Source organism: Pontibacter sp. H249 (assembly GCF_037892465.1).
GTDB lineage: Bacteria > Bacteroidota > Bacteroidia > Cytophagales > Hymenobacteraceae > Pontibacter.
The window spans coordinates 1-461,373 of sequence record NZ_JBBKTR010000002.1; the positions used below are offsets into that span (position 1 = coordinate 1).

Consider the following 461,373-nt stretch of genomic DNA (forward strand, 5'->3'; position numbering starts at 1 on the left):
AAGAGTGTTATTTTGAAAATCTGTCGGTTGTTCTAAAGTTGTTGTTAAATCTTTAAGTGATAAAGAGGCAGCTATCAAATCTTCCCTTACCTGATTACCTAATTTCAGTTCAAATACATCTCCATCGGCTACTTTCTTCAAATAATGCATTTCAAGCCCACCATACAACATATTATTCTTACTCTGCTGTTGAGTATTATTTACATCCTGATTATCAGGGAACAAGTCCTGATAAAAAAACTGATTGATCTGGTAAAGCTGTGGACTTTTTTCATCAATGTACCTTGCCTTGATTAAGAGCGCATTCTTATTTTTAAATTTTGTTGTAAGTATAAAGCTTTGATCAAAAAGCTGGTTTCTGGTTCTTAAATTTTCAACTATAGGAAGCTCATTAAATAGTAATTTGCTGTGAGCATCTTCATTCCCGCTATTGTATTTAATTGTGGCTTCGAAAGATTGGTTTTTGTTAAGGCTGTATATCAAATCTATCTTAAAAAAGTTTGTAAAGCTTTTCTGATTTAAATGATAGTTATCTGTGTTGGTAAAACTTGTTTGATTAAACTGAAACTTTTCAACTGAGTTCCTAAAGAAGTCTTTTTCAGTTAAATTTATGAAGCCGAGAGCTTTAATTTTCAGCTTTTGAGTAAGGTTAAAAATTGCATTTAAAGAAAGTAACTTATCATCATTAAAGCTTATTCTGCTTCTTTTAAAATCCAAGGAAGTAGCGGATAAATCAATTACCTGATATGCGCGCTCCCCATTACCCACCACTCCCGAACCATCTGCTCGCTGAGGCCTGATTAAATGATCGATATCTCCTGTGGCATCATATCCAATATTATTTATATTTGTCAGAAAATAGTATTTGTTCTTCTTGCCAAAATTAAATACATTGCTTTGTAACGTATAGCGACTTTCAGTAGAGATACCATACCCTAAATTGATATTGGTAAACCACTGTCTTTTAGCCTCCTCTTTTAGTTTTAGATTTATTGCAACTTTGTCACTTTTTTCTACATCCTTTAAAAGCTCATTATTAGAATAATTTTGCAAAAGCTCAATCTGCTCAATTGGTTGAGCAGGCATGTTTTTGGTAATTATTTTGTATCCTTTTTCAAAAAAGTCATCTCCCTCTACCATAACTTTTTCTACTTCTTTATTTCCAACTCTAATTGTGCCGTCTTCCTCTACGGTGATACCAGGTATTTTTTTTAACAGGTCTTCAACGACTGCTTCATTACCCTTAGAGAAGTATTGAGCATCAAAGATGACAGTATCCTTCTTGATGGTTACAGGTCTTCTAACTGCAATGGTTACCTCTTTAAGCTCAAAATGCTTTTTATTTAGAGATATATTCTGTACTATATCTGCCTGATGTGAAGAAATATTAATGGCTATCGCCATTTCCGAAAAACCTAAGGCTGAAAAGACAAGTAAATGCCTGCCTGTGTTACTGGTTTTTAACTGATAATTGCCATTATGAGTAGTGGCTGTGTAAGTAATTATTTGCTGCCCCAGAGAATCCTTCAGAAGAACATTAACATAAGGAAGCTCTGATCCCAGGCTATCTGTTACGTATCCTTTAATTAAGACCTGGGATTTAACAGAGCTACTTACCAAGCAAAATAAGATCAGAATAAAACCAGGTAATTTCAATATACTTAAGTTTTTAATTTACTCACCTACAGACATCAAAATAAAGATAGATTTTACTAACAATATTCCTTTTAATTGCAATCTTTCTCAAGCCAATTATTAGTAGTTTTTGTAACATTGAATTGAGCTCCTCTAGGCAGCTTAGACTGTATGTGCTTGCTCATTTCTAATCCTTGGTCCGCTTTTAGTGCTAAATATTCAGCACAGGAAATGGCATTATCCTCGTTAAGCTCTTCGTGTGCTATACTTTGTTTATCTGTACTTACCTTAGCTAATGAAAAATGAATATAATTATCAATGTCATAAGCTTCTACAATTGCTCCTGGTAAACCATGTAATTTCCATGGCCCCATTAAAATAGGGATCTCTATTGTGTACCACACTTCATAATTCCTACCTTTAAAGTTTGCCGTGGCTTTTCTGCATTTGAACCCAGCAATTTCTTTTGAGTCAGTAAGCAATTTCCAATCAATATTACTTAGCTTCTCTTTAACTACAAACTCCCTATACTCACCTTTATTAAATATCCTTTCACTAGACAGTAACTCCTCGGAATCTAAGTTAGTCTTAACCATTCCATGAACTTCGTGACTTGATTTAAGTTCAACAGAATAAACTGTTCCGTAGGCATTATCTTCCTGAGTTTCCTTTACATGGCTACTATCGCTGTTCTCATAGAAGTATAGCCCTTCATTCTTAATTTTATAAAATTTTCCAACCTTCTGTTTACCATTTTGAATAACAGCATACTCCAAATATAGATCTGCCTGTTCGGTTTGAGAATATGCATTTATACCAAGGAGCATAAAAGCTACAAATAATATTTTTTTCATAAGTGAAGAGGTATTTGCTTTAAAAAGCAATGTGCTATTTTTCAATTGAAAGATAGCACATTGCTATAGGTTAATGATTAATATTTATCTGAGAATACACCGTATAGTTTTATCAATCCACATGTAAACCAGTTAATTTCATCAGCTGTCACAGTAACCACACCTTCGATTATTGTGCCATTGTCAAGTTCAGTGTACACATTAATCTTACAACTACCTAGGTCAGATGTTGACAACCCAGCTTCAGAATTTTCTTTTAGAAACGCATTCTGAAGCTTAACCTGATCCAAATCTAACATTCGAGTGTCTGTACCCGCATAAGCAATATTTACAGACGTTATCAGTGCTATCGAAAGTATCAATAGTTTAATTTTCATAACAAAAACACATTAAATCATTATTCTAAAGCTTCCATAATCTTAGCCTGAACCGCCATAGCTTCTTTACATGAATCAGCAGTGACTTTGAACTCTATAGTTACCGAGTCCCCATCTTCAGTTGTTACTGTTACTTTCCCTTCAACTGTGCATTTTGCCACGGCATCTTCTCTCGAAATATTAACTACAACCTTATAGTGAGAATCTGTAGTTTCATTTAACTGAGATATAGAACTCACATCTGTTTCAACTGGACTATCCAGAAAATTTACCGTAGAATTGTTTAGAGTGTTTGCGTTTGCATTAAGAACTAATGCAATACCAAAGAAAACAATTAGAAAAAAATTTCTCATAAGTTAATGTGAATTAAAACAGTTGCTTACTTTCAGATTCTTTCAAGTGGCTGTTTCAGCTTGTCCCACCAGCTGGTTTGCATTCTTTGAATTTGAGATTTTCAGTTCCTTTTGATATGAACCCATAAGCTGGGGTACGTTGAACTAAATTCTGCTATTCGCTAAATGCTATCAAACTTTTTATCAATGGCCTCCTAGTGCGACAGTATCTAACTAACTCTTTTATTACTCTAACTTTCGCCATAGGTGCTTAAAAACATAACATGTCTGATAGTTATTCATTACTATATTAAGTCTCCTACTAACAATCTCATAGTAAGGAGGAGCAATGAATTGAGTATCATGCGTCTTTTCGCTTTTAGTTCAAGGCAGCAATACTTTACAATAAACTTCTACTTCTTCACTAGGAATAAAAAGGAATTTCATAGCCAAAAAGTAACATAACATATAGTATCTTTTTAAGATAAAGACCTCATTTTTTTAGTTAAAACCAACTTTTACATTGAAAATCACATTTAAAAGTAACATATGCGCTACTTTCATTAATTTGTATTTCTTTATATGTTGATCATTAAAAGATGGTACTGTATGCAAAGAGTTCGTTGTCTCAAAGTGACTTTTTACCCCTATATCACTTTGAGATAGAGTGATACAAGAAAATATTATATAGGAAAATTAGGCTGAGAATAGATAAATATACCCATGGGAAAGTACTTTGAGCTTTAAATTGCAAACAGCTAAAAAGGCGGAGTCTGAAACTGGTTTGCAGACGGGGGCTGGTCTGACCTTGGCACCTGGGACTCGCTCTATACCATCAATGAAAAGGACGAGAACGGAAACGTATTTGACGGCGAGGTGCTGCTATGCGATAGCAAGGACTGCGTCATCAAAACACCAAAAGAGCGCCTGGTAGTGCTGCAAGGCCTGGAAGATTACATAGTAGCAGAGTATGACAATATGCTGATGATCTGCAAAAAAACTGAAGAGCAGAAAGTGAAAGAGTTTATGGCCGATGCTAAGTCACGTAAAGGTGTAGACTTTATTTAGACGATCTTCAAAGTATAAATATGTATAAGCAGAAGGCCCGGAAACATAAGTCTGTTTCCGGGCCTTCTGCTTATGAGGTAAAGTATAAATCTATCTCGGTTCCAGGCTGCCCAGGCTGGAGTATCCGCTTTCGCGCAGGCGCTGGCTCATGGCTTCGTAAAGTATGATACCTGTTGCCACCGATACGTTTAAAGAACCAATCTGGCCCATTAGTGGTATGCGCAGGCGCACATCGGCACGCTTCAGGTACTCAGGTGAGATACCATCCTCTTCACTACCCATGATAATGGCTGTAGGCCCAGAGAAATCAACTGCAAAGTCGGTGATCATGTGCTCAGTTTTCTCAGTGCAGGCAACTATCTGTATTCCGTACTCCTTTAGGTAATCGATGGTGTCTTTTAAATTAGGCTCACGGCAAACCGGCACCAGGTTAAGGGCACCAGCCGATGTTTTCATGGCATCTGCATTTACCTGTGCGCCGCCTCTGCTTGGGATCACAATCGCATCTACACCCATACACTCCGCATTTCTTGCAATCGATCCAAAATTACGCACATCAGTTACTCTATCTAGTATAAGCAGCAACGGTGTTTTACCTTGTTCAAAAAGTGAGGTTACGATTTCTGGCAGTGGCTGGTATGTAATAGGCGAGATAAACGCTACCGCTCCCTGGTGATTTTTACGAGTTAGTTTGTTCAGTTTCTCCAGCGGTACTGACGCTACCGGCACGTCATGCTTTTTGGCCTCCGCCATTATCTCGTCTGTGGTCGGGTTCTTGGTACCACGAAGCAGGAAAATCTTTTCAAGAGTCTTTCCGGCCAGCATTGCCTCCAGTATAGGACGCGATCCGAAAATCATCTCTAATTTTTCTTCTTTGGGTGCTCTGGGGCCACCATAGCGGTTGCCTCCTACATGTTGTCTGTTATTCCTGCTCTCCATTTTGCAACTGTGCTGTACCAACTCTCCTCGTACTCGCGGCGCCGTACCAGCTCATAATTATTTTCGGTAAAGTTATCCTCTTTTTTATTAAAAACGAACTTAACGTACGGGCTGGTCGGTGACTCACGGTAAATCCATGTCTCAGTATTGCCTGTCTGGCTTATTGTACTTGGCTTGCCATAAATAATGTAGATCATTCCTCTGTCGGTGGTCCAACCAACTTTATGGCTCGTAAAGAGTTTGTTGGCTTTTTCTACTCGCCCATAATATGACCTAATCAGTTCTCGGGCAGTTGCTTTATCGCCGGCTACTTTCAACCAGAAATCATCTACTGCAGCCTTTGGGTCTGCTGCCCTGTAAAGCTCTTCCCGCTCTGCAGATGAAGTAATATAAATTAATGGCTGCACCAGTTCTTCAGCCATGGATACCTGTGGGTACGCCCACCTCTGCACCAAAATGCCTTTAGAAAACGCTGAAGACGGCTCAAATAAATATAAGCCTTCCTGATCAAAGGTAATAGTATCTCCATCATTAAATACTAAGGTATCCATCACTGGCAGATCAAGTTGATCAGGCACTTCGCGTAATGACATAGGTGGCAGCGCTGGCGCAAATTCTATTTTATGGAGATGAGCTGTTATAGGTCGTACCTGCCCGTTGTAAAAACGCACGGCATACTTTTCTGATGTATTACAGTAATTACTAAAAACAGCTTTGTCTGTACTGGCATTGATGAGCAGGTAACTTTTGTCAAGCATCTGTGCCTTTAGCGGAACACGGTAACGGACGGCCATACGCTCCTGCCCCACCATTGCCTGCCATAACCTCAGGTGCAATACGTTTGGCTCCTGCACTAAGCTGGCCGGCAATACAAAAGACATGTGCAGTTGCCCTTCTACATCTGTAATCTTTCGGGGTGGCCTTACCAATGAGTCAGCGGCCAGCACTTTATCCCGGTCAGACAAACCGGTTCTAACAAAATATTCTAAGGCTGTGGTAGACTGCAGCACATCCATCACCTCCTGCTCATCTTCAAACCTAAGGAAGACATATAGACTGTCATTAGCTTTATAAAAGTTATATTTCATGGACACTTCAGGTGTAACCGGCCTTACTACAACAGGTTGCAAACGTGCTGCTTGAGGCGTACCACAAGCATACATGCCAATAAGCATAACAAATAAAGCAACAGGTAAAATGATGCGTGCCATCTACAGCAATTTTCTTTAAAGAACAAAAAAGCCGGGTAATAGTACAACTACCGCCCGGCTTTCTTTACTGATGAAAGATGTTTTTTGTTTATGTTTAACGCCTCATGCGCTGCAGGTACTGCATAAACTGCTGCTGCAGCTGCTGAGCCCGGTCATTCATGCCCATTTCTTCGGCTAAACCAACCAGTTGCTGCAGTATGATCATATTCGTCTGTATCTCCATATCAAATAAAGCACCTTCTGAGAAATAGTAATCCAGCGACTTTGTTGATTTCTGTATCATCGACTCCATCATCTCTTTTGCCTTTTGCTCTTCGCTAACCGCATTGTATAAGGCTATGAACTGTGGCGTGTAATAATCATAAGGCACTGCACTCTCCGGCATCACTTTAAAGCAATACTCTATAATTTCTTTAGCTCGGGCTGTGTTGCCTTCTTCTAGGTATGCGGTAGCTAGTTTTGCAAACTTATCGCGTGCATTGGCCGAGAAGCGATAATAGTTCTCGTCGTAAAAGATGTCTTCCTTATCAAAGTTACGGAACTGGAATTTCTTCATCATGTTCTCGTACATCAGTTCTTTATGCACCAAGCTCTGTCCGTTATCACCCGGTGTTTTAACAGGAACTACTCTGTATGCTAAGCCCTCTAACTGGAAGTACTCGGATAAGCCTATAAAGTCGGCACTGTTTACTGTGGTTGAGAAGTATACCGGGCGTTCCCAATCGTTTGTAGCCAACAGGTCCAGCATGATCAGGTGCTTCTTCTCTAGTATAGACTTGTTAATAGTCCACTGCATGCGATCCACAATCTGAGCTTCTTTCTCCGCTGGTACAATGTTCATTGCATCAACTTTTGCTTTATCTACCGACAAGGAGAAGTTCTTGGTTGGGAATGTTAGCAGCGTTGTACCAGCACCATACTGCACCTGCAGCGCCGGATGGCTTTGCTTTACAAGCGAGATGTACTGCTTCAGATCGATGCCTGCCGCCACTTGGGCACGCTCTACATAAGGCAGATAATCGTTGGTGCCCTGGCGGTAGTTCTCATTTTCCAGAGAAAGTGGCCATGGATCAGACTCATAGGCTTGGCGCTGCATTTGGTCTATATACCAATCTGTGTTCAGGTAGCTTAACACTGCCACGCGCACATCGGTACGATATCCTTCTACTTCCTGTACATACCACAGCGGGAATGTATCGTTATCCCCGTTCGTGAAAAGTATGGCATTCGGCGCGCAGGAGTCTAATAAGTTTTTGGCTGAGTCTACAGAGTGATAACGGTCAGAGCGGTCATGGTCATCCCACCCTTCCGCAGCCATTACACCTGGCACCAATAAACCAACAACAGTGGCAACACCTGCGGCAGCCTGGTTATTTTTAACTGCTTTGCGCAGTAATTCGGCCAGCCCCATCACACCTAAACCAATCCAGATACAGAAAGTATAAAAAGAGCCTGCAAAAGTATAGTCGCGTTCGCGTGGCTCTACAGGTGGCTGGTTTAGGTACAGCGCAATGGCAATACCCGTAAAGAAGAATAGCAGACCAACTACTAATGCATTTCGTTCATCTTTTCGTACTTGATAAATAAGGCCAAGTATACCAATCAGGAGCGGAAGCAGGTAGAAACAGTTGCGTGCTTCACTTTCCAGCACTCGTAAAGGGGCATTAGGATCTGATTTTCCTAACCACAGCACACCAGCATGCTGCACATCGCTTTCGCGGCCTGCAAAGTTCCACAGGAAGTAACGCCAGTACATATGGCCCAACTGATAGTTAAGCAGGAAACTAAGGTTTTGCCCAAATGTTGGCATTTGCCCCTCACGTAAATCTACCCACTTTCTATATTCGTCTACATGCTGGGGGTTATCGCTGTAAATACGTGGTAAAAGGGTTTTGTCTTTGCTCTCGTAAATAGGCTCTACACCACCTTTTACTGCTATGTATTTGTCTTTGCCCTTGATATAACGAGGGGCTTTCTCTTTCTGATCTACTGGCTGTGCATTGTACTGTGGGCCATAAAGTAACGGACGGTCACCGTACTGTTCACGCTTCAGGTAAGATACAAAGCTCATAATATCATCCGGATCATTCTCATCGATGGTTGGGTCGTAAGAAGATCGGATAGGGATAATCATGTAAGAGGAGTATCCTATCAGTACAAACACAAAGCAAAGTATAGCAGTGTTCAGCACACGGTTGTTATGTTTGATTGAGTACAATAAGCCGTATACTATTGCAGCTATCAACAACGCCAGGAAAACAATTAGGCCAGAGCTGAATGGAAGTCCAAGGTCATTCACGAAGCGTACTTCGAACCAGCCTGCCACCGATGGAAGCCCAGGAATTACGCCCCAAAGTATGGCTACTACAATAACTGCACTAATGGCAAAGGCAATTACCCCGCCCCAGAATGTAGGCTTGTACAACCTGAAATAATACACAAACGCTAGCGCAGGTATTGTTACCAAGTTTAGCAAGTGTGCACCAATAGATAAACCTACCAGGTACGCGATCAGAACAAGCCACTTATCAGAGTGAGCCTCTCCTACTTTTGCCTCCCAGCGCAGCATTGCCCAGAAAACTATAGCTGTAAAGAACGACGACATGGCATATACTTCAGCCTCTACTGCAGAAAACCAGGCAGAGTCAGAGAAAGTATAGGCTAAGGCTCCCACAGCACCGCTTCCCATGATAAGAAGTATGTTGCCGGTTGTAGGCTCTGCACCCTCTTTTACCAGCAGCTTGCGGGCAAAAATGGTAATGGTCCAGAACAGGAACAGCACGGTAAAAGAACTGCACAAGGCAGAGAGCAGGTTTACCCACCAAGCCACCTGCGACGGATCGCCGGCCATCATGGAGAACATACGGCCTACCAACAGGTAAAAAGGGGCACCTGGAGGGTGTGGCACCAGAAGTTTGTACGAGCAGGCAATAAACTCACCAGCATCCCAGAAGCTGGCTGTTGGCTCCAGCGTTAGCACATATACTGTAGTCGCGATAAGGAACACGACCCAGCCCACGAGGTTGTTTATCTTACGATAATCCATCATAGCTATTTGATTGAGCCCCGAAAATAATAAATAAAACGCACGGGACTATTCAATTTTAAATGTTAGTAACAAAAAAAGCCGGCCTGATGGCCGGCTTCATATATTTAGTAAAGCTTATCTGCTGCTACTTCTGCAACACAAGACGCTTAGTCTCAACAGTTTTGTCGTTTACCAGAAGGCTATAGAAATAGATTCCAGATGGCAGGCTAGTCATGTTCAGTTCTACCTCCAGTTTTTCGGCAGGCACTAGTTCATGTACACTTAACACCTTACCAATAGTGTTGGAAATGCGAATTTTATAGTTCTCATGTCCTCCTGGCAAGCTAAGTGAAAGCTTGGTGATACCACGCGAAGGATTTGGATAAGCATTTATACTTGGCAACTGTTTTACAGGGCGCACCGGAGCTACATTAGCAAATGAGGCAAAACTTGCAGCAGCAAACATACTCTTGCTTACACGGCTTTCTACCACATGAAACTCTTTGCTAACGGCTGAAGCATATAAAGATGAGCAGGTATGCTCTTCTTCGTTACGAACGAAAGCTGGGCGTGCGTTCTGAGCAGAAACGCTTAGCTGAGCACCTTTTTCCTGAATTAGCTTCCAGTTTGTAGCGCCGCCTTTAAAAACCGGCGCCTCACCGAAAGTTACACTCAGGCTATTACCAGCGCTTGCTGCAAAACCGAGCAGCTGCGAGCTAATAAGAGTGGCAATAAAAAATAGTTTAGTAAAGTTCTTCATAAGGGTATAATCGCTTTAGATTCTAAGTCTAATCCGACATTAAAACCAAAGATAGCTTAAAATGCCAGAAGTCTAAATATTATTTTTAAAATATTTAGCGAAAGGTAGTTACGAACAAAACCTTTCACGGTAATCTTAATTCTCAAAAATGATGCCCAATACGAGCAAAAGGTTGCATGCCTTTCTCCGGTGTTAATGATTAATTTTCAGAAGACACTGCACTTATATAATTTTATCTAGCTGCACACATACTTTTAAACAGCACTTCCCTACCAAATTAACACAAGCCACTCCACAGTGGCCAAGGGTAAACACCCGAAGCAAAATTGACTGATTATGCATGTTAGCCTATTTCAATTTTCTAATAACTTGATTGCACTATTTTAAATCTGCTGTTTTTATGCAACCAGCTCCTAAACCTGCCGTTAAGCTAAATATAAAATAATTAATAGATAATAATTTGTATTGTTTTCCTATTAACAGGTAATAACATCAGCCTGACACATTCTTCAGCTTCTTTAGCCCCAGTGCATACTGCACCTGAATGAGTAGTTAAATAAATAATACAAACTGTTTATACCCTGATAAAACTACCCTTGACCAAATAAGCAGGAGCATGCTTTAAATCTCCTGCTTTTTGATCTTAGATAGTGAAACAATAAAAAGTATAAGCAGTTTTTAATAATATATACAAGCCGCTTTTATGAAACCGCATATAATGCTGCTGCTAACCTTTTTGCTTTGCTGGCAGGTTAGCTTAGCGCAGCAAAACACATACAGTGGCAACGGCCAGGTCACCTTTTCCGCCGGAGCACCCCTTGATCTGATTAAGGGAACTTCTACAGAAATAACAGGAAGTATAAATCCGGAAACAGGTAAAGTATACTTTGAGATACCTGTCAAATCTTTTCAGTTTGCAAATTCCTTAATGCAGGAGCGCTTTAACAACAAGTACATGCAAACAGGGAAGCATCCCAAAGCAACATTTATCGGCAAGGTGGCTAGCTTTAGCCAGAACAGCAAAGAGGTAACCGCATACGGCACCCTTACCATACATGGGGTGTCCAGACAGAGGAGTATAAAAGGAACGTTAAAGAAGCAAGGAAACAGCTTTATACTTCAGTCGTTATTTGTTGTGAGCACAAAAGATCATCATATAGAGTCGCCGAAACTTACGGGAGGCTTTATGGCCGAGAACATTAACGTAAACCTGCGCCTGCAGCTTATAAATGAGCAGAAGCCGGTACAGGTCGCAACAGTTTATCCTAAAAAGAAACCTTAAATAACAAAAGCTATCTCCTTAAAACCGAAGTAACGCAGCTCGCCAGCTATATCTACAGCCAGGCGGCCTTCATCATCAACACCCAATATATGCCCGATTACCAGTTGGTTCTGCACTTCAAACATGTGCTTTTCCTGATAGCGGTACAACGCCTGCAAGTACTCATACTTTAACTTCGCCGTTTTGCCGTTTCGCAGCTCCAGATATCTTTTTTCTAACAGTTCCAGTAATCTCTGCGTAACTTGCTCCAGATTCAGTTCAGAACCCAATACTTTTGCCACGGATGTCGCCGTTGTATATCCAAACTGCAACTGGTTGATATTTAAACCAATTCCAGCAATAGAGTGTTGTAGAGTAAGGCTATTTATTGTGTTTTCTATTAGAATCCCGCCAAGTTTTTTATCTTCAAAGTATAAATCGTTAGGCCACTTAACCTGGGCTTTGGCCAGGCCAAGCTCGCGGAGCAAATCTAGCACGCCAAGCGATACAGCAATATTAAGGTAAAACTGGTGCTTGATAGCCAGAAATTTTGGCATGAGTATTACAGAAAGTGTAATGTTTTTATTGGGCTCGGCCTCCCAAGTATTGCCTCGCTGTCCACGACCGGCAGTTTGATGTGCCGTAATTACCGTGCAGCCCTCTGTGGCTTCATTTTTGAGGAGAAGCTGCTGGGCCTCAGAGTTGGTAGAAGGACAAGCCGGCAGAAAATATAGCTGCTGGCCCATAAACAGCGTATTAGGCAACATACTTTAACCCAGAATTTAATACTTTTGTACATCCAAATTTAAGTATAGCAAATGAAAGAAACCAAGGTTGAGGCTAATTCAGACATATTGGCAGAACTAGTCGTGAAGGGAATGCAGGAGAAGAAAGCTTCCGATATTGTCGTAATTAACCTTAAATCACTTAAAAACGCCGTATCAGATTACTTCGTTATAGCATCGGCTGGCTCCGATACACAACTTGACGCTATTGCCACTTCTATTGAAGAAGAGGTGTTCAAGGCTGTTAGACAAAATCCATGGCAAAGTGAAGGCCGCATCAACAAAGAGTGGGTGCTGCTAGATTACGTAGATGTGGTTGCCCACGTCTTCCTGAAAGATAAGCGTGAATTTTATGCATTGGAAGAGCTTTGGGGCGATGCCAGCATAAAACACGTAGAATCTGTCTAATACATTTGGCTTAAACATATGCTTGTAGCCAATGTTTATATACAACTGAAACTAAACATCAATGGCAGAAAATAACAAAAAAGGCAATAACAAAAAGAAAAAGCCGATCATCCCGAATACACCGCCACGCCCTACTATGCAGCTTTGGATGCTGGCCGTACTGATTCTGCTGATCTTCGGACTTACGTACTTAAACAAGAGCAACTCTTCTGTAGAAACTACCCAACCGGAGTTTGAAGAGATGCTGCTAAGCGGTGATGTGCAACGCCTAAACATCGTGAATGGCAAAACTGTAGAGGTATTCCTGAAAGAGGAGGCATTAGAGAATGAGAAGTATAAGCCAGACCTGAACAACCGTGGTGCTTTAACCATGGATCAAGGCCCGCACTATCACTTCCAGGTAATTACTGCAGAGTCTTTCAAGCAAGACCTCGATAAGCTACAGGAAAACTTACCTCGTGAACAGCAGGTAGCGCTAACGCCGGTAGATCGTACTGGCTTTGCTGACTTCTTCCTGCAATGGGGCTTCCTGATACTGCTGGTATTCGGTTTCTGGTTCCTGATGCGCCGTGTAACATCTGGTGGTGCAGGAGGTCAGATCTTCAATATCGGTAAATCTAAAGCCGCTCTTTTTGATGCTGAGAACAAGGTAAAAATCACATTTAAGGATGTGGCTGGCCTTGAGGAGGCAAAAGAAGAGGTGCAGGAGATCGTGGAATTCCTGAAGAACCCAAGCAAGTTTACTATACTTGGTGGTAAGATACCAAAAGGCGCGTTGCTGGTAGGCCCTCCGGGAACTGGTAAAACCTTGCTTGCAAAGGCTGTGGCCGGCGAAGCAGACGTACCTTTCTTCTCACTTTCAGGCTCCGACTTTGTAGAGATGTTTGTGGGTGTGGGTGCAGCACGTGTACGCGACTTGTTTAAGCAAGCGAAGGCAAAAGCCCCTTGTATTATCTTTATTGATGAGATTGATGCGATTGGCCGCCACCGTAGCCGTGGCACAACGCCAGGCGGTAACGATGAACGCGAGAACACACTTAACTCCCTGCTTGTGGAGATGGACGGTTTCGCCACCGACTCAGGTGTAATTATACTTGCAGCCACTAACCGCCCTGATACTTTGGATTCTGCCTTGCTTCGCCCTGGCCGATTCGACCGCCAGATCAGCATTGATAAACCAGATATTAACGGCCGTACAGAAATCTTTAATGTACACCTTGGCCCGTTAACGTTGGCTTCGGATGTAGATGCTAAAAAATTGGCTGCTCAGACACCTGGCTTTGCCGGTGCCGAGATTGCGAACGTATGTAACGAAGCTGCTTTGATAGCTGCACGCCGTAATAAAAAGGCTGTAGATCAGCAAGACTTTAACGACGCTATCGACCGCGTGATTGGTGGTTTGGAGAAGAAGAACAAGATCATTTCTCCGGAAGAGAAGAAGATTGTTGCTTATCACGAAGCTGGCCACGCAATTGCAGGCTGGTTCCTGGAGCACGCCGATCCGTTGGTGAAGGTAAGTATTGTACCGCGTGGTGTAGCCGCCTTAGGTTATGCGCAGTACCTGCCAAAAGAGCAGTTCCTGTATACCACAGAGCAATTGATCGATGAGATGTGCATGGCCCTTGGCGGACGTGCCGCTGAGGAAATTGTGTTTAGCAAGATATCGACAGGCGCCCTGAGTGACCTGGAGCGTATCACTAAAATGGCTTACAGCATTGTAACCATGTATGGTATGAACTCGAAGATCGGTAACGTATCGTTCTACGATTCCAAGCAGTCTGACATGACCTTTAGCAAGCCATACTCTGAAGCAACTGCCGAGACAATTGACGAAGAGGTACGCTCTTTAATAAGCTCAGCTTATGAGCGCACTAAAGCGCTGTTGAATGATAAGCGTCGTGAATTGGAGATAATTGCCCAGGAGCTTCTGGAGAAAGAAATTCTGTTCCAGAGTGACTTGGAGCGTTTGGTTGGCAAGCGTCCGTTTGAGGCCCTGACTACATACCAGGCACACACCGCAGGTACCGACAGAAGCCAGACAAAAAGCGAAGTAGACCAGACACATCCTGTTGAGTTTGGCCATACGGAGCACTCTGAGCAAGAAGAAGGTTCTGTACCGGGCACGCCGCTGGAAAACGACAATACTCCAGCTGAAAGAGATAACATCAACTCCAGAACAGCTTAGTAACTAGCATGTACGAAGCAAAATCAAAAGAAATAGTATTAAGAAGAGTAAGAGAGGCGCTGGCTAAGTCGGCGCCTTTTCTGCCTCCTACCCCCGATTTTACCTCTCCGCTGCACTCACCCATTGCACTAGAGGACTTATCGATAGTATTTGCAGAAAACTTCATTAAAAACGCTGGTGTGTTTATATACTGCGATAGCGAAGAAGCATTTTTTGACCAGCTGTACATTTATAAAAAAGAGCAGAATTTGCAGCATCTGTATGTTTGGGAACCTAATCTGCAGAACGCCCTACACCATGCCGGAATAGAGTTTTCAGCAGACCAGGATAACTTTGTGCGCGATGCCGAAGCCAGCCTTACTACCTGCGAAGCCCTTATTACCCGCACCGGAAGCGTGCTGGTAAGTTCTGCCAATGCAGGTGGCCGCCGCTTGAGCATTTATCCGCCAACGCATATGGTGGTAGCAAAGGGCAGCCAATTAGTGCCTGATATAAAGGACGGCCTGCAGCGCGTACGCGATAAGTATAAAGAGAACTTTCCTTCTATGGTATCGATGGTAAGTGGGCCTAGCCGCACAGCCGATATCGAGAAAACATTGGTAATGGGCGCACACGGCCCTAAACAGCTAGTACTTTTCCTGATTGATGACCTTCCGCATTAACAAGTTAGATTCAGGTAAAAAAGTATACTTTGCCTCTGATTTTCATTTAGGCGTACCCACTGCCGAAGCCAGCCTACAGCGTGAGAAAAAGATCGTAAAATGGCTGGATACGGTTCGAGAAGATGCTGCTGCCATACTTTTGCTGGGCGATATCTTCGACTTCTGGTTTGAGTACAAGCATGCCATACCAAAAGGCTATATCCGGTTGCAGGGTAAACTAGCCGAGATCACAGACGCAGGCATACCAGTATACTTTTTCACGGGGAACCATGATATGTGGATGTTCGATTACTTCCCAAAGGAGCTGAACACACCCATACTTCGCGACCCGATTTCTACAAGTATAAACGGCCATACGTTTTATATTGGCCATGGCGATGGTTTGGGTCCTGGCGATCATACTTACAAGGTACTGAAGCGTGTATTTAACAACAAAGCTTGCCAGTGGCTGTTTGAACGCATCCATCCTAATCTAGGAATAGGAGTTGCCAACATGTGGTCGCGCAGAAGCCGCATCAGCAATATTAAAAAAGACGAGGAGTTTTTAGGAGATGATGAGTGGCTGGTGCAGTACTGTAAAGAAGTAGAAGCTGATAAACACCACGACTTTTATGTATTCGGGCACCGACATTTGCCGCTGGATATACCAATTGCAGAGCAAAGCCGCTACCTGAACCTGGGAGAATGGGTCAATTTTTGTACGTATGGTGTATACGACGGAGAGAACTTTGAACTGAAAACCTTTGAAGGCTAAAAATTACATAGTTATACTTTTGTTGGCGCTGCTAATGGCAGCGGGCACTGCTATTGCCCAAGACACTACCCAGACGCAACCACTAAAGTACAGCCATAGTTTAGCCATTACCTCCCCTACCACCATCTCTAAAGACCGTAACAGCAACATATACTTTCTGGCCCCAGGCGGCAGAAGTATTGTAAGAACAGATTCGCTGGGTAATACTTTAGGCACTTTTTCACCGCCAACACGAGGCCGCATTGCCAGCATCGACGCCTGGAACCCTATGAAAATCCTTCTGTTTTATGAAGACAGGCAAGAACTGCAATTGCTGGATAGGTTTATGCGCCCTATTGGTAACACTACACTACAGGATATAAACTATACAGGAACAGCAAAAGCCGCAGCGCTTGCCTCTGATGACAGCTTCTGGTTATTCGACGAGACCAGCCTTACTCTGAGTAAGCTTAACATGCAGCTGCGGAAAGTAACCATAGAAACACCCCTGAATCTGATTTTGGACAAAGAACGCTTTAACGTAAGGCAACTACGCGAGTATCAGAATATGGTATACTTACTAGATGCTAACGGTATATTCGTTTTTGATAACCTAGGCAATTACAAGCGTAAACTGCCAGTTACAGGAGTAACATACATAAACTTTCTGGGCAACGAGTTATACTTTGTACAGGACGGGGTACTGCATTTTGTAAACCTTTATACTTCGGAAAGGCGAACAGTAAGACTTCCTAAACCTTATACAACTGGTATAGTAAGCGTCACCCGCTTATACTTGTTCCTGCCTAGGCAGCTGGACTTCTATGCCTGGTAGTATTCTTACTTTGTTTCTGTAAATACCTTCAGCCCCACTACTCCGATAACAATTAGTAATATACAGAATATACGAATGGCATCGCGTGGCTCGTTTAAGAACACGATGCCAAGTATAGCTGTACCCGCTGCTCCAATACCCGTCCAGATGGCATAGGCTGTACCGAGCGGTAAATGCTTCATAGCCTGGGAAAGCAGCACAAAGCTCAGGATCATCACGATTACGGTTACTACACTTACCCAAAACTTTGTAAAGCCTTCGCTATACTTTAGCCCAAAGGCCCATCCAATTTCGCAAATACCGGCTAGTATCAGGTAAAACCACGCAGTGTTCATGTTCATTATCTTTAATTTGATGACAAAGATACTTATTTAGTTCTTTCCTGCTCAAGTCGTTATACTGTTGCTATTAGCTTTGCTTTACTCTTTGCGGTTTATCATTTTCACAAGTTCTTCCCGTAGTCTCTTACCATTTCTGTGATTACCTTACTTACATTCATGGTTGTAAGCCATATAGTTGCACGTACTCTACAACTGGAAGGTATAAAAAGCTGGGACCTACACTTATACCCGCGATGGTAGTCAAATTTGTGTGTCGGCTTGATACTGGCATTTATATTTATCGGACTTTCTGCTTATACTTTGGCATACCTTAGATACTGGCCGGAATTTACCTCTTTCTGCATATATGCATGTTGCTATATGCTAGTTACCATACTAAGTATAAACAGAGGGAAACCCCAAAATCATTACTTTAACTTAAACTGGCATCTGCATTTCGTATTGCACCAGTAATCTTTTAAAATAGCGGTTTTCCAGGTAAGAGATTATCTGTGTTGCTGTAGCATCAACGTTTATGCACAGTAGCGTGGGTGCCTGAGTTAACATTGCCGCTTCTCGTAGCAGGGCTGTTCCAATGCCGTTGCCCCTGCTGCCTTTTGCTACAGCGAGTTGCGCAATGGCTCCGTTTTTGGGATAAACAACTATAAAGCCTGTAACAATTTTGTTCTGATCCTTGGCCTCCAATAGGATGTTTTCATCCTTACTTCTTCTTACAGCTTGTGAACAGTTTTGCCAGCTTGGCTTTATATCCTGAAAGCTTTGATACAATTGCCAATTCGGTTTAACTGCTTTTGAAATACTAATATTTTGAGGACGATCGACAGGAAAAATTAGATCTTCTTTTTTTACACGAAAGCTGTAGAGGGTGCGGGTAACTTGCATGCCTATATTCCTATAGCTTTTAAGTGCAGGCTCATTCTCCTGTATTACCTCTAATAGGCAGCACTCAATGCCACTTTCCCGCAACTTTGGCAATAGGAAAGTATAAAGCTGCTGCGTCAGTTGGTGGCCTCTATACTCTGGAAGTACGCCTGTTCCGGCATTGTAAGCCGTTGGTTTCCCTTGCCACTCCCCGAGCCCAGTAAGTATAAATCCTATTATCTGCCCTTTGTTGTAAGCAGCCACACAGAAGCTTGGCTCTATGCCCTCCCGTTTTATTTTAGCTTTAAATTGTACTGCATCTAATTGTATTGGCACAATATAGTCTGCGAAAGCTTTTAAGAAAGCATGGTGCAGTGTGGGCATTTCCTGTGCTGCCAGAAAAGAGAATGTAAAATCTGTCATAGGCAAATATTAGACTCCTTCTACGGCGAATGGCTTATACGAGCATATTATCTCTACACATAGGAAGATAGGCTTCATAAAGAATCAAAACTAGTTAAGGGTTAAGTCGTTAGTAACTTTATCTAAAAGCCTTGAAAAGGGCAATGCAACTTTATAAATCAAACTTGTACTATGAAAGCACTTGTATTTCACAAAATTAACGACGTAAGCGTAGAAACCGTTGACGATCCTAAAATAGAGGAAAGTCGTGATGCTATTATACGTGTTACCTCTACAGCTATTTGCGGCTCCGATCTACACATACTTGACGGCTTTGTACCCCAGATGAAGGATATGGTTCTGGGACACGAATTTATGGGCATAGTAGAAGAAGTAGGCCCTGGCGTAACAAACTTGAAACGAGGCGACCGTGTAGTAGTGCCTTTCCCGATAGCGTGCGGCACCTGCTACTTTTGTAATCACCAGTGGCCTACACAATGCGAAAACTCCAACCCTATGTATGGTCCAGATGGCGGTTTTATGTCAGAGAAAGGCGCTGCTCTTTTTGGCTATACTGATCTTTATGGCGGCTACAACGGTGGCCAGGCAGAGTATGTAAGAGTACCCTATGCTGATTATGGTCCGCGTAAAGTACCTGATGGACTTACCGATGAGCAAGTGCTTTTCTTAACCGACATTTTTCCGACGGGTTGGGCAGCAGCTGATTGGGGCAGAATAAAAGGCGGCGAAACCGTAGCCATTTTTGGTGCAGGCCCTGTAGGTATCATGGCTGCCAAATCGGCTTGGTTGATGGGGGCTGGCAGAGTAATAAATGTAGATGTGCAACAGTACCGCCTGGATATGGCTAAAAAGGCTGCCAACTCCGAAACCATACTTTGGCAGGACCAGGACCAGGTAGTAGAAATAATTCGAAGTATGACCGAGGGCCGTGGTGCTGATGTGTGTATAGATGCCGTGGGAATGGAAGCAGATCGCAGCTTCCTGGACAAAGCTAAAGCGGTTATCAACATAGAAAAAGGCACGCCAAAGGTGCTGGAAACCTGTTTAAGAGCAGTGCGTCGGGCGGGCATTGTAAGTGTGGTAGGCGTTTATGGCTCCTCTTTTGACAACTTTCCAATTTACCGTTGGTTTGATAAAGGCGTTACATTAATGGGTACGCAGGCACCAGTACAAGTATACATTGATCACCTTATGAGCCTGGTGCAAGAAGGCAAGGTAAAACTTGATGATATCATTACGCACACACTTCCACTAGACCAGGCAGTTCATGGTTATGAGATATTTAAAAAGAAAGAGGACAATTGTGTGAAGGTTGTTCTAAAGCCTTAACTAAGTTATAGTTTACAACTTAAAAGGGAGGCAAAGGCCTCCTTTTTAAGTTAAAGAAAGTCTTTTGCTAAAGTATAAAAAACCAACGCTTGCACCAGCACCTACAGCAATTGTAAGTATGGCCTTATTTATCGGCTCAATATCTTTTAATAAGAAAACAGCTCCCAAGGCTAGCAATGTAATTCCCAGCCACACCCATGGGTAATAATTTAGTTCAGCTACCTGCTTATACTCCTTTAAAGTATAACCCGAATACCCCATATACATCAAAGAAATAAATGTGGTAACAGCTGCCGCTTCAACTCCAAAATAAGGTATAAAAATCAGGTTGAGGATGATGTTGCCTGCACCGGCCACTGCCGATATTTTCCAGAGCGCTTTCGTTTTTTCACGGTAGGTTAACAGGTTAACCACTCCTAAGTAGATCGGCTTATAATTGTACCCCATCATAATGATAATTGCCAGCGGGTAGGCCTGTTGCAGCTCTCTGTTCTTGATCAGAAGTATAAAAAGCTCCTTTAGCCAAAGGCAAAGTATAAATGTTGCCACCAAAAAAAGTACCTGCATGCCAAATGTTAAACGTCTGGCTTGTTTAGCTGCATTTATATCTGATGCAGATTTAGTAAGATACTGCAGGTAAAAAGGAGAGGCTGCCTGTACCACCGAATTAGAGGCGGCGGCAAAGTATAAACCAAAACTGGAAGCTATGTTATATAAGCCAATACGTGGTAAGGGTACTTTTAATAAATCCAGTATAAGCCTGTCAGAAGTATCAAGCAAAAAGAATGAGAAATAGTGCGGAATAATCGGCAGCGATACTTTAAGTGACTGCCTGATGCGCTTCCATTTGAAATTAAAGATAGGCCACATTCCTTCTTTAAAGTATAAAGGGTAACTGTAAAGTATAAAACCTGTTAAACTACCTGCGGCATTAGCATAAAACCACCCCATAAAGCCAAGCTTCAGGTGAGCAATTGTGTAAATGTTTAGCCCTACAGTAACAGCACCAACCATAAAAGAGCGAATAGCAACCGGTACTGGCCTCTGAGATAACTGGAACAGGATTATAGCCTGAAACTCTGTGACGGCAAACAGCACTACAGGTAACACATTAAGCGCCAGCAATTGCCAACGTTTGTCAGCAGCCTCGGCAGGAATAGCCCACCACAGTATAGCACTCAGCAATACTCCGTACAGTAGCGCCCAGCCAGATAAAAAACCATGCAACTGCCGCCAAACCCACTTGTAGTGCAGCGGGTGCTTTGCGTAACTGTTTACCATAACCACCGATAGCCCCAGCGAGAACAACGCACTTAGCGCAACAACATAAGCAGTAATTACGCCGGCAACGCCATAATCTAATGCGGTTAGGTAAGGGGTAATAATTGGCAACGAAAGTATACCAACAAGCCTTGGCACCTGCGCTGCAAACCCATAAATAGCCGCATGTGAGAGTAATTTTCGAAGCATTGCCTAAAATTATACTTTAATTCGCTGCCTTTTTACACAGCTGCTTATTTTTCGTATTTTACAGTCACGGCTAAGCTAGATGCAGCAGTTTGAAATCAATTTAGACTGGCTACTGTTGGCTTATGTTGTACTTTTAGGAGGAGCAAAAGCAAAAGCCTAAAATTTTAGTATATTTGTTAATTAACTCAATCAGAAAACAAGAATAGCCTGGCTATTATAAGGAGATATATAAAGTGGGATGTAGTTCATGTTCTAGTGGCGGATGCGGCACCAAACCCGGTGGCTGCAAAAGCAACGGCGGCTGTAGCACGGGTGGCTGCAACCGTTTAAACGTGTTCGACTGGCTCAGCGACATGGATTTACCCGTGTCGTTTGAGGAGTTCGACATCGTTGAGATAAGATTTAAAGGAGGTCGCAAAGACTTCTATCGCAATACTAACAGATTGGACCTTACAACCGGCGACGCCGTGGTTGTGGATGTACCTAACGGACATCACATTGGCTTTGTATCATTAAAAGGTGAGCTGGTTCGCCTGCAGATGATGAAGAAAAAGGTAGACAACAACGAAGAAATTCGCAGTATTTACCGCATCGCCAATGAAAAAGACATGGAAAAGTTTAATGAGGTAAGAGACCTTGAAGGAACTACCATGTACCGCAGCCGTGAGATAATCCAGCAACTGGGGCTTAAAATGAAGCTCTCGGATGTAGAGTACCAAGCTGATAAGAGCAAGGCCACTTTCTATTACTCAGCCGATGACCGCGTAGATTTCCGTGACCTGATCAGGAAACTGGCAGAAGAATTTAAGATACGGATTGAGATGCGCCAGATAAGCCTGCGCCATGAGGCCGGCCGCCTGGGTGGCATTGGTTCCTGCGGGCGTGAGCTTTGCTGCTCAACCTGGCTCACCGATTTTAAAAGTGTATCTACCACAGCGGCACGTTACCAAAACCTTTCACTAAACCCTAGCAAGCTTTCGGGCCAGTGCGGCAGACTTAAGTGCTGTCTTAACTATGAGCTTGAGACTTACATGGATGCCCTGAAGGATATCCCAACAGTAAATCGCCCACTGCAAACGCAGCAAGGCGATGCCATACTTCAGAAGACGGATATCTTTAAGCGCATGATGTGGTTTGGCTATAAAGGCGATAACAATTGGTACCCGGTGCCGGTAGAGCGCGTGCAGGAAATACAGGAGCTAAATGCCAAAGGTGTTGCTGTAGAAACGCTGCTGCTGGAGCCTAAGGAAGAACCAAAGCAGAATGAGTTTGTAGCGCAGGTAGAAGGTAGCCTGGAGCGCCTGGATGATAAGTTTAAGAGCAAAAAGAAGAAAAAGAAGAAAAAGAAGAAGCCTGCTGGCACACAGCCTGAACAAGCATCAACAGAAGCTCTTAAACAACCAAAAGAAGGTCCTGAAAAGAAGCAGGAGCAACAAACTAGTGGCGAAAGAGGCGACCAGGAACAGAGGCCGCGCAAGCAAAAGCCATTTAAGAATAAAAACAAAAACCGTGAGGACCGCGATAACCGCGAACCTCTTGGCGAGGGCAAAGAACCGAGAGAGGCTAAAGCACCACGCCAGCAGCGTGAACCTAGAGAAGCCCGCGGACCACGTGAGCCACGAGAAGGCAGGGAGCCAAGAGAACGCAGAGAGAACAGACCTCCAAGTCCACCTAAGGCTGAAGGTCAGACCGGTAGTGCACCAACAGCTGGCGAGGAGAGAGGTTCAGAACAAAAGCCTAAAAAACGCAGAAAGCCATTCAAAGGCAAAAAACCTGATCAGGAATCTAAACCACCGCGTACAGATGTATAAAATCTTGGTAATGTGGGCTGGAGCGTTGCTGCTGTTGTTAAGCAGCTGCGACCCGGCCCGCATCTATGAGCAGAATGTAGAGTTACCTGATGGTAATTGGCAAATTGATAACGCTCCTGTATTTGAATTTGAGATACAGGATACGACCAAAGTATACAATGTGTACATTAATGTGCGCTACAACCTGGAATATGATTATTACAACCTATACCTTCGTCACCAACTAGTAGGCCCGGATGGTAAAGAATTATCATTTAAACTGCACGAGTTGTTGCTAATGGATTCTAAAACAGGTAAACCTTTGGGGCAAGGATCTAGCAATACTTTTGATTTGCAAGCTCTTGCATTAAATAACGTAAGATTTAGTAAAGCAGGAAAGCATAAGTTAAAATTAACACAGTATATGCGCCGCGATCCGCTTCCTTATATAATAGCAGTTGGTGTTAGAGTTGCTGAGAACCAGGCAGAATAACTAAGTTATTAAATGTATATAGAAGCCCTGTGCAGAATTTCCTGTGCAGGGCTTTTGCATTTATTCCTGTCTTGCGTACATAAAGTAGAGTACAAAGTTTGCGTAGGTTGTAAAGTAACAAAACCTATGTAGCATAAGTATTCAGGAACACAACTTTTCATGCACATGCATATATCAGAATGAAACTCACTCTTATTATACTTGGCTTTGTTTTTACTATTTTCTCATTTCTCCCATTTATCAAGTCTCCTCTTTGGTGGATAAGGGTTTTAGACTTCCCGCGCCTGCACGTTGCCATAATTCTTACTGCCGTTCTTATTGCTTATATCTCGATGTATGGCTTTGGGGAGACATCTGAGAAAGTAATGCTTTTAACTTGGGTCATTGCTATCTTAAATGAGGTAAGATACATTTTCCGGTTTACCCCTGTGGCTAAGGTTGAGGCATTAAGAAGCGAACAGAAGAACCCTGCAAATGCTTTTACCATCATGATCTCTAATGTGCGGATGGTAAATAAAAAGCATCAGCAGTTTAAAAAACTTGTGTTGCGCGAAAACCCTGACATGCTGATTATGAACGAGCCCAATGAAGCATGGCACGAAAGTGTTAGAAAAGAGTTTGATGCACTGTTTCCATACTCTATCAAAAAGCCTCTGGAAAATACATACGGCATGCTGTTTTGGAGTAAGCTAAAATTGCATAACAGTGAAATCAGGTTTCTGGTTGAGGAGGAGATACCGTCTTTTTACACTGTAGTTGAGTTGCCAACCGGTAAGAAGTTTGACCTATTTACAGTACACCCGCAACCGCCCCGCCTGATGCGTAACACAGAAACACGTGAGGCAGAACTTTTAATTGTAGCCAAACAGGCAAAAGCCACTAAGTATCCAAGTATTGTAGCCGGCGACCTGAACGATGTTGCCTGGTCTAGCACTACAAAGCTGTTTAAAAAAATTAGCAACATGCTCGACCCTCGAGTTGGCCGAGGCTTTTACAATACTTACAATGCACTTATACCGTTCTTTCGCTACCCCCTCGACCACGTTTTCTATAACCCAGAGTTCAGGCTGCTCAGTTTAAGAAGGCTTGATAAGTTTGGCTCTGACCATTTTCCGATTGCTATCAGCTTAAACTATGAGCCTATTACTGAAGAAGAGCAGGAACCTCCAAAAGCAGACCTGGAGGAGAAAGAAGAAGCACAGGAGTTGATACAGGAAGGTATTGAAAAAGGTGAGGAGCTAAATCAGGAAAAGAAGGAAAACGGGGAGCTAAGGCAATAAAAAAAAACCGCTCAGCAACTGAGCGGGTTAAAATAGATGAATGATGCCTTTCGGCGAGATATAGTTACAACTTAGATTCTCTCTACGTTGATTGCATTCAATCCTTTTTTGCCATCTTTAACTTCAAAAGAAACGTGATCGTTCTCGCGAATCTCATGTACCAAACCACTCTGGTGCACGAAAATGTCTTGGTTAGTGTCATCGGCTACAATGAAACCGAAACCTTTTGATACGTTAAAGAATTTTACTTTACCTGTCTTCATTACAAAATTAATTTATTAATAAAGCAAAGATACATATTCCTTTTAATTTTACTAGCAACGCTAAAAAAATATTAAAAAGAACATCGTCAGCTACTTACAGAAGTATTAGCCTGAGCAGCGGCTTGCTTGGCAGCGCTTCTGAGTAAAGGCTTTGATACATTATTCCTGTCTCTTAGTATTCTATTAATTCTCTACAAGTATACTCCTATACCAAAATAACCAACTATCGTGGGGTTCGTATAGCTAAAACGTTCTGTTACATCAAAAAAACTACATTATTACAACACTTTTGTACTGATGTAGCCTGTAACAGAATCCACATCTGCCGCCCCTGTGGCTTAAATGTGTGGGGCACGCAACAAACTTAACTTTTAATAATAAACAAGGAGATCAGAACTATGAAAGACACTGAGAAAAACCAAAGCTCGAACCAATCCTCTAACCAATCGAGCGGATCATCCAGTACACCATCATCATCTTCATCATCTACAACATCAATGGGTAGCGGCACTAGCAGCGGCTTAACTTCAGGCTCAGGCTCTACAGGTAGCTCAAGCTCAAAAAGCAACAAATCTGCGTCAGGCTCTACGTCAAAGTCTTCTACCACAAAAGCGAGCTCTTCTAAAGCTGCAAGTGGTAAGTCTACGGGCTCAACTTCCGGCAAATCATCTGGTTCAACATCTGGTAAGTCATCAGGTAAAACTTCTGGTTCAAGCGGATCATCTCAGCAAAGCGGCAGCTCCGACACTGGCAGCTACGGCTCTATGAGCAGCGGCTCGCAGCAGGATTATCAAGGCTCTAACCAAGGCAACTATGGTAGCCAGAACTACGGTGACCAAGGTGGCTATGGCAGCCAGGGAGGTTATGGTTACGGATCGCAGCATAGTAACTATGGTGGCCAGAGCGGCTATGGGTATCAGGGCGATTACGGCTCTTCTTCTCAAGGAGGCGGCATGAACCGAGGCCAGAGCATGCAAGGCGGCTACGGAAGTGGCAGCCAGGGTATGAGTGGCAGTGGTTACGGTTCATCTTCTCAAGAAAACCAAGGTGGCTCATGGGGCTCTCAGGGTGGCTATAACTATGGCAACCAGGGCGGCATGGAAGGCGACCGTGTAAGATATCAGGATCAGGACTATGGTGCTTCCAGAGGAGGCATGCAAGGTGGCCTTCAGGATCGCGAAGGCGATAATATTGGTGGCCAAAGTTATGGTGGCTCTCAGGGCGCATTTGGTATGCAGGGCAACTCTTCGTCACAGGGAGGCTACGGCAGCTACGATAGCGGCAGAGGCGGTTATGAGCAAGGTGGTGGCTATACAAGCCAGGGCCAGGGATCACATCGCTATGGTTCAGGCCAGGGCGGGCACAGTGGCTCAGGTTCATCAAGTCAGGGTGGCTACGGCTCTTCAGGCCAAAGTGGCTATGGCACTATGAATGATCAAGGCGGCATGGGCAGCTTCGGGCAGCGTGGCGGCAGTGGTTCTTCTTCTCAAAGCTTCGGCGGACAGGGTGGCTATGGTTCATCTTCACAAGGGGGATACAGCTCTAATATGGGTGGTAACCAAGGTATGTCAGGTAGCAGCTATGGGCAGAGCGATTTTGGCTCTTCTAGAGGCGGCAGCCAAGGCTATCAGCAAAACTACGGCCAGGGCGACTATGGCCAGCGTGGCGGAATGGGCTCAAGTGGCTATGGTAGTGGCAGCGGCTATGGCGGATCTTCTAACTACGGTGGTGGCAGCGGCCAGCAGGGCTACGGCTCCAGCATGACGGGTTCTGGATCATCCAGAACAGGTATGCAGGGTGGTTACGGCGACAGAGATCGCTATGGTTCTATGGGCTATGGTTCATCTAGAGGCATGAGCGAGTATGACCGTGATGACCGTGGCTCATCGAGAGGATACGATTCACAAAGCTCTATGCAGGGTGGCTATGGCAGCCAGGGCGGTTACGGCTCAAGAGGAGGTTCTTACAATGATGAGTACCGCTCGAGCAGATACGGCTCTCAGGGTAGCGACTATGGCAACCAAGGCAGTTATGGCGGTGGCTATAGCAGCGGAATGGGCAGCTCTAGTAACCGCGACAGAGGCGGGTACGGCGACAGCAACTATAGCCGTGGTATGAGTGGTGGCTACGGTTACGGCTCAGGCAGCGGATCAAGCGACCGCGATAGAGGTGGTTATGGCCAAAGCGGCTACAGAGAAGGCGGTTATGGCCAGGGTGGCCGTGGCGGCGACCAAAGCCGTTATGGTTCTATGGATAGCAGCACCTCGTACTACAGTGATAACCGTGGCTCTAGCTCGCGTGAAAACTACAGAGGTTATAGCGGCGGCGATTACGGCTCATCATCTGACTCTGACAGAAACAGAGATAACTATGAAAGCCGCAGAAGCGATCGTTACCGCAACCTAGACAGAGATTAATTATACACTATAATAAGTTGTATTAATAAAAAAGCCACTCCAATATTGGGGTGGCTTTTATGCTTTACAGGATGAACTGCAAAGCAGCTATTCTTTCTGGATTTACAGCTGTACTGCTGTTACACAAAACACTCCTTGTAGTCCTGCACGAACTGCCTGAACGAGTGAGGCTTCCGGTCTATAACGGCCTGCACAGAATCAAAAACCTGGTTAGAATGCCCTGCCTTGTATACATTGTACAATTCCATCAGAGCATCAGCCATCCAGTCAGGAGTGCCGTGCTCCGTCATATTTTTACGTGCAGCGTCTCCAGGCACATCTACAAACTCTACTTGCTTGCCGGTTACTTCACTTAATATTTGAGCAGCCTCGTCATTTGAGATCGCTTCCGGTCCTGTTAGTTCATACACCTGTCCCTCATGGCCTTGTGTTATTAGTGCCTCTACTCCTACTGCAGCTATGTCACGCACATCAATATAACCTACTTTACCATCGCCGGTAGGCATGTATAGTTTACCCTCGTGTTTTATAGAATCAGCATTGTAATTCACAAAGTTCTGCATAAAAGAAGATGGCCTTAGAAAAGTATAAGCAATACCGCTGTCTTCAATATACTTTTCGATTTCGCGGTGCCAGCGGCCCAACTGTATGGTAGGCTCAGCATCTGCCCCCATTGCAGATAATTTTACGATGTGTTTAACTCCTGCTTTTTTGGCCTCATCAATTAAAGTTTTAGCCATGTCCACCTGGTCTTTTGCCATTGGGGTTATCAGAAAAAGTTTATCTACATGTGTAAATGCTGCATGTAGCGAATCCTGATCCTCAAAATCCATCTCCACTATCTCCACTCCAGGCAAGCGTTTCAAGTTTTCTCCTTTTATGATAGAATGTACCCCGGCACGAACTCTGATATCACCATCATACATAGAAAGCTGCTTGACCACCTCACGCCCAACAGTGCCGGTAGCGCCTGTTACTAATATTGTTAAATGCATAGTTTTACTCTGTTTTAGGATGTATACTTTTAGTACGGCTTTTTGGTACTCTTGATAGCAAAGTATTAGCTATAGGCACTAAAAAGGGCTAAAATTGCACGATTGTTTAGCGTGGTATCAGCCTTACCTTAAACAGTTTTCCGGCCTCGTTTGTTAGCAGCAGCTCGTGTTGCGAAGTATAAAGTATAGCTTCGGCCTGGCCGGTTCTGGCAATTGGTATGCAGTAATGTTTGCCGCTAAGGTTTATACTTCTGTTCTGCACCTCAAACAAGTATAACTTACCATAACCAAGTATGGCAAACTGATCTCCGGCAGGCGATAGTGCCGCAGCCGTAGTCATGGCTTGTACTGGCAGCTGCTCCTGCATGGTAGCTTTATAGGTACCAGGTGTGGCAGGCAAAGTATAAAGTTTCAGTTTTTTGTGCTTGCCCCGGCTCTTGGTAAAAAGGTACAGCGAATCCTCGTAGTAAAAAAAAGCCTCTAGGTCAAAGTGAAAGTCATCTTCTGCCGGCGGAAAAGCATCCTGATCTTCAAACGAAAAGTTTATAGAGCCGGCTAAAGTATAACCTTCCCTTCTGATCTTGTAGATGCGCAGGTCCTTACGCTGGTTTGCGTTGTTGCCGAAGTCGCCGATGTACAGGTGCTCCTCGTCCTCTGCCAGATCCTCCCAATCGGTGTTCTGTAGTTGCGGCAGCGGGATAGAATCCAGTAACTCACCTGTTCTGGCGATGTTATAAAGTATGGCAGGGTTACCGCTGTCAGGGTGTGTCCAGAGGGTGCTGTCGGGGCCGTGGGCTAGTCCAGAACTTTCCTGCACCCGCTCATCTACTCTGCCTATTCGTTCTAGTTTATACTTGAAGTCAGGTTTTTCGAAGCCACCATTTCTACGATCTGAGGTGCAGCCGCAGAGGCTGGTTTGCAGGTAAATGTATAAGGTGAAGAGTTTGATGAGCAAAACCTAGGGAGTTTAGGGGTTAAAGAGTTAGAGGGTTTGGGAGTTAGAAAGTTGTTTCAAATTACGGTACGTAAAGTTTATAATCAAGCTGCCATTTAGATTGCAATATGATTTCTGTTCCACTGTTTGGCTTACTAAATATACAGCATATTTCTAACCCTCTAACTTTCTAACTCCCAAACCCTCTAACTCCCTAACTATTTCAGGATTCTCCCAAAACTGCCTGCTGTATACCTTAACGTATGGCCAATGGCGCTGCTTTAACAGTTGCGGCACATCGGCATGCAGGTGCCGCACCGCGTGGTGGCTGTAGTATAGATCATCATCAGTAAGCACTACGGCTTTGTAGTTGTTGTTTTCAACCAGGGTTAAGTCAGCAAATGGAACCTCAGGTTGCAGGTGCGGCAGTTGCGTAGCCAGACGCTCTTTTAGCAGCGGTACATGCGTTGGCATATGCTCTTTTTTAGGCTGATACTCGAAATAGCGCCGGCTTACCTGCTGCGCGTAGTGCAGATAATCTTTTAACAATTTTGGCCCCGGATGCAGCGCGCCTTCTACCTGTAACTGCTCTGCCCTGATACTGCTAACGACCAATACTTGCTGCCGCGCACGGGTAATAGCTACATTCAATCGGTTTTCGCCACCTGCCTGGTTCAAGCTACCGAACTGCATACTTAGCTTGCCCTTTACATCCGGCGCATACCCCACCGAAAGTATGATCACCTCCTTTTCGTCGCCTTGTATGTTCTCGATGTTTTTTACCAAAACCGAAGCTGGTATAGGTATACTTTGCTGTATGGCTTTCTCCTCCAGCAGGTCCTGTACCAGCATTTGTTGGTTATAGTTGAAGGTGATCACGCCTATCTCCTCCTGCCCAGCCTTTAGCAACTCCAGCACCAACTCCACTACTTTTTCAGCCTCCGGCAGGTTCTGGTTATCCTGCCATAGCCCGTGCACTTTTATAAACTGTATGGCCGGCTGCCTGTCGTTCAGGTCGTGCAGCTCCGGGATCAGCTCCAGTTTATGGCGGTAGAAGTAGCGGTTCGAGAACTCTATTAACTCAGGGTAGCGGCTACGGTAGTGCTGTGTGAGCATGGTCTGTGGCAAGTATAAACCGCACAACTGTAACAAGGATTCTGCGGATAACTCTTCTACTTCCTCATCATCGGATGCGCTCCAGCGGGCACGGTACAGGTCAGATGGTTTTAGCTGTTGTTGGTCGCCGGCCACTACTACTTGTTTGCCACGCAACATGGCTGGTATCCCTGTTTCAGCATAGCACTGCGAGGCCTCGTCAAAAATCACCAGGTCAAAGCAAGACTTCAGCGGAAACACCGCCGACACCGTTTCCTGCGAAGCGAGCCAGCAGGGCATCAAATCCAGAATCTCAGCAGAGAACAAAGAGAACAACTTTCGTAATGGGTACAGACTGCGCTTTTTGCTTACCTGCGCGTGCAGTCTGCGGTATGTAACAGGGTTGCCAAGTCTGTTAAGTTCGATGTTCTTGTAAGTCTGCTCCCGCAACCTTGATAATACAATCTCCTGGCTCAGCTGCTGCTTTTCCTGCAACAGCCGCTGTAGGTCTTCTTCCAGCTTAGTAAGGCCGCCGTTGCTAGGCAAACGCAGCTCTGGATTTTGGCTTTCGAGGTGGTGCAGCCAGGTTAAGTACAAGCTGTTCAAAAACAGCTTCTCCCCTTCTTCGCCGGACTTTATACTTTCTGCCAAAAGTAATGCCGCTACTTCGCGCTGTGGCTGTGTTAGCTCCTCCTTCAGCGCATCAAAGGCTACCAGTTCTTCAAAGTATAAAGGCAGGGCTTGCAGTAATTCTGCCGCAAAACTTTCCTCATGCAACAGCCGCTCCACCTGTTGCTCCGTTAGCCATTGCAGCCAGTTTTGCTGTGTCTCGTCCAGCTGTAGTATATTTTGTTTCAGTTCCTGCAGATGTTTGGGCAGGTTTACTTCTGTCAGCAGCTTTTCGTGCAGTATTTTGTTGTGGTGCAGTTTTGTAAGTTGCTGATGTGCCTCCAGGGCCTGCTCTACTACTTCCAGCTTTTGCAGCACAGGCGTTGGGTTTTCTTTTATATGTAAGCTATACTTTATTCTTCCGTTGATGGCCTGTATCAGCGTATCGGCCTGCTGCCTTAGCGCCAGCCTGCGTTGCAACTCACCAACACCTGCTGCAGCTAGCTCGAGTTTATACTTTGCCAGCGCCTGCTTTAGTATGTTTTTCTCTTTAGAGAACTGCCAGCTTATACGTTTAAGCAGATTGCCCTGCTGCTCCTCATACTTGGCAATGGCCGCCTTCACATCCGCCAAATCAGCAGCAGGAATGGCAGCATCCGGAGCCGGACAAACCAGGTATAAACTCTTCAGCTCCTGCACCTGCAGCGCCAGTTCTTTTATACTTACAGACTTTTGCAGCAGCGAATTCACCACCTCATGCACACCCTCCTGCAAGAGCAGTTGGTGCACCTGGTTTATACTTTCGATGATGCTTACCGGCAGCGCGTTCAGCTCCAGCTCAAAGCCACTTTGTCCTTTTATGCTTTGCTGCAGCGCACCGTATTCTTCCTGCACCGATTTTATGGCTTGCTCCAGTTGTTGCCGTTGTGGCCATCCGTAGCCTTTCATACTTTGGCGGTCGCGCCACATAAAGTCGGGTGCCTCAAACTGAATGGCCTGCTCCAGGTACTGCTTCAAGCGTGGCAGAAAAGTAGCAACGGTATCTGCCGTAAAATTTTTGTAAAGCCTCTCCAGCTTAATGTGCGGCTGCTGCAAACTACTGAGCAAGTATAACTCTTTAGCTGACCAGCCGCAGCCGCTGGTATCAAACAGAGCCTTCTTAAAATTTTCGAGCTGTTCTATACTTTTGTTTATGCCCCGACTGGCTTCCAAAAATGCTCTGTCGGTGTAGATGCTGTTGAGCGCTAGGTTCTGCTTTTTATACTCGTCGAGTTGCTCTACCTGGTGCAGTAGCTGGTTAAAAATGGCTTTGCGGTCGGTGTTGATGTCGTGCACCAGGCCAGCAAAAGTGCTTAAGCCCTGCTGAGACAAACGCTGGTGCACCACATCCAGGGCGGCTCTTTTCTGGCTCACCACCAGTACTTTTTTACCCCGAGCCGTAAAATCCGACACCAGGTTACAGATCAGCTGCGACTTACCTGTGCCCGGCGGCCCCTGCACCACCAGCGATTTGCCCTGCTTTACCGCCTGCAGCGCCGCCTCCTGCGATGCATCCATGTCAAAAGCGGTGAAGGTTTGTTGGGCCGGTGCCTGTGCATTTATACTTTCGAAAGGTGTGGCAAACAGATCCTCCATCTGCTCCAGGTCCTCGCGCTCCAGCAAAGCATCGTAATCGTTGAGTAAGTAAGAACCGGCCTGCGGGAAAATACCGATCACCGCCTCCGGCTCCAGGTGCAGTTGCCCGTCTTTCAGGTGGGTTTCGTACTCGGCTTTTTTATAGTCCCGGAATGGTTTGAGTTTATCGGCAAAAAAGGTGCTACCTGCGTTAATGGCCAGCTGGCTCTCCTTTAGCAGTTCGTATACTTTGGTGCGAAACTCCAGCGGGTGCTGCGGTAGTGTGCTCAGGTCCAGCTCGGTAAGTTCTTCGGCAAGCGGTGTGCCCATGTAGTGCGCGTAGGCCAGCAAAAAGCTCTGGTTAAACTGTGGCTGCTGTGCTGTGTCGGGCACCAGCTCCCACTCCTGCGCCGCATTAATTTGTAAAGCCACCGGAAAGAACAGTAAAGGACAACGCACCGGCGTACCATCCGAGAACTTGCCATGCACAAAGGGCCAGCCCAAGTATAGCTCCCGGCTGCCACGCTCTTCAAAGATCATTTCAGCCTTACGCTTAATATAGCGAAGTTTGCGGCTGGCGTGTGTTACCGGGGCGTAGCGGCTGTCTGCGTAAGGACTGAGGCCGATCTTCTTTTTCCCGCTCAGCAGCTTGTTCAGCACCTCAAAGGCAGGCTCACCGTTCACAAAGTCAAGCGCCTCTACATCTACGTGCAGCTCCTGGTACAGGCGCAACAGCAGCAGGGCACGGTTTCCGGTGCCCAGGTTTAAGAGTCTGCGTCGGTAATTTTTGAGGATGTTTTTCATGGTGCCTGTCCCGTAAACGAAGAAATGCCTACAGTAGTCTTTGCCAGAAGCAAGTTAGCAGGAAAAGGAGTGACTTGATAGCAGATTTAGAGAAGTGATGGTTATATTGAGTAAGATTTAGCCATTGCCATACTTTAACCGCTCCGCTGCATGCTGAAAGTACACGTTCTGAGACTTGAAAGCGACATCCTGCAGGTATAGTTTATTATCATCTAAAGATTAGGATACATAAGGAACTGTTCGGAGCTTAAAATTGAATACATACTTTTTGAGAAACAGGGAATTCCGGAGGCGGAAGTATAGGTGCTGTGATGTACTTTTGCAGCGTTTATAATTTAGTTTTTATTATGATTGCCGCCATTGCCACTGCCTTTATTTTTCTGCTGCTACAAGTGTTCGTGCAGCACAAGCCCAAGCCCGTGGCTAATTACGACAAATTGATAGCCCTCAACGAATGGAAGTATAAATCGCTTGAGATCTTCTCTCTAATTCCGCTTTTCTTCTTCATCGGCAGCATTGCCTATATCTTTTACCTCCTCGGCAACGATATCCAAGGCTTTATAACCAAAAGCGACAACTCAGACTACAGCATTTTCCCTGAGCCTAATTTCTGGCTCATGATTGGGATGTTCTTTGGCTTTGGGTTAATTATCACGCCTATGGAGGTACTCTACAGGATGGTCCTGCGGGAAGAGTACCCGGCTTATATAGAATATACCAACCGCAAGCATGGCTATAATGGATTGAAAGTACTTCGACCGCTGTGTATTATTCTGGTAGTAGCTGGCGTTATACTTTCATTCTTGGGGCTCAACTGGTCTGTAAAAATGAGAGACAACACGATTACCTTCAATGACTTTTTCCAGCTGCAGCCACAAACGTATAAAGCAGAAGATGTGTTAGCTATACACCATTTTAGCCAAATCAAAAACAAAGAAGGGGTGCTGGAACAAAGACCGCATTATAAGGTTCTTTTCTCAGATGGCAGAGAATGGAACACGGATAAAAACATGATTGGCGGGAGCTATGAAACTTATACGGCCATGGTAAAGCATTTAAGTATAAAATCAGGGAACAAGATAAGTTACCAGAACTTAGAAACATTATAATCTTAATGATGGCATCACAGCTCTAAGATTATGCATTGCAAGTTGCAACTTTTTATTCCTTTGCAAGTTCATTAGTAAACTAACCAAACAGTTACCCTCTCTGTTTGCTCATACATAAAACTATGGCCCGATTAATCCTGAAGCGCTATACTTACCTGCTACCGGTACTGCTGGTACTGCTCACCCTTTTCTCCTCCTGCCGCAGAGAAAGACAAGAAAAGGATGTAAAGCGCATGAAAGAGTACTCTACCTCCAAAAAGTACCCATCTAAGTTTGCTGACGAAAGCTTGGAAAGGTGGAAACAACAAGTACCTGACATACAAGATGTAAAGATAAAGTCTACCGCCGATGGCAGCATGCAGCCTTCTTTATTTTATACATCAAATACCACAGGTAAAAGGCCGCTACTTGTGATGCTGCACAGCTGGAGCAGCGAGTACCTGCAACTGGTAAGTGTTCCTTTTGCAAAGTGGGCCATGAAGTATGATTGGGCTTTTATACATCCTAATTACCGTGGCAAGTTTAACAACCCTGATGCAATGGCCTCCGATCTGGCTATTCAGGATATTGTTGATGCTGTAAACTACGCCAAACAGAACTCTGAAATTGATGAGTCACGCATTTATATAATGGGCTCTTCCGGTGGCGCCATGACCGCTCTGGTAGCAGCAGGCAAGCACCCCGAGATATGGGCTGGCGTAGTAGCATGGGTACCCGTTTACGACCTGGTAGACTGGTACGCCTTTAGCCAGAATTACCCGCACCGCGATTACAACCGCCATGTGGTGGCAGCCTGTGGCGGCGAACCTCTGCCCGGAACACCAGCTGCCGAAGAATGTAAGCGCAGGAGCCCAAGCATGTACTTGCAAAATGCCAAAGGAGTACCAATCTTTTTGGCAGGAGGCACAGAGGATGTACTGGTTCCGGTAAGCCATACAATCAGGGCATTTAATGTATTAGCCGCTCCCGAAGACACAATATCCAAAGCAGACATGGAATACCTTGATGAGGAGCAGCAACTGCCGGATGATTTAAAAGAAACATCTGATGAATTTAAATATTTTGGAGGCTCCGACCCTGATGTGGTATTTGCACGTCAGTCTGGAGACGTGCGGTTGGTGCTTTTTAAAGGCGTGCATGATATGGCCTATAACCCAGGCCTGCTTTGGCTGAACGAGCAACGGAAGAAAATTACAGCACCGGCAACCAGTACTGCAAAAAGATAAAATGCAATGGAAACCGACGCACCGAAACCCAAATTGCCTATAGTTGACCAAGTTTCTTCGGGTGGGGTAGCGTTTAAGAGAAGTGAGACTGGTGTAGATATAGCGCTTATTTCTGTGGGTAAACCAGCAAGATGGCAACTGCCCAAAGGCATTGTGGACCCCGGCGAAACACCTGAGGTAACTGCTGTTCGTGAGGTTGAGGAAGAAACAGGTATAAAATGTAAGCTACTGCAGAAACTGGATACTATTGAGTACTGGTACGTGGGTGATAAAGGGCAACAGCGGGTCCGTTTTCATAAGTTTGTGCATTTTTTTCTGCTGGCTTATACTTCCGGCGACATCGGCAAACACGACTGGGAAGTAAATGAGGCTAGATGGGTTGCCATAAACAAAGCCGAACAAATGCTGGCTTTTAAAAGCGAGAAGCAAATGGTAGCCAAGGCAGCGCCTTTTATCTCCGATACAGGTCAATAACAGCAAGCATTGCATCTTCTCTCCGTAGTTTATTATCGTATACATACTTCCGTTATAAGCTACTATCCCTATGAAACAAACAGAGCCATCTGAAGAAAAGTACCTGCACGGTTACTCTAAAGAAGAGCAACAACGCCTTTACAAGCAAGCGCGGTTTATGGAGAACAAGATTTACTCTGATATTGATTTCTCTACTGTAACAAACCTGCTGGAAGTTGGCTGCGGTGTGGGTGCACAAAGCGAGATATTGCTGCGGCGTTTTCCGCACATTCACCTCACCGGCCTCGACTACTCCGAAAAGCAGATAAAGCAGGCCGAAAGTTACCTCTCTACCATCCCCTACGCCACCAACCGTTATACTTTGCTGCAGGGCAACGCCATGGATATGAACTTTGATTCGCAGGCGCAGTTTGACGGAGCATTTCTGTGCTGGGTGCTCGAGCATATTCCGGAGCCGGCACGGGTACTATCGGAGGTGCGCCGTGTGCTGAAACCAGGAAGCCCAATCGTAATAACTGAGGTGCTAAACTCCAGCTTTTTTGTAGAGCCCTACTCGCCTAGCGTGCTACAGTATTGGATGCGCTTTAACGACCTGCAGTACGACATGAGCGGCGATCCGTTTGTAGGTGCCAAACTCGGCAACTTGCTACAGTCGGTGGGGTACCAACGCATAACCACAGAGCCAAAAACCTACCACCTCGATAACCGCAATCCTGCCAAACGTGCCGAAATGATCGGTTTCTGGACGGAACTACTCTTAAGTGGCCTGCCACAGCTGCTGGAAGCTGGTTACGTGGATGCGGAATTGGCAGATAAAGTACGGGAGGAAATGCGGATAGTAGCGAAAAGCCCCAATGCAGTGTTCTTCTATACGTTTATGCAGGCGAAGGCTTATACTTTGTGAGGTGTTCTTTATGTTAAAATTTTAAAGAAGGTTAAAAGCTATATGTCATTATACACTACAAAATATGCCAGACTCCTATAGCTTTAGTTATGTCTGCTTCCATTCAGTCTAATTCATTCTAATTGTATACTAAGTTTTATATATTTGTGAGTTAATATATATTAAACATTCTATACAACTTTTTATGAAAAGAAACATTAAGCTTTTAGGAGCAGCTTTTTTAATGTCTACAATGATGACATCGTGCTACACTTATACTTTTTCAGTAGGAAGCGGAGCACAATCTAATATAGAGGTTAAGAAGAAGAACCATTATGTAGTATATGGTTTAGCCCCTGTAAGCACTTCAAACCCACAGGAGATGGCTGGTGGAGCAGAGAACTATACTGTTAAGATTGAGCACACTTTTATAGATGGCCTTATCAACGGTCTTACTTTTGGTTTGTACAACCCAACCACTACTACAGTAACAAAATAATTGAGAGGGGCAGCTTAGCTGCTGCCCCTTAATCTAATTCTTATGAAAATCTTTATTTTTATCCTGTTCCTTTTTTTACTTACTGCTACTGCAGGCTCTATTCTTACAGTAAATTTTCAGAATGTATCTGCTTATAGCACAGGATTTCTTGCTGGGAAAGCCATACTTTTACTACTCTGCATTGCTGGCCTTTACTTTTCAGGTAAAAAATTACTAAGCTAATAACTTAGCTACACCTCCAGATAAGGCCTCAGTTTCTCGAACTGCTCCTGCGTTATTACCTTAATATTTTTAATCTCCTCTACCTGCTGATAACTACCGTGCTGCTCACGGTAAGCTACTATTAAACGTGCCATGTTAGAGCTAACGTATGGATGCGCCCGTAACTCATCTGTAGTAGCTGCATTGATGTTTATCTTCTGTGGCGCATTAGCTTTAGGCACAAACGTATACTTCACAAGGCTATCAACCACATTAGGCGGCAAGCCATACACCTCCCGTACCTGCGCCATAGTATGAAAACCGCCTAAACTGTTTCTATACTTTACAATACGTGCCGACAATTTACTTCCAATGCCTCTTATCTGCTTTAGCTGTGTGGTGTCAGCGTTATTAATGTTGAAAGGCGCTAGTATGAAACGTTCGCGTGGAGGACGGTTGCTGTTCCAGTCGGGATATGGTGCGGGACGTGAATTAGAGGCGTAGCGTTGGTTGCGCTTATACTTTTCTGGCTGCTCCAACGGTAGCTGTATATAAGGGTAGAGTTGCTGAAAAACGGAATCCGGCATACCGTATATCTTACCCAACTCAGCTTTGTACGTGAAGTCGCCAACTTTTTTTCGGTAGTTAAGAATTCGCTGCGCCATGTAAGTTGGCAGACCCAGTTGTTGCCAGCCTTCTGTAGTTAGCTGGTTTGGATTAAATGGCTGCAACTGTTCTGGTAACTTATACAGTTGCCTCCGCTGAGGACTTTCCGGCTGTTTTGCTTCCAGCTGTGCCACCAGACTATCAAGTAACTGCCTATCAGAGGCAGCGTTTATATTTTGTTCTGGAGTATAAAACTTATTAAAAAGAAATGGTGCTGCCGTAAGCAGCACCATTATGGTTATCAGCCACAAAAACCCGTTTACCTCGCGCTGCGAAAAGCCAAAGTAACGCCGGATTAAGTGTCTGAGTTTATTCATTCTTTATACTATGGTCTCCTGACGGCCTGGCTCGTCATCGTTATCCAAATACGAGTCTGGCTCAGGTTTAGGTGGCGTATTTATTACTCTCCAAAAGAAGTATAACATTAGGCCGGTTACTGTGCCCAGCGTCAGCAGCATGACAACAAGTGCAGATGTATTCATAGTTTCTTAAATTCTACCTTCTCTAACTCTTTTTTTGTAGGCGATGTACACCAGCAACGCTAAGCTTAGCCAAACAGTTACCAGTAGTATGCGCGATGCATTCACGAAGAACAGCGTGTCCTGCAACTGCTCGATCACGGCAGGATCTGTGGCAGCGGCAAGTTTTGCTTTCAACTCGCTGTTTGTAATCTTCTTGATGATGGAGCTGTTATCCAGTTCCCAGTTTCCAGAAAGTGCTGCTCCCCAATCGCCACCCTTCGGTGTGAAAAGCGAACCCAGGAATACCCACAGCAAAAGCAAAGGCGTCACAAACTTAATGATGAACTTATAGATGTTAGGCACTTTAATGTCTGATCCGGAGATAATCTCTCTCCAGCCTTTGTTGATGCCAAATACCCACGCAAAAAGTATAGACTCCAGCAAGGCGAACACTACCAATGATACCGTGCCTGCCCAATAGTCATACTCATCAAACACGCCGTAGTTAAAGAAAATAACTGTTGGCATACCTAGGATAAGTACGATCAAACCAAATGACCAGGCAGCAGATTTACGTTTCCAATTAAACTCATCTTGCAGGAAGCCGATCCAAGGGGTACCCATTGCCAGCGACGAAGTAATACCGGCAAAGAATAGCAGGCCGAACCACATCACACCAGAAATTGCACCCAGAATATCGCCCCACTGGTAGAACAGGTATGGCAACGTACGGAAACCAAGGCCAAGGCCACCGCTTTGTACAAGTTCTGTAACTCTATCAATGCCCAGGTAACCAATAGAAATTGGAATAAGGATAGCACCACCCAAAACAACCTCTACAAATTCGTTCATCCATCCAGCCGACATAGCATTCAGGGCGATATCGTCTTTAGAGCGTACATAAGAGGCGTAGCAATGCACTGTGCCCATACCTACTGATAAGGTAAAGAAGATCTGACCGGCAGCAGCCAACCAAACCGAAGGCGACCACAATTTATCGTACTGTGGCGTCCAGAGGAAGTTAAGACCTACGGTGCTGTCGTTAATGGCTCCGTTCTCACCGGCAGTAATTGTAAAACCTTTGTATGCCAGGAAAATACCAAATAAGATAAGCATCGGCATACCTATTTTAGCCACTCGTTCGATGCCTTTTGCAAGACCCTGCGACAGAATCCAGGTGTTAAGCAGCAAGCATATCAGGAAGAAAACGATTGGCTCGTAAGGTATACCAAAAGTAGACTCGCCTAGACTAACATAATCAATAAAGAAAGCGGCTACACCATCCTGGTCCATGCCACTGAACGTGCCACCCAGCGAGTGGAATACGTAAGAAAGCGTCCAGGACTCGAGGTAGCAATAGTAAGCGGCCACGGCTATGTTTGTCCAGATACCAAATACACCGATGTACTTCCAAAGGCGGTTTTTGCCCATGGTATCCACAATAAATGGTGTAGAGTGGTGTCCGAATTTTCCCCCAAAACGGCCCATAGACCATTCGATCCATAGAAGCGGAATACCCATTACCAGGAAGCACACCAGGTAAGGAATAATAAAAGCACCACCACCGTTTTGTACTGCCTGCACCGGAAACCTAAGAAAGTTACCGAGACCAACAGCATTACCGGCCATGGCTAGAATGAGACCCACACGTGAGCCCCACGATTCTTTGTTAGCACTCATAAAATAAGGTAGAAGAGTTAGTTTAGTTTAGCTGGTTTTAAATTCAGGTTGTTTTAAACCGAAAAATAATGAAAGAAATTTAACAAAGCCTAACTCTAGCGCATTAAAAATCATATATTTTTAATATTCGCCGGAGTTAGGCTCTTAAGTTTTGGCGCTGCTATATAGCTTAGCTTAGCGCTTCAGCCTGTTCAGCCACCATTCTGATACCTTCCATAAAGCTGTGTGGCTGATAACCAAGGTCTTTCTGTGCTTTGCTAATGTCGAAGCCTGTGCGTGGAGGCCTTTTAGCCGGCTGCGAAAAAGTAGAAGCATCTGCCTTTACTATCAGCGTTTTATCCAGGTTAAAATAGTCTGCCACCTGCAGGGCCATCTGGTAAGGTGTAAGCATTTCGCTGCCAGAGATGTTATAAATACCCTCTGCATCGTGCTTCGCTGCTAACCAACACCCTAAGGCTAGGTCTTCAGCAAGCGTAGGTGTTCTGAACTGGTCATCTACCACATTAATAGTTTTGCCGTTTTGCAAGCTATCGCGCACCCAAAGCACAATGTTGGTGCGGCCATAGTCGTGCACCACACCGTAAACCAGTACTGTGCGAAGTATAGCCCACTTACATTTTGCTTTCTTCACGATCTCCTCTGCCATCAGCTTAGTCTCACCGTAAAAACTGATTGGGTTTGCCTCTGCTTCTTCGTTATAAGGTCCTGCCTCCCCATCAAAAATAAAGTCTGTAGAGAGGTGTATAAGATGCACGTTATGCTTTTCGCAGGCGTCCACTACATACTGCACAGCATCGCGGTTCAGCTTAAGAGCACCTTCCTGGTCAGTTTCACACTGGTCCACGTTGGTCATGGCGGCTGTGTGGATGATGTGTGTTGGTTTATACTCGCTTACCACCTGCTCTACCTGCTCCGGATCTGTTACATCCATACTTCTAAAAGGGAGTGTAGGCATCACCTCAGCCAGTTTATTCTCTCCACGACTGGTTGCCAGTAGTTCAACATCTGTTCGCGGCAACAGCAACTCTGCTAATTTTTGACCCAAAAGGCCATTAGAACCTGTAATCAATATTTTTTTCATCGTTTGCTATTTCTTCTGCAGCGATTGTGTGGTGTAATCGTAGTTATACTTTTTGGCTATCTTTTTCTTTTTCACACTTTCTACCGTTACCTTCATCTTAATGTCTGACATAGGTCTGTCGCGACCTCCTTTTGGCACCTCTGCAATCTTATCCACTACATCCAGGCCATCTACTACCTGCCCAAATACTGTGTAAGCCTCATCTAACATGGGAGTGCCGTCGTGGTTCTCTACAATATAAAACTGAGACCCGCTGGAGGCACGCTCTGGGTTTACGTTATCTCCCATTCTGGCTGCGGCTACGGCACCACGCACGTGCATGTGCTTTGGGTTAATTTCGGCTGGTATGGTATAACCGGGGTTGCCACCTCCGTCGTTGTTTGGGTTATCGTCTTTTGTATTAGGATCGCCACCTTGTATCATAAAACCGTCAATCACTCTATGGAAAGTGGTACCATCGTAGAATCCTTCTTTGGCAAGCTTCAGGAAATTATCGCGGTGCTTAGGTGTGTCTTCAAACAGCACCAGTTTAATTTCACCCTGTGGAGTTTCGATGGTAACCAGTTGGTCCTTGCCTTTTACTTTCTGTGCTTCTGCTGCCAGCGGCAACAACATAATACCTGTAGCCAATGCCAAGTTTTTAAGCAGTTTCATACGTATCGCTTATTTGTTCTGAGTTTAGTTTTGCATGTACTATACACGCTCTCAAATTTAATCCTTTTTAGCTCGCTTTTATACTTTTAAGGCTATTTCTGCCTGTGCTGCACCTGCTATAGCCTACTTTATACTTTATCTTAAATTACCGCACGCTGCATTGTATTATTGTAATTTATTGCTGCACCCTCAGAGGCAATTGGGCTGTAAATTTCATATTTAGCCCTAAAAATGCTATATTCAAACAAACTGACAAATCAACTTTAACATATTAATGAAAAGATTCCTACTAACCACAGGGCTTCTTGTAGCATCAGTTAACAGCCTTTTGGCACGTGCGCCAGAGGCCTCTATTGATCAGCAAATAGATGCCGCTGTTGGACCTGCAGCACAATTTATCTCAGATATTATCTTTTATGAACTTACCCTTACTGACACTATAGGCATTCCGCTTATACTTATCTGGCTTTTACTGGGAGCAGCTTTCTTTACTGTGTACTTAGGCTTTGTTAACGTGCGTGGTTTTAAGTATGCTCTGGATATTGTGCGTGGTAAGTATAACCAGGAAGATGCCCCTGGCGAGGTTTCTCATTTCCAGGCTTTAACTGCTGCTGTATCAGGTACAGTAGGTTTGGGAAATATTGCCGGTGTGGCCATTGCCATCTCACTTGGCGGACCGGGTGCAACATTCTGGATGATTGTTGCCGGTTTACTTGGCATGTCTTCTAAATTTGTGTCGTGTACTCTTGGCGTGAAGTATAGAGATGTACATGCCGATGGCACTGTTTCCGGGGGCCCGATGCACTACCTGAACAAGGGCCTTAGCGAGCGCGGCATGAAAGGACTGGGTAAGTTTCTGGCTGCATTCTTTGCTGTAATGTGTATTGGTGGCGCCATAGGGGCAGGAAATATGTTCCAGATAAACCAGGCTACACAGCAGTTTATAGCTGTAACTGGCGGCGCTGAAGGTTCATTTTTTGGTGGTGGCAACGCCTGGATGTTCGGCCTGATTATGGCTGTGCTGGTAGGCTTGGTTATACTAGGCGGCATGAAGAGCATTGCCAAGGTAACCGAGAAAGTAGTACCTTTTATGTGCGGCATTTACATTGTAGCGGCCATTATTGTATTGGCTGTTAACTTCACTAATATTCCGGGTGCTTTTGTGGCGATTTTTGAAGGAGCATTTTCAGGGAGTGCCGTAGCCGGTGGTTTGGTTGGCGTGATGATACAGGGATTAAGACGCGGTGTATTCTCCAACGAGGCTGGTATCGGTTCTGCTTCTATTGCTCATTCGGCTGTTAAAACCAACGTACCTGTAACTGAAGGTTTTGTAGCTTCTTTAGAGCCGTTTATTGATACCGTTATAGTTTGCACCATGACAGCCCTGGTAATTGTAGTTACCGGTGCATATAATCAGGAAACCGGCGATGGTATTGCCCTTACTTCTACCGCTTTCGCTACTGTTATTAGTTGGTTCCCGCTTATACTTGCCGCTGCCGTTATACTTTTCGCTTTTTCTACCATGATTACCTGGTCTTACTACGGCTTAAAATCCTGGACTTACTTATTTGGCCACACCAAGGCTGCCGATATTAGCTTTAAAGTGTTATTCTGTGCCTTTGTAGTATTAGGTGCTCCTATCCAGCTAGGAAGTGTTGTAGCATTCTCTGATGCCATGCTGTTTGCTATGAGTATACCTAACATGGTTGGCTTATACTTACTCGCCCCTGTAGTAAAACGCGAGATGCAGGCTTTCCTGACATATGCTCGATCTGCTAAAAAGCAGCCTTTATCTGAAGAGGCTGTGGAGGCTGCGCAGGTGTAGCTTAATTATGAGTTATGTAAGTTGCGAAATGCAAAGTTGGTGAACTCAAATCTGTTATAGAGAACCTGCCTCTAACCCCTCCAAGGAGGAGTTAGAGGCAGGTAAATTATCAGCAAAAAAATACGCAGCTTGAGTTAGCTACCAATCAATACCCTTAGTGTTATTAGATCACGTCTGAAACTGATAAATAGAAATGGCCCGTTCAGGATATCCTGAACGGGCCATTTCTATTACACATTCCTTATACTTTTATATCTCGCTACGTTCGCGTTTTATACTTGTAAGTATCTCTTCGCCACCGTTGCTAAGTGTATCGTTTGCTAATTGCACACCTAAGCTCTCCGCCTCTGCAGCTGTTCCCGACATGGTTTTCTGTAGCAGAGTTTCACCATCCAAGCTCACAATGCCGCCGTTTATACTTACACCACCCTCTTCTGTAAGTGTAGCAAGTGCGAAAGACGGAATACTACAACCGCCCTCCATTGTTCTCAGAAAGGCACGTTCTGCCAACAGACATACATATGTATCAGCGTGGTTCAGTGCGTCTTTAATAGCGGCTTTTAGTTCAGGCTGAAGGTTTTTGGCACATTCGATGGCTACACTGCCCTGCCCTGCTGCCGGCACAAACTCATCCTCCGGAAAAGTATGCACAATCATATTATCATAACCCATGCGATAAACACCGGCATAAGCCAGCATAAGGGCATCAAACTGTTTTTCTTCCAGCTTGCGCAGGCGAGTTTGAAGATTTCCTCTCGATTCTGCAGTAGTTACGTTCGGGTAGTGTTTTTTAAGCAAAGCTTTACGGCGTGTAGAAGATGTTCCAATTACCACATTGCTGTCACGGTCCAGCTTAAAATTAGGGTCGAAGCTAAGGATAACGTCGTTCACCTTTTCACGCTCCATAAAGGCCACTAATTCCAAGTCATCAGGAATAGTTGATTGCACATCTTTGGCGCTGTGAACGGCAATGTCGATATTTCCTTCGCGCAGGCTCACTTCCAGCTCTTCGGTAAACACACCCTTCGATCCAATCTTATCAAGTGAGCGGTCCAGCACCTGGTCGCCTTTTGTACTGATGATTACAAGTTCGGTTTTTAAACCAGCTGCCTGTAATTTTTCAGCGGCATGTTCTGCCTGCCATAATGCCAGCTTGCTTCCACGTGTACCTATTCGTATTACTTTATCTTTTATGCTATCCTGCATTTTATCCTTATTTAGTAAACTAATTATTACCGAAGTTATTAATTAACTCTTAAGTATCCGGCAATTTGTATAGAACTATCTACAAAAACCATTTTAGGATTTGCATTACGTTCGATGTGATAATGCGCCTGGTTTAGTTCTTCGGCAAGTTGCTCTGCGTTTGCTCCGGTAATTACTTTCGAAAACTTCTGCACAAAGTCTAGCTCGGCAGGTGGCAGGTATGTTACCAGACTTGCATCTACCCCATACAGCATAACTTTCCGAAACAGGTTAAGCGCATAGAGCAAAAAGTTCTTCTGGTTCTCGCGGCCCAGTGTCTGAAACTTATCACTCATGTCTATCATCTCTGCAAACTTGTAGCTGTAGCAGTTGCGCATCCAGTCGGTAAAGAAGCTAAAATAGTCGCTGCTGATCTCAGAAGTTAGTTTAGCTGCTGCATTTAGGTTTCCCTCTGCCAACTGCGCTACCTGGTAGGCTACATCAGAGTTGGTGTTATACTTTTCCTGCAGGTACTGGATTACCTCCTGCTCTGTGAAATTACGCACCTGCATAATTTGTGTGCGCGACGTTATGGTAGCCAGCAGCTTTTCCGATGCCTGCGCCACCAACAGGAATAATGTTTTGGCAGGCGGTTCTTCGAGCAACTTTAGTAGCGCATTGGCCGCAGCCGAATGCATGAGTTCCGGCAACCAGATCACCACTATTTTATAGTCCCCTTCAAAAGCTTTTAGCGATACTAGCTTTACCAGTTGTCTGCTTTCTTCTTTAGAGATAATTCCCTGTTTGTTTTCAGCGCCAATGTGCTGCATCCAATCGTTCAGTCCCTGGTATGGACTTGCCAGCACAAACTCACGCCACTCATTCATAAACCTGCTGCTGAGCGCCTCCTTGCTTACCGACTTAGTGGTAGTAACCGGCATTACAAAGTTAAAGTCCGGATGCACCAGCTTATTCATTTTAACACAGCTGCCACATGTTCCACATGAATCATTGGGCTGCTTATTCTCGCAGTTTATGTAGGTGGCATAAGCCAACGCCAGCGCCAGGTTGGCACTCCCCTCCTGCCCCAGAAACAGCTGCGCATGCGCCACATGGTTATGCTGAACTGATTTAAGCAGTAACTGCTTTGCCTCCTGATGCCCTAAAATTTGTGAAAACTGCACTTTATTAAATTAATGATTTGAATGACGAACTGCAGTAAGAATTAAATCAATCATTATTCTTTTTTGTCCCAAACGCGGTACTGCTGTGTTTCTTCAAAAACGTGTTTCAGTATGTTCTTTTCAGTATCGTTAAGCTTGATATTACGGCGTCCCATTACTTTTTCGGCTACCTCGTAGGCTTTGCGTAAGGAAAAAGTCTCGAAACCGGCTGCTCCACCCCAACTAAACGAAGGTATAAAGTTACGGGGGAAACCCGGACCAAATATGTTGGCACTCACACCTACTACTGTACCCGTGTTAAACATAGTATTAATGCCGCATTTACTATGGTCGCCCATAATCAGACCACAGAACTGTTGCCCTGTGTTCTTAAACCCGCCTTTGGCATAATTCCATATCTTAACCTCAGCATAATTATTTTTGAGATTTGATGTATTTGTATCTGCACCGATGTTTATCCACTCACCAAGCACAGAATTACCTAAATAACCCTCATGCCCTTTGTTAGTATAACCAAAAATTACCGATGCCGCCACTTCGCCGCCTATTTTACAAAACGGCCCAATGCTCACATCACCACGCATTTTACCGCCCACATTTACGTTGCTGCCCTCTCCTAAAGCAAAAGGGCCTTTAATTATGGCACCTTCGTGTATTTGAGAATTTTTACCCAGATAAATCGGGCCTTGCTCAGCGTTAAGTATGGCCGCACGAATTTTCACACCTTCTTCAATAAAGATATTCTCTTCGTTGTAAACGATGGTGTGTTTATCATTAATTGGCTGGCTTTTTCGGCCTGTCGTAATTATTTTATAATCATTGCGGATTTCTTCTCCGTTCATCAGAAAAATATCCCAAAGTTCACGAACCAGATGGCATTCAATAGCACAATCCTGCTTTTTTGAAGAAGAGGCCTCTACCATGTCTTCAATAGAGTGCAGTTCTAGGTTATCGCCGTTAAAAGCTAGCAGCGTATCCCCAAAGTATAGCGCTTCTCCAAGTTTGAGCTTATGTATTTCATGTAGTATAGGCGCACTTGGCAGAAGCGCTCCATTAACGTAAATGTTCTCATGGCTCTGCTGCTTTGTATACTTTTCCTGCAGATGGGGTGTCGTCATGAAGGACACAGATGCACCGGTATACTGTTCCCATTTTTCTGTAATGGTAAGTATACCTACCCTTATCTCAGAAATAGGTCTGGTAAATGTTAGCGGCAAAAGATTTTGCCTGATCACAGGATCGCAGTAGAGAATTATATTCATAAGAACAAAAATAAAAAAGTCTTCCCGTTTTTTACGGGAAGACCCAGTTTATATATGTTAATCTTTTTTAATAAACCGTTAGCTGTACTTTTTTCTCCACTTGGTCGGCAGGCAAGTTTATGCTTTTACCAAATGAAGTCTGCATCAGGTTATACCCAACCCCAATATGCACTATCTCTTTGTTGTCCTGCACGTCGGGTATGGTTTTCTTTACCTGTAACCTATTCGCTCGCACAGGTATATGTTTAAGGGCAGTGGAGAATGTTGAGTCAAACACAATTGTTTCTGCCAATGTTTCTTTATCCTGCCGCCTTATCAAAAGACTTATACTTACTTGTTCATCCCCGTATCTGCTGTAAGAAAAATCCTGATCACCAAACACTTCGAAAACAACCGTTTTTGTAACAGGTTTAGGCACTGGAGTAGCTTCTTCACTTTTATTGCAGGAAGCTAATACAGGAAGCAGCAAAAAGTATAGCAAGTTGGTAAAGGTTAACTTCATGGCATCAATAATTTTGATTTACAGTAATATAGCTTTTTACTATACACAAACTAAGCCATTTTTAACCTATTAGGATAAAAACAAAAAAGTCTTTCCGAAATAATACGGAAAGACTTTTTTTGAAACGTTTTAACCGGGTGAAACCGCTTACTTTTTCTTGTAACGTGTGTTGAATTTCTCAACACGACCAGCAGTATCCACGAAGATATTTTTACCAGTATAGAAAGGGTGCGAAGCAGAAGAAACTTCCACCTTGATAACTGGATACTCTTTTCCATCTTCCATCGTAATAGTTTCGTCAGAAGTCATAGTAGAGCGAGTGATGAATTTAAAATCACTTGTCATATCCTGAAAAACCACCTGTCTGTACTCTGGGTGAATGCCTTTTTTCATTATTATAAACGTTAATTAACCTTAATTTCTAAATCGGACTGCAAATTTAACAAGATTTTTGTAAAGTAAAATGCTATACACCAAATTATTTTAGAAGCCGGCTAAATACTGCTACTGAAGCAATTATCTTCTTACATTTGCCTCTGCCGGCCCTAATTACCGGACTAAACCATATACTGCTACACTCCATGACTTCGCAAACGCACCAGCAAAACCTGATTCTGGACCAAGGCCAGATAGAGCAGAAAATCACACGTATGGCTTACGAAATGTTTGAGCAGAACTTTGAGGAGCAGGAGCTCGTGCTGGCGGGCATTTACCAAAACGGCTATACATTGGCTCAGAAGCTGGCACAGAAACTGGAAGCCATATCACCAATAAAAGTACAACTGCTGCAGATAAAACTAAATAAAACAGCTCCTTTGGAAACCCCCATTGAGGTAACTCCAACGGAGGTGAACATAGACGGAAAAGTTGTGGTGGTGGTAGATGATGTACTAAATACAGGCAAAACCCTTGCTTATACTTTAAATGTATTTCTGCCACAGAATCCGAAAAAGGTAGAAATAGCCACTTTGGTAGATAGGCACCACCCGCTTTACCCAATGGCTGCAACATACACCGGTTATTCGCTGGCCACTACGTTGCAGGAGCGCGTAGAGGTTGTGCTGGAGGAGAATGAAATAGCAGCGTATTTAATGTAGATATCCCTTTTCAGAAAGCAAACCGCTATATACTCAAATCTTTAAAACCCCAGATCATGAAAAGAATCTGCTTCGCCACCAACAATAAGAATAAGATAGCTGAGGTTAGCCAGATGCTGGAGGGAAAGTATGAACTGGTAAGCCTGGAAGAGATTGGCTGTACCGAAGAACTGCCCGAAGAGCATGACACCATGAAGGCTAACTCCCACCAAAAGGCAGCTTACGTGTGGCAAAAGTATAACATCAATTGTTTTGCCGACGATAGTGGTTTGGAAGTAGATGCTTTAGGTGGTGCACCCGGCGTATACTCTGCCCGCTATGCTGGCCCGCAACGCTCCGACAGCGATAACATTAACCTGCTGCTGCAGAACCTGGAAGGCAACGAGAACAGAAAAGCAAACTTCAGAACCAGCATCACACTTATACTTAACGGCCAGGAACACCAGTTTGAGGGCACTGTTGACGGAAGTATAACTACAGCGTGGAAAGGCAACAAAGGCTTTGGTTATGACCCTGTTTTTGTGCCAGCCGGCTATGAGCAAACCTTTGCCGAAATGTCTTCGGAACAGAAGAATGCAATCAGTCACAGAGGCCGCGCAGTAAGAAAATTGGTCGATTTTCTTAAAACACAGGGGTAAAATATAAAATTATTGCGCTGTGTATGGTCTTGTTCTGCCTAATATCTTAATTTTGTAGCCTGAAACTAAAGCTTCCAATGCAAAAGCCATTTATCGTCGGGATTACAGGAGGTAGTGCTTCAGGAAAAACAACTTTTTTGAACAAGCTGCTCACTTCGTTCTCACCAGAACAAATCTGCCTTATTTCGCAGGACAACTATTACAAAGATCGCGAACACCAGACAAAAGACCCCAATGGAGTCGTAAATTTTGATCTCCCTTCCTGCATCGACGACGAGGCCTATGCTACAGACATACTTAAAGTAAGCCAAGGCGAAACCGTTTACCGCAAAGAGTATACTTTTAATAACCCCAATGTTGTTGCCAAGCAACTTGAGTTCAGGCCAGCTCCTATTGTGGTAGTAGAGGGTATATTCGTATTTTATTTTGAGGAAGTATCAAAGCTGCTCGATCTAAAAGTATACATAGACGCAAAAGAGTACATTAAATTGCAGCGCCGCATCGTACGCGATAAAATTGAGCGCGGTTACGACCTGGATGATGTTCTTTACCGCTACACCCACCATGTAGCACCAACATACGAGAAGTATATTAAGCCTTACAAAAACGACGCGGATATTATCATTCCAAACAATGCTAACTTTGAGCGTGGCTTAGATGTACTTACCACTTTCTTAAACGCCAAAACAAAAGCATGAGGAGCAAATTTGCGGTAATAGGGCTGGGCATTTTCGGTAATTCCATTGCCCGCACGTTGGCAGAGCGTGGCGCTGAAGTAATTGCCATCGACAATAACGAAGACCACGTAGACGACATTAAAGATGATGTAGCCTATGCTGTAGCCCTCGATGCTACTGATATACGCGCACTAGAGGCGCAAAACATACAGGATATGGATGCCGTTGTTGTGGCTATCGGGGAAGACTTTGAGGCTTTGCTTATAACGACTGCCAACCTGCAAGAGCTTAACGTGAAACGCGTGATCACGCGTGCCTCCAACAAGCAGCAGCGCCGAATACTTGAGAAAATGGGTGTGCAGGAAATTCTGTCTCCGGAGGGTGAGGTAGGTAAAACAGTAGCAGAGCGCCTGTTGCAGCCAAATATCCGTACGTTCCTGCCGCTGCCCGATAATTACGAGATTGTAGAGATCAACGCGCCACGCAATATCTCTAATCGCAGCCTTGCCAAAATATCACTCCGCGAAAAGTATAACCTTAACTTAATAACCATTAAACGCTTTTTTGAGGAGATACAAGACGGAAAGCCAACGCAAGTAGAGCACATTATTGGTGTACCAAAGGCCGATACGATTATTTATCCTTCAGATATCCTGATTCTTATAGGTAAGAAAAACGATGTGAAGCGATTTATTGACATTAACCGCTAAGTATTTCTGTTTTTTCAGAAAAGATTTTACATTTGTGGTTATACATGCCAAAAGCTAAAAACATATCAAGCCATATTAAGCATCTTTTGATGACGCTTACTCTGCTGTGGGCTCTTATGCTCAACGGCCAAGAAGTGGTGGCTTATACTTTTACGGCTGAGGCAACCCCGCAGCAGGCCGATTCGAGGCTGGCTACAAAACACGAAAACAAGACAGTTGTAAAGCAAAAAGTATCTCTGGAGGCTACAACCTCTTTTGTGGCACTTAACTTACAGCAGGCTGTAGAACCGCTTCCGCAGCCAACTTTTGCTAACCCAATTTATATTTTATTGCCTGCCTATACTACCATACCTCCAAGTACTGGTTTACTAGCGCAGCTTTTTCCTATTACTATTCAGCCTAACGCTCCCTAAGCTGAGTATAACTCCCTTTCTTTATATTTTTGAGGGCTACTTGTACACTTAAATACAAGATACATAGGCCCTTCCGGAACAACTAAGCATTTTAAAAGGTTGATTTAAAGTAGCTTTCCCGGAATTGATGTTGTTTTCTAAATTCACCTATACTTTCACTAATTAAACAATGCGTAACAAATCGTTAATTATTGCTTTAACGATAATTGTATCGGCTATCTGCCTTTACTTTTTGTCGTTTTCGTTTGTTGCCAGCCGCATCCAGGACCAAGCCGAGGCTTATGCCACGGATGCACAAGGCAATGTAGATATGGCTAAGCAGCAAACCTACTTAGATTCTATCTGGAGAGAAGAAGTTTTCTTGGGCATGACATACCAGGAGGTTAAAGAAAACGAGCTTGGTCTTGGTCTTGACCTTAAGGGCGGTATGCACGTGGTACTAGAAGTGTCTCCTGTTGAGATCATTAAGTCTATGGCTGGCAACAGCAAAGACCCTAACTTCCTGAAGGCCCTTGACCGTGCAAAAGAACTGCAGCGTAACAGCCAGGAAAGCTTCACAACGCTTTTTGGTCAGGCTTACCGCGAAATTGAGCCAAACGGACGCTTAAGTCGTATTTTCTCTAACACTGCTAACCGTGGCAAAATAAGCTACGAATCTTCTAACGACGAGGTGATCGAGGTGATCGAGACAGAAGTAGAGGATGCGATTGATCGTTCTTTCAACATCCTGCGTACCCGTATCGATAAATTTGGTGTAAACCAGCCAAACATCCAGCGCCTGAAAGGTACTGGCCGTATCCAGATCGAATTACCAGGTGTAGATAACCCTGATCGTGTTCGTAAACTGCTTTCTGGCATGGCAAACTTAGAGTTCTGGGAAGTATGGTCTCCACAGGAGTTTACGCCTTACTTTATGCAGCTTGGCCAGTACCTGGACCAGCAGCAGCAAGCAGGAAAGCTTAACCTAGGCGAAACTGCTACAACTCAGAAAGATGCTCTTTCAGCAGCCGCAGCAGCTACCGATACTACACAGGATGTATTAGCACAGGCAGCTGCCGGCGATACTACTGCTACTATTGCCGCTACTACTCCGGATACTAATGCTACTGCAGCTCTAGATAGTGCTGCACAGCAAGGTGGCGTACTAGCTAACCTGTTCGTACCAATGCCAGGTGGCCTTGGCGCAAACGTACGCGATACCGCTAAGATCAACGAGATCTTCAGCCGCCCTGAGGTACGTGGCATGTTGCCTCCTAACATGAAGTTCTTATGGTCTGTTAAGCCGATTGCGGGCGATAACCGCCAGGAGTTCGTAGAGCTTTACGCAATCAAAAAAGGCCGTGATGGCAAGGCTCCAATGGGTGGCGACGCTATCAATGATGCTCGCCAGGATTTTGACCAGCAGGGCCGCCCTGAGATCACGATGACAATGAACTCTACCGGTGCTAAGAAATGGGCTCGCCTTACAGGTGATAACGTTGGCCGCCAGGTAGCCATTGTACTTGATAACTATGTTTACTCTGCTCCTGTAGTGCAGGGCGAGATTACTGGTGGTAACTCATCTATCTCTGGTAACTTTACTATCGAAGAAGCTCAAGACTTAGCCAACATCCTGAAAGCAGGTAAAATGCCAGCTCCAACGCGTATCGTTGAAGAGGCAGTTGTGGGTCCATCACTTGGTAAGGAAGCTATCAACCAAGGTTTAATTTCTACTTTGGCTGGTTTAGTAGTAGTAGTTATCTTCATGATTGCTTACTACTCACGTGGTGGTTTCATCGCCGACCTTTCACTTGTTTTCAACGTGTTCTTTATCCTGGGTATACTTGCTCAGTTTAATGCAGCACTTACATTGCCTGGTATTGCCGGTATCGTACTTACACTGGGTATGGCCGTGGATGCGAACGTACTTATTTTCGAGCGTATGCGCGAAGAGTCTCTAAAGGGGCTTAGTATGCGTGAGATCATCAACAAAGGGTACGATAAGGCATTCAGCACGATCTTGGATGCGAACGTTACAACGTTCCTGGTAGGCTTTATTCTGTACTTCTTCGGTTCTGGTCCGGTAAAAGGTTTCGCCATTACCCTGATGATCGGTATTGTAACCTCTTTCTTTACTTCAGTTTTCATCTCAAGACTGTTAGTAGAAAGCACATTTAAGAAAGCAGGTAAACTATCTTTCTCTTCAGCTCTGGCTAACAACATGTTCCGTAACGTGAAGTTTGATGTAATGAAGTATAGAAAACCAGCTTATGCTTTATCACTTGGTTTACTTGCATTTGGCTTTGTTGCGATGTACATCAACGGCGGCCCTAACCTGGGTGTAGACTTCAAAGGTGGCCGTTCTTATGTAGTAGAGCTTGATCAGGCTGTTCCGGCTTCTGAAATCCGTGAATCATTGGTTGACAACTTCCAGGGTGCAGGTACTGAGGTAAAAACGTTTGGTGCTTCTAACCGTGTTAAAGTGATCACCAGCTGGTTAGCTGACGACGAGAGCATTGAAGCAGACAACAAAGTAAGAGCCGCTTTGGATGAAGGTCTGGCACAGTACAGCAACCTTACTCCAGAAGTGCTTAGCTCTTCTAAAGTTGGTGCTACCATGGCCGACGACATCCAGAACACTGCTCTTATCGCTATACTTCTGGCGCTGGTTGGTATCTTCCTTTATGTGATGATCCGCTTCAGAAAGTGGCAGTTCAGTTTGGGGGGTGTTGTGGCCTTGCTACACGATGCCCTGATGATCATTGCCGTGTTCTCTATACTTGACCTGTTCGGTGTATCTTACGAAATGGACCAGGTGTTTATTGCTGCGGTACTTACTATCATTGGTTTCTCTATCAACGATACCGTGGTAATTTTTGACCGTGTGCGTGAGTACATGAACGATAACCCTCGTTCAGCGATTAGAGAAATCGTAAACCCTGCGCTTATCAGCACATTCAGCCGTACCATCATTACTTCCCTGACATTGTTCCTGGTGGTTGTGATTTTATTCTTCTTCGGTGGTGAAGTTCTTCGTGGCTTCTCGCTGGCGATGATTATCGGTGTTTTGGCTGGTACTTACTCATCCCTGTTTATCGCTACGCCAATTGTAGTAGATACAGTAAAAGACGAGAAGAAAGCGCCTGCTCCTGCACAACAGGCTACAAGAGTTTAAGTATAAACTTTATAATAATTGAGAAAGCCCGGAGCGTTTGCTTCGGGCTTTTTTTTGTATTACAGGTTAATAGGTTAGGTTTATTTATGTGCTTTTTTCGGAGGATCTTAAATAATAGTTGGTTCCTGTGAGCTAGCTTTTGTTATTTCATAGCCGCTGTAGCCCAACCACTCCTGCCCCTCCTTGTCTAAGGAGGGGCAGGAGTGGTTGGGTCCGGTAAAATAAAAAGAGCCAACCCCTACGCAGGGTTGGCTCTTTTTATACTTAGCTACGGCTATACTTAGATAGTCACACCGTCAGCTACTACTTCTTTTACTTGCGGTACCATACGCTTCAGCAGGTTTTCGATACCGGCCTTAAGTGTTACGGTTGCAGATGGGCAGCCGCTGCATGAACCTTGCAGGTGTACAGTTACCACACCTTCGTTGTAAGATTTAAACGTGATATTACCGCCATCCTGCTCTACAGCTGGGCGCACATAATTATCCAACAGGTCAATTACCTTCTTAGCAATCTCCGCATCTTCTGCAGATGTTTCTCCGTTTGCCTCAGTTGCTACAGCTTTCTTAGCTGAGAAACCTTCGTTAAAGATTGGGCCACCAGCCTCTATATAAGACTTAAGGAAGGTACGTAGCTCAGGTATAAGCTTTACCCACTCCAGGTCGGCACTTTTTGTAACGGTAACAAAGTTGCTGGCAATAAACACACGCGAAACGTAGTCGAAGTTAAAAAGCTCCTGCGCCAACGGCGACTCAAGCGCACTTTCTACGTTTGGATAATCCACACTCTGGCCATCCGGCAACAGTTGCTGGTTCATCACAAATTTCATCGATTCAGGATTCGGGTTTGCCTCAGCATAAACCGAAACCATCTTTTCTTTATTTTCTGACATGTAATTCCTTGTTTAGAAATAAAACTAGCGAGTATTGCTTTAAGTTTCCAAAATTAGCTATTATTTCCGACGAAGTAAACCTTTACGTGTATCAACATTAATTATGGGTCTTCCTGAGCCATACTGGCTTTAAGGCTGGCTATTTACGCCAGAAAATGTATCTTTGTGCAACAACAAATTAAACGACCTATTCTTTACACCGCACTAATCTAGACATGCTAAATAATTTTATACTGTTGGTGCAGTCGCAGCATGCAGCACCTGGTTTTTTGATTATCCCATTCCTTATTCTAATAGGCCTGATTGCCGCCGGGCCCATTTTCTTCGGCCACTTCTGGGAGCATAACTACAAGAAGATTGCCGTTACCCTGGGCCTTACCGTTTTGGGTTACTACCTTATTGTACTAGGTGATGTACACATGCCCATACACACATTTTTTGAGTATGCCTCCTTTGCCATACTTTTAAGCTCTTTATACATTGCAGCTGGTGGTATATACATCAACATAAATGCCAATGCCACACCTGCCATGAACGTAGCTTTAGTGGCCACTGGTGCTGTATTGGCTAATATTGTAGGTACAACAGGCGCTTCCCTGCTACTTATTCGCCCATTCATCCGCTTAAATGTGCATCGCATTAAGCCTTACCAGATCGTATTCTTCATATTTATAGTAAGTAATGCGGGTGGTCTTCTTACTCCACTTGGAGATCCACCATTGTTTATTGGTTTCCTGAAAGGTGTTCCGTTCTTCTGGACCTTACAGCACCTGTTCTCGCCATGGATAATCTCTATCATACTGCTTTGCCTTGTGTTCTTCTTTGTGGATAGAAGAAACAAAGAGGCCTACACTCCACGCCCAGAAGTAGTAGCTAAAAACGAAGAGAAGACTGAGTTTTATGTAAGCGGAAAACGTAACTTATTCTGGTTGGCTATCATCATCGGTGCCATCTTTCTGGATCCTAACGTGATAGACGGATTACCGCACATTTACTACGACGGTAATAAGTTTTCTTTTATCCGTGAGATACTTCAATTGTCAGCAGCTTTTGCTTGCTTTAAGTTCTCAAGCAAAACTGCCCTAGCAGGAAACCAGTTTAACTTCCACCCTATTCTGGAGGTAGTATTCTTGTTCTTTGGTATCTTCTTTACCATGATGCCTGCTTTACAACTTTCTGCAGCAATTGCATCTTCGCCTGAGTTTGCGCAGTACATCACACCAAACTTCCTGTACTGGGCTACTGGTTCACTTTCCGGCTTCCTGGATAACGCACCAACTTATGCTAACTTCCTGTCGCTGGCAATGGCTAAGTATGACATGGCGCAGAACATGCCTGCAGAAGTAAGTGCATTTGCCAACGGTACTGGCGCAAACCCGGAAACCCTGATCCTGTTAGAGGCTATCTCGCTGGCAGCTGTATTGTTTGGTGCCTTTACTTATATTGGTAATGGGCCTAACTTCATGGTTAAGGCAATCGCTGAAAGTGCCGGTATTAAAATGCCTTCTTTCTTCGGTTACATTGTGCGTTTCTCTATACCTTTCTTACTGCCTGTACTTATCTTAGTGTGGTACCTGGTTGTGCAATTAAGGTTGTTCTAAAGTAAAGTATTATAACATCAGAAAAGCCGCCTCTGTACACAGGGGCGGCTTTTACTTTTTTGCTCCTACAGCACCTACTTGTATAATAACAACAGGTAGCTCCCGTTACTATATATAGATTCCCTAATACTTTAGTAAAAGGTTAGAGCATCTGAAGCGAATTACTCCACTCGATAGTAAAAGCTATGAAAACAAGACTACTGCAGCTTATAACCATTGCCTGTATGAGCACCTTGCTTGTTGCTGGAAGTGCAATACAGGTAAAAGCGCAGCACGTGGTTCAGCTTTCAGGAGTTATTACTTTACAAGATAGTACGGCTGCGGTTGCTGGCGTAGCAGTTTATGTTCCTTTTACCTCCAGAGGCACCCACACCAACCAAAACGGCTTCTTCTCACTTCCTGTTTTGCCCGGCGATAGTATCGTAGTAGCAGCGCTTGGCTATGAAAAACAATACCTCCGTATTCCTGACAGCTTCCGGAACCAAAGCTACTCAACCAGCATCACACTGAGGCCTGCAAGTATAGAACTTCCTACTGTGGATGTGATGCCCTGGGCAACAGAACGCGACTTAAGAATAGCAATAGCTAAAGTAAAATTGCCGAAAAAGCCTAATACGGAAGTTGATATGGAGATTGTCCAAAAGAAGATACAGCGGACCTACTACCCTATGGATGCTGTGGCAAATCAGAAGCATGGGCTGCAGCAGCAAAACCGCCAGATGCAGGGACGCCATATGGTACCCTCGGATGTTAAGATTTTCGGTGTGCCTATCCGATAAAAATACTTATCTTAACTAGTATAAACCTGGCCTATGCACAAACTTAAACTGCGCCTGCACTACTACAAGGTTCTCCAAAGCTTTAACCTGCCATTTTCGTTACTCGCCAGCTCAACTGGATTTATATTTCAAGAGCATGTTGCGGCGCGAATCATCAATGCCTTTAGCCTAAGTTTGCTCACTGGCGGCTTCCTGATTGCTTTATACTTGTTTGAAGACCGTTACAGCGGCCAGTACTTCTTTTATCATAACCTTGGCTTAAGTAAAATCAACCTCATTGTAAGCTCCTTTTTATTTAATGTAGGGCTGGTTATTCTTTTATGGTTTGTTAAAGTATACTTATATGCCTAAGAAGCACACCCTCCAAGTTGACAGTATACAGTACCGCATCGGCGAGAGGCAGTTGCTAACCGATATCTATCTGAGCTGTGAAACTGGTGATATCTTAGGGTTATTAGGCAGAAACGGCTGCGGTAAAACAACTTTGCTCCAGATTATATTTGGCTCTAGGCACACTGACAATAAGCATATAAGGGTAGATGGCAAAGTATACCCGGAGCCTTACAAGCATCAAAACCTTATGGCTTACCTGCCCCAGCATAACTTTCTGCCGAAAAACTTAACTCTATCTAAAATTATAGATCTGTACCTTACTTCTCAGGAGAAGCGGGAGGGTGTAAAACAAGACGTGCTTGTGAAAATGCACCTGCACAAGTATGCATATGAACTCTCAAAGGGAGAATCTAGATACTTTGAGCTGCTGCTGTTACTGCAATTAGATGTGAAGTTCATACTTTTGGATGAGCCTTTTTCCGGTATAAGCCCGCTTTATGTAGAGCACATAGAAAGCCTGCTGCTGGATCACAAAAAATCCAAAGGCTTTATCATAACGGATCATGATTACCGTTCGGTGCTGCGGATTAGTGACAGAATCATACTTTTGGCAGACGGGTACTGCAGGCCAATCAACCACGAAGAAGAACTGCTAGAGTGGGGGTACATACCTGCAGGCACGTTTAGCTAATATTATACTTTGTTCACCTTCTGGCGCAACAGGAAATCTGCAATCACCAAAGCCGCCATCGCATCTACAATAGGCACGGCGCGTGGCAACACGCACGGGTCATGACGACCTTTTCCTTGCAACGTAATATCCTCGCCTGCATCGTTTATAGTTTGCTGCGGCTGAAGTATAGTAGCAACCGGTTTAAAAGCTACATTAAAGTATATATCCTGTCCGTTACTGATACCACCTTGTATGCCTCCGGAGTTATTGGTGCGGGTTCTTATATTTCCTTTATCGTCGGTGTAAAACTGATCGTTATGTTCGGAGCCTCGCATGCTTACACCTTCAAAACCGCTGCCGTACTCAAAGCCTTTCACAGCGTTTATACTTAGCATGGCTTTTCCTAGTTCGGCATGTAGTTTATCAAAAACAGGCTCTCCCAAACCAGCTGGTACGCCTTGTATCACACAGCTTACCACACCGCCTATTGTATCCAGGTTATCGCGGGCTTCCTCAACCACACCAATCATACGGGCGGCAATTTTGCCATCAGGGCAGCGAACTTTGTTAGCGTCAATTTTACTAAAGTCGAGTTTAGAGTAGTGCTTGCGAAGCTTTACCTTGCCCACTTGTGATACATAGGCATTTATACTTATGCCATACTTCTGCAGCAGTTTCATGGCTAAGGCACCAGCTGCTACACGCGCTACGGTTTCTCTAGCCGAACTGCGACCACCCCCACGGTAATCTCGGGTACCATACTTAGCGGTATAAGTATAATCGGCATGCGAAGGTCGGAAAGCGTGCTGTATATGACTATAATCGTGGCTGTGTTGGTCTTTGTTATTTACTCCCAGTGCAATGGGTGTACCGGTAGTCTTGCCCTCAAAAATGCCAGAAAGTATAGTCACTTTGTCTTCTTCTTTGCGTGGCGTTGTAATATCTGACTGGCCGGGGCGGCGGCGATCTAAGGCATGCTGTATCTCTTCTACGGTAATCTCCAACCCTGCAGGGCAACCATCTATAATCACACCAACAGCCGCACCATGCGACTCACCGAAAGTAGTTATCTTTAAAAGCTTACCGTATGAATTACTCATGCCTTGTTCTTTAGAAATACAAATGTCGCTACTACTAACAGCACGACAAGTATAATGTTAGTGTATCGTTTGATCTCATCAAAAAAATGGAGACTAACCAGAGTATTGTCCTCATTCTCGATGATGTTATAAAAGGAACCCAGATCTCTGGAGAGTACCATGGCATCGCTGTCGCGGGAGCCGGTTACTTGTACCTGCAGTGTTGGCCGCAGGGTATCGTAGGCAGCTGTAGTCGGGTTAAAGTATATCCACTCCAGTGTGTTTGCCAGGTTATAAGTTCCGGGCTCTCTTGGAAGTATAGCATAAGAAAAGCTCTTTTCACCAGACACCCTTCCTGCACGCCTTGTTACATCCTGGCGTATATCCGGTGAATAAAAATCCAAGCCAGCCGGCACAGCAGGTACAGGTGCCATAACGGCATCCAGATTACCCTCTCCTACTATCTCAAATAAATAAGTGAAGCTCTTGTTTACTGATGTTCTTTTCCTGGACAGGCTTTCGCGCAACGTATAATTACCTACCGGTACCACGTTGCGCAGCGGGTGCGGGGGCAGCTCCACCACCTGCACCTCACGCGGCCTGCTAAAAAAGGTCTTGAATCCCTCCTGCCGGTCTTCGGTGAGTAAGTTAGGGGTTTTAGCCACTTTGTATTTTATCATCTTAAGCTGCAATTGCGGAAATGCGAGCGTCTGCATGTTTAAAGGATAAAGTACTGCCTCGTACAGCCTGAACCGCAAGTATGGCTTGCCCTGCACAGTTACATTTTCAGGGGTTATCTCTGAGAAATCAAAAGCCTCTTCCCATACATTCGGCTGCTTTATCTGCTTCAGTATACCGGTTATCTGATTAGCGAAATCGTGGAAATCGAGTAGCCGCTGGTCTTCATCGGCTAAGTAAAAGTATAAAGCCACATCTACGCCTTCACCCACAAACACTTTTTCTTTGCTTGTATAAAGGGTAAGGAAGGCATTGTCATCTTTATCAACAAATTCTATTTCGGTGCTAGCCGGCTCCTGCTCTTCCTGTGGGTCAATCAGGTCTGGCATATTAGGGCCTTGTGGAGTACCAGCCTGCATAGGCACCACTTTTATAGTCATCCCCTGCGACTGCACCGTTACGCTATTTACTTTCATGGAGAAGGGGTTTAGCACATAATCGCCTTCTTCGAGGGCAGCATAGTTTTGTGTGTAGGTACGAACAATGCTTGTAACTCCCCCTACAGTTATAGTTTTCTCAGAGGAGTAGCGTGTACTTTTCTTAAAGCCTTCGATTTCCGGAAATGGAGAATACTCTTTTAACTGGTCGTCCTGAAGCTTTATAGAAACCGTGTAGTACTGATTTATGGGCAGCGGGCTTTTGCCTAACTCAATACTTACCTGTTGCGCCAAGCCAGGGACAGCCAGTGCAAAGATCAGAATTAAAGAAAGTATAAAGGGGCGCATAAACTAACCACAGCAAGCTACTACTACAATGTACAATAACAAATTTAACTAAAATCCTGCACTTACTAGTGCTCTATATTCTGCAGAAACCATTATATACTAACAGAAGCAACGAAATTATATTAAATTTTGGGTTTGCTTAATAGACTGATGCATAAGCACATCACTAGCTGATCTTGTAATAATTAAAATATAATTACACTATACCAATATTTTTTAATACATTTGCATTAAAATTATACTTTTAAAAAGCAACCTTTTTCACCTACAACGTAATTAAAAAGAGATTACAATTTACCTACCGAAATGTTAGAATACATTAAAACCATTTTGCTGAAGGTTAGCTTCGACAAGATGCTGTTTGAAAAGGAACTTAGAAAAGCCTTCAAAGTTTTAATACAAGAAGAATTACAACAGCTTAAACAATGGTGCTATGACCAATTTTCTGGTATGTACCTGATGATCTTAAACAAAGTATTCGCAAAAGCACAGGTGTAGGCCGCTTACTCTTCTGAAGAGGTAGTAAACTCCTGCACAAACTGAATGTTGCGCAGCAGCCCTTTATAGCCTGTGCGTTTTACCGCTGATTTCTTGAACAACTGCGAGAAAACCTCCTGTGTGAGATCCTGCCAATCGCTGGTTTTCATGTGGGACAGCTGTGGGTGCGCTAGAAACGCTGGCTCACTGTGCGGTTTACTAAAGCGGTTCCAAGGGCATACATCCTGGCAAATGTCGCAGCCGAATACCCAATTGCCGAATTTGCCTTGCATTTCCTGCGGCAGTTGGTCTTTTAGCTCTATGGTAAAGTAGGAAATGCATTTGCTGCCGTCTACTACATAGGGCTCTACTATAGCATTGGTCGGGCAGGCGTCTATGCAACGGGTACAAGAACCACAATAGTCTTTTATCGGTCCGTCCGGCTCCAGCTCCAGGTCTATAATTAACTCGGCTATAAAGTAGAAGCTACCCACCTGCGGCGTGATGAGGTTGGAGTTTTTGCCAACCCAGCCCAAACCACTTTTTTTTGCCCAAGCCTTATCAAGCACCGGCGCAGAATCTACAAAGCAGCGGCCACCAACTTCGCCTATCTCTTCGTTTATATAACTCAGCAGCTCCTTCAGCTTGTCTTTTATCACAAAATGATAATCGGTGCCATAAGCATACTTAGATATTTTATAGGTATCCTCTTCCTGCTGCTGCGCCTCCTTTTTGGGGTAGTAATTGAGTAGCAGCGATACTACTGTTTTAGCACCATCCACGAGCAGGCGCGGGTCAAGACGCTTGTCGAAGTGGTTTTCCATGTAGTGCATCTGCCCGTGCATGTTCTGGTTTAGCCAGCGCTCCAGCCTGGGTGCCTCCTCTTCCAGAAAATCAGCTTTGGAGATGCCGCAGTACATAAACCCCAGCTCCTTTGCCTTCTGCTTTACCTGATATGTGTACTTCTCTCTGCTCAATTTATACTTGGTGCCTCTTTTATACTTTAGCGGCTATACTTTGAAGAACAAAAGTACAGTAAAATAAATCCAACCGCAGATTAATAGGAATTTTGTTAATTACGATTAAACAGTCTTTCAAAACTAATTTGCTTTATAATATAGGGGCTAATGCCTCCTCTCATAAAAATATTTAGTAAAATAGATTAAAACTCATACTATCTTCTGCTGCTTTTATTACCTTTCCGGCATTAAACCTATAACCTAAAAAACTATGAAAAAATTAATTGCAATCTTGCTGTTACTGTGCCTTGCATTTTCAGTAAAAGTTAAAGCTCAGGGTGTTCTGGAAAATAATGGCAAGGTTTTCCACCTAAGCCCAGGAGAGAAAGAGTACAACTATGCGCAGGCCTACCGGAGCGGCAATATGCTCTACATTTCGGGCACGGTTGGCAACGGCACAATGGATGCCGCCATGGAACGTGTTTATAAAACGTTGGAGCTGACGCTGAAAAAGTATAACCTGGATTTCACGCATGTGGTAAAGGAGAACCTTTACACTAAAGACATGGAAGCCAGCAAGAAAAGTATGGCTATCCGGAAGAAATATTATGGCTCCCACTCCCCCGCCGCCACCTGGGTAGAAATTTCAAGACTATTTGATCAGGAGTCAGTACTGGAGGTAGAACTGATCGCTGAAATAAAGAAAACAGAATAGGAAACCTCTATTATAACTGCCTTCACATCGTATAACCGGAGGCGGCTGTAGTTTGATATTCCAACTATTAAGGACTATTTTATTTAAAGCGGGCAGAGTTAATCCAGCAGCTTATAACCGCAGGATTTAGGCTTTCAACCTAGTCAGATTAATTAATCTGACTTATTAATTAATCTGATTTCTATTAATCTACGGGCAAGAAAAAAGCAGGCCATTGGGCCTGCTCCTTGCACTTATATCACAAACAGTTCTTTATTCAGATTGATCAAACAGACTACCACCTACTACTTGCTGAGGCGGCACTTTGCCTAAGTGTCTGTACGCAGCTTCTGTTGCCTCACGGCCTCTTGCTGTACGCTTAATATAACCTTCCTGTATCAGGAAAGGTTCGTAAACTTCTTCTATAGTTTCTGCTTCTTCGCCACAGGCCGTTGCAATAGTAGAAATACCTACAGGACCACCTTTATACTTATCGATGATGCACGAAAGTATACGCTTGTCCATATCATCCAGTCCGTTGTGATCCACATCAAGGGCACCTAAGGCGAAACGGGCTATCTCTACATCAATGGTACCGTCGCTTTTTACCTGCGCAAAGTCGCGGGTACGGCGCAGCAGGTTATTGGCAATACGTGGTGTACCACGGCTGCGGCGTGCGATTTCAAAAGCGGCATCCTCGTAAATTGGAGCACCCAGCAATGCAGAAGAACGTTTCACGATAGAAGTAAGCAACTCTGCATCGTAATACTCCAGGCGGCTGTTGATACTAAAACGAGCACGCAGTGGCGCAGTAAGCAAACCAGAACGTGTAGTTGCACCGATCAGCGTAAATGGGTTCAGGCTGATCTGCACAGAACGGGCGTTAGGGCCCGAGTCCAGCATAATATCGATCTTGTAGTCCTCCATGGCCGAGTACAGGTACTCTTCCACTATCGGGTTGAGGCGGTGTATCTCATCAATAAAAAGTACGTCGTTCGGGTCGAGGTTAGTAAGCAAACCAGCTAAATCGCTTGGCTTATCCAGTACCGGGCCAGAAGTCATTTTTATACCAGCTCCCAGTTCGGAGGCAATAATGTGCGAAAGCGTGGTTTTACCCAAACCTGGAGGTCCGTGCAGTAGCACGTGGTCCAAAGCCTCGCCGCGGTGCTTTGCCGCCTGCACAAATATCTTAAGGTTCTCCACCACCTTTGCCTGCCCCGTAAAATCGGAAAAGCTAAGCGGACGGAGCGCCTTGTCTATGTCGCGTTCGGTTGGCGTCATGTATTCGTTTTCGCCAGTAAGATAATCTTCCCTCATGCTCTAAAATTAATCTTTATTTTCTGCTTTTGCAGTACTTAGTTGTAACAGAAAGCAAGTACAATTGGCTCCATTACAGCTTACGAATTTACGTAATTTTGCTAATTATTTTATAGTTTTTAACTATAAATCTAATATGGTTAGCAAAACTGCAAATTTTCCTTCCTCTCTGCACTATGCATCTCTGAGTTTGCTCTTTAAAGCTTCCAGGTCTTTAATAATAGGCTCATACAATTCCTGATAGCGTAACCTGCTATAGTATAAGGATAGTCCCCCTACTAAAACCATTACTATAATAAGAGCCAGGTGCATTACCAGGCGCAATTTCCAACTTTCATCCCAGAATATATCCAGGTAAATAAGATTTAACCCAATAGTAGAAATTACCATTTGCAGAGGTGTTATCAAACGGATAGAAGTATCGCGAAAGCGGAGGCTTTTTAAAGTATGGCTGATATATTCATTGCTGCTGCTATCTGCCTTTAGGTTACCCCACGGCACAGACTTTAGCCATTGTGCCAAAGCCGAAAGCAGAATGGCCCCAAACATTATTACAAGGCCTATATCAAACCACATTGTCTTTGGGGCAAATCCTTTCCGAAGAATGAATACAAAAGCGGCTGAAGTCAGGCAAAGTACGACTGTCATCATAATGTTTGTCCATATGATCTTACGCTGCAACGCTTTTGTCCTTTCCTGCAAATTGGACACAATAGTTTTATCACTTTCTTTATTTATCAGCTCCGGCGCATGCTGCGTCTGCCAGCTTTTTTGGATATCGTCAAAATTCATAGCTTTTTGCTATTTTCTGTAAATGTTTCCTGGTTAACGTGCTGCTCCATTAGCATGGCCAGCTTCTGTTTTATGCGACTTATTTTTACGCCCACATGATTCACGGTAAGCCCCAGAACCTCAGCAATTTCTTTATAAGATACCTCCTCCAGTAACAGCGAAATAATGAGGCGGTCCTGCTTTTCCAGACAGTTTATGCAGTAATGTAATTTTTGCAGCAGCACCTCCTGTTCTTGTTTTTGTAAGGACTCGGCAGTAGTGTCGGGGAGTTCAGCTATATGCCGGGGCAGCGGTTCGGTGTTTTTGCCCTGTTGCTTCCGGTGAAGTATAGCCGTATTCAGGGTGATGCGGTAAAGCCATGTACTCAGTTTAGCATCGCCACGAAAAGTATGCAGATTCAGCCATACTTTTACCAACACCTCCTGATATAGATCGCTGGCATCCTCTGGGTCAGGCATACAGGCGCGGCAGATGCGGTATAGCCTGTCCCGGTTCTCCTGCACAATCTGCTCAAACAGTTTTTCCTTATCAGGCATGAGCATCATACTTTATTAACTGATGAGAGAAAGTATAAATGTTGCTGTAACTCAGGAAGCGGTTCTGCTTTGTAAATGTTCGGCATAAAATAAGTTTGTTAAAGGTGAATAATTAGAGCTGTTCCAGAGCCAGTTTATACTTAGAGCAGATATATTACTTTTTATTACACCTACAGACAAAAATTTTGCAGAAAATATGATTGGTAAATAGCCAGACACTCGCGGGAGCTGCGCACGCCGCGAGGTCTACGTAAACAGCAAAGGCAGCTACTTCCGCAGCTGCCTTTGCTATACTTTATAGCCCTCCCCTGTTTTTAGGGAAGGGTTGGGTGGGATCTTACTTAAAAGCCTGGATACCGGTAATATCAGCACCAGTTATCAGCAAGTGAATATCGTGCGTTCCTTCGTAGGTGATTACCGATTCGAGGTTCATCATGTGGCGCATGATCGGGTACTCGCCAGTAATACCCATACCACCGTGGATTTGGCGTGCTTCGCGGGCGATGTGCAGGGCCATGTCTACGCTGTTACGTTTCGCCATTGATATCTGCTGGGTAGTGGCCTTGCCCTCGTTCATCAGGGTTCCCAAGCGCCATACCATCAGCTGTGCCTTGGTAATTTCGGTAACCATTTCAGCCAGTTTTTTCTGCGTTAACTGGAAGCCACCTATCGGCTTATCGAACTGGATGCGCTCTTTGCTATACTTTAAAGCAGACTCGTAGCAATCAATGGCTGCGCCAATAGCACCCCACGAAATACCGTAACGGGCAGAGTCTAAACAACCTAATGGACCGCGTAAACCATCAACGTTTGGCATCAAGTTCTCTTTAGGCACTTTCACGTTATCAAAAACCAGCTCGCCGGTGCAGCTGGCGCGTAGGCTCCACTTATTATGTATCTCCGGTGTTGAGAAACCTTCCATACCGCGCTCTACGATCAGGCCTTTAATGCGACCTTCTTCGTTTTTGGCCCAAACCACGGCTACCTGGCACTCCGGAGAGTTAGAAATCCACATTTTAGAACCATTGAGCAGGTAATGATCGCCCATATCTTTGATGTTGGTCATCATACCGCCCGGGTTAGAACCAAAGTCAGGCTCTGTTAAACCGAAGCAGCCCAGCCACTCGCCGCTTGCCAGCTTTGGCAGGTACTTTTTGCGCTGTTCTTCTGAGCCATACTTGTAGATCGGGTACATTACCAGCGAGCCCTGCACCGATGCTGTAGAACGCATGCCCGAATCACCACGCTCAATTTCCTGCATGATGATGCCGTAGCTGATATAATCCAGGCCACCACCGCCATACTCAGTCGGGATAGTCGGACCGAAAGCGCCAACATCTCCAAATTTCTTCACGATCTCTGATGGGAAATGTGCATCCTGCGCCCACTTTTCGATGTTGGGTGATATCTCACGCTTCACGAAGTCGCGCATAGTCTGGCGGATAAGCAGATGCTCTTCGGTAAGCAGGTCGTCTATGTTGAAATAGTCAGGTGCTCCTGATGATTCGTAAGCCATAGTTTTGTTTTAAAGGTTTTTGAGAAGGGTAATACGCAAAGTTAAAATTTTATACCACAGATTAATGGGGATTTTTGATTAAGTATGATTCTTTACTCAATCAACATATACAGGATTGACAAAGGATATACAAAATTGTTTACCTGTGAACAATTCCCATCCTCTTCTTGCCCAAAAAAGGGTGTCTGTTCGCAAGTATAAATGTAATCAACCCTTGTAGTTTACTTAAATCCTGATCCAGTTTAATCTTGAATTCAAGCGAATCTCAAAAAATCCAGACAAAGAAAAAAGCCCTACCAAACGGCAGGGCTCCTTCTATAAAATATAGTTTTATACTTTAGAACTTCACGCCAAGCGATAGCAGGAAGTTTCTGGTAGCCTGTGGGTAGTAGTAATTGTAGTCGTAGCGGGTGTTGTCGCCTACGTACTGCTCGCTCCAGGTGTAGCCGTTGGCCACATACTTTTGGTTAAGGAGGTTGTTTACCAGCAGCGCCAGCTCTAGCTCCTTCATAAACGATGGCTTTAAAGTATAGCGCAGGCGCAGGTCGGCTACTTGGTATGCATCAATCTTACGATCTTCAGAGCCAGTATTATCCAAATATTGCTTGCCTACTGTTTTGTAAAGTATGGCTGCTCTGAAACCTTTTAGCGGCTGCACCTCCAGTTTATGCGCCGAAACTACTGCAGGCGAGAAGGAGATATCTGTTTCGCTGTAGCTCGTCTCCACCACATCCTCTACATTATAATCGTCATCATATACATACAAGTAGTCGGTAAAATTACGGATCTTGTTTCTGCTGAAGGTGACGTTACTGCTCAGCTCCACGAAATCGTTGAAATTAACCATACCTGCCAATTCCATACCGGTGCGATAGCTGTCTTTGATGTTAGTGCGCAGCGGCGAACCTACATCGTTTAGCTGCCCTGTAAGCACCAGCTGGTTATCGTAGTCCATGTGGTAAAAGTTGGCATCCAAAGTATAACGGGCGCCTTTGCCAAGTATAGCTAGGTTGCTGCCACGCAAACGGTAACCGATTTCCAGGTTATACAGTGTCTCTGCTTTAGGGTCAGTTGCTCCAGCCTGTGTGTTCAAAGACTTATCGGTAAAATCAGAACGGGTTGGTTCGCGGTTTCCTACAGCGTAAGAAGCATAGGCAGTTTGGCCTTCACTAATCTCATAGGTAACACCAGCTTTAGGATTGATGAAGCTGAAATCTACCTGCTGGGTTACGTTACGGTTATCATCATCAACGCCATCAATACTATAATCAATAGTGCGGTACTGCAAGTCGCCGAATACACCTAACTTATGAGTTAGCTGATAGTTTACTTTACCAAAAATGTTAAAGTCGGTTTTAAGTGCATTATTGAAATAGTAACGCTGCCCTAATTCGCTGTTAGAGGCGTAGCGGGCCCAGATTACTTCGCCAAAGTGGTCGCCATCATACTTGTTCCAGGCACCGCCCAGGGTAGCGTTCAGTTTACCGGCCTCATCAGTGTAATTCAGGGCATATGTTGCACCATAGAAGTAGTTATCAAGCCACTTTTGGCGGATAAGGTCGGAGCGGCTGATGGTGGTATCGCCTAGCGCTACCGGCGCGATGCTATAGTTAGCCAACTTCTGGTTATACTTGTACTGCTCGTAATAGCCACGCCCACGGGTAAAATGAAAGGCACCACCCAGGTTCAGGCGCGGCAGCAGGTCTTTAGAGTAGTGCAACTGGTAGTGGTCCTGTTGGTAATTATCCGTCTCGTTTTCATAGGTAAGGGAGTTGTAGGTGCGGTCTGTCTCCAGCTTATCTTCCGGCACTCCGTTCCAGGCCTGATAGGTTTTTTCTCTGCCCGAGAAGGTTACGAACTTCAGCATACCTGTTTTACCATGGTAACCTGCCGCCAGGTAGTATGATTTCAGATCAGAAGAAGCACGATCAATATAGCCATCTGAGGAAATTTTAGATAAGCGGCCATCTACGGTAAACTTATCATTAATTAGTCCAGAGCCAAAAGAAACCGAATGACGCCAGGTGTCAAAGGAGCCGTAAGCGTTTACAGCCTCGGCATAGGCTTCGCGGTTTACACCGATGGTACGGATATTCAAACTGGCTCCAAAAGCGCCGGCACCGTTCGTAGAGGTACCTACTCCGCGCTGCACCTGCACATCCTCTATTGATGAGGCAAGGTCGGGCATGTTTACAAAGAAAGTACCATGGCTCTCAGAGTCGTTTACCGGGATGCCGTTTACCGTTACGTTGATGCGGGTGATGTCGGAGCCACGAATGCGGATGCCTGTATAGCCCACTCCAGCGCCTGCATCAGAATTAACCACCACCGATGGCGTTTGCTCCAGCAAGTATGGCAGGTCCTGTCCAAAGTTGCGTTCTGCTATCTCTTGTTTGCTAACGTTGGTAAAGGTTGTGCCTGTTTTTTCGCTGGCACGCGTTGCAGATACTACCACCTCACCGGTTTGCAGCACCTGAGCGCGTAACCTAACCTGCACCTGTTCATCCTGCTGTAGGTTTACAGTTACTTTCTGGCCTTCAAAGCCTAGGTAGCTGATGTTTAAAGTATAAGTCCCGGCTGGCAGATTACTGAACACAAAATTGCCTAACTGGTTAGTGGCCACGCCTGTGCCTGTGTTCTCAAGCACAACGTTAGCACCGGCCAATGCATTGCCAGAGGCTGCATCAGCCACACGCCCGCTCAGGTTAAACTGAGCAAGCAACTGCAATGGCAATACAATTGCCGCCATCACAAATAATAGCTTTTTCATTAAAGATGATTGATAAAAAGGTTTGACATAAAAACTTATGCCAGGGGGAATAGCCATTAAAGCTACCTTTTATTACCGTTTTGTATTCCCTTCGACGGCATTATCCGCATCAGGTTCAATGGGTATGATCTCAGCCCGTTATATTAAGGCACCCCTAACGAGGGCAAAGTTATAAGGCTTTTTTGGTTTATTCAAAATATAACTTCACCCAAATGGGCAAATACATTCTTTATGCTGGTTAGCAGCATGTTATTTTTCCTGAAATGTAAAAACCACAGAAGCAGAAAGTACGTTGAAAACAGTAAATGGCACACATCCTCTATATTGCCTTAAACGTAAAAAGAGTGTAGCATAAGCCAGCTGAAACAATTAATGAAAAAGTAGAACTGTGATGATGATCAGCATTTTATATACAATGGCGCTCCTAACCATACTAGCATATTATGCTTTTGCACCCCGCAAAAAGTTTAACCACCCACCATCAACAGATAACGATGATGACGGAGGTGAACCATTAGGAGATGATTTACCTGACTTGGACCTCCCGCCCGGCATATCGCTGCCGGTAAACGACTTTGAACCAAGGTATGACTTCAGAAGCATTAAAGTACCTAAGTTTCCTGAACCATCCCTTCACTGAACACAAAATTAAAAGCCCCGGTTAAGACTAACCGGGGCTTTTAATTTGGGGCTCTTAAAATGCTTACCAAACTGTTATGCTAAATGTCCGCTCAAATACATGCTTTGGGCGCAACTCGTTTATACCTTCTTTCTCCTGCAGTTCGCTGCTATCGCTGGTGCTACTGGCAATACCGCACCATGGCTCAATACATACATATGGCGAAGGGCCTGGTTTAGCCCATATTCCTAAGTAGGGAAAACCTTCGAAACCAAGTTCTACTTTACGTGGGCCTGTATGACTGCCTAAAACCAGTTTTTCAGAGTGAAGATCTTTTAGTACGATGGCGTCTTTATCAAAATACTGGTGGTTAAGTGGCAATACATTGGTTTTCTCTGCCAGCAGTGCGGTTTCGCCAGTTAGTAAACCTTTTTCACTGATTAAGTGGCGGCGCAGTGTTTCTTCTTTCTCAAACTCGAGGTAATAATCGCTGTACTGCTCGTTAGGGTACAGCGGGACGTTAAACCCAGGGTGCCCACCTACAGAGAACCACATAGCTTTGGTGTCTTCGTTAAGCACCTGGTACGTTACCTCCAGCCTGTTCTCTTCTAGTTTGTAAGCAACCAGCAACCTGAACTCAAATGGGTACTGCTCCAGCGTCTCCTCGTCGTGCTCTAATTGAAAAACCAGTTTATGATCATGCTCCTCTATCAGCTCGAACTCCTTTCTGCGGGCAAAGCCGTGCCTGCTCATCTGGTAGGTTTTACCCTCGTAAGTATACTGCTGCTGTGGCAACTCTCCTACTATCGGAAAAAGATTTGGTGCGTGGCTGGCCCATACAGCGTGGTCTGCTACCCAAATTAACTCCAGGTCTTCGTCTTTTTTGATAAAGTGTTGTAGCTCGGCACCCATACTTTCGATGCCTACCTTAAAGTATTCGTTCTCGATGAAATATAGCATAGTATGATCTTTATTCGTTTTTCAGGAGCAGGCTGTCTATGTGCTGGCGTGCCAGGTTAAAACGCTCTTGCTGTTGCCCGGTTACTTCTACAAATGGCACCTGTAGCGCCTGCAGTTCACGTTTGTACCAATCGTAGAAATACTTGCGCATGTGCGGGTGCTCACGCTGCGGATCCGGCTCCCACGGCAAATCAACGCCCATTAGTAGGCAAAGGTTGTAGTCCTGCTGCATTAGTTTTTCAGCTATCCACTCCGGACACCGGCCAAAGGCATGCTCACTCCATATCTTAAGCACTAGCATATCGGTATCAGCAAAAAGTATGGCATTAGCCTGCTGCATAGCCTGCTGCTCTAATTCCCACTGCCCACGTGCAATAGCCTCAATATCGTCCAAAGTATAAGATCTGTCTAACCCTCCGATGTAGCTGCGGGCGTACTCCGGCACCCACACGGTATTATAATGCCCCGCCAGCTGTTCTGATAGAGTAGATTTGCCTGTAGATTCTGGCCCTGTAATAGATACTTTTAGCATGGGGCAAAGGTCGTGAAAAATAATGAGGCGCAGCGACCGCTCTTACCAAAGAAAAAGCCTTACCTGCAGTGGCTATTAACTAAAAGCTACTACAAATAAGGCTTTAATAAACTTTAGTAATGAGAGGCAGAAACAGCGATCAAGTTCGTCGCAATCAGCTTAAAATTAAAACGCGCTGCGATACCTTAGTTTTCTGAAAAGCTATAATCGTAAAAATTATACACTTCCAGCTCTGTTTCTACGGTGTTGCCATACTGCTTGAAAAGCATTTTTTTAGGGCTTTCGTCCGGAGACTCATACCCCCATTTCAAACGATTGACATACTTTAATTCCTCGGGTAATTGTAACTTCTTTTGCTTCATATCATCTCACATTTAAGCGTTACACATACAACCCTCGAACATAGGGTGTCTACAGAATTCACCTATATGTACGCAGGCAGAATTACCACGATTGTACTTTTACACAGTATAAATAGTACAATAAACACTTATTTCATTATTACCTGCTTCCTTTCACGCTCAGTTAAAGACTTTTTCCAATCGATATACCCAACCACGCACAGTATGAGAAAGATAAAGTATAGCACGCTTGTAATATACAATTCCTTATAAGTATAAACTCCTACATACACCACATCTACAACCAGCCATACAATCCAATTTTCTATATATTTCTTAGCCATCATCCAATAGCCGATCAGGCTTATTGCGGTTGTGGCTGAATCGGTATACGATAGGTCTGCGTTAGTGTAATTTTCGAGGAAATAGCCTAAGCCCAAGGTAAATGCTGTACCCAATACAATCAGAATAGCCAACTGCTGTCTTCCTACATGGCCAACTTTACGCTCAGTATGCCCTTTGCCGCCATATAACCAGATATACCAACCATAAAAACTGGTAATAACATAAAAAGCGTTTAATCCCATATCAGCATACAGGCGCACATCATAAAATATAACAACATATATAGCCACGCTTACCAAACTTACCGGCCAGGTAAGAACACTTTGGCGGGCAGCAAGCCATACACCTGCCACACCGGTAAGGGCTCCGGCAAGTTCTAAAAGGCTCATGGCCTGTACGGCCTCAACTATACTTTGGGTGATGCTTGTTGTATCCATCTCGTAAAAAACCTCTGGCGGGGATGCTATAAGTAGGCAAATTCGTTGCTAAGTTTGTAAATCAAATTAACTCTGCCAAACAAGCAACCACTGCACAGCTTTTGGCGATTTATAAAGTATGGACGAAATTACTGCTATTGAACTTAAAGAGCGGCTTGCCCGCAATAATAAAATACAATTAGTTGATGTGCGTGAGCCTTCTGAGTTTGAGATATGCAACCTTGGCGGTGAACTTATACCATTAGGTGAACTTCCAAAGCAGGTCAGCCGCATCCGCCGCGATATTCCGGTTGTAGTGATCTGCCACCACGGCTTCAGAAGCGCTCAAGCTATTAATTACCTTACCCAGCGCCTCGGCTTCGATAACCTGCTTAACCTTAAGGGTGGTATACATGCCTGGGCCACACAAGTAGACCCGGATATGGCAGTTTATTAACGGCAAAATCCTTTACAGATATAGGTCTGCAATTTATACCAGCAAAGGCTTTTGTACATCATTTACCTCCTGCCTTCTAACCTCGAAATTATTTTATTTAGCCTATTGCAGAATTATCCCAACTATTTTTCGTAGTTTTACGCGGCAAATAAGGACCCCTAATTTATTTGCCATGCTCTCTGAACAGTCAAAGATTCTTTTTGAGGCGCTCACTTACGACGACGTGCTTCTTCTCCCGGCTTACTCCGAGGTACTCCCACATCAAACCGACACTTCTACTCAGTTAACGCGCAACATTCGCATTAATATTCCTTTGCTTTCGGCTGCCATGGACACAGTAACCGAAGCAGACCTGGCTATTGCTATGGCACAGGAAGGCGGAATCGGCATTATTCACAAAAATATGTCGATAAAGAAGCAGGCGGCGCAGGTGCGAAAGGTAAAACGTTCGGAAAGTGGCATGATCCTAGACCCAATCATCCTGAACGAGAATGCCACGCTAGGTGATGCCGTACAAATTATGACGGATAACAAGATTGGCGGTATTCCAATCGTGAACGATAAAGGCCAGCTAACAGGTATCATTACCAACCGTGACCTGCGTTTCCAGAAAGACCTTACCCAAAAGGTGTCGCAGGTGATGACCAGCGAAAACCTGATTACTGCTAAAAAAGGCACCGATTTATCTAAAGCAGAAGACATTTTGCAGGAGTATAAAATTGAGAAGCTGCCTGTTATAGACGAAGATGGCAAACTTGCCGGGCTTATTACCTACAAAGACATCTTGAAGAAAAAAGATCGCCCTTTTGCCTGCAAAGATGAATTTGGCAGACTAAGAGTAGGAGCCGCAGTTGGCGTTACGCCTGATGTACTGGATCGTGTACAGGCACTTGTGGATGCTGGCGTAGACGTAATTAGCGTAGATACCGCCCATGGTCACTCAAGAGGTGTACTGGAAGCCGTTCGAAAAATAAAAGACACGTTCCCGAATGTAGACCTTATTGCTGGCAATATAGCTACAGCAGAAGGCGCAAAAGCCCTGGCAGACGCCGGAGCCGATGCTGTAAAAGTTGGCGTTGGCCCTGGCAGTATTTGTACCACACGTGTTATTGCAGGTATTGGCGTACCACAACTTTCGGCGGTAATGGAAGCAGCCAAAGGACTGAAGGGAACCGGAGTACCTGTAATTGCAGACGGTGGCATTAAGTTCTCAGGTGATGTTGTAAAAGCCCTAGCCGGCGGTGCAAGCACCGTTATGATTGGTTCTTTACTGGCCGGTACTGAAGAGGCGCCAGGCGAGATGCTCATTTACGAAGGACGCAAGTATAAAACATACCGTGGCATGGGTTCTGTAGAGGCCATGGAAGAAGGCTCTAAAGACCGTTACTTCCAGGGCAACGAAAAAGACTCTAAGAAACTGGTACCCGAAGGCATTGTAGGTCGTGTTGCCTATAAAGGCTTGGTGAATGAAGTAATTTACCAGCTGGCAGGTGGTATCAGGGCAGGCATGGGCTATTGTGGCACTCCTACTATTAAGGATCTGCAGGACGCCAAAATGGTTAAAATAACCGGAGCAGGCCTGCGCGAAAGCCACCCACACGATGTACAAATTATGCGTGAGGCACCAAACTATAGTCGTTAATAATATTAGATTATATAAAAAACACCGCTGCACAGATGATGTGCAGCGGTGTTTTTATTTTATTATGTAACTGATTACGTATAAGATAGCAGAATACAAAGCCTAACAAATATATTATGCACCTACTGCAGGCATGATTCAGATATTAACCAAAAGCATTATATTTACGTTATGCTATGTGTTTTTGCAGCCAGGGTCCGGTGGGTAGCATACTTTTTATTACCTTTCATTACTATTCTCAATCAAAAACAGCTAATAAGCAACGCCTTAAAGTACGGGCACGGTTTTCCGTTTTATGATATTTAAAACAAACGCGAAATCTTTAATGGTAACTACAGCTATCGTTAGCTGGGTGCTGCTGTTGCTTAATATTCTGATCTCAGCTGAGGCCATAAACCAACCAGGTGATGTTAAGTTCTCGCTGCCTTATGTAAACAACTTTCTTATTGTCATCTTCATTGTTTCTGTTTTCCTGTACCAGAGGCTTAGCGCAGAAAACCTAAAGGGCATTGATTTCATTGGCTACCTCTGGCATTTATTTTCGAAGGCGGGTGTAGCAGCTTACTTGAGTGTGGCCTTATTCCTGGGCTATCGCCTCGTATCCAATTATACTAATATAGAGTCGCCGTCTCTGTTGCACACCGTGTACCAGATAAATTTCGGATTGCTGATAATTTTCCTGGCAAAGGCCTTTTACATTTGGCGACAGCTGCTTTTATACCATAAAAATAAGTTTTTGCAGATAGCCTGGGACTGGTTTGAGTTGCTGATTTTTGGCACTCTGCTGCTCACGCTCTTAAACTTTAACTATACCAGTTACATTTTCCTGCCACTGCTGGCGCTGCTTAGCTTTTATATACTTTTCCTGTGCACTAACCTGAAATGGGTAGCCTACCTCACATTCAATAACAAAAGCAGGTCACTTGTACTGCTTGGCGCCATACTTCTCAGCTGCTACATCTTTGTTAACTTTTTCCAGCAGTTGGCTGATAGCCCCGATCTGGTAATAGATTATACTGATGTAGGCTTCCTGCTGCTGGCCATGCTTTTTGTGGGGCTTTATACTTTGGCTGCTTTCCTGGTATCGTTGTTTAGCTTACCTACCTCCAGTGTGTTTGAGCAAAAGAGCGAAGACCTGCTGAACTTCCAGCGTCTGAGCCAGTCTATACAACAAGGGCAAAGCGAGGCACAAGTATATGATATGCTTTTCGAAAGTACCATCAGGGCCTCTGATGCCAGCGCCTCATGGTTTGAACTGATCCGGAACAGCGAACCGCAGGTAACGCATCTGCTAAGTATAAACGCTGAGCAAATAACGCGCATCAGGCATTTGCTGCTGGCTTACAATATCCAGAACATCGACTACATCAACAATAATCTTGATCGCAACCCTGGATTCCGGGATCTTACATTACCCTGGAAGTCACTGATTATACTACCGATCAAATCAAAGAAGCATACGTTTGGGGTGCTGTACCTGCTAAAAGATATTGAGCAGGGCTTTGACCGCGAAACCACAAACGTGTTGCGCACCTTTACCAGCCAAACCATACTTACCATCGAAAACCTGCGCCTGGTAAACGAATCGCTGCTGAACGAACGATATAAGGAAGAGCTTAAGATTGCCACACAGGTACAGGAAAGTCTTATACCTAAAACATTTCCGACCGACAGTTGGTTTGAAATCTCAACCCATGCTGTTGCAGCTAAAGAAGTAGGAGGCGATTTTTATGATTTCCTTCAACTAAGCGAGTCTCGTATCGCCATTATTATAGGAGATGTTTCGGGTAAAGGTATCTCTGCAGCGTTCCATATGGCCCAGATGAAAGGTATCTTCCATGGATTAATGCAGCAGGACATGCCGCCAAGTGAATTCATGAAGCAGGCTAACAGTGCCCTAAGCCGATGCCTGGAGAAAACTTCTTTTATTACTTCTGCGCTATATATTATCGACTACCGGATGAAAGGCTTTATGTTTGCGCGCGCAGGCCATTGCCATACCTTATACTATAACTCGATGATGGAAGACGTGTTCTATTTCCAGACAGAGGGTTTGGGCTTGGGCATTATCCGTGACAAGAGCTACAACAACCATGTGCGCGAGATGTACTACGACTATAACCCGAACGATGTGATGGTTGTTTACACAGACGGCATAGTAGAGGCGCGCAGCCCTGATAATGAAGAGTATGGCGAAGACAGGCTGAAGTTTATGCTTGAGCAGACTTATCACCTGGAGGCCGAAGACATAAAATGCGCCATCATAAACGACCTGGAGGAATTTACCGGACCGGGCAACTTATATGATGACCAAACGTTGCTTGTTATTAAGTTTAAACCGACTCAACAAAACGACGAACCAAGTCGTACATAAGCCGATGAAAATTACACAAGAAATCAAAGACAACACCATCGTTATGACCCTGGATGGTGAACTGGATGCCAGCTCATCTGTTATACTTGACGAAGAATTAGCCGACCCAGAGATTATGAGTTATAGCAAAATCCTGGTCGATTGTGCTAAATTAAACTACATTTCCTCTGCTGGCCTTGGCGTGTTTATTTCTCACCTGCAACGCTTCGAAGACGCCCAGATCAAGCTTATTTTTTACAACATGCAGGACAAAGTGCGGAACGTGTTTGAAATACTAGGTCTTGACCTGCTCATGACCATTGTATCAGACTACGAAGAGGCAAGGACTGTTTCAAATGAATAACTCGATACGGGTAAATTGTACTAAAAAAAATCTTAAGCTGATACGCGATTTCGTCGTGGAGTATCTGCACGCCTATGCGTTAACAGATATCATGACAAACCAGATCGTATTAGCCGTGGATGAGATATGCGCAAACCTTATCATCCACGCTAATCACGAAGACCCGGACAAGTATATTCACCTTGCCATTAATAAGCAGAAGGAAATGCTGAAGTTTGAAATATCAGACAACGGCCTAGCCTTTAAAAGATCTGAGTACAAGGAGCCAAATATTGAAGAAAACATCCGGATGGGGAAAAAGGGTGGTGTTGGCATTGCCCTTGTTAACCGCATCATGGACAAAGTGGAATTTGAGTCTAATGACACACAGAATGTTTGTGTGTTATATAAAAAAATTAAATAAGGTGCTTTGGCACACTATTACAGCGCATTAACCGTTATCCGGAACAAAACCGCATGCAATTGTATTATAGTTATACTTTTTGCCAAATCTGTCAGAAAATTTAATTAAAATTGCATGGTCTGAGTCAGATCAGCTATCTAAATAGTTTGTATTCAATCAACTTATGCGCAGCAACCACTTACTTGTTGCAGCCGCCCTTTTTGTGGCCGGATGTACTGCAACCAAGAAGAACGATACCAAAGAACCAGCAATCGCTACACTAGGCACAGAGCCTATTTCTACAACAGAGTTCCAGTATGTTTATGAAAAGAACAATGCTGGCAACGAAGATGCCTACACCCGTGAGAGCGTTAAAGATTACCTTAAACTGTACACAAACTTCAAGTTAAAGGTAAAAGAAGCCGAAAGCCGTGGCCTGGATACCACTACAGCTTTTAAGCGTGAACTGGAAGGCTACAAGGAGCAACTGGCCCAGCCATACCTTACCGAGAAAAGTGTAACCGACCAGCTTGTAAAGCAGGCATACGACCGTTTGGGCAAGGAGGTAAATGCATCACATATACTGCTTACTCTACAGCCTGATGCAGCACCAGAAGATACGCTTGCCGCTTACAACAAAGCCATTGAGCTACGCCAGCGTGCCCTAAAAGGTGAAGATTTCGGCAAATTGGCTCAGTCTTTCTCCCAAGACCCATCAGCTGCAGAGAATAAAGGCAATCTAGGCTATTTCACATCTATGCAAATGGTGTATCCTTTCGAGGATGCTGCCTATAAAACTACTGTTGGTGATATATCAGTGCCGGTTCGTACCCGCTTTGGCTATCATCTTATTAAAGTGCACGACAAGCGCGAGGCGCGCGGCGAGATAAAAGTAGCGCATATTATGGTGCGTGCTACTCCTGGTATGCCTAAAGCCGACTCGCTGGCAGCCAAACAACGCATAGACGCTATCCACAAGCGCCTGCAGCGCAACGAGAACTGGAATAAACTGGCAGCAGAATTCTCTGAAGATGCCAACTCTGCCCAAAACGGAGGCGAACTTCCATGGTTTGGCACAGGCCGTATGATACCAAGCTTTGAGGATGCTGCTTTTGCGCTGAACAAGGAAGGAGATCTTACCAAGCCGCTGCTAACACCATATGGCTGGCACATTGTTAAGCTGATAGATAAGCGTGGTCTGCCACCGTTTGAAGACATGGAGCAGAATCTCCGAAACAAAATTGCTAAAGATTCCCGCTCTGAATTAAATAAAGCTGCTTTCATGAAGCGTGTAAAGGCCGAAAACAACTTTACAGAAGTTGCTAACGCCAAAGCAGCAGCCTTCAGTAAGACTAATTCAGACCTACTGCAGGGAAAATGGAATTACGATATAAATGACAAGGCACTAAACCAGACGCTTTTCACGATACAAGGTAAGCCATACACAGTAGGCAACTTTTATACTTTTGCAAAAGAGCAACAGCGCCCACGCACATCGGGTACGCCAGAATTTGCCATGCAGCAGCTTTACGACGCCTATGTTGATAAGAGCTTAGTTGAGTATGAAAGAGCCAACCTGGAAAACAAGTATACTGATTACAGGATGCTTGTTAAAGAATACCATGATGGTATTTTGCTATTCCAGCTGATGGACGAAAAAGTATGGTCTAAAGCCATTGAAGACTCTGTTGGCCTGAAAACATTCTTTGAACAAAACAAAGAAAAGTATAAGTGGGGGACACGTGTACAAGCTACCGTAATTAGTGCTGCTAACAAAGACTTATTAAACAAGGCGCAGCAGCAGCTGGCTACACAACGCTATCCTGTTAAATCTGCTAACCTGCCAGACATTTTGTTTGAGCAAAACAAGGCAGAGCTAACCAAAGACGCTACTATAAAGCTGAACGAGTTCGCCGAAATTCTTAAAAACAACGCCACGCTATCTATTGATGTGAACGGCCATGCCGACGCACGCGAAGCAGCAGGTAAAGATAACATTGCCAACCAGAGAGCACAGCGCGTGGTTAAGTACTTAACAGAAGAAGGCGTGCCAGCCGCTCAGATAAAAACAAATGCACTTGGTAAAACAGAGCAGGCAGGCCCTGACAACACTGAGTCTGGTCGCCGCCGTAACCGCCGCGCTTCTTTTGTACTTTATTCATCAGATGTAAGTGCGCTGGCAGATAACCTGAATACCAGCAACCCATTGGATGTACAGATAACAGAGAAGAGATTCCAGAAGGGTGAGCACAAAGTACTGGATACTGTAAACTGGGAAAAAGGCACCTATACGCTACAGCAGAACGGCCGTGAGTACCTGATCATTATCGAAGAGGTGCTGGAGCCAGCTTATAAGCAACTGAATGAGACCCGTGGCCTGGTTATTTCTGATTATCAGAACTACCTGGAGCAGCAGTGGGTAAACCAGCTGCGCGAGAAATACCCGGTAAACGTGAACGAAACTGAGCTAGAGAAACTAGTAAGAAAGTAAGGTAGCTTTAACTAGTCACCTCCCCTTCTGAAAAAGCAGACCTGAAACTCAGAATAAAGCAGTAACTTGCACGTTGATTTTTTAGCAGCGTGATTATTATAAGTATTACAACCTTGAGAAAGACAATCAATTTTGGCAGACTGGCATTTGTAGCGATTTGCTTTATTATCTCCTCACTAAATGTTGTGGCGCAGGCCCCTGTGCAGCGTAAGGTAGATGGCATTATTGCTAAAATAGACAACCACATCATACTTCGTTCTGATCTGGAGTTTAGCTATCTGCAGTACCTTGCCCAAACTAAGCAGCAGCCAAATGAAAGCCTGAAGTGCGACATACTTCGCTCTATGGTGCAGGATAAGCTCTTGCTTGCCCGCGCTGAGATAGACTCTGTAGTAGTAGACGAGGGTATGGTAACAGACCAACTTAACCGACGCATTGATTACCTTACCGCACAGGTAGGTGGTGTGGAGCGCCTGGAGCAGTATTACAATAAAAGTATAAAGCAGCTGAAGGACGAGCTTCGTAAGACAGTGAAAGAGCAGATGATCGCCGAGAAAATGCAGCAGGAAATTTCGGGCAAGATCAAGGTGACGCCAAAAGAAATCAAACGCTATTTTAATGCTATCCCTACTGATAGTTTGCCATACTTCTCAAGCGAAGTAGAGCTAGCCCAGATTGTAAAGTATGCGCAGGTAAGCAAGAAGCAAAAATTAGAAGCTCGCCAGAAACTTGAAGAGCTACGCAAGCGCATTTTAGCAGGCGAAGATTTTGCCACCCTAGCCAAACAGCATTCACAAGATCCGGGATCGGCAGCAAATGGTGGTGAGCTAGGCTTCTTTAAAAGAAAAGAACTTGTACCAGAGTATGAAGCAGCTGCTCTGCGCCTGGAGCCAGGCGGTATGTCTAATGTGATCGAATCTCAGTTTGGTTTCCACCTGATCCAGCTGATAGAGCGTAAAGGCCAGGAGTTCAACACACGTCATATCCTGATTAAACCAGAAACAGCTACGGTAGATGTAGCAACGGCAGCAGCTGAACTGGACAGCATCCGTACTCTTATTTTGAGCGACAGTATTACATTTGCCAAGGCAGCCAAGGATTTTTCGGATGATAAGCAAACGAAAGACAACGGAGGCTCTATTACAAGCCGTGCAACAGGCAGCATGTATATCCCGATGGATCAGGTAGACCCTGCTATTTTCTTTGTAATTGACACGATGCAGGTAGGCAATATATCTAAACCAATTCCTTTCCGTACGGAGGATGGCCAGGAAGCTGTTCGAATTATTTCTCTTAAATCAAAGTCAAAACCGCACCTGGCAAACCTACAGGACGATTATCAGAAAATAGCTACAGCTGCTCTAAACGAAAAGAAAGGAAAAGCCGTTGATGATTGGTTCCGAAGAAACATTGATACCGTATTCATTGAAATTGATCCGGAGTACCAGGAATGTAAGGTACTAGAGCTAACCCAATAAAACTATGATGCAGTTCTCCTCTGACAAAGAAGCAGCCGATGCACTACACGATGCTTACCGCACCCTTACCGCCGAGATATCGAAGGTTATTGTAGGCCAGGAAGAAGTAGTAAGATTAGTACTCACAGCTGTTTTTTGTCAGGGGCACTGCCTCCTGGTTGGTGTTCCGGGGCTTGCCAAAACACTCCTGATCCAGACTATTGCCAACTCCCTGGATATGTCCTTCAGCAGGGTGCAATTTACCCCTGACCTCATGCCCTCCGACATTGTAGGTGCTGAAACTCTGGACAAAGACCGCAACTTTAAATTTGTAACCGGCCCTGTATTTGCCAATATCGTGTTGGCCGATGAGATAAACCGTACACCGCCAAAAACACAGGCAGCACTGCTAGAAGCTATGCAGGAACATGCCGTTACAGTTGCCGGCAGAAAGTATGATTTACCTCGTCCTTTCTTTGTACTGGCTACCCAAAACCCGATTGAGCAGGAAGGTACCTATCCCCTACCCGAGGCACAGTTAGACCGCTTTATGTTTAACATAACGCTGGGTTATCCAAGTTATGAGTCGGAGTTGCAGATCGTTAAAAACACAACCGGTGCTGTTATCACCCACCTAAATAAGATTTTACATGCCGATGAGATAATTGCTTTCCAGCAACTGGTTCGGCGTGTGCCTGTAGTGGATAATGTGGTGGAGTACGCAGTGCAATTAGTACATAAAACCCGCCCCGGCCAGCCTATGGCCTCGCAGCAGGCAAATCAGTACCTGGAATGGGGAGCAGGCCCAAGAGCCTCTCAGCACCTGATTGTAGGCGCCAAGTGCAATGCCATCTTAAACGGAAAGTATAGCCCTGATATAGAAGACGTGCAGGCCGTTGCTCTGCCTATACTTCGCCACCGCATTGTACGCAATTTTAAAGCCGAGGCCGAGGGTATTACAGTGGAGCAAATTATACGTGAGTTGCTCTAAGTGCTAGCTGTTAAATACTGATTGTTGTAAAAGCTATTTTATACTTTTAACAATTTAACCAGTAAACAATTTAGCAATTAAACCTTATTGGTGTAATTTTGCATCCGTTCAATTTATCAACTTTACCAAGACACATATGGAAGCGGCTGCTTTATACTTTCGCTTTAAGGATAATCTGGCAACAATAGCCGGAGCGCTTAACAGCAAACTGGAAGTACGCTCTATGCCTTACAATACTTCTATTCCATTAGAGATCGACCTGCTGGCTGATGTACTTCGACTGCACGGGCTCGATTTTCAGTCCACAACTCCGGGTGCTGCACGCCTGTTTGACTTCCAGCAGTGGTATGCCCAGAACGAAGAAAAGGTAAACGATGTGATGCACCGTGTACTGGAAGAGAAAAGAGCTTACATGAAAACAGCTACCGGTACTGTACTGCAAAAAGAAATGCTTTACCGTCGCCTGGAGTATTTTAAAGAAACAGCTCATACTTTGGAAGTAATGATGGCGCAGCAGCAACTGCATAGCCCTAAGCACTTCAGCTACCCGTTTTTAAATCAGTAAGTGTAAAGTATACATTAGCATAACAAAAATCCCCTGCCATAGAAGTATGGCAGGGGATTTTTCGTTCTTGCATTAATCTCTGGACTCGCCGACTACTGCATAAAAGGCTTACCAGTATACCAGAGACTTTAAAGTCTAAGACATTGAAAATGTTATAGCACATCCACAACTACTTCCTTACTTCTGTATGACCATCCTTAGAATGCTCCAGCTTCAGCTCTCCCTCCGGCTGGTCTTTCATACTTGAGTCTGCCTGGCCGCCCACACCGCCTTTAGCTACGGTAATGCCGCCATCTACCATATATAAAGCCCCTGTAACATAAGAGGCCTCATCTGATGCCAGGAACAAATATACATTGGCAACTTCTTCTGGTGTGCCACGACGGCCCATAGGTGTTGCTTCTTTCATAGTCTTCACCATTTTACTATCCATAGGGCCAGTGCTGGCGTGGGTCCATGCTGTATCTATCGGGCCAGGGCCAACGAGGTTACAGCGCACACCGAACTGCGCCTGCTCTACAGCCAATCCCTTCATAAAGGCGTGCATAAAGCCTTTGGTGCCACCGTAAGGCGCATTCTGTGCTATACCTATTTTGCCTGCCTCTGAGCCAGCCGATACAATATTGCCTTTTGTTTTGTGCAGCTCGGGCAAAGCGGCCTTGCTCATTACAAAAGCAGAACGAAGGTTATTCTTCAGCATATAGTCAAAGGCCTCTTCTGAATAATCCTGTAACATGTTTACTTCCGGAAAAACACCTGCATTATTGATGAGAATATTTAACTGACCAAATTCCTTCACTGCCAGTTGTACGCATGCCTTTGCATTGTCCATCACTGATAAGTCTCCGGTAAAAGCAAGTGCTTTGCCACCGTTAGTCAGTATTTCCTTTACTACTTCTGCAACCGGGTCTTCAGGAAAGCCTGCCACTATTACGCTTGCACCTTCTTGTGCGAATTTCTTACAAATAGCCTCGCCAATACCTGAGCCACCACCAGTTACAATGGCTACTTTGTCTTTAAGTCTGTTTCCTGTGATCATAGTATTATTATAAGATATAAACTGCTTCATCTAACGATAATCTTTTGGCTACAGTTATTCAGGATGATATTAACCCACAGAAGCATACATTTTTCTTTAGTTAGCGTAGAAGTTAGCACAGCACCTTATCATTGATATCAGATTTTTTCCCAGCTGCCATGAATATTTTACACGAAACACTGCCCGAATCTTTTGATGAAAGAATCGAAACGGCACACCTTATTTTACGCCCTTACCAAGAAGGAGATGAAAACGATTTCATGCGCCTGCTCATGGAGAACACTACTACACTTACCCCGGCATTTGGCGGAAGGCTGGCGCGCGTTCGTGCACTGGACGATGCCAGAATACAGGTAAAGCAATTACGCACCGAGTGGGATAACCGCAAAGTTTTCGACTTTGGAGTATGGACGAAGCCTTCTAACGAATACATTGGAGACATTGCATTAAAGAACCTAGATCGGCGTGTACCCAAAGCAGAGTTAGGCTTATACTTTACCAGTTGGCCTGAAACCAAAGACTTAGCTGTAGAGGCACTGCAGGCTATTTTAAAATTTGCTTTTGAGACCTTACATTTAAATAAAGTATATCTGCGCTGCACCGCTTCTAACTCCTGTTACGGTGAGCTTGTAGAAGATTTCGGATTTATAAAAGAGGGAGTTATCCGAAGTGATTACCGTGGAGTAGACTCTGAAGAGTTGTTGGACCTTAGCTACTATGGCATGACCCGCGAAGACTATAAACAAACGCAACACGAAGAGAAAACAAACTCTACCGCTATGGCTTAAGTTTGCTTGGGCAATATAGTGTATTTAAATTATCAGCGCCGCGGTTTGGCAACGAAGAAGTCAGTGTCGAAGGTTAAATAAATAGAGTTAGAGAACTCCAGTTTTGGATCATCAAAATTAATAAATGGCTCCAGCCTTAGCGTTAGGTACAGGTCATCTACAATTTCAAAGTCTTTCATCAGGCGCAGTATCAGCACCTCCCACTCCTCCTGCAGATAGTCAGGGTTTTTAAAAGTGGTAGAGGCCGATTGGTAGAGCTTACCTCCTAACTCAGTAATGTAACCATCGCCTTTCCAGTAGCTTAACATTACATCCTGGTATTTTGTATCGGCACCTACGTTAAAATAGTAACCATGCCCCTGCTTATAAGGCAGCCTAAACTCATTAGAAAAGTCTTTGTAGCCAAGCACGTAGTTCTTTGTATAAAGCCGGTGCAGCACTTTGCCGCTATACTTTTTTTCCAATTCTATACCTACAGCAACATTTGCAACAGTTAGCAACGGTAAATCAGAAGCATCAATCTGCCCACCTTTGTGCTGTGCCGTGAATTGAACAGGCAGCGTTAGTTTTATACTATCAGCCAAATTACTCTTCCCCTCCTGCTCTAATAAAGTAAACGCCATAACTGCACCGCCATCAACCTGCTCCTGGTCGTCTTCGCCACGGTATAACATATTAGCCCAATTAAGCCAAGCATCAACTTTAAGGCGTTGCGACTGCATTTTATACTGTAGTCCGTTCTCCAGCCTGTTTAGCATTACCCGCTCAAAATCATATAGAGGCTCTATGTAACCATGCGCCAAGTTGCCTTCTAAAGTGCCAAATGTAAGGCTCCAATTTTCTTTCAAAAATTTGATTGTAAAAGTAGGTGCGATTTCTTCGTAGCCGGAGCTGCCAAAGTCTTTCCAGAGAAAAATACCAGCGTCTATGCGAACATTAGGGGCAGGCTGGTATATTAGTTTTGGATTAAGATGATAACCAAATAAAGTATAACCATCTGCAATTTTATTGAAGTATTCGTTGTTCTTGGAGAAGCCAAAAGCGTGGAGTCCAAATCTAATTTCATTAGCATTTTCAGGAACAACGGGCATGGTTTGAGTTAATGCTTGGTTGTTTAATTGCCCATAACACAAACCACTACTAAACAAGCACGTAATAGCAAAAACAAGCTTAAAAAAGCGCATAAAAAGTCTGTATAAATGGGACAAAAAGACAGCAACTGATGTTATAATCAGACTGCAGCAAACAGCTAAAAAAATTAGTAAAATAATTATTGGCTTTCTTGCAAGTAGCTGTCGAAAGTAGTAATTTCACCTTCAATATAAAGCAATTTAATTAAACACACATGAGCGTAAGCAACGAAAAACTTAAGGCCCTGCAGCTAACTATGGATAAGCTCGACAAAACATACGGTAAAGGAACCGTAATGAAGTTGAGCGACAATAAAGTAGAAGATATTCCGGCTATCTCTACTGGCTCGCTTGGGCTGGATATTGCTTTGGGTATTGGCGGTTTACCACGTGGCCGTGTCGTAGAGATCTACGGACCGGAATCTTCAGGTAAAACCACACTTACCATGCATTGCATCGCCGAGGCCCAGAAAAAAGGCGGCCTGGCAGCTTTTATTGATGCAGAGCACGCATTTGACAAAGTATACGCCCAGAAACTTGGCATAGATACTGAAAACTTATTAATCTCTCAGCCAGATAACGGTGAGCAAGCTCTTGAGATCGCGGATCACCTGATCCGTTCTGGCGCTATCGATATTATTGTAATTGACTCTGTTGCTGCCTTGGTACCAAAAGGTGAACTGGAAGGCGACATGGGTGACAGCAAAATGGGTCTGCAGGCACGTTTGATGTCTCAGGCACTTCGTAAGCTGACAGGTACGATCAACAAAACTGGCTGTACGTGTATTTTCATCAACCAGCTTCGTGAGAAGATCGGTGTAATGTTCGGTAACCCGGAGACAACCACTGGTGGTAACGCCCTTAAATTCTACGCTTCCGTGCGTTTAGATATCCGTCGTATTGGCCAGATTAAAGAGTCTGCTGATAACATTACGGGTAACCGTACACGCGTTAAGGTTGTGAAGAACAAAGTAGCGCCTCCGTTTAAAGTGGTTGAGTTCGACATTATGTATGGCGAAGGTATCTCTAAAGTAGGTGAAATCCTTGACCTGGGTGTTGAGCTTGGTATCGTGCAGAAGTCTGGCTCTTGGTTCTCTTACAATGGAGACAAGTTAGGTCAGGGCCGCGATGGCGTTAAGCAGATACTTTTAGATAACCCTGAATTACAGGAAGAAATCGAAGGCAAGATCAGAGCTATTGTAAAAGGTGAGCCTGAGAAAGTAGCCGCTGCCCTTGACGATGCAGCTGCTGCAAGCGAGTGAACACTTTTCCCAAACTATAAGTAAATATAAGGAGCTGCGTTATGTAGCTCCTTTATTTTTTTTTAACCTGATAATGAATTGATTTGCTCCTAAGAACTGTTTAACTTAGTGATTAAACAGCAGTTGGTATAAATCTTGTGTAAAGCAGCTTATACAACTCAGTTTAAGCTAATGTTGATTATGAAGAAGTTATTCCCGGTTATACTTTTAGTAATGGCTATCACCTTTGGTTTTGTAACCAAAGACAGGATGCGCACCATACCTAACGAGAGCTTCTCGTCGGGTGAAGTATTAAAGTATAAAGTACATTATGGCCCTATAACAGCTGCAGATGCAGTTATTGAAGTATCGCCTAACCTGCATGTAATAAACGGCAGGTCTTGCTACCGAGCAACTGTTACAGGCAAGACTAACAGCTCTTTTGATCTTTTTATCAAAATAAGGGATACCTGGCAATCATATATAGATACGGCTGCCCTTGTACCACAACGCTCCTTTAGAAATATAGAGGAAGGCAATTACCGCAAACGCGAAACAGTGGACTTTAACCACCACCACAACACGGCTTTTGTAGAGAAAAAGAAACGCAACAAAGATAAGGAGCACAAAAACTTTAAAGTACCGGACAACGTGCAGGATATTGTGAGTGGCTTTTACTACATGCGCACGTTAAACTATGACAAGATGCGTGTTGGTGAGAAGTTTAACATACAAGGCTTCTTTGATGAAGAAAACTTTAACATGGAGGTAACATACCGTGGGAAAGAAGTAGTGAGCACAAAAGCCGGAGATATCAGAGCAATAAAGCTGATGCCAAGGATGCCCAAGAACGAGAAGTTTAAAGATGGCAACTCAATTGCGGTGTACCTATCCGACGACCAGAACAAGATACCGGTGCTAATACAGGCTGAGATGTTTGTAGGCTCAGTTAAAGTAAACTTATATGAATACAAGAACCTGAAACATCAACTCGTTCTTGCAAAGAATTAACAAAAAGCCAGCGCCTGCTGGCTTTTTTTATGCACTCTGAGAAGCTTGTGCCTTAAACGTAATGTTAAGAAAGTATTAAGATTTTACTATCAGAATTTTAATTGCATCAGGAATAGTATATTTGTTTAGTTAATAAAATCTAGCAGCTGATATAATAGTTAGTTACATTGGCTTGAAAGTATAAAACTACCTGCCGCCAGGGCAGGTGCAGAACCTTTTCCGAACATAAATCACTAAACACGTGCAAACAGCAGCGAGCTATAAAGTTTTAGTAGTAGACGACGATCCTGATATTGTGGAGCTACTGCAGTATAACCTGACCCGAGAGGGTTATGAGGTTTCTGTGGCTGAGAATGGCAAAAAAGCTATAGATGTGGCTCAGTCTGTAAAACCTGATGTGATTTTGATGGACGTGATGATGCCTGTGCTAGATGGAATAGCTGCCTGTCGCCAGCTGCGCGAAATGGGAGATTTCCGGCACACACACATCATCTTTTTAACTGCGCGTGCCGAAGAGTTCTCTGAAGTAGCTGCTTTTGAGGCTGGCGCCGACGATTTTATTACAAAACCGATAAAACCGCGTGCACTCCTGAGCCGCCTGGCTGCCTACGCCCGCCGCGACTCGCAGCAGGAAGAGCAGGAAAAGGTAATAGAAATAGACGGCCTGCGCATAGATCGTAACAGCTTTGCCGTGTATAAGGGCGACGAAAAAATTACCTTACCTAAAAAAGAATTCGAACTACTGTCTTTTTTAGCCGCAACTCCTAATAAGGTTTTCAGCCGCGAAGAACTGCTTAATAACATCTGGGGAAATGATGTGTATGTAATTGCCCGCACCGTAGATGTACATATTCGCAAAGTCCGTGAAAAGATCGGCGAAAACCATATCAAAACTATAAAAGGCGTGGGCTATAAGTTCAACACCGACTGATACATGAATTTAAACTCCCGTTCGCTTACAATTTTACTCTCATTGGCGGTGGCTTTAGTGCTTACCGCCTTTCTTGCTTTAGCCAGTTACTTTTCATCGGAAGGATTTAAAGTAGCTTTAGTAATTGTATTTATCAGTTGTTTTTTGCTGGTATACTTCTCTTATGAGGCACTGGTACTGCGTGAGATAAAAAATATACATAATAGCTTAGAGAAAGTTAAGAGGCAGGATTTCAAAAAGATTGAGAGCCGGTCCATTTTTACTTCAGACCCTCTCTCCAGAGTAAAAGATGAGATATATCAGATTGCGGAACGCAAGCAGCAAGAAATTGACGAATTGAGAAACCTGCAGGCGATGCGTAGGGAGTTTCTGGCTGATGTATCGCATGAACTAAAAACACCTATTTTCGCGGCCCAGGGCTTTATACATACGTTACTGGATGGCGCTATGGACGACCCAAATGTGCGAGAGCGTTTTCTGCAGAAAGCAGCCAAAAGTCTGGATGGATTAGATGCGCTGGTACAGGACCTCATCAGTATTTCGCAGTTTGAGAAGGGTGTTGTTAAAATGGCAAAGCGTAATTTTGATGCAGTGCAGCTGGTGCACGAGGTCTTTGAGCAGATGGAGCAAAAAGCAGATCAACAAAATATCACCTTGCATTTAGAAACCAGTTCAGAAGAAAAGGTAATGCTCTTTGCAGACCCGAACCGCATGCGCCAGGTATTTATCAATCTCATCGATAATGCCATAAAGTATGGCCGCAAAGGTGGCAATATTTGGGTAATGTTTGATGAAGGCCGCAAAAAGTATACAGTTACTGTTAAAGACGACGGCACTGGCATTGCTCAGGAACACATTAATCGCATATTTGAGCGTTTCTACAGGATTGATAAAAGCCGTGCCCGCGACACGAGCAGCACCGGACTAGGTTTGGCTATCTGTAAGCATATTGTAGAAGCGCACCGTTCTTTTATAGCTGTTAAAAGCGAGGTGGGCAAAGGCACCACACTTCGGTTTAAGCTACAAAAAGCAAAGGCTGCTTAGTTGATTCTTGGTTGCCTTTAGAAGGCTGCATTGTGATGTAGAGACGCAAGACTTTTCTTCTGACTATGAAACGGTATGCCTTCTTGGTGAAAGTGTTAAGCGATGATGAAGCATATAGTTTTATAAAGTAGTCTCCAAGTAAAGTATAAACTACAAAGTCCTTGCAGTGTCTTTACACCCCGCGAGCACACGACTGTTTATACCTAGCTACAGTTTTTCCTTTATAGATGCTCACAGGACCTCCGGACGCTGCGAGGTCTTCATCATATGCACAAGAAAAGCGATTCATGGTATTGCACTCTACGTTGATCATATTCCCATACAACAATCAACAATTATAATCAGTATCTTTGCACCTGCGCACAGAGTAAAGTATAAAGCGCACGTTACAAAGTATAGCAACACATGAAATACCCGGTTTTTAAGGAACTGATCATATTCGAGAACGAAGACTACGTGGTGGTAAATAAGCCGCCTTTTTTAGCTACGTTGGAAGATAGAACGCCTAATACCACGAATCTTCTTAAGATAGCCCGCCAATACAATCCAGACCTACAGGCCTGCCACCGCCTGGATAAGGATACATCGGGTTGTTTGGTTTTTGCGAAAAATGCTGAGGCTTACCGACACCTGGCCATGCAGTTTGAGCACCGCGAAGTATACAAAGTATACCATGCTGTAGTATGGGGCGTACATCATTTTGAGGATGAATTGGTGAACAAATCCATACTTGCAGGTGCTAAAGGTGTGGCTAAATTAACACCGCAAGGCAAATCCGCAGAAACATACTTTACTACTGTAGAGAATTATGCCCGCCACAGCCTGATTGAGTGTGTGCCTGTTACGGGCCGTTTGCACCAGATACGAGTGCATCTGGCATCTTTAGGAGCACCAATCGTGAGTGACGAGCTTTACGGCGGTGAGCACTTATACCTGAGCAGCCTGAAGCGCAAGTTTAACCTGAAAAAAGACACCGAAGAGCAGCCACTGATTAAACGCTTTGCGCTACACTCGTTTAACATCGGTTTTACGCTGCTAAACGGTGAGCCTGTAAAAGTAGAAGCCCCATACCCTAAGGATTTTGCTGTGCTGGTTAAGCAACTGCGCTCACACTAGCTTAAACTGACATAAGACTATTTGATGAAGGACAAAGGAGGCAAATGTGCTTCTTTTGTCCTTTTGCATTTACAATGTATGTCATGCCGCAAGTTTAGCTACAGCATGGATAAGGCTTTATCTTTTACACTTTGCCTGACAGTCCTTTGTTAATTCCTAACTCACCCGCAGTACAATTTTGCCGATGTTCTTGTTGCTTTCCATGTAACGATGCGCCTCGGCTACATCCTGCCAGTCGTATACAGAATCTACAACAGGTTTAATGGCACCGCTTTTAAACAGTGGCATAGCGAAATTACTCATATCCTGCGTTAGTTTGATCTGGTACTCTTTTGTTCTGGAGCGGAGCGTGGAGCCGATTACCTGCAGTCGTTTTACCAGAATTTTACGCAGATCGAAATCCTCTACTTTGCCGCCACCTAAGCTGGCAAGTATAACTAATCGTCCGTCTGTTCTAAGGCACTCTATGTTCTGCTTAAAGTATGGTCCGGCTATAAAATCCACGATTACGTCCACTCCTTCGCTGTTAGTATAAGCTAGTACTTCGTCGTCAAAAGGCACTTCGGGGTCTTGATAGTTTATGGTTTTGTGCGCACCAAGTTCTTTGCAGGCATGCAGCTTCCATTCGGAGGCAGTAACTAACACCTCAGCCTTCTGTGCACGCGCCAACTGTATGGCTGCCGTACCTACGCCACTAGCCCCAGCGTGTATTAAAGCACGCTCACCGGGTTGCAGCTTGCCCAGCCAGAAAAGCGCTTGGTAAGCAGTCATAAAAACCTCTGGTATGGCAGCGGCCTCTTCCATGCTTAGGTTATCAGGCACGGGCATGGCCATGTTCTCATCTATGATAGCATACTCGGCGTAGCCACCACCGGGAAGTAAACCAAACACTTTGTCGCCCTTTTTAAAGCGTGTGCAGTTAATACCTGCCTCTGCTACTTCTCCGGCTATTTCTAACCCAAGTATGGGGCTAGCTCCTTTAGGCGGTGGATATTTACCCTGCCTTTGTAAGGTATCGGCTCGGTTAAGCGCGGTGGCGTGAACTTTTACCAGTAGGTCGTAAGGGCCTGGCAAAGGCTTTTCATATTCTCCAAGTATAAGCTGTTCCGGACCTCCGGGCTGTTTTACAAGTATGGCTTTCATAGTTTATTGATTGGCTGTTTTTGTAGACGAGTTTAAGCCAGGAAAGATATATAACCTTTAACCACAAATATTTACGTTATACTTTGCAAAGTATAAACCTTACATCTTGCCTCATTATTCCCTTCTGATAGCCTCTACTGGGTCTAGTTTTGCTGCGCGCGTGGCTGGGTATGTGCCGAAGATAATGCCAATGATAACAGCTATGATGGCAATAACAATGAATGTATTCAATGTATAGGCAGCAGCAAACTCAACATCAGCAAATGCATTGATGATGGGTACAATGCCGAGTGTTGCTAGTATGCCAAGAAGTAAACCAAGTATACTTCCGAACAGAGATACTGTAATAGATTCGGCCAGGAACTGCATCAGGATATCACGCTTTTTGGCTCCCATTGCTTTTCGCACACCAATCTCTACGGTACGCTCTGCTACCGATATGAGTAGCACGTTCATAACACCGATGCCGCCCACTATTACCGATATACCTACTATCAACCCCATCACTATCCTGAACAGGATAAAGCCTTTGGCTGCCTGCTCTACCCTGCCCTCGTTGGTTATCACCCTAAAATCTGTCGTATCTGCCGGGAACTTTGCCTTCAACCAAGCCTCTGAGTAACTTTTTATAATAGCCACATCCATTATATCTTCTGCCTCCAGTACCCCTACAGGAGGATCAGCTTTTAATTGCTCTTCTGTTAGCAATGTAAACGGATAAAACAGGCGTGCTGCTTTGTCACCATCTTCCGGCAAAACACCCACAATTTTTAACTCCAGACTATCTAATACCACTGTTTTACCTAACAGGTACTCTGCAGAGTCTTTACCAAAACTGTTAACAGCAAAACTGTGGTTTATTATAGCAACCGGCTTCTGCTGTTGCACATCATCATCACTAAAGAAATGGCCATACTTAATTTCGGTATCGGTGGGGTAATAAGTATTGGTCGCCATTAAAAAGGCTCCCATCCGCTGTTGCTTTCCCTCTACCTGTACCTCGCTGTTATGCTTTGCCTGTATAAAGCCTCTCGCCGGCTTTGGCGACGAAGCTTCCAGTTGCTTAAATCTTTCGTAGTTAAGATAGCCATAGTCGCTTTTGCGCAGCATTACTTCGTTTACTCTCTTGTGTGTGTTAGTGGTAACAATAACGGCCTTCAGGTCTGTAGTCTTGGTGATTTGCTCCTGCGCAAACTTCTCCATCCCATCTATCAGCGAAAGTACTGTAACCAAGGCTCCTACCCCGATCACGATACCAAGTATGGAAAGCAAAGTATGAAACAGCCTGCTGCGGATGTTCTGTTGCGCCAGCGAAAAGGAGATAAATAGTTTTTTTAGCATAGTTTTAATGTATAGGCACAATTATATTCCGAAATATTAACAAGAAATCCTAGCGATTAAGCTTTTTAAGCATTAGCTGCCATCTATACATAAGCTAAAGTATATTTTAAAACCTTCTTAATAACTCAGATTCAAGATAAATAAAAATAATTACGAAATTTTCGTAGCTTTTATTACGAACATTTCGTAATTATACGAAAACATCGTAAAAGTATGGAAAAACTAACGCAGCAAGAAGAAGAAGCCATGCAGGTAATTTGGGAAACCGGCGGCGGCTTTATAAAGGATTTCCTGGAGAAACTGCCCGAACCCAAGCCACCTTATACTACGCTAGCCTCTACGGTGAAGAACTTAGAGAAAAAGAACTTTGTGCAGAGTGAGAAGATGGGCAACTCGTACCGTTATCTGCCCTTGTTAAAGGAAGAGGACTACAAGAATAAGTTCATGAAAGGCTTTGTAGGAGATTACTTTAAAAACTCTTACAAAGAGCTGGTAGCCTTTTTTGCCAAGGAAAAACAGATAAGCGCTGAAGAGCTAAAAGAGATTATAGACATGATAGAAAACAAAAAGACCAAGTAACATGCCTGCCCTACTCCTATACCTCCTGAAAGCAAACGCCGCCCTGGTACTGTTTTACCTGACGTACCATTTTGTGCTGCGACGACTAACCTTTTACCACCTGAACCGGGCATTCCTGCTGTTTGGTATTGTGTTTTCTATATTCTACCCTCTTATTGATCTGCAAAACCTGTTCGATAAGCACCAGGAACTGGCGGTGGTGAACACGTACGTAACCGCAATTCCTGCCTTTACAGTAGCGCCTGCCCTGCCCGAGGCACCTAAACTCAATTACTGGCTGATACCTGTACTCCTGTTCTGGCTGGGCGCAGCAGCAGTAGCAGTCAGGTTGCTTTTACAATTTATCTCGCTTTATAAAATCCATACTTTGTCGGTGCCCGCTACGCATAAGGGCATAGGCTACAGGCAGGTTAAAAGTATAAACCATGCCTTCTCGTTCTGGCAGGCTATCTACCTGAACCCGGAGCAGCACAAGCAGCACGAACTTGATGCCATACTTAACCACGAGCAGGTGCATGTAAAGGGCTGGCATACTTTAGATGTACTTCTTTCAGAGATCAGCACCATATTTTACTGGTTTAACCCCGGCGGCTGGTTAATGAAGCGAGCTGTAAAAGAGAACCTGGAGTTTATTGCTGATAAGAATGTGGTAGCCGCCGGCGTAGACCGCAAAGATTACCAATACCTCCTCCTGAAAGTGACCGGCATCTCAGAGCCGCAAATAGCTAACCAATTTAATTTCTCACCACTTAAAACAAGAATAGCCATGATGAACAAAATGCCAAGCACCAAAGCACATCTGCTAAAATTTCTGGCGGTAATTCCAGTTGCTGTAGTTCTGTTGTTAGCCTTTAACGGGATTGCAAAGCCACACGCAGGAGAAGCTATTGAGATTAGTGATTACACTAAAATAGGCCCTGACATTTATATAAAAAATGCACCCACTTTTACGACAGCTTGCTGGAATGCGCCCAATACCATAACTATAACCCCTATCGAAGGAGAAGCTGATAACTACCAGTTGGACAATGAGCAAGACATAGCAGAAGCCTATACTAAGTATGGTTTATACCTGCCTAATAATGAACTGTATAAAAAAGTAATGGCCCGCATACCAGGTGCTGCTCAAGAAAAAAGACCGCAAGTAATTGATGAGTATAAAGCGTTTTATGCTCGTAACCCTCAGGTAAGAAAGCTTGAGTGGGTATCTAGCCATGAAATAAGAGTGAGACTGGAGTCTACTGAAGAAATATATGACCTGAATAACAAAGCAAGTCGTGCTAACGCAGAGAAAAAGTATGGAAAACTACCTTCATCGCCACCTCCGGCAGAAGTTGTTGCTGAAGCTGAATTTAAAGCAAAATCTGATAAAATAGAGTCACAAAAAAGCGCCAAGATTTTTATACCTGAAGAGATTGAATACTACAATGACAGAAACAATTTACCCGTTCAATACACGAACTTCTTAAAAAGAAATCCTACAGTTAGCAAGGTTGGCTGGACGATGCATGAACAGAAGGGTGAGCAAATTGTATTCTTCTTAAAAGCGGGAGGAACTGAAACCTATGAGCTGAACGACGAGAAAAGTATGGCTGCTGCCAAAAGCAAGTATGGAGAAATGCCAGACATGTTGCCACCGCCTCCACCTGTTATGATAAAGAAGAACTAACAAAACAACTTCTGAAACAGCCCCTAAAGTATAACCATACCTTAGGGGCTGTACCTTTTAGCCTGCACTATATGTTGCCCTAGCTACTTCCCTGTTACACAGGATATTTCTATCATATGTATTGCATATCAAATAAAGTCTTTCTATCTTTGTGACCATTTTTCAAGAACCGAAAGAAAAATAGTTAATAATAAATAAATCGCTTACAACCACTAAAAATGGATCATTTAAGTTATAAGACCCTTACTGTCAACAAGAAGACAGCCAACAAAGGCTGGGTGATTGTTGATGCAGGTCAAGGAAGCTTGGGTCGCGTGGCGTCTGAAATCGCCAAGATCCTGAAAGGCAAGCATAAGCCTTCGTACACTCCTAATGCTGACTGCGGCGACAACGTAATCGTTATCAATTCTGATAACCTGCGTTTCACAGGCCGTAAGTGGGATCAGAAGTACTACCTGTCGCACACTGGTTACCCAGGCGGTCAGAGAAAAACTTCTCCACGTGAGCTAAAGGCTAAATCATCAACGCTGCTCGTAGAGCGCGCAGTTCGTGGCATGTTGCCAAGAGGCCCACTAGGTCGCGAGCTATTCAGAAATCTTCATGTTTTTGCAGGAAGCGAGCATCCATTTGCAGCTCAGCAGCCTAAAGAATTAACCTTCAACTTATAATTTTAATGGAAGTTATCAATACATCTGGTAGAAGAAAAACCTCGGTGGCTCGTATCTACATGACGGCCGGGCAAGGGAATATCACTATTAACGGTAAAGATATCAAGGCGTACTTCCCTAACGAAGTACTGCAAACTATAGTAAATCAGCCGTTTCAAACCTTAGATCTAATTGGCAAGTACGATGTTACTGCTAATCTAAAAGGTGGTGGTGTAAGCGGCCAGGCTGAGGCACTAAGACTTGCTATATCTAAAGCACTGGTAGTTGAGAACGCCGAGTCTAAATCAGCACTTCGTAAAGAAGGATTCATCACTCGTGACCCACGTATGGTGGAGCGTAAGAAGTTCGGTAAGCGTAAAGCACGTCGTTCATTCCAGTTCAGTAAACGTTAATATTTTAGGTGTATCAAAAACATGGCAAGTACTAATTATAAAGAATTACTTGAGGCAGGTGTTCACTTTGGCCACCTTACCCGCAAGTGGGATCCGAAAATGGCTCCGTACATCTTCATGGAGAAGAACGGTATCCATATCATCGACTTAAATAAGACATTAGTTGCGCTTGATGAGGCTTCTGCCGCTATCAAGAACATCGCGAAGTCTGGCCGTAAAATCCTTTTCGTTGCTACTAAGAAGCAGGCGCAGGAGATCGTAGCGGAAGAGGCTCGTCGTCTTAAAATGCCTTACGTTACCGATCGTTGGTTAGGCGGTATGCTTACTAACTTCGCTACTGTGCGTAAGTCTCTTAAGAAAATGTCTACTATCGATAAGATGGTGAAAGACAACACTGCTTATGCAGCTATCGCAAAGCGTGAAAGACTAATGCTTTCTCGTGAGCGTGAGAAACTGGAGCGTGTTCTTGGCGGTATCGCTGATCTTTCAAGACTTCCTGCAGCTCTTTTCATCGTTGACGTGAAGCGTGAGCACATTGCAGTTAAAGAAGCTCAGAAATTAAATCTACCTGTATTCGCAGTTTGCGATACGAACTCTAACCCAGAGCTGGTAGACTTCCCAATCCCTGCAAACGACGACGCATCTAAGTCTGTATCTCTTATCGTTTCTCTGATCGGTAAGGCTATCGAGGAAGGTCTGTCTGAGCGTAAGGTTGACAAAGAAGAAACTGAGCGTAAGCGTTCTGAAGAAGAAGGCATCAAGGCTAAGCAAGAAGCAGACGAGCAATAGTCAATTGTTCATATTGCAATAACAACGAACTGAACATTGGGCTTTGCTGCTTCAATGTTCAGTTTGTTTTAGGGGAACAGGGTAAGACAAAAGACATTTTGACAAAAGACTTTAGCTAACTCCTTCCCGCCAAAACAGAATTCTTAATTATTAATTCATAATTCTTAATTATAAAAAAATGGCTATTACAGCACAAGACGTTAACAGATTGCGCCAGGAAACTGGAGCAGGTATGATGGACTGCAAGAAAGCGCTTACAGAAGCTAACGGCGATTTTGAAGCTGCTAAAGATATTCTGCGCAAGGCAGGTCAGAAAATTGCCAGCAAGCGTGCTGACAATGTTACTTCTGAAGGTATCGTTCTTACTCAGGTAAATGCAGAAGGCAACAATGGTAAAGTAGTTGCACTTGCTTGCGAAACTGAGCCTGTTTCTAAAGTTGCTGACTTCAAAAGCTTAGCGCAAAGAGTTATGGATACTGCTGTATCTACTAACGCTGCTACTAAAGAAGAACTTCTTGCCGCAAACCAGGAAGATGGCCGTTCACTTCAGGACCACATCACTGACCTGATGGGTAAGATAGGTGAGAAAATTGACGTAGTTTCTTACGAGACTGTAAACGCTGACCAAGTTGTTGCTTACACGCACTCTACTGGTAAATTAGGTGTATTAGTAGGTCTTGTAAACACGAACGGTACGGATGCAACTGAAGTAGGTAAAGACGTAGCAATGCAGATTGCTGCCATGAACCCTGTTGCTCTCGATAAAGACGGTGTTGACGCTGCAACTGTTGAGCGTGAGATCGAGATCGGTAAAGATCAGGCTCGTGCAGAAGGCAAGCCAGAGGCTATGCTTGAGAAAATTGCAATGGGCAAGCTAAACAAGTTCTACAAAGAAAATACGCTATTGAACCAGGAGTTCGTAAAAGACTCTTCTTTGACTATCGCGCAATTGCTTGATAAAACTAGCAAAGGCATGACAGTTAACGCATTCAAGCGTGTAGCTATCGCTTAAGTATAAGCTGAAAGTATAAAGGAAAAGCCCCTGAGAGATCAGGGGCTTTTTTTATGAGCTAAAGAAAAGTATACTACTTAATGATATGAATTTCTCTTTTGAGTGGCTTGTAAAGCACAAGGACAGTGGAAACTACAGCCATATATAATATTGGAAGCGTTGCTATACTTTTAAAACCATCTGTAGCTGCATAGTATCCACCCAATACAATACCCTGAATAAAAGCTGTATAGGCTATTAACTGCAATGCTTTCTTTGATATTAAAACTCTACCAATCCGGATTTCCATATTATGAGTTTATACTTTCAGATATAAAAGAATTAAAACAGCCCCTGAAGAAAGCCTGGTGTATGAATAACACCAGTAGCCATTAAAAGGATAAGTATGGCAACACCAATTCCAATACTAAATAAAAAGGACTTCTCTTGCCCGTTCCGCTTTGCATGGTAAAAGCGAAGTATAAAACCAGCTACAACAAAAAGACTACCTGCACTCAGTAAAACACCACTCAAAAAACTTTCCTGATCAACTATACCGTTAGCCGCTAATGGCGTTCTGAGAAAAACAAGCAAGAGCCCACCATACAGTAAGTAGGATGGGAATAAGGGATTAGTCAATACATATTTTTTCATGGAGGTTAGCCTAAGATTATATTTTAAATAGGCTTACACTAATATAGGTGATTTTACTCGTTCCTCCTAACAGTGCTTACAAACGCATCGCGCATGTCCTGGAAACGGTTTACCACAGCTTCGACGAACTCCTCATCTATCAAAGCCTTTACGCCCTCGTCACCATCTACTTCTGTTTCTTCTATCTTGTATATCTGCTCCAAGTTAGCTTTCTCCAGCTTTAGAATATACTTGCCGTTATAGGAGTGCAAGGTGATTTTAACGTGTGGATTTGGTATATCTGCTACTACTCTCATGGTTCTATTTAATTAATATGTTAAAGTATAAATTCGGGTAGAGTTTAACCCACTCCTAACCCCTCCGAGGAGGGGAATTAGAGAAAACTGTCATTCAAAATGACAAATAGAGTACTTTAGAAGATCTTGTGTCTTTTGTCAAAAACTGCTTTGTCAATATCACACCTTCTCCTCTATCTCAATGCCCATCAGCTGCATCAGCTTACTAGCGTTAAAGCTACGGCAAATGCCTTGTCGTAGTTTATAATCAAACTTTATTTCGTCGCCGATAATGTCGCTGTTAAAGCTGTAGTTGTATACGCTGCCCGGCAGCTCCTGCTCCATAGCACCTAATTCCAGATCGTGGGTAGAGATGAAACCGGAGGCATTGCGTTTGTGCAACTGGCGTATCAGGGCCATAGCGCCGGCATGGCGGTCGCGGGAGTTTGTGCCTTTGAGTATCTCATCTAAAAAGTAAAACACCGGCTGGCCCTGCTCTGTTAGCTCCAAAAGCATACGCAGGCGCTTTAGCTCTGCATAGAACGATGATGTATTTTCGGAGAGGTTATCGGCAGTACGCATAGCTGTGTATACTTGAGCAGGTGCAAGCACCATACTTGCCGCGCAAACAGGTGCTCCCATCTGCGCCATCACCATGTTTATACCTACTGTGCGCAAAAATGTGGTCTTTCCTGACATATTTGAGCCTGTTACTACCATCGTTTTACCGGCTCCCTGTGTTTCAAAATTATTGGCCACTGGGGTAACAGAGAAAATGAGCGGATGGGCTAGTTCTTGTACCTCTAATTTAAACGGCTGCTCCAACAAAACAGGAATGGCGTACCTCGGATGCGCGTGCTGAAAGGCAGCTATACTTGCCAGCGCTTCTATCTCACCTAGCATATCCAGCATTTCTTCTAGCTGAGGCAAATATTGATTTCGCCAATTCTCCAGACGGTATATCCATATAAAGTCCCACATCAAAATGGTGTTCAGGAAAAAAGACATTAACGTGCTGAGCCTCCACGAGAAGTAATCAATAATATTAGCCAGCTTATGAATGATTGCAGAGCCTTTAGTACCAGACTGCTGCAACTTTGATTGTAGCCCCTGCAGCAATTCTGAAGAAAACTGTTTTTGCTCTATGTGCTGTAACTGTTTTGTATAGCTGCGCATGGCTTCATAAATACCTGTGCTATGGTCATAATACTCGTCGCGCTCTATCCTGTACTTATGCCCGATCAGGTACTGTACTGCCAAAAAAGCTGTAGGTATGTAACCAGAAAAAGCTCCATAAGCCCAGGCAGCGATAGCCGCAAGCGTAAGTACCGGAAGTATAAATATTAATGCCTTTAGCCAAACACGATCTTTGTAAAAAGACTTATCAGAAAACCAGCGAATAAAATTAACTGCAGAGGCTTCATCATGCTTAAAATGCCGAGGCAATGCCAGCAGGTTTTGCAGCCACTCCAGTTGTGCATCTGAGGCAAGTTCTGCCACAGCCTGTTGCCGCTTAGTTATAACAGGTGCTGGTGCCGCAAAGCGCAGCCATTGTGCCAGCGTATACTTGCCTGTGCTTGTAACAGACCGGTTTACCAACTGAAACAAGGAATTTTGCCCGAAAATATCTAAATCGGATGTATACGGATGATGATCATCTATAAACTCTTTGCCACTTTCGAAAGCCTGAAGTTTACCGTGTAGCCTAGCTATTTCTTCTTCGTTAATCTTGCGCAACAGCACTAATTGCTGATAAGCAAAATCCAGCTTGCTGTGCCAGCGCATCACTAGAATAAACAAAACATAAAATACCAGTATGGAGGCAGCTCCTAAGGTATGGTTGTCTACTTTAAAAAAATAATAAGCTAAGGCAGCACCAGCTAAAAATACTACCACCCGCAACCACGACACCCATCTTGATGTGGAAGCTGCATGACTTTCCTGCACAGCCAGCGCCTCGGCACGCTGGCTGTAAAACTCTTCTCTTTTATTCAAAATCCAGGTATTTATACTTTAGCCTTTGCAGTAGAGTCTATAGTGGCAATGCACTTTAACTCAATAGCAATGGGTGTAGGTAGTTTGTTTATCTCCACGGTAGTGCGGCAAGGCTGGTTGTCTTTAAAGTACTCTGCATACAACTTGTTATAAGTTGTAAAATCGTCTTTCATGTTTGTCAGGAACACGGTAACATCTACCAGGTTATCCCAACTAGAGCCGGCATCTTCTAAAATATAACGCACGTTCTGGAAAACAGAATGGCACTGCTGCTCAATGTCGTACGAAAGTATGTTACCATTTTCGTCTAACTCTACACCTGGTATTTTTTTAGTACCACGCTCTCTGGGCCCCACTCCTGATAAAAAAAGCAGATTGCCTACACGACGTGCATGCGGGTAAAGCCCAACTGGCTCAGGCGCTTTAGAAGAATTTAATAGTTCTTTATTATCTGTTGCCATAGTTTTGTTTTGTTGTTGCTATGCTATAGCTGCTTGTTCTTTAATGTAATACAAATCAAATCTACTTAAATTAAACTTCTAAGTTAAACGACAAGCTGCCAAATTGCACATTCATCTAGTCATTAAGTACCCATAAAAATGAAAAGAGCCAGCTAATGCCGGCTCCCTCTCACCTTAAACAAACTTTATTCACAAACACTTATTTTACAAACTTAACATCGCCATACTTTGAGTTGATGCTTACAGAACCTTTACCGGAAGCCCCGCCATACCGGCCTTTGTACTCAGCAGAAGTATGATTTTTCTCGAGAGAGGTAACGTTAATCAATGATTTATCTACTTTGAAATCAGCAAAGCTTACATTCACATCAAAGTTGAAGGCTGAGTTATCTTCGAATCTTAGAGAGATGGGTGTATATCCGCTGTCAAGAGAAATTCTACGAACATTTTTGCTAATGTTATCTACTTTAAAGGTACCAAACTTTACTTCCAAGTTAAGTTCATCACGCAAGCTGCCAATTTTCAAGTCACTGAATTTAGAATAACCTGACAGGCCGTTGGTTCCGTCAACGTTTAGGTTTGCATACGATACCTCAACATTACCACCATTTATGTAACCACAGGTGCCAGAGCTATAAGCCAGTTTCACTTTATTTTCTGTGTTGCTCAGTCTTTCGGTCTTTAATGAGCCATACTTTACATAGATGTCGGTTTTGCCTTTTAGCGCAGCCAGGTTAACATCGCCAAAGCTATTCTTTACAGTAAGCGCATTGTTTTCGGGCATGTAGATAGTATAGTTTATCTCGAAGCTCTTGTTGCTGTTACCAGACACACGCATTGGCTCCATTTTAGTGGCTACAGAAATGATGTTGCCCTGGCGGCTGTCTGTAACACTGATGTTATTCAAAATCTCTTGGGCTTTGCTTTCTGAGGAAGCTCTGGCGATCATATCCACTTTAACCTGAATCTCATTCTTAGCCCAGGTTTTTACCTGTACTCTGCCAAACTTATTTTCAATATTTAAAGCGTCTGAGTTGCTCACTTTATACGTCTTATCAAAAGTTTTGCGCTTTTCTGAGTCGTAAGCAGCTGCCTCATCTTGATTGATGATAACCGTGCCATCGCCTGTCTGCTCTTGCATAAAACTTTCGTTCAGCCCCTCCAACTCCTGCGACAGATCTGAAAGCTTCATCAATTCTGGTATTTCTTTCACCTCCGCCAAATCTGCGAGGCTAGCCAGATCGGCAAGGTCTGCCAGCGAGGATAGTTCAGCTAAGGATGACAAACCGCTCAGGTTTATGTCTACCTGTACTTCGGAAGGGCAAGTGCCGGTACTTTTTTTCTGCGCCTGGGCAAGGTTAGGTACCAGTGCAGCTACTAGTGTAAGGCAGCAAACAGTGTTAAATATTCGTAGTTTCATTTTCTTTAAGTTCAGAGTTAATGGTCGATTCCATTTTTTTGATGCTCTGGAGTACTTCCAGCTGTCTGTTAAGCACCTCGATCCTTATCTGCAGGTTCTGGACCATGGCCTCAACAATTTCTTCGGTATTCGGTGTAGTGTAAAGTTGCTTTTTTAAGACTAAGTAGCTGCTGTCGAGGCGGGCAAGCTCGCGGTCAATTTCTTTCTGCTCTCCTAAGCCTAATACTTTTCTGTCATACTCACTCAACTCACTCTTCTTCTCTTCTATCTGGCTTACATAATAGGCCTCTACCTCTACAATCTCGGGAGCAATGCTGCTGATAACTTGCTGCTGTGAGGCTGCCAACATGGTATTGGCATCAGGTGCGTTCTGCTTCATCATAATTAGTGTAAGGCCACAGCCCACTAGCAGCACAATAGCCGCCGCTACACGCATAAAGAAGAAGTCGGCACTGAAGCTGGCGCGTTCACCAAATTTGATATTGATTACTTTGGCCTCTTTGCGGGGTTCCGGAATATCCTGGCAGATGTTTTGCCAAAGGTCTGGGCGGGGTTCGAACACATCAAACTCATCACGGTGTTCGCTCACAAACTCTTTTAATCTATCTTTCATGGTAAAACTCTCCTCATGTATTCTACTGTTATACTATCAGGCCACAAACTGCGGCTCTTTCATAATCTCTAATAACTTTTTCTTTGCCCGGCTGTACTGCGACTTAGAGGTAGACTCCGTTACTCCCAGTATTTCACCTATTTCGGCATGGTCGAAACCCTCAAGCAAGTATAAACTCAGCACTACTCTGTAACCGTCTGGCAACTTCATGATGGCCTTTCGCACCTTCTCCACTTTCCACTCCGAGTCATCTTCAAACGTCTCGTCTGGTATGTCGATAATAGTTCGTTCATCCATCGGTACCAGCTCCGACCTTCGCTTCCGGATGGCGTTGATTGCTGCGTTTACCACTATCTTCTTCAGCCAGCTGCCAAAGGCGGCTTCGCCTTTATAAGTATGCAGGTTTTTGAAGGCACTGATAAAAGCCTCCTGCAACACATCTTCAGCCTCTGAGTAGTCGTTGGTGATGCGCATGCTCACGTTAAACATAGCCTTGGAATACAGCTTGTACAGCTCGTACTGAGCACGATTGTCTCCTTCCCTGCATTTGTCAATAACATGACGGTTAACGTCCTGGTAGCTGATGGTTTCCAAAATGCTTCGGTTTAACGTTTTGCTGTTTATCTTTTTGCTTTAAAGTTTCCCCATCTCTTTATCCAACTTCCGAACTAAAGACAAAGCAGATGTACTGAGGTTGCATGAAATTCTGAAAATATTTCAGATAATTTAATTTACTAATTTTGCAGAGCTTTTATTGTATGTTAGACAGATTTTTTAGCACAGACACCTTACCTGTTCTTGAAGGAGCATTAAACTAGGGTTGTTGGACCTATACTATAAAACTAAAAAACCAGCCCTGAGTAAGGGCTGGTTTTTTAGTTTTATAGTATAAATAAGACGCTTGTAGGAGCTGTGCACGCTGCGAGGTCTGTTTCTACTTTAGTCCATAATGTCAAACTTGATGCCTTGAGCCAATGGCAATTCACGACCATAGTTAATGGTGTTTGTCTGGCGGCGCATGTATACTTTCCAAGCATCAGAACCTGACTCACGACCACCACCTGTATCTTTTTCGCCACCAAAGGCTCCGCCAATCTCAGCTCCGGATGTACCAATGTTTACATTAGCAATACCGCAATCAGAACCCCAGTGGCTCAGGAACGCCTCTGTTTCGAGCAGGTTTGTAGAGAAAATAGCTGATGATAAACCTTGCTTCACACCATTCTGAACCTCAATGGCATTCTCTACATCGCCGCTATACTTTATCAGGTATAAAATTGGGGCAAACGTTTCTTCCTGCACCATTTCAAAGTGGTTTTCGGCCTCTACGATAGCTGGCTTTACGTAGGTCCCGGTTTCGTATCCTTCGCCGCTCAGTACATCACCACCTGTTAGTAAAGTGCCTCCCTCCTGCTGTACTTTATCCAAGGCGTTCGCAAAGGCATTAACTGCATCCTTGTCAATCAGCGGACCAACAAGCGTAGTGCTATCCAGTGGGTGCCCGATAGGCAGGTTAGGGTATACTTTCAGCAGTCGTTCTTTTACCTGCTCGTATATATTTTCGTGGATTATCAGGCGACGGGTAGATGTACAACGCTGCCCACAAGTACCTACAGCTCCAAACACAATAGCACGCAAAGCCATTTCCAGATCGGCGTTTTCTGTAAGGATGATAGCATTGTTACCACCCAGCTCCAGTAACGATTTACCTAAACGTGCACCAACAGCCTCGCCTACTTTCTTGCCCATACGCGTAGAGCCGGTAGCAGAAACCAGCGGCACACGCTTGTCGTGGCTCATCAGGCTACCGATCTCAGCATCACCAATCACCAGGTTAAATACACCTTCCGGCAACTCGTTATCTGCTAATACATCTCTTATAATGTGCTGGCAGGCAACTGCTGTAAGCGGTGTTTTTTCTGATGGCTTCCAAATTACTACATCACCACAAACAGCTGCCAGCATGGCATTCCAGCTCCAAACAGCTACCGGGAAGTTAAAGGCAGAAATAACACCTACTATGCCCAGTGGATGATACTGCTCGTACATGCGGTGCTGCGGACGCTCTGAGTGCATGGTAAAGCCGTGCAGCTGCCGCGACAAACCTACAGCAAAGTCGCAGATATCGATCATCTCCTGCACCTCGCCAAGGCCTTCTTGTAGGATTTTCCCCATTTCATAGCTTACCAGTTTGCCAAGTGGCTCTTTGTATTCACGAAGCTTATCTCCTATCTGGCGAACAATCTCGCCGCGCTTAGGTGAGGGTATTTTGCGCCATACTTTGAAAGCTGCTTCTGCAGTTGCTATTATCTGGTCGTAATCTTCGGCAGTAGCCATACTTACGTGCGCGATCAGGTTACCATCGGCCGGAGAATATATAGCACGTGTATTATCGTTGTCTTGCCCACCCCAGGTCAGGCCTGTGCTGTAGGCAGGGTTATGTTCTTTTATACCCAGCTGGTGCAGCACATCGGCTATTTCCTTGTTTAGCGGAAGTTCATCTATGGTCTGTTTCATGGTTTTATCTTTTAATTACTTTTATCACGCTCTTATACAAAGCTAAAAAATAAAAAAGCTTCTGCAAGGCTGCAGAAGCTTTCTATTGTTATAGTTTAAAGGGCTTAACCTTTTCCGATAGGATAGTATGCTTTCAGGCCATCCGGATAAACGCCCTCTATGTATACCACACCGCTATCAATGTTTTTCAGATATTTTTCAACATCTGATGGCTGGTTTACAGCATATTTATCAATGCGTGTGATGATAAAGCCATCTTTCATACCTGTATCACGGAACTTGCTGCTGCCTACGTTGCTGATCTTTGCACCACCGTCAATGCCCAGCTTGTTCATTTCCTGGTTGCTAACGGCTGCAAACGTTGCGCCATCAAAAGTAACAGATTTGGCGTTGCTGCGCTTTACAAGCTCTGTGCTATAGTTCACATTTTTGAGTGTTACAGTAGTGTTTCTTTCCTTGTTTTCGCGCAGGTATTCTACTTTAACCTTATCGCCAGGACGGTAACGGGCAATTTGCTCCAATAACTGCGACGACTTACCAACTTTAACTCCATTTACGGCTGTAATTACGTCGCCGGCTTTAAGTCCAGCTTCCTGGGCACCGCTTTTCTCTTCTACACCTGCAATGTAAACACCGTTAAGCGTCTTGATATTATTCTCCTTTGCAAAAGTAGCGTCGATTTCCTGGATCGTAGCGCCAAGTAAAGCACGTTGTACTTCGCCATACTTAATTAAGTCATCCACTACCTTACTAACAAGGGAAGATGGCACGGCAAAAGAATAACCTGCAAAAGATCCTGTTTGTGAGGCAATGGCTGTATTGATACCAACCAAATCACCGTTTAGGTTAACTAGTGCACCACCCGAGTTACCTGGGTTCACAGCTGCATCTGTCTGGATAAACGACTCAATGCTAAGATCTTTATTCTGGCTTGTGCGCAGAATATTGATGTTACGGCCTTTGGCACTTACTATACCAGCTGTTACAGTAGAGGTCAGGTTCATTGGGTTACCTACGGCCAGCACCCACTCACCTACCTGCAACTCATCGGAGTTACCGTAACGGATAGTGGGCAGCTTTTCAGCATTTACCTTTAGCAGCGCAATGTCTGTAGTTGGGTCTGTGCCTACCAGCGTTGCCTCAAACTTACGTTTATCGTCCATTACCACCTCTATTTTAGAGGCATCGGCAATTACGTGGTTATTTGTAATGATATAGCCATCAGATGCAATAATTACACCTGAACCAGATCCTACTTGCGGACCACGCGGTACGCGCTGCCCGAAACCATCGCCAAAGAACTCACGCAGAAACGGGTCCATAGGGCTGCTGCTACGGCTTGCCACATTAGCTGTGTATTCTGTCATTACGTGTACTACGGCAGGCGTAGATACCTGTGCTGCTTTAACAAAGTTTAAACCTGCAGGCGCTTCCACGTTGCTACTGAACATGTTACTGGTATAGCGGACTGTAGGGAATTCTTCAACTTTACCGGAATCGGTGGTTGGGTTCTCGTCTTCCAGCAGCTTATAGCTACCAACGGCAACACCGCCACCCAACATGGCAGAAAGCGTTAAGCCAACGATAAACTGTTTCGTCTTCATGTGATTAGTTTTAGTATTGTATATATGCTGTTTTTATAAATATTAAGTTTTACCTATACTTATAGGGTAACGCTATTTTAGTATACGTTAGTATTTAGTATACTGATGATTACTGCAATTACATCTCTTAATTAACAAAAAAGAGGCCAAAATTTCTTGGCCTCTTTTAATATTTTATAAAAATTAAGCTTTCTTCGTTTTTCCGTTTTCTGCGACAGCGCCTGTTTTGGCTTCTGCTACGTTTCCTTCGGAAACTTTCTTTTTACTATCTCCGGATGTGCTAATCTGAATCTGGCGTTTCATTGTTTTTTGCTCATCTTTAGGTACTGTTACTAGCAGCACGCCATCTTCCAATTGCGCAGAAATTTTATCCGGACTTACTTTATCCGGCAAATAGAAGGATCTGCTGAAGGAGCCATACTGGGTTTCCATCATGTGGTAACGGCGCCCTTCCTCCTTCTTCTCCAATTTGCGCTCACCAGTAATAGTTAATCTACCTTCCTGAAAATCAATAGAGATGTCTTCCTTTTTTACCCCTGGCAAGGCTAATTCTATTTCATAGCCTTTTTCGGTTTCGCAGGCATCTACGTGAGGGGTAAAGCCTGCAAAATTCTTTGAGTTTACAGATTCGTTAAAGAACCTGTCTAACATCGAGCTGAACGTATTTGGCATACTTTCCTGCATGCCATTATATCTGTTAAGTGCCATAGCTGTATACCTTTTAATGTTTTAGAAATTTATGTACAGCAATAACATAGTAAAAACTATACCAATTGAATTATCCAGCTAATCCACGAAAAAATGTCATATCTTTTTCAAAAAAATCTTTAACATACTGTAACGTTGACAGTTAAGCAAAAACCTAATAAGTAATACTGGCAGTTTCTGCGGCTCTGTTTATGTTATATTTTATCTCCAAACCAAATACTGGTGATATGCGGTTACGTTTTGTTGTAAAACCATCTTGTACAAGCTGCCCCTGCTCATCGTACTCTGGCGGCACCATTACGTAATAGTAATCGGTTTGCCGCATAAAGTACGGGTTAAGGCGTAGCTTCTCTGTAAGCTCATAGTTTATACTTAAGCGAAGGCGGGTGCGGTCTATGGTTCTTTCCTGTGCAGAGCTGTTGCTTTCTTTTCCAAGGTCAGAGGTCACCATTGCCTCATAGCTTATACTTGGCGTAATAAATTTGTTTTTTAGCGGCAGCCTCTTCCCCAGTTCTGCCGAACCTCTAAAGCGTCCGTAAGTCCCCCTTGCTTCTTGGTCTACATACTCAGCCAAAAACTGTTTGTTAAAGTATAAACTGCCCAGTTTACCATTATGCCGCAAAAGCAAACCATAAAACATCATCTTCGGGAAATCTTCGGCTGCGTAGCGAAGTATAGCTCCACCACGCCAATGATCAGTAAATGTATGCTCGTAGCCTAAGCTTAGCTCCACCCGCTCAACGTTGCTCAGGATGCCAGAACTTTTTAAGTCATTGTAGTTGCCGTCGGTGTTAATGCGGTACTGGTTCCGGAAGAACAGCAGCCCTTCCTCGCCCACACCATAGCTTACCTGCAACTCGGGCCAGACTGCAGTTGGGGCTGTAACTTTACTTTGCGCCTGCGCTAGCAATGGGAGCAACAACAAAAGTATAAAGTATGGCTTTCTCATGTATGTTGTTTTGGTAATTATACTTCTTTCAGTTCTTGTAAGGCGATGTAGGCCATCAAACCTATACTTGTCTCTACGGCTGCCTCGTCAATATCGAAAGTGGGGGTATGTACTCCTGCTGTTATGTCCCTTGCTTCGTTGCGGGTACCAAGGCGATAAAAGCAAGCTGGTACTTCCTGAGAGTAATAGGCAAAGTCTTCTGCTCCCATCCATAGATCCAGGTCTACCACATTGTCGTCTCCTAAATAGTCTACTGCAGCTGCACGTGCTATAGCTGTTAATTCAGGATCATTTTTTAAGTATGGATAGCCGTTCTTGATATCAATGTCGCAGCTGCCGCCCATACTTTCGCAAAGACCTTCGGCTAGTTTCTTAATTTTCTGGTGTGCCTCTCTACGCCACGCCTCGTTCATGGTTCTAAAGGTGCCTTCTACCTTTACCTCATTCGGGATAACATTGGTAGCGCCCTTAGCCTCTATCTTACCAAAAGATAGCACCGACGGTACTTTAGGGCTAGCATGGCGGCTCACGATCTGCTGCAGCGCCACAATTAAATGAGCTGATATCAACACAGGATCGATGTTCATTTCAGGCAACGCGGCATGGCCGCCTTTTCCTTTTACGGTGATGTAAATTTCGTCGGCGCTGGCCATGTACATACCGGATTTAAAACCAACTTTACCAGCAGGCAGCATCGGGAACACGTGCTGCCCCACAATACCAGTTGGTGCAGGGTTTTGCAGCACACCTTCTTTTATCATGATAGAGGCGCCACCCGGAAACTTCTCCTCTCCCGGCTGAAACACTAATTTAATTGTTCCCTCAAACTCATCGCGTAGCTCTTGAAGTATACGTGCAGCCCCAAGCAGTGAGGCAGTATGTACATCGTGGCCACAGGCATGCATCACGCCTTCGTTTTTTGATTTATACTCCACCTCATTTGCTTCCACTATGGGTAAAGCATCTAAGTCGGCACGCAGGGCAATGGTTTTTTTCTCTGGGTTCTTTCCCTTTATTAAAGCTACTAAACCCGTAGTTGCCATACTTTCTGCAGTTATTCCATACTGCTCCAGTACCTGCTTTACATAGGCGGCTGTGTTGTGCTCCTCGAAGCTAAGTTCTGGGTTAGCGTGGATATGGCGGCGCACCTGCACGGTATCTTGTGCATATGCTTGGGCTAGTTGTTTTATTTTATCTACTATCTGAGTCATCTGCTGATTATTTCTACAAAGGTAGCATCTATCTGCTTTATCCGCTTCTGTTTGGCTATACACTAAAGTATAACTGCTTAAACAATAAAGCGCTGCAACCGAACCTGACTGCAACGCTTTATTTATACTTTAGAAGTACAAGCTGCTATTCTAATAGCTCTTATCGATGTTGATTTGGTCCTGTACGATCTGTGCGTTTGGCACTAGGTCTGAGATACGGTTTAGCACTTGCTGCGCCTCTACGCGGTTAAAGAAATCGCCTACCTTAAGCCTAAAGTTTGGTTGCTGGTATGTGAGGTAATCTTTTACATCCGGTACTCTAGAGATAATGGCTTTGCGCAAGCTCATCACATCTTGGCGTTGGGAGCCATTGTAGGCTAAAATTCGATAGCCCTGCGCATACTTTATGTTTTTGTTTACGCTGGCCACAGTATCCATTAGCACCGCCACCTTATCGTTTACATGGTTGGTAGGTTCTACCCGTGCTGTTGCTGTCGCTTCAGGGGTTTCATACTTTGGTCTGTACTGGCTTAGGTCCTCAGCAACTTTTTCTTTGCCCGGAAAGCGGCCTGTATCTGTTGTGCTTTTACCCGACGACGATGCGCATGCTGTTGAAAAAAGGATCAACACCGACAGGATAAGGTTAAGAATTACTCTATTGTTCATGTGTAACTATTTGTATGCTGGCCGAACAGCCAAGTCTGTCGGCTCCTGCTTTAATTAGGGCATCTGCGTCTTCATACGTGCGTATACCTCCGGCAGCCTTTATTTTCATGGATTTTGGCAACACACGGCGCATCAGCTTTATATCTTCTACGGTAGCGCCACGCGAGGCAAAGCCTGTAGAGGTCTTAACGAAGTCTACACCGGCATTCGCACATAACTCGCAAGCTTTTATTATTTCCTCCTCCGAGAGTAAAGCTGTTTCAATAATTACCTTCAGCTCTGCTTCTTTTAAATGACAAAACTTTGCCAAGTCGCTCAGTTCGTTCTCCACCTCCTCATACTTACCGGATTTGAAAGCAGAGACGTTCATGACCACGTCTATCTCGGTAGCCCCGTCAGCAATAGCCTGGTGTGTTTCCAGAAATTTAACCTTAGGGTGCTGGTAGCCTAACGGAAAACCAACTACCGTAGCTACTTTTACAAGTGAGCCCGGGCCTAACCGCTCTTTTGCCAGTTGCACATAGCAAGGTGCTATGCACACAGCGGCAAAGCCATAGTTGCGGGCTTCATCACAAAGTTGCAACACCTGCTCTGCTGTAGTATCCGGCTTCAGCAGGGTGTGGTCTATGTATGCAGCAAGCTCTTCTCCTGCCATATTTTAGAGATAAAAGATAAAGGACATAAGACAAAAGATCACTCCCGCCTTACATCCTTTATCAGCTTAAATTTATACTTGATGCAGCCTCACATTTATACTTCGAGGCTGCTTTTACTCCCCAATTAATACACAGCGGTTGTGCAGCAGGTCGTCTTCTACGGTTTTATACTTTACGTCCTTTACTACACGGCCATCGGTATACTGTACGCTAACTCTGTCGTTGCGGCCCGCAACTTTTTGCGAGTGCGCCGGCATAATCTTCTCTGGCTCCGGTGCCGGCATAGAAGTATGGCCCGACTGGTCTTCCAGTGATGAGTGTACTTCCTGCTTCTGCTCTTTTAATACAGGAGCCTTAGGAGCCATTGGTGGTTTTACCGGCTGTTGTACCTGCTCAGGTGCCTGTACCGGTATAAACGCGTGGAACAGGAACTGAATTGTCTGCTCGTTTACTTTACCGATCATACGCTTGAACAGCTCAAACGACTCGAACTTGTAAACCAAAAGAGGGTCCTTCTGCTCGTATACCGCATTCTGCACACTCTGCTTCAGGTTGTCCATTTCACGTAGGTGATCAGTCCAGGCCTGGTCAATAGTACCCAGCGTAATGATCTTCTCCATAGAGCGGAACAGTTCCATACCATGCGTTTCGAATGCTTTGGTAAGGTTAGCCACGGCAGCCAGCTGGCGCTTGCCATCTGTAAACGGTACGGCTACGTTCTCAATCATCGGCCCACGATTTGCGTGAATGTCGGCAATGATCGGGTACGCCTGATCAGCTATTTGCTTATTTCTAGACAGGTAATGATTAAGAGCTTCGTTGTATAGGCGCTCCGCCAGTTGGTTAGCCTGTACTGTTTTAAACTCATCCTCTGTAATAGAAGACTCGATACCGAATACACGCAGCACATGCAGCTGGAAGTTTTCGTAGTCGCTGATGTTCTTGTAGCTCACAATCACATCTTCGCTGATATCGTAGATCATGTTCCAGATATCCAGCTCCAGACGCTCTCCATAAAGAGCGTTGCGGCGACGCTTGTACACTACTTCGCGCTGTGCGTTCATCACGTCGTCGTACTCCAGCAAGCGCTTACGCTGACCGAAGTTGTTCTCCTCCACTTTCTTCTGCGCACGCTCAATAGAGTTCGTGATCATCGAGTGCTGGATCACTTCACCTTCTTCCAGACCCATACGGTCCATCAGGCGGGCGATACGGTCTGAGCCAAACAAACGCATCAGGTTATCTTCCAGAGAAACGAAGAACTGCGAAGAACCCGGGTCACCCTGGCGACCGGCACGGCCACGCAGCTGGCGGTCCACACGGCGGGACTCGTGGCGCTCTGTACCGATAATAGCTAGACCACCTGAAGCCTTAGATTCCGGCGCAAGCTTAATATCAGTACCACGACCAGCCATGTTAGTAGCGATGGTAACAGTGCCCGGCTTACCAGCTTCGGCCACAATCTCGGCTTCTTTCTGGTGCATCTTTGCGTTAAGTACCTGGTGCTTGATCTTACGTAGCGTCAGCATACGGCTCAACAGCTCCGATATCTCAACTGAAGTTGTACCTACCAGCACCGGACGACCTGCTTCAGTTAAAGCTACGATCTCGTCGGCAACGGCATTATACTTTTCACGAACAGTTTTGTATACTTTGTCGTGCTCGTCTTTTCTTTGGATTGGACGGTTAGTAGGAATTACTACCACATCCAGTTTATAGATGTCCCAGAACTCACCTGCCTCTGTTTCGGCAGTACCCGTCATACCAGATAATTTGTGGTACATACGGAAGTAGTTCTGCAGCGTAACCGTAGCGTAAGTTTGTGTGGCATCTTCTACCTTCACGTTTTCTTTCGCCTCAATTGCCTGGTGCAAACCATCAGAGTAACGACGGCCTTCCATTACACGGCCTGTCTGCTCATCCACGATCTTCACCTTATGGTCTGGCGTTACGATATACTCTGTATCCTTCTCAAACAAAGTATAAGCCTTCAGCAATTGATTGATGGTATGGATACGCTTCGACTTCTCCTGGAAGTCAGCGATCAATTGCTCTTTTGCATGCAGCTGCTCCTCGTGCGGCAGCTCTTTGTTGTTCTCGATTTCCGCTATCTCTACTCCGATATCCGGCATAATGAAGAAGTTCGGATCTTCGCCCTGACCAGTAATCAGGTCAACGCCTTTCTCCGTCAGTTCTATCTGGTTGTGCTTCTCATCGATGGTGAAGAATAGTGGCTCGTCAGCTTCCGGCATCATGCGGGAGTTATCCTGCAGGTAGTGGTTTTCTACCTTCTGCATAATAGCGCGGTTACCTGTTTCGCTCAGGAACTTGATTAACGGCTTGCTCTTAGGTAAACCACGGTAAGCACGGAACAGCGCTAAACCGCCCTCCTGTGTGTTTCCTTCTTTGATCAGGCGCTTGGCATCTGTCAGGAAGTTCTGTACTACTTTACGCTGCGCCTCCACCAGCATCGCAATGCGTGGCTTTAGCTGGTAGAACTCATGCTCATCACCGCGTGGCACAGGGCCAGAAATGATCAATGGCGTACGGGCATCGTCAATCAATACAGAGTCAACCTCATCCACCATGGCATAGTGGTGCTTGCGCTGTACCAGGTCCTGTGGTTCACGGGCCATGTTGTCGCGCAGGTAATCGAAGCCGAACTCATTGTTAGTACCGTAAGTAATATCTGCTCTGTAAGCTTTGCGGCGGGATTCAGAGTTTGGCTGGTGCTTATCGATACAGTCGATGGTAAGGCCATGGAACTCGAACAACGGCGCCATCCACTCAGAGTCACGGCGGGCAAGGTAGTCGTTTACCGTTACCACATGCACTCCACGACCAGACAATGCGTTCAGGTAAGCCGGCAGCGTTGCTACCAATGTTTTACCCTCACCTGTGGCCATCTCTGCGATCTTACCCTGGTGCAGCACTGTACCACCTATCAGCTGTACGTCGTAGTGCAGCATGTCCCAGGTAATTTCGTTGCCTGCAGCTATCCATCTGTTAGCCCAAACGGCGTTGTCGCCGTCTATCTGTACGTTTGGCTTGCGAGTTGCCAGTTCATGGTCCATATCGGTAGCGGTCACTACCAACTGGCCATTCTCCTTCCAGCGGCGGGCGGTTTCTTTTACAACGGCAAAGCCAACAGGAAGCACTTCTAACAGCACTACCTCCAGGTCCTTGTTACGCTGCTTCTCCAGCTCGTCGATCTCAGCAAAGATATTTTCCTTCTGTACGATGTTCAGCTCCGGCTCATCGGCAATGCGTTTGTGCAGAGCTGCTATCTGATCATCAACGGGCTTCAGGCGCTCGTTAATAATTCCCTTTATATCATAAGTCTTCTGGCGAAGCTGGTCATCCGTCAGACTATTAAGTTTTGCGTACTCTTCGTTTACTTTAGATACGTAAGGCAGTACCTCTTTTATATCTCTGTCGGATTTGGTTCCGAATAGTTTCGCAACGGTTTTACCGAAAAAATCAAACATCTGTGTCTGTTATTCTAAATTGAAATCTTCTGTTTGCAATATCGTCAAAAATAGGGGTTTTTCCGATATATCTAACATCCTGTACTAAAACAATACCATATTATCCTGCAAATAGGTTATCTGCCATATTTACCGATATAGTATAGTTGTTTTACTATTTATACTTTGGAGGCTTAAATCCTTATGCCAGAATCAGGTAAAGCGTGGCATTGTGGCAGGTGAGTTTTCAATTGTTGATTATTGAATGGTTAAATTGTTAGCGGGTTCTACAGATTTATTACCCACACTTGAGAGGCTCGCAGACTTCCCAAATTTCTGAAAGATAAGTTTATGATGTTATGAGGCCACAACAACAATTAAACACTTAAACTATTCAACAGTTAAAACATCTTCTGAAATTCCACTACATCTTCCCAGCCATCGGGGGTGCGTAGCCAATCTTTGCGAATGCCTATACTTTGGAAGCCGGCTTTAGTAAACAGGTTTATACTTTTGAGGTTAGAGGCGGTAACAGAGCAAAAGAGCTGGTGCAGTTGTAGCGTGTGCTGGCAGTAGTTAAGCAGCAATTGTAGTGCATCAGAAGCGTGTCCGTTTTTGCGATGCCCGGGTGCTATGGCAATGCCTACTCCTGCCCTGCGGTGCATCGGGTCAAAATCATATAGGTCAACGGCGCCTACAGCCTCGCTATGAGTGTTGCAGATAACCAGGCGCAGCTGCTTTATAGTATAAATGTCAAGCGCAGCATTTTCGAGGTACTGCTCCAACACAAATTTAGAGTATGGGGTAAGCGTATTGCCCACGTGCCACACTGATACATCATTTTCTAAAGTATAAAGAAACTCCAGGTCTGTTGGCTCGAGGGCACGCAGGTATGTATTTTCTTTTTTCAGGAACACGTTAAGTCAAGTTTATACTTTAGCCAAGCTACAAAAAGAAAATACTTCCGGCAATCTTACCTGCCGGAAGTATTTATGTAAGTCTGGTTTATACTTTGATTACAGTGAAACAGAACCGGTAAATACCTGCTTGGCCGGCCCTATCAAATAAATAGATTTAAAACCTTCGTCAACCTGTTCAAAAGCTACTTCTAAGTTACCTCCCAAGGTTTTTACTTTGATCGGGCTCTGCATGCCCAGCATACCCGCAACCAAAGCTGCCGCTGTTACACCTGTACCACACGATAAAGTCTCATCTTCTACTCCACGCTCATAAGTACGTACAAATACCTCGCTGTCGGAAAGGCGCTGCACAAAGTTAACGTTCGTACCTTCTGCCTTAAAGCGATCGTTGTAGCGAATGGCGCGGCCTTCTTCGTACACATCCAGGTTTTCTACATCATCCACAAAACGAATGTAATGCGGCGAACCGGTGTTTAGAAAGTAATCCTCTCCGATCTGCTCCACTCCTTTTACCTCGTTCATCTTCAGCTGTATCAGGTCGCGCTCTACACTGGCCTGGTGCTCGCCGTCGGCTGCCAGAAAGCAGGCCACATCTTCAATCACACCTAAGGCTCTTGCAAACCGAACGGTGCAGCGTGCGCCGTTACCGCACATTGAACCCAAACGTCCGTCGGCGTTAAAGTACACCATTTCAAAGTCATAGTCTGCGTGGTCCTGCAAAAGTATAAGACCGTCTGCCCCAATACCGATGCGGCGGTCGCAGAGGCGTTTTATGAATGACTCATCGCTTGCCGGGAAAGCAAGTTTACGGTTGTCTACCATCACGAAGTCATTGCCCGTGCCCTGGTACTTGTAAAAGCTAATTGCCATGTATAGGTAACAAATGTAACATCCGGAACGTGCACTTTTAAGGTTAGGCGGATAATGTGTAATTTTACCGCTTAAGTGGGGCACGCCCTGAAATAAACGACAAAGATATGTATTCCTTTCTAACTACAGAAAACTGGGCTGACTATGAGTTGGTTGATTCCGGAAATTTTGAAAAGCTGGAGCGTTTCGGCCAATACTATATAGCACGCCCTGAGCCACAGGCCATCTGGGACAAGCACCTGCCCGAGCAGGAATGGCAGCGCATGGCCAATGCCGTGTTTACCCGCGACAAAGGCAGCCAGGAAAAAGGCCAGTGGAAACTGAAAAAAGGAATGCCCGAACAATGGTTTATCGACTATAAGTATAACGACCTTAAACTTCGCTTCAGATTAGGCTTATCGTCGTTTAAGCATGTGGGTTTGTTTCCGGAGCAGGACAGCAACTGGAAGTTTATTTACGACACCACCCGCAACCTAAAAGCGCCACAGCCAAAGGTGCTGAACATGTTTGCCTACACCGGTGCCGCCACACTTGCCGCCAAAGCCGCCGGTGCCGACGTGACCCATCTCGACTCTATAAAGCAGGTAAACTTCTGGGCCCGCGACAACATGGAAGCCAGCAACCTGGACAATGTGCGCTGGATTGTAGAAGACGCCATGAAGTATGCCCGCCGTGAAGTAAAGCGTGGCAACAAGTATAACGGCATCATCCTGGACCCACCAAGCTACGGCCGCGGCCCGAACGGTGAAAAATGGCAATTAGAAGATGAGCTGAATGAAATGATCAAACTCTGCCGCGAACTACTGGACGGCACCGATTATTTCCTGCTGATAAACCTTTACTCTATGGGCTTCTCGGCGCTGGTACTAGACAACCTGATGCGCGGCACGTTTGGGGACATGGTGAAGCATGAGGAATTGGGTGAGTTATACTTGCTGGATGGCGGTGAGCGTAAATTGCCGTTGGGTACTTTCTTTAGGTTTACTTCTGTGGGGAGGAAGATATAGCAATTATACTATATAGTATATTCGTTAGTCCAGTTACGGTTATCTGTTGATATCGACAAAAAAGCGTATGTTTATTACGTTTATACTATAGTTAGCGGTTATAGGAATTATAGATTCTCTTAAAAGAAAAAATGCTCAAACCATACCTAATTTGGATAGCCAATACTGCATTCTTCCTTTTTCTATTGATTGTAATTTTATACTTAAACACGTTTATCAATAGCTCATTTATTCCTAATGCCTTACAAAGAAGTTTTGAAGTAGAAATGCTTACCAGATGGTTGCTTGCAAGCATAGAAGGGATTCTCCTTATCTTGATGTATACCTATCTGGCTAACAAAAGTAAAGCTGTATTTTTAGTATTGGCGTTTATGTTTTTGTTTGTTAATAGCATCATTTTTTTTGCTATTTACTTTCATGATAAATAGTGCCATAGTTTACTGACTGAGCAGAATTGATAACAGGAAAATGAACTAAGAACTACCCCGCTAACAAGGTTTATACCCTATGCTTCGGCTGACAGCCTCGCAAAAGGTATACACAAGACGTTGTGTTTAATTTAAATATAAAATGATAAGACTTTTAGGCCTTACTATGTTTTTCTGCCTTCTATCTATAGGATTGAAAGCACAAACGGAAAATGAACAGCTCGCCTGGGTAATAGAAGAACTGAAGCTTGATAAAGACAGCGTTCTTCTTGATTTGGCAGCAGTCAAAAGATATCCAGCAAGTGTAGATTTAACAATAGTTTGTATACCTTCCATAGTGGAGTATGCTGACGAAGATTTCTGGACAGCGGATGTTTATGTAGCCTTAGTGAATAAAAGAAGTAAAAAAATCATCTCCCAAAATTTTAAAAGGGGTTTAAGTGCGGATGCCATTTCTCCATCAAAAATTTGGATTGACACTGCACCCTATACTATTTCACCAAACGAAAGGGCTTTTGCCATAAGGATTGAAGCGAAAAACAATTCAAGGGCCGCCTCATTCTCCGGAGAGCAATTCTGGTTGATGTTAGCAAAGGCTGAAAAAGTTGAGCGTCTGCTTCAACTGGATTCTGAAACCTCTATTTCATACGGTGGAGGTGATTGTGAAAGCACTGAAATTCATAAACAAAAAAGCACCTTTGTGCTGTCTGATAAATTAAACGACAAAGGGTATTTTGACCTTGTTGAGAAGATAAACTATCAGCATTTTTTTCTAACTGAGGAGTGTGAGGATGGGAAAAAAGAGACTAAGAATTTCAAGAACACCTTTAAGTATAAAGAAGGTCAGTATTTAGCCGAAGGAAAGAGAGAAAAAGGCTTGGAATAAAACTAATCACAACAACACCTAAACAGTATCTGCGCCACTGTTTAGCCAAGTACGTTCAACTTTAAGAATTTATATATTATAACATAAATAAAAAACCGCCTCGCACTTATCGGCATAGGCACTAATATTCCTGCCTGGATAGCATCACATAGGCCATACACAAACATGAGCCAATATAACTATTAGCTATTAACACCCGTTGTCATTCTCTGACAGCAGGTTAATCAGTTTTAGTTTTATGCGCATCAGACATGCTTTAATTTTTATTCACCTCCTTTTCAGCTTTGCAGCTTCAGTAACTGCCTTTGGCCAAACAGATACTACTGGAGCGCAAATAGGCCGTCAGCTCGTGGTTGGCGTGCACACGCAACCGCCCTACATCATCAAAGGCCAGAACGGAACCTGGGATGGTATCAGCATTCGTTTATGGCGTGATATAGCCGAGGATATAAATCTAGACTATCGCTTTGTAGAGGTAGTCCCTGATTCTGCCAGCAAGGTGTTACTGCAAGGAAAAGCGGACGTATTTCTACTAGGAACTGTAACCGCAGAAGCCGATACACAGGTAGACTTTAGCCACATTTACCACACAGCGCAAGTGGGTGCTGCCTCATCTCAAACAAAGAAGCTTTCTTCCATTGCGAAATCTTTTTTCAGTAAACGCTTCTGGTATATTGCGGCCATGCTGTCGGTGTTGCTGCTCATTGTAGGTACCATTGTTTATTTTGTAGAGCGGCGGCAGAACGAGGATAATTTCGGGGGAGACCGTTCCCTGGCAAAGGGTATTGGCGCCGGCTTCTGGTGGGCAGGCGTAACCATGACGACTATAGGCTACGGGGATAAAGCACCTGTTACTTTTTGGGGGCGCGCCATTGCCTTACTCTGGATGTTAGTAGCCATGGCTATTACGGCTGTGCTCACAGCTTCCCTCGTTTCGGCAGTTATGGGTAGTTCAGCAAAAAAAATAACTGTACCACAAGACCTCCGAAACATGAAAGTAGCAGCAGTAACAGGCTCCGGCGCTGCACAGTATATGCAGGAGGAGAGGGTTTCCTTTCAGGAGTTTTCCAATCTAACAGAATCTTTAGAGGCAGCGAATAAGCAGAAACTGGACGTTGTTATACACAGTGTTCCTGCATTGAGGTATACCATTAATAACGACCCGGACCTTGCGCTTCAGGTACAGCCAGTGCAGATCGACCCGACTTATTACGCGTTTGCGCTTGCACCTGGCAGCTCTTTAAGAGAGCCTATTAACCTGGCTTTGCTCCGGGTTATAAAAGACCCCTTGTGGCAACAGGAATTACAACGATTTATACCTGAGAAGTAACAAGATCAAAAAGCTGTGACCCTATGCGGCCTAAGGCAAGTACTTTTACGATGAAACGCATATTTGCAACCACAAGAACTGTAACTTAACTTGTAGCCGATAAAGTCCAGAAGGTTATCGAACAGAGAAACAACCTACCGATCGGCAAAATATAGAACGCTAAATAGTTTAACTTCACACATCACCTCCCTCATGAAAAACCGCCTCGCACTAATCGACATGGGTACCAACACCTTTCACCTGCTTATTACAGAAGTAGGCGAAGATGGTAAACTGCATGACTTTGTAAGAACCAAAGTACCGGTACGCTTGGGTAAAGGCGGCATCAGCAACGGCGCTATTACGCCAGAGGCAGCAGAACGTGCGCTTAACACGCTGAAGGATTTCAGGAGACAGATAGATGAATATGGCGTGGAAACAGTTCGGGCCATGGCAACCAGCATGGTGCGCAACGCGGCCAACGGCGACGACTTTGTAAAAGACATCTACAAGCAAACTGACATACAAGTAGAAGTAATAGACGGAGCCCGCGAAGCAGAACTGATCTACTATGGCGTCCGCTCTGCGGGTGTGCTGGATGAGAACACGGCTCTGATCATGGATATAGGCGGCGGCAGCGTGGAGTTTATACTTTGCAATGCGCAGGAGATATTCTGGAAGCAGAGTTTTGAGGTTGGTGCTCAGCGCCTGATGGATCAGTTCTTTACAGAAGATCCGATTTCCCCTGAAAGTATAGCCGCCGAAAAAACTTACCTGGAAGAAAAGCTGCAACCATTAACTTCTGCCGTAGAAAAGTATAAACCCACCATATTAGTTGGCTCCTCAGGCACCTTCGACACCATTTGCGACATAGACGCCCTCAGTAAAGGCGATATATCCCGCCAGCAAACCCAGCCAGCAGCATCTTATTTAACCCTGGACAATTACTACAGCATACACCAAGACCTGCTCCGCAAAAACCACGAAGAACGCCTGGTTATTCCGGGTATGCTGGAGATGCGTGTAGATATGATCGTGCTGGCAAGTATAGTAGTAGATTTCGTGCTGCAAAAGTATAACCTGCAGGAGATTCGGGTATCGGCTTATGCTTTAAAAGAAGGTGTACTGCAGCAGGCGCTGGAGAGTATGGAATAGCCTGGTCCAACCACCCCTGCCCCCCAATGCCGTCAACTTAAGAAAAAGCTTTCATTTCGAACACCGTGAGAAATCTATCTGGAATTATTGCAGAAGGAATTCTAAAAAGATCTCTCCTTTCGTCGAGATGACAAAAAAACTTAAGTTGACGGCATTGGGGGCCAAGGGTGGTTGGACCAGGCACTGCAGAAAAAAGCGCCCTCCCCTGTTTTTAGGGGAGGGCTGGGGTGAAGTTCTACCTAAGCTTACCCAATCTCTTCACCTCTTTCTCATAAGCCTTTCGCAGCTTCTTCAGGTCTTTGCGGTTTTGGCTGTGCTGTGCAGCTAAAACTTTTGTCTCCTGCCAGGTTGAGTTGCCAGCATCTTTTACAGCAAGTTGCTTACCCAATTGTTCCTCTACTTTCTTGGTTTTGCGCTTGGCATAGCCCCTATCCAGCAAAGAGGTAAGTAACTGCACCGCTACCTGCTCCTCCTGAATACTGGCAAGGTAACCAACTACATGCGCTGTAAAATCCTGTTTACTATTATCCTTTGCAAAGTTAAAGAGCGAAGCATGGTTCAGGCCATACTTACCTACGCTGTTGTCTACATAATAGCTTCTGGCTTTCTCATACATAGCAACAGCATCGGTATAACGTTTAGCAGAAACATGACGGTTTACATCTTCCAGTATGCGTTGGTATGTGGCTGCGGCCAGAATCTCAGTACGGCCATCTTTTGCTGTAAAGGTAGCTACGTTACAATCTGCCATTCCCTCAGCAGCTTTAATGGCAGCCATAAAAGCCTGGTCGGCGGCAACATACTTCCTTTGGCTGATCAGGTCTCTGGCGTTCTGGTAATGCTTGTCGTAGGCAGCCTGTGTGTTAACGCACTCTTGTGTAAAGATGCGCTCACGCAGCAGGTTATACTTGCTCAGCACTTCCGTATCATTTTTCAAACCATAACGGTCCTGCATGGCGGTTGCTGCAGAAGCTGTTGCTCTGGCATTACTCAACCTGTTTTGCATGGCCTGTTCGTAGCCTTCCGTTAGTTTAGCCAAAAGTATAGGCTTGGCTGCTTTCTGGGCCAGTCCACCTAATTCCTGCACAGGCTTAAAAGTATAGCGGGTCTCCAGCTCCAGCGCACCCTCAAACTCACGTAAAGCTGCATCATAGTTTTGCTGGCTCAGGTAGCGCTTACCTAAATCGATGTGTTGCAGGTAATACTGAAATTTTACCTGGCCCATTAGCTCAGTTGCTTCCTGCTCACGGCTAAGCGCAAAATCGTAATCCTGCTGAAAGGCCAAGGCCTCACCTGCCACACGCTCCGCCTCTCTTAAGTCGTTTCTGTCGAGCAGGCGCTTGCCGTTATCAACCAAACCACGATAAACACCTAAGGCTGCTCTGCCCTCACCCTCGGCCAAGGCTGTTGTATTGCAGCGCAAACCACGAATGGTGCTGCACAACTCACGGGCCTCTGCAAAAGAAGCCAAAGCATTGTGGTAATCGCCACGTGTGGTTAAGGTATTGCCGTTGTTAATGATAACACCGTAAATTTCATACATCAGATCCAGGGCAATGGCTTCAGTTTCGCGGTCTACACGCATGCTGGTTAGCACGTCGCGGGTGCGGCTGCTTGCTTCACGTATGTAACCGTTCATAAAGTCAAGGCGGGCCAGTTCTACGTGTGCAGGTGCAAAGCGTGGGTTCGCCTCTACAGACTTAACAAAATATACATGTGCGCCGGCTCGGTTGCCGCGCTGCATTAAAGCCAGGCCACGGTTAAAGAATTGCTGGTCTAAAGTAGCCAACGTATGGTTAACGGCACGGCGGCGATCCTGCAGCGTTTCATGCAACTGTGCCAGTTTATAGTTGAGACGCTGCGGGTCATTCTTCTCCAAATTCAGCTTCTCAGAAAGCTGGCTTCTCAGGTTTGCATGCAGCACTTCCATATCTTTCAGGTTGCGGTCCTGCAGGTCAATGCGGTCTACATCATCCGGACGAATATGCGCCACCTCTTGCAAAGCGCGTTGTATTTTAGCCTCGGCAGCAAAGTATTCCTTAACCAGATCAATCCGTTCTTTTAAGCGATTTTCGGTTACAGAAGTATAAATTACCTGCTTCTCCTCTATTTTCAGTTTATAGCTTTGGTTAGCCGCTGTGTCTGGAATTGTTACCTCCAGCATTTTCTGGTTGTGGTCATATAAGCTTAAACGCTGGTCAAAAGCCTTAACTTTTTTATTGTTGCCATCCAGCAACCATACTTTATACTTTAGCTCTTCAGGTTTAAGCACATCAGCCAGGTCAAAGCCTTTATTACTCACATCACCCGTTACGGTAGTGCTTTTTAGGTTGATCTGCAGCAACAGCTGATCGCCGGTGTCGGTAATGCGGGCATGCTGCTCCAGGCGAACCGCAAACTCTGGCTTGCGGCCTGGGCGGCCACCACCTTGTGCTGTTACCTGTGCATTATCAAGTATAGTAATGATGTTGTTGAGTGAGGCTTGGTTGCTGTTGCCATACTTCATCAGGTAAGTATCAGACGTGTTTTCCTCAAAAACGATTTTGGTTTGCGCCTGCACCGTAAACACAGCCAGCAGCAGCGATAAAAGAAGTAGAGCTTGTCTCATATGTGTAATCATTAGAACATACTTTGCCAAAGACAAAATCTGTTCCACAAAAATAGATTAAGCCACGAAAGTATATAAAAAGTATATATTTCGTTCGTTATCAAGGATTAAAACTTCTGAGACTACTGTAAAACCAAGCGAGAAAAGTATAAAGTTGAGTCATTGGTTTGATAATTTCTTAATTTGCCGCCCTTTAACAGCGCATATACTCTATGTATTCTTATAAACAACTTTTTGATTTTACCCAGGAGGTTTTCCTGGCCATCGGCTGCCCAGCAGAGGATGCCAAGCTTGCAACAGAGGTACTTTTAGAAGCAGATTTAAGAGGTGTTGATTCGCATGGTGTGGCTCGCCTTAGCGGTTATGTACGCCTTTGGGAAGCTGGTCGTATTAACGTAACGCCAAAGGTGCGCATCGTACACGAAACCCCCAGCACCGCAACTGTAGACGGCGACGGAGGACTTGGTTTGGTAGTTGCACCGCAGGCCATGCGCATCGCCATCGAAAAAGCTTCTAAAGTAGGCACAGGTTGGGTATCAGTAAAGAACTCAAATCACTTTGGTATTGCCGGCATCCACGCCATGGAGGCACTTAACCACGACATGATCGGCATGGCCATGACCAACGCCTCACCGCTTGTAGCTCCTACTTTTTCTACAGACAGGATGTTAGGCACCAACCCGATTGCCGTTGCCGTACCTACTAAAAACCAGCCAGCTTTTGTAGCCGATTTTGCCACCGCCTCTGCTGCCAACGGCAAACTGGAGATACTACAGCGCAAAGAGAAAAAAGCACCAGCCGGCTGGATACAGACCAGAGAAGGCGAGCGTTCTACCAATGCAAATGAGCTTAAAGAAGGAGGCGCCTTGCTCCCATTAGGCAGCGATAAAACACATGGCAGCCACAAAGGCTATGCGTTGGCATCTATCGTGGATATCTTTTCAGCGGTACTTTCAGGCGCCAACTACGGTCCATGGGTACCACCATTCGTAAGCTTCCTGTCTCCACCAGAAAATCCGGTTGGCGAAGGCATTGGCCACTTTTTAGGAGCCATGCGCATCGACGCCTTCCGTCCGGCAGATGATTTTAAGGAACACATGGATAACTGGATTGAAACGTTCAGAAAAGCTAACGTAGTAAAAGGCGAGAAATGCGTGGTAATACCCGGAGACCCTGAACGTGAAATGACAGAGAAACGCCTGAAGAAGGGTATTCCATTATTGGCACCGGTAGAGCGCGACCTGGAATCTCTTGCTCAAAAGTTCAAGTTGAAATTTAAGTAACGTATGGCATCAGCTCCGGCATCTGTTTTTAGAAGTATAGGTCTTGGTTCTGCAAAGCGAAGTATGCTGATGCTGGTGCTAATGTGGGCACTGAATATTGCCTGGCTTGGAATAAACTACTTCTGGAGGCTAGCTTCTGTAGAGGTGCTGCTGGCTATACTTATACTTTTTCTTGCCTATGCCGTGGCTGCACTTATTGCCTACATTTACTGGGGCGTGCGCGATGTCCGGGAGAAGGAAGAGCCATATGCTAATTTGATGGTTGGTGTTATTGTAGTGATCACGCTGTTATACTTTAACTTCGAATTGCTGCAGATTGTGCTGAGGGCATTAGAGTTTTAACTATCCACCACTACCCTATGCTACGTAATCGTGCTTTCCTCTTCCTTTTCATGCTTCTTACCCTGCATATAGCATCTGCACAAAAGGTTGAACGTCTATACAATGTCTCTCCAACAGATACAGCCTCTAATTATACCTTAGTATTAAGCCCTCCATCGGGTAAGCCTAAAGGCCTGGTGTTACTCTTTGCCGGGTTTGGAGAGAGTCCCGTGGATTTACTAAAGGAATCGGCATTTCCAATACAGGCAGCAAAGGCAGGTTATCTTGTGGCATTACCGAACATCAGCAACAATACCGTTTTATTTCTGACTGATAAACGACAGGAACAGCTTGTACAGTTGGTGCGGGATGTGCAGAAAAGGTATAAACTACAAGACAAGAAGGTAGCCGTTGGTGGATTTTCAATGGGAGGTACTACAGCAGTAAAATTTGCCGAGTATAGCCTCTCCTCACCGTCAGTGCCTAAGGTTGCGGCCTTGCTCGCCATAGATCCGCTCCTGGACCTGGAGCGTTTTGAGCGCACTATACTTAAAGCAGTACAACGTGATGCATCTGCCAGACCTAAACAAATGCTGCGGATGTTACAAAACATGCTCCAACAGGATTTCGGCAGTACACCTGCACAGGAACCCGAGAAATTTTATACAGTTTCACCTTATGTCTACTCCGACACAGCCAATACTGCTATCAAACCTCTCAGGCAGTTGCCTGTACTTTTCTATTCTGAGCCAGATGTAGTAAACCAGTTCCAAACGAACCACCGCGACCTGTATGACCTTAACGCAGCCGATTGTACAGCCATGATCACTGACTTACAAAGTATGGGGAATAAGCAGGCGCAACTTATACTTACTATTGGCAAGGGCAATCGCGCCGATGGTACAATAAATCCTCACTCCTGGTCCATTATGGATGTTGATACAACTGTTAAATGGCTACTGCAACATCTTAAGTGATGTGAAACAAAAAGCGCTGACAGATATTCTGTCAGCGCTTTTTGTTTAAAGTATAAGCTTATACTATTCTATCTTCTTACCCTGCATAGCCTGCTTGATAGAGATCTGCATCACACGCTCTGCAAATGGGCTCGTCTGTTCTTCCAGCGTATCTATTGCTGCATAGATAGCATCTTTATCTCCGCCGGCTTCCAGCACATCTTTTAGGTTCTGCACATTTTTGCGCGTTAGTTCTATCTCCTGCTGTGTCAGGTGCTCACCATTTTTGTCAATAAAACGCTCTACCTGGTAAAGCATCTGCTCAGCAGTAGAACGTGCCTCAATCTGCATACGAGCGGCAACGTCTTCTTTTGCATTCAGCATAGAATCCATCAGCATCTGCTCTACCTGCTCATCTGTTAAACCATACTGCGGCTTAACTTCTACTTCCTGGCGTACTCCCGATCTCAGTTCAACAGCCTCCACTTTAAGTATACCATCGGCGTTAAGTATAAAATTCACATCCACCTTCGGGAAGCCAGCTGGCATGGCAGGTATACCTTTCAAATCAAACTCAGCTAACTTCCTGTTTTCCTTTACCAAGTCACGCTCGCCTTGGTAAACAGAGATCTTCATATTCACCTGTCCGTCTACTGAGGTAGTATACTGGCGGCCTGCCTTCGTTGGTATTTTAGAGTTTCTCGGAATGATCGGGTCCATCAGGCCACCCATGGTTTCGATACCTAACGTAAGCGGTGTAACGTCCAGTAAAAGTATATCCTTGCGGTTACCGGCCAATATATCGGCCTGTATAGCAGCACCAAGTGCAACTACCTCATCCGGGTTAAGCGAATTGTTTGCTGGCTTACCAAAAAACTCAGATACTGCCTCGTATACCATCGGCACACGTGTAGAGCCACCTACCATAATTACAGCATCGATCTGCTCCGGCTGCAGCTTCGCATCAGCCATCGCCATGCGGCAACTTTCAATGGTCTTGGCAACTATCGGCGCAATCAGTGTCTCAAAAGTATGGCGTTCTATATGGCAGTCTATTGTACCATCGATATTGCTGGTGTATACTTCCTGCGAGCTTAGGGCTTTCTTTGCTTCCTCTGCTTTAAGGCGCAATTCCTGCTGCAGGTGCTTGTCTTCGTTAACTGTATCCGCAATCAGTTCGTTATTCTGAATCCAATGGTTGATAATAGCACGGTCAAAGTCATCGCCACCCAGGTATGTGTCGCCGTTAGTAGAAAGTACCTCAAAAATACCCTGGTGGATACTAAGTATAGAAATATCAAAGGTGCCTCCGCCTAAATCATACACGGCAACGGTTTTTTCCTCTTCAGGGTCGATACCGATACCATAGGCCAGTGCAGCTGCTGTTGGTTCGTTTACGATACGTAGCACTTCTAAACCTGCCAGCTTTCCAGCATCGCGGGTAGCCTGCCTTTGCGAGTCGTTAAAGTATGCCGGTACAGTAATTACAGCGCGGTTAACCGGTGTTTTAAGCGAATGTTCGGCACGCTCACGCAGTTCTTTTAAGATCTCAGCAGACAGCTCTATCGGAGAGTAGAACTTATCCTGCACACGTACTTTTACCAAGCCTTCGCTGTTATCGTCAATTATCTTATAACCAAAGTAGTCTTTGTGCTCACCAAGGTCTTTATAAGATTTACCCAAAAGGCGCTTAACGGAGTAAATGGTATTTGCCGGGTCTGTAGTGAGGTAGTCTTTTGCTGTAGTACCTACTATTGTCTCGCCATTTGCTGCAAAGTGAACAACCGATGGGACAATAGTTCCCTGGCCCTGGTCATTAATCGCGATAGGTTTTCTGTCTTCAGGATGGATGTAGGCCACTAAGCTATTTGTTGTGCCCAGATCTATACCTACAATTACTTCTTCTTGCTGTATGGAACCTGTTGAAAGGTTTATTGCAACTTTTGCCATAGTTTCAGATTTACATGAGGCCTCTGTTTAAAGAACAGCGGCTCGCGGCACAAAGTTACGAATAATTTGGGGAGGGATTAAGGATGGTTGGTTACTGCTCTCCACATTATGGTTTTATTATGTTGAGGGCTAACGGATAAAGATTTTTATCGGATTCTTTGTAAATAAGCAGAACTGCCCTCACTACATATACCACGTTTAGAAAGTATAGCACCAGGTATGCTGTAATTGCATAATTAGCCCCTGGGTAGTGTAGTATTTTCATTATTCCATAAACCACGATTAAAGGGTAGGTTATCAAAGACCAGGTAATCTGAAAGTTTAGCAGTTTAATCCCCTGCTCCTGTACATGCAGCACTTTCCTTTTCTGAGTAATCCAGATAATAAGCGGGAAGATAATATTACCCAGAGGTACCATAAAGTATGACAAAACAGACAGGTGCAGCAGCAACAGTACACTTCTGTCGGCCTCCTTGTTATAGTCGTATACTTCCTCTACATCAACTTGAAGCGCCTGGCAAATTGATTTTAAAGTATAGCCTCTTGGTTCTGTTTCACCTTTCTCTACTCGCTGCAAAGTTCGCAGGTTTATACTTGCCTTCGCGGCAAGCTCCTCCTGGCTTAGCCCCTTCCGCTTCCTGATTTCAGATATTTTTTGACCTAGTCTGCTCATACTTGCTATAGTTTATATCCTCAATATTACCCTTTAACACCCTAAATGATTGCGGTACTTCTACGACATTCTTATGACATTTATGCCTAAGGCAGTATTAAAGCCACTAACAGACAGGTTTCAGTAAAAAAATAAAAGCGGCTCAGTTGAACCGCCTTCTATAAAGTATAACTTATATGCTCCCTTAAAATCCGGAGCTTTAGGTCTAGTTTTTCTTCGGCACAACAATGAACACATCCTCGTTAGGGCGCTTCATCAGGTACTTTTCGCGGGCAAATTTCTCCAGCAGTTCTGGGTTGCTCATTAATTCTTTACGATCTTTCTGTACCTCTTCAATCCTATCCAGGTAATATTGTTTTTCAGCCTCCAGCCTACTCAGTTCCCTTTTCATTTGAAACTGCGTTACAAAATCGTTAGAGTCGAAAAAGAGCATCCAAACAAGGAACGCAGCCGAGGTAATAAAGTAGTAGTTGCGGAAAAACTTAGGGATGCGCTTGATCATAGGATAAAAGTATAAGAGGTACTTATACAAAAATAAGGCTGTGAGTTATAAAACCCACAGCCTTACAGATAAATATTTTATACTGTGCTTTTTTAGAATTTTTTGCCAGGGTAATAGGCTACCTCGCCTAGTTCTTCCTCAATACGAAGCAGTTGGTTATACTTTGCCATTCTATCAGAACGTGATGCAGAACCAGTTTTAATTTGTCCGGTATTTAAGGCTACTGCAAGGTCTGCAATGGTGTTGTCTTCTGTTTCGCCAGAGCGATGGCTCATAACGCTCTTATAGCCGTGGCGCAGGCCAAGGTTAATGGCGTTAATGGTTTCTGTAAGCGTACCGATCTGGTTTACTTTGATCAGAATAGAGTTACCTACACCTTTATCGATACCCTGCTGCAGACGCTCAACGTTAGTTACAAATAGATCGTCGCCTACCAGCTGTACTTTATCACCGATAGTGTCAGTCAATTCTTTCCAACCGTTCCAGTCATCCTCATCCATACCATCTTCTATCGAGGCAATTGGATACTTCTCAGTCCACTCTTTCCAGTAGCTTACCATTTCAGAAGATGTAAGCTTATCACCGGTAGATTTCTTGAAAGTATAAAGTCCTGTAGATTTGTCATAGAATTCTGAACTGGCAGCATCCATGGCAATCATCATATCGTAACCTGGCTTATAACCGGCTGCCTCTATTGCCTGAAGCACCACTTCAATAGCCTCTACGTTAGAAGCAATGTTAGGAGCAAAACCGCCTTCGTCGCCTACGTTCGTAGAAAGACCTTTCTTCTTCAGTACATTTTTCAGGTGGTGGAAAACTTCAGAACCCATGCGCAGCGCCTCTGAGAAAGATGATGCACCTACTGGCATGATCATGAACTCCTGAAAGTCGATAGAGTTATCTGCGTGGCTACCACCGTTCAGGATGTTCATCATCGGAACTGGCAATGTATTAGCATTAACACCACCTACATAGCGGTAAAGCGGCATGTTAAGTTCCTGAGCAGCAGCACGGGCAATTGCAAGAGAAACACCAAGTATAGCATTTGCACCTAAGTTACCTTTGTTAGAAGTGCCATCCAGCTCGATCATGATCTTATCAAGCAGATTTTGCTCGAATACAGGGAAACCAATAAGCTCTTCAGCAATTTTCTCGTTTACATTCTGTACGGCCTGCAGTACACCTTTGCCCATGTATTTGCTCTTGTCGCCGTCGCGTAATTCAACAGCTTCGTGCACACCTGTAGATGCACCAGATGGCACAGCTGCACGTCCAAGTATACCACTTTCAGTTACTACATCTACCTCAACAGTAGGATTACCTCTAGAGTCGAAGATCTGTCTTGCTTTAATATCTGTTATCAAGCTCATTGGATTGTTTTAAACTATAGTTTTACTTGTTTTTACTCTGTTCTAATAGGGCCACAAAGTCATCAAATAAGTAAGTTGAATCATGTGGACCTGGAGAAGATTCTGGATGATACTGCACCGAAAATGCCGGCTTTGTCTTCATTCTGATACCTTCTATAGTGTCATCATTAAGGTTGATATGCGTTACCTCTACCTCAGGATGATTTCTCAATTGTTCTGCATCAACTACAAACCCATGATTCTGGCTAGTGATTTCGCTTCGTCCTGTAAGCAGATTTTTTACAGGATGATTTAACCCACGGTGACCATTATGCATTTTATAGGTAGCAATACCGTTAGCTTGAGCCAACATCTGATGTCCCATACAAATACCAAACATCGGCTTATGCTTATCAAGAATCTGCTTCACGCTATCAATAGCCACCTTTGTTGCAGCAGGATCACCTGGACCGTTCGAGACAAAATAACCATCTGGATTCCACTTTTCCATCTCTTCGAATGGAGTGTTATACGGAAACACCTTTACCTCGCAGCCTCTGGCAACTAGATTTCTGAGGCTGTTTCGTTTTACTCCTAAATCAAGAACGGCAACTTTATACTTAACCTCATCAGGTTTAAACTCATATACATCATGAGTACTCACTTGAGAAGCAAGTTCCAAACCAGCCATAGAAGGTACTTCAGCCAACTTCATACGCAACTCTTCAATATCAGTTATCTCTGAAGAAACAATTGCGTTCATAGCACCCTTATCACGAATATGCCTAACAAGAGCACGTGTATCAATTTCGCAAATACCTACTATTCCTGCATTTTCGAAATACTCCTGCAGAGAGCCTTCAGCAGTTTTACGAGAAAAGAAATGGGAAAAATCTTTACAAACTAAACCAGAAATCTGCACTTTATCAGACTCTACTTCTTCCTGCTGCACACCGTAGTTACCCACGTGTGAAACAGTATTAACAACCAATTGGCCAAAGTATGAAGGGTCTGTAAAGATTTCCTGATAACCAGTCATACCTGTGTTAAAGCAAAGCTCGCCACCTGCCGTACCAATACGACCTAAGCTTTTGCCTTTAAAAATTGTTCCGTCCTCTAATAAAAGAACAGCTTCAGAAGATATGTGCTTTTTCATATTCAAGATTTACTACAAAAATAAAAAAGGGACACGACTAACGTCATGTCCCTTTCAAAATATTTAAAAGCTAAGCTTATTCAGCATCTTTCGCTTCGTCTTTAGTTTCAGTAGCAGCTGCTTTTGTTTCAGTAGCAGAAGCTTCATCTTTCTTCTTTCCAGCAGAACGACGACGAGTTTTCTTAGCGCCTGCAGTAGCAGTTGCTGCTGTAATTAACATATCCTCATTGTAGTCTACAAGTTCGATAACACACATCTCTGCGTTGTCACCTAGTCTGTATCCAGTTTTAAGAATACGAGTGTAACCACCTGGTCTTCCAGCAATCTTTGCAGATACATCATCAAAAAGCTCTTTTACAGACTCTTTGTTCTGCAGGTAAGCGAATACCGTTCTTCTTGAGTGAGTAGTATCGTTTTTAGACTTAGTTAGTAGAGGCTCAACATACTTACGTAATGCTTTAGCCTTAGCTACTGTAGTAGAAAGACGCTTGTGTAAAATTAAAGACGATGCCATGTTTGAAAGCATTGCCTTGCGGTGAGAAGCTGTTCTTCCTAAGTGATTAAATTTTTTACCGTGTCTCATTATAATGATTTGTGCACGGGCATACCGTCGATCAACCTTAAACGGGATCGGGAATTATGCCGTAAATTATTAATTATTCTTCTTCTAATTTATACTTAGAAAGGTCCATACCAAAGGTTAAACCTTTCTCCTGCACTAGGTTCTCCAGCTCAGTTAAAGACTTCTTACCAAAGTTTCTAAACTTCATCATGTCAGAAATATCAAGCTGCACTAGGTCGCCAAGAGTTTTAATATCGGCAGCCTTTAAGCAGTTATAAGCTCTAACTGACAAGTCCATATCCTGTAGCGAGGTTTTTAAAACCTTACGCATATGAAGCATTTCCTCATCTACAGCTTCCTCTTCTTCAGGTTTAGCAGTCTCAAACGTCATTGTATTGTCAGAGAACAGCATAAAGTGCTGAATAAGAATATTAGCTGCACCTTTCAATGCATCCTCAGGATGAATAGATCCATCGGTTTGAATATCAAGTATAAGTTTTTCGTAGTCAGTTTTCTGCTCTACACGCGTATTTTCTACGCTAAACTTAACGTTCTTAATTGGAGTGAAAATGGAGTCGATAGAGATAAGGCCGAAAACCTGATCCTGAGCTTTGTTCTCATCAGCAGGTACATAACCACGCCCTTTCTGAATAGTTAGCTCAATTTCAAATGATAAGTTATTATCTAAATGACAGATTACTAATTCTGGGTTTAGAACTTCAAAGCTAGAAGAGAATTTGTTGATATCTCCAGCAGTGAAAGTATCTTGACCACTTATAGTAACAGTAATTTTATCATCAATAACTTCGCTTATCTTTTTAAAGCGAACCATTTTCAAGTTAAGAATGATGTCAGATACATCCTCAACCACGCCTTCAACAGACGAAAACTCGTGCAGTACACCAGGTATACGAATGCTAGAAATTGCATAACCTTCAAGTGAAGAAAGCAAAATTCTGCGTAACGCATTACCAATGGTTACACCGTAACCTTTTTCAAGCGGCTTGAATTCAAATAAACCATGAAAGTCGTCAGCTTTTTCCATTACAACTTTCTCTGGCATTTGAAATGCTAATATTGACATACTTGCAGTGTTAAAGGTTAAAAATTGATTAAGCTGATTACTTAGAGTAAAGCTCGACGATAAGCTGCTCCTGAATCTTCTCAGGGATTTGCTCACGATCCGGAGTAGCTACTAGCTTACCTACCATCTCTGCTGCGTCCCACTCTAACCAGCTAAACCCACGCGCATTACGCACAGATAAGCTAGTAGTAATAGCCTCAAGAGATTTAGATTTTTCTCTTACTGCTACAGCATCACCAACTTTTAAGCTATAAGATGGAATATTAACCACCTCACCATTTACAGTAACATGCTTATGTAGCACTAACTGACGTGCAGCTCTTCTTGTAGGAGCTATACCTAAACGATAAACAGTGTTGTCTAATCTTGACTCTAAAAGAATCAATAAGTTTTCACCAGTAATACCGCCTTTTCTGTGTGCTTTTTCAAAAAGATTAGCAAATTGCTTCTCTAAAACACCATATATATATTTAGCTTTCTGCTTCTCTGCTAATTGAATAGCATATTCAGATTGCTTTTTACGACGACCACGGCCGTGCATCCCTGGAGGATAGCTTTTCTTCTTTAGCGCTTTGCTTGGGCCAAAGATCTCTTCATTAAACTTTCTGGAGATCTTGCTTTTAGGACCAGTATATCTTGCCATTTTATTTAATCTACTTTAAAAATTAAACTCTTCTGCGTTTAGGAGGACGACATCCGTTGTGAGGAAGTGGAGTAACGTCTTTGATAGCTGTTACTTCGATACCTGAATTTTGTACAGTACGGATGGCGGACTCTCTACCTGCACCAGGACCTTTAACAAAAACTTCAGCTTTACGCATACCTAAGTCATAAGCAACTTTAGCGCAATCTGAAGCTGCCATTTGTGCAGCGTAAGGAGTGTTCTTTTTAGAACCTTTAAAACCCATTTTACCAGCAGAAGCCCAAGATATAACTTGTCCTGCGTTGTTGGTTACAGATATAATAATGTTGTTGAAAGAAGCTTTAATGTGTACTTGGCCAGTTGGTTCAACAACTACGACACGCTTTTTAGCTTTATCTTTTCTTTTCTGAGCCATGATTAATGATTATTTAGAAGCTTTCTTCTTGTTTGCAACTGTCTTACGCTTACCTTTTCTAGTGCGCGAGTTGTTCTTCGTGCGCTGTCCACGTACAGGTAAACCTTTACGGTGTCTTAAACCACGGTAGCAACCAATGTCAAGAAGGCGCTTAATATGCAATTGCACTTCTGATCTTAAAACACCTTCTGTTTTGTGATCAGCGGCAATGATATTTCTAATTTCATTAGCCTCGTCCTCAGTCCAGTCTTTTACCTTTTTGTCAAGATCCACCCCGGCCTTTTGTAAGATAGTCTGAGACAAGTTACGACCGATACCATAAATATAGGTTAATGCGATCTCGCCTCTTTTGTTATCCGGAATATCTACTCCTGCTATTCTAGCCATAATTAATAATTATCCTTGTCTTTGTTTATATCTTGGATTTTTTTTGTTGATAACATAAAGTTTCCCCTTGCGGCGGATAACTTTACATTCAGCACTTCTCTTTTTTACTGATGCTTTAACTTTCATTGTATTTATTTATATCGATAAACAATTCTACCTTTAGTTAAATCATAAGGTGACATCTCTAGTTTGACTTTATCACCTGGAAGAATCTTAATGTAGTGCATTCTCATTTTTCCAGAGATGTGAGCTATTACCTGATGACCGTTTTCAAGCTCTACACGAAACATAGCATTAGATAATGCCTCGATAATTGTTCCGTCTTGCTCTATAGATGACTGTTTCGCCATTTATTGTTTTTTAGCTTGTTTTATATATTCAAAACTTGTTAAAATTTCTGCTTTATCTTTTCGAACAACAACTGTATGCTCAAAGTGTGCAGAAGGTTTATTATCTTTTGTTCTGATGGTCCAACCATCATCTTCTTGCACAATATTACGAGTGCCAAGGTTAATCATTGGTTCAATTGCTATTACTAAACCGTTTTGCAGTTTAATACCTTGTCCGCGGCGTCCATAATTAGGAACTTCAGGAGACTCATGTAAGTTCCGTCCTAATCCATGCCCAACAAGTTCACGTACAACCCCATAGCCATTTTTCTCGGCATGCTGTTGCACGGCATAACTAATATCACCTAGTCTAGATCCTACAGTTGCGCTTTGAATTCCTTTATAGAGAGACTCTTCCGTGACTGTCAAAAGTTGTTGAACTTCAGGTTTGACATTACCTACAGCATGAGTATAGGCACAGTCACTATGAAATCCATTATAAAAGACTCCGCAATCTACAGAAATAATGTCTCCATCTTTCAAGATGTACTCACTTGGCATACCATGTACGACAGTAGCATTAACTGAAATACAAAGACTATATGGAAAACCATTATAATTTTTAAAAGAAGGCTTGGCTTTATTATCTAATATAAACTCTTCAGCTCTTTTATCAAGATCAAGAGTTGAAACGCCTTCTTTTACAAGAAGAGCTATTTCGCCATGTGCTTTACTTAATATTAAAGCACTTTGGCGAATTAGCTCAATTTCTTCTTCAGTTTTATAAAATATCATCTATTAGGATACCATGGCTATATTCTCTGTTCGGCCTCTTAGCTTACCAGATTTCATCATGCCATCGTAGTGTCTCATCAACAAATAACTTTCAATTTGCTTTAAGGTATCAAGTACAACACCAACCATAATAATCAGCGATGTACCACCAAAAAATTGTGCAAACTCTCTAGTAACTCCTAACAACATAGCAATGGAAGGGAAAATAGCTACTAGGGCAAGATAAATAGCACCAGGAAGAGTTATGCGTGTAAGGATAGTGTCAATATATTCAGAAGTTGCACGACCTGGCTTAACACCTGGAATAAAACCGCCACTTCTCTTTAAATCATCAGCAATTTGGTTTGGATTAACGCTTATTGCAGTATAAAAATAAGTGAATAAGAGAATCATAACACCAAACACTAAATTATACTGCCACGAAGTGAAGTCAGAGAAAGTTGCACCAATATAATTAGCTGTCTCATTAGAGTCTGCCCAAATTGAAGCAATCATAGATGGCAAAAACATCAGTGACTGAGCAAAAATAATTGGCATAACCCCTGCGGCATTTACTTTTAATGGTATAAATTGTCTCTGACCACTATACATAGAGTTACCACCTACTTGCTTCGCATATTGTACAGGTATTCTTCTTATCGCCTGAGTTAGCATAACAACAGACATTACTACAAAGAAAAGGACAAAAAGCTCAAATAAGAATAGCAATATACCATTTACTTGTTTAGATAAAGCTTCTGCAAGTATTGCTCCTGGAAAACGAGATATAATGCCAATCATAATTAGCATTGATATACCATTACCGATCCCTTTATCTGTAATTTTTTCTCCCAACCACATACAGAAAATTGTTCCAGATGTAAGAACAATCATTGAAGTGATTGTGAAAAGTGTTGTGTTAATAGCAATTGCCTCAGCATTAATGGTAGCTACGAAGCCAACAGCTTGCGCTAGAGTAATAATTATAGTTAGAACTCGGGTGATTTGGTTGATTTTTTTTCTACCAGATTCACCCTCCTTCTGCATTTTTTGGAAATAAGGAACCGCGATGGTTAATAGCTGCAGTACGATAGATGCAGATATGTAAGGCATGATGCCTAAAGCAAAGATGGACGCATTGCTAAATGCGCCACCTAAGAAAGTGTCTAACAAACCGAATAATCCTTCCGTATTAGCTTGAAGTTGATTAGGATCAATGCCAGGAAGAACTACGAAAGAACCTAATCTAAATATGGCTATAAAGCCAAGGGTATTTAATATTCTAACCCTTAGGTCTTCAATAGTCCAAATGTTCTTGATAGTTGTTAGAAACTTCTTCATATCTACTAAATCGCAACTGTTTTACCGCCTGCTTTTTCTATTGCTTCGGTAGCTGACTGAGAGAAAGCATGGGCATGAACTTCAACACCTTTATTAATCTCGCCTCTACCTAAAACTTTAACTTTATCATTCTTAGAAACTAAACCGTGTGCCTTGAAGAAATCAAAGTTAAATACAGTTTCATTAGTTGATTCAGCTAAAGCTTGAATAATATCAATGTTGATACCTTTATACTCAACTCTATTGATGTTTTTAAAGCCATACTTAGGTACACGTCTCTGAAGTGGCATTTGACCACCTTCAAAACCTGATTTTTGTGAATAACCAGAACGTGATTTAGCACCTTTATGACCTCTAGTAGAAGTACCACCTCTACCAGAACCAGTACCTCTACCAATTCTCTTACGAGCCTTAATAGACCCTTCTGCAGGTTTTAAGGAGTTTAAATACATTTTAAATATCTTTTACTTGTACTAAGTTATGAACCTTGTTTACCATACCAGCAATCTGAGGTGTATATTCAACAGTCACTGATTTATTGATTTTACCAAGTCCTAATGCTTTTATAGTAAGCTTCTGGTTCTTTGGCCTGTCAATAATGCTTTTGATTTGTGTTATAATAACCTGAGCCATCTCAATTAACCGTTAAATACTTTCTGAAGATTTACACCTCTCTGCTGTGCAACAGCTAAAGGATCACGCATCTTAGATAATGCATCAAATGTAGCTTTAACTACGTTGTGTGGGTTTGAAGAACCTTTAGATTTGCAAAGTACATCTTTTATACCGGCACTTTCTAATACTGCACGCATTGCACCACCTGCAATTACACCAGTACCAGGAGCAGCTGGTTTCACCAAAACAAATCCTCCAGAATACTTGCCTTCCATAGCATGAGGAACAGTATTATGATACACAGGAACCTTTACTAGATTCTTCTTAGCATCATCAATACCTTTTGCAATTGCATCAGTTACTTCATTAGCCTTACCTAAACCATAACCTACAACACCATTACCGTCACCTACAACTACAATGGCAGCAAAGCTGAATCTTCTACCACCTTTAACAACCTTGGCAACGCGATTAATAGCTACTACTTTCTCTTTTAATTCGATTTCGCTAGCTTTTACACTACGTATATTATTCTTCAACATAACTTTTAGAATTTAAGGCCAGCTTCACGAGCGCCTTCTGCCAATGATTTTACTTTACCATGGTATAAGTAACCAGCACGATCAAACACTACCTGAGTAATACCTTTCTCAAGGGCTTTAGCAGCGAGTTCTTTACCAACTCTGTTGGAGGTTTCGATGTTGGACTTCGCATCATCAAGCTTAGCTGAAGAAGCAGCTACTAGTGTTACACCAGTAGTATCATCGATGATCTGTGCATAGATAGCTTTATTGCTTCTAAAAACAGACAGTCTAGGTCTTTCAGCAGTACCAGATACTTTATTTCTGATACTTCTCTTAATTCTAAGTCTTCTTGTTACTTTATTAGCAGACATGATGATGATTATTTAGACGCTGTCTTACCAGCTTTTCTTCTGATTACTTCACCTACAAAGCGAATACCTTTACCTTTGTAAGGCTCAACTTTACGCAGTGATCTGATTTTAGCAGCAACTTGACCTAACAATTGCTTGTCATTACTCTCTAAAGTAATTATCGGTGATTTACCTTTTTCGGTAACTGCAGTAGCAGCAACTTCAGAAGGAAGCGTCATGAAAATATTATGAGAGTAACCCAATGCTAACTCTAAAACATCTCCCTGCACAGTAGCTTTATAACCCACACCAACAAGCTCTAACTGCTCTTTGTAACCTTCGCTTACACCAACAACCATGTTGTTGATCAAAGATCTGTAAAGACCATGCATAGCTTTATGACGCTTTTGCTCTGTAGGACGCTCAACGATAATCTGGTTGTCTTCCTGCTTAACTATGATATCTTTGTCAACTGCAGTACTTAAAGAACCCTTAGGTCCTTTAATTGTTACTACATTATCATTACCGATATTAACTTCAGTATTATTAGGCAGGCTGATTGGCAATTTTCCTATACGTGACATTGTCTATCCTCCTATTAATAAACGTAACATAATACTTCGCCACCTACGTTAAGTGACTTAGCCTCTTTTTCCGTCATTACGCCTTTTGAAGTTGACAATATAGCGATACCCAAGCCATTTAATACTCTTGGCATAGCCTCACTTCCAGCGTACTTACGTAGCCCTGGCTTACTAACCCTTTCTAATTTAACAATAGCAGATTGCTTAGTGTTAGGGTTATACTTCAGAGCTATTTTGATTGTACCTTGTACTGAAGAGTCTTCAAATTTATAACTTTGAATATACCCTTTGTCGTACAATACTTTTGTTATCTCTTTTTTTATCTTGCTAGATGGTATTTCAACTATTCTGTGGTTTGCCTTGATGGCATTACGCACTCTAGTTAAATAATCTGCTATTGGATCTGAGTTCATTACGAATCACTTAAATAATGAATGCTTACTCTAAGCGAGCGGCAAAGATACAAATATCTTTTATACTTTCTTAGCGTGTTAAGAAAATTATTACCAGCTCGACTTTGTTACACCAGGAATTTTACCCATAACAGCAAGTTCTCTGAAAAGAACACGAGAAATACCAAATTTCCTCATATATCCTCTTGGACGTCCTGATAACTTGCAACGGTTATGTAGCCTTACAGGCGATGCATTGCGCGGTAGCTTATCCAATGCATCATAATCACCATTAGCTTTAAGTTCAGCTCTTTTAGCAGCGTATTTTGCTACTAATTTTTGTCTTTTAAGCTCTCTAGCTTTTACTGCTTCCTTAGCCATGTTTTTATTTCTTGATGTTAGTGAAAGGCATACCAAACGCTTTTAGCAATTCATAGCTTTCTTCGTCAGTATTTGCCGTTGTAACAAAAGTGATGTCCATACCAGTGATAGACTTAATTTTGTCGATGCTGATTTCTGGGAAAATAATTTGCTCTTTAACTCCAAGAGTATAATTACCACGTCCATCGAAGCCTTTTTCGCTAACACCTCTGAAGTCACGAACTCGTGGAAGAGCAATTGTTAAAAGGCGATCAAGAAACTCATACATTTTCTCACCTCTTAATGTAACCCTAGCACCAATTGGCATACCTTCACGAAGTTTGAAATTTGAAACAGACTTCTTCGCAATAGTAGCAACTGCTTTTTGACCAGTTATAGTTGTCAGCTCTTCAACACCGATATCAACTAATTTCTTATCAGCTACTGCAGCACCGATACCCTTGTTAATAGAGATTTTGGTGATTTTAGGCACCTGCATTACGTTCTTATATTGGAACTTCTCCTTCAGGGCAGGCACTACCTCATTCTGATACTTTTCTTTTAATCTTGTAGTAGCCATTTTAGATTACTTCTCCTGTTTTTTTAGAATAACGCTCTGTTTTTCCTTCGCTGTTTTTTCTGCTTCCTGCTTTTAATGTATCACCTTTAGCGTCAACTAAAGCAACATTACTAGCATGAATAGGAGCTTCTACTTTAGAGATTCCACCTTGAGGGTTTTTTGCACTTGGTTTAGAATGTTTCGTCACCAAATTCAGTCCTTCTATAGTTACTTTCTGCTTTTCAATATTAACAGCGATTATGCGGCCTGTCTTGCCACGCTCGTCACCAGCAATTACTTTTACTGTATCGCCAGTTTTTACATGAAGTTTTTTCTTATTCATCTTAATCTGAATTAGGGATTATAGAACTTCAGGAGCTAACGAAACAATCTTCATGAATTGCTTTTCACGAAGCTCACGCGCAACTGGTCCGAAGATACGTGTACCGCGTGGTTCATTGTTTGCATTCAGAAGAACTGCAGCATTATCATCAAATCTGATATAAGAGCCGTCTTTTCTTCTAACCTCTTTTTTAGTTCTTACGATTACTGCTTTCGAAACAGTACCTTTTTTTACGTTACCAGAAGAAAGAGCTGATTTAACAGTCACTACAATTCTATCTCCAATTGAGGCATACTTCTTACCAGTACCTCCCAATACACGGATACATAGTACTTCTTTAGCACCACTATTATCCGCAACAGTAAGTCTTGATTCCTGCTGTATCATTTTACTTCGCTCTTTCTATTATTTCTACTAAACGCCAGTTTTTATTCTTGCTTAGCGGACGAGTTTCTTGAATTCTCACATAGTCACCTATGTTGCACTCGTTCTTTTCGTCGTGAGCCATGAATTTTGTGGACTTGCTAAGGAACTTCCCGTAGATTGGGTGCTTCATTCTGCTTTCCACTAACACAGTGATAGATTTGTCCATTTTATTGCTAACAACCTTACCACTTCTTTCTTTTCTAAGATTTCTCTCTTCCATGATTTCTTTTAAGTATTAAGAGTTAGCCTCAATTTCACGACGTGTTATCTCTGTGTTTAGACGAGCGATTAAACGCTTTGTCTCACGGATTCTCATCGGGTTCTCCAATGGAGATATAGCATGTGCAAAACGAATGTTTTGCATGTTGGAGCTCTCAGTATTAAGCTTCTCTTTTAACTCTTCTAAAGATAAAGCTTTTATCTCTGAATTTTTCATATACTATTTCTCAACGTAATCTCTACGTACTACAAACTTTGATTTAACTGGCAGTTTTTGTGCAGCTAGTCTTAATGACTCCTTTGCTACCTCTAAAGAAACACCATCAGATTCAAACATGATAGTGCCTGGCTTTACAACTGCTACCCAATACTCAGGTGAACCTTTACCTTTACCCATTCGAACTTCGGCTGGCTTCTTGGTAACTGGTTTATCAGGGAAGATACGGATCCATACTTGACCCTCACGTTTCATAGCTCTTGTCATCGCGATACGAGCGGCCTCAATTTGGCGGCTGGTAATCCAGGATGCCTCAAGAGATTTGATTGCAAAAGAACCAAAGGAAATAGTACTGCCTCTATGAGCCAGACCTTTCACACGGCCTTTTTGCATTTTTCTATATTTAGTCCTTTTTGGCTGTAACATTTTCTAAAACTTAATAATGTTAGAGAACAATTATTGGCGACGCTTACGCTTTGCCGCACCGTCAGGCTTCTTGCGATCGCCACGGCCTCTTCTTTCACCACCACCTTGGTTGCTTGGTCCGCCTTTGCTTTCTAAGCCAGCGTTTGGAGTAAGATCTTTTTTGCCGTATACTTCGCCTTTAAAGATCCATACTTTGATACCAAGTTTGCCATACACTGTCTGTGCTTCTGATAATGCGTAGTCGATATCTGCACGCAAAGTATGAAGAGGAGTTCTTCCTTCTTTGTAATGCTCTGTTCTTGCCATTTCAGCACCGCCTAAACGACCTGAAACTTGAACTTTGATACCTTCAGCACCAACACGTAGAGCAGATGCAATCGCTTGCTTCATGGCACGACGGAAAGAGATACGAGCCTGTAGCTGTTGAGCAATTGACTCACCAACTAGCTTTGCATCAAGCTCAGGACGCTTAATTTCAAAAATGTTGATCTGAACATCTTTGTTAGTTAGCTTCTTAAGCTCTTCTTTAATTTTATCTACTTCCTGTCCACCTTTACCGATTACAACACCTGGACGTGCAGTATTGATAGTGATGGTGATACGCTTAAGCGTTCTTTCGATTATTATTTTAGAAATACCGCCTTTAGGGATACGCGCTAAAATGTATTTTCTGATTCTTTCATCCTCGATCAGCTTCTCAGCGAAATCTTTGCCGCCATACCAGTTAGAATCCCAACCTTTAACGATGCCGAGGCGAAAACCAATTGGATTTACTTTCTGTCCCATTTCTTACTTGTTGGCTTTATTAGATTTCTTAGATTGCTTCTCGATCTGCTCTTCAGTCATTGTGTCAATGACTAGTGTTACATGGTTTGACCTTTTTCTGATTCTGTAACCACGCCCCTGAGGTGCAGGACGAAGACGCTTTAACATCTTACCTTCATCTACAAAGATTTCTTTAATGAAAAGATTTGCATCTTCAACACGAGCATCTTCGTTTTTCTGCTGCCAGTTTGCTAAAGCTGATAAAAGAAGCTTTTCAAGTTTAGCTGCGCCAGAGTTAGGTTCGAATTTAAGAATACCCAAGGCTTTTGAAACGCTTTTGCCGCGAATTAAGCCAGCTACTAATCTCATTTTACGAGGAGAAGTAGGCACATTATTTAATTTAGCTACTGCTTCCATGATTAACGCTTGCCTTTATCTTTTTTAGCAATGTGACCTCTGAAGTTCCTTGTAGGAGCAAATTCACCAAGTTTGTGACCTACCATGTTCTCGGTAACATAAACTGGAATGAATTTATTTCCATTGTGAACTGCGAATGTATGACCAACGAATTCAGGAGATATCATTGATCTGCGTGACCAAGTCTTGATAACTGTTTTCTTACCAGACTCGTTCATTACATCGACTTTTTTCTGGAGCCTATAGTCAATATAAGGCCCTTTTTTTAATGATCTAGCCATTTATTATTTCTTTCCTCTATTAACTATAAGTTTCTCAGAATACTTGTTCTTGTTTCTGGTCTTTAGACCTTTAGCATATAAGCCCTTACGTGAACGTGGATGACCACCTGAAGACTTACCTTCACCACCACCCATAGGGTGATCAACTGGGTTCATAGCAACACCACGTACTCTTGGACGTTTGCCTAACCATCTGTTACGTCCAGCTTTACCTAGCTTCACGTTCATATGGTCAGAGTTAGAAACAGTTCCTACAGTTGCATAGCAATTAACCAATACCATTCTTAGTTCGCCAGAAGGTAGTTTGATAGTCGCATATCGTCCTTCACGTGCTACTAGCTGTGCATATGATCCAGCGCTACGAGCAAGAGTTGCACCATTGCCTGGCTGTAGTTCAATATTATGAATAATTGTACCTAGAGGAATATCAGATAAAGGTAAGCAATTACCTACTTCTGGTGCGTTTCCTGGACCTGATACTATAACAGTACCAACTTGTAATCCAGCTGGAGCAATAATATAGCTTTTCTCACCATCAGCATAGTATACTAAAGCGATACGTGCAGTTCTGTTTGGATCATACTCGATCGTTTTAACAGTTGCAGGCACACCATGTTTAGTACGCTTGAAATCGATAACTCTGTATTTCTTCTTATGACCACCACCGATGTAGCGCATAGTCATTTTACCAGAGTTGTTGCGTCCACCAGATTTTTTGATTGGTGCCAACAAAGATTTTTCTGGAGTAGACGTCGTAATCTCATCGAATGCTGGCGCTACTCTAAATCTTTGACCTGGTGTTGTTGGTCTTAACTTTTTTAAAGCCATTTTTACTTAATTATATACCGCTGTAAAAGTCTATAACTTCACCTTCTTTAACGGTGATGATTGCTTTTTTAATCAGAGAAGTACGGCCTGTAACAGCACCTGATTTCGTATACTTGGTTTTCACTTTACCAAGTGATCTCATTGTCGCCACTTTTTCAACAGTTACGCCATACATTTTTTCTACTGCCTTCTTGATCTCCACTTTGTTGGCTTTTTTATCAACCTCGAAAGCGTATTTACCTGTCTCGTTCATGGCAGCAAACTTCTCTGTAATTAGTGGTCTTTTTAGAACGTTCATAATTATGCGCTAAAGAGGGTTTCTAATACATTAACCGATTCTTCTACCAGTATTAATTTATCCGTGTTAAGCAGATCGTATGTATTTAAATCCGCAGCAGTTGCAACCTTTAATTTAGGTATGTTTCTGCCTGATAAAACAACATTCTGATTAACTGAAGGAGTAACTACTAGAGTTTTACCAGTTAAACTAAAGTTTTTAAGAATAGAGATCATCTCTTTCGTTTTAGGAGTGTCTAAAGAAAATGACTCAACTAAAGCGACTTTGTTATCTCTAGCTAGTAAAGAAAGAGCAGATAAACGTGCTACCTCTTTAAGCTTTTTATTTAATTTAAAGCTGTAGTTTCTTGGCTTTGGACCAAACACTCTACCACCACCAACAAAAAGAGGAGATTTAATGCTACCTGCACGAGCACCGCCTGTGCCTTTTTGTTTCTTGATCTTTTTCGTAGAGCCTGCTACTTCATTACGCTCTTTTGATTTATGCGTACCTTGTCTCTGATTTGCCAGGTACTGCTTTACGTCAAGATACATTGCATGCTCATTTGGCTCTAGACCAAATATAGCATCAGAAAGTGTTACCTTTCTGCCTGTATCCTCACCTTTGATATTTAATACAGAAAGCTCCATTTTACTTCTCAATTAACACGTAAGAATTCTTGGCACCTGGTACAGAGCCACTAACTACTAGCAGATTTCTGTCTGCTATAACACGAACCACCGTCAGGTTTTGGATTTTAACTCTGTTACCTCCCATTCTACCAGCCATGCGCATTCCTTTGAATACTCTTGATGGCCATGAGCAGGCACCAATTGAACCAGGGTGTCTTGCCCTGTTATGCTGACCGTGAGTTTGACCACCCACACCAGCGAAGTTGTGACGCTTTACTACACCTTGAAAGCCTTTACCTTTCGATGTACCTACTACGTCTACGAATTCTCCCTCTACAAAAAGGTTAACATCTACTGTGTCACCCAGATTGAAAGAAGCTCCTTCAACGTCAAATTCAGCAACTTTTTTCTTCGCAGAAGTACTTGCTTTTTTGTAATGACCAGCTTCCGCTTTCGTTACTCTTTTTAACTTCTTCTCGCCATAGCCAAGCTGTACAGCTTCATAGCCATCAGTCTCGACTGTCTTCACCTGAGTAACTACACATGGTCCAGCTTGTATAAGCGTAACTGGTGTGTATTTACCATCCGATGTGAAGAGGCTTGTCATTCCGATTTTTTTACCGATAATTCCAGGCATTCAACTTGTTTTTAAAGATGGATACAATAATTTTATCCCTCAGTTTTGCTAAGGGAGTGCAAAGTTAATAATTTTTCCACTTCTTTAACAAACCTTTTATAAATTATTTATTATCAATGCCTAAAATAAAAAAAGGAGAGCCTTTCGACTCTCCTTTTTTTATTTTATTGTAGGTTCTATCAAACTTTGATTTCTACATCAACGCCACTTGGTAGTTCTAGCTTCATTAATGCATCTACTGTTTTAGAACTAGTTGAATAAATATCTACTAGTCTTTTGTAAGTGCAAAGCTGAAACTGCTCACGTGACTTCTTGTTCACGTGTGGCGAGCGAAGTACTGTGAATTTATCCTTTTCTGTAGGAAGTGGAATTGGTCCGCTTACGATAGCGCCAGTTGCTTTAACAGCTTTCACAATTTTCTCAGAAGACTTGTCTACTAAGTTGTGATCGTAAGACTTAAGCTTTATTCTTATTTTCTGATTCATTTCTATACTAATTATTTAGCTGCTGTTCCTTTAACTTTAGCAACGATGGCATCAGCCAGGTTTTGTGGTACTTGCTCGTAGTGAGAGAAAGTAAGAGAGGCAGTTGCTCTACCTGAGGTAATAGTACGCAAGTCTGTTACGTAACCGAATAGTTCTGATAAAGGAACATCAGCCTTCACTACAGTTGCAGTACCTTTTGTATCCATACCTTTCATGATACCTCTTCTTCTGTTCAAGTCACCTGTAACTGGACCTGTATACTCATCTGGAGTGACTACATCTACCGCCATAATTGGTTCAAGAAGTTTTGGAGCACATTGCTTACCTGCTTCTTTGAAGCCTTGACGAGCAGCTAATTCAAATGATAGAGAGTCAGAGTCAACATCGTGGAATGAACCGTGGAACAGGCGCACTTTCATTGAGTCTATTGGGAAGCCAGCAAGAATACCGTTTTTCATTGCTTCCTCAAAGCCTTTCTGAATAGCTGGAATAAATTCTTTTGGAATTACACCACCAACAATCGCGTTTTCGAACTCCAGTCCTTGCTTACCATCTTCGCGTGGGCCCATTGTGAATACAATGTCAGCGAATTTACCACGACCACCTGACTGTTTCTTGAACACTTCTCTGTGCTCAACACTCTTAGTTATAGTTTCTTTATAAGCAACTTGTGGAGCACCCTGGTTCAATTCTACTTTAAACTCGCGCTTCATACGGTCGATGATGATCTCCAAGTGAAGCTCACCCATACCGCGAAGAATAGTCTGACCAGTTTCTTCGTCTGTATTTACCTGAAGTGTTGGATCTTCTTCAATAAGTTTAGCAATTGCCATACCCATTTTGTCAGAGTCAGCTTGAGACTTAGGCTCAATTGCATATCCAATTACTGGCTCAGGGAATTCCATTGATTCAAGTACAATCTTTGCATTCTGGTCACAAAGTGTATCACCAGTTTTGATGTCTTTGAAACCTACTACTGCACCGATGTCACCAGCCTCTAATCTATCAATTTGATTTTGCTTATTGGCGTGCATCTGGAAAATGCGTGATATACGCTCTTTGCTGTTCGAACGTGTGTTGTACACATAAGAACCTGACTCAAGAACACCAGAATACGCACGTACAAAGCATAGACGACCTACATAAGGGTCTGTTGCAATCTTAAATCCTAAACCAGCGAACGGCTCAGTCACGCTTGGCTTACGAGCTATTTCTTCACCAGTATCAGGGTTTGTACCTTTAATGCTTTCCTTATCCATTGGAGAAGGGCATAGCGCCATTACATAGTCAAGCATTGTTTGTACACCTTTGTTCTTGAAAGAAGAACCGCAAAGCATTGGAACAATGGCAAGGTCTATTGTCGCAGCACGTAGGGCAGCAAGAATTTCATCTTCAGTAATTGAGTTTGGATCTTCAAAGTATTTCTCCATTAAAGATTCATCATACTCAGCTACCGCTTCCAGAAGTTTCTCTCTGTACTCTTCAGCTTCTTCCAGCATATCATCCGGAATAGGAACTTCAGTAAAGGTCATGCCTTTATCCGCTTCGTTCCAAACGATACCTCTGAAGTTAACTAAGTCAACTACTCCTTTGAAGTTATCTTCTGAGCCAATCGGTAACTGAAGTGCTACCGCATTGCTGCCTAGCATTTCTTTAACTTGCTTACAAACAGCTAAGAAATCAGCACCTGAACGGTCCATTTTGTTAACGAAACCGATACGTGCTACTTTATAGTTATCCGCAAGTCTCCAGTTAGTCTCAGACTGAGGCTCTACACCATCAACTGCACTAAACAAGAAAACAAGACCATCTAGTACACGCAGTGAACGGTTTACTTCTACTGTGAAGTCAACGTGACCTGGTGTATCAATGATGTTAATATGATAATCGTTTCCTCTGTATGGCCAGTTTACTGTTACAGCAGCAGAAGTAATAGTAATACCTCTTTCCTGCTCCTGCTCCATCCAGTCTGTAGTAGCACCACCTTCGTGAACCTCACCTAGTTTGTGTGATTTACCAGTATAGTAAAGTATACGTTCCGTAGTAGTGGTTTTACCAGCATCGATGTGTGCTGCAATACCAATATTCCTTGTGTATTTTAAGTCTCTTGCCATTACTAGAATCTAAAGTGTGAGAATGCTTTGTTTGCTTCTGCCATTCTGTGCGTGTCGTCTTTTTTCTTAACGGCAGCACCTTCACCTTTAGCAGCTGCAATTATCTCACCTGCTAATCTGTCTTTCATTGTCTTCTCACCTCTCTTGCGAGCGTATGATATCATCCATTTGATACCAAGAGATACTCTGCGGTCCGGACGAACCTCAGTCGGCACTTGGAAAGTAGCACCACCTACCCTGCGGCTTTTAACTTCGACACTAGGCATGATGTTGTTCAATGCCTTCTTCCAAGTTTCAAGACCGTTCTCTTTTGTTCTTTGCTCTACTAATTCTACAGCGTCGTAGAAGATACCATAAGCAACACTTTTCTTACCGTCAACCATCATATAGTTAACGAAACGTGTTACTAACGTCTCTTTGTATTTAGGATCAGGGAGGAGAATTCTACTTTTCGGCTTTGCTTTTCTCATTTTATTAAAACTCTATGAATTATCTTTTCTTACCACCTTTACCTGCAGCAGCCGGAGCCTGACCTGGTTTTGGTCTCTTAGCACCATACTTTGAACGTGACTGAAGACGTCCATTCACACCTGCAGTATCCAGGGCACCACGTACGATGTGGTAACGCACACCTGGAAGGTCTTTTACTCTACCACCTCTGATAAGCACAATTGAGTGCTCCTGAAGGTTATGTCCTTCACCAGGGATATAGGCATTTACTTCTTTGCCGTTTGTAAGTCTTACCCTAGCTACTTTACGCATAGCTGAGTTTGGCTTCTTAGGCGTAGTAGTATATACTCTTGTACATACTCCACGGCGCTGTGGGCATGAATCTAGGGCTGGAGACTTCGACTTCGAAGTTAATTTCTCTCTTCCCTTTCTTACTAATTGCTGTATAGTAGGCATTTATAATTTGTTAATTACAGATTTTTTCCACTCTAAAATTTGGTCTGCAAAGGTAGGAAAATCACTTTGCAAATTCAAAATTTTAATTCATTAATTATTAGCACCTTATGCTTCTCCAACCGTTCCTCCAAAGTTCATTGGAAAAGATGGCGCCTCCTGAGACTGCTTTATATCGCCAAAGCTTGCTTCGAATTTGTTGATATTATCCGCCAGAGCAGCCAAAAGTCTTTTGGCATGCTCTGGGGTAATAACAATTCTTGATTTAACTTTTGCCTTAGGCAGTCCTGGCATCAATCTTATAAAGTCAATTACAAACTCACTACTTGAATGAGCTATCATTGCCAGGTTCGCGTACTCACCTTCCGCAATCTCTTCCGTTAGCTCAATGTTTATTTGATTTTGCTTTTGCAGATCTTCAGCCATTATACTTATCTGTTTTGTAACTCCTGTTGCTTAGTTCTTGAAGACGCTTTCTTAGATTCTACCAGTGACTCGTATTCTTCTTTGTTTCCTACGATCAGGTTCTGGTATTCTCTTAGTCCTGTACCTGCTGGTATCAGATGTCCTACAATCACGTTCTCTTTCAAGCCAAGCAGTTCATCTGCTTTACCTTTGATAGCAGCCTCACTCAGTACTTTTGTTGTTTCCTGGAATGACGCAGCTGAGATAAAGCTTTGTGTACCAAGAGACGCCTGAGTAATACCTTGTAAGGTTGGCCTTGATACTGCTGGTGATGCATCACGTACAGTTACCAGGTTTAGGTCACGGCGCTTCAGGCTTGAATTCTCATCTCTCAGCCTTCTTGCTGTAACTATCTGACCAGGCTTCAAGCTAGTAGAATCACCAGCATCTTCAACAACTTTCATGTCGATGATTCTGTCGTTCTCTTCCATGAAGTTTACTTTATCAACAACTTGGTGCTCTAAGAAGCTTGTATCACCTGCGTCAACAACTACCACCTTCTGCATCATTTGGCGAACCACAACTTCAATGTGCTTGTCGTTGATTTTCACACCCTGCAGACGGTATACTTCCTGAATCTCATTTACCAAGTACTCTTGTACAGCACCAGGCCCCTGGATGTTCAGGATATCTGTCGGAGTGATAGCCCCATCTGATAATGGCATACCTGCACGAACAAAGTCATTATCCTGTACTAGGATGTGCTTTGAAAGCGGCACCATGTATTTCTTCTTCACACCGTCTTTAGACTCTATAAAGATTTCACGGTTACCACGCTTCACACTACCATAGGTTACTACACCGTCTATCTCAGACACTACTGCTGGGTTAGAAGGGTTACGAGCCTCGAACAGTTCTGTTACTCGCGGAAGACCACCTGTAATGTCACGGGTTTTACCGATAGCACGAGGGATCTTAGCAAGGATCTGACCTGCTTTAATCTTCTCACCGTTCTCAACAGTTAAGTGCGCACCTACTGGTATGTTGTATCCTTTAGATTCTCCGCTCTTAGGTGTAACTACAACAGCAGGGTTTTGTGTCTTATCTTTTGTATCGATGATAACTTTCTCACGATATCCTGTCTGCTCATCAGACTCTTCACGGTAAGTTATGCCCTCAATGATCGACTCATAAGATATCTCACCGTCAAACTCTGAAAGTATAACTGCGTTATATGGGTCCCAATGACAGATCTTATCACCTTTCTCTACTATCTGACCTTCATTTACACTAATGAATGAACCATATGGTACGTGGTTAGAGATAAACAGCTTTCCTGTGTTAGGATCAACTACTTTTACCTCGCCTGAACGGCCCATTACCACTTTTACCGTTTCACCTTCATTATTAACCGTGTCAATTGTACGAACATCTTCAAATTCGATTTTACCACCAAACTTTGCAAGTATAGTAGCCTCTACAGCAATGTTAGAAGCAGTACCACCCACGTGGAATGTACGAAGTGTCAGCTGAGTACCTGGCTCACCGATAGATTGTGCTGCAATTACACCTACAGCCTCACCTTTCTGCACCATAAATCCTGTTGCCAGGTTACGTCCATAGCACTTCGCGCAAATACCTCTTTTAGACTCGCATGTAAGTACTGAACGTATTTCTACAGCTTCGATAGCAGTGTTTTCAATAGCACGTGCAACATCTTCTGTCACTTCAGAACCTGATTCTACTATAAGCTCATTTGTGATTGGATCATATACATCGTGTACAGTTACGCGACCAAGAATACGCTCAGAAAGTGACTCCACGATATCTTCGTTGTCTTTCAGTGCACTTACTTCCAATCCTCTTAAAGTACCGCAATCTTCCTCGTTCACAATTACGTCCTGCGATACGTCTACTAGACGACGAGTCAGGTAACCAGCATCGGCAGTTTTAAGAGCCGTATCGGCAAGACCTTTACGGGCACCGTGTGTAGAGATAAAGTACTCGATTACATCCAGACCTTCTTTAAAGTTTGAAAGAATCGGGTTTTCAATAATCTCACCTACTGAGCCCTGCAATGATTTCTGAGGCTTAGCCATTAGACCACGCATACCACCCAACTGACGGATCTGCTCTCTCGAACCACGAGCACCAGAGTGCATCATCATGAAGATCGAGTTAAAGCCTTGATCATCATTCTCCAGACGGCGCATCAACGTTTCAGTAATTTGATTGTTGATTCGTGTCCAGATATCGATTACTTGGTTGTAACGCTCATTATCAGTGATCAGACCCATAGAGTAGTTTTGCCATACAGCATCCACTTCTTTCTTCGCCTGTTCAACAAGTATATCTTTTTCAGCAGGTATGTTAATATCACCAAGACCCATTGACAGACCACCTTTGTAGGCTGACTGGAATCCTAGTGTTTTGATATCATCTAGGAAGTGTGCCGTGCGAGCCATACCTGTCTCTTTGAACACTCTTGAGATGATCTGCTGAAGCTTTTTCTTAGTTAATAGTTCATCAACAAAGCCTACTTCCACTGGTACGAACTGATTAAATAGAACTCGCCCGGCAACTGTTTCGATGAGTTTCAACTCCAGTTCGCCTTTCTCATTCTTAATCATAGTTCTTACCTTAATGTAAGCCTGCTTTGATAGACGACCTTCATTGATGGCAATAATCACTTCCTCCGCAGAGTAGAAGCTCATACCTTCACCGGCAATTTTCTCTTTTTCAGTACTACGCTTTCCTTTTGATACATAGTATAAACCAAGTACCATGTCCTGAGAAGGTACTGCAATTGGCGCGCCGTTCGCAGGGTTCAGGATGTTGTGCGACGCAAGCATCAGCATAGAGGCTTCCAGTACAGCAGCAGGTCCTAGTGGAACGTGCACCGCCATCTGGTCACCGTCAAAGTCGGCGTTGAATGCCGTACACACCAATGGGTGCAACTGGATCGCCTTACCTTCGATCAGTTTTGGCTGGAATGCCTGTATACCTAATCTGTGAAGTGTAGGAGCACGGTTAAGAAGCACTGGGTGTCCTTTCAGCACGTTCTCCAAGATATCCCAAACAACAGGGTCTTTACGGTCAACTATTTTCTTTGCAGACTTAACTGTCTTAACTATACCTCTTTCGATCAGCTTGCGGATGATGAACGGCTTGAAAAGCTCGGCTGCCATGTTCTTAGGTAGACCGCACTCGTGCAGCTTAAGTTCAGGGCCAACCACAATTACCGAACGGCCAGAGTAATCAACACGCTTACCAAGTAAGTTCTGACGGAAACGTCCCTGCTTACCTTTCAGCATATCTGAAAGTGATTTCAGGGCACGGTTACCTTCTGCACGAACAGCGTTCACTTTACGTGAGTTGTCGAACAGAGAATCTACCGCTTCCTGTAGCATACGCTTCTCATTACGAAGGATTACTTCAGGAGCCTTAATCTCGATCAGACGCTTCAGACGGTTGTTACGGATAATAACACGACGGTAAAGGTCATTCAAGTCAGAAGTAGCAAATCGGCCACCATCCAATGGAACAAGTGGACGAAGTTCTGGTGGAATAACAGGCACCATACGGATAATCATCCATTCTGGTCTGTTTTCAATTCTTGTTGTAGCATCACGGAATGCCTCCACAACACGAAGACGCTTCAGTGCCTCAGCCTTACGCTGCTGTGAAGTCTCGTGTGCGGCAGCGTGACGAAGCTCGTATGATAGGTCATCCAGGTTCGTACGCTCTAGTAACATTTGCAATGCTTCAGCACCCATTTTCGCGATGAACTTGTTTGGATCATTATTATCCAACATTTGGTTCTCACGTGGGAGCTTGTCAATCATATCCAAGTATTCATCTTCTGTCAAGAAGTCTAGTGTGTTAACACCGTCTTCTGCAAGTATACCTGGCTGAATAACTACATATCTTTCATAATAGATGATCTGGTCAAGCTTCTTAGTTGGCAAGCCTAACAGATAACCGATTTTGTTCGGAAGAGATTTAAAGTACCAGATGTGTGCAACAGGAACTACAAGCTCAATATGGCCCATACGCTCACGACGCACTTTTTTCTCAGTAACTTCCACACCACAACGGTCGCAGATGATACCCTTATATCTGATTCTTTTATACTTTCCGCAGTGGCATTCCCAGTCCTTTACAGGTCCGAATATTCTTTCGCAGAATAAACCACCCATTTCAGGCTTATAGGTTCTATAGTTAATTGTCTCAGGCTTTGTTACCTCCCCGTTTGAACGCTCCAGAATCGACTCTGGAGAAGCTAAGCTTATCGTTACTTTGGAGAAGTCCTGAGTTAGCTTTTTATTTTTTGCAAATGCCATATTATTATAATAATGTCGATACAATGAATATGCCTTACAGCTACATCTTATAAAGTGCACTAAGCGCCTCGGCATTTGCCTTAGCGCTTAGTGTTTTCTTTACTATTCTAATGTGATTTCTAGAGCCAGACCTCTTAATTCGTGAATCAATACATTGAATGATTCAGGGATATTCGGTTTTGGCAACACGTCGCCTTTCACTATCGCCTCATAGGCTTTAGCACGGCCGATCACGTCATCAGATTTAACTGTAAGTATTTCCTGCAGCACGTTAGAAGCACCGAATGCTTCAAGCGCCCACACCTCCATCTCACCGAAACGCTGACCACCAAATTGAGCTTTACCTCCTAGTGGCTGCTGTGTAATCAGAGAGTATGGTCCGATAGAACGCGCGTGCATTTTATCATCAACTAAGTGACCCAGTTTTAGCATGTAGATTACACCTACTGTTACTGGTTGATCGAAACGATCTCCTGACAAGCCATCGAACAAGTATGTACGACCAAAGCTTGGTAGACCGGCCTCTCTTAGTTCAGCCTGTACCTGCTCCTCAGTAGCGCCGTCAAAAATTGGAGTAGCATATTTTCTGCCCAACTTCAGACCTGCCCATCCAAGTACAGTTTCATAGATCTGACCAATGTTCATTCGAGAAGGTACACCTAGTGGATTAAGAACGATATCCATCGGTGTTCCATCCTCCAAGAATGGCATATCCTCGTCGCGAACAATACGTGCTACTATACCTTTGTTACCGTGACGGCCTGCCATCTTATCACCTACTTTGAGCTTACGCTTTTTAGCGATGTATACTTTAGCAAGTTGCACAATACCAGCTGGTAACTCGTCTCCTACCTCAAGTGTGAAACGCTCACGCTTAAAGTGTGCTGAAACGATGTTTCTACGCTTGTTATAGTTTTTAACAAGTTCAACCAACATGCTATTCGCCTTCTCATCAGTAGTCCAGTTCTCAAGAATCAGATCTTTGAACATGTTCACCTCTTCAGGAACCGCATAGTTACTTTCGTCCTTGTATGGGTTCTTCTCTGGGAACAGAGCCTCAATTACATTCTTTCTTGAGAACTTAACTCCTTTAGAAAGTATCTCGTCACCGAACTTATGTCTGATGCCTTGAGAAGTTTTGCCTTCAAGTAGAGCTACAAGTTTATCAACCATCACATTTTTGATAGCGGTTAACTCTTTAGCATATTTTACTTTTAGTTCTTCAACTTCTTTTTTAGACTTAGCACGTAAGTTTTTATCTTTCTTAGGTCTTGAGAATAGTTTGGTGTCAATTACTACACCATTTAATGATGGCGGTGCCTTAAGAGAGGCATCTTTCACATCACCTGCTTTATCGCCGAAAATAGCACGAAGAAGTTTTTCTTCTGGTGTTGGGTCAGTCTCTCCTTTTGGAGTGATTTTACCAATTAGAATATCACCTTCTTTTACTTCAGCACCTAAACGTATTATACCGTTTTCATCAAGGTTCCTTACTGCTTCCTCGCTAACGTTTGGTATTTCTGAAGTTAATTCTTCTTCGCCTCGTTTCGTTTCGCGAACCTCAAGCTCAAACTCTTCAATGTGAATTGAAGTAAATATATCTTCACGAACTACTCTTTCTGAGATAACAATAGCATCCTCGAAATTGTATCCCTGCCATGGCATGAACGCCACCTGCATGTTTCTTCCAATTGCAAGCTCCCCTTCTTCAGTAGCATAGCCTTCACACAAAGGCTGGCCTTTAATTACACGGTTGCCTTTCTTTACAATTGGAGTCAAATTGATACATGTATCCTGGTTTGTTCTTCTGAACTTAACTAGATTGTATGTTACATACTCTGCGTCAAAAGAAACAAGTTTCTCTTCGTCAGACAGATCATATTTAACTACAATTTTGTTTGCATCAACAAAGTCTACAACACCATCACCTTCAGCAATTACAAGTGCTCTTGAGTCAATAGCAGCTCTTCTTTCTAGTCCTGTACCAACTATTGGTGCTTCAGGCTTTAGAAGCGGAACCGCTTGACGTTGCATGTTCGATCCCATCAGGGCGCGGTTAGCATCGTCGTGCTCTAAGAACGGAATAAGTGAAGCTGCAACTGATACAATCTGGTTTGGAGCAATGTCCATGTAAGTATAGGTATTAGGTTCTTCTACAGGGAAGTCACCTTCAAATCTACCTTTTACTCTTTCATGAATGAAGTTACCATCCTCATCGATTAAGGCATTTGCCTGTGCGATGTGGTGAGTATCCTCTTCCTCAGCTGTCAAATATTCAACAGAACCATCTACCTGCACTTTACCTTCGATCACCTTACGGTAAGGTGTCTCAATAAAGCCCATGTGGTTTACACGTGCATGCACGCATAATGAGGAAATAAGACCAATGTTTGGACCTTCCGGTGTTTCAATCGTACACAGACGGCCATAGTGTGTATAGTGAACGTCACGTACCTCGAAACCAGCACGCTCTCTAGAAAGACCACCTGGACCTAATGCTGAAACACGACGCTTGTGCGTTACCTCAGCAAGAGGGTTGGTCTGATCCATGAACTGAGAAAGCTGGTTTGTTCCGAAGAACGAGTTGATTACAGAAGACAGCGTTCGCGCATTGATCAGGTCAACAGGCTTAAAGTCTTCGTTATCACGCACGTTCATACGTTCTTTAATTGTACGAGCCATACGTGCTAAACCAACACCAAACTGTGCGTATAGCTGCTCACCTACTGTCCTAACACGACGGTTGCTTAAGTGGTCAATATCATCCACCACAGCTCTAGAGTTAATCAAACCGATTAGGTATTTTACAATCAGGACAATGTCCTCATTTGTCAATACTTTAGCTTCCCAGTTTGTATCTAATCCAAGCTTTTTGTTAATACGATAGCGACCAACTTCTCCTAAGTCATAACGCTTATCTGAGAAGAACAGCTTCTGGATAATATCACGTGCTGTTTCTACGTCAGGAGCTTCTGTATTTCTTAGTTGACGGTAAATCTGCTCTACTGCTTCCTGCTCTGAGTTTGAGTTGTCTTTTTGAAGAGTATTGTAGATTATGGCGTAATCCGCGATGTTTACATTCTCACGGTGCAGGATAATAGACTGCACACCTGAGTCAAGTATAACATCTATATCTTCCGGCGTAATTTCAGAGTCGCGCTCTAAAATTACCTCATTACGATCAATAGATACTACCTCTCCTGTATCCTCATCAACAAAGTCTTCTGTCCATGTTCTAAGAACACGTGCAGCAAGTCTTCTGCCGATTGAGTTTTTGAGCGTTGCCTTATCTGCTGGCACTTCTTCAGATAAACCGAATAGATCGAGAATGTCTTTGTCAGTACCGTATCCGATGGCACGTAGTAATGTAGTAACTGGGAATTTCTTTTTACGGTCGATGTAAGCATACATAACGTTGTTTACGTCAGTAGCAAATTCAACCCATGATCCTTTAAAAGGAATGATTCTGGCAGAATATAATTTCGTACCGTTTGTATGCTTGCTCTGTGCAAAGAACACACCTGGTGATCTATGCAGCTGTGATACAATAACACGCTCGGCACCGTTAATGACAAAAGATCCTTTCTCTGTCATGTATGGAATATTCCCTAAGAAAACCTCCTGTTCAATTGTCTCAAAGTCTTCGTTATCCTCATCATTACAGATCAGGCGAAGTTTAGCTTTAAGAGGAACTGAATAAGTAAGACCTCTATCGATGCTTTCATCAACAGAATACTTTGGAGGATCGATGTGATAATCGATGAACTCCAGCACGAAGTTTTCTCTGGAATCTGAGATAGGAAAGTTCTCAGCAAATACTTTGAACAAGCCTTCTTGAGCTCTATTTTCAGCTGGTGTTTCCAACTGAAAGAAGTCTTGGAACGACTGTACCTGAACATCTAGGAAGTCAGGATAGTCAATTACCGGCTTTATAGAGGCAAAATTGATTCGATCTGTCGTTTTGTTCTTAGCCAAAGCCTTGAAGTTTTACGTTTACAATCAGTTATAGGCACACAGAGTCCAAAACAGCTGTGGGCAAAAAAGGATTCAAAATTTGAATCCGTGTACAAACAGGAAAAGACCTGACGAATATGCCAGGTCTACCTGTTTTCGGTATGTTGATGAAATGAGATTATTTAACCTCCACTTCAGCACCAGCTTCTTCTAAAGATTTCTTTAGTGAATCTGCTTCGTCTTTAGCAACACCTTCTTTAAGTGATTTTGGAGCGCCATCAACTAGTTCTTTAGCCTCTTTCAGACCAAGACCAGTAAGCTCTTTTACAAGCTTAACTACTGCTAGTTTCTGAGCACCAGCTGACTTAAGGATTACGTCAAAAGAAGTTTTCTCTTCTGCAGCAGCTCCTCCTTCAGCACCACCACCACCAGCAACCATTACTGGAGCAGCAGCAGCAGGCTCGATGCCATACTCATCCTTAAGAATAGTAGCTAGTTCGTTAACTTCTTTAACAGTTAAGTTTACTAACTGCTCAGCGAATGCTTTCAAATCTGCCATTTTTATTGAAATTAAAAGTTACTTATTGATTACGTTTTTAGAATTATTCTTTTTCTGATAAAGTTTTTAGTATACCAGCTAACTTGCCACCGCTGCTCTGAAGTGCAGATACCACATTCTTCGCAGGAGATTGAAGTAAGCCAATAACATCACCGATAAGCTCGTCCTTAGATTTGATCTTAGTTAGAGCATCTAACTGATCATCTCCAACATACAGGCCAGCATCGATGTACGCGCCTTTCAGAAGAGGAAGAGCATTGCCCTTTTTTCTGAAATCTTGGATTAGTTTTGCAGGGGCATTGCCCGCCTCATTTGAGAACAGGATACCGGAAGCGCCTTTCAAAACACCTTCAAGTGCAGTTGTATCAGCCTCTAGAGTGTCTAGAGCCTTCTTGATAAGTTTATTCTTATATACTTTGTATTCGATACCTCTCTCGAATGCAAGTCTCCTGAAAGCGTTGATACGAGCAACAGACATTGTTGAAGCATCAGTAATGTAGAAGTAGTTTGTGTTCGCTAACTTCTCGCTCAGGTCCTGTACAATTATTTCTTTTTCTTCCCTGGTCATTTTCTTAGATAGTTGCGTTCTTGTCAACGATTACGGCCGGGCTCATTGTGCTAGACAATGTTATGCTCTTAATGTAAGTACCCTTTGCAGAAGAAGGCTTCAAACGGTTTAGTGTCTGAATTACTTCCGCAGCGTTCGCAGCAAGCTGCTCAGCAGAGAAAGAAACCTTTCCTACGCTAGTGTGAATGATACCAAATTTATCAACTTTAAAGTCGATTTTACCGGCTTTTACTTCTTTTACTGCTTTAGCTACATCCTGAGTAACAGTTCCTGACTTAGGGTTTGGCATTAGGTTACGAGGACCTAAAATTCTACCTAAACGACCTACTTTAGCCATAACTGCAGGCATAGTGATGATCACGTCTACATCAGTCCATCCTTTTTCGATTTTCTGAATATAGTCATCAAGACCAACATAGTCAGCACCAGCATCTTTTGCTTCCTGCTCTTTGTCAGGAGTTACTAATGCAAGTACCTTAACGTCTTTACCAGTACCGTGAGGCAATGTCACGATACCACGTACCATCTGGTCAGCCTTACGAGGGTCTACACCAAGACGAACGTCGATATCAACAGAGGCATCAAACTTAGTAAAAGTAATATCCTTTACTACTGAAGCGGCATCTGTTAAAGAATATTCCTTCGCCAAGTCAGCTTTTGCTAAAGCTGCTTTTCTATTTTTTGAAATCTTCGCCATTATCCTTTAACTCTAATTATTCGTTCCAAGGAGCATTACCAGAAACTGTGATACCCATGCTTCTTGCTGTACCAGCTACCATTTTCATAGCTGACTCCAATTTAAAAGCATTTAAATCTGGCATTTTAGTTTCTGCAATCTCTCTAACCTGATCCCAAGTAACTGAACCCACTTTGTTACGGTTTGGCTCTTTAGAACCTCCCTTAATTTTAGCAGCATCCATTAACAATACTGGAGCAGGTGGAGTCTTAACTACGAAGTCGAAGGACTTGTCTGCATAGATTGTAATCAATACTGGTAACACTTGTCCAGGCTTATCCTGAGTTCTAGCATTAAACTGCTTACAGAACTCCATGATATTAAGACCTTTAGAACCAAGTGCAGGTCCAACCGGTGGCGATGGATTCGCGGCACCTCCCTTTATCTGAAGTTTCAGATAACCTTTTATTTCCTTTGCCATTATTTATTTACTACGATTCTTTTTCTACTTGCATGTAGTTCAGCTCAACTGGTGTATTTCTTCCGAAGATTTTCACCATAACGTTTAGCTTCTTACGCTCTTCAAACACTTCCTCTACTGTACCTGAGAAGCCGCTGAATGGACCATCCATTACTTTTACAGTCTCTCCAACAATAAAAGGTGTATCTAAAACCTCTGCTTGTTCCTCTGCCTCATCTACTGTACCCAATATTCTGTTTACCTCAGACTGGCGAAGCGGAACTGGTTTTTTGCTGGCATCTTTTTCATTTGAACCTAAGAACCCAATTACACCTGGCGTGCTAATGATAATATGCTCTGCTTCACCATGTGAAAGGTCTGCATTCACCAACACGTAACCAGGAAAGAAATTACGCTCTCTGATCCTTTTCTTACCGCCTCGCATTTCATATACCTTTTCAGCTGGTATTAGAACTTGCGGAACATACTCCTCCAGATTTTGTCTAACGATTTCGTTCTCGAGGTAAGCTTTAGCTTTTTTTTCTTGCCCGCTTACTGCGCGCACTACATACCATTTTAAATCAGCCATTGTATAGTCTTAATTAAAACTGGTTGTAGAACCAAGTTAGGCCTGAATCAAACACAAAGTCCATGGCACCAACTAACAAAGCAAAAATAAGCGAACCAATTAGTACTAATATTGAGCTATTCTGTAATTCAGAATATGAAGGCCATGAAACTTTCTGTTTCATTTCCTCAACTGTCTCGTTTATGTAGTTTGCTACTTTGCTCATTGCTTCGCTCTTAATATTTTAATTGCACGGGTGGAGAGACTCGAACTCCCAGCCAACGGTTTTGGAGACCGCTACTCTACCAATTGAGCTACACCCGTAAAAAATTTGCACGCCATTTTCTTCAAATGGAGTGCAAATTTATATAAATCTTTTATGAAAACAAACCCGTTCCTAAAAAATATTAAGAACGGGCTCGTATCATATCAGAAATTAGTCAAGGATTTCAGTTACCTGACCAGCACCTACTGTTCTACCACCTTCACGGATAGCGAAACGTAGACCTTTCTCCATTGCTACAGCGTTGATAAGCTTCACTTCGATAGTGATGTTATCACCTGGCATAACCATTTCTACGCCTTCTGGAAGGATGATCTCGCCAGTTACGTCTGTAGTTCTGAAGTAGAACTGTGGACGGTATTTGTTGAAGAATGGAGTGTGACGACCACCTTCTTCTTTTGACAGAACGTAAACTTCTGCTTTGAAGTGTGTATGAGGCTTAACAGAACCTGGCTTACAGATAACCATACCACGACGGATATCAGTTTTCTCAATACCACGTAATAATAGACCTACGTTGTCACCAGCTTCACCTCTGTCAAGAATTTTACGGAACATCTCAACACCAGTAACTGTAGACTTCAAGTTCTCAGCACCCATACCTAGGATATCAACCTGCTCACCAGAGTTGATTACACCACGCTCGATACGGCCTGTAGCAACAGTACCACGACCAGTGATTGAGAACACGTCCTCAACTGGCATCAAGAATGGAAGATCAGTTAAACGAGCTGGGATTGGAATAAAGCTATCAACAGCTTCCATTAACTCCTCGATAGTTTTCACCCACTTCTCGTCGCCGTTCAAACCACCAAGAGCAGAACCCTGGATAACTGGAATGTTGTCGCCATCGAAGTCATAGAAAGAAAGAAGCTCACGGATTTCCATCTCAACAAGCTCAAGAAGCTCTGGATCGTCAACCATGTCAACTTTGTTCATGAATACTACAAGCTGAGGAACACCTACCTGACGAGCAAGAAGGATGTGCTCACGAGTCTGTGGCATTGGACCATCAGTTGCAGCAACCACTAGGATAGCACCGTCCATCTGGGCAGCACCAGTAACCATGTTCTTCACGTAGTCAGCGTGACCTGGGCAGTCAACGTGTGCATAGTGACGGTTTTCTGTAGCGTACTCAACGTGTGATGTATTGATAGTAATACCTCTTTCTTTTTCTTCAGGAGCGTTGTCAATTGAAGAGAAGTCACGAAGTGCAGCAAGACCTTTTTTAGCTAGTACAGTTGTAATAGCAGCAGTCAAAGTAGTTTTGCCGTGGTCAACGTGACCGATAGTACCGATATTTACGTGCGGTTTGGAACGGTCAAATGTTTCTTTAGCCATTGTATGATATTAAATTAAGGTTAAAACGTTTAAGTTTATGTCGCGCTTTTAATTACACGTAACGGACTTAGAGCCAACGATGGGAATTGAACCCACGACCCCTTCCTTACCAAGGAAGTACTCTACCCCTGAGCTACGTCGGCTTGATCCCATTAAAAGAACCTAAATCTGCACCTACAGTAAAAAGGAAATCCATATATATGAAATTCCTTCAATCAATCACCATAAATACAAAATAGCTCCCTCAAATTTTGAGAGAGCGGGAGACGAGGGTCGAACTCGCGGCCTATAGCTTGGAAGGCTATCGCTCTACCAACTGAGCTACTCCCGCTTATATACTAAAAGCCTTTCCGGCATAAATTATTGTGGGGAGAGCAGGATTCGAACCTGCGAAGTCATTACAACAACGGAGTTACAGTCCGTCCCATTTGGCCGCTCTGGAATCTCCCCAATAGTCAATTTTGCAATAAATTTGCAGAACTTTCTCCTTCTAACCTTCCGCTTTAGCTGCGTTCTTTGTTCTAAGGAGATGCAAAATTAACCGCTTTTTCTTTCCTGTCAAATATTCTTCAAAAAAAAGTTCATTTTTTTTCTGCTGCTTCTATTCTAGCCCTTAGTTATATATTTCAAGTAGCCGCTTATCTGTCTCATTATCTTTTATTTCCGACAATATCTGCTGCACTTCTGGTTTATCAGACATTACCATTAAAGTTTGGTAAGCTGCGCCACGTATATAGTAGATATTATGATTTTGGGCAAGATCGCTGAGTAAAGTAATAGTTTCTGGAGTGTTTGTCTGTGGGTTTGATGCGAGAAAAGCACCAAAACTTTGAAGCAGGTAATACAGTGTGCCTCCTTTACTGTGCTTTACCTTTTGCATGAACCAGTTATACTTTTCTGTACCGCCTTGTATGGCGTAATATGTAGAGAGCGCTAATACAACCTCCTCTCCTTTCTCCTGATCAAATTTCGCCAGCCTTTGCATTATATCTTGTGCTCCTGTACCAGCATATCCAAGTATACCAGCTGCAGCAACAACATAAGAGCTATCCGCCATTGCATCTATATAAAGTTGCTTATACTTTTCTCCATCCCAATTAGCTAAGGCAAGTATGGCGTCTGCCTTTACAGCGCCTTTTTTATCTTGCTTTGCCAGTTGTGCTATGCTCTCTTTCACCATTCCGGCTTTATCAGCTTCTAACCTGCTTAATGTATTTATAGCTGTGCTTCTGACTACCCAGTAGTCATCTTTTAGAGCAGCCTCCATCATTTTTAACACTTCTTGATCTGCCAGTTGGTCCTGCAGCTTTGTCAATGCTTCCAACTTAGGAGCTAGCATTTCAGAATTGTAAAACTGATATACCAGTTCCTGCTTAGACTTTTCATGATTAATAGTAGCTAAAAGTTGTTGTTCAGCATCGAAGACAACAAGTTGTGGTTGTGTTGCAATTGGCAAACTAAAAGTTTGGTCTGCTTTATCAATTGTAATTGGATAGTCGGTACGCTTACCGTTAGTCCAAACAGCAACTTTAAGTGGCAGGCGGTAAACAGGCATGTAGGTTGTATCTTGTAGTTGCTTCACGTGCAGGCTTAGCTGGCCATTCTGGAAAGTATGACTTACCTGTAACTCCGGATGTCCAGGCTTCATAAACCATTGGTCAAAGAACCACATCAGGTCCTGCCCTGTTACATCTTCGAAAGCCATGCGAAGCTCTGCAATCTCTACGGCAGTATACTTATGCTTGGTAAGGTAGTGGTTAAGTGAGGCCCACCAGGCATCGTCGCCTATAAGTTGGCGCAACATGTGCAGCACCCTACCTCCTTTTGCATAAGAGTGGCTATCAAACATTTCCTCTCTGTCGGCATACTGGTAACGTATAAGCGGTTCACGTTTTGTCTCCGACTCATCCAGGTATTGGCCCAACTCGTCTATTTGTAGATAGGCAGCCTCGTCAGCACCATACTTATGCTCAGCCCACAGGTATTCAGAGTAATTTGCAAAAGCTTCGTTCAGCGGCAGGTTAGCCCACGATTCTGTAGTTACATAGTCGCCAAACCACTGGTGAAACAGTTCATGTGCAATAATACCATCCCAATTTTTATCCAATAGCTCCCGCTCGTTTAGTTGCAGGTCTTCCATAAACGTAGAGGCTGAGGTATTTTCCATTGCACCTGATACGAAATCGCGCACCACCACCTGCGAGTACTTTGCCCACGGGTAATCCACGCCAAGTTTTGTGGAGAAGAACTCCATCATCTCTGGTGTATGGCCAAATATTTTTTTAGCAGTTCCTTTATAGGCAGGCTCTACGTAATAATTTACCTCTTTATTTCGCCATTTATCTTTTACAACAGCATATTCGCCAATGGCCATCATGGTTAAGTATGGCGCGTGTGGCAACTCTTGTTTCCAGTAATCAGTTTTAGTACCGTCGGCATTCTGTCGAGAGTACATGAAAGTGCCGTTAGATAGCGTAGTATACATTGGATCTACGGTAATGTAGATTTCCTGCGTCATGAGCTCGTTCGGTGCATCAACGGTCGGAAACCAGGCGGAGTTAGCTTCAGTTTCGCCTTGGGTCCAAATCTGCTTTGGTTTATTCGGGTCTTTACCCAGCGGGTTGATAAAGTATAAGCCTTTGTCCTGAAGTATGGCATCGCTACCTTTAATTTTCAGTTCATTTGGTTTGGCAGTATAATCTATTTCTATAGTATACTCTTCTGTGCGCGTATAGGTCTTATTTAGGTTGATGGTGAGTTTTTCGCCATTGTATTCATACTTTAGCGGTGTACCATCGTAACCTTTCATCAAATTCACACCATGTATGTCCATTCCCTTTGCATCTAGCGTAAGCTTGTCCTTAGGGTAGAAATATGGCTTTAAGGTGAGTTCGACGATACCGTTTAAATGCTGCTTTTCCCAGTTAAAGCTAACACGGAGCTTTGTGTGTAGCAGGTCGTGCTCTAATGTGCGGGAAGGGTTAAAACCATGCTTTTTAGGAGCCCAAACTGGTATAATATCTGTTACAGCAGTGGTGGTTTTGCCTGTTGCCACTTTTGGTGATGCACTATCTACAGCTGCCTTGTTGGTACTACAGCCCGATGCAAAAGCCATAGCAGCTGCCAAGCCAACTACACTCAAAAACCTATGATTCATGATGGATTGTTTTAATTTTGAAGTCAAGTTCTAAAAATACTCTGAGAAATCAATTATCTTTAAGCTCTAAAACCACATACATACGATGCTCCAGATAAAAACCGCTAACGACAAAACATGGCAGGTTGATATTCAAAAAGACACCATCCTTCTAAACGGAACACCTTTTAACTGGGACATTCAGCCCATTGGCCCCAACACTTACCACATCATCAAGGATAATAAATCCTATACTGCGGAGTTGGTATCAGCAGACTATCAGTCCAAGACATTTACTTTCAAGATAAATGGCATTAAGCAAACGGTAAGCGCCAAAGATCGTTTCGATCTGTTGCTTGATAAACTGGGCATGAGCGATGCCAACGCCAGCAAAGTGAATGACGTAAAGGCACCGATGCCAGGGCTTATACTTGAGATTAAGGTGCAGCCGGGCCAGGAGGTGAAGAAAGGCGATCCTATTCTGATTCTGGAGGCGATGAAGATGGAAAACATTCTAAAATCGCCGGGTGATGGTGTGGTAAAGGAAATAAAAGTACAGACACGCCAGAACGTGGAAAAAAATCAGGTATTGATTTTATTTTAACTTTTTTGTGTTGCCAGTTGGGCAGCACCTGTCTGCCCTCCATAACTATAATAGAAACAATCAAAAAATAGTATAGATCGTGAAGTATAAGAGAATATTACTGAAGCTTAGCGGTGAGGCGCTGATGGGAGAACAGCAGTATGGCATCGACTCTAACAGGTTGATACAGTACGCGCAGGAGATAAAAGAAGTGGCAGCGCTAGGCGTTGAGGTAGCAGTGGTTATCGGTGGTGGCAACATCTTTAGGGGGGTGCAGGCCGAGCAGGTTGGCCTTGACCGCGTGCAGGGCGACTACATGGGAATGCTTGCTACAGTTATCAACAGCATGGCTTTGCAAAGTGCTCTTGAGAAGCTTGGCGTTTATACCCGTTTGCTGTCTGGCCTTAACATACAACAGGTATGCGAGCCTTATATCCGCCGCCGCGCAGTGCGCCATTTAGAAAAGGGCCGTGTGGTAATATTCGGTGCCGGCACAGGCAATCCATACTTTACTACAGACTCAGCTGCTTCGCTTAGGGCAATTGAGATTGAAGCTGATGTAGTGCTTAAAGGTACGCGTGTAGATGGCATTTACTCTGCCGACCCTGAGAAGGATCCGGACGCGATCTTCTACAGAAATATCTCCTTTAAAGATGTATTTGAAAAAGGCCTGAACGTAATGGACATGACAGCTTTCACTCTTTGCAAAGAAAATGGCCTGTCTATTATTGTGTTTGATATGAACACCCAAGGCAACCTTAAAAAATTGGTACAAGGCGAAGAAATTGGCACACTCGTATCGATGGACGACATTGCAGAGGGCCTACAGGAAACTGTGGATCAATTACAGTCAAAACAAAACAAATAAAAATTCATATTTTTGTAGCGTAACCAAACGTATAGTTTCAAAAGAACTTATTAAGCGATAATTGATATGACGGAAGAAATTCAGTTTTACCTCAGCGAAGCAGAGGAGTCTATGCAAAAAGCGGTGCAACACACTGGCTCAGAACTTACTAAAATTCGTGCTGGTAAAGCCTCTCCTGCTATGGTAGAAGGTTTACGCGTTGATTATTACGGTACTCCTACTCCTGTCTCTCAGGTAGCAAATGTTATGGCACCAGATGCACGTACTTTGCTGATCAAGCCTTGGGAGAAAAACATGCTAGGCGAGATCAACAAAGCCATCAAAAATAGCGACCTGGGCCTGAACCCACAGCAGGAAGCTGATGCCATCCGTTTGAACATACCTGCCCTTACTGAGGAGCGCCGCCGCGAACTGGTAAAGCAAGTGAAGAACGAAACTGAATCTGGCAAAGTAGCTATTCGCAACATTCGTAAAGATGTTAACGACTCTCTGAGAAAGCTACAGAAAGAAGGCACTTCTGAGGATGCCGTTCGCGACGCAGAAGCCAAAGTACAGAAACTGACAGATGCTTATATTGTAAAGATTGATGAGCTTCTAACGAAGAAAGAAGCAGAGATCATGACGATCTAATTTTTTTAGACAAAAGATAAAAGGGAAAAGGACAAAAGACTTCCCCTGAAGTATAAAAAAAGCCCTGCCACAAGTTAGTTGGCAGGGCTTTTTTTATGAGCAAATAATACTCTTAGATCTATTTACTTAAGTCTTTTGTCAAACGAGTTACTGATACAGCTTGTGCACCTTGATGTACTCTTCTACTTCGTTGGGTACCAGATACTTTATACTTTTCTCCTCTTTTATGCATTGCCGAATAAATGTGGCTGAGATATCAAGTATAGGCGCTTTAACAAAAGAAACACCCGGCATCTCCGGCAACTCCGAAGTAATAGAACCTGAACGCGGGTAAACATATACTTTGTGGTATTGAAGTATACTTTCGTAGTTCTTCCACTTTGGAAACAGCGGCAGGTTATCCTCTCCCATCAGCAGCACAAACTCATAGCTCGGATATTTCTCCTGCAGGTAAGTAAGTGTATCAATGGTATAGCTTGGTTTAGGCATGCTAAACTCAATATTTGATACTCCTAAAACTGGGTTATCAGCAATCGCCAGCGAAACCATGTGCAGCCTATCAAACTCGTGCAGCAGCGTATTGCTGGGCTTAAACGGATTCTGCGGAGACACCACCAGCCACACCGTATCCAGGTCGGTGTTGGTTGCCATAAAATTGGCAAGTATAAGGTGCCCTATGTGAATCGGGTTAAAGGAGCCGAACAGCAGCCCTACTCTCATACAATAGCAGGCTCAGACTTCAGGAATTCGTTTACAAGTTTCTCGGCTTCAGAGCAAGCTCGATTTAAGTCGTCGTTTACAATCACAGTATCAAACTGATCTTCAAACCCCATCTCAAATTTTGCTTTAAACACTCGGCTAGATATGCTGGAAGCCGAATCGGTATTGCGTGCGGTTAATCGTTTGGCCAACTCATCTATAGAAGGTGGTTTTACGAATACGGCTAATGCTCTTTCTTTGTAAAAATGCTTTATACTTAATCCTCCTTTAACGTCTACATCTAAAATTACATGCTTGCCACTCTTCCAGATGCGTTCTATCTCTGATTTTAAGGTGCCGTAAAATGCGCCCTCGTATACTTCTTCCCACTCTACAAACTCGTCGCCGGCGATCTTCTGCTTAAAATCTTCAGGCGTGATAAAGTAGTAGTCTTTTCCGTTTTCTTCGGTGCGGCCGCGCTTATCACGTGTGCAGGCCGAAATAGAAAAGCTCAGGCTTGGGTTTACGTTGAGCAGGTGTTTTACAATAGTGGTTTTGCCGGCGCCAGACGGAGCCGAAAAGATGATGATTTTGCCTTGCATTAGGGATTATAAAGTTTCTTGAATCTTAGCTCTTATAGAAAGTGCCAGGCTTTCCGGCACAATCACGCGCTTGAGATGGCCGCTGATGATCCCTTTAAGAAGCTTTTGCTTCTGATGGTTCTCGAAACAACTTACACACTCTTCGAGGTGTGCATTAAAAAATCTCTCTTCTTCTGAGGTAGCTTCGCCGTCGATAACGAGGTCCAGCATGTCGGATACTCTGCTACAATCTGTATCGTGGCTCTCGTCCGGCACTTTTTGGTAAACTTCTGTAATTTTCGATTCCATCTTAACTAAAACTCTTAAATGTCTTTCTAACCGTTATAACCCATGCTTTTGGCGTATTTTTCCAACTTCTCCTTCAAAGAGTTTCGGGCGCGGTGCAGCCTCGATCTTACAGTACCTATCGGGATGTCCAAAATCTTAGCCATCTCCTCATAAGTAAAGCCTTCTAAATCACAAAGTATAATTACTGTCCTGAAGTCTACTGGCAGAGCATTCAAAGCACTGGCTACCTCATCCCCTATCAGATCCTGCACACTTTCGGTGCGCATGTCGGTAGTAGAAGCCACTCCGCTTTCACCTTCTACGTCTTCGGAGTTATAATACCCCTCTACTTCGCTGTAATCTACCTTGGCAGGTTGCTTGCTCTTTTTCCGAAACTCGTTTATGAATGAGTTCTTCAGGATTCGGAACAGCCATGCTTTTGCATTAGTTCCTTGTTCGAAGTAGTCAAAAAAACGATAGGCTTTCAGATAGGTCTCCTGCACAAGATCATTGGCGTCGTCTTCGTCTAAGGTGAGCCTGTAGGCAAAGTTGTACAGAGGGTCCAGCACGGGCAATAACTCGGCCTCAAACCGTGCGTCTTTTTCCTCTTTACTCAGCTGTTTACCTGTTTGCTCGCTCATCAACTTGGATTTTGTACTTTTGTGAAGTCCCTCAATCGCGTAATTATACGCAAATATAGAAATTTTAATTACATACCTCGCTTACCGCTTCAGGGTTGCAACCTGTGCCTGCCAAGGCATGCATTTTAAGAATTTTAATTAGTAGCTTATTACGTGAATTAAATAAATTAGTACAATTTAATTCTCTTTTTCGCAGCAGGTAACGCGCATCTGTGTACTTTTGCTTTAGTACGTTAACTTATCGGCAGCCACTGCTACTCATGAGCCATTCTATTTCTGTAACCATACTTGTCAAGAACAGCCAAAAGCACTTGGATGCCTGCCTCGGCGCACTTCAGGCGTTCGAAGAAGTTATTGTGCTAGACAATGGCTCTACAGATGATAGTATGGCAATAGCATCACGCTATGCTAATGTAAAAGTTTTCTCTTCGCCGTTTATCGGGTTTGGCCCTCTTAAAAACCTGGCAGCCCACTACGCTTCTAATTCTTGGATATTATCTATTGATAGCGATGAGGTGCTAAGCGATGAGTTAAAGGCGGAAATCAGGCAACTTGACCTCACAAACACAGAGAAAGTATACAGCGTTAAGCGCAATAACTATTACCGTAATAAGTTGATTGATGGCTGTGGTTGGGACAATGATTTCGTGCAGCGGCTTTATAACAAAGACGTAACCCATTTTGAAGACTTACAGGTGCACGAATATGTCCGGACAGAAGGGCTGCAGGTGCAGCGGCTTAGAGGTACTATAGCGCACTTTTCTTACGATTCTATTTCGCAGCTTATTGCAAAATCTGATAAGTATACTTCTTTGTTTGCTGCAGAAAAACGGTTTGTAAAAAAATCTTCTGCTTTTAAAAGTTACTACAAGTGGGCTTTTTCTTTTTTCAGAAGTTATGTACTGCAGCGTGGCTTTATGCTTGGTTATGAAGGGCTAACAATATCCTTCACAAACGCCGCCTATTCTTTTTACAAGTACATGAAGCTGCACGAAGCTAACCAAACACTTAACATGAGCATGGTTATAGCGCAATCCCTTGATAGCAGAGCATGGGAAAGTATAAAAACCACGTTACTTGTGCAGCAGGAGGTGCTACAGGAGCTTATAGTACCAGAACCTGACTTCGGTATAAAGTCAGTTAAGGTTTCTAACTCTTTCTGCCGTGTCAGCACATATTCTGTTACACCAGAGAAAAATAGTATAACTATACTTCGGGATGCTGTACAGGCAACAATTGGCGAGTACATTATTTTACTAAACAACGCTGCTGAGTTACCCACTGATTTCTTAAAGAAAATAAAACGCGATGCCAGAAAGGGTCATTATACTTTCAGGAAAACGAATAATGGTGTGTACGAACTTATCACGTTTTGGAAAAAAGACCTTCTAGAGCTTGATATTTCAGAAGCCCCGGCAGGCGGAGACTCAGTTGATTTTGCGAGCCTTGCAGCCTTACTGCAACAGCAAAATTTAAAATCTGTCAGTATGGCTTAGGCATAACAGCTCTTTAAATCTTATTACCTCTAAGCATGAACCTACTCCTATTAACCTTTGGCCCCAATATAAAGAATCACTACCAAGCCAATTTCTGTATTCTCTCATTACTGGCAAGGCAGCAGGAGTTAGCCTTCACAGCTGTCTATGTATACACTGATCATCCGGAGTTTTACAGGCACTTGGGTGACTATGTAAAAATAGTGCCCTTAACCAAAGATATGCTGCAGGAGTGGAAAGGAGAGCACCAATACCTTTTCAGGATTAAGATTAAAGCGCTGGAACATTTCATTATTTCACATGGCGAAGTACCTGTTATGTACCTCGACTCAGATACGTTCCTCTACCAGAATACTCAAAATTTAAAGCAGCTCTTATCTGATAACGTTGCCCTGATGCACGAGGAGGAAGGTAAGCTGGCACAGCAGAAGAGTAAAACAGTACTACGGATGTGGGAAATGGTAAAAGGCAAAACTTTTGCAGACATTCCGATCACCGAAAACGAAACTATGTGGAACTCCGGCGTTATCGGTATTCCGGCCACGCGCAACCAAGAGGCCATACAGCTTGCCCTGCGCATTTGCGACGAGATGCTACAAGGCAAAGTGACCAGCTTTATGCTTGAGCAGTTTGCTGTCTCTATCGCACTAAACAACATTTATAATTTACAGCCTGCACACCCTAGTGTTGGCCACTATTGGGCAGCAAAGGATACCTGGAACGAAGCTATTTCAAATTTCTTTTTAGAATCTAAGCTTAAAGCTCATACTATAGAGCAGGACATAGAGCGTATGCGGCAATTTAATTTCAAAGCACTGCCTATTCGCAATAAGATGAAGAACACAAAGCTGCGTCTGCAAAGGATGCTGGAGAAGCTATTTCCGCCCAAAGAGGTGGTTTATCTTGATTAACTCTTACTTTTCCTGTTGCTATCATAGATTAGCTTATTGACACCACTTCTTTAAACACAGTTTTTACACTTTCACCATCAATTCTCTATACTTTACCCATCGTTTTAGCTGCTTCGCCAGGTAGCGGCAACAATATTATTGTCTACTTTTTACCCTAAACAGCGTATGCAATAGTTATAAATTCTTCAGTATTATTTTGTTAAAACTTATAATAATACAAATGAAGTAAAATATGTAACTGTTGATGAATCTGAAGCGCCTTGTTCTTATTGTATGTTTATTGTGCTGTTGGTGCTCCCCGTCAATTGCACAACAGTATAATTTCCGTAACTGGACGCTGGATCAGGGCCTTCCGCAATCTCAGGTAAATGATGTTATCCAAGATCATGCAGGCCATCTTTGGATTGCTACACGTGGCGGCATCAGCCGCTTTAATGGTAAGCAGTTCACCACCTATACAAAAGAGAACGGGCTAAGCAGTAACAATGCCTCAGTATTATACCAAGACAAGCGTAAGCATATCTGGATTGGCAGCACAGACCGTGGATTAGTGAGATTCAACGGCTATACATTCAAAAAGTATAACCAAAGTCATAACCTAACGGCTAATACCATTTACGATATTACCGAAGATGCACTTGGTAATATACTATTAGCAACCGAAGCCGGTATTTACAAGTTGAGTGATGGTGTTTTTAATAAGCTGCCACAGCTACCCGACCAAATTTATACTTCTGTAGCTGTTACACCAGGTAATACAATATGGGCAGGCAGTCAGCAGAATGGGCTTTACAAGGTACAGGCAACTACTACTTACCACTATACCACCAACAATAGCTCCTTACCTAATAACAATGTAACTACTCTCTATCAGGCACCTAACAACGAGCTTTGGATTGGCACAGAAGCCGGGGTGGCAAAATTTTCCGGTACTACCCTCCATCAATTTGAATTACCCATAAACAGAGATAACCTATTTGTTTCATCTTTTCAGTATGATACATATGGCAACCTCTGGATCGGACTTAAGCAGAACGGATTAGTGAAGTACGATGGCAAAAGCTATACTTACCTCACCAGGCAAAACGGACTTCGATCTAAAAGAGTAAACACACTGCTAACAGATGAAGAAGGCAACCTATGGATAGGCACAAACGGCTATGGTATGCAGCAACTTACTGCACAGTGGTTTGTACACTATTTTGATTTTACAGAATTTAGTGAGCCAAGAATAACAGCCTTAAGCAAAGATAACAGAGGCAGAGTATGGGTAGGCACCGATGAGGGTACTATAGGATATTTAAACAGTGAACGCCTGCATTGGAATCCAAAACCTGTATGGCCTGAGGGCACTACTGTACATCGCATTAACTTACTCGATAATAATACTTCCTGGGTAGCTACCAGCAATGGCGCTTGGCATATAGCTCCAACAGGCATATCTCATTATACAGCAGCCAATGGTTTACCTGCAAACGAAGTATATCAATGTCTCACGGATGCATTAGGGAATACATGGCTGGCAACAGCTGGCGGTATAGCAAGATTTAGTAATGGCGTATTTACCAAGTATAAGTTACCTGGCAAGCTTCCTATAGGCCGTGTATACCAATTGTTCCAGGATTCTAAAGGCAAACTATGGATAGCAGCCTCCAGCGGAGTTTACAGAATTAAAGGTAACAGCATTATAAAGGCACCTGAGCTTGAGCAGTTCCAACTAGAGGAGGTCACCTCAATTGCAGAGGATAGATTCGACAACTTATACTTTGGGGCTTTTAACTACGGAATAGCTGTATTAAACAGCAACTGGGACCAACCAAAACTCTTCACCCAAGAAGATGGCTTGCCAAACGAGGGCATAAAAAGCCTTTATATTGATGATAAGGATAATCTTTGGATCGGCACCAGCCGCAATGTTCTGAAACTGCTGTTACCGATACTCAGGCAGCACAAAAAATTAAATTACAGAAGTTATTCTGCCTCAAACGGTTTTAGAGGTATAGAAGTAAACTATAACACCATTACACAAACTTCTGATGGCTCAGTATGGTTTGGCACTACAAAAGGTGTAACAAGGTACCTTCCCTCCTTAGATCGGCAAAACAAGGTTTACCCTGAAGTATTTTTAAATGCCATCATGCTTTATCAAAAACCAACAAATTGGTTTCAGATGGGCTATACCTCCGACTCTTTGTCCAGAATACCTGATAACCTGCGCCTGCCGCACAATCAGAATCACCTGACTTTCGATTTTCATGCCATCTGCCTCTCTGGGCCAGAGCAGGTAAAGTATAAATACCGGCTAAAAGGATACCAGGAACAATGGTCGGCAGCAACAGATCAATCTTATGCCACTTATCCTAACCTCACACCCGGAGACTATACTTTTGAGTTGCTAGCCCAGAACAACGATGGCCTATGGACACCAGAACCTTTAGTTTATACTTTTTCTATTGTACCACCAATCTGGCGCAGGGAGTGGTTTATAGGTGTACTGTTACTGGTAATAGCCGGTGCTGTGCTTAGCATTGTAAAATTACGCGAACGTAGCCTTGTAAAAATGAACACACTGCTTGAGATGCGTGTGAACCATCGAACCCGCCTGCTCGAACGTAAAAACCGAGAGAAAGAGATGCTACTGCAGGAAATACACCACCGTGTAAAAAACAACCTGCAAATTGTAATTAGCATGCTTAACCTGCAGGCAAGGCATGTACAGGACCCACAAGCAACTGAAGTAATGCGCGCTCTTAAAAGCAGGGTACGATCTATGGCCATACTACACGAACGCCTTTACCGCCACGACGATCTAGGCGAGATAGACCTGGATGATTATTTCAGGGGCATATGCGAAAGCCTTTACGAGGCTTATGGTGTTACAGAAAATCAAGTTAAGCTAGAATTAAGGGTACCGTCTATCAAAGTTGACATAGACACAGCTATAACTTTAGGCTTAATTGTAAACGAACTAGTTTCCAATACGTTAAAATATGCATTCTCTGATTTTAAGCAGAACGGACTACTGCGCATTGTATTAGAGCCACAGCAAAACGGCCGCTACACATTAACCGTAAGCGATACTGGCAAAGGTTTACCTGTCGATTTTGACCAGAAAATGAAGCATTCGTTCGGGTTACAGCTCGTGTCCTCACTTAGTAAAAAAGTGAATGGGAAAATAATTTTTGAAAATAACAATGGCACTAATTCAATATTGTCTTTTGTTTTACCATCATAATTTAAAATTTACCGTAAGTATCTAATGCTATGACAAAACCAAAAATTCTAATATCGGAAGACGAAGTCATAATTGCGGAGGATCTTGCAGCTAGCCTGGAAGAGCTTGGCTATACCACATGCGCAATAGACTCAGGCCAAGACACTATAGATAGAATACGAGAGACTCAGCCGGATCTGGTGCTGTTAGACATTAACCTGGGCGGCGACCAGGATGGTGTAGAAATAGGCCATCGGATAAGACAGGAATTTGATATACCCTTTATATACCTTACTGCTTACGCTGACCACGCAACGATAGACAGAGCAAAGAAAACAGAGCCAGATGGTTTTCTGGTGAAACCGTTCGATGAAAAAAGCTTACGTTCAGCCATTGAGATTGCGCTATATAAACGCGATAGCGGCCACCGCGAAGACAAGGAAATGAATGGAGCCGCAGTAGGCAGCAAAGACCAGGAAGTAGCCACCGACTATATTTTTGTAAAGGTAAAGCACCGCATCATTAAAGTACACTATAGCGAGATTATATGGGTCGAAGCCTACGATAACTATTCTTTTATTGTAACCGCTGATCAAAAATATCTTGTAAGCTCTACACTTAAAGATATGGAACATAAGTTGCCGCCGCAGAACTTTGTGCGTGTGCATCGTTCTTATATTGCCAATCTCGATAAAATAGAAGCACTAGAAGAGAATTCTGTTGTATTTGCGAAAGGAGATATCCCAATCGGAAAATCTTATAAGAAAACACTAATGTCTAGGTTCAACATTATTTGAGAGTACGATACGCTTTGAGAATACATGTAAACAAAAGAGCCGGTACAGATAACTGCACCGGCTCTTTTTATATTTTAACTACTGATTAGTATCTGTAGTACTCTGGCTTAAACGGTCCTTCTACCTCTACACCAATGTAGGCAGCCTGATCAGGAGTAAGTTCATCTAACTCTACACCAATCTTACCAAGGTGCAGGCGAGCCACTTTCTCATCCAGGTGCTTAGGCAAAGTATAAACTTTGTTCTCGTAGGCATCTGCATTATTCCAAAGCTCCAGCTGAGCCAGCGTCTGGTTAGAGAATGAGTTAGACATCACAAACGATGGGTGGCCAGTAGCGCAACCAAGGTTCACTAAACGTCCTTCTGCCAGTACAATGATATCTTTGCCTTCGATGTTATACAGGTCTACCTGCGGCTTGATCTCATCTTTAGAATTGCCGTACGCTTTGTTCAGCCAAGCCATATCAATTTCGTTGTCGAAGTGGCCGATGTTACACACAATCGCCTTATCCTTCATCAAACGGAACTCACGCTCACCGATGATGTCTTTGTTACCGGTAGCCGTTACCACAATGTCAGCCTCTTTTACGGCATCCACCATACGCTTCACAGCAAAACCATCCATAGCAGCCTGTAGTGCACAGATCGGATCGATCTCAGTAACGATTACGCGGGCACCTGCACCTCTAAGCGAAGCAGCAGAACCTTTACCCACGTCGCCGTAACCAGCCACAACAGCTACTTTACCAGCCATCATTACGTCTGTAGCACGACGGATCGCATCTACCAAAGACTCTTTACAGCCATACTTGTTATCAAACTTAGACTTTGTAACAGAGTCATTTACGTTGATAGCAGGCATTGTAAGCGTGCCGTTCTTCATACGCTCGTACAGGCGATGAACACCCGTTGTAGTCTCTTCAGAAAGGCCTTTGATGCCACCAGCAAGCTCAGGATATTTATCAAGCACCATGTTGGTCAGGTCACCACCATCGTCTAAGATCATGTTAAGCGGCTTACGATCTTCGCCAAAGAAAAGAGTTTGTTCAATACACCAGTCAAATTCCTCGGCGTTCATACCTTTCCAGGCATAAACAGATACACCGGCAGCGGCAATGGCAGCAGCGGCATGATCCTGAGTAGAGAATATGTTGCATGAAGACCAGGTAACCTCAGCACCTAACTCCACCAGCGTCTCAATCAGAACGGCTGTTTGGATAGTCATGTGAAGGCAACCAGCAATACGTGCGCCAGCAAGTGGCTTGCTTGGGCCATACTCTTCGCGGATAGCCATCAGGCCTGGCATTTCTGCTTCTGCCAATCTAATCTCTTTACGTCCCCACTCAGCAAGGGAGATGTCTTTTACTTTGTACTTAAGTTGTGTATCGATCATTAGGAATGTATTTTCAGATTAAAACACAAAATTACACAATTTGTTGCGCAAGTTCAACTATACTTGGTCTACACTACTGAATCTCTAGCCATTAACACAAAAAACAGCGCCTGCCGAATGGGGCAGGCGCTGCGGTAGTAGTCAACTTCAGGGTGCGTTAATTATTTACAATAACTTCAGCGCCTAGGCTGTTATTGTTTCCTTCAGGTGTTTCTAAAAATCCTTTTGCAAAAATAGTGTAGATGCCACCGCTGGTAAGCTCCACGTCAGTTGTAAGTGCCACTGTGTTTGTACCAGCCACTCTTACCTCTAATGTATAGTTACCTGCATCAACTGGAGTAAAAGCAGTATTGCCTTTGAAAGCTACGTTCGGGAAAAGTACTGGGCCATTTTGCACGGCAATGTCTACGTTAGGCGCATCTGGCGACAGGTGCACAAAACGAACGTGTGCTTAACCAGAGGCAGGCTCACTCAGGTCGTCTTCCAGCACCAGCGCCCCAATGTTAGCCACTCTATCTATGGCGAACACGCTATAGGCTTTATCCTCATCCAAATCTACGTCTGCATCAATTACGGCACTACTTGCAGGCAAACCAGCAGGGGTTACTTTAAAATTACGAGAGCCGCTTTCTACATCAAGGTAGCCTGTATTGTTAGGGTAGTTTAAGGCGGTTGTATTTACTTTAGCATCATCTACATACAAATCAACAGCCGGGGCATCAGGGGAAGCATGAATCACCATCACTTGCGCATCTTCCAACAAATCTAAATCGTCGTCGTCGTCGCAGGCGGTAAAAGCGAAGGCAGGTAACACTGCTAGCAATAAAATTCTCAATGTCTTTTTCATAACTGTATACTTTGTACTTAAAAAATAATTTAATACCTCTCTTATAACTGATCTATAGATTTTTTGTTTAACTTTTTTTTATAAATATTAAACAAAAATTTTATAAGGCATAAGGTTTAGAACTGTATAAACTACTTTAGAAGTACAGCACCCGTACCTACCGCTTTATTTAAAGTATAAATATGTACTTTTGAGCCTGCTTATTTTGCCTTACACCACCTGAGATGCGCTTATTTACTCCAGAGGAAAAAAAGTTTATACAGGAGCACCTGCACCAAGATCCGGCAACGCTAATGCTACAGGCTAAGCGTTATCCGCAGCTGCCTATGCAGGAGCTTGTGCAGCAGATACAGGCACGGCAGAAGGCCTCACAAAAATTAACAACCTGGGCACAAAATCCTGATGTGATCTTTCCGGTAACGCTTTCTGTTGAACAAAGCTCATCTGAGGCCACGGCAGCTTATAAAGCATCTTTGGTTAAAGGCGAATTGTTAATTGACCTTACCGGAGGGTTTGGGGTAGACAGTTTATACTTTGCCCGGCAATTTAAACAGGTGGTACACCTGGAGCAAAATCAGGAGCTGCAACAAATAGCTGCCCATAATTTTAAATTACTGGGTGCTGATAATATTCAAAGTATAAACATTCCTGCCGAGGTATTTTTAAGAGACTATTCAGGCCAAGCCGAGGTAATTTACCTAGACCCTGCCCGCCGGGGCAACCGCGAAGAAAAACTGCACCTGCTGCAGGATTGCGAGCCAGATGTGCTGCACCTGCTACCCCAACTCCTGCAAAAAGCAAATGCTGTACTGCTTAAAACCTCTCCGATGCTAGACATTGAGCAGGCACTGGAGCAGTTGACACACGTGGAACAAGTATGGGTGGTGGCTGTGCAGAACGAAGTTAAAGAGGTTTTATACTTGCTTTCACCCAAAGCACCTGCTCCTGCTAATGTAACACGCACTGTCGTAAACCTTTTAAATCAGGTGGAGCCACAAGTTTTAACTTTTACCAAAACCGCTGAAGAAGCAGCTACACCGCATTACGCCGACCCACAGGATTTTGTATATGAGCCAAACGCAGCCATACTTAAGGCAGGTGCTTTTCGGTATTTGGGTCAGAAGTATAACTTAAGCAAACTGCACCCCAACAGCCACCTGTATACTTCGGCTATACTTATACCTGATTTTCCGGGGCGCAGCTTCCGTTGCAACACCACCTGCCGCTACAACAAAAAGGAGCTCATGCGCCACCTGCCCGCTAAAAAGGCTAATATTACAGTGCGCAATTTCCCAGAGTCTGTAGCCGATATCCGACGTAAAACCGGCATAAAAGAGGGTGGCGATATTTACTTATTCTTTACCACCGATATGCACCAGAAGCCGGTTGTGCTGGTGTGCCAAAAGGCATAAATCCTTTATACTTTCCTGAACAACACATCTTTAGCTTCGTACACTAGTGGGTAAGCCTGCCCTGCGGCAGGCCATTGTTTTATTTTACCAGTATAGTATGAAGAACGAGAAGAGCAACAACCTGGGCAGAATGTCTCAGGAGAATCACAGCACATCCCGCAACATACAACTTGACGCTGGCAATCAGCAAAAGCAGAGCTCGCAAAGCAGCATGCCTTCTTCTAAGTATGGCAGTACCTCCGGCAAAAGCAGCGGACCTGGCCGTGGATGGCACGGCGATGCCAAAGGACATGCCAAAGCCGGCAGCCAGAGCCACAAACGCACCGGCAACCGCCACTCATAAGCCCCGGCAATAACTCAAGAGCTGGGCATACAGCCTGAAATAAGTTCCACTTTAAATTGAAAACAACGATGAAAGGACAGAAGAACACCAATTGGGAGTTTCATGGTTTTGCCAGTAACCCTCAGAAATCTTTTGAAGACGGTAAAAAAGGAAACCGCCTAGCAGTACAAGCCGTTTTGGACAGAAACCGTCCGGCTACAGAGGCAGAAAGCAACAACACTGCTAACAAACAGGCAAGATCATCTCAGGGCAAAGGCTGGACAGATGCTGGTGGCACCCGCAAAGACAGTGGTAAACAAGCCTCTGCCGATAACAACAATACACCTTCATCTTAATTAAGACGTTATGAAAGATCAGCATAAAAATAAAAAGTCCGAGTTAACAGACAAGAATAAAAGCAACCCAAAAGACACCAGCAATAGCCTGGCACGCGACAAAACAGACACAAAGCTTAACCAAAAACAGACCCCACAGGGCCGCACCGATAACGAACAAGACCGGGAGCAGCGTAAGTTTGACTTGTAAAGTATAAATTGACATAGTAAAAGAGCCACAGCAGCAATGTTGTGGCTCTTTTTGTTTAGGTGGTGGAGGTGTAATATATTTCTTAAATTGAGTTAGAATTCTGTTAGTTTAGTTGCTTAAATTACTACAGATATAGTACAGATAAACGTATGTTTACGCTTATCCACTAGTTAGGCTTAACTTTAAGTATTAAAATTTGGAAGAGAGCTAATGATTAAGAAAGTACTTAAAACCATTTTTACTCTTCTGCTTATTCTTATCGTTGGATTCACAATCTGGTGGAATATGCCTTGTCAGGTTCAGCGGAGCGAAGAAATAGAAACAGGAAATATACTTGTATCTAGCCTACAAGATTACCAGGAGAAGAATGGGATATTACCTGAAACTGGAGACTGGAAAGCTTTAGAAGAAATTGGATTCGACGTACAAGAGACAGGGACCATCCCAGACTATCAGAAGAAGTCTGATACCACCTTCAGCTTAATCTACCTTGAAGGGTTTGATGGACCTTATCTGACTTATGAATCTGAAAAAGGAGAATGGACTATAAAATAGCTTAGCCCAACAAAGTTCATAATTTAAGTTCGGCTGAAGCCTCCCCACATTATGCACAAGTAACGTTGTATGCAATTACAAAAAAGAATTTAATGATAATCTTGCCTAACAAAGAAAGACTTATACACGAAAACTTTATTGAATTTTCTTTCAATAATGAAGATTTCTTGCCCGATTATAAACTTTTTGCAAAGCTCAACTCAACTGACCAATATTATCTTGCTCAAAACTACAACTGGGATGATAGTATTGAAATTCTAAAGTGGATAATAGAAAGTCAAAAATGCGACAAAGGAACTGCATCTTTAATATTTTGGTCAGCAGAACCTGATTATTATTTTAATAAATCTGAAAAGGAAATTACTGAATATGAAAAAGATACATTTTTGCTTCTAAAAAGAATTATTGAAAAATTTAATAACAAGGAATTTAAAAGGTCAAATTTGAAGTATGACCCAGCGGAGAAAGTACAAAATGTTGAGTGGAGTAAACAAAATGTTGAGTGGAATATCCCTGAAGAACTCAAAATGCCAACAACAGGTTTTAATATAATTAGCTTAGGGATAATTCAACATAAAATTTGGCAATGGCAACATAAACGCAAAGAAGCCAAACGTGCAGCCAAAAGGATGAAACGAAAAAAATAACAGTATACAACCAAGTTCAGCCTTTATGTTCGGCTTCGCCTCGCCCATCGGCTGCACCAGCACATTATACAAAACTATGAACTCCAGAAAACTATCTCTCTACATCGCCATGAGCCTAGACGGCTACATTGCCACACCTGATGATGATCTGTCGTGGCTATCGATAGTAGAAACAAAAGGCGAAGACTATGGCTATAGCGAATTTATCGCTACCGTAGACACCGTTATACTTGGCAAACGGACGTATGATAAAGTGCTAAGTATGGGAGTAGGTTTTCCGCACGCTAATGATAAAGACTGCTATATTATTACCCGCACACCACAGGAGCATATCGGTAACATTAAGTTTTATACCGGCAACCTGAAAGAACTGGTAACAAGACTAAAAGCTGAAGAAGGCGGCACCATTTTCTGTGATGGCGGGGCACAGGTTATAAAAATGCTGCTGCAGGATAACCTCATCGACGAGTTCATTATCTCCATCATACCTATACTTTTGGGCGATGGCATCCCGCTTTTCCATAGTGGGATACCAGAGCAGCAGGTACAGTTGGTAAACACAAAGAGCTTCAAGTCCGGACTGGTGCAGCTGCACTACACCCGCAAGTAGAAGTTTACTTTTTCCTGCTCACCCACGGATTTCCTTTAACCCAGAAGCGCCAGGGCAGCAGGGCATCCTCGCCGGCATAGTCAATACCAATGCGAGGGCCGATGGCTATATTTTCTTCGGGCAAGGTTATACTTTTATCCTCCAACCAAATAGTGCTCCCCGTTAAACCTTCGCCGTAGTGCTTTTTGTTGATGCCTAATGCTATACTTGTTACGCCGGGGCCAGCTGTTAAATTTTGTTTAATACTTTCGAAGCCACGCCTTAGCAGCATCTCCTCCACCCCTACCTCCGGCTCAATGGCTCTTATCAGCACGGCATCGGCCCTATCTTTCTTATTGGTGATAATATTAAAGAGATGGTAAATGCCATACACGAGGTATACATACGCTACCCCGCCTTCGCTATACATGATCTCGGTGCGTTGGGTGCGGCGGTTTAAGTGAGCGTGACAAGCCTTATCGTTCTCGCCGGAGTAGGCTTCTGTTTCCACAATCATCCCACCGGTTACAATGCCGTCAATGTTTGTGTAAACATACTTTCCTAAAAGTTCTCTGGCTATCTGCACTACATTGGGTCGGGTATAAAATTCTTTTGGCAGCTTCACGTTTTGTTATTGGTTGTTTGTGTTTGGCTTTACGTACTAATCATTCCTCAAAGTTTAGCTATCTCAAAATTGGTCCTTCTCAATTCCTCATTAATAATTCGGAATTCATAATTAATAATTCGTAATTTTGCAGCCAGATTGGTGGCCATAAAATTATCGTTTTATAGCCTTAAAAGGGAAGCAGGTGTAAGTCCTGCGCTGTTCCCGCAACTGTCATCTTCATAAAAAGGGTTAGCCAACACCTCAGCCACTGTGCGGTACACTGCATGGGAAGGCGCGCTAACTGAAGAGAGCCAGGAGACCTGCCAGTCCGACACTAGATTTGTCGTATGCTTTCGGGTAAAAAGCTGCACGGCCACCGCTACTTCTGCGTTTGCTGTTTCTTTTATTTTACCTGCCAAGCATGCTTCGGGACTAAAGCAAACAAAGTATTGGCACGATTCTCTTTTACTAAAGTATGGCTTTTAGGCTGCGCTGCAGCATTTGGGCATGTGGCACTGGCACAACAGCAACCAGACGCCGCAGGACACCAGTTGCGCACCATAGAGGTATTTGGCAAACCCGCCGAAGTATACGCTGCCGGCAGCCGTGTAGTGCAGTTGGATAGCAGCTATCTAAGCACCTATGCCTCCGGCTCGCTGGCACAGGTACTGCAGGCACACACACCTCTATACTTTAAAACCTACGGAGCAAGCGGTATTTCTACTGTAGCCTTCAGGGGCACCAATGCTTCCCAAACCGCAGTGCTCTGGAACGGGCTTAACATTTCTTCTCCCACCCTCGGCCTAACTGATTTTTCCACGCTTCCGGTTAGTGGCTTTGGCAATGTAGCAGTGCAACAAGGTGCAGCTGGTGCTACGTATGGCAGCGGTGCTATTGGCGGCGCAGTGCTATTAAACTCTTCAATACACAAAAGCAAAGGCTTAGCAGCAGACTTACAAACCGAAGCCGGCAGTTTTGGCCGTTACTTTGGCAGCGGAAGTATAAAGTATGGCTCCCATAAAATACAGGCTAATACCAGTTTATACGTTGGTGAGGCAGCAAATAACTTTAAATATGTAGATGTAACACAGTTCCAACCACAGGAGGTAAGGCAAGAAAACGCAGCCTTAGAGCAGTATGGGGTTACACAAGACCTGGCATGGCAGTTAAGTTCTAAAACAAAGCTGGCTCTGCATGGCTGGTATACTTTGATGGACAGAGAAGTGCAGCCAGCTATGGGCTCTGCGGCTAACAACGCAAAGCAGCAGGATAAGAACCTGCGCTTAATGGCCGAACTAGAGCACGACAGCCGTTGGGGACAAACAGAACTAAAAGCAGCATACTTTAACGACTACCTACATTACACGAACAACTCCACCAACTCGGTAGCCGATGTAAATACCTACCAACTGCAGGCAGAGCAAACTTATACCCGTGGCAACCATTGGAGCCTGCGCGGCGGAATAAACCTGCAGCACTTTACTGCAGAGAACGGTGGCTACGCCGGTGAGCAGCAGGAAAACCGAGCTTCTGCTTTTGCACTGCTCCGGTACGACCCAACTGCTGCTTTAAAATTAAGCCTTAACTTACGACAGGCATTTGTGGAAGGCTACAATCCTAAGCCCACTCCGGCTTTTGGCTTCGACTGGAAGTTTTACAACGACAACATAAACCAGCTGTCTCTGAAGGGCAATGTAGCTGGCAGCTATCGTGTACCAACCTTAAACGATCGATTCTGGTTGGGTGCAGGTAACCCAGATCTAAAACCGGAACAAGGCTGGAGCTACGAAAGCGGTCTACGCCACCTTTTTATACTTGGTAACTCCTTTCTGCTAGCGTCTGAACTTACGGGTTATAGCATGTTGGTGGATAATTGGATACAATGGTCGCCGGATGCTGACGGCCGTTGGCGGCCTGTAAACCTTTTTAGGGTGCACTCCAAAGGGATAGAGGCGAGCACTAAAGCAACAGCAACGATAGGCGAGGCTAAATTAGCTGTAACTGCTGGTTATACTTATACTTCTTCGGAGCAGGCAGAGGTATATGAAGGCAGCGGCGATAAAGGTAAGCAACTCATGTATGTACCGCACCACAAGGCTATACTTAGCACAGAAGTAAACTATAAAGGCTGGTCTGCTTTAGGAGGTCTAAACTATACCGGCCTTCGCTACACCAATAATTCAGAATCTAACTATTTAGATGATTTTATACTTGTAGATGTGGCACTAAGTAAGCGTCTGCAACTGAAACAGCAGATAATTGTGCTTACCCTGCGCTCCGACAATGTAACTAACACCGATTACCAAACCATGGCTTATCATGCGATGCCGCCACGTGGTTATACCTTCAGTTTACGACTCATCATACCTTAATTTTAATACTTCAAATCATAATGAAACAACTACATACATTCCGCAAATTATTTGCGGCTGCGGCTATAGCTGTCGCTGCTTTTGGTTTTACCAGTTGCGAAGACGAACCTAATATACCAATAAACCCAGAAGCACGCGGCCCTTACGACCAGAGAGGAGTCTTTATCGTAAATGAAGGCAACTATGGCACCCCAACAGGCTCTTTATCTTATTTAAGCGACAGCGCAGGCCATACCGTACAGAACGATGTATTTAAAAAGGCAAACAGTAACCGTCCGCTTGGCGATGTAGTTCAGGACATGGTTATTTTCGAAGACAGAGCCCTGATTGTAATTAACAATAGCAATAAGCTGGAAATTGTAGATGCCTATACTTTGAAAACCCAAGGTGTCGTAAATCTGGCCCAGCCACGCTATGCAGCAGTGCTTAACAAAAACAAAGCCTATATTACAGAGTGGGTAAAATACGGTGAGCCTGGCCGTGTAGCCGTAATAGACCTGAATGGCTACACTGTTACCAAAACTATAACTGTTGGACAGATGCCGGAGCAGCTAAAAATTGTAAACGGAAGGCTATATGTAGCAGTAAGCGGCGACAATAAAGTAGTAGTTATCAATACAAACACTGATGCCATAGAAACTACACTGGATGTGGCGGACTCTCCAAGAGAACTTGAGGTGGACGTGCGCAATAACTTATGGGTACTTAGCTCCGGTAAAACAGTTTATAACCCTGACTGGACTGTAGACTACAGCAAAACTACGCCTGGTGCCTTATCTCTCATCAATACAGCTGGTGATGCGGCCGTATCATCAACCATGACTTTTGGCAGCAACCAAAGCAGCCCAGGCCAACTAACTGTTAACGGTACAAAAGACAGGCTATACTTTAACTACAACGGCAAAACATACTCTCAGCAAATCAGCAACAATACCTTAAGCACTACACCTATTCTTGATCGCAGCTTCAGTGGCTTAGGCATAGATCCTGAAACCGGCAATATTTACGGTAGCGATAACAATGGTTTCTCAGGCGACGGTACTGTGTTCGTATACAAACCGGACGGCACGAAGGTAAATGTGTTTAAAGTAGGTGTTGGCCCAAATGGCTTCGTGTTTAATTAACAAAACCTCCTACCAAAACAAAAGCCTGCATAAAACATGCAGGCTTTTGTGCTTTAAAGCGATATATACTAATTGTTTACATCATCACGTTTTACTCCTTCCCCTTTACCATCATATGCCCCATCGCCAATTGCCTTAGCTTTGTTATCGTCATGGTTCTCATGATCAGCGTGGTCGTAGTGGCTCTCCATGTCAGTAGTATCCTGGTATTCGCTCATTGGGTCATCATCTTTCTCTACTAAAGAGCCTTCTTCTTTTATATCGCTTCGCTCTGTGTTAATTTCTCCGGGGTCTGTGCCGGTACTGCATGCACCAAAGCCCACCATAGCAAAAACGCTGAATGCTGACGCCCATACAAAGTTTCTTATATCTCTACTATTCATGTCTATATCGTTTTGGTTTTTAAAATAGCCGGTTTTAAATACCAGCTGTTACTTATACAAATGTACGTTCAGCTTAAGTATAGAGTTAAAATTCAGCACTTGCGAAAGCCATACACGTACTAAAATGTATACTTTAAAAACATTGTCATGAAAGAAAAAAAGAACAATACTCCCGTTAACAAAACCACCAAAGATTACTCTTCGGATGTAGAGCGTGTAAAGCAACATAAAACAGCACCACCTACACAGCCAGTTAAACCGGAACAAAACCAATCTCGCGAAGAAGAAGATGCGCAAAAAGGTCATTCATAAATTATGAAATAAATAATATTAATTATAGATTTGCTGTGTTATCGTAAATCTATGAGCAGATACTTAAAGCCGCAGTTAAAACGTAGACTAATTGTACTTGCAGTACTTAGCCTGTTATTGGCATCCGCCTTGGAGCTATACACGTTTGGTTTGGCTCCTGACTTTTTAATGCGCTGGTTCCGCGCCTTTTTCGTAATATTTACGATGGTGGCTCTTACAACTCTGGCCATTGTACCGGCTGTTAATTATGCAGTAAATAAAGCTACTAGCAGATAAAGCATTCACTTGATATTTAGTATAATAGTAAAAGCCTGCTCTACCGCAGGCTTTTTTGCTTGTAGTGCCGCAACAGCTCCACTTCTGAACCTCTCCAACACCGCAACTGTTGCAGAAAGTATAAAATGATACATTGTACCGGCAGATTGTATAATTTTGCCACACAATAAATTAAAGCCATACTATCTTGGAGCAGCCAAACATTCTGTTAATTACCCCTCCGCTTACTCAGCTTAATACCCCCTATCCTGCTACTGCCTATTTAAAAGGATTTTTAACTGGTCGTGGTTATACTGTACACCAAGCAGATTTAGGTATAGAGTTGGTGTTGAAGATGTTCTCTAAAGCTGGCTTAACCCGAATCTTTGAAGAAATTGAAAATGGCGACTTTGAGTTGTCGGATAACAGCCTGCGCATACTTCGCTTAAAGCGGGAGTACCTGCATACCATAGAGCCTGTTATCCGTTTCCTGCAAAACAAAGACCTCACACTAGCGCAGCAAATCAGCTTTAGCCGCTTTTTACCCGAAGCATCCCGCTTCGACCAGGTGGAAGACATTGATTGGGCTTTCGGAAGTATGGGCATTACCGATAGGGCGCGCTACCTGGCTACTTTATACTTAGAAGATCTTGGCGATTTGATAAAAGAAACCATTTCGCCATACTTTGCCTTTAGCCGCTACGCTGAAAAACTGGCTTTGTCGGCTACATCTTTTAACCCACTTGAGGAGGCTTTACAGGAGGAACCGAACCTGATAGACAGGATGCTGTTGGAGCTGTTGGAAGATCATCTGCAAAAGGCTAAACCAGGTATAGTTGGCTTCTCTATTCCGTTTCCGGGTAACTTGTTCGGAGGATTGAGGCTGGCACAGTATATTAAGAAAAAGTACCCAGGCATAAAAACAGCTATGGGTGGCGGCTACCCAAACACAGAGCTCCGCAGTCTGCGTGAGCCACGCTTGTTTAAGTACATCGATTTTGTAACCCTGGATGATGGCGAAGGCCCTTGGATAAAGCTGCTGGAGCACTTGCAGGGGAAGCGGGATGTGGAGCAACTGCAGCGCGCATTTATACTTCAGGAGGGCGAGGTAAAGTATATGAACAATTGTGCAGATGCAGATATTCCGCACACTGAAGTAGGCACTCCAGATTATAGTGACCTGCCATTACAGAACTATCTTTCGGTAATAGATGTGATAAACCCGATGCACCGCCTCTGGAGCGATGGCCGCTGGAATAAACTTACCATTGCCCACGGCTGCTACTGGAAACGCTGCTCCTTCTGCGACATTACCTTAGATTATATTAACCGCTATGATGTGGCCCCAGCTACTTTGCTGGTAGACCGCATCGGGCAGATTATAGCCCAAACCGGGCAAACAGGCTTCCATTTTGTAGACGAAGCCGCTCCTCCCGCCCCACTCCGTGATATGGCCATAGAACTCATCCGTCGGGGTGTAAAGATCAGCTGGTGGGGCAACATACGCTTTGAGAAGACTTTCACACCTGACTTGTGCCGCCTACTGGCTGCTTCGGGTTGTATTGCCGTGTCGGGTGGTTTAGAGGTAGCCTCTGACAGGTTGCTGGCCCTGATGGAGAAAGGCGTAAGTATAGGCCAGGTGGCGCGCGTTACCGACAGCTTTACACAAGCGGGTATTATGGTGCATGCTTACCTGATGTATGGCTTCCCGACGCAAACCACCCAGGAAACTATAGACTCGCTGGAGGTAGTACGGCAGTTATTCGAAAACAATGTAATACAATCTGGCTACTGGCATCGCTTTAGCATGACGGCGCACAGCCCTGTAGGTAAAAATCCGGATAAGTATAAAGTAGTAAAAGTAGGCCCAGAAGAAGGTGACTTTGCCAATAACGACCTGTGGCACGACGACCCCACCGGCACCGACCACAGCTTATTTGGAGAAGGCCTGGCGAAGGCTATTTACAACTATATGCATGGCGTTGCTTTAGATGAGCCGCTTTCGTTTTGGTTTGATTTTAAAACACCGCGGATTACCATCAAACCAAACCTGATCAGCACGGCCATAGCCCAACCACACCGACCAGATAGTACCCGCCCTAATGCACGTGTACTGTGGCTGGGCAATGCACCAGAAATAGATTTTACCATGTATGCAAAAAAAGGGCAGACTATAGAGCGTTGTGTACTTACTTTTTTCGAAAAAGGCGAGGATTTCCAAATAAAAACAACAGCAAGTATAGGCCAATGGCTGTTCGACACGATACAGCGAATTGTGCCAGAAAGCAATGAGTCATTAACCTTAAAACAACTGCAGGAGAGTTTCCCATCTGAGGCGCACTTAACTTTTGATGAGTTTTTGGCTTCTCCTACTTGGTTTGAGCTACGTGAAAAAGGGCTACTGTTGCTGTAGCCCTTTTTAACCGTACTTCATACTTAAACCTTACTTAACAGATTGCCCTGAAGGTGCCTTGTACTCTACACCCATACTTTTCAGGTAACCCTTAATCGGCCCTAGTCCCATCTCAGCACGGCGCTTATCTAAGTTCGCTTCATCTTCCACCTTATATAGCTCCCATTGCTTTGTCTCGGGGTTCATTTGTACTTGGCTTCCATAAAGCTGGGGTAAGCCATTGTTCATGCGCACTCTGTCTTCCATTAAAGCCAAGTGGTTATTTGATGCTTCTCCTTTCGCTGCAGCCTCACGCATTACAGGCAGGTATTTTTCCATAACCTCTTTAGGAGCATGCTGTATAACTAAAAAAGCAGCTGTACTTGCCTGCATACCAACCATACTTTTACCAGGCCAGCCATGTTCGTCAAGTATCGCCACTACCTGTTGCTGGTTCTCCTTATCAATCTGCCCCATCTTTTGCCCTAACTCTTTCACCTCCTCCGATTCCATACCATGTTTATCCCTAGCCGCCAGAAATTCACGGCGTATTTGCTGGTCCTTTTCATAAATGGCTTCCAGTTGTGCTTTTAGCGGCTGGTTATAGGTTGCCTCTATTTTAGCCACGTTTTTCTTTAGCTCTTCTAGTAGTTGTGGCCAGCGTTTGTCGGTGTGCAGGCTACTTAGGTCGGTGTCTTGCTGCCAATGCGCTAAAGCTGTATAGCCTTTGGCAATTGCCTGCTCCAGGTGTGTAAAAGCTTTGTTTTTGTTCCCGGCCAATGACCACGAGCAGGCAGCATTGTAGTGGTCAGAGGCTGTGCCATTACCAGCTTTCAAAGCTTTATCGTACATCTCGCCAGAGGTTTTATACTCTTTTGCCTCATACTTTGCAAAGGCATTGGTTGTGGTTTGCGCTGCAGCTGATAAGCTGATGCAGGTAAACGCTAGCATTACTAAAGTTTTTTTCATAATGGTGTATTTAGATGGATAAGTAACATTCTAAAAATCCTAAGTCCAATGCATTTATCACATTAAGATATAACTAACTTTTTAGTTATACAACTTCAGTTCCTATTAAGTTTTCTAGTTTTGAGCAATATCCGACTACTCAGCTTTAATGATGGTTAATTGAGGATTAATATTACTGACAGAAGCAGCGAAACAATTGCAATAGATTTGGTGATGATGAAAGACTACTACTGAAGGAATCAATTCGATAGCCTTTATGCAACTACAGCACTACATCTTCTAATTCTCATTTTTTTAAAATAATTTTTAAGCTCCATGCAACCCTTTTGCAACTAACTGCATCTTATACACAGAAAGCAGCATAAAACTGCTTTGCCACTACCAAACCTATCTTATAAAACTATGAAATTGCCTGGTCCTGTTTCTGCTCCTACTGGAGTAGGAACAGGGTAAAACCAGATCCACCTAAGGTATAGCCTCCGCTTATCAATAACTTATTGCTAACTACCCCTTCTATAGCTTGCACTAAAGTAAAATCGCTGTTAAACATATTCATTTCCTGAAGCCACAACTCAGGCTGCTATTTTGTGATTTACTCTAGCAGCTAACCAAATTTGTAAAAAACTCTATCTCAGGGTTTAAACATTGCTTTAAAGCTGTAAAAAACTATGTAATATCACTTTTACAAAGCAACAAAGGTCATATTTAATAAGCTGTCTGTGCACCAATATTGTAGTGCGTTAAAACTTAACCTAAAGCATTATGAAAAATGTATCACTAGCAGTTTTGGTGGCAACAGGAGTTATTTTTGCTTCATGCAACCCAACAGATCAGCAGGCCAAAACAACCTCTGAACTGCAACAGGAAGAAAGCGTTGCATCTGATCCCTCGGCAGGACAGTCGGCGGTGCAGGACGATGAATCTCAGAAGAACGTGGTGCAGGTAGCCGCCACCTCCCCTGACCATACTACCTTGGTAACTGCTGTAAAAACAGCAGGCCTGGTAGATGTGTTAACCAATGCAGGTCCGTTTACAGTGTTTGCTCCTACTAACGCTGCCTTCGAACAACTGCCAGCTGGCACTGTAGAAGGTTTGCTTAAGCCGGAGAAAAGAAGTGATCTGCGTAGCATATTACAGTACCACGTGTATGTGGGCGTGCTAAACATTGATAGCTTCGAAGATGGGCAGAGCCTGGGGCAGGTAAACGGTGGCCGCGTTACAATGGGTGTGAAGGATGGAAAGGTAACCGTGAACGGTGCCAATATTATTGCTTCGATCCCTTCATCGAACGGTGTAATACACGTGGTAGACCAGGTGTTGCTGCCACAGTAAGTAATTCTTGAATGCTGATTGTTAATTGCTGATTGTTTAAATCAGGATTTGGAGAACACACCCCTGCCTCTCTCAAGAGCAGGACTGATTCACTCTCTTTTTTGCTGGGGCGGTTCTGTGATCCGTGACATACTTATAACGTTGAATTTGTAATTCATTTGGGCCAGAGACCAGCTAGAGACAGTCACGAGCATGGACGCTCACAAAATGATTAACACTTCATAACAGCAAAACAAAAAAGCACCTATAGCTCAAACTACAGGTGCTTTTTAACTTTATAATTCTCTAACTCAAAAACTTCTTAGACACAAACTATAGTTTAGTCCCGCTTTGTTTTGAGCAGGTTACGTAGTTCGGCTAGTTCATCTCTGTACTTGGCAGCCTGCAGAAAGTCAAGGTCTTTGGCAGCTCCCTCCATTAGCTTCTCTGTTTTCTTAATCAGCTTTTCAAGTTCGTCCCGTTTCATGGTTTGTATGATTGGCTCCGCAGCGATAGACACTTCTGCAGGGCCTGCATACATCTTCACTTCCTTCTTCTTAGAGTCCGCAACAGATGTCTGCTCATGAATCTCTTCGCTTGTTTTAAATATCGTGCGTGGTGTAATGCCGTGCTCTTCGTTATAAGCCATCTGGGTTGCACGGCGCCGGTTTGTTTCATCAATGGCACGTTGCATTGATCCTGTCATCCGATCAGCATACATTATCACCTTGCCTTTTTCGTTACGTGCAGCACGTCCCATGGTCTGGATAAGAGAACGCTGGTCGCGCAGGAAGCCTTCTTTGTCCGCATCAAGTATAGCCACCAGGCTAACCTCCGGCAGGTCGAGGCCTTCACGCAATAGGTTAACCCCCACTAATACGTCTATCTCACCTAACCGCAACTCACGTAGAATTTCCACACGGTCCAGGGTTTTTACTTCGGAGTGCAGGTACTTTGTTTTAATGTTGAGGCGTTCCAGGTACTTTGTCAACTCTTCGGACATGCGTTTGGTAAGTGTGGTTACTAACACGCGCGCCCCCTCTTTCACACGCTCATCGATCTCATCCAGCAGGTCATCAACCTGGTTCGTGCTTGGGCGTACTTCGATCACAGGGTCCAGCAGGCCGGTTGGTCGGATGATCTGCTCAACAATCACACCTTCAGATTTCTGTATCTCATAATCGCCAGGTGTGGCGCTTACAAATACTACCTGGTGCATCAGGCTCTCAAACTCGTTAAAGGTAAGTGGGCGGTTATCCATGGCAGCCGGTAACCGGAAGCCATACTCTACCAAGGCTACTTTCCTGGATCTGTCGCCGCCCCACATGGCACGCACCTGCGGTACGGTTACGTGGCTTTCGTCAATCACCATCAGGAAATCGTCCGGAAAGTAATCTAGCAAGCAGAATGGGCGCGCACCCGGCGAACGGCGGTCGAAGTAGCGGGAGTAGTTCTCTATACCAGAGCAGTAACCCAGCTCCCGTATCATCTCCAGGTCAAACTCGGTACGTTCTTTTATGCGCTTAGCTTCTGCAGGGCGGTCTTCTTTCAAGAAGTATTCGTGCTGCGCCACCATGTCGTACTGTATCTCTGAAATGGCCTGCTGCAGGGTGTCTTTGCCTGTTACGAAAAGGTTGGCAGGATAAAGCGTTACCGCCTTCTCATCCGACAACTTCTTGCCAGACTGAGGATCAATACGGTGTATCTGCTCCAACTCATCACCAAAAAAGTATAAGCGGTAAGCAAAGTCTGCATAGGCCGGGAATATATCTACTGTATCGCCTTTTACCCGGAATGTTCCACGTGTGAACTCAGCCTCAGTACGGCTGTAAAGTATCTGCACAAACATATAAAGCAGGTTATTGCGGCTGTAGCGTTGCCCCGGCGCCAGGTGGATCACATTCTTCCCAAATTCCTCAGGGTTACCGATACCATAGATACACGACACCGATGCTACCACCACTATATCGCGGCGGCCTGAAAGTAGCGCCGAAGTAGTATGCAGTCGTAGCTTCTCAATTTCCTCGTTAATTTGGAGATCCTTCTCGATGAACACATCAGAAGAGGCGATGTATGCCTCTGGCTGGTAGTAGTCGTAGTATGAGATGAAATACTCAACGGCATTTTCGGGGAAGAACTGCTTAAACTCGCCGTATAGCTGCGCGGCCAAAGTTTTGTTGTGGCACAGCACCAACGTAGGTTTGCCTGTGTTTTTAATCACGTTAGCCATGGTAAAAGTTTTACCGGTACCCGTGGCACCTAGCAAAACCTGTACGGGCTCACCTTTATTTATACCTTGTGTAAGTTGTACAATCGCTTTAGGCTGATCGCCAGTCGGCTGAAACTCTGATGTCAGTTTAAAATCCATTCTGTTGATTTACGAACTAGTAAAGATAACCTATAACAACTAAAAATACTCGCAAGTTGCTAATAGTTATAGTATTTGCTTGTTACGAAAGAAGCTGTACCCATGGCTATAAACAAAAAGAAGCCTGCCGAAAATCAGCAGGCTTCATGGTAGTAAATGTGCAGAAAATCTATATGTCTAACTTTATTTTTTTTCTGCTGCCACTACCGGGGCAGTATCTTGCCGGCTGCAAACTTTCCTAATAGTTGCAGTCTGATATACAGCATATATTGCGATACAGGCTTTGCCTGCGTTTGTCTCTTCTATTTGGCAGGTAAACCTAGCGCCTACATACTTCAGGTCTTCTGGCAGGTTATCAACTGTAACATATTTATATATGTTAGGTGTACCACAAAAACCATTCCCTGTAGCAAACTCTTCTTTTACCAGCTCCAGCACTACACCGCCACTACATGGGTCTGACACATCCACTACACGTGCATTAACACAGGGAGTAATATTATCTTCTTTTGTGCACCCGGCCAGAAACGAGGCAAGTGTAAAGCAAATTAAACCTATAATTGTTTTCACGCCTTCATATTTATGCTTTATAGCTGCGTTTTTATGCAGCTTATACCACGATGACCCATACTTTTAGAAGATGGTTGCATCCTTTGTCAGAAATATTTCAGAATTATAATATATAACTAAAAGAGAAAAGCCAACCGTACACGGCTGGCTTTAAAAGGGGGTTCTCTTATTAATCAAAAACAAATATTTTAAGTATGAAAAAATTCTAATTATTTGATTTCTTTGTTTTGAAGGTAAAAGTATTGCTACTGCTAGACAAGTTACATTAGTTATCCGGCAAACTGTGCTACTTATATTATTTACTGCTAGTACTACCTTAAACTTTAAGTTAATTAAAGGTAAGCAAGCCACCAGTTATCTGATGTAATTAAACCGGCGTCTGAAAAATTTTCACACAACGTCTACTGCTCCTTTATACTTGTTATCATCAAGCTTAAGTATAGCCTAAACCTTTATTCAATTTGCTTCTATTGCCTCTGAATCCGCAAAGAAAACCAACAGGTAAGCCTAGGAGCAATTAGTTACCAGCACCGAAAGACAAGGCACAAAAGCAAAGGCTTTAAATTAACTTCATAGTTTTAGATTGCACTAATGGCTCTCGGGTGAATACAGCAGCTCAATTTATAGGCATACAGCCTATGTTGTAAGCTATAGCTAACGGTACAAATGATATGTATCGGTAAAAATAGCCGCCGGATCTCTACCGGTAAATACGCTTTGCAACACAACTTTTTTAGGCATCAGCTCTAGTACTTCAAAGCGTTCTGTACGACTGCCGTTGCTTAAAAGTATAACGCCACCTGCTTCATAGCTGGCTTTGTAATTATCTTTTATGGTAGCATTGGCAGCAGGATTTACACGCATCAGGTAGGCACTATCCAGCCTGAACTCGAAGTACTCCTGTGGGCCACCACCTACTGTACTGGTGTTGCAGTTATTGTCGCGACATAATTTGTTGCTTACTCTCTCAATGGCCCACCTGCCTTGCACGGATGTTTTAATACTTTCCAGATCAAATGCAGGCTCAATTTCTTCTGCTTCGTGGCAGCCATTAAGCGTAAGCAGGGCAAAAAATCCCATACAAACTACATAGGTAGCTTTTTTCATAGCTCAGATAAGGGGCGTGGTAATATTATTAATTATTTGTTGCAGCAGTCAGGCAGGTAAGTGCAATTGCCTTTGCTGCAGGCACTGCTGCCATACATGTAAAAACATTTTTATACTTCTCGTCTCGCTCCACCTCTTTGTAGCCGATTCTATACTTTTGCCCAGATACAAGGGCGTTCTGACCAGCAAGGTTATGCCAGGGTTGCAGGTAGCTGCCGTCAGCAGTCTTAAGCCATACATTACCGAAAGCTCCATAACCACATATCACAGTTGTCGCTGTTACTTCTTGGTTGCATTCAGCACCTAACTCCCAGCATTCGGCTATCATTTCTTCTTTCTCGCAACCCGACATAAAGACAGATAAGAAAAGAAGGGCTAACAATACATACCAACCCGATAGGTTTGCTTTGGCGACAGCCACTATAGGCTCGTATTTACCAGGTATAATTTTCATAGTTTAAAGGTTAGCTGTTTACTGTTTGGCTCCTTTCTCCCTATCATGACCCTACTACACCTGCTATGGTTGCAAGGCTTCCTGATAAAAATTTACTTATTCATGCCCAGGTTGTAGTTTACTGACATGTTAATGCCAATTGTGTACGGGTTGCCCTGCGGTGCCAGTGCTTTATCTGGTTCGGCGAGCAATGAGTTTAAGTACCCTCTAAATTCAGGACCTGCTGTTACAGACACAAGGTTTGAAATACGCTTCCCAAAACCAGCCGAAACGTTACCAGAGAATTGCATCTTACGGAACGGTGAGTCATCGTTGTGGCCATAGCTTACATCCTTTACCTCATTGGTTGAGGCCATTACGGTTGTTTCTATTAGGAAATTAGCAGCCACACCGCCTGCAGCGTACCAGAACCAGTCTTTGCCAATGTTACCGTCGTACTGCAAACCAACTGGCAGCGTAATATGGCGGTAGCGGTAGTTTACTGTAAAATCATCGGTCTTATTTACACTCAGCGAGTCGGTGGTAAAGTTGTTGTTAAGAGATGGCAGAAAAACAGTTGTTCCTGGCATAGCTACCCGTTCTTCGGTACCTGGCTTATACACAAATTGGTTGATGATGTAGCTTGACTTTGTTCTAGCTGTGTTCTGAGTAAAACCTACTCCCGCTAACAGCTTTATCTTTTTAAACAACTTAAATCCTGCCTTTACCTCAGCGGCATAAGAAAATGCCGGATCGGTGTTGGCTTCAAACTCATCCCGTGCCTCGTTCATGTTATCAGAAGTTTGATCGGTTTTGTTAGGTCCTCCTGCTAAAAGACTAAACCGCGAAACAGTACCCATCATCTGCCCGGGCATCTGTATGTTCTGATTAAAGTATGAAGGTGCATATCCTACGCCCACAGACCAACGGTTATCTTTGGCTGCTTCTTCTTCATTTTTAGACTCGGAAGGCGTTGTATTTAAAGTGATGGCCACTACCTCTTCTGCTTTTGTCTGCTTATCCAGGTAATCAGATACAGCTGTCTTACTTAGCTCTACTAAAGAACGTGCTCGCCCTTGGTCTGCACTATTCAAGTATGCAGCAGGAACTGAGGTAATGGCTTGTCGGGCTGTTTGAAAGTATGGCCTGCCCATCTCAAACAACGAAGAGGATGAAGTACCCAGACTGGCACCGTCAGACTTACTAAAGCTACTTAAACTCACAGCCGCAGCAGTCGGTTCTGAGGCAGCAACTCTGTTTATACTATAATCAGCACCTGCATTTGCCCCTACACCAGGAGAACTAGTATAGTTCGTAACCGCTCCGGCATTTATACTTTTAGAAACACTATTATTTGCACCTGCAATTGCTGTTTGGTTTATACTTTCGCTTGCATGTGCTGCCTTCTCTACTACATGTTCGTTAGTCTTTTCTGGGATAGCAGTTGCTGAATTCTGCCCTTGCTTTGGTAAACCTGATACGCTATTAAAAGCATTTGCAGGAGCATCTTCCACTGTCGCTATATCTTCAGTAGCGCCACCTGGCTCAGTTTTAAGTTGCATCGCGGCGATACCGGCATCAATGCTTTGCTTTGAGTTATAGTTGTATGTAAGTAAAGCACCTGCCAGCATAAACAGCACAAAACATGCCGCTGCCAGCTGGCGATACAACACCATTCTGCCTTTGTAATGCTTGCTTTCCTGAATCGTCAGGTCATGGTCTATGCGGGCCCATAGATCAGGAGATGGCGAAGCCTCAGCGTCGTGCATCCGACGCTGGAATTCGTCTTCCAGGTGTCCGCGCTTTTCGTTAGTTGCTGATGACATGCTCGTTATAGTTTTTTTCCTGGCGCGTAAGCATACCTTGTAGTATAGCTCTTGCGCGTGAATATTGTGATTTAGATGTTCCTTCCGAGATGCCTAGCATCTCTCCTATTTCCTTGTGGTTATAGCCTTCTATAGCATATAGATTAAAAACCATTCGGTAACGTGGTGCAAGGCTTTGGATCATGCTCATTAGCTCGTCCAGGGAATACTCGCTTAGGTTTGCTGTATCAGATAAGTTGGTCACCTCCTCTGCCTCATGCGACACAGTGAGCAGCTGCTTGCTGCGCAGGTGCTTTAAGGCGGTGTTTACCATAATCTTCCTGATCCAGAACTCCAGCGGGCAGTCTTTTTTAAAGTTTTGCAGGTTTGTAAATACTTTCACGAATGCCTCCTGCATAATATCCTCGGCCTCAAAATTAGTTGGGGCATAACGCAGGCAAACCGCCATCATCTTCTTAGAGTACAGGTCATACAGGAGCCGCTGCATGTCGCGCTTGCCTGCGATGCACCCCTCTATAAGCTTGTCCTCCTCGGATTTTGATTTGGTAAAAAGATTCAAATGCTGCCTGTTTGTGCCTTACTTAACCTTAAGAGCCTAACAGGAGCAAAAGGGTTGCAAGACTATAAAAAATTAACTGGGCATGATATAAAACACCGGCCCATCACAATATCAATACAAATATATTAAAATAGCACGATAGAATTTAACAAATCAACAACAGAAGCAGCTAAATATTTTTCACGTAAGAACTGAGGAATGAGGAGGTTAAGGCGCTTTTAACTGCAATAAAGCGGCGCGTTAGAATAAGGGCATAAAAAAAGAGTCCCCTGTTTATTGGAGACTCTCAGTGGTTAGTTTTAAGGTGATTTAGTTTAAAAGAAGGTAAGGGTTGTAAATTTATAGAGCAGCACCAGCACTATAGCTAAAGCTAGCATCCAGGCATACCCGATTATGCGATAAGCAGCAGCAGTTATACTTGCAGGTGAATTGTTGAGTATTTCGAAGGCCTGAATTTTTGCCTGCCCTACTACATTTTTGGAAACCAAGTGGTAAGAGAAATGGAAACTAAGTGCTACTACAAGAACATCATCCAAGAAACCGAAAACAGCTACAAGATCAGGCACCAAATCTATCGGACTGATGGCGTAGCCAATAGCAAAGGCAACTAAGGTGCGGGCATACCATTTTACCCGGTTATCACGGTAAGATAAATACAGCGCATAAATCTCTGTGTTCAGCGCGTGCGCTTTCTGCTTAAGGGTGTGTAGCTGTGTTATCATGGGGTAGCGGTTTTTCGTGTTGTACGGAAAACCACCCCTTAAAAGTTGCACTAAATCAGAGCTCTTAACTACATTTTTTTGGCAACACGACCTATGTTATGAATTCCAGATACGCCAGGCTGCCTCTGCCTGACCGTACAGCATGCCTATTCCATTTAGTGTTTTGGCTCCTGCGGCCTCGCAACGCTCCAGAAACAAAGTTTTTTCAGGATTGTACACAATATCGTACGCGTAATGTTCTGGCGTAACACCCTCATAAGGTATGGCTGGCAACGTTTCAGTATTAGGTGCCATACCCAGTGGCGTTGTATTTACGATCAGGTTATACTTCTGCAGCACCTCCGTTGACAGTTGCTCATACCCTAACTGCCCCTGTTCCGGCGTTCTCGACACAGAAGTATAAAGTATACCTAGGTCAGCCAGAACTGTGCATATAGCTTTAGATGCTCCTCCGGTACCGAGCACCAGCGCCTGACCATGCTTCTCCTTTGGGTAAAAAGCTTCTAAAGTGTCTTTAAAACCAATATAGTCTGTATTGTAACCTGTAGTATGTCCATTTTTGATCTTGATAGTGTTTACGGCGCCTATCCTGTCGGCTGCATCGTCGAGCTTATCCAGCAATGGAATAACTTCCTGCTTATAGGGGATGGTCACGTTTAAACCTACCAGCTCAGGCGCCTGCTGCAGCAATTCTTTAAGGTCCTCAGCATGCGCCAGTTCATATAAATCGTACTGCGCATCTGTTATGCCATCGCGCTCAAACTTGGCGGTAAAGTATTTTTTAGAGAATGAGTGTCCCAGCTTTTTCCCGATCAGGCCGAACTTGCGCATAGGTTATACTTTGGTTGTGTTATCGTCAGTAAACTTATCGATTAAATACACTAGAAAGAAACCAAAAAGTGCCAGCGCAATGCCATACGTCAGGTATGATTCGTGTCCCACAATAGTTTCGTAGGTGCCGGGCAAAACGTTCTCCTGCACCAGCGGCTTTACTTCTCCGTGGCGGTCTGTGTAGGTTTCTAGAGTCTGCTTCCAGGGCCATACTTTGTTAAGCGATCCCACCATAAATCCTGTAAGCAAGGCTACAGTAATATTATGGTAGTGCTTTAGCATCCAGTTAAGCACATGCGAGAAGCTAAGTATACCTGTTAAGCAACCCAACCCAAAGGTTATGATAATGCTAATCTTAAAGTCTTTGAGGGCCAGCATGATGAATTCATACTTTGCAAGTAATACAAGTATAAAACTACCCGATATACCCGGCAAGATCATGGCGCAGATGGCAATAGCACCGGACAGAAAGATAAACCAATATGCCTCCGGAGTTTGGCCTGGCGTAGCTACTGTAATATAAAATGCTATAGCGGCACCAACTACTCCAGAAATAATCACTCCCGGAGTCCAGCGGGTTATTTTTTTGGCTACCACTACAGCAGAGGCTACAATTAAACCAAAAAAGAAAGACCACAGCATCTCAGGGTAGTTAGCCAATAGGTACAAGATTAACCTGGAAAGCGAGGCAAACGACAAACCTATACCTGCTAACAGCACCACCAGAAAAGTACCGTTTATATGCTTCCAAAACCCTGCTATGTTAAAACGCAGCAAAAGCTTAATAGCTTCGCCGTTAACCGAGCGGATAGAATTAAGCAACTCCTCGTAAATACCGGTTATAAAGGCAATTGTACCACCCGATACACCAGGCACTACGTCGGCGGCCCCCATCGCCACTCCTTTAGAAAAAAGTAAAATGTATTCCTTCAGCGATCTGCGTTTCATGGTTTGTCTTGAAGCTGTACTTGGCATAAAAAATAATGCTTAAATAAAATTGCCCGTTCGGGTACACCGACGGGCAATTTATACTTTTGGTTTTATACTTTAGCCCTACTTGGCTGAGTTTTCCATGTTAAGAAAGTGATTGAATGTATCGCCGCGCAAACCTAAACGGATTGTCTCGAGCGGGATAACCTCACTTGGGGCAATATTACCTAAGTTCACGTTTGCACCCAGCAATTTAATAAACCATACCTGCTGTGCTTTCTGCGGTGCCTCCCAAAGTATTTTCTCAAAAGGAATCTTTGTCAGGATCTCTTCTACGAGACCGCTGCGCACCTCCCCGGTAGAACGGAACAAGCCCACGTTACCACCTTCGCGAGCCTCACCGATTACTTTCCAGGCACCAGCATCCAACTCCTTTTGCATCAGCTGTATCCACATGTAGGGCGGTATAATCTTTTCGGCATCTTTAGAGCCTACTTCTGATAGAACCGTTACCTGATCGGCCAGCTGTTGTATATAGTCGCACTTTACATCGTGTGGCATCTCCAACGACCCATCCGACACCTCTGCAAAAGTCATATTATACTTATCCAGTATGCGGCGGTAATCCTCAAACTGGTCACGAACTACAAAAGCCTCAAACAGGGTACCTCCAAAGTATGTTGGAATACCGGCTGCCCTATAGGCATCTAGCTTACGTTGTAGGTTAGGCGTTACAAAAGATGTGGCCCAGCCTAGTTTTACAATGTCAACATATTCACCGGCAACTTCCAGGAAATCTTCTACCTCCCGAACGCTTAGGCCCTTGTCCATGGCCATGGTAAAACCGCGCTCACGAGGTTTCGCCTCGCGCTCAGGTATGCTCTTAAGGGTATAGTTCATTTAATTCTATTTGCGATATTGATCAATTAACCTCGATAAGGCACGCTGCGATTCCAGTTCTGGAAAGAACTCAAACAATAGCTTATGTTTATCGAAGTCCAAAATTAACGCATTTTCCAGATAATTGTAAGCTTCACGGTATTTTCCTGCCGAAAGCATATAAGCGCATGCTCTGTAATACAGTTCAGCTTCGTCTGGTTGCAGTTCTATCGCATTTAAAATTATATCAATCGCCTCGTCAAAATTACCCTGTTCAAACAAAATAATAGACCAGTTCAGGTAAATGTTCTTGTCCTCTGGCTGTATCTCGGCTGCACGGGCATAACTTTCAAGCGCCGACACCACATTGCCTACATTATATTCTGCGGCTGCCAGGGCTACCCAATAATCTGCACTATCATCATAAAGCTCAACCGCTTTTTTAAAGAAATGTACCGCCTCGTACCATTTCTCCTGCGCGTCAAGTATAACACCAATGCCAAACCAAGCCTCGTCCATTTCCGGGTCCAGATCTACAGATTTCTGGTAATAGCGGCGCGAGAGGTCCCACTGGCACAGCTTTTCGTAGCACTCTCCTATATTGCAGTATACTTCTGCGCTAGGGGTGCCATGCTCCAGCATCGCATTAAAGCCTTCTATTGCCTTACTATACTGCCCCAAAAACACATAAGCATTTGCCATGTTGTTATAGGCGGTAATAAAATCAGGTTTTATAATAGTAGCATAATCGTAGGCGGCAATAGCTTTATCGTAAGATCCTAGCTTATTGTACACGTTACCGATGTTAAACCAGGCTACATAGGAATAGGGGTCATTATCGATAAACTCTTGGAAAAACGGCAGGTGTTCACGTATGGTACCGGTAAGCTCCATACAATAGATAATCTCCTGCATCGCCGCTTCGTTTTCAATATTAAGTGCAATACACTTTTTATAGTATTTGATAGCAGAGTTAAACTTACCCCAAGTTTGATAAGCTAATGCAATATTAAAATAGATATCATCCCGGTCCTGAGAGTAGGCCAGCGCCTTCTTAAAGTAATCGATGGCATCCCGAAACTCGCCACGCTGCGTGTAAATGATGCCACGGGTAAGCTGCACATCGGCACTTTCCGGCTCTACCTCTGCCACTTGATTTATTACCGTAAGCGCTTGCTCAAACTCACCGGCCATAGCCAGCAGCTGTGCTTTGTCTATCAGTAGTTCAGAAGAAAAAGGGTATTGCACCAGAGCGGCATCACAGGCTAAAAGTGCTTTCTTATACTCAAAGTTTGCGGTATAGTAATCTATAATTGACTCAAAGTCAGTTAAATCAAAAAAAACAGTTTCTTTGCTTCCGAGCATCTGCTCGAAACGGTTTATCAGTTCCAGCTCTTCGCTGTGTTCTTCAAAGTTCTCTTTCATCTCAAAATCCAACAAGCTGCAAGGGTAACAGCCTTTGTCATACTACATTTTAACACTCCAAATAGTTTAGATTACATGCTGTTTTGCGCCGCAGGCTTCAGCTCTCGGCATACCCACTCTAAACTATGTTTTACAGGCCTAAACTGTATTGTTGTGGCTTTCAGCACTTTCTCGTTGCTGAAGAAGAATTGCTTGCCTGTTATGCGTGCTGTATCTTTCGTGATCAGCGGCCTGCCACCTGTTAGCCAGGAGCGCATATGCTCTACCCGCCATACAATCTCTGTCAGGAACGGTGGCACTTTAACTCCCGGCGCTTTCTTGCCAAAGCATTTTGCTACAGCCGTGAAAAAATCTTTATAGCTCAGCTGTTCTGCATTTAATATAAATCTTTCTCCGGAAATATCCGAGAAAGTGAGCTGCAACATTGCCTCTACTACATCCCTTACATCAACAAAATTTGCACCACCTTGAGTGTAGAATGGCTTTTCCTTGTAAACATATTTAAACAGTTGCGTGCTGCTGCGGTGCCAGTCTGATGGGCCAAGTACAACAGATGGATTAACGATAACAGCTTTCAGCCCTTCGGAAATGCCGCGCCATACTTCCAGCTCGCCAAAATACTTGGAGCTGGCATAGGCAGAGTGCTCTTCAGCTATATCGAACTTGTCTTTTTCTGTAAGTATGGTAGCTCCTTTTGGCCTACCCACTGCTGCAATAGAGCTAACATGGCAGAGCTTTACCTGCCCGTGTTCCAGGCAAGCGTTTACCACGTTGGCTGTGCCCTCAATATTTACTTGCTTCAGTAACTCCTTATCCTGCGGTGCATACGATACCAGGCCAGCCGAATTAAAAACATACTTCACACCTTCCAAAGCCTCCCTTAAAAAAAGAGGATCCAAAATATCACCTTCAAGCCACTGCACCTGATCTGCGCCAGGAAACTGAGGAATAACAGCACGATAACTAGCCTTAACAGTATACCCTTTTTCGAGTAATACAGGAATTAAGAAACTGCCAATAAGGCCGCTGCCGCCTGTTACAAATACCGTCATGGCTTATAGATTTTGCGAAAGGGAAAATTACAATTGGTTGTTGCGTAAAGCGAGATTAAATGCTTTAGGCAAATATTTGCTGGCCAGCACTCTGTTTAAGGAGTCTGTATGCTTTAGGCCGTGTACATCGGAGCCCAGAAAGTCTACCATACCATTCTCAATAAGCTTCTCGGCCACTAATTTAGCACCCGGTGAATAGTAACCAGAAAGCGAGTTTAGGTTGGGCTGAAATAACACTCCCTGCTTCCAGAGTTCTGCCAACTCTTCGAACTTACCATAAAAGTATGTATACCGTTCGGGGTGCGCCAGCACAGGCTTATAATTTTTGGAGCGCATCTTAAAGATGGCTTCACGCAAATTAAGTGGCTCGTTCAGGAAAGATGTCTCGAACAGCAGGTACCTGTCGCCGAAGGTTAGGAGTTCCTCGTCGTTTTCAAGCTTCTCCAGGAAACCCTCGTCCAAGTAGTACTCTGCAGCGCAATCTAACTCCATTTCTATACCTGCCTCCTGCACAGCATTGCGAAGTAATTGCAAACGCTCACGAATTATTTCTGGAGTATTTTTGTAGAAATCACTCATGATATGCGGCGTCATGATCAGTTTACGGTATCCGAGTTCTTTCATAGCCTGCACCAGTTCCAAAGATTTCTCCAAACTGTCGGATCCATCATCCAGCCCAGGCAGAATATGAGAGTGCATGTCAACGCCAAGTGTGTTGAAAGATTCTTCAGCCACGCTCTCACTACCCTTAAATAAGCTTTGTAGAAACTTTTTCATTATCCGTTCCTCAACAGAACCCGTTTACAATTAAATGCCATTATGCACATTCTAACTTCAAAGATAACGTAAATAATACCCGCTATCAAAATATGGCATAACACCAGCAGTAAGCATTATACTTTACTATGCAATATAGGTTAAATTACATATGATCTGTTGGCATTTACGTACAAATGCCTAGCTTTGTAAACAACCGGCGGTATAATACCGTTATATACGCGACTTTAAAACTCCTACACTAAACATTTAATGGAATTTAAACTTACAGAAAATCAACGCATGATCGCGGACATGGTTCGTGACTTTGGAGCAAAGAACATTAAACCAAAAATGCGTGAATGGGACGATACGCAGGAGTTTCCTGTGGAGGTGTTTAAGCAACTTGGCGAACTTGGCCTGATGGGTGTACTTGTACCAACAGAATATGGCGGTTCCGGCTTTAGTTACCTGGAGTATGTAACGGCAATCGCTGAGCTTTCTAAGATCGATGGTTCTATCGGACTTTCTATGGCTGCTCACAACTCTCTATGCACAGGCCATATTTTACAGTTTGGCAACGAAGAGCAGAAGAAGAAATACTTACCTAAATTAGCTACTGCTGAGTGGATAGGTGCCTGGGGCCTAACAGAACCTAATACCGGATCGGATGCAGGCAATATGCGCACTGTGGCTGTTCAGGATGGCGACCATTGGGTGATAAACGGCGCAAAGAACTTTATTACGCATGGTAAGTCTGGTAACGTAGCGGTAGTTATTGTACGCACCGGCGAGGTAGGCGATTCTCATGGCATGACTGCTTTCGTAATCGAGAAAGGGACAGAAGGTTTTAGTGCAGGTCGTAAAGAAGACAAGCTGGGCATGCGTGCCTCTGAAACTACTGAACTTATTTTCCAAGATTGCCGCGTACACAAAGATCAGATATTAGGCAATGTTGGCGAAGGCTTTATACAGGCAATGAAAGTACTGGACGGCGGCCGTATCTCTATCGCAGCGCTTTCGCTGGGCATTGCACAAGGTGCTTTTGAGGCGGCTCTTGCTTATTCACAAGAGCGTAGCCAGTTTAATAAGCCAATCTCCAGCTTTCAGGGCATTGCCTTTAAATTAGCTGATATGGCTACAGAAGTTGAAGCTGCCTCTTTGCTTACTTACCAAGCAGCTGATATGAAGAACCGTGGCCTGAACGTGAACAAGGAGTCTGCTATGGCTAAGCTTTACGCTTCTGAAGTATCGGTAAGAGTGGCCAACGAAGCAGTGCAGATTTTTGGCGGTTATGGCTTTACGAAAGACTACCCTGCCGAGAAATATTACCGCGATGCGAAGCTTTGTACTATTGGCGAGGGAACAAGTGAAATACAAAAGCTTGTTATTTCAAGAGCTATACTTAAATAAAACATGTTTAAAGGCAGTTACTTACGCTTTTATGTGTAGGCAACAGCACATTTTTTACATATTTGGATATTTTTTCTTCCAAACTATTGATTTTTAAGTATAACCTTTGCTAAATTTGCAATCCTAATTCTAAGAGAAGAGAGATAACATGATTATTGTAAACGTAAAAGATAACGAGTCTGTAGACCGTGCATTAAAAAGATTCAAAAAGAAATTTGAAAGAACTGGTGTTCTGAAAGAGTTACGCTCGAGAACTTTTTTCGAAAAGCCATCTGTAGCTAAGAGAAAGCAAAAAGAAAGAGCTGCTTACAAGCAGAAGCTTTTTGCTGAGCAAAACTACTAGTCTTTTATACTAATATATCAGATAATTCCATAAATTAGTGTAGCTGATCTTCACATCGGTTATACTAGTTTATGGAATTATTTTTTAAGTACCTACAGTACGAAAAGCGGTATAGCCCGCACACCCTTACCTCCTACCATACAGATCTGGGGCAGTTTAGCCAGTACCTGGATCAAGTATACCAGATATCCGATCCTGCTGAGGCCGATCATACTATTATCCGCTCCTGGATACTAACACTTGTACAGAACAACATCAAACCGAGGTCTATAAACCGTAAAATAGCTTGCCTTAGGTCTTATTATAGGTTCCTGCTTTCGCAGCAGCGCATCAGTGTAAACCCGATGATACGTATTAAGGCGCCTAAGGCTCCTAAAAAACTGCCGGCTTTTGTCCTAGAAGAGCCATTTAACAACCTACTCGACAGCTTTGATTTTGAAGAAACTTTTGAGGGCCAGCGTGATAGGCTGATTCTAGAGTTCCTGTATGGTACTGGTATCCGTTTAGCCGAGCTTATAGGAATCGAAGATGTCGATCTGGATTTATATTCCAAAACGGTACGTGTATTAGGTAAAGGCAATAAGGAGCGTATCATACCTGTTAACGATTCTCTTTTAAATAGTATAGCGGCTTATCTACAGTACAAGAAAAGCGAGTTTGGGAATAACAATTCCGAAAAACTGCTCGTTACTAATAAAGCTCGTCCTCTTTACCCTAAGTTTGTTTACCGCGTTGTAAAAAAGTATATTAGCTTGATAACTACCTCTGATCATAATAGCCCACACGTGTTGCGGCACTCTTTTGCTACACACTTACTTAATAAGGGGGCAGACCTGAATGCCATTAAGGACTTACTTGGACACTCTAGTTTAGCGGCAACGCAGGTTTACACCCATAACTCAATAGAACAGCTTAAATCGATTTTCGAGAAAGCACATCCAAAAGCATAAGTTAAACCATTAAATTATACGACTATGAAGCTACAGATGCATTCCATCCACTTCGAGGCTGACCAGCAGCTTACCGATTTCATCCAGCAGAAAGTAGACAAGCTTGAGACATTTTACGATCGCGTAGTGGAAGGCGAAGTGTTTCTCAAACATAACAACAGCGATGGTATAGATACTAAAACTGTAGAGATAAAGCTTTTTGTACCTGGTTCTACTTTATACTCTGAGGCAAACGCCCCTTCGTTTGAAGCCGCCGCAGACGGAGCCGTTGAAGCCATGCGTCGCCAGCTAAAAAGATATAAGGAAAAACAATTGGCGCACTAGGAAAGAAGTAATTTTCAATTACTAATAATAAGTTAATCTCAGCAAAAACATAAAACAGAAAGGCCTGCTATACTTTAGCAGGCCTTTCTGTTTTATGTAGTGTGGCATTGTATGCCAAAGGTCTTATACCAAATTAAATTCCAAATTCTTTCTTGATCTGATCTACGTAGTCCAGCTTCTCCCAAGTGAAGGTTTCAAACTCTCTTGATTCTTTATGACCATTCACGGATACCTCTATTCTTTTGATACCCGGCGTTCTGCCCATGTGGCCATAAGCAGCTGTTTCTGAGAAAATTGGATTCTGCAAACCAAAGCGCTGCACAATAGCATAAGGACGCATGTCGAACAACTTGCTTACTTTTTCAGCAATCTCGCCATCGCTCATAATATTGCCGCTGGCATCTTTCACTTTAGTAGAGCCATAGGTAGTTACATATAAACCAACTGGTTTAGCAACTCCGATAGCATAAGCAACCTGCACCAATGCCTGGTCTGCAACACCGGCAGCTACCAGGTTCTTGGCAATGTGTCGCGCTGCATAAGCTGCAGAACGGTCTACTTTAGAAGAATCTTTACCAGAGAAAGCACCACCTCCATGAGCACCTTTACCACCATAAGTATCTACAATGATCTTACGGCCTGTTAAACCTGTATCTCCGTGCGGGCCGCCAATCACGAACTTACCTGTTGGGTTAATGTGGTAAACGATATCGCTGTTAAACAGCTTCTGGATACGCTCCGGCAACTTCTTAAGTACACGTGGGATTAGGATAGCGTCAACATCTGCTTTGATCTTGGCTACCATTTCTTTCTCAGCCTTGTCTTTGGCTTCTGGAGTATCGCTATCAGCAGTTACAAATTCATCGTGCTGTGTAGAAATAACAATAGTGTCAATCTTCTCCGGTACATGGTTGTCGCTGTAGCGGATGGTTACCTGAGACTTTGCATCTGGACGCAGGTATGTCATCTCCTTGCCTTCTTTACGGATAGCAGAAAGCTCCTCAAGTAAAAGGTGCGAAATGCTTAGTGCCAAAGGCATGTAATTATCTGTTTCGTTGGTAGCATAGCCAAACATCATACCTTGGTCTCCTGCACCCTGGTCTTCTGGGTTGGCACGCTCTACACCCTGATTAATATCAGCAGACTGCTCATGAATTGCAGAGATAACCCCACAGGCATCAGCATCAAACATATATTCAGATTTTGTGTAGCCTATACGTTTAATCACGTCACGAGCCACTTTCTGTACATCTACATAGGCTTCTGTCTTAACCTCACCACTTAACACAACTAAGCCAGTTGTTACAAGTGTTTCGCAAGCTACTTTAGATTGTGGGTCCTGCTTCAGGAATTCGTCAAGTAGGGCATCGGATATCTGGTCCGCTACTTTATCTGGATGTCCTTCCGATACTGACTCAGAAGTAAATAAATACGGCATTTTTAGTTGGGGTTTAGGTACAAAGTATAAACCGTGCTACACCTATAAGTAGCAATTACAAAGCTAAAACAATTCTTCCATAGTTAAAACATGAATTGGCAGCAGATGTATGTAACAGCGTTTGGTCTAGGTACAATATGCTTGTTCGTTTAATACAATGGCTATCAGTACCTCCGACACCACAATCAAGGAAAAATTATACTTGCAACTTATAATACAAAACCATTGCTAATACACCTTCGTTTGAAGTACAATTGAATATATCTCTTTGATTTAAATTATATGAAACGCATATTAACAATTTTCACTATACTTTTAGTAACTGCAGGGCAAATACAGGCCCAGAACGATTCCCCTTATAAAACAAGTACTGTAGTAGATGGCGCTATAATTATAGCAGGTTCTGGTTTGTCCTATTATGGCTTAACGTTGATGCAGGATAAAAATGGGCTTACAGATGAACAGATTGCTAATTTAAGCAAAACAGATGTTAACGGCTTCGACAGGTTTTCTGCAGGTTGGGATTCCGAATCTGCTAAAAAAACCAGTGACATTCCTTTTTACGGCTCATTTGCTTTACCCTTTGTAGCATTACTGAATGATAACATTGGCAATAAAGCAGGACAGGTGGTTGTGCTCTATGTAGAAACAATGGCTGTTACTGGTGCTTTGTTTACTATGACAAATGGTAATGCGCCAAGAATAAGGCCATTAGTTTACAGTCCGGATGTAGAAAACTCCGAAAAAACAAGAGCCAACGCCAGAAACTCTTTTTATGCTGGTCATACTGCTGCTGCAGCCAGTGCCTCATTTTTTGCAGCAAAGATTTTCCATGATTTTAACCCCGACTCAAATGCAAGACCCTATGTATGGGCAGCTGCTGCAGCCATACCTGCAACAGTCGGTTATCTACGTTTAAGAGCTGGTAAACACTTTCTTAGCGACAACTTGCTTGGCTATACTTTAGGAGCCGCTGCGGGTATACTTGTGCCACAATTGCATAAGAAAACTAATAAAACCAATTTCAGCTTAATGCCTATAACGGCGCCAAACTACAGAGGAGCTTTACTCACTTACAGTTTTTAAGGTATGCTCAAGGCACTCCAATTGTGGTTCTTGTTAGCGTTTGTTTGTATAAATTATACTTATGCCCAAACAAATGCATCCCCGTATAAAACCGATTGGATAAGAGACGGTGCTATAGTAGTTGGTGGTATTGGAGCCTCTGTAGCCGGAAGTATACTTGTAGATAATAAATATAGACTCACAGAGCAGAACGTAGTAGGGTTAACTACAGCAGACGTAAACAAGCTAGATCGATTTGCAGCAGGAAACTACAGTTCTAGTGCAGAGTCTTTAAGCGATTTTCCATTTTATGGCTCATTCCTAACACCGCTTCTGCTATTAATGGATGATGATGTTAAGAAAAACGCTCCGCAAGTTTATCTGCTTTATGGACAGGCTATGTCTATTGCTGGCGGCTTGTATAGTTTAACAACCGGACTAACAGCACGTAAACGGCCTTATGTATATAGTGATGATGCACCGCTGGAGCTTAAGACTGATAAGCAGGCTACTAATTCTTTTTATGCCGGACATACAGCCGCAACCGCTGCCGCCACTTTCTTCGTAGCCAAAGTATATCACGATTTTAACCCAGGCTCCCCAGCGCGGCCTTATATTTGGGCAGCTGCAGCGGCTGTACCTGTAACCGTAGCTTACCTACGCACCAAAGCGGGCAAGCATTTTTTAACTGATAACTTAGTTGGTTATGCCATAGGTATGGGTATTGGTATATTGGTGCCAGAGTTGCATCAGAAAGTTGAAAGTATAGGTTTGAGTTTAGTTCCTGTTTCTGTGCCAACTTATAATGGCGCTTTACTTACCTTCAAATTCTAACACACTATAGCTATAAATGAAAAATGCCCGCATTGTTGCGGGCATTTTTCATTTATAGCTATAGTGTGACCTATGGATTTTGAATAATCTTCGGATTTGCATCTATTTCTACTTGAGGTATCTGGTGGATAAATAAATCAGAGTTGGCAGGTGTAGTTCCTAACTTCGCAGTATGGTTACCTTCACGAACTAATGGCTGCTGCAGACGCTTAATATCAAGCAATGCAAACCCCTCACCATATAACTCTTTTCTTCTTTCTACATAGATTTCCTCTAGTAAAGCATTGCCAACATTTGTACTTGGCAATACAACTCCATTTGTGATTCGGCTATTACGCAGCTCAAGTAATAATGCCTGAGCATCACCAAAGCTACCTAACTGAGCTTTAGCTTCTGCTTCAATTAAAAGCATTTCTGCTGAACGCATTAAAACAACATGACCACCTAAATTTACTAAATCTTTGAATTTAGTTATTGTGTATCTATCAGAATTCCATATTTTCTCACCAGCATCATTTGTAGTGAATGCTTTAGTATCTTCCTGAAATCCACGTCGTGCATCATTTTCATCAAATAAAGCGACAAACTCATCGTTCGCACGAAGGTTGTTATATCCGTATCGCACATATTCTCTGTTTCCTTCTGCATCTAACGTGTAACGGCCATCAATAAATGAGAAGAATGACGCAAAACCGTTGTTCTGATCTGCTGCCTGAGGTAATCCCCATATCCATTCTGAGTTACCATAATTATTAAAGCCATTTGAGTACTCAGTAGCTGACATCAGTGAATAGCCAGCACGAGCTTTCGCAGCATATTCAGCAGCCTTATCCCAGTTACCCATCTCCAAATATACACGAGCTAGCAAACCTTGTGCAACATTCTTGTTGATGTGGCTCTTTGAAGCTCTGTTAGCAGTTAGGTTCTCCTCAGCAAAAGTAAGGTCAGTAATAATCTGATTATACACTTGCTCTAGTGTGGCTCTCTCTTTTCCTTCAGTCTCTGGCGTAGTTGGCTCAAGCATTAAAGGCACGGCAAGCGCATTTTTGTCTTTTGTGTAAGTATGCTGATAAACACGTGCAAGATTAAAGTATGAAAAAGCTCTTATTGCTCTTGCTTCACCCTCTAATTGCAAGCGCTGAGCAGCTGAACCATCTGTCAATTGAGGCGCGTATGCTATAATGCTGTTCGCGTTGGTAATGAGGTTATAAGCGTGGCCCCAAAGTATACGTGTACCACGATAAGTTGCCAGTTTATTATCTAGTTCATACTGGTATACAAACCATCCATCGTTTGCCATAATGTCTTCACCCATTACGTCGAAAGTCATCATCATGGCAGGCACTCCATAACTATCGTGGCTTACTCCACCTTGGTTTACCGGTGCTTGGCGCATTAAGCGATAAATACCTGTCAAAGCAGCCTCCATACCACCTAAAGAGCCATAGGTTTGCTCAAAAGATGCTTTGTTAGAAGGTACTGTTTCTAAATAGTCTTTTTCACATGCTGTTAAGCTTAACACACCGCCAAGAATAGCTGCAAAAAATTTTATATTCTTTATTTTCATTATTCCTACTGTAAAATATTTTTTATAGCGTTACTCGCAATCCAACAGAGTATGTTTTCTGAGTTGGGAAGCGGCTATTTGTAATACCATCGATACTCTGCTCAGGATCCAGACCTGGTGTTTTAAACATAGTCCAGATGTTATCGCCTTGAACAAAAACTCTTGCGTTCTGCAGTCCAACTCGCTCTTGTAAAGCTTTAGGAAGTGTATAACCTAATGTAACGTTACGTAAGCGCAGGTATGAAGCATCTACAAGGAACCTAGATGAAGTTGTGTTGGTGTTTAGGTTTTGTGAGGTACCTAATCTTGGGACATCAGTTATATCACCTGGCTGCTGCCATCTGTTTAAGATATCGCTATGCCAGTTTGTACCTGCCCTGTCTCCACCGTGCATTAAGTTGCTATAGTCTGTATTTAATATCTCACCACCAATGCTGTAAGTAAATAAGACGCTTAAGTCGAAGTTCTTATACTGCAGGTTGTTTGTGAAGCCACCAGTTACATCTGGCAAAGCAGTACCAACATAGTAACGGCTAGCTAAGTTGTAGTTAGATGTTGTTGTTTTAGTTACATTACCATCTGCATCTTTTACATCTCTATACCAAAGGCTTAAACCTGTTTGTGGATCAACACCGGCAAAATCCTGAATATAGAAATCGTAGATTGACTGACCTACTTTTAACTGCTTAGTCCCTTGCAGTATAGCTTCACTTGGCAACTCAGTTACCTCGTTCTTGTTATGAGCTGCATTTAGATTAGCGCTCCAGCTAAAATCACCTTTGTTGATTACTTCTGCAGTCAGGTTGATTTCAATACCTCTGTTGCGAATTGCCCCAAGATTAGAAAATACTGAGTTAAAACCTGTAGAATTTGCTAATGGTTTGTTAAACAACAAGTCTTCAGACTTTCTATCGTAATAATCTAAAGTCACATCCAATCTATCAAAGATTGTTGCATCAACTCCGACGTTAAATGCAGCTTGCTTTTCCCAAGTTAAAGCAATGTTCTCTAGCTTATCCAAAATTATACCTGGTGCAGATAGATCATTATAACCTGTCTGGTAAAGACCCCTATATGCGTAGTAATCTGAAGAGCCTCCTGATGTTAACAAGCTCTCGTTACCAGAAGTACCATAACTTGCACGTACTTTAGCATCATTAATCCATGGCAATGCGCTCATGAAATCTTCCTGAGAAATTCTGTATGAACCACCAATTGAGTAGAAGTTACCCCAACGGTTATCTCTATGGAAACGAGAAGAACCATCACGGCGGAAAGATGCAGACAGATAATATTTATCTGCAAAGTTATAATTCACTTGGCCTAAGAAGCTCAGCAATGAACGTCTATCTGTTTGGCCATCAAGTGAAGTAATGGTAGAGGCATTATCAAACTCTGTTAAGCCTGGAATTGGCAGAAAACCTGTTTTTTGACCATACATGTAGTCATATTTAAGGTTAAATGCTTCGAAACCGCCCAATGCGTCTAACTGATGCTGCCCGAAACCTTTGCTGTAGCTTAAAATGTGGTTTGTTGTATATTCAAAATAAGAACTTCTCCATTGTGTTCCACGTCCACCTACACCTGAGCCATCACCATATTCTGTATTATAAAAGGTGAAGTCTTTTGTATTGTCTCCGTTTAGAGCTAGAGTAGTTTTATACTTCAGGTTTAAAGGCAAAGTAATTTCACCGAAGGCATTCATGCTCCATGTTAATACATTACGCTTCAAAATATCTAACTCAGTTGTACCAACTGGGTTACTGTTACCTCCGTAAGGACGAGAAGAGTTAAAATCAAACTCTGATGGGTTGTTAATAAAAGAGCCATCTGTGTTTCTTCTTCTCATGATTGGATACACTGAAGAAATGTTTCTACCCCACGACACAACGTTACGGAAAGCTGTACCACTTGAAGTTGGAGAGTTTTGATCAGTATTTGCAATTAATGCATTTACACCAAACTTAATTTTATCTGTAACTTGAGATGATACTCTCAAACGAGAAGTATAACGTTCAAACCCTGACGTAATAAACGCACCTTCTTGATTTAAATAGTTACCAGAGAAATAGTAATTAGTTTTATCACTTCCTCCTTGAATACCAAAATCATACTCCTGACGTGAAGCTTGTCTGAAAAGAGCATCTCTCCAGTCATCTTCCCAAGCTGGTATAAGTCCCGGCTTCAATTTACCATCTAATCCAATAGGCTCAGCATCATTATACGGGTTATACTGTTGGCCATTTCCAGCACCAGCTATACGGCCAACAACTCTCTTAGTAGCATACTCTTCTGGAGACGCATATTTCCCTTCCCATAAAGACTTCGTTGATCGTGCATCATTTCTCAAAGCCTCCCAGGTTAGCTCATAAAAATCCTGAGAATTTACAGTCTTGTAATCTTCTACAGCAAAATCAGAGATACCATAAGTAGCGCCGAATGTAATTGTAGGCTTTTTAGGAGCTGTTCCTCCTTTTGTAGTTATAACAACTACTCCGTTAGCAGCACGAGAGCCATAAAGAGCAGCAGCACTAGCATCTTTAAGTACAGTCATCGACTCGATATCATTTGGATTGATAGCGTTTAGATCACCTGAATAAGGTGCACCGTCCACAACATAAAGCGGAGTAGAGGAAGAAGCAAGAGAACCAATTCCACGAATACGCACCTGACCTGTTTGACCAGGTTGGCCACTAGTCTGAACCACTTGAACACCTGGTGTTAAGCCACCTAAAGCTTTGGTTACATCATTTACCTGAAGCTTCTCGATTGACTCTGATTTGATTGCTGATGCAGAACCTGTAAAGGACTTCTGGTCTGCAGTACCATAAGCCACAACAAGCACCTCAGATAGTGCTTTGGTATCCTCTGCAAGGATAACATTCACTGTACTTTGGTTTCCAATTTCACGCTCTACGGTTTGGTAACCGATATAGCGAAACACTAGAGTTGTACCATTTGCAGGCACATTTAGGGTATAAGTACCATCTCCAGCTGTAGCCGCCCCCACAGAGGTACCTTTAACAACAACGGAAACTCCTGGTAATCCGATACCTGAGCTTTGATCAGATACTTTACCAGTCACCGTCTTTGTCTGTGCCATCGCATGCTGCAGAAATCCGAACAGCGACAACACGACAAATAATAGAACTTTTCTCATAAAAGTAATTAGGTAGTTAGTTAATTTGGTAAAAATAATTTCACAAATATATTTTTAAAAAATCAGCTTTTAAAGCTTTTCTGATCTACCCACTGTGCCTAAATTCCATTTAAAGCACATTAAAATTAGTTTATTGCAAAATAGTTAATTGCATATATATTATTTTATAATAACTTTTATAATCATGTATCACTTGATATAATTTTAGACTTTTTTAATATTTTTAAGCATTGGCTCTTTGGAATATAATTTTAATTATGTTTTTTAATGTCTAAACACTAGTTTAGTTTCCAACGTTTACACAGCTTGATATTGCTTGCTATTTGATCCTACTGTTATAACATTGAACATATATTGAAAAAGTATAAAATAAAAAAAAATGGTGCAAAGATCTTCTTCACACCATTTTTATCTTAGTTTTTAGGAGTTACTTCTTTGAATTATACTTTAACAAATTTTATAACTGCTTATACTTATCGGTCCAGCCAGTTAGCTCTGCAAACTCATGATCTTCTAAAGGGTACCCAGCCTACTGTCTATGCCTAACTCAATCAAACGAATCAACAGGCGCACAGCATTCTAAATTTCTATGTTTACCACTATAACGTGGTAGATCAACAATGCTCCCTTTAGGCCTTAGCCATAGTGAATTATAGAGTTAATCATTCGCAATCTCAAATTCTAGATAAAGATGTATACATTATTCCTCTTTCTTGAATTTTTAATGCTGTAACTAGTATTGTTAGAACCATAGCTTTATTACAATCAAAAAATATATGATTTTGTAATATCTGCTTCAGCTCAATAATTAATAAGATTACTATAATTTATATTTTTTGAGAAGTCAACATCTATCTATGCTAGTAATATTTTTTTCTGAAATAGATATTACTAGCATTATAAAAACAAAAAAGAGGTACTATAAAATAGTACCCCTTTTTTAAATTATTAGTTTATTATTCCCCTTTTCTTACTAAAGTAGATTTCATTGATGTGTTAAGAGCTACATAATCGATATAGAATGTTTTAGTTTCTGGATCATAATAGCTTTTATCTTGTGAAATAGCAATACCAGGTGATGTAACAGTAACTTTATTCGTTGCTGGATCTAATGTCATTGTTTGCTGGTTGCTATAATAACCGATCAAATTTCCAACGATTGAATATTGCCCAGTAGTTTTGTAATATACTTCGTTATTACCTGAAACAATTACACTACCATCTGCCCGAGTACGAGAAAACTTATTTTTATAAGTAGCCTCGTAATCATTTTTCGCACCTATTTTCAGTACTGCAGACTTAAAGTTTCCGCTTACTATCCCTGTGCTCACATTAGTTATTGTCATACCCAATGCGAAAGATTTACTAAGATCTATCTTAGCTGTTTCAACCTTAATAGGAACAGTAACTGTGCGCTCACCTTTAGGTATTGTTACAGTCATAGAAGGAATCTCATATAAGTCTTCTGGTAGTAACACATAATTTGTACCTACTTTAGTATTGTATGTATCTACAATTGATGGATCCAGAGAAACTGTTACAGTTATATCTTCTGGAGCCACTTTAGAGCCTGCATAATTGATGTAAACAGGTATTTCAACAGTTTTACCTGGATCAAGAATTTGTAATGCATTCTCATACATTGCAAAAGGTGCATCTGCCGGAGCTGTATTAGACCCTGTACCAGCATATAATATTTCTATTACATTTGGTGCATTATCACCCTCGAAAACTGGATCCTCATCAAGACAAGAGGTTAATCCTGTCAAGGTGAAAAGAGCCACAAATAAATTTAAAATCTTTTTCATATACGATTAATATTTTTAGTTAATATCCCAGAAAATAGGATTGTTAAATACAAATCCAGGCGCTGCAGCAGGAGCGTTAGCTGAATTCAGCTGATACTCAGTAGCAGGATATATCATTCTTTTTGGTAATCTATCCGCACTCGTTGCCTGAGAAGCTACTGAAACGAAAGTAGAAGTAGGAGTTAAACTTGGATATCCAGTTCTTCTGTACTCGCTCCATGCTTCATGACCATGTATGAAGTTTAAGGCAATATATTTCTGAGTTATGATAGTCTCAATTTTGTTTGTAGACTTTTCATAATCAACTAAATTATTTCCATTAGCTCCAGCAGTATTGTCTGTGTTAGCAGCGATGTAAGCATTAGCATCAGTAGTTGGGTTCTTGGTTGCATCTACGTTACCGTTAGCATCTTTGTATAAGTAACGGAACGAGCTTATAATTCCATTTTTATACGCGTCAGCAGCAGAGCCAGCTAGTAAACCTCTTTCTCTTGCTTCTGCCTGAAGGAAGTAGCTTTCAGCCGCCAAGATAATTGGTTGCCCCATCGTACGGCCTTTAAAAAGACCTAATGAATTAGCTGTACCAGTACCAGTATACCATGCAATTGCGCCAGATGGTGCAGTTGGGATACCATCAGTTTGATCTCCTAATTGATTCGATGGCGTATTTGGATACGAACGATAAATTACCTTACCTCTCTCTGGATCAGAGATTCTACTAGTGTATAAAGATAGAATAAACTTACTAGGAATATACTGTCGTCCGGCTCCACTCGCTGTACCTGCGGCATTACTATGATATGTGTTCCAGTATGGATTTAATTTACCATTTGAAATCAGGTAACCTGGCTGTACTAAGGCATCGTCAGTTAAGAATATAGGACTGCTACCAAAAGTTGCGAATCTTTCATTAACAAATGATGCTAGACTGCCTACATTAGAAACACGAACTAGCATTCGTAATTTTAATGTATTTGCGAATCTTTTCCACTTTTCCATGTCACCAGCAAACATAATGTCTGATGCACCTACATTATTAGCATCGCCAAAAGTATCAATGATGTAAACAGCTGAATCTAGTTGAACGATTAGATCTTTATAGATATCTTCTGCTTTATCATATTTAGGAGACAAATTGTTTACGCCTTCCCAAGCTTCTGAATATGGTGCATCACCATATTGATCTACTAACATCTGCATCTGATGCGACTTCATGATCTTTGCTATCGCATTGTATTTTGCAAATGCTGGATCATTTTTAGTGTTATCAATAATATACTGATAATCTGTAATATTATCGTAAACACCTGACCACAGTCCAGTGTAGTTATTAGTTGAGTAGTTGTAAGTAATGTATGGCGAACCTGTAAAACCAAAACCACCAGCGTTAGCAGCATAACCCGCTACTCCTGAACCATAATCGTTATAACTTACAATGGTTGAAGCAGTAATAGCAAGTGCATTAGGTAAAACCTGCTGTGCAGTAGTACTAGTTGCTTGGTTTGGGTTATCGTTTACATCAAGATAACTATCGCATGACACTGTTGTCAGCGCCAAAGCACTTATAGCAAAAAATTTAAGTATTCTCTTCATGTTATTTCTTATTAGAATGTAGCAGATACTGTTGCTCCAAAGTAACGCGTAGGAGGAGTTTGACCTAGCGATGTAATACCGATAGCATTGGTATCTGTAAAGTTGTAATCTGGATCTGTAAATCTGTTAGATGCAGGTAACCATAAGAACAGGTTACGTCCTTGTAAGCTAATTGAAGCACCTTTTACAAATCCGGTTTTAGAAAGGATTGACGCTGGAAGCGTGTAAGAAATTGAAGCCTCACGTAGTCTCCAGTAATCTCCTTTTGTAGTGTGGTTTGTAGCTATGTTTCTGTTGTAAGTTGTGCTTGCCCAGAAGTCAGGACCACCATCTCTTACAGTGATATTAGTATTAGCTACATATTGGCCTAATTCTTCATCATAGTATGATGAGTTAGGGAATACAAAACGATCTCTGTTGTACTCTACTGTTGCCTGAGAAGAACCAGAGAAGTCTAAGCTAGAACCAGCATTGTGGTATCTGTAGAATCCGCCTCTGTACTCAAATAAAGCAGAGAATTTGAAGTTTTTAAATCTAACATCAGCATCAAGACCAATTCTATGAATAGGCTCTGTGTTACCAAGATTTACTAACTCTCCTGTTAATTGTGAAGGATAACCAGTAACTCTGTCTACAACTACTCTACCCTGATCATCTCTAACATAATCGTTACCTAATAACACAGGGAATCTTTGGCCAGCAATAGCATATACCTGAGCGGCACCACCAGATGATAACTGTAAACGCTCGATGTCCGCAGAAATTGACTCAACTCTGTTGTCGTTGAAAGTATAGTTACCACCTACTGTTACAGTCCACTGTGAATTGTTAATAGGAGTTACATGCAATCTTGTCTCTAAGCCTTTGTTTGTAACTTCACCAGTGTTTGTCAGGAAGCTTGTATAACCTGTTGCTGAAGAAACACCAGTTGCTACTGTTTGGTCAACTGTGCTAGTTGCGTAATAAGTGGCGCTAGCAGTAATCAAATCTCTTCTTAAGCTAACATCAAATCCAAACTCATAACCACTTGTCATTTCTGGCTTTAGGTTAGGAGAAACAATTTGGTTACCCAAAGAATAACCTGGTAAGCTACCATAAGGGAAGCCACCTGTTGGGTTAAATGTTGGCAGTAGTCTGTAAGCACCAAAGTTGCTACCTAAGTTTACCTGTCCTACTTTAGAGATACCAGCACGTAATTTCAAGTTGCTGATCATTTCGCTATCGCGCAGTACAGGAATTGCCTCACTAGCCACAAAAGACACATCAGCAGAAGGATAGAAGAATGATCTGTTTTCTTTTGCTAAGATTGAAGTCCAGTCGTTTCGGCCAGTAGCGTGTAAGAACAGGTAATCTCTGAAGCTTAGAGTTAAATCTCCAAACACACCAATCTGACGAGCTGTATAGTTTGCTTCTCCAGCACCAGGCTCACCTACACGGTTGCTCACGTTAAACAGATCAGGGTTAACCAGGCCTGTTGCAGATACACTTAGAGATTTTGAATAGTTAGAACGAACACTGTTACCTAAGATAAAGCGAACATTTAAATCACTGGTAATATCTTTGTTAAACTGAGCTAAGAAGTCTGAGTTAAACTGATTTGTAGTAGTGTTACCATCGCCTACAGCGCCGTTAACATCATACTTACTAGCAGATATTGATTTGGTATAATCTGAAAGGATAAAAATACCTTGTCTTGACTTAGATGTCACGTTACGGTTTGACATACCTGCACGGTAAGTCAGTTCTAACCAGCTAAGTGGTGCATACTTCAGTTCTGCGTTTGCAATAAGATAGTTATTTCTTGTTTCTGATCTATTGTTATCAATCAAGAAGTATGGATTGTCGTAGTATTCGTTAAAGTAACCATTTGGATTTGCAAACGGATCGTTTTTCCAGTTTTGATACTGCAAAAGTGGAATATGTGCAGGAGTCTGTAAAAGGGCATCATAGATGTTTGCAGTCTCTGTAGTGATATCGTATTTGTTAGCTGTATAAGAAGAGTTTAAAGCTAACTTTAATTTATTTCCGAAATCGTGAGTTGCATTAAAGCGAAGAGCCTGACGTGTATACTCATCATTCAGAGTAGTACCTTTGTTTAACAGATTCTGGAAAGACACATAGAATGTTGAGCGATCTGTACCAGATGATAACGAAACATCTGACTGGTTCTGAACGCCAGTTTCCCAGAAGTCGTATTTGTCATCTCTTGCAGAGTACTCTACCATTTGTATAGATCCGTCAGCAAGTGGCTTACCGATTGGTCTTATTACACCATCAAACTTAGGACCGTACTGCTGGTTTTCGTAAGGCACATATTTCTGAACACCGGCAGCATAACCAGAACCAAACTGATCCTGAAGATCAGGATAGAAGTTTACTTGCTCTAAAGTAGTAGTGTGAGAAACCTTAATTGAAGTTTGACCTTTTTTACCTCTTTTAGTTGTAATCAAGATCGCACCATTAGATGCATCAGAACCATAAAGAGCTGCTGCGTTAGCACCATTCAGTACCTGCACATTCTCTACATCTTCCGGGTTAAGGTTACCTAGTACAGTATTAGGAACAATAATGTTATCTAATACAATAAGAGCCTCATTGTTACCTGTTAAAGAGCGGTTACCTCTAAGGGTTACACGTACGTTAGGATTAACACCGCTGCTTACTGCATTGATTTGCAAACCTGCAACCTTACCTGTTAAGCCAGTTGCAATGTTTTGTGCTTTACCTTGAGTTAAGGCTTCGCTACGAACAACAGTTGTAGTATAACCCTGTTCTTTTACTTGGCGCTCAATACCACCAGCACCTACAATCACAACTTCACTAAGTTGCTTTGAGTCTACGCCTAAGCTTACATTAATTGTTGAGGCACTTCCTATTTGACGCTCAACTGATGTATACCCAATGTATCTAAATACAAGAGTATTACCGTTAGCTGGCACACTTACTGAATAGGTACCATCTGCGGCAGTGGTAGTACCCACCGTAGTTCCTTTGACAATTACAGATACTCCGGGCAGGCCTATATTAGATCCCTGGTCCGTAACTTTACCTGTAACCGTCTTAGATTGTGCCATCGCATGTTGCAAGACTGCAAAAAGCGCAAGCACTCCTAAGAATAAAAATTTTCTCATAAGGATAATTTAAAAATTTGTGGTTAGATAGATAATTAATTAGCTTCCAAATATATCTTTAAAAATTAAACTCTGAAAGCATTTAACTATAATGTATATTTTTCAACGTTTAAACTCAGTTTGTCAAATTAATATATTACAACATTTATTTATTGCTTTAAAAATCTTCACTAGACAAAGCATATAGTAACTTTTAAGATTAATTTAGTTAATTATACATTCCTCATTGTTCAAAATAATAAAATACAGTTATTTTTAAATATAAAATATAACTATCACTACATATTAAATTAAAAACAATTGTTTGTATTCTATAACACCCAAAAACCTAATCTTAGAAAAGTATAAATAAAAAAAATCGGCGCAGAGACAAACTTTCTACGCCGATTTCCGCTTACACTACTGCTTTTACTTCTTCAGGTTCTGCTCAAACAGTTTATATATCCGCTTATATTCATCGGTCCAACTAGCAGGCTCTACAAATCCATGATCCTCTACAGGGTACACAGCCAGTTCCCAGTTATCTTTTCCTAACTCAATCAGGCGCTGCGACAGACGTACAACATCTTGAAAATGCACGTTAGTATCCACCATACCGTGGCAAATTAATAGGGCACCCTTCAGGCCTTCGGCGTAGTAAATAGGAGAACTTTTGGCATATGCTGTGCTGTCAGTATATGGTGTGTTAAGAATGTTGGAAGTATAACCGTGGTTATAGTGTGCCCAGTCTGTAACAGAGCGCAGCGCAGCACCAGCTGCAAACACATCAGGCTCTGTAAACATGGCCATAAGTGTAATAAAGCCGCCGTAAGAGCCACCGTAGATGCCGATCTTTTTAGGATCTATATTATACTTCTCTACTAAGTGCTTAGCCCCATCAACGTGGTCGCTTAAGTCTTTGCCGCCCATAAAGCGATAAATGCCAGTCCGTACATCACGGCCATAACCAGCACTGCCTCTGTAGTCAACATCCAGTACTGTATATCCTTGATCTACTAGGAAATTATGGAACATGTACTCTCTAAAGTATGAGCTCCACCACTTGTGCGCATTTTGAAGGTAACCGGCACCATGTACAAATATGACAGCCGGGCCATTATTCTTGGCATTTTCTGGACGATAAAGACGTGCATATACATCTTGTCCGTCTTGCGCTTTAAATGTGATTACTTCTGGTTCGCGCCAGTTATAAGATTTAAATTCGTCTGTTAAGGAGCTTGTCACTTGCTTGGGCTTGGCTCCTTTCTTGTTATCCATCACAAACAGCTCCCAAGGCTTATTACTGGCAGAGTATAACACAGCAAGCGATTTCTCGTTTGGCGACAGCTTAACATCATGGGCACCTGTCATGGTGGTTAACTGCTCCATTTCGCCACCATTTACAGGCATGCGATAAAAGTGCTTAACACCCGGGTGAATCTTATTGGCTGTAAAGTAGAAATGCTTTTTATCATCAGACATGCGTACCTCTGAAACCTCAAACTCACCAGTGGTAAGGGCTTTCTTTTTACCTGTGCTTACATTCACCGCATATAAGTGTGAGTAACCATTTTCTTCCGAATGAAACCAGATACTTTCGTTGTCTGGCATCCAGCCAATATCACCTGTACCGTAACCAATACCCGGACCGTTGATCCATGCATCGTCATGCTGGCGATCCAGTACAGTTAGTTTACCGGTAGCAGGGTCCAGCTTTAATATCCAGCGGTCTTTGTTATCGTACGCACGGGCTACTACCACCGCATACTTTCCGTTACCTGACCATACGGGACCATAAATGGCAGTTGCACGCATTTCAGGCTTTTTGCCTTTACCATCTGCAGTAGTAGCTGCACTTGCTTTAGCTTCTTTTTCCAGCAAATAAGCAGGTTTGTCATAGATTCCCTCTACATCATTCATCAGCACAGCAAAAGCTGTATCACGCTTCGTATCGTACACAAAAAACTCAAATGTACTTTGCGCGTCGCCAACCTTGGTGCGGGTATTAATATCCTCGGTGTAGCCAGATGAGGTAACGTAGTCCGGAACAATAGCAACTTTACTATTTTTTGGCCTTGTGATTAGCTGGTAAGTAACAAAACGTTCGTCTGGGCTAAGAATGACGCTATTTACCACTTTATCCTCAATGTAAATCTCCTTCGGTCTTGTTGGAGCATCAGCTAGCCTTTGCTTGCGCTGCTGCTCCTGTGTTTCTTCCCGTTCTTTTACGATTTGCAATAAAGCTAGCTGCTGCTCTTTAAGCCAATCGCGCTGCACATTTTTCCCTTCGCCTGCTGGCTTACGCCCCTTCTTGAAATCGGTAAGCTGCACTGTCTGCCCATTAGACATGCTCCAGGCAAACAGGTTGCTATCCTTTAGGTAAGTTACTTTTTGCTCACTATAACTAAAGGAAGGACTACTTTCACGCTCTACTGTATTCGTGATCTGCTGTACCTTGCCCGATTTTACATCATATAGGTAGATATCTCCGTTCTTCTCATACACCTTCTTATTCTCTTCCTGGTTGTACGAGCCAAACTGAGATGGCAGGCTTCTACGCTCTCTGGCACTTACTTTCTGGATATTTTTACCATCGGAATTGACGCTATAGAGTGAATCACTTTTGTTGCCCTCCGGGTTCCAGTAAAAATAAATCTTCTTACCATTCTCAGACCAGAACACGTTACTTGGCGCAGTTCCTATCCACTTAGGATCGCGCATTATCTTTTCTACGCTTAGGGTAAGCTTGCCGTCCTGAGCTTGCACGGCACCTCCGCATAATATAAACCAGCCAAATACAGCCAGCATTTTTCTTTTGAATAACATAGTAGAGTAGTATAGTTTAGGTAGTAGTATTAACAGATTCCACTCCAAAATAAAAGATTATACTTTAGTAAGCAAAATCGCCACGTGCTATAGGCAACTACTGCACGTGGCGATTTTATGCTTTACGATTTCTTTTTGGCCGCAAAATCCATGGTTGGGAATTGCTTGTGGTGGTTGCTTATACTTTGGTAGAACTTTGCAAAGCTTAACAATTCGGCTTCGCCAAACAGCTTGCCCATAAAGGTGATGGTGGTTGGCATTCCGTTTTTCTGGAAACCATTTGGAACCACTACACATGGGTGGCCGGTAAGGTTCGTAACCACCAGGTTGCTGCTTGCAAAGGATGGGCTAATGTATACATCAACATCCTTGAGCTTTTCCTGCATTTGCTGTACAAGCAACGTACGCACCCGCTGTGCCTGAATATATTCTACAGCCGGCACAAACCTGCCTGCTCTAAAAATAGTTGGCCAAGCGTTTTTATGTTGCGCAACCAGCAGGCTATCGCGGCCGCTACGGGTTAACTCGTCAAAGGCTGCAGCACCTTCCACAGAAATGGTAAGTGTAAGTTCGCGTGCAGGCAGGTCTGGTAATTCTACCGGAACTAACTCTATACCTACATTGCGCAATGCAGCTAATGTGGCTTCGTCGTTTTCTTTAAAACCATAAGTGCCTTCAAAGTCCTTTTTCAGGTAACCTACCCGAAGCTTCTTTGGATTGATCTTTTCGTTGTAGTTAAACGGCGCATCATAAACAGACAGGTCTTTTCCATCTGGTCCGTAGATGGCGTTGAATACGATAGCTGCATCTTCTGCTGAGCGTGTAATAGGACCAATTTTATCCATTGACCAGCTAAGTGCCATTGCGCCGTGGCGGCTAACACGACCAAAGGTTGGGCGAAGGCCGGTTGTACCACAAGCCGTAGATGGCGATACTATAGAACCAAGTGTTTCGGTACCGATAGCATACGGCAGCAAGCCTGCTGCAACAGCTGCCGCTGAACCAGCTGATGAACCACTAGAGCCTCTGCTAATGTTCCATGGCGAGCGGGTTTTACCACCGTACCATACATCTCCCATGGCCAGTGCTCCTAAGGTTGTCTTCGCCACCAGTACTCCTCCTGCGTCCTGCAGGCGCTGCACAACTGTAGCATCCTCGTCTATTACCTGATCTTTGTAAGGCATAGCACCCCAGGTTGTTTTATATTTTTTGGTAGATAAAAGGTCCTTCACCCCAAATGGTATACCATGTAACATACCTTTATACTTACCAGCTTTTATTTCCTGATCTGCTTTACGAGCCTGTTCCAGCGCCAACTCCTCTGTTAATGAGGTTATACATTCCAATGTTGGTCCATACTTTTTAAGGCGATCCAGATAAAACACTGTAAGTTCTTCTGAACTAATTTGCTTAGTGCGAATAAGCTCTGATAATTGTGGCAAAGTATAAAAAGCAAGCTCTTCTCGATTAGCAGGTAGTTTTACTTTAGAGGCTCTGGCTACTTCAAACTTTTTCCTTTCCTTCTCAAAAGTATGACCTACAGGTATTGGATTAAACATAAGTGCTGGAGCTACATCATTCGGCAAGGGCTGCTTTCTTATAACAGCGTAGCTTTGCTGAAACTCCTCCAGGTCTGTTAAGGCAGAATCCAGCTGGGCATCTGTGAAATTTAATCCAATCAGTTTCTGTGCTTCACGAACTACATCAACTGATAATTTGCTCTCAGCAACTTTGGAAACGAACGCCCCAGAAATAAAGCACCCTGCTCCTAATAGTATTATTGTTCCTTTTCTAAACATTGTCACTCATACATTTTTGTTATAAGTTATGATATTGTTTGTAACAAAAAAAGGCCACTCTAAACAGAGTGGCCTTTTGTATTGGTATTAAATAAATTAATATCCAGGATTTGGCACAAGTGAAGGATTGATATCCAGTTCTCTTTGAGGAATTGGAAGGATTGTTAAATCTCCACCGAAAACTGCTTTACTTGCTCCCTCGCCACTTGTTTTAAGAGGCATTTTGTTTCTAAGAAGATCCATTCTGCGTAAACCTTCAAATGCAAGCTCTTTACGTCTTTCTTCTAACACTGTCGCCAATAAATCAGCAGTGCTAGTGAAATCAGCAGCTGTATATGTAGCCAAGCCCGCTCTTACTCTTAAAGGATTGATCAAATCAATTGCTTCTTGAGCTCCAGCAACTGTAGTTGCTTGTCTAACGATAGCTTCAGCCAATGTTAATACTACTTCTGTAGTACGTATAATTGGCGCGTTATCAGCATTATTAACTGCATCAGGATACTTAGTTGTGAAAATATAAGTACCACCATCAGCTCCCACACCTTCAGAACTTAATGAAGATAAGCGTTTATCGCCAGCCTCATAAGATTCTAAAAGACCAGATGAATAGGCAGCATCACCTCTACCACCACTAGCCGCAGGACGATAGTAAGATGCTAAACCACCGCTACCTGTACGTCCGTTATCTATTGCTGAGTTCTGAATTGTAAACACATCCTCAGAAGTATTAGCGTTATAGAAACTATAATCGCTTGCTAAGCTATAAGAATTGTCTGCTAAAACTTCTCTTGCATATTGCTCTGCCTGAGACCAGTTTTCTCTGTATAATTTAAGTCTAGCAAGCAATGCCTTCGCTGCACCTACTGTTGCACGGCCACGTGCTTCTGATGGGTCACCAAATTGGCTAGCTGTTTTAAGTGCTGGGATTGCCTCAGTTAAATCTTTTTCAATCTGAGCATGTACTTGGTTTAGCGTTGCTCTTTCAGGGAAGGTGATCTCACCTGTGAAAGGCTCTAAAACTAATGGAACAGACAGGTTATCACCGCCGCTCAGTTGAAATGGCTGAGAAAAGAAGTTCGACATCTGGAAGTACAGTAAAGCTCTTAAAAATTTTGCTTCTGCAACTACCTGTGCCTTCTCAGCCTCTGTAAATCCAGGATCTTCTACTGTTGGGGCTTTGGCAATAACATTATTAGCTCTAGTTATAGCTCTGTAGTGTACTTGCCATAAATTCTGTATAGTTAAGTTAGCACCTACAGTATTGAAATTTTGAATTTCCTGTAGCGTTGGGAAAGAGCCAACAAATTGTACGTTATCTGCCTGGAAGTCACCAATAACATGACCTAGACCACCAAATATTTCGAAATTCTGAGTTGTACTATATACACCATACAGTGAGCTCATTGCTGTAGCCTCTGAATTAAACGCAGACTCCTCAGTTAAATCTTGCTCAGGCCTTAACTCATTGAGTTTGTCCTCGCAAGAAAAAAGACCTAGCGCTAAGGAAAACCCTAATGCTCTTAATATATATTTTTTATTCATTGGATTAAAATTTAAGCTTCTTAGAATGTTAAGTTAACACCTCCTGTTATTGATCTTGGCTGTGGTAAAGCAAAGAATGACTCACCTGCAACTTGGTTAGAACCACCATTCGCTGATACTTCAGGATCTGGACCTCTGAAGTTATCTGCTGTCAGTGTCCATAAGTTCTGTCCCATAACATATACACGAGCTGAAGAAAGCACTTTGCTCTTCGCAACTAAGTTCTGAGGTAGCGTATAGCCTAAGGTTACATTCTTTAATCTCAGGTAAGAGCCATCCTGCAAATGCAGAGTAGATAACTGAGCAAAGTTAGGAAGCGTTGGGCTATTAAGTGCCGGAGCAAATGCATCTCTGTTTTCAGGCGTCCAGTAATCTAACAAGTCTGTGCTCTTGTTGAATGCACTTAACATGTTCTCTGTAAAGCGAAGACCATCAATAAGCACCTTATTACCATAAGAGAAGTTAAAGAAGGTATTCAGGTCAAATGCTTTATATCTGATTCTGTTTGTAAAGCCGCCTGTAAAATCAGGAATCGCGCTACCTGCAACAACACGGTTTGCCGTTGAGTAAGTAGTAGTTACATTACCATCTTTATCTAACCACTCAGCATTACCAGTTTCTGGATTCACACCTACATATCTAACTAGATAGAATGTATTCAGGCTTTCCCCTTCAATAGCTCTTTGTGCTGTACTACCTGAGATAAAGTTTCTTCCTTCAGGGTCTTTGTTGTCAGGTAAAGAAAGAATTTCATTTTTCAAGAAGCCCATATTTAAGCTGGTAGTCCACTCAAAATCTGGTCTAGTTATATTTCTGCTTGTAAGCATTAGGTCAATACCCCGGTTTCTCATTTCACCCACGTTTCTAGTAGCGCTGGCGAAACCTGTTGTATACGGATATGGCTGACTTGCAAGTAAACTTACAGTGTTCTTGTTATAGAAACTCGCTTCGATATCTAATCTTTCAAACACAGTTGCATTTAAAGTAATATCAAACTGAGCTGTTTCTTCCCATGCTAAATCTGGGTTAGGTACAGTTGTTGGAATCAAACCAGATTTACCATTGTAGTCAGCACCGCTACCACCTGCAAAAAGGCCTAGGTATGCGAAGTTACCAATTCTGTCATTACCAGAAGTACCATAGCTCGTCTTCAACTTCAAGAAGTTAAGGAATCCTACATTCTGCAGGAAGCTTTCTTCTGATAAAACCCAACCAGCTGATACCGCATAGAATGTGCCGTACTTTTTGTTGGCACCGAAACGAGAAGAGCCATCTCTACGCAATGTACCTTCTAATAAGTATTTGCTGTTGTAATCGTAGTTTACACGACCAAAGTAAGACTCTAATGCCCACTCAGAACCTGTCGCACTTGTAGAAAGAGGTGTACTTGCTGAGCCTACGTTTGGCAGGTCATCACTAGCAAAACCAGAGCCCTCAACTAACATATCGTCAAAACGAGAAGTTTCAAAGCTGTGTCCAACTAATGCTCCAATAGTATGTCCATCGAAAAACTTATTGTAATTCAATGTATTTGTAGTTAGCCACTTGTTATCAGCAATATTTGATCTGTAGCCATAACCACCCGGGCTTAGGATGTCTGGATCACGATATTTCGCATCAGTTTCAACAAAGTCGATACCCCAGTCAGTTTTAATTTTAAAATCGTTAAGGAAAGTGATTTCTGCAAATGCGTTACCAGTACTCCTCATTAAATTGAAGTCGTTTATAGTAAGTGCATCCTGAGCTATTGAGTTAACAATGAATCCAGTGTTCTGGAAATTCCCGTCAGGTCCGTAAGGTGTTACCCAAGGGCTTTGCAGGTAAGCACCTGTTAAAGGCGCTGCAGTGCTGTTCTCTAGGCCAACACGTCTCATGTCAGAGTTTGACAAGTTATAGTTTACGCCAATTTTAACATTGTCGGAAACGCTGTGCGCTAAATTCAATCTACCAGATAGTTTCTTTAACTCGTTACCGATTGTAAAGCCTTCTTCATCAGAATATACACCACCTACATAGAATGTAGTTTTATCATTACCGCCTCTAGCAGAAAGACTATAAGAGCTAATGCTACCTTTTTGAGTTACTCCGTCTACCCAGTCATATGAATCTACGCCATTACCGAAGCTTGGCACAGCAGTACCTCTGGCATTTGCAACAGCTGTTCTGAAAGTTCTGTACTCCTCAGCACTCATGTATTTCAGCTGGTTTGTTGCTTCAGAAACGCCTGTGAAATAATCTACGTTAACCTGAGTTTTCTGACCTTTAGAACCCGACTTAGTATTGATCAATACTACACCATTCGCACCTCTTGAGCCATAAATAGCAACCGCAGCTGCATCTTTTAGAACACTCATTGATTCAATATCATTTGGGTTGATATTGAGAAGTGGGTTAAGACCAGAGCTAGCACCTTGAGTGAAAGAGTAGCCACCATCGTTCAAAGGAACACCATCGATCACATAAAGCGGCTGACCACCAGCTGTGATAGAAGAAACACCTCTAACGCGTACGTTTGCCGCAGCTCCCAATACACCTGAAGAGTTAGTCATCTGAACACCAGCTGCCTGGCCTTGCAGTAACTGCTGCGGGCTAGTTAGTGGCGTATCTTTAAAAGACAATGCATCTACAGTAGCAACTGACTGAGTACTTACACGTTGGTTCTGTGTACCATAACCAACTACTACTACTTCCTGTAATTGCTTGTCATTAACAGATATAGACACATTTATAGAGCTGGAATTACCAATCGCAACTTCTTTTGTTGTATAACCGATATAGCGGAATACTAGTGTATTGTTTTCACCTGGCACATTAATGCTAAAAGTACCGTCTGCTCCTGTTGCCGCACCTACTGTAGTTCCTTTAACGAGTACAGCAACTCCTGGCAACCCCTGACCACTTGACTGATCAGTAACTTTTCCATTTACAGTCCTACTTTGTTGTGCCCAAGCCGGAACGGCTAGTACCAACACAATAAAGAGACTAAAGAGTAACCTCTTCTTCATACTTTTTTAGGTTAGTTAATAGTGAATAGATATAGATAATATTCCAAATATAATCATAAAATTGAATCCACAAAATTTACTTGATAAAATAAATTAAATTATATACTCTGATTCCCCTATCATAAATACAAAGCATAGCCAATGCGTTTAACTTATAAAAAAACACAGTAATTAACCCCCAATGTAGTTATTCGATCATTTATTATAATAACTACATACCATACTTAAATTCAGCCCAAAATAAAAAGTACAATTTAAATAACTGTGTTACAACATCATATTTATGATTTTTTTATACTTATAAGCTATTAATACCTCATATCGCAGCATAGCATATTATATTAACAGGATATACAATGATTTTTATATAGTTTTTAATAAAACCCTAAAACGCTTAAAATCGACACATTCCTACTTGAAGAATACTGAAATGTGAACTATTTCAGTAAAAAGGGTAGAAAGCAATATAAAACTAACTAATATTCAATGTTATATCAATTAATAAGTACATGAAAGCGGTATAACCAAACAAGAATTAGAACACTCAAAGTATAACCCTTTCTCTGCAGCTACCGAAACCGACGCTAAAGCAACAATAGCATTGTTGCTCATTAAAGTATAAATTGCAGTGATCACTCTGTAGCCTGTGCTTTATGATTTCATCTCGTACCTCTCCGCCGGTCAAATTACTTTTAAGCTTATACTTTACTTTATTCCTTTTATTACCCCCACTAGTCTCTGTTGGTAATAATGGTACACCGCGCGCATTACTCTGGGAGATATCAGGTAATGGACTTAAGTCGCCATCCTATATGTTTGGCACCATCCACGCACTTTGCCCAGAGCAGTTTAGTATACCAGAACCTGTACAAAAGAAGCTCGAGCAGTGTGACCAACTCTCGTTGGAGGTAGATATGGATGCGCCAAATTTTATGGCAGAACTAATGCAGAGCGCTACATTACCGAAGGGTATTACCTTAAGCAAGGTACTAAAGCCTGAAGAGTACAAGCTTTTAGCAGAGCACTTGGCAAGTACTATGCAGCTAGACCTTAAGATGTTTGATAACATGAAACCATTCATGTTACAATCGCTGCTGCTCTCACAGCTAACAGATTGCAAAGCCATATCATATGAGCAGCGCCTAGTAGAACTCGCACATGCGCAGGGTAAAGAGGTAATAGGTGTGGAAACAATTAGAGAGCAATTGGCAGCCATGGACCAGTTGCCACAACACATGCAAACCGAAATGCTGGTTAAAACAGTAAAAGATATGCCTGCAGCACGTGCCTCTTACTTGCAAATGGTAAAGCTATACCAGGCGCAGGACCTTGATGGCATTTCCAGCATTATGCAAGAAGACATGCCCGAAGAGGAGTATAAACTTTACGAAAAAATCTTTCTCACTGCCCGCAACCTGCGCTGGATACCAGTAATAGAACGTGAAGCAAAAGCAAAACCTACTTTCTTTGCTGTAGGGGCAGGGCATTTAACCGGTGACCAAGGCGTGCTGGAGCTGCTCCGGCAACGAGGCTATACAGTGAAGCCTATCATTAATTAAATATAGCTTTACTAACTACATGCATTGCCGTAATATCGTATAGTTGAATTGATGACTGCCTCTCACCAATACACTATGCAAAAATTTCTGTCGCTTCTGTTGCTTTACTGGCTCCTGCTTGGTTGCCTAATAGCTAATGGCCAAGATATAAGCATCTGTGCTGAAAGCAGATCACAGGCAGTAAAGCGCCAAGCAGTGGCAACCCCAGCGCATCAACTCCTGATGAACAGGTATGATGTTACCTTTTATAAACTGGACCTGCAGCTGGAGCGAAATTCTACTTACATTACTGGCAGTGCTACCATTGTGGCCAAAGTAAAACAAGGAGGCTTGAGCACATTTGCGTTTGAGCTACATCCCAATCTAATAATTGAGTCAGTACAGCTAAACGGGACACAAGAGGAAAGTATAAGCCGCAATGCAGGTGATGTTACTGTTCAGTTAGCTACACCTAAAAATGCAGGCGAAAGTATTGAGGCCATTATAGCTTATAGTGGCACAGCCCCTGCTGGCGCTTCGGCTGCTATAGGCAATGGTTTTAACACTGCCCGTGAACAGAACTGGGGGAACGATGTAACCTGGAGCCTGAGCGAACCTTATGCTGCATACGAATGGTGGCCTACCAAGCAGGTTCTTACAGATAAAGCAGATTCGGTGCATGTTTTTGTAACGACAAGCGCTGAAAATAAGGTTGGTTCCAATGGCATTTTGACCAAGGTTGTGGACCTGCCTGAAAACAGGAAACGTTACGAGTGGAAATCGAAGTACCCCATTGATTATTACCTGATATCGGTGGCAGTATCAAATTATGAGGAGTACCTGCAGTATGCAAACCCTGCCGGAGCCACACGCCCTGTGCCTATACTTAACTACATTTACAACGGCTCGCTGAAATTTCACAAACCAGAAATGGACAGAACGCCCGGGTTTCTGGAGCACTTTTCTGAACTCTTTGGTTTATACCCCTTTCATGAGGAGAAGTATGGCCACAGCCTGGCACCTTTAGGCGGAGGCATGGAACACCAGACCATGACAACTCAAAGCACCTTTACTTTTACACTCACAGCGCACGAACTAGCCCACCAGTGGTTTGGCAACCATGTTACCTGCGCCAGTTGGCAGGATATTTGGCTAAATGAAGGCTTTGCCTCATATGCTGAGTACCTGGCGTTGCAAAAGTTTGCCGTTCCTGAGGCTGCAGAAAGCTGGTTGTTAAATGCCCAAAATTTTTCATTGGTAAGCCATTCTGCCTCATCTGTTAAAGTACCAGACACCACTAATGTAGGGCGAATCTTCGACTTTAGGATATCCTATAAGAAAGCAGCTTGTGTAATTCATATGCTCCGTTTCGAGATTAATGATGATGCACTGTTTTTCAAAGCGCTGCAGAACTACCTTCAGCAATTTGGGGGCGGCACAGCAAACACAGCAGACCTACAACAAATCTTTGAGCAAACCACAGGTAAAAAGCTGTCTTACTTCTTTAAGCAATGGTATACAGGCACTGGCTTTCCAGTGCTTAGTATAAACTGGAACCAGGAGCAGAACCGCCTGCTTATAACGTCAGAAGTTACCGGAAGCGGAGGCACTTCCTTCTTTAAAACAGACATGGAATACCGTATTATTACCTCTGTTGGTGATACAACTATTCGTGTAACGCAGGGTGCAGCCAGCGAGAATTACCTGATACAGGTAGATGGCCAGGTGCTGAATATAATTCCGGATCCTGATAACTGGATCTTAAAAAACATCTCACAGAACAGAAAAAACATAGCTTTGGCTGTACCTGCTTTTAGCGATCCTCTGCTCTACCCCAATCCTGTATCGGGACGGAGCAAAAGTATAAAAGTAGCAAATTTAAGCTTTAACCCCAAGCTAGCAGAAGTATACGACATGACAGGAAAGCTTGTAAAAAGTTACTCGCTAAAGCCAGTTTCTGATGTTAACGTCCCTATTACAGAACTAGCAGCCGGTATATACCATCTTACCCTTACCGATGGCAAAAACCTGTACCGTACCAGGTTTATCAGGGTTAGAGATTAAATTAAACTACTCTAGTAGCGCATCATGGCTATTACTTGCTGGGCCTCACGCACGTTATACTCATAGGCAAGGCGCCTATAGTTTATAAGATCTATAATAGTGCCCACAAAGCAAAGTCCTGCTGTAAAGAAGTATAGCAATCCTAAACCTATTTGTCCTACTATAAATCTTTGAATACCTGCCACTCCGAAGAACCCAATAATGGTTGTAATTAGTATCAGCATGGGCTCACGGCGCCTGCTGCGGTAAATAGAAGCAAATTGCCTCGCTTCATCTTCTGTCATAGGGCTTACGAGCGTCTGCACAAAGCTCATTTCATCCGGTTCAAGGTCCGGCATCAGGTGTAAAATGCTAGCCATATTAGTTATGTAAGGTTAGAGTTTTAAAATGATTTTTTTGCCAACGCAGCAACTTCCAACAACGCCAGAGCATCAACAGTATAGCAGGCAGTGCTAAGGGATGCTCCTTCCATGATGCTTCCCAGTCTCCTCGAAACAAGTACGAAATACTATGCCCTAAACCGCAGCCAAAGCAGCCACTCTCAATAAACCAACTGTAAGGGCATAAACTAAATAGATGTGTCCCATCAGGATCCATAAAAGCCAGCAAAGCCAAAGCTGCAAGCCATAGCCCTGCCTCTGTCAGGTAATGCAAATGCCTTATATGCTGGTACCATTTCATTATTTACCTCATCATCTGCTGCACTGTACTTGTTACACTAAACAAGTATACTTAAATCATGGCACACTTGCACAATTATCAGCAATTAATGTGCTCTGCAGGCATAAAATATAATGGTAACTCTTAAAGAACTAACCTCCTCATACTTTACCCTTTGCTCTAGCTTGTTCCTTCGCATTGTTATTTTATCAGTTCTACTAATTATACTTTATTAAGGCAAACATTATTTAAACGCTGAAGTAAGAAAATAGAAGTAAACTTATAAAAATTTGACAATATGGAATGCAATGTAGGTTTAGTGGAGCAAAAAGCACGAGCTATAGCAGGCTTAACTATGGTGGGAATTGGCGCATATTATAATTCTAAACCATTGGCTCTGCTTGGGCTGATATCGATCGCAACAGCGATGATTCGCTGGTGCCCGATTAACAGCTTGATAGGGTATAATGGCTGCAGAGAAGAAAAAAGTATAAGTAAAATGAAAAAAACGGCATGATGTGCTAGAAAAAGGAGGCAATGCCAGTAGCGAAGAGGTAGATCAAGACTCAATTTCTTTGCAGAAACCGATTATGGTTTACGATGGCAACTGCAGTTTCTGCAGGTTCTGGGTAAGTAAATGGCAAAATTTGGCATCGGAAGAAGTTGACTTTGTTCCTTATCAACAGCTTCCTAAACTATACTATGGTGTTACCCGCCAACAGTTCAGCAGGTCGGTTTACCTGGTTACAAAGTATAGGCGCTTACATGGTGCTGCTGCCGTGTTTGAGGTACTGGCCATTGGTGGAGACGATTCTTGGAACAGAATTTACTACAATGTAGTGCTCGCTGATACTTTTTTTGAGGCTGCTTATCGGGTAGTAGCAAACAACAGAGACTTTTTCTTCTGGCTTACTAAGTTATTCTACACAGATGCTCGAGCCTTCAAATAGAAATTGATTTCAAACCAACAACAGCGCCCGCCATAACGTTTAGCTATACCAAAGCAACATTACCTATTATTTGTCTATGAAAAAGAACTACCTCCTATTTATACTTTTGATATTCAGCGGTGGCTGCTACAGTATACTTCCCTCCAAAGGAGGCGGACAAATAGACACTAATACAAGCACACGACCAATCGTAGCAAGCGATATTGCACTTCCAACTGGCTATACTATAGAGGCTGTTGCTACTGGTTTAACCTTTCCGACGGGTGTGGCCTTTGATGAGCAGGGACAGGTATATGTGGTAGAGGCTGGGTATTCTTATGGCGAAGAGTTTCTTGAGCCGCGGCTATTACGCGTAGAGCAGAATAGAAACCTGAGCACTATTGCCACTGGGCAAAAAAACGGCCCCTGGACTGGCGTTACTTTCCTTAATGGTAACTTTTATGTAGCAGAGGGCGGCCAAATAAACGGAGGTAAATTGTTACGAATTTCTAAAAGTGGCGATATTGCCGCACTTATAGATAACCTCCCTAGCCTCGGCGACCACCACACCAACGGCCCTGTGCCAGGACCTGACGGAAATTTATACTTTGGCTTGGGCACCGCTACCAATTCAGGCGTTGTTGGCCCTGACAATTATAATTTTGGCTGGCTAAAGCGGCATCCCGAATTTCACGACATCCCCTGCCAGGATATTACCCTTACCGGCCAGAACTATAGTAGCGATATACCTTTAGAAAATAAGCCCGGCCAACAACAGACAGGTGCATATTCGCCTTATGGCAGCACAACAACACAAGGCCAAGTTATTAAAGGCAAAATTCCTTGTTCGGGTGCTGTGCTGCGGGTAACACCAGAGGGCAAAAGTATGGAATTAGTGGCTTGGGGATTCCGGAACCCGTTTGGGCTGGCTTTTTCGCCGGGTGGTGTGCTATATGTTAGCGATAACGGCTTTGATGTTCGGGGCAGCAGGCCTGTTTGGGGCACCGGTGATTACCTGTGGCAGGTGCAGCAAGGGCAATGGTATGGCTGGCCCGACTACTCTGGTGGGCTGGCATTCAATGGTGACAGGTTTGGTCCTCCGAGTAAAAAAGCTCCGCAACCTTTACTCGCACAACACCCTAATAAACCACCTAAGCCGGCAGCAGTACTTGGTGTGCACTCTTCTTCTAATGGCCTCGACTTTTCGCGCAGCAGCAGCTTTGGCTACCAGGGCGAGGCGTTTATCGCTCAGTTTGGAGATATGGCTCCTGATGTTGGCAAAGTGCTGGCTCCGGTTGGGTATAAAGTGGTGCGGGTAAATGTAGAAACCGGGGTAGTAACAGATTTCGTTGCCAACAAAGGCAAGAAAACAGCACCTGCATCTAAGCTAAAGTCTGGAGGACTGGAACGACCGGTAAGCGTAAAGTTCTCGCCGGATGGGCAAAGCCTTTATATAGTTGATTTTGGCGTGATAGAAATGACAGAAGATGGACCCGCACCGAAGCATAAAACCGGGGTAATTTGGAAAGTAACTAAAACGGAGGCAAAACCATGAGAAGATACTTTATACTTTCCGCTGCCTTTCTGATGCTACTCTTGCTTAGCTACTGTGGCTCTGCACGTCGCGGCGCACCTATATACGCTCCGCTTGCCATAGAATCAGAGGCGGTGGCAAACGGAGAAGCAGTGTACATGACGTATTGCAACAAATGCCACCCCGGCGGTGCAGCAGGTTTAGGCCCAGCTATTAACAATAAACCGTTGCCTGGCTTTATGATAAAACTTCAGGTAAGGAAAGGGTTTGGCGTAATGCCAGCTTTCAAAGAAGAACATATCACAGACCAGCAACTGGACAATTTGGTAGCTTACCTTAAAGAACTTAAAGCGGCCAAATAGTATACCCCACGTGTTATAAAAAGGCATGTGGCTAAGCAAAACAATTGTGCCTTGTGCTGTAGTATACTCTTAGCCAGAGCACCTTGCAGCACATGGAAGTAATTATCATATTTATACTTACGCTACTGAACGGCTTTTTTGCCTTGTCAGAAACTGCGCTTGTGTCTGTAAAAAAGAGTAGAGTTGAGCACAGAGCAGCCAAAGGAAGTACACGCGCCAAAACCATACTTGAGCTGCACCGCCACCCCGAGAACTTTCTGTCTTCCATACAGCTAGCCATTACACTCATTGGCATTGTGGCAGGGGCATACGGAGGCACCGCACTAGCAGAAGATGTTGCGCCATACATTAAAAGAGTTGAGGTGCTGGCGCCTTACGCTTCACAGGTATCCATTACGCTGCTCGTCATCCTGATTACATATTTTACCATTGTAATAGGCGAGTTGATTCCTAAAGTAATTGCGTTGCGTAACACCCTCGGAGTTGCCCTGTTCGTGTCGCCTTTCATCAAGCTTTTCACTTCTGTATCATACCCGCTGGTGCGCCTGCTGTCTGGGTCTACTAACTTAATTATAAAACTTCTCCGCATAAAGCCTACAACTGAGGCGCATACTGTAACCGAAGAAGAACTGCGGCACATGCTGCGCGTTGCGGGCAGAGAAGGGGTACTGGAACATGAAGAGGAGCAGATTCACCAAAACATCTTCAGCCTGTACGACTACCGAAACTGCGATTTGATGACGCACCGCTCAAAGGTAGAATGGATAGGATCTGACTTGCCCGTTAAAGCCATACAGGAGAAAATCCTGCAGAGCCCGCACTCCAAGCTTCCTGTGTGCCGGGGCAGCCTAGATAACATGCAAGGTATACTCTCGGCTAAGGATTTTCTGGCGTATAAACATAACCAGGATTTTAGCTTGCACTCCATACTTAAAGAGCCGGTATACATTTCCGAAAGCATGCTTGTTGTGAATACACTGCGCCTTTTTAAAGAGAGAAAGCAGTATTTAGGCATTGTTGTGGATGAGCACCGTGCCGTTAAGGGCATTATAACATTACACGATATTATGGAGGCCATAGTAGGCGACATTCCAGATTTGGGATTGGGCGCAGAGCCTAATATTTATACCCGCGAAGATGGCTCACTGCTTATAAGCGGAGCAACTACCATTGCACAGCTAAACCAACATTTAAGCTCCGAATTCATACCTGAAAATCCTAAATTATACTCCACCATGGCTGGATTTATACTTCACCACATCTCGCAGATTCCGCGTACCGGCGATAAGATCGAATTAGATGGCTACACGCTGGAGGTAGTAGATATGGATGGATGTCGGATTGACAAAATCATACTTACAGGAACCCGCCAAAGTGCAGTATAAGACTAATTATCCAAAACAAAAGCCGTTCTGCAAAAACGGCTTTTTCACTTTCAAGAGATCTAAATTCTATATCTTCGGGTGCCTTCTGTGTGTTTTAGTTAGTCTACAAGAAGAACGGCGAAATAAGAAGAATAAATTTGCACTATTGGATCGGAGGTCTGTCATTAATATCGCAGCTAGGATACTTCTGATTATTTTTTTGTTCTTTTTCCAACCGGTGCTTCCTAGCTATCCTTTCTTCTTCAAGCATCTCTTGACTAACTGCATCTGTAAACCCTCTGGAAAAACCAAAGCTCTCATCCACAGTCCTTTCTCTCATGTCTCCGGTAGTGTAAAAAATATCGGAGAGATGGTCACGTCCACTTCTTCTACGTCTCATGGTATTATCCTTTCTTGATTAGGTGATGGTGCTTATCCAACACAGATTAAAATAAATATTGTACTATATTATACGTATTTTAAAATAAAATGTGCTGCAGCAAACAGGCTCTAAAAGATGACTCCACCTAAACATAAATAGCCTGTGCAGATACAATTCCTGCACAGGCTATTCTAGAGTTTTTAAGTGAGGCTTACTTCTTTTTCTTTAATTTGGCTTTAGCTTTCTTGGCCTTGGCAGCCTTTACTTTCTCCTCAGTTTCCTGGGCCTCTTTTAATAACGATTTCCAATCATACTTGGCATCAGCACTGAAGTCGATAGTAGCTTCATAATCATCTGTATCTACCTCCAGCACTTTGATATCCTTGGTCAGGTACTGCTGTATTTCCTCAAGTATAGGCTTCTCTTCGGGTGCACAAAAGCTAACGGCAATTCCTTTCTCGGTACCGCGACCTGTACGGCCCACACGGTGCACATAGTTTTCCGGCTGCTCCGGCAGGTCATAATTTACCACATACTCTACATTAGGTATATCAATGCCACGTGCACTCACATCCGTTGCAATCAGTAGCTTTACTTCGCCTTTTTTAAATTTGTGCATCACATCCTGGCGGTCTTTCTGCTCTTTGCCTCCATGTATACTTATTGCTTTTATACCCACGCGCTCCATAGCGGCTACCACACGCTCTGCGCGTATCTTGGTGCGCACAAAAGCCAGTATCTTCTTGTCAGGGTTCTCCTTCACTACACGCTCCAGAAAAAAGCGCTTATCATCCATGCCCACGTACATCACCGAGTGGTCTACGTTTTTAGCCACAGGATCTTTCGGCGATATCTGGATTCGCACCGGCTTGTTTACCAGCGAATAAGCCAATTCCTTAATTTTTTCGTTGATAGTGGCAGAGAAGAAGAGCGTCTGGCGGTTGCGCGGCAATTTCGTGATTAGGTGGCGTATGTCATGTATAAAACCCAGGTCTAGCATGTGGTCTGCCTCATCCAATACCAACGTTTCTACGCGGTGCAGGTTTATATGCCCCTGACTTACCAAGTCAAATAAACGGCCAGGTGTAGCTACAAGCACATCAATTCCGTTCTCCAGCTTCGCGATTTGCGGCCCCTGCTCTACTCCCCCAAACACACAGAACGTTTCTACGCGCGTGCCTCTTCCGATCTCGTTAAACACCTCCGTTATCTGCATCGCCAGTTCCCTGGTTGGCACCATCACCACGCACTTAATGCCATCGCCGCGTTTACGGTTCTTGCTGAACTGCAGCTTATCGAGTACCGGAATCGCAAATGCTGCTGTTTTACCTGTACCTGTCTGGGCAATAGCCAGTACATCCTCCCCTTTAAGTATAGGTGGTATGGCTTTAAACTGGATATCGGTAGGTTTTCTAAAACCCAGCTTGTTTAGGCTTCTCTTTATTTCGTCGGAAATGCGGTAATCTTCAAACTTCATGTTGATGCGTGTTATACAAGGTTACACCTATACTTACGGTGTAACCAGAGTGCAAAGGTACAGCTAATTGTTGATTATAGCTTTGCCGCTGCCTATTAGCTTATTAAAACAATTCTCAGCGAAATTTAACCATACATTATAGCCTCCTCATCAGGCATTAAAAAGCAAAAACAATAGTTTTATAAACTTTTTTAATAGTAATACTATTACATATAAAACTTTGTCTAATTTTGCTTTGTTAATAGGCTTTTTATAACTGTAATTGAATGCATCAAAATTAAAATGATTGTAAAACAAAATGCAGCTCATAAAGCTTTTGTAACAGTTCATTTAAGCAGCAGTAGACAGTAGCATAAAGTATAACGAATAAAGAATGGCTTATCCTAAAGCAGATAAAAAATTAACGCCGATGCAGCGCTTCCTGAACCTGCTCTCTATTGAGCGGAAGGAGATCATGTACATGTATGTATATGCTGTTGCCGCAGGCTTAATTACTTTAATGATACCACTGGGTATTCAGAGCATTATCGGTTTTGTGTCTAGCGGGCAGGTAACGGTATCGGTGGTGGTGCTGATCAGCCTGATTGTGCTGGCCCTGTTAATTGTAGGCGGTTTGCAGGTAATGCAGCTGTGGCTGGTGGAGTTTATACAGCAACGCCTGTTTGCCCGCACCGCCTCCGAGTTTGCTTATCGTGTGCCGCGCTTTCAGCCGGAGGCATTGCTTAAGTACTACCCACCCGAGCTCATGAACCGCTTTTTTGATGTGGTAACGCTGCAAAAGGGTGTAGCCAAAATTCTGGTAGACTTCTCTACAGCTGTTATTCAGATTGTGTTTGGTCTTATTCTGCTTTCGTTTTATCACCCATACTTTATTTTTTTAGGTTTGCTTCTGATCATCGTGCTAATAGCTATTATCTGGGCTACTGGCGGAAAGGGTATCGAGACAAGTATAAAAGAATCTAAATACAAGTATAAGCTGGTGGCCTGGCTAGAGGAAATGGCACGTTCGCTTAGCACCTTTAAGCTGGTGGGCCACACAAACCTGCCCATGGACCGCACCAACAACTATGTAAAAAGCTACCTGGATGTGCGCCGGCAGCACTTCAGCGTGCTCATGACGCAGTACTACAGCTTTGTAGGCTTTAAAACCTTTATTACAGGGGGCTTGCTGGTACTGGGCTGTATCCTGGTAGTGCAGCAGGAAATCAACATTGGTCAGTTTGTGGCCTCCGAGATTATCATCATCTTGATTATGGCTGCTGTAGAGAAGATCATCATCAAATTGGACACGGTTTACGACGTGATGACAAGCCTTGACAAAATAGGACAGGTAACGGATCTGCCGATTGAAGAGGTAAAAGGCATAAAAATAGATGAACTGGATATTGAAGGCGGCTTAAGTATACAGGCTAAAAACCTGAACTATAAATTTCAGGATACCAAGAAAGTGGCTCTTAAAGACATAAACTTTAACATAAAGCCTTCAGAGCGAATCTGCCTGTCTGGATTCAACAGCTCCGGCAAAAGTACGCTTCTCAATATCCTGCTAGGGTTGCTGCCATCGTTTGAGGGTAATCTGTCTTACAATAATGTTTCGCTGCACGATTTGCACAAGGGGAACCTTCGCAGCTACATCGGTGATAATATTTCTAAAGAGCAGGTGTTTGATGGCACTTTTCTGGAAAATATCACCTTAGGCCGAGAACTTCCGATGAAGGATATTCTGTGGGCAATAGAGCTTACCGGACTTACAGATTTTATACATTCTATGCCAGATGGCCTGCAAGCCTACCTTACAGGTGGAAGTATGCGCCTGCCTGGCAGTATTGCCCGTAAAATTATTATGGCACGCAGCCTGGTGCAAAGGCCAAAGCTCCTGATCCTGGACAACATGGCAGGTATGGCCCGAAAAGAAAAACTGGAAATGCTGCACTTGCTAATAAATCCGCAGTTCGACTGGACTATGATCATTGTTTCGAATGACAGAGATGTGATGCAGTTATGTGACAGAACCATACTGCTTCAGAATGGACGGTTGGTAGCCTTTGGCAGCTATGAGCAGCTAAAGCAGCTGGATGTTTTACAGGAATTAACTGATGTAACCGCATAACGTATGGCTACCAGATTAAAAGAATTTGACGAGACGGGCCATCCGCAACTGGAGGTAATGGCTGAGGTGCAAACGCCACATATGGGCCGCACGCTTACGTATTGGATCGGCGGCATTTTCCTGATCGTTATACTTTGCTTGTTCCTGCCCTGGACACAAAACATACGTTCTACGGGAACCTTAACTACACTTACCCCACAGGACCGACCACAAACAGTGGAGGCTACTATAGCAGGCCGTATTGAGCGCTGGCATGTAATGGAGGGTGCTTTTGTAAAGGAAGGCGATACGATTGCCAGCATCTCTGAGATAAAGGAAAAGTATATGGACCCTAACCTGCTGGCACGCCTTGGAGAGCAGGTAGACGCAAAGCAGCAGTCGGTGGAAGCTAATGAAAACAAGGTTCAGGCGATGCAGGAGCAAATACGTGCGCTGCGCGAGGGCTTGGTTTTTAGTCTGCAGAAGGCACGTAACAAAGTAGAGCAAACGCGACTGAAGCTTCAAAGCGATAGTATGGATGTGGTGGCGCAACGCACTGAATTGGCTGTTGCTGAGGCTCAGTTTCAGCGCCAGGAAAACCTGTACAAGCAAGGCTTAAAATCGCTTACGGAACTGGAGCAGCGCCGTTTAAAACTGCAGGAGGCACAGGCAAAGCTGTTATCTCTGATTAACAAGTACGACGCCACCAGAGCAGAACTACAAAACGCGCGCACTGAGCTAAACTCTTTACAGGCAGAGTATGGCGACAAAATAGCTAAGGCAGAAGCAGAGTTAAACTCCACCCGCTCTTATATTTATGGTACACAGGCTGAGGTAGCTAAGATGCAGAGCGAGTACAGTAGCACACAAGTTCGTAGCCAGTATTATCAGATTGTGGCACCGCAGGATGGATATGTTGTGCAAACACTAAAAGCTGGTATCGGCGAAACCATTAAAGAAGGCGAAGCATTGGCTACTATTATGCCACAGGATCCGGAGCTGGCTGCAGAACTGTACATCAGTGCGCTGGACCTGCCACTAATTCAACGAGGTGATGAGGTACGTCTGCAGTTTGAAGGCTGGCCTACTATTGTGTTCTCCGGTTGGCCGGGTGCCAGTTTCGGTACCTTTGGCGGCAGAGTGGCTGTAATAGATAATACCGGCACCAACGGTAGGTACCGCATGCTGGTAGTGCCAGATCCAAATTCAGAGCCATGGCCGGATGCGTTACGGGTAGGCTCTGGTGTAAACGGCTGGGCCATGCTAAGCACTGTTCCTATCTGGTACGAAATATGGCGACAGCTAAACAGCTTCCCGGCAGATTATACAGAACCTAAAGCTGGAGCCGCAACTAAACCAAAAGGCACCGCAAAAGCAGAGGAGGAAGAAAAATAATGCGCAACTGGAGTTTTATACTTTGCCTGTTAGCGAGCCTGCTGGTATGGCAATCTATTGCCCAGGCGCAGGATACGACACAGGTGCTTACCCTGGAGGAGTACCAGCGAATTATACTTGCCAACCACCCTGTAGCTTCGCAGGCGCGGCTGCTTACAGAACAGGCACGCCAGGAACTACGCATAGCACGCGGCGTTTTTGACCCTGAAATAGTAAGTAAGCTCTATCGCAAAGAGTTTAACGGCAAAGAGTACTACAACACCTGGGATAACACGCTGTATGTACCGCTGTGGTTTGGTCCTGTGCTTAAGGCTGGTTACGAAAAGAACGATGGGCAGTACCTGAACCCAGAAAATAACACGCCTGCCGATGGGTTGAGCTATGCCGGCATCTCGATACCGCTGGGGCAGGGCCTGTTTATAGATGAACGCAGGTCCACGCTAAGGCAGGCACAGCTGATGCAGGACATTGCCGAGGCAGAGCGTGTAAAACTGATAAACAAACTACTGCTGGAGGCAACCAAAGACTATTGGGATTGGCTATTGCAGTACCGCACCGTGCAGCTGTACCAGGAAGCGCTTGAACTGGCCGATTTCAGGTCAAGGGCTGTAAACATCAGGGCACAGGAAGGCGATCTGGCTGCTATAGATACTGTAGAGGCACGCATGGCCGTACAAGACAGGCAGGTATTGCTGGAGCAGGCGCAGCTTAATTATAATAATACCCGCCTGCGTGTGGCAGTACACCTATGGGCAGAAAATGAGGTGCCGCTGGAGCTACAGGAGAGCACCATCCCTACCCTGGCAGGAAGTGAACTGGTTACCATGCAACGCGATTCGCTGGACCAGCTGCTGCAGTTTGCCCGCCGCAACCACCCCGACCTGCTCAAGCTGGACCTGAAGGGAGCTCAGCTGGCTATTGAACAGCGTTTTGCGGCAGACAAGCTAAAGCCCAAACTAAACGTAGACTACAATGTGCTGCAAAGCGACTTCTACCTCGACTCTGAGGCGCTGGACCAGCAGTATATGGGCAACAACTATAAACTTGGTGTAAGCTTTAGCCTACCTCTGTTCCTGCGCCAGGAGCGTGGCAAACTGCAACTAACCAAAGCAAAGCAACAGGTAAATGCACTGGAGCTAACGCAAGCAACCCGCGAAATTGAGGCCTCTGTAGTGGCTGCCTACAACGAATGGCTGGCGCTGGAGCAACAGATTCAATTACAGCAGCAAGCCGTAGCCAATGCACTTATACTTCGCAACGGAGAAGTTATCCGCTTCGAGAACGGCGAAAGCTCCCTTTTCCTGATAAACTCACGGGAAGTAAAGTTGCTGGAGTCGCAGGTAAAACTGTATGAACTCTTGACAAAGTACGCTAAATCGAAAACATACCTGTATTGGGCTGCGGGAGATATGCGTGAATAATTGTTGATTGGAAGATGTTGATTGTGGAATACCTTCGTGTTGTGAGCATTCTCATTGACTTGCTATCGTGGAGCCTCCAGCCCATCGAACTAATGTATGGCATTCTAATAAAACATGGGCTTACCACCTCGGAGGGGGCTAAGTATAGATATAAGCTACACTTCTAATAATAAAACAATCAACCTTTCCTGCCAAACCACTTTTGCACTGTAGTGGCAACATGCATAAAATCGCTGCCGCCGGTACCGTAGGTGTCGTAAGCAAATTTAAGGATGATGCCGGATACTACCACCAGGAACAGCACCCGCACAAAGCCAACACCGCGTTTCAAGGCTGTGCGTGTACCCAGTTGTGAGCCTATTATGCTGCAAACCGCCATCGGTATAGCTACTTCGTAAAGCACGAACCCCTTGTAGGCAAAGTATAAAAGCGCCGACAGGTTGGTAGCTACATTCACTACCTTAGATGCAGCAGAGGCCGCCAGGAAGTTGAAACCAAACAGGCCAATAAAGATAAAGATCAGAAAACTGCCGGTGCCCGGGCCAAAGAAGCCGTCGTAGAAACCAATAGATGCTCCTACCAACAAACCATACAGCCGCTCTTTCTGCTCCGTTAACTTAGGGGCATGCAGCGAGCCAAAGTCTTTTCTGATGAACGTATACACCGCCACCAGCACCAGCATCACCAATATAAAAGGCTTCATCAGGCTGGCATCTATGTGGGCAAGCGCCCTTGCTCCCAAAAACGAAAACACAAATGCCGCACCAGCTGCCGGAAGTATAGCCAGGTAGTTAATCTTAACCGTTCGAACGTACTTAACCATAGCTGCGGTGGTGCCTGCAATGCCGGCAAACTTGCCCGTACCAAAAGCAACAGGCAGTGGCACGCCGGGTAAAAACACCAGCAGGGCCGGCAACTGTATCAGTCCTCCCCCACCCACTATCGAATCAATAAACCCCGCCAGAAAAGCAAAAAAGCACAGGTAAAGTATAGTTTCTATTTCCACAGGATAATCTCAGGATCAACAAAAGCAAAGCCTCTGTAACCAAACTAGTTATCTGTGCTCTACTTCTATCATAAAGTATAAATAAAAAAGTGGCGCAAGATAATTAGTTGTACCATCATCTACAGCAGGAGCAGCCATAAATATTGCTAAAACAGTCCATAGCAGCATACATAACACTCTTCTTGTACGCCTGGTGTTACATATCCGCAATTATACATTTTAGATTTTCAGATTGTGATCAGATTACTGTTACTATACACACTGCTATTAGGCACCCTTTATACCCATACCGGCTGCGATAAAGAAGCCATTGCAGCCCCGATAGCGAAAAAGAACTCTATATCTTCAGAGTTTGCTGCTTCTGTTCCGAAAAAACATGCTGCAGTCGCTGGCTACAGCGGGAAGTTACGGCGTATATTCCGATGAAGTAAAGTATGACGTATCGGTTTACAAACTGCAGTTCACCGATAAAGTCTTTTTAGCAAGCCGGCTTAAGATGCCTTACAAAAAAACTATGAGGGATTTTAATTATGAGTTTCTTTTAAGGACACCTGCGGCAACAGATAATACCATTTACTACTTCCTCTTAAAGCCAGAAGTAAACTCAGGTTGGCATGGCAGGCTCTTTGAAGCTAGCTTATTGCACAGCGGCACCAATGACGATACTTTAACAGATAAAATATGGTATGTTAAAGTATAGCGTTTTGTTAGAATCGTCCGCCCACTACTACACGCTCTTTAACTTCACTCTTCTCGCCATCTAGTCCAAACAGTTCTATGAATAAAATGTAAGGGCCAATGTTGGCTTTAGTGCCATCCTGCCGCAAACCATCCCACCTAAAAAAGCCATTTGTTGCCATCAGCTCATTTCGTACCAGCTTTCTTACCTCCCTGCCCTGTGCATCAAAAATGGTAATGTTTGCTACCAACCCAGACTTGTCGCTACTGTAATTGATGGTAGTAAAATCTTCGTAGCCATCACCATCTGGGGAGAAAACTTTAGGCTCAACAGTAAACAGCTGCTGCGCCTGCACATTTGCCTGCAATTGCGAGTTTAGGTAACCGGGAGTGGCAAAAACAGTAGTAGCAGCCGAATGGAAGTTACTTGCTGTACTTGGCCCTTCCAGCCGTATCCGCTCCAGCGACACCCCGTTTTTATCATCTAAAAGGGTAAAATGCATATCATCAGTGTAGCTGAACCTATCAGCAGTGCGGTTGTCAGGTTGCAGCACCACTACTGTACCGGCAGCATCTGGGTAACTGGGCAGGCTGCTCATGCGCAGAAAGACTTGCTCACGGGCCGCAGGGTAGTTGCTTTTGATGTTATCAGGGTTAGAAGTGAGCACCACGTAAGCTCCCGGTGCCAGCACATAGTTTGCTGCAGTTATACTTCTGATATTGCTGATGGTATCGCCGGAGGTATTCGCTAGTTTCCAGTCTTTCAGGTTTATGTACTTATCGCTTCTGTTTACCAACTCTACAAAGTCTACTCCGTTAGGCCGTGGGTTGAACAGGATTTCGTTAATAACCACATCACCTGGTGTAGGTGCCGAGGGCAAGGCAAAAGCAACCGTTAAAGGTTGATTGCTGAGGTTGCCGGAGCAGTCGATTATACTCTTGGCCGTTAAAGTATACAGCTGCCGCTCCTGCAGCGGTGCAGCAAGTATAAGTATAACCTCTGTAAATAATGGAGACTGAACCTGTGCACTGGCTATACTTATGCTTGGGCTGATGCTATAGTTGATACTGTTTGCTGCTTGGGTACTATCTAAGCGCTCGCTAAAGATTAATTGCACCTGTGTTGGTGATATGGCTGTAGCACTAGCTATTGCCGGAGGAGTATTATCAGGAACAGAAGCAGCAACAGAGTTAGCTTGTGCTGGCGTACCACCACGAGCGTCTACAGAAGCTGTCCAATTGTTGATGCCAGCACATGGGTTGGTTACATCGATCATCTCTAAACTCCAGCCTCCCTCCTGTTTGCTACTGTTTTTGTACCAGGTGTCGGAGTAGTTAACCGCAAAGATTAGTTTACCATTAGGCTGCCGCAGCTGCAGTAGTTCGCCAGTATTGTTTAAGCCGGGAAAGTTACTGATGCCGATGACACGGCCATACTGTGCAAAATTGGCTATCTGGGTGTTAGGTACTACAACGGCATACTCTCCGGGCAAAAGCTGCGCATTAGGCAGTGCGGTAGTAGAGGTGGCATCAGAATAGCGGATACCTTGCAGTGTTAGCGCCTTATCGGTAGTGGCATTATATAGCTCAATATACTCTTGGGCTGGCAAACCAACTGTTGGTGTTTCATCAGCCATAATCTCTGTTATCAGCAATTCATTGTAGCCAGGAAGTACAGCAGGAGGTATAAAATTAAAACTACGCTCTGCCGGAGTAGGCAATGTATTTCCATACAGATCCTGCAAGTTGGCTACTTGTAGCGTATTGTCTCCAATTCCAAAATTCCGACTGAACACAAGGCGTACTGCTGCACCACCCTCTGTTAGCTCAGCGATGGTTGGTTTTATACTTCCGTTCAAAGTATAGTTACCAGTGCTTTGCGCCTGCTCTGGCTGCAGTGGCTCGTTAAACCGAAGTATAAGCTCTTGGGTAGTTAATGTCTGCAAAGCCTGCAGCACTGGCGGCTGCGCATCCGTAATGCTGAAATCATCAAAATAAAAGTTCTTGCTGTTGGCAGAAGTATAGCGCACTAAAACGCCAACGTATGCAGAGCTCTTGTGGATAGCGTCAGTTACTGTACCTTGGCTAATGTAGTTTTGCCCCGTGCCGGTAATATCTATACTTAGTTCCCACTCGTGGTCTATACTTCGGGTTACCTTCACGCGCACCACGTTGTTGTTGGCTGCCACTGTTTTATCCTGCCCGTTGATAATCATCACAGCAGTTTTGCCAGCATCTTTGCGATACAGGCTAACTTCGTCGGCGGTGTTACCGATGCGCACAAAATAGCCATTGCTGTTGGAGCTTGTCAGGTCTGCGTTGTCGGAGATTAAGTAAACATCAGAATAATTGGTGGCTGATGTTGCTAGCCTGAGGTTAGCCCAAAATTCCCAAGTAGTTCCTACCACAGCCTGAGACGGTGTGGTAAGTTGAAGTGTAGTTCCGGTTACGGCAGGTCCGTTAGTTTGCAGCTGGTTTTGTGCATTAACTGTAAAATACTCGCTGTCGCCACTCCAGGCAGGATTTTGGGTGAAGTTACCATCAGAGAAACTATCCTGCAGCTGGGCTACTGTAGTTAGCGGAAGTAGCAGTAACAGAATAAGTAAAGTTTGTTTCATGCGCAGAAATTGTGGTAAAAACTTACGTAATTTGCAGCCGCATCAGCAAAAACTTACCTAACGCCCGAGCAAACAGAGAGACTCGCAGGTTTGTAGAACGCTTTGAGGTCTGGTACAATGCAACCGCTTTTGTAATTTTAGAACTATTACGGGAGGCCGGGGCGTTAGTTAGGAGAGTTAAAAAGTTAGAAGGGTTGGGGAATTAGAGAGTTAAGCTTCAATTTTGAACGAGTGATTGGATGAATGAGTGAATCCGGCACATCTTTTAATCTTGAGAATCCTGATCCTGACAATCAACAATTTAACAATTAAGCCATTAAACAATTAAATATATACCCTAAATGAAAGTAGCAGTAGTAGGCGCTACCGGTTTGGTAGGCGGCGAAATTTTGAAAGTACTGGCGGAGCGCGACTTCCCGGTTACAGAGTTATTGTTAGTTGCTTCTGAGAGATCTGTTGGTAAACAGATGGAGTTTAAGGGTAAACAGATAAAGGTTATCGGGATGCAGGACGCGATTGCGGCTGCCCCGCAAATTGCCATTTTCTCTGCTGGCGGCAGCACCTCTACCGAGTGGGCGCCTAAGTTTGCCGAAGTAGGTACTGTTGTAGTAGATAACTCCTCAGCGTGGCGCATGGACCCTAGCAAAAAGCTGGTAGTTCCGGAAATTAATGCGAAAGAACTGACGAAAGAAGATAAGATAATTGCTAACCCGAACTGCTCTACCATACAGATGGTGGTAGCCCTAAATAAGCTGCACGAAGAACTGAAGGCAAAGCGCATTGTAGTAAGCACGTACCAATCGGTAACAGGCACAGGCGTGAAGGCAGTAGAGCAGCTGATGAACGAGCGTGAAGGCAAAGACGGCGAAAAAGCTTACCCTTATACTATCGACCTGAACGTGTTGCCGCACATCGATGTGTTTCAGGACAACGGCTATACCAAAGAGGAAATGAAGATGATCCTCGAAACCAAAAAGATTATGGGCGATGATTCTATTCGTGTGACAGCCACTGCGGTACGTATTCCGGTAATGGGTGGCCACTCGGAGTCGGTTAACGTGGAGTTTGAGAAGGACTTTACCTTAGACGAAGTATACCGCATACTTGGTGAAACAGAGGGCGTGAAAGTAGTAGACGACGTGAAGAACCTGCAGTACCCAATGCCAAAAGATGCACACGGTAAAGATGAAGTACTGGTTGGTCGAGTACGTTTGGACGAAACTCAGCCAAGAACTGTGAACATGTGGATTGTGGCAGATAACCTGCGCAAAGGCGCTGCAACCAATGCCGTGCAGATTGCCGAGTATTTGGTGAAGCACGAGTTGGTGTAATAGCAAAGTATAAACTTTAGCTCTTCCGGATTTAAAAGTCTGGAAGCCATTGAATGGGGACTTTATAGTCCCCATTTTTTATTATATGCTAGTAAGGCAAGAGACTACTAAACATTTGTAACTGCTTATCATTTGACAATAGAAATAAATATTTATCTTAGGTCTATCTGAATCAAATAGTATGGCTAAGAATCCATTTTACGTTTATGCTTTAAAAGATCCACGTAGTAAACCTGCTAAACCGTTCTATATTGGCAAAGGCACAGGTAATAGAGCTTGGGAACATCAATTAAATATAGACGACTCTGAAAAAGGGCAAATTATAAAGGACATTATAAATGATGGGTATAAGGTTATTCACACTATCATTTCAAATAATTTAACAGAGGAACAGGCTTTAAAAATAGAAGCAGAGTTGATAGCTGCACTCGGCGTAATAAGTCAGGGTGGAATGCTTACAAATAGGGTTAGACCAAATCCCGAAAATATATCATCAAAAGTTAAATTAAATGTTCCTGCGGGATGCTACGAACGCGCTCAGATGGGTTTGGAATTGCTCAAATCAGCTGTGGTAGAGCTGGCCAAAGCAAATCCGGATGGCATTAAAAACTCAGATGCCGCTAAATACTTGGGCCTACAGTCGGACTATGGAGGCGGCTCAAAAGATTATCTTAGCTACAGTTTATTAGGTATCTTAATGAAGGAAAATAAAATTGAAAGATCTAACAAAGGGAAACATAAGTCAATAACTGACTAACATAAACCAAAAGTATACAGCACAATAATTTACATGCCTACCCACCCCATCCATACCGAAAGGCTTATACTTATCCCCTTTACTTTAGAAGTCTCCCATGCTCTTTTAGCTGGCGACAAAAGTATACTTACGAAGTATAGTCTCACTCCTACACCTTACTGGCCGGATCAGGAAAGTATGGATACTTTACCCAAAATCATTAAACGCTTGGAGCAACTACCAGAGCCAACCGGCTTTGAGTCATGGATGATCGTGTTGCGGCGAAATGCTACTGCGATAGGCGATGCCGGTTTTAAGGGTGGACCAAATGAAGAAGGTACAGTAGACATCGGTTATTCTATTATAGAGCAGGAAAAGCAGCGAGGTTACGGTTTAGAAACCGCACGGGCACTTACAGAATGGGCTTTCCGTCATCCGCAGGTAAAAGCTGTGACAGCGAATTGTTTTATAGAAAATGCCGCTTCAATTCGCCTCTTAGAAAAGCTAGGTATGCAGGAAGTAAACAGGGATGAGGAAATGATCTACTGGAGGCTAACCCAGTCAGCGGCACGAAAAGCTTCTTTTAACTTATAAAAATTAAACATGAAAACGAATTACAAGAATTGGTTAAAAGCACCTTCCCTGAAACACGTGATAATCATTACTACCGTATGGGCTGTTGGGCTATTGTTACTTTTGCTGGCAATAACAGATTTCTTCCAGACAAGCCCCTTTGTTAAGAAAAACATGGTAATGGGCTTCCTGATTCTGACTTCCACAGCCACAACAGTGGAGGTATACATTAATTACTTACGTAACAGAAAAAGGAAGACTTCTTAGATGTAGGTGTAGACTTATCCGTGTCTTAAGTTTAGAGATTTCAGGTTAAAAAAACCCTGTCTGTTCTGGATGCAGGTCTTGATTTAAAAATCCTGTTCATCCTTTTTTATCCTGAAAATCCTGATCTAGAAATCCACTTTATATAGGTCCTCCATCTGCCGCTGTGTAATAAACTTGGGCATAGCCCGGAACAGCGTATTTCGGAGACGGCCCAGCAGCGGGTGGCGCCAATGGGCTACCTCTCCCAACCTTCTAGATAACTCAATTACTTTGGCAGTTCTGGATACTCTGCGCCTTTCATACTTTCTAAGGGCTTTGGTCAGATCAGGCTCCTGCTGCAGGCACTGCGCCAGTACTACGGCATCTTCTATGGCCTGGCAGGCGCCTTGTCCCATATTGGGCGTGGTAGCATGAGCAGCATCACCTAGCAATACAGTGCGGCCATACACAAAGTGCTTCAGAGGTTTGAGGTCTGCAATATCGTTCCAGATAATTTGCTCCGGTGCCGTAGAAGCCAGCACCATTTCTACAGGCGAGTGCACGTTCTCGAAGTGGCAGGCAAGCTTCTCAGGAGTCATGCGGCGCATTTTCTCGTCGCGTTGAGGAGCGTTGATGCAGGCATACCAGTAGATCTTATCACCTTGCAGCGGCGCTATGCCTACCCGTCCTTCCGGAGCCCAGGTCTCTGCCGAAATCATCTTGTTTATTTCTATCCCAGGATTATCGATAACGGCACGCCAGCAAGTATAGCCGGCATACCGTGGTATACTTTGCGGCACCAGCTGCTGGCGCACCACCGAGCTAATGCCATCTGCGGCCACAAGTAAATCGGCTGTAACGGTGCTACCGTCGGTAAAAAGTACCTTTACCTGCTCCCCCTCCTGCGTTACTTCTTCGCAGCGCTTGCCTAATACCACTGAATCTGGCTTTAGATGCCCAAGCAATACCTCGTGCAGGTCGGCGCGGTGTATCACAAAGTTGTTAATGCCATACTTGCTGCTAAGGGGGCGGGTATCCATGTTGCTGATCACTCTCCCATGCTCATCGAAGATAACAAGTGCCTCCAGCTGCTTTCCGCGGGCCACCACATCGTCGGCTACTCCGAGGCGGGCCAGCCCCTGCATGGCATTGGCGGCCAAACCTACGCCTGCACCCAAACCACGAAACTTCGGAGCCGCCTCGTATACAGTGGTCTCTATACCTGCTTTCTGAAGGGCGATGGCGGCGCAAAGCCCTCCTATTCCGCCTCCAACTACAATGGCTTTCATGACTATACTTTTTAGTTTTATAGCAGCCTCAGAAACAGGCGCTATATGTTTTCAGTTACTCTAATTTACGAAAACTATACCTCCCTGTAAGCTATTACTGCAGGTTTCGTTGCTGGACAGTAACATAAAAAAAGCCGGCATAACCGGCTTACATTATTTACTCTGCTTTTTCAGGACACTTATATTTCATCAGCTCCTGGATATCATTCACACAGGGTACAGGCATAAAGGCGTAAGTCTCAGTTTCGTTGCTACAGTACTTAAAGGTAGCAAACTGGCTACGGTCTTTTGGATACACCCATTTATCGCCATGGCAACCGTAAACCATCAACGGAAACTCCTGATAATTGTAGTCGAAGTATGACACTACTTCCTCGCCTTTAACAAATAGTACGCGCCTATTGCCGGCTTTTACTTCATCGCCATCCCACCTGAAGCCGATTGCATCACTAATAGAGTTCTTGGTTTCTCCTGCGTTAAAGTAGTACATTATATCCCACTCAAAGTCTGTCAGTTCTGCCAGGTTAACTGTTTTATAGCCTTGTGGGCCAGCGTTGCCTTCGGTTACAGCTTCTATAAGGTCTTCTTTCAAGGATGTGTTGCTATCAGAACAGCCCGCAAGAAATAAAATTGCCAGTAATGGCAGTAGGAATCGTTTCATGGAAAGTATAAACACAAATTATAAACCAGAAGCAATACTTTATGTTGCATCGCCTCAAGTATAAATCATTTATTCTCAGGAACCTCGGGTAAGCACTTCCTCCTCTACTGGCTGTCGTCCGAAAACCTTGGCAATCCATTTAGGCAGGAAGATGGAGCCCAGAATCAAATAAGGATAATAAGTAATGAGGCGGTATAACACCACCACTATGTTGCTGAAGCTGCCCAAGAACAAGCCAAAGAAGCTAGGGAAGGCCATCTCTACAATACCTGCTCCGCCTGGTGTAATCGCAATCAACATCACGATCCAGAAGATCAGGTTGCGGGAGATGATCAGGGCATGCTCGCTTAGCGTTACATCCGTAAAGGCAGCAATTAAGCAGTTTAACAAGAAATAGCGTGCCGTCCAGACGAAAATGGTAGAGATAATTGCTCTGGCCCAATAGTTAACATCCTTGCCCTTTAGCTGCTCCGATGCCCACATAATCTCGTTGCCATGCTGGAATGCGTTTACACGCCATTTACGAAGAAAACGCACAGATGTAACCTTAAGCAATAGCCATTTAAAAGCTCTTGGTTTAATAAACAGCGCATAAATCATCAGGAAAGTATAGAAGGCAATCAGACCATAACTAATGTAGAAGGCCATTTTCAGTTTATCTACATCTTCCGGCGAAAGGTTAAAGGTCGGGAACACATCCCCCTGCGTTAGCAGCAGCGCAATAGGTGCGGCTACAATAAAGAACATGTTATCCAGCACCGCCGTCAGCATAACATAAGCCAGCGATTTACCCAGCGGAATTCCTTCTTTATTAAGTATGATGGTGGCCACGGTGGTGCCGCCTACTACAGAGGGTGTAACAGCAGAGGCAAACTCCCAGAGCATAATCACATCGAGGCTGTTGCGCCAGCTAAGAAACTTATCGGTAAGGCTGCGGATGCGGTACATGTAGCCTACATCGCGGATAACAAGCACGACGAGTGCAGCTACCAGCCACCATATATTAGCCTCCACGATGCCTTTCAGCTCTCCAACCTTATCATCTTTGATAAAGAGCCACGCCGTTGCCACTAAACCCAATAATACCGGGATCAGGATCTTTACAGGGCTAAAGCTTTTAAGTATCGTCTTCTTATTCTGGTCCATGTATGGCTGGTAGTGTTTGCCTGCATCTGCATTGGTAGCAGGCAACGCGCTTTTGTGGTTCAGCTAAACTTAAGGCAAGTTACTAATTTAACACTTTAACTAGGCTATTCTACCAGCAGTTGCGTAACCTGGTTTGCTTTTTCTGCGGTTTCGATGATGATAAAGTCGTTAAAGCCCTCTCCAACCTCAATATCAATCAGGTTTAGTTGCAGCATATCAAGTATCGCCAGAAAGTTAAAGATCATGCCAATCTTATCCGGAAACTCAGCGATAATTTGTGAGAAAGCCACGTTCTTACGCTGCATTACCATGTTCATAATCACCTCACGCTGCTCTTCTATAGTATAAGGATACTGAATTACCGTATGCTTTGGCCTGTTCTGCTCTTCCTCGAAGCGCACCATCACCTTCTCAAACACGCGCATCAGCTTGTACAGGCTAAGGTCCTGCAGCTCATACTCAAAGTGGTTGGATTTAGCAATCTGCTGCAGCTCTTCCTGTATGTTGCCACGGTTTTCCTGCGCCAGACGCAGGTCTTCCATCTCCGAAAGTATAGGCGTGGCTGTTTTATACTTTTTATACTCCAGCAGATGCTGCACCAGTTCCTGGCGTGGGTCAATCTCGTTGCCTTCTTCGTCCTTTTCGGTGCGGGGCAGCAGCATTTTAGCTTTGATACGCATTAGAGTGGCAGCCGTAAGTATAAAATCGCTGGCTATCTCCAGGTTTAGCTGCTCCAGCTGGCGTATGTAACCCACAAACTCGTTTGTGATCTGGAAGATCGGAATGTCGTGGATATCGAGTTCATCGCGCTCGATAAAGAAAAGCAATAGGTCAAAAGGACCTTCAAACAGGGGTAATCTGATTTCGAAACTCACGTATTCTGCCTTTTTAGTAAGCGCTTGTAGTTGCACCGGTTACAAAAATAAACATTTCCGGCGTATTACCGCCATCTTATCCCCTTCACAACCCTAACCTTTGTAAGCTGGTTCAGAACTAGTTGCAGCAGATAGAAGTATAACACCAAATGCTGTTGCTACTTTTTTGAGCTACAGCACGTTGGCAAGTGTAACCAAATGTATATAAACCGGGTTATATAGCATTTGCGCTATACTTAATAGCACAGATTTGCGTTAGCTAAATGCATTAAGTAGGTGCCCGTGTTTTTAATTTTATTAACTTTACGAGTTCGCTAAAGAGGTACAATTTGTGCATTGTAAACTTTAGCTGATATTTTTTGTTAGAAGTCTATAAAGACAATTCTATGATCATTAAACCCGGAGAGCTACTTGCTTCCATCAACACACCCGCCGACCTGCGCGCGCTCAAGCCAGAGCAGTTGCTACAGGTAACACAGGAGTTGAGGCAGTACATCATCGATGTTGTTTCGATACATGGCGGCCATTTCGGTGCCAGTCTTGGCGTGGTGGAGCTTACAACGGCGCTGCACTACGTTTTTAATACTCCGTACGACCAGCTGGTTTGGGACGTAGGCCACCAGGCTTATGGCCATAAGATTTTAACCGGCCGTCGGGATGTATTTCATACAAACCGCAAGTATGGCGGCATCTCCGGTTTTCCAAAAAGAAAAGAAAGCGAATACGATACGTTTGGCGTAGGCCATTCAAGCACGTCTATCTCGGCGGCTTTGGGTATGGCTGTGGCATCAAAGTATAAAGGCGAAGACAACCGCCAGCACATTGCCGTTATCGGCGACGGTGCCATGACAGGCGGTATGGCTTTTGAGGCGCTTAACCACGCCGGCGTAGCCAATGCCAACCTGCTGGTGGTGCTGAACGATAACTGCATGAGCATCGACCCGAACGTAGGCGCTTTAAAAGAATATTTAACTGACATCACTACATCCCGCACCTATAATAAAGTGCGCGATGAGATCTGGAATGTGCTGGGCAAGATCAGCAAGTTTGGCCCGAATGCACAGCAGATCGCCTCTAAAGTAGAGAGTGGTATTAAAGCTACGTTACTAAAGCAGAGCAACCTGTTCGAAGGGCTTAAGTTCCGTTACTTCGGACCTATTGACGGCCACGACGTGAACCACCTGGCATCTGTAATGGAAGACCTGAAGCATATACCAGGCCCGAAGATCCTGCATGTGCTTACTACCAAAGGCAAAGGCTATGCGCTGGCCGAAAAAGACCAGACTAAATGGCATGCACCAGGTTTGTTTGATAAGATTACAGGCGAGATCTATAAAACCCACCACGATAAACCACAGCCTCCAAAATACCAGGATGTGTTTGGGCATACAATGGTGGAACTGGCAGAGCAGAACCCTAAAGTTATGGGTGTAACCCCTGCTATGCCATCCGGCTGTTCGCTTAACATTATGATGAAGGCTATGCCAGACCGCGCTTTTGACGTAGGCATTGCTGAGCAACATGCGGTAACATTCTCTGCGGGTTTAGCTACACAGGGCTTAGTACCTTTCTGTAACATTTACAGTACCTTTATGCAGCGTGGTTACGACCAGGTGCTGCACGATGTGGCTCTCCAGAACCTGAACGTGGTTTTCTGCCTCGACAGAGCCGGTTTTGCCGGCGCTGATGGTCCTACGCACCATGGCGCATACGACATTGCGTACATGCGTTGCATCCCGAACATGGTGGTAGCAGCCCCCATGAACGAGCAGGAACTGCGAAATATGATGTATACAGCCTCGCAGGATGATATGGGCCCATTCACGATTCGTTACCCGCGTGGCGAGGGTGTTATGCCAAACTGGAAAACCCCGTTGGAGCTGCAGCAGGTAGGCAAAGGCCGTACTATACAGGAAGGCGAAGAAGTAGCTATACTTACCTTCGGCCACATTGGCAACTATGCTGTTGATGTTTGCAAGAAACTTGCTTACGACGGTATTACCCCAGGCCACTACGATATGCGCTACTGCAAGCCACTGGACGAAGAATTGCTGCACCACATCTTCTCAAAGTATGACAAAGTGATTACCGTGGAAGATGGCTGCTTACAGGGCGGTTTTGGTAGTGCTATACTTGAGTTTATGGTAGACAACGGCTATACTTCGCAAGTGAAGCGCCTGGGCATTCCGGATAAGATTTTCGAGCATGGCTCCCAGCTGGAACTGCACCGCGAAGCAGGTTTTGCCCCGGAAGATATTGAACGCACTGTGCGTGAGATGATCGGAGTGCCGGTGAAGGTATAGCTCTCTTGTCGAACTCCTGACAAAAGATTTTTTTGACAAAAGACCTTTTTTGATATAAAAGCCCTCATAGCTTTGACAAGCTGTGAGGGCTTTTTTTGTCAGAACAAGTATTTAGAAAGTTAAAAATAAATTCTGCGATACCGGGTCCAACCACCCCTGCCCCTCCTTATCCAAGGAGGGGAGTTTATACTTACTGCTTCAACTGTAATCATAATAGCGACTGTTTTTCATTTGTCATCCTGTAAGGATCATGATGGAAGGGAGGTTAAGTAGAAGCTACAGGGCTTATACCTTTACAGGAGTAACAGCAGAACTCCCCTCCTTGGTTAAGGAGGGGCAGGGGTGGTTGGACCAAGTATGCAGAAAAGCTTTATCGCCAACTTCGCAGATCATTCTTATATTTGAAAAGTAACTGCTAAGACTATGACAAAATCACTTACCTACCCCACCGACACACTTGTTTTCCTGCACGGCTTCTGCGAGAGCACCAAAGTATGGGAGGAGTTTACTAAACCGTTAGAGCAGAAATTCAGGATCATACTTTTAGACCTACCCGGCTTTGGTGAAAACACCCATAACGTACATGATTACAGCATGGAAAGTATGGCAGAGTATGTGAAGAACCAGCTGGATGAGCAGGGTCTGAAGAAATGTATATTGATAGGCCACTCTATGGGCGGATATGTAAGTATGGCCTTTGCCGAGAAATATGAAAAGATGCTTAATGGCCTATGCCTCTTCCACTCCTCTGCCCTACCCGACACCGACGAGAAAAAAGAGAGCCGGAACAAGACCATCGAGTTCGTGGAGAAGCACGGCGTTGATAAGTTTATGCAGTCGTTTGTAGAGCCCTTGTTTTTTGCTGATAACCGTAAAAAGCTGCGTAAAGAAATTGATTTGATGGTGGAGATAGGCAAAAACACACCCAAAGAAAGTATAACCAGCGGCTTAGCTGCCATGCGCAACAGGCCCGACAGAACTGATGTGCTAAAGAAAGTAAAATGCCCGGTACTATTTATTTTTGGTAAGGACGACGGAGCCGTGCCGCTTGATAAAGCCCTGGAGCAGTGCCACCTGCCAGCTAACAGTATGGTGAACTTTCTGGCAAAAACCGGGCATATGGGTATGTTTGAGCGTACTTACGAAACCCGCAAGGCTCTTGAAAAATTTGCAGAAACTATTTATGGGTAGCGGCTCATACTTTAGCTATAACGCCTTTTAACTTCCCTCCAAGCAAGAGAATCCACCTGCTATAATTAATGTAATGAACTCCGCAAGCCCAACCGTACCTGAGCGTATACTTCCAACTATTGTGTTTTCGCAATTTGCGGGTACTTCGCTCTGGTTTGCGGGCAATGCGGTGCTGCCAGAGCTACAGGCATCGCTGCAATTACAAGAAAATGCTCTTAGCTTTCTTACCTCTGCAGTTCAGTTAGGGTTTATACTCGGCACCCTCTGCTTTGCCATACTTTCTTTAGCCGACAGAATATCCCCAAGACTACTATTTTTGATTTGTGCTTTACTGGGTGCAACAGCCAATGCAATGGTTCTATTTACTGCCACAAGTATAACAGGCGTGCTTATACTTCGTGCGGCTACAGGCTTTTTGCTGGCAGGCATTTACCCAGTAGGCATGAAGATAGCAGCTAGCTGGTACAGCGGCAAACTGGGCAAAGCTATTGGTTACCTGGTAGGCGCACTTGTGTTAGGCACAGCTTTTCCGCACTTACTACGTGGAGTGAGCGCAACGCTTCCGTGGCAAAGCATGCTGCTGGCTGTAAGTATACTTTCTGCTGTTGGTGGTTTGCTAATGTACCTACTCGTACCGGATGGGCCATATTTAAGCAGAGGCGCTAAATTCGATGCCCGCAACATGTTACAAGTCTTTAAGGTAGCTGATTTCAGAGCTGCTGCCTTTGGCTACTTTGGTCATATGTGGGAGCTCTATACGTTGTGGGCCTTCACGCCTTTTATACTTACCTATACTTTGCCTGAGCTTTCGGCCAGCCAGGTATCGCTGTACAGTTTTGCTGTGATTGCCGCAGGAGCCTTAGGTTGTATTGGTGGCGGGTATCTCTCACAACGCTGGGGTAGTGCCAAAGTAGCTTTTGTACAACTGCTATTGTCGGGCCTGTGCTGTATACTATCACTGTTTATACTTTCAGGCTCATACTTTATCGTGCCATTTCTGATTTTCTGGGGAGTAGTAGTAGCCGGCGATTCGCCGCAGTTTTCGGCTTTATCTGCCCGAACGGCACCACCGCATTTAGTAGGCACAGCGCTAACCATAGTTACAAGTATAGGTTTTGCCATTACTATTGTAAGTATACAAGTTACTGGCTGGCTACTGCATGCACTACCTCTGCAACAGGTACTCATATGGCTTGGAATTGGTCCGTTGTTGGGTTTGCTGGCGTTGCGCAGGCTGGTTTAGGCATAAAAAAACGGCAGCCTACGTAAAGCAGGCTGCCGCAAAAAATCGAAACTTATTTTGCTATACTTCTTTTCGCAAAAATAGTTGCTACTCGGCCTCTAGCTCCATGGTAGAGCCATCACCTTGCAGCACCATCTTATCCTCCGTAAGCTTTGTAACTTCAAAATTCTCTGTCATGTCCTGTCCTTCAAACTGCAGGCTCAGGCGCTTAGCTGTCTGGTCATAAGTCCAGGTGCCGGTTTGCAGTGATCCTCCGCCGCCTAAAGCAAAACGCCCATCGGCGTAAAACTGCATCGTTTCCTGCTTTTCATCGCTTGATAGCTTTTCTTTATCGCCGGCAGCATTTAGCTCTTTATTTGCTTTCCAGGTTTTGCTACTGCTGCCAGATATCATGCTTTCATTCCCAACTTCTTCTTTGCCTCCGCAGCTCCATAATATAATAACTAACATCATCGTGATCAGCTTTGTTAAAGCTGATGGCACTTTTACGTTCTTCGTATTCATAGTTTTACAATTTTAGTTCAGTATATATGCCACCTTATTTGTTTAGCTGGTGGTGCATTAACTTACGGCCTTATCTACTTTGCCGTTGCAGCTGCCACAACACAACTAAGTGGTTAAGCAGGCGTATTTAGTTAAGTGGCTCTGTACTAATCTTAGCCATACTGATTTAAACGAACTTAACCTTTAAAGATATGGGACTAAGAGATTTTTTTAAGAAGGGCAAAGAAGAGCCGGCAAAACAACCTACCCAAATGCCCGGAACTTCAAACACTCCTGGTCAGCAGGGCCAGCCCCACGACTTTTTCAATAAAAGTGATATGAACAAAGTAACAGATCCGGGCCCGAACCAGGATGTGTATACAGTACAATCAGGCGACTCGCTTTCCAAAATTGCTAAGAAGCATTACGGAAATGCCAACGCCTGGACTAAAATCTACAACGCTAACAAAGAAAAGATAGGCGATAATCCAGATTTGATCCGTCCGGGACAGCGCTTTGTGATACCACGCGATTAGAGACTGTTTAAGTAAAAGCAAAACAGCCGGCATCTGAACAAGAGTCGGCTGTTTTGCTTTTATACTTTGTGGTATATTATAGTGTGTAATTAACCCCTACCATCAAGCCTATGTTCTTCTCTTTCTGCTTTGTTTCCGAAGCAGCCTGTAAATTACTCAGTTGCGCTTGCACCTGACCTGCCAAGGTTATACGCTCAGTCAGCTGACGCTGCAACTCCAACGGCAAATAGAACCTTAAGTCACGACGGTAGTGGTTTTCAAAGCTCTCTTTATACTTCTGTGCTATATTAGGTTGCCCCCACATTATATCGCCGCTAACTTTCGCATTAGACAGGTATTCATATACTCCTCCAGCTCCGGCTCCTATACTCCAGGCATCGTTTAATTTGTACAAGTACAGAAGAGTAGTATTAACAGCCAGATTTCGATCTACTACATCTAAGTCAGAAATGGAATTTCGGTTCTCGCTGATGAACATAATAGTGCCCGCTGCCTGTCTTTCTGCTGACTGAAGCACGGAAACCTGCAGCCTTCCCCTCTCTGAAACAGGCTGTTGCAGCCATGCTCCAAGCTCCACTCTGCCGCCAATGCCCCTGTCATAAGATTCTACGCCGTTACCAGAGGTTTTTACAGTAGTAAATCCACCAGCCCTTGTCGTCAGGCCCCAAGTGGTGGTCTGAGCATGAGCCGCCCAAGAGATAAGTACGCACATCAAGAGTAAAATCTGTTTCATACTTATCTCGCTTTAATTAACCTGTAAGTGCTTATTTTATCCTGCGTTACTATTTCGCAAGTATAAATGCCTTCGGGCATGCCGCTAAAGTTTACTACGGCACGGTTGGCTGTTCCCTCTGGCAGCTCTATTTTGCGGCTATACTTTCCTTTCTCATCCGAAAAGTATACTGCTACTACCTCACCAGCTACTGCCGGCACCTCTACATTTACATGATCAAAGAAAGGGTTCGGATATACGGCCACCTGCGTTTCCGTTGCCGACATTGATTGTACTGAGTACGGCACTTGCGATAGATCAGAAAAATCAGGTTCAGCCTCATTTGCCTTACAGCCGGTTAAGAGTAGACCTGCCACTAGTAAAGACAAGTATAAGTTCTTTTGCATAGTATAGTAAATTCTATAAAGTATAAATACAGGCATTATACGATGAGGCAAAAAAAAGGCCTGCCAAACACGAAGCTTGGCAGGCCTTTAAAATCAATAAGTATACTTCTAAAAACTAGAAGCGTTCGTCAGCAGAAAAGAAGAAATCACCTTCAATCTGCGCGTTCTCGTCAGAGTCAGAACCGTGTACAGCGTTAGACTCGATAGACTTTGCGTACTTTTTACGGATAGTGCCTTCTGCAGCCTGCTCAGGGTTAGTAGCACCGATCAGCGTACGGAAATCTTCCACAGCGTTGTCCTTCTCCAGGATCATCGCCACGATAGGGCCTTTAGACATATACTTTACAAGATCGTTGTAGAAAGGGCGCTCCTTGTGCACTTCGTAGAATTTACCGGCACGCTCCTCAGACAATCTTGTTTTTTTCATTGCCACAATACGGAAGCCGCCTTCCTCGATCATTTTAGTAATACCGCCAATGTGGTTGTCAGCCACCGCATCAGGCTTAATCATAGTGAATGTGATGTTTCCGGCCATGTCTATTAAATGGTTTGGTTTATGTTTTTCGATTTTAGTTTGCAAAAGTAGAGTATTTCGGTCAATATTTGGCACACTTTTCAGATATACTTTGGTTAACTCTTTTATGCCCGCCACAGTTTTAAAACCTCATAAAGTATAGCTTCACAGGCCAATTTATTGCTTTAGAACTATTTTATTCAGAAATTCGCGCCTTATATCCTTATTAATCAGAGGATTTAAATCTATAGTATGCACAATATCAACGCTCTGAAAGAGCTTCTGAAGGAGCCTAAAGAGGTGATGATCACCACACATCACAAACCCGACGCTGATGCACTGGGCTCTTCGCTGGGACTTGCTGGCTACCTGAAGAAAAAAGGACACCGCGTTACCGTTATCACACCTTCTGATTACCCCTCGTTCCTGAACTGGATGCAGGGCAACAACGATGTGATCGTGTACTCTGAGAAAAACGATGCGCTGGTACAACGGATCATATCTGAGTCTCAGGTTATTTTCTGCCTTGATTTCAACAACCTGTCACGCATAAACGAGATGGGTGAGTACATCCGGAACGCCAAAGGCACCAAAGTACTGGTAGACCACCACCTGCAGCCCGAAGATTTTGCCGACCTTGACTTTGCCAATACTTCTGCAGCAGCCACTGCCGAAATTGTGTATGAGCTGATAAAGGCCATGGGTGATGCAGACATGATAGACACAGGTATTGGTGAGGCGCTTTATGCCGGCATTATGACCGATACAGGTTCTTTCAGGCACCCGAGCACCTCTAAAAACGTGCACCTGATCATAGCCGATTTGCTGCACATTGGTGTACGCACTTCTGATGTGCACCGCCTTATTTACGATAGCTCTTCGGAATTGCGACTGCGCTTTTTAGGTTATGTGCTTAAAGACAAGTTGGTGGTGCTGCAAGAGTATAAAACAGCCTATATCTCTATCACCGCTGAAGAACTGAAAGCATATGACTCAAAAACCGGCGACACGGAAGGTCTGGTAAACTACGCCCTTTCTATAGAAGGCATCGTCTTTGCAGCTCTGATCATCGACAGATCGCAGGCAGTTAAAATGTCTTTCAGGTCGGTTGGCAACTTCTCGGCAAACGATTTTGCCCGTGCGCACTTTAACGGTGGAGGCCACAAAAACGCAGCAGGCGGTATTTCAATGGATACGCTGGAGGCTACTGTTGCTAAATTTGAAAGCCTGCTGCCGCAGTACAAGGAGCAACTGCTGCGTGCTACAGAAATCAATAACTAGAAATTTACCTCAACTTATAAACAATGCTATTTAAAACTAAATTCTTGCTGCCTGTATTAGCTGGCGCACTTATGTTGCAGTCTTGCAGCAAAAAAGATGAGTTTTATACTACGGCTGATGGCCTGACCTATAAAATCTACGAACAAAACAGTAAAGGCGAGTACGAAAATAAAGGCGAAGTTTCTGCCAACGATACTACCGGCGCCAAAATTGGTGAGGTGGTAACGATGCATATGTCGTACAGAAATGCAGAAGACTCTGTGTTGTTCAACTCACGTGAGCAGAACCAGCCGATCATGATTCCGGTAATGGAGCCTACTTTTAAAGGCAGCCTGGAGCATGCCCTGATGATGATGTCTGCCGGCGACAGCGGTGTGTTTAAAGTAAACGCAGACTCACTTTTCGCTAAGACATTTGGCCAGCCGCTTCCTCCGTTCATTAAGCCTGGTTCTCAGTTAACGTTCTTCATCAAAGCTGAGAAAGTACAGTCTAAAGATGCTGCTATTGCAGACCAGCAGAAGATGTTTGAGGAGCAGATGAAAGAAGCTGCTGTTCGTGCTGAGAAGCAGATAAAAGTAGACGACCAGAAAATTCAGGAATACATCAAGGCTCAGAACTTGGGCAACATGCAAAAAACTGAATCTGGCGTATATTATAATGTAACATCTCCGGGTAAAGGCCCACAGGCTGCAGCCGGCGACCAAGTGTCTGTACACTACAAGCTGTCTTTCCTGGATGGTAAAGAAGTGGAGTCGTCTTACGACAACCCGATGACAGGCGGTGAGCCATTTACATTCACGCTTGGCCAGGGCCAAGTTATCCGTGGTTGGGACGAGGCATTCCAGAAATTAAAAGAAGGCAGCAAAGCTACCCTGCTTGTACCTTCTCCGCTGGCATACGGCGAGCAGGACCGCGGCCCGGACATGCCGGCAAACTCTATACTTCGCTTTGATGTGGAGCTGGTAAAGGTTAACAAACAGTAATTTTTATACTTATGAAAATGCAAACCCTTATCCAATGGGCAACCAAAGGCAAGAACTTGCTTCAGGTTTTCCTTTTTGTAGCAGTGGCTGCATCTTTCTCAGCTTGCGGCGGCGACGATGTTAACCCTTACGAATTTGACGTAGAGGGCCAGAAGAAAATTGACGAAGAAGTTATCCGCAGATATTTTAGAGCTAATAATGTAGACACAACGCAGGTTGTTAGAACTGCTTCCGGCCTATATTACCTACAGCTGAAGCCAGGCACTGGCGCAGAAATCAAAACAGGTAATTTGGTAGAAGCGAACTATATTGGCAAATTAACAAACGGAGCTACTTTCGATTCGTCGTACGACAGAGGTAAACCTCATACCTTTCAGGTTGATGCCAAGAATAGTCCTTTAAGTGTAATTGAAGGATGGAATGAAGGTGTTAAGTTGATGACAGTAGGCGAGGAAGCACGTTTGTTCATACCATCACATTTGGGCTATGGCCCTTACATGCAGGGAAATATACCTCCTAGTTCCGTACTTATCTTTGATATCGCGGTTCTAAGAACGAAGTAGAAGTATAAACAACTACAAACAGAAAAGGCGCTAAGTATAGCGCCTTTTCTGTTTGTATAAAGTATAGCATCACTACGAAAGCACTTCCGAAAGTATAGCCAGCGACTTAATTTCGCCCAGTTTATCAACGTGCAGTTGGTAGTAGCGGATAAGGACAGAAAGCAATTCGCGCCTCACTCTTCCGTTTGGTACATGTGCCTGTGCGGGGTGGTGCAGCAGCTGGTTAAACAACTCTTCGTGGGCTTGTATGGCCAGTACGGTAGGTGCTGATGTAGCGCTTTGCGCGTTGCTCGAGAAAGCCACCTGCTCCACAATCTCGGCTCCGGAGCTTGGGCCGAAACCCAGGTGATGGCTCAGATGAAGCAAAAAGATCAGGTGGAAGTTCTCAAAATGCTCCGGCTGCTCATCAAACTCTATAATAGCATTGTACAGGAAGTTAAAGAGTTGCGTGTTCTCCTCCTCTTCCTTCACTGTTCTGGACACAACTTCTGATAAAAACAATAAAATGCTGCTCTTCCGGATATCAAAAGGAATACTGTTGAACGGGTAAGCACTTTTAAACTCTGAGATGCGTGTAAGGCCGCCTTTTTGCGAAGTATAAACCACCATCTCGAGCAGCGTAAACGGCTGAAACAAAGCTATACGGGAGCCACTGCCTTTTTTGCGCACCCCATTTATGATATAGGACTGCACCCCCAGCTGCTCGGTGTATACTTTGGCAATGATGGATGATTCGCGGTACTTGATGTGGTTAAGTACAATGCCCCTTGTTTTTACTAGCATTTAATCCAGTACGGCTATTTTACTGATACAGGTTTGTGTTCCATCGTCGCTGGAGCTCATGACCAGGTACACCCCTGCTCTAACACGTTTTCCGTTATAATCGCGGGCATCCCAGGCAAGGGTGCCCCCGGTGGCTTTGGTTTTATATACTAGTGTACCCGCCACATCTGTAATACGTACATTGGCATTATTTGGTAAGCCAGATACTCCTACTAAGCCAGTGTAATTTTTGCGTACAGGATTCGGGGAAACAGTAGCGCACTCAGGAGTTCCCTCTGTTATAGTAGCCTCTGCTTTAAAAGAAGCCACGCCGGCATCTGTTGCCACAAATACCTCTCCTGAACTATGCTCAATTGCAATTGATAGAATTCTGTTGGAAGGCAACGGGCTGTTAGAAGCATTAAAGTGGCGGATCAGCTTATCTCCGTCAGGGTTAAAAAGCCAAAGGCCGTTGTCAGTACCTATCCATTTTCGGTTTGCACCGTCTACGGCTATGGTGCGCACTAACTGGCCATCGAGCAATGGTCTGCGTTCTACTATAGGTATACGGGCATCATAATTCTGCTCCGAAAATACAAAGCCAGGGTTATAGAACACTCCTACGCCATTGGCAGTACCCACCCAGATATCTCCGTTTAGGTCTTTAGCTAACGTATATACATCACCGTTAGGCAAGCCTCCGGCTCCATTACCAATGCTAAGCTGCCGAACCCTGTTTTTTTCATCATCGAACACTACCAGACCACTGCGTTGGTTGCCCCTGCGCGCTATAGATAGCCATTTCTGCCCGTCATCATCAATTAGGATTTGGTCTAGGTTGCTGCCATCAGGTATACCCGGCAAGGTAAAAGAGGTCCAGGTACCGTCGGGTGAAAGCCTGTGCAGACCAGGAGAACCTGCAAGATTATTTCTGTTAACAGCCCATACATTGCCTTCACTATCTACTGCTACACTGGTAACCCTCACATATTCTGTTTTATCTACCCAAGCAGTTTGGGCACTTAGCAAAGGGCTGTTAAGGCCGTTAAAAAGTTTTGCCTCTGTAACTCCCTGCCACTCGATAAGCCCCTTTCCGTAGCTCGCTAAGTATAGTTTATCTGTTACGGGGTTGAAAACGGCGTCAACCAAATCATTTCCTTGTACTGAGCCAGGGTACACATACCCATTATAGCTTTTCCACTCTCCCTGGGTATATTCGTAAAACCCATTCCAGGCATCATTTTGCAGATAAGCTGCACTATAACCGCCGCTTAATACATATACATTGCCACCATAAGTATAAACCTTAAAGCTATTTTTACTGAAAGGCCCATTGGGTGTATATGCTGTGGCATCGGTGTCGTTGGTGCTCAGTTTAACCAATCCTGCCTGCATATCAGCCACCCAGATTATACCGTTTGTGCTCACTTCCGCATCTTTGGGGGCTTTTAAAAGCTGGTGTGAAACATTGGTAACATTGCCATCTTTAGCCATTACCGATACACCAGCAGGTGTAGTTATAGCAAGATGCGAAGCTGTTGCACTTAAAGCAGATACCACTCCAGTAGCAGAAACAGCAGCAGGCTGCCAGTTGCCCTGCTGCAACGTATAAACTCCCCCGGCGGCAAGGCTAACATATACTTTATCATTAAACACAGCCAGCTTATTTGCTCCTGAAGCAGACGCTGGCAGCCCTGCGTTAAATCCAGACCAGTTATGATAGTCTTGCAGGTTTGTATTGCTATACTTTGAAGCCATTACTCCCAAATTGGTAGTCAGGTAAATGCTATCACGAAGTATGGCTGCTGCTCTTACATTAACGGTTTCGCCATTAGGGCCCAGGTTGCGGTAACTGTCGCGCACCTCGTGCTTCACCAGGTCTAGTACAATTACCCCAAACGTGCTGGAAATAAAAGCTTGTTTATTATGGACGATTACATCATTTATCGTTTTCTCTCCTGAGATGGCTTTGCGTAAAATATCGCTGATGTTAATTATTTTGCCATTCTGGATCAGGTCGATGTTTGTATTTTTATAGGCAATTAAAAGTGTTTGCGTAGCGTCATCAAAAACAATGGTGCTAATCTGCTGCTCGCTCAGCCCGTCTACTTTAGAGATTGTTTCGGTTGTATTAAATTCTTTGTCGAAGTAAAACAAGCCCTCCTCAGCGGCAACGTATACTTTGTTGCCGGCATCTGCTACGGCTTTGCTTTGCTGGTAAGGTATGTGCAAGCGCCAGTCGCCCAAGGCAAGGTTGCTCTGAGCATGAGCAGGAATCATCCTCAATAACAGACACAAGCTAAGCAACAGCTTCAGTACCCGAATGTATGGCTTGCTATATTTCATACTTTACGTTTTATGCTGCAGTGCCTGAATAGCTATTTTTTTGCTTTTATACCTTCTACAAAGCATTGGCGGCAACGAGCCTCATACGAGTCTGTTTCGCCAAGCAGTACCTGCTGCTCAGAGGCAGCATTCCGGAAAGAGTAATGTGCTATGTCGCCACATTGTACACACACAGCATGCACTTTGGTTACATATTCTGCTACAGCCATCAAAGCAGGCATGGGGCCGAATGGCTTACCTAAGTAATCCATATCCAGGCCGGCAGCTATTACGCGCACGCCACTATTTGCCAGCTTGGCGCATACTTCAGCAAGGCCTTCATCAAAAAACTGGGCCTCATCTATGCCTACTACATCACAGCTGCCACCCAGCAGCAGCATGTCTTGCGCAAAATCTATAGGTGTAGAACGTATAGAGTTCGCATTATGTGATACCACATCCTCGTCGTGGTAGCGTTTGTCTAGGGCAGGCTTAAATATCTCTACTTTCTGCTTTGCAATTTTAGCTCTGTTCAGCCTTCTGATCAGCTCTTCTGTCTTCCCCGAAAACATGGACCCGCAGATCACCTCTATCCATCCTCTTCTGGTGTGTTTTCCGTTGCCTACGCGTGGTTCAATAAACATTGGTTTGTAATGTGGTAATTATATATGGCTAAATGTTGAACTGCTGTATTATTAGTGATTAAATTGCTGATTATTAATTGTTAGTTGATTTCACTCTTAACTCTCAAACACTTTAACTCCTAAACTTTTTAACTCTCCTTAACTGCTATAGTTCATGTGCGGCAGCTTTGTCTGTTCGGGTACTTTTCCTGCTGCGTCGCCGTCTGTTAATGTACACTGGCAGGCCAATCGTTCGTTATCTTTCAGGCGGTGGTTGCTCCGGTAACGCTTTTCACTATCTGTTAGGGGGCCAAAGTGTTCTAAACCTTGTATTACGATAATGCGGCAGGTGGTACAGCGGCCTTTGCCGCCACAGGCGTGCATCCAATCTATACCCTCAGCCTGCAAAGCTTTGAGCAGGGTTTGCCCTGCCGCAACCGTTACTTTAAGATCGGCAAGGTTTTGCACCGTCAAGATTGGCATAATTTTATAACTTTACAGAAGAAAGAGATTCCTATGGAAGACAAATATAATCAATTACACCTAGAGCAGTACAGCAAACAGTTGGCAAATCTGCTTTGTGACAGACATTTTGCTACTCACGATACCCTTAATGGTCCTCAGCTTATTAGTTTTACAGCTATAAAGCAGGTAAATCTTTTTGTAATAAAAGAGCTTCTGCTTAAGTGGCATCAGGAAATGGCAAACCTGCGCAGCCCCTATTTCGACTATGAGAACGAGGAGGTAAAAGAGGCGCTGGTTAACTTTATGAATGTGCTTTCGCGCAAAATACTCATGAAGCGCGATGCATTTGAGCCCCTGCTTCAAAAAGCCATCTACGATACATTTAAGGTAGTGCTGGCACCTTCGGCAACATTCGAAGAGAAATTCTTGCGCATACAAGAAGAAATTACCTTGCCAAAGCTGCAAGAGAACCTAAGGTATATTGATATCGACAAACAGTTGTTTGCCGGGTTTATCGAAACCCTTTCGCCTACCAACCGTGACCGAGAGTACATCCTCAGCCGCTTTAAACTGTACCTGAATGCTAACCAGCACAGCCGTACGCCGCTCTCAGCCATAGTGGCGCAGTTTAACAGTTTACTTGGTATCAACGAAAACGAGGTGCTTGGTAACCCAACTATAGTTGCGGCCCCGGTTAGTGCGCCTGCGCCTGCGCCAGCTGCCCCACTAGAGGAGAAAGAAATAGTGGCTCCCATACACAATGCACAGCGCGAAGCATCTGCTCCTGCTACTAAGCCTATTTACAGCACAGATGATGACAGTGACGAAGAAAGTCCTTCTAACGTACGCCCTACCTTGAACGACAACTTCAGGAAAGCTGCTCCTGCCTCGCTGGCAGATGCACACAGTAACCGTAAAATAGACTCTCTGAAAAATTCTATCTCTATAAACCAACGCTTTAGCTTTATTAACGAGCTTTTTGATGGAGATAATATGACTTACTATAACACAGTTAAGCAACTGGACGAGTACAATGATGCTGATACTGCTAAAAATTATGTACTGCAGGAGGTCGCGCCAAAGTATGATTGGTCTAGAAAGCAAGAGCATGTTAACAAGCTTTTAAAGCTTATCGAAAGAAAGTTTAACTAAACTTTAAATAACCATTCTTTAAAGCCTTGGCTAAAGTATAGCCAGGGCTTTTTGTTTCATCCTCATTATCAATACAGATTAACTCGCATTAAGCAGTAACTGTATTATAAACATAAGAACAGTCCTTAAAGACTGTCCGTAACCTGTTGCAAATAATGGGGCGAAATACTAATTATGCATTTCGGATGTATAAAAGCACTTTGTAACTATACTTAAGTAGCTTGTATTTTCAGAGGAAATGACAAAAGCACCGACACAAACAGAAACTTAACCCGTACTACAGATAAATAAAAGAAACTAACAGCCATGAGAGACGATTTTGACTACGACGACGACTTTTCCCACAACTTCGACGACGACGAGGATGATGACGATTTCGGCATGACATTCGAAGAGGATGTGTACCTGATGATACGGGAAAAGCTTCGCGACACCATTCAAGAATTCAAAGGCAAATACCCTGATCTGAAGAAACTGGAGAGTGCTGTTAGCTCATTTAAAGTGAATGCCAAGAATACGGATGACTCTAAATTTTATCCACTTGCAGCAAAATTACTGAGCGAGCACATCAAACCTCTTACCGCAGACTCTGAGGAGATTCAGGAGATTTACGACAATATGCAGGCTGATATCGCACGCTTTAAAAACCAACGTGCCCACGGCCATGAAGGAGATTATTATTTAACAGATTAATTTGCTACCCACTTTTGCTATAAAAGCCTTTCCTGTGCATCAGGGAAGGCTTTTATAGTTTAACTTAATGCGTAACGATGCATTGTAATTAAGCAATTACTATATATGGGATTTTATATTTTTAATAAATTAAATACAAACAAAAGTAAGTTATAGCTAAAAAAAGTTTATCTTTGCAATACATTACATGCAACCTTTTTCTGGTTCTTGTACTCTACCTACTATACATCTATCGAAAACGCTGTGATACTTTCATTGTTACGTTATCCTAAGCTAAACAAACTTAACTCATCGTTCTCCGTTGCTCAGGCAAAGTTAGTAAACGATGAGAAGCATCTTATCCAGACGGTTGATAAGAAGTTAACTCTTACCTCACACCGCCTCATTATAAGGCCTTTATATTGGACAGACATAGGCCAGTCGTCTGTAATGCTCGAAGACATTGAGGGTTGGGAAGTAAAAGCAACAGGTAACAAGTTATACTTTGCCTTAAGCTTAGGAATGGCGTTTCTGGTATACTTTGATGACTCCTTTGCATTGCTTAGCGGCTTCTTCCTTATGCTTTACCTTATGACTCGGCACCAAAGAGTACATGTTAAGGCTAAAAGTAATGTGCTGGTTTTACCATTAGAAATAGAAGAAAAACGAATCCGCAACCTTGTGGAGATGGTAAAAAAAGCAAAGCACACAAGGCAATCTCAGATTTTAAGAAACACTGCTGCTTAAGGGCAGGAACTGCATATATTGTTTTATTGAGAAGCACCTGGCACAGGTGCTTCTTTATTTTTAAAAGTACTCAAACTCTTAAATTACCCACACAAGCACAATAATTGCTATATTTAGGGGTTTTAAAAATCCTGAAGCAGTATGGCAGCAGAAGATTTGATGTATGAAGATAAGGTGAAAGAGCACCAGAGAAAAATAAAGCAGGTATTTAGTGAAGTAAGCAAAGCAGTTGTTGGCCAGCAATATATGGTTAACCGTTTGCTGATAGGACTGTTTACCGGCGGGCATATTTTATTGGAAGGAGTACCAGGCCTTGCCAAAACACTCACTATTAACTCACTGGCCAAGGCCCTGCGGCTCGACTTCCAGCGAATTCAGTTTACACCAGACCTGCTGCCCTCCGACCTGATTGGCACGATGATCTATAACCAAAACGCCTCCATGTTTGAGGTAAAGAAGGGGCCGATCTTCGCCAACCTTATACTTGCCGACGAGGTAAACCGATCTCCAGCCAAAGTACAGTCGGCGCTACTGGAGGCGATGCAGGAAAAACAGGTAACCATAGGCGAAACAACTTTTAAACTAGACTTGCCTTTCCTGGTATTGGCTACGCAAAATCCTGTTGAGCACGAAGGCACTTACCCATTACCCGAGGCACAGGTAGACCGTTTTATGATGAAAGTATACATCGACTACCCTAAAAAGCCTGATGAACTGGAGATCATGCGCCGGATGGCCAATATGTCATTCCAGGATTCTGTGACGAAGGTGCTTTCTAAAGAAGACATTTTTAACATTAGAAACGATATTAACCAGGTGCAGATATCTGAGACGCTGGAGAAATACATTATTGAGTTGGTATTTGCCACCCGCCGCCCAGCTGAGTATGACCTTGTAGAGTTCGCACCTTATATACAATTTGGCGTATCGCCGCGTGCGAGTATCGCATTAAACCGTGCAGCCAAAGCTGTGGCATACTTTGATGAGCGCGACTACGTACTGCCGGAGGATATTAAGGAAGTGGCGCATGATATCATGAACCACCGCATTATACTTAACTATGAGGCAGAAGCCGACGGAATTACCTCTAAAGATTTTATTGAAGCCATACTTCGCAAGGTACCAATCAGCTAAAACCTACCAGTGCTGCTGTAGATTAGCAGAGTTAAACGTAACTTAATTCACAAACGTAACACTAAGTCCCATCCGGCATCAAACCCGGATGGGACTTAGTGTTTTATATCTAAACCCTGTTTTATGTGGAAAGGTCTACTAAAGCTATACTTGTTCAGGAAACTTTTTGGAGGTGGCGGCACAGCAGGCGGCAAGGGCGGTTGTGGCCTGGGAGTCGGTTGCCTGGGGCTGGTGCTTATTATTGTTATCATCGTGTTCGCGCTGCGTTCCTGCGGCGGAGATGCCCCTACCTATACTTTTTAAGCACTTCTAAAAAAAGAAACCCGCCAAAGAGGCGGGCTTCGCACAGAGCGGGAGACTAAACCGTCTGCTAATGATTGCCACGATGTCTCTCACCCATACATGTGCAATCAGTATCTTATAAATGTAAAGGCAGGATCTATTGAACAAATCTAGGCCCGCAGTATTAGCTGCAGATTATTGTAAGGTTACTAATTTGTTAAAACCTCTATATTCTTTATGGGTGTAGCCTAGAAAACTTGTCAATCTGCTTGCCATTTACAACAAAAAGCAAAAAACTCACCTGTAAATCAAGAACTTACACCCAGCATACTGTCTGGTTAATGGAAACTTAACTCCCTATTAATATTCAGGTAATACAGCCCTTCTACCTTTGTCGCATCAAAAGACTAACTGAAAATCATGCGACAAATTCTCACCACAGTTCTATTTTTTGTGCTATCTGCTTTTATCACTGTGCATGCACAGACTGGCAGCATACAGGGCACCGTAAAAGACGCTAAAAAAGGCGAAGAGCTAATTGGCGCTATTATAAAAGTGCAAGGCACGGGGCTTGGGGCACCGTCTGATGCTTTCGGGAGTTTCCGTATTGACAACATGAAGGAAGGCACCTATACCTTAGAAGTAAACAGCCTTTCTTATACTCCAAAAATAATCTCAAACGTAACCGTTACAGCTGGCAAAACCACCACAGTAGATGTGACGATGGAGCAAAGCACTGCACAGCTGTCAGAGGTTACCATCACCGCAAAAGGAAACAGGGAAGCCGAGCACATTTTGCTCCTCGACCAGAAGAAAGCTGTCATTGCAACACAGTCGATTGGTGCGCAGGAACTCTCCCGCAAAGGTGTAAGCAATGCAGAGAGCGCGGTTGCTAAAATTTCGGGCATTTCTAAGCAAGACGGTGTTAAAAACGTATTTGTGCGCGGCCTAGGCGACCGTTATAATACCACCACCCTGAATGGTTTTGCCATACCATCTGAAGACCCTGCTTATAAGAACATCTCACTTGATTTTTTCGCGAGCGATATGATACGGTCGGTGAACGTAAGCAAGGTGTTTACAGCATCTATGAACGGCGATGTTGGAGGCGCTCTGATCAACATCAACTCAAAAGAACTCGTTGACGACCAGGCACTTCAGATTGGTATCTCATCAGGTGTAAACACCCAGGTGCCAGGCAGCGACTTTTCGCTTCCGGAGGGCATGAACAGCTTTGGTTATGTTACGGCGGCAAATGGCCCGAAAAACCAGTCCGGGCAGCGGTTCCTCAATAATTATTCCTTTAACACCTCTCTTGACCCACTGCAGAAAAACCCTTTGCTGAACAGTGGCATAAGCATATCGGGCGGCAGCAGTTTCCTGAATAAGCACCGTTTTCTCATTGTCGGTGCCATGGATAATAAATATCATTACCAGGAGGGCGTTACCCGCCTTATTACGGCAACCAACCCAGATAACCCGTTCCGAGATTTTAACTACCAGCAATCCATCCGAACTGCTTCACACATGCTATCCGGCAACTTTGAGTTTAACCTGAACAGGAGCCAACTGAATTTTAACTCGTTATACCTGCACACTGCCGCATCGTCTGCTATGAGCTTTTATGGCAAGGAAACCGAGCTGTTTCAAGTAGCCGACGAATATAACTCCGAAGGGCACATCAGACGCTTACAGCTCAATGACAACGCCTTGTTTATAAACCAACTGATCTGGAACGGCGACCTAACCGATAGAATTGCCTTTAAAGTAGGCGCTGCCGTGAACAATGTCATCGGCCAGGAGCCTGACCGTAGAATCATTATGTTGCCTTCGGCCGGAAATGGCAGGGTGCAGCTGGGTGTAGGCGAAGGAAGAGTGCAGCGCTTTAACAGCAAGATAACTGAGATGGCCATTATACCTAAAGCCAGCTTGCAATACGCACTTTCAACAGACGCCGACAAAATATCTTACATAGAAGTAGGCTACGATGGCAGAGTAAGCTCCAAAGATTTCTCTGCCCCAATCTATAACCTTATCTGGGCCGGAGGACAGAGCAACATCCCAACTTTTGATCTGGACAACATCCGCTTGGACCCATACCTGAACCAGCAAACCCTGACCAACGGCGACTTCCAGTTAGAATCCTTCAATGATACATACGATGTGAAAAGAAACAACCACGCTGCGTATGTTGACTTGGTACATAAATTCGGAAACAAGCTGACCTTGAACACAGGCTTGCGCGCAGACGACATTTACACCAAAATTAATTACAGAGTAAACCGTGGCGCCGACGTAGGCTCAAACATCATAGACAAGTTCTTTCTATCGCCGAGCCTGAACGCCAAGTATGAATTGAACGAACAACACCACATCAGAACAGGTGTAAGCCGCACGTATACTTTGCCTCAGGATAGAGAGATATCACCTTTCATTTACTTTGGAGTCGATGGAAACGAGAATGGTAACCCGAACCTGGAAGTATCTACAAACTACAATTTCGATCTGAAATGGGACTTCTACATGTCGCCGGAGGATCAGTTATCGGTAAACGGTTTTTACAAGCATATACTTGACCCGATTGCGAGAGTGGATCAGGGCAACTCGGCGGGCCTAAGAACCTACGACAACATATCAGACCATGCAGTAGCCACTGGTATAGAAGTAGAAGTTAGAAAATCGCTGATGAACATTGCTGAGAAGCATCGCTTTAACGCTGGCTTAAATGCCTCATACATCCACACAAACGTGGAGCTGGACCCAACCTTCTTCGTGCAGAATACTTCGTCTACGCTAGAGGGTGCCGCACCATACATACTTAACGCCGACCTGACCTATAACCTGGTAACGGAGAATAATGTCAACTTAACATCGGCACTGGTACTAAACTACCTGAGCAACAAAGTGCATACCATTGGTACGCGAGGTTTCAATAACCTGATCGAGGAAAGTATAACTACTCTGGACTTTGTGACCTCTGTGGGCCTTAACGAGAAGCTTAAATTCGACTTGAAAGCCAGAAACCTTTTGAACCCAGCTTATAAACTTACAAGAGAAGGCGCCGGCTCCGACAAAGCTACGGAAGGTGTAATTATCCGCAGCTACAAGAGAGGCGTGCTGTTCGACCTGGGTGTATCATACCGATTTTAACAATTAGATAAATTATCCTTCATATTGAATTAATCTTCCAATTCTAAATTCGCATAACAAATTTAAAAAAGATGAAAAAGACATTCCTTTACCTACTACTTCTTCCCTTGGGATTATTCTCTTGCGATGATGATGACACCACAACACCAGAACCAACTGTGAATAGTGAACTGAGTGGTGATATTACTACCGATGTAACACTTGATCCGAAAACAGAATACAAACTAACTGGTACTTTGATTGTAGCTGAAGGTGGAAAACTTCGCATACCTGCTGGTACAGTTATCAAAGCTGAACAAGGCTTTGACAAGTACATCCTTGTTAAACAAGGTGGTCAAATATTTGCAAACGGCACAGCCGACAAACCGGTAAGAATAACATCTGGAGCAGCTACTCCTAACCAAGGCGACTGGGGTGGTTTAATTATTAACGGCAGAGCAAGAATCTCTGGTCCAAACGGTGTAGTTTCTACCGGCACTGCGGAAGTTAACCCTGCTATTATCTATGGCGGCGACAACAACAGCGACAATTCGGGTGTTTTGGAATATCTTATTTTAGAATACACCGGAGCTAAATCTTCGGCAGACATCGAGCACAATGGCTTAACCCTAAATGCTGTGGGTAGCGGCACAAAAATCGAAAACATTTATATCCCGAATGGTTCTGATGATGCTGTAGAATGGTTTGGTGGATCAGTAAACGTTAAGAACTTATTAGTAATGAATTCTGACGACGATATGTTTGATGTTACACAGGGCTGGACAGGTACTTTGGATAATGCTTATGGTGTTTGGAAGAGCGGCTACACTAGTACAGAAGGTGATCCTCGTGGCGCTGAGCTTGACGGCAACTTAGATGGCAATACACCTGGCGATGCTAACCAATCTAACTTTACGTTAAAGAACATTACAATTGCTAACGAGTCAACTTTCGCGATGCATGATGCTGTAAAGGTGCGCAGAGGTGCTAAAGCTACTATTGCCAACCTCCTTATTAAAGGCAACGCTATTAATGATCTTATCGACTTAACAGACGGCAAGGGCAATGGAAACTCCACAAGCGTTGTAGACTATCATTATAGCGGTACGTCAACTGCAGGTGTAAAGAACCCAGATAATGCTAGTGTAACAGTTAAAGCTGCTAATACAGGCGCTAACACAGCAGTATTTAACTGGACTGGTTACAACTTCTAATTATATCTTTTTAAATACAGGTAGGGCTGTCACAAGTGCATTTGTGACAGCCCTATTTTTTTCTCAGAATTTAAAAGCTTTCCGGCTCAATCGCCGGAAAGCTTTTAAATTTACTGCACAACACCTATACTTCATCCTGCACACTTATGTAACACAACCCGCCTCACAGCTTAAATATTGACTACCAGCTTATTGAGCAAAATAAACAACCTACATAAAATTAATTTGATAATACTTATTTAACATTGGCATAATCTTGCATTAATAATAGAGCTTGTACTTTGTAGACGCAAATCAAAAGGACTTGACTAATCCTTTGGCTTGCAGCTATTTAAACATTATTACACATTATCTTATTTCTCACCCGTTATGGTAATAATTAAAAAGAGTGGCATAGCTGCTCTGGCAACGGCTATTTTAAGCCTAGGCGCTTTTACTTACGCCAAAGCTCAAACAGACACTACAATTACACAGACTGTCATTCCTACTGTTGCCCCTGCCCCTCTAGAGGTTAAGCACACCGACGCAGCTAAAAAGAAAGCCTGGTATGAGATACTCTCTATCAGGGGGTATGCCCAAATCAGGTATAACCGCCTTCTGGAGACCAACCCCGACCTTAAATGCGACCAATGCGATAAATCTATTGGAGAAAACGGCGGCCTTTTTATCAGGCGTGCCCGTTTAATCTTTAGCGGCAATGTGCATGACCGTGTATTTATTTACATACAACCAGACTTGGCCTCCTCTCCCAGTTCCAGCACCTTAAACTTTCTGCAGCTGCGCGATGCTTATTTTGATGTATCGTTAGATGCCGCTAAAGAGTATCGTGTTCGTATTGGCCAGAGCAAAATCCCGTACGGCTTCGAAAACCTGCAGTCGAGCAGCAACCGAATTCCCTTGGACCGAAACGACGCTATTAACAGTGCTATCGCTAACGAACGCGACCTGGGAGTATTCTTTTATTATGCACCGGCAAAAATTCGAAGCCGCTTCGAAGAGCTTACAAGCCTTGGCCTGAAAGGAAGCGGCGACTATGGCGTACTGGGATTAGGTATTTACAATGGTCAGACAGCCAATAAGCCCGAAGCTAACGACAACTTGCATGCTGTTGCCAGAGTTTCTTATCCTTTTAAGCTAATGAATGGTCAGTTTATCGAACCGGGAATACAGGCGTATACAGGAAAGTATACCGTTACACCGGACCAGGTATCTTCTGGAGTATCGCTTGGCGACGAAACTAATATATCAGAAGGCTTCACAGATCAGCGGATTGCAGCAACTTTAGTAGTATACCCACAGCCATTCGGAATTCAGGCAGAATATAATGTTGGCCGCGGCCCCGAATATGACCCTGAGTCAAACTCGATAATGGTAAAACCTCTACATGGCGGCTATGTGCAGGCCATGTATCGCAAAGAGGTCGGAAACCAAGTAGTTATGCCTTTTGTGCGGGTGCAGCATTACGAAGGCGGCAAAAAACACGAACGCGACGCCGCCAGCCACACAGTTTATGAAACTGAGATTGGTGCAGAATGGCTGCTTTTCAAGAACCTGGAGCTGACAGCTTTATACTCTATCGGCGACAGAACAGTCAGAAATGCCTCTAACCCGCTAAACCGCCAACATGGTAACAGGTTAAGGCTGCAGGCACAGTTCAACTTCTAAGCAACAAGTATACGTTTATACTTCAAAGCTCTTTGGCTCACTTGCCAGAGAGCCTTTTGTACATAAGCCTCCCTTTTTTCCTGCACCCATTTTCAATATTGTGTTTACTTGCGGCCTCAGCTCATAGCTTAACATTAATATAACATTAGGATAACTACCGGGTAACATAACACAACTTACTTTGCAGCGTAAATTGGCAAGTGCAGCAGCAGCCTGACTAACTGCGGCTACAAAGTATGGCCTGACTAACCATATTCAGCCAGGGTACAGACAAAGGAAAATTCTCACCAAAACTTTAACACGTGAACTCACAAAGTAAAAGAGTAGCTTTAGCGCTCTTATTATTTTTTCTGGCAGGATATACTTCGTTTAGCCAGAGTATAAACAACTCCAGATTTGGCAAAGGCCTGCAGTTTATAGCCGCAGATTCTTCTTTTAGCGTAAAAATGGGAGCACGTTTCCAGGTGCTGTACCAGGGTGCCCCAAACCCTACTACCAATAATTGGGATGATCGATTCCTTATCCGCAGAGCCCGCCTAAAGTTTGATGGCTTTGCCTACTCTCCTAAATTAGAATACAAAATAGAGCTTGGCCTAAGCAATAGCGACATAGGCAACGACAACCCCGCCGTATCGAACAACGCAGACAATATTATACTTGATGCCGTAGCCAAATGGAATTTTGCTCCTAACCTTACGCTGTGGGTGGGCCAGACAAAGCTGCCTGGCAACCGTGAAAGGGTTGTGTCTTCTCAGAAGCTACAGTTTGTAGACCGAAGCCTGCTGAACGCACAGTTTAACCTTGACCGCGATGCCGGCCTGCAACTGCACCACGAACACCGACTGGGCAATGTACTGTTTCGCGAGATAGGCTCGATAAGTATGGGCGAAGGCCGCGATATTACAGTAAACAACGCAGGCGGTTACGACTATACAGCACGCATAGAAATCTTACCACTGGGTGAGTTTGAAGGCGAAGGAGATTATGTAGGAGGCGACATTGAGCGTGAACAAACCCCAAAAATTTCTATTGCAGCTACTTACGACTTTAACGACAATGCCTCAAGAGCGCGTGGGCAGCTAGGAGACTTCCTGAGCAATCAACGTGACTTGAACACTGTGTTTGTGGATGCCATGTTTAAGTACAGGGGCTTTTCGGCAATGGCAGAGTATGCTAATCGTAAAGCACCTGAAGGCCCCGTTGTGGCACGCACAGATGAAGGTGACATTGAGGAAACATTTGTAACAGGCAATGCTCTTAACATACAGGCAGGCTACCTGCTTCCGACAAACTGGGAGATAGCCGGCCGCTATACCACCTTTAACCCAGCTACTGCAACAGGTCTGGAGCAGCAGGAGCAATATACTTTGGGCTTATCAAAATATATTGTGGGCCACAGCTTAAAGGTGCAAAGTGATGTTACGTTACAAGACACACCAGGCAGCGATAACTCTTACTTGTTCAGGGTACAGATGGAAGTGGCGCTATAAGTATAAAAGCTTAACAATAACTTAATATTACAAGCTTCTTATTATGATAGGTTCTATCTCTCTTTGCAGTCCAAAACAGAGCCACAGGCGAAGCAAAACCCATAAACACAACTAGTTGATTACCATACTAGTATATCAACAAGTATTATAAATCAGATTTAAAAAATAACCTATAACCAAATCCAACTCTGGCTTATGTTAAACTTTAAGCTTTCAAGTGTAAAATTAAATGCAGCTGTACTTTTGGGTGCAACGCTCATGTTCAGCGCATGCGGTGGCAACAATACCGAAGAGGCTAACGGAGACGGTGCCGGCAGCATTCAGATAGACGGTTCATCAACTGTTTATCCTATAACAGAGGCAGTAGCAGAGGAATATCGTGCTGAGGCTCCGGATGTAAAAGTAACAGTAGGTGTATCCGGAACAGGTGGTGGTTTTAAGAAATTCACGCGCGGCGAAATTGATATTGTAAATGCATCGCGCCCGATCAAAGATTCTGAAGCAAGCGTGGCAAAAGAGAGTGGGATTACTTATGTAGAGCTTCCGGTTGCCTACGATGGCCTTACAGTAGTAGTTCACCCAGAGAACAACTGGGTAAAGGACATTACAACGGAGGAACTGAAGAAGATTTGGGAGCCTGCTGCTCAAGGTAAAATTAAGCGCTGGAACCAGATCCGTCCGGAGTGGCCAGATCAGGAAATCCACCTGTACGGCCCCGGTGTTGAGTCTGGCACTTATGACTATTTTACAGAGGCTGTGGTAGGTGAAAGCGGCGCCAGCCGTGGCGACTATACTGCCAGCGAAGATGACAACGTATTGGTACAAGGTGTATCTACTGACGTAAATGCATTAGGGTTCTTCGGTTTTGCTTACTACGAAGAGAACCAGAATAAGCTAAAAATTGTGCCGGTTAATGATCTGAACGATGCAAACGGCAAAGGTGCCATTACGCCTACTTTAGAGACTGTTAAAGATGGTTCCTATGCTCCGCTTTCTCGTCCGTTGTTTATCTACGTGAACTCCAAAGCTGCAGCAAGGCCTGCAACAGTCGACTTTGTAAACTTTTACCTTGACAATGCTGCAGACCTTAGCCAGGAAGTAGGTTATATACCAATGCCTGCTGAAATGTACAAAGAGCAGAAGGAGAAGTTTAAGCAGTTTGCTGAGAGCGCAGGTAAAAATCAATAAGCTTTAAATTAGTGCCGCTAAGTAAGTGATGCTCGGCTTGCTTACTTAGCGGCATTTAAACTATACTGCACCTTGAGAGTATCAGAAAAAATTATCGAGGGCTTATTGTGGTTATCCACTGCGATCACAATACTCATCACTATCAGCATTATCTGGGTTCTTCTATCAGAATCTATAAGCTTTTTCAGGGTTGTGCCGCTCTCAGAGTTCTTAACCGAGAAAGAGTGGACGCCGCTGTTTGCTGATAAAAAATTCGGTATTCTGCCGCTTGTAGCAGGCACGCTGCTTACAACTGCCGTGGCTATAGCCGTAGCTTTACCCATAGGGCTAACCATTGCCATTTACCTGAACGAGTACGCGCACGATCGCATGCGCCAGATTGTAAAGCCGTTGCTGGAGGTGTTAGCAACCATTCCTACTGTAGTGTATGGCTTCTTTGCCTTAACAGTAGTTACACCGTTTTTGCAATCCATAATACCTAACCTGTCAGGATTTAACGCCCTTTCAGCAGGTATTGTAATGGGCATCATGATCATACCAATGATTTCCTCACTAAGTGAAGACGCCATTAGTGCAGTACCGCGCTCGCTTCGTGAGGCTGCTTATGGTATGGGATCTACCCGGTTGCAAACATCATTCGGCGTAATGGTTCCGGCTGCATCCTCTGGTATCGTGGTATCGGTTATACTTGCCATATCGAGAGCCGTGGGCGAAACAATGATCGTGGCTATTGCCGCTGGCCAGCAGCCCCGCTTAACGCTGAACCCGCTGGTGCCCATAGAAACTATTACAACTTATATTGTGCAGGTTAGCTTAGGAGACGTACCAAGAGGCTCGCTGGAGTATAAAACCATCTTCGCAGCAGGTATAACGTTATTCGTTTTTACGTTTGCGCTGAACAACTTAAGCTTCTGGATCAAAAAGAAATACCAGGAAAAGTATGACTAACTCAGACATCAACAGGCTTAAGGATAAAGCCTTCCACATCTTCGGTATCTTCTGTACCTTTATCGGGTTGGTGGTTCTTGCTATCTTTCTTTTTGATATCATCATAGAGGGCTTGGGCCGTATTAATTGGGACTTCCTTACAAGTTTGCCATCGCGAAGAGCCAGCCGTGCAGGTATACTTACAGCGTGGGTGGGTACGCTTTGGATACTGGTGCTAACCACAGTTATCGCATTCCCGTTAGGAGTATCGGCCGGTGTATACCTGGAAGAGTATGCAAAAAAGAGCAGGATAAACAATTTCCTGGAGATCAACATTGCTAACCTTGCTGGTGTGCCTTCTATTATCTATGGTTTGCTTGGCTTGGAAATTTTTGTGCGCCAGATGCGTTTAGGAGGCAGCTTATTAGCAGGTGCACTTACTTTATCCCTGCTTATACTTCCGATCATTATTGTTACAACCCGGGAGGCCATAAAAGCCGTGCCCCGAAGCATTCGCGATGGTTCTTACGCGCTGGGTGCATCTAAATGGCAGACAGTGTGGAACCAGGTGCTACCGGCATCCTTTGGCGGAATACTTACAGGTATTATCCTGGCATTGTCAAGAGCCGTTGGCGAGGCTGCTCCGCTAATTGTAATCGGTGCTCTGGCGTATGTACCTTTTACACCGTCGTCGCCGATGGATGAGTTTACCGTACTGCCTATACAGATCTTTAACTGGACCTCAAGGCCACAGGAAGCATTCCTGACAAATGCAGCAGCTGCCATTATTATACTATTGATCATCACCTTTATGCTGAACGGCATTGCCGTTTACCTGCGCAACAGGCAGCAGAAAAAAATAAAGTGGTAAACACACCATGGGTAAAAAGATAAAACTAGAGGCAATTGACCTCGATGCATATTACGGCGATTTCCACGCCCTGAAAGGAATCAACATAGCCATGGAAGAGAAAGCTGTTACGGCTTTTATCGGTCCGTCAGGCTGTGGTAAGTCTACGTTTTTGCGCACCTTTAACCGCATGAACGACTACATCGAAGGTTTTAGGGTAGATGGCCAGATTCTCTTGGACAACAAAGACATCTATCAGAAGAACGTACGTGTGGATGAATTGCGCAAAGAGGTTGGCATGGTATTCCAGAAGCCGAACCCCTTCCCGAAAAGTATATACGAGAACGTGGTGTATGGCCTGAAGATACAGGGTGTAAAGAAAAAGTCTGTACTAGATGAGGCTGCCGAAACATCGTTAAAAAGAGCCGCACTTTGGGACGAAGTAAAAGACAAGCTTAACAAATCAGCGTTGGCGCTTTCTGGTGGCCAGCAGCAGCGTTTATGCATTGCCCGTGCCTTGGCCATTTCTCCGTCGGTGCTTTTAATGGACGAGCCTGCCTCTGCCCTAGACCCTATTTCAACAGCAAAGGTAGAAGAGCTGATCTATGAGCTGAAAAATGATTACACGATCGTAATTGTAACCCACAACATGCAGCAGGCTGGCCGCGTTAGCGACTATACTGCCTTCTTTTATATGGGTGAGCTAGTGGAGTTTAACAAAACAAAAACTATGTTTACCAGCCCTAAAAATGAACGCACACAAAATTATATTACTGGCCGATTCGGGTGAGAATCTATATTTTGCTTAAATGTAAAACATGTCATTTTAATTAAAGAAGCTAACATACAATGAGTCATATAGATTTAGAGCTCGATCGTTTAAAGGTAAAGCTGATGGAGATGTGGGATCTGGTGGAGTATCAACTACAGAGTGGTCGTGAGGCCATGATAAGTGCAGATACAGAGCTGGCCCGCAAAGTGCTAAAGCTTGGCAAAAAGGTGAACAACTTCGATGTGAAGATAGACCGCATGTGCGAAAATCTATTGGCACTTTACACACCTGTTGCCGTAGACCTGCGCTTAGTGCTAGCAACCTTAAAGATAAACGCCAACTTAGAACGCATCGGAGACACGGCAGAGGGCATCTCAATGTTTGTAAAAAACCGTGAGAAACTCTTTAACCCGGAGATGCTGGAGTTAACTAAAGCTATTAAAATGTTTGATGAGGCACTGTCGATGTTCCATGAGTGCCGCATAGCTTATAAAACAAACAATACAGAACATGCCCTTGCTCTGATTAAACGCGATAAAATGCTAAACAAGATTTACCGCAAATCAGACAAAATTATAGCTGAATACCTACGCAAGAATCCGGACAGCATAGAAGAAGGCCTGGCACTATTCTCTATCATTAAAAAACTGGAGCGGGTAGGCGACCAGATCACCAATATTGCTGAGGAGATTATTTTCTACCAAGACGCTAAAGTGATAAAGCATAAATCTAAAAAGAAAGATAAAAACAACGGCAAGGACAAGTAGCATATAGGAATTGCTAATTGTTTATTCAGCAAAGTATAAAGTATAACAGGAAAGCATGGGCCAAAGCGGTTCATGCTTTTTCGCTTTTGTAGTGATAGGTCTCAACCCAATGCCATCAACTTAAACTATGACATCTATAATTTTGTCATTTCGAACATCATGAGAAATCTAAAAATTAGTTCAGAAGGACTTCTGTAAAGATCTCTGCTTTCGTTGAGATGACAAACAAGCTTAAGTTGATGGCATTGGGTCGCGACTTGTCGATGTGAGAACAATTTAGCAACCCCACAACTAAGCAGCTTATCCATTAAGCCACCACTTTAGCAATTCAGCGTTTTGTGCTGTACCTTTGCAGCAAATTTGAGGCGCGATGCTGTTTAAAGAAGTTTTATACCTAATACAGAAGGACCTAGTGCTGGAGTGGCGGCAGAAGTATGCCTTTAACGGAATGCTACTGTACGTGAGCAGTACCGTGTTTGTGTGCTACCTCAGCTTTGGCCTGCGGTCCAATGTTTTAACAGTACCTGTATGGAATGCAGTGCTCTGGATTATACTTTTGTTCACATCAGTAAACGCCATTGCTAAAAGTTTTATGCAGGAGAACCGGGGCAGGCTTTTATACTTTTACTCTATCGTGAGTCCGCAGGGGGTTATACTTGCAAAGATCATCTACAACGCGCTGCTCATGCTCATTCTGGCTGTAATCTGCTTTGTATTTTATGCTTTTGTACTAGGCAACCCGGTGCAGGACGTGCCGATGTTTTTGCTTACCATACTTTTAGGTGCCATTGGCTTCTCCACTTCCCTTACCATGATATCAGGCATTGCCAGCAAGGCTGCCAATAGCAGTACGCTAATGGCAGTGCTTAGCTTTCCGGTTATCGTGCCTATGCTGCTGATGCTGATTAAAATGTCTAAAAATGCGATTGATGGGTTAGACCGTAGCACTAGCCTCGACGAACTACTTACTTTACTTGCCATAAACATGATCGTTGTCACCGTTTCTTACATCTTATTCCCGTACCTTTGGCGTTCGTAAGGCAAAAGTGTGTTCAGGCAAGTATAAACGTCTTTTTTTAGTCCTCCAATGGAGAGAAAACTACATAAAAAGTGTTGACTTTCTGAGAGAAGCGCAAATAGCTTTAGATTTTTAAGTAAAAAATGAAAAAAAACTGGTGGAAAATATTGGCTGTGGTACTGTTAGTTTTTACAGTAGTGGCCGGTATGTTATCTGAGGTTCCGCGATTGGCCATACTTAACGAGACCATCCGTAACCTATATTTTCACGTGCCAATGTGGTTTGGCATGATCCTTATCCTGCTTATTTCGGTTATTTACTCTATCAAGTACCTGCGCAACCCAACTATCAAAAATGATGTGATTGCTTACGAGTCTGCTAAGGTTGGTATACTTTTCGGTGTGCTGGGCATTGTTACCGGCATGGAGTGGGCCAAGTTTACCTGGGGCGAGTACTGGAGCAACGATCCGAAGCAGAATGGCGCAGCTGTTGGTCTGCTGATCTACTTTGCTTACCTGGTGCTGCGTAGCTCTTTTAATGAGCAGCAGCAACGGGCACGCATCAGCGCGGTATACAACATCTTTGCTTTTGCAGCGCTTATCCCGCTTTTATTTATACTTCCCAGGTTAACCGATTCGCTGCACCCTGGCAATGGAGGTAACCCGGGCTTTAATGCCTATGACCTGGACAGCCGCCTGCGCATGGTGTTCTACCCAGCTGTACTTGGCTGGACGCTACTGGGCATCTGGATCATCAATGTGAAATCAAGACTAGAATTAATCAGACAACGCTTATATGAAACTGTTTAGAATACTGGCTGTGTGGTGCTTCATCCTTTTCGCCGCAGCAGGTATACAACAAGCGCAGGCCCAGCAGCCTGAGATGAGAGATGTTGAGTTCTCATCGGCTCCGCCACAACAGGAAATAGAAATGGCCGATACGCTGCGCCAGGACGGGAAAATTTATGTAGTGGTAGTGGTCCTACTTACTGTTCTCGGTGGTATGATTGCTTACCTGGTTACGCTGGACCGCAAGGTATCGAGACTCGAAAAACAGATGCGCGACTAACAGCTACAGAAAGTATAAAATAAGCCATACACGATGGATTTTTATTTTCCTGTTGCGTGTTAGGCTACTAGAAAAAAGAATATCCATTTTCTTACATAGATGAAAAAGACACACATCATCGGGATTTTAGTAATCGCAGTAGCGATTGTTATCATCATGTCGTCGGTTGGCGATGCCAGCACCTATGTTTCTTTTGGCGAGGCCATTGAGCGCGCCGAAGACGGTGACATGACGAAAGTACACGTGGTGGGCCGCCTTAAGAAAGACCCACAAGGCCACATTGTTGGCATGAACTACGACCCGCTGGTTGACCCGAACTACTTTACCTTTATGCTGGTAGACACAAACCGCTATGAACAGAAGGTAGTGTATTTTAACCCAAAACCGCAGGACTTTGAACGCTCCGAGCAGGTAGTAATTACCGGCAACATGCAAAATAACGTGTTCGTGGCCGACAAAATCCTGTTGAAGTGTCCGTCAAAGTATACCGAAAACGAAGTACAGGCAAACACAGCAAGCCTTTAACACAGTTTAGGAGTTAGGGAGTTAAAGAATGATGATTCTTTAACTTTCCAACTTTCTAACTCCCAAACTCTCTAACTTTTTAACTTTCTAACTCATCAAGATGATTAATACGCTGATTGGGGATATAGGCCATGCGAGTGTGATTGTGGCTTTTGTAGCGGCTATCGTGTCCTCTTACGCTTATTTTATGGCATCACGTGCCAATGTTGTGGCTACCGGCGATAACAGCTGGCGCAACTTTGCACGCGGTGCTTTTTACGTACATGGTGCTGCCGTACTGGTAGTAATCTTTGCGCTGTTCAATATTATTTACGAGCACCGCTATGAGTACTACTATGCCTGGAGCCACTCTTCAAACCACCTGCCGGTACACTACATGATCTCCTGCTTCTGGGAAGGCCAGGAAGGCTCTTTCCTGCTGTGGATCTTTTGGCATGTGCTGCTTGGTTTTGTATTGATCAGAGCCGGAAAGAAAAACAAAGAGTGGGAAGCGCCGGTAATGGGTATTTTCTCTTTTGTGCAGCTGTTCCTTACCTCTATGATTTTAGGTGTAGTGATCGGCGACTTCAAACTGGGTTCTTCTCCATTTATACTAATGCGAGACTTCATGACAGATGCCCCTGTATTTGCCATGGACCCTAACTATGTGCCTAACGATGGTACTGGCCTAAACCCGCTGCTGCAGAACTACTGGATGGTAATTCACCCTCCTACCCTATTTTTGGGCTTTGCAGCAACCTTAGTGCCATTTGCCTTTGCAATGGCTGGCCTCTGGAAAGGCAACTTTACAGAGTGGATTAAACCTGCATTGCCTTGGGCGCATTTTGCTGCCGTATCATTGGGTATTGGTATCATGATGGGTGCTTACTGGGCTTATGAAACGCTTAACTTCGGTGGTTACTGGAACTGGGACCCTGTGGAAAATGCAGTATACATTCCATGGCTAGTATTAGTTGGCGCTATTCATACTATGATTGCTTACCGCCGCGGAAAGTCTGGTTTAAAGGCTTCATTTATACTTGTTATTGCCTCTTTTATACTTATACTTTACGCTACCTTCTTAACGCGTAGCGGTATATTGGGTAATGCATCGGTACACTCCTTTACAGACCTTGGTCTTTCGGGCCAGCTGTTTACGTACCTTGCTGCTTTTGCAGTGTTGGCTGTTGGCCTGCTGGTGTACAACTGGAAAAAGATCCCAACATCACAAAAAGAGCTTTCTACTTACAGCGGTGAGTTCTGGGTATTTATAGGTGCCATTGTGCTTTGCCTTGCTGCCTTCCAGGTATTGTTTACCACTTCTATCCCGGTTTATAACGCCTTCATGGGCTTCATCGGCATAGAGTCTAACGCTGCCTTACCAGCCGACCAAATTGCACATTATACCAAGTTCCAGCTTTGGGCCGGAGTGGCTATTGCTATACTTACTGGTGTTGGCCAGCTATTGTGGTGGCGTAAAAATGACAAAGGAGGTTTTGTAGAAGCCATCATGTTGCCGGGTATGCTTACCCTGCTATTCGCCAGCTTAGTCATTGTGCTTTCTAAGTTAGGTGTAGTTGGCAACGAGACAATCGATAACCCGATCTACATTATACTTTTGGTTACATCGCTGTTTGCTGTGTTTGCGAACATGAGCATCATCCTGAACCTACTGCATAAGAAGGTATCTTTATCGGGTGGTGCGGTGGCTCACATAGGAATAGCTCTGATGCTGCTCGGTATACTTTTCTCTTCGGGCTACTCGAACATCGTGTCACAGAACACTTCCGGCTTGGTTTACTCAAGAGAGTTCCCTGATGATATAAACCGAGACAATGTGCTGCTTTGGCGCAACACTCCAACAGAGATGGATAAGTATACAGTAAGCTATCATGGTCAGTTTAAAGAAGTAGAAGGCGTACCTGGTTATGTTAACCGAGAATTGCTTTTCCCGACTGCCGATGAATATAAAGTTATTGCCCGTGGCCGCATACAAGCAGGCGATAAAGTATACTTTGAAACAGGAGATACTCTAAACTTAGAGTCACCAGAGAATACATATTACGAAGTGCAGTATAAAGAACGTGAAGGCGATAAGACATTTACGCTTTATCCGCGTGCGCAAGTTAACCCGAACATGGGTCTGTTGGCCTCTCCGGATATCGAGCACTTTGTAGATAAAGACCTTTATACACACGTATCTTCTATTCCAGACCCGAACGAAGAGAAAGACTGGGGCGAATTAAAAGAGTATGAACTGGCTGCCGGCGATACGATTATCTTAAACGATTATGTAGCACAGTTTAACGGTGCTGAAGTTATAAAAACAGTACCAGGTGTTGCTTTAAAAGAAGGAGACATTGCTGTACAGGCTGATCTTAAGATTTTCGGTGAAAGAAAAACATATCATGCTCACCCTGTACTGATCTATAAAAATGGCATGGCAGGTTATTACCCTGAAGTAATTGAAGACCTTGGCCTACGACTTACCTTGATGAATGTAAGTCCTGAAAAAGGCAAATTTACGTTTGGCGTAAATGCTACACAGAAAGATTATGTCATTTTGAAGGCAATGGAGAAACCATTTGTAAATATACTTTGGATTGGTACTATTGTGATGTCTATTGGTTTTGTGATGGCGATTATGCGCCGCAACCAAGAAGGTGGCACTCCGAAAGCAGCTGCTAAAAAGCAGAAAGAGCCAAAGAAAGTACAGGCTGCTTAGAATAGCCTTTTAAATTATAGAAAGCCTTTGCCCAAGTGGCAAAGGCTTTTTGCTTTATTTGCCTATAGCACTTAACTTGGTTAAACCAAAGCAGAAGTAGTTAATGAAAGATGCCTAATTATTTAAAGAACTAAACGACAGCAAAAGGAGCATCTTTTAAACCTTGTTTGTATGAACATATTTATTGTGCCGTTATGGTATCCATCTAAACATTACCCTATTGTTGGCACTTTTATCAAAGAACAAGCTGTTGCCATTGCTAAACACGACCCAGACACAAACATAGGATTAAGTATATGGGGCCAGTATGAAGATGAGTATTTGCTTTGGGTTAAAGATCATGTCAGAAATTTTTCAAAACTGCTTTTTACAAAGCGAAACAGCAAACAAGTTAAACTAGCACCCAATTTAACAGAATACCATCATCCTACTTTCACCTGGACCAATACCTTTTTACAAGGCAACCTTAACCAAATAGTTAAAGCAAATTTAAATAATGCGAAAGCTTTTGAGTTGGAGTATGGTAAAATAGATCTTATTCATGCCCATCCGGGATATATTGCAGGTGCCATTGCGCTACAGCTTTCTCAAATACTGGGAGTTCCGTACATAATAACAGAGCATTTAGGTTTATTTCCGGGTCCTATAATGTCAGACAAGTCGGGTAATATTAAACGACGTTATAAGTTACCTTATCTCAAATCTCAGCTTAATATTACTGTAAGTCCACATTTAGATGACCTAATGCTACAGCAAGGCATTCCCAACAGAGTAATTGTACCTAACTTCTTAGATGAAGATCTTTTTACAGTTAAACCAGGCAACAGGCACAACGAAACTAATTTCACATTTCTGACTGTAGCCTGTATAAACCCTGAAAAAGGTGTTGATTTACTACTAAAGGCTATACAAATTGCTTCGAAGACACATAATAACATAAAGCTTAGAATAGCAGGCACAGGGCCTTACCTAGAAGAGTATAAAACATTGGCAAATACTCTTGGCATAAGCTCAATAACCACCTGGTTAGGAGAGATTTCCAGAACAGAAGTTGTGCAAGAGCTTCAGCATTGCAACGCTTTTGTACTACCAAGCCAGTTCGAATCTATGGGTATAGCTTACGTTGAAGCCTTAGCCTGCGGCAAACCTATAATAGCTACAAAATGCGGCGGCCCTGAATTTACTGTAAATGATAACAATGGAATCTTAGTTGAGCACCATACTCCTAAAGCTGTCGCAAATGCTATGTTACAGATTATTAGCTCTTATAGTAAGTATGATAAAAAAACCATCAGAGAAGACTTTATAAAGCGATTTTCCAAAGCGGCTATAATTCCAAAAATATTAGACCTATACTCCAAAGTAACTAGCAATGCCTGAAACGACAGTAGAATCAGTAAAATTAAAGATCGCTTTTGTAGGAGCTGGCAATGTGGCTTGGCACCTCTCACAGGCTCTAGCAACTGCCGGGCACCAGGTAATGGCGGTTTACAGCCGGAGTGCATTGTCCAGAACCGAATTGGCAAGTGCACTTCCAGAAGCAATAGCTGTATCATCATCAGACTTTACAGGCTTTGCAATCGATTTAGTTATAATTTCTGTACCTGATGCAGCACTTGCACAAGTTGCCAAAGAACTTAAAGTAACGCCTGGCACTGTTGTAGCTCATACTTCTGGGTCGCAGCCATTGGCTATACTTCACCAGATACCAGGTGCAAGACCAGCTGTCTTTTATCCGTTACAGACATTTTCTAAAACAAAGGCTGTAAATCTGCAGGAGGTACCCATACTATTAGAGGCAGAGCAGGAAGATGCACTACAACTTGTAGAAACATTGGCTAAAAGTATAAGTTCTAAAGTATACAAAGTAGACTCTGAACATCGCCGGCACCTACACCTGGCGGCAGTATTCGCTTGTAATTTCACGAACCATTTGCTCGGAATAAGTCAGAAACTACTGCAAGAGGCAAACCTGCCTGGCGAGCTGCTGCAGCCACTCATACACGAAACTGTTGCAAAAGCCATGCAGCAGCACCCCTTTAAGATACAAACAGGCCCCGCCATCCGCCACGACGAAAACGTTATTCAGGCGCATCTGCAAATGCTGCAGCAACACCCCCGCCTGCAAGAGCTTTACCAAAAACTTACAGAAAGTATACAGACTACCAAAGTATAACCTTTTACGCTAAGGGCTGTTAAACAGAATGGCCAATAAGCGCCGTATACTTTGATTCGGCTGGCGTGCTTTGTACCTTTGCACTTTAAACCGAGAATGCAGAAATGAAAGTAGTAAATATAACCTTTAAGTTTGCAGACGGCTCTCCAGACGAAGTACACCCTGCTGTAGAAGGTGAGTCGGTGCTGGATGTTGCTCTAAATAACGATATAAAGCTGCAGCATAACTGTGGTGGTGTATGTGGTTGCAGTACCTGCCATGTATACATAGAAGCCGGCATGGACGACCTGCCTGAAATCTCTGACAAAGAAGAAGATTACATTGACCGTGCTGTAGACCCACGTATAAACTCCAGGCTAGGATGCCAGTGTGTGGTTCAGGGCAACGAGGATATTGTAGTTACTATCCCTGAGCAGGACTTCCTGGGGCATTAAGCGAAATTATTGTTTAAAGTTAATTGCTTTTTGTTGTTGGCTTCCACTTTACCCCAATACTATCTAAAGCCATTTAACTATATAATTGTTAAATCATTTGTGTAATGAATAAGAACTACGAGCCGCCAATACATTGGAACGATTACGAAGATATCGCGATGGCGCTATACGAGAAATTTGGTGACGACTTTTCAGAGTCTAAAATATACCGTGTCCGCTTTACAGAGCTATTGGAATGGGTGCTCTCCCTACCAAACTTTGAAGGTAAGCGTGAAGAAGCAAACGAAGGCCACCTGGAGCAGATACAGGCTGCCTGGGTATATGAGTGGCGCGACAATCAGGATTAATTAACGCCTGCCCGTATCGTATATATCGTATAAATTATATACTTTTAAAGGTTCTTTCTAGTAAAGAACCTTTTTTATTTTATATACCTTATGCCAATCACTCAGACAGACCTTACACGCATCAGCACCTTTGTTTTTGATGTGGACGGAGTACTAACAGACGGCCTATTATATTGCTTTGCAGATGGGGAGCAGGTACGTGCCTTCAATATAAAAGACGGATTTGCCATTAAGCATGCCATTAGCCAAGGTTACAACGTAGCCATAATCTCCGGCAAAAATGAGCCCGGTGTTCGCGCCCGCCTGGAGCAGCTCAACATAGAGAATATTTTCTTAGGTATAGATGATAAAACAGATGTTTTTGAAGATTACTTATACACTCAAGGCATACATCCGGCAACTGTAGCTTACATGGGTGACGATATGCCTGATTTTGAAGTAATGCAGCGATGCGGTCTAAGAGCCTGCCCTGCTGATGCAGCAGATGATATAAGGGATATATCAACCTTTATCTCTACAAAAAATGGTGGTAAAGGCGCTGTAAGAGAATTGATTGAAACAATAATGAAAGCTCAAGATACTTGGTAATTAAACATTATTATTTTTTTACAAATTTTTATTAAATTAATTTTAATACACTATTGCATATATTAAATATAATAACTACATTTCGCTAGATTTAATTACAGTTATTTATTCATTTTTATGAAAACAGGAAAAGTAAAATTCTTTATCGAGTCAAAAGGTTTTGGTTTCATAACGGAAGATGATACCAACGAAGATTTCTTTGTTCATGTAACAGGCCTGAATGGTGTACAGATCCAACAGCACGACCGTGTTGAGTTTGACACACAAGAAGGTAAAAAAGGCATTAACGCTGTAAACGTAAAAAGAATCTAATCTTTATACTTTACCGTTGCAAAAAGCCCTTGTTAGCACAAGGGCTTTTTTTATGGTTTGTGTTTACGCTCAAGCAGCTTAACTTTACGCATTTACTTATAATCCCTTCGTGAAAACAATACTTCGCCTTATACGCTTTCCGAACCTAGTGCTTATCGTGCTTAGTCAGGCATTGGCGCAGGCTTGCTTACTGGCAGAGGGGGTACAATGGCGCAAAGCCCTGGAGCCGGGTTTTCTTTATCTAACTCTGTTCACTGTTCTTATTGCAGCGGCAGGCTACATCATCAACGATTATTATGATGTAAAAATAGATGCTATCAATAAACCAGACAGGCTATTGGTTGGCAGGAAGATCAGGCGCAGGAGGGCTATGATTGGGCACCTAATTCTCTCTTTTATTGGAGTGGCCGGCGGGTTTTGGCTTTCTGTACCTGTTGGTTTAATAAACTTGGGTGCAGTGTTGCTGTTATGGGGTTACTCGGCCAGGTTAAAGAAGATGCTGCTGATTGGAAATGTAGTTATTTCGCTTCTATCTGCCTCTATGCTGCTGGTAGTAGCTGTTTACGCCGACACGTTAAATAACATAACACTTGGCTATTCGCTATTTGCGTTGCTTATCTCCCTGATTCGTGAGATTATTAAAGACATGGAAGACGTAAAAGGAGATGCTTCTTTTGACTGCCGAACACTGCCCATTGTAGCTGGCCTTCGTAATACAAAGTTGGTGCTCTACCCACTCATCGCAGTGTTTCAGGCTTTTCTAATCATCGTTATACTTCACGCCAGAACTTCTCTCCTGCTCGACATTTATATGGTTATACTTGTGCTTGCCCCAAGTATATGGCTGTTGCTGAAGCTGATCCGTGCTGATCGTAAGCGAGACTTTACTTTCCTAAGTAACTTGAATAAGGTAATCATGCTAACCGGTATACTCTCGATGTTATTGGTAGGGTAAGGCTAATGTGGTACATAAGCTTAATAAAACAGAAAGCCCGGCAGTACACTACCGGGCTTTCTGCAAAGTATAAGTTAAGTGTTACTAGCGAACGACAACACGTTGTGTATTTACCCTTGTACCATCCTGAATTTTGATCACATAGGTACCTTTAGCTACTTTACTTAAGTCCAGTGATACAATGCCTTTTTGGTTGCTCATATCCATTACAGCACGGCCCAACATATCAACCACTTGTATACTTGCACTTCTGGCATTTACCAGGTCAACTTTAACAGCACCGGTAGTCAGGGTTGGATATACGGCAAACCCGCCATCCTCAAAGCCTTTTTTGATACTTGTTGGGGCAATCGACTCTACACTTTCGTTAGATGTAGCTACTACAGCACCATCAATAGCTACTAAATCTAAAGTATAAGCATAAGTACCGGCGGCATTAAATGTAACTCTAAAGCCAAGTCCGTTAATCTCACTCAATGCCATACCCTCTGCCGGGCCAATAAATGCCACACCTTCGGTATTTATAGCAATAGGCTGATACGCGCCTTGCTCATCTTGATACTCTAGAACAATATTGGCAGCCTGAGCCGGATTGCTTAGTCTCATGCGACCTTGTACCAAAGTTGCAGGGTCCTGATCGTTGGGTGTAACCGCTACAGTAAACGTAGTGGCAGCATCTCTTTCTACCTCTTTGCCATTAAGTGTTGTTGATACAGTAGCGCTCTCGAAAGGCACTGTTACGCTTTCTTCTGAGCTAGCTATTACTTGTGGGTCTCGGCCAGTTACTACACGAAGCAACTGCACGCTGTAAGCATAAGTACCAAAATCTGTAAGTGTTACAGCGAAGTTCTCGGTAGTGCTTGCAGTTACCTCAAAGCCATCTATATCCCCAAAGTATGCCTCACCGTTCGCATTAAAAGTAAGAGCTGTTCCGGCAGCAGTTTCTAAAACAAAGTTCTCTGCCTGCTCCGGATCATCCAAAACAAAGCGCAGGCGGTAGCGGGTGTCTGCTCCCCAGTTTCCTTTATCGAAAGTAACAGTAAATGCTCTCTTGATATTCGGGTCTAGCTCCTGCTCATCTAATGTGCTTGATATAATTGCGTTACCCTCCACTACAGTAACTGTTTCGTCTGAGAAGCCAAGAATATTATTCCCCTTTAATACCTGCACAGCGTACTCGTAAGTGCCTGACTCAGAAAAGTTGATTCGGAACAGCCTGCTTGCATCTTGCAGTGGGAAACCTTCTTCAGGGCCGAAAACAAGTATACCATCTTCTCCTATCGTTAGAGCCTCGAATTCTGTTCCCAACTCAATGTTGGTTGCATACTCCAGGGTAAAGTTGTTACGGTCTGCAGGGTTTTTAAGCACAAGTCTTGTAGTTACAATTTCGCTTTCTCTGTCGTTGGCAGCTAAGAACACCCGGAACAGAACATCAGCCCCAGTCGCGATAACATCTTGCTGGCTGATATTATCAAGTGTGGTGTTGATAGTGGGCTCCATAAAAGTTACCGTCACAGTTCCGGACACATCATCGAGCAGCGCATTAGCTCCTGCTGCATCTCTCAGCTCAATAGTATAAGGGAAGCTACCAACCACAGCAAAGTCTATAGTATAATCCAACGATAGGTTATTTGCAAAGGCCCCTGAGTAGAGCTCTGCTTCTCCGTTGGCGTTAACAGTGATAGCCTCGCCCGCCTCATTCTCCAGCTCGATCTGGCTTGCCTGTATAGCTGCATTTTCTCCGGTAAGCTTAAAAATAACTCTTACGTTCTCCGCTGTTGCATCATTTTTTGTAGCCTCTATTGTAAAGTCGGTTCCGTTATGGGCCTTAGCCGTAGCTGCAAGTGTAGTGGTAATGACTGCCGGAGTGGTTTGCGCCATAGCACTGCTTACTGTACCAATTAAGGCCAGTAATGCAATTACAAAAAAGGGTAGATTTTTTTTCATCGATCAGTAAATTAGATTAACGGATAATTACAAGCACATCAGTGGGTATTTTAAGATTAGTTATTTAAGCTAAAAGAAGAAAAGCGTAGTAAAGTATGCTATAAAAAGCCTGACCAGTTAGAGTTTTGAAGTATGAGCAATTCACTTAAACATACTCCTTAGACCAAAAGGCTAAAACATAGCAAGAAGCCTCAGGACAAATCCAAAGGCTTCTTGCCAGTAAGTAAAAAGGAATTATCGAACTATAAAGCGGCTGCCGGCAACGTCGTTGCCTTTGATGATCTTTACGAAGTAGGTGCCTTTTGCCATGCCGTCGGTGCTTAAATCTACGATACCAGTAGCATTCTCACGCTGCATAACCACACGACCCAGCATATCGGTAACAGCAATTTTTGCATTACGCACATTGCCTAAGTCTACTCTTACAGTACTATTAGTCAGTGTTGGGTAAACGCTGATGCGTGTATTGCCAATCATATCATCAATACCGGCTACATTTGTAACAGTAACGGTTTCATCTACGAAGGCAAGTCTATTGCCATCAACGCGCTGGAATCGCAGAGTATATGCATATGAGCCTGCCACTCCGAAAGTGACTCTCATAAGCTGTCGTATACCATCTTCTGTTAGTGCCTCGCCATCCTCAGGACCAATGGTAGCAATGCCTGCCTCACTAAATTCTAGTGGTTGGAAGTTTACTTCTTCAGGTGTGGTAGCCGCTCTGTTTGTATTATAAAGCAAGGTAATGTTGTCCCTCTGCGCCGGGTTTGCCAGCACAATCTGGATATTTCCTCTCACACCCTCAAACTGGTTTGTAGTTACATAAATCTCCCAAGCAACGGGTTGGTTCACAAGAATATCTCCTTGTCTGTCTACTTCATCGAGTGTGCCATCTATTGTAGGGAACTGCGTAGGCACTGTAACTGTGACAGTACCTGATGTGGTGGCAAGCGTTTGTGGCGCGGCGCCGACAGTTACCATGTCTATCTTATAGGAGTACGCAGTTGCTTCGTCGAACAATATTCTAAAGCTATGGGTAGTGGCAGCAGAAGAAAAGGCAAAACCAGCTTCAGGACCGAATGTTGCAACGCCATTTTCATCAATTGCTAGTGTTGTGTATTCCTCCCCACCCGGAGCTTTATAAAGTAGCACTATGTCACCAGCTGCAAATGGATCAAAGTCTAAACGGCCTCTTACCAATTGATCACTGCCTCCTTGTGTGGTTACTGTAAACTCCTCTGTTATACCTACTCTTACATTAGTTAATGTGCCGAGTGATGTAGTTACTGTCTGTGCAAAGCTGTAGCTCTGCACAATAACTGCTACTAACAAAGCTATACCTAATCGTAAAATTGTTTTCATTATTACAGGTTTTTCAGTTTATATTTTATTTATAGATTATGTACAATCATTTAAAAGGACTTATGCCTTTATTATACTTATCGTACAATACTGCATTTTGTAAAAAAAGATGTGATATTTGTACTAAAAGATTTATAAACATCTCTGTATCAAGATATATGATTTCAATTATTCCGTGCCTAACGTATCAAATGCCCCTATTTACCTCTAATTCAGGCGAATAACTTTATATTAATAACACGAGATACACTATATTTAAAGGTGATATGATGCAGCAACAGAAAAATTTGAAGAAGAAAGCACAGGACTTGTTACTAAAGTATAGCCTGCGCAAAACAAGTTGCAGGATTAGCGTTTTAACCCTGCTAATGGAGCATACCTATGCCCTTGCACACGCCGACCTGGAAAAGCATCTTGGCACAGACTACGACAGGGTTACACTTTACCGCACGTTACATGCTTTTAAGGAGCAGGGCCTGGTACATAGTATAACCGACCTTAATGGCACTATAAAATATGCCCTCTGCCGTGAGGCCTGCAGTATGCTAAAGCACCAACACGACCATGTGCATTTTAGCTGCACCCAATGCGGGCAAACATATTGCTTAGATGAAGTACAACTTGAACCTGTTAATCTACCCGAGGGCTATCTGGCAAATGAAGTGCAGTTCTCAATTCAAGGCATTTGCAGGTTATGTAATCTTTAGCGCTTGTCATTGGTGCTTTAGATTTATTTAGCTACATTAAGCGTGTGCTATCAACAATTGTGGTATAGCTAAAGTATAAATCAGCATTAACAAGCACACTTTTATGGCAACCACGGATTCATCAGCAGCTGCATTCCGGAAACTTGTAAAATCTCCACTTCAGTTCAGGCTCTTTATGCTGGCTAAGCTACCTATGGCTTATCTGGCGGGTCTGCGTATCATAGCTGTTTCTGTTGATGGTGCTGCTGTTACCATTCCCTATAAGTACATCAACAAGAACCCATTCAACTCTATCTATTTTGCTTGCCTAAGTATGGCTGCCGAGCTCTCAACTGGCGTGTTGTGCATGATGCACGTTTACAAATCTACACCAGCCGTATCGATGCTGGTAACGCACATGGAAGCTGATTTCACTAAAAAAGCAGTAGGCCTGATAACCTTTACCTGCAGCGATGGCCAGCAAATTAATGAAGCGATCAAACACACAAAAGCAACCGGAGAGGGCGTAACGGTAGTAGCCACCAGTACAGGCGTGGACGAGGCCGGTGATAAAGTAGCCGAGTTTCGGTTTACTTGGTCGTTGAAGGCGAAGACAAATTAAATTGTCAAGAGATACTCATTTATACTTTATCAAAAGTATAGCTTTACTTTGCTTCCTTTAACGCACCTTTTGTTTCGCCAAGGGTTCTACCCCATTTAGCGATAGCATCTAGCACTGGTTCTAACGATTTTCCAAACTCGGTCAACGAATATTCTACCCGCAGCGGCACTTCCGGGTATACTTCCCTTTTTACGAGCCCGTCTTTCTCCAGGGCCTTTAGCTGCAGGCTCAGCATTTTTTCGGTAATGTCCGGTATCTGCTTTTTCAACTCGCCAAAACGTAGCGTCTTATTCTTCAGATACCATAGCACTACTGTTTTCCACTTTCCACCGATATAATCCATCGTTACATCCATGGCACAATGGTAGGTTTTATCGCCTATCTCAAAAACATATTCTTTATCCTGTATGATCATTTTGAAAAAACTTAAATAAAGTTGATACTGTCAGGTTTGACAGTTATTGCAAAGATAACCAACTATACTTAAGTTTGCTACTGTAATTTATATAGCAACTATAAAACACCTACTTATGAAGAATATAGCAGTACTTGGAACAGGCATGGTAGGCAATGCCATCGGCACCAAACTGATTCAGTTAGGTTATAACGTTATGATGGGCAGCAGAAGCGCCACTAACGAAAAAGCACTTGCCTGGGAGGAAGCCAACGGTGCAAACGCCTCGGCAGGCACTTTCGAAGACGCCGCGAAGTTTGGTGAGTTAATCTTTAACTGCACGAAAGGAGAAATCACGCTGGAAGTTTTTAAAATGGCCGGCACGGAGAACTTCAAAGGCAAAACCATCATCGACATCAGCAACCCGCTTGATTTCTCGCAAGGCATGCCGCCATCACTTATACCTGCGTATTCAAACACCAACTCGTTGGGCGAAGAAATTCAGAAGCTGTTGCCAGAGGCCAACGTGGTTAAAACACTTAACATTGTAAACTGCGAGGTGATGGTGGATGCAAAGAAAAGCGGCGGCGACCCGACCATGTTCATAAGCGGCAACAGCGCCGAAGCTAAAGCAGAAGTAAAAGAAATACTACAACAGTTTAACTGGACAGACATTATTGACTTGGGTGACATCACCACAGCGCGCGGCACCGAAATGATGCTGCCTATCTGGATAAGAACCTGGATGGCCACAGGCAACGGATACTTTGCCTTTAAGATAGTGCAGTAACCCTTGTCAGAAAACGATACAAAACCTGCGGAAGTAACTTTCGCAGGTTTTAGTGTTTAAAAAGAAATCATACTTTATATCATCCGGAAAGTATAAATATGAAAACAAAGAGTAGCCTGAAAATGAAAAACCTCGCTAATAAACCGGAAAACCGGCCAGAAGAACTCACCGCCGCTTTTTACGCTGAGCTGGAAAAGCACCTGGCCGAACTGGAAGCCGGAAAAGCTGAAAGCACCTTTAAAATAAACGACCTGGCTGAACTGCTGCACGTGCACCCAACACATTTGAGCAACACCCTGAAAACAGTAACCGGACTCTCGCCCTGCGATATTTATGAAAACAAGCTGATGGATATTGCCCGAAGACTGCTGACCGAAACCACCAAACCAGTAGCAGAAATTGCGCGCCAGCTTACCTACGACCCATCTAATTTCTCGAAGTTCTTCAAACATTTCCAGGGGCAGACACCGAAGCAATTCCGGGAAACCTATTCAGCAGAAAGCATAAAACCAGGTCCGGAAAAAAACTGAAGTTCTCACCATAGTATAGACCCAACAGCCACCGAAATTTGCAACGTAAACTTTTAAGTAATTTGAAATGGGACAAACTCAGAAAATAGCCTTGATAACTGGCGGCAGCCGCGGATTAGGAAAAAATGCAGCGTTAAAGTTAGCACAGCAGGGCACTGGCATCATACTTACTTACCTTACCCGGCAGGACGAAGCCAATAAAGTAGTGGCAGAAATTGAAGCCATGGGACAAAAAGCTGTAGCGTTGCAGCTGGACGTGGCAGATGTGAAGTCTTTTGACAACTTTATAGCACGAATCACAAAGGCACTACAGGGTAACTGGGGAACAGACAAATTTGATTTTCTGGTTAACAATGCAGGTATAGGCGCTACTATTCCGATTGCAGATGCCACCGAGGAAGCCTTTGATAACCTAATGAACGTGCACTTTAAAGGTGTATACTTTCTTACCCAAAAAGCTTTGCCGCTGCTAAACGACGGTGGCCGCATTATTAACCTGTCTACAGGTACTACCAGGTTCTGCGTACCCGGCTACTCCATGTATGCCTCTATGAAAGGAGCCATTGAAACATTTACCAAATACCTGGCAAAAGAACTGGGCCCAAGAGGAATTACAGCAAATGTGCTAGCCCCTGGCGCTATCGAAACCGACTTTAACAATGCCGCCATCCGCAACAATCCGCAGGTAAAAGGTTTCCTGGCATCGCAAACAGCTTTGGGCAGAGTCGGCGAAGCAGAAGACATCGGCGGTATTATCGCTTTCCTATGTTCTGAAGATGCCCGCTGGATAAACGCGCAACGAATAGAGGCATCGGGTGGAATGTTCCTGTAACAGCTTATTCATACATTTATACTTTCACTTACTGGCAACTAAATCCAAACCCGCTATATTTGCAGCTTCAATAGCAGCTTATACTTTTGGAACGACCAGATAAGAAGAATATAGTCATTTTCGCTTCGGGATCGGGGAGCAATGCGCAGCGCCTGCTCGAGCATTTTGAGCACCACCCACAAATACGTGTGGCCGCCCTGTTCTCCAACAACCCGAAAGCGTATGCCCTAAAAAGAGCCGAGACTTATCACGTCCCGGCTCTTTTGTTTTCAAGGGATGAGTTTTACAACTCCGGCAAGGTGCTGGAGCAGGTAAAAGCTTTTAACCCAGACCTGATCGTGCTGGCAGGCTTTCTGTGGCTGGTACCGCAAAATTTACTGCACGCCTTCCCTAACAAGATCATCAACATACACCCTGCGCTTCTGCCAAAGTATGGTGGCAAAGGCATGCATGGCATCAATGTGCATACAGCAGTAGTGCAGGCCGGCGAAGAGCAATCAGGCATAAGCATACACTATGTTAACGAAGAGTACGACAAAGGCGAGTTTATACTTCAGGAGTATTGCCCTGTGCACCCTGAGGATACCCCTGAAGAGTTGGCGGCGCGTGTGCTCCAGCTGGAACACAGACACCTGCCGCTGGTAGTAGAGCAACTGCTACTTGAGAAAGACGAACTATAGAAATCAAAAATCAACCCATACCCATGCAACCAGTTCAAATTAAATCAGCGCTTATTTCGGTTTACTACAAAGACCGCCTGGAGCCATTAGTAGAGCTCCTGAAACAGCACAACGTAACCATTTACTCTACAGGCGGCACGCAGGCTTTCCTGGAGGAGCAAGGTGCCGAGGTAGTAGCCGTAGAAGACCTGACCGCTTACCCATCTATTTTCGGAGGCCGTGTTAAAACGCTTCACCCAAAAGTATTTGGTGGCATCCTGCACCGCCGCGACAACGACAGCGACCTTGCTGAGCGTGAAAAGTATGAAATACCTGCAATAGACTTAGTAGTGGTAGATCTTTACCCATTCGAGGAGACTGTAGCATCCGGCGCATCAGAGGCAGATATTATCGAGAAGATCGACATTGGGGGTATTTCCTTGATCCGTGCCGCTGCCAAAAACTTCAAAGATGTGCTGATTGTGTCGTCGAGAGAGCAGTATGATGAGGTGGTAAACCTGCTACAGGAGAAGAACGGGTCAACTGACTTGGAAGACCGCAAGCGTTTCGCTGCCAAGGCATTCGATGTTTCGTCGCACTACGACACTCATATCTTCAACTACCTGAACGCTGGCAACGAGGAGCAGCCGTTTAAGCAAAGTATACGTGAGGCCACTCCGCTGCGCTATGGCGAAAACCCGCACCAGAAAGGCACTTTCTACGGTAAGCTGGATGAGCTCTTTGAGCAGCTGAACGGCAAGCAATTGTCTTACAACAACCTGGTAGATGTGGACGCTGCCGTTGCCCTTGCCACTGAGTTTGAAGAGCCAGTTGTAGCTATCTTAAAGCACACCAACGCCTGCGGTTGCGCTACCGGCGAAAGTATAAAAGAAGCTTACCTTGCTGCCCTTTCTTCTGATCCTGTGTCTGCTTTTGGAGGTGTGATCATTGCCAACAGAAGTATAGATATGGCTGCTGCAGAGGAACTAAACAAGCTTTTCTTTGAGGTATTGATTGCTCCTGCTTTTGATGCTGATGCTTTGGAACTATTGAAGACTAAGAAGAACCGCATCCTGTTAAAACAGAACAATGTTGAAATGCCCAAGAAGCAGTTCAAGACCTTGCTGAATGGTGTAATTGAGCAGGATAAAGACCTAGCAACCGAAACGGAAGCCGATTTTAAAACTGCCACTAAGCGTGAACCAACTGCCGAAGAGAAAAAGGCACTGGTGTTTGCAGCCAAAGTTTGCAAGCACACCAAATCCAACACTATAGTTCTGGCCACAGACAAGATGATGTTCTCCAGCGGTGTTGGCCAGACGTCCAGAGTAGACGCTCTGCGTCAGGCCATCGAAAAAGCCAACAGCTTCGGATTTGACCTAACTAAAACAGTAATGGCTTCTGATGCTTTCTTCCCCTTCCCGGACTGTGTGGAGATTGCCGACAAAGCAGGTATAAAAGCGGTGGTACAGCCAGGTGGCTCCATCAAAGACCAAGATTCAATTGACTACTGCGATGCCCACAACATGGCGATGGTGATGACAGGAGTTCGCCACTTTAAGCACTAGTAATTTTATACTTTTAGTTTCAACAAAAATCCCCGGCTATACTTCAGCTGGGGATTTTTGTTTTTATCCCTTAACCTCTGATGCGAAGAACCAGTACTGCTGTTGCTTCAGACAAAGTATAACCTAAATTATAAATTCACCTCCCTTTCACTTTCCAAAGAAGCCGCATCAGTTACAAATCTAAATACACTCTCTTAGCTGCATGCGTCTTTTTATTTATTTTCAGATTATCAAATAGCACTCAATTTTAAATAAAACTTGCCGTTATAAGCCTGATTAACAGCAGCAGATGCTTTTTTATAGATTAAATTCATAAAAAGCAACACCTACTACAGTAGTACATTATTAATTCTGTTGAAAATCACTAATTTTGCGGCGGGTTTATCCCCGATATTTATAGTATATTTGAAATATAACAAGGGCAACCGCACGCCCGCATCTATATAAAATGGGACTTTTCAATTTTCTTACAAGTGATATAGCGATTGATTTGGGTACGGCCAATACCCTGATCATTCACAACGATAAAATTGTAGTAGACGAGCCTTCGATTATTGCAGTCGACCGCACAACAGGCAGAGTACTTGCCATTGGTCGTAATGCAATGCAAATGCACGAAAAAACCCACGAAAACATCAAAACCATTCGTCCGCTGAAAGATGGTGTGATTGCCGACTTCCACGCAGCTGAAGAGATGATTCGTGGCATGATCAAGATGATTGATACAGGCCGCCGTTTGTTCCAGCCTTCGCACCGCATGGTAATTTGTATTCCGTCTGGTATTACAGAAGTGGAGAAACGTGCCGTACGTGACTCTGCACAGCATGCCGGAGCCAAGGAAGTATGGATGATCCAGGAGCCGATGGCAGCTGCTATAGGTATAGGTATTGATGTGGAGCAACCTATTGGCTCTATGATCGTGGATATCGGGGGTGGTACAACAGAGATTGCTGTTATAGCCCTTTCTGGTATCGTGTGCGACCAATCTATCCGTGTGGCCGGTGATGTGTTCACTAAAGACATCCTGGATTACATGCGCCGCCAGCACAACCTGCTGATTGGAGAGCGTTCTGCCGAAAAAATCAAAATAGAAGTCGGTGCTGCCCTTACTGACATAGAAAACCCGCCAGCCGACTACGAGATACGTGGCCGTGACCTGATGACGGGCATTCCAAAGGTCATTAAGGTAACATACCAAGAGATCGCTATTGCCTTGGACAAATCAGTTTCTAAAATTGAGGAAGCGGTTCTGAAGGCCCTTGAAATTGCCCCTCCAGAACTTTCTGCCGACATTTACGACAACGGTATTCACCTGACAGGAGGCGGTGCGATGCTGCGTGGCTTTGACAAGCGTCTGGCTGCCAAAACAAAACTGCCTATCCACATTGCTGAAGACCCATTAAGAGCGGTAGTACGTGGTACAGGTGCAGCAATTAAAAATATCGAAGGTTTTAAAAACGTCCTGCTAACATAAAAGGACTAAATGCGGAATCTTTTTGCTTTTATTTACCGGTTCCGTGCATTCCTTGTATTTGTGATGCTGGAGGTGCTGTGCATTTTCATGATCGTGCGTTATAACACGTATCAGGGCGCAGCCTTTTTTAACTCCGCAAACCGATATATTGGGGAAGTACTTGAGTTCCAGAGCGGCATAACCGATTATTTCAGGCTGGCGAATGTAAACAGTACATTGGCACAGGAGAATTCCGTCTTGCGCCAACAGCTGTTAGAATACCAGAAAGCTGTACTCATCGATAGTACTAAAACACAGGATACAACTTTATTTGCTAAAACCGACACATTAAGGCAGTATCCATATATCCTGCATGCAGGTCGTGTGATCAATAACTCGGTACGTCGTACAAACAATACCCTCACACTGGCTATTGGCACAGAAGATGGAGTAAAACCTGGCATGGGTGTAATTGCGAGTAATGGTGTAGTTGGGCGCATTAAAACGGTATCACGCAAATACTCAACGGCTACCTCTCTACTACACTCCCAAATGCTGATCTCTGCCAAGATTAAGAAGAATAGTACCATGGGCACCATTAAATGGACAGGGGGAGATTTCCGAACGGCGCTGCTGGATTACATTCCATTGGATGTGAAACCTGTAAAAGGTGATACTATTGTAACCAGCGGCTTTAACACAGTTTTCCCAGAAGGTATCATGGTTGGCACAATCAGCTCTGTTGCCAAAGAGCCGGACAGAAGCTTTTATACTATAAAAGTGAATCTATCTGTTGATTTTGCACAACTCTCTTATGTATATGTGGTGGAGAACACGCAGAAAGCAGAGCGTGAAGAATTAGAACAAGAAGCAGGTATACTTCCAAATGAAGAGTAGCATTGGCTTAAATAACATCTTGCAGTTTATACTGTTTGTAGCACTCCAAATCCTGCTAATGGATAATTTGGTGCTATACAGTATGGGCTTCTGTTATATCTATGTAGCATTTCTGCTATTTCTGCCGATTAACATAAACAGGCTACAGCTGCTCTTTCTTGGCTTTTTAGTAGGCTTTACAGTAGATGTGTTTTACGACACCATGGGTATACATGCAGCTGCAAGCGTATTGCTGGCCTTTTTGCGCCCGCACCTTTTGAACCTTCTTACACCCCGGGACGGTTACGACATAAGCGATTCAGTAAACATCCATATAATGGGTAAAGGCTGGTTTTTGTCTTATACTTCTACTTTACTGCTTATACACCACGCGGCAGTATTTTTTCTGGAAAGAATAAGCTTTGACGATATCCTGCAGACCCTTTTAAAGATTATACTGAGTGTGCTATTTACCGGGGTGGTAGTAATTATACTACAGTTACTGTTCTTCTCACCCAAGAGAACAAGTAGAGTTTAAATGAAATACTTAGAAAACAGAAAATACGTAATTCAGGGCATTTTCTTGTTGGTGGGCATTGTGTATGCGGTCCGCCTCTTCTACATTCAGGTAATTGACAGCAGCTATAAACAGGCCGCTGAAACAAACGCTATTAAAACCATCATCCAGTATCCGTTCAGGGGCCTTATTTATGACCGTGAAGGCAAACTGCTGGTACAAAACACTCCTGTTTACGACCTAATGGTAGTACCTAAGGAGGTAAAGCAGCTGGATACCTTACGCCTGAGCAACCTGCTGGAGCTTCCCTTGGAGGATGTCCGCGAACGCCTGAAGAAGGCACGCTCCTTTTCTTACGTTCAGCCCTCAATCTTTTACCAGAAGCTTACCACACAGGACTTAGCTCATATTCAGGATAACCTGATTGATTTTCCTGGCTTTTATATCAATGCCCGTACAGCACGGGGTTACCCGCATCAAAGCTTATCACATGCTTTAGGTTATATTGCCGAAATCAGCCCAAAACAGTTAGAGGACTCCACTTATAGAGGATACCGCCCCGGCGACTATATTGGCAAGAGCGGTATAGAGATGGAGTATGAGCAATACCTGATGGGAAAGCGCGGCGTAAAGTATAAAATGGTGAACGTACGTGGCGTAGAGAAAGGGCCTTTTAAAGAAGGCGCGTACGACACCCTATCTGTGGCCGGCAAGAACCTTGTGAGCACGATAGATCTGGACCTGCAGGCTTATGGGGAGCACCTGATGAACGGAGCCAAAGGTAGTATTGTAGCCATCGAGCCAGCAACTGGTGAAATACTAACCTACATATCGGCGCCTTTCTACGACCCGAACCTGTTTACGGGCAAAGACTACGGCAAAAACTACATGCAATTGCTACAGGACAAGGATAAGACCATGTTCAACCGTCCTATCATGGCCGACCAAAACCCGCCGGGCTCTATCTTTAAGCTGGTGCAGGCACTTATTGCCTTGGAAGAGGGCGTTATCTCGCCAGCAACACAATTTGCTTGTAATAAGGCCTTAGTAAATTGTCACCCGCATCCTTCTCCCTTAGATCTTTATGGGGCGGTGCAGCACTCTTGTAATCCGTGGTTTTTTCAGGCTTACAGAATGCTTTTAAATCAGGGCAAATCTAAAAATACTTTTACTGATACCTCTATTGGCTTAAAGGACTGGCGTGAACAAGTTCTAACTTTCGGTTTCGGCCAAAAGCTGGGCATAGATATACCAGGCGAGAAAAAAGGCATCATTGCATCTCCTGAGTTATACGACCGTGTGTATGGCAAAAACCGCTGGAAGTACTCAACTATTTACTCGCTCAGTATAGGCCAGGGTGAGCTAGGCGTTACACCGTTGCAAATGGCTAATTTTATGGCCATTGTGGCTAACCGTGGCTATTACGTAACACCGCATATCATTCGCTCAGTAGGAGAAGATGGAAAACCGCTGAAGGAATACCAGGAGCGCCACCATACTTCTGTTGATCCGAAGCACTACGAGCCTATAGTAGAAGGAATGGCCGAGGTGGTTCGTGCAGGTACAGCCAGAAGAGCAAATTTATCCAAAGTAGGAATAGAAGTCTGCGGTAAAACTGGTACTGCACAAAACCCTCAGGGCCCTGACCATGCTGTATTCGTAGCCTTTGCGCCAAAAGTGAATCCTAAAATCGCCATTGCAGTTTATGTGGAGCACGGTAAATGGGGAGGACAGTCTGCGGCCCCAATCGCAGGCTTAATGATTGAACAGTACCTGACAGATACTGTTACGATCAAAGAGCAGGAGAAATGGGTGCTTAGCCGCGAGTACCTGAACATTAAATCGAAGTAAGCCATGGGTGCAGAGCCTCAAGTAATATCAAAGTATAAAGTAGCCACACGCAGCAGTCACCGCACATCGAACTTGCTTACCCACCACATGGACTGGGTTACGATACTGCTTTACTTTCTGCTGGTAGCTTTAGGCTGGATGAACATATATGCCGCCGTTTATAGCCCAGATAATATCGTGAATATCTTGAGCTTTGACATTAATTCTGGTAAACAGTTGGTATGGATAGGCGCTTCTTTGATACTGATTATCGTATTGTTGGTAGTAGACTATAAAGTATACGAACACCTTGCCTATCCTATTTATGGCGGCATTATTCTGCTGCTGCTGGTTACTTTAGTCGTTGCTAAGCCAATTGCAGGCTCTAGATCGTGGCTTGATTTAGGAGCTGGCATACGCCTGCAACCTGCCGAGTTGGCAAAGTTTGCCACCGCACTAGCCGTTTCGAAGTACTTAAGCAGTGTGAACCTGCGCCAGCAGAACTTTAAGGATCAAATGATTCTGGCAGCTATCACCTTTGTGCCTCCGATGATTATTGTCCTGCAAAACGAAACCGGCTCTGCTCTTGTATTCGCAGCTTTTATACTTGCCTTCTTCCGTGAAGGTATGTCTCCGCTGATACTGATCATAGGTTGTGCTGCAGCAGCTATATTTATACTTACCCTGCTGGTGCCAAAGCTCTACCTGATTATTGGTATTGCCGCATTAGTAGGATTGGCCTTATGGTTAGATTACCGCCTAATGCGCCGCCTTAAAACAATAATTGCCTTGTTTTTATTGGTGGTAGGCATGATCTTCAGTGTTGATTATTTTGTAAATAACATCCTGCAGCCACACCAGCAAAACCGAATTAAGGCACTTATAAACCCTGAGGCCGACCCGTTGGGCTATGGCTGGAACGTAACACAATCTAAGATTGCCATTGGCTCTGGCGGTTTTATAGGCAAAGGCTTTTTAGAAGGTACACAAACCAAATTTGATTTTGTGCCTGAGCAAAGCACCGACTTCATATTCTGTACAATTGGTGAAGAACATGGCTGGATAGGAAGCACTGTTTTAATAGCCCTGTTCATATTTCTCCTGATCAGGATTGTAGGTATTGCAGAAAGACAGCGCTCAGTTTTTGGGCGCACCTACGGCTACTGTGTAGCATCTATCATCTTCTTTCACTTTCTGGTAAATGTAGGCATGACTATCGGGCTTGCACCTGTGGTAGGCATTCCATTGCCTTTCTTTAGCTATGGAGGCTCCTCGCTGTGGTCGTTCACAATCTTGCTTTTTATACTTATAGCACTGGATGCGAACCGGGCCAAAGACTTAGCCAGGTAAAACCTATGGTTACGGTGCAGAAGCACGTTCAGCCTGCGGCACTGAAAGACCATCTACTATAGCCGGCTCTTCTGTTACTTTTTCTGTGACAGCTGGCTTACCAGTAGGCTCTGGCGCTTCGGCTTTGCCGTTAATCCATACTTTCAGCTTCTTCTTAACTACCCTAGAGGTGCTGTGTTCAATGTTGCGGTTGATGATGGTTGCCAAAAGCGTGATAAAAACAAAAATAACGGCAACTAGCGCGATGTGTACTAATTGACTTTCTGTTTCGAACAGCCTCCGGAAGGTAAGGCCTATCTCCTGGTGTAGCAGGTAGAAAGGATATGAGATCTCTCCCATAAACAGCATCCATTTATACTTCTGAAGAAATGCCAGCTTACCAAGTACCAGCAGGGTAAACAGCGCAAAGAACCCAATAATTACAGCTATCTCAATCTTGTGGTTAAAATATGGCAGATAGCTTCCGTAACCATACAGTAAGGCTATACCCAAACAAAGTATAAGCCCTGCAGCATGTGTTATCTTAATCTTTTGCTGTAGGTATATCTGATAAAAGATGATGCCCGCCACAAACAGATTAAAGTACTTAACCACCGACTGCACATTCTTCTGTATACCTCCCAATTCCGGGTTTAGGAATAAACCGCCTATAGCCAGAGCCAGCATAGCACCTGTCCATAACTTTACTTTGTTAATGAGCCCTAGCATCAATGCTCCAAAAATGACTACATAGAAAACCAGCTCCTCTGTTAAGCTCCAGTAGGCGCCATCAACGTTTTCTACGCCCAGGAAAGCTTGAAACATCGTTAAATTATAGAGTAGCTGTTTAAAAGTAACATCTCCCCTTCCATAGTATAACACAGCGAAGGTCAGAAAAAGACAAATCCAATAAGTTGGATATAATCTTGAGAAACGGCCAATTACAAAGTCAGATGGGTTTTTGACACTTTTGGCAGTTAGAAAAATTACAAAGCCTGAAATAATGAAAAACAGGTGTACCCCTAGGTAACCGTAATCAAAAAGCTGGAAATGAAACAAGAATACAGCAAATGCGGCTAAACCGCGAAGGGCATCAAGTTCTTTTATTCTCATATATAGGTAACATAAGGGTGGACAGCAGATTGTTACTCAAAAGTAATGCTGCCGTGTAGCTAAAAATCTCTGAACAAGAGTTAGCCATGTTATACCCTATATATATGATTTTGTTACTCTTCGCGCTATAATTGTTGAAGCAAACATATTTTATATCGCGCCTTAAACTGCTTTATGATAAAATAAACAGGTCGTCATGCTATTTCTAAAGTAGGAATACGCCAATGAACATTCCTACATTATATCATGACTTTTCTTCAATCGTCTTAATCTACGCTATCGGCAACCAAGCAACTACATAAGCAGAAAAAAGAATCAGCAAAGCTCCTTTTCAAGAGCTGCACTAAAATTATCTTTTAAACTGCTAACTAAACAATTCTTCTCATTAGGGCTCTCATTTGTAATCCGAATAAATTAGTATAAAAAAGATATCTAAATATTAAACTATTCATATCTATATTAAGTATAATACAAAAAAATAATAGAATATTTATTCAACTAACCTTCAAATTATATGAAAAAAATTTTATTTGCCATCATTTGTGCTCTATTTGCTATCACTAGTTATGCTCAGGATAGAGGAAACCTGGCTAAAGTGAGAAAAATTAATGGGGTTGAGGCCTATATATTGTGTGAGCCGCTAAGAGAATATGAAGTTATTGTGGATGCTGGCTCAGGCTTAAAAGCAGAATCTTTGTTAACAGGAGGTGTTGTAAATAAAACGATTTCGGATAGGGTTGAGCAATTTATAAGAAAAGTAACCAAGGAAAATGCCAGAGTGGATGCAGTAATTTACAGCGCGGGTAAGAGAATAGTTGGAGTGCAGTTTACAGATGAGGGTACACCTGAAACAAAGGGATTTGCAACTGTATCAAAAGTAATGGGCTATCCTGTATTCGTTATGAACGAACCGATAATAAACTATAATGCCTTAGGCAGCAAGACAGGAGGTATAAAAGTGAAATCTTTGGTTACAGGAGGTTTGATGAATAACTCCATAGAAGAAGACGTTCAACAAATGGTAAAGAAAACTCAAAACCGGGCTGCTGACGCTATCTTGTTTGAAGGCGGAAGAGATGCCACTGCAATTCAGTTCAAAGACAGTAAGTAAGCCCTGAGCGGGTTTATAAACAAAAGGGCCCCTTATACTTTAAAGTATAAGGGGCCCTTTAATTATGTACCAGGAGCGGGAATCGAACCCGCACGAGCTTGCGCTCACAAGATTTTAAGTCTTGCGTGTCTACCAGTTCCACCATCCCGGCAACCCTCCAGAGCGTTCTCTGAAGTAGTTCTTGCAAAAAACAAAGACGTTGTTTATCACAACGTCTTCTGCCGATATTTTGCTGAGCGGGAGACGGGATTCGAACCCGCGGCCTCGACCTTGGCAAGGTCGCGCTCTACCAACTGAGCTACTCCCGCTTTTGTTATCACCAAACCGCCGTAGTGATTTAGTGATGCAAAGATATAGACAAAATCTGACTTGTCAATAGTACCACATAAAATTTTCCAACATTTTTTACTGTTGCCTGATTATCAGGAAGAAAATTTTCAAGCTATTTTAAGCTTAAGGTTACATCAACTGTTAAACGCAGAAATATGGTCAGCAAGTGCCTTCCTGTTACCTAGGCTTTAAAACTTATCGCAGCGCCTCCTGCGCCTTATCTTGCATCAGCAGCTTCAGCTCGTTTAGCTTCAGCAAGGCCTCTACCGGTGTAATAGTATTTATATCTAGCTGCTCCATCAGTTCCTTGGCACGTTCTAACTGCGGATTACTTGGCTCGAACATACTTAGCTGGAAGTTATTTTTCGGTGCGGTTTTCATGCGTTGCTTCGGCGCATGTTCCGATACCTTCTCTTTCTCGAGGTGATGCATGATCTCGTCGGCGCGCAACACTACGCTGTTGGGCATGCCAGCCATCTGAGCCACATGTATACCAAAGCTGTGCTCGCTGCCACCGGCCACCAGTTTACGCATAAACAATATCTTCCCTCCTGCCTCTTTTACCGACACGTTGTAGTTCTTCACTCTCGGGAAGTCTTCGGCCAGTTGGTTAAGTTCGTGGTAGTGCGTAGCGAAAAGCGTTTTGGCTTTATATTTCGGATGATTATGCAGGTGCTCCACAATAGCCCAGGCAATCGAAATACCATCGTAAGTACTTGTACCACGGCCAATCTCATCCATCAGCACCAGGCTGCGGTCCGAGAGGTTGTTCAGTATACTTGCCGTTTCAGTCATCTCCACCATAAACGTAGATTCGCCTTTAGACAGGTTATCCGACGCGCCCACACGTGTAAAGATTTTATCGATGATGCCTATACTTGCTGCCTCGGCCGGCACAAAGCAACCGATCTGCGCCATCAGCACGATCAGGGCTGTTTGTCGCAGCAAAGCACTTTTACCGGCCATGTTCGGACCAGTAATAATGATTACCTGCTGCTCTTCATTGTCCAGGAAAATATCGTTTGGTACGTAAGCTTCGCCCAGCGGCAACTGCTTTTCAATAACCGGGTGGCGACCTTTCTTTATATCTAAAATATGGCTGTCGCTTACCTCAGGCTTTACGTAGTTATTGGCCAGGGCTATACTTGCAAAGGCGCTCAGACAGTCGATTACGCCGATAACTTTGGCGTTTTGTTGTACCTGCGCCACATAATCCAGCGCGTGCAGCACCAACTCGTTGTACAGGCCGAATTCTATACTGTAGATGCGGTCTTCTGCATTCAGTATCTTCTCTTCGTAGGTCTTCAGCTCTTCGGTAATGTAGCGCTCTGCGTTTACCAACGTTTGCTTACGGATCCAGGAGGCCGGCACTTTGTCTTTATGTGCATTGCTTACCTCCAGGTAATAGCCGAATACTTTGTTGTAAGCTATTTTCAGGGAGCTGATGCCTGTGTTTTTGATCTCACGCTGCTGCACCTGCGCCAGGTAATCTTTGCCCGAGAAGGCAATGGCACGTAACTCATCCAGCTCCGCATGCACGCCATCGTTTATCATGTTGCCCTGGTTGGTGAGCATTGGCGGCTCCGGCTTCAGCACGTTCTTTATTTCTTCGCGCAGTCCATCGCAGGGCGCCAGCTGAGCAGCCAGTTTCTGTAGTGCCGGAATATCACTTAAAGCCAGCGCCTTCTGAATCGGCACAATGGCATCTAGGGCTTTGGATAGCTGGACCAACTCACGTGGGTTCACTCTGCGCACAGCTACTTTAGAGATAAGGCGCTCCAGGTCGTTGATCTGCTTCAGATGCTGGGTTAGCTCTTGTAGCAGGTCCTGGTTGTTTGTTAGTGCTTCTACTGTATCCAAGCGGCGGCGAATCTGGGCCACATCTTTCAGCGGCAGCACGACCCACTTCTTCAGCAGGCGGGCACCCATGGGTGTTACTGTCTGGTCCAGCACCTGTATAAGCGGCACTCCTTCCTGGTGCTGCGGAAAAACAAGCTCCAGGTTTCGCACCGTGAATCTATCCAGCCACACATACTTGTCTTCTTCCAACCTGGAGATGGTAGCGATGTGGCTGATCTCGTTGTGGTGTGTTTCGGCGAGGTAATGAAGTATGGCTCCCGCAGAGATAATGCCCTCAGCCATACCTTCTATACCAAAACCTTTTAGTGAGGCAGTACCGAACTGGCGGGTTAATCCGTCATAAGCGTAATCATACTTAAACACCCACTCATCCAGGGCATAGTATCTAAAGTCGGGGCCGTAGCTTTCGGTAAAGGTTTCTTTTTCGCGTTTGCAGAACAAGACTTCGGATGGCGCCAGGCTTTGCAGCAGTTTGCCCACGTAGTTCTTATCGCCCTGTGCTGTGATAAACTCGCCGGTAGATACATCCAGGAAAGACACACCCGTTTCGGTTTTGCCAAAGTGCACAGCAGCCAGGTAGTTGTTACTGCGGCGCTCCAGCACCTGGTCGTTAAACGACACGCCTGGTGTTACCAGCTCCGTAACGCCACGCTTTACAATGCCTTTTACCGTTTTTGGGTCTTCCAACTGGTCACAAATGGCCACGCGCTCACCGGCACGCACAAGCTTGGGCAGGTAGGTGTCGAGGGAGTGATGCGGAAAACCGGCCAGCGCTATTTCGGAGGAAGAGCCGGCTCCGCGTTTTGTCAGTACGATGTCCAGGATCTTACTGGCCTTAACAGCGTCTTCGCCGAAGGTTTCGTAAAAATCGCCTACCCTAAATAGCAATAGTGCCCCCGGATGTTTTGCTTTGATGGCATTGTACTGCTTCATCAAGGGGGTTACTGTGCCTTCTCCTTTCATACCTTATACTACTTTTGATTCTGAATTATAAATTGAGAATGGAGTTTACCCACCCTACACCTCCCGAAAGAGGATTTATACTTTACTTACTTTTTCGGACTTCCTGATCCGAAAGCCACCTGCCGGGGACTTCCTAGTACCTGTGTTATGGCTAATGCAGATTGCATATCCGAAGGAGCAGGAAACTTATACCTAGCCCTGCCAACAATTTAGCAATCAACAATCGATTTGGCTTTTGCCAAAATCAGCCTGACCTTTGCAGTATAGCTGGCAAAAGTCCTTTGTCTTTTGTCAACAAATCTTTTGTCTTAAAAAACAATGCGTAAACTATCAATGGATGACCTCAATCGCGACTCGGTTGAAGAATTCAAAAATAAGAAAAAAATACCGTTAGTCTTGGTGCTCGACAATGTTCGCAGCCTGAATAATGTGGGATCTGTTTTCCGTACCGCCGATGCCTTTATGGCCGAGAAAGTATACCTCTGCGGCATTACCGGCACGCCTCCGCACCGTGATATCGAGAAAACCGCCCTGGGTGCCACAGAGTCTGTAGAATGGGAGCATGTGCCAGATACATTGGAGCTCGTAAAGCAACTGCAGGCCAATGGCTACAAAGTATGTTCGGTGGAGCAGGCAGAGAACAGCACCATGTTGAATGACTTTAATCCAGAGCCGGGTCAGCATTACGCTTTTATATTGGGCAATGAGGTTTTTGGTGTGGAGCAGGAGGTGGTAAGTATTTCGGATGTAGTGTTGGAGATACCGCAGTTCGGCACAAAGCACTCGCTTAACATTTCGGTAGCCGCCGGCGTAGTTGTCTGGGATTTCCTGAGTAAAGCGCTTGCACAACAGGCTTAACTAAAGTATAAACCCAAAGTATAAAAAGTATGGCTGGCGTAATCTGTAGAAGGTATGCCAGCCATACTTTTCTATTTTTAGAACAAGTATAGCCCTTCCTTGTTGCCTTTTTGCCTAAGCTGGTAAAACGAAGAGTTTTCCACAGTATTAAACCCTGCTGTCTTTTTACAGTCCTCTATATAAGGCTTTTGCAGCAAAAGCAACCTTAACCGCCTTAAATTGATGTTTAAACTGATGCTTGAGGCTTAACATGTTTTAAGCACTACATTTACCTATGAAGAACTACTTTTTACATATACTATTTTTCACGATTACCTGCTCCCTCTCCTTGCCAGTACTGGCACAACAAGCTCCTTCAGGCTCAACACGCGGCAAAGTAAGCGGCAAACTAGTAGAGGCTAACACCAAAGCCGCTGTAGGTTTTGCTAATGTCGTACTGCTATCAGCAAAAGACTCTAGTTTAGTTACTGGTGCCACTACTGATATAGAGGGCGTATTTATACTTGAACGAATCCCTGTCGGCAAGTTTATACTTCGGGCATCTATGGTAGGCTATCCAACAAAGTATATCCCGAATATTAATGTAACAGCACAACAGCCGGAAGTTAAATTAGGCAATATTACCCTTAGCGCCGCCTCTACTAAACTTGCTGAGGTGGAAGTAGTGGCCGAAAGGCAGCTGGTAGATTTTGAACTTGACAAGCGGGTAGTAAATGTAAGCCAGGATATTAATGCTGAAAGCGGTTCTGTGGCCGAAGTGATGCAAAACCTACCCTCTGTTACCGTTGATATAGATGGTAACGTAAGTATGCGCGGCAGCTCTAATGTAACTATTTTAGTAGATGGCAAACGCTCCGCTTTATCAAACCTGACGCTAGACCAGATTCCGGCCAACCTGATCGAAAGTATAGAATTAATAACCAACCCCTCGTCAAAGTATAACCCGGAGGGTACTTCTGGCATCATCAATTTGGTGCTGAAAAAGGAAAAAAAACCCGGCTTTAACGGCTCTGCTTCGATTACTGCTGGCACCTACGACAACTATAACACCTCCCTTAACCTGAACTACCGCTACAACAGATGGTCGCTTAACTCAGGCTACGATTTCAGGCAGCGCACCAGGCCGGGCTTTAACAACAGCTTTACAGAAAATTACTCCTTTAATGATTTTGGCCAGTTAGACAGTACCAGCTATCGCCTGCAGAATGGAGAGCGCAATAGCAAAGACATTTCGCACAGTTTCCGGTTTGGTGCCGATTACTATCTAACAGATAGACACACTTTGTCAGCATCAGGCATTTACCGATTTGGCAAAGACACAGGTTGGAACAGCATATTTTACCGCTTCGAAGACGAGAACCGCCAGTTGGTAAGCACCCGCACCCGCGATACAGATGAAAAGGAAAACGAGAATGCAGTTGATGTTACCGTAGGCTACCGCCAAACTTTCGATAAAAAAGGACAGGAGCTAACCGCCGACATTGTTTATAACACCAATATTGATGACGAGGTGGCCATGTTCAGAGAAAGAAGAGGCTTACAGGAAACCATATCGGAAGTGCAGCAAACACTTGTAGATGATGCAAACCGGGAAATTGTCGCGAAAGCTGACTATGTGCACCCAATATCAGACAACAGCCGTTTTGAAGCCGGTTTCAGGAGTTCTTTTGAGCGGCTGGATGAAGACTCGAGGTTCTTTAATGTAAATAAACAGACCGGTGAATTAGAGTATAGCACCACCCAAAGTAACCATTTTATATTTGACCAAAACATATACTCTGTTTACACAAACTATAGCAACAAGTATAAAACTATCAGCTACCAGGTGGGTGTGCGCGCCGAGCAAACCGTTACAAAAACAGATTTACGAACCGAAGACAAAAAGAGCAACAACAGTTACTTTAGCCTGTTCCCTACGGTATTTGTCACCAAGGATTTTAACCCGGACAACAAACTGCAGTTTAGTTACAGCCGCCGCATCAACAGGCCGCGCAGTCGTTTTCTGAACCCTTTTAGAGATGTTTCAGATCCTTTTAGCGTGGATTATGGCAACCCAGACCTTAAGCCTGAGTTTGTAAATTCTTTGGAGTTAGGCTACTTAAAATATTGGGGAGAGGCTTCTATCAATGCGACTGTTTTCTACCGCCATACTTTAGATGAGATAGAGCGCTTTAGGATAGCTACCCAGGTTGTTATCGACAATGACACAATACCTGCCAACGAAACTACTTTTCTGAACATCTATGATAACAGAGCTTACGGTGCAGAACTTGGATTTAATTATCCGGTTGCAAAATGGTGGCGATTAAACGGTAGTATTTCAGGCTTTAGAACGCAACTTAGCACCACGCAGGGCGATACTGAACTTAGCAATGCACAGTTTAGCTGGAACTCGAAACTCAACTCTACCTTTACAGTGTGGCAAGACCTGAACATACAGCTTTCCGGCTTTTACCGTGCCCCAACAGCAGATATTCAGGGGCGTATGGAGCAGATGTTCAGCACTGATCTGGCCATGAAAAAAGACGTGCTAAAGAAAAATGGCACAGTATCGCTGCGGATATCGGATGTGTTTAACACACGTCAGTTTAATTTCCTGAGCTTTGGTCCTGAATTCAGAACCGAATCACAGAACCGCCGCCAGAGCCGCATTATTTACCTGGGCTTTACTTATCGCATCAACAGCGACGACAACCGTGACCGCCGTCGTGACCGCGACAACGGAAGCAACGGCGGAGACGATGATGACTTTTAATTTTCCTGTTTTTTACTTTAAGCGGCCGGGCAATATTGTTTGGCCGTTTTTTTCTAAGCCCTCCGAACAATCCTATAGTATAAAAAGTATAAAGCTAGTTAGATTACAGCTATACTTGCTGAACCCAAGAACAGAGTTTATACTTTACCATGACGTCACATACCTTCCCGCACCGATACCCGATCATAGACCTGCATTGCGACTTGCTGGTATACTTAACCGATGTACCGGACTCAAAGTTAGATAATATAGCAGAGATAGGTTGTGCTGTACCGGCCCTTACAGAAGGAAATGTAAAGCTGCAGGTAATGGCTATTTACTCGGCAACGGCACCTGGCAGCACCAGGTATGCGGCGCTGCAACGCGACATGTTTGCGCAGCTTGCCACCAATACCAGCTGCGGCCTGCATGCTGTAACCACTCCCGAACAACTGCAGCAGGCATTGCAAAACGATAAGGGTATTGGCATGGTGGCAGCTGTAGAGAATGCATCAGGCTTTTGCGAAGAAGACGAACCGCTTGAGGATGGTTTCAAGAAACTTGAGAAGATCATCGAGGCCTGTGGCCGCATCCTGTACATCAGCATGACGCACAACGACGACAACCGCTTTGGAGGCGGCAATTTCTCGGATAAAGGTATTACCCGCGACGGCCAGATGCTGCTCGACTACATACACGGCCGCCGGATTGCCATAGATCTTGCTCACACTAGCGATGCCCTGGCACACGATATTCTCACGCACATTGATAAAGAACGCCTGGATGTACCGGTAATCGCCAGCCACTCCAACTTCAGGGCCTTGTGGGACCAGCGCCGCAACCTGCCCAACGAATTGGCTCAGGAAGTGATCCGGCGCGGGGGACTAATCGGCATGAACTTCCTGAGACATTTCCTGAGCTCCGATAACCCGGAGGCGCTAATGCACCATATTATGTATGGCCTGGACATGGGAGCACAAGATGCACTCTGCTTTGGCGCCGATTATTTTTACTTTGCCGATAGCCCTAACCTAGACCGCTTCCCATATTACTTTAAAGAGCACGAACAAGCCGGCACCAGCTACAACTTTATACTTGAGAGGCTGCAAAACACACTCCCACAAGACCAGCTTGCTAAACTGGCCTACGGTAACGCACAGCAGTTTATACAACGCCTCTGGGAGATCAGGTAAAAGTATTACTTACACCACTACACCGTTGTTTTCTCTTATCTGCAGCACGTGAGTTATACTAGATTCAGGTAGAGCAGGCCAACACGTATTTGTTCGTTCTGCTAATGGGGCTTGTTTAGCAATTATTCAAACTCTTAAATCCCTTATCTACTAAAAATAAATCTAACATTACACGTTTAGGATCGATGTTATGGCGTTTAACACCACCACCTACAGAACTAAACTTCCTGCAAAGAGTACAATAATATAAAGAGCAGCATAGTTAAAGATACATATAGGGCTATGTAACTGACTGAGGAGCTTCTTATACTTTCCAAAATTGCACTTTAACATCTCTATTTAGTTTGTAGCCCAAATTATATATATAAATATCGCCATACCACGCTGTTCTACGTATACGCACAAACCCTACTTGTACAATCACGTACAGGCAGCTTATTAAACGTTGTACACTTTATGGCCAGCCTATGGACGCACAGGAATATTCGCCGCTTTACGTACAGATAAATGAACTGTACATTGACACCGTAGTAATAGACGACACAGAGTTTATCACTTTATGGTGCTTTACTGTGCTGGATGACGAGTACAAGTTTATTTACATGGGCTGCGACTTTACGCAGTTTAACCAAATGCTGATTGCCGCCGGTGAAAAAGGCAAAGAGATTGCCCTGCACATGGCCGACGTCCTCAACAAGCCTTACGATACCCCTACCATTATCCCGATAAAAGAACAGTTTGATGAGTACCTGGAGCTTACCGGCCACGACATTATCGTGTATGAGCCTGTGGCTGTAGAAGACGACATGGAAGAGTTTGATGATGAGGATGAGATGGATATTGAGCAGTTCTTTAACGGACGTCAAAACAAAACGCAGCAACGCTACCTCATTTACCAGCTCGACAAAATGTATCCTTCTAAAGTGTTTGAGCCTAAAAAAGCAACACAGCAGGACCTGGCAGAGTGCTTCGAAGACGACTCGCTGGAGATGGCGCAGTTATACTTTGATTACCTGAATGCCATAGAGAACGGCTATGACGAATGCGAGGCACGCCAAGTGGCAGGCCTGGAGCGCGACCTGTTTTTCAGGATGGCACGCAAAGCCTCTGAGTTGTGGGGATAAAAAGGCTCTTAAAGTATAGTTTATTTCTGTAAAGAATCCGCCTGCTCAAAGCTGTTTAGCTCCTGCTGCAGGTGTGTTAAAATTGAGTTGATCCACGCCTTAGTCTCCTCGTCATCCGCTTGTGGTAGTGCCTCCTGGTAGCGTGAAAGCTGCAGTTGATGCGAGTTAAGTATAAAAGCCCTGTAGCGGGCATCAAACTCCTCCCCTTCCAGTAATTCAAATTCATCAACAAGACCTTTATCGGCACCAGACAAACTATCTGGCAGATAAATTCCGGTATGCTTTCTGGCAATAGATTTTAGCTTGTTTAGCGAAGCACTATGGAAGCCAATAGCTTTTTCAGCCATATTTTTGAGGTTTTCATCGCCTCGCTCTATGGCCAACTGGCCCATTTCTACCTGCAGCATGTTACTGCTGGCTGCGTAGTCCCAGAAGGCGGGGCTGTTTTTTAGTGTTTTCTGAGTAGTTAACGCAACTGTATTTTCTGCTTCGTTGCTAATGGGGCCATCACAGGAGAGTATAAACAAAAATAGTATTCCAACAGCCAGGGCAAATAGCTTATCTGTAAACATGGGGTAAATGCACGTAATAAAGTATAGCTTCCTATACTGCTCCCACGCTTATATTGATACCTGCAAAGTAAAGATTCACAGAAAAATACAGCTATGCCTTTATTGCCTGCAAACTACTAAAATGTATAAGCTTTACGTATCACCGTCAGGTTGCTTGCTCTGCCCGGGCCAGCTATTACGTGTACTGGTTTTGATGTTTTTACAAGTTGCTCCGGCAGGCCTATACTTTGGTCGTAGAGGTATAGTGTAAGTGATGATGCTGCTTTTAGCCTCACCTCCAGCTGTACCTCTTTGCGCTGCGGCAGGCCATGTAACATAGCATGGTATACTTTACCGCCCTGCGCATCTATAGGAGTGAGTGTCAAGGGTTCTCCTGCTAAGGCGATGCTGCTTATACTCCCAGGCTCCTGCGGCTGCAGCACTACCTCTAAATGGGCAGCACCTCGCTGCGAGGCCAGGCGCAGGCGCAGCAAGCGTTCATCACCATAAACTGAATCAGCGAGCAGCTCTGCCACAGGGGCCGCCACAGACAAGACCTCCGTCTTGCTTTTCAGGTAATTCCGTTGTGCATGAGGGTAGATCTCAGAGAGCGGTTCGTAGCTGCTTTCGCCAAAGAATTGCCTGTTCCAGTTGTCGGTGGTCTGGTAGATAGAAGCCCAGTAAGCTTTGCTGCTGTCTGCATCAATGTAATAGTTCACATAGCTTTGCAGCGGCTGCTGTGGAGATGGCTTCTCGTTTTGAAGGGCAATAAGCAACGCTATACTTCCGGCCACTACAAGCAGAAGCGGCAACAGCGGCACCCTCCCCCACCTGAAACTGTGCTCTGCCAGGGAAAGCAGTGGCAGCAGCAAACCCAGCAGCAACACGAACAAAGCCAGCGAACCAACCGGCAACTGAAGGCCAAAAGCTATAAACACTACCTGCACAATCGGCATTAAAATAAAAATAGCGGGTAGCGATGCTATCAATAGCACAAGCACAAAACCTAGATTTAGCTGTGGCTGCTCGTGCAAATCTTTCCAAAGTATAAATATTAGCCCCGCCAGGCTAAATAGCAGCGGAAACATGAGCAGGTAAGTAGCATTTGGTATGGTAAAGAAAAGTATAGCTACCAGTATAAACTGCAGAAGAAACATACCCATTGTCAGTGCCAGCACTTGCAGCCACCTTAGCGCCAGCCAGCAAAGCAACAGAAACAACCCCAGCGCCAGCAGCAGGTAAGCTATCAAAAAGCCATTGGCACTATACACACCAGCAGAGTAATGCGAAGACGGAAGTAGGTCCAGCACCAGGTTATTTATCGGCACAAACAGCCCCACCACAATAACCAGCAGCACCAGGAAGGAGAAAAAGCCTATAAGCACCTGCGCAATAGTAAAAGCATTTTTACGCACACCTACAATAAATACAGCTACAAGTAATATGGCGGTGATAGCTACCCAAAGTATGTTCAGCCACTGCGCATAGTTTATTACCCAACCGTTAATGGCATTAAAGAAAACAGTATCGGGGGCTTTGGTTTTATTTAAGGAGGTACTGCCAAAATGCTGCAGCAGCGCCAGCAGGTTACTGCCGTGTTGCTGCACTGTGTTCAGGCTAAGGTTCTCAGGAGAGTCTGTTGCTGTATGGTAGTGCACAAAGCCATCGATAAACGCTGAGTTAAGGCCGCTGTAGCCGGCATCTTTAAACACCGTAAAATCGGTATCGTTGGGCATGCGGCTGTAAATCTCGTAGGCCAGCGAACTCAGAAAAGGATAAGGCGCATGCTCAATGTACTGCTTTGCCACCCATCCATTCTCAGGACTTAGCTCAAAAGTCATACTTGGCCCCTGGGTACCGCGCCCCTCCAGGTTTAGCACCAGTGCCACTTCTTTTGCCCAAGGGTGTTTCAGAAAAGCCTTTGCTCCGTACAAGCCATACTCCTCACCATCTGTAAACAGTACAATCAGGTCATGCTCCAGCTTTTTGGTTTCTTTCAGGGCACGCACGGTTTCAAGTATAGCTGCCACACCTGCGCCGTCGTCGCCGGCACCACGGGCATTAGGCTGGGAGTCGTAATGTGCCAGCACAAGTATGGCTTTACCAGTGATGCCGCGCCCTTGTAGCTTGCCCAGCAGGTTATACACATACCCCACCGCTGCACCATTAGCTGCTGTCGCCTCCTGCACTTGCGGGTTAAGGCCTAGCTGCTGCATCTGCTCCAGCAAGTACGTCCGTACCTGTGCATGCGCCTCGGTACCCATAGCATGCGGTTCTTGGGCAATCTCTTCTATGTGCCGCATTGCCCGCTCCGCCGAAAACTCATCTACAGGCGCATTGGCTGGTTTGGCAGCAGGAGGCTGTAAAAGGTACAAGCTTAACAAGGCAAGTCCAATAAGGGCCAGAAGTATAAAGGCTGCGTAAGAGCGGTGGCGGTAGTTCATAGTTTAGCTAAATACGGTTAATCTAATATAAGGAATATTTAGCTTAATCTGATTAGGTAAATATTGTGGGATGCGTGGTGCTGCATTTATTTATGAGAGACGCATTTACTGAAAAGATATGGAACAGGAGAAGGCTGCAAGCTGGCGCCAGAACGCAAAACTCTCGCCAGAGGGGTAAACAGAAACGGGCAGCACCTTTTACAGATGCTGCCCGTTATTGATACGTTGGAATACGCTATAATATTTCTGTTTCCTCGGCGTTAAGCACCTCGTTCTGGCGCAGGTGTACTGGTGTGGTTTTTTTGCGCAGTCGCAGGTTTAGCATCTCTACCAGTAACGAGAAGAACATGGCAAAGTAAATGTAGCCTTTTGGTATATGCTGGTGCAGCGCCTCCACCACCAGCATAAAGCCGATCAGGATCAGGAAGGAAAGTGCCAGCATTTTTACCGTTGGGTGCTTGTTCACGAAATCGCTTACATACTTAGCGAAAATCAGCATGATAGCCATCGCTACAATCACGGCAATTATCATTACAATAATCTCCTGTGCCAGACCTACTGCTGTAAGTATAGAATCGAAGGAGAATACAATATCGATAAGGATAATCTGTATAAGCACCTTGCCTAAAGTAGCATGTGCTGCAGCTGAGCCTTGCCCTTCTTCCTCGCCTTCAAGTTTGTTATGGATCTCGGTAACAGACTTAGCAAGCAGAAACAAACCACCGGCAAAAAGTATGATATCGCGCCACGATACAGCAAAATCCTCTTCGGTTAACGGTAGGTTTATGGAGAATATAGGGTCGGAAGCACTTACGATCCAGGAAATGAACATCAATAGGATAATACGGAAAACAAGTGCAAGCATTAAACCAATGTTACGGCCTTTTGCCTGCTGCTCTTTCGGCAACCTGCTTACGATAATTGAGATGAATACGATGTTATCTATACCCAACACTACCTCCATAAAGGTAAGCGTCAGTAAACTTATCCAGGTGTCTGGATTAGCGAAAATTTCCATAGTTTATGTATTTGATTGTTATTTACCAGTTATTGATTGCTGTACTTATACTTGTGGCAGCACCTGCTGTTATACCTGTTAATTGTAGAGCCTTAATCAGTAGCTCATCAACGAAAGCGCAATTTAGACAAATACCTCCCACACAATCAACAACTAGTAGATTTAGCTTTTCATGTTCACGTACTGCAGCGGCATACCTATTTCTTCGGAGTTGCTGCGCAACACGGCGATAACCTGCTGCAGGTCGTCTATCTTTTTGCCGGTAACACGAATAGTTTCATCCATAATAGCGGCAGATACTTTTATCTTACTGTCTTTGATGATCTTCATGATCTTCTTGGATGTATCTTTTTCGATGCCGGCTTTTACTTTAATATCCTTCTTCATCATGGCGCCGCTCTGGTAAGCCTCTTTCGAGAAATCCAGGGCAGTTGCGTCTAACCCCTGCTTCACCATCTTGCTGATCAGCACATCTTCGGTGTGTTGCACGCGCATTTCGTTTTCCATGGTGATGTGCACCATGTTGTTTTTCTTGTCATACTCCAGCGTGCCTTTGGTGTCGCGGAAGTCGTATCGGTTCATTATCTCTTTGCGGGCAACGTTAATGGCGTTGTCCATGGTTTGTGGGTCTACTTTACTTACAATGTCGAAAGATGCCATAGTTTTTAGCTTATACTTTAAGAATTGATTTTACCTATATTTAGCCGACAAAGTTATTTATAATTGTTGATTGCTGATAGATGAGTTATTAAATGCCCTGCCGTGCCGCCTAAAAACAGTTTCCGGTAAATCTATCAAATAACCAGACAGAAAACTCTTCTTTAGGAGTAGGGCCCCTCGGTTAAAGAGAGGGGCAGTAATATATTTCTCTCTGTAAAAATACTCTCCCCTAACAATCAACAACCAGCAACTAACAATAAAAACCATGCATATAATAGAGCCTAGCACCCCAGAGCAGTTTGAACAGTATTACCACCTGCGTTACCAGACGCTACGCCAGCCCTGGGGCCAGCCAGAAGGCAGCGAACGTGCAGAGGATGATGCTACTGCCATACACGCCATGCTAGTAAACGATGTAGGTGAGGCACTGGGAGTTTGCCGCATGCACCTGGCTACACCGCAGGAGGCGCAGATCCGGTTTATGGGCATACGGCAGGATATGCAGGGCAAACAGTTAGGCGATCAGCTGCTGCAATATCAGGAGGAACGTGCCCGCAAATCAGGCGCTACCCGCATGATGCTGCAGGCCCGCGAAAACGCCGTAAACTTTTACCGCCGCAACGGGTATGAAGTAGAAGAGAAATCGTACCTGCTGTTTGGCACTATACAACATTATAAAATGGCCAAGCAGCTCTAAAAGAATGCTGTAGGCTATGAAGAAAAACACCAAACTTATACTTACTGCCGGCGCTCTGGCAGCAGCGGCCCTAGTTATAAGCAGTTGCAGTAAAAACTATACACCTCTCGAGACTGTACCCGCTGTAGACCTGAACAAGTACGCCGGCCGCTGGTACGAAATCGCCGCCCTACCCCAACGCTTCGAGAAAGGCTGCCATTGTGTATATGCCGAGTATACTCCTAACCCGGCTGGCTACGTGGAGGTGTACAACTATTGCCGCAAAAACGGCCCTAATGGTAAGGTAAAAGATATTCGGGGCAAGGCCTACCCGGTAGAGGGCAGCAGCAACAGCAGGCTTAAAGTGCAGTTTTTCTGGCCATTTAAAGGGGACTACTGGATTTTGGAGCTGGACCCTGACTACCAGCACGTGCTTGTTGGCTCTCCGGACCGCGAAAGCCTTTGGGTACTTTCCCGTACCCCTACCTTAGACGATGCCGTTTATGACCTGATGGTGCAGCAAGCCAAGAGCAAAGGTTTCCCGGTGGAGCAGTTGGAGAAGACGGATCAGAGTTGTTATAAATAAGCTTGCGTGAAGTATACTTTGATTGCGAAAGCAATAGCCGCAATTAAACGGTTATAAACGAAACTAAGCGTTTCACAATACTGCTACTAACTCTGATAGCTGCTGAAAGCGCTGCATCTTAGCATGTCCATCACCACCACAGCAACCTTAAAACTATATATAATGCATTAATTTAAAACACGTTAAATAACAACCAATATAGACAAGCAATGGTTTTGGCAGATACGATATTTACTCTTATCTTGTATTGTGGATGTACTATATGAATACTTGAAAAAGCAGTCTTTGACCTATGAGGAAACACATCCACACATAAGGCCAATAACCGGAACAACTCCTTATACACTATAGTTGGCAGCAAGTATAGCAAAACAAAAAAATTGAAGCTTACCCGAAAATCTCATAAAACTAAATTTGATGAATTAGATGACACTGGTAAACACTGATCAAATTACAAAAGGCTCTGTAGAAGATTTACAGCACCTGCAAAACGCTCAGCAGGATATGCGGGAGGCTTACCTAAATGGGTTCCCTGGTGTGGTTGTATCCGGGACGGTTTGGCTTGTTTCAGCACTTGTAGCCATCTATGTGTCGCCAAACAAAGCGGTGTGGACCTTACTTGTTGGAGGCGTTTTTGTTCATCCTGTTAGCATGCTGCTAAATAAAGTTTTGGGAGCAGCTGGCGCACACGCTCAAAGTAATCCCTTGGGCAAGCTCGCCATGGAAGGAACTCTGTTTATGATCATGTGCCTACCGTTGGCCTATGGGCTGTCTTTTCAAAAAGTAGAATGGTTTTTCCAAGGCATGCTCCTCATCATCGGGGGCAGGTATTTGCATTTTGCAACGCTCTACGGTTCAAGGCTCTACTGGGCGTTAGGCATAGGATTAGGGATTGCAGCTTACCTTCTATTTACCTTGAATTCACCTTCCCATACAACGCTTTTGGTGGGTGCAGCTATGGAAATCCTGTTCGGTCTTGTTATGGTTACAATACTTCGCAGGAGAAAATCGCCATTATAAAGTTAATTGGACTTAAAAGCACCAGCCGCCAACAAGGGGCATAGTAAGGGCTACGCCCTTACTATGCCCAAGCACGTTATCCAATTAAAAATTAAACCAGCACAAACCACTCACCTATAAATCTATGAACGAGATCAAAAAGGAAGACATTAAACAAGAAGTTTTCGACCTGTACGACGACTACGCGCACAACCGTGTCAATAGGCGCGAGTTCATGCAGCGGCTCTCTGTTTATGCTGTAGGCGGCCTCACTGTGGGTTCGCTTATGAGTTTCTTAATGCCTAATTATATAAGTGGTGTTCAGGTAAAGGCGGATGACCCACGTATAAAATCGGAGTACATTTATTACCAGTCTCCGAAGGGTGGCGGAAAGATAAAAGCCCTGCTCTCGATGCCAGCCAATGCGAAGAAGAGATTGGGAGGTGTGGTAGTAGTGCACGAAAACCGTGGCCTTAACCCGCACATAGAAGATGTAGCCAGAAGAGCCGCCCTGGCAGGCTTTGTATCACTTGCCCCGGATGCACTAACCCCACTCGGCGGTTACCCCGGCAACGACGACGACGGCCGGGCTTTGCAAAGCAAACGCGATCGCAACGAGATGCTGGAAGATTTTATAGCCGCCTACGATTACCTAAAAGACCACAAGCGCTGCAACGGCAAAGTAGGCGTAGTAGGCTTTTGCTTTGGCGGCTGGATTTCTAACATGATGGCGGTGCGCATACCTGATCTGGCTGCGGCCGTGCCTTTTTACGGTGGGCAGGCCCCAACTGAGGATGTTCCTAAAATAAAGGCCCCGCTGTTGCTGCACTACGCTGAGCTGGATACCCGCGTAAACGAAGGCTGGCCGGCATACGAACAGGCGCTGCAGGAGCACAACAAAGAGTATACAGCTTACATATACGCCAACACCAACCACGGATTCCACAACGATACCACACCCCGCTACGACAAGGCAGCGGCAGAACTAGCCTGGAAACGAACCACCGAATTTTTCAACAAACACCTAAAGTAGACGGCAGCGCTATGAAGTAGAACTGCCAGAACGTATACGAGCACATCGCGTCTTATCTGGAAGTATACAGCACATACTATGCTAGCTGCAGGCAGTTGTTAAAGAGCAGGCACCTGATGCAACTGAAAGTATAAGTATGTCATGCAAACCTACAAGACAAATGGGAAGCCACTGATATACTTTGCTGCGTTTAAACTGCATATTGGTTTTTACACCACACCAAGTGGGCATAGAGCGTTTAGGGCAAAACTGGCAAAGTATAAATAAGGCAAAGGTTCTGTGCAGTTGCCACTAAACCAGCTTATTCCTTTTAGGTTAATTAAGGAGATGGTTGCTTATAAAGCTAAGAATGGCTTTCAGGCGGCGTAAAGGCGGCGTTAGTATAGAGAAGAATTAAAATTATACTTATAAAGGCTGGTTGTGCTGGGTGCAAACTAAATCATACGTTATTGTAGTAACATAAACGCCTGCAACACGAGAGCTTTACTTTTTGGTATCCACGGCAAAACCACTTACCTTAACAAGAATAAAGTACCTGTTGATGCTGTGCCAAAGTTTATACTTTACCAGGTAGCGCAAAAGAAACAAAAACAACAGAACTGCTGTTACTGTAACTACTTCACAAAAAACACCCATTATAATCCATGAAATTAATCTCCCGCATTTTACTGCCTGTTGCTGTACTAGGTGTAGTTGCCTGCTCTGGTAACGAGCAAAAAACAAACAATACACCTGCCGCTATAACTCCTACGGCTACTACAGCGCCACTTAACACCACAGCGCCGGCAAGCCAGGGAGCCACAGCTGCCTTAAATCCAGCCCATGGCGAGCCAAATCACCGTTGCGATATTCCGGTAGGAGCCCCTTTAAGCACACCGGTACAGCCTAATTTAAATGTACCGGCTTCTGCGCCTACTCCAACACTGCAACCGTCGCAGGTGCAACAGGGTGCAGTAGCGCCAGGCACTAACCCACCGCACGGCCAGCCAGGCCACGACTGCGCTAAACCAGTTGGAGCACCGCTTTAATTTTAAATTAACTTCATTAGTATTGTCATTTCGAACGCTTGCGAGGAATCTGAACTAAGGCAGAATCATGCCATTTTCCAGATTTCTCACTGCCGTTCGAAATGGCAAATTAGTGGGTTTTACAATAGCCTGCGCTACTTCAGGTACAAATTAAAAAGGGAAAGCCACTGCTCTCCTACTACTACAAAGTATAATCCAAAGGCAGCATATCGCCTAGTTTTTCGAAAGCCCAATACCCTTCAAACAGTACGTCCAGCGGTTCGTAGATGCTTCCGTTCTTATCCAGCAGTACCTGCTGTGCCTTTAGCGAGAGTACCGAAGTCTGATAACTTGGCTTTGGTGGGTTAAATGGCTTTAGCTGCCGCACATACGCCTCTTCTTCCTTCTCTCCAGTATACACCACCTGCATAAACTGCTCAAACTGCATTTTTACCTCATCGCCGCTCCTGCTCAGGTAATCTGCATAAGGTACGGGGTTCTTGTCCAGCTGCTCGATCAGTTTTGGCAGCCGCGCCCGCGCAAGTATGTCTGCAGAGACATCATCTAACGCAATTTTACCTCCAGCCTCTTTCACCTTTGCCCGTACAGCGGCAATCTCTTCGTCAGTGGGCCTGTCGGGGTTAGGCAGGCGGTAAAGGCGGCGCAGGTTAAAACCCTGCTCTACCAATTGCTGCTCGCGCAGCGCCCGTACAAAGTGCATAGCCGACCCTAAGTAAGCCCTTTCACGATGCTTTGCCCAGCGGCGTTGTTTGCTTTGCCCACCCTTCATCAACGCATACTTTGGGTAACCAAGGAACACCATGTAGCCATCCCGCATGTAGTATTTAAAATCAGCTAAGAGGTATTCTATTTTATAACCTAAGGCCGGGTTCTCTACCAACAGCGGCTCATCAGACTTTACCTCCAGCAACGCCGTTTCAGGGTCGAAGGTGATGGTGAGCACTTCGGGGTTGAGCAGCCTGCATTGCTTGCCGAACTCACTCTTGCCCAAAAAATTTTGTTTAAACACCTCCAGGTTCTGGTACCACTCCGGGTCACGTTTACCTTCTACTATCACCTCCTTCAGCTCGTTAGCCTTTGGCCTTAGCTTAAAAAGTATAGATTTTGGCAGCTCATCGGTATTTACCTGGTAGATAATAGGCTCGTAGCCCAGGTAAGAAACAATTAGTTCGTAGCGGCCGGCGGGCACCTGTAGCGCAAATTCACCTTTAGCATTGGTAGTGGCGCCAATGGTGGTTGTGTTTACATACACCGATACAAACTCAATGGGGGCATCTATAGCTTCGTCAATAACGCGGCCTTTTATGTTATGCTGTGCCAGCAGCGGCATTGCGATAAACCAGCAGCACAGCAGTGGTATAAGTTGTTTCATGTGGCAGCAGGTGTTTTCTTAAAAATGAAGAAAATATCTGGCTTGCACATATACTTTAACCTTTTTTAACATTTGCCACTGCGGCCCTGCTAGTTAAGAAAATTGTATCAGCTCCGCTTCTCCTGCACACGCTTTACCATGTTGCGCACAAAACTGCGTGGCATTAGCTGTGCAGTGAGCGCTGTAATTTTATTCTGTATTCCCGGAATCACAACCACTTCGCCGGCCATCATACCTTCGTAGCCGGCCTGGGCCACACTTTGGGCATCGGCTATAAACTGTTTGCTAAACAAGCCCGAGCCACGCAGGTTGGCCTCATCTTGAAAGTTGGTTTCGGTAGGGCCAGGGCACAGGGCAGTAACAGATATATTATCCTGCTGCAGTTCGGTAGCCAGCGCCTCCGAAAAAGACTGTACAAAAGCTTTGGTAGCATAGTATACAGCCATTAATGGGCCAGCCGGCGGAAAAGCAGCTGTAGACGAAACGTTAAGTATTTTTGCCGATTTGCCGGGAGTGAGTTGCTGCAGAAAAAGCTTGCTTAAGTGTGTGAGGGCTACCACGTTCAGCTGTATCATGTCGAGCTCTTTTTGCAGGGCCGTTTCTTTAAAATAACCATAGTTGCCGAAGCCAGCGTTGTTTACCAGCGCCGTTACCTGAACTCCCTCCTCATGCAACTGCTCAAATAACTTGTCAGGCGCTTCGGGCTCTGCCAGGTCTAAAGGTATAACTTTGGCTTTGGTGCCATACTGTATAGCATATTTTACCGCCAGGCTATCCAGCTTTTCTTCTGAGCGTGCTACTAGCACCAGGTCGTGTCTGTTTGCCGCAAATATATCTGCCAGTTCTTTGCCAATGCCTGCAGAGGCTCCTGTAATTAATACGTTATACTTTGTGTTTGCTGTGTGTTTCATAAGGTTTACAGATTTACTGTTTACGCATTTCCTGTTGCCGCATCGGCATCTGGTCAATTAAGTTATAAATTGTTTCGAGTGGCACTGCATCTGTGCTTCTATACTTTTCAGTGCCGTCTTTACCCAACAGCAGTATAGTGAAAGCATCAGGCGCTACATTAAATTGCTTACGTAATTGCTGTCCGTCTTTTCCTTTTTGCACCTCACCGTTTACCCGAAGTATAGTTTCCCCTTCTATATCTATCAACACCATATCACGCTCGGGCAAGCCTTTGGCATTTGTGCTGATGTTTGTTTTCTGTTTAGTGTAATCTTCGTTTTCTGCATCAGGAGTAAATAACAGTAGAACTCTGTTTTCCCATTTATAGTCATTCAAATCCATTGGTTTAGGTTTAGTTTGAAGGCATGCTGCCGGTAATAACATACATGCTGTTAAAAGTATGGCATACATATGTGTCATAGTACAGCATACGGTAAACCTGCCCTGCCGTGGTAATTTAACTGGTAACAAGCTACATTTCCTTCAAAAATTCGAAGCTTAACTGAACTCCTCCATGATACTAACACTAGTATATCTCATTTATACTTTTGCCGCCTGTTAGCGATAACTACCTACTACCATTAAAACTATGAAGAATATGTTTTACCTAAAGCACCTGCTTAAGCTGGTGCTGCTACTCCTGTGCACTACTCCCTCAGCACATGCTCTATCGCAAACCATACGTGGCTGTATTGTAGACAAAAAGTTGCAGGAGCCTTTAGATCGGTGCAGCCGTAGCTATGCTTACAACCAACTTTGTCCTGGATGCTTCTACTGATGTGAACGGCAACTTTGTCATTTCGACCTTCGGGAGAATTCTCCTAAACAAGTTTTAAATAAATCTCTCACGCTGTTCGTGAGGACAGATAAAATAAATTACATTTCGCATCTTGTATTATAAAAAGTATACTGCATTTTCGTTAGTAAAAGTATAAACCGTTATCTTATATGTCACTCCGTTTTAAGCTACCTGCCCTTTTGTTATGTGCCGCATGGCTATCTGCCTGCAGCTCTGATACCGAAAAACAGACAACAGCCGCACAGAAAACTACTGATACTACTCAGGTTCGGGAGCAGCCTGAACCTGAAGGAGCTAACGAAATAAGCTACGAAGAACGACTGCAGGACGGCGGCATGCAGTTTTCTATACAAACAACCGGCACTGGCTCCCAGCGCAGCCTCTCCATAACTGTAGCACGCAGCGAACAGCCACCTGTGCGTATAGACGAAGCCATAGAGGGAGCCGTAACCAACAGTGCTGTTACCGACCTAAACGACAACACTAAGCCTGAGCTGCTGGTGTTTGTAAGCAGCAGCGGAAGCGGCAGTTATGGAAAAGTATACGGCTACGAATTTGATCGCGAGTATTGGGGAGAACTGGCCATGCCTGACTTAACACCTGAGCTGCAGAAAGATTACATGGGCCACGACGAGTTTAAGGTTATCAATGATCGCTTGGTTCGCACCTTTCCCATCTACCTCGAAACCGACCCTAACTGCTGCCCAACCGGCGGCACCCGCACCATTGTTTATACTTTGGATAACGCTCTAAACCTGCGGGTAGAGAAGGTAGAGTAAAGTATAAAGTGGCAGCAGTAATGCAGTATATTTTAGTAGACAGAACTCTCTTTGTCCAAGCTCCTGTTAAATTGATCTATCCGCTGCTCCATTAATCCGGGAAACTCGTAAATCATTACAGCATCCTTTCACTTTTAATTTAGCCCGTATGTCAGAAGAAGAACTAGATCTGCTACGTTACCCCATTGGTAAATACGACGCAAGCAAATACCCCAACGATGAGCACCTGGTAGAGCAACATATAGTAAATATTGCCCAACTGCCCGGTAAAATACGTGAGGCTATCAAAGAACTTACGCCAGAACAACTAGACACCCCTTACCGCCCCGACGGCTGGACACTGCGCCAGGTAGTACACCACGTACCAGACAGCCACATGAACGCCTACATCAGGCAAAAATTAGCCCTTACTGAGGATATACCCACCATAAGAACTTACCACGAAGATGCGTGGGCACAGCTGCCGGACAGTTTACTGGCTAGCACCGATATCTCGCTTGATTTGCTGGAAGCGCTGCACCAGCGTTGGGTTGTGTTACTTAAAAGCCTTACACCGGAGCAGCTGGAGCGCAAGCTGGTGCACCCTGAAACAGGTGAATGTAGCATAAGGCAGCATGTTGGCCTCTACGCTTGGCACGGTGAGCATCATCTGGCGCATATAACCGGCTTGATAGAACGCCAGGGCTGGAGAAAAGCAGCTCCCAAACCGGATTTGCCTATCGGTTCTTTAGTTTAGCTGTTGCTGATAATCCAGGTATAAATAGCAGAAGCAGAATTTGTACTCAAGAATAGTTGATCTCTGTCTGGTCGCGTAGCTCAATGCCAAGATCGTCTGATATCTTTTCCATCTGCTGCAATGCCTTCTCTTTGCTGTGCGCTTGTACCAGGTGCAGCTTGGTGTTATCTGCCAATTTTAAATAACCGTCATACTTTATACTTCTGAACTGTGCCGTAGAGGCCCTTGACTCTGCCACACGGTTATACTTGTTTTTGTTTAAATACAGGAAATCGATTCCGGGCAGGTGTTGTATTTTGCCAAAGTTTATACCTGCCAGTAACACGCCTTCTTTGTATGTTCTGTTGATCAGATCTAACCCGATATGGCGGTACGTAAACTGCATAACAAAGCCAGCAGGCAATAACAGCCAGGCAGCTAATGAGCCATTGTACACACTAAGTATGGCAAAGGCCGTAATCATCCAACCGTACAACCTGCCGGTAGAGCTGAAGTAGTGTGTTGTTTTGTACCGATGCATCATAGTTTGTGTGCAGGAACTCCGGCTACTTCTCTACCCGCTTTGGTTTCAGCAACTGCTGCTGCTCATCATACAAGCCTACAAGTATACTGTTGCCTTGTTCATCCACTTTTAAGCCTCCATACTTTGCCTGCTCAAACGTTTTAGCCTGCCCCTCCTCAAAAAAGTATGACTCTGCTCCCAGGTTAATGGCCCAGTCGCTTTTGCTATACTTTAGCAGCTGCTCGTTTGGGTTCAGCGGCTGCTCCTTCTCCTGGTAACGCACCAGCTCCGCCACGTTGTTTTGCCCCAGCTTCAGCACTGCATAGCCTTTCTGATCCAAACTATCAAACAGTTCGGGCCTGCTGATGGCGTAGCTTAGGCGCATATAATCGCCTTGCATCAGGGAGCGTGGGTCTACAGGGGCGAGCTCTAGCAGCACCAGTTGTCCGTGCTCCAGCGTTTGCTCCTTCTGCACTACAGACCAATTAAAAAGCGCCAGTACCAGCACCAGGTTGGCCAGTATTATCCAGTTGCGTTTAGTTAGCATAGCTCTTCAGGTATCTGTTTAGTAACACAAAACCGCCCAGGAAAAACAACCCACTCGCAACCAGCACTCCCGATTTAGCAAGCAGCGTTAGGTTAAGGTCGTAGTAGTAAAGTATAACAAAGTATGCCAGCGCCAACAGCCCCACCCAAAAGCCCGGCTTATGCCCGATGTAGAAGCTACTGAGAAGTATAAGCAATGCTCCAGGCACAGAAGGCGCTACCACAGTTGGGGTAAGTATAAGGAGGCAGCAAGTATAAAAAGCAGCTTTTGTTTTGATGTTGGTGATATCTGTATTCTGCAATACCCTGTGCAGCAGGTAAATCAGGCAGCCGCTCAGAAACAGACCCGACACCCAGAAATAACCAATAGCTGAGGACAGGAACTTCTGGTGCACGAAAAGGCCAAGCGTTATCACTAAAGAGAAAATCACACCCATTCTTATTGGCCCATACTTTGTGTTTAGCTTAGCAGAGGCAGCAATCAGTTTTGCTTCGTTTAAGCTCATGAATATAAGTATAGCCCCCTGTAGTATAATAAGCGCATGTGCCCCGTTATATATTTTGTGGATGAACAGCAGCCCTAGTAAACTACCGTTTAGCACCAGCACCGCCAGAAAAGTACAGATGCCGCTATGGGAGAAAAGTATCAGCAGCGTAGCCGCACAAGCCATCACCAGCGCCACTACGGTTCCGCTATCCATTACTTCTTCTACCAGCTGCCCAACTCCTACCGCCAGAAGTATATACCCTATAATGTTGAACGACACGCCAACAGAATCTGCAGTCGACTCTTTTTTATTTCGGATGAGCCACTCGGCGCCTGCCAATAAAATAATGCCTAAAGTAGCCATGGCTATTGGTGAGTTGTATAACCCTGCTGCCACCAGGAAGCCCAGAAAAGTAGACGCTCCTAAAAAGCCGCCAAGTATAACCAGCACCTTAACAGCCAGCTGCGAAATGCGCAACGAATTTTGCTGTGCCTCCTGCTCTATGCTAGCCCTATCAAAGGTAAAGCCTTCGCCTTGCTCCTGCGCTATGCCATGCAGCAGCGCGTCCAGTTGGTTAGTATTTGCCATGCCACTCACGGTTTAGTTTGCCCAAGTACTGCACCAGAAAAGTAATACTGCCGATTACGAACAAGGTAGCCAGCATCAACACAAACTCCTCCATGTGCTCTCCTAACCTGATTATGATAGCCGTACCAACCGAAATGGCACTGAACGGAATAGCAGAAAGATAGAACAGGTCTTTTATGCGGTGGCCGTACCATACTGCTGCGCCATACATCCCAAAGCCGAGTATATAGGCTATACCGTTGTCGTCTCTAAAACTGGAAAACAGCAGCACGATCATACTTATGGTGATGGCCGTTATCGCAGCCAGGCTTATAATTCTCGGGAACCACCTGTGCTGCACGCTTACCTTGCCCCTGGTTGCCAATGCTTCCCAGATTAGCACAGCCGCAGCATTAAGTATAAACAGCACGTCCAGCACAGCATTAAAGGTAAAGTATGTGGCAACCTGCTGCGTGTAAAGTATAAATGTAGTGTTTAGCAGCGCCAGGAAAATAAACCAAAGCGGCTGAAAATTAGCTACCAGCACCCACAGCACCACAAAATAGGTCCAGCCAAAGAAGAAGTCGAAGGCATTGGCACCGGTCTGGTAAATTTGTCCGAACACGGCAAACAGCACGCCCACTAGCACCGTACTGCCTGTTAGCAGCACGTTTTTTATTGTTCTGCTGCCTTTCCAGAGAAGTGCCGCTCCGGTAGTGGCTACAAGTAATAACTCTATCAACCCCAGCTTCACGAACTTGTGCATATCGGCCCAATTGTAGGCAAAAAAGAATATAATACCGGCCACAGTAAAGCTTGCACCAGTGCCCAGCAGGAACAGGCGCAGGAAGCTGCCCCAGTTGCGGGCTGAGGCGTACACGTTGCCGCTACGCAGCCGGGCATCTATACCAGCGGGGTTCCAGTTGCTGTGCCGGGCAACTGCATAGATCAGCTCGCGGGGGAGGTTATTTTTCATAGTTACAGGGGGTTGCTTTAAGAAAATAACGGATTTTCACCGGGGTAGCAATACACAGGGTGATCATGTAGTTATACGTTACTTCTGCAGCGTCATCAGCCGTTTGCTTTCCTGCTCCACCTCCTATAGTCTGGGCGGTTAAGGCGAGTAGAAATGCGATAAGTTATACTTACCTGTCACCAAAGCTTACCACCGCCTGCTCGGCCATAACCATTCTTGACTGCAGCAATATGCCATACTTGCTTTTCAGCTCTTCGCGCAGGTGCTCAAATCCGTTCTTTGCCAGCTTAAAATTATACTTGCCATGCATAGCGGTTTTGTTTGTCAGGTTAATGTAGAACTCTGCTTTTACCGTTTTCAGGAGATCTTCTACAGTCGCGTTCTCCATGGTGATCTCAACTGGCGTTACCACTGATTTATACAACCCATTTGCATCTACCTGGTGATTAGCCAGCATGGTGTCGTCTTCCAACTCCACATCCCACATTTCCTTTTCTACCTCGTGGGTGCTAACATCAAACTTATATAGCTCCTGAAGCTCGTTAAGTATAAGGGTTTTATTTTGTGCATTGGCTGCATGGCTTTTATAGCGCAGGTTTATACTTTTATCAGCATGCCTGTTATTTCCAAAATCAACAGTTACCTTCTCTTTCTGCAGCAAGTCCGAAATAACCTCTGACAGTTTCTTATTTTCGAAAGCGATGGAATCTTTAGCAGTATAGGCCACCTCTTTTTCCGTTTTGCTGTTTAGCACGTGCTCCTCCACAACCAATGTATAGTTCTTGTTGCTGATGTTCAGCTTTTCTTCCAGCTCGCTCATAAACAGCAGGCCCAGCCCCAGGAAAACAGCATTGTGCGCGGCATGCAGGTAATATCCCCAAAAGAAACCATACTTTACGCGCATATAACCCATAAATAGGCCACCCACTACCTGTGGTGCAACTAGTATAGGTGCCAGTAAAAGTATAGCTGTAGAGTACTCGAAATTAGTGAGGTGTATCAGGCCAAAAATAACTGCTGCAGCGTAAAAAATTATGCGGTAGGCCCTGGCCCAGGATTGTTCAAAGTAATTACCCAGCTCATTAGACTTTAGCAGGTACAACACCATCAGCAGCGCCAGCACAAGTGTGCCACCAACTGCCCACCAAACAGGCAAAAATTTAAATAATGCAACGCCTGCAACCAATAGTAATACAGCAAAAAAAGCAGCGATAAAACCCCGCCTAAACCGCAACCCGAACCTAAAAATCAATTCCTCGAAAAACGGCACTACCACTACCCCTACCAAAAGTATACCCCATATAGGCAGGTTTCTCATCAACTCGCTTACTGCGTGGCTTTCGCTGCTGTAAAGACCCAGATATTCTACCAGTGAGATAAGTCCGGCAAGTGCAGTACAGATTAGCACATCGATCAGGAGCACCTTTAGCAGCACCTGTAGTTTGCCGGACTTGGAGATACTTGTATCCGGTTCATCGGCAGGATGCTTAATAAAGCTCCATACGTTGGTGGCAGTCTGGTTCAGGGATAAAATAAAGTTATCAAGCATGTTTTACAGAAAAAGGGAATAAAAAGCCATTAATCTTCAATATATAAAAATGCCTATACTTTTTAAACTTTATCCCATAAAAAAAGCGGCAGCTGCTCAGGAGCAACTGCCGCTTTTATATCATTATTTTGCCAGATTTACTTGCTTGCCGTAATTTTAACTGGCACTTCCATATTTTCCCAGCTCAGCACCAGGCCTTCTTTTGTCACATCGTATTTCAGGCGCTCATTCATGCTTTTCGCTTTACGAGGAGTTACCTCTGCACGAAGGGCATCCTGCTTTTCGTCGTACTGTGTGCCCCATTGTTTGGCAGTGTTGTTAAAGATAACTGTCCAGGTATCTTCTCCCGGAATGGTGTAAAAGCTATAAGTACCAGCTGCCAGTGGTTTGCCCTCTACCATCACACTTTTATCGAACGTAACAGTGGTGGCCTCGTTTGCGCCAGATCGCCATACTTTTCCGTAAGGCACCAACTCGCCCCAAACAGTACGCCCTTTAACCGATGGGCTGCTGTAGTTTACAGTAACGTTAGCGTTGCCTACTTTACCGTTTGCCGTAGCGGCCGGGCTGGCTTTTGGCTTAGCATCCTGAGCCCAGACAGTTGCCGAAAAGAATATGGCCATAAGCAGCATAGCCAGCGAGTTAAGATTTCTAGTGTTCTTCATAGTAATAGTTTTGTTTAGTGAAAGTTACTACTTTATTCACAAAAAGTATAACTACGCAAGTAACGTAAGAACAACAATTTATATTATTCGATTTAGCTTAATCCTAAGGCAGCAGCAACAACAAACTCAACATCCGTAATCGCAAGTCTCGTATAGGTGAAAACCAGATGCTATCTGACCATAAGCTGAAACACCTATGCCTGCCTACAGAAACAGAAAACAAAGCAGAACCCCACAAACCGCAAGAGCCAAAGTACCAGTTGGCACACGAACCAGCACGCCACGTTATCCGCAACGCCAAACTGCTGCTGCCAACAGAGCACAAAGATCCAATTTTAGCAGAACACGCAGGCGGCGCAGATTATCAGGAGAGGGTGCTGTGAAAGGAGCTCAGAACCGCCTCCGCAACTTTAAGCAGGCTTCTATTCTGACAGTGGCCATTACAGGCTTTATTATGCTACTGTTTACCCCTAACGAAGCCACTCTGGCACAAGACGATACCCTGCAGACAGAGGTACAGGACACTGTTACAGAAGCAGTAGTACCAGTTGCAGCAGATACTACCGCTTCCGCCATAGATTCAGGTAAAGAGGCTGCCGGTGAAGCAATCAGTTCTATACAAAGCCTCTGGAACAGCTTTTTGTACAACCTGCCCAAAATACTGATCGCCTTAGGAACATTGCTATTAGCCTGGTTGCTGGTGCGGCTGCTAAAGGTTGTGCTTCAGAAAATATTGGGCCGGTGGCAAAAGTCTAGTGCCATTATCTCGCTGATTTCTATTGCAATATGGCTGTTGGCAGTTGGTGTGGCTATAAGTATCGTAGCCGGTGATATTCGTGCCCTGATAGGCTCATTGGGTTTGATAGGTTTAGCTTTATCCTGGTCTTTACAAACGCCTATCGAGAGCTTTACCGGTTGGCTGTTAAATTCTTTTCAGGGATACTATCGTGTTGGTGATCGCATTCGCGTGGGTGATGTGTTCGGTGATGTATACCGTATCGACTTCCTGACTACTACCGTTTGGGAAATTGGCGCACCTTACCAACCAGGCTTTGTGTATGCCGAGCAACCCACTGGCCGCCTGGTTACTTTCCCTAACAACGAGATCCTAACTGGCACTGTAATTAACCTTACCCGCGACTTCCCTTATGTGTGGGACGAGCTGGCCATAGCGGTTGCCAACGAGTCGGATGTATCGCTGTGTATAGAGGTGTTGGGAAACGTGGCGGAGGAGTTACTGGGCAACTACATGGTAGCACCGGCAAGAGAGTATGCAAAACTGTTAAAGCGTGCCGGCCTAGGTGAAAATGTGGCCGACAAGCCGCAGGTATTTATTTCGCTGGAAGACTCCTGGACCAACATTACCATCCGCTACCTGGTGGGTGCAAGAGAACGCCGAAAATGGAAAAGCGAACTAACCTTGCGCATTACCAAAGAAGTAAACAAACCTGAATACCTCGAAAAAATTATTCCTGTTTATCCGAGGCAGCAGGTGCAGTTTATAGACCCAGATGGCGTGCCTGTAGAGGCAAGGTTTACCGGAAACAGCGGCAGAGAGGAGGCATAAAAACTAATTTCTAAAATCTGTATATTGCTACATCTATCAAGTATAAACTTAGCAACCATACAGCAACAGCAATTAACCCGTGCAACTAACTGCTACCACGTCTGCCACCGTTAAAACACGCATTGCACCTACCCCAAGCGGTTACCTTCATTTAGGCAACGCAATGTCTTTTGCCATTACCTGGGCACTGGCTCGTAAAAGTCAGGGTACGGTAGTGCTTCGGATAGATGACATTGACAATACCCGTTTCCGGCCTGAGTACCTGCAGGACATTTTTGATACGCTGGATTTTATGGGCATAGACTACGATGAAGGTCCGCGCACGCCTTTAGAATTTGAACAGCATTACTCCCAGCACCTGCGGCTACCGCAATACGAAGATTTGCTAAACCTATTGGCAGAAAAAAATAGGGTGTATGCCTGCCCCTGTTCCCGCAGCCAGATTGCAGCAGTATCACCAGAAGGCCTCTATCCGCGTACCTGCCGTGATGTGCAACTACCCTTAGAGGCTCCAGAAGCAGCATGGAGAGTTCGAATTCCGGATGATACAGTAATTGGCTTCCGCGACCAGTTGCTCGGAAACTGCGCCGTGGCATTAGCTCTGGAAATGCCTGATTTCGTAGTCCGCAGAAAAGACAGAATACCTTCTTACCAGATTGTTTCGCTCTGCGATGATCTGCAAACGGGCATCAACCTGGTTGTGCGTGGCGAAGACCTGATGCTGTCTACGGCTGCGCAGTTATTTTTAGCAGAACAAGTTGGCGCAACAGCTTTTACTAATGCACAGTTTGTGCATCACCCTATCATTCTTACCAGCGAAGGCAACAAACTATCCAAGTCTGATGATGCACTTTCCATAAACGAAATGCGCCAAGCCGGGCTCAAAACTAAAGATCTCTGGCAAAAGATAGCCACTACCTTAGGTTGGGAAGATGAATGCATAACCGATGCAGCAAGTTTTTTGAAGAGCTTCAAACTAGAAAACCTGCCACATCATATTTCCAAAGTATAGTTAAGCAAAAGTATACTTTTACAGGCCTTTCACATCGGCATTAACGCTGAACAAAAGTGTATGCTTATACTTTAATTCAGCCTAAAGCTTTACCGGAATCTGGTTATACTATTTGCTTTAACTTTTCTGTATATACTGAGCTATTGGCTATAGTTGGTCCCACAAATTTCTAAACGAGATGTCGCAGCCTGCTGATATCAGGCTGAGCTAAAGTATGCTCTAACTTCAGACTTTTTGTTTTAGTAAAGCATACACCTAACTGGGAGCCAAATAGTAATCAATAACTTTATTCTACTTCCTTAACCGGCCCATCACCCTTCTTTCATTCGGAAGCGCTATATTTGTTCTTACAGTTTTAAATCTAAGAGAAGGCTTCCTTTGCTATATGCTTAAATATTTAACTCATTCTGAGATCGACTTTCAGAAATGGGACCAATGCATAGATAGTGCTCCCAATGCCATAGTGTATGGTTATTCATGGTACTTGGATGTTATTTGTCCGAACTGGCATGGTATAGTTAAGGAAGCTCCCGGCGGAGAGTATGCAGCAGTTATGCCGCTCCCTGTTTTCAAGAAATTTGGAATTAAATATATCCGTCAGCCGCTTTTTGCGCAGCAGTTAGGCGTGTTTTACAAAACACCATTAACAGAGCTGGAATGGAAAGAAATTTCGGAAATTATAAGAAGTAAATTCTGGCTTATATCCCGGTACGAATTTAATACCGGAAACACAGAGATACTAGCAAAAGGACTACCTGGGTTTGAATGCAAAGTTTTCAATACTTACCATGTAAGCCTTAACTCAGATTACGACAACATTTTTTCTGCTTACAGAAAAGACCGGAAATGGAGGGTAAATCAAGCATCTAAACAAAACAACTTATCAGTAAGGCCCAGCAATAACCTGGACCTACAGATTAAGATTTTCCACGAAACTGTTGCCCCTAAAATTTATGGCATAATTGGCTACGAGTATGAGTACAGGCTCCTGAAGGAGTTATACAAAGCCGCTTCTGCACGAAACTTAACTACTATGTATGAAGTGGTTGATGAAGATGAAGAGATCTTAGGTGTGGTTCTTTTACTTTGCCACAACAAGAAACTGATATACTTTTTTAACTCCTCTACACCCAAAGGCAAACAGGCCGGAGCTATGTCTTTTATTGTAGATTACATGCTGAAGCACTACTCAAACCAAGAGCTGGTTTTTGACTTTGAGTCTCCGGAGATTAACAGGGTAGCCTCTTTTTATCGAAGCTTTGGTTCTGAGAAAACTCCTTTTCTATCTATTTCTCTAAACAGGCTTCCCGCACCAGTTAAGTTTTTAAAGGAAATAAGATTCAGAACCTATCGTTTCTTTGTACCTGTTAGTAAAGATCAGTAACACCCGGATTTAAAACAACCTTCCAATCTGCACTGCACTATTATTAGTTACGATCTACAATAGTGTAATAAGGCAAATTACACAATGCCATGTAGCTCCAGCAGACCGGGGAGCGTAAGGTGGTGTTAATATGATAGTTTTCTTGCAAGCTTTTGGTAGGCAAAGATTAATGTATAGACCAACATCTCATACTTTCGTAACATCGACACCTGTTTATACTTTTATTAAATGTCTCAGTCCAACAAACCTGCTCGCCAACTCACGCCCCAAATTACCGCTCCGGATAAAAAGCAGCTGAGCAAACTACAGCAAGAATTTAACCGAAAAACGGAGCAGATAGAACAGCTGAAGCAGGAACTAGCCACCCGGCGCAAAAGTATAAACCAGGCTCAGAAACGTATCGAAAAAGAGTTGCGGCCAATTATTGAGCAGCAACTAGAGAGACGCGTAGAATTAGCAAACCTGTTGGACGAAGCTTACCCGCTCCCTATTTTCAGTTACCGTGAAAAAGAGAAACTAGCAGCTTTCATAGAAAACATCACCTTCGATCTAATCTCGAATTATGAGCGTGAAGATATGATAGCACTACACGACAAGTATGCTGATTTTACTTACGCAGAACGTAGTGTTTTTAGCGCTGAGGAGCAAGATGAAATTGGTACTGATGAAGAGCCAACTTTAGAGGATGCTTTTGACGACCTGGATGATTTTGAGCGCATACAAGCAGAGTTGGATTGGGAGCAGGAACAACGGGAACGTGAAAAACAGAGCCGCCAGAAAAGTCGCAAAACCAAAGCGCAGCTAGCCAAAGAAGCCCAGGCTAAAGCAGAGCTCAGCAACATCAGCAAAGCCAGTCGCCGCGTATATACTGAACTAGCCAAGCAACTGCACCCCGACAAAGAACTTGACGAGACCAAACGCACCTGGAAAGAGGAAGCGATGAAACGCGTTACCCAAGCCTACCATCACGACGACTTCTTTGAGCTGCTGCGCCTGCAGATGGAGTTTATGCAGGAGCAGGGCCAGGCACTAAGCACCATGCCCAACGAGCAACTGCAGTACTACGTTCAAATATTATCTGACCAGGTAGAGGAGCTGAAGGCAGAACTTCAGGAGTACTCATCCGGCCCTAACGCAGGCTTTTACACACGCTTTTGCGGCACGACCAAGCAAATGGATCAGAAGTTCAAATCAGCAAAAGAGAACTTGAACCAAGAACTGGAGCAGCTAAAGCAAAACCTACGTACCCTGCAAGACCCGCAAATGATTAAGGTGTTGCTAAAGTAAGGCCAGTAGCCCAAAAGACCTCGCAGCGTTTACAAAACCTGCGAGTGCCTGGTGGAGTAGCCGCTGCTGTATTTTTAGTTCGAATGATCGTGGAGTATTTTCCAGCCTTTAGCAGAGTGCTCAAACACTAACGTATAGCGGCCGCTTTGCTCCGTCGAGTCTTGGTTTGTAAGGATATAACGTCCCGTTACCAATGCATGGCTGTTACCCAGTGGGCGCATCTCTAAACTGTCGAAACTTAAGGTAGAGGTAGGCGTGCCAGTCTCGGTAAAAGCCTCCTGGTAGTACCCTTTCATCTCATTCACTCCGATTGGGCCTTTCGGCAGCATAAACGTGGCGGCGCTGTCATAAACAGTGATAAACTCATCTAAGTCGCCATTGTTCCAGTCGGCTGTAATTGCTTCTAATGTTGGGATAACTTGCGTGAAGTCTGCTTTTGGTTCTTCTTGCACAGCGGTTTCAGAGGAGTTGCAGCTTGTAAATAGGAGTGCCGCCGCTAATATAGCGCAGCAGCTGATGCAGGTGTATAGTTTCATTTTGTGCTTAAGTATAAAGTATGGGTTCTGTGTAGCAAATATGCAGATTAATCTATACTTATCACAGGTGAAGTGTAGATTGATGCTTATACTTGTTGGTTTTCCTATACCTCCACTTTTATACTCTGGAAATAGCAGTCTGCTATTAAAAGTATATGCATATGTTCGGGTTCAGAGCCACCCAGTTAATACCCTCAAGTTACAAGTCCAAAATAACGAAATATAGATGAACCGAAAAGCTAATTCTGAAGAACCAGCTTCTTGGTTACAACTTGTTTACCCATCACTATCTGTAAATGATATACTCCACTAGCTAGTCCTGCGGTAGATACTGTTATCCCTGTCCTCGCTTGCGCCGTTGTTGTTTCCTTTTGTAGTACCTGATGACCAAGGCTATTGTATAAAGTATAAGATATAGTATTAGCGTCTGTTATTTGATCGTGTACAATAAATTTTAACTCACCACGGCTCGGATTTGGATACACCTTTACTTTTAAATCAGATAAATTAAAAGCAGCTCCTAAACCTAGTAATACATTCTCTTTGATCTTTACAATCCAAAAGTCATTGCCACCCCTCAAATCTTCAGATTTATCTCTACCTAATCCTGAAGTTGAGTTTCCTCCTAATAAGTAAGTACCTTCTGATGCTGAGACCATGGAATATAAATTATCATCGCCAGTACCGCCGACAGTGCTATCCCAAGATTTTTCCCCATCGTAATTAAGCTTTACAACCCAAAAGTCTATACCTCCTTTAGAATTTTCAGATTTCTCATTTCCTACATTAGATGTAGAAGTTCCTCCAAGTAAATAACCTCCATCAGGAGTTTCTAATAGCGAATGCATGGCATCATCTCCACTACCCCCAAAAGATTTGTCCCATATTTTACTTCCATTAGAATCAATCTTCACTAGCCAGTAATCGCGCTCTCCTCGAACTTCTTCAGTTTTTTCTCCACTAATGTTAGAGTCAGAATTTCCTCCTAACAGAAAACCACCATCCGGTGTTGGCAATAAGGCTGATAAATTATCATTCCCTTCTCCTCCGTAAACCTTTTCCCAGATTTTAGAGCCTTCAGCATCGATCTTTAAAATCCAAAAATCAGCCTTACCCCTTGATGGCTCTAACTTATCATTATCTACATTAGATTCAGACCGACCAGCTAAGATATAGTTCCCATCTGGTGTTTGCTTTATAGCAATAAGATTGTCGTTCCCACTACCTCCATAAGTCTTATCCCAAACTTTTGCTCCATCTGCATTTAATTTTACAACCCAATAGTCGCCTTGGCCTCGGTTAGCCTCTGCCTTGTCACCATTGGCCCCCGAAAATGAATAGCCAGCTAATAAATACCCTCCATCTGATGTCACAATTAGTGATGTGAACCAGTCTTCTCCACTTCCTCCAAAAGCTTTATCCCATAGTTTGTTACCCTCCGCATCAACTTTTACAATCCAGTAATCACGTCCTCCACGAGGTTCTGCTGTCTTGTCGCCACTGATGCCAGAGCGAGATGTCCCCCCAAGAATGTAACCTCCGTCTGTAGTTACTGCTACAGTTATTAATCCGTCAGCTTCGCTACCTCCAAAGGTCTTATCCCAATACTTTGTCCCATCAGAACTAATTTTTATAATCCAGTAATCTGTGGTGCCACGTGTATTTTCAGTCTTGTCACCGCCTGCAAATGATGTAGAATATCCTCCTAATATAAATCCCCCATCACCCATTGTAACTATTGAGTTGATGCCATCACTAAAACTCCCGCCATAACGCTTATCCCAAATTTTACTTACAGGTGTTTGTGCCTGTGCAAAGCTTATTAGGCAGAGAAAGATTTTTACTAGAAAAAACTTTATTGTTGTTTTCATTTATTGTTGTTCTTACAAATTAGTTAATGCAGTGATTATCATGAATACAATTCATGATAATCATCCTATTAGGTGTGTGCGAAAGTACAGCGTTTCAAGATCACACCCAATCAGGTTTGAATAAATTATACCTTTCACTCAGGCTTGATCAGCCAACTTTTAAAGATAATTGTCTAAGATACTTCGCAACCTTCTCCTCCTCCACGCTGTTCTAATAAACCATTAACTTGTAGTATCTTTGTAAAGAAGACATAGCAGAACACGACTTGATAAAAGTCCTGTGTTCTGCCTTTCTTGTTTTGTAATAGACCTAAATGAAAGTAACTGACTTTTTAGAACTGTACCGCCTCGACAGCGTGGTGCAAACCGTTGCCGAGCTTTTAAAAGCCAAAGAACCTTATCGCTTGCAATTGAAAGGCATGGCAGGCAGCCTGGATGCCGTCATGGCTTCGGCGGTTTATACTTTGAATCCGCAGCACCAACTCTTTGTGCTACACGACAAAGAGGAAGCTGCTTATTTTTATACCGACCTCAAAAACCTGCTTGGCGACCAGAAGGAGATCCTGCTTTTCCCGACCTCTTATAAGCGCCCCTATAGTTTTGATGATACCGAGAATGCCAACATACTTATGCGGGCAGAGGTACTCAACCGCCTCAACAGCAAAACGGAAAAAGGCGAGCTGATCGTGACCTACCCAGAGGCGCTGACGGAGAAGGTGATTAATAAAAAGTCGCTGGTGGAGAACACGCTGGGCGCCAAAGTAGGCGCTAAGCTGGATGTGAATTTTCTGAGCGAGATGCTGACGGAATATGGCTTCGAGCGCACCGAGTTCGTTTATGAAGCGGGCCAGTATGCTGTGCGAGGTGGCATTGTGGATGTGTTCTCGTACGCTAACGACCTGCCCTACCGCATCGAGTTGTTTGGTGATGAGATTGAAAGTATAAGAACTTTCGATCCGGACACTCAGCTATCGGTGGAGACGAAGAAGGCTATCTCCATTATACCCAACGTGCAGACGAAGCTGCTGCAGGAAACGCGTGAGGCATTCCTCGACTTTTTGCCTAAAAACACTAACATTTGGTTTAAGGACGTGCGCCTGACACTGGATGTGATAGAGGAATACTTTGTTAAGGCTTCGCATAACTTTGAGAAGCTGATGGCCGGCAGCGGCGGCACCCAGATCGTATCGGACCCGGAGCAACTGTTCCAGACGCAGAAGCAGTTTAAAAAGCTGTTAGATAATTTTAACGTGGTGGAGATGGGCAAGCGCTTCCACTTCAAAAATGCCGAAGTGCTGCAGCTGCAGGTCAAGCCACAACCGTCGTTTAACAAGGATTTTAACAGGCTGGTGAAAAACCTGCACGAGCAGCAGGGCGCTGGCTTTGTGAATGTCATTGCCACCGACTCGCCTCGCCAGATCAACCGCCTTACTATGATTTTCGATGAGCTGGACCATGATGTGCGTTTCCAGCATCTGCCCGTCTCCCTGAGCGAGGGCTTCATCGATCATACGTTAAAGATCACCTGCTACACCGATCATCAGCTGTTTGATCGCTTCTACCAGCACAAGGCTAAAACCGGGCACTCCAAGTCGAAGGCCATGACGCTGAAGGAGCTGCGTTCGCTGCAGCCAGGCGACTATATTACGCACGTAGACTACGGCATTGGCCGCTTTGCCGGACTGGAGAAAGTAGAAGTAGGCGGCCGCCTACAAGAGGCTATTCGACTGGTTTACCGCGACGATGATTTGCTCTACGTCAGCATCCACTCGCTGCACAAAATAAGCAAGTATAGCGGCAAGGAAGGCGGGCCGCCAAGTATGAGTAAGCTGGGCTCGCCGGAGTGGGAGAACAAAAAGAAGAAGGCAAAGAGCAAGGTAAAGGATATTGCTCACGAGCTCATCAGCCTGTACGCCAAACGCAAAGCCGCACCAGGCTATGCCTACACCAAAGATGGCTTCCTACAAGCAGAGTTGGAGTCATCGTTTATCTATGAAGACACGCCGGACCAGGCAAAATCTACGGAGGATGTGAAGGCCGATATGGAGCAACCACACCCAATGGACCGCCTAGTATGTGGCGACGTAGGTTTCGGTAAAACGGAGATTGCCATTCGTGCCGCCTTTAAGGCAGCCTGTGATGGCAAACAAGTGGCCGTGCTGGTGCCAACAACTATTCTGGCTATGCAGCACTTCCGCACGTTCCGCGACAGACTGGAGCAGTTTCCGATAACTGTAGACTACATCAACCGCTTTAAAACAGCCAAGGACACGAAAGATACGCTGAAACGTGTGGCCGAGGGCAAAGTGGACATTCTCATTGGTACGCACCGCATCGTGAGCAAGGATGTGAAGTTTAAGGACCTGGGCTTGCTGGTGATAGACGAGGAGCAGAAGTTCGGTGTTAAGACAAAGGATAAGCTGAAGGAGATGCGCGTGAACGTGGATACCCTGACGCTGACCGCCACGCCTATTCCGCGCACGCTGCACTTCTCGCTAATGGGTGCCCGTGACCTGAGCGTGATCGCGACGCCTCCGCCAAACCGCCAGCCTGTAAAAACGGAGTTGCATGTGTTTGATGAGGGGCTGATACGCGATGCCGTGGTAAACGAGATGAAGCGCGGCGGCCAGGTATTCTTTGTGCATAACCGCATTAAGGATATAGAAGAAATCGCCGATATGATTCTGCGCCATGTACCCGATGCCAAAGTAACTTTCGCCCACGGCCAGATGGAGCCTGAGAAGCTGGAGAAGCGCATGATGAAGTTCGTGAACGGCGAATATGATGTGCTGGTATCAACGAACATTATTGAGTCTGGTCTGGATATCGAGAACGCAAACACCATCATCATCAACCGCGCGCATATGTTTGGCTTATCAGACCTGCACCAGATGCGTGGCCGTGTGGGCAGATCAAACAAAAAAGCGTACTGCTACCTGCTTACCCCGCCGGTGGCTGGTTTGCCTTCGGATGCCCGTAAACGACTGAGTACTTTGGAAGAATTCTCTGACCTGGGCGAGGGCTTTAAGATTGCTATGCGCGACTTGGATATTCGCGGGGCGGGCAACCTGCTGGGTGGCGAGCAAAGCGGCTTTATTACAGACCTTGGTTTTGAAATGTACCACCAGATACTTGATGATGCAGTTAAAGAATTAAAGGAGACTGAGTTCAGAGAATTATTCCTGGGAGATAACCTGGCTGAGTTCATAGAGCCGGTGCGCGACTGTAACATCGAGACAGACATGGAGGTGCTGATACCGGAGAGCTACGTGAGCAACATCTCTGAACGCTTGAACCTTTACAGCAAACTCGACAGTGTAAAGAGTATGGACGAGCTGGACAAGATCTGTGCAAGTATAGTAGACCGTTTTGGTCCTATGCCGGAGCAGGTGCAGCAGCTCGTGGAGATTGTGAAGCTAAGGTGGCAGGCACAGCAGTTAGGTTTTGAGAAGCTCACCATTAAAAAAGAGGTAATGAAAGGCTACCTGCCAAGCGAGAACAACGACAAGTATTTCCAGTCCGATACGTTTGGCAATATCTTAAAGTATGTGCAGCAACACTCGCGCCGCTCACGCCTGAAAGAAGCCAAGGATAAACTAATCGTAATCGTGGAGGATATTCAAAGTATAGCCGATGCCAAAGAGGTGTTCGAGGGCTTTGGCGTGAAAGAGCTCAACCCGGCTTAATATGAGCTCGTAGTACTGAACTCAAACCTACAGGATGACAGATGAATCTATATATAATCTGGCTAAAAAAGCTCTTCTAAAGGGCGACGAATGCCTGATGGATTTTATGGATTCATTACCGCAAATGGCATGGACAGGCAGCCCCAGCGGGAAGATTTTATACTTTAACAAAGGGTGGTATGCATATACTTGCATGCCTCCCGGCTCCACTAATGGCTGGCTTAAAATAGTACACCCCGAAGACTCATTCCATGTAATAGAGTCCTGGAATAAATCACTCCAGGCAGGCGACTACCATGTGGAGTGCCGCCTCCGAAACGGTGCAGATGGCTCTTATAAGTGGTTCCTGGAGCAAGCCATGCCCCTCCGTGATGAAAATGGAAAGGTTGTTATTTGGGTTGGAACTTATACCGATATAGATGAGGAAAAGCAGTCAGAAGAACCGTAACTAGCTGCAATCAGGTTGTAACATCAGGCAAGCACATCCCTCTAGGCTTATGATTAAATAACGCATCAAAACTTTGCATATTAGCAAGTATCTACATCAGTTTAATTAATTCTTATAGCCTTCTTATGATGCTATAAGCTACCTTCCTCAGCACACGTGCAAAAGTATACCATACCTGCCACCTTTATCTATACTTTAGAAACATAATATCAACGTAGTTAAACCAATCTCTAAAACAATATAATATCTAGCACCATATTCATTTTTTTTATTAATTTACTACTCAAATTTATAGCTCTAAGTCTAGCCGCACCATGCACATAGCAGAAAATAAACTTTCCCCGGATCTTACTCTTGTTTTTCGTGCATTACCAGGATTATACTTGCTGCTATCTCCTGATTATATTATCCTGGATATCACTAAGAAGTACGCCAGTTTAATAAACCTAAGTGTTGAAGAGGCTATCGGCAAATATATTTTTGATGCCTATCCTGCTGATGACAATGACCTGAACAACACGACCAGACAAGAGCTTCGCGTCTCGCTTCGGCACGCAAAAGAACATAAAGAGCCACACACAATGCCTTCTGCGCGTTTTGATGTGCCAGTTCCTGCAGCAGCCGGTGGTGGTTTTGAAGAGAAGTACTGGACAACCACTAACACACCAATTTTGGATTACAGTGGAGAACTTTTGTATATCCTGCACGAAACGGAAGATATAACAGAAAAAGTGCAGCAGGAGCAGATCCATAAAAAGAACGAAGAGCGTCTGAATATGCTCGACAATGCTCTTCCTACGGTTAGCTGGGAATACGATATAGTAAATGACCAACTAAGCTGGGACAAAAACCTGTTTCATGTATTTGGTTATGCACCCGAGGAGCTAGAGTTGACAGGAGTATCATGGGACAAACTGGTGCACCCCGACGACTTTAAAGCCGTTCAGCAAAGTATAACCCAAGCCACCAAACAAGGCCAAAAAATCTGGACAGGCGAATACAGGCTAAAAAAGGCTGATGGTACTTATGTGCACGTACTAGACCAGGGATATTATGTTTACGACAGCAACAATAAGCCGTTAAGAACATTTGGCACTATTATAGACTTATCGCTAAGTAAACGCACTGAAGAAAGCCTTAAAGAAAGCGACACCCGCTTTAGGCAACTGCTCGAGAACCTGCCCCATATGGCAGGATTGGCAGATCCTAAAGGTAAAGTACTATACTTTAATGATAATTGGTACAGCTATACCGGCATGCCGAAAGGCCAGACCGATGGCTGGACCAGCGTTATCCACCCTGAGGATACAGCAGAAGTGCTAACTGCATGGCATAAAGCCATATCATCGGGTAATATGTTTGAGGTAGAGTACCGCATACGTGATTATATAACCGGCAATTACCGTTATTTCCTGAAACGAGGTATGCCCATGCATGATAGCAACGGCAACCTAACGTTATGGGTAACCACCTGTACCGACATTGATGATCAAAGACAAAACTTTGGCAGCAGCTTACGCCTTAAAGAGCAACAGCTGGAAAGTATGCTACAGTTTTCGCCCGCACATCTTTGTTTACTAGAAGGCCCGAAGCATGTGTGTCGTTATGTATCGCCTGGGGTATATCGCATGTATGGCGCACGCCCTTATATAGGCAAGCCTGCACATGAATTATGGCCAGAGTTAGAGCAAACCAAATTTCTGGACCTACTCAATCTAACTTATACACAAGGAGAGGTGACTCACTTGGATGCACAAAAATTATTATACGACCGCTATCAAGACGGCAAACCTGAAGAAGCATACTTTAACTTAAAATACCAACCCATCTTTGATCAATATAGCCAGGTAGAGGGTGTTCTTATATCTGCTGTTGAAGTTACGGAGCTTATACAGGAAAAACGTAAAGCCAAAAAGCTGGCAGCAGCGTTAAACCAGAAAATCAGCTAGCTAACTTTATATTCTGCTTCTATCCTAACTTATTTATGATCATCTTGTAACAATTTACCCCAATTAATGTTACTAAAATCTCTATGCCAGTCTATAGCTTATAGTAAGGTATTATTCAACTCGACATGTCGACATTAAATTATATTACACCAGCTCCTGATTTTAAAACTATTTTTACTGCACTGCCTGGTTGTTATACAGTGTTGTCTCCTGACTTACACGTTATAACTATAAACAACGCATTCGCAGAAGTCTTACACCTTTTACCTGCTCAAGCAGAGGGAAAACATCTAGCAGAAATTCTTCCTGCTACCCCAGGCTCTGCCGAAACAAACATTCATCCGGTTCTGCAGCAATCTTTAAACTATGTGCTGGCTCACAAGCAAGCACATACAATAAACTACTTAGGGTTAAGTATAAATGTACCATCATCTGTAGGTGGCGGAGCAGAACAGAAGCACTGGTCGCTGATAACGACACCTATACTGGATGAAGACAGTGAAATAGCTTATATCATACTGCAAGTACTGCAAGCAAAAGATGCAAATGAGCAGCAGGGCCACAGCCTGGAATTAGAGGAAAGCACCGAACGATTTGAGCGAATAGCTAAGGCAACTAACGATGTAATTTGGGATTGGAATCTGAAAACCGATATGCTGTGGTGGAACGATGGGTTCTCAAGACTGTATGGCTATGACTTGGCAAAAGTAGAGCCTGATATAAGCTCTTGGAAAAACAGAATTCACCCTGATGATCTAAAGGTTGTATCCGACTCTATACACCAGCATATCTTAAACAACTCCGAAGACGAATGGCAGTCAACTTACCGCTTTCGCTGCGCAGATGGCAACTATAAATTTATTCTGGACCGTGGCTATGTAATAAGGGATAGCCAGCATAACGCTGTTCGGATGGTTGGTGCCATGCTTGACATGACGGAAAAGCTACAGATAGAGCAAAAACTGCAGGAACAAACCAACTATACAAGCCAATTGCTGGAGTCGTTGCCGCTAATGATTTGGACTGCAACACCAAATGGTGCCGTGAATTATTATAGCCAGCAATGGTACGATTTTACAGACTCTAATTTTGAGGAGATGAAAGCGCGGGGTTGGGGGAAATTTATACACCCCGATGATGCAGAAGAGACGACGAGACTTTGGAATATATCCGTTAGCACAGGCGAAGAGTTTGTAGTCGAAAACCGCTGGAAAGGTAAAAACGGAAAGTATAAATGGTTTCTGGCCAGAGCCTTGCCAATGCGCGATAGCGAGGGGCAGATTATTATGTGGGTTGGGTCTCATACCGATATAGAAGAGCAAAAACAGATGATGGCGGCAATAGAGAGCAGCAAAGAGCGCTTTAAAATGCTTGCTGACTCTATTCCGCATATAGTATGGAGCGGCAAGCCTGATGGCTACGTGGATTACTTTAACCAGCAATGGTACGATTACACCAAAATGACAGAGGAGGAAACATTAGGTTTAGGCTGGGGCCCTTCTTTGCACCCCGACGACCGACAGCCTACTGTAGATGATTGGCTGTATTCTATGCGCACCGGCCAAATGTATGAGCGGGAACTACGCCTACGTGATGTGTACACAGAAAACTACCGATGGTTTTTGGCCAGAGCCTTACCAATGCGCGACGCTGCAGGCAATATTATAACCTGGTATGGCACCGCCACCGATATTCACGACCAAAAAGTACTAAGCGAGCAGGTAGAGGCTTCCGAAAAGAAATTCCGTTTCTTAACTGAGTCTATCCCTCAGATGGTTTGGAGTGCTAACCCAGACGGTTATATCGATTATACTAATCACCGCTGGTTTGAATACACTAAAATGGACGAAAGCTCGCTTGGCTTTGGCTGGGCACCGGCCATACACCCTGATGAGTTTGACAGCTTAATGAGCACCTGGCTAAGTTGTGTAGCCACCGGTGAGGAACTGGAGTTTCAGGTTCGCTTTCAGGATACTGTTGCCAAAACTTACCGTTGGTTCCTGCTGCGCGCCGAGCCAATGCGCAACGAGGCCGGTGAAATTGTTAAATGGTTTGGTACTGCCACCGATATTCACGACCAGGTACTGCTACGCGAACAGTTACAGAAGTCCGAAAAGCAATTCCGCTTTTTATCTGAGTCTATACCGCAAATGGTTTGGACTGCAGCCCCTGATGGCTTTACAGATTATTTTAATGGCCGCTGGATAGCTTATACCGGACTTTCTCTGGAAGAAAGTATAGGACAGGACTCTTGGCTAAAAGTGCTCCATCCAAACGACTCTGAAATGGCGATAGAGCGTTGGAAATACTCGGTTCGTACTGGCGATTATTATGAAATTGAGTACCGTATTAAAGATGGTACTACTGGAGTTTATCGTTGGTTCCTGGGCCAAGGCATACCTATGCGCAATGAGGCCGGCGAAATAATTAAATGGTTTGGCACCTGCACCGATATTGAGGATCATAAAAGAGCAGAAGAGGAATTGCTGGAGAAAAACATCGCCCTGGAGCGCACAAATCAGGACCTGGACAGCTTTGTGTACACAGCCTCCCATGACCTTAAACTTCCGATCGTAAATATGGTTGGGCTGTTTCATGAGCTTACCCAAGTAGCCGAGTTTAAAGATCCTGATGCACCTAAAATGATCGGCATGTTTAATAACTCGCTGCAGCAAATGCAGAACACGATCAATGAGCTCTCCGAAGTTGTGAAAGTTCAGAAATCAGTGAAGAAAGAACTGGAGTGCCTGCCACTTGATGAGATAACTCAAAATGTATTGGCTAATCTGCAGCACCACATAGAAGGCACACAGGCAATCATTACAACTGATTTCTCTAAGGCTCCCTGCCTTTACTTTACACGCTCTGGGCTAAGAAGTATACTTTACAACCTTATCACGAATGCCATAAAGTATAAATCTAACGACAGGCAGCCTGTTATACATTTATGCTCCGAAATAAAAGATAACTTTGTGGAGCTAAAAATTACAGATAACGGAATTGGCCTGGACCTGAATAAACATCAAAATAAGCTTTATCAGATGTTCAAAAGATTCCACAATCACGTAAACGGCTCTGGGCTTGGCTTATATATCGTAAACAGGCTACTGACCAATAACGGAGGACATATAAATATTACAAGTAACCTGAACGAAGGAACTACTTTTTACTTATACTTTAAACAGAAAACAGCCTAACCACACGCACGCAACATGACAAAATCAGTTAAAACTATTCTGCTGATCGACGACGACGAAACTACTAACTACCTGAATCACAGACTACTGTCTAGGATGCAGGTAGCAGAAGATATTCGGGTGGTAACAAACGGCGAAGAGGCTTTGCAGTATCTTGGAAGAGCCTTTACAGATGATCCCGAGTATCCGAGGCCAGACCTTATCTTTGTGGATATCAAGATGTCTGTGATGGATGGTTTTGAATTTTTAGAAGAATATCAAAAACTGGAGAATAGTGACAAGAGCAGGATTGTGATGCTTATGTTAACTTCATCTGCAAGCTTTTATGATCTTGAAAAACTAAAAAAATTTCCGGATGTGCGCCAACATTACTCAAAGCCCTTAACAGAGGGTGACGTACGCGACATCATGAACGAATATTTTTAAGCTGATCAAAAGCTTTTATCCTTTACAACAGCGGCACTCTTACTACCAGAGTGCCGCTGTTGCTTTTTACACCATACACCACCTACTCCACCACCTCGCTCGCATAGGTATGCTTTAAGATCAGTATACAAATGTCTATGCACTCACAAATCAACAATAGCCCTGGCAACACCGTACATAGATACACCCGCACATTGTTGGGTATATCTATGTAACACCTTAGAAATAATCATAAAACTATGGCAAACTCAGAAAACTACCGTGGCCAGGAAGAAGAAAACTGGCGCATGGAACGTAAACCATACGAACAAGATAAACAACAGCAACAGCGTTATGGCTACCGGGGCAACAGCTCCCACAACGATAAGCAATGGGACGAGGGGAACTACTTCCATACCGGGCCGAGCAAGCGCGGCGCCCAGGACACAACAGAGAAGCGTTATGGCGAAAGCTATCACCATGACCGCAACAGGACTTACGCACAAGACCGCAATGCACATCTATCCGACCATTATGGAAGCAAATCTGATAGTCCTTATCGTAACGAGCAATCTTACTTAGACCACGGGCAGGGCTACCAACACAGCGATATGCACAATATGCGCAGGCCACATACACCGGGTGGCTCGCTGCAGGGCAATACTTCTGATGTGAACGACTATCCAAACAATATGTGGCGCGACAGCCCCGACAGCCGAAGCCGTTATAAACAAACAGATTACCGCTACGGCAGCGGATCGCATAACTGGTACAGAGAAGGACGATATACCCCGGATAGCAACGAGACAGCTCCATACCCTCGCGATAACCGCAGTTTTGTAGATCGTGTTAAAGACACCTGGAACGACATCTGGCACTCTGACGATCCTGACTATCAGCCACGCAACCCACAGAGCCAAGCTGAGCGCCTTGATTCGCGCACACGCTACGGTTCGGAGAATTACCGCGACCGCCGCTTCGACAGAGGCTACGAAGGCGGACCCCGTTGGGCCGACGAAACCGACTCTGGCTCCGACGAATACTACAATAATATCGACGAAACTAAACGTTACCGCCGCTAGATCGTATAAAGAGCAGATTAGGTAGATTTGGTAGTAGATTAGTTTTAGTTAGTGAATTGCAAAGCCGGCATTACATGCCGGCTTTGTTTTTTTACCCCTGCAGGGTATGCTTCTATAAACCTACTGACTGTGAGCGCGTAAGTTTAAGAAACAGGCACATAAGTATAAATTGATTCACCTAACATAGAAATCATGCGTCATAACGAAAACGAAAACAGACATAGACATCACAGAGAAATGCACCATCACCGTGAAAGGCATCACCCACCACACCATGAAGAGCACTTCCAGGATTTCAGGAGCCGTTGGGGAGAACCAGAGCCCTTGATACATCTGAACCACCAGGGAAGGCACTCGCACGAGATGAGGCATCCGGAGGATATAAGACACCCGCAGGATATGTCACGCCCACAGGATATGCGCCATTGGAGAGATGAAAATCACCCGGAGAATTATGGCCGCCATCCAGAAGAAGACTGGCACGACCCACGTCATAATGCATATGAGCAACACCGCGAACCTGTTTGGCGCCAACGGGATGTATACTTTGACCAAAGCAACCAACGTGCTGAGGATCGCTGGAACGAAGGCGACTCACAGATGATGCCACACCCGAAAAACCGTAACGAGCATGGCAGAAGACCACACCCACGCGACACACGCTGGAACGAGTATGATGAAAATGAGTATTAGTTAGTGTTTAGGTACAACGCAAAAAACTTTACCACAAAGGCCGTAGCTTGCGCTCCGGCCTTTTTTGCTGCTGGTTCTTGATGCATAAATCCCAAGCTCTACTTTATTAACTTATCTAACTAAAGCTGCAGCCTTTACATTTTATACTTTTGCTAAAGATGAACAGCGCACTAGAAGACCTACTGCTACAAATAAGAAGCTGCCGCATTTGCGAAGAGCACCTGCCCTTGGGACCTCGCCCCGTATTGGCAGCCAGCACTACAGCAAAGTTGCTTATTGTTGGCCAGGCACCGGGCACTAAAGTACACGCCAGCGGCATACCCTGGAACGACCAAAGCGGTAAGCGACTGCGGCAGTGGCTTGATATGAATATAGAGTTATTTTATGACGCCTCTCAGGTAGCCATTGTGCCGATGGGCTTCTGCTACCCCGGCAAAGGCAAAAGCGGAGACCTGCCTCCTCGCCCTGAATGCGCACTGCACTGGCACCAGAACCTGCTGGCGCAGTTGCCCAATATCCAGCTCACTCTGCCTATAGGCAAGTATGCGCAAGATTACTTTCTCGGGAAATCTGCCAAAGCCAACTTAACCGAAACTGTAGCCAGCTGGCATGAGTACTTACCCCACTATATGCCTATGCCTCACCCATCGCCGTTAAACCACTTTTGGCTGAGGCGCAACCCATGGTTTGAGCAAGAAGCAGTGCCGGCGCTGCAAACACTCGTAAAAGATTTGTTTAAGATATAGTAAATAGGCTATTTTAGCTACCCCTTAACCACCAGCAATTTTGATACATGATCAACTATCCAAACAGTAAGCTTCCTGATATTGGTACCAGCATTTTTTCGGTGATGTCTGGCCTGGCAAACGAGCACAAAGCTATAAACCTGTCGCAGGGCTTTCCGGATTTTAACTGCCCAGAGCCACTGATGCAGCTGGTAACAAAGTACATGCACGAAGGCTTTAACCAGTATGCTCCTATGCCGGGCATGCCTCAGTTACGCGAGAAAATCAGCATCAAAACAGAAAAAGTATACGGCTACCGCCCTAACCCCGACACAGAAGTTACTGTCACATCTGGTGCTACCGAAGCCTTAAATGCTGCCATAACAGCTGTTGTTAAACCCGGCGACGAAGTAATTGTGCTGGAGCCCTGCTACGACTCTTATGTACCGATTATCCGTTTATGTGGCGGTGCCCCAATTTTTGTACCCCTTGCCTTGCCAGATTTTAGTGTAGACTGGGATTTAGTAAAGAAACGTATTTCGTCGCGCACTAAACTCATTATCATTAATACGCCGCATAACCCCACCGGAGCAGTAATGAGCAAAGCAGACCTAGATACGCTGGCAAGTATAACCAACGGTACCGATATATTGGTGATAAGCGATGAAGTATACGAGCACATGGTGTTCGACGGGCAGCAGCACTACAGCGCCTTACAGCACCCAAGTCTGCGTGAGCGTAGCTTTGTAGTTTCTTCGTTTGGCAAAACCTACCATACTACCGGCTGGAAAGTTGGCTATGTAATTGCACCTGCCCCTCTTACAGCAGAATTGCGTAAAATGCACCAGTTCATCACCTTCTGTACCGTTACGCCAATGCAACTGGCCATTGCCGATTTCATGGATAATGAGGCACATTACCAGGAACTGCCGGCTTTTTACCAAGCCAAACGCGACTTCTTTTGTGAGCAGCTAAAAGGCAGTCGCTTTGAGATAATACCTGCTGCCGGCACCTATTTCCAATTAGCAAAGTATAGCAGCATCTCTGATGAGCATGACCTGGATTTTGCCAAACGCCTAACAGTGGAAACAGGCGTAGCCGCCATACCAGTATCAGCCTTCTACCACGATAAAACCGATAACAAGTACCTGCGTTTCTGCTTCGCAAAAAGTGAGGAAACTTTAAAAGCAGCCGCCGAGAAGTTAGCTATGCTTTAATTGTAAAACGGTACTGTTGTCTCATTCATAACACACCATTATTAATTACCCTATGGACCTGCGTGTAACGATTGTACAAACTGAGCTGCATTGGCAAGATGCCGGGGCAAACAGAAACATGTTTACTGAAAAACTGGCTGCGGCTGCACCTGCTACAGATTTAATTGTACTGCCTGAGATGTTTACCACCGGCTTTAGTATGAATGCGGAGGGATTGGCCGAGGAAGCCGAAGGCCCTACGTTAGCCTGGATGCAGCAGCAAGCAAAGCAGCACAAAGCAGTAGTTACAGGCAGCGTGATGGTGAAAGAAGGTGAAGCATACTTTAACCGCTTGTACTGGGTGCGCCCCGACGGTAGCTATGCAAAGTATGATAAAAAGCATCTGTTCCGGATGGCAAAGGAACACCATACTTATACTTCGGGGCAAGAGAAATTAGTGGTAAACCTGAACGGCTGGAACATCTGCCCTTTGGTTTGCTACGACCTGCGATTCCCGGTGTGGAGCCGCAACAGCAACAACGCTTACGACCTGCTGCTATACGTAGCCAATTGGCCCAAAGTGCGCAGCAATGCTTGGAGCACTTTATTGCAGGCCCGTGCTATCGAAAACCTTGCTTATGTAGTTGGTGTGAACAGGGTAGGCACCGACGGCAACAACCACCCCTACTCCGGCAACTCAGCTATCGTTCACCCGAAAGGTTATCACCTTTTGGAAACAAGCGAAGTAGAGGGTATTCACACCATAATGCTAAGCAAAAAAGAACTGGACGACTTTAGAGAAGCTTTTCCGGCGCATTTAGATGCAGACGCTTTTAGCCTGTTGTAGGAGCAATTTCTACCACTGGCTAAACGATTGCCGCAGGTGTTATCAGTTACTATAAATAACTTATGCAGAGATATTATTTAACTGACACAAAAAACGACTGCACCTCTGCCACTGCTTCCTCCTCGCCTACTGCTTTATACTTTATACTTTGCCTTGCAGCAAACATACGCTGCAGCCTTGCATGCTGCCCAAGTAACAAAACTAGCCTACCCGGCTTATCCTGAAACAGCTCCTCCAGCAGTGGCATCAGCGCACTAATGTCATTTATACTTTCATTAGCCTTAATACATACTATCGCCAGTTCTGCTTCTTGTAACAACTGCAGGGCATAGTGCTGCACCAACTCCCCCGACTGGGCATCCATATCCAGTACAGCAACCTGAGGAAAAGATATTTTTATCTCTTGCAGGAGCGGCTGACTGTAAGTAGCAGGAGTTATTAAGTTAACATATAAGAATACCTGCATTACTGTACCAGCAGCTTTGTGGAAGCATGCGCACCGGTTTGTGAAGTTGCCCTTATAATGTACATGCCAGCTTTCAGGTTTTGTATTGATAAGGTATGATTCCTGCCAAGCGTGTTATGGCTACGGTACACACTGCGGCCAATGGCATCGTACACCTGAAGCGTTACCGGCTCAGAGGCCCTCACAGAAACAGTTAAGCGTTGTGTTTTATCTATTGGGTTTGGATATACTTCCAGTGTAAGCCCTGCCTCCGGATCTTGGGTAACTGCCATGTTGCCTGCTGTTTGCTCCATTAAGTATAAACCTCCGCCCTGCGTACCCACTGCTAAGTATAGTTTATTATCTCCTCCTAACGGTGCCACAGCTATACTCAAGCCTTTCCCGAAACGTGTTTCATGCAGTTTCTCTGTAGACTCATGCTCCAACACTTGTGTTTCTGCTGTAAAAGTGCCATTTAGGCTATTAGTAAAGTTTCTGTAAATACGGGTAACTCCGCTGTCATCAGCAGTTAACAGGTCTAAATTTCCATCCCCGTCTATATCTGTTACTGTTGGGTACAGTGCCCTCCGGATCAGGTTAAAATCTATACCCCCTATGGCATTGCTCTCTAATGTGTAAGCTGGATTGACTATTGTGCCGGTATTACGATAAAACGCTAAACTACCATCTTTCAAACCTACCAACAGGTCCAGGTCACCATCCTCGTCTACATCGGCAAGGGCTGGGCTAGCGCCATCGGTTATACTTTGCAGTGCCTTTACATCGGTAAAAGTATAGGCAACTGGTTGTCCGGCAGCAGCTTTGTTAGGTATGTAACTGATGCGGTTGGTGCCGGCTCTTAATTCTTTGTAGGTAAGTACAAGGTCCTGAACTCCGTCTCCGTTTACATCGGCAAAGGCAGGCTTTATGGCGAACAGTTGGCGGTTTTTCAGGCTTAGGTAATCGTTTGTAACTAACTCGAAAGCGGGTGCCGTGGCCGTACCGGTATTGCGATAGTGGCTAATGGAGGCGCTGTAGATGTTGTTACTGTAAGAAGCATGGTTACCTACCAGCATATCTAGCAGGCCGTCACCATCAAGGTCGGCAAAGGCGGGGAATGCCCCTTCGCCAAGATCTATCATCTGGTTTTGCAGAAAGTCTTCCTGCACAAAATCGAAAGTTGGCTTATTGGCTGCGCCGCTGTTTTTGTATAACCAAGTGGACGTCTGGAAATCCATGTTCCAGATATCATCGGTTATTTGCGGAGCTACGAGCATATCCGGTATTCCATCAAAAGTAACATCTTCGTAAAAAGCAGCCGGATACACATAAAAAGCTGCAGGCTTAGCGGCCGGAAAACTTGTCGTAAAACTGTTCATCACAGCGTTGCCCACATTGCCTTCGTTCTCCATCATTACCAGGTTATCGCATTGCACAGCTCCCATTACCAGGTCTTTATCACCATCGGCATCCAGGTCCAGCAGCAGCATCGAAGAGCCACTGTGGCCAGAGTGCATTGGCGCAGCTACTCTGCAGTAGGCGCTAAACAAGAACTTGTTACAACCCTCACACTCTGTTATGCGGCCCCACCAATCTGATTGCTGCACGTACTGCATGGTGCCACATGCTAGCCCTAGTTCTGACTGCACATTACGATACAACTCCAGTGTACTGCCAGCCGAAAACTCCGCCACCAGAATATCCAAGTCACCGTCTCCATCTATATCGGTAATGGCAGGCACATCGGCTGCCAGCGTTTGTATATTAACGCGGTTGCTGTTGTAGTATAAAGCGCTCTCTGATAAGGTAAACTTTAGTTGCCCGTTGGGTGCCTCCTCCTGTTTAAATACCCTGATACCAAGCGGTGTGCTGGTAAATATATCTTTTAAACCATCACAGTTATAGTCGCGCAGCAGCACCCAATGGTCTAAGTCTGTCGGGAAAAAAGCTTCATACGCTGGTGCATAAGTATACTTCCACTGTCCGTTCTGCTGCACTGCCAGCCATGTATAAACTTTGCGCAACTGCCTGTCAAAAATAAACAGATCTTCCTGTCCGTCTTTGTTAAGATCTATGGTAGAGAATTGGGGTGTGTTTAGGCCTCCGCTCCAAGGGGCGGGCAATTGCGTGCCGTTAACGGTAACAGGCACATCCAGGCGCTGCCTGAACTGTAGAGGCTCCGGCTCCTGAGCTATACTTTGAACCACAGAAAGTATAAGAAAAAAAAGGGCGTATAGGTATTTCATAGTACAGGTAATGTGCTAGGGCAAGTATAATCTTAACCGGATGCATCTGAAGTTGTTTGCTGTATTTATCTTTGCTGATTTGAGTGTATATTGCCACCACAGAAATCAGGTATACTTTTAAACGTATACACTAGGTTTTACAGCATCTTGTTACGATAAAAATACATATTTCATGCAGAACAGCATCGAATTTCTATACCAAAAGTACCTGGAGTGCCGCCACGTAAGCACCGACTCCCGCGCCGAACAGAACGAAAGTATGTTTTTTGCCCTGAACGGCCCCAACTTTAGAGGTGCAAAGTTTGCTACAATGGCTTTGGAAAAAGGTGCAAGATATGCTGTGGTTGATGATGCAAGTATGGCTGCAGACAATGTGTTTGTAGTGGAGGATACGCTGCAGGCGTTACAGGACCTGGCCCGCCATCACCGCAAACAGTTAAGCATACCTATAATAGGCATCACGGGCAGCAACGGCAAAACCACTACAAAAGAACTTATTTATGCAGTGCTGAGCCAGAAATTTAACACACTGTACACGCAAGGCAACCTGAATAACCACATTGGAGTGCCGCTAACGCTGCTGCGCATTATTCCGGAGCACGAAATGGCTATCATCGAAATGGGTGCCAACCACATCGGAGAGATTGCATTACTTTCAAGTATAGCCTTGCCTACACATGGCATGATCACTAACATCGGCAAAGCACACCTGGAAGGTTTTGGTAGCTTAGAGGGTGTGGCACGCGGCAAAAGCGAACTGTACCTGCACCTCGATGCCCATGCCGGAACTGTGTTTGTGAATACCGGCAACGAGCACCTGATGCGCATGAGCCGCCGCATCCAGAACAAAGTAACCTACCCTGGTCCAGAAGATTTTTACCACTCTGAACTGCTGGAAGCTTCGCCTTACGTGGTGTATAAGGATGAAGAGGGCGATGTAGTAAAAACGCAGCTGGTGGGCAGCTACAACTACGAGAACATGGCTGCCGCTGCCTGTATCGGAAAGTTTTTTGGGGTGCCATTAGCCAAAGCCAACGAAGCTATTTCCAACTACAGTCCTGTAAACAACCGATCACAGGTACTACAAAAAGGCAGCAACACTATTATCCTGGATGCCTACAACGCCAACCCTACCTCTATGGCCGCAGCCGTGCGTAATTTTGGAGGTATGAACGCAGCACAAAAAGTAGTGATACTTGGGGATATGTTTGAGATGGGTGAAGAAAGTGCAGCAGAGCACAAAGCCTTAGGCGAAACAGTAGCGCAGCAACCCTTTACCACCGTACTGCTTTGCGGCAAAGACATGAAGTATGCAGCCGAGGTAAACAAGAACTTTTTATACTTTGAGACCAAACCTGAGCTACAGCAATGGCTGCAGGAGCACCTAGTGTCTGATAGTTATGTGCTGATAAAAGGCTCCAGGGGCATGGGGTTAGAAACGCTGCTGGAGGTGTTGTAATCTAGTGAATTTGAATACTAATAATTAATACATAATAAAAAAGGAGGTGCGTTAAACTGCGCCTCCTTTTTTATTATGTATTAATTATTAATCTCTAGTAAATCTAAACATTTCAACTAGACTTGTAGTCTTAGAAAGGAGACTCAAACTGCGTAATCACCGGCAGTATCTCATCCTTAGGCGATACAAGCGGGTTCTCTATTCCCCACTCAATTCCCAAAGCAGGATCATTCCAAAGCAAACCACCTTCGGCAGACGGTGCATAAAAATCGGTGCACTTGTACAGGAACGTGGTATTATCCTCTAAGGCCACAAAGCCATGTGCAAAGCCAGCTGGTATCCAGAATTGGTTCTGTTTTTCTGCATCCAGTAAGCAGGTTATGTGCTGCCCATAGGTAGGCGAGTCTTTGCGCAGATCTACGGCTACGTCTATAGCCCTACCCGACGATACCCTTACCAATTTACCCTGCGCATGAGGTGGCTTCTGGAAGTGAAGGCCGCGTAAAACTCCTTTCTTAGATACAGACTGGTTGTCCTGCACAAAGATTGGATTGATACCAAACGGCTCGAACCACTTCTGGCTGAATGTTTCCAAAAAATACCCACGGTCATCTCTGAAAACACGCGGCGTGAATTCTATCAGTCCTTCTATGTGGTAAAGTGTATGGTCCATGTATGGTTAATGTGCTAATTATTTAAAGTTTTAATGTGCTATGAAGTAGCTTAAGCTGAGCAGAAAAGTGAATTTCATTCACTCGATTATTTACTGAAAATCATATTACCACCTGCCGCGTTACCGTCTCTATAGCATGCAAGTATCGTTGTATTACAATGCGATCGTCGAAGCGGGTAACGGCTATCTGGCGGCTGGCATTTCCCATTTGCTCTAACTCACCATCGCTTAGCTCCAGCATTTGAAGCATTTTAGCTGCCAGGTCGGCGGCGTTGCGCAGCTTACAAAGGTAACCGTTTACGCCCTGCTGCACTACCTCACGGCAACCTGGCACGTTAGTAGCAACAAGTGGTTTGGCCATGGCAGCAGCCTCTAGTAAAGTGCGTGGCGTTCCTTCACGGTAAGAAGGCAACACTACACAGTCGGCCTTTGCTATCACGCTGGCTACGTCGTCGGTTGCTCCTAGGTATTCTATTACACCGGTTGCGAGCCACTCCTGCAGCTTCACATTCTTGATACCGGAGCGGCTCTTCTCGTCTACCTGCCCCAGCAACTGGCACTTTACGTAAGGGTACTTCTCTTGTACCAGCTTGCTTGCCTGCACAAATTCTACCACACCTTTATCGTAGAGCACACGCGCCACCATCAAGAAAACAAACGGTTTATTACGGTTATACTTTTCAGCGGGCACAAACTCCTGCAGGTTAATACCAGAGCCTGGCAATACTTCAGTTATACTTGGCCGCACCAGTTTGTTCCGCAGGAAAAGACGCCTGTCGTCCTGGTTCTGGAAAAATACCCAGGCAGGGTATTTAAAAGAGTACTCGTATAGCTTAAGTGCAATGCTGGAGATGTAATCTTTCGTGATAAACACTGTACCCAACCCCGAAACATTGTTAATGGCCGGTATACCTGCCCAGTGTGCTGCGATGGCTCCGTAAATGTTCGGCTTGATAGTATAGTGCAGCACCACATCCGGCTTAACCGTTTTGTAGGTGCGGTACAGTCGCCAGACCAGCCACATATCAGTAAAAGGGTTGGTTCCCTGCTCCATCGCCACAGGCACAAACTCACAGCCTGCCGCCACCAAACGCTCTGAGTAAGCATCTTTTGGCGCTATTGCCACCACCTCGTGCCCCTCTGCCAACAAAGCCTTTATCAGGCTAAGCCGGAAGTTATAGATGTTCCAGGAAGTGTTTATGACAATGGCAATCCGCATACGTGCTCTCTAGGCTCGCAAAGATAAGGTTCTTTAGGTCAAAAGCTGTAAGTTAGCCATTTTAGCGGTAGCATCAGATTTTTTACGTTAAATTGCGTGCTATACCAAAACTGCACACACTACACATGCAAGAAACCGTAACCGTGCTACACACGCACGTATTGGTAGTTATACTTTTCCTGATCCTGTTCACGGCAAAAGCCATGATGCTTTTCCTGAACGAGCATAAGCAACTGGATAAGGCAAAGCGCTATACAAAAGCACTCGATATAGTTTTTGGTACGCTTATACTGGTTTCAGGTGCTTACCTGGTATACTTATACCAAAGTATGCCTGGCTGGCTCATCATTAAAATTATTTTGGTAGTACTGGCTATACCACTGGGTATTGTAGGCATTAAGCGCCATAACAAAAAACTAACGGCGCTCTCGCTGCTAATCTTTTTCTATGCCTACGCTATAGCCGAGACTAAAAGCCTGCTTCTGCGTAACCCGGATTCTATCGAAAATACTACCACAGCCGATATAGCTACACCAGCCACCGACGCAGCCGAAACCGGCTCAGGCCATGTTGGAACTGCGCCAGCTGGTACACCAGAAGCTATAGTAGCCAAGCTGGAAGATGATCAACTGGCAAATGCAAAGGCCATTTACGCACAAGTTTGCGATACCTGTCACGGCCCCGACGGCACAAAAGGTGTAGGTGGCGCCGCTAACTTAAAAGTAAGTAACTTAAGCCTCCACGACCGTATTAACGTAGTCGAGAATGGGCTTGACCTGATGCCGGCCTTTGGAGGCCAGCTAAGCGAGCAGGAAATTGAGGCCCTTGCCGCGTATACCATGACTTTAAAGAATGATTAATGGGTAAGAAACAATATTATGAAACCGCCAAGCCGCAGGAAACTGCGGTACTGGTAGCCGTACCTAGCTACCGCCAAACCGATGAGCAAACTCAGGAGTATCTTGACGAGCTTGCTTTCTTAACTGAAACTGCGGGAGCCCAAACCGTTAAACGCTTCGTACAGAAGCTCGACAAACCAGACCGCGCCACTTTTGTGGGCAGCGGTAAATTAGAGGAGATAAAGGCGTTTGTAAAAGAGCATAACACTGACATGGTGATCTTCGACGATGACCTGAGCCCTTCGCAAGTGCGTAACATAGAGCGCGAACTGCAGGTGAAGATTGTAGACAGAAGCTTGCTTATACTTGATATTTTTGCTCTTCGTGCTAAAACAGCCCAAGCCCATGCCCAGGTAGAGATGGCCCAGTACCAATACCTGCTGCCGCGCCTTACTAACCTCTGGACCCACTTATCCAAACAAAAAGGTGGTATTGGTATGAAAGGCCCCGGCGAAACGGAAATTGAAACAGACCGTCGTATTGTGCGTGACAAGATATCATTGCTACGAGAGCGACTTAAGAAGTTTGAGAAGCAGAATTTTGAGCAGCGTAAAGCCCGTGCCGGCATTGTGCGTGTGGCGCTGGTTGGGTATACTAACGTAGGCAAATCCACCCTGATGAACCTGCTCTCCAAATCAGAAGTATTTGCCGAGAATAAGCTGTTTGCTACAGTGGATGCTACGGTGCGTAAAGTAGTATTCGAGAACATTCCGTTTCTACTCTCTGATACAGTAGGGTTTATACGTAAGCTACCCACTAAACTGATTGAATCGTTTAAGTCTACACTAGATGAAATTCGTGAAGCGGACCTGCTGGTGCATGTAGTGGATATTTCCCATCCTTCTTTTGAAGATCATATTGCCGTAGTAAACGAGACTCTAAAAGACATTAACTCTGCCGAAAAACCGGTACTACTGGTGTTTAATAAAATAGACCAGTACCTGCAGCAGCGCGAGCAGGAACTAAAAGAAGAGGAAGCGGACGTACGCCCATCCATCGACGATCTGAAAGCGACCTATATGGCAAAGGAGCATGCTCCTGCATTGTTTATCTCAGCAACTAACAAGCTTAACATTGATGAGTTGAGAGAGGAATTACTACGCCGTGTTTCGGAAATTCACTTTGAGCGTTATCCTAACAACGTGTAAAGTATTGATTTATACTTTTTTTACAAAAGAGGAAGCTGCTGCGGTAGCTTCCTCTTTTTGCTTTTACCCCACTCAAGAGGGGAATCCTAATCTGTAAAGTTCCCTCCTCTTGAGCTTGGTTATGGGTGACAAGGGGTGACACCTTTGTAGGGAGAGGTCGGGAATTATCCGAGTAATAGCCACAGCAATGAAACCTATACCTCCCCCAAACCAACAGCAGAACTCCCTTCCCTGTTTTTAGGGCCGGGCCGGGGTGGGGTAACACAACCAATTACCCATAGTTTCAGTAAGTAGCAAAGCCACTATTGTTTCCTTTTGGCAGCAGTAATGGCGTTAGATATAAACTAATATGAAGACGCTATATATCCTGAGGCACGCTAAATCGAGCTGGGACTTTGATGAACTCAGCGACCACGACCGCCCTTTAAACAAACGTGGCAGAAGCGATGCCCAACTTATGGGGCAGGAACTCGCGAACAGAAGCGTAGCACCTGCATTGATTGTATCCAGTTCGGCAGTAAGGGCTATAACTACGGCCACGCTGGTAGGAAAAGAGCTAAACTACAATGCTGAAGATATTGTGGTAACAGACAGTGTGTATGGTGCAGACAAGCATGAGTTGCTGGATGTGGTGCACAACTCACCAGTAGAAGCAGACGCTGTTATGTTGGTAGGGCATAATGAGCCTATTTCTGAATTTGCCAACATGCTTAGCCCAGAGCACATTGCCAGCCTTCCTACTACAGGTATTGTGGCACTAGAATTTGGCTGCGACAGCTGGTACGATGTAAGCAAAGAGAATGCAAAGCTTCTATTCTACGACTTTCCTAAAAACTACAAATAACCGTTGCGCCACCCATCGCTGCATTGGTTAACAATTACAAATACTGCGATTAGCAGCACCCGAAACAATGGAAGAAGACAATAAAAAACAGGCTAAGACTGCTCCTGAGTTACCTCTTATTAACAGAGAACTAAGCTGGCTTGCCTTTAACTATAGAGTATTGCAGGAGGCCCAAGATAAAAGCGTGCCCCTGCTAGAGCGTATAAAGTTCATGGCTATTTTCTCGTCTAACCTGGATGAGTACTTTAAAGTAAGGGTAGCTACCCTGAAGCGCCTGATCAAACTAAAAAAGAAAACACGCCAAAAGCTGGACGAAGATCCTTCCGATACCTTTGATCAGGTAATAGAAGAAGTAAAGCGCCAGCAGGAGGAGTTCGGCAAAGTGTTCCGCGAAAGTGTGCTTGCCGATCTGCGTGAGCACGATATCCATCTGCTTACCGAAACAGAGCTTAACCCAGAGCAGCAGAAGTGGGTTAAGGAGTACTTCAGGGAAACGCTGGAAGACCAGCTACTACCCATCATACTTGACGATACAGACACCCATCTTTTTTTGAAAGACCAGACGGTTTACCTGGGCATACACATGATGGAGCCTACGGAAAAAGACCAGAAGCCGGAGCGCTTCGCCATGCTGGAAATTCCTACTAAAAAGATAGGCAGCCGTTTTGTGAAGTTGCCCACTGTAGAAGGCAAACGCTATGTGATGTTCATAGATGATGTGATTCGCTTCTGCCTGACTTTATTGTTTCCGCAGTACACTAAGTTCGATGCGCATGCCGTAAAGGTATCCAGAGATGCAGAGTTGGATATTGAAGAGGAAGTATCAGGCAACCTGATGGCTAAGATCCGGAAGAGCTTGAAAAAACGCGAAACCGGCTATCCTGCCCGCTTGCTTTACGACCCTGAAACACCTAAAGTACTGCTAGACCGGATGATGAAGCACACTGCCATAACAGAAGAAGAACTGGTAGAGGGCAGCAAGTACCATAATTTCAGAGACTTTTTCCAGTTTCCGGATTTTAACCTGCCCGACCTAAAGTATACACCACAGCCTACGCTGATACACCCGGAGCTGGAGAAGGAGAAAAGTATGATTGCCGCCATGCAAAAGAAGGACTACGTGGTGCATTACCCTTACCAATCGTTTGAGTATGTGCTGCGCCTGTTCAACGAGGCTGCCTCAGACCCTAAAGTAACCGCCATGAGTGCTACTTTATACCGTGTGGCTGATAAGTCGGCTATTGCAAAGGCGTTGGTTAAGGCAGCTAAAAACGGGAAGCTCGTAACGGTGGTAGTAGAGTTGAAAGCTCGGTTCGATGAGGAATCTAATATCTTCTGGGCTGGAAAACTGCAGAAAGCCGGAGCTAACGTAATATTCGGTGTTCCTGATTTAAAAGTACATTCCAAACTTGGTTTGATTACCAGAAACGAAAACGGGAAACTGGTAAACTATGCATATTTAAGTACAGGCAATTACAACGAGGATACTTCCAAAATATACGCAGACCATGCATTGTTTACTTCTGACCCTCGCCTGACCAAAGACATGGAGCAGGTGTTTGAGTTTTTTATAGACCGTCAGCCTGACAAGAAGTTTAAGCACCTGCTGGTAGCCCCTGTAAACATGCGTCAGAGCTTTGTAAAGCTAGTTGACCGTGAGATGAAAAATGCGCAGAAAGGCCTGCCGGCAAGTATGATTTTAAAGATGAATGCCCTCCAGGATGAGCGCATGATAAAAAAATTGTATGCTGCCAGCCAGGCAGGTGTAAAGATAAAGCTACTGGTACGCGGTATCTGTTGCCTTGTGCCGGGAGTTGAAGGCATCAGCGAGAATATAGAAGTGCGCAGTATTGTAGATCGCTACCTGGAGCACGCACGAGTATACATCTTCCATAACAACGGCGAAGAAAAATACTACATTGCCTCCGCCGATTGGATGACCCGTAACCTGAGCCGCCGGGTAGAGGTAGCTTTCCCGTTGTACCAGAAGAACCTGGTAGAAGAGGTAAGGACTTTAATCGATTTTCAATTACGCGATGATACCAAAGCACGCAATATAGACAATACATATGCGCACATGGCTGACAACGCTGATGTAAGGTCGCAATATGCCTCATATGATTACTTGCGTAACCTGGTGCCAAAAGAAGCAGAGCCTGCCCTTATACAGGAGGCTTAAAGTATAAAAGAGAAGGGCCGCTATAACTTATAGCGGCCCTTCTCTTTTATACTTTAAAGTTTATACTAGTCTTTCTCAACCCACTTTCGAGGTGCTACAAAGAACAATTCCACATTTACATATCCTGCACCGGCAAGGTCATTAATAATAAGCGGGTCTCTGGAACCTATCTCATCAAATACCCTATGCCTGTAGTACTGCCTGAAACCTCCTTCTACTGCAAACCAGGCAAAGTCGTATATCTCCCGTTCAAGGCGCAGTAAGGCTTTAATATCAGTGCGCCTCAGCTCCAGATCACCAAACGAGGAAAGCGGAGTTTCATCCACGAACATGTTATAACTAGAACCCTCTAACCTATACCCGCCATAAAGCAAGGTTTTGTCGTTTAGGTTATAGCGTAGCCGCGCATTAGCAGGAAAAATAGATTCTACGCCCCATTTATCGTTAAAGGTGCGGTTATAAAGTATACCTGGATAAATTCTCTGACGGCCGAAAGTATAACCCAACTGCAAGCCAACCCCCAATGCAAAATCAGGGCTGCGTTTCCAGCCATAGGCCAAGTCAACGCTCACTTTCAGGTAGTCTGATATGTTGATATCATCACGGGTATAATCACCGTTAAGGTCGCCGCTTAGCCGCACCAGGTAAAACCTGCGGGCATCTAGCGAGTGTAGATAAGCTACCTGCAAACCGACGCTTCTCAAATTTTTGTCTTCCAGGTAGCGGTAAAGCGAGTAAGATGATGGATTAAGATTTTCAAAGTTAAACTCCTCCAACTGGTAATCTACACCAACAATTACTTTAGTTTGAGGCTTGTTTACCACTGGGGCAAATATCCGCCAGTTAAATTTATTGTGCCGATATACTTCTTCGCTTCCGTTGCCCACGCTGGGATCATCCGACTCTGAGTCAATTTTAAAGTTTGGCAGGCGTTCATATCCTATTACAATGCCTCTGCCTCTGCCCATGCCTCGCACATTGGGTGATGCAAAGTCTTCTACAATCTCTGTCTCGGCCTGTTGCGCCTGTACTTCCTGCACTATACATATAAAAATCAGCCCCCATAGTACGCGTTTTAATTCTTTCATAGTTTTTTGTTTCGTGCTGTCTATTCTTAAATGGCTGTACCTGCTGCTGCACACTTACTTATTTTCTAAAAAAAGAAACCGAAGTTCAGCATCCATAGCTTATCCACTTCCCCTACAGAGTAAGTTAGCGAGAACACTGAGCGGTTAAGTGCATCTACCCAGATACCGCCGCCATAACCTGTATGGAGACTACGGAAAAAAGAACGCTTAGGGTCTTCTTTGTGATAAACACGCCCGGCATCTAACAAGCCAAGCACACCAAATTTGCCTGGTGCCAGGTACAGGTTGTACTTAAATAATTCTAGGCGGGCCTCCCCGTTCGCGTATAGGCTGCTGCGCCCTGCAAAGCGCGTACGGCGATAACCACGCAAGTTTTCGGTACCTCCCAGGGTACTTGCCTGGTAAAAACGATAGTCTCCGAAATTATGCGAACCCCCAATACGCCCCGCCCAGGTTAACTGAAACGGGAAATTAGGACTAACATAAAATCTGAACTCCGAACTAACATTAGTATAGCTTAAGCCCTCGCCACCAATTTCTTTGTTATAGCTTAACTTATTGTACCAGCGCATGCCTATATCGGGGTTACTGGCAGTGCCGCCGCCACCTAATACCTCCATGTTGGCATATGCTGCAACGCCTGCATAATGCTGCACCTCAAACTCATCTGTTATAGCATTGTATGTGCCCGGCAAAAGATTACCAGCACGAGCTTCATCCAGTAAGAAGCTTTCGCGGGTTGGATATACTACATTAAAGCGATCGTATGTTGGGCCGATGCCAATTTTAAAGAAAGAAGTAAAATCCCTGTACATGGATGCATGCGCAGACAGACGTTCGAAACGCACTCTGTAATATTCATCATCTAGCTCAGGGTTTTGGTCGGTGTAGTTGCCTATACCATAAAAATTACGCTGGTATTTTGGGCCCTGCAGCAACCCGCCGAAAGTCATATTCCAGTTACCTATCACTTGCTTCAGGTCACCGGTATATCGTACATTAAATGAATTTGTAAGAAAAGCATAATTAGCTTCCAGTAAGTGCTCTGCAGCATAAGGTACTTTCCTGAACTTGTAGGTACGCAGCAGCAAACCTGCTCCTAAAAACACACCATCGTCTATGTTATACTCTGTAGAGAGGCGCGGCCCAAAGTATGGTATGTTGTAATTATCGCGGTCCCAGAAGTTAACCTCCGGAAAAACCTCTGTTTTATCTTTTGTTTCGGGCCCAAAGTTAAAATTGTTCTCATCCTTGGTATCGTATACTATGGTGTGTTTTTTTAAGCCACTTACACTGGATTCATCGGTAATGATATCTCCATTGGCACCGCCTATTATCCGCACCACTATACTTGAGTTTACATTGCCGGTAACTATAAACTGGTCTTGGCCGCCCATGCCGTAGATGCGAACTTCTTTTGTTTCGTCTGTCAGGAAGGTGCGGTCATATAGCTGCTCCAGTATCTCCCCTTCTTTGCTGGTCTTGTATCCTGTTACCTGTACCTGCTCATCGTTCAGGCGTTTTATTTCGAAGCGTTCGTGCTTATCGCTGCCGGCTATATCTACATATTTGGCTAGAAAAATATAATACTCTTCTGCGGCTGCCGGTAGCTTCTCACGCCGCGATTTTAGCTTGGCCGCTATCTCTTGCCCCGAAATATTCCTGATCTCTTCAGGAAGCTCTGCAACAGCGGCCTCTATTACTTCATCTGTTAGGCCTGCCTGTACATCCTGTGCTAGCTGCCGCCATTGCTCACGTGTTATTCTGGAGGTAAATGTACGATCTACCTGCAAGCCGCTCAGGTTTAAGCCAATTACATCCTCAAATTCATATCCAAAGTTCTGCACATTTCTTACGCCCCATTTGCGGGTAGCCAGCCACGGAAGTATACCATCTATCTTAAAGAAGGCCTGATCGCGATCTTCGGGTACGGGTATATATAGTTTGCCTTTGTCGTTTTGCTTTTCGCGTTCTACCCAGCGCCACTGCCCCTCATGCCGGTCCCAGTCGCCGATGAGCATATCAAGCAGACGCGCTCTTACAAATTCCGGCTGGTCTACTTCATTATCATTATCCTGCCTTAGTTCCTGAAGCAGTTTTTCGGTACCAACCAGGTTTTTGGCATACCCAAGGCTGGCTGTTTCTTCGTGATTCTCGTCGGCATCTTCCTCCAAAAAAGCTAAGGTATTACCAAACTCATCTATATACTGCCTTAGGTATGGTGTATTAGGTATGTAAACCAGCTTGGGGTTGGTATGATACACTCCTGCCGCATCGGCTAGTTTGGGCACAATTAAGGCACCGTAGGGATGCTGGGCAGATATTTGGTCCTGTAGCAGTGCCCTTGCCGCTGTTTCTCGCAAGTACTCCGGTAAGGCTTGTGTAGGATCTTTATCAACAGTGCGCAAAGTATACTCTTTAGCATCAGGGTTACGCACTTTTAGCGATGCCGTTTGCTTGCCTCCTCCCCGCTGGTAGGGCGTCAGGCCATCTAATTCGTTCTTCATATCCAGCAGCGGCACCTCAACTGGGGTGCTCCATACTTCGCGGTAATGGGCACCTAACATTTTTTCTCTTAGCCCGGAAGCCTTATAATCTGTGCTGGCTGCCAATGTAATGGTGCTGTCGGCATAGTTAGTATCATCTTGCACCAGCGGCACCTCCCTGCGCGGTTTTTTTGCATATAGGGCTGTTCTGAAAGTTATATTGCCTGTTTCGCCTTTGCCTTCAGGTTCCCAGAACTCGGTCCATACTTCGCCGTTCTCGTAGTACATTACTTTAGCAAATCCTTTTACAGCCTGTGTATAGGTGGCATTGCCTCCGCCTTTCACGTGTTGTATCTTACACCCGGATCCGCTTACAATATGTGCCAGGTTGTTGTGTTTAAAGTACTGTAGCGAATGCTCGTGCCCTGCGGCGTAAACTATGTTATCATACTTATCAAATATCTCAAGTAAGCCATCTATGTAGGCTTGGTAGCGCGGGTGCGGAATATCCTGCAGAATACCGCCATACTTTCGGGCAAAAGGGTAAATAGACCCAATTACCGGCATGGGCAGGTACATCCAGTCGCGGAGCATCGTAAAAGGAAATAGGTGGTCACGAAGCGTGAAAAAACCACCGTGGTTGCCCCTGGTAAAGAGCGGGTGGTGCGCCACTATCATGATATCGCTGCCGCTGTTTTTCTGGATGATATCTTCCAGCTGCACCAGGAAATCCAGTTCTGTAGCTGCGCCGCAGCTGCTGTTGTCGCCATAGGGCCTATCGAAGGGGTGCAGCCACCACTCAGAGTCTATAGCGATCATCACCAGGTCATCACTTAATTTTACTTCATATGGCCCAGGACATGCGTTGCCCGGTACATAAAAGTCGCCTCCAACAACAATGTTTTCTTCGGTAAGATACTGGTTTACATAGTTCTGCTCTCTTATAACATATTCCATGCCTCCGCGGCCGCTGTGGTTCCAGTCGTGGTTTCCGGGTATCATGTACTTCTCCCCCTCATAGCCTTTCAAGATATCGAGTTGGGCATTAAGGCGCTCTTCCGATACTTTTCTGTCGTAGCTGCCAACGGGAGGCAGGCCGTTGTGGTACACGTTATCTCCTAAAAAAATGGTAGCACTGTTTACACCCGCCTCATCCATTTGCTTGCGCATCAATACCATCGAGGGCTCCCCATCTAACTCTGGGGCACCAACATCACCGATCAGGAATACAGTGTATAGTAGCTTATTTTGTTGGTCTGGCTTGTTCTGCTCCCAGTCAAGAGCAGCTCTGCTGTAATAAGGTTCTGTAGAAACGCAGGCTGAAAGAGCGAACACCAGCAGGCTCTGCCATACAAACCGTGTGTACAGCCGCTGCTTGAAGAGAAATTTTTTGATCATAGGTTTATAGTACTATAGCACGCCCCGCCTGCACGCCATCTATCGTGATCCTGACCTTGCAGCTGCTGCACCTCCTCTACAATTGAATCCGCCAAACAGCAGTTTGTATAAAGTAGCTGAGCCGGTTTCACTGCGTTATACTTACCAATAAGGATAGGAAACGGGGCTGGATTTGATAAACGAGATGCGCCATATTTTAGTTGTTTGCCACATATAGAGGCACAACTACCCTCCCGAACAGCTGCTTTACTAACAAAAAAACGTTTTTAACGTAACCGCAGAATGAAGTGCACATAAGCACCCTACACTTTTTATACTGCCATATGCGGCTCGCACTACGGCAGCAGCACCAATTATGAAGGACCAAGATATTGTTAAGCAGGCAAGTGAGTTTATCTTTAAGCTATTTAAAGAGCGTCTCTCCAAAAAGCTTGTTTACCATAACTATAAACATACGTTTGAAACTGTAGCCGAAGCAGAGGAGTTAGGCAAGCTAAGCAACCTGGGAACCGATGAGTTGCAGGATCTTGTATTGGCCGCCTGGTTTCATGATGCTGGATACATAGAAACTTACGCCGACCACGAAAGCGAAAGTATAAAGATTGCGACAGCCTGGCTAGAGGAAAAGAATTACCCACCGGAACGCATCGAGCTCATAAGCCGCATCATAATGGCTACCAAGCACGATCAGCAGCCAGAGTGCCTGATAGAAGAGCTGCTAGTAGATGCAGATATGTCTAACATCGGCAAAGAAACGTTTTTTGCCACCGCTGAGCTCCTGCGTGTTGAGTGGGAAATATTTCAAGACAAGTTCTTTTCAGACAGGGAGTGGGCTCAGTTCCAGATGGATTTTCTGCTGTCTACTACTTTTCATACAAACCAGGCACAACGGAAGTTTGCCGGCCAACTGGGCCTTAATATACAGGAACAGCGCAACAGGCTACAGAAGGAGGTTAAGAAAAAGAAAAAAGAGGATAAGAAGCATCGTGAAACGCTGGCACAACCTAAGCGAGGCATTGAAACTATGTTTCGCAACGTTTACCGCACACACCTTAACCTAAGTGCCATAGCCGATAACAAGGCCAACATGATGATCAGCCTGAACGCTATTATTCTGTCTGTAATCATTACGTACCTAAGTGCTAAAACCTCGGCTACCGGAAGTGAATTTGCGCAGCACCGCACCTTGCTTATACCCGTGGGCGCGCTGGTGTTAACCACACTCGGTTCTGTTATTTTTGCTATTATTTCGGCTCAGCCAGAAGTTACCAGCTTTACCTTTAAAAAGGATAAAATGACCAGCCGAAAAATTAACCTGTTGTTCTTTGGCAACTTTACCAATCTGCCATTAGAGGACTTCCAAAGTGGTATGCACGAAATTATGCGTGATAAGAAATCGCTGTACAACAACATGATTACCGATATCTACTACCTGGGGGAGGTGCTAAACCGTAAGTACAAGATTCTACGCATCTCTTATACCATTTTTATGGTAGGTTTAGTAATTACTGTTATAGCGTTTGCCATTGCCGTGGTATACTACGGCCCAGACACCATACCAGGTGCTGACGGCACTACAGTGCAATAGCGAATATTACTTTGCACAATAGTATAATTGGCTTAATTTTGCTTTTAAAGCATACTGCAACAGGCCCTGTAGTTCAATGGATAGAATAGAAGTTTCCTAAACTTTAGATCCAGGTTCGATTCCTGGCAGGGCCACTCTAGTAGATAGTTTACACTATTAAACACAAGGATCACGTAATTCACTTTGATAAGACCTTAATATCATGTACCTTATCAAAATACAAGCTGTACACCTTTAAGCATGAGGAAACTTCTAGTCCCTGTATTCTTTATCGTTTTACTTGCTGCCGGGTGCCGGGAAAGCAACCGCGAACCTATTGGCAGAGATTCCTCTGAAGCTACTATGGCGAGTGAAACTGGTACAGAAACGCCCCTGCCTACTGATGTTCTTTTTGCTGTAAAGCCACTTATTAGCGGTGAGTTATACACAAAGCCAGACTTCCAAAGCTCCTCCCTTGCCTCTTTTGACACCTCCCAAAGTATACATGTTTTGGATTCCAGCCACGCTATCTTTGTTCATGCCAGAATAAGAAAAGATACCTCTGTACTGACAGGCTATATCCCTAAAACCATACTTCCCGAAAAGAAATAACAAAGTATAAATAGAGCTAAAAAGAAACCCTACCAAGCTTACGCCCGGCAGGGTTTCTAGATCAACAAACACTTATGAGATCAACTTTAGCCTAAAATATCAAAAGCGGTTCTGGCGCACAGGCACCAAGTTTCGCTATTGTTATACTTTGACAACAACTTGCATCAAAGGTTTAAACCGCTAAAAAATATTTATCAGATTATCAGCGCTTTCCCGAGAGGATGCTGTAAAGAATAACCTGTCGGCACAAAAAAAGCGGCCCTATTTATAGAACCGCTTTCCTTATTCAATGTTTAGTTTGTTAGTAAATAACTGTTTCTTTCAGCAGTGTCGAGTTGTTTTCTCCTTTTATCAGCATCTCCACCTCTACCTGCTTCACGTTCCAGTTAAAGTTTAGCACTCCAAAATTTAGCTGCTTTATAAGCCTACCAATGCGGTATTTATTTGGCTCTTCGGCGGCGCCACTATACACATGCGTAAGGCCACTGCTTGTAACCTCATAAAGCGGATAGCTCATACCCGGTAAGTTTGTTTTTGATATTTCGGCAATGTGGCGATCGCCGCTCAAAAGTATAACGCCTTTAGCGTTGGAAGCGGCAATTAGATCTAAAAGCCGTTTGCGGGAAGCCGGAAAGTTAGCCCATTTCTCAAACACCTGCTCCTCTGGCAACACTTGTATACCATTCCCGATCAGGTTGATATCTGCTTTGCTGTTGCGCAGTTCCTGCTCCAGCCATTGCCACTGCTCCTCACCCAGCACATCGCCGGTTTCGTTTACCTGGTATACTTTGTCTATGCGTAGCAGCGAGTCGCGGTGGTAGCGGCTATCGAGCATAATTACCTTTACCTGCTTACCTGCCGGCCCATAAGTATGAGAACTGTATACTCCCTCCTGCTGGCGACGCGGGCTATCGGCTGGCTCTCCTATAAAGTCCCAGAACAGTTGGGCACTTTCCTGTCGCATGGTATATTCCTTACCACCGTCGTTTAGCCCGTAATCATGGTCGTCCCATACCCCGATAATTTCGGAGGTTGCCATTAGCTGCTGGTAACCTGGTTCGGCCTTTACCATGTCATACTTTTGGCGCAGCACATTCATGTCGTAAGAGTCGCCGTAAATGTTGTCGCCTAACCAGGCCCATACTTGTGGCTTGTTCTGTACAATAACCGGCCAGAGCGGTTGCGGCAGGTCCTCGCGGTTACACGAGCCGAAGGCCAGGGTTGTAAGTGGAGTTTCGTTTTGGCTTGTGGCGGCAGGTTTCTGGCAAGCGCTAAGTATAACCAGCGCAAAGGCTAATATTTGCCAGTAGTTATGTTTGCTGAACATTGTAATAGTTGGTGTAATGTTAGGCAAATATAAGAAAAGCAAGTTGCTGAAGCGTAGCTTTTGATGTAAGGTTTATGTTAAACAAAAAGCGGCAGCCCGTTTCAGGGGCCGCCGCTTCCATTATATAAATCTTTTAAAATTACTTTACAACCACTCTTCTTACAGAACTGTAAGTGTCTGTTTCGAGCTTCACATAGTATAAGCCTTTTGCTTTACCTGTAAGGTCAATTGTTTTGGTAAACTGCCCTTGCCCGCTGGTTAACGTTTCGCGGTAAATCTCGTTACCGATAACGTTGATAATGCGCAACTCTGCCTTTTTAGCAGACAGATTAGATATTGATATCGTAAAAACGCCATTACTAGGGTTAGGGTAAATAGCAAGTTCTTCGTCCTGCTGCTCTACCTCTATTGCTTTTTCGGCCTGTTGCACCGGACCAAAGACAGACGTCCTGGCCTGTGCCTGCACTAGAAGCACCGTAGAAATTGTAAAAAGCGTAAGTATAAATTTCTTCATGTATATAAATTATATTCTTCCTCAAAAGTACAAAAGTCGTTCCAATTTAATTAACGTCTTACACAATAATTTGTTCTTGTATTATACACCCCTAAAAGATGCTGTTCACTAAAATCTGGCAAATAGAATTGTACTTTACAAATTCGGCAAAAGATAAAACCAATTGAAGCAAGTACTAATTATCGGTGGTGGGCTGGCTGGCCTCACAAGTGCCCTGCATTTGGCAAGGCAAGGTATAGCTGTAACTGTTATTGAGAAAAAAGCTTATCCTTTCCATAGAGTATGTGGAGAATATGTATCTAACGAGGTGCTGCCTTACTTGAGTAGCTTGGGCGTAGATATTAGCCAACTTACACCGGCACGCATTTCTAAGTTTATACTTTCTTCGCCGGGTGGCACCACATTAGAGAGCAACCTCGATCTGGGTGGCTTTGGCCTTAGCCGTTACGCTTTTGACCATTACCTGTACCAGTTGGCGGTGCAACAAGGGGTAGAGTTTAGGCTACAGACCACTGTGCAGGAGGTTACTTTTACTGATAATGTGCACACGCTGAAACTTTCTGACGGTGAAAGTATAAGTTCGGAGCTGGTAATTGGCGCCTATGGCAAACGCACCAACCTGGACAGGCAACTATCGCGCAGCTTCTTCAGTTCGCGCTCCCCGTACATCGGAGTAAAATACCACCTGCATTATCACCAGCCCCAGAATGTGATCGCGCTCCACAATTTTAAGGATGGCTATGCCGGCATTTCGGCCATCGAAGACAATCGTTACTGTTTCTGCTACCTGACCACCCGCCAAAATCTGCAGCAACACGGCACCATTCCCGCCATGGAGAAAGCTATACTTTACAAGAACCCTCACCTGCAACGCATCTTTACCGAAGCAGAGTTCCTATACGCTAAACCAGAGGTGATTAACGAGATATCCTTTGCTACCAAAACTTGCGTGGAGAATCATATACTAATGTGTGGCGATGCAGCCGGTATGATTACCCCGTTGTGCGGAAACGGCATGGCCATGGCTATACATTCTGGTAAGATTGCTGCAACAGAAGTAACACATTACTTTAACAAAGGCCGAAACCGGCAGCAGCTGGAGCAGCGATATACTTACGCATGGAAAAAACAATTTGAGGGCCGCTTGCAGTTGGGCCGAACAGTACAACACCTGTTTGGCAGCCCGATGTTGTCTGAAGTAGCTGTGGAAGTTCTGAAGCGGGTTCCGATGGCAGTAAGGTACATAATGCGCCAAACGCATGGCCAGCCGTTTTAACCTGATACATCTATTATAGGTTGGCTTCCGTACTTAAATGCACGCTACTGCTGCTCGCCTTTGCAAGCACTTACTACAGCCGCTTTACCTGGCCAGTCAGCTCACAGCAAAAAATCACACTACAACATGAAAAGCTACATTTGCGCCATAGGTACTGCTAACCCACCCCACAAAATACCCCAAATGCAGGTGGCAGATTTTATGGCAAGGGCACTTCAGTTTGATGACCAGGAAACACGCAAGCTTAAAGCACTTTACCGGGTATCAGGCATTGGCCAGCGCTACAGTGTATTGCAGGACTATACACGCCAGAACGGAGAGTTTACGTTTTATCCTAACACACCAACTTTAGAGCCCTTCCCGACGGTACAGCAGCGCATGGAGCTGTATCGTAAACACGCCGTAGATTTATCTGAAGAAGCGGTGCGTAACTGCATTAAACAGTCTGCTGTTAACCTGCAGGAGCTTACCCACCTGATAACCGTGAGTTGCACCGGCATGTATGCACCCGGCTTGGATATTGAGTTGGTGGAGCGGCTGCAGCTGTCGCCGTGCCTGCAGCGCACTGCCGTTAATTTTATGGGTTGCTATGCTGCATTCAATGCCATTAAGCTTGCCGACTCTATCTGCAGAGCCAACCCGGAATCCAAGGTAATGCTGGTTTGCACCGAGATCTGCACGATACATTTCCAAAACAACCCGGAGCAGGACCACCTGGTATCGAATGCTTTGTTCGGAGACGGTGCCGCAGCTGTGCTGATGCAGGGGCAGCCGTGCGAGCAGGTAAGTCTGGAGCTGCAATCGTTTCACTGCGACCTGGCGCCGGCTGGCAAACGCGACATGGCCTGGCACATTGGCGACACTGGGTTTGAGATGACACTCTCTTCTTACGTGCCTGATCTTATAAAAAACGGCATTAAGGAGCTAACGGAACGGCTGCTGCAAGGGCTTAAAACAACTGTAGAAGAGATAAAACTTTTTGCCATACACCCCGGTGGCAGGCGCATACTAGAAGTAATTGAGCAGGAACTGGGCATGAACCGAAACGACAACCGCTTTGCCTACCAGGTACTGCGCGATTTTGGAAATATGTCGTCGGCTACGGTGCTGTTTGTGCTGAAGGCCCTGATGGAAAGTCTTACGCCAAAAGAACAGAACGAACCTATACTTAGCTTTGCCTTCGGCCCAGGCCTTACCCTAGAATCGATGCTGCTAAAGGTGCACTATGCTAAAGTATAGATCTTACGAGCCGGAGCTGATGGACGACCTTACCTTATCGGGTGAGGAACTGCGCCGTAACCTGGAGGAGCTGGAGGTAATAAACAACTGGCTGGGCGGCTATAAAGTAGTGTTGCATGCGCTGGAGCAGCTACAGCTACCCGAAAATCATACTTTACGCATTGCTGATATTGGCTGCGGCGGCGGCGACACGCTTAAAAGTATAGCCAAGTGGGCCAGGCGTAAAAGTATAAATGTTGAGCTGGAAGGCATCGACGCCAACGACTTTATGGTGCAGTATGCCCGCAAGCGCTGCACTGGATTCCCGGAGGTAAGTATAAATCAATATGATGTTTTCTCGGAAGCATTTGCTTTGCAAAAGTATGACGTAGTAGTGTGCAGCCTTTTTTGCCACCACTTTACCGATAAGCAGCTGGTGCAGCTGTTCCGGCAGCTGTACAACCAGGCAACATATAAAGTGATCATCAACGACCTGCACCGCCACTGGCTTGCCTACTACTCCATCAAGTATATAACGGCTGCTTTCTCGGGCTCGAGGCTTGTAAAAAACGATGCGCCGCTTTCGGTATGGCGTGCTTTTAAACGCGAAGAACTGGAGCAACTTGTGCAGAAGGCGGCCATCCGAAAGTATACTTTAAGGTGGATGTGGGCTTTCAGGTGGCAGCTGGTGCTGGAGAAATAAATGGCAGCTCTTCTCATTTCAGATAAGTACAGACATCATATCACTTTAAGCTGAATTTTAACCCAATAGCAGTTTTTGGTGTATAGCAAAGTATGACAAAAGACAACATCAGGTTCTGGCTTCTCTTTATCGTTTCTGTTATTATTTCGGCAATAGCTATCTCGCTGTTCTTTAAAGCACTGAAGCTGATACTATACATTATACTTGTATTGGCTCTTGCCCCCATCGTATACATTGCATTGCGCAGTATTATACCCGGCCGCAAAAAACCAGACAATAAGCTAAAGACTAAAGAGTAAGTTGTGTTGATTGTCTGAATCTTTACATAGGGCCCTTATCCCAAGTATTTTCAAGATCATGAAAGATTAACAGGATTGAAACTCCAAAAAAATCAATCACTCATGCACCCAATCAAAATTCAAATCTCTCTAACGCTCTAACTCAAAAGTATACTTGCTGGGCCAGCCGGAAAGTGTTGGCATGAGCTTCTACGATGTGGGCAATCTGTTTGGAGTAGCCGCCTCCCATACTTATAGCAACGGGTAGGTTGTTGCGGTGGCATAGTTCCAACACAATGCGGTCGCGCTCTTTGCAGCCGGCAATGCTCATGCCCAGTTTACCCAGCTTATCGGTTGCCAGCACATCCACCCCCGACTGAAAGAAAACAAACTCCGGCTCGTGCTGATCGAACAGGCGCGGCAGGTGATGTTTCAGCAGGCTTAAGTAGGTTTTATCGTCGGTGCCCTCGGCTAAAGGTATATCCAGATCCGACTTCTCTTTGTGAAATGGATAGTTATGCCCCCCGTGCATACTGAAGGTAAACACCCTTGGCTCGTCGGTAAATATCTGTGCTGTACCGTTACCCTGGTGCACATCCAAGTCTACCACCAGTATGCTGTTTATACTTTTATACTTTAGCAGGTAGTTAGCAGCAATAGCAATATCGTTTAGCAGGCAAAAGCCTTCTCCCCTATCGGTAAAGGCGTGGTGGGTGCCGCCGGCTATGTTCATACCTACACCAAATTGCAAAGCAAACAAAGCAGCCTGTAGTGTACCGTTCATGATCACCACCTCCCGGTTTACCAGCTCCTCCGATAACGGAAAGCCTGTTTTGCGAATTTCGGAAGAGGTAAGCTGCAGGTTCTTCAGGCGGTGCCAATAGTCTGCGTCGTGGGTATCGAGGATGAACTGCTCTTGCAGCGGCTCCGGCGCAAAAAGATTATCGTAGGTTATAGTGCCTTCATAGAGCAGCTGCTCAGGCAACAGGTCATACTTTGCCATCGGGAAGCGGTGCCCCTCTGGTAAGCTGTGTGCAAATATCTCAGACCAGGCAATTTTAACATAGCACAAAGCTAACAATTATACGGCAGCGCATGTTTACCTAAGCACCTTTACCTTCACAAAACTGTGCAAAAACTAAATTGCTTAGCAACAAAATAGTGCAACGTGGATAACCTGTTACACACCCACCTAGCATGTATACTTTCAGCACCTTTACCTGTGGATAAATGTGGATAACTATGTTTATTAACATAAGTTATCCACCAAAACGTGTTATCAACGGGTAAGAAGCCAGAATTTATCTTCCTATTTTTATATATCTGACCTGTAAAGTATAGTTTTGAGGAGGATTTTGCTAAAAAAGTTAACCTTAATATGCTCCTGTATTTTGCCGTGTTTGTGCTTTAAATTACAGAAGGTTAACAGTAATTACACGATATAATAAAGCATCACCATCTGTTTTCACATCATTTTAAGTGTAGCCAGCGTACTACAGTCAGTAACATACGGCTTGGCAACCACTGATCCAGCTTATAAATATGACTCACCAGCACCTGATCATATTGAAATCCTTACTTGCAGCTGCATTTATTTGCTTAGCGGCCCTTACTGCCTGCGACACATCCATAAAAACAGATCAGGCTTTAATAGGCGAGGCGATTGCCCCGACTGGAACCACAGCAGCACCTTCTGCCATTTTTAAAATTGACACTGCCAAGAGCCAGCTGACCTGGATCGGAGCCAAAATGACGGGTCGCCATAACGGAGTTTTTAAGATACAAGAAGGAGAACTACACCTTTCGGACAGCATACTAACAGGCGGCACTATAATTATTGACATGAGCAAAGTACGCGCTGATGATAAAACGATAGATAAAGCCAGCAATGAAAAGCTTACCAAACACATGCGCTCCGCTGACTTTTTTGATGTTGAAAAGTATAACAAAGCTACGTTTGAACTTACCGGCATTGCCCCCTATGATAGTGCCAAAGCAAAGCCAAACACCCCCAGAACCACAACAGATAATGCCTTACGTGTAAAGAAACTCACCCACCTTATCACCGGCAACCTTACGATTAAAGACCAGACCAAGAGCATTACTTTCCCGGCCAGAGTTACACTTAGCGATAACCAGCTGAAGGCTAAAGCAAACTTTAACATAGACCGCACCCAATGGGGCTTGGTTTACCGGTCGGATAAATCGCTGGGTGACCAAACCATTCGACCTGAAGTAAATATCGGGTTTGATGTTGTGGCCATACCTCAGGCTAACTAATACCCTACCTCCCTTATTGCATGCTGCTTTTTAGCTTTTTATGCTAAAACTATATTTAGTGCGTTTCTAAGCCTAAAGATCAAAGTATAAAGTATGAGAAAATTGCTCTACCTGCTCCTGTTGCTCTTGCTGCCATTTGTTACATATGCCCAGAGCAGCCCTCTGGCGACTTTCAACCTGGAGCAGGCAAGTACCTTGCGCACTGGTATGCTGGTGCTGGGAGGCTGGGCCATCCTGAACATCCTGCTGGCAAGCTTTAAGCTGACCACTACCACACGTGCCCGCCGCTACTTTTACCATATGAACCTGTACTGGAACATCATAAACCTGCTGATTGCCGGCATTGCGCTGCACCAGATTATATCGTCGGATAAAGAGGCGATGGCCCTGGCTGAAAGTATAGAACAACATATATGGTTTAAGAAAGTGCTGTACTTAAATGTAGGTTTAGATGTAGCTTATATTTTTTTGGGGGCATACCTGGAGCAACGCTCTAAAACTGCCTTGCTAAAACCTGAGCGCCTGCAAGGCTGGGGACAATCTGTTATCTTACAGGGCTTTTTTCTGCTGCTGCTGGATGTAGTGCTGGTAGTGTTTTTAGAAAGTATAGATGAAGGGCTTTTTATACTTTTACCGCAGGTATAATTGGTCTGCAAGTATAAATCATCATCCTTTAAAAGCATTTACCGGTGCAACTGTTTTAAAGTACAAGCAGCCATCTTATTAAAAGCAAAGCCGCACCTTAAAGTATAAAGTGCGGCTTTGAATTTTATAAAGTATGAACTTGCTAGCGGTTGTGTTTTCCTTCGGCAAACTCTTCAACCATCTTTTTATTAAAGGCCGGAATATCATCTGGGTTACGGCTGGTTACTAAACCTTGATCTACTACCACTTCCTGATCTATCCACTCGGCACCGGCGTTTTTTAAGTCGGTTTTTAACGTATGGTAACTGGTCATTTTCTTGCCTTTTACTTTTCCGGTTTCAATCAGCGTCCAAGGGGCGTGGCAGATAGCAGCTACAGGTTTGCCGCTTTCCATAAACGTGTTTACAAAGCTTACGGCATCTTGGTTAGTGCGCAGCTTATCGGGGTTCATTACGCCACCAGGCAGCAATAAACCATCGTATGTATCAGCATTTACTTCGTTTAGTTTTTTATCTACCTTAAACTTATCTCCCCAGTCGGTGTGGTTCCAGGCTTTTATTTCGTTGTTTTTGTTCGGTGAGATGATATGAGCTTCGGCACCTTCGTCCTTTAGTGCTTGCAGTGGCTTTGTGAGTTCTACCTGCTCAAAACCCTCTTCTACTAAAATCGCAATTTTCTTTCCTTCTAATTTATTAGCCATTTCTAAGTTTGTTTTTATGCTGTTAAACATTGTTCTATGTTAGTAACGGGCATAGGCATCTTTTGTTAATCACCCTGCTGCACCTTTGCCATTACATTTCAGTAGCTGTGCCCATAAATTCTACTGTCTAATTCATTCTTAAACCAAGAGCTAAAAAAACCTGGGGAGTATAAGCGCTACCCAAGATCATCTTTGGCTAAGTATGCCATAATGCCTTCCGCAGCACTTTATTAAAAGTTATAGGTAAGAAGCTTCCTTGCTAAAGTTTCCTGTAAATTTTAATTAGATTTATTCCAAATAAGAAAAAAGCTACCGATATTTACCCGCATCTTTTTTGGATAAACTATAACTAAACCTCCATCAATCCTTAACATGAAAAAGTATACTTTGCGAAAACTCTTTAATGATGTGCACCTGTGGCTGGGTATTGCCAGCGGTCTGGTGCTGTTTATAGTTTGCCTTACCGGCACTATTTATACCTTTAAGGAGGAGGTGGAGCAGCTAATGGCGCCTGAAAAGTATACCGTGGAGGTTCCGGCCAATGCACAGCCCATGGCTACCAGTGCACTTATCGCGCAGCTGGAGCAGGAACTGAAAGGCAAAGTAATAAGCATAAGTATACCCGAGGATAAAAGCAGTACCTACAGCATAGGTGTGGCACCAGCTGCCAAAGAGGGCGCAAAAAAAGGAGCAGGCAAACCAGATGGAGGCGCCAAAGGAAAAGAGGGTAAAGGCGGTGAAAAAGGCAAAGGCGGCGGCCGACCAGCTACTTACTATGTTAACCCATATACTGCACAGGTAGTGGGCACACCAGAAAGTGGTACGGCAGAGTTTTTCTCAACAGTAATGAAGCTGCACCGCTGGCTACTGATAGAAGGCGATGCAGGCAAAATAATAGTAGGCGCATCTACCATTATTTTCACGTTCCTGGTGCTTACCGGGCTGGTGCTGTGGTTTCCGGTGAAACGCAAAAACTGGAAGCAGGGCCTTAAGATTAAAACTAACGCTAAATGGAAGCGTGTAAACCACGACTTGCACAACACACTAGGCTTCTACTCTTCTATTCTGTTGCTGATTATGGCTCTTACCGGCCTTTGCTGGTCTTTTGAGTGGTACCGCGATGGTTTGAGCAGTGTAATGGGCACTGAGGTATTTAAAGGCCGTAAAGAGAAGCCTGCCACTATTGCCGCTGTACCAACCACAGCTACAACAGAAGATTACATTGCACAGGCCAACCTGCTGCTACCTTACTCCGGCGATCTTCGCATTTCGCTTCCGGAAGATGATACTACCGCCGTTGTGATACAGAAAAGACAGACAGGATTTTTTGCTCTTGCTGCCGCTGATAAAGTACAGCTAAATAAGCACAATGCAGAGCCGCTTAAGGTAGAGAAGTTCTCAGACAAAGCATTTAACGAGCAGGTTGTATCGTTGATAAAGCCGCTGCACCTGGGCAACGTGTACGGCACTTTTTCCAAAATCTTGTACTTTATCGCCTGCCTTATTGCCACCAGTTTACCTATAACCGGCACACTTATCTGGATAAACAAGCTGCGCAAAAAGAAGAAGCCAGGCAAAATAACCCGCACTAAAGGTGCAGCAACAGTAGCCAGTTAGTAACAGAAAAACATCCTGCAGCAGCCACGGTTTACACGTTAAGCCGTGGCTGTTTTGCTTTCTGGCTGTATAGTTACTCCCCTGCCCTCTTCAGAGGTTTTTTTTTCGCAAGACCTGTTAAAAGGATCAGTTTCCGGTTACTCGATAGCACAAGCATTGCGCTGAATAAGTCCTTTTTAAGGGTAAGGCTAGATGAATTTGCAATAGAAGCTCCCACACCTGTTGTTTCTAATATCAACATTAAATGTTAAATTTATACAGCAACACACGTATACATTTTGCTTAACGTTATATAAAGTATGATGAAGATAAAAATCAGGTTAACACTGGCTACACTGGCATGTATACTTACCGCTTCCCCAGCTTTTGCCCAGGAGGTAAAGGTGATAAAGTATAAGGAGCTGGAGCAACTGCGCAATGCCCCACACGATACGCTGTATGTGGTAAATTTCTGGGCCACCTGGTGCAAACCCTGCATTAAAGAGATGCCATACTTTGAAGCGCTTACCGAGCAGTATAAAAACCAGCCGGTGCGCGTAGTGCTGGTAAGTATGGATGCTGCCGAAGACCTGGATAAGCGCGTTAAACCCTTTGTGCAGAAGCGTAGTCTAAAGTCTGATGTGATGCTACTGGACGAGGTAGACGCCAACACTTGGATAGACAAGCTGGAGCCAAAGTGGAGCGGAGCTATACCGGCCACCATGGTTTTTAACAACAAGCGAAAGCAGTACGAGTTTGTAGAAAAAGAGCTCTCGCAGGAAGAGTTGCAACGTATGATCAAAAAGTATAAACCATAACCTTTAACCTCTATGAGAAAGCCAAAACTACCTTTCGTTTACTTTATCTGCCTGCTGTTTGTGGGCGTGCTTCTGGCAGCTGCTCCTGCCAACAATGGTTACCAGGTAGGCGACACCGCCCGCGACTTTAAGCTGAAGAACGTAGACGGCAAGATGATGTCCATGGCCGACTACAAAAACGCCAAAGGCTTTATCGTTACCTTTACCTGCAACACCTGCCCCTACTCCGTAGCCTACGAAGACCGCATCATCGACCTACACAAAAAGTATGCACCCAAAGGCTACCCGGTTATTGCCATTAATCCAAACGATGTAAATGTATCTCCTAAGGATTCTTATGCTGATATGCAGAAACGCGCCAAGGAGAAAAGCTTCCCGTTTGCCTACCTCCACGATGAAACACAGGAAATTACCAAAGCTTATGGCGCTACCCGCACTCCGCACCTATACATTGTACAGAAGCAGAAAGACGGAAATTATAAAGTAGCCTACATCGGCACGATAGACGATAACTCTCGTGATGCCTCTAAAGTAGAGAAAAAGTATGCCGAGGCTGCCCTGGATGAGCTTGTAGCCAACAAAGCCGTTAGCCAGCCAAGCACCAAAGCCATTGGCTGCACTATCAAGTGGAAAGAGGCTTAATTTATACTTTATAACTTACATTTTAAGTCCCCTGCCAGCTAGTCTGGTAGGGGACTTTTTTGTATCCGCAGTTAAACGTTTATAAACGCAACTAAACGTTTCATAATACGATTATAGGTTTTCTGACTGCTTTACGAGTGACACCTTGATACCCCTAACCCTACCACTGCAGCATCGGACCATGCTGCAACCCATTGGATTGCAACACATTAAACACAGCTTTGAATTACCAGGCAAGGGACTTGTCATGTACGTTCTTTAATAGTATCTTGTATAGTGTATATACTATATGCTTACCTGGAAATCAGCTACAAAACCAGCAAAACCACTTACGTACATAGTGCAGATAAACGTCATAGTGACGTATACACAGTAGTTGTATGTTATTGAAGATTATGAAGAAAATATACATATTCCTTATTGCCATCTTATCCTTACAAGCCTGTGCCTCTGAGCAAGAAAATGCTGCAATAGACAATATATTGAAGTTCTATGGGGGAAGAGCAGAGTGGAGTATTGGTCAGAACGCTTCTACTGATGATGAAGAGATACAGGGTAAGTTCTTCGAAATAAAACTCTCAGATGCTGATTTAAGCAGCTATAAGTATCTTAGTATGCCAGCATCCAATATTGCGTACCTTTTCTACTCGTCCTTAACTCCAGAAGAGAAAAGCAGCTATGACTTCATTAGAGTGGACGTAGACTATAACGGTAAAGAGAAAGTAGTTGAGTACTCCACGCAAGAGTTGGAGTTAGTCACTAATTCCATGGCTGTATTCGAATTGACTGCAGAAATACTCAAGACCGAAAAGTATGAAAGCTTGAAAGAGCTTCTGGATAAGAGCTATCCTTCTGAAGTAGATGGATTTGAAGAGACCTTTGCTCAGATTGACTCTGCTTATGGTAAAGTTACAGGCTTGAGTATCCAAGGCTATTCCCTTTCCCAAGGCAAGGTCGGGAGTCGGTATACTGACCTGCTGAAGCTATCAGGCGTACTGACAAGAGAAAAGCAGCATACCGATTTTAGCGTGACGGTCGATGCAAAAGACCCTGAGAAAAAGATAGTGAATATGAAGTTCCAGCAGTAGAATAACACCATACAACCAAGTATAGCAGTAATGCTACGGCTACGCCTTGCCATCTGCTATACCAACACGTTATACGTCAACTCTACTCATGATGGTACTTCTCTCCTCTTAGTATAGTAAATCCGCGATAAAGTTGCTCTGTAAAGAAAAGCCTTACCATTTGGTGAGAGAAAGTCATTTTAGAAAGTGAGATTTTATCGTTGGCTCTTTGGTAAACAGCCGGCGAGAAACCAAAAGCGCCGCCAATAACAAATACGAGGTTGGTTGTAACGGCATTAAGCTTCTTTTGCAGGAAAGTGGCATACTCTGAAGACGTAAACGTTTTCCCTTTCTCGTCGAGCAGGATTAGGTGGTCGCCCTCCTGTACTTTCTGAAGTATGAGCTTGCCCTCCTCCTCTTTCAGCTTGTCGGCAGCATACTTTCCGCCCTGCTTTATATCCGGTATAATTATAAACTCTACCGAGTGGTAATGCTTTAATCTTTTAAGATACTTTTCTATCCCCTCCTCCAGAAATGCCTCGTCGGTTTTGCCTATTGCAATAAGTTTGATCTTCATTTGCTACTGTGTTTGCGCCAATTTCGCTTTATTTTCCTTTAATAAAAAACACAGGATGCAGAGCAGGCACTTTAGCGGCTATACCATTTGCAGGCAAAGCACCTGTAAAACTGTAAAGTTGCAGCAGGTATATGACAATCTAACTTATTTTCCATATATTGTAGTAATCACATTTAAATTGCTTAAAGCATGGCCTTGATCTGGAGTATTATTGGAGTAGCCGCCGCTGCAACCGGAGGTGCGTTAGTCTATCTTTTAACAGTGAAGGCAAACAAGAAAAACAACATTAAGTAGCACCGCATTAACCCATACTTTATTCTGTTTATTAAACCCTATTAACGATAACCAAACTTATGAACAACAAACTTACCCTGGCCTTACTTGTCTTTTTTGTGCTTTCTACAACCACCCTCTTTGCACAAGGAGATGATGTATCAAGAACGGTGATTAACAATGGTGTAGGTTTAGGCGCTGTAATTGCAGTGGTAGCCTCGTGGTCCAGGAACGGCTCTATACTTTGGGCTATACTTCATGGCATACTAAGTTGGTTGTATGTTATTTATTTCGCCCTAAGCCGTAGCTCCAACGCGTAAAACGTTGCCCTGCAACAGTATTTTTACTCTATTTCTTTTTCATCGGCTGGCAATGGCAGGCCTGTTGGCGTAATGGTGCTGGCAGCGCGCAAAGCCGGGTTCATATACTTTCGGTGCTTCATACCTTCTATGCGGGCCTCTACTTCATACTTGTTATTGTAGTACCCCACCCGCCACGACTCTACCAGGTACAGCCACAGAAACCGAAAAAAACCATGCTCTTTAAACTGCCTGATGTGGCAGAGCTCATGCGCCAGCCATCCTTGATCCCTCAAAAAATCATCCCGACTAACACCGCTCAAATGTATGGTTTTACCCAGCACCATGGCCACGTTACCACTTTTTAACACCATCCGTGCAATGCGGGCAAATAAAGAACGTTCTACAATTTTAAAATCCATAAAAACAATTCTCTGATTGTACTTTAATTTTATACTATTTATCTCAGCTATATATTTTAAGGGTATATAGCCTCGTTTAAACGGCAGATGCACCACATTTACAGGCAAATAGCTACGGCCCGTTTTTTGGCTCTTTAGATTTTTGTACCTATTTTTGCCCGCTGCCATCCCAAAGAGGGTTATACGGCAGCACAAGGAGCAGAATTCAGTGCAATTTAGCTGCTCTTTTTAGATAATAACGGTGTAACTGTTTGCCTGTTTTACACAGGCCGATAACATGCCAAACCCTATGACTAAAACCATTATATTAACTGCACTTGCCATTATATCTGTTGTGCTTTCGTATTTCTACGAGGTTGCACCAGCTAAGTCGGCCACTTCTGAAAATGCACCTGCAGCATATACTATAACACCATACGCTATTAATTCCGGCGAAGACATGGTGCGTGCCCTGGAGTTTTACGAGCCCATTGAAGAGGAGGAGACCCCGGAGGCAAAAGAGTATTTCTCTAAAAAGCTTAACATGCGCTTTGCTAACCCTGAGGCAAAGGATTTGGTAGAAACCGTGGCCCAGTGGGTAGGAACGCCGTACCGCTACGGCCGCAGCTCTAAAAAAGGCACCGATTGCTCCGGGTTCGTTACCAGCATTTACCGCGAAGTATACGGTGTAAACTTAAGGCGCAGCTCTCATTCTATGTTCCAGGAGGTGCAGCGCATTAAGAAAGACAGTATCCAGACCGGCGATCTTGTTTTTTTCCGTCGCAGTCCTAAGCAGCCTGTCTTCCATGTAGGCATTTACCTTAAAAACGGCAAATTTATTCACTCTGCCACCAGTGGCGGCGTTATGGTAAGTTCGCTAAAGGAACCATTTTACCGCAATTACTACTATGCAGCTGGCCGAGTGAACTAGGTTGCAGCCTACATCGCAAAGCAAATGAAAGCGTAACTACAGGTTCCGCCATCGCTATAAAATTACAGGCCCCGCAGAGAACACTGCGGGGCTTTTTTTGTTTAAACCATCAACAACAATTTTACCTGCATCAAGTATAGGAAGGTTACTGTTAGTTAAGCAACTTTGCACCGCGTTAACAGCAGAGCCGTTTTAGCCTAAAACACTATTTATACACAAACACAGCAAGTAGCAGTACGTAAAAAAACTATGGAGAACCAAAGACCGGATGGCAAGAACATAGCCGACAGCAAGATCTTTAAAAACATTCTGAATAAGGCAGAACAGTACCTGAAGCACCCTTCTAAAATAGCAAGTCTGTTAAACGACGCTTTTAAGAAAGCTACGCAGAGCAAAAGTGTTGGCGCCATTGCCGGCGAAGTATGGGAAAACCTGCAACTGCTGTCGCGTATGATAAAGGCTGCAACATCCGGAGAGTATAAAGGCATACCAACTACTACACTGGTAGGCGGCGTAGCTGTTATACTATACTTCCTGATGCCGATAGACGTGATTCCGGATTTTATACCAGTTCTTGGTTTACTGGATGATGCCAGCCTGCTAGCCTGGTTTATGGCAAGTATAAAATCGGAGCTGGATAAGTTTAAGGAGTGGGAAAGCCACAAACCGGCCACCGAACAGCAACATACGCACACTGACACAGCACACAATGCAGATCCATCGTTTGGTACGCCTAAATTTGCCGACCAACCTGCCAGAACTGTAGAAAGAGAGACAGACAGTAGAGAGTAAGAAAACACACTAACCCGCCATACTATGAAAACGAACAAAGCCGACAACAAGAACAAAAAGGATAGCACCAAGGATGCGATGCAGAAAGGCTCTGGTAGTTCAGGCCAGCCTAGCACCGGCAAAGACCATACTTCGCAGGGGCATTCTACTGATGCAGAAGGTTCTGCTACCAGCAGCAAAGAACCTACGCTTCGGGGCTCAACAACAGATAGCAGCCGCACGCACAAAAACCCTCACGACGACCTGCCTACTGGTGGCAACATCCGCTAGATAAGGTACAAAAAGCAGAGGCCGGTTAACTGATAACCGGCCTCTGCTTTTTGCCTACAGTTGTAATGTAGTAAGCTTTGTTTAATGTGAAAAGAGCCGCAACTTAAAGCTACGGCTCTTCCGGGTAAAGGGTGATAAAAGTTATAAGGGTAGTTGGGGTCATTTCCAGTCCGGCGTTTCAGCATCAGAAAACAACAGCTCTCTTTCTGAGCCATCAGCGGCATTCATTATCCATACTTCGTGCTTGCTTATACCGTCGTTAGATGTGTTCACAAAAATTATCTTTGCACCATCAGGCGAGAACCTTGGGTACAGATCATTTGTACCGGCCGTCTTGTTAGCTGAAAGATCTATTAACCCAGTGCCATCTAAGTTTTGGATAAAGATACGAGAGTTCAGCTGGCGGCCTTCCATGGTTTCGAAGCCTGCTACATCACGTGTATAGATCACCTGCCGGCCATCTACAGAAAAAGAAGGACTCTCTAGTCTACCTGCTTCGTTGCCTACTAACTGCATCATACCAGATCCGTCAGCGTTCATAATGTAAATTTCAGCGTCGTTGATATTTGAGCCAATGGTTTGGGCTACTATCTTGTTACCCTGTGATGTCCAGTCTACCATCCGGAAGTGCCTGTCTGCAGGGGCCTTTGCTATGAGAGTTAAGCCAGAGCCATCTCTGTTTACACGGTATAGGTTATCATAGTTGGCATATAGCAATTGCCCCCCGTCCGGCGACCATGCAAAACCGATGCCCTGGTTATGATAACCAGCCACAGGCACAGTAGTAACCTGCTCTTTATCCGATCCGTCGCGCCTCATGCGGTAAATATGTGTATTTACACCGGCATTGGAAGAGTAGGCTATCTCATTTCTTCTCGGCGACATAACAGGCCACCATTCTCTGCTGAAGCTATTTGTAAGGCGGAAAGCGTTTGTAGACACACCGTCAGAGGAGTAAATATCGTAGTTGCCGTTTACCATTCTGGCGAAAAGGTACCTGGCATCTGGTAAGGGAGCAGTCTTAAATTTCCAAACTGTACCATTAATGCTCTTCCCACTGCTGTTCTTAGAGATCACCTGCCAAAAATATGTAGTATTATACTTTAACTGCGTCGCAACAAACGAGGTATCACTGGTACCCTGCACCAGCATATTCTTTTGCAGAGACCCCGACTCATATAGTAGCACATCGTAAGTCAGGGTTTCGCCTTTTTTAGCATTTCCCATCCATCTCAGTGTAACAGCTATCGGCACATCAACAGAGTCTACTTTCGGAACAGGGTTAGAGGCAAGCTCAGGAGCCGTTTGGTTATCTTTAATTTGGGTAAGTATAATGGTAACTCCGGCTATTGTTTCGCCATCATTTTCCTTTTCCTCTTTTACGCTAACAGAAACAATTTCTTGGTCAAAGCCTGCTTTCTTGGCTGTTATATTATAATCGCCCCATGGCACACCCGTAATCTTAAACTTGCCGTTCTCATCTGTAACCACAGCCGAGGTGCCTGGTGTGGTGGTTATACTTACAGCAGAAATACCCGTCCCAGCATCTGCTGTAACAACTACTCCTTCAATCGTACCCTCACCTTTTGGTTCTATGGTATCCTCGTTGCACGATGTAAACCCAATAAGTAGGGTAAACAAGAAAATAAGCTTTAGGGTGGATGAGTTTCGGAGCATGGTTGATTAATATAGCTAGTAACTGATTAGGCTTTTGGTGTTATCAGGCATCAAATCGTGAAAATGACCAAAAACCATATATCTCTATAATTTCTTTTTAAATTACAATATATTGATATACGTATATTAAGTTGAAGAGTTATACATTTTATTAGATGTTTGCTAAAAGTTTTGTTGTATAAGCTAATGCAGCTAAACGGAGCATAGGCACTTGGTTAAACCATTGATAGCAAAATACTTCTGGAGTAGTGCTTACATTTTAGGATTGTAAACCACTGCAGCTTTTAGGACAAGATAAGGGTGAGGTAACCATGCCCAGAAGCTGCTGTGGCTACTAACTGTTAGATAGGTATGTAAAATTGCTCAGAAAAGTAAACAGACCTTTAGCAGGATTGTAAACTGGAGCTTAGTTGGAATAACTGATAATTTCTTCAGCTACCTGCCGGCTGCCATCATAAAGTGCCAGGTGCAGTTCATACTTGTCGCCTTCAGAAAAGGAGACCGAAGTTTTAGAGAGCTCTACGGTTTCTCTGGGAGTAGCACTAACTATACCGGACTGCCTGGTAGCAGATGAGCCGCTTCTGCCGATGCGCTTACATTTAAATTTATAGGTGAGTGATATCTGCTTAGTGCTGTTGTTTACAAGAACATTTTTAATCTTGAGGGTATTGCCTGTCACCTCTGTTTCAATACGGGCATCGTAAACATCAGCTGCCTGCAAAGCATTTCTTTCTCCCCACATCATTGATACAATTAATGTTAATAAAAATATTGAGTTCATGGTGACTTTACTGTTCTTTGGTAAAAAGTTAGCTTATTGCCGTTTCCCTGTTGGGGTTGGTAAGCCTACATTACTTTGTTCTATTCTGATATTCATATTGTTTCCTTGCTGCACCACCTTGTATGGCTTAGAGCTCGAGCTTGTTTCCACTTGGTTAATGGAGTTATTGTTGCCTATTTGTATTAAAGTATAATCTAAGTACCTTCCTTTAACCGTTTGGTTTATCTCGTTTCGGGTACCTTTTTGCATTACTGCAGATGAGTTGCCTATACCATCTATATCACCTGAGTAGCTGTTGTGGCTACCTGTTTGTGTGGCATTAAGCTTGTTGCCAACACCTTGCTGATGAAGGAAAACACTATTATATATCCCGACCTGCTCTATAAAAGCACCATTAGGTTTAGACGAAGCATTTCGCTGGGATATGGAAGTATGATTTGCGTTTCCGGTTTGGTAGATCTGCGCTTTGGTTACCAGATTTTCTTTTGCTGCAGTCTCGGAGGTTTTTACAGAGGATAAATTTTTAACCAGTTGCTCTTCGTACTTGCCACTTTGCCCATAGACTGTAACCTGGAGCAACAGAATGAAAACAGCAGCAAACATTAATTTAATTTTTTTCATAGCAATCTAACGTAAACTGCAGGTGGTTAAATAGATAAATCTCCGTGGCGAGCAGAGCCCGCCACGGAGATTGGAGTTGTTATACTATCTCTGAACTACTGAAGTAGAGTTACCTACACCAGACTGCCCAACATAAACAGCGTTACCAGTACCACCCTGTGCTACAGTAGCGCTATTTGACCAGCCTGCCTGGCCAACTACTACTAAGCCGCTTGTTCCTGTCTGGTGAACATCAGCCATGTTACCTCTACCTAACTGGCCAACTAAAGCTGTGTTAGAAGAACCTTCTTGTAGTATCATTGCTTCGTTGTCTACACCTATCTGTGCTACAGCACCAATGTTGTAGTTTCCGCTCTGCATTACAGTGGCAGTGTTACCTTCGCCGGCCTGTAGTACACCACCAATGTTGTAGTCACCTACCTGGCTTACGTCAGCTGTGTTGTTAGCACCTTGGTACTGCAATACAAGAGCTGTGTTGTAATCACCATCCTGCGCTACACTTGCATCGTTGTCGTAACCACCGATTTGTGCTACATAGGCAGAGTTGTCATCACCTGATTGCTCAATCATAACATCGTTATACTCGCCACCTAACTGAGCAACTGCTGCTGTGTTACGAGCTCCGTCCTGCATAATCTCGATTTCGTTGTCTTCGCCACCTACCTGCAGAGTTCCTGCAAAGTTTCCAGTTCCATCTTGCTCGATATCAGACTCGTTGTCTTCACCACCTAACTGCTCGATTTCAGCCATGTTTCCGGCACCATCCTGCTCGATGTCTGCCTCGTTGTCTTCACCTTCTACTTGAGAGATAGAAGCTCTGTTTCTGTAGCCATCCTGATCGATGTCTGCCTCGTTGTCTTCGCCGCTAGACTGAGAGATTACTGCTCCGTTTTTGATACCATCCTGATCGATATCAGCTTCGTTACTGTAGCCACCGATTTGAACTATGCCAGCTCTGTTCTTGTAGCCTTCCTGCTCAATTTCAGCATCGCTATTGTAACCGCTGTACTGTCTGATACCAGCGCTGTTCATTGTACCTTCCTGCTCAATTTCAGCATCGTTGTAACGACCATACTCTTGTAGGATACCAGCTTTGTTGTGGCGACCTTCTTGCTCAACAGAGCCTTCATTATTTTCACCGCCTACTTGGGCAACTTTAACCTTGTTGTGACGGCCTTCCTGGGTGATTGATGCCGCGTTGTTTGTTCCACTCTGGGCCAATACCGGAGTTGCAGCAAGGAATAGTGCAACAGCACTTGCGTAGATAATGCGCTTTTTCATAATGTTTTTAGATTTTTTAAAGTTTTTATATTGTTTATATAAGCCTTATACCATCACAAATAAATATAGTTACATGTTATATTCATTTTTTTTATATTTTTTTTAATTTATATATAACTTAACATATAATTAATACTTTTTTAACATAAAATAGGCTGCTTAAAATGCAAAAGGCCAGGCATAACTGCCTGGCCTTTTGCATTTTATCAAATATGAAGATTCTACCTAAATAGATTAAGATAGAAATTAAGCCCTACTTTTGCCGTCCAGAAGTAATCATTAAACTTACCCTGCTCCACATTATCCAGGTTATCATTTAAGAGATAAGAGCTGGAGGCATTAAGATCTATTCCTATTCTATCTGTTACCAGATATTCTAATCCAACACCTGCTTTAACATAAGGACTAAAGCTATCAATAGAGGTACTCTTAACATCGCTCTTATACAATAAAGAGCCTGTGCCCAACTGGAAGTATGGAGTATACTTTAATCTTGGGTATAAGCTGTAGTATAGGTTAGCCTCTGCATAATTAGCGGCTACATTAAAAAATGTAACTGTACTTAAGTTACCTCTACCTGCCTTAATATCCAGAGCCAGGTTATTCCGTGAGCTTAACCGAACCCCTCCTTCTAAAAGTGTTTGAATTCTACTGCCAGAATAGTCGCCTTTATATAACATTAAACCTGTACCGGCGCTCAAGGCAAGCTGGCCACGCCTAACGGCCATAAACCTGCCATGCGGATCGCTGTTTTCAACTTCTTGCTTCTCTTGGGCATGTTGCGTAAAAAGAGGCGACTGCAGGTCTTCTTTATTTTTTAACTTCCAGTATCCGGAATGCACACCCTCTATAATCAGACTTTGAACGGCCTTGTCAATAGCTTCTTTTACAGCCATCTCAGCCGGCTCGTTATAAGTGAATCCGGTTTCAGCCTCTAGTAAACGTTTAAACTTTACATACCTGAAAATACCAATATCAACAGCCTGCGAAAGTATGGTTTTGGAAGTATAAACCGTTTTGAGTATCTCTCCGGTACTTGTAGAAATTGCTCTTAAGTAAACTGTAACTTTGTCTTCGCGATACTGACCTGAGCCACCTGCACCAAAGTATCTTAACCCGGCTCCACCTGTTATCACATTTGCATCATACGAAATAATGCCTCCCTCCAATATGATACCTGCAAATAACAAACCTGGCAGGTTTGGCTCCGGCTTTTTTGTTATAGCCTCCGCTTCGGCGCGGGTAGACCTGATAATTTTTCTTTCGTTTAGCAGGTTTCCTAGGTTTTCGCGCTCAATCGGAGTAAACCATCCCGACTCTTCCAAAGACTTTAACAGTATAGTAGTAGTGCCCTGCGTAACTGCTGTAGACCAGCTGGCACCGTTAGGTGATGGTTTGTACTGCCCTGTCTGATCCCGGAATTTGTACACAGCTGCTACCACTTTTTGCTGCGGCTCAGGCAGGTTTACCAGATCTGAATTGCCAGGAGCAGGCGCACCTAAAGAGGCTCTGGAGGTCTGGAAGGGCTGCATATAAGCAGAGCATGCCTGCAAGGCATACACAACAGCCAGCAGGCAAAAGGCATAGCAGCCCCTTTTATACTTTATAAACATAACAATAAGGGTTATTAGGGTTAATGAGGCTTAGGTTAACTTGGCGTCGGTTATTTATGAAGGTAGGCTAGTAATAAGGTACTGTAACAGCAGTTTTATCACCTGTTGCACTGTCTACTATTACTATATTTATACCTCTGCTATCTTCGGTAATGTCTATTTTATAGGTGCCTATAGTATAACTACCTGGTGTAATACCATCTTCCCCAAATTGAGAAGTGATTAGTTGCCTCGAAAGCTGGCTTAATATCTGCCGGTTCAAGTCCCTTTTAAAGTCTTGCAACGGGTTATCTTCAAACATTCCTAAACCAGTTTCTTGTTGCGGATCTTTTAATTTATCCTGGGCCTGTGCTGAGCCAAGCATCCAGTTATAATTATATGGGTCGCCGCCAAAGGCAGGGTTCTTAGCTTGATAAACAAAGTCTTGTGCAATAGCCTTACCAGCTCCTAATAAGCAGAAAACCGTGAATAAGCATAAAGTAAATAAAGATTTTTTCATAAGGGTAGGCTTTTAAATTGCTTTATGTAGATCAGAATACTTCTCTTGCTTTTTTCCCTTCAGCCTCTAACTGCTTGGTAAGCTGGTCTTCCTGAAGGTAATTGTACACTATAGCCACAACATAGTTTGCCACTTCTTCAATAAGATCATAGCGCGGTTGCAGCACCTGCTCAAATAAGAGTACATCGTTAATGGCAATAGAAACTAAGGATCCGTTGCCACGTGCAGGCTGCTCTTTAACTAGTACAGTGAAGTTTTTTGCCATTGGCGGGGCCTCCCACTGCATAAGGAAAATATCGTAAAAGTCTCGGCCAACTTTAGTGATGGTTTCATCTACAACCAATCCATCTACTTCCAAATCCACAGATGCTTGTGTTTTTTCCTGCAAAAATTGGTTAAGCAGACTAACTGTTTCTTGCTTACGCATCTTTTCTTTACTGATAGAATCTTGCCTGATTACGTTCTGCTCATACTCTTGCGCTTTAACAAGCTGCATTACTCCACAAACCATCAGCAGGCAGAAAGTCAACAATAAGCCTTTAAGGGGAAATGCCTTCATAGACACAAATACAGAACAAAATGAATATTAAATTGACTTTATATAGCACATATACTTTATTTACATTAAAAAGTTTAGTTAAAAAATTAATTTTCCAAGGCAAAGGATATCCTTCAGGCTAACACACTTTTATATACTCTTGCTTTTTAAAGTATAGGATGGGTGGTAGTAAATCCGTTTTATCACAAAGTCCTATCAGGCATCAGTTCGGTAACAATACCTATGTATTTTGATAAGTGATAGCAGATTTCACGAATCATCGGTATGAAATGCTTGATATCAACTAAAGAAATATGGCAGGATTAGGAGCACAATAGGCGCCAACAGCTTATTCTATTTTTGTACTAAAAGCTGATTTAAAGAACTACAGGGCGGTTATTAATATAACTTAAAACATTAAAATATAGCACAATACAAATACTAATATTTACATAACAGCCAATAAAAGGCTAACGAAGTATGGTTTTATAAGGAAATTATTCTTTATCTTTGGCCACAGGATTTTGTATTTTAACTTTTTAGCCAAAGTGTCTTCATCATTTTTACGACTTACCTCTGTTAATGTACACATTGACGGAATCGGGAAAGTTCTGATTGAGCGAAGCGATAAAGCAAAGCGCCTCAGCATTAGCGTACGACCTTTAAAGGGTGTACGTGTGGCTGTTCCGCCGCATATCAGCTTCGAAAAAGCAGAACAGCTCATTTATACCAAGTCAGACTGGATAAAAGAGCACCAGACGCGCATGCAGCAGCATGAACAGCAGCTTACCGTGTATGATGGCTCTACGGAGTTTAAAACCAAATACCACACGCTACGCCTGCTAACTCATGCACAGTACAGTATGCGTTGCGTTATTCAGGATGGGTTTATAAATGTATTTTACCCTGCCCATAAAGATGTGCGTGACCCTGATGTTCAAAAGTTTATCAGGCAGTCGATTGAGGAAGGTTACCGCAAAGAGGCAAAGCAGTATTTACCGGGCCGTGTGGCTTACTTTGCTGAGAAGTTTGGGTTTACTTATGAGAATGTATTTATTAAAAGTGCAAAAGGCCGCTGGGGTAGCTGTTCTCATACTAATAACATCAACCTGAACCTGCACCTGATGCGCTTACCCGATGCCCTATGCGACTATGTAATCCTGCACGAACTGGCGCACACGGTAGAGAAAAACCATGGTCCACATTTTTGGGCACTACTGGATAGCATTTGCGGAAATGCAAAAGCACTGGACAAAAAACTAAAAGCTTATCGTATATCCATCTTCTAAGGCAAAAGCTATCGGCTAATTTTACTAAACTACTCAGACTTCATAAAAGTATAAACCACCTAAAGCAGCTACTGAAGCTGCTTTAGGTGGTTTATACTTTTATGAAGCTCAGGTACCACACACATGAAAAAGGTTTTTTACGCTATTATTTTGCTTGCTCTGCTTCAATCTTGTGTTAGCCAGCAAGTAGCTATTAGAGACTATTCAACAGAGCACGTTGCTATACCATTCCAAGCGACTGAGATCTACATAAAAGACAGCAGAACAAATAAACAGCCCATGAATTGGGACCTGCCTGCCATTGCCACCAAACAGTTATCTGTAACAGGTAGCCCTGAGCTTACATCAGCCGACATACAATTGCTGACAAGTATAGTTAAAAAATCGGAGTCAGCTAATGGCACGCCTGCCAAAATAACTGTTCGTTTACTTGAAGGCACCTGTAATATTTATGCAGATTGGAGCAAAGCAAAAGAGTTTACAAAAGTTGCCATTGAGCTTGAGGTAGAAGAACTAAACGGGCAAAGATACTTTAAGAGTAATGCAGAAGTTTTTTATGAATACGGGACTCTAAATGCTCTGGAGGATTCTGTTGTAAAAGCTTATAAGCTAGCCCTGAAAAATGCTACACATCAATCTTTAAAACAATTACCAAGTCAAGTCAACTAGGTAGCAAATCTCAAATTTAATATTCATAGCTGCGCTGATCTTAAATTGTATAAACAGCACTTTCAGCTATATTAAAAGAAAAAGCGAGGAATGTATTCCTCGCTTTTTCTTTTAATATACTTTCTAACAATTAGCTGGCCTTCTTCAAAGTATGCGTTGATACGAAGTTTATAAAATCGCCTACCTTATCAATTGGCACCTCGTCTGGAATAGTGATCTTAAAGCTCCTCTCTAGTTCCAGGATAATATCCACCACATCCACTGTATCAAAGCCAAAGTCCTGTAGCATTCTGTCGGCCCAGAGACGATCAGCTTTTATCTCTTTTGTTTTGCTAATGATACGGATAACCTCCTTTTCAATAGCGTTATTTGTAGCAATCATAGTAGTTTAAACTGTGTATTCTCTTACTTTTCCATTAACGCGAAGCGCCTCCTGCTTTTGCAGCTTTAAAGCACCGCGTTTCTTTTTACCAATTAATTTATCTTTTAGCTTTTCGTTTAACAAGTACATTACCGGTACTATCAACAACGTAACAATTGTAGCAAATCCTAAGCCGAAAATAATAGTCCAGGCAAGCGGTCCCCAAAACGCTGCACTGTTACCACCCATAAAGAAATTCGGCTTAAACTCTGTAAATAAAGTATAGAAGTTCAGGTTTATGCCCAGTGCCAGTGGTATCAGACCTAGTATAGTGGCTGTAGCCGTAAGCAATACCGGGTTGAGACGTGTTTTACCAGCCTCTACAATTGCCTCCTTAAGTTCTTTTCCTTCTTCTAACAACAGGTCCGTAAACTCTACTATCAGGATACCGTTCTTCACCACTATACCTGCCAGTGCCACTATACCTACCCCCGTCATTACAACAGAGGCATCCATTTTAAAGATAGAGAAACCTAGCAGCACACCAATGATACTGAACAGCACCTCTGAAAGTATAATAAACGGTTTTGATACGGAGTTAAATTGTGTTACCAGGATCAAAAAGATAATGAAGAAGGCTGCAACCAAGGCCATAAACAGGAACTGCCCTGTCTCCTGCTGCTCTTCCTGCTGTCCGCCCATGCGCACCTGGTATCCTTCTGGTGTCTGAAAATCCTGCAACGACTGCTCTATCTGCTGTACAACTTCGTTTGCGTTGTAACCAGCCAACACGTTAGATTCCAGCGTAACCATGCGCTTCAGGTTCTTGCGTTTAATACCGCCATAGGTAGTGCCATACTCTATACTTGCCACAGACGAAAGCGGAATCTGGCGCACCAGGCCTGAATTCATGTCGCGGTACGTGATGCGCATGTCCAGCAATCCATCAATATTATTACGGTATTGCTCAGCCAGGCGAACCTGTATAGGGTATTCATCTTCATCGAGTTTAAATTTAGACGCCTCTTTACCGAAAATAGCAGTACGAATTTCGGTTCCAATCTGAGCTGTGCTTAAGCCTTCACGGTTTGCACGCTCTCGATCAATATTGATTACGATTTCTGGCTTACTATCTTCTAGGTCTGATTTCAAACCCTCGATACCACCTATCTGCTGATCACTGATATATTGTTCCACGTTTTTAGAGAGTGCGATCAACTGCTGGAAATCCTCTCCTGATATCTCGATGCTAATTGGCTTACCAACCGGCGGTCCATTTTGCTCTTTATCAACAGTTATTTCAGCGCCTGGTATGCCTTTTACAGCCTCGCGTATCTCGCTCAGGTAATCACTTGTTGTTTTATCGCCAACGCGGTCCATGTACTCTACAAAAGCTACTGTTACCTTGCCCTTATGCGACTGTGCCGTTGTGCTGCGGTCATTCTGATCTCCGGCACCGATGGCCACATTCGATATAACTGACTCAACGTTAGGGTTACTGTCACCTATCACCTTGTACACACGGCGTTCCACCAAATTTGTAACAGAATCGGTTACAGCCTGATCAGTACCTACCGGCATTTGTATATAAGTATAAACAAAGTTAGGGTCGCTGTCTGGGAAGAATACAACCTTCGGCGAACGTACTGCTACTAGTACTATCGAAAGTATAAGCAACAGGATTATACTGCCAAACACACCAACAGGGCGCCAGCCTACCAGCATCCAGCGCAGCAACTGCTCATACTTAGCCATAAATCTAGGCAGCACATTTTCCTGAAACTTATAGATAAGCCCCTTAAACACAAACCTGTTTAGCGCCACCAATATTACTGCCAGCATAATTAGGTTAGCAGTACCAAAAGAGCCTGCTATGTAAAGCGCTATAGCCACTACCACTGCCGCAGCCAATATAATCGTAAAGCGCTTGTTTTCCTTTGCAGTAGGTGCAGCATGCTCTTTCTTCATAAAAGACACTGCAAATACTGGGTTTATTATAAAGGCAACCAGCAGCGATGCCATCAGCGTTACAATAAGGGTAATAGGTAGGTAAAACATGAATTCGCCTACAATACCTGGCCAGAAAAGCAGCGGAAAGAAGGGCGCAATAGTTGTTAAAGTACCAGCCAGTACAGGCATAAACACCTCTCCTGCTGCCACCTTTGCCGACTTTACGACACCCAGATTGGAAGTATGCAAAATTCGGTGTGTGTTCTCAATAACTACAATCGCATCATCCACGACTATACCTAAAGCCAGCAGGAAGGCAAACAACACAATCATGTTAAGCGACACATCAAAAGAGTCGAACATCAAGAAAGCCACAAACATGGATATAGGCACCGATAAACCAACGAAAATAGCATTGGTAGTACCCATAAAGAACATCAGGATGATAGTAACCAGCACAAAGCCAATAATGATCGTGTTGATCAGGTCGTTCAGGGTGTGTCTTGTCTGCGTGGCTTGCTCACCTGTAACGGTTACTTTCAGGTCAGCCGGCAATACAGTGCCTTCCATCTCGATGAGCAGGTCCTCTATCTTGTCTGATGCCTCTATTAGGTTTTCGCCACTGCGCTTGATCACATTCAGCGTTATCACAGGAGCATTATCCAATCGAGCGTAGCTTTCCTGCTCTTCAAAACCTTCCTTTACTGTGGCAATTTCTTTTAACTGAATATTGGCCCCGGCTATCGACTTTACTATAATGTCACCGATCTTGTTGGGATCCACGTATTGGCCTACCACACGAACAGAGCGTTTCATTTCGCCTACTGTTACGTTACCACCCGAAATGGTCATGTTTTCCATGGCAATGGCACGCTCAATATCTGCGAACGTTACCTGCGCCACCTGCATTTTATACATATCCACGTCTACCTGCACTTCTTTTTCCAGAGCGCCGGCCATGTCTACACGCGTAATCTCAGAAAACGACTCGATACGGTCCTGGATGTCTTCAGCATAATCCTTCAACTGGTCCAGGCTATAATTACCCGATACGTTTACCTGCATAATCGGGAACTCAGAGAAGTTGATGTCCTGCACGCTTGGCTCCTGATCCAAGTCGGTAGGTAAGTCGGAGCGAGCTTTATCCACAGCATCTTTTACCTGCTGCTTCGCCTCCGACACATCCACATCGGTATTAAACTCCACCGTAATCATTGAGAAGTCCTGCAAAGAGTTGGAGGTAATCTTTTTGACCCCGGAGATGGCCTTTATTTCTTTTTCTATTGGTCTGGTCACCAAGCTTTCCATATCCGATGGCGATGTACCCGGATAAATGGTGCCCACAAAAACGGTAGGAATCACTACATCAGGGAAGTTCTCCTTTTGAATATTGATATAAGAGAAAATACCCCAGATCGAAACAATGATCGTGATGATGTAGATACTGGTTTTATTATCAATAGACCAACTTGTTGGCTTAAACTGTTTCATAGTTTTACTTTAAAGTATGGCTTACTTCTGAGTAAGGCTGCTCTGTGTATACACTACAGGCTGCCCCTCATTTACACTCTGGTAACCAGCTGTAATTATCTGGTCGTTGGCCTGCAGTCCGCTAAGTACTTCTACTTTGCCGTTGTAGCTTCTGCCGGTTTTAATTTCTTTTCTGGCAGCTACGTAGCGGTCGCCTTCTTTTTTGGCAACATATACATACTCTGCCTTTTCGTCTTTCTGCACCAGGTTTACTGGCAGCACAACCACATTCTCATTTTTATAGTCCTGAATGCGAACCACGGCTACCATGTTTGGCTTTAGGTTTATCTCTTTGCCATTCTTCAGGCGTAGCTCTACTTTAAATGTGCGGCTTGTAGGATTTATAAAGCTGCCTACAACATCTACCTTAGTCTCCACTTCCTGATCCAGGTCCGGGAAGTAGACAACAGCATCGCTTCCTTTGGTTACTTTGGCCTGGTATGCCTCCGATACTTCCGCTACAATTTTACCTCCCTCCGAATTTACTACCCTGATGATGCCTACCCCCGGCGCCACAGCCTCTCCTGCATTTGGCATTACATCATCTACCACTCCGGTTATCGGCGCCTTCACATTATACTGGTCTCGCTGCTGCTGCAGTGTTGCCAGGCTACGTTCCAAAGCCTCTTTGTTATTTTTGGCTGTCAGGTACTGCATTTCTGTGCCTATCTTCTGGTCCCAGAGGTTCTTCTGTCTTTCATATGCTATATTAGCTAAATCGAGCCGGGTTTTCACTTCAGCGATGTTCTGCGCCAGTACCTGCGCATCTATGGTTGCCATTGTCTGGCCTTTAGAAACTCGGTCGCCGCGCTGCACACGCACACTTGTAAGCACACCAGGCACTTTAGCACTTACCAACACATTCTGGTCAAAATCTACTTTGCCCTGTACCTCCAGGTAGTGGCGGAAAGTATCCTGTGCTACTGCTTCTACTGCTACTGGCACTGTTTTTCGCTCTGTGGCAACTGTTTTACCTTCTGCTTTCAGTTCAGCCTCCAGCGATGCTATTTGCTCCTGTATCTTTTCCTGCTGTGCCTTTAACTCTTTCAGCTGCGCTTCTTTATCGTTGCTTCCTCCGCAGGCTGCCAAACCCAGCATAATAGCCATTGAAGAGATCCCTAATAATCGTTTCATTTAGTTTTAGTGATTTGGTAGTTTTTCGATAGTTTTATTTAGTTAACAAAGTGCCGGTTGCTTTCTCTAAGTTTACTTTAGCAATAAGTGCATCGTAAATAGCTGCATAGTAATTTGTCTGGGCCTGGCGCAGGTCTGTTTCTGCGGTTACCACTTCCAGGTTAGAACCTACGCCCTCCTGAAACTTAATCTTAGAAACACGCGCAATCTCCTCTGCCAGCTCCAGGTTTTCACGCTGCGAGTCCAGCACATCAAGGGCGTTGGTCAATTCTGTTGAGGATTGATCTATCTGCAGGTCTATACTTTGGCGTAGCGTTTCAAAGCCATACTTTGTATTATCGAGCGTTAGTTTTGCCTGCTGTATCTGATAGTGCTTGCGCAAACCATCAAAAATAGGTAGTTGTATCTGCCCCCCTACATAGCCATACTCCAGCCAGTTTCGTGTTTTAGTTATTTCGCTGAACTCGTTGTTCGCTGCATTATAGCCATAGCGGGCATTTAGGTACAGTTTGGGCATGTAGCCAGAGCGTCTGTTGCGTAGGTCTAACTCAGCAAGGTCGCGTTGTGTTTCAAGTATAGCGTATTCGATGCGGCTGCTGTAGTTAAAATTTTGCGGAGCTGCCTGGGCCGTACTTACTTCTACTTCTTCCAGTTTATCCGTTAGTACCAGCTGCTGTTTGTGGTCGATGCCCATCTGAAACTTGAGCAAGCTTTCGCTTAGCTCCATCAGTCGTTCTGCTTTCTGCTTTTCCACCTTTAGGTTATTAAGCGATACACGCAAACGGTCTACATCCAGCTTTTCAGCCACACCGTTTTCAAACATTACTTTGGTCTGGAAAAGCACAGTGTCAAGCCTGATAATATTCTGATCCAGCAGCTTCATACGCTCACGGTTTACAAGCACACCATAATATGCCTTTGCAACCTGCTCTGCTACTTCTATTTCACTTTGAGCTGTGTTTCTCTTAGAAAGTTCGGTGTAAGTTTTGGCAGCCTTTAGGCCGATAAGGTAAGTACCGTCAAATAGCAGTTGGTTACCTGTAAGTATAGCGTTTCCGGTATAAGCCGGAGTAAACGTAACCGGCACAAATGTACCAGGCTGCGGTGAGTTAGGATCATCTGGATCGTTGAAGAACTCTGCTGGCAAAAAACTCTGCTGCTGTATAAAATTATCTCCTACATCAAGCGAACCGTTAATTTGCGGCAAGCCCATAGCCCTTATCTCACCGACTTTAGCTTTATCTATTCGTTCCTGGTTGCGCAAAACCTGCAAACTTGCCCTATTCTGCAGCGCATACTTTATACTTTCCTGCAGGCTAAACTGCTGCGGGGCCTGCCCCTGCGCATTTGCGGAGCCAACCAGCACAAGAACAGCTAAAAAAAGACTTAGGTAGTTTTTCATAATTTTATTTAGATAGTAGTCGGTAGTATTATTCTTCTTCTATTCTTTGCTTGTACTCGTTTATCATTTTATGCCCCCGGAGAGTGGCCATGCCTAGCATATAGTGCTCCAGCATATCTAGCTGCACCTTCTGTATGTTAAATTCGTGTGGCGGAAACAGCTTATTGTCATAGGCCATCTCTACCATGCCTAATCGCATGCGCGCCATAATCTCTACATCCAAATCGCCTCTGTACAGGCCCTCAGCAACACCTCTAAGTATATTCAGCTTGATCTTATCCAGCATAAAATCATACTTATGGGCCATCCAGAGCTGCCAGCTGTCACGGTGATACTTCTGCACATCATGGAAAATTGATGGATGCACTTTGGATACAATGTGTTTTGTCATCTCCATCAGGTTCCACAACTCTTCAATAGCATTGCCTGCACCTTGCATAGAACACTCACAATCACTCTCCATCGACTCCAGAAAGCATTTGCAAGAGTAAAACACAATCTGATCTTTGTTCTCAAACAATTTATAGATGGTCTTCTTCGACATCGACAAATGCTGTGCGATATCATCCATAGATACACTTTTGATCCCCCGCTGACAGAAGAGGTCAAAGGCAGCTTTGGTGATTTTTAGCTTGATATCTAAGTTCTCCGTTGTCTCCATTTCGCCACAAAACTATGGAAACGTTTTTTATCTCCAAAGTTTCCGCACATTATTTTCATGTTAAATTTTCGGCAAAAAAGCACTTTACGGAGCTGTTTATAAGTAATATACAAACCCCATGTGTTTAGATAACCAGTATACCTATTGTTGAATAGTTGACAGACACAGGTTAACACAAGACACAATCCGGCCTGACCACGACAAACAATGCGGTTAACCTGATCAGCTAAATAAGCTTGACTCTAAAAATTTATAAACCCAGAACACCTCTTAAATTGGTGTAGCCGTTTTTGCTTAAGGGTATGCGTTGCCCTGTTTTTAGCAGCGCCACATGGCTGTCTTTTTCAAAGGGCTCTATTCGGGTGAGTTGAGAGAGGGAAAGTATAAACGACCGGTGTACACGCACAAACTGGCTAGAACTAAGAGTTTTTTCATAGTAGCCCATCGTTTTCTTTTTCAGGAAAGTGCCTTCTTTGGTATGTATTTTAACATAATCATCGTAGGCCTCTAAGTATAAAACATCTGCTACAGGTATAATTTTGATGTTGTTGCCTACCTTAACCACGATGCGCACCTGCTCCTCTGGTTGCTTGGCTGTTGTTTCTTCCAGCTGCTGCAGCTTTGCTTCGGGTACGGCTACTTTTCGCTGTTCTTGCCACTTTTGTACAGCCGCATCAAAACGTGTTTTACTGAAAGGTTTTAGCAGATAATCCACTGCGTTAGCCTCAAAAGCCTTAATGGCATATTCATCGAAGGCTGTGGTAAAGATCACAGAAGGCGCATGCTCTACCAGTTCCAGCATCTCAAAACCATTTATCTTTGGCATCTGCACATCCAGAAAGATCAGGTCGGGTTGGTGCTGCATAATAGCTTTCACACCCTCAAATCCATCGCCGCACTCCTGCGCCACTTCTATGTCGGGGTGGTTCTGCAGGTATTCGGCTACTATACTTCTGGCCAATGGTTCATCGTCAATAATCAGGCACTTGCTCATAGTTTTTGAGGTATTTTGATGGTGGTAGTAAATGTATGGTCTTGTTGTTTTGTACTTAACAGGTCTTGGCGGGCATAAAGCAAGTATAGCCTGCGCTGCACGGAGCTTAACCCGAAGCCTGTACCACGTTTCGGCCGCGCTGTGGCCGGATCGAAGGGGTTTTGCACCTGCAGCTGCAAAACATTATCTGTTGCTGTTGCTTTTATACTTATTGCAGTATCTCCGACGGTATCATAAAGACCAAATTTTATGGCATTTTCTACTACAGGCTGCAGTAGCAAGGCCGGCAGGCGCATGTTCACAGTTTCGTTTTGTACTTGTATGGCAGTTTGGAGGCGGTGCCCAAAGCGTACTTTTTCTATTTCTAAGTATAGCTCCAGGTGCTTTAGCTCATCCTCTAATGTCACCAGCTGCTGGTCCTCTTTGCGCAGAGTGCCCCTTAAAAAATCAGACAGTTGATGAATCATGATTCTGGCTTGCTCGGGCCTTGCTCCTACCAACGCACTAATGGAATTAAGGCTGTTGAACAAAAAGTGCGGTTGCAATTGCTGCCGCAGATTGTACAGTTCTGCCTCGCGGGCTAGTTTATCGGTGGCAGCTTTTCGTTCTTCCTCCTGTCGGCGGTTTAAAGTATAAAACCACATCCAGCTCAAGAGCAGCATCAGCAACACCATCAGCCAGGCAAACACCATACGCACAGGCAAGCTGGCATCCAAAAAAGTTAAGTAATTTACTTCCCCTTTGAATACTCTGCTGATAATAAAATCGAATAGAAAAATACAGATACCGGCCATGCCTAGGCTCCAGCCAAACAGATATGCTCCCTGTTTTATACTTGGCTGGTAGTAGCGCAACCCGGTGCTCATGGCATAACCGCCAGTCACCAGCAGCAGGTTTGTGAGCAGCGCATCGGCGATAGCTATACTTGTTACCACTCCCACCGACCACAGCAGCGTAGCCTGCACAGCAGACCAGAGCAAAGCCCAGCCCAGGTATACAACCAACATAATGCGTTGTGGGTACATGCTGTTTATACTTTAGAAGCTCTTAATCTGCAAGCCGCCGAACAGCGAAGTGCCTTTAATGATCAACACTTTGTTTGGATCATAGCCGCCTGGCATAATAGGACGCTTGTCGTCGATGCCACCAAGTATGGCCACTGCCTCAGATTTAACCTCCCAGTGCGCAGGCACAACTAAGGTGGTACCACCAAATATCTGGGTGGCTTCCAGTACAGCAGGTTGCTGCAAATCGGCCTGGCTCATGTTCAGTTCTGTTCCTCCAAAAATACTCACTACCTCACCGCCTCTAAAGTTTTTAGAGATAATGTTCTTTTTTACCCCTCCAAAAACAGCTGTGGCATCTACATAGTCTTCAGTAGACTCATCGCTGCCAAACACATTAAAACTTTCGTCTTGGTAATTAGCCGCAGGAGTTTCTGTAGTATAATCGTTGAGTGGTTGCTGTGGCTGAGCAGGCGGAATAAAGTATGAGCGTTGTCGCTTAGGCTTTAGCATTACCCACAGGCCAATGCCTATGAGCAGGATAGGCCAGAAGTAAAACCTAAGGTTTATCCCCGGAACCAAGTCACTTATCAGGAACACAGTACCTATAATTATTAACACCAGCCACGATGGCTTCCTGAAGTTATCTTTAAAGCCTATAAAAAGCCCCAGCACAATCAGGAACATCTGCCATGAAAATACCCACCTTGGCAGAAAAAAATAATCTAGTTTGGTGGCAAGTATAACTAAGCCGATGATAACCAGCAGTAAGCCAGCCATTACTTTACCACCGCCACGTTGCGGGTTCTCCCAGTTGCCGCCGTAGTTGTTTGAGTTAAAGTCTCTGTTGTTCATAGTTTCTTTTAGTTAATATCTGATCAAATGTACTTCAATCAAAAGTATAGGTCTAGGGTTAATAGGCTAGCCTTGGAAAGAAGTCGGTAAACGAGGGAGTTGCGTCGGTAAAGATAGAAAGTATATAGTGGTTATACTATGCTTCTGATTTAGTCTTTACACTTTTAAAAGCAGTACATAGCAGTAAACTTTATAGAAAACATGTATATAGTAGCTTATCCATTTTGCCCGTACTTTTTACGTATTATCCCATAGTAATTTTATCTTTGCATATTATGGTGGAGAACATACAAGCAGTAGCACAAGAGATAGAAGCAGCGCAGCTTACCAATGCTGCAGAACTGGAGCAGTTCCGTATTACCTACATAGGCCGTAAAGGCCGTGTGGCAGAGCTTTTTGATAATTTAAAGCAGGTTGCACCAGAGCAGCGCCGCGAGGTGGGCCAGCAGCTGAATGCCTTAAAAAATCGTGCCCAAGAGCGTTTTGATCAAGCGCAGGAGCAGCTAGCCAGCACTGCTGACACAGCCGGCGATACAGGCTTCGATTTTACACTGCCCCCAGTACCCAACACCTTAGGCACACGCCATCCGCTTTCGCTGGTTCGCCGCGAAATCGTGCGTATTTTTGAGCGCATTGGTTTTAACGTGGCTGAAGGCCCAGAGATTGAGGATGATTGGCACAACTTCTCAGCCCTTAACTTCCCAGAAAACCACCCTGCCCGCGAAATGCAGGATACTTTTTTCCTGAGCGAAGACAAGGATAAGCTACTGCGTACTCATACTTCTAATGTGCAGGTGCGCCTGATGGAGAATAACCAGCCTCCACTGCGCAGCATTATGCCAGGCCGTGTGTACCGTAACGAAGCCATCTCGGCGCGTGCGCACATGGTATTCCACCAGGTAGAGGGCCTATACGTGAACAAAGGCGTTAGCTTTAAAGACCTGAAGGAGACGCTTTATTACTTTGCTAAAGAGATGTTTGGACAGGATACTAAAATTCGTTTCCGTCCGTCTTTCTTCCCGTTCACAGAGCCAAGCGCCGAGATTGACATCTCCTGCTTTATCTGTAAAGGTGAGGGCTGTAATATCTGCAAAGGTAGCGGTTGGGTAGAAATTGGCGGCTCTGGCATGGTAGATCCTGCTGTGTTGGAAAGTTGTAAGATCGACTCTAAAGTATACTCTGGCTTTGCTTTTGGTATGGGCATCGAGCGCATCTCCATGTTAAAGTACCAGATAAAGGACCTTCGCCTGTTCACAGAAAACGACGTGCGCTTCCTGCGCCAGTTTGAAGGAGTAATTTAATTGTTGATTGCTGGGTTTCGCCTGCTCCAGCTTTCTTGCCATTTATTTAACCAGTTATACTTGGCAGATTTTTTAACAATTAACAACTAACAATTAACAACAAAAAAATGAAACTAGAAGATATCAAAACAATAGGGGTTGTAGGTGCCGGCACCATGGGCCAGGGCATTGCGCAGATTTGTGCACAGGCAGGCTATAAAACCATACTTTTTGATATCAACGAGCAGGTACTGCAGAAAGCAGAAGCTACTACTGCTAAGAACCTGGACAAAGGCATTGAGCGCGGCAAGCTTACCGAGCAGGAAAAACAGGCAGCCTTGGCAAATCTCACCTTTACTGGCGATACACTGCAACTGAGCTGCGATGTTATTATTGAGGCTATCGTAGAGAAGCTGGAGGTAAAGCAGAGCATCTTTAGAGAACTGGCCGATATCAACACGCCCGATACCATACTAGCTTCTAATACCTCCTCTATCCCGATCACGCAAATAGCTGCTGCCGTTCCTAACCCAGAGCGCGTGGTGGGCATGCACTTCTTTAACCCAGCCCATATTATGAAGCTGGTAGAGGTAATCTCTGGTGCCGCCACAGCCCCCGAAACAGCCGAAACAATAAAGCAACTGGCCGAAAAACTTGGTAAAGTTGCTGTTATGGCAAAAGATTCTCCAGGTTTTATCGTTAACCGTGTAGCACGCCATTTTTACGTGGAGGGGCTTAAGCTGCTGGAAGAAGGCGTTGCCGACATCGAAACGATTGATAAGCTGATGCAGGCCAGCGGTTTTAAAATGGGCCCCTTCGAACTCATGGATTTAATTGGCGTTGACACAAACTACTCGGTAACAACATCTATGTTCGAGGCTTTTCATTATGATCCGAAATTCAGACCAAGCCGCATACAGCAGCAAAAGGTGGATGCAGGGCACCATGGACGTAAGTCTGGCAGGGGCTTTTACAAGTATGAGTAGGCTGTTGCCACTCCTGCTTCTTCTATTTTTATTTGGCTGCAAAGACAGCTACCAAGGCCCCGCCATACCTGAGGTGCCTGTAAGCGAGCAAATTAATGTAAGCAGCCTACAATACCCAGAACTACGCCGCGATGGCGGCTATGTATACTTGAATGCTGGCTACAAAGGCATACTTTTAGTACGCCAAAACGCAAGCCTTTATACTGCTTTCGAACGTGCCTGCCCCTACGACCCAACTGCCGCCTGCGCCCAGGTAGAAGTAGACCAGTCTAACCTGTTTTTAATAGACACATGCTGCGGCTCCCAATTTAACTTTCAGGGCAACGTAACTTCAGGCCCGGCTGTGTATGGGTTAAAGCAATACCGCACCTCGCTTTCGGGCTCTGTGCTTTATATTTCTAATTAAAATTTTCTTTTTGATTTACAGCAGCTTATACTTTAACTAAAGATTTTTTTAGCAACAGACTTGCGTAGTAAGTAAAACCGCCGTAATATTGCACCATCAATCAGCGAGAAAGTCGCAGATGATATGTCGAAATTCCTCCTTAGCTCAGTCGGTTAGAGCACCTGACTGTTAATCAGGGGGTCCCTGGTTCGAGCCCAGGAGGGGGAGCAAAAGCCACTCAGCAATGAGTGGCTTTTTTGTTTTCCATACAATCCATATTATTGCCCCCTCATTAGATAATCTCGATTAGTCCCACCCCGACTTTATTATATTAGACTACTCCAACTAGCAGATTTAATTAACATAATCAAATCAATAGATTGATTTAGCATCTACTAAAGCATTAGCTTTGAATTACATGCCCCATCTTATATATTTGGTAAACCAAATATAGCCTAATAATTCCCATGATTAACTCATCTTATAACATATTAAGAAAAGCATGAACAAACTTTACAAAATTTTTCTAACCTGTATTTTAATACATATAATTAGTCAGGGCCAACTTTTAGCCCAGGCACCGGATTTTATTTGGGCTAAGCAAGCTGAGGGCACCCACACGAATGTACATGAGAGCGGACAAGCTATCGTGCGTGACGCCATGGGAAATCTTTATGTAACAGGTAACTTTAGCAATATTATTACTTTTGGATCAATTAGGTTATTAAGTAATGGTGAAAACGACGTGTTCATCGTCAAGTACGATGCCACGGGAAACGTGCTGTGGGCGAAGAGTGCAGGGGGGCAGCATAGTGACACTGGTTATAGCCTTGCCGTGGACGGCGCAGGAAATGTTTACGTGACGGGAGAATATCAAGGTACTGCTACTTTCGGCACCACCACCCTCACGAGCTCAGGCGGCTACGACGTGTTCATCGCCAAGTACGATGCCTCGGGAAACGTGCTGTGGGCGAAGAGTGCAGGGGGGCAGCATAGTGATACTGGTTATAGCCTTGCCGTGGACGGCGCAGGAAATGTTTACGTGACGGGAGGATTTCAAGGCGCTGCTACTTTCGGCACCACCACCCTCACGAGCTCAGGCGGCTACGACGTGTTCATCGCCAAGTACGATGCCTCGGGAAACCCAATATGGACTAATAGGATGGGGTCTGATACCAATGACTATGGCCGTGGAGTCACTACAGACGGCAATGGCAATGTTTATGTGACGGGAAACTTTGGTGGCTTCAGCTCAAACCCCTACGTTGATCCCAGTGCTTTTGTAGCTAAATATGATGCATTGGGAAACATAGTTTGGAGTAAGCAATCAACAATAACCTGTAGTTGCTCTTTCATGTCAGGATTATATGCCACAGGCAGAGGTATCGCCGTAGACGGAGCGGGAAACATCTATGTGACAGGGCACTTTTCCGGAAAAATGAGAATCGGGACTACCTCTCTCTCTACATCAAAGGAAGATGTTTTTATTGCCAAGTACGACAACACAGGCAACGTGCTGTGGGCAAAGAGCGCAGGGGGACAGGTACAGGGCAATAATTATGGCTACGGTTATGGCATCGCTGTGGACGGTGCGGGTAATGCTTACGTGACGGGTTCTTTTATTGGAGCAATCACCTTCGGCAGCACTTCCTACACAAGTTCTAGCTCAAATAATATGTTCATTGCCAAGTACGATACTTCGGGCAACGTACTGTGGGCAAAAAGAGGAGGAGGAGAAAATATCTATAGCTATAGCTTTGGACGAGGCATCGCTGTGGACGGTGCGGGCAACGCCTACGTGGCGGGAGAATTTGGACCTATTTTCCCATTGGGCTCTCCTGTCAGTTTCGGCGCTGCAACGCTCTTGAGCTCTGGCGGCGTTGACGTGTTCATCGCCAAGTACGATGCCTCAGGCAACACGCTGTCGGCAAAAAACCCAACATCCTTTGGATTAAATGACCAAGCACGAAGTGTAGCCGTGGACGGATCAGGCAACACCTACGTGACCGGCTACTTCCAGGGCACTGCTACTTTCGGCACGACCACCCTCACAAATGCCCGCGAAATCGGCACCGACATCTTCATCGCCAAGTACGATGCCTCGGGAAACGTGCTGTGGGCGAAGAGCGCAGGGGGGGAAAGCTCTGATTACGGCAACAGCATCGCCGTGGACGGATCGGGCAACGCCTACGTTACCGGCAACTTCTGGGGCACTGCTACTTTCGGCACGACCACCCTCACGAGCTCAGGCGACGACGTGTTTATTGCCAAGTACGATGCCTCGGGAAACGTGCTGTGGGCGAAGAGCGCAGGGGGAGCAATCTCTGATTACGGCAACAGCGTCGCCGTGGACGGATTGGGCAACGCCTACGTGACAGGAGAATTTAAAGGCACTGCTACTTTCGGCACGACCACCCTCACAAATGCCGGAGGCATCGGCACCGACATCTTCATCGCCAAGTACGATGCCTCGGGCAACGCGCTGTGGGCGAAGAGCGCAGGGGGGGCAAACTCTGATTACGGCAACAGCGTCGCCGTGGACGGATCGGGTAACTCCTACGTGACCGGCTACTTCCAGGGCGCTGCTACTTTCGGCACGACCACCCTCACAAATGCCGGAGGCACCGACATCTTCATCGCCAAGTACGATGCCTCAGGCAACGCGCTGTGGGCGAAGAGCGCAGGAGGGGCAAACTCTGATTACGGCAACAGCGTCGCCGTGGACGGATCGGGTAACCCCTACGTGACCGGCTACTTCCAGGGTACTGCTACTTTCGGCACGACCACCCTCACAAATGCCGGAGGCACCGACATCTTCATCGCCAAGTACGATGCCTCGGGCAACGCGCTGTGGGCGAAGAGCGCAGGGGGGGCAAACTCTGATTACGGCAACAGCGTTGCCGTAGACGATGCAGGGAATGCCCACGTGACCGGCTCCTTCCACGGCGCTGCTACTTTCGGCACGACCACCCTCACGAGCTCAGGCGACGACGTGTTTATTGCCAAGTACGATGCCTCGGGAAACGCGCTGTGGGCGAAGAGCGCAGGGGGGGCAAACTCTGATATTGGCCGTGGAATAGCCGTGGGCAAAACAGGAGATGCCTATGTGACTGGAGCCTTCGCCGGGACAGCAGCTTTCGGCACCAAATCACTCACTAGCGACGGTTCAGCTATGTTTCTTACCAAGCTAAACCATGACGGCAACCCCACAAGCTTACCAAAAGCTGAATCCTCATCCATTCTCCTGTACCCGAACCCAACAAATGACAAGCTGTATTTAGCATTTCCATTAAAAGGAATATCAATCTTAGAGATAAAACTTCTTGATGTTAAGGGTCAGATCATGCTGAGGGAGACGCTTAGGAATGTGTTTGGAGAAACCATTCATACTTTAGATTTAAGAGGGCAGACAAAAGGAGTATACTTTCTCCAGCTTATAACGGAGCAGGGAGTGATAACCCGGCGAGTAGTAAAAAATTAGTGGGAGACTATTAAAAGCCTGGTGTATAACCAGGCTTTACTCTTTACTAAGGTTCTGTCATAAACTCTATGGCCGCAGATTGATAACCTATTAGAGAGTCAACTTTATAAACATCCCCTTCTTCTGCACAAACGAGTTAATTACAGGCTGAGGCTTTCCCATAATACATGATCTGGCCCCGAATATTTCTGCAAATCTCCAATAAAAATCAGGCAACTATCATGATTTGTAACACCTTGAAACAACATATATAAAGGTGATTTTAATTACTATAATAGCATTATTCTGACTGTTAATCAGGGGGGCCCTGGTTCGAGCCCAGGAGGGGGAGCAAAAGCCACTCAGCAATGAGTGGCTTTTTTGTTTTCAGACCTGTTTGGTTCTTTAGCTACAGGTTTTGGACTTAAGCTAATAGCCAAGTATATGCCTGCTCCTCGTCTGTAAAAAAACTAAACTCAAATGTTCCTGTTGCCATGTTGGGCAAGCTTTCTAGTTTTTCCTGCAACCGCAGGGAGTCTAGCAGCAGTAAGCTATTTGCTGTTTCTACGCGTGCATACTTGTTAACACTTGAACTTACCAAAATAGGAATAAATTCTTCGAATAGCCACCTTGCATCCTGTACTGTGGTATAGTAAGTCGCTTTGGCATTGCCCAGCCACCTCCTAGGCTTAAAATTTTTGATCAGCTTCAGTATTGTTAGGAATTTCTCTCTAAGTGCATCACCCTCCAGATGGCACTTCCAGTGCACATACAACATAGAAGTTGTTTCATGCATTTCTACTCTGTAAAATTCGTCCTCTGCTATAACTTCCATGTTCTATTTTCTCCTGTTGGGTTAATCATGCTTGCTTTTACTTGAATATACAAAACTCATAAGCCCACTGCAATTTTAAGCCTTACTTGCATGCTAACAACTACCTAGCAGCCCTCAGCTCGTTTATCACATTAACAGAGCATATACTTTAGGTATACAGCTATATGAGTTTACGAATCCAACACGATGGAAACTTACACAAATCAACCTTTTAGTGAGTATTTCAGTAACAATAGATATGGCAATATCTTCATATAAAGCTGTCCCTAATGTAGCGGCACCTGGATTACTGCCTTTAAACTATAAAACATAAAACTATGAAAAACATAAGAGTATATTTAATGACGCTGCTCGTGCTGTTAACCTTTACACTTAGCAGTTGCGAATTAGTGGGAGATATTTTTGAAGCCGGTATGTGGACCGCATTAATCATCATCGTGATTATTGTGCTGGTCATTACCTGGCTGTTTAGAAAGTTAAGACGCTAACATAAACAAAAAAGGGGCTTGATAGCCCCTTTTTTGTTTTGCATTTATACTTGACTTGCTCAATTAATACTTAATGAGTTTATACGTCTGCATGCCATTCTTGCCCTGCACACTAACGATATAGGTACCATCAGGGTAGCTGGAAAAGTCTAATTCCATTTGTTCTCTGTTCGCTGGGGCATTTACTTCTGCCATCACCTTACCCAATGTATTGATTATAGTTAGCGTATGTTCCTCTTCTGAAGGTAACTGCACTGTAACTCTTCCGGAAGTAGGGTTGGGAGCCACCAAAAGCTCCTGCAGCGCATGTTGCTGCGCCTCTACAGCTACTGTTTTCGAATAACTTACCTCTCCATTAAGGTCTACTTGCTTTAGCCTGTAATAGATTGTACCAGAAAAGCTGTTTTTGTGCGCGAAACTATAGTTGGTAACAATGCTGCTATTGCCTTGTCCCTTTACCTCTCCTACTTTTTTAAAGTCTGTTAAACTAGAACCAAACTCTACTTCAAAATGACTGTTGTTGATTTCTGTTGCCGTTCTCCAGAACAGCTTAGTTACACCTTGGCTGTGCGCTGCTGTAAAATTTGATAGCTCTACCGGGAATGGCTGCACACTTGTAAAAACAGCAACTTCGTTTCTGTTGAATGTTTGCGCAGCAACAGCTTGGCTTGTGTAAGCAGCCTGAAGTGCATTAGTAGTTTGCGCTGCTGCCCCTGGCGTAGTGGCATCTACGGCAGCATTGAAGTCGTCTGTAAAAGTGATTTCGTGTAAGCCTGTAGTCATATTTAACTTATAAGCTGCTGCCTTTTTAAGCTCCCACTGGTCTGTTTCAGCATTATAGCGCCCTACATACATTTTTTCCGCGTCATACTCATCGCTTGGCCGGTCACTATCTTTCCACTGTATACTAATTGTAGCTGTTGGAGAACCGCCGCTAAGTTGCTCTTTCTCGATTACCCATGTATGATCTGATGCTACCCGCTGGCTAGTGCCATTATGATTAAGTGGGCTCGTTATACTTGGCTTTAGGCTTACCTTGTATGCCATAGCTATATTACTGCCAGCCACCTTTACAGGTGAGACTGCTTTGCTTGTACCTACCGGAAAAACTACTTCGTTTGTAGTTCCAGCCGGCACTGTTCTATAAAGGGCACCTGCCCCCTCAGCTATAACATAGCTGGCTGTATCAGCGCTTATTAAGCTTCCGCCCTCTTTCATGGTTAGAAGTTTATCAGCAAGATTTAACTTTTTGCCATCTAGCTCAAGCTTTCCCGATATACTTAAAGGCGATGATAATTTGTTGTGCTTAATTTTAGATTTGCTGTACGCGTTGCCAAGAATAACTAAATTACCATAAGTAGTATTAGCTATGTCGAAGTTAGTACTGTCGGAGTAGACTACTGTGCTAGCTGGATTAAGCGTACCAAAAGTAGGAACCTTATCTGACACTAATTTATCAGTATTAATCACTAACGTTGCGTTTGCAGCAATATCTAGTGGTCCGCTATAAAACTTACTTTTATGTATGGCCATTTTTACGGGCACAACACCATCACCTAGAACCACCTTAGAGTTTTCTCCTGACACAACCCAGCCTTCTTTAGCTTTTATCGATACAGTAAAATCATCTTCTCTGTACTTATATTTTATGCCGTTAATTTTACTAGGAAGGTTCTTGATCAGGAACGTCTGCTCTGGATCTGTGAAGTTTCGAGGATTGGTGCCTGAGCCATCAGGATTGATGCCCCAAGAGCGCGTATCATCTAGTGGCTTGCCAGGAATGTTATAGTATGTTATTGCTCTTGTCTCAGGAATATCGCTGGCTTGCCCAATACCATGCGGGCGAACAGTTACATCATCCAGCGCGACACCGTTAAACTTAGTATGGCTGCTTGTGATCTTTATCGCCCAACGAAATACAATCTCCTGCCCTGCAGGTATGTTTACATTCTCGAGAGAAAGAGTTTTTGCTACTCTGTTTTCTGCTTTGTTTCCGTTAGCAGTTCGTTCAAGGCCACTGTTTATGGGTGTTTGTATAAGATCTATCGGATACCAACTCACACTCGTCGTTGTAGCAGATATAACATTAGGACCAATAGCATACTCCAGATGCACATCAGAAACCTCGCCTCCGTAATACCACTGCTCAATGGCAAAGCTTACATCGAAATTCTTTATAATTCGGGTTGAATTATTCTTCATTCGTAACGCAGCATAAAATACGCCTTGTTGTCCTGCTTGCCCTTTAAAACCAATTGCACGCTCTGCACTACTATTAGCACCATAACTGTAAGCCGATGAAGCAACCACAGTAGAATCATTTCCTATAAGATAAATTCTTCTAATATCCTGGTTCTCTACTCCTAAGTACCACCCTCTAATCGTGGACTGAGTTGTTAAACCTCCGTTATCCCATGCACTAGCCATACCAACGCCAGAGTAAGGGTATATACCCTTTTGTGTTGGCAATTTATTAGTTGTGTTACTTTCAAAAGTTTCGTTGTAGGAGGCAAAGCTGCTGTTACTCTCATCGTATGTTATGCTAACCTGAGCTGAAGCCGAAAAAAACTGGAGGGAGAAAAAGGCAATAAGAAACAAGGGCAGTACCTGCCTTAGTAATTGTTTATATAAAAGCATGATTTTGTAGATGTATACCGAATAAGCCTTGGGAATAGTTATATTATTATTACAACAGTATATAGTCACAAGCGTATACTTCTATATAATCATATATGTTTCAGTTTATATTTAAAATATTTAATATAAATTATTAAAAGAATATTTATAGTTTATATTATTGGTAATCAATTAAATACAAACAACCTGTTGTTATGACTTATTTTATATAATGCTAAAACACAAAAAAAGGAGCTAGCTGGCTCCCTTTTCAAATTCCATAATCAATGATTACTTATTCCGCTTAGGCATTGTACCTAGAATATAATCCCAAAGCGGAGACGATACACCATACGCCACTTCAGGATCTTTATAGTGATGGATGCTGTGATGGATCCAAAGTTGTTTTAAGAAGTTTTTGGGCGGTGCATAGGCGTGCACAACATAATGTACACCAAGGTACATAGCGTAACCAAACAAAACTCCGGCCACCACTCCGAACACATACTTCCCGAAGACCAGCTCAAAAATAAAGAAGAACATGGTGGCGTAAAGTATACTTACAATAGGCGGCATCGCCAGACGCTCTTTGTCTTTAGGAAATTCGTGATGGTTGCCGTGAAACAGATACTGCATACGTGCTTTAAAAGATGTATCGGTATCCATATGGAACACATAGCGGTGTGCCAGGTACTCTATCAAAGTGAAGATCAGCCATCCTAAAAAGAAAAAGCCGATTGCCTGAACCAGGTCTATAAAGCTATGCACCAAGCCATAGTATAACAAGCCTATGGCAATAATGATAAATATTGAGATAGGAAGGGCAATATGTGTCCTTGTCATCTTCTCGAGAATAGGATTCTCGAAGAGCTGAGCTCGTCCTTTGTGGTTGGGTTTCATAGTTGTATTTTGCTGAACGTATTAATGCTGCAAAATTATTTATTTTCAGAAAAAACAGCCCCAGCTTACCGCGACTGTATTAGATGTATAACGAGGCTGTGTAGTATTAGTTGAGCAATTCTATTATTTGAGCCACCGTGATGGCACTGCCCTCCAACTTATACTTTGCCTGCTCATAGAACTGGTTTCTGTTGGCTAAGGTTTTAGCTAAAAATAAATTAATTTCCGCCTCCGATTTATTGGCCAGTAGCGGCCTGAGACTCAGATTGGTTGCTAGTAGTCTGTGTGAAATTTCTGAAACAGGAACGGCTAAGAAAACAGTGAGGCCGTGCCGGTTCATATACTTGATGTTATCGAAGAAGCATGGGGCACCGCCGCCTGTGGCAACAACTGCACTTGGGAACTTCTGCACCAGCGCCTCCAACGCAGCACGCTCTTTTTTCCGGAATGTCTCCTCCCCCAACTCCTCAAAAATGGCTGCTATACTTTTCTGCTCACGCTGCTCTATATACTCATCCAGATCCACGAAAGTATAGCTTAATTGCTGCGCCAGTTGCCTGCCTAGCGTAGTTTTGCCACTCCCCATCATACCAAGTAAAAAGATCAGCACTTCTGATAAATTAAGAATTAGGAATTAGGAGTGGTAAGCATCTACCACACCCTTGGCTTATGGGAATACAAAGTATAAACCTTTAACAATAGACAGTTATCAATTAGCAAGTAACTCCTGCACCTCTTCTATACCTGGTGTATCGTTGTAGTGCCACTTGCCTTTTACAGTGCCATCCTGCAGCAGCATGGTGCCTGGGTTGGAGCGCATGATCGTTTTTATCACGGTGCCGTCGCCGAAATAGTATGGTGCGGCCAAGCCTACCTCGTGGCGGAACTCCTCGAACTGCTGACTGCCGCTGCTGGTTACGACCATTGGCGTTATACCTTGCTGCTCCGCGGCTTGTACCAGTTGGTTGATCTTGGCAAAGGAATCACGGTCTGCTTTCTCTGTTGCTTGCACGAATATGATCAGTTTATTCCCTGTTAGTACCTCCTGCGTAAAATCGCCTTGCTCGTTCCAAACGTTAAAGTCGGTGATCTTTGGCCCATCCTCCGGGTTAATGGCTACCATTTGTTTGAAAGTATAACTCTGGTCGGTTGGGTATACTTCAAACTCCTGCTCCTCGCCATTCTTTACCATGATATACTTGTAGCGCAGCGGCGCCGATGGCTTCATCAGGGCTGGAATATTGTTGCCTACTTTATAAGCTCTGAAATCGATGTAAGGCAAGTGTTCTACTGCGTACCAGCCAATACCCACCGAAACAACGGCTGTAAGCGCTGTAGCAATGGCTCCAGTCTTCTGGCTGATAAATGGCTGCAGGTAACGCTGCGTCATCAGCAGGACCACGATCATTACCAGCAGCACGATATCCTTTGTAAACGACTCCCAAGGCGTTAGTTTAATCGCATCGCCAAAGCAGCCGCAGTCAGTTACCTTGTTAAAGTATGCCGAGTAGAATGTCAGGAAGGTGAAGAACACGATCATGGCCAAAAGAGCAATCAGCACACCTTTTAGTTTCCAGCGCACCAGCAAAGCTACACCCAGCACAATTTCTGCCGCACTTAACACGATAGACAGAAATAGCGAGTATGGCTCAAAGGCTTTGAAAAAAGGCGCAATGTCGGTAGAGAATACTTCAAAGTACTCCTCCAGTTTGATGGCCGTGCCAACCGGGTCGTTTATTTTGATCAACCCTGAGAAGATGAACAGCACGCCCACAAAGAGCCAGCAAAACTTGCTTATGTATTTCATTTGAGTTAGAAAGTTAGAGCGTTAGAAAGTTAAAGAGTCTGATTGTTCTAAAGTATAAATCTGGCACCAGTATTCAACTGATGATTCAAAGTGAACCTTAATCTCCAAACTCACTTTATACTTTACCTACTTCACAGGCTCCGCAAATCCCGACTTAATCAGCGCGAAAACAGCATAGTTGATCATATCGCGGTAGTTGGCATCTACGCCTTCCGAGATCAGTGTCTGGCCTTCGTTGTCCTCTATCTGCTTGGTGCGGTACAGCTTCATCAGGATAATGTCTGTTATAGAGCTTACACGCATGTCGCGCCAAGCCTCGCCGTAGTCGTGGTTTTTGGCGTTCAACAGTTTTATGTTTTCCTCAATGTGGCGAGCATACTCCCGGTCCACCTCCTCCGCTGATAGACTTAGCGGCGCATCAGCAGGCAGGTTTAGCTGCATCAAAGCAATTACGCAATAGTTAATGATGCCTACAAACTCTCCGTTAATGTCATCCTCCACTAGCTGCTTGCCCTTCTCCTGGATGGAGCGGATACGTTGCGCTTTGATAAAAATCTGATCGGTGATAGATGGTAAGCGCAGCACACGCCAGGCAGTGCCGTAGTCTTTGGTCTTTTTAACAAACGTATCTTTGCAGCGGTTTACAACGCTATTATATTCCTGAAGTGTTTGGCTAATCAACTTTTTAGATTTAATTTTAAAACGATAGACTGAAATGCCACCATTGAACTCGAAAGATAAGCTTTTTAATAAAAAAAGTACACTTAACTGCCGCGGAAAAATCCTCTCTCTGAGCACGCCGCAGGTAATGGGCATTCTCAACATCACTCCTGATTCTTTTTACCCGGGCAGCAGATTAAGCTCTACAGAAGAGGCCGTTGCACGTGCAAACCAAATGCTTACCGATGGCGCCGATTTACTGGATGTTGGGGGCTATTCTACCCGGCCAGGCGCTGCTGAGGTGTCGGAGCAGGAGGAAGTGGATCGTGTAGCACCTGCCATAGAGGCTATACACGCTGCTTTTCCGGAGGCTATACTTTCTGTTGATACCTTCAGGGCAAAGGTAGCCGAGGCTGCTGTAAACGCCGGAGCCGCTATTGTGAATGATGTTTCTGGTGGTATTTTAGATGAAACCATGTTTCAGACGGTGGCACGGTTGCAAGTGCCGTACATCTTAATGCACATGCGCGGAACGCCACAAACCATGGCAACGTTGACTAAGTATGAAGACCTTGTTACAGAGGTAATCGATGAGCTACAGGCGCAGCAGGCAAAGCTTACGCAGCTTGGCGTAAAAGACGTTATACTTGACCCAGGCTTCGGCTTTGCAAAAACTGTAGATCAGAACTTTGAATTGCTGCGCCGTATGGATGAAATGCGTATCTTAGGGCTGCCCATACTTGCTGGCATGTCGCGCAAATCTATGGTGTATAAATCGTTGGAAATAAACCAGGCCGATGCACTAACGGGTACAATAGTGGTTAACACCATTGCCTTAATGAAGGGCGCCGACATTTTGCGGGTGCACGACGTAAAAGAGACGAAACAAACAATACAACTTTACACGAAAACATTACTTTGATATTTTTATTTAGCATAGGATTCCTGGAAATTGAGCTGCTCGATGTGATTGACATCCTGCTCGTGACGGTGCTGCTGTACCAGCTGTACAAGCTTTTGACGGGTAGCGTGGCACTTAAAATCTTCCTGGGCCTGCTTTCTATTTACCTGCTATACTTAGTGGTGCGTGCCGCCGGCATGGAGTTGCTTAGTATTATACTTGGGCAGTTTATGGGCGTGGGTGTACTGGCGGCCATTATACTTTTCCAGCCCGAGATCAGGCGTTTCCTGCTGCTTATAGGTAAAACCACCGCCTTTAACAACGATCGCTTTTTCCGAGGATTTCCGTGGCGCCGCGATCAGACTGAGAAACTGAGCCTTACACCGTTTATTGAAGCTGCAAAGTCTTTGGCAGGCAAGAACACAGGTGCTTTAATTGTATTTACTAAAAGCTCTGAGCTAAAATACTACGCTGAGTCCGGCGACCTGATTGATGCTGTTATCTCGAAGCGTTTACTGGTTTCTATCTTCAATAAGAACAGCCCGTTGCACGACGGAGCCGTAATCATCTCCGGTAATCGCATCAAAGCTGCCCGTTGTATACTTCCGGTTTCGGAGAACCAGGAAATTCCTGCCTCTATGGGATTACGCCATCGTGCGGCTATTGGCTTAACAGAGATTACAGATAGCGTGGTGCTGGTGGTATCGGAAGAAACGGGCCAGATTGCTTTGGTGCGAAACGGCGAAGTATACCGCAACCTTTCCTCATCGGACCTACGCGTGAAGCTGAACCAGTTCCTGTTCGACACAGACCAGCGAGCCTCTTCTGCTCCGGCTGCTACAGAGAAGTCTGTGAGTGCAGCTTAATAAAGTTTATACTTTCTTCTTTTGCCAGAAGTACCAATAAGCCGCCGGTCCAAGTATAGGCAGTATCCAAAGCAACACCATCCAGTTAAGGCGCTGTGTCAAAGTATAACGCGTTTTAAGAATGAGGTGAAAAATGCTGAGCACCACCGCGAAATAATTAGCAAATATAAGTATAACAATGAGGGGATATCTGACAAAAAGTTGGTCCATTTGGTCCTTTATCTTTTAAAACAGCATTTCGCTTACAAACCACATGAGGTAAAGCAGCGCCGGCGCCACAAACAAAAGTATGTTACCCAGGTTTACGCGCGTCCATTGCGGGTTTAGCAGCATACTGATGTAAGCCTCAGCCGACAGCAATATAGAGAAGTAGAACGTGATCTGCAGCAAGGTGTAAACAATGTTTGCCTCACCACGCATACCCGCCGTAGCATAAGCCAGAAACGAAATCACCAGCCACGACAACACCGTGCCCACTATCAATTGCCCTGGTTTAATCTTAATATTATTCATGCTGCTGCTTTACTAGTTTGATCACAATATACAAAAAAATAAAAAAGCCACTCCCCTAAGAGGAGTGGCTTTCATGTTTACGTTTATAGTTTAGCGCTTTATAATATGTTTCTGAATGCTGTGCTGCTTCGTTTGCACACGAAGTATGTACTGGCCTGAGCGTAGCCTTGAAAGATCTAGTATTGTTTCGCCTGCCTTTGCCTGCTCACGCACCAGTACCTGGCCTGTTACTGATACTATCTCCACTGTTGCATCCTCCTGAAGCTCCAGGTATAGGAACCTTTCGGTAGGGTTCGGGTAATAAGCCAGTTTTAGGTGCTCTTTTGCATCGCCTATTGCCATAACACCTGAAATGGTTAGTGTAGCAGTAAGTTCGCCAGCGTAGTTTTCGTGCTGCACGGTTGCAACCACTGTATAAGTTCCGGCGGCTGTAGGCAATGTTTCGGACCCGTTGTAGGTAACAGTAACCGGCAGGTCTGCTGGTGTAGTGGTAACAGTAATCTGTTTTGCCGTTCCATCATACTCCTGCTCTAGATGCTCGATGGCAATGGCAGCATTAGCCTTGTCAATTGTAAGCTCCATCTCATCGAAGGCATCTGTGCCATACATATCATCTGCTACAAGTGCACGCAGCTTTACCTTACCAGCTTTTAAAGTAGTTACGATGTCTCCGGCTATACTTACTTTACCAGTATAAGCTTCTGTTTCCTGTTCCTCTACTGCATATGTTATGGCACCGGCTGGCGTAGCTGTAGCAGGCACTAATTTATAGCCCTCTGTGCTGTAAGTTATCTGCTGATCAGGGAAGTTAACAAAGCGTGTGGCTTTAGATGACTTAAATTGACGTATTGCAGTGGCATTTTCATAGTTTTCATTGTCAGCTTGCTTAGCTTCTACTTTAAATATGCCCAAGCCGATGATGCGGATTTTATTATCAGCTGTTACTTCGGCAAAAGATGCGCCCTCTATTATAGTATATGTTATGCCACCCAATGATGTAGCCGTAGCCTTCGGATCAAACTCATCGCCATAACCGTACTCATAAGCAACGGCCATATCAAATGATACAGTTTGTGTTGCTTTCTCTATGGTTAATACACCTGTAGCCGTGGCAGTATAGTTATCATCGTTTATGGTTGCTACTATATTATATGTGCCTGCGTTTACAGGTTTGCCAGCTAAAGCCACATCATCTTTTTTATAAACTATAATTGTGTTTAGTCCGGCTGGAGTTGTAGTAGGTATTACCTGCTTCTCAGTACCATCATACATTCTAAACAGGTTACCCAGATCTAGCGCTGCAATAGACTTTTCTATTCTAAAAGTTTCTGTGCGGGTGCCTGCGTAGTTTGCATCAGTTATAGTAGCCTCAACGGTATACACACCGGCATTTACTGGCGCGGCTGCCAGAGCTACTCCGTTTTTCTTGTAAACCAGGTTTACAGCAAGACCTGCTGGCGTAGTGGTGGCTGTGGCATTTTTAGCAGTACCGTTATAGAACTGGCTCAGATTAGTTAGTGCAATAGCGGCAGTTGCTTTGTTTACCGTTATAGTTACTTGCTTTTCTGCTGTGTTATAGTTGCCAGTGTTGTTTGGCGTAAACACGGCATAAAGGGTATGGGTACCAACGCCAAGCATAGCTCCAGATGCACTTTCAGTCTTGCCCTCATTCTTATAGTAAGCTAAAGTACCGGCTACTGTATTACCGTTTGCATCTTTTGCTGTAGCATTTAACTGTGTAGTGCTTAAGGCTGTGCCATATGTTATTGCCGCAGGAGCAGCCCAAGTTATAGCTGGAGTTTCTTTTGAAGTTGTCTTAAAGGTGTTTACTGCTCCATATGCAATGCCTGCTGAGCTTTTGGCATAAACCCGGATATAGTAAGTAGTGTTAGGGGTAAGCCCAACCTTATTCCATGAATATGCTCCATCGCCGGCACCTTCTACAACCCTACTGCTGCCATTGACATCCGGAGTTGTTACTATGTCACTGAAAACAAAACCTTTTTCTGTAATAGCCAAGCCACCTGTCGCAGTTGCTTCCCCATTCCAAGTAGCTGTGCTTGCTGCTACATTTGTTATTGTTATAGCAGATACTGTTGGCAAGCCTGGTGTAGTAAAGATTATTTCTGTGCCATAAGTAGTACCTGCAGCATTTGTGGCATAAGCACGCACATAATACCTTTTGCCAGCTACCAGACCAGTACGTGTACCTGAAAAAGCTCCTGTACCAGCTGAAACGTTTGTCTGCGGGTCGCTGATAGTAGGTGAGCCAGTTGTGTTGTGCACAAAACCTCTTGCAGTTATCGCTGTCCCTCCATCAGAGGTAACATTACTGCTCCAGGTAGCAGAGGTGGCAGTAAGATCACTAACTGTTGTGGCTGCAACCGTAGCCAAACCAGCAGCAGGTGTAGTAAAAGACTGCTCTGCTCCGTGCGCTATGCCTGCACTGCTCTTAGCATAAGCCCGCACGTAATAGGTAGTACTAGGTGCCAGATGGCTCTTGTTCCATACAAAGCTACCATTGCCAGACCCAATTCCTCCACCACCATCAAGGCTTAAAGTAGGGTTTCCACTTGTATTGTAAGTGAAGCCTCTTTCTATTATAGGAACTCCTCCTGTAGCTGAAGCGCTTGCAGTCCAATCTGCTGTAGAGGCTGTTATGTTGCTAACTGTAGTAGCCGTAACATCCGGAAGCCCAACGGAAGTTGTTGTTAAAGTAAGTTGCGGACCATAAGACGTACCCACAGCGTTGATGGCATAGGCACGCACAAAGTATGTGGTGTTTATAGTAAGCCCGGTTAGAGAGGCCGAAAAATAACCTGTACCTGTGCCCGAAGCAGAAACCTTAGAGTTACTGGTAGTAGGCGAGCCTGTTTTGTTATATACAAAGCCTCTTTCTGTAACCGCAGAGCCGCCATCAGAACCCACAATACCTCCAAGATCAGCTGATGTATTGCTGACGCTGTTAGTTACGATAGCCGAGACCGTGGCCGCAACAGGTGCTGTTGTGAAGCTTTGCACAGCACCGTAGCCAACACCAACCGAGTTGATAGCATAGGCCCGTACATAGTAAGTAGTATTGGGTGTTAAACCTGTTTTGTAATAAGTGAGAGCACCTGTACCGCCTGTTCCGATTATTATCTTAGTGTCTGCGTTATTAAGCAGGTCAGGGTTATTGTAAGTATCATATACAAATCCTTTTTCAGTAACTGCAGCTCCTCCGTCTGCTGTCACATTACTGTTCCATGTTGCCGATGCAGCTGTAATGCTGCTCACTGCAGTTGGAGAAACAGTTGCTCTTACTTCAGCGCTAGGAGTGGTAAATGTTTGTACAGCTCCGTAGTTAACCCCTGCAGAGTTAACAGCATAGGCACGCACATAATAGGTAGTATTTGCCGCCAAAGAAGTTGTTGCATAAGATAAACTACCTGTTCCTGTTCCGTAGGAGAAGAATACACTATTAGTTCTATCAGGTGTAGAGGTTGTGCTGCTATATACAAACCCTTTATCGGTTACAACTGCGCCGCCGTCAGAAGTTATATTGCTACTCCATTTTGCAGATGTAGACATAATATTACTTACTGTTGTTGCTGCTACAGTAGGCTTGCTGGCAGTGCCCCCTGTTAAAAAGCTTTGTACCTCGCCATAAGTTGTACCCGCAGAAGTAGTGGCATAGGCTCTTATATAGTAGGTACTGTTAGGTACAAGGCTTATCATCGAAATAGTATAAGCGCCTGTTCCACCTGAACTGTAAGCAACATAGCTTCCACTTAGCGAAGGGCTGCTGCTGGTTGTACTATAGGCAAACCCCTTTTCGATTATAGCAACGCCGGCGTCTTCTGTTGCACTGCTGCTCCAGTCAGCTGAGGTTCCTGTAATGTTGGCAACTGTAGTGGCAGAAACGATAGGTTCACCAACAGCAGTTGTTTCTTTATAAGCCATAAGGCGTTCTGCACTAGCTCCTGCTGTTCCGCTTTTACCTTGCTGCTGCACAAAATAATATCCGGAGGCGGTACAAGTCCATGTTATCTCCGAGGCTGTTCCACATGCGTCATCATTAGTAGCTACTTCTGCTCCCTGGCTGTTATAGATCTTCATCTCCGAATCGCCGGTAGAGCTTCCTCCCATTGTTTCGCATAGCGAGAATTTATACGTTTTGCCATTCTCTCCATAGAACCGGTACATGCTGCCAGAGCCTCCGCGAGCTGTATAAGTGCTTGTATGCGGATAAACGCTTGGCATATCATAAGCAATTGTTCTTTCTGCACTAGCCCCAGTAGTGCCGCTTTTCCCTTGCTGCTGCACAAAATAATATCCTGAAGCAGTGCAAATCCAGTTAAGCTCTGCACTAAGGCCAACAGCATCATCATTAGAGGCTATAACCGTGCCTGTAGAATTGTATAGTTTAAGTTCAGAGTCTCCTGTAGAAGCCCCTCCTAAGTAACTGCAATGCGAAAACCTATAGTTCTTACCAGCCTCTGCATAGAACTTATAAATACTTCCCGATGCTCCCCTTGCAGTATAATTACTTCCGGAAGGATAAAGGTTGGGCATGTCATAAGCTATTGTTCGCTCAACATTAGCACCTGTAGTACCTTCCTTTCCTTGCTGCTGAACAAAGTAGTAACCAGTTGTGGTACATATCCAGTTTACCTCTGCGGTTAATCCAACAGCATCATCGTTTGAGGCTATCTCAACTCCAGAAGCATTATAGAGCTTCAACTCTGAATCTCCGGAAGACGATCCTCCCAAATAGCTGCATAGGGAGAACCTGTAGTTTTTGCCAGCCTCTGCATAAAAGCGATACATACTACCAGAGGCTCCCCGTGCGGTATAGTTGCTGGTTGATGGATAAAGACTTGCCATATCGTAGGCTAATACCCTGGCAGTGCCTGTCGTTAGGTCTTTGTTTTCGTGTACCACTCTGTAGTAACCGGTGGTTTTACATATCCAGTTTACTTCCGAAGCAAGCCCTACTGCATTATCGTTGGCAGCAAGCTCATTACCTGAGGTATCTGTTATTTTTAGAGTAGGATCACCAGTAGAGGATCCTCCTAAATAACTACAGAACGAAAACCTGTAGCTCTTGCCGGCCTCTCCGTAAAACTGATGGTAAGTACCCGCAGTGGTACTGGCTGTATAGTTTGATGAAGCCGGATAAAGCGTTGCACCTGCAGTCTGAGCATTTGTGTTTAAATGAAATAAAAGCAAAAGAAGCAGTAGCAAAACACTTTTTTTCCTGTAACCTGAAGCTGTAAGTGTAGCTAAGCAGGCACCTGTAGTGCGTAAAGCTGATCTCATAAGGGTTTAAAAATTTTCATAGTTGGAAGGCAATGCAAAATAGAGTACACGCATGCGCCGTTAGGGCCACGCCATACTTCTGCATCAAAAAACGATATAGATAATTAAGTACCCAGAGGTGGACTTGCCAGATCAGGCTTGCTGCCCACTAGAACCTTTACACCTGGTGTAGCGGCGGGTAAAAGTAGCGGCTTATACTTTGGGAGCAGGCCGCGCCAGACTGGCTGGCAACTTTAGAGTTGTTGGCATTTTAATCATAGTTTTATAGTGTTAGGTTTTGTGGCTGTTGGGCACGTGGCCCGGGTACTGCTGAGCATTAAGCCGCCCCTAATGGAGCGGCTTTTCTGCATCAGTTTCTTTCATAGTTTTTATAGATTTTTTAGCGCGAACTAAGCTTTTACACTTAGCTATACTTTCCCTAAGTGGTAGTTAAAGTATGCTGCAAAATTAAGGGTAAAAGGTACACCATGTGTTGCTCTATCTTCCTAAACCAGGCAATTTATAGCTGAAATCAGGAAATCCGGGGCTGAAATGCTGGAGTTAAGGGATGAACATCAGCAGATTTTTATTTATTGAAGCATCTGAGTACAAGTGTTTTTATCTAAATTGCGCCCCGAAACCTGCAATTCTTTAAGCTTTTTATGCAACCCGGACAAGCTTTCTTAAACTTAAGGCAGCACCTGAAAAGTATAGCTGCCTTGCTATTGCTTTTAGTAGCCTCCTTTCCTGTAAATACTTTCGGCCAGTCGCCTGTTATCTCGCCAAAAGATTCGCTTATAATTTTAAGTTCGCTTTATGAGAGGGCACACCAGGAGAAGCCGGAATTAGCTGTTTCTCATGCAAGAAAAGCACTGCGAATATCCCGAAGTATAAATGACAAACCGTCGGAAGCGAAAAGCTTGTTCTGGAGTGGGTCCAGTTATAAAAACCTGCGCCAGCTAGACTCTGCTAAAGTACATTTGGCTGCATCAGCTGCCCTTTACAAAGAACTAGAAGACCGAAAGGGCTATGGTGAGGCACTGGTATACTTAGGTGAAGCATACTTTGTAAACGGTGAGTTTGTGAAAGCCATGGAGCAGTTTAAGGCAGCAACTAAGCTATTGCAGAACGAAAAGCCTTTGTTGCGCAGGGCCTTAAACGGATTAGCTAATGTGCACGGCAACTTAGATGAGGTTCCTGAAGCCATTAACTACCTGAAACAGGCTTTAGCTATTGCAGAAGAAATAGGCGACCTGCCAGCCAAAAGCATTTGCTATAATAACCTGGGCTCCATGTACTTCGACCTGAAAGAGTATGAGCAGGCACTGGAGTACTTTAAATCTACAGTAGAGATACAGCAGATTATACATAAGAGCGGACTCAACAAACCTGGCGACGATAAACTGATTGATGCTTATTGGCAGGTTGGCCGCACCTATACTGTGCTTGAAAATTTTCCGGAGGCAAAGAGGTACCTGGATATGTCTATAGCCAGGGCGAAAGAAGCAGGCGACAAGTATAAAGAAATTGGGGCTACCTGGTATCTAGCAGAATATCATAGTAAGCAGAAAGAATACCTGAAAGCAGTGGATTTACTTAAATCAACGGAAAGGGCTATTGCAGATAATAAGTATGATTGGCTTTACAGGGAGTATTTTGAGCGGGTAGCTGACCAGTATAAGCTGGCAGGTAAGGAAAAGGAGTCGTTGGAGTACAAGGAACGATATGTGGCCTTTACCGACTCGCTGCTTAGGCTGAAAGAATTAGAGGGAGTTGCCTTGGCTAAGGGAGCTGCAGCGGACTCTTTACAACTTAAAAAAGCGGAGCCATCTTTTATCAACAGCTTGGCATCTGCTGACAAGAAAAAGTTTTGGTGGCTGTTGTTTGGCACTACCCTGTTCATCTGCTCTACCTACATGCTGTGGCGCTACAAAAAGAAACAACCTGATATAAATATTGCTGCCGCACCAGCACCTGTGCAAGAGCAACTTCAAAGTAAAGCTTCGGATATTGTAGTGTCAGAACAACCTGCCACTGCTCCCCTAAAATACGTGCAAGCTGTTAAGCACTCCGGTGAGGTTATCATACCTATCGAAAATGTATACTGGTTTGAGACCCGGGATAAGAAGTATTACCTATCTGATGGCGAAGAGCTACTGGAAACACATCATACTATAGCCGAACTGGAAAGTATGCTGGCAGGCAACGAAAATTTTATCCGCATCAACCGATCTGTTATCATCAACGCACACTTTATGTTTAACTACTCTCCTTGGGAGAAGGACAAATACATTGTGCGTATGCAGGATTTAGCCAAAACAGAGTTTTCTATGCCGCGCAACCGTATGAAAGCCATGCGCCAGCAGTTTGGTTTGGAGGCTGCTGTGGTTTAGAATGGTCCTAAGTATAAAAGTATAGCATAAAGGCCACTCCCATACTGGAAGTGGCCTTTATGCTAATTCAATATGTCCTAAAAATTCTATTAGAAGATCAAGGTTGTACAACTATACAGTGTAAATTTATCTATATTTTCAATATTAAAAATTACAAAAGCACTCACAATCAAGACAATGCTCAGAAATAACAATTCAATTTTTATTTTATCCCTGTTTTTTCTCTTAACAGCACCTAAAAGACTACTTATGCGCTTATAAAGCGTTATAAATAACAATGGTGCAAACACAAAGTATAAAATCGACATAATTTCAGCGATATCCTTTTATTATTACTTATCCTGCCGCATCTAAAAAAGCCCAAAATTCACTATAACAATAACAACAGTATAAATGGCTTTTGCAATGATACGCTGTAATTTAACTTTGCTACCTGACTTGTACTTGGATAATGGTTAATAATTAAAATATATCTTATATCAATAACAAAAGAGCCACTCCCATACCGGAAGTGGCTCTTTTGTTAATAACGTATAGTTAATTTACTTAATCACACCTAACTCTCTACCAACTTCAGTAAAGGCTTCAATGCATTTATCCAGGTGTACTCTATCGTGCACAGCAGAAATCTGCACACGGATACGCGCCTGGCCTTTTGGGACTACCGGATAGTAGAAACCGATTACGTATATGCCTTTATCCAACATGCGGGCAGCAAACTCTTGTGCAAGCGGCGCATCGTATAGCATTACCGGCACAATGGGGTGGTCGCCTGGTTTGATATCGAAACCGGCTAACGTTATCTGCTCACGGAAATACTTCGTGTTCCACTCCAGTTTGTCGCGCAGTTCAGTGGTGGAGCTAAGCAGATCCAATACAGCAATAGAGGCGCCCACTATAGACGGAGCCAGTGAATTAGAGAACAGGTAAGGGCGCGAACGCTGGCGCAGCATATCTATAATTTCTTTGTGGCCAGAAGTGAAGCCACCCATTGCGCCGCCTAATGCTTTTCCTAATGTACCTGTAATGATATCAATCTTGCCCATCACGTTGCGGTACTCATGTGTTCCTCTGCCAGTTTTGCCCAAGAAGCCAGAGCTGTGGCACTCGTCCACCATGATCAGGGCTTTATACTTTTCGGCTAACTCTACAATTTTATCCAGCTGCGCAATAGTACCGTCCATCGAGAAAGATCCGTCGGTTACAATGATGCGGTGCTTGGTATTAGCGTTTACAGCCTCCTGCAGCTTTGCCTCTAGGTCCGCCATGTCGTTATGGTTATAGCGGAAACGTTGTGCTTTGCAAAGACGAACTCCATCTATGATAGAAGCATGATTTAACGCATCAGAAATGATGGCTGAGTCTGCATCGAAAAGCGGCTCGAAAACACCACCGTTTGCATCAAAAGCAGCTGCATAAAGTATGGTGTCTTCTGTGCCTAGGAACTCTGAAATCTTGCGCTCCAACTCCTTGTGGATATCCTGTGTGCCACAGATAAAACGCACTGAGCTCATACCATAACCATGCGTATCAATGGCTTCTTTGGCTGCCTCAATTACCTTTGGGTGAGCAGACAAGCCAAGGTAGTTGTTTGCGCAGAAATTAAGCACGTGGTGCATCTGCGTGGTATCTATATCAGCGCCTTGTGGTGTGGTAATAATACGCTCCTGTTTATACAACCCAGCCTCTTTAATCTCGGCAAGCTGCTGTTCTAAATCTGGTTTTAAAGTCTCGTACATAGTATCGTTTCTTGTTATCCGTTTATCGTTGTTCGATTTAATGCAAGTATAAATACACTCTTAAGCTCCTGTAGCCTCTCCGCCCTCATCTGCCTTTGGCGGTGGTCTGCGGATGATGGGCCTTGGCCTCGGTGGCTTGGGCTTTTGCTCTTCGTTTGGCGTTGCAGCTTCTGATGTTGGCACTTGTGGTGCAGGAGTAGCATTTGGCTTATCTGGAGTCTCGGCTGGCGGAGCAGGCCGTTTAATTATAGGCCGTGGCCGTGGTGTTGCCGGTTTTTGCTCGGTTTGCTCTGCAGGCGCTGCGCCAGTTGGTGTAGCCGCTTCTTCTGGTTTTGTCTCCTCTCCCGTAGTTGGCTTCTGTAATACCACTGGCGGCTTAATAACCGGCCTTGGACGCGGTGCAGGTTTAGGCGCTTCTTCAGTAGCATCTGCCGCCATTTGGTTCGCATCGCTTACCGGTGGCTGCTCTTCTGCAGGTTTTTGTAGGGCAACTGGCCTTTTTATTACAGGCCTAGGGCGCGGTGTAGCAGGTGTGGATGTTCCTTCTTCAGCTGTGGGCTTAGAGGCAGCCTCCTCTCCCTCTGCTGGTTTTTCGGGTTTCTGTAATGCTGCTGGTCGCTTAATTACTGGGCGTGGCCTGGCTACTGGTTTGGCCTCGTCACCGGCAGTTGGCTTAGCTATACTTTCTCCGTCTACTGTTGGTTTGGTCTGCTCAGCAGCAGTTGGTTTACTTATAACAGGCCGCTTGATAACGGGCCTTGGTTTAGCTGGAGCGGATTCCTGCTCAGTGCCTGATTGCTCTACTACTCCCTCCTCTTTTTTAGGCGATATTACTGGCCTGCGCACAACTGGCCTTGGTTTAGCGGCGGCCTCCTCTGATGCAGATGTTTCCTGTGAAACAGCAGGTTTTGCAGGTGTTTCTTGTACAGGAGCTGCGCCTGCGGCTGGTGCAACTGCTCTTCTGGCAGCTGGCCTCTGAGTTACAGTAGCAGGCGCCGCTTTCGGCACATCTTCTTCGGCGAGGTGGTAGCGTAGTCGTATATTGTTTATCTGCATCTTTACAGCCACTAAAAAGCTGTTTTGGTGCATTTGGGCATACATCTCCTGCCAGGCCGCATAGCGAACAGGTTCACCAGCCTCAAAAGCCGACTTGTTTATTCGTTTCTTTATCAGGTATTCTTCGAAAGTCATTTCTGCGCCTGGCTTGCTACCATTACCGCAAAGTTACGGGGTTCATGTTTAAAAACTGTCTTTTACGCTTAAAATGCCACTGCAGGCTTAACAAATATAATAAAATCCCGCTCCCGAAACAGTGGCACATTATTTATACTTTATCCTTTAGTTATCTATTGGTTAAATCTGTTTATACCTGTTTCAGCCTCAGAAAAGCTGCCATACCTTTGCGTTAAGGTTAGTAAATAGATTAGTTAGATTAGTGAGTACAAAAGAGGTGCTGGTTATGCCGGTGCCTCTTCCTTTATGCGCCTATGGTATTTATAACCACATTACAAACCAACTTGCCGCCATTACTACTGCATATACTTTTAGTATTGCCTTGAATTCGGTTACTTTGTGTAACGAATTTATATTAATCTATGGCAAACACAACTGACACAGTATTGGTGATAGGTGCCTGCGGGCAACTTGGCTCTGAGCTTACGCTGGAGCTACGTAATATGTATGGGGGAGCAAATGTAGTGGCGGCAGATATTGCGGCACCAAAACAAGCCGACTTGCGTGACTCAGGTCCGTTTGAAAAGATCGACGTGCTGAACGTGAAGGCAATGGGTGAGTTAGCCTCAAAGTATAAATTTAAGCAGATCTACCACCTAGCGGCTGTACTATCGGCAACCGGCGAGAAAAACCCGAAATTTGCCTGGCAGCTAAACATGGACGGCCTGTTTAATGTGCTGGACCTTGCCTTAGAGCAGAAAGTTGAAAAAGTATACTGGCCAAGCTCAATTGCGGTGTTCGGCCCTAATACACCTCGCCAAAACACGCCACAGCATACTATCATGGATCCTAACACGGTTTACGGTATCAGCAAGCAGGCCGGTGAGCGTTGGTGCGAATATTACTTCGAGAAGTATGGTTTGGATGTGCGCAGCCTGCGTTACCCTGGCCTGATCGGTTATAAAGCTTTGCCTGGCGGCGGTACTACAGATTATGCTGTAGATATTTACCACAAAGCTTTAGAAGATGCCAAATTTGAGTGCTTTCTAAGCGAAGATACGTACCTGCCAATGATGTACATGCCAGATGCACTAAAAGCTACTTTGGACCTGATGCATGCCCCGGCTAAGCAGGTAAAAGTGCGCAGCTCTTACAACCTGAGCGCTATGAGCTTTTCGCCTAAAGATATAACTGCCTCTATCCAAAAGCACATACCGGAGTTTGAAATAACGTACAAGCCAGATGCACGCCAGCAGATTGCTGATTCATGGCCGCAAAGTATAGATGATAGCACTGCCCAGCAGGACTGGGGCTGGAAACCTGCCTTCGATCTGGATGCCATGACCGAAGACATGCTCCTGAACCTGAAGAAGATGAAGGAAGAGCAAGCAGTGGAAAATAAGTAACCCCTGAAAGTTTAAATATACAACAAAAGGCGATGCTGCAGCATCGCCTTTTTTATTTAGCCTGAAGAAAAAATACAACTTCAAAGGTATAAACTTTGCTACTACTAGTAGGTTTTAATCGTATGCAATTAGAGTTAACAGGATATTTTAACTTTTAACCTTAGCCACATAACAAACATATAAAGCAGTAAAGTATAATTTTTATGAATATCATAGAGTCGAACGACAACCATTTAAGGCAGTTGATTTTTGAGAAAGATAAAGTAATAGTAAAGTTTGTAGATGAAACCTGTCCTGTGTGCGAACGCCTTGCTCCCTCCTTCAATAAACTGTCTGTCGATTCAAGATTTAGCGATATAACATTCGTGCGCATGCACGCCAGCCAAAACCCGGTATCTAGTAAGGAAGTCAAGTTAAAAGGCACGCCGTTTTTCGCTATTTATTTAAACGGCACTCTTCAGGAGTGCGGTTTGTTGTCGTCTGAAGAAGAAATAAAGCAGCTGCTGCAAAAGCTTAAATAGCTAATTCACAAAATTTTGCAGCGATGATGGCATACACTATAGTACATATCAAAACACTATAGTAACTTGCGCCGCTTTTTTAAAATCAGGCAAAATACGTGAAGAAATCTACAAACGCTTTTATTAGCTCATTCATGCTGCTTGCAAGTATGAGCTTTACACTAACAGGGTGCTCTAGCACTGATAAGCTAAATGCTTCGGCACCAGCGGCAACAACCGCTGCTGCTCCTGTTTACAGACCTCAGTTATCATCTATTTCAGTTCCAATTTCCATCTCTATTGCAGCCATGGAAGAAAAACTGAACAGCGAGGTAAAAGGCATTCTGTACAAGGATACTAACCTGGATGATGACAATGTAGCTGTAACCGTTTCTAAGAACGGACGCATGAATATTAAGGCTGATAAAGACAAGGTGTACTTTAGCGTACCGCTCCGCATTTATGCCAAAGGCCGCTGGAAATGGGACCCGTGCAAACTCTGCCCTGCCATCGATAAAACCGAAGACACCACCTTCGACATGGTCATCAAAACAGAAAGCAAGATTGGCCTGACGGATGACTACAAGATAAACACCATTACCAGCGGCGATTTTGAGTGGGGCAACACAAAGCCTGTGCTGGAGTTGGGACCACTTAAAATTGGGTTGGCACGCTTTGTAGAGCCTGCTCTCCGCAGCCAGATGGCCACCTTATCTAAGCAACTGGACAAAGAACTGCAAAACCACCTGGATATGAAGAAGTATGTGGCACAGGCATGGCAAATGGTGCAGGAGCCCGTTAAACTGGACGACGGCATGAACGCCTGGCTGACTGTTATACCCAAAGAAGTACGTATAGCGCCCCTTAACGCACAAAACGGAATGCTGCATACACGTCTGGGTATTACATCTTATATATCAGTAACGACCGATGGTAAGCCACAGACGCAGGTAAACAAAACATTGCCCAAACTAGTAGTAGATAGCCGCCTAACTGATGATATACAAATAGGACTTACCACCACCATACCGTATGCCCATGCCAGCAAAATGCTACAGGCGCAAGTGGCAAAGCAAACCTATAAATTTGACGGTGGAAAAAGCGAACTAACTGTGAACGATGCAGCTATTATGCCCGGCGGTGAGCAACTGGTTATGATGCTGGATGTAAACGGCAAAACAAAGGCAGGCTTGTTTACTAAGAAGATCGTTGGCAAAGTATACTTGCGCGGCACTCCTTACTATGATGCCCAAACTGCCTCCATTAAAGTGCGTGAAGTAGATTACGATTTGGATACAAAAGATAAGCTGCTAAACACCGCCAGCTGGCTTGCCAAGAACAAGTTCATCGACATAATTCAGGCGCAGGTAAACATACCAGTACAGAGCCAATTAGACGATGCCAAAAAGATGCTGCAGAACACTTTAGATAAGCAGGGGCGTGTACACGAGTCGCTATTACTGCGCGGAAGTATAAAGCATATTACTCCAGATAACATTTACCTGACGCAGGATGGTATTAAGGCCGTAGTAAATGCAAAAGGTACGCTTACGGCTACAGTAGATAAGCTGTAACTTCTGGACAAAAAACTATTTGACAAAAGACAAAAGACTTATTCATACATGAGAGAGTCATTTGTCTTTTGTCGCATAATCCTTTAATCCTTTGTCAAAGATCAAAGCTTCTCTATCGGTGTAGGGCTGTTAAACACTTTTTCAGGTACAGCTTTAGGTGCGGCAATATGGGTTAAATTGAAATCGCTTTGCGAATTGCTCCGGTTACTTGCCAGTTTTATACTTCCATAGGTTTGGTAGTCGCTCCAACGGCGGGTAAAAGCAGGCGCTGCATCGTTGTAGTTGCGGTAAAAGGCCCATTGGGTAATCAACCCTGTATTTTTATCTACCCAAAGTTTGTATTTGTTCTGTGGCGTTAGTCCCACATTTTCAAATGTCATTTCCAGTACATCAGCCTGTGCTCCGTCCATAGTGGTTTCTTCTCCTACATGTGTTAGCGCAACACCGGGGTCCTGCAACTTAAAGGGCATCACCAGCCAGTAAGAGTTGTTTATCCAAAGGGCATAAGCACGCTCAAGCAGCTTTTGCTTCTCCTCTGGGTTTTGCAGCTCCTGCCCTGCCACATATACTTTACCATCTTTGGTTTGAGTATCTATAATGGCTACCAGGCTATCTTTCTCCCACCTGAAACGGTTATGATGCTTGTCCCATACTTGGTACTGGTCGTTAAAAGTCCAGGCAAGGTAGCGGGTATCGTTCCAAGACTTTTCGCCCCCCATACTCTGCATTACCTTATTGGCTATACTTTTGGCCTTGGCATCAGAAGCTTGGGCCAGCACTGCAGCAACTGGCAATACCAGCAGGCACAGCAACAGTGCAATTGTACATGATTTTTGGTGTGACATTGAACAAGAATAACTTTCAAAAGTGAGCAAGCAATAATACGTTAATTCCTGACAATAAAGCTACATCTTTATTGTATTATAAGGCATCATTTTAACCATAAGGTATAGCAAGCCGTATCAAAATCAACCTAAACGATACAGAACAACATATGGCTGATTATACTCTGAAAGGAATTTTCCAACTGTTAAAAAAGTCTGTGGATGGCTTTCTGGAAGCTAATGCACTCAGGCTAGCGGCAGCTCTGGCGTTTAATGCTATCTTCTCCATTCCTCCGCTGCTGCTCATTATCATAAAAGCTGCAGGGTTTTTCTTCGGCGAAGAGGCCGTGTCTGGTAAACTGGAAGAGCAGGCATCTTCCGCAATCAGCCCGGAGGCAGCCTCCTCGATTCAGACGATGGTACAGAACGCCAGCCAAAACGAGTCTTCAGGTTGGGCACTTTGGGTAGGTATCGGTACACTTATTTTTGCTTCTACTACCTTTTTTGTTACACTGCAGCAATCTCTGAACAGTATCTGGAACCTGAAAGTAAAACCAACCAGCGGTATTATGCGCATGGCCAAAGAACGCCTCTTTTCGTTTGGGTTGATTCTTAGTATTTCGCTGCTCATGCTCATATCCTTTGTAATAAGTGCGGCCATATCTGTGCTGAGCGGCTACCTTTCAGATTTGATGCCTGATATTGGCGTGTGGCTGATCAAACTGCTTGATTTCATTATTTCTATTGGTTTGATCACGCTGTTGTTTACGCTCATCCTGAAGTTTATGCCCGATGGGCATATCCGCTGGAAGGACACACTGATCGGCGCGCTGATTACGGCAATACTTTTTACGATTGGCAAATTTCTGATTAGCTGGTATATAGGCACCTCCGACCCTGGTTCTGCTTATGGCGCTGCAGGCTCTATTATACTTATACTTGTCTGGATTTACTATTCGTCTTTAATCGTGTTTTTTGGAGCAGAATTTACGCAGCAATATGCCCATAAGTATGGCCAGCGCATCAGACCTAAAGAACATGCGGTATTTGTAGAGGAACATGAATTAACCGAGGATAAAGAAGACAAACAGAGCGGAAGGCCACCTGCTGAGGGGAGATTTAAAGAGTAGTCTTTTATGTAGTACAGCTTTATGACAAAGGACCATTTGACAAAAGATTTTTAGACTGTGCTCTTCTCTTTTGTCAAATGGTCCTTTGTTTATTTGTAAGCTAACTCTACGCTGTTTTCTCTTTCACGGCCAACTGACCACAGGCTGCATCGATATCCTTACCACGGCTGCGGCGCACATTTACCTGCACACCACGATCTGCCAGGTAGTAAATAAAATCTTGCCAGCGGTCTTCGTCGGTGTTCTTGTAATCAGCGTTCTCGATCGGGTTATACTCGATCAGGTTGATTTTGCAAGGTATAACTTTAGAGAACTGTAGCAGCTCTTCCGCATCCTGCAGCGTATCGTTAAAGTTCTGGAATACAATATACTCGTAGGTTACCTTGCGGTCTGTTACCTGGTGATAGTGCTTTAGTGCGTCTGTCAGGGCCTCAAGCGAGTTAGTCTCGTTGATCGGCATGATCTGGTTGCGTTTTTCGTCGTTGGCAGCGTGTAGCGACAGGGCCAAGTTAGCCTTAACGCCATCATCTGCCATCTTCTTGATCATCTTAGCAATGCCGGCTGTACTTACTGTAATGCGTCGTGCCGCCATACCCAAGCCATCGTGTGCTGTAATGCGCTCAATACTTTTCATTACGTTGGCATAGTTTAGCATTGGCTCACCCATACCCATATACACGATATTAGTTAGCGGCTGCCCGTACTGGCGCATACTTTGCTCATTAATTCGCACCACCTGGTCGTAAATCTCAGCGGCATCAAGGTTACGAACGCGGTCCATGTAGCCGGTAGCGCAGAACTTACAGGTAAGCGAACAACCCACTTGGCTACTTACGCAAGCAGTTTTACGCTCCTCGTGTGGTATAAGCACACCCTCTACAATGTTGCTGTCGTGTAGCCTGAAAGCAGATTTAATCGTGCCATCCTTGCTTAGTTGCTCTGTGGCAACCTCTACCGCATTAATGGCGAAGTGCTGCTCCAGCTTTTCGCGTAGGGCAAGGCTTACGTTGTTCATCTCCGAAAAAGACTGGGCAGAGTGCTTCCAGAGCCACTCGTATACCTGCTTGGCACGAAATGCTTTCTCGCCTTGCTCCACCAGCCATGCCTTCAGATCGTCGAGGCTCAGCTTACGGATGTCTTTTTTGTTAATGATGTTTATGTCTGCAATCAAATTCATACTGCAAAATTACAAAAATCTTCAGGCTTTAGTTTCAATTTTTGCCTTTACTTCGTCTGGTAACGCTATTAGTTTGCGGTTCTGGTAGTCAAAGCATAGCATTCCGGTTTTTGCGCGCGCCACTTCCTTGTTCTGCTGATTTAGTACGTGGTACGTTATATCAAAACCATACTTGCTGATATCGTCGAAAGCCATTTTTATACTTAGCACATCGCCATAAAATCCTTCGCCTTTATACTCTATAGCTACATCAGCCATAATCATACTTGCACCGCCAATAGTTAACTCGCTCCAGCCAAAATGTCCTAACAGCTGCATGCGCGCCTCATGAAGTATGGAAAGCAGCGCATCGTTGCCTAGGTGGTTGCCATAATTAAGGTCGGTAACACGCACAGGTATTGATGCCGTGAAATGTATATGGTGTGGTATTGCTACTTTTATTCTTGCCATTGCTGCTTATTTGTAAAAGAATTAATTTTATACTTGCAAAAAGACGCAAATTGATATTAGCTGCATTTTAGTTGTGCTGCCTTAGTAGCAGCTACTATAAAATCATTAATAGTTGCAGCCTGTGCACAGGTTTGCTTACCTTTGTAAAGTAACACAAAAAACATGCACCTCGAAATACGACAGACTAAAGACGGTTCCAACACCCTGTATGTGCCCGAACTTAACGAGCATTATCATTCGGTTCATGGGGCCTTACAAGAGTCGCAGCATGTTTTTATAAAGCATGGCCTTGAGCATGTGATGTTAACTAAAAAGGACATTAAAATACTTGAGGTTGGCTTTGGCACTGGCCTTAATGCTATACTTACTTATCCTTTTGCACTTGCCAAGAAAGCTTTTATACAATACGATACGCTGGAGAAACTGCCGTTACAGCAGGACGTAGTGCAACAGCTGCAGTTCGAGAAAATCATACTTAACCCAGAACTGCACAATGTGTTTCTTAGAATGCACCACGCTGCCTGGAACGAGCCTGTTGACCTGATTCCTTACTTTACGCTGCAAAAGATGCACGAAACGCTGGAGGAGTTTGTGGCGCCGCAATCTTATTACGACCTAGTATACTTTGATGCCTTTGCTCCCGAAAAACAGCCGGAACTTTGGTCAGAGGAAATGTTTGTGAAGCTTTACAATGCCACCCGCCCCGGAGGTATTCTAGTTACATACTGTGCTAAAGGCTCTTTTAAGCGAAGCCTGAAAGCTGCCGGTTTTGAGGTAGAGGCTTTGCCTGGCCCTCCAGGTAAACGTGAAATGACACGGGGTATAAAGCCTGTAGCCTAAAACAAACTCTACACCTATATCTTCCTATAAATCAAGCAGTTTAACTACAAGCTAAATTGTTTCTGTCTAAAATTGAACTGAAATCCTAAGTTGTTGTTTATTGCAATTATCTAATAACATAGGCAGCAGCTATTTTATACTTTTACCTGCCAATAAATGCATTATTGTTGGATTGTTAAAGTTTTATGATAATTTAGCCAGCATCCTTGATTTATGAAAATAAAAAGTTACTTTGCAAGCTCTTTAACCCTTGTTCACAAATAATTAATAATGAAGAAGTTATTCAAAAGCTTTATTAAACCCTTCTTATCCAAATATGAGGTAGTATGTACAAACTACCACGTAATTCCGGGTATGCCGGTAAGCCAGCACCAACAGACACATGCGTTTGATAGAGGTGCAGCACTTGAGGCAAGAGAATTTTATGTTAAGGTTGTGTCTTCTGAGATGACCAAAGCAATGGCTCCGGTAGAGGTAAAACTTAGAAAGATTTACTTAGGTGGCAAAACTATAGAGCAGAAACAATTTGGCCCGGTAGAGCAGTTAAAAAACGTAAACTCAAAAAAGAAATAAGATACTTTTACGCTTCAAAAGAGCCCTTCTGCAGTAAATCAGAAGGGCTCTTTTCATTTTATAGCTCCATACCCGCTACTCACGAAACAGCTAATTCGATAGCGTTCTTCTCCATACCCCCTCCGGCATTACGGCAGCATCTAACAGTACATCAAAAGAGTTGAAGTCAGTTATTTTTTCCACAGGTGGCTCCAGCGATAGTCCTATTTTCAGCACATCAGGCCTACAATCGGCCAGGAAGCGGTCGTAGAAGCCTTTGCCATAGCCTACACGATGGCCATTCAAATCAAAAGCTAACAGCGGAATCAGCACTACATCTACCTCTTGGGCATGAACAATGTGAGCATCCTGCGGTTCCGGAATTCCCCATGGGTTTTCAATTAGCACAGCCTCATCGGTAAGGTGATGGTGGGTAAGTATATTTTGGGCTACATCAGTAACCGGAACAGCTACGCGCACCTCTGGGTGCTCCTGCCGAAGCCGCTCAATAATAGGCCAGGTATTTATCTCGTTGTTCTTCACGATTGGCAGAAATACATGCATTGTTTGGCCAATCTGTAACGGAAAGTTATTAAAAAACTGTTTAGCTATACGTTGGCTTTTGCGCTGCACTTCTTCAGTTGGCATAGCACGCCGCTTTTGCAGCATCTGTTTCCGCAGTTCTGCCTTCAGCATTATTCTTCCTCTAGTATAGTAAACTTAAACTCCAACGGATCAAAAGCCTCTATTAGTGCAGGTATAAAATCAGGGTTGTTGGTTTGGTAGGTAAGCAGGTTGTCGTAACGTTCCTGCAAACTTCCTCCCGGGAAGAGCTTCTCCTTTAGGTTTTCGAGTTGCTTAAAGGTCTGTTCGTGCTTGTTGTCGCGTGCCTTGGATATTTTCTTCTCCAGCATCTGCAGCGCATTGCTAGCCTTTTGTTCTTCGGCTGCCACTGCTCTTACTAAAGTAGGATCAATGTCTTGCACCATTTTCTCTACTTCTGCAAAGGCAGCTGCCACAGCTTTGCGCTGCTCCTCTAGGTTTATTTCCTCCTCGTGTATCTGGCTGGACAGGTGCTTTTTCAGGTCCTGGTAAGACTGAAATAGTTCTTCGGGCTTCAGCCCTAGTTTGTGCATGCGGCTGGCATTGCTCCGGGTAATATAAAGTGCAGAGTTGCGCAGCATCAGCATCGGGAAAGCCACTTTGTACGCCTCAAACACCTTCTTCAGCTGGAACCAGTAGGCCACCTCTGCGCCGCCGCCAATATAAGCTAGGTTAGGCAGCACCAGCTCCTCGTAAAGCGGTCTTAAAACCACATTAGGGCTAAATCGCTCCGGGTGCTGCTTTGCCTCCTGCAGTATCTCTTCTAAAGTATAGCTGATATCGGTGTTGAGCACTTTATACTTTCTGCCCTCCTGCACAATGCGCTCACGCAAATTCAACTTTAAGTAGAATAGGTTAATCTCACGAGAGTAGATCTGTGGTTTATACCCTAGCTCTTCCAGCTGCGCGTTTGCCTCCTCAACCAACTTGTTTGATAGTTGCTCGGTAAGCTCCTGCTCTACTACAGGCGTTAAGGCCTTCTTCAGCTGCGCATCATCACCGTCTATACTTACCAGGCCATACTCTCCGAACAAAGCATGCGTAATGGCGCGGGTAGCTTCGGCTAAGGTTTTGCTGTTGCGGTAGGCTTCCTCAAATAATGAATACTTTTCTGGTAGCTCAGCCAGCAGTTTATCCATTCCTTCAGTGGTAAATTGTCCTACG

At 44.2% G+C, this 461,373-nt stretch carries 431 protein-coding genes, 8 tRNA genes, 2 pseudogenes and 2 riboswitches (1 of these 443 only partly in view); of the genes and pseudogenes, 211 read left to right on the top strand and 230 right to left on the bottom strand.

Annotation, left to right across the window (positions count from 1 at the left end):
* The 4 genes from WG943_RS02205 to WG943_RS02220 all read right to left on the bottom strand — a co-directional run.
* Positions 1–1,656: carboxypeptidase-like regulatory domain-containing protein (locus WG943_RS02205; protein WP_340406539.1), on the bottom strand; the 1,656-nt coding region annotated here is incomplete at its 3' end.
* A gap of 71 nt (positions 1,657–1,727) precedes the next feature.
* On the bottom strand, positions 1,728–2,489 hold the full coding sequence (locus tag WG943_RS02210; RefSeq protein WP_340406540.1) for a GLPGLI family protein: 762 nt from the start codon (positions 2,487–2,489) through the stop codon (positions 1,728–1,730).
* Positions 2,490–2,566: 77 nt separating this feature from the next.
* Positions 2,567–2,866, bottom strand: a complete 300-nt coding sequence (locus tag WG943_RS02215; RefSeq protein WP_340406541.1) for a hypothetical protein — start codon at positions 2,864–2,866, stop codon at positions 2,567–2,569.
* Between the two features lie 20 nt (positions 2,867–2,886).
* Positions 2,887–3,219, bottom strand: a complete 333-nt coding sequence (locus WG943_RS02220) for a hypothetical protein (RefSeq protein ID WP_340406542.1) — start codon at positions 3,217–3,219, stop codon at positions 2,887–2,889.
* A 765-nt stretch (positions 3,220–3,984) separates the two neighbouring features.
* On the opposite strand from WG943_RS02220, the pseudogene WG943_RS02225 reads away from it, so the two are divergent.
* Positions 3,985–4,266: pseudogene (locus WG943_RS02225) on the top strand (mannose-1-phosphate guanylyltransferase); the annotation flags it as partial.
* Positions 4,267–4,356: 90 nt separating this feature from the next.
* Here the strand turns inward: WG943_RS02225 and rlmB are convergent.
* The 4 genes from rlmB to WG943_RS02245 all read right to left on the bottom strand — a co-directional run bounded on the left by rlmB (position 4,357) and on the right by WG943_RS02245 (position 10,204).
* Positions 4,357–5,205, bottom strand: a complete 849-nt coding sequence (gene rlmB, locus WG943_RS02230) for a 23S rRNA (guanosine(2251)-2'-O)-methyltransferase RlmB (RefSeq protein ID WP_340406543.1) — start codon at positions 5,203–5,205, stop codon at positions 4,357–4,359.
* Positions 5,175–6,416, bottom strand: coding sequence for a GWxTD domain-containing protein (locus WG943_RS02235; RefSeq protein WP_340406544.1), 1,242 nt, complete (start codon positions 6,414–6,416; stop codon positions 5,175–5,177). The genes rlmB and WG943_RS02235 overlap by 31 nt, the downstream gene beginning before the upstream one ends.
* Before the next feature lie 94 nt (positions 6,417–6,510).
* Positions 6,511–9,465, bottom strand: coding sequence for a glycosyltransferase family 117 protein (locus tag WG943_RS02240; RefSeq protein WP_340406545.1), 2,955 nt, complete (start codon positions 9,463–9,465; stop codon positions 6,511–6,513).
* Between the two features lie 124 nt (positions 9,466–9,589).
* Positions 9,590–10,204 (bottom strand): T9SS type A sorting domain-containing protein, encoded by a 615-nt coding sequence (locus WG943_RS02245; RefSeq protein WP_340406546.1) that lies wholly within the window; start codon positions 10,202–10,204, stop codon positions 9,590–9,592.
* 703 nt (positions 10,205–10,907) lie between these two features.
* On the opposite strand from WG943_RS02245, the gene WG943_RS02250 reads away from it, so the two are divergent.
* Positions 10,908–11,486 (top strand): YceI family protein, encoded by a 579-nt coding sequence (locus WG943_RS02250; RefSeq protein WP_340406547.1) that lies wholly within the window; start codon positions 10,908–10,910, stop codon positions 11,484–11,486.
* On the opposite strand, the gene WG943_RS02255 is transcribed toward WG943_RS02250, so the two are convergent.
* Complete coding sequence (locus WG943_RS02255; protein ID WP_340406548.1) at positions 11,483–12,232, bottom strand: biotin--[acetyl-CoA-carboxylase] ligase; 750 nt, start codon at positions 12,230–12,232, stop codon at positions 11,483–11,485. The genes WG943_RS02250 and WG943_RS02255 overlap by 4 nt on opposite strands.
* A gap of 51 nt (positions 12,233–12,283) precedes the next feature.
* Here WG943_RS02255 and rsfS point away from each other — a divergent pair, with 51 nt between their 5' ends.
* The 5 genes from rsfS to WG943_RS02280 all read left to right on the top strand — a co-directional run bounded on the left by rsfS (position 12,284) and on the right by WG943_RS02280 (position 17,073).
* Positions 12,284–12,658 (top strand): ribosome silencing factor, encoded by a 375-nt coding sequence (rsfS, locus tag WG943_RS02260; protein ID WP_340406549.1) that lies wholly within the window; start codon positions 12,284–12,286, stop codon positions 12,656–12,658.
* Between the two features lie 61 nt (positions 12,659–12,719).
* Positions 12,720–14,843 carry an ATP-dependent zinc metalloprotease FtsH gene (gene ftsH, locus WG943_RS02265; RefSeq protein WP_340406550.1) on the top strand — a complete coding sequence of 708 codons (2,124 nt, stop codon included), beginning with the start codon at positions 12,720–12,722 and terminating at the stop codon, positions 14,841–14,843.
* A gap of 8 nt (positions 14,844–14,851) precedes the next feature.
* Positions 14,852–15,505 (top strand): LutC/YkgG family protein, encoded by a 654-nt coding sequence (locus WG943_RS02270; protein ID WP_340406551.1) that lies wholly within the window; start codon positions 14,852–14,854, stop codon positions 15,503–15,505.
* Entirely contained in the window at positions 15,489–16,259 is a 771-nt protein-coding gene (locus WG943_RS02275; protein ID WP_340406552.1) for a UDP-2,3-diacylglucosamine diphosphatase, read from the top strand. The genes WG943_RS02270 and WG943_RS02275 overlap by 17 nt, the downstream gene beginning before the upstream one ends.
* A complete protein-coding gene (locus tag WG943_RS02280; RefSeq protein WP_340406553.1) occupies positions 16,249–17,073 on the top strand; it encodes a hypothetical protein in 825 nt (274 codons plus the stop codon). Before WG943_RS02275 ends, WG943_RS02280 begins: the two co-directional genes overlap by 11 nt.
* Before the next feature lie 5 nt (positions 17,074–17,078).
* On the opposite strand, the gene WG943_RS02285 is transcribed toward WG943_RS02280, so the two are convergent.
* The gene (locus WG943_RS02285; RefSeq protein WP_340406554.1) at positions 17,079–17,414 is read right to left on the bottom strand and encodes a DMT family transporter; all 336 of its coding nucleotides are present in this window, start codon (positions 17,412–17,414) and stop codon (positions 17,079–17,081) included.
* Between the two features lie 417 nt (positions 17,415–17,831).
* On the bottom strand, positions 17,832–18,698 hold the full coding sequence (locus WG943_RS02290; protein WP_340406555.1) for a GNAT family N-acetyltransferase: 867 nt from the start codon (positions 18,696–18,698) through the stop codon (positions 17,832–17,834).
* Positions 18,699–18,869: 171 nt separating this feature from the next.
* Here WG943_RS02290 and WG943_RS02295 point away from each other — a divergent pair, with 171 nt between their 5' ends.
* A complete protein-coding gene (locus tag WG943_RS02295; RefSeq protein ID WP_340406556.1) occupies positions 18,870–20,027 on the top strand; it encodes a zinc-dependent alcohol dehydrogenase in 1,158 nt (385 codons plus the stop codon).
* A gap of 45 nt (positions 20,028–20,072) precedes the next feature.
* On the opposite strand, the gene WG943_RS02300 is transcribed toward WG943_RS02295, so the two are convergent.
* Entirely contained in the window at positions 20,073–21,497 is a 1,425-nt protein-coding gene (locus tag WG943_RS02300) for a lipopolysaccharide biosynthesis protein (protein WP_340406557.1), read from the bottom strand.
* 332 nt (positions 21,498–21,829) lie between these two features.
* Between WG943_RS02300 and WG943_RS02305 the strand changes: the two genes are divergently transcribed.
* The 3 genes from WG943_RS02305 to WG943_RS02315 all read left to right on the top strand — a co-directional run bounded on the left by WG943_RS02305 (position 21,830) and on the right by WG943_RS02315 (position 25,060).
* Positions 21,830–23,308, top strand: a complete 1,479-nt coding sequence (locus WG943_RS02305) for a PSP1 domain-containing protein (protein WP_445323618.1) — start codon at positions 21,830–21,832, stop codon at positions 23,306–23,308.
* Positions 23,301–23,780 carry a gliding motility lipoprotein GldH gene (locus tag WG943_RS02310; RefSeq protein ID WP_340406558.1) on the top strand — a complete coding sequence of 160 codons (480 nt, stop codon included), beginning with the start codon at positions 23,301–23,303 and terminating at the stop codon, positions 23,778–23,780. The genes WG943_RS02305 and WG943_RS02310 overlap by 8 nt, the downstream gene beginning before the upstream one ends.
* A gap of 179 nt (positions 23,781–23,959) precedes the next feature.
* Positions 23,960–25,060 carry an endonuclease/exonuclease/phosphatase family protein gene (locus WG943_RS02315; RefSeq protein WP_340406559.1) on the top strand — a complete coding sequence of 367 codons (1,101 nt, stop codon included), beginning with the start codon at positions 23,960–23,962 and terminating at the stop codon, positions 25,058–25,060.
* A 71-nt stretch (positions 25,061–25,131) separates the two neighbouring features.
* Here the strand turns inward: WG943_RS02315 and WG943_RS02320 are convergent, their stop codons facing one another.
* Positions 25,132–25,323 (bottom strand): cold-shock protein, encoded by a 192-nt coding sequence (locus tag WG943_RS02320; protein WP_340406560.1) that lies wholly within the window; start codon positions 25,321–25,323, stop codon positions 25,132–25,134.
* Positions 25,324–25,721: 398 nt separating this feature from the next.
* Between WG943_RS02320 and WG943_RS02325 the strand changes: the two genes are divergently transcribed.
* A complete protein-coding gene (locus WG943_RS02325; RefSeq protein ID WP_340406561.1) occupies positions 25,722–27,740 on the top strand; it encodes a hypothetical protein in 2,019 nt (672 codons plus the stop codon).
* Between the two features lie 119 nt (positions 27,741–27,859).
* Here the strand turns inward: WG943_RS02325 and WG943_RS02330 are convergent, their stop codons facing one another.
* The 3 genes from WG943_RS02330 to WG943_RS02340 form a co-directional block, all read right to left on the bottom strand.
* Entirely contained in the window at positions 27,860–28,735 is an 876-nt protein-coding gene (locus tag WG943_RS02330) for an SDR family oxidoreductase (protein WP_340406562.1), read from the bottom strand.
* A 106-nt stretch (positions 28,736–28,841) separates the two neighbouring features.
* On the bottom strand, positions 28,842–29,690 hold the full coding sequence (locus WG943_RS02335) for a hypothetical protein (RefSeq protein WP_340406563.1): 849 nt from the start codon (positions 29,688–29,690) through the stop codon (positions 28,842–28,844).
* Between the two features lie 153 nt (positions 29,691–29,843).
* Positions 29,844–33,791 carry an AAA domain-containing protein gene (locus WG943_RS02340; protein ID WP_340406564.1) on the bottom strand — a complete coding sequence of 1,316 codons (3,948 nt, stop codon included), beginning with the start codon at positions 33,789–33,791 and terminating at the stop codon, positions 29,844–29,846.
* 347 nt (positions 33,792–34,138) lie between these two features.
* Here WG943_RS02340 and WG943_RS02345 point away from each other — a divergent pair, with 347 nt between their 5' ends.
* The 5 genes from WG943_RS02345 (at position 34,139) to WG943_RS02365 (ending at position 37,982) form a co-directional block, all read left to right on the top strand.
* Positions 34,139–34,900 carry a hypothetical protein gene (locus WG943_RS02345; RefSeq protein WP_340406565.1) on the top strand — a complete coding sequence of 254 codons (762 nt, stop codon included), beginning with the start codon at positions 34,139–34,141 and terminating at the stop codon, positions 34,898–34,900.
* 122 nt (positions 34,901–35,022) lie between these two features.
* Complete coding sequence (locus WG943_RS02350; RefSeq protein ID WP_340406566.1) at positions 35,023–36,126, top strand: alpha/beta hydrolase family protein; 1,104 nt, start codon at positions 35,023–35,025, stop codon at positions 36,124–36,126.
* Between the two features lie 6 nt (positions 36,127–36,132).
* Positions 36,133–36,600, top strand: coding sequence for an NUDIX hydrolase (locus WG943_RS02355; RefSeq protein ID WP_340406567.1), 468 nt, complete (start codon positions 36,133–36,135; stop codon positions 36,598–36,600).
* A gap of 70 nt (positions 36,601–36,670) precedes the next feature.
* On the top strand, positions 36,671–37,504 hold the full coding sequence (locus WG943_RS02360) for a class I SAM-dependent methyltransferase (RefSeq protein WP_340406568.1): 834 nt from the start codon (positions 36,671–36,673) through the stop codon (positions 37,502–37,504).
* A gap of 184 nt (positions 37,505–37,688) precedes the next feature.
* A complete protein-coding gene (locus tag WG943_RS02365) occupies positions 37,689–37,982 on the top strand; it encodes a Bor family protein (RefSeq protein WP_340406569.1) in 294 nt (97 codons plus the stop codon).
* A gap of 230 nt (positions 37,983–38,212) precedes the next feature.
* Here WG943_RS02365 and WG943_RS02370 read toward each other — a convergent pair whose 3' ends face one another.
* The 5 genes from WG943_RS02370 to WG943_RS02390 all read right to left on the bottom strand — a co-directional run bounded on the left by WG943_RS02370 (position 38,213) and on the right by WG943_RS02390 (position 42,725).
* Positions 38,213–39,166, bottom strand: a complete 954-nt coding sequence (locus WG943_RS02370) for a ComEA family DNA-binding protein (protein ID WP_340406570.1) — start codon at positions 39,164–39,166, stop codon at positions 38,213–38,215.
* A gap of 3 nt (positions 39,167–39,169) precedes the next feature.
* Positions 39,170–39,331 carry a hypothetical protein gene (locus WG943_RS02375; protein ID WP_340406571.1) on the bottom strand — a complete coding sequence of 54 codons (162 nt, stop codon included), beginning with the start codon at positions 39,329–39,331 and terminating at the stop codon, positions 39,170–39,172.
* 6 nt (positions 39,332–39,337) lie between these two features.
* The gene (locus tag WG943_RS02380; RefSeq protein WP_340406572.1) at positions 39,338–40,990 is read right to left on the bottom strand and encodes a sodium-dependent transporter; all 1,653 of its coding nucleotides are present in this window, start codon (positions 40,988–40,990) and stop codon (positions 39,338–39,340) included.
* A 169-nt stretch (positions 40,991–41,159) separates the two neighbouring features.
* On the bottom strand, positions 41,160–42,071 hold the full coding sequence (locus WG943_RS02385; RefSeq protein ID WP_340406573.1) for an SDR family oxidoreductase: 912 nt from the start codon (positions 42,069–42,071) through the stop codon (positions 41,160–41,162).
* Positions 42,072–42,077: 6 nt separating this feature from the next.
* Positions 42,078–42,725, bottom strand: coding sequence for a peptidylprolyl isomerase (locus WG943_RS02390; protein ID WP_340406574.1), 648 nt, complete (start codon positions 42,723–42,725; stop codon positions 42,078–42,080).
* 274 nt (positions 42,726–42,999) lie between these two features.
* Here WG943_RS02390 and WG943_RS02395 point away from each other — a divergent pair, with 274 nt between their 5' ends.
* The gene (locus WG943_RS02395) at positions 43,000–44,550 is read left to right on the top strand and encodes an alanine/glycine:cation symporter family protein (protein WP_340406575.1); all 1,551 of its coding nucleotides are present in this window, start codon (positions 43,000–43,002) and stop codon (positions 44,548–44,550) included.
* Between the two features lie 249 nt (positions 44,551–44,799).
* Here the strand turns inward: WG943_RS02395 and hemC are convergent, their stop codons facing one another.
* From hemC to WG943_RS02420, 5 genes are all read right to left on the bottom strand, one after another.
* Entirely contained in the window at positions 44,800–45,756 is a 957-nt protein-coding gene (hemC, locus tag WG943_RS02400; protein WP_340406576.1) for a hydroxymethylbilane synthase, read from the bottom strand.
* A 38-nt stretch (positions 45,757–45,794) separates the two neighbouring features.
* Positions 45,795–46,919: a DNA polymerase III subunit gene (locus WG943_RS02405; protein ID WP_340406577.1), complete on the bottom strand. Its 1,125-nt coding sequence runs from the start codon at positions 46,917–46,919 to the stop codon at positions 45,795–45,797.
* Positions 46,920–46,972: 53 nt separating this feature from the next.
* Positions 46,973–48,181, bottom strand: a complete 1,209-nt coding sequence (locus WG943_RS02410; protein ID WP_340406578.1) for a GlmU family protein — start codon at positions 48,179–48,181, stop codon at positions 46,973–46,975.
* Between the two features lie 67 nt (positions 48,182–48,248).
* Entirely contained in the window at positions 48,249–48,683 is a 435-nt protein-coding gene (locus WG943_RS02415) for a hypothetical protein (RefSeq protein ID WP_340406579.1), read from the bottom strand.
* 147 nt (positions 48,684–48,830) lie between these two features.
* The gene (locus WG943_RS02420; protein WP_073853987.1) at positions 48,831–49,076 is read right to left on the bottom strand and encodes a type B 50S ribosomal protein L31; all 246 of its coding nucleotides are present in this window, start codon (positions 49,074–49,076) and stop codon (positions 48,831–48,833) included.
* Positions 49,077–49,264: 188 nt separating this feature from the next.
* Between WG943_RS02420 and WG943_RS02425 the strand changes: the two genes are divergently transcribed.
* The 6 genes from WG943_RS02425 to secDF all read left to right on the top strand — a co-directional run bounded on the left by WG943_RS02425 (position 49,265) and on the right by secDF (position 55,372).
* Positions 49,265–49,780 (top strand): phosphoribosyltransferase family protein, encoded by a 516-nt coding sequence (locus WG943_RS02425; protein ID WP_340406580.1) that lies wholly within the window; start codon positions 49,265–49,267, stop codon positions 49,778–49,780.
* 56 nt (positions 49,781–49,836) lie between these two features.
* A complete protein-coding gene (locus WG943_RS02430; protein ID WP_340406581.1) occupies positions 49,837–50,418 on the top strand; it encodes a non-canonical purine NTP diphosphatase in 582 nt (193 codons plus the stop codon).
* 77 nt (positions 50,419–50,495) lie between these two features.
* Positions 50,496–51,116 carry a uridine kinase gene (gene udk / locus WG943_RS02435; protein WP_340406582.1) on the top strand — a complete coding sequence of 207 codons (621 nt, stop codon included), beginning with the start codon at positions 50,496–50,498 and terminating at the stop codon, positions 51,114–51,116.
* Positions 51,113–51,805: a potassium channel family protein gene (locus WG943_RS02440; RefSeq protein WP_340406583.1), complete on the top strand. Its 693-nt coding sequence runs from the start codon at positions 51,113–51,115 to the stop codon at positions 51,803–51,805. Before udk ends, WG943_RS02440 begins: the two co-directional genes overlap by 4 nt.
* A gap of 89 nt (positions 51,806–51,894) precedes the next feature.
* On the top strand, positions 51,895–52,218 hold the full coding sequence (locus WG943_RS02445) for an RNA methyltransferase (protein ID WP_340406584.1): 324 nt from the start codon (positions 51,895–51,897) through the stop codon (positions 52,216–52,218).
* Positions 52,219–52,387: 169 nt separating this feature from the next.
* Entirely contained in the window at positions 52,388–55,372 is a 2,985-nt protein-coding gene (gene secDF, locus WG943_RS02450) for a protein translocase subunit SecDF (RefSeq protein WP_340406585.1), read from the top strand.
* Between the two features lie 280 nt (positions 55,373–55,652).
* Here secDF and WG943_RS02455 read toward each other — a convergent pair whose 3' ends face one another.
* Positions 55,653–56,264 (bottom strand): NifU family protein, encoded by a 612-nt coding sequence (locus WG943_RS02455; RefSeq protein WP_340406586.1) that lies wholly within the window; start codon positions 56,262–56,264, stop codon positions 55,653–55,655.
* Positions 56,265–56,479: 215 nt separating this feature from the next.
* Between WG943_RS02455 and WG943_RS02460 the strand changes: the two genes are divergently transcribed.
* The 4 genes from WG943_RS02460 (at position 56,480) to WG943_RS02475 (ending at position 59,668) form a co-directional block, all read left to right on the top strand.
* Positions 56,480–57,865, top strand: a complete 1,386-nt coding sequence (locus tag WG943_RS02460) for a sodium:proton antiporter (RefSeq protein WP_340406587.1) — start codon at positions 56,480–56,482, stop codon at positions 57,863–57,865.
* A gap of 185 nt (positions 57,866–58,050) precedes the next feature.
* Complete coding sequence (locus WG943_RS02465) at positions 58,051–58,644, top strand: carboxypeptidase-like regulatory domain-containing protein (protein WP_340406588.1); 594 nt, start codon at positions 58,051–58,053, stop codon at positions 58,642–58,644.
* Between the two features lie 33 nt (positions 58,645–58,677).
* Entirely contained in the window at positions 58,678–58,995 is a 318-nt protein-coding gene (locus WG943_RS02470) for a hypothetical protein (RefSeq protein WP_340406589.1), read from the top strand.
* A complete protein-coding gene (locus WG943_RS02475) occupies positions 58,988–59,668 on the top strand; it encodes an ATP-binding cassette domain-containing protein (RefSeq protein ID WP_340406590.1) in 681 nt (226 codons plus the stop codon). Before WG943_RS02470 ends, WG943_RS02475 begins: the two co-directional genes overlap by 8 nt.
* 2 nt (positions 59,669–59,670) lie before the next feature.
* On the opposite strand, the gene aroC is transcribed toward WG943_RS02475, so the two are convergent.
* Together aroC and WG943_RS02485 are read right to left on the bottom strand one after the other, a co-directional pair.
* Entirely contained in the window at positions 59,671–60,750 is a 1,080-nt protein-coding gene (aroC, locus tag WG943_RS02480; RefSeq protein ID WP_340406591.1) for a chorismate synthase, read from the bottom strand.
* Positions 60,747–62,192, bottom strand: a complete 1,446-nt coding sequence (locus tag WG943_RS02485; protein ID WP_340406592.1) for a BatD family protein — start codon at positions 62,190–62,192, stop codon at positions 60,747–60,749. The genes aroC and WG943_RS02485 overlap by 4 nt, the downstream gene beginning before the upstream one ends.
* Before the next feature lie 306 nt (positions 62,193–62,498).
* Between WG943_RS02485 and WG943_RS02490 the strand changes: the two genes are divergently transcribed.
* Entirely contained in the window at positions 62,499–62,690 is a 192-nt protein-coding gene (locus WG943_RS02490) for a hypothetical protein (RefSeq protein WP_340406593.1), read from the top strand.
* A gap of 5 nt (positions 62,691–62,695) precedes the next feature.
* Here WG943_RS02490 and queG read toward each other — a convergent pair whose 3' ends face one another.
* On the bottom strand, positions 62,696–63,646 hold the full coding sequence (gene queG, locus WG943_RS02495) for a tRNA epoxyqueuosine(34) reductase QueG (protein WP_340406594.1): 951 nt from the start codon (positions 63,644–63,646) through the stop codon (positions 62,696–62,698).
* A gap of 253 nt (positions 63,647–63,899) precedes the next feature.
* On the opposite strand from queG, the gene WG943_RS02500 reads away from it, so the two are divergent.
* Positions 63,900–64,343 carry a RidA family protein gene (locus tag WG943_RS02500; protein ID WP_340406595.1) on the top strand — a complete coding sequence of 148 codons (444 nt, stop codon included), beginning with the start codon at positions 63,900–63,902 and terminating at the stop codon, positions 64,341–64,343.
* A gap of 252 nt (positions 64,344–64,595) precedes the next feature.
* Here the strand turns inward: WG943_RS02500 and ruvB are convergent, their stop codons facing one another.
* The 5 genes from ruvB to WG943_RS02525 all read right to left on the bottom strand — a co-directional run bounded on the left by ruvB (position 64,596) and on the right by WG943_RS02525 (position 71,253).
* Positions 64,596–65,639, bottom strand: coding sequence for a Holliday junction branch migration DNA helicase RuvB (gene ruvB / locus WG943_RS02505; protein WP_340406596.1), 1,044 nt, complete (start codon positions 65,637–65,639; stop codon positions 64,596–64,598).
* 174 nt (positions 65,640–65,813) lie between these two features.
* Positions 65,814–66,431 (bottom strand): hypothetical protein, encoded by a 618-nt coding sequence (locus WG943_RS02510; RefSeq protein ID WP_340406597.1) that lies wholly within the window; start codon positions 66,429–66,431, stop codon positions 65,814–65,816.
* Positions 66,428–66,976, bottom strand: a complete 549-nt coding sequence (locus WG943_RS02515; RefSeq protein WP_340406598.1) for an RNA polymerase sigma factor — start codon at positions 66,974–66,976, stop codon at positions 66,428–66,430. The genes WG943_RS02510 and WG943_RS02515 overlap by 4 nt, the downstream gene beginning before the upstream one ends.
* A 328-nt stretch (positions 66,977–67,304) precedes the next feature.
* A complete protein-coding gene (locus tag WG943_RS02520) occupies positions 67,305–68,483 on the bottom strand; it encodes an acyl-CoA dehydrogenase family protein (protein ID WP_340406599.1) in 1,179 nt (392 codons plus the stop codon).
* Between the two features lie 337 nt (positions 68,484–68,820).
* Positions 68,821–71,253 (bottom strand): TonB-dependent receptor, encoded by a 2,433-nt coding sequence (locus WG943_RS02525; RefSeq protein ID WP_340406600.1) that lies wholly within the window; start codon positions 71,251–71,253, stop codon positions 68,821–68,823.
* 68 nt (positions 71,254–71,321) lie between these two features.
* A riboswitch (TPP riboswitch) is annotated at positions 71,322–71,419 on the bottom strand.
* Positions 71,420–71,668: 249 nt separating this feature from the next.
* Here WG943_RS02525 and WG943_RS02530 point away from each other — a divergent pair.
* Positions 71,669–71,893: a hypothetical protein gene (locus WG943_RS02530; RefSeq protein WP_340406601.1), complete on the top strand. Its 225-nt coding sequence runs from the start codon at positions 71,669–71,671 to the stop codon at positions 71,891–71,893.
* Positions 71,894–71,956: 63 nt separating this feature from the next.
* Here the strand turns inward: WG943_RS02530 and WG943_RS02535 are convergent, their stop codons facing one another.
* The 4 genes from WG943_RS02535 to pnuC form a co-directional block, all read right to left on the bottom strand.
* A complete protein-coding gene (locus WG943_RS02535; RefSeq protein WP_340406602.1) occupies positions 71,957–72,832 on the bottom strand; it encodes an aldose 1-epimerase family protein in 876 nt (291 codons plus the stop codon).
* A 10-nt stretch (positions 72,833–72,842) separates the two neighbouring features.
* Positions 72,843–73,364 (bottom strand): ATP-binding protein, encoded by a 522-nt coding sequence (locus tag WG943_RS02540; RefSeq protein WP_340406603.1) that lies wholly within the window; start codon positions 73,362–73,364, stop codon positions 72,843–72,845.
* A 185-nt stretch (positions 73,365–73,549) separates the two neighbouring features.
* Positions 73,550–73,726 (bottom strand): hypothetical protein, encoded by a 177-nt coding sequence (locus tag WG943_RS02545; RefSeq protein WP_340406604.1) that lies wholly within the window; start codon positions 73,724–73,726, stop codon positions 73,550–73,552.
* Between the two features lie 128 nt (positions 73,727–73,854).
* Entirely contained in the window at positions 73,855–74,487 is a 633-nt protein-coding gene (gene pnuC, locus WG943_RS02550; protein ID WP_340406605.1) for a nicotinamide riboside transporter PnuC, read from the bottom strand.
* A 118-nt stretch (positions 74,488–74,605) separates the two neighbouring features.
* Between pnuC and WG943_RS02555 the strand changes: the two genes are divergently transcribed.
* The 9 genes from WG943_RS02555 (at position 74,606) to WG943_RS02595 (ending at position 85,168) form a co-directional block, all read left to right on the top strand.
* Complete coding sequence (locus WG943_RS02555) at positions 74,606–74,923, top strand: rhodanese-like domain-containing protein (protein WP_340406606.1); 318 nt, start codon at positions 74,606–74,608, stop codon at positions 74,921–74,923.
* A gap of 172 nt (positions 74,924–75,095) precedes the next feature.
* On the top strand, positions 75,096–76,565 hold the full coding sequence (guaB, locus tag WG943_RS02560) for an IMP dehydrogenase (RefSeq protein WP_340406607.1): 1,470 nt from the start codon (positions 75,096–75,098) through the stop codon (positions 76,563–76,565).
* A gap of 295 nt (positions 76,566–76,860) precedes the next feature.
* Positions 76,861–78,939: a GAF domain-containing SpoIIE family protein phosphatase gene (locus WG943_RS02565; protein ID WP_340406608.1), complete on the top strand. Its 2,079-nt coding sequence runs from the start codon at positions 76,861–76,863 to the stop codon at positions 78,937–78,939.
* A 4-nt stretch (positions 78,940–78,943) separates the two neighbouring features.
* A complete protein-coding gene (locus WG943_RS02570) occupies positions 78,944–79,282 on the top strand; it encodes an STAS domain-containing protein (RefSeq protein ID WP_340406609.1) in 339 nt (112 codons plus the stop codon).
* Entirely contained in the window at positions 79,275–79,685 is a 411-nt protein-coding gene (locus WG943_RS02575; protein ID WP_340406610.1) for an ATP-binding protein, read from the top strand. Before WG943_RS02570 ends, WG943_RS02575 begins: the two co-directional genes overlap by 8 nt.
* A gap of 163 nt (positions 79,686–79,848) precedes the next feature.
* Positions 79,849–82,155: a peptidylprolyl isomerase gene (locus tag WG943_RS02580; protein WP_340406611.1), complete on the top strand. Its 2,307-nt coding sequence runs from the start codon at positions 79,849–79,851 to the stop codon at positions 82,153–82,155.
* Between the two features lie 113 nt (positions 82,156–82,268).
* The gene (locus tag WG943_RS02585) at positions 82,269–83,633 is read left to right on the top strand and encodes a peptidylprolyl isomerase (protein ID WP_340406612.1); all 1,365 of its coding nucleotides are present in this window, start codon (positions 82,269–82,271) and stop codon (positions 83,631–83,633) included.
* Positions 83,634–83,640: 7 nt separating this feature from the next.
* Positions 83,641–84,603, top strand: a complete 963-nt coding sequence (locus WG943_RS02590) for an AAA family ATPase (protein ID WP_340407125.1) — start codon at positions 83,641–83,643, stop codon at positions 84,601–84,603.
* Between the two features lie 136 nt (positions 84,604–84,739).
* On the top strand, positions 84,740–85,168 hold the full coding sequence (locus WG943_RS02595) for a hypothetical protein (protein WP_340406613.1): 429 nt from the start codon (positions 84,740–84,742) through the stop codon (positions 85,166–85,168).
* 169 nt (positions 85,169–85,337) lie between these two features.
* Here WG943_RS02595 and WG943_RS02600 read toward each other — a convergent pair whose 3' ends face one another.
* The gene (locus WG943_RS02600) at positions 85,338–86,207 is read right to left on the bottom strand and encodes an SDR family NAD(P)-dependent oxidoreductase (protein ID WP_340406614.1); all 870 of its coding nucleotides are present in this window, start codon (positions 86,205–86,207) and stop codon (positions 85,338–85,340) included.
* 158 nt (positions 86,208–86,365) lie between these two features.
* Between WG943_RS02600 and WG943_RS02605 the strand changes: the two genes are divergently transcribed.
* Entirely contained in the window at positions 86,366–86,995 is a 630-nt protein-coding gene (locus tag WG943_RS02605) for a GNAT family N-acetyltransferase (protein ID WP_340406615.1), read from the top strand.
* 32 nt (positions 86,996–87,027) lie between these two features.
* On the opposite strand, the gene WG943_RS02610 is transcribed toward WG943_RS02605, so the two are convergent.
* Complete coding sequence (locus tag WG943_RS02610; RefSeq protein WP_340406616.1) at positions 87,028–88,086, bottom strand: hypothetical protein; 1,059 nt, start codon at positions 88,084–88,086, stop codon at positions 87,028–87,030.
* A gap of 254 nt (positions 88,087–88,340) precedes the next feature.
* On the opposite strand from WG943_RS02610, the gene recA reads away from it, so the two are divergent.
* The 5 genes from recA (at position 88,341) to WG943_RS02635 (ending at position 93,468) form a co-directional block, all read left to right on the top strand.
* On the top strand, positions 88,341–89,387 hold the full coding sequence (recA, locus tag WG943_RS02615; RefSeq protein ID WP_219875553.1) for a recombinase RecA: 1,047 nt from the start codon (positions 88,341–88,343) through the stop codon (positions 89,385–89,387).
* A 180-nt stretch (positions 89,388–89,567) separates the two neighbouring features.
* Positions 89,568–90,377 (top strand): DUF3108 domain-containing protein, encoded by an 810-nt coding sequence (locus WG943_RS02620; RefSeq protein ID WP_340406617.1) that lies wholly within the window; start codon positions 89,568–89,570, stop codon positions 90,375–90,377.
* A 241-nt stretch (positions 90,378–90,618) separates the two neighbouring features.
* Positions 90,619–91,308: a response regulator transcription factor gene (locus tag WG943_RS02625; protein WP_340406618.1), complete on the top strand. Its 690-nt coding sequence runs from the start codon at positions 90,619–90,621 to the stop codon at positions 91,306–91,308.
* 3 nt (positions 91,309–91,311) lie between these two features.
* Entirely contained in the window at positions 91,312–92,352 is a 1,041-nt protein-coding gene (locus WG943_RS02630) for a sensor histidine kinase (RefSeq protein WP_340406619.1), read from the top strand.
* Positions 92,353–92,757: 405 nt separating this feature from the next.
* A complete protein-coding gene (locus tag WG943_RS02635) occupies positions 92,758–93,468 on the top strand; it encodes an RluA family pseudouridine synthase (RefSeq protein WP_340406620.1) in 711 nt (236 codons plus the stop codon).
* Positions 93,469–93,624: 156 nt separating this feature from the next.
* Here the strand turns inward: WG943_RS02635 and WG943_RS02640 are convergent, their stop codons facing one another.
* Both WG943_RS02640 and WG943_RS02645 read right to left on the bottom strand, forming a co-directional pair.
* Positions 93,625–94,611: an NAD(P)H-quinone oxidoreductase gene (locus WG943_RS02640; RefSeq protein WP_340406621.1), complete on the bottom strand. Its 987-nt coding sequence runs from the start codon at positions 94,609–94,611 to the stop codon at positions 93,625–93,627.
* A 114-nt stretch (positions 94,612–94,725) separates the two neighbouring features.
* Positions 94,726–95,952, bottom strand: coding sequence for an ABC transporter permease (locus tag WG943_RS02645; protein WP_340406622.1), 1,227 nt, complete (start codon positions 95,950–95,952; stop codon positions 94,726–94,728).
* Positions 95,953–96,165: 213 nt separating this feature from the next.
* Between WG943_RS02645 and WG943_RS02650 the strand changes: the two genes are divergently transcribed.
* The 6 genes from WG943_RS02650 (at position 96,166) to tsf (ending at position 101,061) form a co-directional block, all read left to right on the top strand.
* On the top strand, positions 96,166–96,531 hold the full coding sequence (locus tag WG943_RS02650) for a BlaI/MecI/CopY family transcriptional regulator (RefSeq protein WP_340406623.1): 366 nt from the start codon (positions 96,166–96,168) through the stop codon (positions 96,529–96,531).
* A gap of 1 nt (position 96,532) precedes the next feature.
* Positions 96,533–98,200, top strand: a complete 1,668-nt coding sequence (locus WG943_RS02655; RefSeq protein ID WP_340406624.1) for a M56 family metallopeptidase — start codon at positions 96,533–96,535, stop codon at positions 98,198–98,200.
* A gap of 218 nt (positions 98,201–98,418) precedes the next feature.
* Positions 98,419–98,868, top strand: coding sequence for a 50S ribosomal protein L13 (rplM, locus tag WG943_RS02660; RefSeq protein ID WP_340406625.1), 450 nt, complete (start codon positions 98,419–98,421; stop codon positions 98,866–98,868).
* Positions 98,869–98,873: 5 nt separating this feature from the next.
* On the top strand, positions 98,874–99,260 hold the full coding sequence (gene rpsI, locus WG943_RS02665; RefSeq protein ID WP_340406626.1) for a 30S ribosomal protein S9: 387 nt from the start codon (positions 98,874–98,876) through the stop codon (positions 99,258–99,260).
* Between the two features lie 21 nt (positions 99,261–99,281).
* The gene (gene rpsB / locus WG943_RS02670; protein WP_340406627.1) at positions 99,282–100,049 is read left to right on the top strand and encodes a 30S ribosomal protein S2; all 768 of its coding nucleotides are present in this window, start codon (positions 99,282–99,284) and stop codon (positions 100,047–100,049) included.
* 178 nt (positions 100,050–100,227) lie between these two features.
* Positions 100,228–101,061, top strand: coding sequence for a translation elongation factor Ts (gene tsf / locus WG943_RS02675; RefSeq protein ID WP_340406628.1), 834 nt, complete (start codon positions 100,228–100,230; stop codon positions 101,059–101,061).
* A 73-nt stretch (positions 101,062–101,134) separates the two neighbouring features.
* On the opposite strand, the gene WG943_RS02680 is transcribed toward tsf, so the two are convergent.
* The 18 genes from WG943_RS02680 to dapF form a co-directional block, all read right to left on the bottom strand.
* Positions 101,135–101,350 carry a hypothetical protein gene (locus tag WG943_RS02680; RefSeq protein ID WP_340406629.1) on the bottom strand — a complete coding sequence of 72 codons (216 nt, stop codon included), beginning with the start codon at positions 101,348–101,350 and terminating at the stop codon, positions 101,135–101,137.
* Positions 101,351–101,382: 32 nt separating this feature from the next.
* Positions 101,383–101,694 carry a hypothetical protein gene (locus WG943_RS02685; RefSeq protein ID WP_340406630.1) on the bottom strand — a complete coding sequence of 104 codons (312 nt, stop codon included), beginning with the start codon at positions 101,692–101,694 and terminating at the stop codon, positions 101,383–101,385.
* A gap of 53 nt (positions 101,695–101,747) precedes the next feature.
* The gene (locus WG943_RS02690) at positions 101,748–101,990 is read right to left on the bottom strand and encodes a hypothetical protein (RefSeq protein ID WP_340406631.1); all 243 of its coding nucleotides are present in this window, start codon (positions 101,988–101,990) and stop codon (positions 101,748–101,750) included.
* A gap of 159 nt (positions 101,991–102,149) precedes the next feature.
* Positions 102,150–103,964, bottom strand: coding sequence for a MutS-related protein (locus WG943_RS02695; RefSeq protein ID WP_340406632.1), 1,815 nt, complete (start codon positions 103,962–103,964; stop codon positions 102,150–102,152).
* A gap of 11 nt (positions 103,965–103,975) precedes the next feature.
* Entirely contained in the window at positions 103,976–104,425 is a 450-nt protein-coding gene (locus WG943_RS02700) for a RidA family protein (RefSeq protein ID WP_340406633.1), read from the bottom strand.
* Between the two features lie 199 nt (positions 104,426–104,624).
* Positions 104,625–105,845 carry a hypothetical protein gene (locus WG943_RS02705; protein WP_340406634.1) on the bottom strand — a complete coding sequence of 407 codons (1,221 nt, stop codon included), beginning with the start codon at positions 105,843–105,845 and terminating at the stop codon, positions 104,625–104,627.
* Positions 105,826–106,458, bottom strand: coding sequence for a hypothetical protein (locus WG943_RS02710; RefSeq protein ID WP_340406635.1), 633 nt, complete (start codon positions 106,456–106,458; stop codon positions 105,826–105,828). The genes WG943_RS02705 and WG943_RS02710 overlap by 20 nt, the downstream gene beginning before the upstream one ends.
* A gap of 36 nt (positions 106,459–106,494) precedes the next feature.
* Positions 106,495–107,052 (bottom strand): RNA polymerase sigma factor, encoded by a 558-nt coding sequence (locus tag WG943_RS02715; RefSeq protein ID WP_340406636.1) that lies wholly within the window; start codon positions 107,050–107,052, stop codon positions 106,495–106,497.
* A 345-nt stretch (positions 107,053–107,397) separates the two neighbouring features.
* Positions 107,398–108,975 (bottom strand): L-piperidine-6-carboxylate dehydrogenase, encoded by a 1,578-nt coding sequence (gene amaB / locus WG943_RS02720; RefSeq protein ID WP_340406637.1) that lies wholly within the window; start codon positions 108,973–108,975, stop codon positions 107,398–107,400.
* Positions 108,976–109,079: 104 nt separating this feature from the next.
* Positions 109,080–110,579, bottom strand: coding sequence for a Do family serine endopeptidase (locus WG943_RS02725; RefSeq protein WP_340406638.1), 1,500 nt, complete (start codon positions 110,577–110,579; stop codon positions 109,080–109,082).
* 183 nt (positions 110,580–110,762) lie between these two features.
* Positions 110,763–111,287 (bottom strand): Hsp20/alpha crystallin family protein, encoded by a 525-nt coding sequence (locus WG943_RS02730; protein ID WP_340406639.1) that lies wholly within the window; start codon positions 111,285–111,287, stop codon positions 110,763–110,765.
* Between the two features lie 154 nt (positions 111,288–111,441).
* The gene (locus tag WG943_RS02735) at positions 111,442–112,236 is read right to left on the bottom strand and encodes a DUF2490 domain-containing protein (RefSeq protein WP_340406640.1); all 795 of its coding nucleotides are present in this window, start codon (positions 112,234–112,236) and stop codon (positions 111,442–111,444) included.
* 17 nt (positions 112,237–112,253) lie between these two features.
* On the bottom strand, positions 112,254–113,447 hold the full coding sequence (locus WG943_RS02740) for a M20 metallopeptidase family protein (protein WP_340406641.1): 1,194 nt from the start codon (positions 113,445–113,447) through the stop codon (positions 112,254–112,256).
* A 150-nt stretch (positions 113,448–113,597) separates the two neighbouring features.
* Positions 113,598–114,113, bottom strand: a complete 516-nt coding sequence (locus tag WG943_RS02745; protein ID WP_340406642.1) for a sporulation protein — start codon at positions 114,111–114,113, stop codon at positions 113,598–113,600.
* The gene (gene deoC, locus WG943_RS02750; protein WP_340406643.1) at positions 114,103–114,768 is read right to left on the bottom strand and encodes a deoxyribose-phosphate aldolase; all 666 of its coding nucleotides are present in this window, start codon (positions 114,766–114,768) and stop codon (positions 114,103–114,105) included. The genes WG943_RS02745 and deoC overlap by 11 nt, the downstream gene beginning before the upstream one ends.
* A 114-nt stretch (positions 114,769–114,882) precedes the next feature.
* Complete coding sequence (secA, locus tag WG943_RS02755; protein WP_340406644.1) at positions 114,883–118,257, bottom strand: preprotein translocase subunit SecA; 3,375 nt, start codon at positions 118,255–118,257, stop codon at positions 114,883–114,885.
* A gap of 380 nt (positions 118,258–118,637) precedes the next feature.
* A complete protein-coding gene (locus WG943_RS02760) occupies positions 118,638–119,153 on the bottom strand; it encodes a GNAT family N-acetyltransferase (RefSeq protein WP_340406645.1) in 516 nt (171 codons plus the stop codon).
* A gap of 99 nt (positions 119,154–119,252) precedes the next feature.
* Positions 119,253–120,026, bottom strand: coding sequence for a diaminopimelate epimerase (gene dapF, locus WG943_RS02765; RefSeq protein WP_340406646.1), 774 nt, complete (start codon positions 120,024–120,026; stop codon positions 119,253–119,255).
* Between the two features lie 107 nt (positions 120,027–120,133).
* Between dapF and WG943_RS02770 the strand changes: the two genes are divergently transcribed.
* From WG943_RS02770 to WG943_RS02785, 4 genes are all read left to right on the top strand, one after another.
* Positions 120,134–121,033 carry a class I SAM-dependent methyltransferase gene (locus WG943_RS02770; RefSeq protein WP_340406647.1) on the top strand — a complete coding sequence of 300 codons (900 nt, stop codon included), beginning with the start codon at positions 120,134–120,136 and terminating at the stop codon, positions 121,031–121,033.
* 570 nt (positions 121,034–121,603) lie between these two features.
* Positions 121,604–122,347, top strand: a complete 744-nt coding sequence (locus WG943_RS02775) for a hypothetical protein (protein WP_340406648.1) — start codon at positions 121,604–121,606, stop codon at positions 122,345–122,347.
* Positions 122,348–122,585: 238 nt separating this feature from the next.
* Positions 122,586–123,677, top strand: coding sequence for an ion channel (locus tag WG943_RS02780; protein ID WP_340406649.1), 1,092 nt, complete (start codon positions 122,586–122,588; stop codon positions 123,675–123,677).
* Between the two features lie 192 nt (positions 123,678–123,869).
* Complete coding sequence (locus tag WG943_RS02785; RefSeq protein ID WP_340406650.1) at positions 123,870–124,811, top strand: Ppx/GppA phosphatase family protein; 942 nt, start codon at positions 123,870–123,872, stop codon at positions 124,809–124,811.
* A 235-nt stretch (positions 124,812–125,046) separates the two neighbouring features.
* Here the strand turns inward: WG943_RS02785 and WG943_RS02790 are convergent, their stop codons facing one another.
* Positions 125,047–127,419, bottom strand: a complete 2,373-nt coding sequence (locus WG943_RS02790; protein WP_340406651.1) for a hypothetical protein — start codon at positions 127,417–127,419, stop codon at positions 125,047–125,049.
* A gap of 212 nt (positions 127,420–127,631) precedes the next feature.
* On the opposite strand from WG943_RS02790, the gene WG943_RS02795 reads away from it, so the two are divergent.
* From WG943_RS02795 to WG943_RS02805, 3 genes are read left to right on the top strand one after another with little or no spacing between them, the layout of a single operon-like run.
* A complete protein-coding gene (locus tag WG943_RS02795) occupies positions 127,632–128,702 on the top strand; it encodes an Ldh family oxidoreductase (protein ID WP_340406652.1) in 1,071 nt (356 codons plus the stop codon).
* Positions 128,703–128,705: 3 nt separating this feature from the next.
* Entirely contained in the window at positions 128,706–129,044 is a 339-nt protein-coding gene (locus tag WG943_RS02800) for a hypothetical protein (RefSeq protein WP_340406653.1), read from the top strand.
* A gap of 17 nt (positions 129,045–129,061) precedes the next feature.
* Complete coding sequence (locus tag WG943_RS02805; protein ID WP_340406654.1) at positions 129,062–130,000, top strand: alpha/beta hydrolase; 939 nt, start codon at positions 129,062–129,064, stop codon at positions 129,998–130,000.
* A gap of 63 nt (positions 130,001–130,063) precedes the next feature.
* Here the strand turns inward: WG943_RS02805 and dnaK are convergent, their stop codons facing one another.
* From dnaK to WG943_RS03070, 53 genes are all read right to left on the bottom strand, one after another.
* Positions 130,064–131,929, bottom strand: a complete 1,866-nt coding sequence (dnaK, locus tag WG943_RS02810; protein WP_340406655.1) for a molecular chaperone DnaK — start codon at positions 131,927–131,929, stop codon at positions 130,064–130,066.
* A 106-nt stretch (positions 131,930–132,035) separates the two neighbouring features.
* The gene (locus WG943_RS02815) at positions 132,036–132,602 is read right to left on the bottom strand and encodes a helix-turn-helix domain-containing protein (RefSeq protein WP_340406656.1); all 567 of its coding nucleotides are present in this window, start codon (positions 132,600–132,602) and stop codon (positions 132,036–132,038) included.
* Positions 132,603–132,807: 205 nt separating this feature from the next.
* Entirely contained in the window at positions 132,808–133,104 is a 297-nt protein-coding gene (locus WG943_RS02820; RefSeq protein ID WP_340406657.1) for an FtsB family cell division protein, read from the bottom strand.
* Between the two features lie 92 nt (positions 133,105–133,196).
* On the bottom strand, positions 133,197–134,474 hold the full coding sequence (eno, locus tag WG943_RS02825) for a phosphopyruvate hydratase (RefSeq protein ID WP_340406658.1): 1,278 nt from the start codon (positions 134,472–134,474) through the stop codon (positions 133,197–133,199).
* Between the two features lie 22 nt (positions 134,475–134,496).
* A complete protein-coding gene (gene carA / locus WG943_RS02830; protein ID WP_340406659.1) occupies positions 134,497–135,609 on the bottom strand; it encodes a glutamine-hydrolyzing carbamoyl-phosphate synthase small subunit in 1,113 nt (370 codons plus the stop codon).
* A gap of 76 nt (positions 135,610–135,685) precedes the next feature.
* On the bottom strand, positions 135,686–136,192 hold the full coding sequence (rplQ, locus tag WG943_RS02835; RefSeq protein WP_340406660.1) for a 50S ribosomal protein L17: 507 nt from the start codon (positions 136,190–136,192) through the stop codon (positions 135,686–135,688).
* Between the two features lie 73 nt (positions 136,193–136,265).
* A complete protein-coding gene (locus tag WG943_RS02840; RefSeq protein ID WP_340406661.1) occupies positions 136,266–137,255 on the bottom strand; it encodes a DNA-directed RNA polymerase subunit alpha in 990 nt (329 codons plus the stop codon).
* A 37-nt stretch (positions 137,256–137,292) separates the two neighbouring features.
* Positions 137,293–137,898: a 30S ribosomal protein S4 gene (rpsD, locus tag WG943_RS02845; protein ID WP_340406662.1), complete on the bottom strand. Its 606-nt coding sequence runs from the start codon at positions 137,896–137,898 to the stop codon at positions 137,293–137,295.
* 22 nt (positions 137,899–137,920) lie between these two features.
* A complete protein-coding gene (gene rpsK, locus WG943_RS02850; RefSeq protein WP_187066968.1) occupies positions 137,921–138,313 on the bottom strand; it encodes a 30S ribosomal protein S11 in 393 nt (130 codons plus the stop codon).
* A gap of 9 nt (positions 138,314–138,322) precedes the next feature.
* Positions 138,323–138,700 (bottom strand): 30S ribosomal protein S13, encoded by a 378-nt coding sequence (rpsM, locus tag WG943_RS02855; RefSeq protein ID WP_340406663.1) that lies wholly within the window; start codon positions 138,698–138,700, stop codon positions 138,323–138,325.
* Positions 138,701–138,709: 9 nt separating this feature from the next.
* On the bottom strand, positions 138,710–138,826 hold the full coding sequence (gene rpmJ / locus WG943_RS02860; RefSeq protein WP_007654264.1) for a 50S ribosomal protein L36: 117 nt from the start codon (positions 138,824–138,826) through the stop codon (positions 138,710–138,712).
* Between the two features lie 5 nt (positions 138,827–138,831).
* Positions 138,832–139,050: a translation initiation factor IF-1 gene (gene infA / locus WG943_RS02865; RefSeq protein WP_219875598.1), complete on the bottom strand. Its 219-nt coding sequence runs from the start codon at positions 139,048–139,050 to the stop codon at positions 138,832–138,834.
* Positions 139,051–139,824 (bottom strand): type I methionyl aminopeptidase, encoded by a 774-nt coding sequence (gene map, locus WG943_RS02870; RefSeq protein ID WP_340406664.1) that lies wholly within the window; start codon positions 139,822–139,824, stop codon positions 139,051–139,053.
* A 3-nt stretch (positions 139,825–139,827) separates the two neighbouring features.
* Positions 139,828–141,144: a preprotein translocase subunit SecY gene (gene secY / locus WG943_RS02875; protein ID WP_340406665.1), complete on the bottom strand. Its 1,317-nt coding sequence runs from the start codon at positions 141,142–141,144 to the stop codon at positions 139,828–139,830.
* A gap of 5 nt (positions 141,145–141,149) precedes the next feature.
* Positions 141,150–141,596 (bottom strand): 50S ribosomal protein L15, encoded by a 447-nt coding sequence (rplO, locus tag WG943_RS02880; RefSeq protein ID WP_340406666.1) that lies wholly within the window; start codon positions 141,594–141,596, stop codon positions 141,150–141,152.
* A 1-nt stretch (position 141,597) separates the two neighbouring features.
* On the bottom strand, positions 141,598–141,777 hold the full coding sequence (rpmD, locus tag WG943_RS02885) for a 50S ribosomal protein L30 (RefSeq protein ID WP_340406667.1): 180 nt from the start codon (positions 141,775–141,777) through the stop codon (positions 141,598–141,600).
* Between the two features lie 5 nt (positions 141,778–141,782).
* Positions 141,783–142,301: a 30S ribosomal protein S5 gene (gene rpsE / locus WG943_RS02890; protein WP_187066961.1), complete on the bottom strand. Its 519-nt coding sequence runs from the start codon at positions 142,299–142,301 to the stop codon at positions 141,783–141,785.
* Between the two features lie 5 nt (positions 142,302–142,306).
* Positions 142,307–142,654 carry a 50S ribosomal protein L18 gene (gene rplR / locus WG943_RS02895; protein WP_340406668.1) on the bottom strand — a complete coding sequence of 116 codons (348 nt, stop codon included), beginning with the start codon at positions 142,652–142,654 and terminating at the stop codon, positions 142,307–142,309.
* A gap of 8 nt (positions 142,655–142,662) precedes the next feature.
* Entirely contained in the window at positions 142,663–143,217 is a 555-nt protein-coding gene (rplF, locus tag WG943_RS02900; protein ID WP_340406669.1) for a 50S ribosomal protein L6, read from the bottom strand.
* A 14-nt stretch (positions 143,218–143,231) separates the two neighbouring features.
* Positions 143,232–143,630, bottom strand: a complete 399-nt coding sequence (gene rpsH / locus WG943_RS02905) for a 30S ribosomal protein S8 (protein ID WP_340406670.1) — start codon at positions 143,628–143,630, stop codon at positions 143,232–143,234.
* A 90-nt stretch (positions 143,631–143,720) separates the two neighbouring features.
* Complete coding sequence (gene rpsN / locus WG943_RS02910) at positions 143,721–143,990, bottom strand: 30S ribosomal protein S14 (protein WP_187066957.1); 270 nt, start codon at positions 143,988–143,990, stop codon at positions 143,721–143,723.
* 4 nt (positions 143,991–143,994) lie between these two features.
* Positions 143,995–144,549 (bottom strand): 50S ribosomal protein L5, encoded by a 555-nt coding sequence (gene rplE / locus WG943_RS02915; RefSeq protein ID WP_340406671.1) that lies wholly within the window; start codon positions 144,547–144,549, stop codon positions 143,995–143,997.
* Between the two features lies 1 nt (position 144,550).
* On the bottom strand, positions 144,551–144,871 hold the full coding sequence (gene rplX / locus WG943_RS02920; RefSeq protein WP_340406672.1) for a 50S ribosomal protein L24: 321 nt from the start codon (positions 144,869–144,871) through the stop codon (positions 144,551–144,553).
* Positions 144,872–144,889: 18 nt separating this feature from the next.
* Positions 144,890–145,258, bottom strand: coding sequence for a 50S ribosomal protein L14 (rplN, locus tag WG943_RS02925; RefSeq protein ID WP_147920494.1), 369 nt, complete (start codon positions 145,256–145,258; stop codon positions 144,890–144,892).
* 1 nt (position 145,259) lies between these two features.
* Complete coding sequence (gene rpsQ / locus WG943_RS02930) at positions 145,260–145,517, bottom strand: 30S ribosomal protein S17 (RefSeq protein WP_340406673.1); 258 nt, start codon at positions 145,515–145,517, stop codon at positions 145,260–145,262.
* 15 nt (positions 145,518–145,532) lie between these two features.
* Positions 145,533–145,733 (bottom strand): 50S ribosomal protein L29, encoded by a 201-nt coding sequence (gene rpmC / locus WG943_RS02935; RefSeq protein ID WP_340406674.1) that lies wholly within the window; start codon positions 145,731–145,733, stop codon positions 145,533–145,535.
* Between the two features lie 3 nt (positions 145,734–145,736).
* Positions 145,737–146,159 carry a 50S ribosomal protein L16 gene (gene rplP, locus WG943_RS02940; RefSeq protein WP_340406675.1) on the bottom strand — a complete coding sequence of 141 codons (423 nt, stop codon included), beginning with the start codon at positions 146,157–146,159 and terminating at the stop codon, positions 145,737–145,739.
* Between the two features lie 30 nt (positions 146,160–146,189).
* Positions 146,190–146,945 (bottom strand): 30S ribosomal protein S3, encoded by a 756-nt coding sequence (gene rpsC, locus WG943_RS02945; protein WP_340406676.1) that lies wholly within the window; start codon positions 146,943–146,945, stop codon positions 146,190–146,192.
* Positions 146,946–146,948: 3 nt separating this feature from the next.
* Complete coding sequence (gene rplV / locus WG943_RS02950; protein ID WP_340406677.1) at positions 146,949–147,341, bottom strand: 50S ribosomal protein L22; 393 nt, start codon at positions 147,339–147,341, stop codon at positions 146,949–146,951.
* A 2-nt stretch (positions 147,342–147,343) separates the two neighbouring features.
* Positions 147,344–147,622, bottom strand: coding sequence for a 30S ribosomal protein S19 (rpsS, locus tag WG943_RS02955; RefSeq protein ID WP_219875615.1), 279 nt, complete (start codon positions 147,620–147,622; stop codon positions 147,344–147,346).
* Positions 147,623–147,625: 3 nt separating this feature from the next.
* A complete protein-coding gene (gene rplB / locus WG943_RS02960; RefSeq protein WP_340406678.1) occupies positions 147,626–148,450 on the bottom strand; it encodes a 50S ribosomal protein L2 in 825 nt (274 codons plus the stop codon).
* A 10-nt stretch (positions 148,451–148,460) separates the two neighbouring features.
* Entirely contained in the window at positions 148,461–148,748 is a 288-nt protein-coding gene (rplW, locus tag WG943_RS02965) for a 50S ribosomal protein L23 (protein ID WP_340406679.1), read from the bottom strand.
* Positions 148,749–148,750: 2 nt separating this feature from the next.
* A complete protein-coding gene (rplD, locus tag WG943_RS02970) occupies positions 148,751–149,377 on the bottom strand; it encodes a 50S ribosomal protein L4 (protein ID WP_340406680.1) in 627 nt (208 codons plus the stop codon).
* Between the two features lies 1 nt (position 149,378).
* Positions 149,379–149,996 (bottom strand): 50S ribosomal protein L3, encoded by a 618-nt coding sequence (gene rplC, locus WG943_RS02975; protein ID WP_340406681.1) that lies wholly within the window; start codon positions 149,994–149,996, stop codon positions 149,379–149,381.
* Between the two features lie 179 nt (positions 149,997–150,175).
* Complete coding sequence (gene rpsJ / locus WG943_RS02980) at positions 150,176–150,481, bottom strand: 30S ribosomal protein S10 (protein ID WP_007654312.1); 306 nt, start codon at positions 150,479–150,481, stop codon at positions 150,176–150,178.
* 11 nt (positions 150,482–150,492) lie between these two features.
* On the bottom strand, positions 150,493–152,595 hold the full coding sequence (gene fusA / locus WG943_RS02985; RefSeq protein WP_340406682.1) for an elongation factor G: 2,103 nt from the start codon (positions 152,593–152,595) through the stop codon (positions 150,493–150,495).
* A gap of 2 nt (positions 152,596–152,597) precedes the next feature.
* A complete protein-coding gene (gene rpsG, locus WG943_RS02990; protein WP_187066943.1) occupies positions 152,598–153,065 on the bottom strand; it encodes a 30S ribosomal protein S7 in 468 nt (155 codons plus the stop codon).
* Positions 153,066–153,084: 19 nt separating this feature from the next.
* The gene (gene rpsL, locus WG943_RS02995) at positions 153,085–153,501 is read right to left on the bottom strand and encodes a 30S ribosomal protein S12 (protein WP_137759984.1); all 417 of its coding nucleotides are present in this window, start codon (positions 153,499–153,501) and stop codon (positions 153,085–153,087) included.
* A gap of 105 nt (positions 153,502–153,606) precedes the next feature.
* Positions 153,607–153,924, bottom strand: coding sequence for a DUF3467 domain-containing protein (locus WG943_RS03000; RefSeq protein ID WP_187066941.1), 318 nt, complete (start codon positions 153,922–153,924; stop codon positions 153,607–153,609).
* A 5-nt stretch (positions 153,925–153,929) separates the two neighbouring features.
* Positions 153,930–158,246: a DNA-directed RNA polymerase subunit beta' gene (gene rpoC, locus WG943_RS03005; protein ID WP_340406683.1), complete on the bottom strand. Its 4,317-nt coding sequence runs from the start codon at positions 158,244–158,246 to the stop codon at positions 153,930–153,932.
* Between the two features lie 102 nt (positions 158,247–158,348).
* Positions 158,349–162,221, bottom strand: a complete 3,873-nt coding sequence (rpoB, locus tag WG943_RS03010; protein ID WP_340406684.1) for a DNA-directed RNA polymerase subunit beta — start codon at positions 162,219–162,221, stop codon at positions 158,349–158,351.
* Between the two features lie 157 nt (positions 162,222–162,378).
* Complete coding sequence (rplL, locus tag WG943_RS03015) at positions 162,379–162,759, bottom strand: 50S ribosomal protein L7/L12 (protein WP_340406685.1); 381 nt, start codon at positions 162,757–162,759, stop codon at positions 162,379–162,381.
* Positions 162,760–162,802: 43 nt separating this feature from the next.
* Positions 162,803–163,327 carry a 50S ribosomal protein L10 gene (rplJ, locus tag WG943_RS03020; RefSeq protein ID WP_340406686.1) on the bottom strand — a complete coding sequence of 175 codons (525 nt, stop codon included), beginning with the start codon at positions 163,325–163,327 and terminating at the stop codon, positions 162,803–162,805.
* Between the two features lie 4 nt (positions 163,328–163,331).
* Positions 163,332–164,024, bottom strand: coding sequence for a 50S ribosomal protein L1 (gene rplA, locus WG943_RS03025; protein ID WP_340406687.1), 693 nt, complete (start codon positions 164,022–164,024; stop codon positions 163,332–163,334).
* A gap of 16 nt (positions 164,025–164,040) precedes the next feature.
* On the bottom strand, positions 164,041–164,484 hold the full coding sequence (gene rplK / locus WG943_RS03030; RefSeq protein WP_340406688.1) for a 50S ribosomal protein L11: 444 nt from the start codon (positions 164,482–164,484) through the stop codon (positions 164,041–164,043).
* 10 nt (positions 164,485–164,494) lie between these two features.
* Positions 164,495–165,052, bottom strand: coding sequence for a transcription termination/antitermination protein NusG (gene nusG / locus WG943_RS03035; protein WP_340406689.1), 558 nt, complete (start codon positions 165,050–165,052; stop codon positions 164,495–164,497).
* A 13-nt stretch (positions 165,053–165,065) separates the two neighbouring features.
* Entirely contained in the window at positions 165,066–165,257 is a 192-nt protein-coding gene (gene secE / locus WG943_RS03040; protein WP_340406690.1) for a preprotein translocase subunit SecE, read from the bottom strand.
* Between the two features lie 25 nt (positions 165,258–165,282).
* Positions 165,283–165,355: transfer RNA gene (locus WG943_RS03045), tRNA-Trp, on the bottom strand.
* 112 nt (positions 165,356–165,467) lie between these two features.
* Positions 165,468–166,655: an elongation factor Tu gene (tuf, locus tag WG943_RS03050; protein ID WP_219875630.1), complete on the bottom strand. Its 1,188-nt coding sequence runs from the start codon at positions 166,653–166,655 to the stop codon at positions 165,468–165,470.
* 71 nt (positions 166,656–166,726) lie between these two features.
* A tRNA-Thr gene (locus tag WG943_RS03055) sits at positions 166,727–166,798 on the bottom strand.
* 115 nt (positions 166,799–166,913) lie between these two features.
* Positions 166,914–166,986 (bottom strand) — tRNA-Gly (locus WG943_RS03060).
* Positions 166,987–167,021: 35 nt separating this feature from the next.
* A tRNA-Tyr gene (locus WG943_RS03065) sits at positions 167,022–167,105 on the bottom strand.
* A gap of 163 nt (positions 167,106–167,268) precedes the next feature.
* Entirely contained in the window at positions 167,269–169,812 is a 2,544-nt protein-coding gene (locus WG943_RS03070) for a M1 family metallopeptidase (RefSeq protein ID WP_340406691.1), read from the bottom strand.
* An 85-nt stretch (positions 169,813–169,897) separates the two neighbouring features.
* Between WG943_RS03070 and WG943_RS03075 the strand changes: the two genes are divergently transcribed.
* The 3 genes from WG943_RS03075 to frr all read left to right on the top strand — a co-directional run bounded on the left by WG943_RS03075 (position 169,898) and on the right by frr (position 171,872).
* Entirely contained in the window at positions 169,898–170,395 is a 498-nt protein-coding gene (locus WG943_RS03075) for a biotin/lipoyl-containing protein (RefSeq protein ID WP_340406692.1), read from the top strand.
* A gap of 79 nt (positions 170,396–170,474) precedes the next feature.
* Entirely contained in the window at positions 170,475–171,242 is a 768-nt protein-coding gene (gene pyrH / locus WG943_RS03080; protein ID WP_340406693.1) for a UMP kinase, read from the top strand.
* Positions 171,243–171,308: 66 nt separating this feature from the next.
* Positions 171,309–171,872: a ribosome recycling factor gene (gene frr, locus WG943_RS03085; RefSeq protein WP_340406694.1), complete on the top strand. Its 564-nt coding sequence runs from the start codon at positions 171,309–171,311 to the stop codon at positions 171,870–171,872.
* A 147-nt stretch (positions 171,873–172,019) separates the two neighbouring features.
* On the opposite strand, the gene nadD is transcribed toward frr, so the two are convergent.
* Genes nadD through WG943_RS03105 form a run of 4 tightly spaced genes read right to left on the bottom strand, consistent with a single transcriptional unit; the run spans position 172,020 to position 174,081 of the window.
* Entirely contained in the window at positions 172,020–172,592 is a 573-nt protein-coding gene (gene nadD, locus WG943_RS03090; RefSeq protein ID WP_340406695.1) for a nicotinate (nicotinamide) nucleotide adenylyltransferase, read from the bottom strand.
* Positions 172,589–173,173: a guanylate kinase gene (gene gmk, locus WG943_RS03095; RefSeq protein ID WP_340406696.1), complete on the bottom strand. Its 585-nt coding sequence runs from the start codon at positions 173,171–173,173 to the stop codon at positions 172,589–172,591. Before gmk ends, nadD begins: the two co-directional genes overlap by 4 nt.
* A gap of 6 nt (positions 173,174–173,179) precedes the next feature.
* A complete protein-coding gene (locus WG943_RS03100) occupies positions 173,180–173,461 on the bottom strand; it encodes an anti-sigma factor family protein (RefSeq protein ID WP_340406697.1) in 282 nt (93 codons plus the stop codon).
* 26 nt (positions 173,462–173,487) lie between these two features.
* Positions 173,488–174,081: a sigma-70 family RNA polymerase sigma factor gene (locus tag WG943_RS03105; protein WP_340406698.1), complete on the bottom strand. Its 594-nt coding sequence runs from the start codon at positions 174,079–174,081 to the stop codon at positions 173,488–173,490.
* Between the two features lie 260 nt (positions 174,082–174,341).
* Here WG943_RS03105 and WG943_RS03110 point away from each other — a divergent pair, with 260 nt between their 5' ends.
* From WG943_RS03110 to WG943_RS03125, 4 genes are all read left to right on the top strand, one after another.
* Positions 174,342–175,577 (top strand): glycosyltransferase family 2 protein, encoded by a 1,236-nt coding sequence (locus WG943_RS03110; RefSeq protein WP_340406699.1) that lies wholly within the window; start codon positions 174,342–174,344, stop codon positions 175,575–175,577.
* A gap of 35 nt (positions 175,578–175,612) precedes the next feature.
* Positions 175,613–176,488, top strand: coding sequence for a hypothetical protein (locus tag WG943_RS03115; protein ID WP_340406700.1), 876 nt, complete (start codon positions 175,613–175,615; stop codon positions 176,486–176,488).
* Positions 176,489–176,732: 244 nt separating this feature from the next.
* A complete protein-coding gene (locus tag WG943_RS03120) occupies positions 176,733–179,723 on the top strand; it encodes a ligand-binding sensor domain-containing protein (protein WP_340406701.1) in 2,991 nt (996 codons plus the stop codon).
* Positions 179,724–179,752: 29 nt separating this feature from the next.
* Positions 179,753–180,499 (top strand): LytR/AlgR family response regulator transcription factor, encoded by a 747-nt coding sequence (locus WG943_RS03125; RefSeq protein ID WP_340406702.1) that lies wholly within the window; start codon positions 179,753–179,755, stop codon positions 180,497–180,499.
* Between the two features lie 85 nt (positions 180,500–180,584).
* Here the strand turns inward: WG943_RS03125 and ahcY are convergent, their stop codons facing one another.
* The 3 genes and pseudogenes from ahcY to WG943_RS03140 all read right to left on the bottom strand — a co-directional run bounded on the left by ahcY (position 180,585) and on the right by WG943_RS03140 (position 182,739).
* Positions 180,585–181,892, bottom strand: coding sequence for an adenosylhomocysteinase (ahcY, locus tag WG943_RS03130; protein ID WP_340406703.1), 1,308 nt, complete (start codon positions 181,890–181,892; stop codon positions 180,585–180,587).
* A 157-nt stretch (positions 181,893–182,049) separates the two neighbouring features.
* A pseudogene (locus WG943_RS03135) lies at positions 182,050–182,331 on the bottom strand (DUF4397 domain-containing protein); the annotation flags it as partial.
* A gap of 12 nt (positions 182,332–182,343) precedes the next feature.
* A complete protein-coding gene (locus tag WG943_RS03140) occupies positions 182,344–182,739 on the bottom strand; it encodes a DUF4397 domain-containing protein (RefSeq protein ID WP_340406704.1) in 396 nt (131 codons plus the stop codon).
* Between the two features lie 224 nt (positions 182,740–182,963).
* Here WG943_RS03140 and WG943_RS03145 point away from each other — a divergent pair, with 224 nt between their 5' ends.
* The 7 genes from WG943_RS03145 to WG943_RS03175 all read left to right on the top strand — a co-directional run bounded on the left by WG943_RS03145 (position 182,964) and on the right by WG943_RS03175 (position 186,831).
* Positions 182,964–184,151 (top strand): THUMP-like domain-containing protein, encoded by a 1,188-nt coding sequence (locus tag WG943_RS03145; protein WP_340406705.1) that lies wholly within the window; start codon positions 182,964–182,966, stop codon positions 184,149–184,151.
* Between the two features lie 97 nt (positions 184,152–184,248).
* Positions 184,249–184,494: a hypothetical protein gene (locus WG943_RS03150; protein WP_340406706.1), complete on the top strand. Its 246-nt coding sequence runs from the start codon at positions 184,249–184,251 to the stop codon at positions 184,492–184,494.
* Between the two features lie 68 nt (positions 184,495–184,562).
* A complete protein-coding gene (locus WG943_RS03155) occupies positions 184,563–184,829 on the top strand; it encodes a hypothetical protein (protein ID WP_340406707.1) in 267 nt (88 codons plus the stop codon).
* A gap of 10 nt (positions 184,830–184,839) precedes the next feature.
* On the top strand, positions 184,840–185,019 hold the full coding sequence (locus WG943_RS03160; protein ID WP_340406708.1) for a hypothetical protein: 180 nt from the start codon (positions 184,840–184,842) through the stop codon (positions 185,017–185,019).
* Between the two features lie 210 nt (positions 185,020–185,229).
* Positions 185,230–185,574: a hypothetical protein gene (locus WG943_RS03165; protein WP_340406709.1), complete on the top strand. Its 345-nt coding sequence runs from the start codon at positions 185,230–185,232 to the stop codon at positions 185,572–185,574.
* Between the two features lie 101 nt (positions 185,575–185,675).
* Positions 185,676–186,221, top strand: coding sequence for a DUF4274 domain-containing protein (locus WG943_RS03170; protein ID WP_340406710.1), 546 nt, complete (start codon positions 185,676–185,678; stop codon positions 186,219–186,221).
* 76 nt (positions 186,222–186,297) lie between these two features.
* A complete protein-coding gene (locus WG943_RS03175; protein WP_340406711.1) occupies positions 186,298–186,831 on the top strand; it encodes a dihydrofolate reductase family protein in 534 nt (177 codons plus the stop codon).
* Between the two features lie 4 nt (positions 186,832–186,835).
* Here the strand turns inward: WG943_RS03175 and WG943_RS03180 are convergent, their stop codons facing one another.
* Positions 186,836–187,435, bottom strand: a complete 600-nt coding sequence (locus tag WG943_RS03180; RefSeq protein WP_340406712.1) for a DNA-3-methyladenine glycosylase — start codon at positions 187,433–187,435, stop codon at positions 186,836–186,838.
* A gap of 122 nt (positions 187,436–187,557) precedes the next feature.
* Positions 187,558–187,759: riboswitch (cobalamin riboswitch) on the top strand.
* A 107-nt stretch (positions 187,760–187,866) separates the two neighbouring features.
* Between WG943_RS03180 and WG943_RS03185 the strand changes: the two genes are divergently transcribed.
* Together WG943_RS03185 and WG943_RS03190 are read left to right on the top strand one after the other, a co-directional pair.
* Entirely contained in the window at positions 187,867–189,789 is a 1,923-nt protein-coding gene (locus WG943_RS03185; RefSeq protein WP_340406713.1) for a TonB-dependent receptor plug domain-containing protein, read from the top strand.
* Between the two features lie 20 nt (positions 189,790–189,809).
* On the top strand, positions 189,810–190,913 hold the full coding sequence (locus tag WG943_RS03190) for a DUF5074 domain-containing protein (protein WP_340406714.1): 1,104 nt from the start codon (positions 189,810–189,812) through the stop codon (positions 190,911–190,913).
* Positions 190,914–190,981: 68 nt separating this feature from the next.
* Here WG943_RS03190 and WG943_RS03195 read toward each other — a convergent pair whose 3' ends face one another.
* Positions 190,982–191,296, bottom strand: a complete 315-nt coding sequence (locus WG943_RS03195; protein WP_340406715.1) for a hypothetical protein — start codon at positions 191,294–191,296, stop codon at positions 190,982–190,984.
* Between the two features lie 147 nt (positions 191,297–191,443).
* Between WG943_RS03195 and WG943_RS03200 the strand changes: the two genes are divergently transcribed.
* The 3 genes from WG943_RS03200 to WG943_RS03210 all read left to right on the top strand — a co-directional run bounded on the left by WG943_RS03200 (position 191,444) and on the right by WG943_RS03210 (position 194,276).
* Entirely contained in the window at positions 191,444–191,608 is a 165-nt protein-coding gene (locus WG943_RS03200; protein WP_340406716.1) for a hypothetical protein, read from the top strand.
* Between the two features lie 51 nt (positions 191,609–191,659).
* Positions 191,660–191,884, top strand: a complete 225-nt coding sequence (locus WG943_RS03205; protein WP_340406717.1) for a DUF2798 domain-containing protein — start codon at positions 191,660–191,662, stop codon at positions 191,882–191,884.
* 187 nt (positions 191,885–192,071) lie between these two features.
* The gene (locus WG943_RS03210) at positions 192,072–194,276 is read left to right on the top strand and encodes a B12-binding domain-containing radical SAM protein (RefSeq protein ID WP_340406718.1); all 2,205 of its coding nucleotides are present in this window, start codon (positions 192,072–192,074) and stop codon (positions 194,274–194,276) included.
* 30 nt (positions 194,277–194,306) lie between these two features.
* Here the strand turns inward: WG943_RS03210 and WG943_RS03215 are convergent, their stop codons facing one another.
* Entirely contained in the window at positions 194,307–195,224 is a 918-nt protein-coding gene (locus tag WG943_RS03215; protein ID WP_340406719.1) for a DUF6624 domain-containing protein, read from the bottom strand.
* A gap of 762 nt (positions 195,225–195,986) precedes the next feature.
* On the opposite strand from WG943_RS03215, the gene WG943_RS03220 reads away from it, so the two are divergent.
* A complete protein-coding gene (locus WG943_RS03220) occupies positions 195,987–196,556 on the top strand; it encodes a fasciclin domain-containing protein (protein WP_340406720.1) in 570 nt (189 codons plus the stop codon).
* A 319-nt stretch (positions 196,557–196,875) separates the two neighbouring features.
* Here WG943_RS03220 and uvrB read toward each other — a convergent pair whose 3' ends face one another.
* The 13 genes from uvrB to WG943_RS03285 form a co-directional block, all read right to left on the bottom strand.
* A complete protein-coding gene (gene uvrB / locus WG943_RS03225) occupies positions 196,876–198,903 on the bottom strand; it encodes an excinuclease ABC subunit UvrB (RefSeq protein ID WP_340406721.1) in 2,028 nt (675 codons plus the stop codon).
* Between the two features lie 183 nt (positions 198,904–199,086).
* A complete protein-coding gene (locus WG943_RS03230) occupies positions 199,087–199,473 on the bottom strand; it encodes a hypothetical protein (protein ID WP_340406722.1) in 387 nt (128 codons plus the stop codon).
* A gap of 654 nt (positions 199,474–200,127) precedes the next feature.
* Positions 200,128–200,580 carry a hypothetical protein gene (locus tag WG943_RS03235; RefSeq protein WP_340406723.1) on the bottom strand — a complete coding sequence of 151 codons (453 nt, stop codon included), beginning with the start codon at positions 200,578–200,580 and terminating at the stop codon, positions 200,128–200,130.
* 28 nt (positions 200,581–200,608) lie between these two features.
* Positions 200,609–201,034 (bottom strand): hypothetical protein, encoded by a 426-nt coding sequence (locus WG943_RS03240; RefSeq protein ID WP_340406724.1) that lies wholly within the window; start codon positions 201,032–201,034, stop codon positions 200,609–200,611.
* Between the two features lie 92 nt (positions 201,035–201,126).
* Positions 201,127–202,839 (bottom strand): PorT family protein, encoded by a 1,713-nt coding sequence (locus WG943_RS03245; RefSeq protein ID WP_340406725.1) that lies wholly within the window; start codon positions 202,837–202,839, stop codon positions 201,127–201,129.
* The gene (locus WG943_RS03250; RefSeq protein ID WP_340406726.1) at positions 202,823–203,398 is read right to left on the bottom strand and encodes an RNA polymerase sigma factor; all 576 of its coding nucleotides are present in this window, start codon (positions 203,396–203,398) and stop codon (positions 202,823–202,825) included. The genes WG943_RS03245 and WG943_RS03250 overlap by 17 nt, the downstream gene beginning before the upstream one ends.
* Before the next feature lie 314 nt (positions 203,399–203,712).
* A complete protein-coding gene (locus WG943_RS03255; RefSeq protein WP_340406727.1) occupies positions 203,713–204,120 on the bottom strand; it encodes a YkvA family protein in 408 nt (135 codons plus the stop codon).
* A gap of 96 nt (positions 204,121–204,216) precedes the next feature.
* Complete coding sequence (locus WG943_RS03260) at positions 204,217–204,951, bottom strand: shikimate dehydrogenase family protein (protein ID WP_340406728.1); 735 nt, start codon at positions 204,949–204,951, stop codon at positions 204,217–204,219.
* A 3-nt stretch (positions 204,952–204,954) separates the two neighbouring features.
* Positions 204,955–205,899, bottom strand: coding sequence for a DUF368 domain-containing protein (locus tag WG943_RS03265; RefSeq protein WP_340406729.1), 945 nt, complete (start codon positions 205,897–205,899; stop codon positions 204,955–204,957).
* A 105-nt stretch (positions 205,900–206,004) separates the two neighbouring features.
* Positions 206,005–206,781: a phosphosulfolactate synthase gene (locus tag WG943_RS03270; protein ID WP_340406730.1), complete on the bottom strand. Its 777-nt coding sequence runs from the start codon at positions 206,779–206,781 to the stop codon at positions 206,005–206,007.
* A gap of 6 nt (positions 206,782–206,787) precedes the next feature.
* Positions 206,788–208,185: a tetratricopeptide repeat protein gene (locus tag WG943_RS03275; protein ID WP_340406731.1), complete on the bottom strand. Its 1,398-nt coding sequence runs from the start codon at positions 208,183–208,185 to the stop codon at positions 206,788–206,790.
* Between the two features lie 71 nt (positions 208,186–208,256).
* Positions 208,257–209,237 (bottom strand): NAD-dependent epimerase/dehydratase family protein, encoded by a 981-nt coding sequence (locus tag WG943_RS03280; protein ID WP_340406732.1) that lies wholly within the window; start codon positions 209,235–209,237, stop codon positions 208,257–208,259.
* A gap of 27 nt (positions 209,238–209,264) precedes the next feature.
* A complete protein-coding gene (locus tag WG943_RS03285) occupies positions 209,265–210,014 on the bottom strand; it encodes a tyrosine-protein phosphatase (RefSeq protein WP_340406733.1) in 750 nt (249 codons plus the stop codon).
* 252 nt (positions 210,015–210,266) lie between these two features.
* On the opposite strand from WG943_RS03285, the gene WG943_RS03290 reads away from it, so the two are divergent.
* The 4 genes from WG943_RS03290 (at position 210,267) to hpf (ending at position 213,023) form a co-directional block, all read left to right on the top strand.
* Positions 210,267–211,406, top strand: a complete 1,140-nt coding sequence (locus WG943_RS03290; RefSeq protein ID WP_340406734.1) for an acyl-CoA dehydrogenase — start codon at positions 210,267–210,269, stop codon at positions 211,404–211,406.
* 148 nt (positions 211,407–211,554) lie between these two features.
* Positions 211,555–211,749: a 30S ribosomal protein S21 gene (rpsU, locus tag WG943_RS03295; protein ID WP_340406735.1), complete on the top strand. Its 195-nt coding sequence runs from the start codon at positions 211,555–211,557 to the stop codon at positions 211,747–211,749.
* Positions 211,750–211,820: 71 nt separating this feature from the next.
* Positions 211,821–212,699, top strand: a complete 879-nt coding sequence (locus WG943_RS03300) for a tyrosine-type recombinase/integrase (RefSeq protein ID WP_340406736.1) — start codon at positions 211,821–211,823, stop codon at positions 212,697–212,699.
* A gap of 24 nt (positions 212,700–212,723) precedes the next feature.
* The gene (gene hpf, locus WG943_RS03305; RefSeq protein WP_340406737.1) at positions 212,724–213,023 is read left to right on the top strand and encodes a ribosome hibernation-promoting factor, HPF/YfiA family; all 300 of its coding nucleotides are present in this window, start codon (positions 212,724–212,726) and stop codon (positions 213,021–213,023) included.
* 133 nt (positions 213,024–213,156) lie between these two features.
* Here hpf and metK read toward each other — a convergent pair whose 3' ends face one another.
* On the bottom strand, positions 213,157–214,461 hold the full coding sequence (metK, locus tag WG943_RS03310; RefSeq protein ID WP_340406738.1) for a methionine adenosyltransferase: 1,305 nt from the start codon (positions 214,459–214,461) through the stop codon (positions 213,157–213,159).
* A 282-nt stretch (positions 214,462–214,743) separates the two neighbouring features.
* On the opposite strand from metK, the gene WG943_RS03315 reads away from it, so the two are divergent.
* Positions 214,744–215,547, top strand: a complete 804-nt coding sequence (locus tag WG943_RS03315) for a phosphatase PAP2 family protein (RefSeq protein WP_340406739.1) — start codon at positions 214,744–214,746, stop codon at positions 215,545–215,547.
* Positions 215,548–215,550: 3 nt separating this feature from the next.
* Entirely contained in the window at positions 215,551–216,360 is an 810-nt protein-coding gene (locus WG943_RS03320) for a phosphatase PAP2 family protein (RefSeq protein WP_340406740.1), read from the top strand.
* A 70-nt stretch (positions 216,361–216,430) separates the two neighbouring features.
* On the opposite strand, the gene WG943_RS03325 is transcribed toward WG943_RS03320, so the two are convergent.
* The 9 genes from WG943_RS03325 to WG943_RS03365 all read right to left on the bottom strand — a co-directional run bounded on the left by WG943_RS03325 (position 216,431) and on the right by WG943_RS03365 (position 236,770).
* Entirely contained in the window at positions 216,431–217,927 is a 1,497-nt protein-coding gene (locus tag WG943_RS03325; RefSeq protein WP_340406741.1) for a RagB/SusD family nutrient uptake outer membrane protein, read from the bottom strand.
* A 22-nt stretch (positions 217,928–217,949) separates the two neighbouring features.
* Positions 217,950–221,087, bottom strand: coding sequence for a SusC/RagA family TonB-linked outer membrane protein (locus WG943_RS03330; RefSeq protein WP_340406742.1), 3,138 nt, complete (start codon positions 221,085–221,087; stop codon positions 217,950–217,952).
* A gap of 956 nt (positions 221,088–222,043) precedes the next feature.
* The gene (locus tag WG943_RS03335) at positions 222,044–222,895 is read right to left on the bottom strand and encodes a DUF1735 domain-containing protein (RefSeq protein ID WP_340406743.1); all 852 of its coding nucleotides are present in this window, start codon (positions 222,893–222,895) and stop codon (positions 222,044–222,046) included.
* Positions 222,896–222,910: 15 nt separating this feature from the next.
* On the bottom strand, positions 222,911–224,488 hold the full coding sequence (locus tag WG943_RS03340; protein WP_340406744.1) for a SusD/RagB family nutrient-binding outer membrane lipoprotein: 1,578 nt from the start codon (positions 224,486–224,488) through the stop codon (positions 222,911–222,913).
* An 11-nt stretch (positions 224,489–224,499) separates the two neighbouring features.
* Entirely contained in the window at positions 224,500–227,619 is a 3,120-nt protein-coding gene (locus WG943_RS03345; protein WP_340406745.1) for a SusC/RagA family TonB-linked outer membrane protein, read from the bottom strand.
* Between the two features lie 408 nt (positions 227,620–228,027).
* Complete coding sequence (locus tag WG943_RS03350) at positions 228,028–230,424, bottom strand: prolyl oligopeptidase family serine peptidase (protein ID WP_340406746.1); 2,397 nt, start codon at positions 230,422–230,424, stop codon at positions 228,028–228,030.
* Between the two features lie 122 nt (positions 230,425–230,546).
* Positions 230,547–232,223 (bottom strand): amidase, encoded by a 1,677-nt coding sequence (locus WG943_RS03355; RefSeq protein ID WP_340406747.1) that lies wholly within the window; start codon positions 232,221–232,223, stop codon positions 230,547–230,549.
* 96 nt (positions 232,224–232,319) lie between these two features.
* Positions 232,320–233,765 (bottom strand): RagB/SusD family nutrient uptake outer membrane protein, encoded by a 1,446-nt coding sequence (locus WG943_RS03360; RefSeq protein WP_340406748.1) that lies wholly within the window; start codon positions 233,763–233,765, stop codon positions 232,320–232,322.
* A 20-nt stretch (positions 233,766–233,785) separates the two neighbouring features.
* A complete protein-coding gene (locus tag WG943_RS03365) occupies positions 233,786–236,770 on the bottom strand; it encodes a SusC/RagA family TonB-linked outer membrane protein (protein WP_340406749.1) in 2,985 nt (994 codons plus the stop codon).
* 653 nt (positions 236,771–237,423) lie between these two features.
* Here WG943_RS03365 and WG943_RS03370 point away from each other — a divergent pair.
* A complete protein-coding gene (locus tag WG943_RS03370) occupies positions 237,424–238,329 on the top strand; it encodes a TraB/GumN family protein (RefSeq protein ID WP_340406750.1) in 906 nt (301 codons plus the stop codon).
* 75 nt (positions 238,330–238,404) lie between these two features.
* Positions 238,405–240,372, top strand: a complete 1,968-nt coding sequence (locus WG943_RS03375) for a M1 family aminopeptidase (RefSeq protein WP_340406751.1) — start codon at positions 238,405–238,407, stop codon at positions 240,370–240,372.
* Positions 240,373–240,383: 11 nt separating this feature from the next.
* On the opposite strand, the gene WG943_RS03380 is transcribed toward WG943_RS03375, so the two are convergent.
* Both WG943_RS03380 and WG943_RS03385 read right to left on the bottom strand, forming a co-directional pair.
* Positions 240,384–240,731, bottom strand: a complete 348-nt coding sequence (locus WG943_RS03380) for a TM2 domain-containing protein (RefSeq protein ID WP_340406752.1) — start codon at positions 240,729–240,731, stop codon at positions 240,384–240,386.
* Position 240,732: 1 nt separating this feature from the next.
* The gene (locus WG943_RS03385; protein WP_340406753.1) at positions 240,733–241,053 is read right to left on the bottom strand and encodes a DUF2752 domain-containing protein; all 321 of its coding nucleotides are present in this window, start codon (positions 241,051–241,053) and stop codon (positions 240,733–240,735) included.
* Positions 241,054–241,330: 277 nt separating this feature from the next.
* On the opposite strand from WG943_RS03385, the gene WG943_RS03390 reads away from it, so the two are divergent.
* From WG943_RS03390 to WG943_RS03410, 5 genes are all read left to right on the top strand, one after another.
* Positions 241,331–241,549 (top strand): YgaP family membrane protein, encoded by a 219-nt coding sequence (locus tag WG943_RS03390; protein ID WP_340406754.1) that lies wholly within the window; start codon positions 241,331–241,333, stop codon positions 241,547–241,549.
* 1 nt (position 241,550) lies between these two features.
* Complete coding sequence (locus WG943_RS03395) at positions 241,551–241,982, top strand: thiol-disulfide oxidoreductase DCC family protein (protein ID WP_340406755.1); 432 nt, start codon at positions 241,551–241,553, stop codon at positions 241,980–241,982.
* Between the two features lie 76 nt (positions 241,983–242,058).
* The gene (locus tag WG943_RS03400; protein WP_340406756.1) at positions 242,059–243,516 is read left to right on the top strand and encodes a PQQ-dependent sugar dehydrogenase; all 1,458 of its coding nucleotides are present in this window, start codon (positions 242,059–242,061) and stop codon (positions 243,514–243,516) included.
* Positions 243,513–243,857, top strand: coding sequence for a c-type cytochrome (locus WG943_RS03405; protein ID WP_340406757.1), 345 nt, complete (start codon positions 243,513–243,515; stop codon positions 243,855–243,857). The genes WG943_RS03400 and WG943_RS03405 overlap by 4 nt, the downstream gene beginning before the upstream one ends.
* A 92-nt stretch (positions 243,858–243,949) precedes the next feature.
* On the top strand, positions 243,950–245,242 hold the full coding sequence (locus WG943_RS03410; protein ID WP_340406758.1) for a hemolysin family protein: 1,293 nt from the start codon (positions 243,950–243,952) through the stop codon (positions 245,240–245,242).
* A 142-nt stretch (positions 245,243–245,384) separates the two neighbouring features.
* On the opposite strand, the gene WG943_RS03415 is transcribed toward WG943_RS03410, so the two are convergent.
* Together WG943_RS03415 and WG943_RS03420 are read right to left on the bottom strand one after the other, a co-directional pair.
* The gene (locus WG943_RS03415) at positions 245,385–245,621 is read right to left on the bottom strand and encodes a hypothetical protein (protein ID WP_340406759.1); all 237 of its coding nucleotides are present in this window, start codon (positions 245,619–245,621) and stop codon (positions 245,385–245,387) included.
* A 193-nt stretch (positions 245,622–245,814) separates the two neighbouring features.
* Positions 245,815–247,080: a DEAD/DEAH box helicase gene (locus WG943_RS03420; RefSeq protein WP_340406760.1), complete on the bottom strand. Its 1,266-nt coding sequence runs from the start codon at positions 247,078–247,080 to the stop codon at positions 245,815–245,817.
* Positions 247,081–247,453: 373 nt separating this feature from the next.
* Between WG943_RS03420 and WG943_RS03425 the strand changes: the two genes are divergently transcribed.
* From WG943_RS03425 to WG943_RS03435, 3 genes are read left to right on the top strand one after another with little or no spacing between them, the layout of a single operon-like run.
* Entirely contained in the window at positions 247,454–249,190 is a 1,737-nt protein-coding gene (locus tag WG943_RS03425; protein ID WP_340406761.1) for a peptidase domain-containing ABC transporter, read from the top strand.
* 3 nt (positions 249,191–249,193) lie between these two features.
* On the top strand, positions 249,194–250,564 hold the full coding sequence (locus tag WG943_RS03430; RefSeq protein WP_340406762.1) for an HlyD family secretion protein: 1,371 nt from the start codon (positions 249,194–249,196) through the stop codon (positions 250,562–250,564).
* A complete protein-coding gene (locus WG943_RS03435; RefSeq protein WP_340406763.1) occupies positions 250,564–251,985 on the top strand; it encodes a TolC family protein in 1,422 nt (473 codons plus the stop codon). Before WG943_RS03430 ends, WG943_RS03435 begins: the two co-directional genes overlap by 1 nt.
* Positions 251,986–252,163: 178 nt before the next feature.
* Here WG943_RS03435 and WG943_RS03440 read toward each other — a convergent pair whose 3' ends face one another.
* Positions 252,164–252,991, bottom strand: coding sequence for a sulfite exporter TauE/SafE family protein (locus WG943_RS03440; RefSeq protein ID WP_340406764.1), 828 nt, complete (start codon positions 252,989–252,991; stop codon positions 252,164–252,166).
* Positions 252,992–253,367: 376 nt separating this feature from the next.
* Here WG943_RS03440 and WG943_RS03445 point away from each other — a divergent pair, with 376 nt between their 5' ends.
* Positions 253,368–253,691: a hypothetical protein gene (locus WG943_RS03445; RefSeq protein ID WP_340406765.1), complete on the top strand. Its 324-nt coding sequence runs from the start codon at positions 253,368–253,370 to the stop codon at positions 253,689–253,691.
* A gap of 7 nt (positions 253,692–253,698) precedes the next feature.
* Here the strand turns inward: WG943_RS03445 and WG943_RS03450 are convergent, their stop codons facing one another.
* On the bottom strand, positions 253,699–256,287 hold the full coding sequence (locus tag WG943_RS03450) for a lamin tail domain-containing protein (protein WP_340406766.1): 2,589 nt from the start codon (positions 256,285–256,287) through the stop codon (positions 253,699–253,701).
* Positions 256,288–256,628: 341 nt separating this feature from the next.
* Between WG943_RS03450 and WG943_RS03455 the strand changes: the two genes are divergently transcribed.
* The 4 genes from WG943_RS03455 to WG943_RS03470 all read left to right on the top strand — a co-directional run bounded on the left by WG943_RS03455 (position 256,629) and on the right by WG943_RS03470 (position 259,194).
* A complete protein-coding gene (locus tag WG943_RS03455) occupies positions 256,629–257,618 on the top strand; it encodes an aspartate-semialdehyde dehydrogenase (protein ID WP_340406767.1) in 990 nt (329 codons plus the stop codon).
* A 181-nt stretch (positions 257,619–257,799) separates the two neighbouring features.
* Positions 257,800–258,375: a GIY-YIG nuclease family protein gene (locus tag WG943_RS03460; RefSeq protein ID WP_340406768.1), complete on the top strand. Its 576-nt coding sequence runs from the start codon at positions 257,800–257,802 to the stop codon at positions 258,373–258,375.
* A gap of 33 nt (positions 258,376–258,408) precedes the next feature.
* Positions 258,409–258,948, top strand: a complete 540-nt coding sequence (locus WG943_RS03465; protein ID WP_340406769.1) for a GNAT family N-acetyltransferase — start codon at positions 258,409–258,411, stop codon at positions 258,946–258,948.
* 9 nt (positions 258,949–258,957) lie between these two features.
* The gene (locus WG943_RS03470; RefSeq protein ID WP_340406770.1) at positions 258,958–259,194 is read left to right on the top strand and encodes a hypothetical protein; all 237 of its coding nucleotides are present in this window, start codon (positions 258,958–258,960) and stop codon (positions 259,192–259,194) included.
* A 125-nt stretch (positions 259,195–259,319) separates the two neighbouring features.
* Here the strand turns inward: WG943_RS03470 and WG943_RS03475 are convergent, their stop codons facing one another.
* The 4 genes from WG943_RS03475 to WG943_RS03490 all read right to left on the bottom strand — a co-directional run bounded on the left by WG943_RS03475 (position 259,320) and on the right by WG943_RS03490 (position 263,144).
* Positions 259,320–260,462 (bottom strand): FAD-dependent monooxygenase, encoded by a 1,143-nt coding sequence (locus WG943_RS03475; protein WP_340406771.1) that lies wholly within the window; start codon positions 260,460–260,462, stop codon positions 259,320–259,322.
* 157 nt (positions 260,463–260,619) lie between these two features.
* The gene (locus tag WG943_RS03480) at positions 260,620–261,123 is read right to left on the bottom strand and encodes a lipoprotein (RefSeq protein WP_340406772.1); all 504 of its coding nucleotides are present in this window, start codon (positions 261,121–261,123) and stop codon (positions 260,620–260,622) included.
* A 75-nt stretch (positions 261,124–261,198) separates the two neighbouring features.
* Positions 261,199–262,314, bottom strand: coding sequence for a lysylphosphatidylglycerol synthase transmembrane domain-containing protein (locus tag WG943_RS03485; protein ID WP_340406773.1), 1,116 nt, complete (start codon positions 262,312–262,314; stop codon positions 261,199–261,201).
* A 59-nt stretch (positions 262,315–262,373) separates the two neighbouring features.
* Complete coding sequence (locus tag WG943_RS03490; RefSeq protein WP_340406774.1) at positions 262,374–263,144, bottom strand: segregation and condensation protein A; 771 nt, start codon at positions 263,142–263,144, stop codon at positions 262,374–262,376.
* Between the two features lie 386 nt (positions 263,145–263,530).
* Between WG943_RS03490 and dxs the strand changes: the two genes are divergently transcribed.
* The 3 genes from dxs to WG943_RS03505 all read left to right on the top strand — a co-directional run bounded on the left by dxs (position 263,531) and on the right by WG943_RS03505 (position 267,881).
* Positions 263,531–265,447 carry a 1-deoxy-D-xylulose-5-phosphate synthase gene (dxs, locus tag WG943_RS03495; protein WP_340406775.1) on the top strand — a complete coding sequence of 639 codons (1,917 nt, stop codon included), beginning with the start codon at positions 263,531–263,533 and terminating at the stop codon, positions 265,445–265,447.
* A 423-nt stretch (positions 265,448–265,870) separates the two neighbouring features.
* Positions 265,871–266,638: an alpha/beta fold hydrolase gene (locus WG943_RS03500; RefSeq protein ID WP_340406776.1), complete on the top strand. Its 768-nt coding sequence runs from the start codon at positions 265,871–265,873 to the stop codon at positions 266,636–266,638.
* Between the two features lie 73 nt (positions 266,639–266,711).
* A complete protein-coding gene (locus WG943_RS03505; protein ID WP_340406777.1) occupies positions 266,712–267,881 on the top strand; it encodes an MFS transporter in 1,170 nt (389 codons plus the stop codon).
* A gap of 87 nt (positions 267,882–267,968) precedes the next feature.
* Here WG943_RS03505 and WG943_RS03510 read toward each other — a convergent pair whose 3' ends face one another.
* Positions 267,969–268,385 (bottom strand): lipocalin family protein, encoded by a 417-nt coding sequence (locus tag WG943_RS03510; RefSeq protein ID WP_340406778.1) that lies wholly within the window; start codon positions 268,383–268,385, stop codon positions 267,969–267,971.
* A 191-nt stretch (positions 268,386–268,576) separates the two neighbouring features.
* On the opposite strand from WG943_RS03510, the gene WG943_RS03515 reads away from it, so the two are divergent.
* Entirely contained in the window at positions 268,577–268,900 is a 324-nt protein-coding gene (locus tag WG943_RS03515; protein ID WP_340406779.1) for a LysM peptidoglycan-binding domain-containing protein, read from the top strand.
* 76 nt (positions 268,901–268,976) lie between these two features.
* Here the strand turns inward: WG943_RS03515 and WG943_RS03520 are convergent, their stop codons facing one another.
* From WG943_RS03520 to WG943_RS03530, 3 genes are all read right to left on the bottom strand, one after another.
* A complete protein-coding gene (locus tag WG943_RS03520) occupies positions 268,977–269,633 on the bottom strand; it encodes a hypothetical protein (RefSeq protein ID WP_340406780.1) in 657 nt (218 codons plus the stop codon).
* A 2-nt stretch (positions 269,634–269,635) separates the two neighbouring features.
* Positions 269,636–270,019 (bottom strand): T9SS type A sorting domain-containing protein, encoded by a 384-nt coding sequence (locus WG943_RS03525; protein ID WP_340406781.1) that lies wholly within the window; start codon positions 270,017–270,019, stop codon positions 269,636–269,638.
* Positions 270,020–270,134: 115 nt separating this feature from the next.
* Complete coding sequence (locus WG943_RS03530; protein ID WP_187066851.1) at positions 270,135–270,554, bottom strand: nucleoside-diphosphate kinase; 420 nt, start codon at positions 270,552–270,554, stop codon at positions 270,135–270,137.
* A 231-nt stretch (positions 270,555–270,785) separates the two neighbouring features.
* Here WG943_RS03530 and WG943_RS03535 point away from each other — a divergent pair, with 231 nt between their 5' ends.
* From WG943_RS03535 to WG943_RS03545, 3 genes are read left to right on the top strand one after another with little or no spacing between them, the layout of a single operon-like run.
* Positions 270,786–271,814 (top strand): DHH family phosphoesterase, encoded by a 1,029-nt coding sequence (locus WG943_RS03535; protein ID WP_340406782.1) that lies wholly within the window; start codon positions 270,786–270,788, stop codon positions 271,812–271,814.
* 23 nt (positions 271,815–271,837) lie between these two features.
* A complete protein-coding gene (locus WG943_RS03540) occupies positions 271,838–272,797 on the top strand; it encodes an FKBP-type peptidyl-prolyl cis-trans isomerase (protein ID WP_340406783.1) in 960 nt (319 codons plus the stop codon).
* A gap of 11 nt (positions 272,798–272,808) precedes the next feature.
* Entirely contained in the window at positions 272,809–273,360 is a 552-nt protein-coding gene (locus tag WG943_RS03545; protein WP_340406784.1) for an FKBP-type peptidyl-prolyl cis-trans isomerase, read from the top strand.
* A 72-nt stretch (positions 273,361–273,432) separates the two neighbouring features.
* Here the strand turns inward: WG943_RS03545 and recO are convergent, their stop codons facing one another.
* From recO to WG943_RS03565, 4 genes are all read right to left on the bottom strand, one after another.
* Positions 273,433–274,143: a DNA repair protein RecO gene (gene recO, locus WG943_RS03550; protein WP_340406785.1), complete on the bottom strand. Its 711-nt coding sequence runs from the start codon at positions 274,141–274,143 to the stop codon at positions 273,433–273,435.
* Complete coding sequence (gene porZ / locus WG943_RS03555) at positions 274,144–276,468, bottom strand: type IX secretion system anionic LPS delivery protein PorZ (protein WP_340406786.1); 2,325 nt, start codon at positions 276,466–276,468, stop codon at positions 274,144–274,146. It lies immediately after the preceding gene.
* A gap of 32 nt (positions 276,469–276,500) precedes the next feature.
* Positions 276,501–277,091, bottom strand: a complete 591-nt coding sequence (locus WG943_RS03560) for a thymidine kinase (RefSeq protein WP_340406787.1) — start codon at positions 277,089–277,091, stop codon at positions 276,501–276,503.
* A gap of 138 nt (positions 277,092–277,229) precedes the next feature.
* Positions 277,230–277,553, bottom strand: coding sequence for a 2Fe-2S iron-sulfur cluster-binding protein (locus WG943_RS03565; RefSeq protein ID WP_340406788.1), 324 nt, complete (start codon positions 277,551–277,553; stop codon positions 277,230–277,232).
* A gap of 33 nt (positions 277,554–277,586) precedes the next feature.
* Between WG943_RS03565 and WG943_RS03570 the strand changes: the two genes are divergently transcribed.
* The 26 genes from WG943_RS03570 to WG943_RS03695 all read left to right on the top strand — a co-directional run bounded on the left by WG943_RS03570 (position 277,587) and on the right by WG943_RS03695 (position 303,651).
* Positions 277,587–278,687 carry a hypothetical protein gene (locus tag WG943_RS03570; protein ID WP_340406789.1) on the top strand — a complete coding sequence of 367 codons (1,101 nt, stop codon included), beginning with the start codon at positions 277,587–277,589 and terminating at the stop codon, positions 278,685–278,687.
* A 306-nt stretch (positions 278,688–278,993) separates the two neighbouring features.
* A complete protein-coding gene (locus WG943_RS03575) occupies positions 278,994–279,380 on the top strand; it encodes a hypothetical protein (RefSeq protein ID WP_340406790.1) in 387 nt (128 codons plus the stop codon).
* Positions 279,381–279,587: 207 nt separating this feature from the next.
* Positions 279,588–280,106, top strand: coding sequence for a hypothetical protein (locus WG943_RS03580; RefSeq protein ID WP_340406791.1), 519 nt, complete (start codon positions 279,588–279,590; stop codon positions 280,104–280,106).
* 141 nt (positions 280,107–280,247) lie between these two features.
* Entirely contained in the window at positions 280,248–281,240 is a 993-nt protein-coding gene (locus WG943_RS03585; RefSeq protein WP_340406792.1) for an AAA family ATPase, read from the top strand.
* Between the two features lie 123 nt (positions 281,241–281,363).
* Positions 281,364–281,543, top strand: a complete 180-nt coding sequence (locus WG943_RS03590; protein ID WP_340406793.1) for a hypothetical protein — start codon at positions 281,364–281,366, stop codon at positions 281,541–281,543.
* Positions 281,544–281,942: 399 nt separating this feature from the next.
* Positions 281,943–284,672, top strand: a complete 2,730-nt coding sequence (locus WG943_RS03595; protein ID WP_340406794.1) for a TonB-dependent receptor — start codon at positions 281,943–281,945, stop codon at positions 284,670–284,672.
* A 71-nt stretch (positions 284,673–284,743) separates the two neighbouring features.
* Positions 284,744–285,865 carry a hypothetical protein gene (locus WG943_RS03600; protein WP_340406795.1) on the top strand — a complete coding sequence of 374 codons (1,122 nt, stop codon included), beginning with the start codon at positions 284,744–284,746 and terminating at the stop codon, positions 285,863–285,865.
* 369 nt (positions 285,866–286,234) lie between these two features.
* A complete protein-coding gene (locus WG943_RS03605) occupies positions 286,235–287,530 on the top strand; it encodes a porin (protein WP_340406796.1) in 1,296 nt (431 codons plus the stop codon).
* A 302-nt stretch (positions 287,531–287,832) separates the two neighbouring features.
* Complete coding sequence (locus WG943_RS03610) at positions 287,833–289,020, top strand: porin (RefSeq protein WP_340406797.1); 1,188 nt, start codon at positions 287,833–287,835, stop codon at positions 289,018–289,020.
* A gap of 195 nt (positions 289,021–289,215) precedes the next feature.
* Positions 289,216–290,208 carry a PstS family phosphate ABC transporter substrate-binding protein gene (locus WG943_RS03615; protein ID WP_340406798.1) on the top strand — a complete coding sequence of 331 codons (993 nt, stop codon included), beginning with the start codon at positions 289,216–289,218 and terminating at the stop codon, positions 290,206–290,208.
* Positions 290,209–290,280: 72 nt separating this feature from the next.
* Positions 290,281–291,156 (top strand): phosphate ABC transporter permease subunit PstC, encoded by an 876-nt coding sequence (gene pstC, locus WG943_RS03620; protein WP_340406799.1) that lies wholly within the window; start codon positions 290,281–290,283, stop codon positions 291,154–291,156.
* The gene (gene pstA, locus WG943_RS03625) at positions 291,149–292,006 is read left to right on the top strand and encodes a phosphate ABC transporter permease PstA (RefSeq protein WP_340406800.1); all 858 of its coding nucleotides are present in this window, start codon (positions 291,149–291,151) and stop codon (positions 292,004–292,006) included. The genes pstC and pstA overlap by 8 nt, the downstream gene beginning before the upstream one ends.
* A gap of 19 nt (positions 292,007–292,025) precedes the next feature.
* The gene (pstB, locus tag WG943_RS03630; protein ID WP_340407126.1) at positions 292,026–292,775 is read left to right on the top strand and encodes a phosphate ABC transporter ATP-binding protein PstB; all 750 of its coding nucleotides are present in this window, start codon (positions 292,026–292,028) and stop codon (positions 292,773–292,775) included.
* Between the two features lie 59 nt (positions 292,776–292,834).
* Positions 292,835–293,524 (top strand): phosphate signaling complex protein PhoU, encoded by a 690-nt coding sequence (phoU, locus tag WG943_RS03635; RefSeq protein WP_340406801.1) that lies wholly within the window; start codon positions 292,835–292,837, stop codon positions 293,522–293,524.
* Positions 293,525–293,894: 370 nt separating this feature from the next.
* Positions 293,895–294,563, top strand: coding sequence for a heme exporter protein CcmB (locus tag WG943_RS03640; RefSeq protein ID WP_340406802.1), 669 nt, complete (start codon positions 293,895–293,897; stop codon positions 294,561–294,563).
* Between the two features lie 122 nt (positions 294,564–294,685).
* Positions 294,686–295,351, top strand: coding sequence for a cytochrome c biogenesis protein CcsA (gene ccsA, locus WG943_RS03645; RefSeq protein WP_340406803.1), 666 nt, complete (start codon positions 294,686–294,688; stop codon positions 295,349–295,351).
* Positions 295,338–295,610, top strand: coding sequence for a CcmD family protein (locus tag WG943_RS03650; RefSeq protein ID WP_340406804.1), 273 nt, complete (start codon positions 295,338–295,340; stop codon positions 295,608–295,610). Before ccsA (WG943_RS03645) ends, WG943_RS03650 begins: the two co-directional genes overlap by 14 nt.
* 99 nt (positions 295,611–295,709) lie before the next feature.
* Complete coding sequence (locus WG943_RS03655) at positions 295,710–296,135, top strand: cytochrome c maturation protein CcmE domain-containing protein (protein WP_340406805.1); 426 nt, start codon at positions 295,710–295,712, stop codon at positions 296,133–296,135.
* A 100-nt stretch (positions 296,136–296,235) separates the two neighbouring features.
* Positions 296,236–298,839, top strand: coding sequence for a cytochrome c biogenesis protein CcsA (ccsA, locus tag WG943_RS03660; protein WP_340406806.1), 2,604 nt, complete (start codon positions 296,236–296,238; stop codon positions 298,837–298,839).
* A 171-nt stretch (positions 298,840–299,010) separates the two neighbouring features.
* Complete coding sequence (locus tag WG943_RS03665) at positions 299,011–300,219, top strand: glycosyltransferase (RefSeq protein WP_340406807.1); 1,209 nt, start codon at positions 299,011–299,013, stop codon at positions 300,217–300,219.
* Positions 300,212–301,015, top strand: coding sequence for a Rossmann-like and DUF2520 domain-containing protein (locus WG943_RS03670; protein ID WP_340406808.1), 804 nt, complete (start codon positions 300,212–300,214; stop codon positions 301,013–301,015). Before WG943_RS03665 ends, WG943_RS03670 begins: the two co-directional genes overlap by 8 nt.
* A gap of 104 nt (positions 301,016–301,119) precedes the next feature.
* Complete coding sequence (locus WG943_RS03675) at positions 301,120–301,449, top strand: 2Fe-2S iron-sulfur cluster-binding protein (RefSeq protein WP_340406809.1); 330 nt, start codon at positions 301,120–301,122, stop codon at positions 301,447–301,449.
* 104 nt (positions 301,450–301,553) lie between these two features.
* Positions 301,554–301,796 carry a Fe-S cluster assembly protein IscX gene (iscX, locus tag WG943_RS03680; protein WP_340406810.1) on the top strand — a complete coding sequence of 81 codons (243 nt, stop codon included), beginning with the start codon at positions 301,554–301,556 and terminating at the stop codon, positions 301,794–301,796.
* A gap of 90 nt (positions 301,797–301,886) precedes the next feature.
* Positions 301,887–302,384: a KdsC family phosphatase gene (locus WG943_RS03685; RefSeq protein WP_340406811.1), complete on the top strand. Its 498-nt coding sequence runs from the start codon at positions 301,887–301,889 to the stop codon at positions 302,382–302,384.
* A 117-nt stretch (positions 302,385–302,501) separates the two neighbouring features.
* Entirely contained in the window at positions 302,502–302,696 is a 195-nt protein-coding gene (locus WG943_RS03690) for a cold-shock protein (protein WP_340406812.1), read from the top strand.
* 109 nt (positions 302,697–302,805) lie between these two features.
* Positions 302,806–303,651, top strand: coding sequence for a geranylgeranylglycerol-phosphate geranylgeranyltransferase (locus WG943_RS03695; RefSeq protein WP_340406813.1), 846 nt, complete (start codon positions 302,806–302,808; stop codon positions 303,649–303,651).
* 84 nt (positions 303,652–303,735) lie between these two features.
* Here the strand turns inward: WG943_RS03695 and WG943_RS03700 are convergent, their stop codons facing one another.
* Together WG943_RS03700 and WG943_RS03705 are read right to left on the bottom strand one after the other, a co-directional pair.
* Positions 303,736–305,598 carry a T9SS type A sorting domain-containing protein gene (locus WG943_RS03700; RefSeq protein WP_340406814.1) on the bottom strand — a complete coding sequence of 621 codons (1,863 nt, stop codon included), beginning with the start codon at positions 305,596–305,598 and terminating at the stop codon, positions 303,736–303,738.
* A gap of 234 nt (positions 305,599–305,832) precedes the next feature.
* Positions 305,833–306,960 (bottom strand): T9SS type A sorting domain-containing protein, encoded by a 1,128-nt coding sequence (locus WG943_RS03705; protein WP_340406815.1) that lies wholly within the window; start codon positions 306,958–306,960, stop codon positions 305,833–305,835.
* 287 nt (positions 306,961–307,247) lie between these two features.
* Between WG943_RS03705 and WG943_RS03710 the strand changes: the two genes are divergently transcribed.
* Positions 307,248–307,667 (top strand): Fur family transcriptional regulator, encoded by a 420-nt coding sequence (locus tag WG943_RS03710; protein ID WP_340406816.1) that lies wholly within the window; start codon positions 307,248–307,250, stop codon positions 307,665–307,667.
* A 103-nt stretch (positions 307,668–307,770) separates the two neighbouring features.
* Positions 307,771–308,268, top strand: a complete 498-nt coding sequence (locus WG943_RS03715) for a PaaI family thioesterase (RefSeq protein ID WP_340406817.1) — start codon at positions 307,771–307,773, stop codon at positions 308,266–308,268.
* Between the two features lie 43 nt (positions 308,269–308,311).
* On the opposite strand, the gene WG943_RS03720 is transcribed toward WG943_RS03715, so the two are convergent.
* Positions 308,312–308,683 carry a winged helix-turn-helix transcriptional regulator gene (locus tag WG943_RS03720; protein ID WP_340406818.1) on the bottom strand — a complete coding sequence of 124 codons (372 nt, stop codon included), beginning with the start codon at positions 308,681–308,683 and terminating at the stop codon, positions 308,312–308,314.
* Positions 308,684–308,798: 115 nt separating this feature from the next.
* Here WG943_RS03720 and WG943_RS03725 point away from each other — a divergent pair, with 115 nt between their 5' ends.
* From WG943_RS03725 to rodA, 10 genes are all read left to right on the top strand, one after another.
* Complete coding sequence (locus tag WG943_RS03725) at positions 308,799–309,452, top strand: NADPH-dependent F420 reductase (protein ID WP_340406819.1); 654 nt, start codon at positions 308,799–308,801, stop codon at positions 309,450–309,452.
* A gap of 98 nt (positions 309,453–309,550) precedes the next feature.
* Positions 309,551–309,982, top strand: a complete 432-nt coding sequence (locus tag WG943_RS03730; protein ID WP_340406820.1) for a helix-turn-helix domain-containing protein — start codon at positions 309,551–309,553, stop codon at positions 309,980–309,982.
* Positions 309,983–310,049: 67 nt separating this feature from the next.
* A complete protein-coding gene (locus tag WG943_RS03735; RefSeq protein WP_340406821.1) occupies positions 310,050–310,814 on the top strand; it encodes an SDR family NAD(P)-dependent oxidoreductase in 765 nt (254 codons plus the stop codon).
* An 86-nt stretch (positions 310,815–310,900) separates the two neighbouring features.
* On the top strand, positions 310,901–311,494 hold the full coding sequence (gene purN, locus WG943_RS03740) for a phosphoribosylglycinamide formyltransferase (RefSeq protein ID WP_340406822.1): 594 nt from the start codon (positions 310,901–310,903) through the stop codon (positions 311,492–311,494).
* A 23-nt stretch (positions 311,495–311,517) separates the two neighbouring features.
* The gene (purH, locus tag WG943_RS03745; protein WP_340406823.1) at positions 311,518–313,041 is read left to right on the top strand and encodes a bifunctional phosphoribosylaminoimidazolecarboxamide formyltransferase/IMP cyclohydrolase; all 1,524 of its coding nucleotides are present in this window, start codon (positions 311,518–311,520) and stop codon (positions 313,039–313,041) included.
* Positions 313,042–313,489: 448 nt separating this feature from the next.
* Entirely contained in the window at positions 313,490–314,515 is a 1,026-nt protein-coding gene (locus tag WG943_RS03750; protein ID WP_340406824.1) for a rod shape-determining protein, read from the top strand.
* Positions 314,516–314,524: 9 nt separating this feature from the next.
* A complete protein-coding gene (mreC, locus tag WG943_RS03755) occupies positions 314,525–315,391 on the top strand; it encodes a rod shape-determining protein MreC (RefSeq protein ID WP_340406825.1) in 867 nt (288 codons plus the stop codon).
* Positions 315,381–315,908 carry a hypothetical protein gene (locus WG943_RS03760; RefSeq protein WP_340406826.1) on the top strand — a complete coding sequence of 176 codons (528 nt, stop codon included), beginning with the start codon at positions 315,381–315,383 and terminating at the stop codon, positions 315,906–315,908. The genes mreC and WG943_RS03760 overlap by 11 nt, the downstream gene beginning before the upstream one ends.
* A complete protein-coding gene (gene mrdA, locus WG943_RS03765; RefSeq protein ID WP_340406827.1) occupies positions 315,909–317,738 on the top strand; it encodes a penicillin-binding protein 2 in 1,830 nt (609 codons plus the stop codon).
* A 3-nt stretch (positions 317,739–317,741) separates the two neighbouring features.
* Complete coding sequence (gene rodA, locus WG943_RS03770) at positions 317,742–319,067, top strand: rod shape-determining protein RodA (protein WP_340406828.1); 1,326 nt, start codon at positions 317,742–317,744, stop codon at positions 319,065–319,067.
* A gap of 9 nt (positions 319,068–319,076) precedes the next feature.
* Here rodA and WG943_RS03775 read toward each other — a convergent pair whose 3' ends face one another.
* Positions 319,077–320,159, bottom strand: a complete 1,083-nt coding sequence (locus WG943_RS03775; RefSeq protein WP_340406829.1) for an acyltransferase family protein — start codon at positions 320,157–320,159, stop codon at positions 319,077–319,079.
* Positions 320,160–320,673: 514 nt separating this feature from the next.
* Between WG943_RS03775 and WG943_RS03780 the strand changes: the two genes are divergently transcribed.
* Positions 320,674–321,270: a hypothetical protein gene (locus WG943_RS03780; RefSeq protein ID WP_340406830.1), complete on the top strand. Its 597-nt coding sequence runs from the start codon at positions 320,674–320,676 to the stop codon at positions 321,268–321,270.
* 67 nt (positions 321,271–321,337) lie between these two features.
* On the opposite strand, the gene WG943_RS03785 is transcribed toward WG943_RS03780, so the two are convergent.
* The 3 genes from WG943_RS03785 to mutS all read right to left on the bottom strand — a co-directional run bounded on the left by WG943_RS03785 (position 321,338) and on the right by mutS (position 324,423).
* Positions 321,338–321,421, bottom strand: a tRNA-Leu gene (locus WG943_RS03785).
* 84 nt (positions 321,422–321,505) lie between these two features.
* A tRNA-Gly gene (locus WG943_RS03790) sits at positions 321,506–321,578 on the bottom strand.
* 217 nt (positions 321,579–321,795) lie between these two features.
* Complete coding sequence (mutS, locus tag WG943_RS03795; RefSeq protein ID WP_340406831.1) at positions 321,796–324,423, bottom strand: DNA mismatch repair protein MutS; 2,628 nt, start codon at positions 324,421–324,423, stop codon at positions 321,796–321,798.
* Positions 324,424–324,756: 333 nt separating this feature from the next.
* Here mutS and WG943_RS03800 point away from each other — a divergent pair, with 333 nt between their 5' ends.
* The 4 genes from WG943_RS03800 (at position 324,757) to WG943_RS03815 (ending at position 330,332) form a co-directional block, all read left to right on the top strand.
* A complete protein-coding gene (locus WG943_RS03800) occupies positions 324,757–325,281 on the top strand; it encodes an RNA methyltransferase (RefSeq protein WP_340406832.1) in 525 nt (174 codons plus the stop codon).
* A gap of 274 nt (positions 325,282–325,555) precedes the next feature.
* Complete coding sequence (locus WG943_RS03805) at positions 325,556–328,036, top strand: TonB-dependent receptor domain-containing protein (RefSeq protein ID WP_340406833.1); 2,481 nt, start codon at positions 325,556–325,558, stop codon at positions 328,034–328,036.
* A 149-nt stretch (positions 328,037–328,185) separates the two neighbouring features.
* Positions 328,186–329,208 (top strand): dipeptidase, encoded by a 1,023-nt coding sequence (locus WG943_RS03810; RefSeq protein ID WP_340406834.1) that lies wholly within the window; start codon positions 328,186–328,188, stop codon positions 329,206–329,208.
* A 467-nt stretch (positions 329,209–329,675) separates the two neighbouring features.
* Positions 329,676–330,332, top strand: coding sequence for a hypothetical protein (locus tag WG943_RS03815; RefSeq protein ID WP_340406835.1), 657 nt, complete (start codon positions 329,676–329,678; stop codon positions 330,330–330,332).
* Between the two features lie 20 nt (positions 330,333–330,352).
* Here WG943_RS03815 and WG943_RS03820 read toward each other — a convergent pair whose 3' ends face one another.
* From WG943_RS03820 to WG943_RS03835, 4 genes are all read right to left on the bottom strand, one after another.
* A complete protein-coding gene (locus tag WG943_RS03820; protein WP_340406836.1) occupies positions 330,353–330,904 on the bottom strand; it encodes a DUF4142 domain-containing protein in 552 nt (183 codons plus the stop codon).
* A gap of 116 nt (positions 330,905–331,020) precedes the next feature.
* A complete protein-coding gene (locus WG943_RS03825; RefSeq protein WP_340406837.1) occupies positions 331,021–333,327 on the bottom strand; it encodes a M20/M25/M40 family metallo-hydrolase in 2,307 nt (768 codons plus the stop codon).
* Between the two features lie 235 nt (positions 333,328–333,562).
* On the bottom strand, positions 333,563–334,345 hold the full coding sequence (locus WG943_RS03830; protein ID WP_340406838.1) for a TerC family protein: 783 nt from the start codon (positions 334,343–334,345) through the stop codon (positions 333,563–333,565).
* A 162-nt stretch (positions 334,346–334,507) separates the two neighbouring features.
* The gene (locus WG943_RS03835) at positions 334,508–335,005 is read right to left on the bottom strand and encodes a YajQ family cyclic di-GMP-binding protein (protein ID WP_340406839.1); all 498 of its coding nucleotides are present in this window, start codon (positions 335,003–335,005) and stop codon (positions 334,508–334,510) included.
* Positions 335,006–335,270: 265 nt separating this feature from the next.
* On the opposite strand from WG943_RS03835, the gene WG943_RS03840 reads away from it, so the two are divergent.
* From WG943_RS03840 to WG943_RS03860, 5 genes are all read left to right on the top strand, one after another.
* Positions 335,271–335,702 (top strand): GNAT family N-acetyltransferase, encoded by a 432-nt coding sequence (locus WG943_RS03840; RefSeq protein ID WP_340406840.1) that lies wholly within the window; start codon positions 335,271–335,273, stop codon positions 335,700–335,702.
* A gap of 16 nt (positions 335,703–335,718) precedes the next feature.
* On the top strand, positions 335,719–336,267 hold the full coding sequence (locus WG943_RS03845) for a lipocalin family protein (protein WP_340406841.1): 549 nt from the start codon (positions 335,719–335,721) through the stop codon (positions 336,265–336,267).
* A 426-nt stretch (positions 336,268–336,693) separates the two neighbouring features.
* Positions 336,694–337,287 carry a DUF7010 family protein gene (locus WG943_RS03850; protein ID WP_340406842.1) on the top strand — a complete coding sequence of 198 codons (594 nt, stop codon included), beginning with the start codon at positions 336,694–336,696 and terminating at the stop codon, positions 337,285–337,287.
* A 124-nt stretch (positions 337,288–337,411) separates the two neighbouring features.
* A complete protein-coding gene (locus WG943_RS03855) occupies positions 337,412–338,299 on the top strand; it encodes a dienelactone hydrolase family protein (protein WP_340406843.1) in 888 nt (295 codons plus the stop codon).
* 644 nt (positions 338,300–338,943) lie between these two features.
* The gene (locus tag WG943_RS03860; RefSeq protein WP_340406844.1) at positions 338,944–339,327 is read left to right on the top strand and encodes a hypothetical protein; all 384 of its coding nucleotides are present in this window, start codon (positions 338,944–338,946) and stop codon (positions 339,325–339,327) included.
* A gap of 181 nt (positions 339,328–339,508) precedes the next feature.
* On the opposite strand, the gene WG943_RS03865 is transcribed toward WG943_RS03860, so the two are convergent.
* The 3 genes from WG943_RS03865 to WG943_RS03875 all read right to left on the bottom strand — a co-directional run bounded on the left by WG943_RS03865 (position 339,509) and on the right by WG943_RS03875 (position 341,992).
* Positions 339,509–340,699, bottom strand: a complete 1,191-nt coding sequence (locus WG943_RS03865) for a carboxypeptidase-like regulatory domain-containing protein (RefSeq protein WP_340406845.1) — start codon at positions 340,697–340,699, stop codon at positions 339,509–339,511.
* A gap of 107 nt (positions 340,700–340,806) precedes the next feature.
* Positions 340,807–341,610: an SDR family NAD(P)-dependent oxidoreductase gene (locus tag WG943_RS03870; RefSeq protein WP_340406846.1), complete on the bottom strand. Its 804-nt coding sequence runs from the start codon at positions 341,608–341,610 to the stop codon at positions 340,807–340,809.
* A 13-nt stretch (positions 341,611–341,623) separates the two neighbouring features.
* Complete coding sequence (locus WG943_RS03875) at positions 341,624–341,992, bottom strand: DUF4174 domain-containing protein (RefSeq protein WP_340406847.1); 369 nt, start codon at positions 341,990–341,992, stop codon at positions 341,624–341,626.
* 247 nt (positions 341,993–342,239) lie between these two features.
* Here WG943_RS03875 and WG943_RS03880 point away from each other — a divergent pair, with 247 nt between their 5' ends.
* The 3 genes from WG943_RS03880 (at position 342,240) to WG943_RS03890 (ending at position 343,964) form a co-directional block, all read left to right on the top strand.
* Positions 342,240–342,428 (top strand): hypothetical protein, encoded by a 189-nt coding sequence (locus tag WG943_RS03880; protein WP_340406848.1) that lies wholly within the window; start codon positions 342,240–342,242, stop codon positions 342,426–342,428.
* A gap of 170 nt (positions 342,429–342,598) precedes the next feature.
* The gene (locus WG943_RS03885; RefSeq protein WP_340406849.1) at positions 342,599–343,228 is read left to right on the top strand and encodes a hypothetical protein; all 630 of its coding nucleotides are present in this window, start codon (positions 342,599–342,601) and stop codon (positions 343,226–343,228) included.
* A gap of 148 nt (positions 343,229–343,376) precedes the next feature.
* Positions 343,377–343,964, top strand: coding sequence for a YfiT family bacillithiol transferase (locus WG943_RS03890; protein ID WP_340406850.1), 588 nt, complete (start codon positions 343,377–343,379; stop codon positions 343,962–343,964).
* A gap of 46 nt (positions 343,965–344,010) precedes the next feature.
* On the opposite strand, the gene WG943_RS03895 is transcribed toward WG943_RS03890, so the two are convergent.
* The 6 genes from WG943_RS03895 to WG943_RS03920 all read right to left on the bottom strand — a co-directional run bounded on the left by WG943_RS03895 (position 344,011) and on the right by WG943_RS03920 (position 349,257).
* On the bottom strand, positions 344,011–344,487 hold the full coding sequence (locus WG943_RS03895; RefSeq protein ID WP_340406851.1) for a hypothetical protein: 477 nt from the start codon (positions 344,485–344,487) through the stop codon (positions 344,011–344,013).
* Positions 344,488–344,509: 22 nt separating this feature from the next.
* Positions 344,510–345,013, bottom strand: coding sequence for a GDYXXLXY domain-containing protein (locus tag WG943_RS03900; protein WP_340406852.1), 504 nt, complete (start codon positions 345,011–345,013; stop codon positions 344,510–344,512).
* Positions 345,003–346,088: a DUF4401 domain-containing protein gene (locus WG943_RS03905; RefSeq protein ID WP_340406853.1), complete on the bottom strand. Its 1,086-nt coding sequence runs from the start codon at positions 346,086–346,088 to the stop codon at positions 345,003–345,005. The genes WG943_RS03900 and WG943_RS03905 overlap by 11 nt, the downstream gene beginning before the upstream one ends.
* The gene (locus WG943_RS03910; protein WP_340406854.1) at positions 346,075–347,043 is read right to left on the bottom strand and encodes a DUF2157 domain-containing protein; all 969 of its coding nucleotides are present in this window, start codon (positions 347,041–347,043) and stop codon (positions 346,075–346,077) included. The genes WG943_RS03905 and WG943_RS03910 overlap by 14 nt, the downstream gene beginning before the upstream one ends.
* A gap of 169 nt (positions 347,044–347,212) precedes the next feature.
* On the bottom strand, positions 347,213–348,592 hold the full coding sequence (locus WG943_RS03915; RefSeq protein ID WP_340406855.1) for a CPBP family intramembrane glutamic endopeptidase: 1,380 nt from the start codon (positions 348,590–348,592) through the stop codon (positions 347,213–347,215).
* A gap of 137 nt (positions 348,593–348,729) precedes the next feature.
* Complete coding sequence (locus WG943_RS03920; RefSeq protein ID WP_340406856.1) at positions 348,730–349,257, bottom strand: DUF2911 domain-containing protein; 528 nt, start codon at positions 349,255–349,257, stop codon at positions 348,730–348,732.
* A gap of 196 nt (positions 349,258–349,453) precedes the next feature.
* Between WG943_RS03920 and WG943_RS03925 the strand changes: the two genes are divergently transcribed.
* The 4 genes from WG943_RS03925 to WG943_RS03940 all read left to right on the top strand — a co-directional run bounded on the left by WG943_RS03925 (position 349,454) and on the right by WG943_RS03940 (position 354,507).
* On the top strand, positions 349,454–350,824 hold the full coding sequence (locus WG943_RS03925; protein WP_340406857.1) for a mechanosensitive ion channel family protein: 1,371 nt from the start codon (positions 349,454–349,456) through the stop codon (positions 350,822–350,824).
* A 79-nt stretch (positions 350,825–350,903) separates the two neighbouring features.
* Positions 350,904–351,836 carry a glutamate--tRNA ligase family protein gene (locus tag WG943_RS03930; RefSeq protein ID WP_340406858.1) on the top strand — a complete coding sequence of 311 codons (933 nt, stop codon included), beginning with the start codon at positions 350,904–350,906 and terminating at the stop codon, positions 351,834–351,836.
* A gap of 385 nt (positions 351,837–352,221) precedes the next feature.
* Positions 352,222–353,220 (top strand): GNAT family N-acetyltransferase, encoded by a 999-nt coding sequence (locus WG943_RS03935; RefSeq protein ID WP_340406859.1) that lies wholly within the window; start codon positions 352,222–352,224, stop codon positions 353,218–353,220.
* Between the two features lie 228 nt (positions 353,221–353,448).
* On the top strand, positions 353,449–354,507 hold the full coding sequence (locus WG943_RS03940) for a J domain-containing protein (RefSeq protein WP_340406860.1): 1,059 nt from the start codon (positions 353,449–353,451) through the stop codon (positions 354,505–354,507).
* A 74-nt stretch (positions 354,508–354,581) separates the two neighbouring features.
* On the opposite strand, the gene WG943_RS03945 is transcribed toward WG943_RS03940, so the two are convergent.
* Together WG943_RS03945 and WG943_RS03950 are read right to left on the bottom strand one after the other, a co-directional pair.
* Positions 354,582–355,043 (bottom strand): YybH family protein, encoded by a 462-nt coding sequence (locus WG943_RS03945; RefSeq protein ID WP_340406861.1) that lies wholly within the window; start codon positions 355,041–355,043, stop codon positions 354,582–354,584.
* A 239-nt stretch (positions 355,044–355,282) separates the two neighbouring features.
* The gene (locus WG943_RS03950; protein ID WP_340406862.1) at positions 355,283–356,914 is read right to left on the bottom strand and encodes a T9SS type A sorting domain-containing protein; all 1,632 of its coding nucleotides are present in this window, start codon (positions 356,912–356,914) and stop codon (positions 355,283–355,285) included.
* Positions 356,915–357,228: 314 nt separating this feature from the next.
* On the opposite strand from WG943_RS03950, the gene mfd reads away from it, so the two are divergent.
* The 10 genes from mfd to WG943_RS04000 all read left to right on the top strand — a co-directional run bounded on the left by mfd (position 357,229) and on the right by WG943_RS04000 (position 371,142).
* A complete protein-coding gene (mfd, locus tag WG943_RS03955; RefSeq protein ID WP_340406863.1) occupies positions 357,229–360,600 on the top strand; it encodes a transcription-repair coupling factor in 3,372 nt (1,123 codons plus the stop codon).
* A 34-nt stretch (positions 360,601–360,634) separates the two neighbouring features.
* Positions 360,635–361,048, top strand: a complete 414-nt coding sequence (locus WG943_RS03960) for a PAS domain-containing protein (protein ID WP_340406864.1) — start codon at positions 360,635–360,637, stop codon at positions 361,046–361,048.
* A 314-nt stretch (positions 361,049–361,362) separates the two neighbouring features.
* Positions 361,363–362,997 carry a PAS domain-containing protein gene (locus WG943_RS03965; protein ID WP_340406865.1) on the top strand — a complete coding sequence of 545 codons (1,635 nt, stop codon included), beginning with the start codon at positions 361,363–361,365 and terminating at the stop codon, positions 362,995–362,997.
* A 125-nt stretch (positions 362,998–363,122) separates the two neighbouring features.
* On the top strand, positions 363,123–366,194 hold the full coding sequence (locus tag WG943_RS03970; RefSeq protein WP_340406866.1) for a PAS domain-containing protein: 3,072 nt from the start codon (positions 363,123–363,125) through the stop codon (positions 366,192–366,194).
* 15 nt (positions 366,195–366,209) lie between these two features.
* Entirely contained in the window at positions 366,210–366,620 is a 411-nt protein-coding gene (locus WG943_RS03975; RefSeq protein ID WP_340406867.1) for a response regulator, read from the top strand.
* A 239-nt stretch (positions 366,621–366,859) separates the two neighbouring features.
* Positions 366,860–367,681, top strand: a complete 822-nt coding sequence (locus WG943_RS03980; protein WP_340406868.1) for a hypothetical protein — start codon at positions 366,860–366,862, stop codon at positions 367,679–367,681.
* Positions 367,682–367,873: 192 nt separating this feature from the next.
* Positions 367,874–368,374: a hypothetical protein gene (locus tag WG943_RS03985; protein ID WP_340406869.1), complete on the top strand. Its 501-nt coding sequence runs from the start codon at positions 367,874–367,876 to the stop codon at positions 368,372–368,374.
* Positions 368,375–368,532: 158 nt separating this feature from the next.
* Positions 368,533–369,120, top strand: a complete 588-nt coding sequence (locus tag WG943_RS03990; RefSeq protein WP_340406870.1) for a uracil-DNA glycosylase family protein — start codon at positions 368,533–368,535, stop codon at positions 369,118–369,120.
* 47 nt (positions 369,121–369,167) lie between these two features.
* Positions 369,168–370,316, top strand: a complete 1,149-nt coding sequence (locus WG943_RS03995) for a pyridoxal phosphate-dependent aminotransferase (RefSeq protein ID WP_340406871.1) — start codon at positions 369,168–369,170, stop codon at positions 370,314–370,316.
* A 52-nt stretch (positions 370,317–370,368) separates the two neighbouring features.
* A complete protein-coding gene (locus tag WG943_RS04000; RefSeq protein WP_340406872.1) occupies positions 370,369–371,142 on the top strand; it encodes an amidohydrolase in 774 nt (257 codons plus the stop codon).
* Between the two features lie 73 nt (positions 371,143–371,215).
* Here the strand turns inward: WG943_RS04000 and WG943_RS04005 are convergent, their stop codons facing one another.
* Together WG943_RS04005 and WG943_RS04010 are read right to left on the bottom strand one after the other, a co-directional pair.
* A complete protein-coding gene (locus WG943_RS04005) occupies positions 371,216–371,608 on the bottom strand; it encodes a hypothetical protein (protein WP_340406873.1) in 393 nt (130 codons plus the stop codon).
* On the bottom strand, positions 371,608–373,833 hold the full coding sequence (locus tag WG943_RS04010; protein ID WP_340406875.1) for a T9SS type A sorting domain-containing protein: 2,226 nt from the start codon (positions 373,831–373,833) through the stop codon (positions 371,608–371,610). Before WG943_RS04010 ends, WG943_RS04005 begins: the two co-directional genes overlap by 1 nt.
* Before the next feature lie 172 nt (positions 373,834–374,005).
* On the opposite strand from WG943_RS04010, the gene WG943_RS04015 reads away from it, so the two are divergent.
* On the top strand, positions 374,006–375,292 hold the full coding sequence (locus WG943_RS04015) for a UDP-N-acetylmuramoyl-tripeptide--D-alanyl-D-alanine ligase (protein ID WP_340406876.1): 1,287 nt from the start codon (positions 374,006–374,008) through the stop codon (positions 375,290–375,292).
* A gap of 130 nt (positions 375,293–375,422) precedes the next feature.
* Here WG943_RS04015 and rfbC read toward each other — a convergent pair whose 3' ends face one another.
* Both rfbC and WG943_RS04025 read right to left on the bottom strand, forming a co-directional pair.
* Positions 375,423–375,965, bottom strand: a complete 543-nt coding sequence (gene rfbC, locus WG943_RS04020) for a dTDP-4-dehydrorhamnose 3,5-epimerase (RefSeq protein ID WP_340406877.1) — start codon at positions 375,963–375,965, stop codon at positions 375,423–375,425.
* Between the two features lie 100 nt (positions 375,966–376,065).
* Entirely contained in the window at positions 376,066–377,184 is a 1,119-nt protein-coding gene (locus WG943_RS04025) for a glycosyltransferase family 4 protein (RefSeq protein WP_340406878.1), read from the bottom strand.
* 125 nt (positions 377,185–377,309) lie between these two features.
* On the opposite strand from WG943_RS04025, the gene WG943_RS04030 reads away from it, so the two are divergent.
* From WG943_RS04030 to ppk1, 4 genes are all read left to right on the top strand, one after another.
* Entirely contained in the window at positions 377,310–378,044 is a 735-nt protein-coding gene (locus WG943_RS04030; protein WP_340406879.1) for a SirB2 family protein, read from the top strand.
* Positions 378,044–379,231, top strand: coding sequence for a GTPase HflX (hflX, locus tag WG943_RS04035; protein WP_340406881.1), 1,188 nt, complete (start codon positions 378,044–378,046; stop codon positions 379,229–379,231). The genes WG943_RS04030 and hflX overlap by 1 nt, the downstream gene beginning before the upstream one ends.
* A gap of 349 nt (positions 379,232–379,580) precedes the next feature.
* Positions 379,581–380,075 carry a SixA phosphatase family protein gene (locus WG943_RS04040; protein ID WP_340406882.1) on the top strand — a complete coding sequence of 165 codons (495 nt, stop codon included), beginning with the start codon at positions 379,581–379,583 and terminating at the stop codon, positions 380,073–380,075.
* Between the two features lie 67 nt (positions 380,076–380,142).
* Positions 380,143–382,254, top strand: coding sequence for a polyphosphate kinase 1 (ppk1, locus tag WG943_RS04045; protein ID WP_340406883.1), 2,112 nt, complete (start codon positions 380,143–380,145; stop codon positions 382,252–382,254).
* A gap of 65 nt (positions 382,255–382,319) precedes the next feature.
* Here ppk1 and WG943_RS04050 read toward each other — a convergent pair whose 3' ends face one another.
* Entirely contained in the window at positions 382,320–383,342 is a 1,023-nt protein-coding gene (locus tag WG943_RS04050; RefSeq protein WP_340406884.1) for a DUF6268 family outer membrane beta-barrel protein, read from the bottom strand.
* A 65-nt stretch (positions 383,343–383,407) separates the two neighbouring features.
* Positions 383,408–387,226 (bottom strand): hypothetical protein, encoded by a 3,819-nt coding sequence (locus WG943_RS04055; RefSeq protein ID WP_340406886.1) that lies wholly within the window; start codon positions 387,224–387,226, stop codon positions 383,408–383,410.
* Between the two features lie 355 nt (positions 387,227–387,581).
* Between WG943_RS04055 and WG943_RS04060 the strand changes: the two genes are divergently transcribed.
* The 3 genes from WG943_RS04060 to WG943_RS04070 all read left to right on the top strand — a co-directional run bounded on the left by WG943_RS04060 (position 387,582) and on the right by WG943_RS04070 (position 389,405).
* Positions 387,582–388,814, top strand: coding sequence for a Pycsar system effector family protein (locus WG943_RS04060; protein ID WP_340406888.1), 1,233 nt, complete (start codon positions 387,582–387,584; stop codon positions 388,812–388,814).
* Positions 388,815–388,876: 62 nt separating this feature from the next.
* Positions 388,877–388,948: transfer RNA gene (locus tag WG943_RS04065), tRNA-Arg, on the top strand.
* A 106-nt stretch (positions 388,949–389,054) separates the two neighbouring features.
* Positions 389,055–389,405, top strand: coding sequence for a hypothetical protein (locus tag WG943_RS04070; protein ID WP_340406890.1), 351 nt, complete (start codon positions 389,055–389,057; stop codon positions 389,403–389,405).
* A 301-nt stretch (positions 389,406–389,706) separates the two neighbouring features.
* Here WG943_RS04070 and WG943_RS04075 read toward each other — a convergent pair whose 3' ends face one another.
* Together WG943_RS04075 and WG943_RS04080 are read right to left on the bottom strand one after the other, a co-directional pair.
* Positions 389,707–390,732, bottom strand: a complete 1,026-nt coding sequence (locus WG943_RS04075; protein ID WP_340406892.1) for an alkaline phosphatase D family protein — start codon at positions 390,730–390,732, stop codon at positions 389,707–389,709.
* 139 nt (positions 390,733–390,871) lie between these two features.
* The gene (locus WG943_RS04080; RefSeq protein WP_340406893.1) at positions 390,872–391,246 is read right to left on the bottom strand and encodes a T9SS type A sorting domain-containing protein; all 375 of its coding nucleotides are present in this window, start codon (positions 391,244–391,246) and stop codon (positions 390,872–390,874) included.
* Between the two features lie 163 nt (positions 391,247–391,409).
* Between WG943_RS04080 and WG943_RS04085 the strand changes: the two genes are divergently transcribed.
* The 4 genes from WG943_RS04085 to WG943_RS04100 all read left to right on the top strand — a co-directional run bounded on the left by WG943_RS04085 (position 391,410) and on the right by WG943_RS04100 (position 394,742).
* Positions 391,410–392,522, top strand: coding sequence for an NAD(P)/FAD-dependent oxidoreductase (locus WG943_RS04085; protein ID WP_340406894.1), 1,113 nt, complete (start codon positions 391,410–391,412; stop codon positions 392,520–392,522).
* Positions 392,523–392,648: 126 nt separating this feature from the next.
* Complete coding sequence (locus WG943_RS04090) at positions 392,649–393,761, top strand: type III polyketide synthase (RefSeq protein ID WP_340406895.1); 1,113 nt, start codon at positions 392,649–392,651, stop codon at positions 393,759–393,761.
* On the top strand, positions 393,748–394,443 hold the full coding sequence (locus tag WG943_RS04095) for a methyltransferase domain-containing protein (RefSeq protein ID WP_340406896.1): 696 nt from the start codon (positions 393,748–393,750) through the stop codon (positions 394,441–394,443). The genes WG943_RS04090 and WG943_RS04095 overlap by 14 nt, the downstream gene beginning before the upstream one ends.
* A gap of 92 nt (positions 394,444–394,535) precedes the next feature.
* Complete coding sequence (locus WG943_RS04100; RefSeq protein WP_340406899.1) at positions 394,536–394,742, top strand: hypothetical protein; 207 nt, start codon at positions 394,536–394,538, stop codon at positions 394,740–394,742.
* Between the two features lie 142 nt (positions 394,743–394,884).
* Here the strand turns inward: WG943_RS04100 and WG943_RS04105 are convergent, their stop codons facing one another.
* Entirely contained in the window at positions 394,885–395,793 is a 909-nt protein-coding gene (locus WG943_RS04105) for a histone deacetylase family protein (protein WP_340406900.1), read from the bottom strand.
* Between the two features lie 470 nt (positions 395,794–396,263).
* On the opposite strand from WG943_RS04105, the gene WG943_RS04110 reads away from it, so the two are divergent.
* Both WG943_RS04110 and WG943_RS04115 read left to right on the top strand, forming a co-directional pair.
* Positions 396,264–397,001, top strand: coding sequence for a YceI family protein (locus WG943_RS04110; RefSeq protein ID WP_340406902.1), 738 nt, complete (start codon positions 396,264–396,266; stop codon positions 396,999–397,001).
* Positions 397,002–397,094: 93 nt separating this feature from the next.
* Positions 397,095–397,646, top strand: coding sequence for a DUF6992 family protein (locus WG943_RS04115; RefSeq protein ID WP_340406903.1), 552 nt, complete (start codon positions 397,095–397,097; stop codon positions 397,644–397,646).
* A gap of 142 nt (positions 397,647–397,788) precedes the next feature.
* On the opposite strand, the gene WG943_RS04120 is transcribed toward WG943_RS04115, so the two are convergent.
* On the bottom strand, positions 397,789–398,346 hold the full coding sequence (locus WG943_RS04120; protein ID WP_340406904.1) for a type 1 glutamine amidotransferase domain-containing protein: 558 nt from the start codon (positions 398,344–398,346) through the stop codon (positions 397,789–397,791).
* Positions 398,347–398,718: 372 nt separating this feature from the next.
* Between WG943_RS04120 and WG943_RS04125 the strand changes: the two genes are divergently transcribed.
* The 4 genes from WG943_RS04125 to WG943_RS04140 all read left to right on the top strand — a co-directional run bounded on the left by WG943_RS04125 (position 398,719) and on the right by WG943_RS04140 (position 402,490).
* Positions 398,719–399,963, top strand: a complete 1,245-nt coding sequence (locus tag WG943_RS04125; RefSeq protein WP_340406905.1) for a PepSY-associated TM helix domain-containing protein — start codon at positions 398,719–398,721, stop codon at positions 399,961–399,963.
* 299 nt (positions 399,964–400,262) lie between these two features.
* Entirely contained in the window at positions 400,263–400,760 is a 498-nt protein-coding gene (locus WG943_RS04130; protein WP_340406907.1) for a TlpA disulfide reductase family protein, read from the top strand.
* Positions 400,761–400,772: 12 nt separating this feature from the next.
* Complete coding sequence (locus WG943_RS04135; RefSeq protein ID WP_340406909.1) at positions 400,773–401,402, top strand: thioredoxin family protein; 630 nt, start codon at positions 400,773–400,775, stop codon at positions 401,400–401,402.
* 395 nt (positions 401,403–401,797) lie between these two features.
* Positions 401,798–402,490, top strand: a complete 693-nt coding sequence (locus WG943_RS04140; RefSeq protein WP_340406911.1) for a hypothetical protein — start codon at positions 401,798–401,800, stop codon at positions 402,488–402,490.
* An 82-nt stretch (positions 402,491–402,572) separates the two neighbouring features.
* Here the strand turns inward: WG943_RS04140 and rlmH are convergent, their stop codons facing one another.
* On the bottom strand, positions 402,573–403,046 hold the full coding sequence (gene rlmH, locus WG943_RS04145; RefSeq protein WP_340406913.1) for a 23S rRNA (pseudouridine(1915)-N(3))-methyltransferase RlmH: 474 nt from the start codon (positions 403,044–403,046) through the stop codon (positions 402,573–402,575).
* Positions 403,047–403,399: 353 nt separating this feature from the next.
* Between rlmH and WG943_RS04150 the strand changes: the two genes are divergently transcribed.
* Positions 403,400–403,639, top strand: a complete 240-nt coding sequence (locus WG943_RS04150) for a hypothetical protein (RefSeq protein ID WP_340406914.1) — start codon at positions 403,400–403,402, stop codon at positions 403,637–403,639.
* 23 nt (positions 403,640–403,662) lie between these two features.
* Here WG943_RS04150 and WG943_RS04155 read toward each other — a convergent pair whose 3' ends face one another.
* Positions 403,663–404,040: a hypothetical protein gene (locus WG943_RS04155; RefSeq protein WP_340406915.1), complete on the bottom strand. Its 378-nt coding sequence runs from the start codon at positions 404,038–404,040 to the stop codon at positions 403,663–403,665.
* Between the two features lie 289 nt (positions 404,041–404,329).
* Between WG943_RS04155 and WG943_RS04160 the strand changes: the two genes are divergently transcribed.
* From WG943_RS04160 to WG943_RS04170, 3 genes are all read left to right on the top strand, one after another.
* Positions 404,330–404,950 (top strand): C40 family peptidase, encoded by a 621-nt coding sequence (locus tag WG943_RS04160; RefSeq protein ID WP_340406917.1) that lies wholly within the window; start codon positions 404,330–404,332, stop codon positions 404,948–404,950.
* 249 nt (positions 404,951–405,199) lie between these two features.
* Positions 405,200–405,742 (top strand): YkvA family protein, encoded by a 543-nt coding sequence (locus WG943_RS04165; RefSeq protein WP_340406918.1) that lies wholly within the window; start codon positions 405,200–405,202, stop codon positions 405,740–405,742.
* 24 nt (positions 405,743–405,766) lie between these two features.
* Positions 405,767–406,012 (top strand): hypothetical protein, encoded by a 246-nt coding sequence (locus WG943_RS04170; RefSeq protein ID WP_340406919.1) that lies wholly within the window; start codon positions 405,767–405,769, stop codon positions 406,010–406,012.
* Positions 406,013–406,171: 159 nt separating this feature from the next.
* Here the strand turns inward: WG943_RS04170 and WG943_RS04175 are convergent, their stop codons facing one another.
* The 7 genes from WG943_RS04175 to WG943_RS04205 all read right to left on the bottom strand — a co-directional run bounded on the left by WG943_RS04175 (position 406,172) and on the right by WG943_RS04205 (position 412,980).
* Entirely contained in the window at positions 406,172–407,689 is a 1,518-nt protein-coding gene (locus WG943_RS04175; RefSeq protein WP_340406920.1) for a carboxypeptidase regulatory-like domain-containing protein, read from the bottom strand.
* A gap of 406 nt (positions 407,690–408,095) precedes the next feature.
* Positions 408,096–408,470, bottom strand: coding sequence for a curli-like amyloid fiber formation chaperone CsgH (gene csgH / locus WG943_RS04180; RefSeq protein ID WP_340406921.1), 375 nt, complete (start codon positions 408,468–408,470; stop codon positions 408,096–408,098).
* Between the two features lie 33 nt (positions 408,471–408,503).
* Entirely contained in the window at positions 408,504–409,091 is a 588-nt protein-coding gene (locus tag WG943_RS04185; protein ID WP_340406923.1) for a hypothetical protein, read from the bottom strand.
* 84 nt (positions 409,092–409,175) lie between these two features.
* On the bottom strand, positions 409,176–410,372 hold the full coding sequence (locus tag WG943_RS04190) for a hypothetical protein (protein WP_340406924.1): 1,197 nt from the start codon (positions 410,370–410,372) through the stop codon (positions 409,176–409,178).
* 221 nt (positions 410,373–410,593) lie between these two features.
* Entirely contained in the window at positions 410,594–411,985 is a 1,392-nt protein-coding gene (locus WG943_RS04195; protein ID WP_340406925.1) for a CsgG/HfaB family protein, read from the bottom strand.
* 67 nt (positions 411,986–412,052) lie between these two features.
* Positions 412,053–412,484: a curli production assembly/transport component CsgF gene (locus WG943_RS04200; protein ID WP_340406926.1), complete on the bottom strand. Its 432-nt coding sequence runs from the start codon at positions 412,482–412,484 to the stop codon at positions 412,053–412,055.
* Positions 412,485–412,515: 31 nt separating this feature from the next.
* The gene (locus WG943_RS04205; RefSeq protein ID WP_340406927.1) at positions 412,516–412,980 is read right to left on the bottom strand and encodes a CsgE family curli-type amyloid fiber assembly protein; all 465 of its coding nucleotides are present in this window, start codon (positions 412,978–412,980) and stop codon (positions 412,516–412,518) included.
* A gap of 590 nt (positions 412,981–413,570) precedes the next feature.
* Here WG943_RS04205 and WG943_RS04210 point away from each other — a divergent pair.
* Together WG943_RS04210 and WG943_RS04215 are read left to right on the top strand one after the other, a co-directional pair.
* Positions 413,571–414,311 (top strand): M48 family metallopeptidase, encoded by a 741-nt coding sequence (locus WG943_RS04210; RefSeq protein WP_340406928.1) that lies wholly within the window; start codon positions 413,571–413,573, stop codon positions 414,309–414,311.
* Between the two features lie 123 nt (positions 414,312–414,434).
* Positions 414,435–414,980, top strand: coding sequence for a hypothetical protein (locus WG943_RS04215; RefSeq protein WP_340406929.1), 546 nt, complete (start codon positions 414,435–414,437; stop codon positions 414,978–414,980).
* 130 nt (positions 414,981–415,110) lie between these two features.
* On the opposite strand, the gene WG943_RS04220 is transcribed toward WG943_RS04215, so the two are convergent.
* The 8 genes from WG943_RS04220 to WG943_RS04255 form a co-directional block, all read right to left on the bottom strand.
* Complete coding sequence (locus tag WG943_RS04220) at positions 415,111–415,362, bottom strand: acyl carrier protein (protein ID WP_340406930.1); 252 nt, start codon at positions 415,360–415,362, stop codon at positions 415,111–415,113.
* A gap of 6 nt (positions 415,363–415,368) precedes the next feature.
* Positions 415,369–418,782 carry an efflux RND transporter permease subunit gene (locus tag WG943_RS04225; protein WP_340406932.1) on the bottom strand — a complete coding sequence of 1,138 codons (3,414 nt, stop codon included), beginning with the start codon at positions 418,780–418,782 and terminating at the stop codon, positions 415,369–415,371.
* Positions 418,783–418,803: 21 nt separating this feature from the next.
* Positions 418,804–419,955 (bottom strand): efflux RND transporter periplasmic adaptor subunit, encoded by a 1,152-nt coding sequence (locus tag WG943_RS04230; RefSeq protein ID WP_340406933.1) that lies wholly within the window; start codon positions 419,953–419,955, stop codon positions 418,804–418,806.
* A gap of 34 nt (positions 419,956–419,989) precedes the next feature.
* Positions 419,990–421,357 carry a TolC family protein gene (locus tag WG943_RS04235; protein WP_340406934.1) on the bottom strand — a complete coding sequence of 456 codons (1,368 nt, stop codon included), beginning with the start codon at positions 421,355–421,357 and terminating at the stop codon, positions 419,990–419,992.
* 28 nt (positions 421,358–421,385) lie between these two features.
* A complete protein-coding gene (locus tag WG943_RS04240) occupies positions 421,386–422,018 on the bottom strand; it encodes a TetR/AcrR family transcriptional regulator (RefSeq protein ID WP_340406935.1) in 633 nt (210 codons plus the stop codon).
* A 250-nt stretch (positions 422,019–422,268) separates the two neighbouring features.
* A complete protein-coding gene (locus WG943_RS04245) occupies positions 422,269–423,012 on the bottom strand; it encodes a LytR/AlgR family response regulator transcription factor (RefSeq protein ID WP_340406937.1) in 744 nt (247 codons plus the stop codon).
* Entirely contained in the window at positions 423,009–424,037 is a 1,029-nt protein-coding gene (locus tag WG943_RS04250) for a sensor histidine kinase (RefSeq protein WP_340406938.1), read from the bottom strand. The genes WG943_RS04245 and WG943_RS04250 overlap by 4 nt, the downstream gene beginning before the upstream one ends.
* A gap of 12 nt (positions 424,038–424,049) precedes the next feature.
* A complete protein-coding gene (locus WG943_RS04255) occupies positions 424,050–424,871 on the bottom strand; it encodes a LiaF transmembrane domain-containing protein (protein ID WP_340406939.1) in 822 nt (273 codons plus the stop codon).
* Positions 424,872–425,146: 275 nt separating this feature from the next.
* On the opposite strand from WG943_RS04255, the gene pheS reads away from it, so the two are divergent.
* The 5 genes from pheS to WG943_RS04280 all read left to right on the top strand — a co-directional run bounded on the left by pheS (position 425,147) and on the right by WG943_RS04280 (position 431,003).
* Positions 425,147–426,172: a phenylalanine--tRNA ligase subunit alpha gene (gene pheS, locus WG943_RS04260; RefSeq protein WP_340406941.1), complete on the top strand. Its 1,026-nt coding sequence runs from the start codon at positions 425,147–425,149 to the stop codon at positions 426,170–426,172.
* A gap of 107 nt (positions 426,173–426,279) precedes the next feature.
* The gene (locus tag WG943_RS04265; RefSeq protein ID WP_340406943.1) at positions 426,280–427,137 is read left to right on the top strand and encodes a 3-hydroxyacyl-CoA dehydrogenase NAD-binding domain-containing protein; all 858 of its coding nucleotides are present in this window, start codon (positions 426,280–426,282) and stop codon (positions 427,135–427,137) included.
* Entirely contained in the window at positions 427,130–427,543 is a 414-nt protein-coding gene (locus WG943_RS04270; RefSeq protein WP_340406945.1) for a hypothetical protein, read from the top strand. The genes WG943_RS04265 and WG943_RS04270 overlap by 8 nt, the downstream gene beginning before the upstream one ends.
* 133 nt (positions 427,544–427,676) lie before the next feature.
* A tRNA-Asn gene (locus WG943_RS04275) sits at positions 427,677–427,750 on the top strand.
* A 274-nt stretch (positions 427,751–428,024) separates the two neighbouring features.
* A complete protein-coding gene (locus tag WG943_RS04280; RefSeq protein ID WP_340406947.1) occupies positions 428,025–431,003 on the top strand; it encodes an SBBP repeat-containing protein in 2,979 nt (992 codons plus the stop codon).
* Positions 431,004–431,406: 403 nt separating this feature from the next.
* Here WG943_RS04280 and WG943_RS04285 read toward each other — a convergent pair whose 3' ends face one another.
* Positions 431,407–431,817 (bottom strand): hypothetical protein, encoded by a 411-nt coding sequence (locus WG943_RS04285; RefSeq protein WP_340406949.1) that lies wholly within the window; start codon positions 431,815–431,817, stop codon positions 431,407–431,409.
* Between the two features lie 317 nt (positions 431,818–432,134).
* Between WG943_RS04285 and WG943_RS04290 the strand changes: the two genes are divergently transcribed.
* On the top strand, positions 432,135–432,305 hold the full coding sequence (locus tag WG943_RS04290) for a hypothetical protein (protein WP_340406951.1): 171 nt from the start codon (positions 432,135–432,137) through the stop codon (positions 432,303–432,305).
* A gap of 63 nt (positions 432,306–432,368) precedes the next feature.
* On the opposite strand, the gene WG943_RS04295 is transcribed toward WG943_RS04290, so the two are convergent.
* The 5 genes from WG943_RS04295 to WG943_RS04315 form a co-directional block, all read right to left on the bottom strand.
* Positions 432,369–434,942 (bottom strand): T9SS type A sorting domain-containing protein, encoded by a 2,574-nt coding sequence (locus WG943_RS04295; protein WP_340406953.1) that lies wholly within the window; start codon positions 434,940–434,942, stop codon positions 432,369–432,371.
* 270 nt (positions 434,943–435,212) lie between these two features.
* Positions 435,213–435,821: a sterol desaturase family protein gene (locus WG943_RS04300; protein ID WP_340406955.1), complete on the bottom strand. Its 609-nt coding sequence runs from the start codon at positions 435,819–435,821 to the stop codon at positions 435,213–435,215.
* Between the two features lie 106 nt (positions 435,822–435,927).
* A complete protein-coding gene (locus WG943_RS04305) occupies positions 435,928–436,431 on the bottom strand; it encodes a shikimate kinase (RefSeq protein WP_340406957.1) in 504 nt (167 codons plus the stop codon).
* Between the two features lie 99 nt (positions 436,432–436,530).
* On the bottom strand, positions 436,531–437,628 hold the full coding sequence (locus WG943_RS04310; RefSeq protein ID WP_340406959.1) for a BT_3928 family protein: 1,098 nt from the start codon (positions 437,626–437,628) through the stop codon (positions 436,531–436,533).
* A gap of 126 nt (positions 437,629–437,754) precedes the next feature.
* A complete protein-coding gene (locus tag WG943_RS04315) occupies positions 437,755–438,309 on the bottom strand; it encodes a DUF1599 domain-containing protein (RefSeq protein ID WP_340406961.1) in 555 nt (184 codons plus the stop codon).
* Between the two features lie 34 nt (positions 438,310–438,343).
* On the opposite strand from WG943_RS04315, the gene folP reads away from it, so the two are divergent.
* Both folP and cdaA read left to right on the top strand, forming a co-directional pair.
* The gene (gene folP / locus WG943_RS04320) at positions 438,344–439,210 is read left to right on the top strand and encodes a dihydropteroate synthase (protein WP_340406963.1); all 867 of its coding nucleotides are present in this window, start codon (positions 438,344–438,346) and stop codon (positions 439,208–439,210) included.
* On the top strand, positions 439,207–440,055 hold the full coding sequence (gene cdaA, locus WG943_RS04325) for a diadenylate cyclase CdaA (protein WP_340406965.1): 849 nt from the start codon (positions 439,207–439,209) through the stop codon (positions 440,053–440,055). Before folP ends, cdaA begins: the two co-directional genes overlap by 4 nt.
* Before the next feature lie 225 nt (positions 440,056–440,280).
* On the opposite strand, the gene WG943_RS04330 is transcribed toward cdaA, so the two are convergent.
* Positions 440,281–440,568 (bottom strand): hypothetical protein, encoded by a 288-nt coding sequence (locus WG943_RS04330; protein WP_340406968.1) that lies wholly within the window; start codon positions 440,566–440,568, stop codon positions 440,281–440,283.
* A 90-nt stretch (positions 440,569–440,658) separates the two neighbouring features.
* Entirely contained in the window at positions 440,659–445,869 is a 5,211-nt protein-coding gene (locus WG943_RS04335) for an MBG domain-containing protein (protein WP_340406970.1), read from the bottom strand.
* A 641-nt stretch (positions 445,870–446,510) separates the two neighbouring features.
* Here WG943_RS04335 and WG943_RS04340 point away from each other — a divergent pair.
* Positions 446,511–448,241 carry a LytTR family transcriptional regulator gene (locus WG943_RS04340; protein ID WP_340406972.1) on the top strand — a complete coding sequence of 577 codons (1,731 nt, stop codon included), beginning with the start codon at positions 446,511–446,513 and terminating at the stop codon, positions 448,239–448,241.
* Positions 448,242–448,783: 542 nt separating this feature from the next.
* Here the strand turns inward: WG943_RS04340 and kbl are convergent.
* Together kbl and WG943_RS04350 are read right to left on the bottom strand one after the other, a co-directional pair.
* Entirely contained in the window at positions 448,784–449,980 is a 1,197-nt protein-coding gene (gene kbl, locus WG943_RS04345) for a glycine C-acetyltransferase (RefSeq protein WP_340406974.1), read from the bottom strand.
* A gap of 60 nt (positions 449,981–450,040) precedes the next feature.
* Complete coding sequence (locus WG943_RS04350) at positions 450,041–451,171, bottom strand: hypothetical protein (protein WP_340406976.1); 1,131 nt, start codon at positions 451,169–451,171, stop codon at positions 450,041–450,043.
* A gap of 404 nt (positions 451,172–451,575) precedes the next feature.
* Between WG943_RS04350 and WG943_RS04355 the strand changes: the two genes are divergently transcribed.
* The 3 genes from WG943_RS04355 (at position 451,576) to WG943_RS04365 (ending at position 454,633) form a co-directional block, all read left to right on the top strand.
* Positions 451,576–452,559 (top strand): NAD-dependent epimerase/dehydratase family protein, encoded by a 984-nt coding sequence (locus WG943_RS04355; protein ID WP_340406978.1) that lies wholly within the window; start codon positions 451,576–451,578, stop codon positions 452,557–452,559.
* Positions 452,560–452,762: 203 nt separating this feature from the next.
* Positions 452,763–453,080, top strand: a complete 318-nt coding sequence (locus WG943_RS04360) for a thioredoxin family protein (RefSeq protein ID WP_340406980.1) — start codon at positions 452,763–452,765, stop codon at positions 453,078–453,080.
* Between the two features lie 98 nt (positions 453,081–453,178).
* On the top strand, positions 453,179–454,633 hold the full coding sequence (locus tag WG943_RS04365) for a DUF4403 family protein (RefSeq protein ID WP_340406982.1): 1,455 nt from the start codon (positions 453,179–453,181) through the stop codon (positions 454,631–454,633).
* A 101-nt stretch (positions 454,634–454,734) separates the two neighbouring features.
* Here WG943_RS04365 and WG943_RS04370 read toward each other — a convergent pair whose 3' ends face one another.
* Positions 454,735–455,478, bottom strand: a complete 744-nt coding sequence (locus WG943_RS04370) for a DUF6503 family protein (RefSeq protein ID WP_340406984.1) — start codon at positions 455,476–455,478, stop codon at positions 454,735–454,737.
* Positions 455,479–455,627: 149 nt separating this feature from the next.
* On the opposite strand from WG943_RS04370, the gene WG943_RS04375 reads away from it, so the two are divergent.
* Positions 455,628–456,587, top strand: a complete 960-nt coding sequence (locus WG943_RS04375; RefSeq protein WP_340406986.1) for a YihY/virulence factor BrkB family protein — start codon at positions 455,628–455,630, stop codon at positions 456,585–456,587.
* Between the two features lie 106 nt (positions 456,588–456,693).
* Here the strand turns inward: WG943_RS04375 and rlmN are convergent, their stop codons facing one another.
* Complete coding sequence (gene rlmN / locus WG943_RS04380; RefSeq protein ID WP_340406988.1) at positions 456,694–457,764, bottom strand: 23S rRNA (adenine(2503)-C(2))-methyltransferase RlmN; 1,071 nt, start codon at positions 457,762–457,764, stop codon at positions 456,694–456,696.
* Between the two features lie 21 nt (positions 457,765–457,785).
* A complete protein-coding gene (locus WG943_RS04385; protein WP_340406989.1) occupies positions 457,786–458,214 on the bottom strand; it encodes an acyl-CoA thioesterase in 429 nt (142 codons plus the stop codon).
* 162 nt (positions 458,215–458,376) lie between these two features.
* Here WG943_RS04385 and mnmD point away from each other — a divergent pair, with 162 nt between their 5' ends.
* Together mnmD and WG943_RS04395 are read left to right on the top strand one after the other, a co-directional pair.
* Entirely contained in the window at positions 458,377–459,054 is a 678-nt protein-coding gene (mnmD, locus tag WG943_RS04390) for a tRNA (5-methylaminomethyl-2-thiouridine)(34)-methyltransferase MnmD (RefSeq protein ID WP_340406991.1), read from the top strand.
* A 270-nt stretch (positions 459,055–459,324) separates the two neighbouring features.
* Positions 459,325–459,627 carry a hypothetical protein gene (locus tag WG943_RS04395; protein WP_340406993.1) on the top strand — a complete coding sequence of 101 codons (303 nt, stop codon included), beginning with the start codon at positions 459,325–459,327 and terminating at the stop codon, positions 459,625–459,627.
* 90 nt (positions 459,628–459,717) lie between these two features.
* Here the strand turns inward: WG943_RS04395 and WG943_RS04400 are convergent, their stop codons facing one another.
* Positions 459,718–460,302 (bottom strand): 5-formyltetrahydrofolate cyclo-ligase, encoded by a 585-nt coding sequence (locus WG943_RS04400; RefSeq protein WP_340406995.1) that lies wholly within the window; start codon positions 460,300–460,302, stop codon positions 459,718–459,720.
* Positions 460,302–461,373, bottom strand: partial view of a bacillithiol biosynthesis cysteine-adding enzyme BshC gene (gene bshC / locus WG943_RS04405; RefSeq protein WP_340406997.1) — the 3' portion only. 491 nt of this gene lie beyond the right edge of the window; the window shows 1,072 of its 1,563 coding nt (coding positions 492–1,563); its start codon lies off the right edge, out of view; its stop codon occupies positions 460,302–460,304. Before bshC ends, WG943_RS04400 begins: the two co-directional genes overlap by 1 nt.

Excerpts from the sequence above, each read along its gene's own strand:
- WG943_RS02210 (WP_340406540.1), bottom strand. The coding sequence starts at position 2,489 with ATGAAAAAAATATTATTTGTAGCTTTTATGCTCCTTGGTATAAATGCA.
- WG943_RS02215 (WP_340406541.1), bottom strand. The coding sequence starts at position 2,866 with ATGAAAATTAAACTATTGATACTTTCGATAGCACTGATAACGTCTGTA.
- WG943_RS02220 (WP_340406542.1), bottom strand. The coding sequence starts at position 3,219 with ATGAGAAATTTTTTTCTAATTGTTTTCTTTGGTATTGCATTAGTTCTT.
- rlmB (WP_340406543.1), bottom strand. The coding sequence starts at position 5,205 with ATGGAGAGCAGGAATAACAGACAACATGTAGGAGGCAACCGCTATGGT.
- WG943_RS02235 (WP_340406544.1), bottom strand. The coding sequence starts at position 6,416 with ATGGCACGCATCATTTTACCTGTTGCTTTATTTGTTATGCTTATTGGC.
- WG943_RS02240 (WP_340406545.1), bottom strand. The coding sequence starts at position 9,465 with ATGATGGATTATCGTAAGATAAACAACCTCGTGGGCTGGGTCGTGTTC.
- WG943_RS02245 (WP_340406546.1), bottom strand. The coding sequence starts at position 10,204 with ATGAAGAACTTTACTAAACTATTTTTTATTGCCACTCTTATTAGCTCG.
- WG943_RS02250 (WP_340406547.1), top strand. The coding sequence starts at position 10,908 with ATGAAACCGCATATAATGCTGCTGCTAACCTTTTTGCTTTGCTGGCAG.
- WG943_RS02255 (WP_340406548.1), bottom strand. The coding sequence starts at position 12,232 with ATGTTGCCTAATACGCTGTTTATGGGCCAGCAGCTATATTTTCTGCCG.
- rsfS (WP_340406549.1), top strand. The coding sequence starts at position 12,284 with ATGAAAGAAACCAAGGTTGAGGCTAATTCAGACATATTGGCAGAACTA.
- ftsH (WP_340406550.1), top strand. The coding sequence starts at position 12,720 with ATGGCAGAAAATAACAAAAAAGGCAATAACAAAAAGAAAAAGCCGATC.
- WG943_RS02270 (WP_340406551.1), top strand. The coding sequence starts at position 14,852 with ATGTACGAAGCAAAATCAAAAGAAATAGTATTAAGAAGAGTAAGAGAG.
- WG943_RS02275 (WP_340406552.1), top strand. The coding sequence starts at position 15,489 with ATGACCTTCCGCATTAACAAGTTAGATTCAGGTAAAAAAGTATACTTT.
- WG943_RS02285 (WP_340406554.1), bottom strand. The coding sequence starts at position 17,414 with ATGAACATGAACACTGCGTGGTTTTACCTGATACTAGCCGGTATTTGC.
- WG943_RS02290 (WP_340406555.1), bottom strand. The coding sequence starts at position 18,698 with ATGACAGATTTTACATTCTCTTTTCTGGCAGCACAGGAAATGCCCACA.
- WG943_RS02295 (WP_340406556.1), top strand. The coding sequence starts at position 18,870 with ATGAAAGCACTTGTATTTCACAAAATTAACGACGTAAGCGTAGAAACC.
- WG943_RS02300 (WP_340406557.1), bottom strand. The coding sequence starts at position 21,497 with ATGCTTCGAAAATTACTCTCACATGCGGCTATTTATGGGTTTGCAGCG.
- WG943_RS02310 (WP_340406558.1), top strand. The coding sequence starts at position 23,301 with ATGTATAAAATCTTGGTAATGTGGGCTGGAGCGTTGCTGCTGTTGTTA.
- WG943_RS02315 (WP_340406559.1), top strand. The coding sequence starts at position 23,960 with ATGAAACTCACTCTTATTATACTTGGCTTTGTTTTTACTATTTTCTCA.
- WG943_RS02320 (WP_340406560.1), bottom strand. The coding sequence starts at position 25,323 with ATGAAGACAGGTAAAGTAAAATTCTTTAACGTATCAAAAGGTTTCGGT.
- WG943_RS02325 (WP_340406561.1), top strand. The coding sequence starts at position 25,722 with ATGAAAGACACTGAGAAAAACCAAAGCTCGAACCAATCCTCTAACCAA.
- WG943_RS02330 (WP_340406562.1), bottom strand. The coding sequence starts at position 28,735 with ATGCATTTAACAATATTAGTAACAGGCGCTACCGGCACTGTTGGGCGT.
- WG943_RS02340 (WP_340406564.1), bottom strand. The coding sequence starts at position 33,791 with ATGAAAAACATCCTCAAAAATTACCGACGCAGACTCTTAAACCTGGGC.
- WG943_RS02345 (WP_340406565.1), top strand. The coding sequence starts at position 34,139 with ATGATTGCCGCCATTGCCACTGCCTTTATTTTTCTGCTGCTACAAGTG.
- WG943_RS02350 (WP_340406566.1), top strand. The coding sequence starts at position 35,023 with ATGGCCCGATTAATCCTGAAGCGCTATACTTACCTGCTACCGGTACTG.
- WG943_RS02355 (WP_340406567.1), top strand. The coding sequence starts at position 36,133 with ATGGAAACCGACGCACCGAAACCCAAATTGCCTATAGTTGACCAAGTT.
- WG943_RS02360 (WP_340406568.1), top strand. The coding sequence starts at position 36,671 with ATGAAACAAACAGAGCCATCTGAAGAAAAGTACCTGCACGGTTACTCT.
- WG943_RS02365 (WP_340406569.1), top strand. The coding sequence starts at position 37,689 with ATGAAAAGAAACATTAAGCTTTTAGGAGCAGCTTTTTTAATGTCTACA.
- WG943_RS02370 (WP_340406570.1), bottom strand. The coding sequence starts at position 39,166 with ATGAATAAACTCAGACACTTAATCCGGCGTTACTTTGGCTTTTCGCAG.
- WG943_RS02375 (WP_340406571.1), bottom strand. The coding sequence starts at position 39,331 with ATGAATACATCTGCACTTGTTGTCATGCTGCTGACGCTGGGCACAGTA.
- WG943_RS02380 (WP_340406572.1), bottom strand. The coding sequence starts at position 40,990 with ATGAGTGCTAACAAAGAATCGTGGGGCTCACGTGTGGGTCTCATTCTA.
- WG943_RS02385 (WP_340406573.1), bottom strand. The coding sequence starts at position 42,071 with ATGAAAAAAATATTGATTACAGGTTCTAATGGCCTTTTGGGTCAAAAA.
- WG943_RS02390 (WP_340406574.1), bottom strand. The coding sequence starts at position 42,725 with ATGAAACTGCTTAAAAACTTGGCATTGGCTACAGGTATTATGTTGTTG.
- WG943_RS02395 (WP_340406575.1), top strand. The coding sequence starts at position 43,000 with ATGAAAAGATTCCTACTAACCACAGGGCTTCTTGTAGCATCAGTTAAC.
- hemC (WP_340406576.1), bottom strand. The coding sequence starts at position 45,756 with ATGCAGGATAGCATAAAAGATAAAGTAATACGAATAGGTACACGTGGA.
- WG943_RS02410 (WP_340406578.1), bottom strand. The coding sequence starts at position 48,181 with ATGAATATAATTCTCTACTGCGATCCTGTGATCAGGCAAAATCTTTTG.
- WG943_RS02415 (WP_340406579.1), bottom strand. The coding sequence starts at position 48,683 with ATGAAGTTAACCTTTACCAACTTGCTATACTTTTTGCTGCTTCCTGTA.
- WG943_RS02420 (WP_073853987.1), bottom strand. The coding sequence starts at position 49,076 with ATGAAAAAAGGCATTCACCCAGAGTACAGACAGGTGGTTTTTCAGGAT.
- WG943_RS02425 (WP_340406580.1), top strand. The coding sequence starts at position 49,265 with ATGACTTCGCAAACGCACCAGCAAAACCTGATTCTGGACCAAGGCCAG.
- WG943_RS02430 (WP_340406581.1), top strand. The coding sequence starts at position 49,837 with ATGAAAAGAATCTGCTTCGCCACCAACAATAAGAATAAGATAGCTGAG.
- udk (WP_340406582.1), top strand. The coding sequence starts at position 50,496 with ATGCAAAAGCCATTTATCGTCGGGATTACAGGAGGTAGTGCTTCAGGA.
- WG943_RS02440 (WP_340406583.1), top strand. The coding sequence starts at position 51,113 with ATGAGGAGCAAATTTGCGGTAATAGGGCTGGGCATTTTCGGTAATTCC.
- WG943_RS02445 (WP_340406584.1), top strand. The coding sequence starts at position 51,895 with ATGACGCTTACTCTGCTGTGGGCTCTTATGCTCAACGGCCAAGAAGTG.
- secDF (WP_340406585.1), top strand. The coding sequence starts at position 52,388 with ATGCGTAACAAATCGTTAATTATTGCTTTAACGATAATTGTATCGGCT.
- WG943_RS02455 (WP_340406586.1), bottom strand. The coding sequence starts at position 56,264 with ATGTCAGAAAATAAAGAAAAGATGGTTTCGGTTTATGCTGAGGCAAAC.
- WG943_RS02460 (WP_340406587.1), top strand. The coding sequence starts at position 56,480 with ATGCTAAATAATTTTATACTGTTGGTGCAGTCGCAGCATGCAGCACCT.
- WG943_RS02465 (WP_340406588.1), top strand. The coding sequence starts at position 58,051 with ATGAAAACAAGACTACTGCAGCTTATAACCATTGCCTGTATGAGCACC.
- WG943_RS02470 (WP_340406589.1), top strand. The coding sequence starts at position 58,678 with ATGCACAAACTTAAACTGCGCCTGCACTACTACAAGGTTCTCCAAAGC.
- WG943_RS02475 (WP_340406590.1), top strand. The coding sequence starts at position 58,988 with ATGCCTAAGAAGCACACCCTCCAAGTTGACAGTATACAGTACCGCATC.
- aroC (WP_340406591.1), bottom strand. The coding sequence starts at position 60,750 with ATGAGTAATTCATACGGTAAGCTTTTAAAGATAACTACTTTCGGTGAG.
- WG943_RS02485 (WP_340406592.1), bottom strand. The coding sequence starts at position 62,192 with ATGCGCCCCTTTATACTTTCTTTAATTCTGATCTTTGCACTGGCTGTC.
- WG943_RS02490 (WP_340406593.1), top strand. The coding sequence starts at position 62,499 with ATGTTAGAATACATTAAAACCATTTTGCTGAAGGTTAGCTTCGACAAG.
- WG943_RS02500 (WP_340406595.1), top strand. The coding sequence starts at position 63,900 with ATGAAAAAATTAATTGCAATCTTGCTGTTACTGTGCCTTGCATTTTCA.
- ruvB (WP_340406596.1), bottom strand. The coding sequence starts at position 65,639 with ATGAGGGAAGATTATCTTACTGGCGAAAACGAATACATGACGCCAACC.
- WG943_RS02510 (WP_340406597.1), bottom strand. The coding sequence starts at position 66,431 with ATGAATTTTGACGATATCCAAAAAAGCTGGCAGACGCAGCATGCGCCG.
- WG943_RS02515 (WP_340406598.1), bottom strand. The coding sequence starts at position 66,976 with ATGATGCTCATGCCTGATAAGGAAAAACTGTTTGAGCAGATTGTGCAG.
- WG943_RS02520 (WP_340406599.1), bottom strand. The coding sequence starts at position 68,483 with ATGGCTTACGAATCATCAGGAGCACCTGACTATTTCAACATAGACGAC.
- WG943_RS02525 (WP_340406600.1), bottom strand. The coding sequence starts at position 71,253 with ATGAAAAAGCTATTATTTGTGATGGCGGCAATTGTATTGCCATTGCAG.
- WG943_RS02530 (WP_340406601.1), top strand. The coding sequence starts at position 71,669 with ATGGCGCTCCTAACCATACTAGCATATTATGCTTTTGCACCCCGCAAA.
- WG943_RS02535 (WP_340406602.1), bottom strand. The coding sequence starts at position 72,832 with ATGCTATATTTCATCGAGAACGAATACTTTAAGGTAGGCATCGAAAGT.
- WG943_RS02540 (WP_340406603.1), bottom strand. The coding sequence starts at position 73,364 with ATGCTAAAAGTATCTATTACAGGGCCAGAATCTACAGGCAAATCTACT.
- WG943_RS02545 (WP_340406604.1), bottom strand. The coding sequence starts at position 73,726 with ATGAAGCAAAAGAAGTTACAATTACCCGAGGAATTAAAGTATGTCAAT.
- pnuC (WP_340406605.1), bottom strand. The coding sequence starts at position 74,487 with ATGGATACAACAAGCATCACCCAAAGTATAGTTGAGGCCGTACAGGCC.
- WG943_RS02555 (WP_340406606.1), top strand. The coding sequence starts at position 74,606 with ATGGACGAAATTACTGCTATTGAACTTAAAGAGCGGCTTGCCCGCAAT.
- guaB (WP_340406607.1), top strand. The coding sequence starts at position 75,096 with ATGCTCTCTGAACAGTCAAAGATTCTTTTTGAGGCGCTCACTTACGAC.
- WG943_RS02565 (WP_340406608.1), top strand. The coding sequence starts at position 76,861 with ATGATATTTAAAACAAACGCGAAATCTTTAATGGTAACTACAGCTATC.
- WG943_RS02570 (WP_340406609.1), top strand. The coding sequence starts at position 78,944 with ATGAAAATTACACAAGAAATCAAAGACAACACCATCGTTATGACCCTG.
- WG943_RS02575 (WP_340406610.1), top strand. The coding sequence starts at position 79,275 with ATGAATAACTCGATACGGGTAAATTGTACTAAAAAAAATCTTAAGCTG.
- WG943_RS02580 (WP_340406611.1), top strand. The coding sequence starts at position 79,849 with ATGCGCAGCAACCACTTACTTGTTGCAGCCGCCCTTTTTGTGGCCGGA.
- WG943_RS02590 (WP_340407125.1), top strand. The coding sequence starts at position 83,641 with ATGCAGTTCTCCTCTGACAAAGAAGCAGCCGATGCACTACACGATGCT.
- WG943_RS02595 (WP_340406613.1), top strand. The coding sequence starts at position 84,740 with ATGGAAGCGGCTGCTTTATACTTTCGCTTTAAGGATAATCTGGCAACA.
- WG943_RS02600 (WP_340406614.1), bottom strand. The coding sequence starts at position 86,207 with ATGATCACAGGAAACAGACTTAAAGACAAAGTAGCCATTGTAACTGGT.
- WG943_RS02605 (WP_340406615.1), top strand. The coding sequence starts at position 86,366 with ATGAATATTTTACACGAAACACTGCCCGAATCTTTTGATGAAAGAATC.
- WG943_RS02610 (WP_340406616.1), bottom strand. The coding sequence starts at position 88,086 with ATGCCCGTTGTTCCTGAAAATGCTAATGAAATTAGATTTGGACTCCAC.
- recA (WP_219875553.1), top strand. The coding sequence starts at position 88,341 with ATGAGCGTAAGCAACGAAAAACTTAAGGCCCTGCAGCTAACTATGGAT.
- WG943_RS02620 (WP_340406617.1), top strand. The coding sequence starts at position 89,568 with ATGAAGAAGTTATTCCCGGTTATACTTTTAGTAATGGCTATCACCTTT.
- WG943_RS02630 (WP_340406619.1), top strand. The coding sequence starts at position 91,312 with ATGAATTTAAACTCCCGTTCGCTTACAATTTTACTCTCATTGGCGGTG.
- WG943_RS02635 (WP_340406620.1), top strand. The coding sequence starts at position 92,758 with ATGAAATACCCGGTTTTTAAGGAACTGATCATATTCGAGAACGAAGAC.
- WG943_RS02640 (WP_340406621.1), bottom strand. The coding sequence starts at position 94,611 with ATGAAAGCCATACTTGTAAAACAGCCCGGAGGTCCGGAACAGCTTATA.
- WG943_RS02645 (WP_340406622.1), bottom strand. The coding sequence starts at position 95,952 with ATGCTAAAAAAACTATTTATCTCCTTTTCGCTGGCGCAACAGAACATC.
- WG943_RS02650 (WP_340406623.1), top strand. The coding sequence starts at position 96,166 with ATGGAAAAACTAACGCAGCAAGAAGAAGAAGCCATGCAGGTAATTTGG.
- WG943_RS02655 (WP_340406624.1), top strand. The coding sequence starts at position 96,533 with ATGCCTGCCCTACTCCTATACCTCCTGAAAGCAAACGCCGCCCTGGTA.
- rplM (WP_340406625.1), top strand. The coding sequence starts at position 98,419 with ATGGATCATTTAAGTTATAAGACCCTTACTGTCAACAAGAAGACAGCC.
- rpsI (WP_340406626.1), top strand. The coding sequence starts at position 98,874 with ATGGAAGTTATCAATACATCTGGTAGAAGAAAAACCTCGGTGGCTCGT.
- rpsB (WP_340406627.1), top strand. The coding sequence starts at position 99,282 with ATGGCAAGTACTAATTATAAAGAATTACTTGAGGCAGGTGTTCACTTT.
- tsf (WP_340406628.1), top strand. The coding sequence starts at position 100,228 with ATGGCTATTACAGCACAAGACGTTAACAGATTGCGCCAGGAAACTGGA.
- WG943_RS02680 (WP_340406629.1), bottom strand. The coding sequence starts at position 101,350 with ATGGAAATCCGGATTGGTAGAGTTTTAATATCAAAGAAAGCATTGCAG.
- WG943_RS02685 (WP_340406630.1), bottom strand. The coding sequence starts at position 101,694 with ATGAAAAAATATGTATTGACTAATCCCTTATTCCCATCCTACTTACTG.
- WG943_RS02690 (WP_340406631.1), bottom strand. The coding sequence starts at position 101,990 with ATGAGAGTAGTAGCAGATATACCAAATCCACACGTTAAAATCACCTTG.
- WG943_RS02700 (WP_340406633.1), bottom strand. The coding sequence starts at position 104,425 with ATGGCAACAGATAATAAAGAACTATTAAATTCTTCTAAAGCGCCTGAG.
- WG943_RS02705 (WP_340406634.1), bottom strand. The coding sequence starts at position 105,845 with ATGAAACTACGAATATTTAACACTGTTTGCTGCCTTACACTAGTAGCT.
- WG943_RS02710 (WP_340406635.1), bottom strand. The coding sequence starts at position 106,458 with ATGAAAGATAGATTAAAAGAGTTTGTGAGCGAACACCGTGATGAGTTT.
- amaB (WP_340406637.1), bottom strand. The coding sequence starts at position 108,975 with ATGAAACAGACCATAGATGAACTTCCGCTAAACAAGGAAATAGCCGAT.
- WG943_RS02725 (WP_340406638.1), bottom strand. The coding sequence starts at position 110,579 with ATGAAGACGAAACAGTTTATCGTTGGCTTAACGCTTTCTGCCATGTTG.
- WG943_RS02730 (WP_340406639.1), bottom strand. The coding sequence starts at position 111,287 with ATGGCACTTAACAGATATAATGGCATGCAGGAAAGTATGCCAAATACG.
- WG943_RS02735 (WP_340406640.1), bottom strand. The coding sequence starts at position 112,236 with ATGAGAAAGCCATACTTTATACTTTTGTTGTTGCTCCCATTGCTAGCG.
- WG943_RS02740 (WP_340406641.1), bottom strand. The coding sequence starts at position 113,447 with ATGACTCAGATAGTAGATAAAATAAAACAACTAGCCCAAGCATATGCA.
- WG943_RS02745 (WP_340406642.1), bottom strand. The coding sequence starts at position 114,113 with ATGAACAATAGAGTAATTCTTAACCTTATCCTGTCGGTGTTGATCCTT.
- deoC (WP_340406643.1), bottom strand. The coding sequence starts at position 114,768 with ATGGCAGGAGAAGAGCTTGCTGCATACATAGACCACACCCTGCTGAAG.
- secA (WP_340406644.1), bottom strand. The coding sequence starts at position 118,257 with ATGTTTGATTTTTTCGGTAAAACCGTTGCGAAACTATTCGGAACCAAA.
- dapF (WP_340406646.1), bottom strand. The coding sequence starts at position 120,026 with ATGGCAATTAGCTTTTACAAGTACCAGGGCACGGGCAATGACTTCGTG.
- WG943_RS02770 (WP_340406647.1), top strand. The coding sequence starts at position 120,134 with ATGTATTCCTTTCTAACTACAGAAAACTGGGCTGACTATGAGTTGGTT.
- WG943_RS02775 (WP_340406648.1), top strand. The coding sequence starts at position 121,604 with ATGATAAGACTTTTAGGCCTTACTATGTTTTTCTGCCTTCTATCTATA.
- WG943_RS02780 (WP_340406649.1), top strand. The coding sequence starts at position 122,586 with ATGCGCATCAGACATGCTTTAATTTTTATTCACCTCCTTTTCAGCTTT.
- WG943_RS02785 (WP_340406650.1), top strand. The coding sequence starts at position 123,870 with ATGAAAAACCGCCTCGCACTAATCGACATGGGTACCAACACCTTTCAC.
- WG943_RS02790 (WP_340406651.1), bottom strand. The coding sequence starts at position 127,419 with ATGAGACAAGCTCTACTTCTTTTATCGCTGCTGCTGGCTGTGTTTACG.
- WG943_RS02795 (WP_340406652.1), top strand. The coding sequence starts at position 127,632 with ATGTATTCTTATAAACAACTTTTTGATTTTACCCAGGAGGTTTTCCTG.
- WG943_RS02800 (WP_340406653.1), top strand. The coding sequence starts at position 128,706 with ATGGCATCAGCTCCGGCATCTGTTTTTAGAAGTATAGGTCTTGGTTCT.
- WG943_RS02805 (WP_340406654.1), top strand. The coding sequence starts at position 129,062 with ATGCTACGTAATCGTGCTTTCCTCTTCCTTTTCATGCTTCTTACCCTG.
- dnaK (WP_340406655.1), bottom strand. The coding sequence starts at position 131,929 with ATGGCAAAAGTTGCAATAAACCTTTCAACAGGTTCCATACAGCAAGAA.
- WG943_RS02815 (WP_340406656.1), bottom strand. The coding sequence starts at position 132,602 with ATGAGCAGACTAGGTCAAAAAATATCTGAAATCAGGAAGCGGAAGGGG.
- WG943_RS02820 (WP_340406657.1), bottom strand. The coding sequence starts at position 133,104 with ATGATCAAGCGCATCCCTAAGTTTTTCCGCAACTACTACTTTATTACC.
- eno (WP_340406658.1), bottom strand. The coding sequence starts at position 134,474 with ATGAGCTTGATAACAGATATTAAAGCAAGACAGATCTTCGACTCTAGA.
- carA (WP_340406659.1), bottom strand. The coding sequence starts at position 135,609 with ATGAAAAAGCACATATCTTCTGAAGCTGTTCTTTTATTAGAGGACGGA.
- rplQ (WP_340406660.1), bottom strand. The coding sequence starts at position 136,192 with ATGAGACACGGTAAAAAATTTAATCACTTAGGAAGAACAGCTTCTCAC.
- WG943_RS02840 (WP_340406661.1), bottom strand. The coding sequence starts at position 137,255 with ATGTCAATATTAGCATTTCAAATGCCAGAGAAAGTTGTAATGGAAAAA.
- rpsD (WP_340406662.1), bottom strand. The coding sequence starts at position 137,898 with ATGGCAAGATATACTGGTCCTAAAAGCAAGATCTCCAGAAAGTTTAAT.
- rpsK (WP_187066968.1), bottom strand. The coding sequence starts at position 138,313 with ATGGCTCAGAAAAGAAAAGATAAAGCTAAAAAGCGTGTCGTAGTTGTT.
- rpsM (WP_340406663.1), bottom strand. The coding sequence starts at position 138,700 with ATGGCTAGAATAGCAGGAGTAGATATTCCGGATAACAAAAGAGGCGAG.
- rpmJ (WP_007654264.1), bottom strand. The coding sequence starts at position 138,826 with ATGAAAGTTAAAGCATCAGTAAAAAAGAGAAGTGCTGAATGTAAAGTT.
- infA (WP_219875598.1), bottom strand. The coding sequence starts at position 139,050 with ATGGCGAAACAGTCATCTATAGAGCAAGACGGAACAATTATCGAGGCA.
- map (WP_340406664.1), bottom strand. The coding sequence starts at position 139,824 with ATGATATTTTATAAAACTGAAGAAGAAATTGAGCTAATTCGCCAAAGT.
- secY (WP_340406665.1), bottom strand. The coding sequence starts at position 141,144 with ATGAAGAAGTTTCTAACAACTATCAAGAACATTTGGACTATTGAAGAC.
- rplO (WP_340406666.1), bottom strand. The coding sequence starts at position 141,596 with ATGTATTTAAACTCCTTAAAACCTGCAGAAGGGTCTATTAAGGCTCGT.
- rpmD (WP_340406667.1), bottom strand. The coding sequence starts at position 141,777 with ATGGCTCAGGTTATTATAACACAAATCAAAAGCATTATTGACAGGCCA.
- rpsE (WP_187066961.1), bottom strand. The coding sequence starts at position 142,301 with ATGTTGAAGAATAATATACGTAGTGTAAAAGCTAGCGAAATCGAATTA.
- rplR (WP_340406668.1), bottom strand. The coding sequence starts at position 142,654 with ATGTCTGCTAATAAAGTAACAAGAAGACTTAGAATTAAGAGAAGTATC.
- rplF (WP_340406669.1), bottom strand. The coding sequence starts at position 143,217 with ATGTCACGTATAGGAAAATTGCCAATCAGCCTGCCTAATAATACTGAA.
- rpsH (WP_340406670.1), bottom strand. The coding sequence starts at position 143,630 with ATGAACTCAGATCCAATAGCAGATTATTTAACTAGAGTGCGTAATGCC.
- rpsN (WP_187066957.1), bottom strand. The coding sequence starts at position 143,990 with ATGGCTAAGGAAGCAGTAAAAGCTAGAGAGCTTAAAAGACAAAAATTA.
- rplE (WP_340406671.1), bottom strand. The coding sequence starts at position 144,549 with ATGGCTACTACAAGATTAAAAGAAAAGTATCAGAATGAGGTAGTGCCT.
- rplX (WP_340406672.1), bottom strand. The coding sequence starts at position 144,871 with ATGAATAAGAAAAAACTTCATGTAAAAACTGGCGATACAGTAAAAGTA.
- rplN (WP_147920494.1), bottom strand. The coding sequence starts at position 145,258 with ATGATACAGCAGGAATCAAGACTTACTGTTGCGGATAATAGTGGTGCT.
- rpsQ (WP_340406673.1), bottom strand. The coding sequence starts at position 145,517 with ATGGAAGAGAGAAATCTTAGAAAAGAAAGAAGTGGTAAGGTTGTTAGC.
- rpmC (WP_340406674.1), bottom strand. The coding sequence starts at position 145,733 with ATGAAAAATTCAGAGATAAAAGCTTTATCTTTAGAAGAGTTAAAAGAG.
- rplP (WP_340406675.1), bottom strand. The coding sequence starts at position 146,159 with ATGTTACAGCCAAAAAGGACTAAATATAGAAAAATGCAAAAAGGCCGT.
- rpsC (WP_340406676.1), bottom strand. The coding sequence starts at position 146,945 with ATGGGACAGAAAGTAAATCCAATTGGTTTTCGCCTCGGCATCGTTAAA.
- rplV (WP_340406677.1), bottom strand. The coding sequence starts at position 147,341 with ATGGAAGCAGTAGCTAAATTAAATAATGTGCCTACTTCTCCTCGTAAA.
- rpsS (WP_219875615.1), bottom strand. The coding sequence starts at position 147,622 with ATGGCTAGATCATTAAAAAAAGGGCCTTATATTGACTATAGGCTCCAG.
- rplB (WP_340406678.1), bottom strand. The coding sequence starts at position 148,450 with ATGGCTTTAAAAAAGTTAAGACCAACAACACCAGGTCAAAGATTTAGA.
- rplW (WP_340406679.1), bottom strand. The coding sequence starts at position 148,748 with ATGAACGTTCTAAAAAGACCACTAATTACAGAGAAGTTTGCTGCCATG.
- rplD (WP_340406680.1), bottom strand. The coding sequence starts at position 149,377 with ATGGAGCTTTCTGTATTAAATATCAAAGGTGAGGATACAGGCAGAAAG.
- rplC (WP_340406681.1), bottom strand. The coding sequence starts at position 149,996 with ATGCCTGGAATTATCGGTAAAAAAATCGGAATGACAAGCCTCTTCACA.
- rpsJ (WP_007654312.1), bottom strand. The coding sequence starts at position 150,481 with ATGAATCAGAAAATAAGAATAAAGCTTAAGTCTTACGATCACAACTTA.
- fusA (WP_340406682.1), bottom strand. The coding sequence starts at position 152,595 with ATGGCAAGAGACTTAAAATACACAAGGAATATTGGTATTGCAGCACAC.
- rpsG (WP_187066943.1), bottom strand. The coding sequence starts at position 153,065 with ATGAGAAAAGCAAAGCCGAAAAGTAGAATTCTCCTCCCTGATCCTAAA.
- rpsL (WP_137759984.1), bottom strand. The coding sequence starts at position 153,501 with ATGCCTACTATACAGCAATTAGTAAGAAAGGGAAGAGAGAAATTAACT.
- WG943_RS03000 (WP_187066941.1), bottom strand. The coding sequence starts at position 153,924 with ATGGCTGAAGATCTGCAAAAGCAAAATCAAATAAACATTGAGCTAACG.
- rpoC (WP_340406683.1), bottom strand. The coding sequence starts at position 158,246 with ATGGCATTTGCAAAAAATAAAAAGCTAACTCAGGACTTCTCCAAAGTA.
- rplL (WP_340406685.1), bottom strand. The coding sequence starts at position 162,759 with ATGGCAGATTTGAAAGCATTCGCTGAGCAGTTAGTAAACTTAACTGTT.
- rplJ (WP_340406686.1), bottom strand. The coding sequence starts at position 163,327 with ATGACCAGGGAAGAAAAAGAAATAATTGTACAGGACCTGAGCGAGAAG.
- rplA (WP_340406687.1), bottom strand. The coding sequence starts at position 164,024 with ATGGCGAAGATTTCAAAAAATAGAAAAGCAGCTTTAGCAAAAGCTGAC.
- rplK (WP_340406688.1), bottom strand. The coding sequence starts at position 164,484 with ATGGCAAAGGAAATAAAAGGTTATCTGAAACTTCAGATAAAGGGAGGT.
- nusG (WP_340406689.1), bottom strand. The coding sequence starts at position 165,052 with ATGGCTGATTTAAAATGGTATGTAGTGCGCGCAGTAAGCGGGCAAGAA.
- secE (WP_340406690.1), bottom strand. The coding sequence starts at position 165,257 with ATGAGCAAAGTAGCAAACTACATAAACGAGACAGTTGAGGAAATGAAA.
- tuf (WP_219875630.1), bottom strand. The coding sequence starts at position 166,655 with ATGGCTAAAGAAACATTTGACCGTTCCAAACCGCACGTAAATATCGGT.
- WG943_RS03070 (WP_340406691.1), bottom strand. The coding sequence starts at position 169,812 with ATGAATCATAGGTTTTTGAGTGTAGTTGGCTTGGCAGCTGCTATGGCT.
- WG943_RS03075 (WP_340406692.1), top strand. The coding sequence starts at position 169,898 with ATGCTCCAGATAAAAACCGCTAACGACAAAACATGGCAGGTTGATATT.
- frr (WP_340406694.1), top strand. The coding sequence starts at position 171,309 with ATGACGGAAGAAATTCAGTTTTACCTCAGCGAAGCAGAGGAGTCTATG.
- nadD (WP_340406695.1), bottom strand. The coding sequence starts at position 172,592 with ATGAGAGTAGGGCTGCTGTTCGGCTCCTTTAACCCGATTCACATAGGG.
- gmk (WP_340406696.1), bottom strand. The coding sequence starts at position 173,173 with ATGCAAGGCAAAATCATCATCTTTTCGGCTCCGTCTGGCGCCGGCAAA.
- WG943_RS03100 (WP_340406697.1), bottom strand. The coding sequence starts at position 173,461 with ATGGAATCGAAAATTACAGAAGTTTACCAAAAAGTGCCGGACGAGAGC.
- WG943_RS03105 (WP_340406698.1), bottom strand. The coding sequence starts at position 174,081 with ATGAGCGAGCAAACAGGTAAACAGCTGAGTAAAGAGGAAAAAGACGCA.
- WG943_RS03110 (WP_340406699.1), top strand. The coding sequence starts at position 174,342 with ATGAGCCATTCTATTTCTGTAACCATACTTGTCAAGAACAGCCAAAAG.
- WG943_RS03115 (WP_340406700.1), top strand. The coding sequence starts at position 175,613 with ATGAACCTACTCCTATTAACCTTTGGCCCCAATATAAAGAATCACTAC.
- WG943_RS03120 (WP_340406701.1), top strand. The coding sequence starts at position 176,733 with ATGAATCTGAAGCGCCTTGTTCTTATTGTATGTTTATTGTGCTGTTGG.
- WG943_RS03125 (WP_340406702.1), top strand. The coding sequence starts at position 179,753 with ATGACAAAACCAAAAATTCTAATATCGGAAGACGAAGTCATAATTGCG.
- ahcY (WP_340406703.1), bottom strand. The coding sequence starts at position 181,892 with ATGATCGATACACAACTTAAGTACAAAGTAAAAGACATCTCCCTTGCT.
- WG943_RS03140 (WP_340406704.1), bottom strand. The coding sequence starts at position 182,739 with ATGAAAAAGACATTGAGAATTTTATTGCTAGCAGTGTTACCTGCCTTC.
- WG943_RS03145 (WP_340406705.1), top strand. The coding sequence starts at position 182,964 with ATGCGCTTATTTACTCCAGAGGAAAAAAAGTTTATACAGGAGCACCTG.
- WG943_RS03150 (WP_340406706.1), top strand. The coding sequence starts at position 184,249 with ATGAAGAACGAGAAGAGCAACAACCTGGGCAGAATGTCTCAGGAGAAT.
- WG943_RS03155 (WP_340406707.1), top strand. The coding sequence starts at position 184,563 with ATGAAAGGACAGAAGAACACCAATTGGGAGTTTCATGGTTTTGCCAGT.
- WG943_RS03160 (WP_340406708.1), top strand. The coding sequence starts at position 184,840 with ATGAAAGATCAGCATAAAAATAAAAAGTCCGAGTTAACAGACAAGAAT.
- WG943_RS03165 (WP_340406709.1), top strand. The coding sequence starts at position 185,230 with ATGATTAAGAAAGTACTTAAAACCATTTTTACTCTTCTGCTTATTCTT.
- WG943_RS03175 (WP_340406711.1), top strand. The coding sequence starts at position 186,298 with ATGAACTCCAGAAAACTATCTCTCTACATCGCCATGAGCCTAGACGGC.
- WG943_RS03190 (WP_340406714.1), top strand. The coding sequence starts at position 189,810 with ATGAAACAACTACATACATTCCGCAAATTATTTGCGGCTGCGGCTATA.
- WG943_RS03195 (WP_340406715.1), bottom strand. The coding sequence starts at position 191,296 with ATGAATAGTAGAGATATAAGAAACTTTGTATGGGCGTCAGCATTCAGC.
- WG943_RS03200 (WP_340406716.1), top strand. The coding sequence starts at position 191,444 with ATGAAAGAAAAAAAGAACAATACTCCCGTTAACAAAACCACCAAAGAT.
- WG943_RS03205 (WP_340406717.1), top strand. The coding sequence starts at position 191,660 with ATGAGCAGATACTTAAAGCCGCAGTTAAAACGTAGACTAATTGTACTT.
- WG943_RS03215 (WP_340406719.1), bottom strand. The coding sequence starts at position 195,224 with ATGAAAAAAACTTTAGTAATGCTAGCGTTTACCTGCATCAGCTTATCA.
- WG943_RS03220 (WP_340406720.1), top strand. The coding sequence starts at position 195,987 with ATGAAAAATGTATCACTAGCAGTTTTGGTGGCAACAGGAGTTATTTTT.
- uvrB (WP_340406721.1), bottom strand. The coding sequence starts at position 198,903 with ATGGATTTTAAACTGACATCAGAGTTTCAGCCGACTGGCGATCAGCCT.
- WG943_RS03235 (WP_340406723.1), bottom strand. The coding sequence starts at position 200,580 with ATGAAAAAAGCTACCTATGTAGTTTGTATGGGATTTTTTGCCCTGCTT.
- WG943_RS03240 (WP_340406724.1), bottom strand. The coding sequence starts at position 201,034 with ATGAAAATTATACCTGGTAAATACGAGCCTATAGTGGCTGTCGCCAAA.
- WG943_RS03245 (WP_340406725.1), bottom strand. The coding sequence starts at position 202,839 with ATGTCATCAGCAACTAACGAAAAGCGCGGACACCTGGAAGACGAATTC.
- WG943_RS03255 (WP_340406727.1), bottom strand. The coding sequence starts at position 204,120 with ATGATAACACAGCTACACACCCTTAAGCAGAAAGCGCACGCGCTGAAC.
- WG943_RS03260 (WP_340406728.1), bottom strand. The coding sequence starts at position 204,951 with ATGCGCAAGTTCGGCCTGATCGGGAAAAAGCTGGGACACTCATTCTCT.
- WG943_RS03265 (WP_340406729.1), bottom strand. The coding sequence starts at position 205,899 with ATGAAACGCAGATCGCTGAAGGAATACATTTTACTTTTTTCTAAAGGA.
- WG943_RS03270 (WP_340406730.1), bottom strand. The coding sequence starts at position 206,781 with ATGAACTATACCCTTAAGAGCATACCTGAGCGCGAGGCGAAACCTCGT.
- WG943_RS03275 (WP_340406731.1), bottom strand. The coding sequence starts at position 208,185 with ATGAAAGAGAACTTTGAAGAACACAGCGAAGAGCTGGAACTGATAAAC.
- WG943_RS03280 (WP_340406732.1), bottom strand. The coding sequence starts at position 209,237 with ATGACGGTATTTGTAACAGGCGGCAGCGGCCTTATTGGCAGTTTCTTA.
- WG943_RS03285 (WP_340406733.1), bottom strand. The coding sequence starts at position 210,014 with ATGAAAAAGTTTCTACAAAGCTTATTTAAGGGTAGTGAGAGCGTGGCT.
- WG943_RS03290 (WP_340406734.1), top strand. The coding sequence starts at position 210,267 with ATGGAATTTAAACTTACAGAAAATCAACGCATGATCGCGGACATGGTT.
- rpsU (WP_340406735.1), top strand. The coding sequence starts at position 211,555 with ATGATTATTGTAAACGTAAAAGATAACGAGTCTGTAGACCGTGCATTA.
- WG943_RS03300 (WP_340406736.1), top strand. The coding sequence starts at position 211,821 with ATGGAATTATTTTTTAAGTACCTACAGTACGAAAAGCGGTATAGCCCG.
- hpf (WP_340406737.1), top strand. The coding sequence starts at position 212,724 with ATGAAGCTACAGATGCATTCCATCCACTTCGAGGCTGACCAGCAGCTT.
- metK (WP_340406738.1), bottom strand. The coding sequence starts at position 214,461 with ATGCCGTATTTATTTACTTCTGAGTCAGTATCGGAAGGACATCCAGAT.
- WG943_RS03315 (WP_340406739.1), top strand. The coding sequence starts at position 214,744 with ATGAAACGCATATTAACAATTTTCACTATACTTTTAGTAACTGCAGGG.
- WG943_RS03320 (WP_340406740.1), top strand. The coding sequence starts at position 215,551 with ATGCTCAAGGCACTCCAATTGTGGTTCTTGTTAGCGTTTGTTTGTATA.
- WG943_RS03325 (WP_340406741.1), bottom strand. The coding sequence starts at position 217,927 with ATGAAAATAAAGAATATAAAATTTTTTGCAGCTATTCTTGGCGGTGTG.
- WG943_RS03330 (WP_340406742.1), bottom strand. The coding sequence starts at position 221,087 with ATGAGAAAAGTTCTATTATTTGTCGTGTTGTCGCTGTTCGGATTTCTG.
- WG943_RS03335 (WP_340406743.1), bottom strand. The coding sequence starts at position 222,895 with ATGAAAAAGATTTTAAATTTATTTGTGGCTCTTTTCACCTTGACAGGA.
- WG943_RS03340 (WP_340406744.1), bottom strand. The coding sequence starts at position 224,488 with ATGAAGAGAATACTTAAATTTTTTGCTATAAGTGCTTTGGCGCTGACA.
- WG943_RS03345 (WP_340406745.1), bottom strand. The coding sequence starts at position 227,619 with ATGAGAAAATTTTTATTCTTAGGAGTGCTTGCGCTTTTTGCAGTCTTG.
- WG943_RS03350 (WP_340406746.1), bottom strand. The coding sequence starts at position 230,424 with ATGTTATTCAAAAGAAAAATGCTGGCTGTATTTGGCTGGTTTATATTA.
- WG943_RS03355 (WP_340406747.1), bottom strand. The coding sequence starts at position 232,223 with ATGTTTAGAAAAGGAACAATAATACTATTAGGAGCAGGGTGCTTTATT.
- WG943_RS03360 (WP_340406748.1), bottom strand. The coding sequence starts at position 233,765 with ATGAATAAAAAATATATATTAAGAGCATTAGGGTTTTCCTTAGCGCTA.
- WG943_RS03365 (WP_340406749.1), bottom strand. The coding sequence starts at position 236,770 with ATGAAGAAGAGGTTACTCTTTAGTCTCTTTATTGTGTTGGTACTAGCC.
- WG943_RS03370 (WP_340406750.1), top strand. The coding sequence starts at position 237,424 with ATGATTTCATCTCGTACCTCTCCGCCGGTCAAATTACTTTTAAGCTTA.
- WG943_RS03375 (WP_340406751.1), top strand. The coding sequence starts at position 238,405 with ATGCAAAAATTTCTGTCGCTTCTGTTGCTTTACTGGCTCCTGCTTGGT.
- WG943_RS03380 (WP_340406752.1), bottom strand. The coding sequence starts at position 240,731 with ATGGCTAGCATTTTACACCTGATGCCGGACCTTGAACCGGATGAAATG.
- WG943_RS03385 (WP_340406753.1), bottom strand. The coding sequence starts at position 241,053 with ATGAAATGGTACCAGCATATAAGGCATTTGCATTACCTGACAGAGGCA.
- WG943_RS03390 (WP_340406754.1), top strand. The coding sequence starts at position 241,331 with ATGGAATGCAATGTAGGTTTAGTGGAGCAAAAAGCACGAGCTATAGCA.
- WG943_RS03400 (WP_340406756.1), top strand. The coding sequence starts at position 242,059 with ATGAAAAAGAACTACCTCCTATTTATACTTTTGATATTCAGCGGTGGC.
- WG943_RS03405 (WP_340406757.1), top strand. The coding sequence starts at position 243,513 with ATGAGAAGATACTTTATACTTTCCGCTGCCTTTCTGATGCTACTCTTG.
- WG943_RS03410 (WP_340406758.1), top strand. The coding sequence starts at position 243,950 with ATGGAAGTAATTATCATATTTATACTTACGCTACTGAACGGCTTTTTT.
- WG943_RS03415 (WP_340406759.1), bottom strand. The coding sequence starts at position 245,621 with ATGAGACGTAGAAGAAGTGGACGTGACCATCTCTCCGATATTTTTTAC.
- WG943_RS03420 (WP_340406760.1), bottom strand. The coding sequence starts at position 247,080 with ATGAAGTTTGAAGATTACCGCATTTCCGACGAAATAAAGAGAAGCCTA.
- WG943_RS03425 (WP_340406761.1), top strand. The coding sequence starts at position 247,454 with ATGGCTTATCCTAAAGCAGATAAAAAATTAACGCCGATGCAGCGCTTC.
- WG943_RS03430 (WP_340406762.1), top strand. The coding sequence starts at position 249,194 with ATGGCTACCAGATTAAAAGAATTTGACGAGACGGGCCATCCGCAACTG.
- WG943_RS03435 (WP_340406763.1), top strand. The coding sequence starts at position 250,564 with ATGCGCAACTGGAGTTTTATACTTTGCCTGTTAGCGAGCCTGCTGGTA.
- WG943_RS03445 (WP_340406765.1), top strand. The coding sequence starts at position 253,368 with ATGCTGCAGTCGCTGGCTACAGCGGGAAGTTACGGCGTATATTCCGAT.
- WG943_RS03450 (WP_340406766.1), bottom strand. The coding sequence starts at position 256,287 with ATGAAACAAACTTTACTTATTCTGTTACTGCTACTTCCGCTAACTACA.
- WG943_RS03455 (WP_340406767.1), top strand. The coding sequence starts at position 256,629 with ATGAAAGTAGCAGTAGTAGGCGCTACCGGTTTGGTAGGCGGCGAAATT.
- WG943_RS03460 (WP_340406768.1), top strand. The coding sequence starts at position 257,800 with ATGGCTAAGAATCCATTTTACGTTTATGCTTTAAAAGATCCACGTAGT.
- WG943_RS03465 (WP_340406769.1), top strand. The coding sequence starts at position 258,409 with ATGCCTACCCACCCCATCCATACCGAAAGGCTTATACTTATCCCCTTT.
- WG943_RS03470 (WP_340406770.1), top strand. The coding sequence starts at position 258,958 with ATGAAAACGAATTACAAGAATTGGTTAAAAGCACCTTCCCTGAAACAC.
- WG943_RS03475 (WP_340406771.1), bottom strand. The coding sequence starts at position 260,462 with ATGAAAGCCATTGTAGTTGGAGGCGGAATAGGAGGGCTTTGCGCCGCC.
- WG943_RS03480 (WP_340406772.1), bottom strand. The coding sequence starts at position 261,123 with ATGAAACGATTCCTACTGCCATTACTGGCAATTTTATTTCTTGCGGGC.
- dxs (WP_340406775.1), top strand. The coding sequence starts at position 263,531 with ATGATCATTAAACCCGGAGAGCTACTTGCTTCCATCAACACACCCGCC.
- WG943_RS03500 (WP_340406776.1), top strand. The coding sequence starts at position 265,871 with ATGACAAAATCACTTACCTACCCCACCGACACACTTGTTTTCCTGCAC.
- WG943_RS03505 (WP_340406777.1), top strand. The coding sequence starts at position 266,712 with ATGAACTCCGCAAGCCCAACCGTACCTGAGCGTATACTTCCAACTATT.
- WG943_RS03510 (WP_340406778.1), bottom strand. The coding sequence starts at position 268,385 with ATGAATACGAAGAACGTAAAAGTGCCATCAGCTTTAACAAAGCTGATC.
- WG943_RS03515 (WP_340406779.1), top strand. The coding sequence starts at position 268,577 with ATGGGACTAAGAGATTTTTTTAAGAAGGGCAAAGAAGAGCCGGCAAAA.
- WG943_RS03520 (WP_340406780.1), bottom strand. The coding sequence starts at position 269,633 with ATGAAACAGATTTTACTCTTGATGTGCGTACTTATCTCTTGGGCGGCT.
- WG943_RS03525 (WP_340406781.1), bottom strand. The coding sequence starts at position 270,019 with ATGCAAAAGAACTTATACTTGTCTTTACTAGTGGCAGGTCTACTCTTA.
- WG943_RS03530 (WP_187066851.1), bottom strand. The coding sequence starts at position 270,554 with ATGGCCGGAAACATCACATTCACTATGATTAAGCCTGATGCGGTGGCT.
- WG943_RS03535 (WP_340406782.1), top strand. The coding sequence starts at position 270,786 with ATGCACAATATCAACGCTCTGAAAGAGCTTCTGAAGGAGCCTAAAGAG.
- WG943_RS03540 (WP_340406783.1), top strand. The coding sequence starts at position 271,838 with ATGCTATTTAAAACTAAATTCTTGCTGCCTGTATTAGCTGGCGCACTT.
- WG943_RS03545 (WP_340406784.1), top strand. The coding sequence starts at position 272,809 with ATGAAAATGCAAACCCTTATCCAATGGGCAACCAAAGGCAAGAACTTG.
- recO (WP_340406785.1), bottom strand. The coding sequence starts at position 274,143 with ATGCTAGTAAAAACAAGGGGCATTGTACTTAACCACATCAAGTACCGC.
- porZ (WP_340406786.1), bottom strand. The coding sequence starts at position 276,468 with ATGAAATATAGCAAGCCATACATTCGGGTACTGAAGCTGTTGCTTAGC.
- WG943_RS03560 (WP_340406787.1), bottom strand. The coding sequence starts at position 277,091 with ATGTTTATTGAACCACGCGTAGGCAACGGAAAACACACCAGAAGAGGA.
- WG943_RS03565 (WP_340406788.1), bottom strand. The coding sequence starts at position 277,553 with ATGCCAATCTTGACGGTGCAAAACCTTGCCGATCTTAAAGTAACGGTT.
- WG943_RS03570 (WP_340406789.1), top strand. The coding sequence starts at position 277,587 with ATGGAAGACAAATATAATCAATTACACCTAGAGCAGTACAGCAAACAG.
- WG943_RS03575 (WP_340406790.1), top strand. The coding sequence starts at position 278,994 with ATGAGAGACGATTTTGACTACGACGACGACTTTTCCCACAACTTCGAC.
- WG943_RS03585 (WP_340406792.1), top strand. The coding sequence starts at position 280,248 with ATGGCAGCAGAAGATTTGATGTATGAAGATAAGGTGAAAGAGCACCAG.
- WG943_RS03590 (WP_340406793.1), top strand. The coding sequence starts at position 281,364 with ATGTGGAAAGGTCTACTAAAGCTATACTTGTTCAGGAAACTTTTTGGA.
- WG943_RS03595 (WP_340406794.1), top strand. The coding sequence starts at position 281,943 with ATGCGACAAATTCTCACCACAGTTCTATTTTTTGTGCTATCTGCTTTT.
- WG943_RS03600 (WP_340406795.1), top strand. The coding sequence starts at position 284,744 with ATGAAAAAGACATTCCTTTACCTACTACTTCTTCCCTTGGGATTATTC.
- WG943_RS03605 (WP_340406796.1), top strand. The coding sequence starts at position 286,235 with ATGGTAATAATTAAAAAGAGTGGCATAGCTGCTCTGGCAACGGCTATT.
- WG943_RS03615 (WP_340406798.1), top strand. The coding sequence starts at position 289,216 with ATGTTAAACTTTAAGCTTTCAAGTGTAAAATTAAATGCAGCTGTACTT.
- pstA (WP_340406800.1), top strand. The coding sequence starts at position 291,149 with ATGACTAACTCAGACATCAACAGGCTTAAGGATAAAGCCTTCCACATC.
- phoU (WP_340406801.1), top strand. The coding sequence starts at position 292,835 with ATGAGTCATATAGATTTAGAGCTCGATCGTTTAAAGGTAAAGCTGATG.
- WG943_RS03640 (WP_340406802.1), top strand. The coding sequence starts at position 293,895 with ATGCTGTTTAAAGAAGTTTTATACCTAATACAGAAGGACCTAGTGCTG.
- ccsA (WP_340406803.1), top strand. The coding sequence starts at position 294,686 with ATGAAAAAAAACTGGTGGAAAATATTGGCTGTGGTACTGTTAGTTTTT.
- WG943_RS03650 (WP_340406804.1), top strand. The coding sequence starts at position 295,338 with ATGAAACTGTTTAGAATACTGGCTGTGTGGTGCTTCATCCTTTTCGCC.
- WG943_RS03655 (WP_340406805.1), top strand. The coding sequence starts at position 295,710 with ATGAAAAAGACACACATCATCGGGATTTTAGTAATCGCAGTAGCGATT.
- ccsA (WP_340406806.1), top strand. The coding sequence starts at position 296,236 with ATGATTAATACGCTGATTGGGGATATAGGCCATGCGAGTGTGATTGTG.
- WG943_RS03665 (WP_340406807.1), top strand. The coding sequence starts at position 299,011 with ATGAACATATTTATTGTGCCGTTATGGTATCCATCTAAACATTACCCT.
- WG943_RS03670 (WP_340406808.1), top strand. The coding sequence starts at position 300,212 with ATGCCTGAAACGACAGTAGAATCAGTAAAATTAAAGATCGCTTTTGTA.
- WG943_RS03675 (WP_340406809.1), top strand. The coding sequence starts at position 301,120 with ATGAAAGTAGTAAATATAACCTTTAAGTTTGCAGACGGCTCTCCAGAC.
- iscX (WP_340406810.1), top strand. The coding sequence starts at position 301,554 with ATGAATAAGAACTACGAGCCGCCAATACATTGGAACGATTACGAAGAT.
- WG943_RS03685 (WP_340406811.1), top strand. The coding sequence starts at position 301,887 with ATGCCAATCACTCAGACAGACCTTACACGCATCAGCACCTTTGTTTTT.
- WG943_RS03690 (WP_340406812.1), top strand. The coding sequence starts at position 302,502 with ATGAAAACAGGAAAAGTAAAATTCTTTATCGAGTCAAAAGGTTTTGGT.
- WG943_RS03700 (WP_340406814.1), bottom strand. The coding sequence starts at position 305,598 with ATGAAAAAAAATCTACCCTTTTTTGTAATTGCATTACTGGCCTTAATT.
- WG943_RS03705 (WP_340406815.1), bottom strand. The coding sequence starts at position 306,960 with ATGAAAACAATTTTACGATTAGGTATAGCTTTGTTAGTAGCAGTTATT.
- WG943_RS03715 (WP_340406817.1), top strand. The coding sequence starts at position 307,771 with ATGGCAACCACGGATTCATCAGCAGCTGCATTCCGGAAACTTGTAAAA.
- WG943_RS03720 (WP_340406818.1), bottom strand. The coding sequence starts at position 308,683 with ATGATCATACAGGATAAAGAATATGTTTTTGAGATAGGCGATAAAACC.
- WG943_RS03725 (WP_340406819.1), top strand. The coding sequence starts at position 308,799 with ATGAAGAATATAGCAGTACTTGGAACAGGCATGGTAGGCAATGCCATC.
- WG943_RS03730 (WP_340406820.1), top strand. The coding sequence starts at position 309,551 with ATGAAAACAAAGAGTAGCCTGAAAATGAAAAACCTCGCTAATAAACCG.
- WG943_RS03735 (WP_340406821.1), top strand. The coding sequence starts at position 310,050 with ATGGGACAAACTCAGAAAATAGCCTTGATAACTGGCGGCAGCCGCGGA.
- purH (WP_340406823.1), top strand. The coding sequence starts at position 311,518 with ATGCAACCAGTTCAAATTAAATCAGCGCTTATTTCGGTTTACTACAAA.
- WG943_RS03750 (WP_340406824.1), top strand. The coding sequence starts at position 313,490 with ATGGGACTTTTCAATTTTCTTACAAGTGATATAGCGATTGATTTGGGT.
- mreC (WP_340406825.1), top strand. The coding sequence starts at position 314,525 with ATGCGGAATCTTTTTGCTTTTATTTACCGGTTCCGTGCATTCCTTGTA.
- WG943_RS03760 (WP_340406826.1), top strand. The coding sequence starts at position 315,381 with ATGAAGAGTAGCATTGGCTTAAATAACATCTTGCAGTTTATACTGTTT.
- mrdA (WP_340406827.1), top strand. The coding sequence starts at position 315,909 with ATGAAATACTTAGAAAACAGAAAATACGTAATTCAGGGCATTTTCTTG.
- rodA (WP_340406828.1), top strand. The coding sequence starts at position 317,742 with ATGGGTGCAGAGCCTCAAGTAATATCAAAGTATAAAGTAGCCACACGC.
- WG943_RS03775 (WP_340406829.1), bottom strand. The coding sequence starts at position 320,159 with ATGAGAATAAAAGAACTTGATGCCCTTCGCGGTTTAGCCGCATTTGCT.
- WG943_RS03780 (WP_340406830.1), top strand. The coding sequence starts at position 320,674 with ATGAAAAAAATTTTATTTGCCATCATTTGTGCTCTATTTGCTATCACT.
- mutS (WP_340406831.1), bottom strand. The coding sequence starts at position 324,423 with ATGAAAGGAGAAGGCACAGTAACCCCCTTGATGAAGCAGTACAATGCC.
- WG943_RS03800 (WP_340406832.1), top strand. The coding sequence starts at position 324,757 with ATGGATGACCTCAATCGCGACTCGGTTGAAGAATTCAAAAATAAGAAA.
- WG943_RS03805 (WP_340406833.1), top strand. The coding sequence starts at position 325,556 with ATGAAGAACTACTTTTTACATATACTATTTTTCACGATTACCTGCTCC.
- WG943_RS03810 (WP_340406834.1), top strand. The coding sequence starts at position 328,186 with ATGACGTCACATACCTTCCCGCACCGATACCCGATCATAGACCTGCAT.
- WG943_RS03815 (WP_340406835.1), top strand. The coding sequence starts at position 329,676 with ATGGACGCACAGGAATATTCGCCGCTTTACGTACAGATAAATGAACTG.
- WG943_RS03820 (WP_340406836.1), bottom strand. The coding sequence starts at position 330,904 with ATGTTTACAGATAAGCTATTTGCCCTGGCTGTTGGAATACTATTTTTG.
- WG943_RS03825 (WP_340406837.1), bottom strand. The coding sequence starts at position 333,327 with ATGAACTACCGCCACCGCTCTTACGCAGCCTTTATACTTCTGGCCCTT.
- WG943_RS03830 (WP_340406838.1), bottom strand. The coding sequence starts at position 334,345 with ATGGAAATTTTCGCTAATCCAGACACCTGGATAAGTTTACTGACGCTT.
- WG943_RS03835 (WP_340406839.1), bottom strand. The coding sequence starts at position 335,005 with ATGGCATCTTTCGACATTGTAAGTAAAGTAGACCCACAAACCATGGAC.
- WG943_RS03840 (WP_340406840.1), top strand. The coding sequence starts at position 335,271 with ATGCATATAATAGAGCCTAGCACCCCAGAGCAGTTTGAACAGTATTAC.
- WG943_RS03845 (WP_340406841.1), top strand. The coding sequence starts at position 335,719 with ATGAAGAAAAACACCAAACTTATACTTACTGCCGGCGCTCTGGCAGCA.
- WG943_RS03850 (WP_340406842.1), top strand. The coding sequence starts at position 336,694 with ATGACACTGGTAAACACTGATCAAATTACAAAAGGCTCTGTAGAAGAT.
- WG943_RS03855 (WP_340406843.1), top strand. The coding sequence starts at position 337,412 with ATGAACGAGATCAAAAAGGAAGACATTAAACAAGAAGTTTTCGACCTG.
- WG943_RS03860 (WP_340406844.1), top strand. The coding sequence starts at position 338,944 with ATGAAATTAATCTCCCGCATTTTACTGCCTGTTGCTGTACTAGGTGTA.
- WG943_RS03865 (WP_340406845.1), bottom strand. The coding sequence starts at position 340,699 with ATGAAACAACTTATACCACTGCTGTGCTGCTGGTTTATCGCAATGCCG.
- WG943_RS03870 (WP_340406846.1), bottom strand. The coding sequence starts at position 341,610 with ATGAAACACACAGCAAACACAAAGTATAACGTATTAATTACAGGAGCC.
- WG943_RS03875 (WP_340406847.1), bottom strand. The coding sequence starts at position 341,992 with ATGGATTTGAATGACTATAAATGGGAAAACAGAGTTCTACTGTTATTT.
- WG943_RS03880 (WP_340406848.1), top strand. The coding sequence starts at position 342,240 with ATGAAGAATATGTTTTACCTAAAGCACCTGCTTAAGCTGGTGCTGCTA.
- WG943_RS03885 (WP_340406849.1), top strand. The coding sequence starts at position 342,599 with ATGTCACTCCGTTTTAAGCTACCTGCCCTTTTGTTATGTGCCGCATGG.
- WG943_RS03890 (WP_340406850.1), top strand. The coding sequence starts at position 343,377 with ATGTCAGAAGAAGAACTAGATCTGCTACGTTACCCCATTGGTAAATAC.
- WG943_RS03895 (WP_340406851.1), bottom strand. The coding sequence starts at position 344,487 with ATGATGCATCGGTACAAAACAACACACTACTTCAGCTCTACCGGCAGG.
- WG943_RS03900 (WP_340406852.1), bottom strand. The coding sequence starts at position 345,013 with ATGCTAACTAAACGCAACTGGATAATACTGGCCAACCTGGTGCTGGTA.
- WG943_RS03905 (WP_340406853.1), bottom strand. The coding sequence starts at position 346,088 with ATGGCAAATACTAACCAACTGGACGCGCTGCTGCATGGCATAGCGCAG.
- WG943_RS03910 (WP_340406854.1), bottom strand. The coding sequence starts at position 347,043 with ATGAAAAATAACCTCCCCCGCGAGCTGATCTATGCAGTTGCCCGGCAC.
- WG943_RS03915 (WP_340406855.1), bottom strand. The coding sequence starts at position 348,592 with ATGCTTGATAACTTTATTTTATCCCTGAACCAGACTGCCACCAACGTA.
- WG943_RS03920 (WP_340406856.1), bottom strand. The coding sequence starts at position 349,257 with ATGAAGAACACTAGAAATCTTAACTCGCTGGCTATGCTGCTTATGGCC.
- WG943_RS03925 (WP_340406857.1), top strand. The coding sequence starts at position 349,454 with ATGCCTGCCTACAGAAACAGAAAACAAAGCAGAACCCCACAAACCGCA.
- WG943_RS03935 (WP_340406859.1), top strand. The coding sequence starts at position 352,222 with ATGCTTAAATATTTAACTCATTCTGAGATCGACTTTCAGAAATGGGAC.
- WG943_RS03940 (WP_340406860.1), top strand. The coding sequence starts at position 353,449 with ATGTCTCAGTCCAACAAACCTGCTCGCCAACTCACGCCCCAAATTACC.
- WG943_RS03945 (WP_340406861.1), bottom strand. The coding sequence starts at position 355,043 with ATGAAACTATACACCTGCATCAGCTGCTGCGCTATATTAGCGGCGGCA.
- WG943_RS03950 (WP_340406862.1), bottom strand. The coding sequence starts at position 356,914 with ATGAAAACAACAATAAAGTTTTTTCTAGTAAAAATCTTTCTCTGCCTA.
- mfd (WP_340406863.1), top strand. The coding sequence starts at position 357,229 with ATGAAAGTAACTGACTTTTTAGAACTGTACCGCCTCGACAGCGTGGTG.
- WG943_RS03960 (WP_340406864.1), top strand. The coding sequence starts at position 360,635 with ATGACAGATGAATCTATATATAATCTGGCTAAAAAAGCTCTTCTAAAG.
- WG943_RS03965 (WP_340406865.1), top strand. The coding sequence starts at position 361,363 with ATGCACATAGCAGAAAATAAACTTTCCCCGGATCTTACTCTTGTTTTT.
- WG943_RS03970 (WP_340406866.1), top strand. The coding sequence starts at position 363,123 with ATGTCGACATTAAATTATATTACACCAGCTCCTGATTTTAAAACTATT.
- WG943_RS03975 (WP_340406867.1), top strand. The coding sequence starts at position 366,210 with ATGACAAAATCAGTTAAAACTATTCTGCTGATCGACGACGACGAAACT.
- WG943_RS03980 (WP_340406868.1), top strand. The coding sequence starts at position 366,860 with ATGGCAAACTCAGAAAACTACCGTGGCCAGGAAGAAGAAAACTGGCGC.
- WG943_RS03985 (WP_340406869.1), top strand. The coding sequence starts at position 367,874 with ATGCGTCATAACGAAAACGAAAACAGACATAGACATCACAGAGAAATG.
- WG943_RS03990 (WP_340406870.1), top strand. The coding sequence starts at position 368,533 with ATGAACAGCGCACTAGAAGACCTACTGCTACAAATAAGAAGCTGCCGC.
- WG943_RS03995 (WP_340406871.1), top strand. The coding sequence starts at position 369,168 with ATGATCAACTATCCAAACAGTAAGCTTCCTGATATTGGTACCAGCATT.
- WG943_RS04000 (WP_340406872.1), top strand. The coding sequence starts at position 370,369 with ATGGACCTGCGTGTAACGATTGTACAAACTGAGCTGCATTGGCAAGAT.
- WG943_RS04005 (WP_340406873.1), bottom strand. The coding sequence starts at position 371,608 with ATGCAGGTATTCTTATATGTTAACTTAATAACTCCTGCTACTTACAGT.
- WG943_RS04010 (WP_340406875.1), bottom strand. The coding sequence starts at position 373,833 with ATGAAATACCTATACGCCCTTTTTTTTCTTATACTTTCTGTGGTTCAA.
- WG943_RS04015 (WP_340406876.1), top strand. The coding sequence starts at position 374,006 with ATGCAGAACAGCATCGAATTTCTATACCAAAAGTACCTGGAGTGCCGC.
- rfbC (WP_340406877.1), bottom strand. The coding sequence starts at position 375,965 with ATGGACCATACACTTTACCACATAGAAGGACTGATAGAATTCACGCCG.
- WG943_RS04025 (WP_340406878.1), bottom strand. The coding sequence starts at position 377,184 with ATGCGGATTGCCATTGTCATAAACACTTCCTGGAACATCTATAACTTC.
- WG943_RS04030 (WP_340406879.1), top strand. The coding sequence starts at position 377,310 with ATGCAAGAAACCGTAACCGTGCTACACACGCACGTATTGGTAGTTATA.
- hflX (WP_340406881.1), top strand. The coding sequence starts at position 378,044 with ATGGGTAAGAAACAATATTATGAAACCGCCAAGCCGCAGGAAACTGCG.
- WG943_RS04040 (WP_340406882.1), top strand. The coding sequence starts at position 379,581 with ATGAAGACGCTATATATCCTGAGGCACGCTAAATCGAGCTGGGACTTT.
- ppk1 (WP_340406883.1), top strand. The coding sequence starts at position 380,143 with ATGGAAGAAGACAATAAAAAACAGGCTAAGACTGCTCCTGAGTTACCT.
- WG943_RS04050 (WP_340406884.1), bottom strand. The coding sequence starts at position 383,342 with ATGAAAGAATTAAAACGCGTACTATGGGGGCTGATTTTTATATGTATA.
- WG943_RS04055 (WP_340406886.1), bottom strand. The coding sequence starts at position 387,226 with ATGATCAAAAAATTTCTCTTCAAGCAGCGGCTGTACACACGGTTTGTA.
- WG943_RS04060 (WP_340406888.1), top strand. The coding sequence starts at position 387,582 with ATGAAGGACCAAGATATTGTTAAGCAGGCAAGTGAGTTTATCTTTAAG.
- WG943_RS04070 (WP_340406890.1), top strand. The coding sequence starts at position 389,055 with ATGAGGAAACTTCTAGTCCCTGTATTCTTTATCGTTTTACTTGCTGCC.
- WG943_RS04075 (WP_340406892.1), bottom strand. The coding sequence starts at position 390,732 with ATGTTCAGCAAACATAACTACTGGCAAATATTAGCCTTTGCGCTGGTT.
- WG943_RS04080 (WP_340406893.1), bottom strand. The coding sequence starts at position 391,246 with ATGAAGAAATTTATACTTACGCTTTTTACAATTTCTACGGTGCTTCTA.
- WG943_RS04090 (WP_340406895.1), top strand. The coding sequence starts at position 392,649 with ATGAAAAGCTACATTTGCGCCATAGGTACTGCTAACCCACCCCACAAA.
- WG943_RS04095 (WP_340406896.1), top strand. The coding sequence starts at position 393,748 with ATGCTAAAGTATAGATCTTACGAGCCGGAGCTGATGGACGACCTTACC.
- WG943_RS04100 (WP_340406899.1), top strand. The coding sequence starts at position 394,536 with ATGACAAAAGACAACATCAGGTTCTGGCTTCTCTTTATCGTTTCTGTT.
- WG943_RS04110 (WP_340406902.1), top strand. The coding sequence starts at position 396,264 with ATGACTCACCAGCACCTGATCATATTGAAATCCTTACTTGCAGCTGCA.
- WG943_RS04115 (WP_340406903.1), top strand. The coding sequence starts at position 397,095 with ATGAGAAAATTGCTCTACCTGCTCCTGTTGCTCTTGCTGCCATTTGTT.
- WG943_RS04120 (WP_340406904.1), bottom strand. The coding sequence starts at position 398,346 with ATGGCTAATAAATTAGAAGGAAAGAAAATTGCGATTTTAGTAGAAGAG.
- WG943_RS04125 (WP_340406905.1), top strand. The coding sequence starts at position 398,719 with ATGAAAAAGTATACTTTGCGAAAACTCTTTAATGATGTGCACCTGTGG.
- WG943_RS04130 (WP_340406907.1), top strand. The coding sequence starts at position 400,263 with ATGATGAAGATAAAAATCAGGTTAACACTGGCTACACTGGCATGTATA.
- WG943_RS04135 (WP_340406909.1), top strand. The coding sequence starts at position 400,773 with ATGAGAAAGCCAAAACTACCTTTCGTTTACTTTATCTGCCTGCTGTTT.
- WG943_RS04140 (WP_340406911.1), top strand. The coding sequence starts at position 401,798 with ATGAAGAAAATATACATATTCCTTATTGCCATCTTATCCTTACAAGCC.
- rlmH (WP_340406913.1), bottom strand. The coding sequence starts at position 403,046 with ATGAAGATCAAACTTATTGCAATAGGCAAAACCGACGAGGCATTTCTG.
- WG943_RS04150 (WP_340406914.1), top strand. The coding sequence starts at position 403,400 with ATGAACAACAAACTTACCCTGGCCTTACTTGTCTTTTTTGTGCTTTCT.
- WG943_RS04155 (WP_340406915.1), bottom strand. The coding sequence starts at position 404,040 with ATGGATTTTAAAATTGTAGAACGTTCTTTATTTGCCCGCATTGCACGG.
- WG943_RS04160 (WP_340406917.1), top strand. The coding sequence starts at position 404,330 with ATGACTAAAACCATTATATTAACTGCACTTGCCATTATATCTGTTGTG.
- WG943_RS04165 (WP_340406918.1), top strand. The coding sequence starts at position 405,200 with ATGGAGAACCAAAGACCGGATGGCAAGAACATAGCCGACAGCAAGATC.
- WG943_RS04170 (WP_340406919.1), top strand. The coding sequence starts at position 405,767 with ATGAAAACGAACAAAGCCGACAACAAGAACAAAAAGGATAGCACCAAG.
- WG943_RS04175 (WP_340406920.1), bottom strand. The coding sequence starts at position 407,689 with ATGCTCCGAAACTCATCCACCCTAAAGCTTATTTTCTTGTTTACCCTA.
- csgH (WP_340406921.1), bottom strand. The coding sequence starts at position 408,470 with ATGAACTCAATATTTTTATTAACATTAATTGTATCAATGATGTGGGGA.
- WG943_RS04185 (WP_340406923.1), bottom strand. The coding sequence starts at position 409,091 with ATGAAAAAAATTAAATTAATGTTTGCTGCTGTTTTCATTCTGTTGCTC.
- WG943_RS04190 (WP_340406924.1), bottom strand. The coding sequence starts at position 410,372 with ATGAAAAAGCGCATTATCTACGCAAGTGCTGTTGCACTATTCCTTGCT.
- WG943_RS04195 (WP_340406925.1), bottom strand. The coding sequence starts at position 411,985 with ATGTTTATAAAGTATAAAAGGGGCTGCTATGCCTTTTGCCTGCTGGCT.
- WG943_RS04200 (WP_340406926.1), bottom strand. The coding sequence starts at position 412,484 with ATGAAAAAATCTTTATTTACTTTATGCTTATTCACGGTTTTCTGCTTA.
- WG943_RS04205 (WP_340406927.1), bottom strand. The coding sequence starts at position 412,980 with ATGCAGCTTGTTAAAGCGCAAGAGTATGAGCAGAACGTAATCAGGCAA.
- WG943_RS04215 (WP_340406929.1), top strand. The coding sequence starts at position 414,435 with ATGAAAAAGGTTTTTTACGCTATTATTTTGCTTGCTCTGCTTCAATCT.
- WG943_RS04220 (WP_340406930.1), bottom strand. The coding sequence starts at position 415,362 with ATGATTGCTACAAATAACGCTATTGAAAAGGAGGTTATCCGTATCATT.
- WG943_RS04225 (WP_340406932.1), bottom strand. The coding sequence starts at position 418,782 with ATGAAACAGTTTAAGCCAACAAGTTGGTCTATTGATAATAAAACCAGT.
- WG943_RS04230 (WP_340406933.1), bottom strand. The coding sequence starts at position 419,955 with ATGAAACGATTATTAGGGATCTCTTCAATGGCTATTATGCTGGGTTTG.
- WG943_RS04235 (WP_340406934.1), bottom strand. The coding sequence starts at position 421,357 with ATGAAAAACTACCTAAGTCTTTTTTTAGCTGTTCTTGTGCTGGTTGGC.
- WG943_RS04240 (WP_340406935.1), bottom strand. The coding sequence starts at position 422,018 with ATGGAGACAACGGAGAACTTAGATATCAAGCTAAAAATCACCAAAGCT.
- WG943_RS04245 (WP_340406937.1), bottom strand. The coding sequence starts at position 423,012 with ATGAGCAAGTGCCTGATTATTGACGATGAACCATTGGCCAGAAGTATA.
- WG943_RS04250 (WP_340406938.1), bottom strand. The coding sequence starts at position 424,037 with ATGTACCCACAACGCATTATGTTGGTTGTATACCTGGGCTGGGCTTTG.
- WG943_RS04255 (WP_340406939.1), bottom strand. The coding sequence starts at position 424,871 with ATGAACAACAGAGACTTTAACTCAAACAACTACGGCGGCAACTGGGAG.
- pheS (WP_340406941.1), top strand. The coding sequence starts at position 425,147 with ATGGTGGAGAACATACAAGCAGTAGCACAAGAGATAGAAGCAGCGCAG.
- WG943_RS04265 (WP_340406943.1), top strand. The coding sequence starts at position 426,280 with ATGAAACTAGAAGATATCAAAACAATAGGGGTTGTAGGTGCCGGCACC.
- WG943_RS04270 (WP_340406945.1), top strand. The coding sequence starts at position 427,130 with ATGAGTAGGCTGTTGCCACTCCTGCTTCTTCTATTTTTATTTGGCTGC.
- WG943_RS04280 (WP_340406947.1), top strand. The coding sequence starts at position 428,025 with ATGAACAAACTTTACAAAATTTTTCTAACCTGTATTTTAATACATATA.
- WG943_RS04285 (WP_340406949.1), bottom strand. The coding sequence starts at position 431,817 with ATGGAAGTTATAGCAGAGGACGAATTTTACAGAGTAGAAATGCATGAA.
- WG943_RS04290 (WP_340406951.1), top strand. The coding sequence starts at position 432,135 with ATGAAAAACATAAGAGTATATTTAATGACGCTGCTCGTGCTGTTAACC.
- WG943_RS04295 (WP_340406953.1), bottom strand. The coding sequence starts at position 434,942 with ATGCTTTTATATAAACAATTACTAAGGCAGGTACTGCCCTTGTTTCTT.
- WG943_RS04300 (WP_340406955.1), bottom strand. The coding sequence starts at position 435,821 with ATGAAACCCAACCACAAAGGACGAGCTCAGCTCTTCGAGAATCCTATT.
- WG943_RS04310 (WP_340406959.1), bottom strand. The coding sequence starts at position 437,628 with ATGAAATACATAAGCAAGTTTTGCTGGCTCTTTGTGGGCGTGCTGTTC.
- folP (WP_340406963.1), top strand. The coding sequence starts at position 438,344 with ATGCCACCATTGAACTCGAAAGATAAGCTTTTTAATAAAAAAAGTACA.
- WG943_RS04330 (WP_340406968.1), bottom strand. The coding sequence starts at position 440,568 with ATGAATAATATTAAGATTAAACCAGGGCAATTGATAGTGGGCACGGTG.
- WG943_RS04335 (WP_340406970.1), bottom strand. The coding sequence starts at position 445,869 with ATGAGATCAGCTTTACGCACTACAGGTGCCTGCTTAGCTACACTTACA.
- WG943_RS04340 (WP_340406972.1), top strand. The coding sequence starts at position 446,511 with ATGCAACCCGGACAAGCTTTCTTAAACTTAAGGCAGCACCTGAAAAGT.
- kbl (WP_340406974.1), bottom strand. The coding sequence starts at position 449,980 with ATGTACGAGACTTTAAAACCAGATTTAGAACAGCAGCTTGCCGAGATT.
- WG943_RS04350 (WP_340406976.1), bottom strand. The coding sequence starts at position 451,171 with ATGACTTTCGAAGAATACCTGATAAAGAAACGAATAAACAAGTCGGCT.
- WG943_RS04355 (WP_340406978.1), top strand. The coding sequence starts at position 451,576 with ATGGCAAACACAACTGACACAGTATTGGTGATAGGTGCCTGCGGGCAA.
- WG943_RS04360 (WP_340406980.1), top strand. The coding sequence starts at position 452,763 with ATGAATATCATAGAGTCGAACGACAACCATTTAAGGCAGTTGATTTTT.
- WG943_RS04370 (WP_340406984.1), bottom strand. The coding sequence starts at position 455,478 with ATGTCACACCAAAAATCATGTACAATTGCACTGTTGCTGTGCCTGCTG.
- WG943_RS04375 (WP_340406986.1), top strand. The coding sequence starts at position 455,628 with ATGGCTGATTATACTCTGAAAGGAATTTTCCAACTGTTAAAAAAGTCT.
- rlmN (WP_340406988.1), bottom strand. The coding sequence starts at position 457,764 with ATGAATTTGATTGCAGACATAAACATCATTAACAAAAAAGACATCCGT.
- WG943_RS04385 (WP_340406989.1), bottom strand. The coding sequence starts at position 458,214 with ATGGCAAGAATAAAAGTAGCAATACCACACCATATACATTTCACGGCA.
- mnmD (WP_340406991.1), top strand. The coding sequence starts at position 458,377 with ATGCACCTCGAAATACGACAGACTAAAGACGGTTCCAACACCCTGTAT.
- WG943_RS04395 (WP_340406993.1), top strand. The coding sequence starts at position 459,325 with ATGAAGAAGTTATTCAAAAGCTTTATTAAACCCTTCTTATCCAAATAT.
- WG943_RS04400 (WP_340406995.1), bottom strand. The coding sequence starts at position 460,302 with ATGCTGAAGGCAGAACTGCGGAAACAGATGCTGCAAAAGCGGCGTGCT.